428 protein-coding genes, 2 tRNA genes and 4 pseudogenes (1 of these 434 cut by a window edge) are annotated in these 452,601 nt (G+C 59.1%); 254 read left to right on the forward strand and 180 right to left on the reverse strand.

Annotated elements, in window-relative coordinates:
• From C2E19_RS07630 to C2E19_RS07670, 9 genes are all read right to left on the reverse strand, one after another.
• Window positions 1–409 carry the 5' portion of an ABC transporter ATP-binding protein gene (locus C2E19_RS07630; RefSeq protein WP_034154958.1) on the reverse strand. It extends 356 nt beyond the left edge of the window, so the window shows 409 of its 765 coding nt (coding positions 1–409); the start codon lies at window positions 407–409; its stop codon lies off the left edge, out of view.
• A 13-nt stretch (window positions 410–422) separates the two neighbouring features.
• Window positions 423–1,541, reverse strand: a complete 1,119-nt coding sequence (locus tag C2E19_RS07635) for a succinylglutamate desuccinylase/aspartoacylase family protein (protein WP_129390074.1) — start codon at window positions 1,539–1,541, stop codon at window positions 423–425.
• Window positions 1,542–1,554: 13 nt separating this feature from the next.
• Window positions 1,555–2,265 (reverse strand): ABC transporter permease, encoded by a 711-nt coding sequence (locus tag C2E19_RS07640; RefSeq protein ID WP_129390076.1) that lies wholly within the window; start codon window positions 2,263–2,265, stop codon window positions 1,555–1,557.
• Window positions 2,262–2,990 (reverse strand): ABC transporter permease, encoded by a 729-nt coding sequence (locus C2E19_RS07645; protein ID WP_129390079.1) that lies wholly within the window; start codon window positions 2,988–2,990, stop codon window positions 2,262–2,264. Before C2E19_RS07645 ends, C2E19_RS07640 begins: the two co-directional genes overlap by 4 nt.
• Before the next feature lie 56 nt (window positions 2,991–3,046).
• A complete protein-coding gene (locus C2E19_RS07650) occupies window positions 3,047–3,829 on the reverse strand; it encodes a transporter substrate-binding domain-containing protein (protein ID WP_129390082.1) in 783 nt (260 codons plus the stop codon).
• Between the two features lie 373 nt (window positions 3,830–4,202).
• Window positions 4,203–5,891, reverse strand: a complete 1,689-nt coding sequence (locus tag C2E19_RS07655; protein ID WP_129390085.1) for an ATP-dependent DNA ligase — start codon at window positions 5,889–5,891, stop codon at window positions 4,203–4,205.
• Complete coding sequence (locus C2E19_RS07660; RefSeq protein ID WP_129390089.1) at window positions 5,888–6,922, reverse strand: ligase-associated DNA damage response exonuclease; 1,035 nt, start codon at window positions 6,920–6,922, stop codon at window positions 5,888–5,890. The genes C2E19_RS07655 and C2E19_RS07660 overlap by 4 nt, the downstream gene beginning before the upstream one ends.
• 163 nt (window positions 6,923–7,085) lie before the next feature.
• Window positions 7,086–9,536 carry a penicillin acylase family protein gene (locus C2E19_RS07665; protein ID WP_129390092.1) on the reverse strand — a complete coding sequence of 817 codons (2,451 nt, stop codon included), beginning with the start codon at window positions 9,534–9,536 and terminating at the stop codon, window positions 7,086–7,088.
• 191 nt (window positions 9,537–9,727) lie between these two features.
• Entirely contained in the window at window positions 9,728–10,372 is a 645-nt protein-coding gene (locus tag C2E19_RS07670) for a glutathione binding-like protein (RefSeq protein WP_129390095.1), read from the reverse strand.
• A 146-nt stretch (window positions 10,373–10,518) separates the two neighbouring features.
• On the opposite strand from C2E19_RS07670, the gene C2E19_RS07675 reads away from it, so the two are divergent.
• The gene (locus C2E19_RS07675) at window positions 10,519–11,076 is read left to right on the forward strand and encodes a cysteine hydrolase family protein (protein ID WP_129390098.1); all 558 of its coding nucleotides are present in this window, start codon (window positions 10,519–10,521) and stop codon (window positions 11,074–11,076) included.
• A 408-nt stretch (window positions 11,077–11,484) separates the two neighbouring features.
• Here C2E19_RS07675 and C2E19_RS07685 read toward each other — a convergent pair whose 3' ends face one another.
• The 4 genes from C2E19_RS07685 to C2E19_RS07700 all read right to left on the reverse strand — a co-directional run bounded on the left by C2E19_RS07685 (window position 11,485) and on the right by C2E19_RS07700 (window position 13,280).
• On the reverse strand, window positions 11,485–11,694 hold the full coding sequence (locus C2E19_RS07685; RefSeq protein ID WP_008083915.1) for an SEC-C metal-binding domain-containing protein: 210 nt from the start codon (window positions 11,692–11,694) through the stop codon (window positions 11,485–11,487).
• Window positions 11,691–12,185: an LEA type 2 family protein gene (locus tag C2E19_RS07690; RefSeq protein ID WP_129390104.1), complete on the reverse strand. Its 495-nt coding sequence runs from the start codon at window positions 12,183–12,185 to the stop codon at window positions 11,691–11,693. The genes C2E19_RS07685 and C2E19_RS07690 overlap by 4 nt, the downstream gene beginning before the upstream one ends.
• Before the next feature lie 116 nt (window positions 12,186–12,301).
• Window positions 12,302–12,778: a YchJ family protein gene (locus C2E19_RS07695; protein ID WP_129390107.1), complete on the reverse strand. Its 477-nt coding sequence runs from the start codon at window positions 12,776–12,778 to the stop codon at window positions 12,302–12,304.
• Window positions 12,779–12,782: 4 nt separating this feature from the next.
• The gene (locus C2E19_RS07700; protein ID WP_129390110.1) at window positions 12,783–13,280 is read right to left on the reverse strand and encodes a DUF6231 family protein; all 498 of its coding nucleotides are present in this window, start codon (window positions 13,278–13,280) and stop codon (window positions 12,783–12,785) included.
• 199 nt (window positions 13,281–13,479) lie between these two features.
• Between C2E19_RS07700 and C2E19_RS07705 the strand changes: the two genes are divergently transcribed.
• The 4 genes from C2E19_RS07705 to C2E19_RS07720 all read left to right on the forward strand — a co-directional run bounded on the left by C2E19_RS07705 (window position 13,480) and on the right by C2E19_RS07720 (window position 16,182).
• Complete coding sequence (locus tag C2E19_RS07705; protein ID WP_064120833.1) at window positions 13,480–14,175, forward strand: OmpA family protein; 696 nt, start codon at window positions 13,480–13,482, stop codon at window positions 14,173–14,175.
• Window positions 14,176–14,264: 89 nt separating this feature from the next.
• The gene (locus tag C2E19_RS07710; RefSeq protein ID WP_129390113.1) at window positions 14,265–14,987 is read left to right on the forward strand and encodes an OmpA family protein; all 723 of its coding nucleotides are present in this window, start codon (window positions 14,265–14,267) and stop codon (window positions 14,985–14,987) included.
• Window positions 14,988–15,149: 162 nt separating this feature from the next.
• The gene (locus tag C2E19_RS07715) at window positions 15,150–15,431 is read left to right on the forward strand and encodes a DUF1145 domain-containing protein (RefSeq protein WP_129390116.1); all 282 of its coding nucleotides are present in this window, start codon (window positions 15,150–15,152) and stop codon (window positions 15,429–15,431) included.
• Window positions 15,424–16,182, forward strand: coding sequence for a collagen-like protein (locus C2E19_RS07720; protein WP_129390119.1), 759 nt, complete (start codon window positions 15,424–15,426; stop codon window positions 16,180–16,182). The genes C2E19_RS07715 and C2E19_RS07720 overlap by 8 nt, the downstream gene beginning before the upstream one ends.
• Before the next feature lie 220 nt (window positions 16,183–16,402).
• Here the strand turns inward: C2E19_RS07720 and C2E19_RS07725 are convergent, their stop codons facing one another.
• Window positions 16,403–16,867 (reverse strand): DUF2269 family protein, encoded by a 465-nt coding sequence (locus tag C2E19_RS07725; protein ID WP_129390122.1) that lies wholly within the window; start codon window positions 16,865–16,867, stop codon window positions 16,403–16,405.
• Between the two features lie 99 nt (window positions 16,868–16,966).
• Here C2E19_RS07725 and dinG point away from each other — a divergent pair, with 99 nt between their 5' ends.
• The 5 genes from dinG to pdxH all read left to right on the forward strand — a co-directional run bounded on the left by dinG (window position 16,967) and on the right by pdxH (window position 24,906).
• Complete coding sequence (dinG, locus tag C2E19_RS07730; protein WP_034154974.1) at window positions 16,967–19,111, forward strand: ATP-dependent DNA helicase DinG; 2,145 nt, start codon at window positions 16,967–16,969, stop codon at window positions 19,109–19,111.
• Window positions 19,112–19,206: 95 nt separating this feature from the next.
• Window positions 19,207–21,678, forward strand: coding sequence for a beta-galactosidase (locus C2E19_RS07735; RefSeq protein ID WP_129390125.1), 2,472 nt, complete (start codon window positions 19,207–19,209; stop codon window positions 21,676–21,678).
• Between the two features lie 190 nt (window positions 21,679–21,868).
• The gene (locus C2E19_RS07740) at window positions 21,869–23,014 is read left to right on the forward strand and encodes a serine hydrolase domain-containing protein (protein WP_129390128.1); all 1,146 of its coding nucleotides are present in this window, start codon (window positions 21,869–21,871) and stop codon (window positions 23,012–23,014) included.
• 113 nt (window positions 23,015–23,127) lie between these two features.
• Window positions 23,128–24,234, forward strand: a complete 1,107-nt coding sequence (locus tag C2E19_RS07745; RefSeq protein WP_129390131.1) for an OmpA family protein — start codon at window positions 23,128–23,130, stop codon at window positions 24,232–24,234.
• Between the two features lie 24 nt (window positions 24,235–24,258).
• Window positions 24,259–24,906, forward strand: a complete 648-nt coding sequence (gene pdxH / locus C2E19_RS07750) for a pyridoxamine 5'-phosphate oxidase (RefSeq protein ID WP_129390134.1) — start codon at window positions 24,259–24,261, stop codon at window positions 24,904–24,906.
• A gap of 5 nt (window positions 24,907–24,911) precedes the next feature.
• Here the strand turns inward: pdxH and C2E19_RS07755 are convergent, their stop codons facing one another.
• Window positions 24,912–25,148: a hypothetical protein gene (locus C2E19_RS07755; RefSeq protein ID WP_129390137.1), complete on the reverse strand. Its 237-nt coding sequence runs from the start codon at window positions 25,146–25,148 to the stop codon at window positions 24,912–24,914.
• 180 nt (window positions 25,149–25,328) lie between these two features.
• Between C2E19_RS07755 and C2E19_RS07760 the strand changes: the two genes are divergently transcribed.
• A complete protein-coding gene (locus tag C2E19_RS07760) occupies window positions 25,329–25,793 on the forward strand; it encodes a glycine zipper 2TM domain-containing protein (RefSeq protein ID WP_008086349.1) in 465 nt (154 codons plus the stop codon).
• Between the two features lie 62 nt (window positions 25,794–25,855).
• Here C2E19_RS07760 and C2E19_RS07765 read toward each other — a convergent pair whose 3' ends face one another.
• The 4 genes from C2E19_RS07765 to nhaA form a co-directional block, all read right to left on the reverse strand.
• On the reverse strand, window positions 25,856–26,113 hold the full coding sequence (locus C2E19_RS07765; protein WP_256661287.1) for a hypothetical protein: 258 nt from the start codon (window positions 26,111–26,113) through the stop codon (window positions 25,856–25,858).
• Entirely contained in the window at window positions 26,110–26,340 is a 231-nt protein-coding gene (locus tag C2E19_RS07770) for a hypothetical protein (protein ID WP_129390140.1), read from the reverse strand. Before C2E19_RS07770 ends, C2E19_RS07765 begins: the two co-directional genes overlap by 4 nt.
• Complete coding sequence (locus C2E19_RS07775) at window positions 26,337–27,524, reverse strand: colicin E3/pyocin S6 family cytotoxin (protein ID WP_129390144.1); 1,188 nt, start codon at window positions 27,522–27,524, stop codon at window positions 26,337–26,339. Before C2E19_RS07775 ends, C2E19_RS07770 begins: the two co-directional genes overlap by 4 nt.
• 248 nt (window positions 27,525–27,772) lie before the next feature.
• Window positions 27,773–28,963, reverse strand: coding sequence for a Na+/H+ antiporter NhaA (nhaA, locus tag C2E19_RS07780; RefSeq protein ID WP_129390147.1), 1,191 nt, complete (start codon window positions 28,961–28,963; stop codon window positions 27,773–27,775).
• Between the two features lie 250 nt (window positions 28,964–29,213).
• Here nhaA and C2E19_RS07785 point away from each other — a divergent pair, with 250 nt between their 5' ends.
• Window positions 29,214–30,308, forward strand: coding sequence for a PLP-dependent cysteine synthase family protein (locus C2E19_RS07785; RefSeq protein WP_129390150.1), 1,095 nt, complete (start codon window positions 29,214–29,216; stop codon window positions 30,306–30,308).
• Window positions 30,309–30,446: 138 nt separating this feature from the next.
• Here C2E19_RS07785 and C2E19_RS07790 read toward each other — a convergent pair whose 3' ends face one another.
• From C2E19_RS07790 to C2E19_RS07800, 3 genes are all read right to left on the reverse strand, one after another.
• Window positions 30,447–32,060, reverse strand: a complete 1,614-nt coding sequence (locus tag C2E19_RS07790; RefSeq protein ID WP_122591545.1) for an NAD(P)/FAD-dependent oxidoreductase — start codon at window positions 32,058–32,060, stop codon at window positions 30,447–30,449.
• Between the two features lie 97 nt (window positions 32,061–32,157).
• Window positions 32,158–32,811, reverse strand: a complete 654-nt coding sequence (locus C2E19_RS07795; RefSeq protein WP_129390153.1) for a COG3650 family protein — start codon at window positions 32,809–32,811, stop codon at window positions 32,158–32,160.
• 261 nt (window positions 32,812–33,072) lie between these two features.
• The gene (locus C2E19_RS07800) at window positions 33,073–33,672 is read right to left on the reverse strand and encodes a short chain dehydrogenase (protein WP_129390156.1); all 600 of its coding nucleotides are present in this window, start codon (window positions 33,670–33,672) and stop codon (window positions 33,073–33,075) included.
• Between the two features lie 104 nt (window positions 33,673–33,776).
• Between C2E19_RS07800 and C2E19_RS07805 the strand changes: the two genes are divergently transcribed.
• The gene (locus C2E19_RS07805; protein WP_129390159.1) at window positions 33,777–34,691 is read left to right on the forward strand and encodes a LysR family transcriptional regulator; all 915 of its coding nucleotides are present in this window, start codon (window positions 33,777–33,779) and stop codon (window positions 34,689–34,691) included.
• 160 nt (window positions 34,692–34,851) lie between these two features.
• On the opposite strand, the gene C2E19_RS07815 is transcribed toward C2E19_RS07805, so the two are convergent.
• From C2E19_RS07815 to C2E19_RS07830, 4 genes are read right to left on the reverse strand one after another with little or no spacing between them, the layout of a single operon-like run.
• A complete protein-coding gene (locus C2E19_RS07815; protein ID WP_129390162.1) occupies window positions 34,852–35,328 on the reverse strand; it encodes a DoxX family protein in 477 nt (158 codons plus the stop codon).
• Window positions 35,325–36,083, reverse strand: coding sequence for a DUF2063 domain-containing protein (locus tag C2E19_RS07820; protein ID WP_129390165.1), 759 nt, complete (start codon window positions 36,081–36,083; stop codon window positions 35,325–35,327). The genes C2E19_RS07815 and C2E19_RS07820 overlap by 4 nt, the downstream gene beginning before the upstream one ends.
• Window positions 36,080–36,967 carry a DUF692 domain-containing protein gene (locus C2E19_RS07825; RefSeq protein WP_129390168.1) on the reverse strand — a complete coding sequence of 296 codons (888 nt, stop codon included), beginning with the start codon at window positions 36,965–36,967 and terminating at the stop codon, window positions 36,080–36,082. The genes C2E19_RS07820 and C2E19_RS07825 overlap by 4 nt, the downstream gene beginning before the upstream one ends.
• Window positions 36,968–36,992: 25 nt before the next feature.
• Window positions 36,993–37,295, reverse strand: coding sequence for a DUF2282 domain-containing protein (locus tag C2E19_RS07830; RefSeq protein WP_008086321.1), 303 nt, complete (start codon window positions 37,293–37,295; stop codon window positions 36,993–36,995).
• 407 nt (window positions 37,296–37,702) lie between these two features.
• On the opposite strand from C2E19_RS07830, the gene acpP reads away from it, so the two are divergent.
• The 3 genes from acpP to C2E19_RS07850 all read left to right on the forward strand — a co-directional run bounded on the left by acpP (window position 37,703) and on the right by C2E19_RS07850 (window position 41,240).
• On the forward strand, window positions 37,703–37,936 hold the full coding sequence (acpP, locus tag C2E19_RS07840; protein ID WP_129390171.1) for an acyl carrier protein: 234 nt from the start codon (window positions 37,703–37,705) through the stop codon (window positions 37,934–37,936).
• Between the two features lie 313 nt (window positions 37,937–38,249).
• A complete protein-coding gene (locus C2E19_RS07845; RefSeq protein WP_129390174.1) occupies window positions 38,250–39,971 on the forward strand; it encodes a DUF2599 domain-containing protein in 1,722 nt (573 codons plus the stop codon).
• A 30-nt stretch (window positions 39,972–40,001) separates the two neighbouring features.
• Complete coding sequence (locus C2E19_RS07850) at window positions 40,002–41,240, forward strand: DUF2599 domain-containing protein (RefSeq protein ID WP_129390177.1); 1,239 nt, start codon at window positions 40,002–40,004, stop codon at window positions 41,238–41,240.
• Between the two features lie 159 nt (window positions 41,241–41,399).
• Here C2E19_RS07850 and C2E19_RS07860 read toward each other — a convergent pair whose 3' ends face one another.
• The 5 genes from C2E19_RS07860 to C2E19_RS07880 all read right to left on the reverse strand — a co-directional run bounded on the left by C2E19_RS07860 (window position 41,400) and on the right by C2E19_RS07880 (window position 46,400).
• On the reverse strand, window positions 41,400–42,101 hold the full coding sequence (locus tag C2E19_RS07860; RefSeq protein ID WP_129390180.1) for an ABC transporter ATP-binding protein: 702 nt from the start codon (window positions 42,099–42,101) through the stop codon (window positions 41,400–41,402).
• Window positions 42,102–42,869: a high-affinity branched-chain amino acid ABC transporter ATP-binding protein LivG gene (gene livG / locus C2E19_RS07865; RefSeq protein ID WP_129390183.1), complete on the reverse strand. Its 768-nt coding sequence runs from the start codon at window positions 42,867–42,869 to the stop codon at window positions 42,102–42,104. It abuts the gene before it with no gap.
• Window positions 42,866–44,122, reverse strand: coding sequence for a high-affinity branched-chain amino acid ABC transporter permease LivM (locus C2E19_RS07870; RefSeq protein WP_129390186.1), 1,257 nt, complete (start codon window positions 44,120–44,122; stop codon window positions 42,866–42,868). The genes livG and C2E19_RS07870 overlap by 4 nt, the downstream gene beginning before the upstream one ends.
• Window positions 44,119–45,042, reverse strand: a complete 924-nt coding sequence (livH, locus tag C2E19_RS07875; RefSeq protein ID WP_034154997.1) for a high-affinity branched-chain amino acid ABC transporter permease LivH — start codon at window positions 45,040–45,042, stop codon at window positions 44,119–44,121. The genes C2E19_RS07870 and livH overlap by 4 nt, the downstream gene beginning before the upstream one ends.
• A 230-nt stretch (window positions 45,043–45,272) precedes the next feature.
• A complete protein-coding gene (locus C2E19_RS07880) occupies window positions 45,273–46,400 on the reverse strand; it encodes a branched-chain amino acid ABC transporter substrate-binding protein (RefSeq protein ID WP_129390189.1) in 1,128 nt (375 codons plus the stop codon).
• Between the two features lie 354 nt (window positions 46,401–46,754).
• Here C2E19_RS07880 and C2E19_RS07885 point away from each other — a divergent pair, with 354 nt between their 5' ends.
• Entirely contained in the window at window positions 46,755–47,075 is a 321-nt protein-coding gene (locus C2E19_RS07885) for a DUF2288 domain-containing protein (protein ID WP_129390192.1), read from the forward strand.
• A 232-nt stretch (window positions 47,076–47,307) separates the two neighbouring features.
• Here C2E19_RS07885 and C2E19_RS07890 read toward each other — a convergent pair whose 3' ends face one another.
• The gene (locus C2E19_RS07890) at window positions 47,308–49,509 is read right to left on the reverse strand and encodes a hypothetical protein (protein WP_129390194.1); all 2,202 of its coding nucleotides are present in this window, start codon (window positions 49,507–49,509) and stop codon (window positions 47,308–47,310) included.
• A 196-nt stretch (window positions 49,510–49,705) separates the two neighbouring features.
• On the opposite strand from C2E19_RS07890, the gene C2E19_RS07895 reads away from it, so the two are divergent.
• Complete coding sequence (locus C2E19_RS07895; RefSeq protein WP_164979411.1) at window positions 49,706–50,602, forward strand: NAD(P)-dependent oxidoreductase; 897 nt, start codon at window positions 49,706–49,708, stop codon at window positions 50,600–50,602.
• On the opposite strand, the gene C2E19_RS07900 is transcribed toward C2E19_RS07895, so the two are convergent.
• Entirely contained in the window at window positions 50,493–52,775 is a 2,283-nt protein-coding gene (locus tag C2E19_RS07900) for a bifunctional diguanylate cyclase/phosphodiesterase (RefSeq protein WP_129390205.1), read from the reverse strand. The genes C2E19_RS07895 and C2E19_RS07900 overlap by 110 nt on opposite strands.
• A gap of 149 nt (window positions 52,776–52,924) precedes the next feature.
• Window positions 52,925–53,293, reverse strand: a complete 369-nt coding sequence (locus tag C2E19_RS07905) for a YkgJ family cysteine cluster protein (protein WP_034155003.1) — start codon at window positions 53,291–53,293, stop codon at window positions 52,925–52,927.
• Window positions 53,294–53,593: 300 nt separating this feature from the next.
• Between C2E19_RS07905 and C2E19_RS07910 the strand changes: the two genes are divergently transcribed.
• Window positions 53,594–54,943, forward strand: a complete 1,350-nt coding sequence (locus C2E19_RS07910) for an MFS transporter (RefSeq protein WP_129390207.1) — start codon at window positions 53,594–53,596, stop codon at window positions 54,941–54,943.
• Between the two features lie 246 nt (window positions 54,944–55,189).
• Here C2E19_RS07910 and rapA read toward each other — a convergent pair whose 3' ends face one another.
• Window positions 55,190–58,036, reverse strand: coding sequence for an RNA polymerase-associated protein RapA (gene rapA / locus C2E19_RS07915; RefSeq protein ID WP_129390209.1), 2,847 nt, complete (start codon window positions 58,034–58,036; stop codon window positions 55,190–55,192).
• A gap of 253 nt (window positions 58,037–58,289) precedes the next feature.
• On the opposite strand from rapA, the gene C2E19_RS07920 reads away from it, so the two are divergent.
• From C2E19_RS07920 to ccoM, 3 genes are all read left to right on the forward strand, one after another.
• On the forward strand, window positions 58,290–58,631 hold the full coding sequence (locus C2E19_RS07920; protein ID WP_003222394.1) for a hypothetical protein: 342 nt from the start codon (window positions 58,290–58,292) through the stop codon (window positions 58,629–58,631).
• Window positions 58,632–58,646: 15 nt separating this feature from the next.
• Window positions 58,647–58,910 carry a hypothetical protein gene (locus C2E19_RS07925; protein ID WP_129390212.1) on the forward strand — a complete coding sequence of 88 codons (264 nt, stop codon included), beginning with the start codon at window positions 58,647–58,649 and terminating at the stop codon, window positions 58,908–58,910.
• 145 nt (window positions 58,911–59,055) lie between these two features.
• The gene (gene ccoM, locus C2E19_RS29285) at window positions 59,056–59,169 is read left to right on the forward strand and encodes a cytochrome c oxidase subunit CcoM (protein WP_003222396.1); all 114 of its coding nucleotides are present in this window, start codon (window positions 59,056–59,058) and stop codon (window positions 59,167–59,169) included.
• A gap of 1,036 nt (window positions 59,170–60,205) precedes the next feature.
• Here the strand turns inward: ccoM and C2E19_RS07930 are convergent.
• Both C2E19_RS07930 and C2E19_RS07935 read right to left on the reverse strand, forming a co-directional pair.
• Window positions 60,206–61,681, reverse strand: coding sequence for an inorganic phosphate transporter (locus C2E19_RS07930; protein ID WP_129390214.1), 1,476 nt, complete (start codon window positions 61,679–61,681; stop codon window positions 60,206–60,208).
• Between the two features lie 374 nt (window positions 61,682–62,055).
• Window positions 62,056–62,256 (reverse strand): hypothetical protein, encoded by a 201-nt coding sequence (locus tag C2E19_RS07935; RefSeq protein ID WP_008080067.1) that lies wholly within the window; start codon window positions 62,254–62,256, stop codon window positions 62,056–62,058.
• A gap of 654 nt (window positions 62,257–62,910) precedes the next feature.
• Between C2E19_RS07935 and pcaR the strand changes: the two genes are divergently transcribed.
• The 11 genes from pcaR to pcaC all read left to right on the forward strand — a co-directional run bounded on the left by pcaR (window position 62,911) and on the right by pcaC (window position 73,912).
• On the forward strand, window positions 62,911–63,753 hold the full coding sequence (pcaR, locus tag C2E19_RS07940) for a pca regulon transcriptional regulator PcaR (protein WP_007917109.1): 843 nt from the start codon (window positions 62,911–62,913) through the stop codon (window positions 63,751–63,753).
• A 293-nt stretch (window positions 63,754–64,046) separates the two neighbouring features.
• Window positions 64,047–65,393 (forward strand): MFS transporter, encoded by a 1,347-nt coding sequence (locus C2E19_RS07945; protein ID WP_129390217.1) that lies wholly within the window; start codon window positions 64,047–64,049, stop codon window positions 65,391–65,393.
• 262 nt (window positions 65,394–65,655) lie between these two features.
• Entirely contained in the window at window positions 65,656–66,513 is an 858-nt protein-coding gene (locus tag C2E19_RS07950) for a CoA transferase subunit A (RefSeq protein WP_129390220.1), read from the forward strand.
• Window positions 66,513–67,292, forward strand: a complete 780-nt coding sequence (locus C2E19_RS07955) for a CoA-transferase subunit beta (RefSeq protein ID WP_129390223.1) — start codon at window positions 66,513–66,515, stop codon at window positions 67,290–67,292. Before C2E19_RS07950 ends, C2E19_RS07955 begins: the two co-directional genes overlap by 1 nt.
• Complete coding sequence (gene pcaF, locus C2E19_RS07960) at window positions 67,289–68,494, forward strand: 3-oxoadipyl-CoA thiolase (RefSeq protein WP_174823930.1); 1,206 nt, start codon at window positions 67,289–67,291, stop codon at window positions 68,492–68,494. The genes C2E19_RS07955 and pcaF overlap by 4 nt, the downstream gene beginning before the upstream one ends.
• A gap of 36 nt (window positions 68,495–68,530) precedes the next feature.
• Window positions 68,531–69,235, forward strand: coding sequence for a protocatechuate 3,4-dioxygenase subunit beta (gene pcaH / locus C2E19_RS07965; RefSeq protein ID WP_129390229.1), 705 nt, complete (start codon window positions 68,531–68,533; stop codon window positions 69,233–69,235).
• A 1-nt stretch (window position 69,236) separates the two neighbouring features.
• Window positions 69,237–69,803 carry a protocatechuate 3,4-dioxygenase subunit alpha gene (pcaG, locus tag C2E19_RS07970; RefSeq protein ID WP_129390232.1) on the forward strand — a complete coding sequence of 189 codons (567 nt, stop codon included), beginning with the start codon at window positions 69,237–69,239 and terminating at the stop codon, window positions 69,801–69,803.
• A gap of 196 nt (window positions 69,804–69,999) precedes the next feature.
• Window positions 70,000–71,295: an MFS family transporter gene (locus tag C2E19_RS07980; protein WP_129390235.1), complete on the forward strand. Its 1,296-nt coding sequence runs from the start codon at window positions 70,000–70,002 to the stop codon at window positions 71,293–71,295.
• A gap of 45 nt (window positions 71,296–71,340) precedes the next feature.
• On the forward strand, window positions 71,341–72,705 hold the full coding sequence (locus tag C2E19_RS07985; RefSeq protein ID WP_129390238.1) for a 3-carboxy-cis,cis-muconate cycloisomerase: 1,365 nt from the start codon (window positions 71,341–71,343) through the stop codon (window positions 72,703–72,705).
• 12 nt (window positions 72,706–72,717) lie between these two features.
• Window positions 72,718–73,506 carry a 3-oxoadipate enol-lactonase gene (pcaD, locus tag C2E19_RS07990; RefSeq protein ID WP_129390240.1) on the forward strand — a complete coding sequence of 263 codons (789 nt, stop codon included), beginning with the start codon at window positions 72,718–72,720 and terminating at the stop codon, window positions 73,504–73,506.
• A gap of 13 nt (window positions 73,507–73,519) precedes the next feature.
• Window positions 73,520–73,912, forward strand: coding sequence for a 4-carboxymuconolactone decarboxylase (gene pcaC / locus C2E19_RS07995; protein WP_025110738.1), 393 nt, complete (start codon window positions 73,520–73,522; stop codon window positions 73,910–73,912).
• A gap of 95 nt (window positions 73,913–74,007) precedes the next feature.
• On the opposite strand, the gene C2E19_RS08000 is transcribed toward pcaC, so the two are convergent.
• From C2E19_RS08000 to C2E19_RS08020, 5 genes are all read right to left on the reverse strand, one after another.
• Window positions 74,008–74,817: a methyltransferase domain-containing protein gene (locus C2E19_RS08000; RefSeq protein ID WP_129390243.1), complete on the reverse strand. Its 810-nt coding sequence runs from the start codon at window positions 74,815–74,817 to the stop codon at window positions 74,008–74,010.
• A gap of 277 nt (window positions 74,818–75,094) precedes the next feature.
• On the reverse strand, window positions 75,095–76,354 hold the full coding sequence (locus C2E19_RS08005; RefSeq protein WP_129390246.1) for an OprD family porin: 1,260 nt from the start codon (window positions 76,352–76,354) through the stop codon (window positions 75,095–75,097).
• Window positions 76,355–76,770: 416 nt separating this feature from the next.
• Window positions 76,771–78,231, reverse strand: coding sequence for an efflux RND transporter outer membrane subunit EmhC (gene emhC / locus C2E19_RS08010; protein WP_129390249.1), 1,461 nt, complete (start codon window positions 78,229–78,231; stop codon window positions 76,771–76,773).
• Window positions 78,228–81,377 (reverse strand): efflux RND transporter permease subunit EmhB, encoded by a 3,150-nt coding sequence (emhB, locus tag C2E19_RS08015; RefSeq protein ID WP_129390252.1) that lies wholly within the window; start codon window positions 81,375–81,377, stop codon window positions 78,228–78,230. The genes emhC and emhB overlap by 4 nt, the downstream gene beginning before the upstream one ends.
• Window positions 81,378–81,380: 3 nt before the next feature.
• Window positions 81,381–82,538 (reverse strand): efflux RND transporter periplasmic adaptor subunit, encoded by a 1,158-nt coding sequence (locus C2E19_RS08020; RefSeq protein WP_129390255.1) that lies wholly within the window; start codon window positions 82,536–82,538, stop codon window positions 81,381–81,383.
• A 266-nt stretch (window positions 82,539–82,804) separates the two neighbouring features.
• On the opposite strand from C2E19_RS08020, the gene emhR reads away from it, so the two are divergent.
• A complete protein-coding gene (gene emhR / locus C2E19_RS08025; protein ID WP_129390258.1) occupies window positions 82,805–83,437 on the forward strand; it encodes an efflux system transcriptional repressor EmhR in 633 nt (210 codons plus the stop codon).
• A gap of 399 nt (window positions 83,438–83,836) precedes the next feature.
• Here the strand turns inward: emhR and C2E19_RS08030 are convergent, their stop codons facing one another.
• The 3 genes from C2E19_RS08030 to C2E19_RS08040 are packed head-to-tail and all read right to left on the reverse strand — an operon-like array spanning window position 83,837 to window position 86,418.
• The gene (locus C2E19_RS08030; RefSeq protein ID WP_129390261.1) at window positions 83,837–84,886 is read right to left on the reverse strand and encodes an alkene reductase; all 1,050 of its coding nucleotides are present in this window, start codon (window positions 84,884–84,886) and stop codon (window positions 83,837–83,839) included.
• Between the two features lie 28 nt (window positions 84,887–84,914).
• The gene (locus tag C2E19_RS08035) at window positions 84,915–86,081 is read right to left on the reverse strand and encodes an MFS transporter (RefSeq protein WP_129390264.1); all 1,167 of its coding nucleotides are present in this window, start codon (window positions 86,079–86,081) and stop codon (window positions 84,915–84,917) included.
• Window positions 86,082–86,115: 34 nt separating this feature from the next.
• On the reverse strand, window positions 86,116–86,418 hold the full coding sequence (locus C2E19_RS08040; RefSeq protein WP_008080109.1) for a helix-turn-helix transcriptional regulator: 303 nt from the start codon (window positions 86,416–86,418) through the stop codon (window positions 86,116–86,118).
• A 169-nt stretch (window positions 86,419–86,587) separates the two neighbouring features.
• Between C2E19_RS08040 and C2E19_RS08045 the strand changes: the two genes are divergently transcribed.
• Window positions 86,588–87,160 (forward strand): ACP phosphodiesterase, encoded by a 573-nt coding sequence (locus tag C2E19_RS08045; protein ID WP_129390267.1) that lies wholly within the window; start codon window positions 86,588–86,590, stop codon window positions 87,158–87,160.
• Window positions 87,161–87,241: 81 nt separating this feature from the next.
• Here the strand turns inward: C2E19_RS08045 and C2E19_RS08050 are convergent, their stop codons facing one another.
• Together C2E19_RS08050 and olsB are read right to left on the reverse strand one after the other, a co-directional pair.
• Window positions 87,242–88,033 (reverse strand): 1-acyl-sn-glycerol-3-phosphate acyltransferase, encoded by a 792-nt coding sequence (locus tag C2E19_RS08050; RefSeq protein WP_129390270.1) that lies wholly within the window; start codon window positions 88,031–88,033, stop codon window positions 87,242–87,244.
• A complete protein-coding gene (gene olsB / locus C2E19_RS08055) occupies window positions 88,033–88,788 on the reverse strand; it encodes an L-ornithine N(alpha)-acyltransferase (RefSeq protein WP_007916280.1) in 756 nt (251 codons plus the stop codon). Before olsB ends, C2E19_RS08050 begins: the two co-directional genes overlap by 1 nt.
• 153 nt (window positions 88,789–88,941) lie before the next feature.
• On the opposite strand from olsB, the gene C2E19_RS08060 reads away from it, so the two are divergent.
• From C2E19_RS08060 to C2E19_RS08085, 5 genes are all read left to right on the forward strand, one after another.
• The gene (locus C2E19_RS08060; RefSeq protein ID WP_129390273.1) at window positions 88,942–89,823 is read left to right on the forward strand and encodes an acyl-CoA dehydrogenase; all 882 of its coding nucleotides are present in this window, start codon (window positions 88,942–88,944) and stop codon (window positions 89,821–89,823) included.
• Between the two features lie 138 nt (window positions 89,824–89,961).
• Window positions 89,962–91,035: a serine hydrolase gene (locus tag C2E19_RS08070; protein WP_129390276.1), complete on the forward strand. Its 1,074-nt coding sequence runs from the start codon at window positions 89,962–89,964 to the stop codon at window positions 91,033–91,035.
• Window positions 91,032–91,328: an amidase gene (locus C2E19_RS08075; protein ID WP_129390279.1), complete on the forward strand. Its 297-nt coding sequence runs from the start codon at window positions 91,032–91,034 to the stop codon at window positions 91,326–91,328. The genes C2E19_RS08070 and C2E19_RS08075 overlap by 4 nt, the downstream gene beginning before the upstream one ends.
• Window positions 91,329–91,512: 184 nt before the next feature.
• Window positions 91,513–92,103, forward strand: coding sequence for a YceI family protein (locus C2E19_RS08080; RefSeq protein WP_129390282.1), 591 nt, complete (start codon window positions 91,513–91,515; stop codon window positions 92,101–92,103).
• 1 nt (window position 92,104) lies between these two features.
• Entirely contained in the window at window positions 92,105–93,262 is a 1,158-nt protein-coding gene (locus C2E19_RS08085) for a phosphatidylserine/phosphatidylglycerophosphate/cardiolipin synthase family protein (protein ID WP_129390285.1), read from the forward strand.
• Window positions 93,263–93,403: 141 nt separating this feature from the next.
• Here the strand turns inward: C2E19_RS08085 and bglX are convergent, their stop codons facing one another.
• Window positions 93,404–95,695, reverse strand: coding sequence for a beta-glucosidase BglX (bglX, locus tag C2E19_RS08090; RefSeq protein ID WP_129390288.1), 2,292 nt, complete (start codon window positions 95,693–95,695; stop codon window positions 93,404–93,406).
• Window positions 95,696–95,955: 260 nt separating this feature from the next.
• On the opposite strand from bglX, the gene C2E19_RS08095 reads away from it, so the two are divergent.
• The 4 genes from C2E19_RS08095 to C2E19_RS08110 all read left to right on the forward strand — a co-directional run bounded on the left by C2E19_RS08095 (window position 95,956) and on the right by C2E19_RS08110 (window position 99,467).
• Window positions 95,956–96,564 (forward strand): LemA family protein, encoded by a 609-nt coding sequence (locus C2E19_RS08095; protein WP_122591621.1) that lies wholly within the window; start codon window positions 95,956–95,958, stop codon window positions 96,562–96,564.
• A gap of 116 nt (window positions 96,565–96,680) precedes the next feature.
• A complete protein-coding gene (locus C2E19_RS08100) occupies window positions 96,681–97,433 on the forward strand; it encodes a YgcG family protein (RefSeq protein WP_129390291.1) in 753 nt (250 codons plus the stop codon).
• 33 nt (window positions 97,434–97,466) lie between these two features.
• Window positions 97,467–98,084 (forward strand): TPM domain-containing protein, encoded by a 618-nt coding sequence (locus C2E19_RS08105; protein WP_129390294.1) that lies wholly within the window; start codon window positions 97,467–97,469, stop codon window positions 98,082–98,084.
• Between the two features lie 168 nt (window positions 98,085–98,252).
• Window positions 98,253–99,467 (forward strand): SAM-dependent methyltransferase, encoded by a 1,215-nt coding sequence (locus C2E19_RS08110; RefSeq protein WP_129390298.1) that lies wholly within the window; start codon window positions 98,253–98,255, stop codon window positions 99,465–99,467.
• Here C2E19_RS08110 and C2E19_RS08115 read toward each other — a convergent pair.
• The gene (locus C2E19_RS08115) at window positions 99,458–100,432 is read right to left on the reverse strand and encodes a DMT family transporter (protein WP_129390301.1); all 975 of its coding nucleotides are present in this window, start codon (window positions 100,430–100,432) and stop codon (window positions 99,458–99,460) included. The genes C2E19_RS08110 and C2E19_RS08115 overlap by 10 nt on opposite strands.
• Before the next feature lie 294 nt (window positions 100,433–100,726).
• On the opposite strand from C2E19_RS08115, the gene C2E19_RS08120 reads away from it, so the two are divergent.
• From C2E19_RS08120 to C2E19_RS08130, 3 genes are all read left to right on the forward strand, one after another.
• Window positions 100,727–101,308 carry a DJ-1/PfpI family protein gene (locus tag C2E19_RS08120; protein ID WP_129390304.1) on the forward strand — a complete coding sequence of 194 codons (582 nt, stop codon included), beginning with the start codon at window positions 100,727–100,729 and terminating at the stop codon, window positions 101,306–101,308.
• Between the two features lie 13 nt (window positions 101,309–101,321).
• The gene (locus C2E19_RS08125) at window positions 101,322–101,627 is read left to right on the forward strand and encodes a ribbon-helix-helix domain-containing protein (protein ID WP_016982789.1); all 306 of its coding nucleotides are present in this window, start codon (window positions 101,322–101,324) and stop codon (window positions 101,625–101,627) included.
• Window positions 101,628–101,819: 192 nt separating this feature from the next.
• A complete protein-coding gene (locus C2E19_RS08130; RefSeq protein ID WP_025110712.1) occupies window positions 101,820–102,164 on the forward strand; it encodes a YegP family protein in 345 nt (114 codons plus the stop codon).
• A 132-nt stretch (window positions 102,165–102,296) separates the two neighbouring features.
• Here the strand turns inward: C2E19_RS08130 and C2E19_RS08135 are convergent, their stop codons facing one another.
• A complete protein-coding gene (locus C2E19_RS08135; RefSeq protein WP_129390307.1) occupies window positions 102,297–103,178 on the reverse strand; it encodes a dihydrodipicolinate synthase family protein in 882 nt (293 codons plus the stop codon).
• A gap of 23 nt (window positions 103,179–103,201) precedes the next feature.
• Window positions 103,202–103,984: an aldolase gene (locus tag C2E19_RS08140; protein WP_129390310.1), complete on the reverse strand. Its 783-nt coding sequence runs from the start codon at window positions 103,982–103,984 to the stop codon at window positions 103,202–103,204.
• Between the two features lie 106 nt (window positions 103,985–104,090).
• Here C2E19_RS08140 and C2E19_RS08145 point away from each other — a divergent pair, with 106 nt between their 5' ends.
• Window positions 104,091–104,633, forward strand: coding sequence for a helix-turn-helix domain-containing protein (locus C2E19_RS08145; protein ID WP_129390313.1), 543 nt, complete (start codon window positions 104,091–104,093; stop codon window positions 104,631–104,633).
• An 88-nt stretch (window positions 104,634–104,721) separates the two neighbouring features.
• Here the strand turns inward: C2E19_RS08145 and C2E19_RS08150 are convergent, their stop codons facing one another.
• A complete protein-coding gene (locus tag C2E19_RS08150) occupies window positions 104,722–105,741 on the reverse strand; it encodes a DUF4917 family protein (protein WP_129390316.1) in 1,020 nt (339 codons plus the stop codon).
• 154 nt (window positions 105,742–105,895) lie between these two features.
• Between C2E19_RS08150 and yiaY the strand changes: the two genes are divergently transcribed.
• Window positions 105,896–107,044 carry an L-threonine dehydrogenase gene (yiaY, locus tag C2E19_RS08155; protein WP_129390318.1) on the forward strand — a complete coding sequence of 383 codons (1,149 nt, stop codon included), beginning with the start codon at window positions 105,896–105,898 and terminating at the stop codon, window positions 107,042–107,044.
• On the opposite strand, the gene C2E19_RS08160 is transcribed toward yiaY, so the two are convergent.
• From C2E19_RS08160 to C2E19_RS08170, 3 genes are all read right to left on the reverse strand, one after another.
• Window positions 107,041–108,207 carry an MFS transporter gene (locus tag C2E19_RS08160; protein WP_129390321.1) on the reverse strand — a complete coding sequence of 389 codons (1,167 nt, stop codon included), beginning with the start codon at window positions 108,205–108,207 and terminating at the stop codon, window positions 107,041–107,043. The two genes, yiaY and C2E19_RS08160, sit on opposite strands and share 4 nt — an antisense overlap.
• Before the next feature lie 15 nt (window positions 108,208–108,222).
• Window positions 108,223–109,458: an aminotransferase class I/II-fold pyridoxal phosphate-dependent enzyme gene (locus tag C2E19_RS08165; protein WP_129390324.1), complete on the reverse strand. Its 1,236-nt coding sequence runs from the start codon at window positions 109,456–109,458 to the stop codon at window positions 108,223–108,225.
• A 272-nt stretch (window positions 109,459–109,730) separates the two neighbouring features.
• Window positions 109,731–110,216, reverse strand: coding sequence for a DMT family transporter (locus tag C2E19_RS08170; RefSeq protein ID WP_129390327.1), 486 nt, complete (start codon window positions 110,214–110,216; stop codon window positions 109,731–109,733).
• A 77-nt stretch (window positions 110,217–110,293) separates the two neighbouring features.
• On the opposite strand from C2E19_RS08170, the gene C2E19_RS08175 reads away from it, so the two are divergent.
• On the forward strand, window positions 110,294–111,208 hold the full coding sequence (locus C2E19_RS08175) for a LysR substrate-binding domain-containing protein (protein ID WP_174823931.1): 915 nt from the start codon (window positions 110,294–110,296) through the stop codon (window positions 111,206–111,208).
• A 112-nt stretch (window positions 111,209–111,320) separates the two neighbouring features.
• On the opposite strand, the gene C2E19_RS08180 is transcribed toward C2E19_RS08175, so the two are convergent.
• Complete coding sequence (locus tag C2E19_RS08180) at window positions 111,321–111,560, reverse strand: CopG family ribbon-helix-helix protein (protein ID WP_129390333.1); 240 nt, start codon at window positions 111,558–111,560, stop codon at window positions 111,321–111,323.
• 177 nt (window positions 111,561–111,737) lie between these two features.
• Between C2E19_RS08180 and C2E19_RS08185 the strand changes: the two genes are divergently transcribed.
• From C2E19_RS08185 to C2E19_RS08215, 7 genes are all read left to right on the forward strand, one after another.
• On the forward strand, window positions 111,738–112,472 hold the full coding sequence (locus C2E19_RS08185; protein WP_129390336.1) for a hypothetical protein: 735 nt from the start codon (window positions 111,738–111,740) through the stop codon (window positions 112,470–112,472).
• 29 nt (window positions 112,473–112,501) lie between these two features.
• Window positions 112,502–113,266: a hypothetical protein gene (locus C2E19_RS08190; RefSeq protein WP_372238465.1), complete on the forward strand. Its 765-nt coding sequence runs from the start codon at window positions 112,502–112,504 to the stop codon at window positions 113,264–113,266.
• A gap of 4 nt (window positions 113,267–113,270) precedes the next feature.
• The gene (gene fos, locus C2E19_RS08195; RefSeq protein WP_129390340.1) at window positions 113,271–113,687 is read left to right on the forward strand and encodes a fosfomycin resistance glutathione transferase; all 417 of its coding nucleotides are present in this window, start codon (window positions 113,271–113,273) and stop codon (window positions 113,685–113,687) included.
• Between the two features lie 60 nt (window positions 113,688–113,747).
• The gene (locus C2E19_RS08200; RefSeq protein WP_129390343.1) at window positions 113,748–114,386 is read left to right on the forward strand and encodes a LysE family translocator; all 639 of its coding nucleotides are present in this window, start codon (window positions 113,748–113,750) and stop codon (window positions 114,384–114,386) included.
• A gap of 79 nt (window positions 114,387–114,465) precedes the next feature.
• Window positions 114,466–115,815 carry a bifunctional diguanylate cyclase/phosphodiesterase gene (locus tag C2E19_RS08205; RefSeq protein WP_129390346.1) on the forward strand — a complete coding sequence of 450 codons (1,350 nt, stop codon included), beginning with the start codon at window positions 114,466–114,468 and terminating at the stop codon, window positions 115,813–115,815.
• A 115-nt stretch (window positions 115,816–115,930) separates the two neighbouring features.
• Complete coding sequence (locus C2E19_RS08210; RefSeq protein WP_007911485.1) at window positions 115,931–116,086, forward strand: KGG domain-containing protein; 156 nt, start codon at window positions 115,931–115,933, stop codon at window positions 116,084–116,086.
• 75 nt (window positions 116,087–116,161) lie between these two features.
• The gene (locus tag C2E19_RS08215; RefSeq protein WP_129390349.1) at window positions 116,162–116,665 is read left to right on the forward strand and encodes a DUF4142 domain-containing protein; all 504 of its coding nucleotides are present in this window, start codon (window positions 116,162–116,164) and stop codon (window positions 116,663–116,665) included.
• 81 nt (window positions 116,666–116,746) lie between these two features.
• Here C2E19_RS08215 and C2E19_RS08220 read toward each other — a convergent pair whose 3' ends face one another.
• The gene (locus C2E19_RS08220) at window positions 116,747–117,157 is read right to left on the reverse strand and encodes a low affinity iron permease family protein (RefSeq protein WP_129390352.1); all 411 of its coding nucleotides are present in this window, start codon (window positions 117,155–117,157) and stop codon (window positions 116,747–116,749) included.
• Window positions 117,158–117,369: 212 nt separating this feature from the next.
• Between C2E19_RS08220 and C2E19_RS08225 the strand changes: the two genes are divergently transcribed.
• Window positions 117,370–118,455 (forward strand): type I restriction endonuclease, encoded by a 1,086-nt coding sequence (locus C2E19_RS08225; RefSeq protein WP_129390357.1) that lies wholly within the window; start codon window positions 117,370–117,372, stop codon window positions 118,453–118,455.
• Window positions 118,456–118,700: 245 nt separating this feature from the next.
• Window positions 118,701–119,471: a trans-aconitate 2-methyltransferase gene (gene tam / locus C2E19_RS08230; protein ID WP_129390360.1), complete on the forward strand. Its 771-nt coding sequence runs from the start codon at window positions 118,701–118,703 to the stop codon at window positions 119,469–119,471.
• Window positions 119,472–119,706: 235 nt separating this feature from the next.
• On the opposite strand, the gene C2E19_RS08235 is transcribed toward tam, so the two are convergent.
• The 7 genes from C2E19_RS08235 to C2E19_RS08265 all read right to left on the reverse strand — a co-directional run bounded on the left by C2E19_RS08235 (window position 119,707) and on the right by C2E19_RS08265 (window position 125,018).
• A complete protein-coding gene (locus C2E19_RS08235) occupies window positions 119,707–120,435 on the reverse strand; it encodes a bifunctional 2-polyprenyl-6-hydroxyphenol methylase/3-demethylubiquinol 3-O-methyltransferase UbiG (protein ID WP_129390363.1) in 729 nt (242 codons plus the stop codon).
• 33 nt (window positions 120,436–120,468) lie between these two features.
• Window positions 120,469–120,876, reverse strand: a complete 408-nt coding sequence (locus tag C2E19_RS08240; RefSeq protein WP_129390366.1) for a type II toxin-antitoxin system HicB family antitoxin — start codon at window positions 120,874–120,876, stop codon at window positions 120,469–120,471.
• Between the two features lie 271 nt (window positions 120,877–121,147).
• Window positions 121,148–121,221, reverse strand: a tRNA-Gly gene (locus tag C2E19_RS08245).
• Between the two features lie 159 nt (window positions 121,222–121,380).
• On the reverse strand, window positions 121,381–122,265 hold the full coding sequence (locus C2E19_RS08250; protein ID WP_064119706.1) for an alpha/beta fold hydrolase: 885 nt from the start codon (window positions 122,263–122,265) through the stop codon (window positions 121,381–121,383).
• A 316-nt stretch (window positions 122,266–122,581) separates the two neighbouring features.
• Window positions 122,582–123,274 (reverse strand): pseudouridine synthase, encoded by a 693-nt coding sequence (locus C2E19_RS08255; RefSeq protein ID WP_129390369.1) that lies wholly within the window; start codon window positions 123,272–123,274, stop codon window positions 122,582–122,584.
• A 33-nt stretch (window positions 123,275–123,307) separates the two neighbouring features.
• Entirely contained in the window at window positions 123,308–123,538 is a 231-nt protein-coding gene (locus C2E19_RS08260; RefSeq protein WP_129390372.1) for a cysteine-rich CWC family protein, read from the reverse strand.
• Complete coding sequence (locus C2E19_RS08265; RefSeq protein WP_129390375.1) at window positions 123,531–125,018, reverse strand: sensor domain-containing diguanylate cyclase; 1,488 nt, start codon at window positions 125,016–125,018, stop codon at window positions 123,531–123,533. The genes C2E19_RS08260 and C2E19_RS08265 overlap by 8 nt, the downstream gene beginning before the upstream one ends.
• 336 nt (window positions 125,019–125,354) lie before the next feature.
• Between C2E19_RS08265 and C2E19_RS08270 the strand changes: the two genes are divergently transcribed.
• Complete coding sequence (locus C2E19_RS08270) at window positions 125,355–125,606, forward strand: hypothetical protein (RefSeq protein WP_129390378.1); 252 nt, start codon at window positions 125,355–125,357, stop codon at window positions 125,604–125,606.
• A 180-nt stretch (window positions 125,607–125,786) separates the two neighbouring features.
• Window positions 125,787–126,194, forward strand: coding sequence for a hypothetical protein (locus C2E19_RS08275; protein WP_129390381.1), 408 nt, complete (start codon window positions 125,787–125,789; stop codon window positions 126,192–126,194).
• Window positions 126,195–126,247: 53 nt separating this feature from the next.
• Here C2E19_RS08275 and C2E19_RS08280 read toward each other — a convergent pair whose 3' ends face one another.
• The gene (locus C2E19_RS08280; RefSeq protein WP_129390384.1) at window positions 126,248–127,360 is read right to left on the reverse strand and encodes an enoyl-CoA hydratase/isomerase family protein; all 1,113 of its coding nucleotides are present in this window, start codon (window positions 127,358–127,360) and stop codon (window positions 126,248–126,250) included.
• A gap of 132 nt (window positions 127,361–127,492) precedes the next feature.
• Between C2E19_RS08280 and ung the strand changes: the two genes are divergently transcribed.
• Entirely contained in the window at window positions 127,493–128,185 is a 693-nt protein-coding gene (ung, locus tag C2E19_RS08285; protein ID WP_064119805.1) for a uracil-DNA glycosylase, read from the forward strand.
• 266 nt (window positions 128,186–128,451) lie between these two features.
• Here ung and C2E19_RS08295 read toward each other — a convergent pair whose 3' ends face one another.
• The 5 genes from C2E19_RS08295 to C2E19_RS08315 form a co-directional block, all read right to left on the reverse strand.
• A complete protein-coding gene (locus C2E19_RS08295; RefSeq protein ID WP_129390387.1) occupies window positions 128,452–129,486 on the reverse strand; it encodes an AbrB family transcriptional regulator in 1,035 nt (344 codons plus the stop codon).
• Window positions 129,479–130,993: a tripartite tricarboxylate transporter permease gene (locus C2E19_RS08300; protein ID WP_129390390.1), complete on the reverse strand. Its 1,515-nt coding sequence runs from the start codon at window positions 130,991–130,993 to the stop codon at window positions 129,479–129,481. The genes C2E19_RS08295 and C2E19_RS08300 overlap by 8 nt, the downstream gene beginning before the upstream one ends.
• A gap of 1 nt (window position 130,994) precedes the next feature.
• The gene (locus C2E19_RS08305) at window positions 130,995–131,459 is read right to left on the reverse strand and encodes a tripartite tricarboxylate transporter TctB family protein (protein ID WP_129390393.1); all 465 of its coding nucleotides are present in this window, start codon (window positions 131,457–131,459) and stop codon (window positions 130,995–130,997) included.
• Between the two features lie 57 nt (window positions 131,460–131,516).
• Window positions 131,517–132,494, reverse strand: coding sequence for a tripartite tricarboxylate transporter substrate binding protein (locus C2E19_RS08310; RefSeq protein ID WP_129390396.1), 978 nt, complete (start codon window positions 132,492–132,494; stop codon window positions 131,517–131,519).
• 127 nt (window positions 132,495–132,621) lie between these two features.
• Complete coding sequence (locus tag C2E19_RS08315) at window positions 132,622–133,914, reverse strand: OprD family porin (protein ID WP_129390400.1); 1,293 nt, start codon at window positions 133,912–133,914, stop codon at window positions 132,622–132,624.
• 236 nt (window positions 133,915–134,150) lie between these two features.
• On the opposite strand from C2E19_RS08315, the gene C2E19_RS08320 reads away from it, so the two are divergent.
• Both C2E19_RS08320 and C2E19_RS08325 read left to right on the forward strand, forming a co-directional pair.
• Window positions 134,151–134,822 (forward strand): response regulator, encoded by a 672-nt coding sequence (locus C2E19_RS08320; RefSeq protein ID WP_038358340.1) that lies wholly within the window; start codon window positions 134,151–134,153, stop codon window positions 134,820–134,822.
• Window positions 134,815–136,200, forward strand: a complete 1,386-nt coding sequence (locus C2E19_RS08325; RefSeq protein ID WP_129390403.1) for a sensor histidine kinase — start codon at window positions 134,815–134,817, stop codon at window positions 136,198–136,200. Before C2E19_RS08320 ends, C2E19_RS08325 begins: the two co-directional genes overlap by 8 nt.
• A 153-nt stretch (window positions 136,201–136,353) precedes the next feature.
• Here the strand turns inward: C2E19_RS08325 and C2E19_RS08330 are convergent, their stop codons facing one another.
• Complete coding sequence (locus tag C2E19_RS08330; RefSeq protein ID WP_129390406.1) at window positions 136,354–137,175, reverse strand: HDOD domain-containing protein; 822 nt, start codon at window positions 137,173–137,175, stop codon at window positions 136,354–136,356.
• A gap of 35 nt (window positions 137,176–137,210) precedes the next feature.
• On the reverse strand, window positions 137,211–138,152 hold the full coding sequence (locus C2E19_RS08335; RefSeq protein ID WP_129390409.1) for a folate-binding protein YgfZ: 942 nt from the start codon (window positions 138,150–138,152) through the stop codon (window positions 137,211–137,213).
• Between the two features lie 150 nt (window positions 138,153–138,302).
• On the opposite strand from C2E19_RS08335, the gene C2E19_RS08340 reads away from it, so the two are divergent.
• Window positions 138,303–138,557, forward strand: a complete 255-nt coding sequence (locus C2E19_RS08340; RefSeq protein WP_129390412.1) for a succinate dehydrogenase assembly factor 2 — start codon at window positions 138,303–138,305, stop codon at window positions 138,555–138,557.
• Entirely contained in the window at window positions 138,541–138,993 is a 453-nt protein-coding gene (locus C2E19_RS08345) for a protein YgfX (protein WP_129390415.1), read from the forward strand. Before C2E19_RS08340 ends, C2E19_RS08345 begins: the two co-directional genes overlap by 17 nt.
• Here the strand turns inward: C2E19_RS08345 and nadB are convergent.
• Complete coding sequence (gene nadB / locus C2E19_RS08350) at window positions 138,962–140,578, reverse strand: L-aspartate oxidase (protein ID WP_129390418.1); 1,617 nt, start codon at window positions 140,576–140,578, stop codon at window positions 138,962–138,964. The two genes, C2E19_RS08345 and nadB, sit on opposite strands and share 32 nt — an antisense overlap.
• 557 nt (window positions 140,579–141,135) lie before the next feature.
• Here nadB and rpoE point away from each other — a divergent pair.
• The 4 genes from rpoE to C2E19_RS08370 all read left to right on the forward strand — a co-directional run bounded on the left by rpoE (window position 141,136) and on the right by C2E19_RS08370 (window position 144,947).
• Complete coding sequence (gene rpoE, locus C2E19_RS08355; protein ID WP_003172477.1) at window positions 141,136–141,717, forward strand: RNA polymerase sigma factor RpoE; 582 nt, start codon at window positions 141,136–141,138, stop codon at window positions 141,715–141,717.
• Between the two features lie 30 nt (window positions 141,718–141,747).
• Window positions 141,748–142,335 (forward strand): sigma-E factor negative regulatory protein, encoded by a 588-nt coding sequence (locus C2E19_RS08360; protein ID WP_129390421.1) that lies wholly within the window; start codon window positions 141,748–141,750, stop codon window positions 142,333–142,335.
• An 8-nt stretch (window positions 142,336–142,343) separates the two neighbouring features.
• On the forward strand, window positions 142,344–143,309 hold the full coding sequence (locus C2E19_RS08365) for a MucB/RseB C-terminal domain-containing protein (RefSeq protein ID WP_129390424.1): 966 nt from the start codon (window positions 142,344–142,346) through the stop codon (window positions 143,307–143,309).
• 210 nt (window positions 143,310–143,519) lie between these two features.
• Window positions 143,520–144,947 carry a DegQ family serine endoprotease gene (locus C2E19_RS08370; RefSeq protein WP_129390427.1) on the forward strand — a complete coding sequence of 476 codons (1,428 nt, stop codon included), beginning with the start codon at window positions 143,520–143,522 and terminating at the stop codon, window positions 144,945–144,947.
• A gap of 81 nt (window positions 144,948–145,028) precedes the next feature.
• Here C2E19_RS08370 and C2E19_RS08375 read toward each other — a convergent pair whose 3' ends face one another.
• A complete protein-coding gene (locus C2E19_RS08375; protein WP_129390430.1) occupies window positions 145,029–146,462 on the reverse strand; it encodes a M48 family metalloprotease in 1,434 nt (477 codons plus the stop codon).
• A gap of 98 nt (window positions 146,463–146,560) precedes the next feature.
• Between C2E19_RS08375 and C2E19_RS08380 the strand changes: the two genes are divergently transcribed.
• Both C2E19_RS08380 and C2E19_RS08385 read left to right on the forward strand, forming a co-directional pair.
• Window positions 146,561–146,800 carry a sulfurtransferase TusA family protein gene (locus C2E19_RS08380; protein ID WP_129390433.1) on the forward strand — a complete coding sequence of 80 codons (240 nt, stop codon included), beginning with the start codon at window positions 146,561–146,563 and terminating at the stop codon, window positions 146,798–146,800.
• A 32-nt stretch (window positions 146,801–146,832) separates the two neighbouring features.
• Window positions 146,833–147,903: an AI-2E family transporter gene (locus tag C2E19_RS08385; protein WP_129390436.1), complete on the forward strand. Its 1,071-nt coding sequence runs from the start codon at window positions 146,833–146,835 to the stop codon at window positions 147,901–147,903.
• Between the two features lie 109 nt (window positions 147,904–148,012).
• On the opposite strand, the gene C2E19_RS08390 is transcribed toward C2E19_RS08385, so the two are convergent.
• Together C2E19_RS08390 and C2E19_RS08395 are read right to left on the reverse strand one after the other, a co-directional pair.
• Window positions 148,013–148,486 (reverse strand): peroxiredoxin, encoded by a 474-nt coding sequence (locus C2E19_RS08390; protein WP_129390439.1) that lies wholly within the window; start codon window positions 148,484–148,486, stop codon window positions 148,013–148,015.
• 10 nt (window positions 148,487–148,496) lie between these two features.
• The gene (locus C2E19_RS08395; protein WP_129390441.1) at window positions 148,497–149,057 is read right to left on the reverse strand and encodes a glycine cleavage system protein R; all 561 of its coding nucleotides are present in this window, start codon (window positions 149,055–149,057) and stop codon (window positions 148,497–148,499) included.
• A 337-nt stretch (window positions 149,058–149,394) separates the two neighbouring features.
• Here C2E19_RS08395 and dapA point away from each other — a divergent pair, with 337 nt between their 5' ends.
• From dapA to C2E19_RS08435, 7 genes are all read left to right on the forward strand, one after another.
• Window positions 149,395–150,273, forward strand: coding sequence for a 4-hydroxy-tetrahydrodipicolinate synthase (gene dapA / locus C2E19_RS08405; protein ID WP_129390447.1), 879 nt, complete (start codon window positions 149,395–149,397; stop codon window positions 150,271–150,273).
• A gap of 17 nt (window positions 150,274–150,290) precedes the next feature.
• On the forward strand, window positions 150,291–151,406 hold the full coding sequence (bamC, locus tag C2E19_RS08410; RefSeq protein WP_129390451.1) for an outer membrane protein assembly factor BamC: 1,116 nt from the start codon (window positions 150,291–150,293) through the stop codon (window positions 151,404–151,406).
• Between the two features lie 6 nt (window positions 151,407–151,412).
• A complete protein-coding gene (locus C2E19_RS08415; protein WP_129390454.1) occupies window positions 151,413–152,174 on the forward strand; it encodes an MBL fold metallo-hydrolase in 762 nt (253 codons plus the stop codon).
• 28 nt (window positions 152,175–152,202) lie between these two features.
• Complete coding sequence (purC, locus tag C2E19_RS08420; protein ID WP_008077821.1) at window positions 152,203–152,916, forward strand: phosphoribosylaminoimidazolesuccinocarboxamide synthase; 714 nt, start codon at window positions 152,203–152,205, stop codon at window positions 152,914–152,916.
• A gap of 83 nt (window positions 152,917–152,999) precedes the next feature.
• A tRNA-Ser gene (locus C2E19_RS08425) sits at window positions 153,000–153,089 on the forward strand.
• 202 nt (window positions 153,090–153,291) lie between these two features.
• Window positions 153,292–154,020, forward strand: coding sequence for a zeta toxin family protein (locus C2E19_RS08430; RefSeq protein ID WP_129390457.1), 729 nt, complete (start codon window positions 153,292–153,294; stop codon window positions 154,018–154,020).
• Window positions 154,020–154,202 carry a hypothetical protein gene (locus C2E19_RS08435; protein WP_129390460.1) on the forward strand — a complete coding sequence of 61 codons (183 nt, stop codon included), beginning with the start codon at window positions 154,020–154,022 and terminating at the stop codon, window positions 154,200–154,202. The genes C2E19_RS08430 and C2E19_RS08435 overlap by 1 nt, the downstream gene beginning before the upstream one ends.
• Window positions 154,203–154,382: 180 nt before the next feature.
• Here the strand turns inward: C2E19_RS08435 and C2E19_RS08440 are convergent, their stop codons facing one another.
• Window positions 154,383–154,589: a hypothetical protein gene (locus tag C2E19_RS08440; RefSeq protein WP_129390463.1), complete on the reverse strand. Its 207-nt coding sequence runs from the start codon at window positions 154,587–154,589 to the stop codon at window positions 154,383–154,385.
• A 152-nt stretch (window positions 154,590–154,741) separates the two neighbouring features.
• On the reverse strand, window positions 154,742–154,933 hold the full coding sequence (locus tag C2E19_RS08445; protein ID WP_129390466.1) for a DUF1508 domain-containing protein: 192 nt from the start codon (window positions 154,931–154,933) through the stop codon (window positions 154,742–154,744).
• Between the two features lie 277 nt (window positions 154,934–155,210).
• Between C2E19_RS08445 and C2E19_RS08450 the strand changes: the two genes are divergently transcribed.
• The 6 genes from C2E19_RS08450 to C2E19_RS08475 all read left to right on the forward strand — a co-directional run bounded on the left by C2E19_RS08450 (window position 155,211) and on the right by C2E19_RS08475 (window position 160,914).
• Window positions 155,211–156,176: a glycosyltransferase family 2 protein gene (locus C2E19_RS08450; protein ID WP_129390469.1), complete on the forward strand. Its 966-nt coding sequence runs from the start codon at window positions 155,211–155,213 to the stop codon at window positions 156,174–156,176.
• A 3-nt stretch (window positions 156,177–156,179) separates the two neighbouring features.
• Window positions 156,180–156,890, forward strand: coding sequence for a bifunctional 2-polyprenyl-6-hydroxyphenol methylase/3-demethylubiquinol 3-O-methyltransferase UbiG (locus C2E19_RS08455; protein ID WP_129390472.1), 711 nt, complete (start codon window positions 156,180–156,182; stop codon window positions 156,888–156,890).
• On the forward strand, window positions 156,887–157,273 hold the full coding sequence (locus C2E19_RS08460; protein ID WP_129390476.1) for a GtrA family protein: 387 nt from the start codon (window positions 156,887–156,889) through the stop codon (window positions 157,271–157,273). The genes C2E19_RS08455 and C2E19_RS08460 overlap by 4 nt, the downstream gene beginning before the upstream one ends.
• Window positions 157,270–159,378 (forward strand): DUF6311 domain-containing protein, encoded by a 2,109-nt coding sequence (locus tag C2E19_RS08465; RefSeq protein WP_129390479.1) that lies wholly within the window; start codon window positions 157,270–157,272, stop codon window positions 159,376–159,378. The genes C2E19_RS08460 and C2E19_RS08465 overlap by 4 nt, the downstream gene beginning before the upstream one ends.
• A gap of 72 nt (window positions 159,379–159,450) precedes the next feature.
• Window positions 159,451–160,371, forward strand: coding sequence for a LysR substrate-binding domain-containing protein (locus C2E19_RS08470; RefSeq protein WP_129390482.1), 921 nt, complete (start codon window positions 159,451–159,453; stop codon window positions 160,369–160,371).
• Window positions 160,372–160,548: 177 nt separating this feature from the next.
• Window positions 160,549–160,914, forward strand: a complete 366-nt coding sequence (locus C2E19_RS08475; RefSeq protein ID WP_129390485.1) for a 5-carboxymethyl-2-hydroxymuconate Delta-isomerase — start codon at window positions 160,549–160,551, stop codon at window positions 160,912–160,914.
• A gap of 3 nt (window positions 160,915–160,917) precedes the next feature.
• On the opposite strand, the gene C2E19_RS08480 is transcribed toward C2E19_RS08475, so the two are convergent.
• Both C2E19_RS08480 and C2E19_RS08485 read right to left on the reverse strand, forming a co-directional pair.
• Complete coding sequence (locus C2E19_RS08480) at window positions 160,918–161,853, reverse strand: LysR family transcriptional regulator (RefSeq protein WP_129390488.1); 936 nt, start codon at window positions 161,851–161,853, stop codon at window positions 160,918–160,920.
• A 185-nt stretch (window positions 161,854–162,038) separates the two neighbouring features.
• A complete protein-coding gene (locus C2E19_RS08485; protein WP_129390490.1) occupies window positions 162,039–163,223 on the reverse strand; it encodes a cyanate transporter in 1,185 nt (394 codons plus the stop codon).
• A gap of 294 nt (window positions 163,224–163,517) precedes the next feature.
• On the opposite strand from C2E19_RS08485, the gene C2E19_RS08490 reads away from it, so the two are divergent.
• From C2E19_RS08490 to C2E19_RS08505, 4 genes are all read left to right on the forward strand, one after another.
• Window positions 163,518–165,167 (forward strand): phosphoethanolamine transferase, encoded by a 1,650-nt coding sequence (locus tag C2E19_RS08490; RefSeq protein WP_129390492.1) that lies wholly within the window; start codon window positions 163,518–163,520, stop codon window positions 165,165–165,167.
• Between the two features lie 243 nt (window positions 165,168–165,410).
• Window positions 165,411–166,544 carry a ribonuclease D gene (gene rnd, locus C2E19_RS08495; protein WP_129390495.1) on the forward strand — a complete coding sequence of 378 codons (1,134 nt, stop codon included), beginning with the start codon at window positions 165,411–165,413 and terminating at the stop codon, window positions 166,542–166,544.
• The gene (locus C2E19_RS08500; RefSeq protein ID WP_129390498.1) at window positions 166,541–166,834 is read left to right on the forward strand and encodes a YcgL domain-containing protein; all 294 of its coding nucleotides are present in this window, start codon (window positions 166,541–166,543) and stop codon (window positions 166,832–166,834) included. Before rnd ends, C2E19_RS08500 begins: the two co-directional genes overlap by 4 nt.
• 105 nt (window positions 166,835–166,939) lie before the next feature.
• A complete protein-coding gene (locus C2E19_RS08505) occupies window positions 166,940–167,872 on the forward strand; it encodes a D-2-hydroxyacid dehydrogenase (protein ID WP_129390502.1) in 933 nt (310 codons plus the stop codon).
• Between the two features lie 90 nt (window positions 167,873–167,962).
• On the opposite strand, the gene C2E19_RS08510 is transcribed toward C2E19_RS08505, so the two are convergent.
• A complete protein-coding gene (locus C2E19_RS08510; RefSeq protein WP_129390506.1) occupies window positions 167,963–168,556 on the reverse strand; it encodes a nitroreductase family protein in 594 nt (197 codons plus the stop codon).
• Window positions 168,557–168,836: 280 nt separating this feature from the next.
• On the opposite strand from C2E19_RS08510, the gene C2E19_RS08515 reads away from it, so the two are divergent.
• Together C2E19_RS08515 and C2E19_RS08520 are read left to right on the forward strand one after the other, a co-directional pair.
• Window positions 168,837–169,286, forward strand: a complete 450-nt coding sequence (locus C2E19_RS08515; RefSeq protein WP_129390508.1) for a YcgN family cysteine cluster protein — start codon at window positions 168,837–168,839, stop codon at window positions 169,284–169,286.
• Between the two features lie 78 nt (window positions 169,287–169,364).
• On the forward strand, window positions 169,365–170,594 hold the full coding sequence (locus C2E19_RS08520; RefSeq protein WP_129390511.1) for a hypothetical protein: 1,230 nt from the start codon (window positions 169,365–169,367) through the stop codon (window positions 170,592–170,594).
• 104 nt (window positions 170,595–170,698) lie between these two features.
• Here C2E19_RS08520 and C2E19_RS08525 read toward each other — a convergent pair whose 3' ends face one another.
• The 4 genes from C2E19_RS08525 to C2E19_RS08540 all read right to left on the reverse strand — a co-directional run bounded on the left by C2E19_RS08525 (window position 170,699) and on the right by C2E19_RS08540 (window position 172,927).
• Window positions 170,699–171,076, reverse strand: a complete 378-nt coding sequence (locus tag C2E19_RS08525) for a DUF2892 domain-containing protein (protein ID WP_129390514.1) — start codon at window positions 171,074–171,076, stop codon at window positions 170,699–170,701.
• Window positions 171,077–171,157: 81 nt separating this feature from the next.
• Window positions 171,158–171,628, reverse strand: coding sequence for an RNA methyltransferase (locus C2E19_RS08530; RefSeq protein ID WP_007911337.1), 471 nt, complete (start codon window positions 171,626–171,628; stop codon window positions 171,158–171,160).
• 192 nt (window positions 171,629–171,820) lie between these two features.
• On the reverse strand, window positions 171,821–172,192 hold the full coding sequence (locus tag C2E19_RS08535) for a YajD family HNH nuclease (protein ID WP_007911336.1): 372 nt from the start codon (window positions 172,190–172,192) through the stop codon (window positions 171,821–171,823).
• A 48-nt stretch (window positions 172,193–172,240) separates the two neighbouring features.
• Window positions 172,241–172,927, reverse strand: coding sequence for a spermidine synthase (locus C2E19_RS08540; protein ID WP_129390517.1), 687 nt, complete (start codon window positions 172,925–172,927; stop codon window positions 172,241–172,243).
• Between the two features lie 80 nt (window positions 172,928–173,007).
• Here C2E19_RS08540 and C2E19_RS08545 point away from each other — a divergent pair, with 80 nt between their 5' ends.
• Entirely contained in the window at window positions 173,008–173,292 is a 285-nt protein-coding gene (locus C2E19_RS08545) for a hypothetical protein (protein WP_129390520.1), read from the forward strand.
• Here the strand turns inward: C2E19_RS08545 and C2E19_RS08550 are convergent.
• Window positions 173,289–173,762 (reverse strand): cyclic nucleotide-binding domain-containing protein, encoded by a 474-nt coding sequence (locus C2E19_RS08550; RefSeq protein WP_129390523.1) that lies wholly within the window; start codon window positions 173,760–173,762, stop codon window positions 173,289–173,291. The two genes, C2E19_RS08545 and C2E19_RS08550, sit on opposite strands and share 4 nt — an antisense overlap.
• 195 nt (window positions 173,763–173,957) lie before the next feature.
• Window positions 173,958–176,012, reverse strand: coding sequence for a S9 family peptidase (locus tag C2E19_RS08555; protein ID WP_129390525.1), 2,055 nt, complete (start codon window positions 176,010–176,012; stop codon window positions 173,958–173,960).
• Window positions 176,013–176,237: 225 nt separating this feature from the next.
• Between C2E19_RS08555 and C2E19_RS08560 the strand changes: the two genes are divergently transcribed.
• The 3 genes from C2E19_RS08560 to C2E19_RS08570 are packed head-to-tail and all read left to right on the forward strand — an operon-like array spanning window position 176,238 to window position 178,082.
• A complete protein-coding gene (locus C2E19_RS08560) occupies window positions 176,238–176,735 on the forward strand; it encodes an MFS transporter (protein WP_129390528.1) in 498 nt (165 codons plus the stop codon).
• Window positions 176,736–176,750: 15 nt separating this feature from the next.
• Complete coding sequence (locus tag C2E19_RS08565; protein WP_053118116.1) at window positions 176,751–177,527, forward strand: class II glutamine amidotransferase; 777 nt, start codon at window positions 176,751–176,753, stop codon at window positions 177,525–177,527.
• Between the two features lie 12 nt (window positions 177,528–177,539).
• Window positions 177,540–178,082 (forward strand): DUF2937 family protein, encoded by a 543-nt coding sequence (locus tag C2E19_RS08570; protein ID WP_129390531.1) that lies wholly within the window; start codon window positions 177,540–177,542, stop codon window positions 178,080–178,082.
• A gap of 85 nt (window positions 178,083–178,167) precedes the next feature.
• Here C2E19_RS08570 and C2E19_RS08575 read toward each other — a convergent pair whose 3' ends face one another.
• Complete coding sequence (locus tag C2E19_RS08575) at window positions 178,168–179,082, reverse strand: LysR family transcriptional regulator (protein WP_129390534.1); 915 nt, start codon at window positions 179,080–179,082, stop codon at window positions 178,168–178,170.
• Window positions 179,083–179,241: 159 nt separating this feature from the next.
• Between C2E19_RS08575 and C2E19_RS08580 the strand changes: the two genes are divergently transcribed.
• From C2E19_RS08580 to C2E19_RS08595, 4 genes are all read left to right on the forward strand, one after another.
• Window positions 179,242–180,528 carry an MFS transporter gene (locus C2E19_RS08580; RefSeq protein WP_129390537.1) on the forward strand — a complete coding sequence of 429 codons (1,287 nt, stop codon included), beginning with the start codon at window positions 179,242–179,244 and terminating at the stop codon, window positions 180,526–180,528.
• Window positions 180,529–180,589: 61 nt separating this feature from the next.
• On the forward strand, window positions 180,590–181,342 hold the full coding sequence (locus C2E19_RS08585) for a 5-oxoprolinase subunit PxpA (RefSeq protein WP_129390540.1): 753 nt from the start codon (window positions 180,590–180,592) through the stop codon (window positions 181,340–181,342).
• Window positions 181,339–182,043 (forward strand): 5-oxoprolinase subunit PxpB, encoded by a 705-nt coding sequence (pxpB, locus tag C2E19_RS08590; protein WP_129390543.1) that lies wholly within the window; start codon window positions 181,339–181,341, stop codon window positions 182,041–182,043. The genes C2E19_RS08585 and pxpB overlap by 4 nt, the downstream gene beginning before the upstream one ends.
• Window positions 182,040–182,963: a biotin-dependent carboxyltransferase family protein gene (locus C2E19_RS08595; RefSeq protein ID WP_129390546.1), complete on the forward strand. Its 924-nt coding sequence runs from the start codon at window positions 182,040–182,042 to the stop codon at window positions 182,961–182,963. Before pxpB ends, C2E19_RS08595 begins: the two co-directional genes overlap by 4 nt.
• 91 nt (window positions 182,964–183,054) lie before the next feature.
• On the opposite strand, the gene C2E19_RS08600 is transcribed toward C2E19_RS08595, so the two are convergent.
• Both C2E19_RS08600 and C2E19_RS08605 read right to left on the reverse strand, forming a co-directional pair.
• Window positions 183,055–184,233, reverse strand: coding sequence for a VWA domain-containing protein (locus C2E19_RS08600; protein WP_008085921.1), 1,179 nt, complete (start codon window positions 184,231–184,233; stop codon window positions 183,055–183,057).
• Between the two features lie 12 nt (window positions 184,234–184,245).
• Window positions 184,246–185,091 carry a MoxR family ATPase gene (locus tag C2E19_RS08605; RefSeq protein ID WP_038358424.1) on the reverse strand — a complete coding sequence of 282 codons (846 nt, stop codon included), beginning with the start codon at window positions 185,089–185,091 and terminating at the stop codon, window positions 184,246–184,248.
• 279 nt (window positions 185,092–185,370) lie between these two features.
• On the opposite strand from C2E19_RS08605, the pseudogene C2E19_RS08610 reads away from it, so the two are divergent.
• Window positions 185,371–185,628 (forward strand): annotated as a pseudogene (locus C2E19_RS08610) (DUF2442 domain-containing protein); the annotation flags it as partial.
• Window positions 185,629–185,635: 7 nt separating this feature from the next.
• On the opposite strand, the gene C2E19_RS08615 reads toward C2E19_RS08610, so the two are convergent.
• Window positions 185,636–186,712, reverse strand: a complete 1,077-nt coding sequence (locus tag C2E19_RS08615) for a DUF748 domain-containing protein (RefSeq protein ID WP_129390552.1) — start codon at window positions 186,710–186,712, stop codon at window positions 185,636–185,638.
• 128 nt (window positions 186,713–186,840) lie between these two features.
• Between C2E19_RS08615 and cysK the strand changes: the two genes are divergently transcribed.
• Together cysK and C2E19_RS08625 are read left to right on the forward strand one after the other, a co-directional pair.
• Window positions 186,841–187,815, forward strand: coding sequence for a cysteine synthase A (gene cysK, locus C2E19_RS08620; RefSeq protein WP_129390555.1), 975 nt, complete (start codon window positions 186,841–186,843; stop codon window positions 187,813–187,815).
• A 256-nt stretch (window positions 187,816–188,071) separates the two neighbouring features.
• Window positions 188,072–189,010, forward strand: a complete 939-nt coding sequence (locus C2E19_RS08625) for an aspartyl/asparaginyl beta-hydroxylase domain-containing protein (protein WP_129390558.1) — start codon at window positions 188,072–188,074, stop codon at window positions 189,008–189,010.
• Between the two features lie 44 nt (window positions 189,011–189,054).
• Here the strand turns inward: C2E19_RS08625 and C2E19_RS08630 are convergent, their stop codons facing one another.
• Complete coding sequence (locus C2E19_RS08630; RefSeq protein ID WP_129390561.1) at window positions 189,055–189,234, reverse strand: hypothetical protein; 180 nt, start codon at window positions 189,232–189,234, stop codon at window positions 189,055–189,057.
• Between the two features lie 48 nt (window positions 189,235–189,282).
• The gene (locus C2E19_RS08635) at window positions 189,283–189,816 is read right to left on the reverse strand and encodes a hypothetical protein (RefSeq protein WP_129390564.1); all 534 of its coding nucleotides are present in this window, start codon (window positions 189,814–189,816) and stop codon (window positions 189,283–189,285) included.
• 449 nt (window positions 189,817–190,265) lie between these two features.
• On the opposite strand from C2E19_RS08635, the gene C2E19_RS08640 reads away from it, so the two are divergent.
• Window positions 190,266–191,129 (forward strand): DMT family transporter, encoded by an 864-nt coding sequence (locus C2E19_RS08640; protein ID WP_129390567.1) that lies wholly within the window; start codon window positions 190,266–190,268, stop codon window positions 191,127–191,129.
• Between the two features lie 75 nt (window positions 191,130–191,204).
• On the opposite strand, the gene C2E19_RS08645 is transcribed toward C2E19_RS08640, so the two are convergent.
• Entirely contained in the window at window positions 191,205–192,113 is a 909-nt protein-coding gene (locus C2E19_RS08645) for a DMT family transporter (protein WP_129390570.1), read from the reverse strand.
• Between the two features lie 398 nt (window positions 192,114–192,511).
• Between C2E19_RS08645 and aceK the strand changes: the two genes are divergently transcribed.
• The 5 genes from aceK to C2E19_RS08670 all read left to right on the forward strand — a co-directional run bounded on the left by aceK (window position 192,512) and on the right by C2E19_RS08670 (window position 200,892).
• Complete coding sequence (gene aceK, locus C2E19_RS08650; RefSeq protein WP_129390573.1) at window positions 192,512–194,233, forward strand: bifunctional isocitrate dehydrogenase kinase/phosphatase; 1,722 nt, start codon at window positions 192,512–192,514, stop codon at window positions 194,231–194,233.
• Window positions 194,234–194,509: 276 nt separating this feature from the next.
• Complete coding sequence (hrpA, locus tag C2E19_RS08655; RefSeq protein WP_129390576.1) at window positions 194,510–198,421, forward strand: ATP-dependent RNA helicase HrpA; 3,912 nt, start codon at window positions 194,510–194,512, stop codon at window positions 198,419–198,421.
• Window positions 198,422–198,827: 406 nt separating this feature from the next.
• Window positions 198,828–199,949, forward strand: a complete 1,122-nt coding sequence (locus tag C2E19_RS08660) for a beta-ketoacyl-ACP synthase III (RefSeq protein ID WP_129390580.1) — start codon at window positions 198,828–198,830, stop codon at window positions 199,947–199,949.
• A gap of 95 nt (window positions 199,950–200,044) precedes the next feature.
• Window positions 200,045–200,659 carry an RNA polymerase sigma factor gene (locus tag C2E19_RS08665; protein WP_129390583.1) on the forward strand — a complete coding sequence of 205 codons (615 nt, stop codon included), beginning with the start codon at window positions 200,045–200,047 and terminating at the stop codon, window positions 200,657–200,659.
• Window positions 200,653–200,892 carry an anti-sigma factor gene (locus tag C2E19_RS08670; RefSeq protein ID WP_129390586.1) on the forward strand — a complete coding sequence of 80 codons (240 nt, stop codon included), beginning with the start codon at window positions 200,653–200,655 and terminating at the stop codon, window positions 200,890–200,892. Before C2E19_RS08665 ends, C2E19_RS08670 begins: the two co-directional genes overlap by 7 nt.
• Before the next feature lie 214 nt (window positions 200,893–201,106).
• Here C2E19_RS08670 and C2E19_RS08675 read toward each other — a convergent pair whose 3' ends face one another.
• Window positions 201,107–202,438, reverse strand: coding sequence for a putative porin (locus tag C2E19_RS08675; protein ID WP_129390589.1), 1,332 nt, complete (start codon window positions 202,436–202,438; stop codon window positions 201,107–201,109).
• Between the two features lie 282 nt (window positions 202,439–202,720).
• On the opposite strand from C2E19_RS08675, the gene C2E19_RS08680 reads away from it, so the two are divergent.
• Entirely contained in the window at window positions 202,721–203,845 is a 1,125-nt protein-coding gene (locus tag C2E19_RS08680; RefSeq protein WP_129390592.1) for a GNAT family N-acetyltransferase, read from the forward strand.
• 95 nt (window positions 203,846–203,940) lie between these two features.
• Here the strand turns inward: C2E19_RS08680 and C2E19_RS08685 are convergent, their stop codons facing one another.
• From C2E19_RS08685 to C2E19_RS08715, 7 genes are all read right to left on the reverse strand, one after another.
• Window positions 203,941–204,279, reverse strand: a complete 339-nt coding sequence (locus C2E19_RS08685; RefSeq protein ID WP_129390595.1) for a hypothetical protein — start codon at window positions 204,277–204,279, stop codon at window positions 203,941–203,943.
• Between the two features lie 5 nt (window positions 204,280–204,284).
• Window positions 204,285–204,554 carry a hypothetical protein gene (locus tag C2E19_RS08690; RefSeq protein WP_129390598.1) on the reverse strand — a complete coding sequence of 90 codons (270 nt, stop codon included), beginning with the start codon at window positions 204,552–204,554 and terminating at the stop codon, window positions 204,285–204,287.
• Between the two features lie 191 nt (window positions 204,555–204,745).
• Window positions 204,746–205,441, reverse strand: coding sequence for an aquaporin Z (gene aqpZ / locus C2E19_RS08695; protein WP_129390601.1), 696 nt, complete (start codon window positions 205,439–205,441; stop codon window positions 204,746–204,748).
• A 303-nt stretch (window positions 205,442–205,744) separates the two neighbouring features.
• Window positions 205,745–207,577, reverse strand: coding sequence for an ABC transporter ATP-binding protein (locus C2E19_RS08700; protein ID WP_129390603.1), 1,833 nt, complete (start codon window positions 207,575–207,577; stop codon window positions 205,745–205,747).
• Window positions 207,578–207,665: 88 nt separating this feature from the next.
• A complete protein-coding gene (locus C2E19_RS08705; protein WP_129390606.1) occupies window positions 207,666–208,223 on the reverse strand; it encodes a peptidylprolyl isomerase in 558 nt (185 codons plus the stop codon).
• Window positions 208,224–208,226: 3 nt separating this feature from the next.
• A complete protein-coding gene (locus C2E19_RS08710; protein ID WP_129390609.1) occupies window positions 208,227–209,030 on the reverse strand; it encodes an alpha/beta fold hydrolase in 804 nt (267 codons plus the stop codon).
• 14 nt (window positions 209,031–209,044) lie between these two features.
• A complete protein-coding gene (locus tag C2E19_RS08715) occupies window positions 209,045–209,968 on the reverse strand; it encodes a LysR family transcriptional regulator (RefSeq protein ID WP_129390612.1) in 924 nt (307 codons plus the stop codon).
• Between the two features lie 49 nt (window positions 209,969–210,017).
• Here C2E19_RS08715 and C2E19_RS08720 point away from each other — a divergent pair, with 49 nt between their 5' ends.
• The 3 genes from C2E19_RS08720 (at window position 210,018) to C2E19_RS08730 (ending at window position 212,351) form a co-directional block, all read left to right on the forward strand.
• Window positions 210,018–210,332 (forward strand): 3-phosphoglycerate kinase, encoded by a 315-nt coding sequence (locus C2E19_RS08720; RefSeq protein WP_129390615.1) that lies wholly within the window; start codon window positions 210,018–210,020, stop codon window positions 210,330–210,332.
• 231 nt (window positions 210,333–210,563) lie between these two features.
• Window positions 210,564–211,163: an FMN-dependent NADH-azoreductase gene (locus C2E19_RS08725; protein WP_129390618.1), complete on the forward strand. Its 600-nt coding sequence runs from the start codon at window positions 210,564–210,566 to the stop codon at window positions 211,161–211,163.
• 321 nt (window positions 211,164–211,484) lie between these two features.
• Entirely contained in the window at window positions 211,485–212,351 is an 867-nt protein-coding gene (locus C2E19_RS08730; protein WP_129390621.1) for a carboxylate/amino acid/amine transporter, read from the forward strand.
• A 126-nt stretch (window positions 212,352–212,477) separates the two neighbouring features.
• Here the strand turns inward: C2E19_RS08730 and C2E19_RS08735 are convergent.
• A pseudogene (locus C2E19_RS08735) lies at window positions 212,478–213,086 on the reverse strand (mechanosensitive ion channel family protein); the annotation flags it as partial.
• A 661-nt stretch (window positions 213,087–213,747) separates the two neighbouring features.
• Between C2E19_RS08735 and C2E19_RS08740 the strand changes: the two are divergent.
• Both C2E19_RS08740 and C2E19_RS08745 read left to right on the forward strand, forming a co-directional pair.
• Window positions 213,748–215,445 carry a VPA1262 family N-terminal domain-containing protein gene (locus C2E19_RS08740; RefSeq protein WP_129390625.1) on the forward strand — a complete coding sequence of 566 codons (1,698 nt, stop codon included), beginning with the start codon at window positions 213,748–213,750 and terminating at the stop codon, window positions 215,443–215,445.
• Entirely contained in the window at window positions 215,442–216,869 is a 1,428-nt protein-coding gene (locus C2E19_RS08745; RefSeq protein WP_129390628.1) for a hypothetical protein, read from the forward strand. Before C2E19_RS08740 ends, C2E19_RS08745 begins: the two co-directional genes overlap by 4 nt.
• Window positions 216,870–216,994: 125 nt before the next feature.
• Here the strand turns inward: C2E19_RS08745 and C2E19_RS29065 are convergent, their stop codons facing one another.
• Window positions 216,995–217,138, reverse strand: coding sequence for a hypothetical protein (locus C2E19_RS29065; protein ID WP_174823932.1), 144 nt, complete (start codon window positions 217,136–217,138; stop codon window positions 216,995–216,997).
• 638 nt (window positions 217,139–217,776) lie between these two features.
• Here C2E19_RS29065 and C2E19_RS08755 point away from each other — a divergent pair.
• Genes C2E19_RS08755 through C2E19_RS08770 form a run of 4 tightly spaced genes read left to right on the forward strand, consistent with a single transcriptional unit; the run spans window position 217,777 to window position 221,468 of the window.
• Entirely contained in the window at window positions 217,777–218,091 is a 315-nt protein-coding gene (locus C2E19_RS08755) for a hypothetical protein (RefSeq protein ID WP_129390631.1), read from the forward strand.
• A gap of 52 nt (window positions 218,092–218,143) precedes the next feature.
• Window positions 218,144–219,223 (forward strand): ABC-three component system protein, encoded by a 1,080-nt coding sequence (locus tag C2E19_RS08760; RefSeq protein WP_103498716.1) that lies wholly within the window; start codon window positions 218,144–218,146, stop codon window positions 219,221–219,223.
• Complete coding sequence (locus tag C2E19_RS08765) at window positions 219,199–219,651, forward strand: ABC-three component system middle component 2 (protein WP_247263333.1); 453 nt, start codon at window positions 219,199–219,201, stop codon at window positions 219,649–219,651. The genes C2E19_RS08760 and C2E19_RS08765 overlap by 25 nt, the downstream gene beginning before the upstream one ends.
• Window positions 219,651–221,468, forward strand: a complete 1,818-nt coding sequence (locus C2E19_RS08770) for a hypothetical protein (protein WP_129390634.1) — start codon at window positions 219,651–219,653, stop codon at window positions 221,466–221,468. The genes C2E19_RS08765 and C2E19_RS08770 overlap by 1 nt, the downstream gene beginning before the upstream one ends.
• A 345-nt stretch (window positions 221,469–221,813) precedes the next feature.
• Here C2E19_RS08770 and C2E19_RS08775 read toward each other — a convergent pair whose 3' ends face one another.
• On the reverse strand, window positions 221,814–223,190 hold the full coding sequence (locus tag C2E19_RS08775; protein ID WP_103498713.1) for a hypothetical protein: 1,377 nt from the start codon (window positions 223,188–223,190) through the stop codon (window positions 221,814–221,816).
• 140 nt (window positions 223,191–223,330) lie between these two features.
• A complete protein-coding gene (locus tag C2E19_RS08780; protein WP_256661289.1) occupies window positions 223,331–224,938 on the reverse strand; it encodes a hypothetical protein in 1,608 nt (535 codons plus the stop codon).
• Between the two features lie 480 nt (window positions 224,939–225,418).
• Between C2E19_RS08780 and C2E19_RS08785 the strand changes: the two genes are divergently transcribed.
• On the forward strand, window positions 225,419–226,528 hold the full coding sequence (locus tag C2E19_RS08785) for a hypothetical protein (RefSeq protein WP_218569999.1): 1,110 nt from the start codon (window positions 225,419–225,421) through the stop codon (window positions 226,526–226,528).
• A gap of 366 nt (window positions 226,529–226,894) precedes the next feature.
• On the opposite strand, the gene C2E19_RS08790 is transcribed toward C2E19_RS08785, so the two are convergent.
• Window positions 226,895–228,037, reverse strand: coding sequence for an HNH endonuclease signature motif containing protein (locus C2E19_RS08790; protein WP_129390644.1), 1,143 nt, complete (start codon window positions 228,035–228,037; stop codon window positions 226,895–226,897).
• A 253-nt stretch (window positions 228,038–228,290) separates the two neighbouring features.
• On the opposite strand from C2E19_RS08790, the gene C2E19_RS08795 reads away from it, so the two are divergent.
• On the forward strand, window positions 228,291–229,259 hold the full coding sequence (locus C2E19_RS08795) for a hypothetical protein (protein WP_027911651.1): 969 nt from the start codon (window positions 228,291–228,293) through the stop codon (window positions 229,257–229,259).
• Between the two features lie 313 nt (window positions 229,260–229,572).
• On the opposite strand, the gene C2E19_RS08800 is transcribed toward C2E19_RS08795, so the two are convergent.
• From C2E19_RS08800 to C2E19_RS08810, 3 genes and pseudogenes are all read right to left on the reverse strand, one after another.
• Window positions 229,573–230,352: a hypothetical protein gene (locus tag C2E19_RS08800; RefSeq protein ID WP_129390647.1), complete on the reverse strand. Its 780-nt coding sequence runs from the start codon at window positions 230,350–230,352 to the stop codon at window positions 229,573–229,575.
• Window positions 230,324–231,454: a site-specific integrase gene (locus C2E19_RS08805; protein ID WP_256661290.1), complete on the reverse strand. Its 1,131-nt coding sequence runs from the start codon at window positions 231,452–231,454 to the stop codon at window positions 230,324–230,326. Before C2E19_RS08805 ends, C2E19_RS08800 begins: the two co-directional genes overlap by 29 nt.
• A gap of 399 nt (window positions 231,455–231,853) precedes the next feature.
• Window positions 231,854–232,555, reverse strand: a pseudogene (locus C2E19_RS08810) (mechanosensitive ion channel domain-containing protein); the annotation flags it as partial.
• Window positions 232,556–232,746: 191 nt separating this feature from the next.
• Here C2E19_RS08810 and C2E19_RS08815 point away from each other — a divergent pair.
• Window positions 232,747–234,087 carry a DEAD/DEAH box helicase gene (locus C2E19_RS08815; RefSeq protein ID WP_129390653.1) on the forward strand — a complete coding sequence of 447 codons (1,341 nt, stop codon included), beginning with the start codon at window positions 232,747–232,749 and terminating at the stop codon, window positions 234,085–234,087.
• A 57-nt stretch (window positions 234,088–234,144) separates the two neighbouring features.
• Here the strand turns inward: C2E19_RS08815 and C2E19_RS08820 are convergent, their stop codons facing one another.
• The 5 genes from C2E19_RS08820 to C2E19_RS08840 all read right to left on the reverse strand — a co-directional run bounded on the left by C2E19_RS08820 (window position 234,145) and on the right by C2E19_RS08840 (window position 237,872).
• Window positions 234,145–234,744, reverse strand: coding sequence for a hypothetical protein (locus tag C2E19_RS08820; protein WP_129390657.1), 600 nt, complete (start codon window positions 234,742–234,744; stop codon window positions 234,145–234,147).
• A gap of 12 nt (window positions 234,745–234,756) precedes the next feature.
• Window positions 234,757–235,341 carry a papain-like cysteine protease family protein gene (locus C2E19_RS08825; protein ID WP_129390660.1) on the reverse strand — a complete coding sequence of 195 codons (585 nt, stop codon included), beginning with the start codon at window positions 235,339–235,341 and terminating at the stop codon, window positions 234,757–234,759.
• A 261-nt stretch (window positions 235,342–235,602) separates the two neighbouring features.
• The gene (locus C2E19_RS08830) at window positions 235,603–235,878 is read right to left on the reverse strand and encodes a hypothetical protein (RefSeq protein ID WP_129390663.1); all 276 of its coding nucleotides are present in this window, start codon (window positions 235,876–235,878) and stop codon (window positions 235,603–235,605) included.
• An 80-nt stretch (window positions 235,879–235,958) separates the two neighbouring features.
• Window positions 235,959–237,056 carry a tetratricopeptide repeat protein gene (locus C2E19_RS08835; RefSeq protein ID WP_129390666.1) on the reverse strand — a complete coding sequence of 366 codons (1,098 nt, stop codon included), beginning with the start codon at window positions 237,054–237,056 and terminating at the stop codon, window positions 235,959–235,961.
• A gap of 81 nt (window positions 237,057–237,137) precedes the next feature.
• A complete protein-coding gene (locus C2E19_RS08840) occupies window positions 237,138–237,872 on the reverse strand; it encodes a thioredoxin family protein (RefSeq protein ID WP_129390668.1) in 735 nt (244 codons plus the stop codon).
• A 175-nt stretch (window positions 237,873–238,047) separates the two neighbouring features.
• Between C2E19_RS08840 and C2E19_RS08845 the strand changes: the two genes are divergently transcribed.
• Window positions 238,048–238,440 carry a transcriptional regulator gene (locus C2E19_RS08845; RefSeq protein ID WP_129390671.1) on the forward strand — a complete coding sequence of 131 codons (393 nt, stop codon included), beginning with the start codon at window positions 238,048–238,050 and terminating at the stop codon, window positions 238,438–238,440.
• 77 nt (window positions 238,441–238,517) lie between these two features.
• Here the strand turns inward: C2E19_RS08845 and C2E19_RS08850 are convergent, their stop codons facing one another.
• The 3 genes from C2E19_RS08850 to C2E19_RS08860 all read right to left on the reverse strand — a co-directional run bounded on the left by C2E19_RS08850 (window position 238,518) and on the right by C2E19_RS08860 (window position 240,588).
• The gene (locus C2E19_RS08850; protein ID WP_129390674.1) at window positions 238,518–239,387 is read right to left on the reverse strand and encodes a DUF6279 family lipoprotein; all 870 of its coding nucleotides are present in this window, start codon (window positions 239,385–239,387) and stop codon (window positions 238,518–238,520) included.
• 77 nt (window positions 239,388–239,464) lie between these two features.
• On the reverse strand, window positions 239,465–240,181 hold the full coding sequence (locus C2E19_RS08855; protein ID WP_129390677.1) for a TorF family putative porin: 717 nt from the start codon (window positions 240,179–240,181) through the stop codon (window positions 239,465–239,467).
• A gap of 218 nt (window positions 240,182–240,399) precedes the next feature.
• A complete protein-coding gene (locus C2E19_RS08860; protein ID WP_016985943.1) occupies window positions 240,400–240,588 on the reverse strand; it encodes a hypothetical protein in 189 nt (62 codons plus the stop codon).
• Between the two features lie 340 nt (window positions 240,589–240,928).
• On the opposite strand from C2E19_RS08860, the gene C2E19_RS08865 reads away from it, so the two are divergent.
• The 3 genes from C2E19_RS08865 to C2E19_RS08880 all read left to right on the forward strand — a co-directional run bounded on the left by C2E19_RS08865 (window position 240,929) and on the right by C2E19_RS08880 (window position 243,456).
• Window positions 240,929–241,765 carry a S1 RNA-binding domain-containing protein gene (locus C2E19_RS08865; protein ID WP_129390679.1) on the forward strand — a complete coding sequence of 279 codons (837 nt, stop codon included), beginning with the start codon at window positions 240,929–240,931 and terminating at the stop codon, window positions 241,763–241,765.
• A 114-nt stretch (window positions 241,766–241,879) separates the two neighbouring features.
• Complete coding sequence (locus C2E19_RS08875; protein WP_129390682.1) at window positions 241,880–242,284, forward strand: DUF2177 family protein; 405 nt, start codon at window positions 241,880–241,882, stop codon at window positions 242,282–242,284.
• Window positions 242,285–242,523: 239 nt separating this feature from the next.
• Window positions 242,524–243,456, forward strand: a complete 933-nt coding sequence (locus tag C2E19_RS08880; protein ID WP_129390685.1) for a DMT family transporter — start codon at window positions 242,524–242,526, stop codon at window positions 243,454–243,456.
• Here C2E19_RS08880 and C2E19_RS08885 read toward each other — a convergent pair.
• Entirely contained in the window at window positions 243,401–244,582 is a 1,182-nt protein-coding gene (locus tag C2E19_RS08885; RefSeq protein WP_129390688.1) for an MFS transporter, read from the reverse strand. The genes C2E19_RS08880 and C2E19_RS08885 overlap by 56 nt on opposite strands.
• A gap of 105 nt (window positions 244,583–244,687) precedes the next feature.
• On the opposite strand from C2E19_RS08885, the gene C2E19_RS08890 reads away from it, so the two are divergent.
• Window positions 244,688–245,581, forward strand: a complete 894-nt coding sequence (locus C2E19_RS08890) for a LysR family transcriptional regulator (RefSeq protein ID WP_129390691.1) — start codon at window positions 244,688–244,690, stop codon at window positions 245,579–245,581.
• A gap of 142 nt (window positions 245,582–245,723) precedes the next feature.
• Window positions 245,724–245,852, forward strand: a complete 129-nt coding sequence (locus C2E19_RS29290; protein WP_003184145.1) for a PA1414 family protein — start codon at window positions 245,724–245,726, stop codon at window positions 245,850–245,852.
• An 89-nt stretch (window positions 245,853–245,941) separates the two neighbouring features.
• Here C2E19_RS29290 and C2E19_RS08895 read toward each other — a convergent pair whose 3' ends face one another.
• From C2E19_RS08895 to speB, 6 genes are all read right to left on the reverse strand, one after another.
• On the reverse strand, window positions 245,942–246,190 hold the full coding sequence (locus C2E19_RS08895; protein WP_129390694.1) for an acyl carrier protein: 249 nt from the start codon (window positions 246,188–246,190) through the stop codon (window positions 245,942–245,944).
• Window positions 246,191–246,233: 43 nt separating this feature from the next.
• On the reverse strand, window positions 246,234–246,959 hold the full coding sequence (locus tag C2E19_RS08900) for an MBL fold metallo-hydrolase (RefSeq protein WP_129390697.1): 726 nt from the start codon (window positions 246,957–246,959) through the stop codon (window positions 246,234–246,236).
• An 85-nt stretch (window positions 246,960–247,044) separates the two neighbouring features.
• Window positions 247,045–248,424: a sodium:solute symporter gene (locus C2E19_RS08905; RefSeq protein WP_129390700.1), complete on the reverse strand. Its 1,380-nt coding sequence runs from the start codon at window positions 248,422–248,424 to the stop codon at window positions 247,045–247,047.
• Between the two features lie 155 nt (window positions 248,425–248,579).
• Window positions 248,580–250,082, reverse strand: coding sequence for a cytosine permease (locus tag C2E19_RS08910; protein ID WP_129390704.1), 1,503 nt, complete (start codon window positions 250,080–250,082; stop codon window positions 248,580–248,582).
• A 55-nt stretch (window positions 250,083–250,137) separates the two neighbouring features.
• A complete protein-coding gene (locus C2E19_RS08915) occupies window positions 250,138–250,560 on the reverse strand; it encodes a nuclear transport factor 2 family protein (protein ID WP_129390707.1) in 423 nt (140 codons plus the stop codon).
• An 11-nt stretch (window positions 250,561–250,571) separates the two neighbouring features.
• Window positions 250,572–251,522, reverse strand: a complete 951-nt coding sequence (speB, locus tag C2E19_RS08920; RefSeq protein ID WP_129390710.1) for an agmatinase — start codon at window positions 251,520–251,522, stop codon at window positions 250,572–250,574.
• Between the two features lie 395 nt (window positions 251,523–251,917).
• Here speB and C2E19_RS08925 point away from each other — a divergent pair, with 395 nt between their 5' ends.
• Window positions 251,918–252,811, forward strand: a complete 894-nt coding sequence (locus C2E19_RS08925; protein ID WP_053118206.1) for a LysR family transcriptional regulator — start codon at window positions 251,918–251,920, stop codon at window positions 252,809–252,811.
• An 18-nt stretch (window positions 252,812–252,829) separates the two neighbouring features.
• A complete protein-coding gene (locus C2E19_RS08930) occupies window positions 252,830–253,426 on the forward strand; it encodes a tRNA-uridine aminocarboxypropyltransferase (RefSeq protein WP_129390713.1) in 597 nt (198 codons plus the stop codon).
• Between the two features lie 149 nt (window positions 253,427–253,575).
• On the opposite strand, the gene C2E19_RS08935 is transcribed toward C2E19_RS08930, so the two are convergent.
• The 3 genes from C2E19_RS08935 to C2E19_RS08945 all read right to left on the reverse strand — a co-directional run bounded on the left by C2E19_RS08935 (window position 253,576) and on the right by C2E19_RS08945 (window position 258,634).
• Entirely contained in the window at window positions 253,576–254,937 is a 1,362-nt protein-coding gene (locus C2E19_RS08935; protein WP_129390716.1) for an HlyD family type I secretion periplasmic adaptor subunit, read from the reverse strand.
• A gap of 10 nt (window positions 254,938–254,947) precedes the next feature.
• Window positions 254,948–257,107: a type I secretion system permease/ATPase gene (locus tag C2E19_RS08940; RefSeq protein ID WP_129390719.1), complete on the reverse strand. Its 2,160-nt coding sequence runs from the start codon at window positions 257,105–257,107 to the stop codon at window positions 254,948–254,950.
• Between the two features lie 168 nt (window positions 257,108–257,275).
• The gene (locus C2E19_RS08945; protein WP_129390723.1) at window positions 257,276–258,634 is read right to left on the reverse strand and encodes a TolC family outer membrane protein; all 1,359 of its coding nucleotides are present in this window, start codon (window positions 258,632–258,634) and stop codon (window positions 257,276–257,278) included.
• Between the two features lie 534 nt (window positions 258,635–259,168).
• Between C2E19_RS08945 and C2E19_RS08950 the strand changes: the two genes are divergently transcribed.
• The gene (locus C2E19_RS08950) at window positions 259,169–267,070 is read left to right on the forward strand and encodes a retention module-containing protein (protein WP_129390726.1); all 7,902 of its coding nucleotides are present in this window, start codon (window positions 259,169–259,171) and stop codon (window positions 267,068–267,070) included.
• 202 nt (window positions 267,071–267,272) lie between these two features.
• Here C2E19_RS08950 and C2E19_RS08955 read toward each other — a convergent pair.
• The 5 genes and pseudogenes from C2E19_RS08955 to C2E19_RS08970 all read right to left on the reverse strand — a co-directional run bounded on the left by C2E19_RS08955 (window position 267,273) and on the right by C2E19_RS08970 (window position 271,487).
• A pseudogene (locus C2E19_RS08955) lies at window positions 267,273–267,594 on the reverse strand (DUF6124 family protein).
• A 394-nt stretch (window positions 267,595–267,988) separates the two neighbouring features.
• Window positions 267,989–268,114, reverse strand: a complete 126-nt coding sequence (locus C2E19_RS29140) for a hypothetical protein (RefSeq protein ID WP_256661291.1) — start codon at window positions 268,112–268,114, stop codon at window positions 267,989–267,991.
• A 138-nt stretch (window positions 268,115–268,252) separates the two neighbouring features.
• A complete protein-coding gene (locus C2E19_RS08960) occupies window positions 268,253–270,247 on the reverse strand; it encodes a hypothetical protein (RefSeq protein ID WP_129390730.1) in 1,995 nt (664 codons plus the stop codon).
• A gap of 246 nt (window positions 270,248–270,493) precedes the next feature.
• On the reverse strand, window positions 270,494–270,889 hold the full coding sequence (locus tag C2E19_RS08965) for a YbaN family protein (RefSeq protein WP_129390733.1): 396 nt from the start codon (window positions 270,887–270,889) through the stop codon (window positions 270,494–270,496).
• A gap of 10 nt (window positions 270,890–270,899) precedes the next feature.
• Complete coding sequence (locus C2E19_RS08970) at window positions 270,900–271,487, reverse strand: YecA family protein (protein WP_129390736.1); 588 nt, start codon at window positions 271,485–271,487, stop codon at window positions 270,900–270,902.
• A 359-nt stretch (window positions 271,488–271,846) separates the two neighbouring features.
• On the opposite strand from C2E19_RS08970, the gene recQ reads away from it, so the two are divergent.
• From recQ to C2E19_RS08985, 3 genes are all read left to right on the forward strand, one after another.
• Window positions 271,847–273,976 carry a DNA helicase RecQ gene (gene recQ, locus C2E19_RS08975; RefSeq protein ID WP_129390739.1) on the forward strand — a complete coding sequence of 710 codons (2,130 nt, stop codon included), beginning with the start codon at window positions 271,847–271,849 and terminating at the stop codon, window positions 273,974–273,976.
• 1,088 nt (window positions 273,977–275,064) lie between these two features.
• Window positions 275,065–275,499, forward strand: coding sequence for a MarR family transcriptional regulator (locus tag C2E19_RS08980; protein ID WP_027613988.1), 435 nt, complete (start codon window positions 275,065–275,067; stop codon window positions 275,497–275,499).
• Window positions 275,500–275,626: 127 nt separating this feature from the next.
• The gene (locus tag C2E19_RS08985) at window positions 275,627–277,408 is read left to right on the forward strand and encodes a FimV/HubP family polar landmark protein (RefSeq protein ID WP_129390742.1); all 1,782 of its coding nucleotides are present in this window, start codon (window positions 275,627–275,629) and stop codon (window positions 277,406–277,408) included.
• An 85-nt stretch (window positions 277,409–277,493) separates the two neighbouring features.
• On the opposite strand, the gene C2E19_RS08990 is transcribed toward C2E19_RS08985, so the two are convergent.
• Window positions 277,494–279,695 (reverse strand): patatin-like phospholipase family protein, encoded by a 2,202-nt coding sequence (locus C2E19_RS08990; protein ID WP_129390745.1) that lies wholly within the window; start codon window positions 279,693–279,695, stop codon window positions 277,494–277,496.
• A gap of 71 nt (window positions 279,696–279,766) precedes the next feature.
• Here C2E19_RS08990 and C2E19_RS08995 point away from each other — a divergent pair, with 71 nt between their 5' ends.
• Window positions 279,767–280,054 carry a SelT/SelW/SelH family protein gene (locus tag C2E19_RS08995; protein WP_016771139.1) on the forward strand — a complete coding sequence of 96 codons (288 nt, stop codon included), beginning with the start codon at window positions 279,767–279,769 and terminating at the stop codon, window positions 280,052–280,054.
• On the opposite strand, the gene C2E19_RS09000 is transcribed toward C2E19_RS08995, so the two are convergent.
• A complete protein-coding gene (locus C2E19_RS09000) occupies window positions 280,048–280,941 on the reverse strand; it encodes a DMT family transporter (protein ID WP_129390748.1) in 894 nt (297 codons plus the stop codon). The genes C2E19_RS08995 and C2E19_RS09000 overlap by 7 nt on opposite strands.
• A 205-nt stretch (window positions 280,942–281,146) precedes the next feature.
• Window positions 281,147–281,911 (reverse strand): AraC family transcriptional regulator, encoded by a 765-nt coding sequence (locus tag C2E19_RS09010; RefSeq protein ID WP_129390751.1) that lies wholly within the window; start codon window positions 281,909–281,911, stop codon window positions 281,147–281,149.
• Window positions 281,912–282,044: 133 nt separating this feature from the next.
• Here C2E19_RS09010 and C2E19_RS09015 point away from each other — a divergent pair, with 133 nt between their 5' ends.
• Window positions 282,045–282,860 (forward strand): UDP-2,3-diacylglucosamine diphosphatase, encoded by an 816-nt coding sequence (locus tag C2E19_RS09015; protein WP_129390753.1) that lies wholly within the window; start codon window positions 282,045–282,047, stop codon window positions 282,858–282,860.
• A 77-nt stretch (window positions 282,861–282,937) separates the two neighbouring features.
• Here C2E19_RS09015 and C2E19_RS09020 read toward each other — a convergent pair whose 3' ends face one another.
• Window positions 282,938–283,528, reverse strand: a complete 591-nt coding sequence (locus tag C2E19_RS09020) for an HD domain-containing protein (RefSeq protein ID WP_129390757.1) — start codon at window positions 283,526–283,528, stop codon at window positions 282,938–282,940.
• Window positions 283,529–283,554: 26 nt separating this feature from the next.
• Window positions 283,555–283,866, reverse strand: a complete 312-nt coding sequence (locus C2E19_RS09025; protein WP_129390760.1) for a DUF962 domain-containing protein — start codon at window positions 283,864–283,866, stop codon at window positions 283,555–283,557.
• A gap of 164 nt (window positions 283,867–284,030) precedes the next feature.
• On the opposite strand from C2E19_RS09025, the gene C2E19_RS09030 reads away from it, so the two are divergent.
• A complete protein-coding gene (locus C2E19_RS09030) occupies window positions 284,031–285,092 on the forward strand; it encodes an AraC family transcriptional regulator (RefSeq protein ID WP_218570000.1) in 1,062 nt (353 codons plus the stop codon).
• On the opposite strand, the gene C2E19_RS09035 is transcribed toward C2E19_RS09030, so the two are convergent.
• Window positions 285,049–286,503, reverse strand: coding sequence for a TrkH family potassium uptake protein (locus C2E19_RS09035; RefSeq protein ID WP_129390763.1), 1,455 nt, complete (start codon window positions 286,501–286,503; stop codon window positions 285,049–285,051). The two genes, C2E19_RS09030 and C2E19_RS09035, sit on opposite strands and share 44 nt — an antisense overlap.
• A gap of 121 nt (window positions 286,504–286,624) precedes the next feature.
• Between C2E19_RS09035 and C2E19_RS09040 the strand changes: the two genes are divergently transcribed.
• Window positions 286,625–287,191 (forward strand): nitroreductase family protein, encoded by a 567-nt coding sequence (locus tag C2E19_RS09040; protein WP_129390766.1) that lies wholly within the window; start codon window positions 286,625–286,627, stop codon window positions 287,189–287,191.
• Window positions 287,192–287,451: 260 nt separating this feature from the next.
• Here C2E19_RS09040 and C2E19_RS09045 read toward each other — a convergent pair whose 3' ends face one another.
• The 6 genes from C2E19_RS09045 to C2E19_RS09075 form a co-directional block, all read right to left on the reverse strand.
• Window positions 287,452–288,792, reverse strand: a complete 1,341-nt coding sequence (locus C2E19_RS09045; protein ID WP_129390769.1) for a cell wall metabolism sensor histidine kinase WalK — start codon at window positions 288,790–288,792, stop codon at window positions 287,452–287,454.
• Window positions 288,793–288,989: 197 nt separating this feature from the next.
• On the reverse strand, window positions 288,990–289,439 hold the full coding sequence (locus C2E19_RS09050; protein ID WP_129390772.1) for a Spy/CpxP family protein refolding chaperone: 450 nt from the start codon (window positions 289,437–289,439) through the stop codon (window positions 288,990–288,992).
• Between the two features lie 286 nt (window positions 289,440–289,725).
• Complete coding sequence (locus tag C2E19_RS09060; protein ID WP_129390778.1) at window positions 289,726–290,403, reverse strand: response regulator transcription factor; 678 nt, start codon at window positions 290,401–290,403, stop codon at window positions 289,726–289,728.
• 7 nt (window positions 290,404–290,410) lie between these two features.
• A complete protein-coding gene (locus tag C2E19_RS09065; RefSeq protein ID WP_129390781.1) occupies window positions 290,411–290,821 on the reverse strand; it encodes a translation initiation factor 2 in 411 nt (136 codons plus the stop codon).
• A 359-nt stretch (window positions 290,822–291,180) separates the two neighbouring features.
• Window positions 291,181–291,480, reverse strand: a complete 300-nt coding sequence (locus C2E19_RS09070; protein WP_129390784.1) for a YciI family protein — start codon at window positions 291,478–291,480, stop codon at window positions 291,181–291,183.
• A 1-nt stretch (window position 291,481) separates the two neighbouring features.
• Complete coding sequence (locus C2E19_RS09075; protein ID WP_129390787.1) at window positions 291,482–292,078, reverse strand: septation protein A; 597 nt, start codon at window positions 292,076–292,078, stop codon at window positions 291,482–291,484.
• A gap of 87 nt (window positions 292,079–292,165) precedes the next feature.
• On the opposite strand from C2E19_RS09075, the gene C2E19_RS09080 reads away from it, so the two are divergent.
• The 6 genes from C2E19_RS09080 to rluB all read left to right on the forward strand — a co-directional run bounded on the left by C2E19_RS09080 (window position 292,166) and on the right by rluB (window position 297,166).
• Window positions 292,166–293,029, forward strand: a complete 864-nt coding sequence (locus C2E19_RS09080; protein ID WP_129390790.1) for a PHP domain-containing protein — start codon at window positions 292,166–292,168, stop codon at window positions 293,027–293,029.
• Window positions 293,030–293,042: 13 nt separating this feature from the next.
• Window positions 293,043–293,672, forward strand: coding sequence for an L-threonylcarbamoyladenylate synthase (locus C2E19_RS09085; RefSeq protein ID WP_129390793.1), 630 nt, complete (start codon window positions 293,043–293,045; stop codon window positions 293,670–293,672).
• A gap of 123 nt (window positions 293,673–293,795) precedes the next feature.
• On the forward strand, window positions 293,796–294,494 hold the full coding sequence (locus C2E19_RS09090; protein WP_174823967.1) for a ScpA family protein: 699 nt from the start codon (window positions 293,796–293,798) through the stop codon (window positions 294,492–294,494).
• An 11-nt stretch (window positions 294,495–294,505) separates the two neighbouring features.
• Window positions 294,506–295,495, forward strand: coding sequence for an SMC-Scp complex subunit ScpB (gene scpB / locus C2E19_RS09095; protein WP_129390799.1), 990 nt, complete (start codon window positions 294,506–294,508; stop codon window positions 295,493–295,495).
• Between the two features lie 104 nt (window positions 295,496–295,599).
• A complete protein-coding gene (locus tag C2E19_RS09100) occupies window positions 295,600–295,791 on the forward strand; it encodes a DUF1289 domain-containing protein (protein WP_129390802.1) in 192 nt (63 codons plus the stop codon).
• A gap of 154 nt (window positions 295,792–295,945) precedes the next feature.
• Window positions 295,946–297,166 carry a 23S rRNA pseudouridine(2605) synthase RluB gene (gene rluB, locus C2E19_RS09105; RefSeq protein ID WP_129390805.1) on the forward strand — a complete coding sequence of 407 codons (1,221 nt, stop codon included), beginning with the start codon at window positions 295,946–295,948 and terminating at the stop codon, window positions 297,164–297,166.
• 208 nt (window positions 297,167–297,374) lie between these two features.
• Here rluB and C2E19_RS09110 read toward each other — a convergent pair whose 3' ends face one another.
• Window positions 297,375–298,340 carry a leucyl aminopeptidase gene (locus C2E19_RS09110; protein WP_129390808.1) on the reverse strand — a complete coding sequence of 322 codons (966 nt, stop codon included), beginning with the start codon at window positions 298,338–298,340 and terminating at the stop codon, window positions 297,375–297,377.
• A gap of 70 nt (window positions 298,341–298,410) precedes the next feature.
• On the reverse strand, window positions 298,411–298,548 hold the full coding sequence (locus C2E19_RS28945) for a hypothetical protein (protein ID WP_003222780.1): 138 nt from the start codon (window positions 298,546–298,548) through the stop codon (window positions 298,411–298,413).
• Between the two features lie 893 nt (window positions 298,549–299,441).
• Here C2E19_RS28945 and C2E19_RS09115 point away from each other — a divergent pair.
• Both C2E19_RS09115 and arfB read left to right on the forward strand, forming a co-directional pair.
• The gene (locus tag C2E19_RS09115; RefSeq protein WP_129390811.1) at window positions 299,442–300,854 is read left to right on the forward strand and encodes an amino acid permease; all 1,413 of its coding nucleotides are present in this window, start codon (window positions 299,442–299,444) and stop codon (window positions 300,852–300,854) included.
• A 188-nt stretch (window positions 300,855–301,042) separates the two neighbouring features.
• The gene (gene arfB / locus C2E19_RS09120) at window positions 301,043–301,456 is read left to right on the forward strand and encodes an alternative ribosome rescue aminoacyl-tRNA hydrolase ArfB (protein ID WP_007920134.1); all 414 of its coding nucleotides are present in this window, start codon (window positions 301,043–301,045) and stop codon (window positions 301,454–301,456) included.
• On the opposite strand, the gene C2E19_RS09125 is transcribed toward arfB, so the two are convergent.
• The 6 genes from C2E19_RS09125 to phhA form a co-directional block, all read right to left on the reverse strand.
• Window positions 301,453–302,652, reverse strand: a complete 1,200-nt coding sequence (locus C2E19_RS09125) for an MFS transporter (RefSeq protein ID WP_129390814.1) — start codon at window positions 302,650–302,652, stop codon at window positions 301,453–301,455. The genes arfB and C2E19_RS09125 overlap by 4 nt on opposite strands.
• A gap of 102 nt (window positions 302,653–302,754) precedes the next feature.
• Window positions 302,755–302,937, reverse strand: a complete 183-nt coding sequence (locus C2E19_RS09130; protein WP_129390817.1) for a hypothetical protein — start codon at window positions 302,935–302,937, stop codon at window positions 302,755–302,757.
• A 71-nt stretch (window positions 302,938–303,008) separates the two neighbouring features.
• Window positions 303,009–303,140: a hypothetical protein gene (locus C2E19_RS29145; RefSeq protein ID WP_256661294.1), complete on the reverse strand. Its 132-nt coding sequence runs from the start codon at window positions 303,138–303,140 to the stop codon at window positions 303,009–303,011.
• A gap of 272 nt (window positions 303,141–303,412) precedes the next feature.
• Window positions 303,413–304,606 carry an amino acid aminotransferase gene (locus C2E19_RS09140; protein ID WP_129390820.1) on the reverse strand — a complete coding sequence of 398 codons (1,194 nt, stop codon included), beginning with the start codon at window positions 304,604–304,606 and terminating at the stop codon, window positions 303,413–303,415.
• Window positions 304,606–304,962 (reverse strand): 4a-hydroxytetrahydrobiopterin dehydratase, encoded by a 357-nt coding sequence (locus C2E19_RS09145; RefSeq protein WP_003222798.1) that lies wholly within the window; start codon window positions 304,960–304,962, stop codon window positions 304,606–304,608. The genes C2E19_RS09140 and C2E19_RS09145 overlap by 1 nt, the downstream gene beginning before the upstream one ends.
• Window positions 304,963–305,031: 69 nt before the next feature.
• Complete coding sequence (phhA, locus tag C2E19_RS09150) at window positions 305,032–305,823, reverse strand: phenylalanine 4-monooxygenase (protein ID WP_129390823.1); 792 nt, start codon at window positions 305,821–305,823, stop codon at window positions 305,032–305,034.
• A 408-nt stretch (window positions 305,824–306,231) separates the two neighbouring features.
• Between phhA and C2E19_RS09155 the strand changes: the two genes are divergently transcribed.
• The 40 genes from C2E19_RS09155 (at window position 306,232) to fliJ (ending at window position 357,121) form a co-directional block, all read left to right on the forward strand.
• Entirely contained in the window at window positions 306,232–307,794 is a 1,563-nt protein-coding gene (locus tag C2E19_RS09155) for a sigma-54-dependent transcriptional regulator (RefSeq protein WP_129390825.1), read from the forward strand.
• Window positions 307,795–308,167: 373 nt separating this feature from the next.
• Window positions 308,168–308,908, forward strand: a complete 741-nt coding sequence (locus C2E19_RS09160) for a flagellar basal body rod protein FlgF (RefSeq protein ID WP_064390829.1) — start codon at window positions 308,168–308,170, stop codon at window positions 308,906–308,908.
• A gap of 45 nt (window positions 308,909–308,953) precedes the next feature.
• Window positions 308,954–309,739: a flagellar basal-body rod protein FlgG gene (flgG, locus tag C2E19_RS09165; protein WP_129390828.1), complete on the forward strand. Its 786-nt coding sequence runs from the start codon at window positions 308,954–308,956 to the stop codon at window positions 309,737–309,739.
• A gap of 53 nt (window positions 309,740–309,792) precedes the next feature.
• Window positions 309,793–310,488 (forward strand): flagellar basal body L-ring protein FlgH, encoded by a 696-nt coding sequence (flgH, locus tag C2E19_RS09170; RefSeq protein ID WP_129390831.1) that lies wholly within the window; start codon window positions 309,793–309,795, stop codon window positions 310,486–310,488.
• A 27-nt stretch (window positions 310,489–310,515) separates the two neighbouring features.
• Window positions 310,516–311,604, forward strand: coding sequence for a flagellar basal body P-ring protein FlgI (locus tag C2E19_RS09175; RefSeq protein WP_164747921.1), 1,089 nt, complete (start codon window positions 310,516–310,518; stop codon window positions 311,602–311,604).
• Window positions 311,605–311,615: 11 nt separating this feature from the next.
• Window positions 311,616–312,920 carry a flagellar assembly peptidoglycan hydrolase FlgJ gene (gene flgJ, locus C2E19_RS09180; protein WP_129390835.1) on the forward strand — a complete coding sequence of 435 codons (1,305 nt, stop codon included), beginning with the start codon at window positions 311,616–311,618 and terminating at the stop codon, window positions 312,918–312,920.
• 24 nt (window positions 312,921–312,944) lie between these two features.
• A complete protein-coding gene (gene flgK / locus C2E19_RS09185; protein WP_129390838.1) occupies window positions 312,945–314,990 on the forward strand; it encodes a flagellar hook-associated protein FlgK in 2,046 nt (681 codons plus the stop codon).
• Between the two features lie 13 nt (window positions 314,991–315,003).
• The gene (locus tag C2E19_RS09190; protein ID WP_129390841.1) at window positions 315,004–316,572 is read left to right on the forward strand and encodes a flagellar hook-associated protein 3; all 1,569 of its coding nucleotides are present in this window, start codon (window positions 315,004–315,006) and stop codon (window positions 316,570–316,572) included.
• Between the two features lie 114 nt (window positions 316,573–316,686).
• Window positions 316,687–320,289 carry a glycosyltransferase gene (locus tag C2E19_RS09195; protein ID WP_129390844.1) on the forward strand — a complete coding sequence of 1,201 codons (3,603 nt, stop codon included), beginning with the start codon at window positions 316,687–316,689 and terminating at the stop codon, window positions 320,287–320,289.
• Between the two features lie 229 nt (window positions 320,290–320,518).
• A complete protein-coding gene (locus C2E19_RS28950) occupies window positions 320,519–325,441 on the forward strand; it encodes a calcium-binding protein (protein WP_164979412.1) in 4,923 nt (1,640 codons plus the stop codon).
• A gap of 282 nt (window positions 325,442–325,723) precedes the next feature.
• The gene (rfbF, locus tag C2E19_RS09205; protein ID WP_034153269.1) at window positions 325,724–326,497 is read left to right on the forward strand and encodes a glucose-1-phosphate cytidylyltransferase; all 774 of its coding nucleotides are present in this window, start codon (window positions 325,724–325,726) and stop codon (window positions 326,495–326,497) included.
• The gene (rfbG, locus tag C2E19_RS09210) at window positions 326,479–327,561 is read left to right on the forward strand and encodes a CDP-glucose 4,6-dehydratase (protein WP_129390847.1); all 1,083 of its coding nucleotides are present in this window, start codon (window positions 326,479–326,481) and stop codon (window positions 327,559–327,561) included. Before rfbF ends, rfbG begins: the two co-directional genes overlap by 19 nt.
• A complete protein-coding gene (gene rfbC / locus C2E19_RS09215; RefSeq protein WP_129390850.1) occupies window positions 327,558–328,118 on the forward strand; it encodes a dTDP-4-dehydrorhamnose 3,5-epimerase in 561 nt (186 codons plus the stop codon). The genes rfbG and rfbC overlap by 4 nt, the downstream gene beginning before the upstream one ends.
• Window positions 328,115–329,341 carry a class I SAM-dependent methyltransferase gene (locus C2E19_RS09220; protein ID WP_129390853.1) on the forward strand — a complete coding sequence of 409 codons (1,227 nt, stop codon included), beginning with the start codon at window positions 328,115–328,117 and terminating at the stop codon, window positions 329,339–329,341. Before rfbC ends, C2E19_RS09220 begins: the two co-directional genes overlap by 4 nt.
• On the forward strand, window positions 329,338–330,195 hold the full coding sequence (locus C2E19_RS09225) for an NAD(P)-dependent oxidoreductase (protein WP_129390856.1): 858 nt from the start codon (window positions 329,338–329,340) through the stop codon (window positions 330,193–330,195). Before C2E19_RS09220 ends, C2E19_RS09225 begins: the two co-directional genes overlap by 4 nt.
• A gap of 65 nt (window positions 330,196–330,260) precedes the next feature.
• Window positions 330,261–330,995: a cephalosporin hydroxylase family protein gene (locus C2E19_RS09230; protein WP_129390859.1), complete on the forward strand. Its 735-nt coding sequence runs from the start codon at window positions 330,261–330,263 to the stop codon at window positions 330,993–330,995.
• A gap of 60 nt (window positions 330,996–331,055) precedes the next feature.
• Window positions 331,056–333,971 carry a TIGR00180 family glycosyltransferase gene (locus C2E19_RS09235; protein ID WP_129390861.1) on the forward strand — a complete coding sequence of 972 codons (2,916 nt, stop codon included), beginning with the start codon at window positions 331,056–331,058 and terminating at the stop codon, window positions 333,969–333,971.
• A gap of 23 nt (window positions 333,972–333,994) precedes the next feature.
• On the forward strand, window positions 333,995–334,996 hold the full coding sequence (gene pseB, locus C2E19_RS09240; protein ID WP_129390864.1) for a UDP-N-acetylglucosamine 4,6-dehydratase (inverting): 1,002 nt from the start codon (window positions 333,995–333,997) through the stop codon (window positions 334,994–334,996).
• Window positions 334,993–336,150, forward strand: a complete 1,158-nt coding sequence (gene pseC, locus C2E19_RS09245) for a UDP-4-amino-4,6-dideoxy-N-acetyl-beta-L-altrosamine transaminase (RefSeq protein ID WP_129390867.1) — start codon at window positions 334,993–334,995, stop codon at window positions 336,148–336,150. The genes pseB and pseC overlap by 4 nt, the downstream gene beginning before the upstream one ends.
• A gap of 31 nt (window positions 336,151–336,181) precedes the next feature.
• Entirely contained in the window at window positions 336,182–336,802 is a 621-nt protein-coding gene (locus C2E19_RS09250) for a pseudaminic acid biosynthesis-associated methylase (protein WP_129390870.1), read from the forward strand.
• Window positions 336,799–337,494 carry a pseudaminic acid cytidylyltransferase gene (pseF, locus tag C2E19_RS09255; RefSeq protein WP_129390873.1) on the forward strand — a complete coding sequence of 232 codons (696 nt, stop codon included), beginning with the start codon at window positions 336,799–336,801 and terminating at the stop codon, window positions 337,492–337,494. The genes C2E19_RS09250 and pseF overlap by 4 nt, the downstream gene beginning before the upstream one ends.
• Window positions 337,491–338,996, forward strand: a complete 1,506-nt coding sequence (pseG, locus tag C2E19_RS09260) for a UDP-2,4-diacetamido-2,4,6-trideoxy-beta-L-altropyranose hydrolase (RefSeq protein WP_129390876.1) — start codon at window positions 337,491–337,493, stop codon at window positions 338,994–338,996. Before pseF ends, pseG begins: the two co-directional genes overlap by 4 nt.
• Window positions 338,989–340,041 carry a pseudaminic acid synthase gene (gene pseI, locus C2E19_RS09265; protein WP_129390879.1) on the forward strand — a complete coding sequence of 351 codons (1,053 nt, stop codon included), beginning with the start codon at window positions 338,989–338,991 and terminating at the stop codon, window positions 340,039–340,041. The genes pseG and pseI overlap by 8 nt, the downstream gene beginning before the upstream one ends.
• A 227-nt stretch (window positions 340,042–340,268) precedes the next feature.
• Window positions 340,269–341,195: a ketoacyl-ACP synthase III gene (locus C2E19_RS09270; RefSeq protein WP_129390882.1), complete on the forward strand. Its 927-nt coding sequence runs from the start codon at window positions 340,269–340,271 to the stop codon at window positions 341,193–341,195.
• Window positions 341,196–341,283: 88 nt separating this feature from the next.
• Window positions 341,284–342,573 carry a motility associated factor glycosyltransferase family protein gene (locus C2E19_RS09275; RefSeq protein ID WP_129390885.1) on the forward strand — a complete coding sequence of 430 codons (1,290 nt, stop codon included), beginning with the start codon at window positions 341,284–341,286 and terminating at the stop codon, window positions 342,571–342,573.
• A complete protein-coding gene (locus tag C2E19_RS09280; protein WP_129390888.1) occupies window positions 342,570–342,836 on the forward strand; it encodes a hypothetical protein in 267 nt (88 codons plus the stop codon). The genes C2E19_RS09275 and C2E19_RS09280 overlap by 4 nt, the downstream gene beginning before the upstream one ends.
• Before the next feature lie 242 nt (window positions 342,837–343,078).
• Window positions 343,079–343,930 (forward strand): flagellin domain-containing protein, encoded by an 852-nt coding sequence (locus C2E19_RS09285; RefSeq protein WP_129390891.1) that lies wholly within the window; start codon window positions 343,079–343,081, stop codon window positions 343,928–343,930.
• A gap of 73 nt (window positions 343,931–344,003) precedes the next feature.
• Entirely contained in the window at window positions 344,004–344,360 is a 357-nt protein-coding gene (locus C2E19_RS09290; protein WP_064390852.1) for a flagellar protein FlaG, read from the forward strand.
• Window positions 344,361–344,442: 82 nt separating this feature from the next.
• Complete coding sequence (gene fliD / locus C2E19_RS09295; RefSeq protein WP_034153286.1) at window positions 344,443–345,903, forward strand: flagellar filament capping protein FliD; 1,461 nt, start codon at window positions 344,443–344,445, stop codon at window positions 345,901–345,903.
• Between the two features lie 129 nt (window positions 345,904–346,032).
• Window positions 346,033–346,428 carry a flagellar export chaperone FliS gene (gene fliS, locus C2E19_RS09300; protein ID WP_129390894.1) on the forward strand — a complete coding sequence of 132 codons (396 nt, stop codon included), beginning with the start codon at window positions 346,033–346,035 and terminating at the stop codon, window positions 346,426–346,428.
• Window positions 346,429–346,438: 10 nt separating this feature from the next.
• Window positions 346,439–346,735, forward strand: coding sequence for a hypothetical protein (locus tag C2E19_RS09305; protein WP_007920054.1), 297 nt, complete (start codon window positions 346,439–346,441; stop codon window positions 346,733–346,735).
• A gap of 172 nt (window positions 346,736–346,907) precedes the next feature.
• Window positions 346,908–348,383 (forward strand): sigma-54 dependent transcriptional regulator, encoded by a 1,476-nt coding sequence (locus tag C2E19_RS09310; protein ID WP_064390855.1) that lies wholly within the window; start codon window positions 346,908–346,910, stop codon window positions 348,381–348,383.
• 128 nt (window positions 348,384–348,511) lie between these two features.
• Window positions 348,512–349,705, forward strand: a complete 1,194-nt coding sequence (locus C2E19_RS09315) for a PAS domain-containing sensor histidine kinase (RefSeq protein ID WP_164979465.1) — start codon at window positions 348,512–348,514, stop codon at window positions 349,703–349,705.
• 5 nt (window positions 349,706–349,710) lie between these two features.
• Window positions 349,711–351,102 (forward strand): sigma-54 dependent transcriptional regulator, encoded by a 1,392-nt coding sequence (locus tag C2E19_RS09320; protein WP_129390900.1) that lies wholly within the window; start codon window positions 349,711–349,713, stop codon window positions 351,100–351,102.
• Window positions 351,103–351,355: 253 nt separating this feature from the next.
• On the forward strand, window positions 351,356–351,685 hold the full coding sequence (gene fliE, locus C2E19_RS09325) for a flagellar hook-basal body complex protein FliE (protein ID WP_064119537.1): 330 nt from the start codon (window positions 351,356–351,358) through the stop codon (window positions 351,683–351,685).
• A gap of 15 nt (window positions 351,686–351,700) precedes the next feature.
• A complete protein-coding gene (gene fliF, locus C2E19_RS09330; RefSeq protein WP_129390903.1) occupies window positions 351,701–353,491 on the forward strand; it encodes a flagellar basal-body MS-ring/collar protein FliF in 1,791 nt (596 codons plus the stop codon).
• Window positions 353,484–354,503, forward strand: coding sequence for a flagellar motor switch protein FliG (gene fliG, locus C2E19_RS09335; RefSeq protein WP_007920042.1), 1,020 nt, complete (start codon window positions 353,484–353,486; stop codon window positions 354,501–354,503). Before fliF ends, fliG begins: the two co-directional genes overlap by 8 nt.
• 4 nt (window positions 354,504–354,507) lie before the next feature.
• A complete protein-coding gene (gene fliH / locus C2E19_RS09340; protein ID WP_129390906.1) occupies window positions 354,508–355,314 on the forward strand; it encodes a flagellar assembly protein FliH in 807 nt (268 codons plus the stop codon).
• Window positions 355,304–356,662, forward strand: coding sequence for a flagellar protein export ATPase FliI (gene fliI / locus C2E19_RS09345; protein ID WP_129390909.1), 1,359 nt, complete (start codon window positions 355,304–355,306; stop codon window positions 356,660–356,662). Before fliH ends, fliI begins: the two co-directional genes overlap by 11 nt.
• 6 nt (window positions 356,663–356,668) lie before the next feature.
• Entirely contained in the window at window positions 356,669–357,121 is a 453-nt protein-coding gene (gene fliJ / locus C2E19_RS09350) for a flagellar export protein FliJ (protein WP_129390913.1), read from the forward strand.
• Window positions 357,122–357,158: 37 nt separating this feature from the next.
• Here fliJ and C2E19_RS09355 read toward each other — a convergent pair whose 3' ends face one another.
• Window positions 357,159–357,512 carry a hypothetical protein gene (locus C2E19_RS09355; protein WP_129390916.1) on the reverse strand — a complete coding sequence of 118 codons (354 nt, stop codon included), beginning with the start codon at window positions 357,510–357,512 and terminating at the stop codon, window positions 357,159–357,161.
• A 209-nt stretch (window positions 357,513–357,721) separates the two neighbouring features.
• Between C2E19_RS09355 and C2E19_RS09360 the strand changes: the two genes are divergently transcribed.
• The 12 genes from C2E19_RS09360 to flhB all read left to right on the forward strand — a co-directional run bounded on the left by C2E19_RS09360 (window position 357,722) and on the right by flhB (window position 367,322).
• On the forward strand, window positions 357,722–358,027 hold the full coding sequence (locus tag C2E19_RS09360) for an STAS domain-containing protein (RefSeq protein ID WP_129390919.1): 306 nt from the start codon (window positions 357,722–357,724) through the stop codon (window positions 358,025–358,027).
• Window positions 358,028–358,032: 5 nt separating this feature from the next.
• Entirely contained in the window at window positions 358,033–359,736 is a 1,704-nt protein-coding gene (locus C2E19_RS09365; RefSeq protein ID WP_129390922.1) for a fused response regulator/phosphatase, read from the forward strand.
• Window positions 359,737–359,767: 31 nt separating this feature from the next.
• Window positions 359,768–360,115 (forward strand): Hpt domain-containing protein, encoded by a 348-nt coding sequence (locus tag C2E19_RS09370; protein ID WP_129390925.1) that lies wholly within the window; start codon window positions 359,768–359,770, stop codon window positions 360,113–360,115.
• Between the two features lie 105 nt (window positions 360,116–360,220).
• Window positions 360,221–361,591 carry a flagellar hook-length control protein FliK gene (locus C2E19_RS09375; RefSeq protein WP_129390928.1) on the forward strand — a complete coding sequence of 457 codons (1,371 nt, stop codon included), beginning with the start codon at window positions 360,221–360,223 and terminating at the stop codon, window positions 361,589–361,591.
• A 328-nt stretch (window positions 361,592–361,919) separates the two neighbouring features.
• Complete coding sequence (gene fliL / locus C2E19_RS09380; RefSeq protein WP_129390931.1) at window positions 361,920–362,423, forward strand: flagellar basal body-associated protein FliL; 504 nt, start codon at window positions 361,920–361,922, stop codon at window positions 362,421–362,423.
• Between the two features lie 9 nt (window positions 362,424–362,432).
• A complete protein-coding gene (gene fliM / locus C2E19_RS09385) occupies window positions 362,433–363,401 on the forward strand; it encodes a flagellar motor switch protein FliM (RefSeq protein ID WP_038363850.1) in 969 nt (322 codons plus the stop codon).
• Between the two features lie 56 nt (window positions 363,402–363,457).
• Entirely contained in the window at window positions 363,458–363,907 is a 450-nt protein-coding gene (gene fliN, locus C2E19_RS09390) for a flagellar motor switch protein FliN (protein ID WP_008077656.1), read from the forward strand.
• A complete protein-coding gene (gene fliO, locus C2E19_RS09395; protein ID WP_129390934.1) occupies window positions 363,908–364,366 on the forward strand; it encodes a flagellar biosynthetic protein FliO in 459 nt (152 codons plus the stop codon).
• On the forward strand, window positions 364,366–365,124 hold the full coding sequence (fliP, locus tag C2E19_RS09400; protein WP_129390937.1) for a flagellar type III secretion system pore protein FliP: 759 nt from the start codon (window positions 364,366–364,368) through the stop codon (window positions 365,122–365,124). The genes fliO and fliP overlap by 1 nt, the downstream gene beginning before the upstream one ends.
• Window positions 365,121–365,390 carry a flagellar biosynthesis protein FliQ gene (gene fliQ / locus C2E19_RS09405; RefSeq protein ID WP_007920026.1) on the forward strand — a complete coding sequence of 90 codons (270 nt, stop codon included), beginning with the start codon at window positions 365,121–365,123 and terminating at the stop codon, window positions 365,388–365,390. Before fliP ends, fliQ begins: the two co-directional genes overlap by 4 nt.
• 3 nt (window positions 365,391–365,393) lie before the next feature.
• Window positions 365,394–366,179, forward strand: coding sequence for a flagellar biosynthetic protein FliR (fliR, locus tag C2E19_RS09410; RefSeq protein WP_129390940.1), 786 nt, complete (start codon window positions 365,394–365,396; stop codon window positions 366,177–366,179).
• Between the two features lie 3 nt (window positions 366,180–366,182).
• A complete protein-coding gene (flhB, locus tag C2E19_RS09415; RefSeq protein ID WP_129390943.1) occupies window positions 366,183–367,322 on the forward strand; it encodes a flagellar biosynthesis protein FlhB in 1,140 nt (379 codons plus the stop codon).
• A gap of 161 nt (window positions 367,323–367,483) precedes the next feature.
• Here flhB and C2E19_RS09420 read toward each other — a convergent pair whose 3' ends face one another.
• Entirely contained in the window at window positions 367,484–367,843 is a 360-nt protein-coding gene (locus C2E19_RS09420) for a DUF6124 family protein (RefSeq protein ID WP_129390946.1), read from the reverse strand.
• A gap of 613 nt (window positions 367,844–368,456) precedes the next feature.
• On the opposite strand from C2E19_RS09420, the gene flhA reads away from it, so the two are divergent.
• The 14 genes from flhA (at window position 368,457) to C2E19_RS09490 (ending at window position 383,003) form a co-directional block, all read left to right on the forward strand.
• The gene (gene flhA, locus C2E19_RS09425; protein WP_129390949.1) at window positions 368,457–370,586 is read left to right on the forward strand and encodes a flagellar biosynthesis protein FlhA; all 2,130 of its coding nucleotides are present in this window, start codon (window positions 368,457–368,459) and stop codon (window positions 370,584–370,586) included.
• An 11-nt stretch (window positions 370,587–370,597) separates the two neighbouring features.
• Window positions 370,598–371,938 (forward strand): flagellar biosynthesis protein FlhF, encoded by a 1,341-nt coding sequence (flhF, locus tag C2E19_RS09430; protein WP_129390952.1) that lies wholly within the window; start codon window positions 370,598–370,600, stop codon window positions 371,936–371,938.
• 116 nt (window positions 371,939–372,054) lie between these two features.
• Complete coding sequence (gene fleN / locus C2E19_RS09435; RefSeq protein ID WP_003222917.1) at window positions 372,055–372,885, forward strand: flagellar synthesis regulator FleN; 831 nt, start codon at window positions 372,055–372,057, stop codon at window positions 372,883–372,885.
• The gene (gene fliA, locus C2E19_RS09440; protein WP_007920004.1) at window positions 372,882–373,622 is read left to right on the forward strand and encodes an RNA polymerase sigma factor FliA; all 741 of its coding nucleotides are present in this window, start codon (window positions 372,882–372,884) and stop codon (window positions 373,620–373,622) included. Before fleN ends, fliA begins: the two co-directional genes overlap by 4 nt.
• A 166-nt stretch (window positions 373,623–373,788) precedes the next feature.
• The gene (locus tag C2E19_RS09445) at window positions 373,789–374,160 is read left to right on the forward strand and encodes a chemotaxis response regulator CheY (RefSeq protein WP_161986607.1); all 372 of its coding nucleotides are present in this window, start codon (window positions 373,789–373,791) and stop codon (window positions 374,158–374,160) included.
• 18 nt (window positions 374,161–374,178) lie between these two features.
• On the forward strand, window positions 374,179–374,967 hold the full coding sequence (locus C2E19_RS09450) for a protein phosphatase CheZ (protein WP_129390955.1): 789 nt from the start codon (window positions 374,179–374,181) through the stop codon (window positions 374,965–374,967).
• 54 nt (window positions 374,968–375,021) lie between these two features.
• Window positions 375,022–377,283: a chemotaxis protein CheA gene (locus C2E19_RS09455; protein WP_129390958.1), complete on the forward strand. Its 2,262-nt coding sequence runs from the start codon at window positions 375,022–375,024 to the stop codon at window positions 377,281–377,283.
• Window positions 377,284–377,332: 49 nt separating this feature from the next.
• Window positions 377,333–378,475, forward strand: coding sequence for a chemotaxis response regulator protein-glutamate methylesterase (locus C2E19_RS09460; RefSeq protein WP_129390961.1), 1,143 nt, complete (start codon window positions 377,333–377,335; stop codon window positions 378,473–378,475).
• Complete coding sequence (locus C2E19_RS09465; RefSeq protein WP_003222929.1) at window positions 378,475–379,215, forward strand: flagellar motor protein; 741 nt, start codon at window positions 378,475–378,477, stop codon at window positions 379,213–379,215. The genes C2E19_RS09460 and C2E19_RS09465 overlap by 1 nt, the downstream gene beginning before the upstream one ends.
• A gap of 12 nt (window positions 379,216–379,227) precedes the next feature.
• The gene (gene motD / locus C2E19_RS09470) at window positions 379,228–380,118 is read left to right on the forward strand and encodes a flagellar motor protein MotD (protein WP_129390964.1); all 891 of its coding nucleotides are present in this window, start codon (window positions 379,228–379,230) and stop codon (window positions 380,116–380,118) included.
• Between the two features lie 43 nt (window positions 380,119–380,161).
• The gene (locus C2E19_RS09475; protein ID WP_007919990.1) at window positions 380,162–380,950 is read left to right on the forward strand and encodes a ParA family protein; all 789 of its coding nucleotides are present in this window, start codon (window positions 380,162–380,164) and stop codon (window positions 380,948–380,950) included.
• A gap of 116 nt (window positions 380,951–381,066) precedes the next feature.
• Window positions 381,067–382,035 carry a CheW domain-containing protein gene (locus tag C2E19_RS09480; protein ID WP_129390967.1) on the forward strand — a complete coding sequence of 323 codons (969 nt, stop codon included), beginning with the start codon at window positions 381,067–381,069 and terminating at the stop codon, window positions 382,033–382,035.
• An 89-nt stretch (window positions 382,036–382,124) separates the two neighbouring features.
• Window positions 382,125–382,610 (forward strand): chemotaxis protein CheW, encoded by a 486-nt coding sequence (locus C2E19_RS09485; protein ID WP_008083417.1) that lies wholly within the window; start codon window positions 382,125–382,127, stop codon window positions 382,608–382,610.
• On the forward strand, window positions 382,611–383,003 hold the full coding sequence (locus tag C2E19_RS09490; RefSeq protein WP_008083419.1) for a DUF2802 domain-containing protein: 393 nt from the start codon (window positions 382,611–382,613) through the stop codon (window positions 383,001–383,003).
• 97 nt (window positions 383,004–383,100) lie between these two features.
• Here C2E19_RS09490 and C2E19_RS09495 read toward each other — a convergent pair whose 3' ends face one another.
• Together C2E19_RS09495 and C2E19_RS09500 are read right to left on the reverse strand one after the other, a co-directional pair.
• On the reverse strand, window positions 383,101–383,430 hold the full coding sequence (locus C2E19_RS09495) for an EscU/YscU/HrcU family type III secretion system export apparatus switch protein (RefSeq protein WP_129390969.1): 330 nt from the start codon (window positions 383,428–383,430) through the stop codon (window positions 383,101–383,103).
• The gene (locus C2E19_RS09500; protein WP_129390972.1) at window positions 383,427–385,001 is read right to left on the reverse strand and encodes a flagellar hook-length control protein FliK; all 1,575 of its coding nucleotides are present in this window, start codon (window positions 384,999–385,001) and stop codon (window positions 383,427–383,429) included. Before C2E19_RS09500 ends, C2E19_RS09495 begins: the two co-directional genes overlap by 4 nt.
• A gap of 197 nt (window positions 385,002–385,198) precedes the next feature.
• On the opposite strand from C2E19_RS09500, the gene ccmA reads away from it, so the two are divergent.
• From ccmA to C2E19_RS09550, 10 genes are all read left to right on the forward strand, one after another.
• Entirely contained in the window at window positions 385,199–385,834 is a 636-nt protein-coding gene (gene ccmA, locus C2E19_RS09505; RefSeq protein ID WP_129390975.1) for a cytochrome c biogenesis heme-transporting ATPase CcmA, read from the forward strand.
• Window positions 385,831–386,499, forward strand: coding sequence for a heme exporter protein CcmB (gene ccmB / locus C2E19_RS09510; RefSeq protein WP_007919970.1), 669 nt, complete (start codon window positions 385,831–385,833; stop codon window positions 386,497–386,499). Before ccmA ends, ccmB begins: the two co-directional genes overlap by 4 nt.
• A gap of 78 nt (window positions 386,500–386,577) precedes the next feature.
• A complete protein-coding gene (locus C2E19_RS09515; RefSeq protein ID WP_129390978.1) occupies window positions 386,578–387,333 on the forward strand; it encodes a heme ABC transporter permease in 756 nt (251 codons plus the stop codon).
• Window positions 387,330–387,506, forward strand: coding sequence for a heme exporter protein CcmD (ccmD, locus tag C2E19_RS09520; protein ID WP_008083431.1), 177 nt, complete (start codon window positions 387,330–387,332; stop codon window positions 387,504–387,506). The genes C2E19_RS09515 and ccmD overlap by 4 nt, the downstream gene beginning before the upstream one ends.
• The gene (gene ccmE, locus C2E19_RS09525) at window positions 387,503–387,958 is read left to right on the forward strand and encodes a cytochrome c maturation protein CcmE (RefSeq protein WP_053118425.1); all 456 of its coding nucleotides are present in this window, start codon (window positions 387,503–387,505) and stop codon (window positions 387,956–387,958) included. Before ccmD ends, ccmE begins: the two co-directional genes overlap by 4 nt.
• 3 nt (window positions 387,959–387,961) lie before the next feature.
• The gene (locus C2E19_RS09530; RefSeq protein WP_129390981.1) at window positions 387,962–389,950 is read left to right on the forward strand and encodes a heme lyase CcmF/NrfE family subunit; all 1,989 of its coding nucleotides are present in this window, start codon (window positions 387,962–387,964) and stop codon (window positions 389,948–389,950) included.
• Complete coding sequence (locus C2E19_RS09535; protein WP_016987490.1) at window positions 389,947–390,483, forward strand: DsbE family thiol:disulfide interchange protein; 537 nt, start codon at window positions 389,947–389,949, stop codon at window positions 390,481–390,483. Before C2E19_RS09530 ends, C2E19_RS09535 begins: the two co-directional genes overlap by 4 nt.
• Window positions 390,480–390,950 (forward strand): cytochrome c-type biogenesis protein, encoded by a 471-nt coding sequence (locus C2E19_RS09540; protein ID WP_129390984.1) that lies wholly within the window; start codon window positions 390,480–390,482, stop codon window positions 390,948–390,950. The genes C2E19_RS09535 and C2E19_RS09540 overlap by 4 nt, the downstream gene beginning before the upstream one ends.
• Entirely contained in the window at window positions 390,947–392,149 is a 1,203-nt protein-coding gene (ccmI, locus tag C2E19_RS09545) for a c-type cytochrome biogenesis protein CcmI (protein WP_129390987.1), read from the forward strand. Before C2E19_RS09540 ends, ccmI begins: the two co-directional genes overlap by 4 nt.
• A 25-nt stretch (window positions 392,150–392,174) precedes the next feature.
• Window positions 392,175–392,579, forward strand: coding sequence for a hypothetical protein (locus C2E19_RS09550; RefSeq protein WP_129390991.1), 405 nt, complete (start codon window positions 392,175–392,177; stop codon window positions 392,577–392,579).
• A 98-nt stretch (window positions 392,580–392,677) separates the two neighbouring features.
• On the opposite strand, the gene C2E19_RS09555 is transcribed toward C2E19_RS09550, so the two are convergent.
• The 3 genes from C2E19_RS09555 to C2E19_RS09565 all read right to left on the reverse strand — a co-directional run bounded on the left by C2E19_RS09555 (window position 392,678) and on the right by C2E19_RS09565 (window position 395,090).
• Entirely contained in the window at window positions 392,678–393,559 is an 882-nt protein-coding gene (locus tag C2E19_RS09555; RefSeq protein WP_129390994.1) for a LysR family transcriptional regulator, read from the reverse strand.
• 129 nt (window positions 393,560–393,688) lie between these two features.
• Window positions 393,689–394,408, reverse strand: coding sequence for an SDR family oxidoreductase (locus C2E19_RS09560; RefSeq protein WP_129390997.1), 720 nt, complete (start codon window positions 394,406–394,408; stop codon window positions 393,689–393,691).
• A gap of 25 nt (window positions 394,409–394,433) precedes the next feature.
• Entirely contained in the window at window positions 394,434–395,090 is a 657-nt protein-coding gene (locus C2E19_RS09565; RefSeq protein WP_129390999.1) for a peroxiredoxin-like family protein, read from the reverse strand.
• Window positions 395,091–395,310: 220 nt separating this feature from the next.
• On the opposite strand from C2E19_RS09565, the gene C2E19_RS09570 reads away from it, so the two are divergent.
• Together C2E19_RS09570 and C2E19_RS09575 are read left to right on the forward strand one after the other, a co-directional pair.
• A complete protein-coding gene (locus tag C2E19_RS09570; protein WP_108226823.1) occupies window positions 395,311–395,523 on the forward strand; it encodes a type II toxin-antitoxin system HicA family toxin in 213 nt (70 codons plus the stop codon).
• Window positions 395,523–395,927 (forward strand): type II toxin-antitoxin system HicB family antitoxin, encoded by a 405-nt coding sequence (locus C2E19_RS09575; RefSeq protein WP_129391002.1) that lies wholly within the window; start codon window positions 395,523–395,525, stop codon window positions 395,925–395,927. Before C2E19_RS09570 ends, C2E19_RS09575 begins: the two co-directional genes overlap by 1 nt.
• A gap of 175 nt (window positions 395,928–396,102) precedes the next feature.
• Here C2E19_RS09575 and C2E19_RS09580 read toward each other — a convergent pair whose 3' ends face one another.
• Window positions 396,103–397,290 carry an MFS transporter gene (locus tag C2E19_RS09580; RefSeq protein ID WP_129391005.1) on the reverse strand — a complete coding sequence of 396 codons (1,188 nt, stop codon included), beginning with the start codon at window positions 397,288–397,290 and terminating at the stop codon, window positions 396,103–396,105.
• Window positions 397,291–397,533: 243 nt separating this feature from the next.
• On the opposite strand from C2E19_RS09580, the gene C2E19_RS09585 reads away from it, so the two are divergent.
• Window positions 397,534–398,154, forward strand: coding sequence for a DUF5666 domain-containing protein (locus C2E19_RS09585; RefSeq protein WP_129391008.1), 621 nt, complete (start codon window positions 397,534–397,536; stop codon window positions 398,152–398,154).
• Between the two features lie 116 nt (window positions 398,155–398,270).
• Here C2E19_RS09585 and C2E19_RS09590 read toward each other — a convergent pair whose 3' ends face one another.
• From C2E19_RS09590 to gcl, 8 genes are all read right to left on the reverse strand, one after another.
• Window positions 398,271–399,269, reverse strand: coding sequence for a sulfate ABC transporter substrate-binding protein (locus C2E19_RS09590; RefSeq protein ID WP_129391012.1), 999 nt, complete (start codon window positions 399,267–399,269; stop codon window positions 398,271–398,273).
• A 181-nt stretch (window positions 399,270–399,450) separates the two neighbouring features.
• On the reverse strand, window positions 399,451–400,275 hold the full coding sequence (locus C2E19_RS09600; protein ID WP_129391015.1) for an ion transporter: 825 nt from the start codon (window positions 400,273–400,275) through the stop codon (window positions 399,451–399,453).
• 21 nt (window positions 400,276–400,296) lie between these two features.
• The gene (locus C2E19_RS09605) at window positions 400,297–401,211 is read right to left on the reverse strand and encodes an urea transporter (RefSeq protein WP_129391018.1); all 915 of its coding nucleotides are present in this window, start codon (window positions 401,209–401,211) and stop codon (window positions 400,297–400,299) included.
• Window positions 401,212–401,425: 214 nt separating this feature from the next.
• On the reverse strand, window positions 401,426–402,841 hold the full coding sequence (gene pyk / locus C2E19_RS09610) for a pyruvate kinase (RefSeq protein ID WP_116032412.1): 1,416 nt from the start codon (window positions 402,839–402,841) through the stop codon (window positions 401,426–401,428).
• Window positions 402,838–404,112, reverse strand: a complete 1,275-nt coding sequence (locus C2E19_RS09615; RefSeq protein ID WP_129391021.1) for a glycerate kinase — start codon at window positions 404,110–404,112, stop codon at window positions 402,838–402,840. The genes pyk and C2E19_RS09615 overlap by 4 nt, the downstream gene beginning before the upstream one ends.
• Window positions 404,113–404,265: 153 nt before the next feature.
• Window positions 404,266–405,159 (reverse strand): 2-hydroxy-3-oxopropionate reductase, encoded by an 894-nt coding sequence (locus C2E19_RS09625; protein ID WP_129391024.1) that lies wholly within the window; start codon window positions 405,157–405,159, stop codon window positions 404,266–404,268.
• Between the two features lie 160 nt (window positions 405,160–405,319).
• A complete protein-coding gene (gene hyi / locus C2E19_RS09630) occupies window positions 405,320–406,102 on the reverse strand; it encodes a hydroxypyruvate isomerase (protein WP_025111893.1) in 783 nt (260 codons plus the stop codon).
• A gap of 145 nt (window positions 406,103–406,247) precedes the next feature.
• Window positions 406,248–408,023 (reverse strand): glyoxylate carboligase, encoded by a 1,776-nt coding sequence (gene gcl / locus C2E19_RS09635; RefSeq protein WP_129391027.1) that lies wholly within the window; start codon window positions 408,021–408,023, stop codon window positions 406,248–406,250.
• 268 nt (window positions 408,024–408,291) lie between these two features.
• Here gcl and C2E19_RS09640 point away from each other — a divergent pair, with 268 nt between their 5' ends.
• On the forward strand, window positions 408,292–408,732 hold the full coding sequence (locus C2E19_RS09640) for a heme-binding protein (protein WP_129391030.1): 441 nt from the start codon (window positions 408,292–408,294) through the stop codon (window positions 408,730–408,732).
• A gap of 213 nt (window positions 408,733–408,945) precedes the next feature.
• The gene (locus C2E19_RS09645) at window positions 408,946–409,404 is read left to right on the forward strand and encodes a transposase (RefSeq protein ID WP_129391033.1); all 459 of its coding nucleotides are present in this window, start codon (window positions 408,946–408,948) and stop codon (window positions 409,402–409,404) included.
• A 113-nt stretch (window positions 409,405–409,517) separates the two neighbouring features.
• On the opposite strand, the gene C2E19_RS09655 is transcribed toward C2E19_RS09645, so the two are convergent.
• Entirely contained in the window at window positions 409,518–410,126 is a 609-nt protein-coding gene (locus C2E19_RS09655) for a TetR/AcrR family transcriptional regulator (RefSeq protein WP_129391039.1), read from the reverse strand.
• A 135-nt stretch (window positions 410,127–410,261) separates the two neighbouring features.
• Between C2E19_RS09655 and C2E19_RS09660 the strand changes: the two genes are divergently transcribed.
• On the forward strand, window positions 410,262–411,176 hold the full coding sequence (locus C2E19_RS09660) for a DUF808 domain-containing protein (RefSeq protein WP_129391042.1): 915 nt from the start codon (window positions 410,262–410,264) through the stop codon (window positions 411,174–411,176).
• 138 nt (window positions 411,177–411,314) lie between these two features.
• Here C2E19_RS09660 and C2E19_RS09665 read toward each other — a convergent pair whose 3' ends face one another.
• Together C2E19_RS09665 and C2E19_RS09670 are read right to left on the reverse strand one after the other, a co-directional pair.
• Complete coding sequence (locus C2E19_RS09665) at window positions 411,315–412,103, reverse strand: VacJ family lipoprotein (protein WP_129391045.1); 789 nt, start codon at window positions 412,101–412,103, stop codon at window positions 411,315–411,317.
• Window positions 412,096–413,394: a serine/threonine protein kinase gene (locus C2E19_RS09670; RefSeq protein WP_129391047.1), complete on the reverse strand. Its 1,299-nt coding sequence runs from the start codon at window positions 413,392–413,394 to the stop codon at window positions 412,096–412,098. Before C2E19_RS09670 ends, C2E19_RS09665 begins: the two co-directional genes overlap by 8 nt.
• A gap of 224 nt (window positions 413,395–413,618) precedes the next feature.
• Between C2E19_RS09670 and C2E19_RS09675 the strand changes: the two genes are divergently transcribed.
• The gene (locus tag C2E19_RS09675; RefSeq protein WP_129391049.1) at window positions 413,619–413,987 is read left to right on the forward strand and encodes a hypothetical protein; all 369 of its coding nucleotides are present in this window, start codon (window positions 413,619–413,621) and stop codon (window positions 413,985–413,987) included.
• A gap of 95 nt (window positions 413,988–414,082) precedes the next feature.
• On the opposite strand, the gene C2E19_RS09680 is transcribed toward C2E19_RS09675, so the two are convergent.
• Window positions 414,083–415,678: a beta (1-6) glucans synthase gene (locus tag C2E19_RS09680; protein ID WP_129391051.1), complete on the reverse strand. Its 1,596-nt coding sequence runs from the start codon at window positions 415,676–415,678 to the stop codon at window positions 414,083–414,085.
• A gap of 286 nt (window positions 415,679–415,964) precedes the next feature.
• Between C2E19_RS09680 and C2E19_RS09690 the strand changes: the two genes are divergently transcribed.
• From C2E19_RS09690 to C2E19_RS09700, 3 genes are all read left to right on the forward strand, one after another.
• Window positions 415,965–416,816: a glycine betaine ABC transporter substrate-binding protein gene (locus tag C2E19_RS09690; RefSeq protein WP_129391056.1), complete on the forward strand. Its 852-nt coding sequence runs from the start codon at window positions 415,965–415,967 to the stop codon at window positions 416,814–416,816.
• A gap of 240 nt (window positions 416,817–417,056) precedes the next feature.
• The gene (locus C2E19_RS09695; RefSeq protein ID WP_129391059.1) at window positions 417,057–417,368 is read left to right on the forward strand and encodes a DUF485 domain-containing protein; all 312 of its coding nucleotides are present in this window, start codon (window positions 417,057–417,059) and stop codon (window positions 417,366–417,368) included.
• The gene (locus C2E19_RS09700; protein ID WP_129391062.1) at window positions 417,365–419,023 is read left to right on the forward strand and encodes a cation acetate symporter; all 1,659 of its coding nucleotides are present in this window, start codon (window positions 417,365–417,367) and stop codon (window positions 419,021–419,023) included. The genes C2E19_RS09695 and C2E19_RS09700 overlap by 4 nt, the downstream gene beginning before the upstream one ends.
• Window positions 419,024–420,077: 1,054 nt before the next feature.
• On the opposite strand, the gene gltA is transcribed toward C2E19_RS09700, so the two are convergent.
• On the reverse strand, window positions 420,078–421,367 hold the full coding sequence (gene gltA / locus C2E19_RS09705; protein WP_007919904.1) for a citrate synthase: 1,290 nt from the start codon (window positions 421,365–421,367) through the stop codon (window positions 420,078–420,080).
• Between the two features lie 363 nt (window positions 421,368–421,730).
• Between gltA and sdhC the strand changes: the two genes are divergently transcribed.
• From sdhC to C2E19_RS09765, 12 genes are all read left to right on the forward strand, one after another.
• Window positions 421,731–422,105 carry a succinate dehydrogenase, cytochrome b556 subunit gene (sdhC, locus tag C2E19_RS09710; protein WP_017127965.1) on the forward strand — a complete coding sequence of 125 codons (375 nt, stop codon included), beginning with the start codon at window positions 421,731–421,733 and terminating at the stop codon, window positions 422,103–422,105.
• Window positions 422,099–422,467: a succinate dehydrogenase, hydrophobic membrane anchor protein gene (gene sdhD, locus C2E19_RS09715; RefSeq protein ID WP_003222999.1), complete on the forward strand. Its 369-nt coding sequence runs from the start codon at window positions 422,099–422,101 to the stop codon at window positions 422,465–422,467. Before sdhC ends, sdhD begins: the two co-directional genes overlap by 7 nt.
• 3 nt (window positions 422,468–422,470) lie before the next feature.
• Window positions 422,471–424,243 (forward strand): succinate dehydrogenase flavoprotein subunit, encoded by a 1,773-nt coding sequence (gene sdhA / locus C2E19_RS09720; protein ID WP_129391065.1) that lies wholly within the window; start codon window positions 422,471–422,473, stop codon window positions 424,241–424,243.
• 11 nt (window positions 424,244–424,254) lie between these two features.
• Window positions 424,255–424,959, forward strand: coding sequence for a succinate dehydrogenase iron-sulfur subunit (locus C2E19_RS09725; protein ID WP_129391067.1), 705 nt, complete (start codon window positions 424,255–424,257; stop codon window positions 424,957–424,959).
• A 251-nt stretch (window positions 424,960–425,210) separates the two neighbouring features.
• Entirely contained in the window at window positions 425,211–428,042 is a 2,832-nt protein-coding gene (locus tag C2E19_RS09730; RefSeq protein WP_129391069.1) for a 2-oxoglutarate dehydrogenase E1 component, read from the forward strand.
• Window positions 428,043–428,084: 42 nt separating this feature from the next.
• Window positions 428,085–429,305 carry a 2-oxoglutarate dehydrogenase complex dihydrolipoyllysine-residue succinyltransferase gene (gene odhB / locus C2E19_RS09735; protein ID WP_129391071.1) on the forward strand — a complete coding sequence of 407 codons (1,221 nt, stop codon included), beginning with the start codon at window positions 428,085–428,087 and terminating at the stop codon, window positions 429,303–429,305.
• A gap of 108 nt (window positions 429,306–429,413) precedes the next feature.
• Complete coding sequence (gene lpdA / locus C2E19_RS09740) at window positions 429,414–430,850, forward strand: dihydrolipoyl dehydrogenase (RefSeq protein ID WP_129391073.1); 1,437 nt, start codon at window positions 429,414–429,416, stop codon at window positions 430,848–430,850.
• Between the two features lie 182 nt (window positions 430,851–431,032).
• Window positions 431,033–432,199 (forward strand): ADP-forming succinate--CoA ligase subunit beta, encoded by a 1,167-nt coding sequence (sucC, locus tag C2E19_RS09745; protein WP_007919879.1) that lies wholly within the window; start codon window positions 431,033–431,035, stop codon window positions 432,197–432,199.
• Window positions 432,199–433,080 (forward strand): succinate--CoA ligase subunit alpha, encoded by an 882-nt coding sequence (gene sucD, locus C2E19_RS09750; protein WP_129391075.1) that lies wholly within the window; start codon window positions 432,199–432,201, stop codon window positions 433,078–433,080. The genes sucC and sucD overlap by 1 nt, the downstream gene beginning before the upstream one ends.
• Before the next feature lie 462 nt (window positions 433,081–433,542).
• Window positions 433,543–434,856, forward strand: coding sequence for a branched-chain amino acid transport system II carrier protein (gene brnQ / locus C2E19_RS09755; RefSeq protein ID WP_129391077.1), 1,314 nt, complete (start codon window positions 433,543–433,545; stop codon window positions 434,854–434,856).
• A 262-nt stretch (window positions 434,857–435,118) separates the two neighbouring features.
• Complete coding sequence (locus C2E19_RS09760; RefSeq protein ID WP_129391079.1) at window positions 435,119–435,856, forward strand: DUF599 domain-containing protein; 738 nt, start codon at window positions 435,119–435,121, stop codon at window positions 435,854–435,856.
• On the forward strand, window positions 435,856–436,257 hold the full coding sequence (locus C2E19_RS09765) for an MAPEG family protein (RefSeq protein ID WP_129391081.1): 402 nt from the start codon (window positions 435,856–435,858) through the stop codon (window positions 436,255–436,257). Before C2E19_RS09760 ends, C2E19_RS09765 begins: the two co-directional genes overlap by 1 nt.
• Window positions 436,258–436,335: 78 nt before the next feature.
• Here the strand turns inward: C2E19_RS09765 and C2E19_RS09770 are convergent, their stop codons facing one another.
• Window positions 436,336–436,572, reverse strand: a complete 237-nt coding sequence (locus C2E19_RS09770) for a hypothetical protein (RefSeq protein ID WP_008082962.1) — start codon at window positions 436,570–436,572, stop codon at window positions 436,336–436,338.
• 158 nt (window positions 436,573–436,730) lie between these two features.
• On the opposite strand from C2E19_RS09770, the gene C2E19_RS09775 reads away from it, so the two are divergent.
• The 4 genes from C2E19_RS09775 to C2E19_RS09790 all read left to right on the forward strand — a co-directional run bounded on the left by C2E19_RS09775 (window position 436,731) and on the right by C2E19_RS09790 (window position 440,439).
• Entirely contained in the window at window positions 436,731–437,207 is a 477-nt protein-coding gene (locus tag C2E19_RS09775; RefSeq protein ID WP_129391083.1) for a PaaI family thioesterase, read from the forward strand.
• Window positions 437,204–437,656: a PaaI family thioesterase gene (locus tag C2E19_RS09780; protein WP_129391086.1), complete on the forward strand. Its 453-nt coding sequence runs from the start codon at window positions 437,204–437,206 to the stop codon at window positions 437,654–437,656. The genes C2E19_RS09775 and C2E19_RS09780 overlap by 4 nt, the downstream gene beginning before the upstream one ends.
• Window positions 437,657–437,737: 81 nt before the next feature.
• On the forward strand, window positions 437,738–439,642 hold the full coding sequence (gene htpG, locus C2E19_RS09785) for a molecular chaperone HtpG (RefSeq protein WP_129391089.1): 1,905 nt from the start codon (window positions 437,738–437,740) through the stop codon (window positions 439,640–439,642).
• Window positions 439,643–439,710: 68 nt separating this feature from the next.
• A complete protein-coding gene (locus tag C2E19_RS09790) occupies window positions 439,711–440,439 on the forward strand; it encodes a dienelactone hydrolase family protein (protein WP_129391092.1) in 729 nt (242 codons plus the stop codon).
• 194 nt (window positions 440,440–440,633) lie between these two features.
• On the opposite strand, the gene C2E19_RS09795 is transcribed toward C2E19_RS09790, so the two are convergent.
• The gene (locus C2E19_RS09795; RefSeq protein ID WP_129391094.1) at window positions 440,634–441,500 is read right to left on the reverse strand and encodes a pirin family protein; all 867 of its coding nucleotides are present in this window, start codon (window positions 441,498–441,500) and stop codon (window positions 440,634–440,636) included.
• Window positions 441,501–441,561: 61 nt separating this feature from the next.
• On the reverse strand, window positions 441,562–441,978 hold the full coding sequence (locus tag C2E19_RS09800; RefSeq protein WP_008082948.1) for an OsmC family protein: 417 nt from the start codon (window positions 441,976–441,978) through the stop codon (window positions 441,562–441,564).
• Window positions 441,979–442,130: 152 nt separating this feature from the next.
• Between C2E19_RS09800 and C2E19_RS09805 the strand changes: the two genes are divergently transcribed.
• Both C2E19_RS09805 and C2E19_RS09810 read left to right on the forward strand, forming a co-directional pair.
• Window positions 442,131–443,162, forward strand: a complete 1,032-nt coding sequence (locus C2E19_RS09805) for an amidohydrolase family protein (protein WP_129391098.1) — start codon at window positions 442,131–442,133, stop codon at window positions 443,160–443,162.
• A 130-nt stretch (window positions 443,163–443,292) separates the two neighbouring features.
• Window positions 443,293–444,918: a methyl-accepting chemotaxis protein gene (locus C2E19_RS09810; RefSeq protein ID WP_129391101.1), complete on the forward strand. Its 1,626-nt coding sequence runs from the start codon at window positions 443,293–443,295 to the stop codon at window positions 444,916–444,918.
• Window positions 444,919–445,068: 150 nt separating this feature from the next.
• Here the strand turns inward: C2E19_RS09810 and C2E19_RS09815 are convergent, their stop codons facing one another.
• Genes C2E19_RS09815 through purM form a run of 3 tightly spaced genes read right to left on the reverse strand, consistent with a single transcriptional unit; the run spans window position 445,069 to window position 447,499 of the window.
• Window positions 445,069–445,782, reverse strand: a complete 714-nt coding sequence (locus C2E19_RS09815; protein ID WP_129391104.1) for a DUF3108 domain-containing protein — start codon at window positions 445,780–445,782, stop codon at window positions 445,069–445,071.
• 8 nt (window positions 445,783–445,790) lie between these two features.
• Entirely contained in the window at window positions 445,791–446,441 is a 651-nt protein-coding gene (gene purN, locus C2E19_RS09820) for a phosphoribosylglycinamide formyltransferase (protein WP_129391107.1), read from the reverse strand.
• Window positions 446,441–447,499, reverse strand: coding sequence for a phosphoribosylformylglycinamidine cyclo-ligase (gene purM, locus C2E19_RS09825; RefSeq protein ID WP_008082936.1), 1,059 nt, complete (start codon window positions 447,497–447,499; stop codon window positions 446,441–446,443). The genes purN and purM overlap by 1 nt, the downstream gene beginning before the upstream one ends.
• Window positions 447,500–447,872: 373 nt before the next feature.
• Here purM and C2E19_RS09835 point away from each other — a divergent pair, with 373 nt between their 5' ends.
• From C2E19_RS09835 to C2E19_RS09855, 5 genes are all read left to right on the forward strand, one after another.
• Window positions 447,873–448,931, forward strand: a complete 1,059-nt coding sequence (locus C2E19_RS09835; RefSeq protein WP_129391113.1) for a DUF2066 domain-containing protein — start codon at window positions 447,873–447,875, stop codon at window positions 448,929–448,931.
• Between the two features lie 34 nt (window positions 448,932–448,965).
• Window positions 448,966–450,039 (forward strand): AI-2E family transporter, encoded by a 1,074-nt coding sequence (locus C2E19_RS09840; RefSeq protein WP_129391116.1) that lies wholly within the window; start codon window positions 448,966–448,968, stop codon window positions 450,037–450,039.
• A 216-nt stretch (window positions 450,040–450,255) separates the two neighbouring features.
• Complete coding sequence (gene hda / locus C2E19_RS09845; RefSeq protein ID WP_008082931.1) at window positions 450,256–450,960, forward strand: DnaA regulatory inactivator Hda; 705 nt, start codon at window positions 450,256–450,258, stop codon at window positions 450,958–450,960.
• A gap of 226 nt (window positions 450,961–451,186) precedes the next feature.
• Entirely contained in the window at window positions 451,187–451,804 is a 618-nt protein-coding gene (locus C2E19_RS09850) for a C40 family peptidase (protein ID WP_129391119.1), read from the forward strand.
• 221 nt (window positions 451,805–452,025) lie between these two features.
• Window positions 452,026–452,562, forward strand: coding sequence for a C40 family peptidase (locus C2E19_RS09855; protein WP_129391122.1), 537 nt, complete (start codon window positions 452,026–452,028; stop codon window positions 452,560–452,562).
• Window positions 452,563–452,601: the final 39 nt, after the last annotated feature.

Raw genomic sequence — 452,601 nt, forward strand, 5'->3', positions numbered from 1 at the left:
CGACCTTGTCCAGATAACGTCGGGCGCGGTCGTCGGCTTCCTGTTTGCTGCAACCCAGCACCCGGCGCGGGGCCATGGTGATGTTTTCCAGCACGGTCATGTGGCTCCACAGGTTGAAGTGCTGGAAAACCATCGCCAACCGGGTGCGCAGGCGTTGCAGTTCATCGGCGTCGGCGACGTGCATGCCGTGGCGGTCGGTGACCATGCGGATCGCCTGGCCGTCGAGGCTCATCGCCCCGTCGTTGGGTTGTTCGAGAAAGTTGATGCAGCGCAAAAAGGTACTTTTGCCCGAGCCACTGGCGCCGATCAGACTGATCACGTCGCCGGTCTTGGCCTTGAGCGAAACGCCTTTGAGCACCTGATGGTCGCCATAGCTTTTGTGCAGGCCTTCAACGGTCAGTTTGTACATGGGGCGAACATCCTCAAGGCGAAAGTAGGTAGCCGCTGCGATAGGCTTCGGCGCCCGCCACGTGGGCGATGACCATGCCGGCAGTGGCCATGCGCCGCAGCGAGCGGGCATAGAGCAGGCCGGCGGCGGTGCAATGAATGGGGGTGACCTTGTCGTTGATCGGGTCAATGATTTCGGCGATTTGCTGGCCGGCTTCCAGGTATTGCCCTGCGGTGACGCAGTACACCAGCAAGCCGCCAACTGGCGTGGTCACCGGTTCGACGCCGGCCAGCGGGGTGGCCGGATACGGCAATGGCGGCTGCGGTTTGGTCTCGCCGACGATCGCATCGAACTGGATCAGGTAGTCGATCAGCGCCTGGCAGTCGCGGCTGGCCATTGGGTGATTGACGTCACCTTGGCCGCGCAACTCGACGGTCACCGAGAAGCTGCCGAGCGGAATCTCGAAGTGTTCGCCGAAGCGTTCTTTCAATTGCCACCACAGCAGCGTGAAGCATTCGTCGAACGACTGGCCGCCGGAATCGGTGGCCAAAAGGCTGGCCTGCGACTCGATATAACGCGCCAATGGCTCGACCTGCGGCCAGGCTTCGGGCGTGGTGTAGAGGTGCACCACCGATTCGAAATCGCAGTGCAAGTCCAGCACCATGTCGGCATCGCAGGCCAGGCGTTGCAGGGTCAGGCGCTGCGATTGCAGTTGGGTGCTGGCGGTCTGGCGGGCGAGGGCGTCGCGCAGATGGCTGCGGATCAGTTCGAGGTTGTGCTGCGGATCATCGTTCAGCTTGCCTTCGATGGCATTACCGATTTCCTCGCTGAGGTCGACGAACCAGCGGTTGAAGTTCTGCCCGCTCTCCAGCTCGTAGCGTCCCAGTGGCACGTCCATCAGCACCTGTTCGAGGCCGACCGGGTTGGCCACTGGCACCAGCACGATTTCGCTGCGCAGGCGCCCGGCGGCTTCCAGCTCTGTCAGACGCTGCTTGAGGTGCCAGGCGACGAGCATGCCCGGCAGTTCATCGGCATGCAGCGAAGACTGAATGTAAACCTTGCCCTTGGCCTGTTCCGGGCCGAAGTGGAAGCTGTGGATCTGTCGTGCGGTCCCCGGCAGCGGGGCCAGCAAGTCATGGATCAGGTGGCGCATTTGCAGTGTTGTCCTAGTGAGTCGGCCCGAGGAAGGCCAGCCATCGGCGTTCGGCAAGGCGGAACAGGCCGACCAGCGCAAAGGTAATGGTCAGGTAGATCAGCGCGGCGATGCCGAACGACTGAAAGGTCAGGAAGGTCGCCGAGTTGGCGTCCCGCGCGACTTTCAGGATATCGGGGATGGTCGCGGTAAAAGCCACGGTGGTCGAGTGCAGCATCAGGATCACTTCGTTGCTGTAATACGGCAACGAACGGCGCAGCGCCGAGGGCATGATCACGTAGGCATACAGTTTCCAGCCGGTCAGGCCGTAAGCCTTGGCCGCTTCGACTTCGCCGTGGTTCATGCTGCGGATCGCCCCGGCAAAAATCTCCGTGGTGTAAGCGCAGGTGTTGAGGGCGAAGGCGAGGATCGTGCAGTTCATCGCGTCGCGAAAGAAACTGTCGAGAATCGGCTGCGCGCGCACGGCGGCGAGGCTGTAGATCCCGGTGTAGCAGATCAGCAACTGGATATACAGCGGCGTGCCCCGGAACAGGTAGGTGTAGAACTGCACCGGCCAGCGAATGTAGAAGTGCGGCGAAACGCGGGCAATCGACAGCGGAATCGACACCAGGAAACCGATGAAGATCGAAGCGCTGAGCAGCCACATCGTCATCGCCAGCCCGGTGATGTTCTGGCCATCGGTATAAAGGAAGGCGCGCCAGTATTCCTGCAAGAGTTCGATCATCGTACGGCCTCCCGGGAACCGGCGGCATAACGGCGTTCGAGCCAACGCAGAATGAAGTTTGAAGCACTGGTGATCAGCAGGTAGATCAAGGCGGCGAGGACCAGGAAGTAGAACAGTTGATAAGTGCTTTTACCGGCGTCCTGCGCGGCTTTGACCAGATCGGCGAGGCCAATGATCGACACCAGCGCGGTGGCCTTGAGCATCACCATCCAGTTGTTACCGATACCTGGCAGGGCAAAGCGCATCATTTGCGGAAACACCACGAAGCGAAAGCGCTGGCCGCGTTTGAGGCCGTACGCCGTGGCGGCTTCGACCTGACCGCGCGGCACCGCGAGAATCGCGCCGCGGAAGGTTTCGGTGAAATACGCGCCATAGATGAAGCCCAGGGTCAGCACCCCGGCGCTGAACGGGTCGATCTCGATGTATTCCCATTCCATGTAGTCGGTCAGCGTCGTCAGCCAGGTTTGCAGGCTGTAGAAGATCAACAGCATCAGCACCAGGTCCGGCACCCCGCGAATCAGCGTGGTGTAGAGCTGGGCGGGCAAGCGCACCAATTTGATTTTTGACAGTTTGGCACTGGCGCCGATCAGGCCGAGCAACACGGCCACCAGCAGCGACAACGCCGATAATTTGATGGTCATCCAGGTGCCTTCCAGCAGCAACGGACCGAAGCCTTTGAGGCTGAAGGCGGAGAGCCCCAGATTTTGCAGGAGGGTTTCGAACATAAATCAGCAACCTGAGCGGATGGAAAAGGCGCCCATCGAAGATGGGCGCCGAGGCATTATTTGCCGCTGTACAGAATCAGATCGCCAAAGTGTTTCTTTTGAATCTCGGCGTATTTGCCGTCGTCGTGTAACGCTTTGATACCTTTATCTAAAAGCGCCTTCAGCTCAGTGTTACCTTTCTTAATACCGACAGCGGTTTTGGCTGGCAGCAATTCGTTGTCGACTGGCTTGCTGACGTCATAGTCGGCGCCCTGTGGCGACTTCAAAAAGCCCAGTTCGGCTTGCAACATGTCCTGGATACCAGCGTCGAGACGGCCGGAGGTCAGGTCGGAGTACACCTGATCCTGGTTCTGATAGGCCTGGGTTTTCACGCCGGCCTTGTCCAGCACGGCTTTGGCATAGGCTTCTTGAATGGTGCCTTGCTCGTAGCCGACGGTTTTACCCTTCAGCGAAGCGACGTCGGCGGTGATACCGGAACCTTTTTTCGACACGTAGGCAGTCGGGCCGGAGAACAGCTCGCTGGAGAAGTCGATGACTTTTTCGCGGGCCGGGGTCACGGTCATCGACGAGATCACACCGTCGAATTTATTGGCTTTGAGGCCCGGAATCATGCCGTCGAAGTCACTTTCGACCCACTTGCACTTGACCTTCAGTTCGGCGCAGATCGCGTTGCCCAGGTCGATGTCGAAGCCCACTAGGCTGCCGTCGGCCGCTTTCGACTCGAACGGTGCGTACGAAGGGTCAACGCCAAAGCGCAGCTCTTTGTATTCCTTGGCCAGCGCGGAGCCAGCGGCCATGCACAACGCCAGTGCAGAAAGGGTCAGCAATGCTTTTTTCATTATTCAATCCCTAAGAACCAATATGAGCGCTTGTGGCGCAGAATTATTGTTACTGGAACGCGTACGACCTATAGAAAGTAGCAATTTCCGAACCAGAGTCCCGAACAAGTGTTTTAAAAGGTTGGGCGGGGGGCGGCGAGGGGGATGGAATGCCCGGAAATGGGCATTGCGATTTCGTTGCACCCTTTCGGATCAAACCCCAGGTTTGCGGAATATGATTTCCCTGTGGCGAGGGGATTTATCCCCGTTCGGCTGCGAAGCAGTCGCAAAACCTGAGTATGCGGTTTTCCAGTGAAATTGCAGGGGGCCGCTTCGCAGCCCAACGGGGATAAATCCCCTCGCCACAGGGGTTTATTTATCGCCTGAGAAGGGGTCAGGCCAGCAGGTCTTGCAGGGTGGCGAGGCTGTCCGCTTCATCGACGGTCTTATCCTGCCGCCAGCGCAGCATTCTCGGGAAGCGCACGGCGATTCCGCTCTTATGCCGCCGCGACAGGGCGATGCCTTCAAACCCCAACTCAAATACCAGGCTCGGTTTCACGCTACTGACGGGGCCGAATTTCTCCACCGTGGTCTTGCGCACAATGCTGTCGACCTGACGCATCTCCGCATCCGTCAGCCCGGAATAAGCCTTGGCGAATGGCACCAGCGCCCGTTGGCTCGACTCCGGCGGACCATCCCACACCGCAAAGGTGTAGTCGCTGTACAAACTGGCGCGGCGCCCATGGCCGCGTTGCGCATAAATCAGCACGGCATCGACGCTGAACGGATCAACTTTCCACTTCCACCACACGCCCATGTCTTTGGTACGGCCAACACCGTATAGCGAGTCACGCGCCTTTAACATCATGCCTTCCACACCCAAGCGCCGAGAGGCCTCGCGCTGGCGGGCAAGGTCGAACCAGTCGCTGCCGGTCAGCACCGGCGAGGGCAGCAGCACCGGGCTGTTACAGCGAGCGATGACCTCTTCCAGTTGCGCGCGGCGTTTGGCCTGCGGTTGATTGCGCCAGTCTTCGCCTTGCCATTCCAGCAAGTCGTAGGCGAGCACCACCACCGGCACTTCTTCGAGAATTTTTTTGTCGAGGGTTTTGCGGCCAATGCGCTGCTGCAACAGGGCGAACGGCTGTACCGCTGGCGGTTCGTTGGATTGCGGATCGAAGGCATCTTCGGTGCTGGGATGAGTGCTTTTCCACACGACGATTTCGCCGTCGATCACCGTGCCATCGGGCAGCCCGTGAACCAGCACATCCAGTTCGGGAAAGCGCTCGGTGACCAGTTCTTCTCCGCGCGACCAAACCCACAACTTGCCGTCGCGCTTGACCACTTGTGCGCGGATGCCATCCCACTTCCATTCGATCTGCCAATCGCTGGCCGGCCCGATCAACGCTTCGAATTCTTCAACCGGTTGCGACAACGCGTGGGCGAGGAAAAACGGGTAAGGCTGGCCTCCTCGCTGGGCATGCTCGTCGGCGGATTCAGGGGCAATCAGTTTCAGATAACTGGCAGCGTTCGGGCGATTGGACAGGTCGGTGTAGCCGACCAGCCGCTGCGCCACGCGTTTGCTGTCCAGACCGGCCATCGACGCCAGCGCACGGGTGACGAGCAATTTCGACACGCCGACGCGGAAGCTGCCGGTGATCAGTTTGATGCACAGCATCAGGCTTGAACGATCCAGTTGCGCCCACAGCGCCGGGAGTTGCCTGCTCAAAAATTCTGGCGTTTCACCGCGCAACGGCAGCAGTTTGTCTTCGATCCATTGCGCAAGGCCGGCTTCAGAACTGTGCAGATTTTCCGGGAGTACCAACGAAATGGTCTCCGCCAGATCGCCGACAGCCTGATAACTCTCCTCGAACAGCCAGGGTTCGAGGCCGGACATGTTCACGGCAATCTCGCGCAGGATGCGCACCGGCACCAGTTGCCGAGGCCGGCCGCCCGACAGGAAATACACTGCCCACGCCGCATCTTGCGGTGCCGCCTGGGCGAAATAAGCCTGCATCGCCGCCAGTTTGGCGTTGCTCGACGTGGTCGCGTCGAGTTCGGCGTACAACTCGGCGAAGGCCTTCATGCGGGCATCTCGGCGATGGTTGGCTGGGCGGCGATGTTGTCTTCTTCGTCATCGCCGTATTCGGTGTTGAAGCCTTGCGCATCCAGACCCTGCTCGCGCAGATGACGCACCAGCACGCCGATCGAACCGTGGGTGACCATCACCCGTTCGGCGCCGGTTTGTTCGATCGCCCAGAGCAACCCGGGCCAGTCGGCGTGATCGGAAAGCACGAAGCCACGGTCGACGCCGCGCCGCCGTCGCGTGCCGCGCAAGCGCATCCAGCCACTGGCGAACGCATCGCTGAAATCGCCGAAACGCCGCATCCAGCTGCTGCCTCCCGCCGAGGGCGGGGCAATGACCAGCGCCTCACGCATGCGCGGATCGTTTTTGGCGACGTCACCGGCATAGATCGTCGCTGGCAAATACACCCCGGCCTCGCGGTAGACCCGGTTCAGCGGCTCGACCGCGCCATGGCTGAGGATCGGGCCGAGGCTTTCATCGATGCCATGCAGAATCCGCTGGGCCTTGCCGAATGAATAGCAGAACAGCACGCTGGCCTTGCCGGCAGCGATGTTCGCCGCCCACCACTGATTGATCTCGGCGAAGGTCTGCGCCTGCGGCTGCCATCGATAGATCGGCAGGCCGAAGGTCGATTCGGTGATGAAGGTGTGGCAGCGCACCGGTTCGAACGGCGCGCAGGTGCCGTCCGGCTCGACTTTGTAATCGCCGGACGCAACCCAGACTTCACCGCCGTATTCAAGACGCACTTGTGCCGAACCGAGGACGTGACCCGCCGGGTGAAAACTCAGGGTGACGCCGTGATGGCTCAGGCGCTGACCGTAGGCGAGGGTTTGCAGGTTGATGTCTTGACCGAGTCGCGCGCGCAGAATCCCTTCGCTGGCGCTGCTGGCCAGGTAATGCTGGTTCCCGGTACGCGCGTGATCGCCGTGGGCATGGGTAATCACCGAACGCTCGACGGGGCGCCACGGGTCAATGTAGAAATCCCCGGCGGGGCAGTACAAACCTTCCGGGCGCGCGATAACAAGGTCCATGTCGTTACCAGAATGGGGGGCTTGTTAGCTATGAGGCTGGCGCTGGGGCGGAAGTTCTATCGGCTTTTTCGCGGGGTTAAAAAGCAAAAGATCGCAGCCTGCGGCAGCTCCTACATTGATCTGTGTAGGAGCTGCCGCAGGCTGCGATCTTTTGATCTTGCCGTTACTTGCCGGGAGTAAGGGTCAAACGCGCTTTGCCGTATACCCGGTCAAAATTCTGCGGCTGCATCGGCAGGCCGACGTACTGCCCCTTCAGCCACGCATCGATGCCATTGAGATAATTCGGGCTCACCGGATTCCCCGATTGCCCTGTACCGTTCTGGCCCATCAGCGGCTCGGCCTGGCCGAAGTCGACGATGAAGCGCATCGACGGTGCACGGGTGGTGGTGAAGTCCTGACCCCAGGCAAACGCCGCGGTGTTCAGCGTGGTGTGATCGCCACCTGCCGCCAGCGGCCCGCGCACGTTCTGGCCATTGGCATTGGTCCATTGGTAGGTGTGCAGCTTGCCCCATTGCCAGGCACGGTGATCGCCACCCAACTGGCTGTCGCCGGCGGTGATTGCGGCGGCAAGACTGCGCGCGAGGATGGTCGGTTTGTCTTCTTTGTTCGGCGTACGAATGTCGTCCCAGAACGGACTGTCTTCGCGACCGAGCAGATGATCGGCCTGCGCCGCGTAGGACAAGTCGCCATTGGCGACAAACGCCTTCCACGCCGGGCTGGATTGCGGGCCGAGTTCGTCGAGGAAAATCTGTTTCATGCTTTCCTGCAGGAACAGCTCGTAGATCGCCGCATCGGCCGACGTCGCGCTGAGCTTGCCGTCAAACGCCATCAAGCGGGTGAACGCTTCACGCGCCTTGCTGCGATCGGCTTCCGGTAAAGCATCGATCGCTTGTTTCAGCGATTGCTTCATCCCCGGTGCTTCGAACATCTTCTTCAGCTTGGCGGCGAAAGTGCTGGTCTGGTCGTACTGCATGGCGATCACGCTGCGGCTGTCGTGCTTGCCGCTGCCGGCCAGTTCCGCCAGGCGTTCACCACGTTCCGGCGCAGCCCAGGAGTTCGACAACTGCATGCCGTAGCCATGCGGGATGACCCGCTGGTTGGCGGTGCCGAGCCAGCCCTGTGCCGGATCCTGATCGTACGGGTGTAGCATCGGATCGGCGTAACCGTCCCAGTCATAGCGACCTTCCCAACCCGGCGATGGCAGCAGGCCTTCGCCTTCACGGCGATTGGGGAAACGTCCGGTGACTTGCCAGCCGATATTGCTCGCGTCTGCGAACACCAGATTCAGCGCGATGGCGCGGATCTCGCGGCTGGCATCCGAAGCACGTTCCACGGTTTGCGCGCGGGTCAGGTCAAAAAACGCGTCCAGCGACTTGTCGTCGGTGAAGCTTGGCGTCTGCAAGGCCAGGCCGAAGCCATTGCCCTGCGCCGCTGCTTGCGCACTATTGAGCAGCGCGCCATGGCGGGTTTCGTACACCGCTTCGCGAATCGGTCGTTGGCCTTTGACGAAATAGGTTTCGTTGCGCACGGTCAGTGGCTGCCATTTGCCATTGACCTCGTAGGTCAGGCTGTTGCCCTGGCGGCGGATTTTTTCCAGGAACAGGTCCTGGTTGTCGCCGAGCACGCTGGTCATGCTCCACGCCACTTTGCCGTTGAAGCCACCCAGCACCATCGGCAAACCGGCGACGGTGACGCCCGCTGCCTGATATTTCGGCGCGCGAATCTGCACGAAGCTCCACAGCGACGGTGCGGCCAGCGGGCCATGGGCGTCGCTGGCGAGAATGCTTTTGCTGCTACGGCTGCGTTGCGGGGCGATTGCCCAGTTATTTGCCGACGGCGTGCCCAGCAGGTTCAGCGCTGCCAGTTGCTGGCTGGCGTTGCTTAGTTCGGTCAGCCCCGGGATCTGCCCGTTGAGCTTGATGCCTTGCAGCTTGTCGGCCTCGGCCAGAGGCAGGTTTTCGTCAGGCGCGGACGGGGTCAGCCAGGCGAGCTTGTCGGTGGTCACGGTTTGCGCGAGCACCAGCGAGGAAATTTCTTCCGGCAGGTTGGCCGACTGGCTGAAGTTCAGCAAAGCGAAAATCAGCGCCGAGTCTTCTGGTTTCCAGTATTCCGGCTTGTAGCCACTGGAGGCGAGGTCGCCCGGCAGCTTGTCGGCGTAGCGGAACAGGTAGGCGTTGACGCCGCGCGCATAGACTTCGAAGAAACGCTTGAGGCGTGGCGACGACGCTTTATAGAGCTCGCCGGCGCTTTTTTTCAGGTTGACCGCGCGCATGTAGCGGTCGGCGTCGAGCATGGAGGCGCCGGACATTTCCGCCAGACGGCCCTGAGCCAACAGGCGCAGGGTGACCATCTGGTTGATGCGGTCGCTGGCGTGCACATAACCGAGGCTGAACAGCGCGTCGTGGAAGGTATTGCTTTCGATCAACGGCATGCCCATGGCATTGCGTCGCACCGAAACGTTCTGCGCCAGCCCCTTGAGCGGTTGCACGCCGGAGGTGGGCGGGAGGGTGTCCTGAGTGTTCCAGGTCTGGCAACCGGACAGGCTCAAAACACCGGCCACTGCTGCGGCAACGCCGAACCGGGGAAGAAAATGTGTGAGGGCTGGCGAGGCCATGGCAAAGCTCCTGCGGGGGGTAGCGTCAGTAAAGGCGCTACGTTAGTGAGCAGGAGGATGCCGCGCAAGCGGGGGCAGGGGTTATTTGTGTATTTCTGTCGAATGGAAAAGATCGCAGCCTGCGGCAGCTCCTACAGGGATACGCATTCCAATGTAGGAGCTGCCGCAGGCTGCGATCTTTTACCCTTCAATCAAGCCTTCGGCGGATTGACCTTCTGCACCAGCGCATACGCCTTCACTGTCGCCGGGCGATCCTTGATGTGATTGAACCAGCGCTGCACATGCGGGAAGTCCTCAAGGTTCTGGCTCTGCCACTTGTGCGAGACGATCCACGGATAAATCGCCATGTCGGCGATGCTGTATTCGCTGCCGGCAACGAATTCGTTATCGGCCAATTGCTTGTTCAACACACCATACAGACGCGCCGTCTCATCGATGTAGCGCTTGATCGCGTAAGGAATTTTCTCCGGCGCGAACTGGCTGAAGTGATGATTCTGCCCGGCCATCGGCCCCAAACCACCCATTTGCCAGAACAGCCATTGCAGCGCTGTTTGCCGGCCACGCAGATCCTTGGGCAGGAACTGGCCGGTTTTCTCCGCCAGATACAACAGAATCGCCCCGGATTCGAACAGCGACAACGGCTCGCCGCCATCGGCAGGCTGATGATCGACGATGGCCGGGATGCGGTTGTTCGGGGCGATTTTCAGAAAGTGCGGCTGGAACTGCTCGCCCTGACTGATGTTGATCGGGTGGAGGTTGAACGGCAGGCCGGCTTCTTCGAGGAACAGGGAGATCTTGTGGCCGTTGGGGGTGGTCCAGTAATACAGGTCGATCATGGAAAACTCCAAAACTGAAAGGGACGTGCGTGCGGACAGCAAACGCCGGCGTCAGGTCATCCTGTGTGCGTTGGATAGCTTGCTTAGTGAGAAGAGGTGATGCTGAACTGCGCAGAATTCAATGACCCCGCGTGAGAAAAATTGCCATGGAGCTTCAGGCCACCGCTGCACTGATCATCATCGACCAGCAAAAAGGCATCCTGCAGCCGCGTCTCGGGCGGCGCAATAACCCCCAGGCGGAAGCGCGAATCCTCGATCTGCTGAGGCTTTGGCGGCGTAGCGGACGGCCGGTGATTCATGTTCAGCATTTGTCCCGCGAGCCGGATTCGGTGTTTTGGCCTGAGCAGGAAGGCGTGGAGTTTCAGCAGCGGTTTTTGCCGCAGGACGGGGAGTGGCTGATTCAGAAGCAGGTGCCGGATGCGTTTTGTGCCACGGGGTTAGAGGCCCGGTTGCGCGAGGCAGGCATCTCGCAATTGATCATCGTCGGTGTGGCGACGAACAACTCAGTGGAGTCAACGGCGCGTACGGCGGGCAATCTGGGGTTCGATGCGTGGGTGGTGGAGGACGCGTGCTTTACCTTCGACAAGGCCGATTATTTTGGTACGTTGCGCACGGCTGAGGAGGTGCACGGGATGTCGCTGGGGAATTTGCACGGGGAGTATGCGACGGTGGTCAGTGCTGCGCAGATTCTGGTGGCTGGCTGAAAACCCTTCGTTGAATATGCCGCCGCCATCGCGAGCAGGCTCGCTCCCACAAGGGATTGCATTGCAACTGAAGAAACCCGCTCACCTGCAGGAGGGAGCCTGCTCGCGATAGCGGTCTGTCAGACGCCAACGATGTTGAATGTGCCGGCCCCTTCGCGAGCAGGCTCGCTCCCACAGGGGGATTGCATTCCAACTGACGAAACCCGCTCAACTGTGGGAGCTGGCTTGCCAGCGATAGCGCAGTGTCAGCCGACATCAATGTTGGAGATGCCGGCCCCATCGCTGGCAAGCCAGCTCCCACGGGGGCTGCGGATGTTCACAAAAAATGTGTTCGGTGCAGATCAATTGTGGGAGCGAGCCTGCTCGCGAAGGCGGCAGGTCAGGCGAAGAAGGTCTTCGCCCGGAGCATCAAGCGCCGTGGCACTTCTTGAATTTCTTGCCGTTGCCGCATGGGCAAGGATCGTTGCGGCCGACGTCTTTCAGGGCGTTGCGCACCGGTTCCTGGTGGGCGTGGCCGCAGTTCGGGCCGTGAACATGGCCGTGGTCGTGATCGTGATGATGGTCATGATCATGATCGTGGTTGCAGTCAGGGCCATGGACATGAGGTTGCTGGGTCATCGGTGTTGCTCCGGAATTAAATCGGCGGGGATTATCACGCCATTGCGCTCAAGGTGCACGTAGTGCGCGATGAATAAACCGGTTTCCATTTCCCCTTGCAGGCGATAGGGGATCTGCTGGTGTGGATTTTTCAGCATTTTCACCACTTCCTTGACCTGCGGCCACAGGTTGGTGCGGATCGGCACTTTGTAGAACGAACTGCTTTTCGGCGCGACGGTAATCCAGTGTTCGTGCTCGCCGTCGGCCAGCAGCATGTCGGCCAGATGAATGCGGTATTCGAGGCCGCGCACGGTCAGGTCACTGTCGTTGGGGTTGTCGATGCGAAAGTGCAGGATGAATTTCTGTTCGAGCAATTTCGCCCGCACCACCTCGACTTTCACCAGGTGCACGGCGGGGTCGACGCTGTCGTCGCTGAACCATGAGGCGCAACCGCCGAGGTTCAGGATCAGCATCATAATGAAGCATTGGCAGGTGCGCCGACGACCGAGCATGGTTTAACTCCCTTTGGTGCCAGTCTAGACGCTAAAAGATCGCAGCCTGCGGCAGCTCCTACAGGGTACGCATCATGTAGGAGCTGCCGCAGGCTGCGATCTTTTGATCTTGATCCTCAAGCACCAAAATACCCCGCACAGCACTTCTTGAACTTCTGCCCACTGGCACACGGGCAGCTGTCATTGCGCCCCAGCTTCAATTGCACCGTCGGATCGATGAAATACCAGCGCCCGGCGTTCTGCACAAACGATGAGCGCTCGCGGTGACTGTGTTCGCCCTGGCTGTCGTGCCAGCGTGCAGTGAAGGTGACGAAGGCATGTTCCGGCTGACCGCCGAACACTTCCGAACTCTCGACCTCCAGACCAAGCCAGGTGCTCTGCGCGCTCCAGTTGCTGATCGACTGCCGATCCAGCCCCGCGTGCTGAGCGGGCAGGGTGGTCGCCACCAGATAGTCGATCAGGCCCAATACATACGCGCTGTAGCGCGAACGCATCAAGGCTTCGGCGCACGGGGCCGGATGGCCTTCGTGATAATGGCCGCAGCAGGCATCCAGCAGATTGCCGCTGCCGCAGGGGCAAATGGCTGTACTCATCGCATTACCACCAGTATTTCCCGAAATTTTCCGGATTGGCCCAGAACCGTGAGTTGAGCCAGTCGGGGACTTGTTTGTAGTCAAGCAGATCGTAGGTGAACAGGGTCAACACTTGATCGTCGCGTTGAAAACGTTCGCTGGCTTGCAGGGCCAGCGAATAGAAATCGGTTTCCTGCCAGCCGCAAGCCGACAGATCTGCCAGCACCGCGATGCGGCTGGCGTTCAGATTGCGAATCCCACCCAACAGATTCAGGCCATCGCGCTTGGGCAAATGTTCCAGGCAATCGACCACCAGCGCCAGATCGAAACGCTGCGCCGCCAGTTCGGCAGGCAAGGCGCCGGGCGCGGCGTGAGCGACGACGGTATCCGGGTGCGCCGCTTTAAAGGCACTCAACGCCGGAAACTCACTGGCGCCGATCAGCAGCAGACGCGCCGGGGCGTAGCGATCCAGCAAAGCGGCCAACGCCTGTTGCGGCGTGCGGGAAGAAATGGCGACGTTCATCGAAGCTCCTCAATCAGACCGCCAAGACTAGCCTGCCTGAATGTCCCGGCAAAGAGCCCTGTGACGCCGGTTTCCGGCAAAAGCGCCAAAGTCCTGTGAACACGGTCGCAAACGGCAGTGGCCTATTGCTGGCGGAGATTAAAACTCCGGTCTTTACTCCCTGAATCGGTTCTAAGCCGATCCCTCAGGAGAAAACCAGATGAGCATAGTTCGGACAGCATTACCTTTGATTCTGCTAACCAGTGTGTTGACTGGTTGCGCAGGTTTGCAAAAAACCGACTGGCCGACCTGTGCGGCGGTCGGTGGCGTGGTCGGCGCTGGTCTCGGCGCCACCGAAAGTTCGGCATGGGCCGGCTACGGCGCGTTGCTGGTCGGTGGTACGGCAGCGGCTTATTGCTGGGTGCACGGTGATGGCGACGAAGACGGCGACGGTGTGCCGGATAGCCGCGACAAGTGCCCGCACACGCCTAAAGGCGTGCAAGTCGACGCTGACGGTTGCCCTCCACCAGCGCCTGCACCCGTGGTCGAAGAAGCTGTAGTGGTCAAGGAAGAAACCATTGTCATCCGTGATGTTCACTTCCAGTTCGACAAAGCCACGTTGACCGGCCCTGACAAACAGGTGCTCGACAAAGTCGCCACTCGCCTGAAACAGGAATCCTCGACTGCACAACTGACCGTGACCGGTCACACCGACAGCGTCGGCAGCGATGCCTACAACAAGAAACTGTCGGATCGTCGTGCGCACTCGGTGGTGGAATACCTGATCCAGCAGGGTGTGCCGCGCGCCAGCTTCGTTTCGGTGTCCGGTCTGGGTGAAAGCCAGCCTGTTGCCGACAACAAAACCGCTGACGGTCGTGCGCAAAACCGTCGTACCGAAATCAAAATCGTCCGCTAGACCTCTCGCATCCGCGGCTTGTGCAGTCGCGGATGCGGGTCTTTACTCCTGTGTAACCGGTATGGGCCGGTGACACAGGAGCTTTTACAATGACTGTATTCTCAAGGTCCGTCTTGCCGGTGCTGCTGCTAGGCAGCTTGCTCACCGGTTGCGCCACCCACAGCGATGGCACGGCACCCCTCAATCAACGTACGTGGCCGATCTGCAGCCTTATCGGCGGGCTGGTCGGTGGCGGTCTCGGCGCCATTGAAAGTGGCGGTTGGGCCGGTGGCGGCGCAGCGCTGGGGATTCTTACCGGCGGACTGATCTGTTATGCCCAGGACGGCGATGAAGACGGCGACGGCGTATTCGATCGCCGCGACCGTTGCCCGGATACCCCGGCCAATACTCCGGTTGATCACCGTGGTTGCCCATTGCCGCAATATCCAGTCACGGAAAAAGTACCGGAGCCAGCGCCGCAGACGGAAGTCATCACCTTGAGCGATGCCGGCAACGTGCTGTTCGATTTCGACAAGTCCGACCTGACCCCGTCGGCGAAAGCCCAGCTCGATACGTTGATGGACAAACTGCGTAACGCCGATGTGGTGAGCATCAAGGTTGTCGGCCATACCGACAGCAAGGGCTCGGATGCCTATAACCAGGCACTGTCGGAACGCCGTGCGAGCAGTGTCGCCGCGTACTTGCTGAGCCAGGGCCTGGCACCGAACAAACTCACCAGCGAGGGTCGTGGCGAGAGTGAACCGGTGGCGGATAACGCAACCGATGAGGGCCGCGCGAAAAACCGTCGCGTCGAGTTGCACATCAATCGTTAGGACGCGTCTGTAGTCCGCGGGCTAGAGCTGCCGGGCGACGACCCTCGTCGTTTGGCAGCCATTTGGCGGGCCACCGAAGTTTTTTCATTTACCCCTCTGGCTTATCCCCCGCAGAAGCCGTTACTGTGCGCCCAAAGAATAATTCGCAACACGGGGGAGCGTATGAAAGTGTTCTGGGGGCTGGGGCGTTTATTGACCCTGCTGTTCTGCTGCGTGGTGCTGGCCAATCAACTGGTGCCGTTCGTTCATCCGCTGCATCTGCTGGTCAATCTGGCCGGCGCTCTGCTGTTGCTGATCCACATAATCGAAGTGCTGCTGTGCAACCGCAGCCTCAAAGGCCGGCCGCACCCTTGGCGTGACCGTGGCCGCATCCTGCTGTTCGGCGTATTCCACCTGCAAACCATCCCGGCCCCGGCCGCTCCGGAGGCTTCTTCCCATGCGTAAACTTTGCCTGCTCGCTGCATTCATCAGCCCTTTGGCCTGTGCCCAGGTGGTCAGTGTCGAAACCAATTCGTTGATGCGCTTGCCCAACACTGCCAGCACCTTGCAATTGGAGAAGCTTGAAGTCGCCGATTACGGCACGCTGCTGATCCCGGCCAACGTGACGGAGCTGAGCGTCGGTGAATTGCGCCTCGGCCATGAAGCACGTATTGCGATTGTCCCGGGTGAACAGGCTCTGGACCTGAAAGTCATTCGCGCCGAGTTGAGCGATGGCAGCCAGATCACCGCGCGTGGCGCGCCGGGTACTTATGAAAAAGCCGCGCGTGCCGGGCGCAATCTGAATCTGCAATTCAAGGCGTTGAATGCGCCGCAACTGTTGGTCGATGCCCGTGGCGGCACTGGCGCACCGGGTTTTGTCGGGCTGGATGGCGGCAACGGTGAAGATCCGGGCTGCACTTATGGCTCGGCCGGACATGGTTTTGATGGCAGCAATGGCAGTGACGGTCAGCCGGGTGCACCGGGTGCGCTGGTGCGACTTGAGGTGCCACGCGAGTTTCCGGCTGAGCTGATCAAGGTTAACGTCACCGGCGGTGCCGGTGGCCCGGCGGGTGTTGGCGGTAAAGCAGGGAAGGGCGGCAAGTCCAAGGGCTGCCTGGTGTATCGCGCTGATGGCGGCAAAAATGGCAAGGCCGGGACGGATGGCCAGCCTGGGCCGGTGGGCGCGGCGGGTGCCGTGACCGTGCAGCGCCTGTAAAAGCAGACCCTCATCGGAACGCCGCCCGCCCAGCCCTCTCCCGGAGGGAGAGGGGGCCGACCGAGGTGACTCACGCTCTCCATCGACCTGAAAAACCGAGTCGATTATGGATTCGGCAGAGAATTTTCAAGTCGGCGTATCTCTTCAATATCCCCCATTCAGTCCCCTCTCCCCCCGGGAGAGGGCTAGGGTGAGGGGCTTTTGATCTAATCCCCGATCTTCAAATCATCGGCCGAGCCGCCGCAATTGCCACCAGCACCAACCCCACAATCAAGTTAAGCCCCACCACCCGGCGAATCCGCCCCAGCACCGCCGCGCCTGTCGGCCAGTCCTTCGCTTCCACCGCCGTGCGCAATTCCGGCAGCATCAAGCCTTGAATCCGGATAAACAGCGCCGTCATCACCACGTACAACCCGATCATCACTTGCACATATTTCGGCGCGGTCTCAAACCCGACCTGCTGCAGATGCAACATGCCCACACCGCTGATCGGCAACAAGATCACCGCGACCCAGACCCAGCGGAAAAAACCTTGAAACACTTCCACCCACAGGGTCAGTCGGGCAGGGCCGTCGAGGGCCTTCACAGCCGCCGGGCGCAGGACCATCCAGGCGAAAAACATGCCACCGACCCAGACCAGGGCGGACAGGACATGCAGGGGATAAACAAGGCTAAAAAGTGTCATTGGGTTACTCCGTTCTGCGCAGGATCGATTCGCGGGGTATGATAGCCGCCGATCCAAACCACTGAAAATTTATCCAGCGTTTTTTGCGCCCGACACTCAATGATCAGCACTGAACTCAAAACCACGATCCAGGGCGCCTACTCGCGTTTTCTTGAAGCCAAGAGCCTCAAGCCGCGTTACGGCCAGCGCCTGATGATCGCTGAAATCGCCAAAGTCCTCGGGGATATCGACACCGACGACGAAGGCCGGCGCAGTGGCGACCCCGCAATTGTTGCGGTGGAAGCCGGCACCGGTACCGGCAAGACCGTGGCCTACAGCATGGCGGCGATCCCGACCGCGAAAGCCGCCGGCAAGCGTCTGGTCATCGCCACCGCGACCGTCGCGCTGCAAGAGCAGATCGTCTACAAGGATTTGCCCGACCTGATGCGCAACAGCGGGCTGAATTTCACCTTCGCCCTGGCCAAGGGCCGTGGCCGCTACATGTGCCTGTCCAAACTCGACATGCTCTTGCAGGAAGGCCACGCGCAAACCGCCACTGCCCAGCTGTTCGAAGAAGAAGGCTTCAAGATCGAGGTCGATGAGGCCAGTCAGAAGCTGTTCACCAGCATGATCGAGAAGCTTGCCGGGAATAAATGGGACGGTGACCGCGACAGCTGGCCCAACGCGCTGGAAGACGCCGACTGGGCGCGTCTGACCACCGATCACAGCCAGTGCACCAACCGGCATTGCCCGAACTTCGGCCAGTGCGCCTTCTACAAGGCCCGCGAAGGTATGGGCAAGGTCGACGTGATTGTCACCAACCACGACATGGTCCTCGCTGACCTGGCCTTGGGCGGCGGTGCGGTACTGCCGGACCCGCGCGACACCATTTACGTGTTCGACGAAGGCCACCACCTGCCGGACAAGGCGATCGGCCACTTCGCCCACTACACGCGCCTGCGCTCCACCGCCGACTGGCTGGAAACCACCGCGAAGAACCTCACCAAATTGCTTGCCCAGCACCCGCTGCCGGGCGATCTCGGCAAGTTGATCGAGCAGGTGCCGGAGTTGGCGCGCGAGATCAAGGCCCAGCAACAGTTCATGTTCAGCGCTTGCGAGCAGGTTGCCGATTTCAAGCCCGGCGAAGACGTCGAAGGCCGTGAGCGCCCGCGTCATCGTTTCGTCGCCGGGGTGATTCCTGAACACATGCGCGAAATGGGCATCGAGCTGAAGAAAGGTTTCTCGCGCTTGAACGATCTGTTCACGCGTCTGACCGACCTGCTCAAGGAAGGCATGGACGGCGAGGTCAACATCGGCATCGCCAGCAATCAGGCCGAAGAGTGGTATCCGCTGTTCGGCAGCCTGTTGTCCCGAGCGTCGGGCAACTGGGAGCTGTGGACCGCGTTTACCGCCGAGGACCCGGAAGACAGCCCGCCGATGGCGCGTTGGCTGACCCTCGCCGAAAGCGGTTCGTTGTTCGACATAGAGGTCAACGCCAGCCCGATCCTCGCCGCCGAAACCTTGCGTCGCAGCCTGTGGAACGTGGCGTACGGCTGTCTGGTGACCTCGGCAACGCTGACCGCGCTGGGCACTTTCGACCGCTTCCGCATGCGCGCCGGCCTGCCGAAAAAAGCCGTCACCGCCGTGGTGCCGAGCCCGTTCCATCACGCCGATGCCGGTGTGTTACGGGTGCCGGACCTGAAAGCCGACCCACGCGATGCCGCTGCGCATACGGCAGCGATCATTCGTGAGTTGCCCGATCTGGTCGAAGGCTCACGTGGCACGCTGGTGTTGTTTTCTTCGCGTAAACAGATGCAGGACGTGTTCGACGGCCTCGACCGCGACTGGCGCAAGCAAGTGTTCATTCAAGGCAACCTGTCGAAGCAGGAAACCCTGAACAAGCACAAGGCGCGGGTTGATGGCGGTGACTCCAGCGTACTGTTCGGCCTCGCCAGTTTTGCCGAAGGCGTCGACTTGCCGGGCGCGTATTGCGAACACGTAGTGATCGCCAAGATCCCGTTTTCGGTGCCGGATGATCCGGTCGAAGCGGCGCTGTCGGAATGGATCGAGGCCCGTGGCGGTAATCCGTTCATGGAAATCTCCGTGCCCGACGCCTCGCTGAAACTGGTGCAGGCCTGCGGGCGACTGCTGCGTACCGAAGAAGACCGCGGCACCATCACTTTGCTGGATCGGCGGCTGGTCACCCAGCGCTATGGCAAAGCGATCCTCAATGCGTTGCCTCCCTTCCGTCGTGAAATATCCTGAGACATCGGTGGGCAGTTTTGCCCGCCGTGCTGTCTATCTCTCTGCCATCGCTTTTCCATTGGCCAATGTTGGTCGCTAGGGAGAACTCCGTTCTTATGATTCGCCGTTCGTTGCCTGCCGTTTTCGCCTTGATCTTCGCTGCGCCATTGTTCGCGGCACCCGCCGGTCAGCAGACCCTGTTCAACTTTGTCCGCCCTGCCGACGTGGTGAAAATTGCCACCGAAAACGCTGATCTGCCGCAAGCCAACGCCGAGCAAACGGCAGAAGGCGAAGTGCTGCGCCGGGTAACCTTCAACCCGGTGGCCCGCCCGACCCTGCGCCTGACCCCGCAGACCGGTGCCTGGGACTGGTCGCAATCCGCGATGATGACCCTGCGTTTGCAGAGCGCGATGAACTGGGCCGTCACCGTTTACGTGCACATTCAGAGCAATGACGGCCGCACGCTGGTCAGTCGCGTCGATCTGCCGGCCGGTCCTGCGCAGACGTTGCTGGTGCCGCTGGTCGCCTCGACACCGTTGAGCCAGGGCATGAAGGCCGGGCCGCCGATGCCGATGACCGTCGATGGCCAGCGTATTTTACTCGCCAGCAGCAGCGGTGAGATTGATCGCAGCCAGGTGGTCTCGGTGAGCTTGTCGATGGATCAGCCGAAAGTCGCGCAGAGCTTGCTGCTCGAGCGTTTCGGTGTTCAGGACGGCGACTCGGTAACCCAGGCTGTTTACGGCAATCTGGTCGACGCTTACGGGCAATCGACCCGCAGCAAATGGCCGGAAAAAGTCGCCAATGACGAACAGCTGAAATCCGCCGCCGCCAAGGAACAGCAACAGCTGAAAACCTGGCTGGCCGAGCGCGAGAAGTCCTCGCTGGACAAGTTCGGTGGCTGGAACAAAGGCCCGGCGTTCAAGGCCAGCGGCTTCTTCCGTACGGAAAAACGTGATGGCCGCTGGTATCTGGTGACGCCTGAAGGGCACCCGTTCTACTCCCTTGGCGTCAACACCGTCAGCCCGGACGTCAACCAGACCTACGTGGCCGGTCGCGAGTACATGTTTGAATCGCTGCCAAAAGCTGACGAGCCACTGGCCAGGCATTTTGGCGAAGGCGATAACCGTGGCGGCAACGGCGCCGATCAGGGCCGTGGCTACGGTAATGGGCGTTGGTATGACTTCTACGGCGCCAACTTGCAGCGTGTGTACGGCGAACCGTGCAAAGCGGACAGCGAAAGCAAATCCGGCGTCGCTGAAGCGGCGAAAGCTGAAGCGGCTGAAACCGCTGCCGCCAAGGCATCAGAACCTGCCGCTGTACCGGCTGAGCCGAAGTCTGGCGTCGCCGAAGCCGCCAAGACTGAAACCGTGCAAGTGGCCAGCGAAAAGACTTCCGCGCCGTGTAAAGCAACAATTGATGAGTCGCAGTGGGCCAACCACACGCTTGATCGCCTGCAAGCCTGGGGCTTCAACACGGTCGGCAACTGGAGCGCGCCTGAGCTGGGCGATGCCGAGCGGGTGCCGTACACCTTGCCGCTGTCGATCGTTGGTGACTACACCAGCATCAGCACCGGCAGCGACTGGTGGGGCGGCATGCCCGATCCGTTCGACCCGCGTTTCGCCATGGCCACCGAGCGCGCCGTGGCCATTGCTGCCCGCGATCACCGCGACGATCCGTGGCTGATCGGCTATTACGCCGACAACGAATTGGCCTGGGCCGGTCCCGGCGCTGACCCGAAATCGCGTTACGCGCTGGCCTACGGCACGCTGAAAATGACCACCGACGTGCCGGCCAAGCGTGCGTTTCTCAAGCAACTGCGCGACAAGTACCGCAATCAGGCCGGGTTGTCGAAGGCATGGGGTATTGATCTGCCGGCGTGGGAATTGATGGAAGACCCAGGCTTCGAACCACCATTGCCGAACCCGGAACACCCGGAAATCGAAGCCGACTTCAAATATTTCCAGAAGGTCTTCGCTGACACGTACTTCAAGACCATTTCCGACTCGCTGAAATGGCACGCACCCAACCAGATGCTGCTCGGTGGCCGCTTCGCCATCAGCACTCCGGAAGCCGTGGCGTCCTGCGCGCAGTACTGCGATGTGCTGAGTTTCAACATGTACACGCTTAAACCGCAGGATGGTTATGACTTTGCCGCGCTGGGTGCCTTGGACAAACCGGTGTTGATTACCGAGTTCAACTTCGGCTCCGCTGATCGCGGCCCGTTCTGGGGCGGCGTGACGCAACTGAGCAAAGAAGAAGATCGTGGCCCGGCCTACGCCAATTTCCTCAAGCAGGCCTTGAGCGAGCCTTCGATTGTCGGCGTGCACTGGTTCCAGTATCTGGATCAACCGGTGACCGGGCGTCTGCTCGATGGCGAGAATGGTCATTTCGGCTTGGTCGGGGTGACGGATCTGCCGTATCAAGGCTTTGTCGAGACCGTGCGCAAAAGCAATTTGCAGGCGGTTGATCAGTTAGCTCAGCAAGCGCAGAAAGCCCCTGTGCACGAAGCCGAAGGCGGCCGCAAAGGTGAGGCCGGCAAAGGCGCGGGGGCAGGGTATGCGGGTGGGCATTCGGGGAATGGTCATTAAGGTTTGAAACGCTAAAAGATCGCAGCCTTCGGCAGCTCCTACAAAGGAACGCAATCCCATGTAGGAGCTGCCGCAGGCTGCGATCTTTTGATTTTGCTTTTAACCGTCTGGCCCGCAGCTGTTCCAAAATCCCTCAAGGGCTGGAACAATGCGGGCCACTTTGTAGAGCGTTGTCGCGGGGGAGTTGCGGGTGCAGATTCAGGGACATTACGAGCTTCAATTCGAAGCAGTGCGCGAGGCTTTCGCCGCACTGTTCGACGATCCCCAGGAACGCGGCGCAGCCCTGTGCATCAAGGTCGGCGCAGAGACCGTCGTCGACCTCTGGTCCGGTACCGCCGACAAGGATGGCGCCGAGGCTTGGCACAGCGACACCATCGCCAACCTGTTCTCCTGCACCAAGACGTTCACCGCTGTCACTGCGTTGCAACTGGTCGCTGAAGGCAAGTTGCAACTCGATGTTCCGGTCGCGCGCTACTGGCCGGAATTCGCCGCTGCCGGCAAAGAAGCCGTCACCCTGCGCCAATTGCTCTGCCACCAGGCCGGTTTGCCGGCCCTGCGCGAACTGCTGGCGCCAGAAGCCCTCTACGACTGGCAAACCATGGTCGACGCGCTCGCCGCCGAAGCACCGTGGTGGACGCCGGGCACGGGTCACGGTTACGCCGCGATCACTTACGGCTGGCTGGTCGGCGAATTGCTCCGACGCGCCGACGGTCGTGGCCCGGGCGAATCGATTGTCGCCCGCGTGGCCAAGCCATTGGGCCTGGATTTCCATGTCGGTCTGGCTGACGAAGAATTTCACCGTGTCGCGCATATTGCTCGTGGCAAAGGCAATGCCGGCGACGCCGCCGCGCAACGCCTGCTGCAAGTGACCATGCGCGAACCGACCGCCATGACCACCCGCGCTTTTACCAATCCGCCGTCGGTGCTGACCAGCACCAACAAACCGGAATGGCGACGCATGCAGCAACCGGCGGCCAACGGCCACGGTAATGCGCGCAGTCTCGCCGGGTTCTACGCCGGTCTCCTCGACGGCAGCCTGCTCGAAAGCGACATGCTCGAAGAGCTGACCCGCGAACACAGCCTCGGCGAAGACAAGACGTTGCTGACCCACACCCGCTTTGGCCTCGGCTGCATGCTCGATCAACCGGACGTGCCGAATGCCACGTACGGCCTCGGCCCGCGTGCATTCGGTCATCCCGGGGCGGGCGGTTCCATCGGTTTTGCTGACCCTGAGCATGATGTCGCGTTTGGTTTTGTGACAAATACCCTTGGGCCTTACGTTTTGATGGATCCGCGCGCGCAAAAACTCGCGCGGGTACTTGCCACTTGTCTGTAAAGCGTCATTAGAAGTTCCAGGGTCGGAACCTCGGCGTGATTTTCGATTCAAAACGGCTGTTTATCCGGGCGAAAGTGCTCTGATTTTTCATTACTTCATTTTGTGGATTTTCAATGTCATCTAAAAAGACCCTCGCCCTGGCCCTGTGTGTAGCGATCACCGGTTGTGCACAGACCCCGAAAAACGATGCGGACGGCGGCAGTTGGTGGCCGTTCGGTTCTTCCGACAAAGTGGCGGCCAAAGAGCCGGCACCGGTTCCAGCTCCACTGAAACCTGCCGCCACTGCTCCGGTGGCGAAAACCGAAAGCAGCAATCCTTGGTACTGGCCTTTCGGTTCCGATGATGCAGCGGCCAAGGCTGACATGAAGGCTGAAGTCGCACCGGAAGCCAAGAAGCCGGTCGCCGTGGCCAAGGCTGACGCCGACACCGGCAGCAAATGGTGGTGGCCGTTCGGCGGCAAGGATCAAGCAACCGCCCAAGCCGTGCCGATGCCAGATCCAAAAGTCACCCAGGCTTGGCTCGACGACTACGAGCCGCGCCTGCGTGAAGCGGTCAAGGACAGCAATCTGCAACTTGAACGCCGTGAAAACGTGCTGGTGGTCACCGCGCCGGTCGAAGGCTCGTTCAACCCGGATCGTCCAGCCATGCTGCTGCCGGTGACACTCGGCCCGTTCACCCGTGTAGCGAAAATCCTCGAAGCCGACCCGAAAACCGCCGTTCTGGTGCTCGGTCACAGCGACTCGAGTGGCGCCGCACCGGCCAACATCAAACTGAGCCAGGAACGTGCCCAGGCCATTGCGGCGATCTTCCGCCTCAGCGGTTTGCAGCGTGATCGCCTGATGCTGCGCGGCATGGGTTCCGAAGCCCCGCGCGCAGCCAACGACAGCGTAGAAGGCCGCGCCCTGAACCGTCGCGTCGAACTGCTGGTGACCCCGCAAAACACCATGGTGGCGTTGCTGAGCAAGTACAACATGCCAGCGCCGAAACCAGTGACCATGGTCGCCGCGCAAGACGTCAAGCCAGTCGCCAAACCGGTCACCCCGGCTCCAGCAGCGAAAAAAGCGGCGGTGCCGGCCACCAAAAAAGCTCCGGCCAAGAAAGCCGCAGCCAAGGCTCCGGCGAAAAAAGCTCCAGCCAAGGCTCCAGCGAAGAAAACCACGCCAGCCAAAGCGGCCGCGACCGACAAGAAAGTCGCCGCGACCGATACCACCAAAAAGTGATCCGCTAACGAAAAGGAATGCGCCATGACCCAGGCTCTGGCAGATATGCGTCGTGATTACACCCGCGATGGCCTGACCGAGGCGCAAGCCCCGGCCGAGCCGTTTGCGCTGTTTCACCAGTGGTTTGCCGACGCGGTGAAAACCGAACAGGCGCCGGTTGAAGCCAACGCCATGACCCTGGCCACGGTCGATGCCGACGGGCGTCCGCATTGCCGCATTCTGCTGCTCAAGGGCCTGGACGAGCAGGGCTTCACGTTCTTCACCAACTATGACAGCGCCAAGGGCCAGCAACTGGCGGCCAATCCGTTTGCCGCCATGACCTTTTTCTGGCCAACCCTGGAGCGCCAGGTGCGCATCGAAGGGCGCGTGGTGAAGGTCACGCCGCAAGAGTCCGATGCGTATTATCAGGTGCGGCCGCTGGGCAGCCGTCTCGGTGCCTGGGCATCGCCGCAGAGTCGGGTGATCGACGGGCGCGGTGAACTGGAAGATCTGCTCAAGGCAACCGAGCGGCGCTTTTCCGACACCCAGCCCGACTGCCCGGAACACTGGGGCGGTTACCGCTTGCTGCCGGAGCGCATCGAGTTCTGGCAGGGCCGTCCAAGCCGTCTGCACGATCGCCTCAACTACCGTGTGCAGGGCGCTGACTGGATTCTTGAACGTCTGGCACCCTGAACAGTCTACCGAGCGGGATAGCCTGCTGACGCGGCCTCAAGCCACTTCGGCAGATCCCGGCGCTTGATCTTCTGCGCCTGAGCGTGCGCCAACTGGTCAAGCATGAAGGCACGTTTGCCCTCATCCTTGCCGGCCAGTGACAGCGCCAGGTCGCGATCCATCCAGCGTTTGATCCGTCTGTACAACCACCAATGGAAGTACAAACCGGCGGCAGTGGTGACGACGATGATGAAGTAATCCATGAAAATCCTTGGCCTCGGTGGCGCAGGTTTGCCAATTTGGCGCTACTGTAGGGGCTATGTGAGCGAAAGCGTGCAGGCGTCTGTACCGTGCCTGAATGAAAGCGAATTTGTCCGGGCTGCGTCGTGACAGGCGTCAAGCCACGGAGTTTAATGAATATATGTTCTTTTGGAGTTGATGCTATGCGTAAGTCTGTTCTGCTGGTTGCTTCCTTTTCCACGATGGCGATGTTGCTTACCGGCTGCCAATCGAGCCTGACCGGTGACTCCTACTCCCGTGACGAAGCACGTCGCGTGCAGACGATTCGCATGGGCACCATCGAATCGCTGCGCCCGGTCAAAATCGAAGGCACCAAGACCCCGATCGGCGGCATCGCCGGTGCGGCAGTTGGCGGCGTCGGCGGCAGCGCGATCGGCGGTGGCAAGGGCAGCATCGTTGCTGCGGTCATCGGTGCGGTGGCGGGTGGCTTGATTGGTTCGGCGACTGAAGAAGGCTTGACCCGTACGCAAGGTGTGGAAATCACCGTACGTGAAGACGACGGCAGCATGCGCGCCTATGTGCAGCAGGTTCAGGAGAATGAAGTGTTCCGCGTTGGCGAGCGCGTGCGCATCTCCACCGTTGGCGGGACCAGCCGCGTTTCGCACTAAGCGAGATGTAGGGTAAAGAAAAACCCCGATCAGGTGACTGGTCGGGTTTTTTTTTAGGATATTTACTCGCTTCCATAACAACCCATTTGAAAATTGTATTTAGAGTCGTAGAAAGATCGACCGATTAAAGCTTCCAATTGCTTTATCTGCTCTTGGTCGAGGTCATAGCCAAAGATTTCGTCTTCGGGATTGACCCAATGCATGATTACTCTGAGCCGCTCAATGTTTCCATCTGGAACGGGGATCTCGAAAACTAACCGAGCTGTGCGTTTATTAAATGCCTCGACGGTGTGATTCAGCTTGAAGTTGCCATAAGTCATTCGATGCATACCAACTGAACTATATGAGTTGCGTCCAAGAGCTTTTCTCCAGTCCAGTCCTCCAAAATTTTGATCTGCTCTTCGTCTAAATCAGAGCCATCGAACTCATCTTCAGGTTGTTGCCAATTCATCAGCGCCTTCAATGCTTCCTCGTGATGCGCCGCGATCTCTACGGTCAGGAGCAAATTCTCAGTCTTTCGATCGAATACCTCTATTACATGCTTCATTTTTCTACTCTCCTTGTGGAATCGGCAGGCTTTGTTTGTTTCCCTGTTTTCGGGTCGTATTCTCCAAGATGTTTTCCTTGCTTGGTGTACATCTCAACCTTGCCATGCTGAGAGTCCCATTCGTAAATTTTCCCCGATGCATCTTTCCAACGTCTTCGCTTTTTTCCTCCACCGCGAACGGAGGTTTTCAGTGGTGCAGGTTTCACGTCTGGAAAGGCCGGCAGCGAAATAGGGGCGGGGTGGTATTTGAAATCTTTAGGAACGTTTAAGACTATATATACCGGCTGAACCAACGAGCCAGGTGGAAACACCAAAATGAAATCCCGGTACTCCGGCGGATAAACCGGGTTGACCAGAATCCCGTCCGCCGCTTTCGTCGGTGGATACACCCAGATATGCGGCGCTTGCGGTGCAACCTCCAGCGCGGGGATGCCGAGGATGTCTGAGCCATCCACAGCAGGCGTCCAGATCAGTTCGACGCCTTCGCCCAAGTCAGCAATGAATTGACTGCCGCGCTCGCTGAATTGCACGACCTCAACCATTTCCCAGTCGCGATTCTTGCCGGTGTAAAAGCCGTAGCCCCTCAGACTGCCGTCGGCCTGCTGTTCGACCCTCAACCGAACACGCGTTCGCGCCTGTTCAAGTCCACGCAGTTGATCGTCGGTATAGAGCGCGCTGTCACCAAGACTCGAGGGCATGAACAGCGCAACCAAACCAACCAAAGGTGCAACAGCCGCGCTTGATACAGCAGCGGGCAGTGCTTCAAACATCGACCCCGCCAGAGCCAGACTGCCAAATCCAGCCGGAATAGCGGTTGCACCGATTTTCTTGAGAGGAACTGCGCCGGTTTCATCGGCCTCACGAGCGCCCAGCAAAATCAGCTCGCCGTAATCCTTCAGGCTGTCAGTCGGCACCATCCCCGAAGGACTGGAGTAATCGATAATCGCATCCGGCAATTTGCAGGACTTGGCGAATACGCAGCCAGCGCGAACGGGATCGGTTTTTTTGACCGCCACCTCACGGCTGCGCTCGAAAGCATCCTGTCGGGCCAGCATGGCGTCGTAAGCATTTTGTCTGGCGTCGCGCTCGGCCAGTTCAGTGGCCGTCATGTAGCGGTAAGTGACGTGATGCCCGTCGCCTTGCGGTGGGTTGGGAACCCGGGGAATGTCCTTGTTGCCAGCCACTGATCGTCCTTTCGTTCATCCATCGACAGCCCTTCGCAAAGGGCTGCGCAACGTTAACGAAGCAGGAAAATGGTGGCTGTAGGACGCGTCTCTAAAGACGTGGGGATTAGTCGCTGTGTATCAGTATGGCGGCACTTGTGGCGAGGGGATTTATCCCCGTTGGACTGCGCAGCAGTCCCCAGTTCTTAATTTAAAAGCGGGGGCCGCTTCGCAGCCCAACGGGGATAAATCCCCTCGCCACAGGTGTTCTACGCAGGATTCAGTACTGTGTTTCGGCGACTCGCCGCCGCCGTCACCGCATAACCAATCAGCGCCGCCAGAATCGACCCGGTCAAAATCCCCATCCGGTCCATCCCGGCGTAATCGCTCACACCCGGTTCAAACGCCAACGAGCCGACGAACAGGCTCATGGTGAAGCCGATGCCGCACAGGATCGCCACGCCCAGCACTTGGCCCCAGTTGGCGCCTTGGGGCAGGGTGGCGATGCCGATCTTCACGGCCAGCCAGGTCAGGCCGAACACGCCGACGGTCTTGCCCAGCAGCAGCCCAACCGCAATGCCCATTGGCACGTGGTGAGTGAAGCTTTCGACGGTGACGCCGCTCAGCGACAGGCCGGCGTTGGCGAAGGCGAACAGCGGCAGAATGCCGTAAGCCACCCACGGGTGCAGCGCATGTTCGAGGGTCAGCAGTGGCGACGGCTCGGCGTTTTTCGTGCGCAGCGGGATGCAGAAGGCCAACGTGACACCCGCCAGCGTTGCATGGACACCGCTCTTGAGTACACAAACCCAAAGGATCAGGCCGATGATCATGTACGGCCCGAGTTTGACCACCCCGAGCCGGTTCATCGCCACCAGCGCCGCGATACATGCTGCCGCCAGACCCAGCGACAAGGTCGAGAGTTCGCCGGAGTAGAAGATCGCGATGATCACGATGGCGCCGAGGTCATCGATGATCGCCAGGGTCATCAGGAACAGTTTCAGCGATACCGGAACGCGCTTGCCGAGCAAGGCCAGCACGCCGAGGGCGAAGGCGATGTCGGTGGCGGTCGGGATCGCCCAGCCGCCCAATGCCGCCGGGTTGTCACGGTTGAGAAACCAGTAGATCAGCGCCGGCACCAGCATGCCGCCAATCGCTGCGGCACCGGGCAGGACGATTTGCGAGGGTTTGGACAACTGACCATCAAGGACTTCGCGCTTCACTTCCAGGCCGATGAGGAGGAAGAACATCGCCATCAGGCCGTCGTTGATCCACAGCAGCAAGGGTTTACCGATTTTCAACGCACCGATCTGCGCCACCACGGGGGTGTCGAGCAGGCCGGTGTACAGCCACGACAGTGGCGAGTTGTTGATAATCAGAGCCAGGATGGCCGCGGCGATCAATAACAGACCGCTGGCAGCTTCCAACTGAAAGAAACGCGTGAAAGTGCTACGCAGAGGCAAGGTCGCTCTCCATCGAATCGTCAAAAAGGTGGGACACCCTAACCCGTACTGTTAGTTGTTAAAACAAAAGTTATATTCTTTTTTGTTATATGTCGTTACAAGGTGTCTGGCCCAAGCCACGGTGAGCCTAGCAGTTGCCTGACATATTGAGACTCAGCTGTACCTGTGCGCGATGTAGGTTTTTTCCTAAGCTGATGAATGAGCCTTCATAGAGGCCGATCTCCTGCCCGATTCAACGAGAACCATCACCATGAGCGACAACCGACAGTGGGCCCGCGAAGCCATCCGCATTATCGAGGCGGACTTCCAGCGCAGCGCCGACACCCACTTGATTCCTTTGCCGCTGCCGGGTTTTGCAGGCGTCGAGTTGTATTTCAAGGATGAGTCGAGCCACCCGACCGGCAGCCTCAAGCACCGGCTGGCGCGCTCGCTGTTTCTCTATGCATTGTGTAACGGCTGGTTGAAACCGGGTGCGCCGGTGATCGAGGCGTCCAGCGGTTCGACGGCGATTTCCGAAGCGTATTTCGCGCGGATGCTCGGCCTGCCGTTCATTGCGGTGATGCCGGCAACCACTTCCAAAGAGAAGATCGCGCAGATTGCCTTCTATGGCGGCCAGAGTCATCTGGTGAACGATCCGACGCAGATCTACGCCGAATCCGAGCGTCTGGCCCGCGAACATGGCGGCCATTTCATCGACCAGTTTACTTACGCCGAACGAGCCACCGACTGGCGCGCGAACAACAACATCGCCGAGTCGATCTTCCAGCAGATGCGTTACGAAAAGCATCCCGAGCCAAGCTGGCTGATTTCCAGCCCCGGCACCGGTGGCACCACCGCGACCCTCGGCCGTTACGTGCGCTATCGCCAGCATTGCACCCGCGTGTTGTGCGCCGATGCCGAGCGTTCGGTGTTTTTCGACTACTACCAGACTGGCGACGCCAGTCTGCGCCTGGATTGCGGTTCGCGCATTGAAGGCATTGGCCGGCCGCGCGTCGAAGCGTCGTTCCTGCCCAAAGTGATCGATGCGATGGTCAAAGTGCCGGATGCCTTGTCGCTGGCGGCCATGCATTATCTGGCGCAGCGCCTGGGTCGGCATGTTGGCGGGTCGAGCGGGACCAATCTGATTGGTGCACTGATGGCGGCGCAGCAGATGAAAGCGGCGGGGGAGTCGGGGTCGATCGTGGCGATTCTGTGCGATGGCGGCGAACGCTATGCCGACACCTATTACGATCAGGCTTGGCTGAAGGCTCAGGGGTACGAGTTGGCTGGGTTGATCGAGGCAGTGGCGGCGAGTGCCGAGCGTGGTGAAGCGCTGCCGACTTCAGTGCTACGCGCCAATATCTGAAGCTGAATACAAAAACCAATGTGGGAGCGAGCCTGCTCGCGAAGGGGGCATCTCATTCAACATCAATGTTGTCTGAAATACCGCTTTCGCGAGCAGGCTCGCTCCCACAGGGTTTTGTATTGGGTCAGCTAATGCTGATCAGTCAGTCAGGCCGAGGATGTCGCGCGCCACGGCTTCTGCGATGCGAATCCCGTCCACACCCGCCGACAGAATCCCGCCCGCGTAACCCGCGCCTTCACCGGCCGGGAACAAGCCTTTCACGTTCATGCTCTGCAGCGTCTCGTTCCGCGTAATGCGCAGCGGCGACGAAGTGCGCGTCTCAATCCCGGTCAACACCGCATCGTGCAGCGAGTAACCGCGAATCTGCTTCTCGAACGCCGGCAGCGCTTCACGAATCGCTTCAATCGCAAAGTCCGGTAGCGCCAGGGCCAGATCGCCCAGCGCAACCCCCGGTTTGTACGAAGGCTCGACTTCGCCCAGTTCGGTCGAAGGAATGTCGTTGATGAAGTCGCCAACCAGTTGCGCCGGCGCCTTGTAATCGCTGCCGCCAAGGATGAACGCATGGGATTCCAGACGTTCCTGCAATTCGATCCCCGCCAGCGGGCCGCCCGGATAATCGACTTCCGGGGTGATGCCGACGACGATGCCGGAGTTGGCGTTGCGCTCGTTACGCGAGTACTGGCTCATGCCGTTGGTGACCACGCGGTTCGGCTCGGAAGTCGCCGCGACCACGGTGCCGCCCGGGCACATGCAGAAGCTGTAGACCGAACGACCGTTCTTGGCGTGGTGCACCAGTTTGTAGTCGGCGGCACCCAGTTTCGGGTGTCCTGCGTATTTGCCCAAGCGCGCGCGGTCGATCAGCGATTGCGGGTGTTCGATACGGAAACCCACTGAAAACGGCTTGGCTTCCATGAATACGCCACGGCTGTGAAGCATGCGGAAAGTGTCACGGGCACTGTGGCCGAGGGCCAGAACCACGTGTTTCGAATGCAGGGTTTCACCGCTGGCCAGTTCGACGCCAACCAGCTGGCCGTCTTCGATCAGCACGTCGGTGACGCGTTCCTGGAAGCGCACTTCGCCGCCCAGTTCGCGGATCTGCTCGCGCATGTTTTCAACCATGCCGGTCAGACGGAACGTACCGATGTGCGGCTTGCTGACGTAGAGGATTTCTTCCGGCGCGCCGGCCTTGACGAACTCGTGCAGGACTTTGCGGCCAAGGAATTTCGGGTCCTTGATCTGGCTGTACAGCTTGCCGTCGGAGAACGTGCCCGCGCCGCCTTCGCCGAACTGCACGTTGGACTCGGGGTTGAGCACGCTTTTACGCCACAGGCCCCAAGTGTCCTTGGTGCGCTGACGGACTTCGGTGCCGCGTTCGAGGACGATCGGCTTGAAGCCCATTTGCGCCAGCAACAGGCCGGCGAAGATCCCGCACGGGCCGAAACCGACGACGATCGGGCGCTGGCTCAGATCGCTTGGTGCTTCACCGACGAATTTGTAGCTGACATCCGGCGCCACGTTGACGTTACGGTCGTCGGCGAACTTGCCCAACACCTTGGCCTCGTCGCGCACTTCGAGGTCGATGGTGTAGATGAAGCACAGTTCGGAGGACTTTTTGCGCGCGTCATAGCTGCGCTTGAACAAGGTGAAATCGAGCAGATCATCGCTGGCGATGCCCAGGCGCTGCACGATGGCAGGGCGCAGGTCTTCTTCGGGATGGTCGATTGGCAGCTTGAGTTCAGTGATTCGTAACATGGCGAGGATCCGGGTTCGCGGGGCGCACAACTGCGCCAGGGCGTTTGAAGGCCGCGATTATAAGCCGCAAAGGCCGGATCCGGTGAGGCTAAAACGCTCAGTCGTTGCGCGATCCGCCGAAATACCCGCAACCGCGCTGCACCTGGCCGTCGATACGCAGTTCGGCGCTCATGTGCTGCACGCTGCCGGTGCTGTTGTCGACGCAGCGCTGCGGCGCGACCCACAATTCGATGCGCTGGTTGTTGGCTTCGCTGCTGAGGTTGAAGCGTCCATCACCCAGTTGTTCTTCAACATAAGGTACGGCGAGTGGCGGCTGGCCTTCACGGTCGATGACCATGCCTTTGCCGCTGACTTTTACGTTCCACTCAGGACCGTGGCCGCTGGCGCGCAGAATCAGCAGTTTGAAATTCGGATCATCGCAGGCGGTGCCGGAGCGTTCGACACGATACAGCTGAGTCAGGTCGAGTCGATCGCCGGCAACTTTGCCGCGAACATCGGCGAACAATTTGCCTTGCTCGTCGGCCAAGGTAGCAGCTTCCTGCAGAATGCTGGTGCCACCGATGTCATTGACGACGAGTTGGCGCTGATCCTGACACGGCTGGAACACCAGTTTGCCGTCAGCGGCGGTCAGCTGCCCCTGCATCCGCGTCTGCCCGACGTGCGAAGCACTTTCTCGCTGGCCATCGAACAACTGGCAGGCGGCAAACAACGGCAGCAGGGCAACAAGGACTAACGAACGGGCAACACGCATCTTCGGCTCTCCAGACAAGTGCCGCCACGTTACGCAGCCTGCCGGTCAAATGCAAAAGATCGCAGCCTGCGGCAGCTCCTACATGGAAACGCGTACACCGGGTTACGCAGCCCGCCGGGTCAAATGCAAAAGATCGCAGCCTGCGGCAGCTCCTACATGGAAACGCGTACACCGGGTTATGAAGACCGTCGGCAAAATGCCAAAGATCGCAACCCCCGACATGCCCCTGTAGGAGCTGCCGCAGGCTGCGATCCTTTGATCTTAACCAACGTGAAACGTCTGACCCGTCTGCAAGCCTTCAACACTCTTCGCATAAGCCAGGGCCACATCCGCCGCCGGAACCGGCCTATACCCACGGAAGTACGGCGCATATTTACCCATAGCCTCCAGCAACACGGTCGGGCTGATCGAGTTCACCCGCAGACCGCGCGGCAATTCAATGGCTGCCGCACGAACAAAACTGTCGATTGCGCCGTTGACCAGCGCCGCCGATGCGCCACTGCGAATCGGATCATGGCTGAGCACGCCGGTGGTAAAGGTGAACGAAGCACCGTCATTGGCGAATTCCCGGCCGATCAGCAGCAGGTTGACCTGGCCCATCAGCTTGTCCTTCAGGCCGAGGGCGAAGCTGTCTCCAGTCATCTCATCCAGCGGCGCGAAGGTCACGTTGCCGGCGGCGCAGATCAGCGCATCGAACTTGCCGGTTTTCTCGAAGAGCTTGCGGATTGACGCGCTGTCGCTGATATCGACATTCAGATCACCGCTGTTACGACCGATGCGGATGATTTCGTGACGTTGCGACAATTCTTTGTCCACGGCCGAACCGATGGTGCCGCCAGCGCCTATCAACAGAATTTTCATCGAGCTGTACCTCAAGTGATTGAACGAGGTTTCAGTCTAGAGTGGTTTTTTCTGCGGATAAGCGCACTAATAGGCAACCTTTGGTTTTCAAATGGAAACAATCCGTGAGCGAAATGGATGATCTGGCGGCGTTCGCTGTGTTGATCGAGGCTGGCAGTTTCACCCTGGCTGCGCAGCAATTGGGCTGTAGCAAGGGCCAGTTGTCCAAGCGCATCAGCCAGCTCGAAGCGCAGTTTTCCGTGGTGTTGCTGCAGCGCACCACGCGCCGCTTGAGCCTGACGGCGGCAGGCGCGGCGCTTCTGCCGCAGGCGCAAGCGTTGGTGGTTCAGGTGGAAAAGGCCCGTCAGGCATTGGCGCGCCTGAAGGACGACATGGCCGGACCGGTGCGCATGACGGTGCCGGTGTCGCTGGGGGAAACCTTCTTCGATGGCTTGCTGCTGGAGTTCTCGCAGAAATACCCGGAGGTACAGATCGAGCTGGAGCTGAATAACAGCTATCGCGATCTGTCGCGGGACGGGTTTGATCTGGCGATTCGTTCCGAGGTCGCCAACGATCAGCGGCTGGTGGCCAAACCGCTGCTGGCCTGGCAGGAAATGACCTGCGCGAGCCCGGCGTATCTTGAGCGTTTCGGTGAACCGATCATGCCGCAGGCGCTGGCCGAGCATCGCTGCTTGCTGAACAGTCACTACAGTGGTCGCGAAGAATGGCTGTATCACCAGCAGCACGAATTGTTGCGGGTACGCGTGTCCGGGCCGTTCGCCAGCAACCATTACAGCCTGCTCAAGAAAGCAGCACTGTCCGGCGCCGGCATCGCCCGATTGCCGTCGTACCTGCTGCAAGCGGAATTGGCTGACGGCCGATTGAAATGGCTGCTGCGCGACTTTCAGACCCGGCGCATGCCGATGTACCTGGTGCATCCGTATCAGGGCGGATTGCCGAAACGTACGCAGGTACTGGCAGACTATCTGATCGGCTGGTTCAAGCGCAGCGGCGAGGCCCTGGATCGCCTCCAGCGCTGAACATCCCTTCCCCCTCTAACCCATTCCCTGTAAACCATGCCCTGTAGGAGCTGCCGAAGGCTGCGATCTTTTGATCTGGCTTGTAAAAAACCAGATCAAAAGATCGCAGCCTTCGGCAGCTCCTACAGGGATATCAGGGATATCACGGATATCACGGATATCAGCGGTTGTAGTGTCTGGCGATCAGATGATCGATCGACAATTTGCCCGGCCCAGTCGCCATCAAATACAGTAAAACCGCCGCCCAGGTGCCGTGAGTCGGATAGGCATCCGGATACACGAACAGCTGAATCGTCAGGGTCATACCCAGCAATGCCAACGCCGAAAATCGCGTGGCAAAACCGATCAGGATCAATACTGGAAAGAAGTGTTCGGCGAACGCGGCCATATGCGCGGCGATTTCCGGCGACAGCAGTGGCACATGGTATTCGCTCTTGAACAGCGGAATCGTCGAGTCCGCCAGTCGTGGCCAACCCAGTTGAAAGGTGCCGTCGATCAGGTCGATGGCCAATCCTTCGACCTTGGTCTGCCCAGACTTCCAGAACACCGCAGCAATCGAAAACCGTGCGATGAAGGCGATCAGGCTGTGGGGGATTTTTTCCAGCAGCGCGATGGCGCGGACGATGAGGTTGTTCATGGCGATTCCTTGTTGCTCAAGTGGGTGATGGCGTTGTGCGCGATCAGCAAGCCGAGGGTTTGTGCGAGATCGAAGGGTGGGCTGTGTCCAGCTGCCGCCAGTAATGGCAGGCCATCGATGAGATGGCGGATAAACGTGCTGGCGCCGGGCTCGATGACAAACACTTCAACGACGAGATGGTTGCGCAGCACCAGCGCGTGCTGTGCTTGCTGCAAGTCGATGCCCGCGAGCGTTGCTTGCCGTTGATGCGCTGCCCAGATCGCGACCGTCGGCCAGGGTGAGTCGAACAGATGCAACGACGGATGCAACTCGACACTCAGGGCGCTCAGGGAATGCGGATCGGTAAGTGCGGCAGTGATTTCTTCCGCCCGCACCGGTAACGCATCGGCCGCGTGATAAGCACAGGTGCGCAAACGCTCAAGGCGCGCGACATCGGCCAGATAGGGCACGCTGGACGCCGGCTCGAACGCGGCAACGAAGTCAGCGAAATCTTCGCCGTAACGACTCATCAGCGGACTTTGCGGCGGCTGGACCTGTAAGAAAACGGCCGCCATCGCCCGAAAGAATTCCTCGCCGACCAATTGCCTGATCACCGGATAACTGTCGGCCAACGCGTTGATCAGCGAGCTTTGCACGTTGTTGCGATACACCGCGAAGCGCCTGGCCGGATCGGCGCCGCTGGCACTGCACAAGCCGTCGGGGCAGGGAAGCCGCGTGTCAATGAGCGCGGCAGCGAAAGCGCTGTGCGTACTCATGCGCGCCCCCTGGCTTGCAGCAATAAGTGATCGGCTTGCTGCGCTTCGGCCAGCAGCACATCGAACGCCGGCACTTGATTGTCACGTTCGATCAGCGTGGCCACCGGGCCAATGCGTTTCAGCACTTGCCGGTATAAATCCCACACCGCTTGATCGATCGGTGCACCGTGATCGTCAATCAGCAGGCGTTCACCGGGGCTGTCGGAATCTTCGGCAAATCCGGCCAGATGAATCTCGCCGACGCGATGCAGCGGCAGTGCGTCGAGGTAAGCCAGCGGATCGCGCTGATGATTGATGCACGACACGTAGACATTGTTCACGTCGAGTAACAGGCCGCAGCCAGTTCGGCGGATGACCTCGGCGATGAACTCCGGCTCATCGATGGTCGAGCGCTGAAACGCCAGATAAGTCGCCGGATTCTCCAACAGCATGGGACGTTTGAGGCTGTCCTGCAGCTGATCGATATGCGCGCAGACACGGTTCAGCGTCGGCGCGTCGTAGGCCAATGGCAGCAGATCATTGAGAAACACCGGGCCATGGCTCGACCAGGCCAGGTGTTCGGAAAAAGACTGTGGTTGATAGCGCCGAATCAGCTCGGCAAGACGCTTGAGATGGTCTTTATCCAGCGGCCCTTCAGCACCGATGGACAACCCGACGCCGTGCAGCGACAGCGGATACTGCTGACGAATCAAACCCAGAAAATGATGAAACGGGCCGCCGTCGACCATGTAGTTTTCGGCGTGGACCTCGAAGAAACCGAGGTCCGGTGGCGAACCGAGCACTTGCGCAAAGTGCTCGCTCTTGAGCCCCAGCCCCGCACGCGGCGGGAGCTCGGCGCGGGCTGCCTGAGTGCGGGGGAGGGCAGATTGATGGGCGTTGGACATGATCGTCACCCAGGCAGACCGGGGATCAGGATTTGGCTTTGAAGGCTTCCATCTGGCCGAAACCGGTCGGCGAGGTCTTGCTTTCGGTGGTGGCGCAGGTGCCTTTCGGCACGAGTTTCCAGGCGTTGGCCTGGTAATCCATTTTCGCCGTGCCGGCACAGGTGGTGCCTGCACCTGCGGCGCAGTCGTTATGACCTTTCATGGCCACGCCGAAGCATTTTTCCATGTCGTCGGCGGCGTGGGCGGTGGAGACAGCGGCCATGCTCAGGGCAGAACCGAGGGCCAGAACCAGGGCGGTGGCGGACAGGGTGCGGGTGGTAGCAGTCATGATGTTTCTCCAGTCTTGTCAGGGTTTGTACAAGCGATTTGCGCTTGCTTACCCCTCTAGAGAACCCAGTCGACGATGCGTTACAGCCCACCGCAAATTTCCCCCAAATAATCCAAAACCCCCTGTAGGAGCTGCCGCAGGCTGCGATCTTTTGATCTGGCTTTTTACCCACGCAATCAAGATCAAAAGATCGCAGCCTGCGGCAGCTCCTACAGAGACTGTTTTTTATCATTGATTTCAGGTGGTTTCAGATCTGCGACGTCTGTCTTATGTTCTCGTCGGAATAAATAACTGTGGGTAATCGCGAATGGTCATAAAGGACTGTTATTTCTGACAGTTGGATGTTTTTAGTTTGCTGGATATATTCAAAACCGAGCGTTTCAGATAATTAATAAGCGAGGTTTGATATGGGTGATTTTGAGTCGCGACTGACGAGTGTTATTGCTGTTCGCTTGGATAAAGATGAAGCAAAAGTTGTGCTGTCTTCCCGTTTTATTGAAGACCTGAACGTGGATTCGGTCGATGCCGTTGAACTGATTCTAGATTTGGAAGAGGAGTTCGGAATTGAAATTCCAGATCAGGACGCAGAGAAAGTCAAGACCGTGAAGGATGTACTCGATTTTTTGCGCGCACATGCATGAGCCTGAGATCAGATATTGAAAGACACAAAAAATGGCCAGAACGCCGTTTTTTGTTCCACCTGACGCCTCAGTCTCAACTGAGCGCAAAATTTTTCCAAATAATACAAACCCCTGTAGGAGCTGCCGCAGGCTCGGGCCGCGATTGGACGATCTTTTGATCTGGCTTTTTACCCACGCAATCAATATCAAAAGATCGTCCGATCGCGGCCCGAGCCTGCGGCAGCTCCTACAGTGATTTATCCGAGTTGCCGGCAGTGTTCTATAGTCACTTCAACGGCCACTCCGACAGGCCGATTTACCAGGACGGTATCTCATGACGAAGGATCGCTCAGTCTGCGCTGTGCTGTCGCGCAAGACTTCATCGTTTGCTCTGGCCTGCACGCTGCCTTTGCTGTTCTCCCCGGTTTACGCCCAGCCGCAAGCCGATCCGCAGGACACGCTCAAACGCATCAACCACAACTACAACACCCTAAAGGACGCGTGCCAGGAACCCGATACCGGTGCGGCGCGTGGTCTCTACTATTGCAGCGGCGTGACGCTGCGCATGGTCAATGACGGGCCTTTCAATCCTTGGGATTACAGTCCTTACGCGATCAAGATTGGCGCGACGTCCTACTCATGGATTCGTAAGGATCTGAGTACGCGAATCCTTATCCATCCGGCCGGTTTCATCCTGCGCACGCCCTCGGATGCGGCGGCTTTGAATCTGCCGGTCAAAGAGCAGGGCTTTACCTGCATCTACGCCTTCGATGGCGGTACCGGGCCGGAGCGCAAGTGGTATGGCTGCGGCTTCTTCGACAGCCGTGAACCGCCGCGTGCCGCACAGGCGGCGATGAACAATCGCAATGCGGCACTGGCCTACGGTACCTGTGCCGAGGCCGGGGTCAGCACTGCCGAGCAGTGGACGCAGAAATACACCGGCTTGATGAAGGGGCCGATTCAATACGGCCAATGCTCGTGGAACGCGGAAAAACCCAGTGACTGGAACGCGATGATCCGGGTACACGAGTCGCGGCCAAGCACCACCAACAAGGACCCCTTTGCCTTCAGTGCCCAGGTCAACGAGTTCATGTTGAAAAACGCCACTGCGACCAACGATGGCAGCGAAAACATGAAGTACATCGATGCCTTCATCTACAACGTCAACAGCACGCAGAATTTCGCCACCCGCGGTGATCAGGCGCCACCCAAACCCGAGAACGGTTTGAACAGCGCGCGCAATTTCCAGAAGAAACTTCAGGCGCAAGGCTACAGCGTGCCGATCCTGCGACTGGATTTCACCAAGCCCGCCGAACAGCGTTTCAGCTTCGTCGCTGCCGATCAGGCGATCGATCTGACGGTGGCGGGCGATTCCCAGCCGCCGGTGGTTGCGCCAACCTCGAAATACATCGCCAGCGCCACCTGGATCGAGCGCTACGACCCCGGCAGCAAGAAAAACGAATGGTCGCTCAGCGTCACGCCGACCGCCCAGGGCAAGGCGAACCAGGCCAGCAATCAGGAGGCGGTGTATCAGGAACTGCTCGCGCTGCGGGGGGCTGATAGCCAGTGGCGCGACAACGAGAAGTCGGCGGGCAGCATGCGCCAGCAACTAACCTGTCTGGTGCAAAACTATCCGGCCAAAACCGAATGGAATCTGGAACCCTTCCGTCCCGCTGTCAGCCCGCAGGAAACAGCGAAGGCCGGTTGCAATCCCGCGGCTGCCGCGTCACCGCAATACATCGCCTCCGCTGACTGGGTCAAACGTTACGACCCCGGCACCCGCAAGGATGAATGGAGCCTGAGCATCGTGCCCACGGCGGCGGGGCGTGCCTTGCCCAACGAGCAACTCGGCGCGATCTACGCGCAACTGTTCGCACTCAAGGGCGCAGACAGCAACTGGCGCGACAACGAAACGTCGGCCGGCAGCATGCGCCAGCAATTGGGTTGCGTCCTGGCCAACTATCGCAACAAGACGCCGTGGAATCTTGAGCCGTTCCGGCCGGCGTTGTCGGACGCCGACACCCGGGCCGCCGGTTGCAACCCTGTTCCTCGCTGAGTGTGTTGGCTAATCAAGGAGATGCAAGCCATGAAAAAACGTCTGATCAGGACTGCTCCATTGCTGATGTTGCCGCTGCTGTTGCACGCGACATGGGCCAGTGCCGAATCTTGCGAAGAGACGCTGAAAAAGGTCGAAAGTCTGTACAACAAAACCGTCGACAGTTGCGGGCAGGACCCCGCTTCGGACTGCTCGGGACTACTGGTGCGTGGCACCCACCGCGCCGATCCGGCCAAGGGGCAGAAATGGGATGTGTGGAATCCCAGCCCGAAAGCCGTGGAACTGGGAACATTCGCCGCTTCGTATATGCGCGCTGACGGCATCAGCTATGAAGACCCGGGCATGAGTACGCAAAACGGCTACTTGATTACGCCGAGAGATCTGATCCGCGACCCCGAGACGCCGGTGCATGTTTACTGCGCGTTTCCCAACGATGCCTGGACTGATTTTCGCAATGACCGTGGCTGTGGCGACAACAAGAACACCGCGCCGACGGAAGCGGTCTGCCAGGCAATGAAACCACCGATCAGCAGCCCGAACGGCTGGGTCGCCCACTTCACCCAGTACAACAACAACCGGCAACAGGATCAGTTGCAGTGCGGTTTCAACATGCGCAATCCGATGAGTAGCAAGGAGCGTGTCGATGCCTTCCGCAATTTCATGGGCGCGCGCAAAGTCATCAACAGTCGCGAGTTTCAAACCCAGACCGAGCTGCGCCTGGGCAATCCGAAAACCGACGAGCTGCCGATTCTGGCGTTCTTCTACAGTGACCAACGCGGCTTGAACGATGCCATGGCCAATCAGCGCGATTACAAGGCCAAAACCGGCAAGGACCGCAACATCATCAAGATCAATTTCCCGCAAACCCCGGTCGCCAAGGCCTCGTTCTCGTGCATCCAGACCTCGACGCCAGCGGCGCCACAGTTCTGTGAGAAGTACATCGAATCGAGCACTTGGGTACAACGTCCCGATCCGAAACTGGGGCCGAACACCTGGTCGCTCTCGGTGGTGCCGACCGCTTGCGGCCGCGCGATCAAGGATGACCAGACTGACCGGATGTTTGCCGAGTTGTACAACAAGCACAAAGACGATTCGCAATGGCGCCAGTACAGCGTCAACGGTGGTTCGTTGCGTCGGCAGATGGTCTGCCATCTGGCGGCAACCTACGACGGCAAGCCGGTGCGCAATAAACTGGAGTGGAACCTTGAACCGGCGCGTCCGTATGTCGATCAGGCCACCGCTGTAGCGCAACACTGCAACCCGTACTGACAATACACCCCGTGTAGGAGCTGCCGCAGGCTGCGATCTTTTGATCTTGATCTTAAAAACAAAGATCAAAAGATCGCAGCCTGCGGCAGCTCCTACAGGGGGATTTCGCAGGCACAAAAAAAACGGCCCGAGGGCCGTTTTTTTTGTTGGGTGCATGCATCAGCCGCCGAGGTACGCCTCGCGTACTTTCGGGTCGGTCAGCAGTGCTTCACCGGTACCTTGCATGACGACGCGGCCGTTCTCCAGAACGTACGCCCGGTCAGCGATTTTCAGCGCCTGGTTGGCGTTCTGCTCGACCAGGAACACCGTCACACCGTCCTTGCGCAGCATTTCGATGATGTCGAAAATCTGCTGGATGATGATCGGTGCCAGGCCCAGCGACGGCTCGTCGAGCAGCAGCAGTTTCGGCTTGCTCATCAGCGCGCGGCCGATGGCGAGCATTTGCTGTTCGCCGCCGGACATGGTGCCGCCGCGCTGGTTGAAGCGTTCTTTCAGGCGCGGGAACAGACCGAGGACCTTGTCCATTTGCTCCTGATAGTCGCCCTTGTCGGTGAAGAAGCCGCCCATGGACAGGTTTTCTTCAACGGTCAGACGGGCAAACACCCGACGACCTTCCGGCACCACCGCGATGCTCTTGCGCATGATCTGCGACGAGTCCTGGCCGATCAGTTCCTCACCCATGTAGCGGATGCTGCCGCTGTGCGCTTGCGGCGAACCGCAGAGCGTCATCAGCAGCGTGGATTTGCCGGCACCGTTGGCGCCGATCAGGGTGACGATCTCGCCCTGACGGACTTCGACGTTGACGCTGTGCAGGGCCTGGATCTTGCCGTAGAAGGTGGAAACGTTTTCGAACTGCAGCATTTACGCTTCCCCCAGGTAGGCTTTGATCACTTCAGGATTGTCGCGGATCTGTTCCGGCGTGCCGTCAGCCAGAGGCGTGCCCTGGTTGATCACGACGATGTGGTCGGAAATGCTCATGACCAGTTTCATGTCGTGTTCGATCAGCAGCACCGTCACATTGTGCTCTTCACGGAGCATGCCGATCAGCGCCTTGAGGTCTTCGGTTTCCTTCGGGTTCAGGCCGGCGGCCGGTTCGTCGAGCATGAGGATCCGCGGACGGGTCATCATGCAGCGAGCGATTTCCAGACGCCGTTGCTGACCGTAGGCCAGGGTGCCGGCGGTACGGTTGGCGAACTCCTTGAGGTTGACCTTTTCCAGCCAGTACTCGGCAAACTCCATGGCCTCGCGCTCGCTTTTGCGGAACGACGGCGTCTTGAACAGGCCAGCCAGGAAGTTGGTGTTCAAGTGACGGTGCTGGGCGATCAACAGGTTCTCGACCGCCGTCATGTCCTTGAACAGGCGCACGTTCTGGAAGGTGCGCACCACGCCTTTAAGGGCGATCTTGTGGCCCGGCAGGCCTTGAATCGGCTCGCCGTCGAGCAGAATGCTGCCGCCCGTTGGCTGGTAGAAACCGGTCAGGCAGTTGAATACGGTGGTCTTGCCCGCGCCGTTCGGCCCGATCAGCGCAACCACTTGTTTCTCTTTGACGGTCAGGGCCACGCCGTTGACCGCGAGCAAACCGCCGAAGCGCATGCTCAGGTTTTCGACCTTAAGAATCTCGCGGCTCATTTTCGCAACTCCATGTGTGGGCGTTGCATCGGCAGCAGACCTTGTGGACGCCAGATCATCATCAACACCATCAGCGCACCGAACATCAACATCCGGTACTCGCTGAACTCACGCATCATTTCCGGCAACAGGATCATCACCACAGCGGCGAGGATCACACCCAACTGCGAGCCCATGCCACCCAGCACGACGATGGCGAGGATGATCGCCGACTCGATGAAGGTGAACGATTCCGGGGTCACCAGGCCCTGACGGGCAGCGAAGAAGCTACCGGCGAAACCGGCGAAGCTCGCGCCGAGGGTGAACGCCGACAGTTTGATGATCGTCGGATTCAGACCCAGTGCCCGGCAGGCGATTTCATCTTCACGCAGCGCTTCCCACGCACGGCCGATCGGCATGCGCAGCAGACGGTTGATGATGAACAGCGCCGCCAGTGCCAGCAACAAGGCCACCAGGTAGAGGAAAATCACCTTGTTGATCGAGTTGTATTGCAGGCCGAAATACTCGTGGAAGGTCTGCATGCCTTCCGCGGCTTTACGCTCGAAGGTCAGGCCGAAGAACGTCGGTTTCTCGATGTTGCTGATGCCGTTCGGACCGCCAGTGATGTCGGTCAGGTTACGCAGGAACAGACGGATGATCTCGCCGAAGCCGAGGGTCACGATCGCCAGATAGTCACCGCGCAAGCGCAACACCGGGAAGCCCAGCAGGAAGCCGAACGTCGCCGCCATCAGGCCGGCAATCGGCAGACAGATCCAGAAGCTCAAACCGTAGTAGTGCGACAGCAGCGCGTAGCTGTAGGCGCCAACGGCGTAGAAGCCGACGTAACCGAGGTCAAGCAGACCGGCCAGACCGACGACGATGTTCAGGCCGAGGCCGAGCATCACGTAGATCAGGATCAGCGTCGCGATGTCCACCGCGCCACGCGAGCCGAAGAACGGCCACACCAGCGCACCGATGATCAGCGCAATGATGAAGTAGCGTTGCGTGGTCGGCAGGGTCAGGAAGTTACTGGCCTTGGCCGGGATCAGCGGCAGGCCCGGCGAGGAATTCCACGCCTTGCTGATCTGCTGGTTGAACAGCACCCGCAGGAACATCAGCACCGAGCAGATGGCGATGGTCGCCAGAATCATCGGGCTGGTGTTGTGCACTTCGAGGTTGATGCCGACGATGGTCAGTTTCAGACCGAGTACCGGGTAGGCCACGGCCCACACCAGCAAAGCGCTGAACAGCGCCTGTTTAAGATTCCTAGTCATACTTTCTCAACCTCCGGACGGCCCAGAATGCCGGTCGGACGGAACAACAGCACCAGAACCAACAAGCCGAAAGCCACGACGTCCTTGTATTGGTCGCCGAAGATATCGGCACCAAACGCTTCCGCCACCCCCAGCACCAGCCCGCCGAGCATGGCGCCGGGGATGCTGCCGATACCGCCGAGTACCGCTGCGGTGAAGGCTTTGAGGCCGACGAGGAAACCGGCGTTCGGGTTGATCACGCCGTATTGCATGCTCAGCAGCACGGCCGCGATGGCCGCCAGCGCAGCACCAATGACGAAGGTCAGGGCGATGATGTTGTTGGTGTTGATGCCGAGCAGGTTGGCCATCTTGATGTCTTCGGCACAGGCGCGGCAGGCGCGGCCCAGGCGAGAACGGGAGATGAACAGCGTCAGGCCGAGCATGGCGACCAGGGTCACCACGAACACCACGATTTGCATGTAGGAAATCAGCACTTCATGTGCGCCACCTGGCCCGAAGGAAATGTTCCCGGGGATCAGGTTGGGGATGGATTTGTCCTTGGAGTCTTGCGCCAGCAGAACCGTGTTCTGCAGGAAGATCGACATACCGATGGCGGAGATCAGCGGGATCAGACGGTTGCTGCCGCGCAGGGGGCGGTAGGCGATCCGTTCGATGCTGTAACCATATGAACTGGTGACAACGATGCTCGCGATGAAGGCGGCGGTCATCAACAGCGGGACGTTGTCGATTCCCATCATGGCCAGCCCGGCGATGGCGATGAACGCCACGTAGGAACCGATCATGTACACCTCGCCGTGGGCGAAGTTGATCATTCCAATGATGCCGTAAACCATCGTATAGCCGATGGCGATCAGGGCATACGTGCTGCCAATGGTCAGGCCATTAACCAGCTGCTGGAAGAAGTGATAGAGGTCAGGCATTACAACGCTCCTAAAAACCTGATACGCATTTCACTGGTGGAGTCATTTTCCCGCCCGGCCCCGTGGATCTATATCCACTTCGAATCCGGGTTTTGCCAGCGAACCGCTGATGACGGTTTTGAGATTTTCAGGTGGGGAGACTGGCGGATCACGCCAGCGCGGCCCATACATTCGTAAAACAAAGCCCACGGCACGCCGTGGGCTTTATTGGCAGTCAGTCAGGGCGCGCCTTACTGAGGCGAAACTTCAGTTTTTGGTTTGCCGAAGTGCCACTCGTAAACCACAAATTTGAAGTCCTTCAGGTCACCCTTGGCGTCGAAGCTCAGATCGCCAGTCGGGGTTTTGAAGGTGCCGGCGTGAATGGCTTCAGCCACTTTGGCCGGGTCTTCGCTCTTGGCAGCGGCGATACCGCCGGCAATCACTTCAACCGCCGAGTAGGAAGGGAACACGAACGGGCCGCTCGGGTCTTCTTTCTTCGCCTTGAATGCATCCGCCAGGGCAATGTTGGCCGGATCCTGGTCGAAGGATTTCGGCAGGGTTACCAGCAGACCTTCGGAAGCGTCTTTGGCGATCTGCGAAATGGAGTCGTTACCCACGCCTTCCGGACCCATGAACTTGGCTTTCAGGCCTTTTTCAGCCGATTGACGCAGGATCAGGCCCAGCTCCGGGTGGTAGCCGCCGTAGTAAACGAAGTCGACGTTGGCTTGCTTGAGTTTGGCGATGATCGAGGAGAAGTCCTTGTCGCCGGCGTTGACGCCTTCGAACACGGCAACTTTCACGCCTTTCTTCTCAAGGGTCGATTTGACGGCGGTGGCGATGCCTTCACCGTATTGCTGTTTGTCGTGCAGCACAGCAACGATTTTCGGTTTTACGTGATCGGCAATGTAGTTACCGGCGGCAGGGCCTTGGGCGCTGTCCAGACCGATGGTGCGGAAGACCATTTTGTAACCACGGGCGGTGATGTCCGGGCTGGTGGCAGCCGGGGTGATCATGATCACGCCTTCGTCTTCGTAGATGTCCGAAGCCGGTTGAGTGGAGCTGGAGCACAGGTGACCGACGACGAACTTGACGCCGTCGTTGACGACCTTGTTCGCTACCGCTACCGCTTGTTTCGGATCGCAGGCATCGTCGTATTCAACGGCTTCGAGTTTCTTGCCGTCGACGCCGCCCTTGGCGTTGATCTGTTCGATGGCCATGCGGGCGCCACTGAACTGCATGTCGCCGTACTGGGCTACTGGACCGGTTTTAGGGCCGGCGATACCGATTTTGATGGTGTCAGCTGCGAACGAATGGCTGGCAACCCCGGCCAGAACCATAGCGGCAAACAGTTTGGAAATCTGCTTAGTAGCCTTAGTCATAGTGCTCCACTCTTACTGTTGTAATTTTTTTTGAGTTCTGGCGCCGTAGCAGCAGAACCGGGTCAGATATCTTTGCGATACCCTCCGGAAATGCCCCCGGCAACTGTACCGGTACAGTGTAGAGCGCCGGTTGTCAGCCTGGGAAGCGGGCGCCGAGGGGCAAAACTTGGGGGTGTCGCATTTTTGAATGAAAAAGACAGAATTGCGGCGGGGCGTTCGTGGGCATATATCCCAATCAACAGCATTCCTTGGCGTTCCTGCTCTTTTCGTTCGGTGCAGCCATTTGCAACCGGGTTTTGCTGACGGACCACCGACGTTATCATTTGCGTCGATTTCTTTTCCGGAACAGCGCCCATGAATCAAGAACCTAGCACCCTCTATGCCAAGCTGCTTGGTGAAACCGCATCTATTACCTGGAAGGAGTTGGAGCCGTTCTTCGCCAAGGGTGCCCTATTGTGGGTCGACCCTACGCTGGATCTGATCGCCGCGGCTGAGGCCGTGGCCTCGGACGAAGGCGAGAAAGTGGCTGCCTGGCTGGCCGAAGACAAGGTCGCCAAGCTGTCTGAAACGCGGGCGCTGGATCTTTTCGAACGTGATCCGCCGTTGTGGGCGGTGGTGGTTTCGCCGTGGATTCTGATCCAGGAAAGGGCAGTCGCCGCAGACCCTGCACCTTGATGGTGCGACCGGTCGTCAGCGAAAAGTGTGTAGCCGAGTAGCGTGATGGCACCTTGCCGTAGAGAAACACCACAAGCGAGGGTGGCATCACGGTGACGTAAACGTAACGGGAACAGTTTAGTAAGCAGCCTAACGGCTGCTTAATTGTTTCTGGATATGATCGTTCCCACGCAGAGCGTGGGAACGATAGTGGGAGCGAGCCTGCTCGCGAAGGCGGCGACTCGGTTCCGGATCAGACCGTAAACGACTTCCCGGTATGGTTATTCAGCGAAATAACCTTGGTCTTGCCAATCCGGTGACGATAAATCTCGCGCAGGTACTTGATCGACTTCTTCACACAATCGCGCGACAGGCGAATGTCATTGATCGAGACAAACTTCTCTTTGTCGTTGATCAGCTCGCGGTACTTCTTCTCGTACATCGGCTTGATCGCGTACCAGTTGGTATCAAGGATCTTCGCCGGGTTTTCGAATTCGTTGAGCAGCTCATCGATACGGTCTTCGTCGAATTCTTCGTTGATGATGAAGTCGAGAATCGAGTTGTCCAAGGTCTCGTCGAAACGGTACGGGTTCTTCGCAAAACAACGCTTGATGAACGCCACGATCAGCGTCAGGAAGTCGTCCGACAGGCACGGGCTCTTCGCGATCAAAGTGGTCAGCGAGAGGTTGGCCGAGGCGCCGATCACCAGTGCGTAACGCTTGAGCGTGGTGTTGGGGAACAGGCTGTTGAGGTGGGTCTTCAACCGGTTCAAATCCATGTACGACAGCTTGTAGTCTTTCGGCAGCGAGACGATCGAAACCACCGACGAGCAGTTCTTGAAGAAGTGCAGGTCGTGCAAAGCGGCGGCGTCGTAGCCGGAATTCTTGTACTGCTCAAGCGAGGCGCGATAGCGCTTGGACTCAATCGGCAGCAGGCTGATGCCTTCGATCGCCTGGGTGACCTTGTTGAAGTGCGGCAGGTCGATCGAGCGGAAGAACAGGTCATCGATGTTCAGGCGCTGCGGCTCTTTGTCGAACACCTTGAATTTGTCGCTGCTCGGCGGCGGGGTTTCCGGTACCACCGATTCGGCGTAGGCAATCGCCACCGGGCCGGCCAGACTCATGAACAGGTCGTTGGCGTCGAGGCGAATGGTTTCGCCGATGTCGATGCCGGCGCGACGGAAGTAGTTCTGGTCGTAGTCAGTCGTAACTGCCTGCGCCGTCAGAATGTTGAAGATCTGCTGCGAGATGTACTGGTTGGCGTGCTTTTCCATCGCATTGACATCAATGTTCTGGATGTTGCCGTCATCGCTCTCTTCGGCGTAACGCATGATGTCGTTGGAGATCAGCATCATCGCGTTCCATGGGCGGATACGCCCCATGACGCTGGCTTCGCTGCTGTCTTCGTTGGCGAAGTTGTAGGAGAAATCCCATTCTTCCGAGAGGTATTTACACAGCAGGCGACCGGCGTTGATGTGCAGCGCCTCGGACATTTCGCTGCGATGATCGGAAATGTTCGGCAGCACGCAAATGCCGCTGGTGAAGATCGGCTCGAACACGAACGAATGACCACTCTTGCCGTCGTGCTCGTCCATCGGCTTGGTGTCGAACGTCTTGTTCATGTACGAGTGCTGCTGGGCCAGGCCGAATTCCGAGGCCATGCCGGATCCGGTACCGCCGCCGGCACTGAAGATCGAGAAGTAAAGGCGCGATTGGTTGGCCTTGATGCCGCAGCTGTCGATCAGGTACGAGTGGATCATTTTCCAGTCTGGGCTGGAGAAGCGCTGGGTGTCCTTGTTGAGGATGATCTTCGCCAGGTACTGGCCGAGGATTGGCGCGTTACCGGCGCCACCGGCGTGGACTTCGGACAAGTCCATGATCTTCATTTTGCTGTAGTCGCGCAGGAAGCCGCTTTTCTCGCCCTTGCGCGAAAAACGGATGCGCCCGGCAATGTCCTTGTCGAGGTCGCCAAGCATCACCAGCGGTTCGACCAGGAACACCGGTTTGCTCGCCTTGCTGTTGCCGATGCGCAGGTTGTTCTTGATCCACTGCGCCGGGCTGTAGCCCTTGTCGGCGGAGCGCCGGTCACTGGCCGGGCGATCTTCGTTGTTGAATTCGTTGAGGTAGAACTTGCGCGCGTTGTACACCAGCTCAGCGACGTCGAGGGCGATGTTGGAGCCGCAGCGACCGAGGCCGATCAGGCACACCGAAGGGAATTCCTGATCGTTGTGCTGTTCGTTGTCGCCTTCCAGGTGCGGCGGGCGCGGGAACACCAGATCACGCAGGCCATCGAGATTGTCGAGGATGCGGTCGGTATTGGTTTCGGTGAAGTACAGGTATTGCTGGGTCGACAGCGGGCGCGACGGGACCAATGGCTTCGACGCAGAAGGGCTGTTGGCGGCAGGGCTCAACGTCAGATCGGATACCGCAGTGGCGGGATTGTTTTTAGAAGTCATTGTGCGCCATATACCTGGACTGGGTTGGCTCGCAGGCCAAGTGCCTGCGAACCTCACGGAATAAGATCTCGCGTCTTTTTTGCGCGTATTTGGCCCGAGCGTCAGGGACTTGGCCTGATTGTCGCTGGGGGGAATCCTTTCCTGATCGTTGTTGAATCGGCCATTATTCGGCGATCTTTAATCGAAAAGAGGCAAAATGATGTCAACGCTACCTTCGTTGGGGTTCGCCGGAATCGGTCTGATGGGGCTGCCCATGTGCCGGCGTCTGTTGGCGGCGGGTTATCCGCTGACCGTGTGGAATCGCAACCCGGCCAAGTGCGCGCCGCTGGTCGAGGCCGGTGCCCGGCAGGTGGCGAACCCCGCCGACTTGTGCGAACACGCGGACATCGTGATGTTGTGCCTGGCCGATACGGCGGTGGTGCGTGAGGTGGTGTTTGGCGCCGGCGGTATCGCCGAAGGTGCGAAAAGCGCCCAGTTGCTGGTGGACTTTTCCAGCCTCGAACCGACCGCCACGCGCGAGATGGCGGCGGAGCTGGCCGAGAAAAGCGGCATGGCCTGGCTGGACTCACCCGTGTCCGGCGGGGTGGTTGGCGCCGAGGCGGGCAGTCTGGCAATCATGGTCGGCGGCGCGGCGGCGGACCTTGAGCGCGTGCGCCCGGTGCTGCTCAATCTTGGTCAGCGCGTCACGCACATGGGCGGCATCGGCGCCGGGCAGGTGACCAAGGCCTGCAATCAGATGATCGTCGCCTGCAATGCGTTGGTGATCGCTGAAGTGGTCGCGCTGGCCGAACAGGCCGGGGTCGATGCAAGCCTGATCGCCGAAGCGCTGGCCGGTGGTTTTGCCGATTCGAAACCGTTGCAGATTCTCGCCCCGCAAATGGCCGAAAGCCGTTTCGAACCGATCAAATGGCACGTGCGCACGCTGCTCAAGGATCTCGACACGGCGGTGAAATTCTCCCGTGAACAAGGCTCGGCAACGCCGATCAGCGGATTGGCCGCACAACTGATGCGCCTGCATGGGGCGCAGGGCTTTTTGGCAAAGGATCCAGCGACACTGGTGCAAATGTACCGCGCGCCAGACTCAACGGATTGACCGCATGGGAGTGCTTGCGCTGATTGATTTCCTCCAGCACCGGGCGCAGCTCGTCCAGCGGCACCGGGCGGCTGAGCAGGTAGCCTTGAATGAAATCGCAACCCGAGCGCTCGAGAAACTCGTATTGCTCCAGGCTTTCCACGCCTTCGGTAACCACCTGCAGATGCAGGGTGTGCGCCATGACGATGATTGCCTGGACGATCTCCATGTCCGCCGTGGCATTGGGAATGTCGATGATGAACGAACGGTCGATTTTCAGCGTGTTGAGCGGCAGACGCTTGAGGTACGCCAGCGACGAATAACCGGTGCCAAAGTCGTCGATTGACAGTGATACACCGAGGGCGCGGATCTGCCGCAACAGCACTAGCGTGTTGGCAATATTGCCCATCAAGGCATTTTCGGTGACTTCCAGTTCCAGCCGCTCCGGTGCCACGCCGGCAGTGCGCAGCGCGCTTTCGATCTCGATGGCCAGCTCTTCGCGGGCGAGATTGAGGGGCGAGCAGTTCCAGGCGATTTTCAATTCATCGCAGCCATGGCGCGACAGTTCGCCGAGGTCCTTGCAGGCGCGGCGCAGCACCCAATTGTCCAGTTCGGCGATCAGACCGTTGTTTTCGGCGATGCTGATAAAGCGGTCCGGCGTCAGCAAACCATGCAACGGATGCTGCCAGCGAATCAGCGCTTCGAGCTTGGTCACCCGGCCGGTTTTCAGTTCGAAGATCGGCTGGTAGTAGAGCATCAGGCCGTTTTCTTCGCGCAGGGCATGACGCAGTTCCTCCTCGAGTTGCAGTTCCAGGGTGGCGCGGTTTTTCAGGTTGCAATTGAAAAAGTGCAGGCCGTTGCGCCCGGCACCTTTTGATTGATACAGCGCCAGGTCGGCGTGCTTGAGCAGTTCTTCGCAGGTGGTGCCGTCTTCGGGAAACAGGCTGATGCCGATACTGGTGGTCATGACCATGCGCCGTCCGGCCAACTCGATCGGTTCTTTCATCTTCAGCATGATGCGCTGCGCCATGTTGCGGGCTTCTTCGCGGTCATGCAGGCCGATCAGAATGCAGAACTCGTCACCGCCAAAACGCGCGACCACGTCCTCATGGCTGCGCACCGAACCTTTGATGTGGTTGGCGATGACTTTCAGCAACTCGTCACCGGCGTCATGGCCCAAGCTGTCATTGATCCGTTTGAAGTGGTCGATGTCGAGGAACATCACCGCGAGCATGCCGCCTTCACTGGCTTTCTGGCTGAGTTTTTCGGCGAAAATCTGATTGAAGCCGCGACGGTTGATCAGGTTGGTCAGGGCGTCGTAATTGGCCACTTGCTGTAACGACATGCGCGCCTGATCGAGCTGGCTGAGCAGGGCGTTGACCCGGCGCAGGTCGTGCTCCTTGTTTTGCAGTTTCTTGTCGGCCAGGGCGGCGCTGATCGCACTGCCAAGGATCAACAGCGTGATCAGCGCCACCGTCAGGCCGAGTTGCAAATGACTGCTCTCTACCGCCAGGACCGGCACGCTGCCCTCGGGCAACACCAGGCGCAACGCGGCCATGCCGGTGAAATGCATGCTGATGATGCCGGCACCGAGAATCAGCGCGGCGCTGTACTTGAGCATCTGATGGCCGAGGCCGCTGCCTTCACGCAAGTAACCGGCCACCCACAACGCGGCGAAACTGGCGCCGATGGCAATCACCACCGACAGGCAGAACAGCAGCGGTTGGTAATAGGCGGTAGCGGCCGATTGCATCGCTGCCATGCCGACATAATGCATGCCGGCAATGCCGAGGCCGATGACGATCGCGGTTTTCAGGTACTGGATCAGACTCGGCTGCGGCTCGCTCAACGTGTGCATCGCCAGCCAGGAGGCGAGCAGGGCGATCAGCAGGGAGAACAGGGTAATGGCGAGGTCGTACTGGATTTCGATTGGCGCCTGGAAGGCCAGCATGCCGATGAAATGCATGGCCCAGATGCCACCGGCCAGGCAGGTTGCACCGATCCAGCGCCACAATCGTTGCGAGCGGGGATCTTCGGCATGGCCCACCCTCTCCGCCATGTCGAGGGTGGCAAAACTCGCCGCGCAGGCGACCAGATAAGCCACCAGCACCAGCAAGGGATTATGGGTGCAATCGAGAATGACCTGCCCGCTCTCCGGCAGCTCGGTAACAAACTGCAAACCAAGCCACTCCATAGCATGCCCCGTCTCTGAAGTCGTCCTGACTGCGTGGTGAACGCAGGCGAATGACTGGAGTATAGAGGCGGTTTTCAGGGAGCAAGCGGTAGTGGCACATTGGCGCTAATGATTTCGTCATTAGCGTCATAGCGATTGGCGCTAAAGGCTTAAGCGATCTGTTCGAATGGGATTTGCGCCCAGTCCGGTTGCAGCGGCGGCAAGCCGAAGCGTGCACGGGCCTTGTCGCAATCGACATTCTGTTCGCCGTTTTCCCAAGACGATTCGAACTCGCGGCAAGGGCTGGAACGCAGTTCATAAATCGAGCACTTCACCTCGCTGCCGACTTCTCCGACCAATGCCGTACAGCGTGGCGATTTGCAGTCGGTACCGTTCATCGCCACCCGGCTCGGGCTGATCTGGGTGACCAGTTCATCGGGCACCGTGCCGCCGGAGGACGCGCATTCACCCCAGAAAAAAGACACACGAAAATGGGAACAACAGGCACCGCAATTCAGACACGGACTGACTTCGGACATTGGGAGGGCATCAAAGGGATTGATCGGCGAATCCGGACGGATCCGGCGGCTATTCTAGGCTTCGCCACGGACTTGGGAAGGGGGGCGCGAAACTATTTTTTTGTGCCAGGATTTTGCTGCAAAAGCCCCGGTTTTCGGGGGATTGCAGACTTATCAAGGGCTTACGTTTCGTTACAGTGGCATGGCCCGATATCAGGCAGACGAATGATCACAGACAGCTTCCGACGGGCTGACTAGATTGCAGGTTCCGGGCTCGGATGCGTTGGCAGTGAAGCCCTATAACAATAAAGAGACGGACCCATGCAGAACTCGACCCAAGCGGCGAATGCCTGGCGCATTCTGTTCCTGCTGTTCCTCGCCAACCTGTTCAACTTCTTCGACCGCACCATCCCGGCCATCATCATCGAACCGATCCGCATGGAGTGGCACCTCAGCGATTTTCAACTGGGGATTGTCGGTACGGCATTCACCATTGTCTACGCGATCGCCGGCCTGCCTTTGGGGCGCATGGCCGACACCGGCTCGCGGCGCAAACTGATGGGCTGGGGCCTGGCGACGTGGAGTGCGCTGACGGCGGTCAACGGGCTGGTCGGCAGTTTCTGGAGCTTCTTGATCGTGCGCATGGGCATCGGCATCGGTGAAGCCAGTTACGCGCCGGCGGCCAACTCGCTGATCGGCGATTTGTTCCCGGCGCACCGTCGGGCGCGGGCGATGGGCATTTTCATGCTCGGTCTGCCGCTGGGTCTGTTGCTGGCGTTCTTTACCATCGGTGCGATGGTCAAGGCGTTCGACAGCTGGCGCGCGCCGTTCTTTATTGCGGCGGTGCCGGGGCTGATCCTCGCGATCTTCATGTTCTTCATTAAAGAGCCGAAGCGCGGCGCGGCGGAATCCGTGCAGGTTTCGCAAGAAAGAGTCGACAAGCCAATCCGGCGGATTCTCGCGGTACCGACCTTTCTCTGGCTGGTGCTGGCCGGGTTGTGCTTCAACTTCGCGACTTATGCCTGCAACTCATTTCTGGTGCCGATGCTGCAGCGCTATTTCCTCATGCCATTGCAGGAAGCGGCGGTGGCCACCGGGATGATCGTCGGCGTCACCGGGTTGGTCGGTTTGACGCTGGGCGGCTGGATTGCCGACAAGATTCACCAGCGCGTGGCCAACGGGCGACTGCTGTTCGCGGCGTTCAGCCTGATCATCTCGACGCTGTGCACGGCGTGGGCGCTGCATGCCGGGCGTATCGAGATTGGTGTGTTTGTCGCGGTGTTCAGTGTCGGTTGGCTGTTTGCCTACAACTTCTACACCTGTGTTTACACGGCGATTCAGGACGTGGTCGAACCGCGTTTGCGGGCGACGGCGATGGCGCTGTTCTTTGCCGGGTTGTATTTGCTCGGTGGTGGTTTGGGGCCGGTGGTGGTCGGTGGTTTGTCCGATCACTTCGCGCATACGGCGATGCTCTCGGCGGGCGCAGAGCAGATGACCGAAGCGTTCAAGGCGGTCGGGCTGCATGATGCGATGTACCTGATTCCGGTGGCGCTGTTTTTGACCATGGTTTTTCTGTTTATGGCAGCGCGGTGTTTTGTGCGCGATGCGCAGCGGATGAAGGAGGGGCTGGTGGCGGTGGTTGAGCCAGAGGTTGTGGCGGCGACTGCTTAAGATCAAAAGATCGCAGCCTTCGGCAGCTCCTACATGGGAATGCGGTTTCCTGTAGGAGCTGCCGAAGGCTGCGATCTTTGCTTGATCGTTCCCACGCTCTGCGTGGGAATGCAGCCCGGTACGCTCTGCGTCCCTTTCCAGAGCTGGAACGCGGAGCGTCCCTTGAGGCATTCCCACGCGGAGCGTGGGAATGATCGGCCCGCATCGCTGCGGGCCTTGTTGTTTTTGGCGGTGGAGCGGGGCGGTTTAACCCGCCACCAACACCCGAATCGCTTCCAGACGCAACGCCGCTTTATCCAGCATCGCCAGACCCTGCTCACGCTGCTCACGCAACGCCACCAGTTCGCTGTCACGTACGGTCGGGTTGACCGCTTGCAACGCGGTCAGGCGCGCCAGTTCTTCGTCGGTGTCCGCCGCCAGACGGCGACGGGCCTCGGTCACGCGCTCGGCGTGACGCGGGGCGATCTTGTCTTCCCCGGCGTTGATCCGTGGCGTCAGCTGATCGCGCTGGGCCTGGATGAACTTGTTGGCGCTGGCACGCGGCACGCTTTCCAGCTGATCGTTCAGCGTTTCAAACGAGACGCGAGCCGACAGGTCGTTGCCGTTGGCATCAAGCAGGCAGCGCAGGGCGGCCGGCGGCAGGTAACGGCCCAATTGCAGCGAGCGCGGCGCCACCACTTCGCTGACATACAGCAGTTCCAGCAGCACGGTGCCCGGCTTCAACGCCTTGTTCTTGATCAGCGCGACGGCGGTGTTGCCCATCGAGCCGGACAGCACCAGGTCCATGCCGCCCTGCACCATCGGGTGTTCCCAGGTGATGAACTGCATGTCTTCGCGCGACAGCGCCTGGTTGCGGTCGTAGGTGATGGTCACGCCTTCGTCGTCGCCCAGCGGGAAACTGGCGTCGAGCATCTTCTCGCTCGGCTTGAGGATCAGCGCGTTTTCCGAATGGTCTTCGCTGTCGATGCCGAACGCGTCGAACAGGGTTTCCATGTAGATCGGCAGGGCGAACTGATCGTCTTGCTCAAGGATGTCTTCGACCAGCGCTTCACCTTCGCCAGCGCCGCCGGAATTGAGTTCCAGCAGACGGTCGCGACCGGTGTGCAGCTCGGCTTCGAGACGCTCGCGCTCGGTGCGCGCTTCGTCGATCAGCGCTTGCCACTCGCTATCATCAGCTTCTTCGAGCAGCGGCAGCAGGCGCGGGCCGAACTGGTGTTGCAAGGCGTTGCCGGTCGGGCAGGTGTTGAGGAACGCGTTCAGCGCTTCGTGATACCACTGGAACAGGCGCTCTTGCGGGCTGGTTTCCAGGTACGGCACGTGCAGTTCGATGATGTGTTTCTGGCCGATCCGGTCGAGACGACCGATACGCTGCTCGAGCAGGTCCGGGTGCGACGGCAGATCGAACAGCACCAAGTGGTGAGCGAACTGGAAGTTGCGACCCTCACTGCCGATTTCCGAGCAGATCAGCACTTGCGCGCCGAACTCTTCATCGGCGAAGTAAGCGGCAGCGCGATCACGCTCAAGGATGTTCATGCCTTCATGGAACACCGTGGCCGGGATGCCGGAACGCACGCGCAGGGCGTCTTCCAGGTCCATCGCGGTTTCGGCGTGGGCGCAGATCACCAGCACTTTGGTGCGCTTGAGCATTTTCAGCTGATCGATCAGCCACTCGACGCGCGGGTCGAATTTCCACCAGCGTTCTTCTTCGCTGGCGTCCGGCTGCGACTGGAAGCTGACTTCCGGATACAGCTCGGCGTGATCGCCCAGCGGCAGTTCGAGGTATTCGTCCGGGCACGGCAGCGGGTACGGGTGCAGTTTGCGCTCCGGGAAACCCTGCACGGCCGCGCGGGTGTTACGGAACAGCACGCGGCCGGTGCCGTGACGGTCAAGCAGTTCGCGGACGAGGCGGGCGCTGGCTTCAGTGTCGCCGTCGTTGACCGCGGTCAGCAGTGCTTCGCCTTCGTTGCCGAGGAAACCCTGAATGGTTTTGTGCGCTTTGGCCGAGAGACGGCCCTTGTCGAGCAGTTCCTGAACGGCTTCGGCCACCGGGCGATAGTTGTCGCTCTCGGCGCGGAAGGCGGCCAGGTCATGGAAACGGTTCGGGTCGAGCAGGCGCAGACGGGCGAAGTGGCTGTCCTGGCCGAGTTGTTCCGGGGTGGCGGTGAGCAGCAGCACGCCCGGGATGACTTCGGCCAGTTGCTCGACCAGCGAGTATTCGGCGCTGGCTTTTTCTTCGTGCCAGACCAAGTGGTGGGCTTCGTCGACCACCAGCAGATCCCAACCGGCGGCGAACAGAGCGTCCTGCGCTTTCTCGTCATCGACCAGCCATTCCAGCGCGACCAGCGCCAGTTGGGTGTCTTCGAACGGGTTGGCGGCATCGCTTTCGATGAAGCGTTCTTCGTCGAACAGCGCGACTTGCAGGTTGAAGCGGCGGCGCATCTCGACCAGCCACTGGTGCTGGAGGTTTTCCGGAACGAGGATCAGCACGCGGTTGGCGCGGCCCGAGAGCAGTTGGCGATGGATCACCAGACCGGCTTCGATGGTTTTACCCAGACCCACTTCATCCGCCAGCAGAACGCGCGGCGCAATACGGTCAGCGACTTCACGGGCGATGTGCAATTGGTGCGCGATCGGTTGCGCACGCACGCCTCCCAGGCCCCAGAGCGAAGATTGCAGCTGGCGGCTGGTGTGTTCGAGAGTGTTGTAACGCAGCGAGAACCACGCCAGCGGGTCGATCTGCCCGGCGAACAGACGGTCGCTGGCCAGACGGAACTGGATGAAGTTCGACAGTTGGGTTTCCGGCAGGGTGACGGCTTCGTTCTGCCCGTTGAGACCGTGATAGACCATCAGGCCGTCGACGTCGTCGACTTGCTGCACGGTCATCTTCCAGCCTTCGAAGTGGGTGATGCTGTCACCCGGCGAGAACCGCACGCGGGTCAGGGGCGCATTCCGTAGCGCGTACTGGCGGGTTTCGCCAGTGGCCGGGTAAAGCACGGTCAACAAGCGGCCGTCCTGTGCCAGAACGGTGCCTAAACCAAGCTCTGCTTCGCTGTCACTGATCCAGCGTTGCCCCGGTTGATACTGCTGCGCCATGCTGCCTGACTCCCACCTTGAAAAAGCGGGCTATCTTAACGGAATGCGACCCTGAGGCCAAAGGAATACTGGGGTAGGAGCTGCCGAAGGCTGCGATCTTCTGATCTTGGTGAACACTGGGAATCCGTGTTGTCCCATTAAAAGATCGCAGCCTTCGGCAGCTCCTACAGTGCCAACACGGTCACAAGTTTGCGACCGACGGCTCAAGCCATCATTGCCCAAGCCGATAGCCTGCAGACAGGAGACCCTTTATATGTTGCCACCGATGCTCCCCCTGAGCGCTGTGCCGATCACTTCGCAGCAGGATCCGATCCGCCAGCGGCCGGACATTCCTCCGGTGGTGCCGGTGCAGGAAAGCTCCAACGAAAGTACGATCGATCTGCAAAAGCGCGATCCGGAAGAGGATCGCCTGCTGGCGCGCGAAGAACAGCGCCGCCAGCAGGAACGTGATCGCCGTCGGCGCGAAGCCGATGAAGATCCCGAAGAGCATCTGGCCGTGCCTGGCACCGAGCTGAATGCCGACAACACCGTGCCAGTGGTGCCGCTGATGGAAGATCAGCCGCGTCAGGGGTTGTGGGTCGATATCGAGATCTGAGGCGTTTTACCGCGTGTGGCTAGCCGGCTGGTCAGCGCCAGCCTGAAGCTGCATTATTGGCGCAGTCCTGCCGGTGATGTGGCAGTTGTGATCCTTTCCAGCGATGTACCGAATGCCATGAGCCAAGACGACAAACTGATCGACCTCAGCACCGAGCGCGCCAAGCGTGTGCATGACATTAAAGAGAAACGCCTGAACGAAGTGCGCCAGGCTTTCGAACAGGCCATGCCGTTGGGCAAAGCCAAGAAAAAGTCGAAGAACAAGCCGAAAAAGCGTTGATCTCCCCCTGCATCCGTTGATGCAGGTCAGTTATTTTTCCGCATTTATCTCCCTTCGTTGCTGGCATTGATCCCGGTCAATTTGTGCGCCTGTGTGTTTGGTAACTTAGTCCCATCGCAGCAGAGCAGGGGCCAGGAGGCCAGTCATGTTTTTCGATAACGTGGTGTTTGCCGGGGTCCTGACTGTAGGGCTGATGGTTCTGTTTTTTGCAGGGTTTGGATTTTTTATCTGGAAGGACGCGAATAAGCGCAAGAAGTGATTCTTCTGGAGTGATGAGCACGCAAGGCATTTTGGGGCGACTTCGGTTGCCCCTTTTTTTTATGTCTTGGCGGCCTGTGGGCCGACCATGTTGTGGGTGTTTGGTGTGTATATCCGTTTTTTCGGTAACGGCGGCTTAGGGTTTCGCCCTGACGGCGACTCACTTTTTTGACAAACGCCTCAAAAAAGTAAGCAAAAAAACGCTTGCTCCTACGTGCGGCCCGCTCGCTGGGGCTCGGGGTTCCTTCGCTCCGGGATTGATCCGGGCGCAGCGTCTCCGATTTGCTTCGCTGCACCTACTCCCGCTGTGTTTGGCTGCGCCAAACGGTCGCTGCGCTCCCACGCCCGGATCAATCCCTCCACTCAGCCTTCCGACGTCGCTCGTGGATCAAGATCAAGAGCAGGCGAGCTGACACTCGGCCTATTGAGTGGTGAAGAGCGGGGCGCGTTCGGCTTTTGATTTGCGTTGTTGCTGCCCCTCACCCCAGCCTTCTCCCCGAGGAGAGGGAGCCGATTTTTGGGCTTTTCAAAATCTGAGTTCGACTCGGTATCCCAAGTCGGCGTATCTCTTCCAGTCCACGCGGTCAGTCCCCTCTCCCCCCGGGAGAGGGCTAGGGTGAGGGGCTCTTGATCTTGATCTTGATCTTGATCTTGATCTTGATTTTGCTTTGGCTTTGGCTTTTGATCTTTTGCCCCATCGGCAGGCCGAGCGAAGGTGTTCATCCGGGGGTAGGCGCGCAGCGCCGTGCGGCGCAGCCGCATACATCGAGAGGAGGTGCAGCGAAGCAAACCGTAGGCGATGCCCCCGGATGGACACCGTAGCGAGGGAACACTGAGCCTCAGCGAAGTGCCGTACGCCGGGGCAAAGCCTTTTGGGTTACCTTTTCGGCGTTTGGAAAAGGTAACTCGCTGTAAGAGCGAAACCGCCAGCAGCCATCACCGCAGCAACGGATATGCCCCCAATCCCAACCCCAACCCCCGAACCAAAAAAAAGGCGCGATCCCAAAGAATCGCGCCTTTCTCATTTCAGCTATCTATCAACTACCTAAAGCCTTCGACGCCAGCCAGAACAACCCGGCCGACAGCGCCACCGTCGCCGGCAGGGTCAACACCCACGCCAGCAGAATGGTGCGAACAGTCCCACCCTGCAGACCGCTCTTGTTCGCGACCATGGTCCCCGCCACGCCCGAAGACAGAACGTGAGTGGTCGACACCGGCAGGCTGAAGATGTTGGCCAGACCAATCAAACTGGCCGTAGTGATCTGCGCCGACATGCCCTGAGAATAGGTCATGCCCTGCTTGCCGATCTTCTCGCCAATGGTCAGTACCACACGTTTCCAGCCCACCATGGTGCCCAGGCCCAAGGCCAGTGCAACCGCCAGAATCACCCAGAACGGCGCGTATTCAGTGGTGGTGGTCAGATCCTTGCGCAACTTGTCGAGGTCAGCCTTTTCACGGGCATCCAGAACCGGCAACTTGCTGACTTTCTTCGCGGTATCGTCCAGGCACAGCAGGTAGCGACGAACTTCGACACGGCTGTCCGACGACAGCGAATGGTAGTCGGCTACACCTTTAAGCGTATGCAGCAGGGCGCTGATGGTCGGTTCGGTCTGCTGCGGGTTGCAGCGGAATTTCTCCGGCAGGTCGCCTTCCACGCTTTTGCCCAGGGCCAGGAATTCACCCAGCGAATCGGCATTGCGCTGGTAGAACTGGCTCAGGTGCAGGGTCGCATCGCGGGTGCGTTCGATCTGGTACGTGGTGCTGTTCAGGTCGAGGACGAACTGTGCAGGAACGATACCGATCAGCACCAGCATGATCAGGCCGATGCCTTTCTGGCCATCGTTGGAGCCGTGCACGAAGCTCACGGCCATGGCCGAGATCACCAGGACCAGGCGGTTCCAGAACGGTGGGTGCTTCTTGTCGTCGAGTTTGCGGCGTTGTTCCGGTGTCTTGTGCATCTTCGACAGCGGGCGCCACCACTTCAGACCGATCAGGATCAGCGCGGCAATCAGGAAGCCGGCCATCGGCGAGAACACCAGCGAGGCGCCGATGTCGATCGCTTTCTGCCAGTTCACGCCGTCGGCCAACGGAATGTCGTTGATCAGGGCGTTGGCCAGGCCGACACCGAGGATCGAACCGATCAGCGTGTGCGAGCTGGACGCCGGGATACCGAAGTACCAGGTGCCAAGGTTCCAGGCGATTGCCGCGGCGAGCAACGAGAACACCATCGCCAGGCCATGGCCGGTGTTCACATTGATCAGCAGCTCAACCGGCAGCAAGTGGACGATGGCATACGCCACGCCAACGCCGCCCAGCAGCACGCCGAGGAAATTGAACACACCGGAGAAGAACACCGCCAGATGAGGCGGCATGGCTTTGGTGTAGATAACAGTGGCTACCGCGTTAGCGGTGTCATGAAATCCATTGATGAACTCGAAGGCGAGGACAAATGTCAGGGCGAGCAAGAGGCTCACAAGCACCCAAGCATCCAGTCCGCTGAATAAATCGATCATGAAGGTTTTCTGACCCGGTCGTAAGGGGGCGCGATTATGCCAGAAAAGACTGGAAATCGATGCCCTACCTGCTCGTTGGTAACAATCTTCTTCGATTTAATTTGTTGCAGCGCATTAAAACCAAGCGCCATACAGGGTTTTTCAAGCCATTGATTTTATTGGGAAAGTACATTTTTTACAGGCGATTTTGCTGGCGCGGCGAAGGCTCAAACGCTTGTCTGAAATATCTATGAAACCTGTAGGAAGCTCCCCTTTACCCTGTAGGACGGGGAGATAGCCGCTGCCCGCGGGTAGCGGGCGCGCAAGGCAAGGTCCATGCACCGCGCTTGTAACCGGTGCGCACGCTTACCCTCGAAAGATTCAAACACCGGGGCTCATGGCTCTTCGGCTTTGAGTTCCTTTTCGATCTTTTCGATTTCCTGCTTGAAGACCTGATCCTGAACGGTTGGGCGTTTACGCCATGCTTTGCGTTCCGGTTCGGGCTGGGCGGCGTAGGTGGTGACTTCCCCGCCGTAAACTTCCTTGTAACGTTGTTCCTGGCGCTCAAGTTCCGCGCGCAGTTCGTCTTTCGTCACAGTGCTACCTGTTTGAGTTGAGTTGAATGTCTGGTGAACGCGCTGCAACAAATCGATTGAACGGACCCGTCGAATGCGCAACGCCTGTGCAGGCATTGGTGTCATCGACAGGGCGATCAAGACTTCCGTGTTACAGGCGGCTACGGCACCAGATTAAAACTGACGCAGCATCAGTTTCCTGTTTCAGCGAGCGTTGGCGTTGCATGAGTAATGAGCGTCAGGCGCTGGCCGGGTCCGACAGCGATGGCATCGCGTCAGCGGTGACAACCTCGGTGATTAAAAACAGGCTGCCACTGAACGCATTATAGCGGTCGATTCGGGAATGACTATCTTTGCCAAGTTAAAAACGGTTCTGGATGTGTGATCGTTTTGTTACTCGCAACTTTTCTCACTAGTTGCAGTGCAGGCCTGGCGTTATTTACCGTGCGATGTGTTTTTGGCGCCATTTAGTCGATCAACTAAAAGACGGGTGCAGTTTACCGCTGAAGTTGCACGAGCGTCTCAACCGCACAGATCGGCAATTCCCGCTGCATTGCGATTATCGGTCGGCGGTTCGATAATCGCCCAATGTTGGCGTCTCAGCCCTTGTGCATCTGTCGGCTAGCCGCTTGTATAGCGATTGATCCGTGCGGTATCCGCAAAAAAGGACAGGAAATGAACGATCAAATGCGCAACTCCTTCACCTCAGTGGCGCCGCCGATAGTCGCCTCGCCAGCCAAGCGGATTCAGGCGCTGACCGGTGATCCGGACTTCATGACCTCGCTGGCCCGTGGCCTGGCGGTGGTGCAGGCGTTTCAGGAGCGCAAGCGGCATCTGACCATCGCGCAGATCAGTCACCGCACGGAAATCCCCCGCGCTGCGGTGCGCCGTTGCCTACACACGTTGATCAAGCTCGGCTACGCCACCACCGACGGACGCACCTATTCGCTGCTGCCGAAAGTGCTGACCCTCGGTCATGCTTATCTATCCTCGACACCGTTGGCGGTGTCTGCGCAGCCTTATCTCGATCGCATGAGCGAGCAATTGCATGAAGCCTGCAACATGGCCACGCTGGAAGGCGATGACATCCTCTACATCGCGCGCTCGGCGACCACCCAGCGGCTGATATCGGTGGATCTGTCGGTGGGCGGACGTCTGCCGGCGTATTGCACCTCGATGGGACGAATTCTGCTGGCGGCGCTCGATGATACGTCGCTGCGCGAATACCTCGACCACGCCGAACTCGTTGCCAAAACCAGCCGTACGATCCACACCCCCGACGCTTTGCTCGAATGTTTGCAGGAAGTCCGGCAGCAGGGCTGGTGCATCGTCGATCAGGAACTGGAACAAGGTCTGCGCTCGATCGCCGTGCCGGTTTATGACGCCTCGGGCCAAGTGGTGGCGGCGCTCAACGTCAGCACCCATGCCGGTCGTGTCAGCCGTACCGAGCTGGAGCAGCGCTTTCTGCCAGGGCTGTTGAGTGCCAGTCGCGACCTCAGTGCACAATTGTTTGCCTGATGAAGCTGTTCGATAAACGCACAGTGTTGCGTTTATCGAATTGACGCTAAAACCCCCGGATCATTAATGTCGCGGCAGCGTCATCCGGCACTGATGTGAATGAGCCGCCGGACTGTCGACTCCGATAATAATGACAAGAGGCAACTCCCCATGCGCATGTTCCCCGACTGTCTCAGCCCCATTCGCTGTTGCCGGGTTCACCGCAACGCCTGATCCAGACCTTCTATTCTTGTGCCCGTGCCGCTCGTTGGCCGGCCGTCGTTCGACTGCGTTTTTTGCGTGGAATAAAAATAATGAACCAGCCTCAGTCCGCTGTAGGTCAATGCCTCGATGTGCAGACCTTCATCAATGCCCAACCGATCTCGCGCTATCAATGGCGGGTGGTGATCCTGTGTTTCCTGATTGTCTTCCTTGATGGCCTCGACACTGCGGCGATGGGCTTCATCGCCCCGGCGCTGTCGCAGGACTGGGGTATCGACCGTGCCAGCCTCGGCCCGGTGATGAGCGCCGCGCTGATCGGCATGGTTTTCGGCGCATTGGGCTCCGGCCCTTTGGCTGACCGCTTCGGGCGAAAAGTCGTACTCGTTGGCGCGGTGCTGCTATTCGGTGCTTTCAGTCTCGCGTCGGCTTACAGCAATAACGTCGAACAATTGCTGGTGCTGCGCTTCCTCACTGGCCTCGGTCTGGGTGCGGGGATGCCCAATGCCACCACGTTGCTCTCGGAATACACCCCGGAGCGCAAGAAATCCCTGCTGGTGACCAGCATGTTCTGCGGTTTCAACCTAGGCATGGCTGGCGGTGGGTTCATTTCCGCCAAGCTGATCCCGGCGTTCGGCTGGCACAGCCTGCTGCTGATCGGAGGGATTCTGCCGCTGATTCTCGCTGTGGTGCTGCTGTTCTGGCTGCCGGAATCGGCGCGCTACCTAGTAGTCCGTAACCGTGGCACCGACAAGATCCGCAAGACCCTGGCGCCGATTGACCCGGTTACCGTCGCCCAAGCCTCCAGTTTCAGCGTGCCGGAACAGAAAACCGTCAAGGCGCGCAACGTTTTCGCCGTGATCTTCTCCGGCACCTACAGCACCGGCACCTTGCTGTTGTGGCTGACCTATTTCATGGGCCTGGTGATTGTTTATCTGCTGACCAGCTGGCTGCCGACGTTGATGCGTGACAGCGGCGCGAGCATGGAGCAAGCGGCGTTCATCGGTGCGTTGTTCCAGTTTGGTGGCGTGTTGAGTGCGGTTGTTGTGGGATGGGCGATGGATCGCTTCAATCCGCACAAGGTCATCGGCACTTTCTACCTGCTTGCCGGGGTGTTTGCCTACGCGGTGGGGCAAAGCCTGGGGAATATCACCTTGCTGGCGACGCTGGTGCTGGTGGCGGGGATGTGCGTGAACGGTGCGCAATCGGCGATGCCGTCACTGGCGGCGCGGTTCTACCCGACCCAAGGGCGTGCAACCGGGGTCTCGTGGATGTTGGGGATTGGCCGCTTTGGCGCGATTCTCGGGGCGTGGATGGGCGCGACGTTGTTGGGCCTGGGCTGGAATTTCGAGCAGGTGTTGACGGCGTTGGTGATTCCGGCGGCGTTGGCGACGACGGCGGTGGTGATCAAGGGCATGGTCAGCCATGCGGATGCGACCTGATATCGCGGTGTGAAGCGAAAAGATCGCAGCCTGCGGCAGCTCCCACATTGGAATGCGTAACCCTGTAGGAGCTGCCGCAGGCTGCGATCTTTTGCCGGCAACACGAACCGATAGGCTGATAACAATCTGTTCGATAAACGAACACTCAGTCGATTATCGGATTGTTTGGCACTTTTCCCAGGCTTAATCTTCAGTGACTCCGGCGCTGAACCTCGCGCCTTTTTATCACTGGCGATTCAATACAAAAACGGGAGCCCGCTCCATGGCTGAGATCCTTTCGCTGCACGACGCGGTGAAGCTATTCGTCAACGACGGCGACACCGTCGCACTCGAAGGCTTCACTCACTTGATCCCTACGGCCGCGGGTCATGAAATCATTCGTCAGGGCAAGAAAGATCTGACGCTGGTGCGGATGACGCCCGACCTGATCTACGACCAACTGATCGGTGCCGGCTGCGCACGCAAACTGATCTTCTCCTGGGGCGGCAACCCGGGCGTGGGTTCGCTGCACCGTCTGCGCGACGCGGTCGAGAAGCAATGGCCGCAGCCGCTGGAGATCGAAGAACACAGCCACGCCGACCTGGCCAATGCCTACGTCGCCGGCGCTTCTGGCCTACCGTTCGCGGTGCTGCGCGCCTACGCCGGTTCCGACCTGCCGAAGGTCAACCCGTTGATCAAAACCGTGACCTGCCCGTTCACCGGTGAAGTGCTGGCGGCGGTGCCGTCGGTACGGCCGGACGTCACCGTAATCCACGCACAGAAAGCCGACCGCCAGGGCAACGTGCTGCTGTGGGGCATTCTCGGTGTACAGAAAGAGGCCGCACTGGCCGCCAAGCGTTGCATCGTTACCGTCGAAGAAATCGTCGACAACCTCAACGCACCGATGAACTCTTGCGTATTGCCGACCTGGGCCTTGAGCGCGGTCTGCCATGTGCCCGGCGGCGCACATCCGTCCTACGCCCACGGTTACAACGAGCGCGACAATCGTTTCTATCAAGCGTGGGATCCGATCGCCCGCGACCGTGAGACGTTTACCGCGTGGATCAACGAATACATCCATGGCTGCGCTGACTTCAGCGAGTTCCAGGCCAAGTTGGCCGCTGCTTCGGAGGCCAAGTAATGACTTACACCACCAATGAAATGATGACCGTCGCCGCAGCCCGTCGCCTGAAGAACGGCTCGGTGTGCTTCGTCGGTATCGGCCTGCCGTCGAAAGCCGCCAACCTCGCGCGGCTGACCTCGTCGCCGGACGTGGTGCTGATCTACGAATCGGGCCCGATTGGCGCCAAGCCGAGCGTGCTGCCGCTGTCCATCGGTGACGGTGAACTGGCGGAGACCGCTGACACTGTCGTACCGACCGGTGAGATTTTTCGCTATTGGCTGCAGGGCGGGCGCATCGACGTCGGTTTTCTTGGCGCCGCGCAGGTCGACCGTTTCGGCAACATCAACACCACCGTGGTCGGCGATTACTTCTCGCCGAAAGTGCGCCTGCCGGGTGCCGGTGGCGCGCCGGAAATTGCCGGCTCGGCGAAAAGCGTATTGATCATCCTTAAACAGTCGGCGCGTTCGTTTGTCGACAAGCTCGATTTCATCACCTCGGTCGGTCACGGCGAGGGCGGCGATTCGCGCAAACGTCTGGGCCTGCCGGGCGCCGGTCCGGTGGGGATCATCACCGACCTGTGCATCATGGAGCCGGAAGAGGGCACCCACGAGTTCGTGGTCACCGCACTGCATCCGGGCGTAACCCGCGAGCAAGTGGTTGCGGCCACCGGTTGGGCGATTCGTTTTGCTGACAACGTCGAAACCACCGCAGAACCGACCGACGTCGAACTGACCGCACTGCGCGATCTCGAAGCGCGCACCGCCGCAGCCCACGGCCAGACACCGGGAGAAGCATGATGCGTGACGTTTATATCTGCGACGCGATTCGCACGCCCATTGGCCGTTTTGGTGGCGGACTGTCCGCGATTCGCGCTGATGACCTGGCCGCCGTGCCGATCAAGGCCCTGATGGAGCGCAATCCCTCGGTGGACTGGAGCGCCATCGACGAAGTGTTCCTTGGCTGCGCCAACCAGGCCGGCGAAGACAACCGCAATGTGGCACGCATGGCGCTGCTGCTGGCGGGCCTGCCGGAAACCGTGCCGGGCGTGACCCTCAATCGCCTTTGCGCTTCGGGCATGGACGCGATTGGCACGGCATTCCGCGCCATCGCCAGTGGCGAGATGGAGCTGGCGATTGCTGGCGGCGTCGAGTCGATGTCGCGCGCGCCGTTCGTGATGGGCAAGGCTGACGCGGCGTTCTCGCGCAACATGAAACTCGAAGACACCACCATCGGCTGGCGTTTCATCAATCCGTTGATGAAGGCGCAATACGGCGTCGACGCGATGCCGCAGACCGCTGACAACGTCGCCGACGACTATAAAGTGTCGCGCGCCGATCAAGACGCGTTCGCCCTGCGCAGTCAGCAACGCACAGCCGCCGCGCAGGCTGCCGGTTACTTCGCCGAAGAAATCGTCGAAGTGCGGATCGCCCACAAGAAGGGCGAAACCGTGGTCAGCCAGGATGAACATCCGCGCGCCGATACCACGATTGAAGCGCTGACAAAATTGAAGCCGGTCAACGGCCCGGACAAAACCGTCACCGCCGGCAATGCCTCCGGCGTCAACGACGGTGCCGCCGCACTGATTCTCGCGTCCGCCGAAGCGCTGAAAAAACATGGCCTGACCGCCCGCGCCAAAGTGCTCGGCATGGCCAGCGCCGGTGTCGCGCCGCGCGTGATGGGCATCGGCCCGGTACCGGCGGTGCGCAAGTTGATCGAACGCCTCGGCGTAGCGGTCAGCGATTTCGATGTGATCGAACTCAACGAAGCATTCGCCAGCCAAGGTTTGGCGGTGCTGCGTGAGTTGGGGCTGGCGGATGACGCCGCGCAGGTCAACCCGAACGGCGGGGCGATTGCCCTTGGTCACCCGTTGGGCATGAGCGGTGCGCGGCTGGTGCTGACCGCGCTGCATCAGTTGGAAAAGACCGGTGGCAAGAAGGGTCTGGCGACCATGTGCGTCGGTGTCGGCCAAGGTCTGGCCCTGGCCATCGAACGCGTCTGACGCAAGCCGTGACGAATAAGAACAGAGGAAAGCGACATGTCTGACAAGCCTGGTTACCGTCGTCCGCAGGAAGGCACTCAGCCTGAGTACCTGCACCCGACGTATCAATCCACCAACCTGCGCTCGCCGTCGAAGCCGTTGGTGTTTCTGCCGCATTCGCTGTCGGAAATCACCGGCCCGACCATCGGCGCCGAGCGTGTCGGCGATACCGATAACGACCTGACCGCCCAGCATCAAGGCGAGCCACAGGGCGAGCGCATCATCATTCACGGCCGCGTGCTCGACGAAAACGGCCTACCGGTGCCGGGGATTCTCGTGGAGATCTGGCAGGCCAACGCCGCCGGCCGCTACAACCACCAGCGCGACCTGCACGACGCGCCGCTGGACCCGAATTTCACCGGCACCGGCCGCACCGTCACCGACGCCGATGGCTGGTACCAGTTTCAGACCATCAAGCCCGGCGCCTATCCGTGGGGCAACCACCACAACGCGTGGCGCCCGGCGCATATCCACTTTTCGCTGTTCGGGCCGAGCATCCTCACCCGACTGGTCACGCAGATGTACTTTCCGGGCGACCCGCTGCTGGCGTACGACCCGATCTACAACTGCGTGCCGAACACTTCGGCCAAGGAACGCCTGATCGCCAGTTTCGATCTGGAAAAAACCATTCCGTCCTACGCCCTCGGTTATCGCTGGGACATCGTGCTGCGCGGGCGTGAAGCCACGCCGATGGAGAAATAAGATGACGCTGACTGCGACCACGTCCCACACCGTCGGGCCGTATTACCACATCGGCCTGACTTGGCTGAACCGCGAAAACCTCGCCAATGAGCAAACCCTCGGCGAGCGCGTGGCGATCACCGGGCAAGTGGTGGATGGCAATGGCGATGTCGTCAACGATGCCATGCTTGAAGTCTGGCAGGCCAACGCTGCCGGCAAATACGACCACCCGGAAGATGAGCAGGACAAACCGCTGGATCCGCACTTCGAAGGCTTTGGCCGTGTGCCGGTGGATACTGAAGGGCGCTTTCGGTTTACCACGATCAAGCCGGGTACGGTTGAGGGGCTGAAGGGCTCGACCCAGGCGCCGCATCTGGTGGTGTTGGTGTTTGCCCGTGGCTTGGTGAAGCACTTGCTGACGCGGATTTATTTTGATGGCGAGCCGGCTAACGTCAACGATCCACTGCTCGAATGTGTCCCGGCTGAACGTCGCACGACCTTGCTGGCGAAGGAGGATGCCTCGGGGGTTTACCAGTGGAATGTGATCCTGCAGGGCACCGACGCCGAGACGGTGTTCTTCGATTATTAATAGATCACCACCATCCCCTGTGGGAGCGGGCTTGCTCGCGAAGGTGGAGTGTCAGTCGACAGATGTATCACCTGACACACCGCTTTCGCGAGCAAGCCCGCTCCCACAGGTGAGAACTGTGTTGCAGATGGATCTGTGGAACGGGACTGTTGCAAAGTATGTCTAGACTCTCACTGTCCCTATCGAGTGAAAAACAATGACAACCACCACCTCTCATTACACGGGTGAAGAGCGCAGCAAGCGCATCTTTGCCATTGTCGGCGCCTCGTCCGGCAACCTCGTCGAATGGTTCGACTTCTATGTCTACGCCTTTTGCGCGATCTACTTCGCCCCGGCGTTTTTCCCCTCGGACAACCCGACGGTGCAACTGGTGAACACCGCTGGCGTGTTCGCCGCCGGCTTCCTCATGCGCCCGATTGGCGGCTGGATTTTCGGTCGTGTCGCCGACAAGCACGGCCGCAAGAACTCGATGCTCATCTCGATTCTGATGATGTGCTTCGGGTCCTTGCTGATCGCCTGTCTGCCGACTTACAAGGACATCGGCGTCTGGGCGCCGGTCTTGCTGTTGTTCGCCCGTCTGTTGCAAGGCCTGTCGGTCGGCGGTGAGTACGGCACCACCGCGACCTACATGAGCGAAATCGCTCTCAAGGGCCAGCGCGGATTTTTCGCCTCGTTCCAATACGTGACGCTGATCGGTGGGCAACTGTTGGCGGTGTCGCTGGTCGTGGTTCTTCAGCAATTCCTCACCGAAGATGACCTGCGCGCCTACGGCTGGCGGATTCCATTTGTGGTCGGTGCGGTGGCCGCGTTGATTTCGCTGTTCCTGCGTCGCTCGCTGAAAGAAACCACCAACAAGGAAACCCGCGCACACAAGGACGCCGGCAGCATCGGTGCGCTGTTCCGCGATCACAAAGCCGCGTTCATCACCGTGCTCGGTTACACCGCCGGCGGTTCGTTGATTTTCTACACCTTCACCACCTACATGCAGAAGTACCTGGTGAACACCGCCGGCATGCACGCCAAGACCGCCAGCTACATCATGACCGGTGCGCTGTTCCTGTATATGTGCATGCAGCCACTGTTCGGCATGCTCGCCGACAAGATCGGCCGACGTAACTCGATGCTCTGGTTCGGCGCGCTCGGCACGCTGTTTACCGTGCCAATCCTGTTGAGCCTGAAAAGCGTCAGCAGCCCGTTTCTTGCGTTTGTGTTGATCACGGTGGCGCTGGCAATCGTCAGTTTCTACACCTCGATCAGCGGCCTGGTGAAAGCCGAAATGTTCCCGCCGGAAGTTCGCGCCCTCGGTGTCGGCCTGGCTTATGCGGTGGCGAATGCGATCTTCGGTGGCTCGGCGGAATTCGTTGCCCTGAGTCTGAAGAACATCGGCATGGAAAACTCCTTCTACTGGTACGTGACGGCGATGATGGCGATCGCGTTCCTGTTCAGTCTGCGCTTGCCAAAACAGGCGGCGTACTTGCACCACGATCTCTAACCCGATGCGCGCGGGCCGTGATGGCCCGCGCCGGCAAGGACTTTTATGACTCAGCGACCGGGCAATCAATTGTTCGATGCCTACTTTACTGCCCGCGATATGCGTGAGGTGTTCTGCGATCAGGGCCGTGTGCAGGCGATGCTTGATTTCGAAGCGGCGCTGGCGCGGGCGGAGGCGCGGGTCGAGTTGATTCCTGCCTCTGCCGTTGCACCGATTGCCGCGGCCTGCAACGCAGGTTTGTACGACTTCGCGGCGCTGGGCGAGGCGATTGCCACGGCGGGCAATTCGGCGATTCCGCTGGTCAAGGCGCTGGGCAAGCAGATCGCCGCCAGCGATGCCGAGGCCGAGCGTTATGTGCATTTGGGCGCGACCAGTCAGGACGTGATGGATTCCGGATTGGTCCTGCAATTGCGTCAAGCGCTGGAGTTGATTGAAGGCGATCTGGCGCAATTGGCCGAGTCTCTCGCCACCCAGGCACAACGTCACGCCGCCACGCCGCTGGCCGGACGCACCTGGCTGCAACACGCGACGCCGGTAACCCTTGGCATGAAAATCAGCGGATGGCTGGGCGCGATCACTCGCAGCCGTCAACGTTTGCGTGAACTTAAACCGCGTCTGCTGGTGCTGCAATTTGGTGGCGCCTCCGGGACGCTCGCAGCCTTGGGCGAACAGGCGTTACCGATTGCCGAAGCGCTGGCCGAAGAACTGCAACTGACCTTGCCCGAACAACCGTGGCACACCCAACGTGATCGCGTGGTCGAGTTCGGCGCGGTGCTCGGTTTGATCGCCGGCAGCCTCGGCAAATTCGGCCGCGACATCAGCCTGTTGATGCAGACCGAAGCGGCCGAGGTTTTCGAGCCATCGGCACCGGGCAAGGGCGGCTCGTCGACCATGCCGCACAAACGCAATCCGGTCGGTGCTGCGGTGTTGATCGGCGCGGCGACGCGGGTGCCGGGACTGGTCTCGACGCTGTTCAGCGCGATGCCGCAGGAACATGAACGCAGCCTTGGCTTGTGGCATGCCGAATGGGAAACCTTGCCGGAGATTTGCTGCCTGGTGTCGGGTTCGCTGCAACAGGCGCGCTTGCTCGCCGAAGGGCTGGAAGTCGACGCCGCGCGTATGTCGCGCAACCTCGAATTGACCCAGGGACTGGTGCTGGCCGAAGCGGTGAGCATTGTTCTCGCACAGCGTGTCGGTCGCGACACCGCGCATCACCTGCTTGAGCAATGCTGCAAACGCGCGGTGGCCGAACAGCGCCATTTGCGCGCCGTACTCGGTGACGAACCGCAAGTCACCGCCGAGTTGAGTAGCGCTGAACTCGATCATCTTTTGAACCCCGCCCATTACCTTGGCCAGGCGCAAACCTGGGTCGAGCGCGCGGTGGCCGAACACAACGCATTGTCTGTCTGAAAGGAGAGGGCTGTGTCTTTCGTTCAACTCGCCGATGGCGAACTGCACTATCAAATAGAAGGTCCGGTCGATGCACCGGTGCTGGTGCTGTCCAACTCGTTGGGCACTGATCTGCACATGTGGGACGCGCAGATGCCGGCGTTCACCGAGCACTTTCGTGTGCTTCGTTTCGACACCCGTGGTCACGGCAAATCGCTGGTGACGCCGGGGCCGTACAGCATCGAGCAACTGGGGCACGACGTACTCGGTTTGCTGGATGCGTTGCACATCGAACGCGCGCATTTCTGCGGGCTGTCGATGGGCGGGTTGATTGGGCAGTGGTTGGGGATCAATGCCGGTCATCGTTTGAACAAGCTGATTGTCTGCAACACGGCGGCAAAAATCGGCGATCCGTCGGTGTGGAATCCACGCATCGAAACCGTGCTGCGTGACGGCGCGGCAGCGATGGTTGCCCTGCGTGATGCGTCGATTGCCCGTTGGTTTACTCCGGACTTTTCCGCTGCACATCCGGCGGCAGCCAAGCAGATTACCGACATGCTCGCCGCCACTTCACCTGAGGGTTACGCGGCCAATTGCGCGGCGGTGCGTGATGCCGATTTTCGCGAGCAGCTCGCCTCGATCAACGGGCCGTTGCTGGTGATTGCCGGCACTGAAGATGCGGTGACGCCGCCGTCCGGTGGGCATTTCATCCAAGAGCACGTGCGCGGTGCCGAGTACGCCGAGTTCTATGCGGCGCATCTGTCGAATGTGCAGGCCGGTGCCGATTTCAGTGATCGTGTGTTGGCGTTTTTAAACGTCTGACAAGGGGATTTTCGTGGACGAGAAACAACGTTATGACGACGGCATGCAAGTGCGCCGCGCGGTACTCGGTGATGCGCATGTCGATCGCAGCCTGACCACGCTGACCGAGTTCAACTCGGAGTTTCAGGAGATGATCACCCGGCATGCCTGGGGCGATATCTGGACACGTCCAGGGTTGCCTCGGCATACGCGTAGTTTGATCACCATCGCCATGCTGATCGGCATGAACCGCGAAGGCGAGCTGAAGCTGCATTTGCGCGCTGCGGCCAATAACGGTGTGAGCCGTGGCGAGATCAAGGAAGTGATCATGCAGAGTGCGATTTACTGCGGGATTCCGGCGGCGAATGCGACGTTTCATCTGGCCGAGTCGGTGTGGGATGAGCTGGGTGTCGAATCCCGGGAGTGAGTGGTGCAAACCGAAAAGATCGCAGCCTTCGGCAGCTCCTACATTGGGAATGCGTTCCCCTGTAGGAGCTGCCGAAGGCTGCGATCTTTTGTTCTTCAAACCGTGGCCACAATAAATATCCGCTTGAACGCAAACAACGTATGCCCGTCGCACTCCTGCGGATAATGCTTATGCACCCGCATCAGGTAGTGATAAATAAACCGCGCCTGTTCCTCTGAACTCAGCGCTTGCATCACCGGCCGCAGCGCCGAAACTTTCACCCAGTCATACACCGGCGACTTGCCGTCGACCACCTGCAATTGCTCGGTCTCCCAGATATCCAGCGAAGTGGTCAATGGTGCGAGCAGACGGTAGTAATCCTCCAGCCCCAACAACGGCCGCGCCGCCATGCGCTGGCGCAGTTCAGCTGTGCCCAATGGCTTGCCGCCGACACCACCGTCGTCGAGGGTTTCGAGCATCAGCCGATACCACAACGCATCACGCCAGTCAGGCATGTGCGCGGCCAGACAGCCGCCCGGGTTGAGCTGGCCGAGCAGGCGCGGCAGCAGCGTTTCATGGCCATCGATAAAGTGCAGCACGGCGGCGGCGAACAGCAGGTCTGCCGGTTGTTCGGGCTGCCAGTCGAGCAGATCGCATTGCTGCCATGCGGCGTTGATCGGCAGGCGACGCGCTTCTTCGAGCATTTGCGCTGAACTGTCGATACCGAGTAACTGCGCTCGCGGCCAGCGCTTGGCCAGCACTTGCGTGGCAATGCCTGTGCCGCAACCGAGGTCATAAATACGTTGAGGGTTTCGCAGCTCGACACGATCAAGCAGTTCGTTGACCGGGCGTTGCCTGAGGCGAGAAAACTGCTGGTACGCTTTGGCGTCCCAGTCGGGGGCTGCTGATTTGAGTCGGGTGATCATGAGGTCATCCTCTGGTGATCAAAGGTGTCTTCCGATGACAACCTGGCTCAAGTCTTTAGGGGACCAACATCAACAGATAACGGAAGCGGAAAGGGTATACACCTGAGTCCTTCAGGTTTTTTTACTCTACTCGACGCCCAGCAAAGCGCCATTAATCCAGACCAATGGCACAAATCTCCTGTAGGAGCTGCCGCAGGCTGCGATCTTTTGATTTTGATCTTAAAAACAAGATCAAAAGATCGCAGCCTGCGGCAGCTCCTACAGGGTGGATTTGTGTTTACAGGAGGCTGATCGGGTAGCTGACGATGAGGCGGTTTTCATCGAATTCGTTGTTGCTGAAGTCGCGGCGCATGGTCGAGTTGCGCCATCTGACGTTGAGATCCTTCAGCGCGCCGCTCTGCACGGTGTAGCCCAATTCCGATTCGCGGCCCCACTCCTTGCCGTCGGTGGTCGTCGCGGTGTGCACGTTGTCGCCGCTGATGTAGCGGTTCATCAAGGTCAGGCCGGGCACGCCCAGGGCAGCGAAGTTGTAGTCGTGGCGCAATTGCCACGAGCGTTCCTGCGCGTTGTCGTAACTGGCGTTGTAGCTGTCGTTGGCGAGGGTGCCGCCGCTGGTGCCATTGACGCGCATCCACGCGCTGTCGCCGGTGAGTTTCTGCAGGCCGACGTAGAAGGTGTTGCCGCCATATTTGGCCGAGAACATCCCGGACCAGGTCTTGTTGTCGAGATCGCCGGCGCGGGCGCTGCCGTCGTCCTTGCCGTAGAAAAAGCCGAGGTTGGCGCCCAGTGTCCAGTTGCCCAGTGGTTGGCTGTGGATCAGATTGACGTATTGCTGGCTGTAGATGTCCTTGAGTTCAGCGTTCCACAGGCCGATCTGTGTGCGCTTTTCATTGAATACGTATTCGCCGCCCTGAAAGTTGAAGCGATCAGAGGTGAACGCTGCTTTGCCGGTCATCGACATGTCAGTCATGCTGCTGTCGTCGCGCGGGCTGTTCGCACGGAACTGGCCGCCGTAGAGGGTCAGGCCGTCGATTTCCTTCGAGGTGATCTGGCCGCCGCGAAAGGTTTGCGGCAGCGAGCGACCGTCGTCCGAACGGAGGATCGGCAGCACCGGCATCCATTCGCCGACCTTCACTTCGGTCTGCGACAACTTCGCCTTGAAGGCGACGTTGGTGCGCCCGAAGTTGTCTGCCGGGCGTCCGTCGTGATCCAGCGGCAACAGCTGCGTACCGCCAGTGCCCTTGCCGCCATCGAGCTTCACCGAATACAGGCCGAGCACGTCCATGCCAAAACCGACGGTGCCTTGGGTGAAGCCGGATTTGGCATCAAGGATGAAGTTCTGCGTCCACTCTTCAGCCTTGCCCTGAGCCTTGGTCGGGTTGGTGAAGTTGCGGTTGATGTAGAAGTTGCGCAGGTTGAGGTTGACCTTGGCGCCATCGACGAAACCGGCTTCTTCAGCCACAGCGGGCAGGGCTGCGCCGGCCAGGGCCAGGGCGATCAGGCCGGGGAATGCGTAGGGCGCAGGGGAGGTGGTCATAGGTGGGGTCTCTCTTGTTTTTTTTAGGCAAACGGGGGCGCTGCCGCTGTTTTCGGGGCGCAGACATGAAAAATGTTCAGGGGTGAAACGACGGCAATCAGCCGGATGGGGCGGCGCGCTTGAGCATGGTGACGAACCTGTTGTTATTGGTTTTGTGGATCGAATGGTGCGGGGGGCGGATGTTTTGATTCAATTGGTAAAAGCGGGTTTTGGGCGATTATCGAACGCAAGATTGGGCCGGTTTTTTTGGGTGAATGTGAGGGCCTCTTCGCGAGCAAGCCCGCTCCCACATTTGGAATGCATTCCCCTGTGGGAGCGAGCCTGCTCGCGAAGGGGCCAGCCCAGACAACACAACTTTCAGACAGGCAACAAAAAGCCCACCAATCGGTGGGCTTCTTGTGTTCAGCCGATGATGATCAGAACAACTTCATCTTCGGTGCTTCTTCTTTCAGCGGTTCGTTCTGCGCGGTTTGCGCATTCCAGCCACCGCCCAAGGCCTTGTACAGGTTGACCGCACTGGTCAGCTGCGCGAGGCGGTCGGTGATCAGCGCCTGTTGCGCGCTGAACAGCTGACGCTGGGCATCGAGGAAGGTCAGGTTGCTGTCGACACCGATGCGGTAGCGACGCTCGGCCAGACGGTAGTAATCCTGGTTGGCCTGAACGAAGTCACGCTGCGCCTGCAGCTGGTCGGTGTAGGTCTGGCGGGCGGCCAGACCGTCGGCGACTTCCTGGAAGGCCGTTTGAATGGACTTCTCGTAGTTCGCCACGCCAATGTCCTTCTGGATCTTGGCGGCGTCGAGACTGGCGCGCAGGCTGCCGGCGTTGAAGATTGGCAGGTTGATCTGCGGCTGGAACAGCCACGTCCCCGAACCACCCTTGAACAGGCCGGACAGGTCCGGGCTCAGGCTGCCCGCGTTGGCGGTCAGGCTGATGCTCGGGAAGAACGCTGCACGCGCCGCGCCGATGTTGGCGTTGGCTGCCTTCAGGTTGTACTCGGCCTGGAGGATGTCCGGACGACGTTGCAGCAGATCCGAAGGCAGACCGGCCGGTACGTCGCTGAGCAGGTCATCCGACAGCGGTTTGGCCGCTTGCAGATTGGCCGGTATACCGGTGCCGAGCAGCAGGGTCAGGCTGTTTTCGTCCTGCGCCACTTGGCGGGTATAACGCGCCAGTTGTGCACGGGCGTTTTCCACCGACGTGCGCGACTGCGCCAGATCCAGCGCCGACGCGACACCGACTTCGTTGCTGCGGCTGGTCAGCTTGTAGCTTTCTTCGAAGGCACCGAGGGTGTCTTGGGTAAGCTTGAGCAGTTCCTTGTCCGCTTGCCAGGTCAGGTAAGCGTTGGCGACGCTGGCAACCAGACTGATCTGGGTGCTGCGACGCGCTTCTTCAGTAGCGAAGTATTGTTGCAACGCTTGCTCGCTCAGGCTGCGAACGCGACCGAACAGGTCGAGTTCGTAGGCGCTGATGCCGACGGTGGCGGAGTAGGAGCTGGTGATGCCCGCTTCACCGGTCTGCGAGGCACGGGCCGGAACCCGCTGACGGCTGCCACTGGCATTGGCCGAAACTGCCGGGAACAGGTCGGCACGCTGGATACGGTACTGCGCTGCATAGGCGTCGATGTTCAGCGCCGCGACACGCAGGTCGCGGTTGTTTTCCAGGGATACCTGGATCAGCTGTTGCAGCGCCGGGTCATGGAAAAACTGCTTCCAGCCCTGCTCGGCAGCGGCCTGCGCCGGTGCCTGGGCCGGCGAGTACGCCGGCCCCTGTGGGTATTGGCCTGCGACCGGAGCCTCAGGCTGCTGATAATCAGGTATCAGCGAGCAACCGCTCAGCACGAAGGCGGCGACTGCGATGGAGAGTAGCGACTTGCTCATTGGCCAGCCTCTTTAGGAGTTTCAGTCGCTTCATCCTCGTCAGCGATTTTACGCTGGCCGATGGACGAAACCGTAACGAAGAACAGTGGAACCCAGAAGACCGCCAGGATCGTGGCTGTGAGCATACCGCCAATTACGCCGGTACCGATCGCGTGTTGGCTGCCCGAACCGGCACCGGTGGAGATCGCCAACGGTACAACACCGAGGACGAAGGCCAGCGACGTCATGATGATCGGTCGCAGACGCATGCGGCACGCTTCGATCGCCGCATCCCGCAGGCTACGCCCTTGCTCATGCAGTTCCTTGGCGAACTCGACGATCAGAATGGCGTTTTTAGCCGCCAGACCGATGGTCGTCAACAGGCCCACCTGGAAGTACACGTCGTTGGACAGACCGCGCAGGCTGGTGGCCAGCAGTGCACCGATGATCCCCAACGGCACCACGAGCATAACGGCGATCGGAATCGACCAGCTCTCGTACAGCGCGGCCAGACACAGGAACACCATCAGCAGCGACAGGGCGTACAGCGCCGGTGCTTGCGAACCGGACAGACGCTCTTCATACGACAGACCGGTCCAGGAGATACCGACACCCGCCGGCAGCTTCTTGGCGATCGCTTCGACTTCGGCCATCGCATCACCGGTTGAGTAACCCGGCGCCGGAGAACCGAGGATCTCCATCGCTTCTACACCGTTGTAACGCGCCAGTTTCGGCGAACCGTAGATCCACTCGCCCTTGGCGAACGCGGAGAACGGCACCATGGTCCCGGCGCTGTTGCGCACGTACCATTTCTTCATGTCTTCAGGGCTCATGCGAGCGCCGGCCTGACCTTGCACGTATACCTTCTTCACCCGACCACGGTCGATGAAGTCGTTGACGTAGCTACTACCGAAGGAAATCGACAGGGTGCTGTTGATGTCGGAAATGCTCACACCCAGGGCGCGGGCTTTCTCGTCATCAATTTCCAGGTGGTATTGCGGCTCATCGTTCAGGCCGTTCGGACGTACCTGGTAGAGCACCTTGCTCTGCGCGGCCATGCCGAGGAACTGGTTACGCGCTTCCATCAACTTGTCGTGACCGATACCGGCGCGGTCTTGCAGGAACACGTCGAAACCGGTGGCGTTACCCAACTCCAATACCGCTGGCGGGGCAAAGGCAAACACCATCGCATCGCGGAAGGTGAAGAAGTGCTGTTGCGCACGCTGGGCGAGGGCAAACACGCTGTTACTCGCGTCACGCTGGTCCCACGGTTTGAGCATGATGAACGCCAGACCCGAGCTCTGCCCACGACCGGCGAAGTTGAAGCCGTTCACGGTGAACACCGAGGCCACCGCGCCGGACTCTTTCTCCAGCAGGTAGGAACGCATTTCGTCGATCACGACTTGGGTACGTTCAGCACTGGAACCGGCCGGGGTTTGCACCTGAGCGAACAGTACGCCCTGGTCTTCTTCCGGCAGGAACGCGGTCGGAATGCGGGTGAACAGCCAGATCATGCCAACCACGATCAGCAGGTACGCCAGCAGGTACGGGGCTTTGCGCGACAGCATGTTGCCAACGCCGCGCTCGTAGCTGCGAACGCCACGGTCGAAGTTGCGGTTGAACCAGCCGAAGAAACCTTTTTTCGGCGTGCCGTGCTCACCTTTCGGAATCGCCTTGAGCATGGTCGCGCAGAGCGCCGGGGTGAAGATCAGCGCAACCAATACCGACAGGGCCATGGCCGAGACGATGGTGATCGAGAACTGCTTGTAGATCACACCGGTGGAACCGCTGAAGAACGCCATCGGCAGCAATACCGCCGACAGAACCAGCGCAATACCGACCAGTGCGCCCTGGATCTGGCCCATGGACTTCTTGGTCGCTTCCTTCGGTGACAAGCCTTCTTCGCTCATCACCCGCTCGACGTTTTCCACCACAACGATGGCATCGTCCACCAGCAAGCCGATGGCCAGCACCATACCGAACATGGTCAGGGTGTTGATGCTGAAACCGAACGCCGCGAGGATGCCGAATGTACCGAGCAATACCACCGGCACGGTCATCGTAGTGATGACGGTGGCGCGGAAGTTTTGCAGGAAAAGGAACATCACCAGGAACACCAGCACGATCGCTTCGACCAGGGTTTCAACCACTCCCTTGATCGACTCGGTCACCACCGGGGTGGTGTCGTACGGGAACACCACTTCCATGCCTTCCGGGAAGAACGGCTTGAGCTCGTCAATCGTCTTGCGCAGGGCTTTGGCGGTGTCGAGGGCGTTGGCGCCGTTGGCCAGTTTCACTGCAAGACCGGACGACGGCTTGCCGTTGAACTGGGCCGAAATGGTCGAGTTTTCGCCACCCAGGCCGACATCGGCAACGTCACCGACGCGCACTTGCGAACCGTCCTGATTGACCTTCAGCAGAATCGCCTTGAACTGCTCGGCAGTCTGCAGACGGGTCTTGCCGATGATCGTGGCGTTCAGTTGCTGGCCTGGCAGCGCCGGCAAACCGCCGAGCTGACCGGAGGAGACCTGGACGTTCTGTGCCGAGATGGCGGAGCTGACGTCAGCCGGGGTCAGGTTGAATTTGTTCAACTTGGCCGGGTCGAGCCAGATGCGCATCGCGTACTGGGCACCGAAGACCTGGAAGTCACCGACACCGGCGGTGCGCGAGATCGGGTCCTGCATGTTCGACACGATGTAGTTGGACAAGTCGTCCTTGGTCATGCTGCCGTCACGCGATACCACGCCGATCACCAGCAGGAAGTTTTTCACTGCCTTGGTCACACGGATACCTTGTTGCTGCACTTCTTGCGGCAACAGCGGGGTGGCGAGGTTCAGCTTGTTCTGAACCTGAACCTGCGCGGTGTCGGAGTTGGTGCCTTGCTCGAAGGTCGCGGTGATGGTCATGCTGCCGTCGGAGTTACTTTCCGAGGACACATAACGCAGGTTGTCGATACCGTTGAGCTGCTGCTCGATCACCTGAACCACGGTGTCCTGCACGGTTTGCGCCGAAGCGCCCGGGTAGGTCACGGAGATCGCAATGGCCGGTGGCGCAATGCTCGGGTACTGGTTGATCGGCAATTTCAGGATCGAAAGTGCCCCGACCAGCATGATCACCAGGGCAATTACCCAGGCGAAAATCGGACGGTCGATGAAGAATTTTGACATGAGTTACTCCCCTTTGCCGCCAGCGGCTTTGTCAGCAGGCTGAGCGGGGGCCGGGTTCTTTTTCGCTACGTTGGTGGCTTCGGTCGGGTTGACTTGCACGCCCGGACGCACGTATTGCAGGCCTTCGGTGATCAGACGATCGCCGGCTTTCAGGCCGTCTTCGATCAGCCACTGGCTGCCGACGGTGCGGCTGGCCTTGAGCTGACGCAGCTCGACCTTGTTGTCGGTGCCGACGACCAGTGCGGTCGGGGTGCCTTTGAGGTCGCGAGTCACGCCTTGTTGCGGCGCCAGAATCGCTGCAGCGTTGACGCCAGCCTGCAACTGGGCGCGGACGAACATGCCTGGCAGCAGGGTGTGATCCGGGTTCGGGAACACCGCACGCAGGGTCACGGAACCGGTAGTCGGATCGACCGTGACTTCGGAGAATTCCAGCTTACCGTCGAGCTTGTACTGGCTGCCGTCTTCCAGGGTCAGTTTGACCGCTGCCGAGTTCTCGCCGGATTTTTGCAGGCGACCGCTTTCCAGCTCGCGGCGCAGTTCCAGCAATTCAACCGAGGACTGGGTCACGTCGACGTAGATCGGGTCGAGTTGCTGGATCGTTGCCATGGCGTCGGTCTGGCCATTGTTGACCAGTGCACCTTCGGTGACCGAAGAACGACCGATGCGCCCGGAGATCGGCGCGTAAACCTTGGTGTAACGCACGTTGATCTGCGCGCTCTGCAACGACGCTTCCGATTCCATGCGGTTGGACACGGCGGTGTCGTATTCCTGACGGCTTACGGCTTGTTCATCGACCAGTTGCTTGTAGCGATCGGAGATCGACTTGGTCGAACGCAGGTTGGCTTCGGCGCTTTTCAGGGTCGCTTCATACACGGCTGGATCGATCTGATAAAGCTGCTGGCCGGCTTTGACGTCGCCGCCTTCCTTGAACAAACGCTTGAGAATGATGCCGTTGACCTGTGGTCGAACTTCCGCAATGCGGAACGCACTGGTGCGGCCCGGCAGTTCCGAGGTGAGGGTAAAGGCTTGTGGTTGCAGGGTAACGACGCCGACCTGAGGGGGCGGAGCGGCCGGTGCCGCTTCTTCCTTTTTGCATCCGCTGAGCAGCGATGCCAGGGCGACGGCAGTGACCAGAGCGGTAACAACTGGCTTGAATTGCATGTAGATCCTCGGGTCAGGCGCGCAAAAAGCGCACAAGAAGTGTGAAAGGGTAAAAAAAGGGTACTGGGTGGATAAGTAGCTTGCTAAGGAATATACTTACGTTCATGGTTGTTTGTAAACACCTTGGCGTCGTACCCACCCTGTTACAAAACTCGTCGCAAGGTTTGAAATTGTAGGCCGGGGAGTCGATTCGCGAGAGATCGCCCCCTCTTTATTCAGCGGATGTTCAGCCATCCCTGAAACATCCCGTTTGAGGTTTTACTGCCATGGTCCGTCGTACCAAAGAGGAAGCTCAAGAAACCCGCAGCCAGATTCTGGAAGCGGCGGAGAAAGCCTTTTATGAAAGGGGCGTCGCGCGTACGACCCTGGCAGATATCGCGACGATGGCCGGCGTGACGCGCGGTGCCATCTACTGGCATTTCAGCAACAAGGCCGATCTGCTCCAGGCCATGCTCGATACGCTGCATGAGCCGCTGGATGAGCTGGCCAAGGCCAGTGAGAGCGAGGACGAAATCGATCCGCTGGGCTGCATGCGCAAACTGCTGATTCATTTGTTTCATCAAGTTTCGCTGGATCCGAAGACCCGCCGCATCAACGAAATTCTGTTTCATAAGTGCGAGTTCACCGATGAAATGTGCGATTTGCGCCAGCAGCGCCGGGTGGCCAGTCTCGAATGCAATGAGCGCATCGGGCTGACCCTGCGTAATGCGGTAAATCGTGGGCAGTTGCCGGAAGATCTCGACACTGCTCGCGCGGCCATCAGCATTCATGCCTATATCGATGGCCTTCTGTATGGCTGGCTGCTGGCGCCGGACAGCTTTGAACTGCATGCCGAGGCCGAGCGTTGGGTCGATACAGGGTTGGACATGCTGCGCCTGAGCCCTAGCCTGCGCAAATGAAACAAAATGCGTAATTGGCACAGCTTATGTCAATTGGCCTGCTTTTATATACATTTGCCGGGGCGCAGTTTATACGGTGCGAACTGTGCATTTTGTAGGGAATTTGTTTCTTCTGTGTGAAACGGGGTGGCCGCTTGCCCTCACCCTAACCCTCTCCCAGAGGTAGAGGGGACTGACCGGGGATTTCTTTCGAGATACGCCGACGTGAAATATTCCGTCGAACTCAGGTTTTGAACATCCCCCGATCGGCTCCCTCTCCCTCGGGAGAGGGCCGGGCGGGCGGCGTTCCGATGAGGGGCTACATAATCAGCCGCGCAATCGCGTTCCAAGTGAACACAAAAAAAGCCCCCGACTCTCACAAGTCGGGGGCTTTTGTGTTTCTGCGTTCCTACGTGCGGCTTACAGCGTCGGGTAGTCGATATAACCGACCGGGCCTTTACCGTAGAACAACTCAGGACGTGCATCATTCAACGGCGCATCAGCCTGCAAACGCGCTGGCAGATCCGGGTTGGCAATAAACGGTACGCCAAACGCCACGGCGTCAGCCTTGCCGTTGGCCAGCCACTCGTTGGCGCTGTCCTTGGTGAAACGCTCGTTGGCGATGTACGGGCCGCCGAAAGCTTCTTTCAATTGCGGGCCGAGGCTGTCGGCGCCTTCTTTCTCACGGGAGCAGATAAACGCGATGCCGCGTTTGCCCAGTTCACGTGCGACGTAGGTGAAGGTTTCCGCCAGGTTGTCGTCGCCCATGTCGTGGGAGTCGGCGCGCGGTGCCAGGTGCACACCGACACGGCCAGCGCCCCAGACTTCGATCGCTGCGTCAGTGACTTCCAGCAGCAGGCGAGCACGGTTTTCCAGCGAGCCACCGTAGTTGTCGGTGCGCTGGTTGGTGCTGCTTTGCAGGAACTGGTCGAGCAGGTAACCGTTGGCACCGTGGATTTCCACACCGTCGAAACCGGCGGCTTTGGCGTTTTCGGCGCCGGTGCGGTAGGCGTCGACGATGTCGGCGATTTCAGCGGTTTCCAGGGCGCGCGGGGTTGGGTAGTCGGCCAATGGGCGAACCAGGCTGACGTGGCCTTTGGGCTGGATCGCGCTTGGTGCCACCGGCGCTTCACCGTTGAGGTACGACGGGTGCGAGACGCGGCCGACGTGCCACAGTTGCAGGAAGATCTTGCCGCCAGCGCCGTGAATGGCTTTGGTGACGTTAGCCCAGCCGCGCACTTGATCGTTGGACCAGATGCCCGGGGTGTCCGGGTAGCCGACGCCCATCGGCGTTACCGAGGTGGCTTCGCTGAGGATCAGGCCGGCGGAGGCGCGTTGTACATAATATTCAGCCATCAACGCGTTCGGCACGCGACCTTCGTCGGCACGGCAGCGGGTCAGCGGGGCCATGATGATGCGGTTGGCCAGCTCGACGTCGCCGAGTTTGATCGGATCAAAAATAGTTGCCATGTCTACAACCCTCGTAGGTGAAAGTTAATCAGTGAGTAGCGGGGGCCAGATCGGCATTGCCGCTCTGACGGAAAGTAATCAGGGTCACCAGCAGGGCGAGCACCGCCAGCGCGGCGGCTGCGAGCGGTACGCTGGTCAGGCCGTAGCCGTGGGCGATGACGCTGCCGCCGACCCAGGCGCCAAGGGCGTTGCCGACGTTGAACGCGCCGATGTTCAGGGTCGACACCAGGTTCGGTGCGGCCTTGCCGAAGGTCACTACGTTGACTTGCAGCGCCGGTACGGCGGCGAAACACGCGGTGGCCCAGAGGAACAGAGTGATTTCAGTCGGGATCAGCGCGACGCTGGTCCAGGTCAGCACGGTGGAGATCACGGCCATGGCGATGAACACACCGATCAGCGTCGCGGCCATACCTTTGTCGGCGAGTTTGCCGCCGATGATGTTGCCGACGGTGAGGCCCAGGCCGATCAGCATCAGCGTCCAGGTCACGCCACGTGGCGACACACCGGTGACTTCACCGAGCAACGGCGCGACGTAGGTGAACAAGGTGAACACGGACGCTGCGAACAGCGCGGTCATGCTCAGCGATAGCCAGATCCCGGCACCTTTGAGGGCGGCGAGTTCGGCACGCATGTCGAGTTTCTCTTCGTCACGCTTGGCCGGCAGGAAGCGGATCAGACCGATCAAAGCGATCACCCCAATCACGGTCACCGCCCAAAAGGTCGAGCGCCAGCCGTATTGCTGACCCAGTGCGGTGCCCAGCGGCACGCCGAGGACGTTGGCCAACGTCAGACCGGTGAACATCAAAGCCACCGCCGAAGCACGTTTGTTGGCCGGTACCAGATTGGCTGCCACCACCGAACCGATGCCGAAGAACGCACCGTGACACAGCGCGGTGATCACCCGGGCAAACATCAGCACGTTGTAATCACTGGCAATCGCGCAGAGCAGGTTGCCGACAATAAAGATGCCCATCAACGCGACCAGTGCAGCTTTACGCGGCAGTTTGGCGGTGGCCATTGCCATGAACGGCGCACCGATGGCGACGCCCAAGGCATAACCGGTCACCAGCCAGCCGGCGCCGGGGATCGACACACCGAGGTCGGCCGCGACATCGGGCAACAGACCCATGATGACGAATTCGGTGGTGCCGATGGCGAAGGCGCTCAAGGCGAGGATGAGTAGCGAGAGGGGCATGCGGGTTTCCTTGTCGGCTGGCTGACGTTAAGGGTCAGAGCTCTTTACTGAGGGTGCTGAGGAACGCCTGGATCACGTCCTCGTTGCGTTTGAAAAAGTGCCATTGCCCGGCCTTCTGGCTGCTGATCAGACCGGCGCGTTGCAACGTCGCGAGATGTGCAGAAACGGTCGACTGCGACAAGCCGCAGCGCTGATCGATCTGCCCGGCGCAGATGCCGTACTCGTGGTTGTGCAGTTGTTCCGGAAATTCTGCTTTCGGGTCTTTCAGCCAGTTGAGGATGTCTCGCCGTACTGGGTGCGCCAGGGCTTTTATTATTTCGTCGAGGTCAAGGTTCATGGCAGGGTGCTCGGTTGAGTACAACGCTATATCGCGATGAGGCGAACTTTAAATCGTTAGATCGCGATATACCAATATGATTTTGATCTGTGATCAGCATAAATCGGTATATCGGGTTATAACGATATGGTGAGGTGTCGATTGCAGGGCGCGGTGCTAAGCTGCGCCCATGAACTATCTCGCACATTTGCACCTCGGTGGCCAGCGCCCCGGTCAGTTACTCGGCAGTCTGTACGGCGACTTCGTCAAAGGCCGGCTGCAAGGGCAGTTCGCGCCGGAGGTAGAAGCGGCGATTCAACTGCATCGACGGATTGATGTGTTCACCGATCGCCATCCGCTGGTAGACATCGCGCTGGGGCGGTTTACCGAGACGCGGCGGCGTTATGCCGGGATCGTCCTCGATGTGTTTTTCGATCACTGTCTGGCGCGGGACTGGCGGTTGTATGCCGATCAGCCGTTGGAGGTGTTTACCGCTGATGTGTATCGAGTGCTGACCCATGAACAGCAGTTGCCCGAACGACTGGCGAAGATTGCGCCGCACATGGTTGCCAATGACTGGTTGGGTTCGTATCAGGAATTTGAAGTGCTGGAGCAGGTGCTGCGCGGGATCTCGCGGCGGTTGAGCCGGCCGGAGGAACTGGCGGGGGCGATGCAGGAGTTGCGGCGGTTGTATGAGCCGTTGAGTGAGGATTTCGCTTTGTTCTACCCACAACTCCAGGATTTCGCGGCGTTGCAGGGATAAGCAAGATCAAAAGATCGCAGCCTTCGGCAGCTCCTACAGGGATCAATGCAGGAGCTGCCGAAGGCTGCGATCTTTTGCTTTTCAAGCGGCGATGGCCGGGCGCATTGGGGATTTTTGGATTTCCGGAATCGCACCAAACAACGCCTTCTGCACCGCCTGCTGTGCCTCGAACGCCAGTGCCGCACGCTCGCGCCCCTGACAGGCAATCGGCTTGAGCAGGTGCACTTCGACATCGCCGCAATCATTACTGAACAGACGCATCAGGTGCGACAGCAGATCATCGTCACCAATGAACGGCGCCAGCGCATCAATCTCGCCATCGCGCAGATATCGGATCGCCACCGGTTGCAGCATCACCTCGGAATCAATCGCCGCCGACAGCAAGCGACCATGAAAGGTGCGCAGCGAGCGGCCATCGGTAGTCGTGCCTTCGGGAAACATCAGTAATGCGTGATCGCTTTGCAAGTGACGGGTCATCTGCTTGCGGATCAACTGACTGTCGCCCGACCCGCGACGAATGAACAGGCTGCCAGCCTTGGCCGCAAGCCAACCGGCGACCGGCCAGGTGCGCACTTCGGCTTTGGACAAAAACGACAACGGCGTGAGCATGCCGAGCAATGGAATGTCGGTCCATGACACGTGATTGCTGACCCACAGCATCGGCTGCTGCGGCAGCTCGCCGTGCACCGTCATGCGAAAGGGCAGGGCGTTGCTCAAGCGCGCCATGAAGAAGCGCGACCAGCGCTGACGCCGCTCCATCGAATGCGCCAGGCCAATCCGTTCAAACATGCCGAAGACGCTGGCCATGGTCAATCCGAGCGAGACCACCAACAGCACCCGCGCGATCCGCGCGTACACCCGCAGCCGGCTCATCACACGGCCGCCTTGAAGTGTTTGGCGTAGCGCGGGCAGAGTTCGTCGCGCTTGAGCAGGATGAACACGTCGGCGACCTGGAAGTCTTCGTCCCAGCACGGCTCGCCACAGATCTTCGCGCCCAGACGCATATAAGCCTTGAGCAGCGGCGGCATTTCGGCGATCACGTTGGATGGAATATCCAGCGTCGGCAGCGGATTTTTCGGCTCGGCGCGCAGGTGCTCGGTGCACAGATAACGCTCGCGCAGACGCTGCATGATCGCGTGCGCCTGAATGCCGCCGTCCTGCATCGGGATGCTCGCGCAACCCATCAGATAGCTGTAGCCACCCTGATTCAATACTTCGGCCAACTCGCCCCACAACACCGCGATGGTGCCGCCGTTGCGATACGCCGGGTCGACGCAGGTACGGCCAATTTCGAGGATCGGACCTTGCAGATGCGCCAGACCGTGCAGGCTGAATTCTTCTTCGCTGTAGAACTTGCCGAGGCTGCTGGCGGCGGTGTGATCGAGCAAACGGGTGGTCGCCACCAAGCGGCCGGTATTCAGATCACGTACACCGATGTGGCTGCAGTGAACATCATAATCATCCATGTCCAGACCCAGTTCCGCGCCTTTCAGCTTGGCGTTGAACTCGCCGCTGAAGACGTTGAAGCGCAAGGCCTGGGCTTGCTGCAGAGCCTCGGCGCCGATCAGGCGTTCGGCTTGCAGGCGGCGTTCATTGCCGGTGTCGCTGATGCGGGCGATCTGAGTCATGTGAATCTCCGTACGGGCCTTGAACCCGTCGTGGGTTGCAGCCGATCGACTTTCTTTATGCAGCCGTGTTGTGCAAAGTCAGGCTATGTAGCCCCGGTGTCATCGCCATGAACGTTCGGTGATGCTTATATGACAGCCCACAAGGAGCCTCTTATGCCCTGGCCAGATCTGCTGCAAAGCCGTGAACGATTGCCCGCCGTTGCTGACCTTGCCGAGGGTTTTGCGATGTTGTTGCAGCAGTTGGGCAACGTCACACCGTTCGAATTGGCGGTCGCGGGCGGGCGGCGGATGGCGACGCCGGGGCTGGCGTTTCTGGTCGGTTATCAGGCGGCATTGCGCATGTTGTGGCCGAGTGCACCGCTCAGCCTTGGCGCTTTGTGTGCGACCGAACAGCGCAGCTTGCGTCCGGCGGACATGCAGACGCGGCTCACCGATTTACGCCTGAGCGGGCGCAAGGATTTCGTCACGGCCGGTGATGCGGCGGATTGGCTATTGATTGCTGCGCGCAGTGAGGAAGCCGGCGAAAATCCGCGCCTGAGTCTGGCGGTGGTGTACCCCGGTGAGCCCGGTGTGAGCGTGGAGAAATTGCCGGTGCTGCCGTTGATGCCGGACATCAGTCATGGCCGCTTGCTGCTGGATGGCGCCCTGTGCGAGTTGCTTGCTGGCGATGGTTGGGACGCTTATGTGAAGCCGTTTCGCACCCTCGAAGATGTCTATGTGCTGAGCGCGATGACCGCGTGGCTGTATGGCGTCGGGCAGGACAGTGACTGGCCGCAGGCGCTGCAACTTCGATTGCTGGCGTTGTTGGCCGGGTGCGCGGAGGCGAGCCGGCAGCCGCCGAATAATCCGGCCGGGCATGTGCTGTTGGCTGGGTTGTTTGCGCAGTTTGATGCTTTGGAAGGCGAGGTGAGTCAGGCCTTGCGCGACGGTAATCCGGAGTGGGCGATGATGTGGCAGCGCGATCAAGGAGTGATGCGGTTGGCCTCCGCCGCCCGAGCCAAACGTCTGGCCAAAGCCTTGCAACATCCCCTGTAGGAGCTGCCGCAGACTGCGATCTTTTGATCTTGCTTTTAAACGACAAGATCAAAAGATCGCAGTCTGCGGCAGCTCCTACAGGGCAGATTGTCATTTTTCTGGGCTAGGCTCAGCAGACCTGTCTGCCGAGCCCTCACCATGTTCAAAGGCCTCATCCTGTTTCTGCTGTTGATCACCTTCACCGTTCACGCCGAACAATGGCCCGGCGAACAGTGGCCAATCGGCGCGACCATCACCGATACAGGGGCGCTGGAGAGATACGCCTTCCCAGCTCGCGACGACACCACCCGCAAAGGCATCCGCACCGACGCGTTGCTGATCATCCGCGACGGCGAAATCATTTACGAACGCTACGCCGGCCCGACCACCGAACACACCCCGCACCTGACCTGGTCAATCAGCAAAAGCCTGATGGCCACGGTCCTCGGTGTGGCGTACGGCGAAGGGCTGTTCAAACTCGGAGACCCAGCCGCAAAGTTCTCCCCGCCATTGGCTAAACACCCGGATATAAAACTCGCCGATCTCCTGCACTGGGCTTCAGGCATCGACTGGCAGGAAGACTACGAATACGCGCCGCTGAAATCCTCGGTGGTGGCGATGCTCTACACCCGTGGTCACCGCGACATGGCCGCGTTCACGGCTGATCACGATAGCTATGCCGCACCGGGGCAGGCTTTTCGCTACTCCAGCGGCGACAGCAATCTGCTCGCGGCAGCGTTGAAAAATATTGTTGGCCCAAAGCGTTATCCCGACTATCCGTGGACGGCATTGTTCGAGCCTTTGGGCATCCACCACGCCGTGTGGGAAACCGATGCGACGGGCACTTTTGTCGCCTCGTCTTACGCTTATCTCACCGCCCGCGATCTGGCACGGGTCGGGTTGTTGATGTCTCGCGACGGGCGCTGGAATGACCAGCAACTGCTGCCCAAGGACTGGGTGGCGTTCAACCTGAAACCCTTCGCCGGTTACAAGGCTCATCAGGATGAAGCCGTGCCCGGTGGTCAGTGGTGGCTCAATCGGCCGGCGGATGGCGCAACCTCTCCGTGGCCCGATGCACCACCGGATACCTTCGCCGCCCTCGGGCATTGGGGCCAGGCGATGTATGTGATTCCCAGCGAAAAACTGCTGATCGTGCGCTATGGCGATGATCGCGACGGCAGTTATCGGCACAACGAGCTGCTCAAACGCGTGCTGAAGGCGGTGCGGCCATGAAGCATTTTTTGTTGTTGCTGCTAGTCCTTCTGGTCGGCTGGAGCGTTTACGAACGCGAGAATCTGTGGGCCTTCCCCGACATCATCAGCGCCTACACCGCCAAGGAATATTGCTCGTGCCGTTATGTGATGAACAACGATGCCGAGTATTGCCGTGGCTACGTAAAACAGTGGCTGCCGACCAGCGCATTCACCGATGACAGCGCCAACAAAACCATCACGGTCAGCGGCGTGGGCCGCAGCAACAGCGCGCAGTGGCAAAATGAACGCTTGGGCTGCCGCCTCAATCCCTGAAAACACCCGATTGTTTTTTGTGGGAGCGAGCCTGCTCGCGAATGCAACAGTAGTTGCACCTTCTCTGTTGCGGCAGATGACGTCTTCGCGAGCAGGCTCGCTCCCACCGGGCGTGATCTTCAGTTTGCAATAACTGTGTGGGCGGTTAAGGTTCGTGCAGGTTTATCGGCCCCACGAGTCCTCAATGTTCAACCGCTCCCTCATTGCATCCCTGTCCAGCCTGCTGCTGGCCGCTGTCGCGTTGCCGGCGCAGGCCAATTGGTATCTGGACGGCGAGTCGTCGCGGCTGTCGTTCGTCAGCACAAAAAACGCCAACATTTCCGAGGTGCAGCGCTTTCTGGTGCTGCACGGCAAGGTCGACCCCAACGGTCGCGCCGAAGTCGAAGTCGAGCTGGATTCGGTCAACAGCGGTATCCCGCTGCGCGACGAGCGCATGCGCAAGGAGCTGTTCCAGATCGAGCAATTTCCCGAAGCGACCATCACCACCCAGATCGATCTGCGTCCGATCAACGATCTGGCCCCCGGCGCGCAACTGGAATTGCGCCTGCCGCTGACCGTCAACCTGCACGGCAAGCAACATGAATATCCAGCCGAGCTGCTGGCGACGCGTCTCGATGATCGACGCTTTCAAGTGGTCACCCTTGAGCCGCTGGTGATCAACGCCGAGGATTTTGATCTGGTGCCGGGCCTGGAAAGCCTGCGCAAACTCGCCGACCTGTCGGCCATCAGTCTGTCGGTGCCGGTGGGTGCGGTGCTGATCTTCACGGCGCGCTGACATGCGCGGCGCGGTGTTCCCATGGCGTGACGGCAACCGGTTCGAGTTGTTGATCGACGGCCCGCAGTTCTTTCCGCGCATGCTTGAGCAGATCGCTGGCGCGCAGGAACAGATCGAACTTGAGCTGTATCTGGTCGAGGCCGGCGCTTGTGCCGAAACCATCGTGCAAGCACTGGTGCTGGCGGCCGAACGTGGCGTGCGCGTGCGTTGCCTGTTCGATGATTACGGCAGCCTCGCCTTCACCTTCAATCTGCGTCAGCGCCTGACCCATGCCGGGGTCGAACTGCGTTTCTACAATCGGCTGAACTGGCGGCGTTGGGTCGGTAATTTCTATCGCGATCACCGTAAATTGCTGCTGGTCGATCAGCGTCTGGCGGTGGTCGGCGGCACTGGCGTCACCGACGAGTTCTGGACGCCGGGGCATGACACCAGCGAGTGGCATGAAGTGATGGTCGAGATCAGCGGCCCGTTGGTGATCGACTGGCAATTACTGTTTGATCGCCAGTGGATCGCCAACCGCTATCGCCGCGCCTGGCGCCCGGCCGCGCATTTCGGTCTGCCGCGATTGCCGCGCGTGCCGGATAAGGGCGAGGGCATGGGCCGCGTGGCTTATGCCGACGCGCGCCAGCATCGTGACATTCTGCAGTCGCTGTTCCGCGCCTTGAACAGCGGGCAAAAACGCATCTGGATGGCCACGCCGTATTTCCTGCCAACCTGGAAAATCCGCCGCTCACTGCGCAAGGCTGCCGCGCGCGGTGTTGACGTGCGTTTGCTGTTGACCGGGCCGCGCACCGATCACCCGTCAGTGCGCTACGCCGGGCATCGCTACTATCCGCGACTGCTCAAGGCCGGGGTGCAGATCTTCGAATATCAGCCGTGTTTCCTGCACCTGAAAATGGTCCTGGTGGACGATTGGGTGAGCATCGGCTCGTGCAATTTCGATCACTGGAATCTGCGCTTCAATCTGGAGGCGAATCTGGAAGCGCTGGATGCGTCGTTGACGGCCGCGGTCGAGGCGAGTTTTGTGAAGGACTTCGGGCTGAGTCAGTTGGTGAGTCTGGAGGAATGGCAGCGCCGGCCGTTGTGGCGGCGGGTCAAACAGCGGATTTGGGGCTGGGTGGATCGGGTGGTGGTCAACATCCTCGATCGCCGCGGATAAAACCGATTTTGAATACACCCTAAATCCAATGTGGGAGGGGGCTTGCTCCCGAAAGCGGTGTGTCAGGCAATAATAGGCTGAATGACACTCCGTCTTCGGGAGCAAGCCCCCCTCCCACAGGGTTTTGCAGTGTTGCTGCTGTTACAGCAACTCGAAGCTCTGCTGCGTCACGTCCTGCGAGTCCAGGCCGATCTGCACGTTGAACTTGCCAGGCTCGGCTGCGTACTTGAGCTGGGCGTTGTAGAACTTCAGGTCATCCTCGGTGATGGTGAAGTGCACGACTTTCTGTTCGCCGGCCTTGAGCATGATTTTCTGGAAGTTCTTCAGCTCTTTCACCGGACGGATCATCGAGCCGGTGACGTCCTGAATGTACAACTGCACCACGGTTTCGCCGTCACGCTTGCCGGTGTTTTTCACCATGACGCTGGCGTCGAGCTTGCCGGTGGCGTTCAGGGTGGTCGACGACAGCGCCATGTCGCTCAGGGCGAAGTTGGTGTAGCTCAAGCCAAAACCGAACGGGAACAGCGGCCCGGTGGTGTCATCGAAATACTGCGAGGTGTAGTTGCCCGGTTTGCCCGGCGTGAACGGCCGGCCAATGCTCAGGTGGTTGTAGTAAGTCGGGATCTGGCCCACGGAGCGCGGGAAGGTCACCGGCAGTTTGCCCGATGGATTGTAGTCGCCGAACAGCACGTCGGCGATGGCGTTGCCGCCCTCGGTGCCGCTGAACCAGGTTTCCAGAATCGCGTCAGCCGACTGGTTCTCTTCGAGAATGGTCAGCGGACGGCCGTTCATCAACACCAGCACCAATGGTTTGCCGGTGGCTTTCAGAGCACGGATCAGCTCGCGCTGGTTTTCCGGGATGTTCAGGTCGGTACGGCTGGAAGATTCGTGGGACATGCCACGGGATTCGCCGACGGCGGCAACGATCACGTCAGCGTCCTTGGCCGCTTTTACTGCTTCGTCGATCAGCACGCTGGCCGGACGCGGGTCGTCGACCACTTCCGGGGCATCGAAGTTGAGGAAGTTCAGGTAATCCAGAACCTTCTTGTCGCTGGTGATGTTGGCGCCACGGGCGTAGATCAGGTTCGACTTGTTGCCGATCACCGAGCTCATGCCGTCGAACAGGGTCACTGATTGCGCCGGTTTACCCGCCGCCGCCCAGCTACCCATCATGTCGATTGGCGCTTTGGCCAACGGGCCGACCAGCGCGACTTTTGCGTCCTTCTTCAAAGGCAGGGTTTCGTTCTGGTTTTTCAGCAGCACCAGGCTGCGACGCGCGACTTCGCGGGCCTCGGCGCGGTGCAGACGGCTGTCGGCGTAGGTGTCGACAGGATCATCTTCTGCCTTGCCGATGCGCAGGTACGGATCCTTGAACAGACCCATGTCGTACTTGGCGGCGAGGACTTCACGCACGGCGTTGTCGATGTCTTTCTGTTCGATCTCGCCGGACTTGAGCAGCCCCGGCAGCTCTTTGCCGTAGAGGGTGTCGTTCATGCTCATGTCGATGCCGGCCTTGATCGCCAGCTTCGCCGCTTCACGACCGTCGCGGGCGACGCCGTGCTTGATCAGTTCGAAGATCGCGCCGTGGTCGCTGACCGCCAGGCCTTTGAAGCCCCAGTCGCGACGCAGCAGGTCGTTCATCAGCCAGGTATTGGCGGTGGCCGGAATACCGTTGATCGAGTTCAACGCGACCATCACACCACCAGCGCCGGCATCGATCGCGGCGCGGTACGGTGGCAGGTAATCCTGGTACATCTTCACCGGGCTCATGTCGACGGTGTTGTAGTCGCGACCACCTTCAACCGCGCCATAGAGGGCGAAGTGCTTGACGCTGGCCATGATGCTGTCGGCCGCGCTCGGGGTGGCGCCCTGATAGGCGCGAACCATGACGCCGGCTATGCGCGAAGTCAGGTAGGTGTCTTCACCGAAACCTTCGGAGCTGCGGCCCCAGCGCGGGTCGCGGGAGATGTCGACCATCGGCGCAAAAGTGATGTCGAGGCTGTCGGCGGCGGCTTCTTTGGCGGCGACGCGGCCGGATTGGCCGATGGCATCCATGTCCCAGCTCGACGCCAGCGCCAACGGGATCGGGAAAATCGTACGGTGACCGTGGATCACGTCGTACGCGAAAAACATCGGAATCTTCAGACGGCTGCGCATGGCCGCGTCCTGCATCGGACGGTTTTCCGGGCGGGTGATCGAGTTGAACGTGCCGCCGATGTTGCCGGCGGCGATCTCTTTGCGGATCAGCTCGCGGGGCATTTCCGGGCCGATGCTGATCAGGCGCAATTGCCCGATCTTTTCATCGAGGGTCATTTGGTTCATCAGATTGGTGATGAACGCGTCCTTGTTTTCCAGGGGTACCGGGGTCGTGGCGGCCAATACTTGATGACTGGCCAGGCTGACGAACAGACCCAGCAAACACAGCTTCTTCATGAATATTTTTCTCAAGGGCACAAACGGCAATGCAATGCCGGCCAGCCAAAATTTAGGGAGCGACTATTGTTGTTCGGGTGCAGGCTCAAAAAGATCGAACCAAACACGACCGCCGAGCATCGACAGCGTGATCGCGCAGGGCACTTTTTAGCCCATTAGCCCGCAGCAATCCAGTGGCGCGGCCGATTATGCCCCAAGTGCCAGCCCCGAGTGTTTCACCGCCGGTTTTTTAATCAAATGTGCCAGGGAGCATCACTCCGATGAATGTCAGTCCAACCTACCGCTCGCGTTTGCAGGTCGCCACATTGTTGGTGTTCGCCACCTTGCTGACCGCGTGCGGCATCAACAACATCCCGACCCTCGACGAGCAGGCCAAAGCGGCGTGGGGCCAGGTGCAGAACCAGTACCAGCGCCGCGCCGACCTGATTCCCAATCTGGTGGAAACGGTGAAGGGCTATGCCAAGCATGAGGAAGAGACCCTGACTGCAGTGATCGAAGCTCGGGCGAAAGCGACTTCGATCCAGGTCGACGCCAGCACCCTCGACAATCCCGAGAAGCTCAAACAGTTCCAGCAGGCGCAGGATCAACTGACCGGCGCGTTGAGCCGTTTGATGGTGGTTTCCGAGCGTTATCCGGATCTGAAGGCCAACCAGAACTTCCTCGCCCTGCAATCGCAGCTTGAGGGCACGGAAAACCGTATTGCCGTGGCGCGCCGCGATTTCATTCTGGCGGTGCAGAAATACAACACCGAGATCCGTACCTTCCCCGGTCGCCTTTGGCACAGCGTGATGTACAGCGACCTGCCGATCCGCGAAACCTTCGAAGCCACCACTCCCGGCGCAGAAAAAGCCCCGGAAGTGAAATTCTGAGAAAGCCTGCGTAAGAGCTGCCGCAGGCTGCGATCTTTTGACGTTGGTTTGTAAAAAACAAGATCAAAAGATCGCAGCCTGCGGCAGCTCCTACAGGGGATTGGTGGGGGTAATAGATGCGTGCGTTGAAGATGGGGCTGGTGTTGGTGCTGTGGTTGTTCGCCCTCAGCGCTCGGGCCGAGTTGACGTTTCCGGCGCTGAGCGGGCGGGTGGTGGACGCCGCGCAGATGATCGAGCCGGCGGTGCGCGTGCAACTGGAGCAGCAGTTGCAGGCCCACGAGCAGGCGACCGGCGAGCAATTGGTCGTCGTCACCGTGCCGGATCTGCAGGGCACCACCATCGAGGATTTCGGCGTTCAGCTCGGTCGCCACTGGGCCATCGGCCAGAAAGACAAGAACAACGGCGCGCTGCTGATCGTCGCGCGCGATGAGCGCAAACTGCGCATTGAAGTCGGTTATGGCCTTGAAGACCGGCTGACCGATGCGCAGACGTCGGTGATCATCCATCAAGTCATCACGCCGGCATTCAAGACCGGCAATTTTAGCAAAGGCATCAGCGATGGCGTCGCGGCAATGCTGGTGGTGCTGGGCGGTAATCCACTGGACGAGCCGTCGACAGTGTATGAATCCAGCGGCGACCCTTCCGACGATTTCATTTCGCGGCACCCGGCGTTGTTCGTTTTTCTGGTGATGTTGTTCATCCTGACGGTGTTTGTCTGCCAGATGCTCGGTATCCTTCCCGCCGGCCGTGGCGGCTCCGGGGGCGGTGGAGGTTTCGGCGGAGGCGGTTTTGGCGGCGGCGGTGGAGGTGGCGGCTTCAGCGGTGGCGGGGGCAGCTTCGGCGGCGGCGGTTCATCCGGCGGCTGGTGACATTAAAAGAATAATGAGCAGGCACTTTTCGACATGGCATTACTGACTGAACACGAACAACGCAAAGTCGCCGAGGCAATTGCCCGGGTCGAGCGCGACACCGATGCCGAACTGGTGACAGTGCTGGCAGCCCGCGCCGACGACTACGCTTACATCCCGCTGCTGTGGGCGAGTTTGCTGGCGCTGGTGGTGCCCGGCGTCGTGCATTACCTGACCGGCTGGCTGACCATGCACAGTCTGCTGCTGGTGCAGTGGGGCGCGTTTATCGTGTTGTGCCTGCTGTTTCGTTTGCCGAAAATCACCACGCATTTGATCCCGCGTCGCGTGCGCCATTGGCGGGCGTCGAACCTGGCGCGGCGACAGTTTCTCGAGCAGAACCTGCATCACACGGTGGGCAGCACCGGCATGCTGATTTTTGTCTGCGAGGCGGAGCGGTATGTGGAGATTCTGGTGGATGAGGGGATTTCCAGTCGGCTGGACAACAAGAGTTGGGATTCGATCGTGGCGGCGTTTACCGAGCAGGTGCGGCAGGGGCGTACGCTTGAGGGGTTTGTGACGTGTATCGAGGCCTGTGGTGAATTGCTCAAAGTGCATGTGCCGGTGACGCAAGTGCGCAACGAATTGCCCAATCGGTTGGTGGTGTTGGCCTAGATCAAAAGATCGCAGCCTTCGGCAGCTCCTACATTGGCCTGTGTAGGAGCTGCCGAAGGCTGCGATCTTTTGATTTGTGCCGTTGGGTAAATAAGAGCGTGTCCCCGACCGACATCCCCCCTAAAATACCCGCCATTCCCGATTTCGCCCGTCCGAGGCCGCTTTTCCATGTCCGTTACCGCGCCGTCCACCAAGCCTGCACCCGATCACCACGCCCAGTTCATCGAGCTGCTGCAGACCAGCCTCGAGCAGAACGGCTTCATCAAACTGGTGCTGGCCAAATACGTCGGTGAAGAAGCGGATCTGCAACGGATCATCATCAAAGCGGTGACGGTCAAGGCGCAGCCAAACCTGTCCTTCGTCTATCGCTACAAGACCCGTGACATCACCAAGAACCTGCCGCTGAGCGAAGGTGTGGCGACGATTGCCGCGCTGTTGCCAGCTTCGTTCAAAAATGCGCATTTGCTCGCCGTGACCGATGAAGCTCAGCTCGAATACAGCAAAAAGGGCAAGAGTTCGCTGTTCAAGAGCAAACCCCAGCAATTGCGTGAAGCGCCTTCCGCCGAGCACAACCGCGAGAAAAACCGCTTTCTGGAGTTGAGCCGCCCGTTCCTCAAGGATCTCGGCGTGACCAACGCGCAGCTTGAGCTGATCCCGGCGATGTCGCGCAAGTGGAAGCAGATCAACAAATTCATCGAAGTCTTCAGCCATGCCCTGACCTCGTCGCCGCTGGCGCTGGACAAACCGGTGCGGGTCGCCGATTTCGGTTCGGGCAAGGGTTACCTGACCTTTGCGATTCACGATTACCTGCGCAACACCTTGAAGGCCGAGGGCGAAGTCACCGGCGTCGAGCTGCGCGAAGAGATGGTCAACCTGTGCAACGCGGCGGCGGCGAAGCTCGATCATCCGGGCCTGGTGTTCAAGTGCGGTGATGTGCGCAGCGTGGCGCCGAGCGAGCTGGACGTGATGATTGCCCTGCATGCCTGCGACATCGCTACCGACTACGCGATCCACACCGGCATTCGTTCGGGCGCCTCGATCATCATGTGCTCGCCGTGCTGCCATAAACAGATCCGCCTGCAAATCCAGAGCCCGGCGCTGCTCAAACCGATGCTGCAATACGGTCTGCACCTCGGTCAGCAGGCGGAAATGGTCACTGACAGTTTGCGTGCGTTGTTCCTTGAGGCCTGCGGCTACGAGACCAAAGTGTTCGAGTTCATCTCGCTCGATCACACCAACAAGAACAAGATGATCCTCGCGGTAAAACGCGCCGAGCCGGTCGACCCGGCGCAACTGCTGCTGAAGATTGCCGAGTTGAAAGCCTTCTACCAGATCAGCGAACACTGCCTGGAAACCCTGCTGCGCGCCGACGGTTACCTTTGATCGTGTGGGAGCGGGCTTGCTCGCGAAGGCGTCGGATCAGTCACCATGTGTGGTGAATGTTGAACCGCATTCGCGCGCAAGCCCGCTCCCACATTTGGTTTGATGGTGGTTTTGCGACCGAGCATGACCGTCGCAATCACCCCGCAGGCAAACACCCAGGTGATCGGCTCGACATGTTCACCAAAGAACAGCGCCGAAAACGCGATGGTGAAGAGAATCTGCAACAACTGGATCTGACTGACCCGGGCAATGCCGCCCATGGCCAACCCGGCGTACCAGGCAAAAAAACCGAGAAACTGCGAAAACAACGCCACATAGCCAAACGCCCACCAGGTTTTTGCCGATACCGCGCCCTGATGTTGCAGCGCCAGATACAACACCGGGCCGATCAGTAGCGGCGTCGACAGCACCAGCGCCCAGCAGATCACCTGCCAACCGCCCATCTCCTTGGCCAACCGGCCGCCCTCGGCATAGCCCAGACCGCCCACGGCAATCGCGCCGAGCATCAGCAGATCACCGGCCTGAATGCTGCCGGCCCCGGTGTACAGCGCATAGCCGAGCACCAGCGCGCTACCCAGCGCCGCGCAGGCCCAGAAGGCTTTCGACGGCCGCTCATGAGACAGCCACGCCGCATACAGCGCCACGCACAAAGGCTGCAAGCCATTGACCAGCGCACCGTGAGACGCCGGCAACGTTTGCATGGCCCACGCCGACAACACCGGGAAACCCAGAATCACCCCGACGATCACCAGGCTCAAGCCTTTGACTTGCTGCCATGTCGGCCATTTTTCGCGACGCCACAACAACAACAGCGCCGCCGGAATCGCCGCGAACAACGCGCGACCGAGACCGTTGAGCAGCGGATGCAGTTCCTGCACGACGATGCGGGTGAAGGGCAGAGTGAGGCTGAAAATCACCACGCCAAGCAGGCCGAGGGCCATGCCGGTGTTTTCGCGAGAGGACATGATGGGGGACCGGAATCGAAGGAGTTTGGGAATGACCTTCATAAAGCCATAAACCGGGCTCTAGCGGCTGTTACAGCTAGGCACAGACTTATCCGTACAGTTGCGGGTAATCCCCGCAACGCAGGAGCTGCCGCAGGCTGCGATCTTTTGATGTTGTTTTCAAGGGCAAAGTCAAAAGATCGCAGCCTGCGGCAGCTCCTACAGGTGATGAGTGTAGTAGTCAGTTATTACCTGGCCCGCTGGATTAGGTCTACCTTGAATACTCCCAAGCATTTCCCAGAGGAGTCCTCCCCCATGGCCGCGAAAAAAATCCTGATGCTGGTCGGCGATTACGTCGAAGACTACGAAGTGATGGTGCCGTTCCAGGCCCTGCAAATGGTCGGTCACAGCGTCCACGCCGTGTGCCCGGACAAGGCCGCCGGGCAGACCGTGCGCACCGCGATCCATGACTTCGAAGGCGACCAGACCTACAGCGAGAAACCCGGTCACCTGTTCGCGCTCAATTTCGACTTCGCCAAGGCCCGCGAAGCCGACTACGACGCGCTGCTGATCCCCGGCGGACGTGCGCCGGAATATCTGCGCCTCAACGAAAAAGTCCTCGATCTGGTACGCGCTTTCGACAAGGCCGGCAAACCCATCGCGGCGGTCTGCCACGGTGCGCAACTGCTGGCAGCGGCGGGCGTGCTCGAAGGTCGCGAATGCAGCGCCTATCCGGCCTGTGCTCCGGAAGTGCGACTGGCGGGCGGTACGTACATCGATATCGCGGTGACGGAAGGCCACGTTCAAGGCAATCTGGCCACTGCTCCGGCATGGCCGGCGCATCCGAACTGGCTGGCCGGTTTCCTTGGCCTGCTTGGCACCAAAATTACTTTGTAACGAGGATTCGCCAATGTGCGAGCTCTACGTCAAGGCCGATCCGATTCTCTACGAATCGCGCTCCCGTTCGCTGCGTATCTGCGGAGTGGTGACGACGCTGCGCCTGGAAAATCAGTTCTGGGACATCCTCAGCGAAATCGCCGAAGTCGATGGCATGACCACCAATCAATTGATCGCCAAGCTGTATGAAGAGGTGATGGATTATCGTGGCGAGGTGGTGAATTTTGCCTCGTTTTTGCGGGTGAGTTGTACGCGGTATCTGTCGCAGCGACGGGTGAGTGCGCCGGAGTTGTCGGTGGTGCGGGCGGTGGTGAAATAGCCGATTGCGGGTTGAACCCTTCGCGAGCAAGCCCGCTCCCACATTGGGTACTGAGTGTTCACCAAGGTTGTGTTCACTGGAGATCCAATGTGGGAGTCCCTGCTGGCGAAGGGGCCGGTACAGGCGACAGATGTTCTGGACTGGTCTTTACTCTGAAGCGCGAAATCTCTTAATCGCCCAGGAGAAACGAGCATGTCCGGATGGTACGAAGTGAGTAAAAGCAGCAACGGTCAGTTCAGGTTTGTGCTGAAGGCCGCCAACGCCGAAACCATTCTCACCAGCGAGCTCTACACCACCCGCGCGGCAGCCGACAACGGCATTGCCTCGGTGCAGACCAACAGCCCGCTGGATGAACGCTACGAGAAAAAGACCACCAAGGATGGCCATCCGTACTTCAACCTCAAGGCCGCCAACCACCAGATCATCGGCAGCAGCGAGTCGTATTCCACGGACGCCGCGTGTGCCAAAGGCATCGCCAGCGTCAAAGCCAACGGGCCGAGCAAAGTGATCAAGGACAAAACGTTGCCAGTCCTCTGAAATCGCCACATCCCCCTGTAGGAGCTGCGGCACGCTGCGATCTTTTGATCTGGGTTGTACAGATCAGGATCAAAAGATCGCAGCCTCGTTGCACTCGACAGCTCCTACAGGGTTTTGTGTGTTGCCTGTGGATTAGCTCAGGGTTTTCAGGATTGTCTGGAGTTGACCCCGACCGGCTTCACTGAGCGGGAACACCGGCAAGCGTGGATCGCCCACCTCCAGCCCGGTATCGCGCAACCCGGCCTTGATCGTCGCCGGCAATCCTCCCTTGAGGATGAAGTCCAGCAGCGGCAATTGGCGATAGAACAAATCCCGCGCCCGGTCGAGATCGCCCGCCATGGCCGCTTCGTACAGATCCAGATTCAACCGCGGGATAAGGTTCGGCGCTGCGGTGCACCAGCCTTTCGCCCCGGCCGCGAACGCTTCCAGCGCCAGCGGGTTGCAGCCGTTGTAGAACGGCACCAGACCGTCGCCGAGCAGTTGCAGCTTGTGCATGCGCTGGATGTCGCCGGTGCTCTCCTTGACCATGGTCACATTTTCCACGCCATTGACGATGCGCAGAATCAACTCGACCGACATGTCGGTGCCGCTGGTGGCCGGGTTGTTGTAGAGCATGATCGGCACGCCGATGCTGTCGCCGATGGCGCGATAGTGGGCGAGGATTTCCGCTTCGGTCAGTTTCCAGTAAGACGCTGGCAGTACCATCACCACATCGGCGCCGTGGGCTTCGGCGAAACGTGCTCGGCGCACGGCTTTAGCGGTGGTCAGGTCGGACACGCTGACGATGGTCGGTACGCGTCTGGCCACGTGCTTGATGCTGAATTCGGCAACCTGATCCCACTCCGCATCGCTCAGATAAGCGCCTTCGCCGGTGCTGCCCAGTGGCGCGATGGCGTGGACGCCGCTGGCGATCAGGCGGTCGATCGATTGGCCGAGTGCCGGCAGATCCAGCCCTTCGCCATTGGCGGTGAACGGGGTGATGGTGTAGCCGATGATGCCGTGAATATTGGACATGGGAATGTCTCCGTAATGGGTTTTCAGTTCAGGCAATCGGCGTGTTGGCGCAGGTTCTGCCGAGCGTAATAGTTGAAGGCGGCAGCGTGGCGTTTAGGCTTCGACACCCAGTCATGGGCTTCGCGGCCCAGCGCCGGAATGATCGGCTTGATCGTGCCGGCCGCCATCGCCAGCAGTTGCAGTTTCGCCGCACGTTCGATCAATTGGGCGATGACGCAGGCCTCCTCGATCGTCGTGCCGGTCGACAACTGGCCGTGGTGCGAGAGCAGGATCGCGCGTTTGTCGCCCAGCGCACCGGCAATCAGTTCGCCTTCCTCGTTACCCACCGGCACCCCCGGCCAGCCTTCGAGAAACGCGCAGTCGTCATACAGCGGGCACAAGTCCATGTGCGAAATTTGCAGCGGCACTTCCAGCATCGACAGCGCGGCAATGTGCGTCGGATGCGTGTGGATGATGCAGTTCACGTCCGGGCGAGCGCGGTACACCCAACTGTGGAAACGGTTGGCCGGGTTGGCCATGCCGTGACCTTCGAGGACTTCCAGGTCTTCGTTGACCAGCAGCAGATTGCTAGCGGTTATTTCGTCGAAACCCAGGCCCAGTTGCTGAGTGTAATAGGTGCCCGGTTGCGGGCCGCGAGCAGTGATTTGTCCGGCCAGACCTAAGTCATGACCGCTCTCGAAAAGAATCCGGCAGGTCAGGGCCAGCTTTTGCCGGTCCGTCCACGTATTATCCGCCAGAGTATTTTGCATCTGGGTCAGCGCTTGCTTGACCAGTTGTTCTTTGGGTAGTGCTAATGTCTTGGCCATGTCTGTGTCCTTTGGGTGATTGCAAATGACACTAAAGAGGCTATATGACACAAAGTGTCATTGGCAAGCACGAATCGTCGCTTCCTTGCTGGAATAACTGCTGCGCATGTCTATCCGTTTGAAATTATTGAGAAAAAAACTTGGCGTTACCCTTGAGGCATTGGCCGAAAAATCCGGCATGACCAAGAGTTATCTGTCGAAAGTCGAGCGCGGGCTGAACACACCGTCGATTGCCGCTGCGTTGAAACTGGCAAAGGCGCTGAACGTGAAGGTCGAGGAATTGTTCTCCGAAGACAACGTCAGCCTCGACAGCTACAGCCTTGTGCGCAGCCACGAGCGTCAGTCACTGGCAGCCAATGACCAGAGCCCGGGTTATGCCGTGCTGGCGCATCAGGTCAGCGAGCGCAACCTGCTGCCATTCATCATCTACCCGCCTGGCGAGTTCACCGACAAGACCTTCAAGGAGCATTTGGGCGAAGAGTTTCTGTTCGTCCACGAAGGGCAGGTGGAAGTGGATTTCATGAGCGAGAAGGTGCTGCTGGAACGCGGCGATGCGCTGCACTTCAATGCCCAGAAGCCGCACCGGATCAGATCGGTGGGGGATGTGCAGGCGCAGTTGCTGGTGGTGGTGCACAGCAGCGAGGAATGAACCTTGAAGTCAAAAGATCGCAGCCTGCGGCAGCTCCTACCTTGACCTCTGTAAGAGCTGCCGCAGGCTGCGATCTTTTGATCTTGCTTCAAACCTCGACCGGCACCGACAGCTTCGTACTGCCCAACGCATGGGTTTTCGCATCAAAAAATCGCAACTCAGCCCCGGTCCCTTCAAACACCTGCGCGTAATGGCGCTTCTGATGCTGAACAAACGCCGCACTGCGCGGATAAATCGAGATCGCCACCGTCGCCGGTTTCGCCAATCGCAGTGCGCGGACAATGTGTGCGTCCTGCTCACCCAGCGCATGGCCGAAGATGCACAGGCTGCCGCCATGCCCCAGCAATTGTTCATAGCAGAACGACAGATAATCGGAGCTGCGAATGCTCTTGAGCTTGTCCGCACTCGGTCCTTCGGTGACGAACAACGGCACGTCATCCAGCGTCTTGAGGGTGTTGTTGATTGCAAAACTGCCGAGCAGCGTGCCCTCGGTCGAGGTCAGTTTGCGTGCGGTACCGTCCTGATTGCGCACCAGGTGCAGACCGCCGTGCAGGTAGAGTAAACGCGGTTTGTCGGTCGCACTTTCGGCCAGATCGAAGCTGGCATTCGGGCCGTTGAACAGATCGTCGATGGCCTCGCTTCGGTGCTGTAGAGCCCAATAGTTGAGCAAGTCGTAATTGGTCGTAAACACTGTGCGATAGCGCGCCAGTTCTTCATTCAGCGCCGCCAGCGTTGCAGGCTTAACCAGCCGCCATGGAATGTGGACGGCGTGCACGGTATTGATCAGCGCTTCCTTGATCGCGTAATAGCGGTTGCGCGGCGCCGCCGAACTGACGGCCAGGGCCTTGTTGACCCGGCTGGTGGTTTTCAGCGCGCCGAGCACCTGCTCGAAGCTGCGCGTTTGCATTGCGTCGAACACCGCCAGTTCGGAGGCACTGAGCGGTTTCTCTTCCACGGTACGGGCATTTTCGAACAGCGAATCGTAGCCGAAGTCGTCCCACACGGCGCGGCTGGCGCCATTGCCCACCAGCAAACCCTCGAAGTCGGTCGCGGTGCGCAGGGCGCTCCAGTCTTCGAGGGTGGCGTCGACATCCAGAAAATCGGTCATTGCGCAGGTGTCTCAAAACAAAGGGGCTGATGGGCGGCGACTTTATCACGAGCGGGCATTGAGCCAGATCAACATCGTCCCTGACCGATCGGTCGATCCTGTGTGCATCCGTCGGATCGGAGCAGTCGATTCGGCCCCAGTCAGGAGACGCACGATGAGCAGCACCTTTTTCATTCCGGCGGTCAACATCATGGGCAATGGTTGCCTCGACGAAGCCATGGTCGCGATCCGCAACTACGGTTTTCGCAAGGCGCTGATCGTCACCGACAGCGGCCTGGCCAAGGCTGGTGTCGCCAGCATGCTGGCCGAGAAATTGGCGATGCAGGACATCGATTCGGTGATCTTCGATGGCGCCAAACCGAACCCGAGCATCGCCAACGTCGAATCCGGTCTGGGCTTGCTCAAGGAAAGCCGCTGCGATTTCGTCGTGTCCCTCGGCGGCGGCTCGCCCCATGACTGCGCCAAGGGCATTGCCCTGTGTGCGACCAACGGTGGGCAGATCGGCGATTACGAAGGTGTCGATCAATCGAGCAAGCCACAACTGCCGCTGATCGCCATCAACACCACCGCCGGCACCGCCAGCGAGATGACCCGGTTCTGCATCATCACCGACGAATCGCGGCATGTGAAAATGGCCATTGTCGACCGGAACGTCACGCCACTGCTGTCGGTCAACGACCCGGAGCTGATGGTCGCCATGCCAAAAAGCCTGACCGCCGCCACGGGCATGGACGCGCTGACCCATGCCATCGAAGCCTACGTCTCGACTGCCGCCAACCCGATCACCGACGCCTGTGCGCTGAAGGCAATCACCTTGATCAGCAACAACCTGCGCCTGGCGGTGCGCGACGGCAGTGACCTCGCGGCGCGGGAGAACATGGCCTACGCGCAGTTCCTCGCCGGCATGGCGTTCAACAACGCATCACTCGGTTACGTGCACGCGATGGCGCATCAACTGGGCGGTTATTACGACTTGCCCCATGGTGTGTGCAACGCCGTGCTGCTCCCGCATGTGCAGACCTTCAATGCACTGGTGTGCGCCGATCGCCTGACCGATGTCGCTCACGCGATGGGCGCGGACATTCGCGGCTTCAGCCCGGAAGAGGGCGCACAAGCCGCGATCAGCGCCATTCGCTGTCTGGCCAAGGACATCGAGATCCCCGGCGGTCTGCGCGAACTCGGCGCCAGACTCACCGACATCCCGATTCTCGCTACCAATGCCCTGAAAGACGCTTGCGGGCTGACCAATCCTCGCGCGGCGGATCAACGTCAGATCGAGGAAATTTTCCGTAACGCGTTTTAAGTGGCTCCCCGCGTCGGTGCGCATCTCGTGCAAAGCATCGCACCGAGCGCCAGCAGCAGGCACAACAGCGACAATGGCCACGCTTGCGGACTGGCGATCAGGCTGGCAATGGCGGCGATGATCGCCGCCATCAGTTGGTGAATGAAACCGCTCAACGCCATCGCATAGGCTCCCGCAATCGGTGCGCCATCGTTGGCCAGCGACAGGCTGATCGGGTAGTTCAGTGACTGCCCGAAAACCGCCACGCAGTATGGCAACCAGAACAGCAGCGCCAGCGAACTTGCCGTCAGGCTGCCCAGCAGCATCACCGTACAACCAGCCGTCACCAGGCCCACGCCCAGCGTCATCAACCAGCGCTGACCGGTACGCAAAACCAAGCGATTGACTGCCAGTGCGCCGAGAAAATACGCCAGGCTGATCGGCCAGCCCAACAGGCCATATTCCACCGTCGACCACCCGAACGGCCCTTGCAGAATCAGCGGCGCGGCGGTGTTGAAAGCGATGATCACGCCGTAGCCCAAACCCCCGGCGAGTGCCGGCAGCAGAAAGGCCGGATGGCGCAGAATCTGCCGGTAAACCGCCCAGGATGAGCTAGTGACCGGTCCGTCGAGCAGGGGCGGAAACTCGATCCGCGACACCACCGCAGCCATCAACAGAGAGGATGCTCCGAGAAGATAGAAGATCGCCTGCCATCCCAGAATCAGCTGAATGACCGACCCCAGATACTGTCCGATACCCAGCGCTACGACGAACGAAATCGAAATCCACGACAGTGCCTTGGCCAGTTGCTCGCCGCGAAAACTGTCGCGGATCAACACTCGCGCCATCACCGAAATCCCACTGGCACCGACACCCTGCAGCAGTCGCAGCGCGAGAAACGATTCCAGCGTCGAACCCGCTGGTAACGCGAGGTTTGCCAGGCCGTAAATACCCAGCGCTGCCAGCAACACCGGTTTGCGTCCAATGCGTTGCGCCAGGCTGCCCCAGAACAACATGGGCAAGGCCATGCCGATCAGGTACAGCGACAGCCCCCAGGCTACTTGCGCAGGTTGCGCCTGCAGATCGCGGGCAATTTCCGGCAGCGCCGGTAAATAAATGCTCATGCCCAACTGCGCGAGGAAAACCGTGCAGCAAGTGATGAGGAGCGTGACGCTGGCGTTCATGGGGCGTCCCTGGTTTTATTTGTCGAGGTCGCAGCGGTGCGTGCGCAACAGTTCGCTGACCGCTGTGCAGAAACTGCGGATCAGCGGTGCCGGCATGTCGGCGCGCAAGGTGATTCTGATCGCCGCTTGGCCTTGCGCCACGACCGGGAAAAACACCGCGCTGGTGAAGTAGCCCAGTTCGGCCAGCTCAATGGCGATTTTGTTGGCGATGGCGGCTTCACCGCAATGGATCAGGCGGATGGCCATGTTGCTGCCGTACTGGTGCGTGCGGATCAGGCTGTCGAACAGCTGGATGTTAGCCTGAAGCTGTTTCTGCAAGGTGCTGAAAGCCTCGGTGCGATGTAAGCCGATGGCCGCTCGGCCGGCGCCGATGGCCGCGCAGTTAAGGCTTTGCGACCAGTTGCTCGGGCCACCGTAACGCTGCACAAGAGTCTTCTGTCGCGAGTTGCCAAACATCACCAGGCCACCGCTGGCGCCAAAGGATTTCGCCAGTGAAGCGACGATCAGACAGTCGTCCTCCAGCGCCTGAAGCGTGGGGCGCACCAGCCCGGCACCGTTCTCACCGACAGCGGACAATGCGTGCGAATCATCCAGGTAGAGAAACAAACCGTAGCGATCCTTGAGGTACAGCAGGGCGTCCATGTTTGTCACCCCACCCATGCTGTAGGCGCCGTCGGCAATGTAGGCGACGGTGGCATGCCGCTGACAGATCGACTCGAGAAAATCCATGTCGTTGTGCGGGCAGGTCAGCACTTTGGTTTCATCGGCGCAACTGGCCTTCAGATGATGCATCGAGTAATGCGCCAGGCGATCAAAGACCATCACCGGTGGACGATTTTGCGTGAACACGCCACTGGCCAGCAACGGCAGCACCCCGGCACTCGCAGCGCTGCACGACAGGCTGCTCAGGCACACCGCGCCGAACAACTGCGACAGCTCGCTTTCGTACTGCTCCAGAATCGCCAGTTTGCAGCGGTTACGCGAGTTGGCAACACGCAGTGAACCGGTTTCGCGCAAGGCTGCCATCGCTCCTTCGAGCAAGGCCGGATGATGATCCAGGCCCAGATAGGAAGTGGTGCAGAAGTGATGAAAGCTGCGCCCGTGTTGATCGAGCAGCAGGTTGGGGCTGTCGACTGCGACATTCAGCCCGGCGATCTTTCCGGCCTCGGCAATTTCCCAATCGTGATCGGCCAATGCGATGACCTTGCGGTAATTGGAAAAGGTGTGGGTGGTGAAGGACGTGTGATTCATCGATGACATTCCTTGAGTGTTGCGATCCATGGGGCGTTGCAAGCTGCGTGTGTTGCCAGACTTTACCGAGACTTGTGTCAGGCAAGAATCGGGCGTTTCCGCTATTGCTGAGGGCTGGCGGAGTTTTGTTTGTAGGGCGAAACCCTGAAAGTCCGACTAGCAATCCCCCGTCTGACTTGGGCGAAAATCGGACAATCTCTAAGTGGCTAAAAAGATCGCCGCCTTCCCACCGATTAATGTAGGAGCTGCCGAAGGCTGCGATCTTTTGATCTTCACTGTGGCACCAAAACCCTGCCAGCCGATTGGCCAAACTGAATCAACACCACCCCCGCAATCAACAAAAGCGCGCCCGACACTCGCGACACCGTTAGCTGTTTCTCCACCGGCCCAAACAAGCCAAAGTGATCCAGCACCATCGAGGCAATCACCTGCCCGGCCAACGCCAGCGCCACAAACCCCGATGCTCCAAGCTTCGGCAGCAGCACCACCGCCAACGCCACAAAACACACGCCAAATGCGCCGCCCGCCCACATCCACAAGGGCGCTTTGCTGATAAACGCCATAGACGGCAACGGCAAACGCAACGCCAGGATCACCGGCAACAACACCAAAACGCTCACCAGCAACGACGCCAACGTCGCCCACAACGGATGCCCCAACCCTCGCGCCAGATTGCTGTTGATCGCGCTCTGAAACGGCACCACCGCGCCGGCAAACGCGGCCAGCGCCAACAAACCGGCCCACTGCAACGTACTCATGGTCAAACTCCAACAGGTTTTGCTGGACTCTAGAGTATTCGTCGCGCAGATTTAAATTCCGTTTCTTCATCCAGAACATGCATCAGATGAATGATCTGCGCCGTATCGATCTCAACTTGCTGGTGATCCTCGACGCCCTGCTCAATGAGCAACACGTCACCCGCGCCGCCGAACGCCTGCACCTGAGCCAGCCGGCGGTCAGTCATGCGCTGGCACGCTTGCGCGATCTGCTCGGTGATCCGCTGTTGGTGCGGGCTGGCGCATCTCTGGTGCCGACCGCGCGCGCACTGGAACTGGTCGCGCCGCTGGCAGAAGCACTGGCCCAAGTGCAATCGCTGCTGGCGCCAAATGCCTTCGATCCGGCCAGCGCACGTCGGACGTTTCGCGTGGCGATGTCGGATTACGGCGCGGCAATTATTCTGCCTACGCTGATTCGCACCTTGCGTCGTGAGGCGCCCGGCATCGATTTGCAAGTCAGCCACGCCAGCCGCGAAGGCATGCTTGAAGGCGTGCTCAACGGCGATATCGACGTCGCTGCCGGGGTCTTTCCGGAAATGCCCAACGAACTTCGCAATTCGGTGCTGTTTGAAGAACGCTACGTCTGCCTGCTGGATCGCCAGACGCTGCCGGCCAACGGTGTGCTGGATTTGCCGAGCTACCTGTCGCGGCCGCACGTATTGCTGGAAATGCGCGGCAGCGGCACACCGGAAATCGAGCGCGCCTTGACGTCTCTGCGTGAGCGCCGCCGCGTCGCGATCAGCCTGCCGCACTGGAACGTCGCGCCGCAGTTCATCAGTGGCACGGATCTGATTTTGACGGTGTCGTCGAGAAGTGTGCGGGAAATTGAACAGGGGGAATTGATCGTGGTGCCGCCACCGTTCGAGATTGCGCCGTTCACGTTTGTTCTGGCGTGGCACAAGCGGCGGGGTGGGGATCAGGCGTTGAACTGGTTGAATCGCAGGATTGAGGAGGGGATGGTGGCAGCGAACTGAGCGTTTTTTCCACGTTTTGGCGGAAGTCGCCGGGTCTGAAAAATGCGCAAAACACGCTGCCTGCCTTGGCGAACTTGGTACGGAATCAGATGGGATGATCTGGAAAAGCCACTCAACGCGAATTGGCATTCCATTTATCAGCGATGGCCTGGACTTCATCAGTAGAAGTGAAATCCCCAGCATCGGCCTCCTTCAGTGCTTGCTGGATATCTTCGACTCGCCAAGCTTCCCGCGCCAGGTATTCACGCAGTGCATCCACAGCCAAGCAAGACTGGCTGCGCCCCGTTGCTTTGGCGAGGTTGGCGAGCGTGTCAGCGATCTCATCTGGGATACGCAGCGACATGAAGGACATGTAGGGCTCGGTGTAATGGTGTGTGATACATGACACTACAGCGTGTTATGAGGAGAGGGCAGCCCCGTTTGTCTTTCGGGTAAGACGAAATGCGTTTTGCGTTGCTGATGATTTGGTTGAAAGGGTCGATACAGCAGGGGATAGTGCGCGGCTGAAAAAGTTTCCAAGGAGCAGCAAATGGCAGTGAAGTCTCGCTGGATCGGTTGTGCGGCACTGTGCGGGTGGTTGCTGGCGGGGCAGGCATTTGCCGAATGCACACCGGCGCCCACGGCGCATGAGATGGATTTCTCCCTCTGCAAGGACTGGCCGGCGCTCCCCGGATTGACGCTAACTGCCGCCGCTCATTTCTCTCCCGATCCGGAGTATGGCGCATCAGGGACTGTGGGTCACTACGACCTGCGTTTGGCCTTGGTGGCGAGTGCAGACTCCAAGCCGTTAGCGAGTTTCCATCAGCCCTCGGCATTCTCTGTGGATGCCATCGCGCTCGATGAACTGAAATTCGATACTGCCCGCTATAAGCTCGCGCCTGAATTACAGGCCTTTGGTGTTCGAGTGCGGTTCAAAGGCTCTTCCCGTGTGAATCCTCTGGATGAAACCTGGTTGTCGCTGTATGTGAAAGACGGCAACGCGTTGCGTCCGGTAATGGATCGGCTGGTGGTTTATGAATACGGTGGGGAGTGGGATGGCAATTGTGCGGGAGAACGTTACGAGACTTCGCGAACCGTGGCTTTGGCCAGGACCAGCACCCATGGCTATGCCGACCTTATTATCAAAACGACCAGCAGCTCGACCGTTGGCAAGGGTGAGGGTGAGGCGTGCGTATCCAATTCCGTTACGCAAAAACCTGTCTTGACGACACTTCGCTATGACGGCAAAAGCTACGTAATGCCTGAAGATTTCAAAGGCCAGTAAGACAGATACCTTTTATTCAAGGAAGACTGATGATCCCAACAACAGTGATCTTAAAAACAGCGAACTCGCGTAATACATTGCTTGGCACTTTCATCGCAATTGGCCTTTTGACGATGACTGCTCAGGCTCAAGCTCAAGCCGCCTGCGAAGTGAAGAAGTTCGACGGCCACTCCCTCTCGCGCTGCAAGCCGTGGCCAGCGTTCAACGATCAGTCGATCGCGGCGAAATCTTCTTTTCTGTCGGATTCGGGTGACGATGAGATGGGCGTGTTCGATCTGGAACTGGCGCTCGTCAGTTCGACAAGCGGCAAGAGTCTCGCCACCTACGCCAAGCCGGGTGCCTACAATTCCGACGCCATCAGCTTCGACGACCTGACAATCGATACGGCCCGTTATCGCTTGGCTGCTGATGTCCGTGCATTCGGCTTGCGTTCAAAGTTTGCCAGCCACGGCTCTAGAGCCAATCCTTACGCGAAAACCGATCTCGCGTTGTATGTGCGCGAAGGCAACAAGCTGCGTCCGGTACTGGAAGGCTTGGTGATTCGCAAAGAGTTCGGCGAAGGCACGGATGAGTGTGGTACCGAGGACACGCAAATCCGCCGGACTGTCGATATCGGCCCGGTCAGTCATCATGGTTTTGCCGATCTGATCGTCAGCTCGAGTGGCTCGGTATACAAATCTTCCCTGGCGGGCAAAGAGTGCATCTCGAAAACCATCGAGATGAAGAAAACCCGCGTCACCCTGACTTACGATGGTCAGCAATACATCGTCCCCGAAGACCTCAGAGGTTATTGATCCAATGCTCGGCGGCCTCAACCATTTGACCCTTGCAGTCAGCGACCTGGATCGCAGCCTGAGGTTTTATCGCGAGATGCTGCAGTTGCGCGTTGAGGCGACGTGGGACGCCGGCGCCTATTTGTCGTTGCCGGGGCTGTGGTTGTGTCTATCGCTGGATCCGCACCGCAATATTGCGCACAGCGCCGATTACACCCATTACGCCTTCAGCCTGGGTTCAGCGGACTTTGCGGTCTTCGTTCAATCGCTAAAAGCCGCCAACGTCAAAGAATGGCGGGACAACCGCAGCGAAGGTGCGTCGTTCTACTTTCTCGATCCCGATGGCCACAAGCTTGAGGTCCACGTCGGCGATCTCGCTTCGCGGCTGGCAGCGTGTCGGCAAAAACCGTACGCCGGCATGCGTTTTTACGACGAGCAGTGATCAGCCGCAATCGGCTGATATAGACTGACGGCCACGTGTTCTGGCGCTTGCAGGGTTTCCATGACTCCATCGTTATTAATGGCCGTGCTGGCCTCGGGTTTCATTTACGGCATTACGCCGGGGCCGGGTGTGCTGGCCGTATTTGGCATTGGCGCGGCGCATGGGCGGCGGGCGGGGGCGGGGTTTCTTTGCGGGCATCTGCTGGGCGATGTGGTCTGGTGCAGTACCGCGTTGATCGCGATTGTCGGCGCGCGGGAAATCGGCAGCACTGCGTTCGACGTGCTTGGCGTCCTCAGCGGTCTGTACCTGTTCTGGCTCGGCTGGCGTGCAGTGCGTGCCCAGCCTCGCAGCGGTGACGAACCGCAAGGAGCGGCGCGTAAACCTTTCTGGCACGGCATTCTGTTCGGATTGACCAATCCCAAGGCTTATCCGGTGGCAGTTGCAACGTTTACCGCGCTGCTGTCGAGCCGCGCGGAGCTGCTCAATTGGTCGATGCTGCCAGCGCTGATCGCCCTGAGTTTCCTCGGCGGATTGCTTGCCTACGCTATTCTGATTGGCGTGGTCGGCGCGCAACGCGTGCGCACGCTGTATCAGCGTCATGAACTGTTGATCACGCGTTTGTGTGGTGTGATGTTCATCGGTTTTGCCATCAATGCGCTGATGCATGCGCTGCCGGGGCTGATGCCGAACAAGGCTTGATGTTGTTTGCAGGGACGCGCGAACCCAAGGTCAGGGATGGTTGATGAGTGCTGTATTGCCCGGACACCCACGCTGAACCATGGAAAGCCGAAACTCCGCGCCGTTGGCGAGTTACATCGACCTGTTGCTGGACGCCGTTTGCGCGGTCGACAAGCAGGGCCGGTTCGTTTTTGTCAGTGCTGCCTGCGAGCGGGTTTTCGGCTACACGCCTGAAGAGCTGATCGGCCGGCCAATGATCGAATTGGTGCACCCGGCTGATCGCCAGCGCACCCTCTCGGCCGCCAGCGAAATCATGGGCGGCGAGCCGAAACATAATTTCGAGAACCGCTATGTGCGCAAGGACGGCAGCGTCGCGCATATCCTGTGGTCGGCGCGCTGGTCGGAAGTTGATCAACTGCGCATCGCTGTCGCCCGCGATATCACCGAGCGCAAACAGGCTGAGTCGCGGCAAGCAGCGTTGTATGCAATCTCTGAGGCCGCCCATGTCGCCGAGGATTTGCTGGCGCTGTTCAAGCGTATCCATCTGATCATTGGTGAATGGTTGCCGGCGCTGAATTTCTCCGTGGCGCTGTATGACGAACATTGCGCGCAACTGAATTTTCCCTATCACGTTGACGATCACGAATTGCAGCCCGAGCAGCCCGGAACCGTCACCGGGCGCTTGTGTGCGGAAGTTATCCGTAGCGGTCAGCCGATTCTTCTGACGCCGGACAGTGCGGATTCCCCAGCTGATTTTGCCGAGTTGGTCGCCGGGCAGGATTCACCCTGCTGGCTGGGCGTCCCGTTGAATTCGAAGAACGGCACCATCGGCGCACTGATCGTCAAAAGCCTGCCCGGCGGCGAACGCTACACCGAGCAGGACAAAGAACTGCTGCAATACGTCTGCGCCCAGGTCGCCACCGCCATCGAACGGCAACAACTGCATGCGCGGCTGCGGCGGATGGCGCAGTACGACCAACTGACGCAATTGCCCAATCGCGAGTTGCTGCGCGACCGATTGAAAGCCGCGCTGGCCTGCGCGCACGAGCAGTCGGGACACATGGCATTGCTGTATGTCGACCTTGATCGCTTCAAGCAGGTCAACGACACCTTCGGTCACGCAGTGGGCGATATGTTGCTGCAAACCGTGGCCAACCGCCTCAAGGGCTGCGTGCGCGAGACCGACACGGTCGCGCGGATCGGTGGTGATGAATTCGTGGTGCTGCTGCACAGCGTGCACGCTGCGGAAGATGCCGACAGCGTTGCGGAAAAAATCCGACAGGTGCTGGTGCAGCCCATGCGTCTGGATGGCCATAACCTGCATATCGAACCGAGCATCGGTGTCGCTCGTTTTCCAGAGCATGGCAGCGAGGAAGAGCAACTGTTCCGTCATGCCGATCAGGCGATGTACGCCGCCAAACGGCTGAACCATCACGCGCTCAACAGTTGATCGGGTTCACCGTTCGTCGCAGCGCCGGCAACTTTTCTAAACCTTTGCCCGTCAGAAAATTCCTAATCTAGGCGGGCACCTGCTCGCCACGATCATTACCAAGAGGTAGAGAATCATGCCTAATTCAAGAAACTCGAACTCGGGAAACTTCGCCAACGATCGAACGAAGGCTTCTGAAGCCGGTCGCAAAGGTGGCAAAACCACCACCACGACGGTCGATAAAGAGCCAAAACCAGACATGGGCCGCAAGCCCGCGCAGAAATCGAAGTAGTCGGTGAAGGTTGTTTTGATTGAGAGGCGGGGGCGTAAGCTCCCGCTTGAATTTCGCAAGAAGGAGGGCGCGACCATGAACCTGATGGCCACCCGTATACGCAATGCCAGTATCGCAACCTTGCTGGGCCTGTGCGCCACCAGTGTGTTTGCCCAGTCGCCCGCCGAATTCATCAACGATGCGTCCGCCAAAGGCATGGCCGACATTGAAGCCAGCCGTCTGGCGCATCAGAAGTCCGAGTCCAAAGAGGTCAAGGACTACACCATCGTCGTGATCAACGACCGCACCACGGCCAATCAGCACTTGGCGAAGATCGCCAAGAAGCTCGACCTGCCTGTCGCGCCGCGTGAAGAAATCGCCGACAAGGCCAAAGAATTGATGCCGCAAGTGACCGATGGAGCCACCTTCGACCAGGCCTACGCCGCCAGTCAGGTGAAGGCCACTGAAGAGGCCATAGAGCAGATTCAGCAGGAAGCGCAGAGCACCGACGTGCCGGAGATCAAGGCCTTCGCCGACGAGACGTTGCCGAAGTTGCAAAACCATCTGCAAATGGCTCGTGCTTTACAGGCTAGCCGCTAAGCAAGATCAAAAGATCGCAGCCTTCGGCAGCTCCTACATTCATCCGTGTAGGAGTTGCCGCAGGCTGCGATCTTTTGCTTTTCAGCATTCATTCAAATCCTGCTTCGGCTTACTTTTCTCACCCAGCCCCTCCAGATTGAACACTTCCCCTTCGCCCAACGCGCGGTAATGCTTGCGCAGCGCCTCCAACTGCTTCAAATCCAGCGCCTCCAGCCCAAGCATCGCGTTCTGCGCTTCTTTCGTCACGAACAGCAACTCATCGATTTTCAAATGCAGAATGTCGGTATCGCGGTTCTGTGTGTTTTGAATCAGGAAAACCATCAGGAACGTGATGATCGTCGTCGAGGTATTGATGATCAGTTGCCAGGTATCGTTGTAATGAAAAATCGGCCCACTCAATCCCCAGAGTCCGATCAGGACCAACGCGCCCATGAAGGTCTTGGGGCTACCGGCCCACAGAGCGAGCTTTTGGGAAATTTTTGCGAATTTCATAGCCGTGTTCCTTATTGGGGGAGTGCCTGAGATTGAGACACTGACGGCTTTGAGAAAATTCTACCGGCATCTCCTGCCTTTCGATAAAAGCCAAGAGGCATTGCAGCAACTTGAGGGCGAAACTTTCATTGTGCGGGTTTGTGGCTAGTATCAAGTGGCAATCAAATTGCCAGTAGCTTTAACACGGATAGAAATCAAGCCAGAGGCCCCTCATGGAATTCTTCGAAAAGTTAGCCAGCCTAGCCGCCAAAGTTCGGCTGCAGAGCGCTGCAATCCAGACGGAAGAAGCAACGAAAAATGCGTTCGTCATGCCATTCATCAGCACGGTTCTGGGCTACGACGTTTTTGACCCCACCGAGGTGACGCCCGAATTTGTCTGCGATATAGGTACGAAGAAAGGCGAGAAAATTGATTACGCCATCATGAAGGATGGTGAAGTGCAGATTTTGATTGAGTGTAAAAAGATCGGTGAGCCGCTACACATCAATCATGCTTCGCAGCTGTTTCGGTACTTTCATGTGACCAGCGCGCGTATCTCGATTCTTACCAACGGTCAGGTCTACAAGTTTTTCACTGATCTGGACGCGCCGAACAAGATGGATGAAAAACCATTTCTGGAGCTGGACCTTTTAGACATTGATGAATATTCGGTTCCTGAGCTGATCAAGCTGACCAAGTCGGCTTTTGATGTTGACTCGATCATCAGCGCCGCGGGCGAATTGAAATATGTCAGCCAAATCAAAAAGGTTATCGCGGCGCAGGTCAGCAAGCCGGATGATGACTTTGTGAAGGTTTTTGCGTCTCGTGTTTACGACGGCGTGATCACCCAAAAAGTACGTGAGCAGTTTCACGAGTTGACACGTAAAGCGGTCGTGCAATTTCTGAATGACCAGATCAATGACCGACTTAAATCTGCGATGAGTGGTGCGATCCAGCCAGCATTGGCTTCGCTGCCGTCCGCCACTGCGGGTACTGATCCAGTAGATCCGCGAGACGAATCAGATGACAAGGTGCTGACAACCCTGGAAGAGCTTGAGGGATATCACATCGTTCGTGCGCTCGTTCGCTCGGTGGTCGATGCGAAGCGAATCGTTCAGCGTGATACGCAGAGTTACTTTGGCATTCTGCTGGATGACAACAATCGCAAACCGATCTGCCGGTTACATTTCAATCGATCCCAGAAGTACATCGGCATCTTCGATGAGGAAAAAAACGAAACCCGTCATCCAATCAGTTCAATTGACGACATTTATGAGTATTCGGACCATTTGAAGAAAACGGTCGGGTATTACGATTGATAGAAAAACCGGCCATCAGGCCGGTTTTTTTGGGGTCGATTATTCTGTGATCTTCAAGTCTGCGACCCAGTGGAAATATCCCATTGCCTCACACTCGACGGAGGTCGCCCGAATCATGAGATCCAAACTGTTGGCGATGGGCCGTCGAGCGGTCTGACACCCTTTGCAATTCAGTCGCTCTGGAACTGCTCGCTGCGCTACCTGTATCGTGACGAACCGCTGGAATGTCCCGACAGGAGAACGCAATGAGTTGGTCCGCCAAACAATACGTCGCTTTCGAAGATGAGCGCACCCGTCCGGCCCGCGATCTGCTGGCAGCGATCCCCACGGCAGATGCGCGATCGGTGGTCGATATCGGTTGTGGTCCCGGTAATTCGACGGAGTTGCTGGTGCAGCGTTTTTTAGAAGCCACGGTCAGCGGTCTGGACAGTTCGCCCGACATGATTACTGCGGCGCGCAAGCGCTTGCCGCAGTTGCAGTTCGATGTCGCCGAGATAGATATGTGGGCCGATGCCGGGCCGTTTGATGTGATCTTCGCCAATGCCGTGCTGCAATGGGTGCCGGATCACGCGGCGTTGCTACCGACGCTGGCGAGCAAGCTTTCGGCGGGTGGCAGTCTGGCGATCCAGATGCCCGATAATCTCAACGAGTCATCCCACCGTCTGATGCGTGAAGTGGCCGCGAATGGCCTGTGGGCGAGCAAGCTTGCCGGCGCTGCGGGACAGCGTACCGACATGGCGAGTGCCAGCGATTATTTCTCGATGCTGCGGCCACACTGTTCGCGGGTCGATGTGTGGCGCACCACCTATTATCACCCGTTGGCCGGTGGGGCGGCAGGGGTGGTGGAGTGGTTCAAGGGCAGTGGCTTGATTCCGTTTTTGAGTCCGCTCGACGAAACGGAAAAGGCGCAGTATCTGGCGCAGTACCAGGCGGAAGTCGCGAAGGCTTATCCCGCATTGACGGATGGTTCGGTGCTATTGCCGTTCCCACGATTGTTCATCGTCGCGACTCGCTGAAATAAATTGGACCATTGTTCGGCTTGAGATTTTGGGTGCGGTGCGGACTCCCCCTCACCCCAGCCCTCTCCCGAGGGAGAGGGAGCCGATGCGTGTCGCTTCCAAAACCTGAGTTCGCCTCGATTTCGCACGTCGGCGTAGATCGTACTGGCACTGCGGTCAGTCCCCTCTCCCTTTGGGCGGTCCGACGTTTCGGGAGGGTTAGGGTGAGGGGCTTCTCAAGGTGCAAACCCGCTCAGCGTTGCACTGCCACCAGCAGCATCATCGGCCGCTCGCGCTCTTCCGCCAATGCCGGTTGTGCCGCGACTTCGGTATCGTTCGGTCCCCATTCGTTGACGTGGCGAATGGCGAACCCGGCAGCAATCAGCGAATTAAGCAGCGTCCCCATCGTACGATGCTGCTTGATCACACCTTCGGCCAGCCAGTTGGTCACCCGTTCACCTTCCATCTGGTAGCTGTCCAGCGGCCAGCGCTTGTTGCCTGCGCTATCAATCAACCAACCCGGGTTACGCGGTGCCATGAAGATCGGATGCTCGATGGAAAAGACAAAGTGCGAACCCGGTTTCAGCGCCGTATAGAGGTGAGCAAACAGCCCCGGCAAATCCTTGATGTAATGCAGCGCCAGTGAGCTGTAAGCCAGATCAAAACTGCAGGCTGGCAGATCGAGCTGTTCCAGATCGCCGCGCTCATAACGAATGTTCGCCGCCGTCGTAGATGCCCGCGCCCGCTCCAGCATCTTCTCCGAGACATCCAGCCCCAGCACGCTGTCCGCACCATTCTCTATGGCCCAACGGCTGAACCAGCCATAACCGCAACCCAGATCCACCACGTTCAAACCGTGCATGGACGGCAACAACGCTTTGAGCGCCGGCCACTCCGGCGCCGCGTCGAGGCCGCCGATCGAGCGGTTCATCTGGCTATAGCCCTGGAAAAATTCGGGATCGTCATAAATGTTTTGCGTCATGGTGAAGGCTCTTCGATAAACAGCAGGTTTGTTTCAGCCTTGCTGCAAAACCTTCAAGGCTGCTGAGGCAAGAAACCCGGAACGGCTTTTCTCTTCAGGGTGATGCAACACATATTCATCAATACGATTGAGCAAGTGCCCTGGCAATGTGATATTGAGTTTTTGGGCTTTGCCCAAATATTTGATCACATCTATATCCACCACGGCCCACGCACAACCCGCGTACTTCGGATTGACTACATGCAGGCTCAGTTTGCTCGCGGGTGGGATCGGTGTGCCGTCCTCGGCGAGAATTTCGAAATGACCCTCAATGGCCTCACGAGCCATGGCGACGGCATCGTCCAGATCTTCTCCTGCGGAAAAACAACCTGGGATGTCCGGCACCTCGACGCCCCAAGCATGTTTGTCATCACCCATTGAAATCGCGATCGGGTAGAGCATATTTACTGTCCTCCATGGTGCAACGAACTGAGTGATTCACAACAATGCCTGCTGCAAAATGCTGATGGCCGTTTTCTTCAGCAAATCCTTTTTCGGATCTTGCACGGTAATCAGTCCAGGTAGGCTTAAGGCGATCGAAATATTGTTGTGTTTCGGGGCTTTGCGCGCACGTCTCGCTCAAATCCCAGACACAAAAAAACCGGCCCTGTAGGCCGGTTTTTTCTGTTCCTGCATCCCCCGTCAAAAAACACAACGTGAGACAAAATCTGAGTGGAGCGGGTAGAGGGAATCGAACCCTCGTCGGAAGCTTGGGAAGCTACTGTTCTACCATTAAACTATACCCGCTCAGAGCGGCTGACTTTGTACCAGACTCGGCCACGGATTTGAAGTTTTTCTTTTACTCATGAAGGCTTTAAATCACTGAAACCGGTCAATCGCGGGCGAGCCCTGCGGGTCGGTAAACCAAATTCCCTACCTTGCAGCCTCGCTCGCGACGACACTTTTTCAAATGGCCAATGCATGTTGATCCTGAACAAACGAGTAACGCGTTCGGCTGGTCTGCTGTGCCGGTTTGAGGAATCCGAGCAAGGCATTCTGGCTATCGCGGCATGCGGCCTTGTGCTCCATGTCGAGAAAGTGCCCGGTGGCTTGCAGCGTGGTAAACGTGCTTTGCGCCACATGGTTGCCGAACAGGCGTGCATCTTCGGCCGCGGTGTATTCGTCCCATTCGCCGTTTAAAAACAGCACCGGTACGTTGATCTTTTTCGCCGCATTCAAGTAGCACTGGCGATCGCTGTGCAGCACATCGCTGATGTGGAAATGCATCTGCCCGTATTCGTGCTCGGCCAGGCTGCTGACGTGGCGATAATTGAAGCGTTTGAACAGTGACGGCAAGTGTTTGCCGATGGTGTTGTTGACCAGATGGCCGACCCGGTCGCCGTCGCGCTGACCGAGGTAATCGACGCCGCGTTCGAGGTAATCGAGCATGTGCGCGTTGATCACCGGCGAGAACGAACTGATCACGGCCCGTTCAATCCGCCGTGGCTGATGGGCGAGGGCGACCAGGGTCGCGGCGCCGCCCCAGGAAAACGACAACACGTGTTCGGCGGCGAAGTGGTCGATCAGCTCCAGCAGAATCTGCCCTTCGACGTCCTTGGTCAGGTGCTTCTCGTGGCGATTGTGCGCTTTCGACCGGCCCGCGTAGGGCTGGTCGTAGCAAACCACGTTGAATTGCGGGTGCAGGTTTTTCACAGTCTGTGCAAACGACGCAGTCGTGGCCATCGAGCCGTTGACCAGAATGATGGTCTTTTCTGCGGCGTCTGCGCGATAGAACTCCGTGTAAACCCGATACTGACCCTGTATATCCAGCACAGCGATTTCTGGCCTCATGTCATAAGACTCCTGGCAAGCAAGCGGGTATGCGCGCAAATAGAGATTGCACGAGCTTTGTGACAGGTAGGCATACGCCTGGAGTTTTGAAGCCCATGTCGATCCGGAACGGCAGGTCGACGGGTGTTGTTATTGGCGGGCAGTCTGCCGGGGGAGGTGGAGTCTGGTGGCTCTCCGACCGGCAAAAAGTTTCTTAGAAGTATGTTGTGACTTGTCGGTCACAATTTGGCCGACGTCCTGATTCAAGCAGGGGAGGCAGGATCGCGCAAGTGCCGTTGGTAAATTGTTCGACAACTTCTGCTGAGCGGTCGCGGGCTTAGAACAAATGAATCTCTTCGGTGCGCAAAGCGCGGTACTCGCCCGGTTTTAGCGCGCTGTCGAGCAATAGCGGGCCTATCGATTCGCGGTGCAGACGCACGACTTTGTTGTTGAAGTGGCCGAACATGCGCTTCACCTGATGGTAGCGACCTTCGACGATACTCAACCGCGCCGAGCACGGGCCGAGCAGCTCCAGCTGCGCCGGTTGCGTGGTCAGGTCCTCAAACGCAAAGTAGATCCCCTCGGCGAAGGTGATCGCATATTCCGCGCCAATCTCCTGCTCGGTCTCGACGTAGTAGACCTTCGGCAATTTGGTCTGCGGCTGGGTCAGGCGCCGCGACCAACTTCCGTCGTTGGTGATCAGCATCAAACCGGTGGTGTTGAAGTCCAGGCGTCCGGCGATGTGCAGGTCGTCCTTGTCCGGTTCATCAATCAGGTCGAGCACGGTCGGGTGTTGCGGATCGCGAGTGGCGCTGACGCAGCCTGGCGGTTTGTGCAGCATGAAATAGCGCGCCGGCTTACCGCTTTGCAGGACTTCGTCATCGACTTCGACGCGGCTGAATTCCAGCACTTCGCTGTGCGGATCGCTGACGACTTTTCCGTCAATCCGCACGCGCTTTTCCACCAGCAACAGGCGAACCTGCTGACGGTTGTAGCGGGGCAGGTTGCTGAGGAAACGATCGACGCGCATGTTCAGAGTTCAGTGAAAGAAGGGCCGCGCATCTTACGGGATCGAGCGCTTGGCCGCTTGCAACTGCGCCTCGACCTGCGCGCAACGCGGGCACAGGCAGGATTGGTTGCGCAGCTCTGGCGGCAACGCTTCGAGCACGGACGGATTGATAGTCACGCCGTAGCACCAGCATTCGCGATCAGCGGTGCGCGGGTCGGCCAGGCTGCAGTCGTTGCGGGCGCCGCAGGCTGGGCAATGGTCGGGTTTAACGTCGGATTCAGGCATAAGTCGAGTGAGGCATTTCCACGCAGGTGCGGTTGCGGCCGGATTGTTTGGCCCGATACATCGCATGATCGGCCCGCGACAGCAGGCTGTGCAAGGTGTCATCGCGTTGCAGGGTAGTGACGCCGATGCTCACCGTCAGACTAAGTGCGTGGCCGTTGTAGGTATATTCCTGGCGTTCGACGTGTTCGCGGATTTTTTCGGCAATGTTCTGGCCGGTGTCACCGTCGGTGTCCTTCAGTAAAACGATAAATTCCTCACCGCCCCAGCGACAGACGATATCGGCGTGGCGCAGGCAGCTTTGCAGATCGAGGGCAAAACCGATCAGCACTTGATCGCCGGCCATGTGCCCGTAGGAATCGTTCAACACCTTGAAGTGATCGAGGTCGAGCAGCAACGCCGTCAGCGGTTTGGTTTCGCGTTGTGCTTCGTGCAAGGCCTGCGCGGCGAGAATGTCGAAACCGCGGCGGTTGGGCAGTTCGGTGAGGCTATCGAGGGTTGCTTGAGCCTGGATTTTGGTTTGATAGCGCTTGATCACGCGGTTGAGTAGCGCCAGAACACTGAGCGTCACCAACAGGCAGATCAGCAGGTTGAGGTAGAGCGACTGACGGATTTCGCTCAAGGCGCCGTCTTCGCGTTTATCCACGAACAGGTACCAGTTCAACTCCGGAATAAACCGCACGTTGAGAAAATGCCCCTGACCGTGAACGGAATATTCGTAGCTGCCGGTATGCGGTTTGGGCAACTGGCTGACCAGGCTTTTCATGCTTTCGAGTTCGCCGAGGCTCTGGCCGATGTGCGCACCTTGCGGGCCACCTTCTGCACCGGTCAGCACCAGCCGGCCAAAGGTGTCGACGAAATACACGCTGCGTTGATAGCGCTGTTGATACTTGTCGATCAATTTGATCACCGCATCCACGGTCAGACCGACACCGGCCGCGCCGATAAAACGGTCGTGGTAGTCGTAAACTTTGTAGTTGATGAAGAAGGTCAGGTTGTCCTTGTTGGCCAGATCCGGGTCGACGTTGATCTCGTAGGGGTCTTTCATGTCGCGGACGCGGAAATACCAGGCGTCGCGCGGTTCTTCCACTTTGATCTGCTTGAGCACGCCTTTGGCGTGGTAGTAGGTGAGGGTGCTGTTGGAGACGAAGAACGCGGTGTAAGCGCCGTAATGGGTCATGACCTCGTTGAGGTAGCGGGTCATCTGTTCGGGGTTTTGCTCCCCGTTTACCACCCAGTCGCGCATGAAGGTGTCGCGGGACATCATCGAGGAAATCAGGATCGGCCGGACCAGGTCTTTCTGGATTTCCGAGTACACCGTGTCGGAGGTCAGCGGCAGTTCAGTGTTGACGATGTTGTCGCGGATCGATGCGCGGGAGGCGTAGTAACTCAGCAGGGATGTGGCGAGGAAACCGGCGCCGAGCAGGGCGATCAACGTCAATACCAGCGAACGTTGGGAGTACAGCGCAGATCGATGCGGCATGGCAGTTCCGTTGGCAGTGGCCCGATGGCATGCATTCTAGTGGCACGGCGCGCAAATAACTGCTCCATGTGCGGCGCGAATGGATGCTCCTGTATTCGGGGGTATTGCATCAGAACCTGTGGGAGCGAGCCTGCTCGCGAATGCGGTATGTCATTCAACAATGATTTGGCTGATTCACCGCCTTCGCGAGCAGGCTCGCTCCCACTGGGTTTTGCGAGGGGGCGGACACCGCTGATCTGAAGCCGAGCGGCACTGGGCACTTGATTGCTCCGCACCAGTCAAACGTGTGTCGGCTGCTCTGTTCCGTTGCGGCCGTGGGTCTTTCAGGAGGCCGCCATGCGTATCCAGAAAATCTTGCTCGGTGCCGTTCTCGTTTTTGGTTTGTCCGGTTGTTACTACTACGCCGGCCCTTACGACGCTTACCCCGCCACCTACTACTCTCCCGGCTATTACTCGCCTTATTACTACGGCGGTTATTACGGTCCGCGTTACTACGGCGGCGGCCGCTATTACTACGGTGGCTACGGCTACCGAGGCGGCTACGGACGGGGTTATCACGGCGGCGGATATCACGGTGGTCACCACTAATCAGCAGCTGAATGACGGCGTTTTACCGATGAACAAGGTTTCATCAATCACTTGTTTCAACTTGTTGCAGGAACGCACCAGATTCGGAAAACGCTGTCAGATATTTCGTCAGCCACCGATTAAATGGCTGTCGCCTACCAGCGTCGCTGGTGTGGCCAACCCGCGGTCCAGGAGGCCGCCATGTATAGACGAATTCTTCTGCTTGCTGCGTTGATGTTTTCCGTTGCCGGTTGCGTCCCATACTCGTATGCGGACTCGTATTACAGCTCCGAGGTCTACACATCCCCCGCACCGGCTTACTACAACACAGGTGGCACCTATTACAGCGGAGGCAGCACGTATTACGCGCAACCCCGCTACTACCAGCCAGCACCGCGGTACTACCAGCAACCGCGTTATTACCAACCGGCACCGCGCTACTATCAGCCGGCACCGCGTTATTACGAAAGCCGTCGCTGGCACGGCAATGACCGCGGCAACTGGGACGGCCATCGTCGCGGCGGTTGGGACAACGACCACCGTGGACGCGGCAACTATGACCGACACAGCGGACGTGGCGACCACAACGGACGTGGCAACCGCTGGTAATCACCCACAAACGAAAAGCGGCGCATTGAGCGCCGCTTTTTTGTGCCCGGATTTTAATACTGCGTCAAATCCGCCAACGGATGCCGCCCCTCCCAGACTTTGTGAAAGTGCGCCTCAACCACCGCATCCGGCACATGGTTGATGTCCGGCCAATGCCAGTGCGGTTTCTGATCCTTGTCGATCAGCCGCGCACGAACCCCTTCGCTGAATTCCGGGTGCCGACAGCAGTTGAGGCTCAGGGTGTATTCCATCTGAAAGACTTCGGCCAGCGACATGTGCCGCGCCCGGATAATCTGCTCCCAGACCAGATGCGCCGTCAGTGGTGAGCCTTCGCTCATGGTTTTCGCCGCCCGTGCGATCAATGGATCGCTGCTGTCGCGTTGCAGGCTGATGGCTTTCCAGGCGCAGGCAACGTCGCTGACATCAAGCAGTTCGTCGATCTGCTGACGGCGCGGCAGCCACTGCGCTTCGGGCATCTGCGCGACGGCTTCCTGTTGCAGGGCCTTGAGCAGACTGTTGAGTTGCATGTCGGTCTGTTCCTGCCAGTTCAATTGCAGCAAGCCTTCGATCAGTTGCGGTTGCTGTTCATCCAGCAGAAAACGATCGGCCAGATCGAGATCGATCGCATCGCGCGCGTTCATGTGCGCGCCGGTCAGGCCCAGAAACAAGCCGAGCTTGCCCGGCAGACGTGCGAGAAACCAACTGGCGCCTACGTCCGGATACAGACCAATGGTGATTTCCGGCATCGCCAAGCGGCTGCTCGGCGTGACGATCCGCGTGCTCGCGCCTTGCAGCAAGCCCATACCGCCACCGAGCACGTAACCATGGCCCCAGCAGATCAACGGTTTCGGATAGGTGTGCAGGCTGTAATCGAGGCGATATTCCGCGCTGAAAAACTGTGCGGCCAGCGGCGGCACTTCGCCGGGGTGGGCACGGCAGGCTTCGACCAGGCTGCGCACTTCGCCGCCGGCGCAAAAGGCTTTGGCGCCATTGCCGCGCAGTAACACGCAGACGATTTGTGGATCCTTGGCCCAGGCGTTCAGTTTGTCGCTGAGGGCGTTGATCATCGGCAGGGACAGCGCATTCAGCGATTTTTCAGCATCCAGGCTGGCGATACCGATGCGGGCGCCGTCGGTGCCGGTGAGTTCTTCGAAGTGCAGATTCATCGTGACCTCGATCGGGAATTTGAACGATCAGTATGATCGTTGTGGGGGAAAGTGCCGGATCTGTGTCAGAGCAATTGACAAGCGTGGTCGGCTTTCCTAGGGTTCGCCCCATTGTTTTTGCCGGGTATGACCATGACTGCTGACGACCGTATCAAACTCGAACCGAGCTGGAAGGAGGCACTGCGTGCTGAGTTCGACCAGCCTTACATGGCAGAGTTGCGCCAGTTTCTGCAGCAGGAGCGGGCGGCCGGCAAGGAAATCTATCCGCCGGGGCCGATGATTTTTAATGCCTTGAACTCGACGCCACTGGATAAAGTGAAGGTGGTGATCCTCGGCCAGGACCCGTATCACGGCCCGGGCCAGGCGCATGGTTTGTGCTTCTCGGTGCAACCGGGCGTGCCGGCGCCGCCATCGCTGGTCAACATCTATAAAGAATTGAAGCGCGACCTGAACATCGATATCCCCAATCACGGCTACCTGCAGAGTTGGGCCGATCAGGGCGTGTTGATGATCAACACCACCATGACCGTCGAGCGCGCCAACGCCAATGCGCATAAGGACAAAGGCTGGCAGTTTTTCACTGATCGGATCATTGAATTGGTCAGCGAACGCCAGCCGCATCTGGTGTTCATGCTCTGGGGCGCGCATGCGCAGAGCAAGCAGAAACTGATCGACGCGACCAAGCATCTGGTGCTGACATCGGTGCATCCGTCGCCGTTGTCGGCTTATCGCGGGTTTTTGGGTTGCGGGCACTTTGGCCGCACCAACAAGTTTCTTGAGCAGAATGGCGAGACGCCGATCGAGTGGCGTTTGCCGCCGATTTGATCGTTTGACCAAGCTGAACCCTTCGCGAGCAAGCCCGCTCCCACATTGGTTTTGCGGCGTGCACATAACCAATGTGGGAGCAGCACCAACAAGTTTCTTGAGCAGAATGGCGAGACGCCGATCGAGTGGCGTTTGCCGCCGATTTGATCGTTTGACCAAGCTGGCCCCTTCGCGAGCAAGCCCGCTCCCACATTGGTTTTGCGGCGTTCACAAATCCAATGTGGGAGCGGGCTTGCTCGCGAAGAAGACAACTCGGTCTTGCAGACTTACTCGGGATTACGATTCCAGTACTTGAACAACGGCTCCGCCAGAAACAGCACAAACAGCAACCGCATCACCTGCATCGCCGTCACCAGCGGCACCGACAGTTGCAGCGTCTCCGCCGTCAGGCTCATCTCGGCAATCCCGCCGGGCATCATGCCCAGCGTCAGCGAACGCAGATCCAGATGCGTCAGCGCACTCAACCCCAACGCCGCCAGTGTCGCGATCAACATGGTCAACGCCGTGCCGATCAACGTGCGCCCCATGAATGAAGGCGCACGCCGGAAAAATTGCCGGTTGAAGTGACAGCCCAAACCGCTGCCAATCAACCACTGGCCAATCTGACTGCCGCCATCCGGCAAACCGATGTGCAGATCCCAGGCGATACTCACCGTGGCACTCACCAGCAGAGGCCCGAACAGCCAAGGATTGGGCTGACGCAAACGCTGCCAAAGCCACGCGAGCAAACCACCCGCCGGAAACAGAATCGCCAGCCAACGCCAATCGACGCTGCCAGCGTGGGCAATCGGGCTGCCGTCGCCAAGCAAATACTTGAACGCCGCCGGCACACACAACACCACCACCAACACCCGCAGACTCTGTCCCGCCGCGACGTGGCTGAGCATCGCGCCGTTGCGTGCGCCGAGGTTGACCATCTCTCCGGATCCACCGGGCATGCTCGAAAAAAACGCCGTGGCGCGATCTTCACCGGTGCGCCGCATCAGCCACACGCCGACTACCGCCGACAGGCTGGTGACCAGCGCACCGAAGAAGATCAAACCGAAGTGGCTGAGCACCTGCTCCATCACCACCGGAGTGAAGTGCAGGCCGATGCCGATGCCGACAATCCACTGGCCGCACTTGCGGCCGCCAGGGATTTCCGTGAGTTGCCAGGGGGTCAGGCAGCGTACGAGGATGATCGCCAGCAGCGAGCCGACCATCCACGGCAGTGGCCAGCCGATCTGGCTGGCGAGGTAACCGCCGAGCAGACCGACCAGCGGGGTTCCCCACCAGGACTTGAGGGAAGACCGATCAAACATCGGCGATGGCGCGTTGCGCGGCCGAACGTTTACGCCAGATGCGGATGATCGGCATCAGCAGCATGATCGCCGTGAGTACCCAGCAACCGAAGGTGATCGGACTCGACCAGAGAATCTCCAATGCACCGTTGGAGATCGACAGGGCACGACGCAGGTTCTGCTCCATCAGACCGCCGAGGATGAAGCCCAGCAGCAGCGGCGACAACGGGAAATCCAGCTTGCGCAGGATGTAACCGAAGATGCCGATGCCGATCATCAGGAACAGGTCGAACGTGGTGGCATGCACCGCGTAAACGCCGATCCCGGTAATGATCGCGATGACCGGCACCAGCGCCCAGTTCGGCACGGCGAGAATGCGGGTGAATACGCGGATCATCGGGATGTTGAGGATCACCAGCATGACGTTGGCGATGAACAACGACGCGATCAGGCCCCAGACGATGTCTGGTTGTTGCTGGAACAGCAGTGGGCCGGGAGTAATGTTGTACAGCGACAGCGCGCCAATCATCACCGCCGTGGTGCCCGAACCGGGTACACCGAGGGTCAGCATCGGCACCAATGCGCCGCACGCTGCGCCGCCGATGGCGGTTTCCGGGGCGGCGAGGCCACGGGCATCACCTTCACCGAACTTGCCGGTGGTACCGGCAATGCGCTTCTCGGTCATGTAGGCCACGGCGCTGGCAAGGGTTGCGCCGGCACCCGGCAATACGCCCATGATGAAACCGAGGACGCCGCAACGCAGGTTCACGGTGAATACCGATGCCGCTTCCTTGAAGTTGAACATCATGCGACCGGTAGCTTTCACCGCTTCCTGGCCGTGGTGGGTTTTTTCCAGCAGCAGAAGAATTTCGCTGATGGAGAACAGGCCCAGCACCAATACGACGAACTGAATGCCGTCGGTCAGGTGAATGTTGTCGCCGGTGAAGCGATAAACGCCGCTGTTGGCGTCGATGCCGACGGTCGAGAGGAACAGGCCGATCAACGCCGCAATAAAGGTTTTCAACGGCCGATCACCGGCCATGCCGCCGAGACAGACAATCGCAAACACCATCAACACGAAGTATTCCGCCGGGCCGAAGGCAATCGCCCACTTCGCCAGCAGCGGGGCGAACAGCACCATGCCGCAAGTGGCGATAAACGCACCGATGAACGAGCTCCACGCCGACAGCGACAGCGCCACACCGGCCAGGCCTTTGCGGGCCATCGGGTAGCCGTCGAGGGTGGTCATCACGGTGGAGGCTTCGCCCGGAATGTTCAGCAGGATCGAGCTGATCCGGCCACCGTATTCGCAGCCCAGATACACCGCTGCCAGCAGAATCAATGCCGACTCCGGTGGCAAGCCGAGTGCAAATGCGATCGGGATCAGCAACGCCACGCCGTTGATCGGACCCAGGCCCGGCAGCAGGCCGACCACGGTGCCGATCAGCGTGCCGCACAGCGCGGTCACCAGGTTGTACGGGCTCAGCGCGACGCCGAAACCCTGACCCAAATAGCCAAGAGTATCCATATCAGTTCTCCAGAACGCTGAGCAGGCCGAGAGGCAGCGGAACGTCCATCACACGGTCGAACAGCAGGTAAAGACCGATGGCCATCAGGCTGATGATCACCACGCTCGGCAACCAGCGGCCACCGTAGAGGCGAGCCATCGGTACGCCGGTGAGGATGCTGGCGACGATGAAACCGAGGGGTTCGAAGGTGCCGGCGAACACCAGCAACAGCACCACGCAGATGCCGATCTTGGTCAGGGTTTCGCGATCCAGCGGCGGCTCGTCATCACTGTGTTTGATCGCTGCCGGACGGAACACCATGTACAGCAGCGCCGCGCCCATCAGCGCAAGCATCAATAGAGGGAAGGCGCGCGGGCCGACGGGTTCGTAGGAAAAAGCCGCTTGGTACGGCCACGCCATCAGTGCCAGGCCGACGCAGACCAGCAACAGCATCGAGGCGAAAATGCGTTGTAAAAGTGTGGACATGACAAACTCCTGGGCCGTGCCCCCGTCAAGGGACATGGCCGTGGGATGCAGGGACGGTTACTGGATCAGGCCGAACTCTTTGGCCAGCACTTTGTAGTCCGCGACCTGCTTCTTCACGTAGGTGTCGAGTTCCGGGCCGGTCATGGCGAACGGGAACAGTTCACGCTGATCGCGCAGCTTGGCGAACTCGTCGGAGGCCAGCAGTTTGTCAAACGCGTCTTTCCACCAGGCGTAATCTTCATCACTGACTTTTGGCCCCAGGTAGAAACCGCGCACCACTGGCCAGACGATGTCGTAGCCCTGCTCGCGAGCGGTGGGGATGTCTTTCATTTCCGGCTCGTCGAGACGCTTGTCGGCGAACACCGCGAGCAGGCGCATGTCGCCGCTCTGGATGTGCGGCATGGAGTCGGAGATGTCGGTGCTGCCGACCTGGATGTGGCCGCCGAGCAGGGCGGTGGCGATCTCGCCGCCACCTTCGAGCGCCACATAGCGCAGGTCACGCGGGTTGATCCCGGCGGCCTTGGCGATCAGTGCGGTTTGCATCCAGTCCTGGCTGCCGACGGTGCCACCGGAACCGATGACCACCGAGCCTGGATCTTTCTTCAACGCCTGAACGAGATCGTCGAGGGTCTTGTAGGGCGAATCGCTTTTCACCGCGATGGCGCCGTAGCTGGTGCCAACCGCTGCCAGCCAGCGCACGTTGGTTTCATCGAAACGACCGAACTTGCCTTGCGCCAGGTTCAGCAGCGAACCGCTCGACCACGCGACCAGCGTGCCGGCATCGGCAGGACGTTGCGCGACTACTGCGTTGTAAGCCACCGCGCCGACACCGCCGGGCATGTAGGTGACGCGCATCGGTTTGCTCAGCAGTTTCTGATTGACCAGTGCGCTCTGCACCAGTTTGCAGGTCAGGTCAAAACCACCGCCCGGCGATGCCGGCGCAATGCATTCCGGACGTTTTGGTTCAGCCAGCAACTGGCCAGCAACCAGCATCATGCCGGCAGCCAAAGCAACTTTACGCAGTGAAAAATTCATTGGTCTCTCCACAGTTTTTTTGTTGTAAGGGCTTTTATGTAGGAGCTGCCGAAGGCTGCGATCTTTTGATCTTTTGATCTTTTGATCTTTTGATCTCCCGACCACAACACCAAGGCATTTCAATCAATTACCAAAGGGCAACGCTATAGCTCACCAGCAAACGCACTTCATCCGCATCGCGAGCCGAGTAATTGGAACGGTAAGTAGCATTCCTCAAACGCACCGCGACATCCTTCAAGGCGCCGCTTTGTACTACATATTTGATCTCGGTGTTGCGCTCCCACTCTTTGCCTTCTTCACCGTTCTTGAGCTTGATGTTGTCACCGCTCAAGTAGCGGCTCATGAAGCTCAGGCCGGGGATGCCAAACCTGGCGAAGTCAAAGTCGTAGCGAGCCTGCCATGAGCGTTCTTCAGCGCCGCCGAAGTCGTTGATCTGCACGAAGTTGACCAGGTACGGGTCGCTGCCATCGACGTAGGGGAAGGCGCTGTCGCCGGACATGTGCTGATAACCGGCGCTGAACTTGTGGCCGCTGAGTGCGTAGCTGACCAGACCGTTGAGCGAGCGGTTGTCGATCTCGCCGCCACGGGCCGCGCCTTGGTCATCACTGACGGCGAAACGCAGGTCGGTGGCAAACGTGCCCGGCCCCATCGGCCGCGAGGCAACGAGGCCAAAGAAGTGCTGGTTGTAGACTTCGTCGAGTTGCGCGAAGTGATAACTGCCGGTGATCCTGTCGGTGAACTTGTAGTCGACGCCGCCAAAATCGAAGTGTTTGCCGGCAGCGGTACCGGCGAAACGGCTGTTCTTGTTGTTGAGGGCGATGTCTTCGAAGTCGGTGCTGTCGCGATCCTTGGCTTTCTCCAGGCGTCCACCGGTGAACGTCAGGTTCTTGATCTCTTTGGAGGTCAGCAAACCGCCTTCAAAAGTCTGCGGCAGGATGCGTCCGTCGTTGGGTTTGAGGATCGGCAGTTCGGGAATCAGGCTGCCGATTTTCAGTTCCGTGGCGGAGATTTTCACTTTGCCGGTCAGACCCAGCTTGGAGTATTCGTCTGCTGCACGCCCGTCGTCATGGGTCGGCAACAGACCGGTGCCGGTGCGGTCCGGGCTTGAATCGAGTTTCACCCCCAGCATGCCCAGCGCATCGACACCGAACCCCACGGTGCCGTCGGTGTAACCCGATTGCAGATTGAGCATGAAGCCTTGCGCCCATTCGTCACGCTTGGACTGTTGAGCGCTGGTGCCATCGCGGAAGTCGCGGTTGAAATACATGTTGCGGGTTTCGAAAGTGGCGCTGCTGTCTTCGATGAAGTCGGCAAAACTCAACGGCGAAAAACCGGCAAGGGCGGCGGCGCTGGCGAGGGCGGTGTGGCTGAGACGGGAAGGGCGAACAGGCGTGGACGCCTGCGGCTGCATGGACGGCATGCGGGTGTACTCCGTTTATTGTTCTTATTGGTCGAAAACGCTTCGTGGCGTTTTTCGTAGCGCTGTGTGGCAGCAGCGACGGCAGCCGGGACTGTCCGTGGGCCGACTCTAACCGGCTAACCTTTCGCTAACCTTTCAGCTGACTTTCAGCGTTTTCGGGCTTCACAGCGCCAGTTGCGGCTGTAAACTCCGCGGCAAAGAGTGGCGTCGGCCATCCCTGAACGAGGTAAAAATCCATGCGTGTTCTGCTCGTCGAAGACCATCTGCAACTGGCCGAAAGTGTCGCGCAGGCGCTCAAGAGCACCGGTCTGACTGTGGATGTGCTGCACGATGGCGTCGCCGCCGATCTGGCCTTGAGCAGCGAGGAGTACGCGGTGGCGATCCTCGATGTCGGCCTGCCGCGCATGGACGGTTTCGAAGTACTCGCGCGTTTGCGCGCACGCGGAAAAAATCTGCCGGTGCTGATGCTGACCGCGCGCAGTGATGTGAAGGACCGCGTGCATGGCCTCAATCTGGGCGCTGACGATTACCTCGCCAAACCGTTCGAACTGACTGAGTTGGAGGCGCGGGTCAAAGCCTTGCTGCGGCGCAGTGTGCTCGGCGGTGAACGGCAACAGCGTTGCGGCGTGCTGGCGTATGACCTCGACACCCGGCGTTTCACCCTAGGCGAAGAGTTGCTGACCCTGACCTCCCGCGAGCAAGCCGTACTGGAAGCGTTGATCGCCCGACCGGGCAGGGTGATGAGCAAGGAGCAATTGGCTTCGCAAGTGTTCGGCCTCGACGAGGAAGCCAGCCCCGATGCCATCGAAATCTACGTGCATCGCCTGCGCAAGAAACTCGACGGCCAACCGGTGGCAATCGTGACTTTCCGTGGTCTCGGTTATCTGCTGGAAAGCCGCGATGCATAAGCCCAGCAGCCTGCGTTGGCGGTTGCTGTGGAACCTCGCGTTATTGCTGGTGGTGTTGATGCTCGCCAGTGGTTTGAGCGCCTATTGGAATGGACGTGAAGCGGCCGATACCGCGTATGACCGCACCCTGCTGGCCTCGGCGCGAACTATCGCAGCCGGGCTGTCGCAGCGTGACGGCAGCCTCAGCGCCGACGTGCCTTACGTGGCGCTCGATACCTTCGCCTACGACAGCGCCGGGCGGATTTATTATCAGGTCAACGATATTCATCAGAAGCTGATTTCCGGCTACGAAAACCTCCCCGGACCGCCGCCCGGCACCAAGCGCACCGACAGCTATCCAGCGCTTGCGCGGTTCTACAACGCGTCCTACAACGGCCAGAACGTGCGCGTGGTCAGTCTGTTGAAAGCGGTCACCGAACCGAACATGAACGGCATGGCGGAAATTCGCGTCGCCGAAACCGACGAAGCGCGAGTGAGCATGGCGCGCAGTCTGGCGGCCGATACGTTGCTGCGTCTGGGCATGCTGGCAATCGGCGCGTTGCTGTTGGTGTGGTTCGCAGTCAGCGCTGCGTTGCGCCCGTTGGAGCGTTTGCGCACGGCGGTTGAAGAGCGTCAGCCCGACGATTTGCGTCCGCTGCCGTTGGTCGAGGTGCAGCATGAGCTATGGCCACTGGTGCGTGCGCTCAATCATTTCACCGAGCGTCTGCGCGGGCAGTTTGAACGGCAGGCGCAGTTCATTGCCGATGCGGCGCATGAGTTACGTACACCATTGGCGGCGTTGAAGGCGCGGCTTGAGTTGGGTCTGCGCTCAACGGAGCCTGAGACCTGGCGCAGTACTTTGGAGTCGTCTGCGCAAAGCACTGATCGCCTGACTCATCTGGCCAATCAGTTGCTGTCGCTGGCACGCGTCGAAAACGGTGCGCGGGCGATTGCCGAGGGCGGGGCGCAGTTGCTCGATCTGAGCCAGTTGGCGCGCGAACTGGGCATGGCCATGGCGCCGCTGGCGCACAAGCGCGGGGTAGCGCTGGCGCTGGAGGCGGACGAACCTGTCTGGTTACGCGGTGAGCCGACGTTACTGAATGAGTTGCTGAGTAATCTTGTGGACAACGCATTGGCGCACACGCCACCGGGCGGCAACGTGATTTTGCGGGTGACTGCGCCGGCGGTGCTTGAGGTGGAAGACGATGGGCCGGGGATTCCGTTGGAGGAGCGTGATCGGGTGTTTGAGCGGTTCTACCGGCGTAATCAGCAGGTGGCGGGTTCGGGGCTGGGGCTGGCGATTGTCGGTGAGATCTGTCGAGCACATCTGGCCCAGATCAGTTTGCATGACGGTAAGCAGGCGGGGTTGAAGGTGCGGGTCAGTTTTATCGCCGGATGATGGGCAAATTGGCTTTTGTGGCGAGGGGATTTATCCCCGATCGGCTGCGCAGCAGTCGCAATTCCTCAATTTACGGTGTGTCAGGTAAACCGAGTCGACTCATTTCAGGGTCCCTTCGCAACCCATCGGGGATAAATCCCCTCGCCACAAATTTTAGTAAAACATCGACCGCGATTCTTCCAGATCCACGCACAGCGCTCTGTTCTCCGGATCAATCCCCAACTTCCTGAACGCCGGCACGCTCAACGGATCAATCCGCGCAAATGGATGGTCGGTGCCCTTGTGGCAATACAGGCTCGCCACTTGCACCAGATCGACGTAATCGATCTGCAGCGAATCGCGTTTGAAGTCCTGATACAACCCCGGCAATTCCACCAGACGCTCCGGAAATTCCCAGACCCGCAGCAGCTTGTCGCCCAGCAACGGATGAATGTGGTCGATCACATGGTTGAGACTGACCGGGTCGGAAAGCAATTCGTAGTGATCTTCGGCGTAGGTCAGGATCGGCAGTACGCCGATCTGGTGCACCAGCCCACCGAGCGCTGCCTGATCCGGTTTGAGTTGGGTGTAGCGGCGGCACAGGGCATAACTGACCCCGGCGATTTCCAGGCTCATGCGCCAGACTTCGCGCATCTTCTGTTCGACTACTTCGGAGCTGGCGTGGAAAATCTGCTCCATCACCAGGCCAATCGCCAGGTTGCTGCTGTAGTTGATCCCCAGTCGCGTGATGGCAGTGTGCAGGTCGGTGACTTCCTGTGCGGCGCGCAGCAACGGGCTGTTGACCACTTTGATCAGGCGCGCCGATAACGCCGTGTCCCGGCCGATGACTTTGCTCAGGTCGCTGACGCTGATTTCCGGATCTTCGGCGGCCTTGCGTATTTGCAGGGCCACTTCCGGCAACGTTGGCAGAACCAGGTCATCGTTATCGATGGCCTCAACCAAATCCTGTTGGACCTTTTCCGCCAGTTCGCTCATTTAAACTCTCTAGGGTGTTGCGACAAATGCTGCGATCAGCGCTGGATTTCGCGGTCGCGATCCAGTTCGTACGGCAGGTCGAGCAGGTGCAGCGCCGGGCCTTCGAGGGTGCCCAGGTGTAAATCACCGGCTTCGGCAGCTTCGGCTTGCAGCACCGCCAGGAGTTCAATGTTTTGTCCGGCCTTGGCGGCCAGCACCACTTCGCCGATCGAACTGTTGTGGCTTGGCGCGAACAACTGTGTGCCAGGCTCCGGCAAGTCGGCAGCGTCCAGGCTGAGGCGATACAGGCGGCGCTTGAGTTTGCCGAGGTATTGCATGCGCGCGACGATTTCCTGGCCGGTGTAGCAGCCTTTCTTGAAACTCACGCCGCCCACGGCTTGCAGGTTGAGCATCTGCGGGATGAACAGCTCGCGAGTGCTCGGCATGACCTGACCGATACCGGCGCGAATCTGGCCCAGCAGCCATTGGTTCAGCTCGCCTTCCGGCAATGTTGCCGCCAGTTTGGCTTTGATCGCCTGAGCCTGATCGGCAGGCACCCAGAGTTCGGCGCGGTCTGGCGAAACACGAATGGCGATCAGATTGTCGTTACGCACGACACCATCGGTTTCTGCCGGCAGCTCGAGACCCAGGCCGGTCAGAGCGTTATCGCCATGTGCCAAGCCAAAGCGCACCCAGGCGGCGCTTTCATCGGTGAGTTTCGATTTGGAGAACACTGCGTACTTTTTCAGATCCGTCAGTTGCGGCTCGAGCAACTCGCTGGCCATCGCCAGGACCACGCCGTCACCTTCCAGCAGAATGCGGAAACTCGACTGCATCCGGCCTTTCTGCGTGCAACGGGCACCAAGGCTGGCGCGAGTGTCGCTCAGGTAATTGAGGTTGCAGGTCAACTGGCCTTGCAGGAATTTTCCGGCATCCGCGCCGCGAACCGCGAGAACGCCTTCATGAGACAGGGTGCAGAAAAAAGCAGAATCGGCCATGGGTCATCGCAGGGTAAATAGACTGGGGCACATCATAAGGGCGCGTTGTTGAAATGGGTAGTTGATAAAGGATCGATGGTGCCCGACCAAAGCCGACTGTGCGACCCGTCTCGGGGCTGTATACTTGCCGGCAAATTTGAGGAGGGCCCCATGGTCGAACAAGTTGAACTGAACCGCCTGTTTTGGCACAGCCGTCGCGGCATGCTTGAGCTTGACGTGTTGCTGGTGCCATTCGTGAAGGAGGTTTACGCGACTCTGAACCAGGTGGATCGCGATCTGTATGTCCGTTTGCTGACATGCGAGGATCAGGACATGTTCGGTTGGTTCATGGAGCGCAACGAGTCAGAAGACCCGGAACTGCAGCGCATGGTCCGGATGATCCTGGATCGTGTCCAGCCCAAGTAATTCGTTCGAATGCCGCTGGCATGCCTCTCGGCAGTTGCTGGCGGCGTATCTGTTGGCCCAGGCGTTCGCTCTGGGTGTGGTGTTTCTCCTGTCGATTCCACTCTGGGCCAGTCTGCTCGCGGCGTTCGGCTGTGTGCTGCATGGCTTTTGGGTGTTGCCACGGCAGATTCTGCTGACGCATCCGCATGCATTTTGTGGATTGCGTCGGGATGCCGATGGCTGGCAATTGTGGAATCAGGCGAAGGGCTGGCAAGCGGTGCAACTGCGCCCGGACAGCCTGGCGCTGCCGCTGATTGTGGTGCTGCGCTTTCGTTTGCGCGGGGAATGGCGGGTCAGATCGATCTGCGTGCCGCGAGACTCGCAGGTCGCCGATGTGCATCGACGCCTGCGAGTACGGCTCAAGTTCAGCCGGCGTAGGTGGGCGGCACCAGAATAGTGTCGAGCGCTTCGGGCAGCATGTCCGGATAGTCGAGGGTGTAATGCAGGCCGCGACTTTCCTTGCGTTCCATGGCTGAGCTGATCATCAGTTCGGCGACCTGGGCGAGGTTGCGCAGCTCGATCAGGTCACGGCTGACTTTATAGTTGCTGTAGAACTCATCGATCTCATCGAGTAGCAGGCGCACGCGGTGCTGCGCCCGTTGCAGACGTTTGTTGGTGCGCACGATGCCGACGTAGTCCCACATGAACCGGCGCAGCTCATCCCAGTTGTGCGCGATGATCACGTCTTCATCGGAGTCGGTGACCTGGCTGGCGTCCCATACGGGCAGGGCGCTTGGCGCATCGACATCGCCCAACTGCGCGAGAATGTCCGCCGCCGCCGAACGGGCGTAAACGAAGCACTCCAGCAGCGAGTTGCTGGCCATGCGGTTGGCGCCATGCAGACCGGTGAAGCTGGTCTCGCCGATTGCATACAGTCCAGGCACGTCGGTGCGGCCGTTTTGGTCGACCATCACACCGCCACAGGTGTAATGCGCGGCGGGGACGACCGGGATCGGCTGTTTGGTGATGTCGATGCCGAAACCGAGGCAGCGCTCATAAACAGTAGGGAAGTGCGTCTTGATGAAATCTTCGGGTTTGTGGCTGATGTCGAGATAGACGCAGTCGACACCCAGGCGCTTCATTTCATGGTCGATGGCCCGGGCAACGATATCGCGCGGCGCCAGTTCGGCGCGTTTGTCGAAGCGATACATGAAGCGTTCACCGTTTGGTAGCTTCAAGTGTGCGCCTTCGCCGCGCAGCGCTTCAGTGATAAGGAAGCTTTTGGCCTGCGGGTGATACAGGCAGGTCGGGTGGAACTGGTTGAATTCCAGGTTCGCTACCCGGCAGCCCGAGCGCCAGGCCATGGCAATGCCATCACCGCAGGCGCCATCGGGGTTGCTGGTATAGAGGTAGACCTTGGCGGCGCCACCCGACGCCAGAATCACGAAGCGCGCGCCGTAGGTGTCGACTTCGCCGGTCTTGCGGTTCAGCACGTAGGCGCCGAGACAGCGGTCGCCTTCCATGCCCAAGCGGCGTTCGGTAATCAGATCGACGGCGACGCGCTGCTCAAGCAACTCGATGTTCGAGCGTTCTTTGGCTTGGGCCAGCAAGGTTTTGAAGATCGCCGCCCCAGTGGCATCGGCCGCGTGGATGATGCGTCGATGGCTGTGACCGCCTTCTCGGGTCAGGTGAAACTCGAATCCGCCGTCTTCGGTGCCGGATTGTTCGTCGCGGGTGAACGGTACGCCTTGATCGATCAGCCACTGAATGGCTTCGCGGCTGTGCTCGACGGTGAAGCGCACGGCGTCTTCATGGCACAGTCCGCCGCCGGCATTGAGGGTGTCATCGACGTGGGATTCGACAGTATCGGTGTCGTCGAGAACGGCAGCGACGCCACCCTGGGCCCAGAAAGTGGAACCGTTGGCGAGATCGCCTTTGCTCAATACGGCAATGCGCAAATAACCCGGCAGGGTCAGCGCGAGACTTAAACCGGCAGCACCGCTGCCAATGACCAGAACATCATGTTGGAATTGTTGGCTCATTACAGGATTCCGCTCAAAGCGACCCGGGTCGGGGGTGGCGCAATTCGCCTGGATCGGCGAGTCAAGTCAGCCACACAGCCCACTAGTATATAGAGGGGTGGGGCGGCACAATAGCCGGCCACATATGGCATTGTGAAACTACTGTGACGGAAAAAACCGTGTGCTTCGTCGGATGTTTTTTTCGCCTGTTTCGGGAAAAGACCACTGTATCGCCGCTGAAACACCGTTTTTCTGCACAGGGTCGCCCAATGTCGGTGGGGTGCGGCTATAAATATTTGGAACTTTTGCCAAAGGCCCAAGATCAATAGTCGGTGCCAGAAATAAGGGACGTGTCGGCTTCAGTGCGGAATCTGCGATTGGATTCCTGCCGGCGAAACCGATGACAAGATTATTCGCGCAGCCGGTTTATCCCGTGCTGCGTTTTTCGTGCGTGCCAAATCAGAGCGCGCAGGAAACTTGCCTGGAGGGGGAGAACTTTTGCGAAAAGCCCGAGTCTATGTTTGCAAGTCTGGTCGTTTAGTTATGCAAGTCTCCTTCGGGCTTATCGAGGAGTGTTCATGCTAACCCAGGAAGAGGATCAGCAGCTGGTCGAACGCGTTCAGCGTGGCGACAAGCGAGCGTTCGATCTGCTGGTGCTGAAATATCAGCACAAAATTCTCGGGTTGATCGTGCGTTTTGTGCACGACACCCATGAAGCCCAGGACGTGGCTCAGGAAGCCTTTATCAAGGCGTATCGAGCACTTGGAAACTTTCGCGGCGACAGTGCGTTTTATACGTGGCTGTACCGTATTGCCATTAACACGGCAAAGAATTACCTGGTTTCACGCGGCCGTCGGCCGCCGGATAGCGATGTAAGTTCCGAAGATGCAGAGTTCTACGACGGCGATCACGGCCTCAAGGATCTCGAATCACCAGAACGTGCACTGCTGCGGGATGAGATCGAAGGCACCGTCCATCGAACCATTCAGCAACTGCCAGAGGATTTGCGTACGGCGTTAACTTTACGTGAATTCGATGGTCTGAGTTACGAGGACATTGCGAGCGTCATGCAGTGTCCGGTGGGTACCGTGCGCTCCCGGATTTTCCGCGCCCGGGAGGCCATCGATAAAGCCCTGCAGCCGTTGTTGCAGGAAAACTGAGACAGCGGCGACAGCCAAGAGAGGAACGCCATGAGTCGTGAAGCCCTGCAGGAATCGCTGTCCGCAGTGATGGATAACGAAGCGGACGAACTGGAATTGCGTCGAGTGATCAATGCACTTGATGACGTAGAAACCCGTGAGACCTGGGCTCGTTACCAGATCGCTCGGGCAGCCATGCACAAGGATTTGCTGCTGCCACGTCTGGATATCGCTGCGGCAGTGTCTGCTGCGCTGGAAGACGAAATAGCACCGGCGAAAGTATCGCGCAGCCCATGGCGTAGCCTCGGCCGCCTGGCTGTTGCAGCCTCGGTGACTGTTGCCGTTCTGGCCGGTGTTCGCCTGTACAACCAGGACGAAATCGCTGGTGTCGAACTGGCACAGCAATCCAATCAGCCAACCCTGGCCACTCCACAGGTCAAAGGTCCGGCTGTTCTGGCAGGCTATAGTGAGAGTTCGGAAGCTACTGGCCCTATGGCCAACGGCGTGCTGCAAGGTCAACCAGGCTGGCACGATCAGCGTCTGCCAGGCTACTTGCGTCAGCACGCTCAACAGGCTGCACTGAAAGGTACTGAAAGCGCGCTGCCTTACGCACGTGCTGCAAGCCTGGAAAACCGTTAAGGAGGATCATGCGCGCCATACCTCTACTTTCGCTTCTGCTGAGTGGCTGGTTCATTGTTCCAGCCCACGCCGATGAGGCTCAGGACTGGTTGACCCGCCTGGGCCAGGCCGAGCAGCAGCAAAGCTTTCACGGCACTTTCGTTTACGAGCGTAACGGTAGTTTTTCTACCCACAACATCTGGCACCGCGTCCAGAATGGCCAGGTCCGCGAGCGTTTACTCCAGCTCGACGGTTCGGCACAGGAAGTCGTGCGCATTGATGGGCATACTCAATGCGTCAGCGGCACCCTGATAGCCGGGCTGGGGGATTCTCCCAACTCTGCCGCTCGTCCTCTCGATCCGCTAAAGCTGAAAAATTGGTATGACCTTGCCGTCATTGGCAAGTCGCGCGTGGCCGGACGCGATGCGGTGATCGTATCGCTGACCCCTCGTGACCAGCATCGATACGGTTTCGAACTGCATCTGGACAAACAGACCGGCCTGCCCCTGAAGTCATTGCTGTTGAATGACAAAGGGCAGTTGCTTGAACGTTTCCAGTTCACCAGTCTGGACACCGATGACGTCCCGTCGGACAAGGATCTTCTGGCTGACACCGACTGCAAGCCCGTTACGCTCGATAGCGACAAGGCTTCAGCCGTGAAGACTGCGCAGGTCTGGCATTCGGACTGGCTGCCGCCGGGTTTCGAATTGACCAGCAGCACCTCGCACAAAGATCCGGAAACCAAGACGCAGGTCAACAGCCTGATGTACGACGATGGTTTGGCGCGTTTCTCGGTCTTCCTTGAGCCGTTGAACGGTGCAACTGTTACCGATACGCGCACTCAACTGGGTCCGACGGTTGCCGTTTCGCGTCGCTTGACCACGCCGCAAGGTGAAATGATGGTTACGGTGGTGGGTGAGATTCCGATCGGCACCGCCGAAAGAATTGCCTTGTCCATGCGTAACAATGACGGCACTGCAACCAGCAAGCAGTGAGCTGATTTCAGTCATTTCCACCTCTTATACGAGACGTAGATGAAATGTTTGCTGAGCATTTTCATTTGCAAATACCCCGAAAATTTTTTATAGGTCAGAGCTTCACGGCTCTGGCCTTGTTTGTTGTTGCCGGAACAAAAATGCCGGTCGGTGGTTTCCGGTGTTCCTTGCTCCATATCGCTTAACCCTGCTCGTCGTAACGGGAGCTGTATGTCGATACCTAGCTTGAAGTCTTATCTCTCCATTTTCGCCACCGTGCTGGTGCTGGGCCAGGCAGTCCCTGCTGCGCAAGCAGCCGATCTGCCTGATTTCACCCAACTGGTCGAACAAGCCTCGCCTGCGGTAGTGAACATCAGTACCACGCAGAAGCTGCCGGATCGCAAGGTGAACCAGCAGATGCCTGATCTGGAAGGCTTGCCGCCCATGCTGCGCGAGTTCTTCGAGCGCGGCATGCCTCAGCAGCGTTCGCCGCGCGGTGATCGTCAGCGTGAAGCACAGTCGCTGGGTTCTGGCTTCATCATTTCCCCGGACGGTTACATCCTCACCAACAACCATGTGATTGCCGATGCTGACGAAATCCTCGTTCGCCTCGCTGATCGCAGTGAAATGAAAGCCAAGCTGGTCGGCACCGATCCACGTTCCGACGTGGCCTTGCTGAAAATCGAAGGCAAGGATCTGCCGGTGCTCAAGCTCGGCAAATCCCAGGATCTGAAAGCCGGCCAGTGGGTCGTCGCGATCGGTTCGCCATTCGGCTTTGACCACACGGTGACACAAGGTATCGTCAGCGCCGTCGGTCGCAGCCTGCCGAACGAAAACTATGTGCCGTTCATCCAGACCGACGTGCCGATCAACCCGGGTAACTCCGGTGGCCCGCTGTTCAACCTGAACGGTGAAGTAGTCGGCATCAACTCGCAGATTTACACCCGCTCCGGTGGCTTCATGGGCGTGTCGTTCGCCATTCCGATCGACGTGGCGATGGATGTTTCCAATCAACTGAAGAGCGGTGGCAAAGTCAGCCGTGGCTGGTTGGGCGTCGTCATCCAGGAAGTGAACAAGGATCTCGCCGAGTCGTTTGGTCTGGATAAACCGGCCGGTGCACTGGTTGCGCAGATTCAGGATGACGGCCCGGCTGCAAAGGGTGGGCTGCAAGTCGGCGACGTGATTCTCAGCATGAACGGTCAGCCGATCGTCATGTCTGCCGACCTGCCACATCTGGTCGGTGCATTGAAGGCTGGCGCCAAAGCCAATCTGGAAGTGATTCGTGAAGGTAAGCGCAAAAACGTCGAACTGACGGTTGGCGCCATCCCGGATGAAGACAAGGAGCTGGATGCCCTGCCGAAGACCGGCGCTGAAAGCACCAGCAATCGCCTCGGTGTTTCGGTTGGCGAACTGACCGCCGAGCAGAAGAAAACCTACGACCTCAAAGGTGGTGTGGTGATCAAGGAAGTGCAGGATGGCCCTGCCGCCCTGATCGGCCTGCAGCCAGGTGATGTGATCACGCACCTGAACAACCAGGCCATCGGCTCTACCAAAGAGTTCGGTGAAATCGCCAAGGCGCTGCCGAAGAACCGTTCGGTGTCGATGCGGGTTCTGCGTCAAGGTCGCGCCAGCTTCATTACCTTCAAACTGGCTGAGTAATCCAGCGGTAAGTTAAAAAAGAAACCGCCTCGAAAGAGGCGGTTTTTTTGTGCCTGAAGCTTTTGTCTTGCGCTGATGGACTCAGCCCATCATGTCCTTGATCATGCGCTCCTGTTCCATCAGCTCACGTTGACGGGCATCGATCCGCGAGGACAGCGGGAAGTTGTTGCCGGCCTTGCGCTTGGCGAAGTCCAGTTGCTGGATCGCCTGACGATAATCACCTACCAGCGCAAAGTATTCGGCGCGGGCCTGATGCAGACCGATGATATTGCCCGACAGGCCGCGAGTCTCGGCCACCTGATACCAGACGTCCGGATCATCCGGGCGCGACTTGAGCAGGCCTTCCAGCGCCTTCTCGGCATCCGCCGCACGATTCTCTTTCAGCAGCAGATCGACACGAACCTGATTCAGCGGGTAGTTGCCCGGATATTGCGTGAGCATCCGGTCAACCCGCGACTGTGCGTCGGGCAAGCGATTGTTGGTGATGTCCAGATCGACTTGCGCGAGGTTGTAGATGATCTCGTTCGGCGACTTCGCCAGCAGTTGTTTCAAGTTTTCGCGCGCTTCATTCAATTGGCCGCCCTTGATTTGCGCGATGGCCAGGCCATAACGCGCAACATCGCTTTGCGGGTTCTCATCCAGCTGCGCGCGGAAGCGTTTGGCGCCCAGGCCCGGAGTTTCTTCGTAGATCAACTGCACGCGCGCGCGAATCAACTGATAGCGCATGGTGTCTTCGATGCCGCCCGGTTTGGCCTGTTCGGCGCGGTTACGGGTGTCGGCGATACGCGACTCGGTTACCGGGTGAGTCAGCAGGAATTCCGGCGGTTTGGCGTCGAAGCGATATTGGCGCATCAGACGCTCGAACATGGTCGGCATCGAGCGCGGATCGTATCCGGCCTTTTCCAGATTGAGGATGCCGATGCGATCGGCTTCCTGTTCGTTCTGCCGGGAGAAAGTCCGTTGCGACTGAATCGCCGCCGCTTGCGTACCGGCAATGGTCGCGATCCCGGCTTCACCGCCGCCGGCCGCCGCAATGACGATGCCGGCCAGCAGTGCGGCCATCATCGGCACCTGCATGCGCTGCGAGGCTTCGACGCCACGGGCGAAGTGGCGTTGCGACAAGTGAGCCAATTCGTGCGCCAGTACCGACGCGTACTCGCCTTCGGTCTGCGCATTGAGGAACAGGCCGCCGTTGACCCCGACAACGCCACCAGGCGCTGCGAAAGCGTTGAGCTGCGGACTGTTGATCAGAATGAATTCGAGGCGGCGGTCGGTGACCTGGCTGGTCTCCACCAGCTTGTAAACGCTGGACTCGACGTAGTCCTTGAGCTGCGGATCGTTGAGCTGTGAAACCTGACTGCGCAGCATGGCCAGCCAGGCGCGACCGAGCTGATATTCCTGTTGCGGCGAGACGATGGCAGAACTGGCGTCGCCAAGTGACGGCAGATCGTCGGCAAAGCCCGGTGAGGCGAGCAGGCAAGCGAGCGTCAGCAGGGTAGGGCGCAGAAAAGTCATGCACAAAGCCTTAGAAGACAAAGACCTTACTGTAGCCGGACACCGGGCCTGCGACCAGATATTCTAGGCAGCTCGACGACCACAACCGGAGTGACGCAATGACTGACGCTGTAGCCCATGATGTTGAACTGGACGCCAGTGGCCTCAATTGCCCGTTGCCGTTGCTCAAGGCAAAAATGGAACTGAACAAGTTGGCCAGTGGTGCGGTGCTCAAGGTGATCGCCACCGATGCCGGTTCGCAGCGCGACTTCCGCACCTTTGCCAAATTGGCCGGTCATACGCTGCTGCGCGAAGAAGACGAAGCAGGCATTTACCGCTATTGGTTGAAAAAAGCCTGATACCGCCAGCGTAAAAGACCTAAGGAATATTGATGTTCAAAGTGTTACGCGACTGGATTCAGCGCTACTTCTCCGATGAAGAAGCCGTGGTGCTGGCGGTGCTGTTGTTTCTCGCTTTTACCGCCGTGCTCACCCTCGGTGGCATGCTCGCGCCAGTGTTGGCGGGAATGGTGCTGGCGTATCTGATGCAAGGGCTGGTCGTCACCCTCGAACGCCTGCGCGTCCCCGGCGCCGCCGCAGTGGGACTGGTATTTGCGTTGTTCATGGGCGTGCTGATGGTATTCATTGTCGTGGTCGTGCCGTTGCTCTGGCACCAGTTGATCACGCTGTTCAACGAACTGCCGGGCATGCTCGCCAAGTGGCAATCGCTGCTGCTGTTGCTGCCGGAGCGCTATCCGCATCTGGTCTCCGACGAGCAGGTGCTGCAAGCCATCGAAGTGGCGCGCGGCGAGATCGGCAAGTTCGGCCAGTGGGCGCTGACGTTTTCGCTGTCGAGTCTGCCGCTGCTGGTGAACATCATGATCTATCTGGTGCTGGTGCCGATCCTGGTGTTTTTCTTCCTCAAGGATCGCGCCATGATCGGCGAGTGGGTGCGTGGTTATCTGCCGCGTGAGCGGGCACTGATCACCCGGGTCGCGCAGGAAATGAACCGGCAGATCGCCAACTACATTCGCGGCAAGGTTATCGAGATCGTGATTTGTGGCGGTGTGACCTACATCGCTTTCGTTGCGCTCGGACTCAACTACGCGGCGCTGCTGGCGTTGTTGGTCGGCGTGTCGGTGGTGGTGCCGTACGTTGGCGCCGTGGTGGTGACCGTGCCGGTGTTGCTGATTGCGCTGTTCCAGTGGGGCTGGAGCGATCAGTTCATTTATCTGATGGCGGTCTACGGGATCATTCAGACACTGGATGGCAACGTGCTGGTGCCATTGCTGTTCTCGGAGGCGGTCAACCTGCACCCGGTGGCAATCATCTGTGCGGTGCTGTTGTTTGGCGGCTTGTGGGGATTCTGGGGAGTGTTCTTTGCGATCCCGCTGGCGACGCTGTTCAAGGCAGTATTGGATGCTTGGCCGCGTAAGGAACCGGAAGTGGCGCCGCTACTTTGAAAGCAAAGATCGCAGCCTTCGGCAGCTCCTACAAGGGTCGTGTTACCGCGAAATATGCGATCGGACATCGAATCTTGTAGGAGCTGCCGCAGGCTGCGATCTTTTGATCTCAGGCCTTGTTCAAATCCTGAGCAGCAGCCAAAACCGCATCAACATGCCCAGGCACCTTCACGCCACGCCATTCCTGGCGTAGCACACCGTCTTTATCGATCAGGAAAGTGCTGCGATCAACGCCCAGGTATTCCTTGCCGTAAAGTTTCTTAAGCTTGATCACGTCGAACAGCTGGCAGACAGCCTCGTCCTTGTCGCTGATCAGCTCGAACGGAAATGCCTGCTTGCCCTTGAAGTTCTCGTGGGACTTCACGCTGTCGCGCGAAATGCCGAAAATTTCCGTGTTGGCAGCCTGAAATGCTGCGTATTGATCACGAAAGCCCTGGCCTTCTGTGGTGCAGCCCGGGGTGCTGTCCTTCGGATAGAAGTAAATCACCACTTGCTTGCCTTTCAGGGCAGACAGGCTGACGGTCTGCCCGCTGGTGGCAGGTGCTTCGAAATCCGCAACCGGTTGGTCGATGACGACGGCCATGAAAGCTTCCTTACATTGGGTTTTGTGGGCGCCAAGGCTCGATCAGTGCGTCCAGGTTCATCGCATCGGCGAAGTCGAGGAACTGATCGCGCAGCCAGCTGATCTGGGTGCCGGCCGGCAGGGTCACGGTGAACGTGGCGTTGAGCATGGTGCCGCCGGTCTGTGGCGCCTGATACGTGTCGCACGTCAGGTTTTCCAGTTCGACATTGTGATCCATGAAGAACTGGCACAGCTCATTGATGATGTCCGGGCGATACGCGGAACTGACGTAAGCCACGTACGGCAGGGCCTGTGGACGATTTTCCAGCGCGGCGCTGCGCACCACGTTAACGGTGAACGCGTGCTTTTTGGCGAGCCCCGACAGGCTGCCTTCCAGGCGGGCGAGGGCGTCCCAGCTGCCGGTGATCTCAAGGATCAGCGCGCTGCACTCGCCGTGGCGGGTCAGGCGTGACGTGACTACGGCGCAGCGATTTTCATGGCTGGCGCGGCACAGGACGTTGGTCAGCTCCATGGGGTTGGCGCCGAGGGCACTGATGACAAGGAATTGTTCGCGGACTGTGGGGGTGGACATGCAGCATTCCTAAAGCGATGAGCGGTCGGTAGGTTAACGGGCGTTGGTCGCCGGGAGTGCCTGTGATGACCCGATCTGGCTGTCCTTTCAGAAAACTCCGGCAAGCTCGCGGCTCGCTCCACTATAGCGGGAGCGCGTCGATGCGACGCAGGAACGGGGTCTGGGAGGCCGTAAAGGGAGGCTGGAACCCGGCGTACAAGCTGATCAATACCGATCAAAGTCTGAAGGGTAGCGAAAAGCGGCGCCAAGGGGAATGGCGGCAGCGCAGTACTTCGCTTGTGCAAGCATCTTGGCGCCAGTACCATTACCGCTCTCTTTTTCCGGCAGGAGCGGTTTCATGATTGCGGGCAGTATGGTGGCACTGGTCACTCCCATGGATGCACAAGGGCGTCTTGACTGGGACAGCCTCAGCAAACTCGTGGACTTCCATCTCAAGAACGGCACCCATGCCATTGTCGCGGTCGGTACTACCGGCGAGTCGGCAACCCTTGATGTTGAAGAACACATCGCCGTCATCAAAGCCGTGGTCAAACAGGTTGCCGGGCGTATTCCGGTCATCGCCGGCACTGGCGCCAACTCGACCCGCGAAGCCGTCGAGCTGACCCGCAACGCCAAGGAAGCCGGTGCCGATGCCTGCCTGCTGGTCGTTCCGTACTACAACAAGCCGACCCAGGAAGGCTTGTACCAGCACTTCAAGTTCATCGCTGAAGCGGTCGACATTCCACAGATTCTCTACAACGTTCCTGGCCGCACGTCTTGCGACATGCAGGCCGAGACCGTGATTCGCCTGTCCACCGTGCCGAACATCATCGGTATCAAGGAAGCCACTGGCGACCTGAAGCGCGCCAAGGCGATCATTGATGGTGTGAGCAAGGACTTCATCGTGCTGTCCGGCGATGATCCGACCGCCGTCGAGCTCATCCTGCTGGGTGGCAAAGGCAATATCTCTGTTACCGCCAACGTCGCTCCGCGCGAAATGGCCGACCTGTGCGAGGCCGCGCTCAAGGGCGACGCCGACACCGCACGGGCAATCAACGAAAAACTGATGCCGCTGCACAAAGACCTGTTCATCGAAGCCAATCCGATTCCGGTGAAATGGGCTTTGGTTGAAATGGGCCTGATGCACGAAGGCATCCGCCTGCCGCTGACCTGGCTGAGCACACCTTGTCATGAAACGTTGCGCTCGGCCCTGCGCCAGTGCAGCGTCCTGGTTTAATTGAGGAAGTACAACGCATGAAGCGAATGGCCGGACTTTCCGCACTTGCCTTGATTATCTCCAGCACCAGTGGCTGCGGATGGGTCTGGGGCCCGGAAGGTTATTTCCGTGACCGTGGTAGCGATTACCTGGAAGCGCAACAGACTGCACCGATGCAACTGCCACCGGATGTCAGCACTTCCAAGCGTCTGGATCCGCTGCTGCCGATCCCGCGCAACGTTGCTGATGACACCGCCAAGGGCGAGTACGTGGTTCCACGTCCTCAGCCGTTGGCGGCGATCGCCGATGCCACCGACTACTCGCTGCAGAAGAGCGGCGATTCGCGTTGGGTCATGGCCCAGCATCCACCGGCCGAAGTCTGGCCAGTGGCGGTGCAGTTCTTCCAGGACAACGGTTTCCGTCTGGATGAACAGCGTCCGCAAACCGGCGAATTCACTACCACCTGGCAGCATTCCGATGAGTTGTCCGCGTCGATGGCCAAGCGCCTGAGCGCGGCCGGCATCGCCAGCGACAGCGAAACCCGCGTCCGTGTCCGCATCGAGCCAGGCGTGCAGCGCAACACCAGTGAAATCTACGTGGTCAGCGCCGAGCGTCCTGCCGGCAGCACTGCCGATGTCGATTTCACCAACCGTTCGGTAAACACTGGCCTGGACGCAGCCCTGGTCGACGACATGCTCGCGAGCATGAGCCGGATCTCCGAGAAGGGCGGTTCGGTGTCGATGCTGGCCTCGCGTGATTTCGATACGCCGAGCCGTGTCAGCCTCAGCGAAGACGGCAGCGGCAACCCGGTGTTGAACGTCGGTACCGATCTGGACCGTGCCTGGTCGAGTGTTGGCCGTGCGCTGGAGCAAGGCGAATGGCGCGTTGAAGACATCAACCGCAGCCTCGGCCTGTACTACATCAACCTGGCCGAAAAAGCCGAGAAGAAAGACGACAAGCCTGGTTTCTTCAGCAGCCTGTTCGGCAGCGCGCCGACCAAGGAAGAAGTTGAGTCCCGTGCCGAGCGTTATCAGGTTCGCCTGAGCAAGGTTGGCGAGAATATTCAGGTGACCGTCGAGAAAAACATCAACACCGTTGCGCCGGCTGAAGTGGCGCGCAAAGTGCTGAGCGTGATTCAGGACAACCTGGGCTGATCAACCATGCGTTTTGCCGTTCTCGGCAGCGGTAGCCAAGGGAACGGCACGCTGATCGCCAGTGCTGATACGTATGTGCTGGTGGATTGTGGTTTTTCCCTGCGGGAAACCGAAAAACGCCTGTTGCGCCTGGGTGTGAACCCGGCGCAACTGAGCGCGATACTCGTAACCCACGAACATGCCGACCACGTGCATGGCGTGGGTTTGCTGTCTCGGCGCTACAATCTACCGGTCTACCTCAGTCGCGGCACACTGCGCGGGATGCGCAAACCGATTGAACCCGCAGGCTTTCTGGCCGGCGGCGAGCAACTGCAGATCGGTGCACTGAACATCGGGGTCATTGCCGTGGCCCATGATGCACAGGAACCGACCCAATATGTTTTCAGTGATCACGAGCAGCGGCGCTTCGGCCTGCTGACCGACCTGGGTTCCTATTGCGAGCGGGTGCTGGACGGTTATCGGGATCTCGATGCATTGATGATCGAGTCCAACCATTGTCGCGACATGCTGGCCCGTGGTCATTACCCGTACTTTCTCAAGCAGCGGGTGGGCGGCGAGCTGGGACATTTGAACAACCATCAGGCGGCATTCCTGGTGTCCGAGTTGGGTTGGCAGGGTTTGCAACACCTGGTCCTGGCCCATCTGAGCAGCAAGAACAACATGCCGCAGCTGGCCCGGCAATGTTTCGTCGACACCCTCGGGTGCGACCCGGACTGGCTGCAACTGGCCGATCAAGATTCAGGGCTCGACTGGCGCCACATCGCCTAGCCCACCTACTTAGCAAGCGGAGCCCATCATGGAAAAACGTGAAGAACTCTACCGCGGCAAAGCCAAATCGGTTTACAAGACCGACGACGCTGACCGCTTGATCCTGCTGTTTCGCAACGACACTTCGGCGTTCGACGGCAAGCGCATCGAGCAGCTCGACCGCAAAGGCATGGTCAACAACAAGTTCAACGCCTTCATCATGCAGAAACTCGAAGCGGCCGGCATTCCGACCCAATTCGACAAACTGCTGGCCGACAACGAAGTTCTGGTGAAGAAGCTCGACATGATCCCGGTCGAGTGCGTTGTGCGTAACTACGCTGCCGGTAGCCTGGTCAAGCGTCTGGGCGTCGAAGAAGGCCTGAAGCTCAACCCTTACACCTTCGAACTGTTCCTCAAGGACGACGCCAAGGGCGACCCGTTCATCAACGAATCCCACGTCGTGGCATTCGGTTGGGGCACCGCCGAGCAACTGGTTCGCATGAAAGAACTGTCGCTCAAGGTCAACGAAGTCCTGACCAAGCTGTTCGACGACGCCGGCCTGCTGCTGGTCGACTTCAAGCTTGAGTTCGGCGTGTTCAGCGACGGCTCCATCGTCCTCGGTGACGAGTTCAGCCCGGACGGCTGCCGTCTGTGGGACAAGGACACCAAGAAGAAAATGGACAAGGACCGCTTCCGCCAGGGCCTCGGTGACGTCATCGAAGCCTACGAAGAAGTCGCCAATCGCCTGGGCGTACCGCTTTAATCGACGCAAGCATCTGATAGCACGAAGAAATTTTCGAAAGAGGGTTTGCTTTCGGTAAAAGTGTTGTTATGATGCGCGCCGTTGGAGAGATGCCAGAGTGGCCGAATGGGACGGATTCGAAATCCGTTGTACCTTCACCGGTACCTAGGGTTCGAATCCCTATCTCTCCGCCATTACATAGAAAAAGCCCCGTAGCTGAGAAGCTACGGGGCTTTTTCGTTTGCGTTGAAATAAAAGGTCGAAGAGGCAGCTTTCTTGCGCTCGATCCAGGGGCAGAATTATTCGGTTTCACAGATTGAAACCATTTGGTTCGGCGTTCGCTGGGTGGGGGTTCTACATGGGTGTTAGATTCTTCGCTGTGGAGAGGAGAGTTTAATGACACCGCAGGAGCACGAAATATCTGAACGGGCATTAGCATTTGCAAAGGTAAATCGAACGCGCATTGCCCGTGATTTGGCTTGTTTAAACAGATATCCCCGCGACGAGGATCCTGTTTCAGTATTTATGGCTGGCTCTCCTGGTGCTGGAAAAACCGAAGTTTCCAAGTCCTTTATCAAATTGATGGAGGCTCAAGGCACGAGTGCGTTGCGTATCGATCCAGACGACTTCAGGGATTTTTTTCCCGAGTATAGCGGGAGCAATTCAAGTCTTTTTCAAAGATCCGTGACGACAATTGTTGAACGCACCATTGATCTGGTTCATCAGCAAAGACAGTCGTTTTTGCTGGATGGAACACTGGCAAATTTCAATGTTGCGCGCAGAAATATTCAGCGCTCTTTAAATAAAAAAAACAGATCAGCGCAGATTATTTATGTGTACCAGAGGCCTGAGCTGGCTTGGGAGTTTGTTCTCGCACGAGAAGAGACCGAAGGACGGAACATTCCTTGTCACGAGTTCGTGCGTCAGTTCTACGCGTCGAAGGCTTCGGTGTGTGAGTTGAAGCGGGAGTGGGGGCAAGCGCTACAAGTGGACGTCATTATCAAAGATACGGATGGAGGGGACGCAGATTTTGGTATCGACCTTTCAGCCGAGGAAATTGACCGCATGGTTACCCAACCCTATGATCAAAGCGAGCTCGAGCGTATTTTGAACGGAGTAGCCTAATGAAAGGCAATAGTGACGCAGCCAAAGAAACGGCTAAATCTACCCCGATGTCGGATTTTTTCCGAAATGCGTCGGTTGAGGAAAAACGAGAGGCTTACCGGATTGTGGCAAACGAAGCCATTGAAATGCAGAAGGCGGTGATTGAGTCTGCGAAGAAGCTTCGGTCAGAGTCCTGTAAGTGAATTCTCGATATTTTTCCGCTTAAAAACCCAACGTTGTTGCTGGGTTCGGTTACAGAAATCTAAATGCATGTGCCATGCCTGAAATCTCGATCCTGACTGGTACAAGCCAAAGCCCCACAGGCCTGAACCCGTGGGGCTTTTTCATTTGCGCAAGGCTACATCACCCCGCGCCCCAGCCATTCACGGCTGCGAGTGGCCCAACTTGCGTTTGATCAATTCATACACATCCTTATGCGTCGAGTTATGCAGCGACTTGTCCATGCACGCGGTTGTCAGGAAGGTTTTCACTTCGTCCTTGGCATGCGGGTAGAGGCCGGCGACATAGTCAGCTTCGTGTTCTTGCGTGCAGTTGAAGTGTTTGTCGTCTTTCGCTTTGTCTCTAGCCATTTCTGCGGCTCCTTTTGAGTTCGAGTGATGTGGCGAAACAGGGCTGAATCGCCCCATACGTCGATGAGCGTAGGAGCGCAGAGATGGCTCGCCAGTCGTTCGGGCAAAAAAGGAAGTGGCTGTAGGACGCAGCCCTGCATTGGCTCGTGCGATTAAATTTCCCTCACCGGGGTGTCGCCCTGCACGGCTTTGATCAGCTCGATCACATGAATGCAGTCGGCCTTGTTCACGTATGACTCGCCACTGGCGATGGTCTCGTGATTGCCCGCGCGCAGCCTCCAGCGCCATTGCCCTTTGCCAGTGCTCGGGATGCCTCTGGATTGCCTGTAAATCTCGAAATACATTCAGTTCGCTCCATGCGATTTATGTGTGCGACATCCTGTGTGACGCATCGACGCAAGCCTAGCGCAGGCGGGTATTTTGGCTATCGGACATTTGTTTCCAATCGTTGGTGAATGTTTCTGGAGGCCACGGGCTAGAGCGCAGCAATCGGCCTCTGGATTGGCCAATATGACGCCGCCTGACCCTTGCAACGCCGACGACGCTACTGCTTAATACGGGACGGCTCATGGCATCGAAAATCGTTCGATGACCGACTAACACTATAAAAAGAGCACTCCCTTGACCGAGCACGGAACGCAACAGGTTGCGCGGGTAACGTTATCGCTGGTGATCCCTGTTTTTAACGAAGAGGACAGCCTCGACACGTTTCTGCTGCGCATCGGCGAAGTCTTTCAGCCACAAGCGTTGATCGACCTTGAGCTGGTATTCGTCAACGACGGCAGCACTGATGCCACGCTTGAACGCCTGCTCGAGCGTCAACAGCAAGACTCGCGTGTGCGGATCGTCGACCTGAGCCGTAATTTCGGTAAGGAAGCGGCGTTGTCTGCAGGCTTGCAGATTGCCACCGGGCAGATCGTCGTACCGATCGATGCTGATTTGCAGGATCCGCCCGAAGTCATCCTGCAAATGATCGAGCGCTGGCGAGAAGGCTTTGAAGTGGTGCTCGGCCACCGCATCAGCCGGCGCAGCGATACCTGGGCCAAACAAACATCGGCCCACTGGTTCTATCGCCTGCACAACAAGATCGCAGAACAGCCATTGCCCGAAAACGTCGGCGATTTCCGCCTGATGGATCGCTGCGTGGTCGATGCCTTGCTGACCTTGCCCGAATCCCGCCGATTCATGAAAGGCCTGTTTGCCTGGGTCGGCTTTCGTACCACTCACGTCGATTACGAGCGCCCCGAGCGCGCGGCCGGGCAGAGTAAATTCAACGGCTGGCGGCTGTGGAACTTCGCCCTCGAAGGCATTACCAGCTTCAGCACCGAACCGTTGCGAGTCTGGACGTACGTCGGCGCGCTGGTGTCGCTGGTGTCTTTTGCCTTCGCGATTTTCATTGTCGTGCGCACGTTGGTCTCGGGCATCGATTTGCCCGGTTATGCCTCTTTGATGGTTGCCGTGACGTTTCTCGGAGGTTTGCAATTGATCGGCATTGGCGTGCTCGGTGAATACCTCGGCCGTACCTACATTGAGGCGAAGCGCCGACCGGTTTTTCTGGTGCGCCGTGTCTACGACTCGAAGGACTGAAACATGGATCTCAAGGAAACCGACATCCTCGGCGACAGCATCAACGAGCATTGGTATTACTGCTCCAAAGCGGCGGCAACCACGCGTTTGCTGGGTGATGCGCCGATCAGACGAATCCTCGACGTGGGCGCCGGTTCCGGATTTTTCTCGCATCATCTGCTGACGCATACCGCCGCGCAGGAGGCATGGTGCGTCGACATCAGCTATCCCGCCGACTCGAGCGCGACGACTGCCGGCAAACCGGTGCACTACCGCCGCGGGATTGAAAACCTCGACGCCGACCTGGTGTTGCTGATGGACGTGCTGGAGCACGTTGACGATGACCTCGGCCTGCTCAGGATGTACGTCGATAAAGTGCCTTCCGGCAGCCGTTTTCTGATGACGGTGCCGGCGTTCCAGTTCCTCTGGAGCGGCCATGACGATTTCCTTGAACACAAGCGTCGCTACACCCTGGCGCAGTTCGAAACGCTGGCGCGCGATGCCGGCCTGACCGTGCAGCGCGGTGCCTATTATTTCGGCGCGGTGTTCCCGATTGCGGCGGCATTACGGTTGTTGCCGCAAGGCCCGCAGGCCTCAGCGCCGCGCTCGCAGCTCAAGCGTCATCACCCGCTGGTAAACGGCGTACTGAAAACCCTGTGCAGCCTTGAACTGCCGCTGATGGGCATGAATCGTCTGGCCGGTTTGAGCGTTTTCGTGTTGGCGCAAAAACCGTGACCTCAGGCGAAAAATCAGCGCTGATCCAGCGCGGTTTACGCTTTGCCGTGACCGGTGTGTTTGTCACGGCTCTGCATGCGCTGGTCGCGGTGTTGTTCATCAACTTCATCAGCCCGCAGCCGCCCTTGGCCAACGGTGTTGCGTTTGCCGTGGCGACGGTTGTTTCCTACGTGATCAATACCACCTGGAGTTTTTCCGCCCGACTGCGTGGCAGAACGTTGCTGCGCTTTCTGCTGGTCTCGGTGGGCGGATTCCTGTTGGCGATGTTCGTTGCCTGGGCTGCGCAGATGGCCGGGTTGCATTATTTGTCGGGAATCGTCGCGGTGGCGCTGACCATTCCGGCATTCACTTTTGTACTGCACAACTTCTGGACGTATCGATGAAGGATTCCACAAAACGCCTGGCTGTCACTCTGTTGCCGTTGATGATCGGCGTATTGGCTTTCTTTATTGTCGTCGGCCCTCGGGCGCTTGATCCGCAGAACATTGTCTGGCTGGGGCAGGGCGATCCGGCAACACACTATCTGGGATGGGCATTTTTCCGTCAGGCGCCGTGGACGTTTCCGCTCGGCCTGAACCCGACGTACGGACTCGAGTTGAGCAACGGCCTGATCTTTTCCGACTCCAATCCGCTGCTGGCATTGTTGTTCAAGCCATTTGCTGCATGGCTTCCGCAGACATTTCAGTATTTCGGAATCTGGTTTCTCGCCTGTTTTGTCCTGCAAGCATGGTTCGCCTGGAAACTGGTCGGGCTGGTCACCTCCTGTGTCACTTTGCGGGCATTGGGTTGTGCACTTTTTCTGTTTGCTCCGCCGATGATCATCCGCATGCCGACCCATTTGTCGCTGGCCGGACACTTTCTGATTCTGGCCGCCTTGTACCTGGCCTTGCGCCCGGTGGACCCGCGGCGACGTCTGGCCTGGGGGATTTTGCTGGCGTGCACCGCGCTGATTCATGCGTATTTTCTGGCCATGGTCGCGCTGCTCTGGCTGGCCGATCTGCTCGCGCGGTATTTCAAAGCGCGGCTGACCTTGCGTGATGTCGCAATCGAACTGGTTCTGCTGTTTGCCTTGGTGAGTTTTTGCTGCTGGCAGGCGGGGTATTTTTCCGTCAACGGCTCCGATGCGGTTTCCGACGGATTTGGCTTGTACCGAGCCAATGTGCTGACACTGTTCAGTCCCAATCACTGGTCATACCTTCTCAAGGATCTGCCTGGTGGTCTGGGTGATACGGAAGGTTTCAGTTATCTCGGACTGGGCCTGTTATTGCTGGCCGTCTGTGGGCTGGTCGGGTGGCTGCAAGGGCAGACCGGGTTGGCGCAGTCGCTGCGTCGGCACTGGCTTGTGCTGATCGCGCTGGCCGGGCTGACGGTGTTTGCGGTGTCCAACAACATTGCCGTTGCAGGGGCGAATTTCACCTATCCGTTACCGGACAGGATAATCGCCATCGCCAATATTTTCCGGGCCTCGGGACGCATGTTCTGGCCGGTGTATTACGCGTTCATTCTGTTGATCATTTACCTGGTTGTTCGCGCCAATAAACCGCGTGTGGCAACCGTGCTGATGGCGCTGGCGCTGGCCGTTCAAGTTGCGGATACGCACAGCGGCTGGTCGTTGGTGCGCAAGCAGTTGATGGTCGCGCCAAGCACGCAATGGAAGACGCCCTTTGTCGACCCGTTCTGGAAAAATGCCGCCGAGCATTATCAGAAAGTCCGCTGGATCCTTCCGCAGAACCTGTCGCCGGAGTGGATGAATGTCGCCGCATTCGCCGCAACGCATGGGCTGCCGACCGACGCTGTCTATCTGGGACGGATGGGCAAGGACCAGTGGGAGGTGGCTGATCAGCACAGCCGCACGATGTTGGCTTCGGGTCAATATGACGCGGATTCGTTGTACCTGCTCAGTGATCGGGCACTGCTGCAGGCAGTTTCGACCGTCAATACCGAAACGGATCTGTTCACCCGTATCGATGGATTCCGGGTGCTGGCGCCGGGCTGGAAAAAGTGTCGTGAATGCGTGCAGGTGCCCGTCGATCAGACGCCACAACAGCTGGTGCCTGAGTTCGTCTCCGGAGCAAAAGCGCAGTTCAGCTATGGTGCTGCTGGTAAGGACTATCTCGCGCGCGGCTGGTCGGATGCCGAAACCTGGGGCGTCTGGTCCAGCGGTGCCGAAGCGGAAATGGTCATGCGAGTGAACGATTCGGCCCGCACCCTGCATCTTCAGGCCACTGCGTTCCTTGCCCCGGGGCATATGCGCCAACGCGTGGTGATCAAACTCAATGGCATCGAAGCACTGGCGACCACGCTGGACCAGCCGGAAGGCAACAGTCTCCAATTGCAGCTCACTCCGGCTATCCGCCAACGCATCACGCAAGAGGGTTTGCTGCGGGTGCAACTGCAGTTCGCCGATGCGATCAGTCCTGAGCAGTTGGGCGTCGGCCAGGATCGCCGACAACTCGCCATAGGCCTGAAGGCAATGTCGATCAACTGAGCCGCGTCCGCATAGACGTTGTCGGCGGACCTTTCTACACTGCCCTTCAGACTGGGGATCGGGGGGCAATGGATGAACCGCAATGAACTACGCAAGGCCGACATCAACCTGATGGTGGTGTTCGAGACATTGATGCTCGAGCGCAACGTGACCCGGGCGGCGGAGAAACTGTTCCTCGGCCAGCCGACCATCAGCTCGGCGCTCAATCGCCTGCGCACGATGCTCAACGATCCGCTGTTCATCCGCGTCGGCCATCGCATGGAGCCGACGGCCCGCGCCGAGGATATCTTTCGCCATCTCAAGCCTGCGCTCGACTCACTGTCGGTGGCACTGAGCCTGACCCGCGATTTCGATCCGGCGGTCAGCACCATGACCTTTCGTATCGGCCTGTCCGACGACGTCGAGTTCGGCTTGTTGCCGCCGCTGTTGCGCGCCTTGCGTCAGGAAGCGCCGAACGTGGTGTTTGTCGTGCAGCATGTCGATTACTGGCGGATTCCCGATCTGCTCGCCGCCGGCGACATCACCGTCGGCATCAGCCAGACCCGTGGCCTGCCGGCCAATGCCAAGCGCAAACTGCTGCGGCATATTCAGCCGAGCATCCTGCGTGCCGATGCCTCGGCTACTCCGCTGACTCTCGACGAATATTGCGCACGGCCGCACGTACTGGTTTCGCACACGGCGAATGTCAGTGGTTTCGCTGATGAATGGCTGGCGGAACTCGGGCGCACTCGCCAGGTGGTGCTGTCGGTGCCGCAATACAGCGCCTTGCCGGCGTTGCTGGCTGGTACCGATCTGATCGCCAGCCTGCCGGATTACACCGCCGCCGCGATGGCCACCTCGGGATTGCTGTTCAAGGAACCGTTTCCGTTCAAGACGCCGACACTGGACCTGTCGATGGTCTGGCTCAGCCATGTCGACAGCGATCCGGCGGAACGCTGGTTGCGCTCAAGGCTGGAAGCCTTCATGAGCGAACGGCCGATCACCCCGCCCTGACCATCACCGCACCCCTGTAGGAGTGAGCCTGCTCGCGATAGCGGTTGCCCAGTGACGTTTTCGGTAACTGACACTCCGCTATCACGAGCAGGCTCACTCCTACAGAGATAGTGTCTGGCGTGCGGGCAGTGCTGTGTTATATGTACGATCTTTGCGCCGACTGACTGGAGCCTCCCGATGCCACACCTGCACTTGGAATACACCGCCAACCTGCCGCAGTTGAACGCCGACGTCGCGTTGATCCGGCTCAACAATACGTTGGTGGGGTCCGGTCAGTTCGCGGCGGAGTTCGATATCAAGAGCCGCGCGATCAAGGTCGAGACGTTCAAGGTCGGCACGGCCATGGCCGAGCGCGCCTTTGTCTACGTGAAACTGGCGCTGCTCAGCGGTCGTTCGGCGGAGATCAAAAAACAGCTGTCGCAGAGTTTGCTGGCGGTGTTGCAGGATCTCTGCGAATGGCCGGCCGGGCTCGAAGTGCAGTTGTGTGTCGAGTTGGTCGACATCGAACGCGAGTCCTACAGCAAAACCGCCATCGGCGTTTAAGCCTCAGGCCGCTTCCAGCTCACTGCACACCTTGATCACTTGTTCGCGCAGCCAGACATTGGCGCTGTCCTGATCGACCGTCTGGCTCCACTGCATGTCGAGGGTGAACCCCGGCAGGCCGTTCGGCGCCTCGCAGTGATTGAACACCGCTTCGTTGGTGAGCAGACGCTGAATGCGCCGGGGCAGGGTAAGGATGAAATCGGTGCCGGTGATCATCTTCAACGCGGCGCTATAGCTGTTCGAGCGCGCGACAATCTGGCGTTTCTGCGCTTGCCGTGCCAGCCAGCCGTCGACCATGTTGGTGGTCGAGGTCCACGGTGTCGGGAACACGTGCCGCCGCTCGGTGAAGGCCTGCAGACTCAGGCGCGGTTCCAGCGGCGTGGCACGTTTGTCGAAGACGCAGACCAGATCGTCTTCGAGCAACATCCGTGACTTGAGGTCGGTGTGATGGCGGTGGAAGTTTGGGCCGAAACTGATCACCAGGTCGAGGCTGCCATCGCGCAACTCATCGGCCGGCACGTCGGTTTCAAACTTGTGCATGTTGACCATCACTGGCAAGTCATCGAAATCGAAGCGCTTTAACAGCCGTGGCAGGATCAGTTGCTCGAAGTATTCAGGGGCACAGATATTGAACGTGACGGCCTGCTGGCTCGGGTCGAACGCCGGGGCACCGGCATGACACAGGTTGATGCTTTCGAGGATCTTCTGCACATGGCCGTACATGCTGCTGGCCTTGTAGGTCGGCCGCATGCCGGTGCGCGTATTGATGAACAACTCGTCTTCAAAACTGGTGCGCAGTTTCTTCAGGCAGTAACTGACGGTGGACTGGCTGACAAACAGCGTTTCCGAGACATCGGTGACACTGCTTTGCTCATACACGGCGATAAACACCATGAGATCCTGCATGTCGAGCTTTCGAAGCAAGTTACTGTTCAGCATCCGTTCCGTCCCGCTGTGCTCCTTGCGCTGAATCCGCGCAAACGTGTGCGAACGATCCTAACGGAACGATGGTGCCAGGACAAAGCCTTGTAGGACATTTCACGGACAGTTGTGGGACAGAAACTTTTAGCAACACGACGTCGTCCGACAAAGGGCTAAAACATGGCCAGAGGCCTCTAGTCGGTTCAGTCAAAGTGCCGCGCGTAATGCCGGGGATCGAAGCGCCACACCATCAACAGCATGATCACCATCACCGCCGTCAGCGACCACCAGGCCCATTCGAAACTGCCCAGTTGATCGCGGACAATCCCGGCCATCAACGGCGAGAGCCCGGCAATCAGGTAACCGATGCCTTGCACGAAAGCCGTCAGGCCCCCGGCGCGTTGCGGGTTATCGAGATGATCCAGCGAGACGATCAGACTCATCGGAAACAGCCCGCCAATGCCCAGCCCCAACAAACAGGGCCAGAGCAGGCTGAGATGTTGCGGACTGAGGATCAAACCGCAGAAACCGGCGATGATCAGCCCGAGCAAGGTCATCAGCACGCTCCGTCGGTCACGGCTGCGATTGGCGATGGCAGGCACTACCAGGCCGGAAATCACCTCCATCGCCGTCAGAAAACCTAATAGCAGCCCTGCATTTTGTTCACTCCAGCCCTTTTCCACATAGTACGGCGCCAGCCAGGCGAGCACGCAGGTGTAGGACGCCGTGCCCAGGCCAAAGAAGATTGCGAGTAGCCAAGCGCGGGAATTGTTGAAGAACGACTCTTTCTGTGTCGCCACGGCAGCCGAAGATGACAAATATTTACGCTGCGTCCAGCCAGACACAAAGGCCAGCAATGCCAACGCAGCCCACACAGCCAGTGCGATCCGCCAACTGCCGGTGTGCGCCAGCATCTGTGGCGCGAACGACGCCGCGATGGCCGCACCGCCCATGATCGAAGTGACGTACAAGCCCATGCATAGCGCCACGTTGTCGGGGAAGCGCGATTTGATCAGCGTCGGCATCAATGCCTGAATCAGCGCAATGCCAATGCCCGCCAGCACGGCACTGGCAATCAATTCGGCAGCAGAGTCGATCATCAGCCGCGACAGCGTTGCCAATCCGATGATCAGTAACGACAGCAGTACGGTGCGCAGTTCGCCGAGACGCTGACTGATGCGAATGCCGAAAAACATCGCCAGCCCCATCGCCATCACCGGCAGCATGGTCAACAGCGAGGCGAGGCTGAAACTCAACGCAATGTCACCACGAATCGCCGAGAGCAACGGCCCGACCGCCGCCATGGAAGGACGCAGGTTGAGCGCGACGAGAATGATCGCGAACATCAGCCAGACTGCTGGGCGGGTGGTGGTGCGGACGTTTTCCATCATCGGACCTTTGAGCGGAGCTGACGATTTAGCGCAGCACCGTCCCCGCCGCGCAAACCAGAAAACCCGCGTTCCCACCTAAAAATCAAATACCCCCTACAGGGGCATTTTCTGAATCGGGGCTGAATCATTCTCAAATACTTCACAGGTTTCAGAGTATTCCGACAAGCCAACTAATCGTTGGCGTCTTTTTCACAAAAAATTGATGGTTGCCTGCTTAAAGTTTGTCACGCCTTGGTTAATGAAATTTTCACAAATAACCGAGGCGCGTCCTTTCGGGAAGTAATTACCTTTATGTTGAAGTTAAAAGCCGTGCGCCCGGAATGGGTGACGTTGATTGCCAGCGCCTTTCTTTTGATCGGTTTCAATTTCGTGCTCTGGCAGCATCTGTTCGACATCACTGCCGCAGACGGCAAAGGCATTGCCATGCGCGTGGCTTTCGCGGTGATGATCTTTGCGGCGTTCAACATTGTGCTGACGTTCCTGGCCTTTCGGCCACTGCTTAAACCGGTTCTGACGTTGATGTTTTTGCTCAGCGCCGGCGTGGCTTATTTCATGAGCCAGTATGGCGTGATGATTGATGCGGGGATGTTTAGAAATTTCGCCGAAACCAATATCACCGAAGTTCGTGATCTGCTGTCGTTGAAGTTGTTGGCTTATATAGTATTGCTCGGTGTCTTGCCGTCATGGTTGTTGTGGAAAGTCCCGGTAAACTATCGTCGCTGGCACCGCGAGTTGTTCAGTAAAGTTATTGTCAGTGTGGTGTCGACAGCAGTCATCGGTGGTGTTGCACTGGCCAACTACCAAGGGTTGTCGTCGCTGTTTCGCAATCACCATGAAATTCGTTTGATGCTGGTGCCGAGCAACTACATTGGCGCATCGGCCGGCTATCTTCGCGAGCTGGTAGCTTCGGCAGAGCAACCGTTTATCAAGATTGGTGAAGACGCTCAGCGTAATCCCGATGTGAAGCTGCAGCCGCGTAAATCGCTGACGGTACTGGTGGTGGGTGAAAGTGCGCGTGCCGAGAACTTTGGCATTCTCGGCTACAACCGGGACACCACGCCGCAACTCGACAAGGAATCCGGGCTGATTGCCTTCACCGACGTGCATTCCTGTGGCACGGAAACCGCTGTCTCGGTGCCGTGCATGTTCTCCAACATGGGGCGCAAGGATTACGACGCGAGCAAGGCGAAGAACGAAGAAGGCCTGCTCGACGTGCTCAAGCGTGCTGGTATCGATGTGATCTGGCGCGATAACCAGTCAGGCTGCAAAGGTACCTGTGATCGCGTGACGGTGCAGGATGTCAGTAACTTGAAAGACCCGACCCTGTGCGCCAACAGCGAATGCCGCGACGAAATTCTTCTGCAAGGCCTGCAAAGCTTTATTGATCATCTGGACAAAGACACCGTGCTGGTTCTGCACCAGATGGGCAGCCACGGCCCGGAATACTTCAAGCGTTATCCAAAAGAGTACGAGCACTTCACCCCGGTCTGTGAAAGTAACGCGCTGAACAATTGCAGCCGCGAAAGTATCGTCAACGGCTACGACAACACGCTGGTGTACACCGATCATGTGCTGTCGAGCCTGATCGACGTGTTGCGCAACAATCAGGACAAAGTCGATACCGCCATGTTGTATCTGTCCGATCACGGCGAATCGCTGGGCGAGTACAACCTGTTCCTGCACGGCACGCCTTACATGCTGGCGCCGGAGCAACAGAAGCACGTAGCGATGCTGGCGTGGTTCTCCGATAGTTATCAGAAGGCCTATTCGGTCGACACTCATTGCCTGCAAATGAGCCGCGACAAACCGCTGAGCCAGGACAACCTGTTCCACTCGATGCTCGGCCTGCTGGAAGTGAAGAGCTCGGTATATCAGCCGGGTCTGGACATGTTCGCCGGCTGCCGTGGCGCCGTGATCGACGGCGTCCTGGCCAAGGACTGAAGCATTCCCCCCGTAGGAGCTGCCGAAGGTTCGGGCCGCGTTAGGACGATCTTTTGATGTTGTTTTTGAAAATCAAAAGATCGCAGCCTTCGGCAGCTCCTACAGGTAATGGCCCCGTTTGATCCTTCTGTCAGACTATTCTTACCAATTGGCAGGACATTTCGTTACAGCTCTTGCCCTTCGCAGGCGCGTAAATCGCCAGTGGCGATATATACTGCGCGCCATTCTTCAAGGGAGAGCCGTGTGGCCATCGATATTCACTGGATTCGCGACAACGATAGCCTCGCGCAGTTTTGCGCCGAGTGGCAGCAACTGCCTTTCGTTGCCCTCGACACCGAATTCATGCGGGTCGACACCTTCTACCCGATTGCCGGCCTGTTGCAGGTCGGCGACGGCAAACGCGCCTACCTGATTGATCCGCTGACCATCAATGCCTGGCAACCGCTGGCTGCATTGCTGGAAAACCCGGCCGTACTCAAAGTCCTGCACGCCTGCAGCGAAGACCTCGAAGTGCTGTTGCGCCTGACCGGCAGCCTGCCGGCGCCGATGTTCGACACACAATTGGCTGCCGCTTACCTGAACCTCGGTTTCTCCATGGGCTATTCGCGCCTGGTGCAAGCGGTGCTCGGCATCGAACTGCCGAAGGGCGAGACGCGCTCCGACTGGTTGCAGCGACCACTGTCCGAAACCCAGATCAGCTACGCCGCCGAAGACGCCGTGCACCTGGCGGAAGTTTTCGTACAACTGCGGCCGAAACTGTCTGACGACAAGTTCGCCTGGGTGCTGGAGGACGGCGCCGAACTGGTCGCCAACCTGCGCCGCGAAACCGATCCGTACGAGGTTTACCGCGAGGCCAAACTGGCGTGGAAACTCTCGCGCGCGCAATTGGCGGTTCTGCGTGAACTGTGCGCCTGGCGTGAAACCGAAGCCCGTGCCCGGGATCTGCCGCGCAACCGAATTGTTCGTGAGCATTCGTTGTGGCCGCTGGCCCGCACGCAACCGGACAACCTCGCCGCGTTGGGCAAGATCGAAGACATGCACCCGCGTACCGTGCGTCAGGACGGCCAATTTCTGCTTGATCTGATCAAGCGCTCTGGCAGTGTGGGGCCTGATCAATGGCCACCTGCCGTGGCGGAACCGTTGCCGATCGAAGCCGCCGCGTTGATCAAACAACTGCGCGCACTGGGTCAGGCCGAAGCTGAACGCCTCGATATCGCCCCGGAATTGATGCTGCGCAAGAAAACCCTCGAAGCCCTGGTCAAAAGCGGCTACCCCGAGGGTCCTTACCAATTGCCTGAGTCGTTGCGTGGCTGGCGCCGCGAACTCATGGGCCAGAAGCTGCTCGACAGCCTGGCCACCGCCGGAGAACAGCCTTGAAACGTATTTGCTCTATTTACCAAAGCTCGAAGCGCAAGGGCATGTATCTCTATGTGCTCAAGAGCGATGAGCTGGAACGCGTGCCCGAGGCCCTGATGGCGGCCTTCGGCAAAGCCATATTTACCTTCAGTCTGGTGTTGACGCCCGAGCGTAAACTGGCCAGCGAAGACATCGTCCTGGTTCTGGAAAACCTCGACAAGCAGGGCTATCACCTGCAAATGCCGCCGGCCGAGGACGAGTACATCGAGCACTTGCCCGAAGAGTTGCTGCGACGCAACGATCCGGTCTGATCTGCAAGGCCCTGTCCTGGGCCTTGGTTAACCCTGGAACTGTTTTTACCGCGATGGCCGCCCTGAATCCGGTGGCCATCTGCACGGTTTGCGAAAGGTTTGAAGATGCGCGTTCTGATTGCTGAACACGACCACGCGATATACGCCCGGCTGCTGCGTCAGGCAGTGCCGGAACTCGAAGTGCTGACCAGTGGCGACTCTGCCGAACTGGCTCGTCAGGCTGCCGATTGCCCGGTGTGGCTGGGGCAGCCGGATCTGTTGGCGACGCTGTTGCGTCAAGGGCATCAGCCACAATGGCTGCAATCGACCTGGGCCGGTATCACGCCGCTGCTCGCCGACGGCTTGCGTCGCGATTACCGCCTGACCCGGGCGGTGGGGATTTTTGGTCAGGTCATGGCTGAATATGTCCTCACCTACATGCTCGGTCATGAGCGCGAAGTGCTGGCGCGTCTGGTCAGCCAGGTCGAGCGCAAGTGGGACAATCGCACCGGCCAGAGTCTGGTCGGACGCAAGGTGCTGATCGTTGGCACCGGTGACATCGGCCAGAGTGTCGCGCAGTTTCTGCGGCCGTTCGGCGTCGAGTTGTATGGCATCGCCAGCAGCGCCCGCGAGCAGGCGCCGTTTGTCGAAGTCGGCTCGATGGCCGATCTGCCACGGCTGGTCGGCGAGGTCGATTACGTGGTCAATCTGCTGCCCAACACCGAACACACCCACGATATCTACGATGCGACGCTGTTCAGGCAATTCAAGCCGACCGGGTTGTTCATCAATGCCGGACGCGGTGTCGCGGTGGTCGATGCGGATCTGGTGGAAGCGCTGAAGGAAGGGCATCTGGCGGGCGCGGTGATCGATGTCTGCCGTCAGGAACCGTTGCCGCAACGTCATCCGTTCTGGACCGCGTGGGGCTTGCTGCTGACCGGGCACAGCTCGGCGCCGACGTCACCGGCGTTGATGGTGCAGCTGTTTGTCGAGAACCTGAAGGCGTATCAGGCGAGTGAGGCGTTGCGCGGCGAAGTGGATTTCAACCGCGGGTATTGAGTTGACATCAAAAGATCGCAGCCTGCGGCAGCTCCTACAGGGAAATGTGAACTTCTGTAGGAGCTGCCGCAGGCTGCGATCTTTGGCTTCTTAGAGGGTAAAGTCGCCTTCAGCCGCCAGTTCGTTCAGCGGACGACGCGGGCTTGGCTCTTCGCGCGCTTGCAGGTAATCCGCCAGGGTTGCCTTGTCACCCAGCTTGCCAACGGCCACAGCCGCGTGCAGCGCATAACCCTCGGGAATGTTCAGCTCCTTGCGTGTCAGCTCCTGATCGAAACCGGCCATGCCGTGGGTGTGCCAGCCGCTGATGCTCGCTTGCAGCGCCAGATGGCCCCACGCCGAACCCGTGTCAAACGTGTGCCACAGCGCCGGCGTTTCTTCAGTGGCGCCCGGTGCCGTGAACGTGGTTTTCGAAATCACGATCACCAGCGCCGACGCATGCTGCGCCCAGCTACGGTTGAACTCATTGAGCAGGCCCAGATAACGCTGCCAGTTCGGCGTATCGCGACGCGCGTAGAGGAAACGCCATGGCTGCGAGTTGTACGCCGAGGGCGCCCAGCGCGCGGCTTCGAAGAAACTCAGCAGGGTTTCTTCCGGGATCGCTTCGCCGGTGAAGGCGCGCGGCGACCAGCGATCGGTGAATTGCGGGTGAATGGCGTAATCGGCAACGCGAGGGTTGGCACTCATCAAGAGATTCCTTGCTACGTTTGAGTAAAAGATTCGAACGAAAACCCGGCGGGATCAGTTGCGCTGAACAATGGGAGTTTTCCGAGCCTGACAGTTCACCGCAATGCAACGCGGTCGGGCGTTAATGGCTTGCGGGCAAGGCTCCTTGCGACTGGCAAAGCTACGCGCCGCCACAAAAACTGACAAGTCCTGCACAACCGGCAGTCGCCAGCGCTTGGCCCGCAAGGCCTTGGGCACTAGACTGGCGGCCTTTTCACCACCTGATGTTGATGCTTGAGCCATGGTCGCCAAAGTCGAACCGTTCTGGAAACGCAAAACCCTCGATCAACTCGATCTGGAGGAATGGGAATCGCTGTGCGACGGTTGTGGACTGTGCTGCCTGCAAAAACTCGAGGATGAAGAAGACAACAGCGTCTATTACACGCGCATCGCCTGCAAACTGCTGGATCTGAAAACCTGTCAGTGCAGCGATTACCCGAATCGCATCAAGTTTGTCCCGGACTGCATTCAGCTCACCCCGGGCCAGGCTGAAGAATTCAAATGGCTGCCGCCGACCTGCGGGTATCGACTGGTCAGCGAAGGCAAGGATTTGCCGTCGTGGCACCATCTGGTCAGCGGTGATCGCGATGCGGTGCATCACCAGCGGATTTCGCAATCCGGGCGCATGCTCGCCGAGGGCAGCGTGCCGGAGGATGACTGGGAAGATCACCTGATTTTCCGCGCGGGTTAACTGAACAATCTGTAGCGAGGGAGCTTGCTCTCGATCATTCGGATCTGCGAGCAGGCTCGCTAGCCACAAGGAGTGTGTATGGCTGTGGGATTGCCTCAGGCGCTGCTCGTCGTACTTCTGGCGCTGAGCGCGCCCGTGTGGGCGGCGAAGAAAGTCGATCTGGATTATCACGTGCGCCTGTTGCCACAGAGCGATCAGGCCGAAGTGCGCCTGACCCTCGCCAAGGGCGAAGCGGTGCGCAGCCTCGACTTTGACCTGGGCGATGGCAGCCATTACAGCGACTTCAAGGCTGACGGCCAGTGGCTGCTCAACCCGGGCAAGCAAACTCGCGGTGTCTGGCGCCCGTCCAGTGACAAGGCCAGCCTGACCTACCGCGTGCGTATCAGTCACGGCCGCAAGAATGGCAGCTTCGACACGCGCATGACGCCGACTTGGGCGTTGATGCGCGGCGATGAATTGGTGCCGCAGGCCAAGCTCGATCAGCAGGATGGCGTTGAGCTGGTCTCGCGTCTGCAATTCGAATTGCCCGACGGCTGGAAAAGCGTCGAAACCGCGTGGCCACGCATCGGCAAGAACAAATTCCGCATCGACAATCCCGCACGCCTGTTCGACCGCCCGACCGGCTGGATGCTTGCCGGCCACCTCGGTACGCGGCGCACCCGTCTGGGCGAAACCGAGGTCACTGTGGCCTCGCCGCAAGGGCAGGGCATGCGGCGCATGGATGTGCTGACGTTGCTGACGTTCGTCTGGCCGCAGGTGCAAGCCGTCTATCCACGCCATCCGAGCAAACTGTTGCTCGTCGGCGCCAATGATCCGATGTGGCGCGGCAGTCTGGGCGCGCATGAATCGATTTACCTGAATACGCGCTTGCCGCTGGTCAGCGAAAGCGGCAGCAGTGCGCTGATGCGCGAGTTGGCGCAGGTCTTCGGGAGGATCAACGACGAGCAACGCAGCGACTGGATCAGCGAAGGCTTTGCCGAGTATTACGCGATCGAACTGGTGCGCCGCGCGGGTGGCATGAGTGATGAGCGCTATCAGGGCTTGCAGGCGAAATTGCTCAGGGACAGCCAGAAGGTCACAACCTTGCGCGGCCAACAGATCAGCCCGGCTCAGTTGGCAAAAGCAGTGGTGTTGTTGCAGGAACTGGATCGCGAGATTCGTTTGAAAACGCGTAACAAGCGTTCGCTGGATGATGTGTTGCGTGGGGCGATGCATCTTGGGACGGTGAGCACCAAGGCGTTTGTGCAACTGGCCGAGAGCGTGCTTGGCGAATCCTCCAAGGTCCTTGATACCGCGTTACTTCAGTAATACCGCCATCGCGAGCAGGCTCACTCCCACAGGGGGAATGCATTTCAAACTGTGGGAGCGAGCCTGCTCGCGAAGGGGCCTGTCGACTCAGCGAAGATGCCGGATCAAACCCCGGTTTTTGGTGATTTCACCGAATCATTGCCGGTCACCGTCGCGGTTTTGGTCGCCGCCTCGGCATTCGCCTTCAGCTTGCTCAACTCTTCCCCGGCCCGCTCGATCTTCGCCCGCACGTTGTTCATGTCCTGACGACTTTTCTCAAACAGGCTCTTCACCGAACTGTGCCCGGTAATCCCGCGTGCCATGGCCACGCCGCCAATCGCCACCTGAATCAAACCGAACACACCGCCACGGCGCAGGCCCTTGCCGACCATGATCACGCCACCGGCCAGAGAGCCGATGCGCTCCCAGCCCTCGACGTTCTGCTCGGAATGGCTCTGGAACGGGGTGGATTCGATACGCTCGACGCGTTTGAGCTCGGTCATGATCTTTCTCCAGGCAATGAGTAATGGATAAACAAGCTGACTGCGCGGGCGGTCAGCTTGTTCCATCGGATGTGCGACGCTTCAGCGGAATTTTGGCCCGGAGCGGGTGTTCAGGCCCTTGGCCATGCGGTCGTAGAGCACGACGTTGACCGTGGCAGCGAGGTTCATGCAGCCGGTGGTCGGGATGTACACGACGTCTTCGCACCAGTCGCGGATCTCTTTATCCAGCGAGCCGTCTTCCGGACCGAAAATGTACAGGGCGCGATCCGGGTGGGTGTATTCCGGCAGCGGGCGGGCGCCCTCGACCAGTTCCACGGCGACCGGTACGCAGTTGAGCGGGAGGATCTTTTTCAGATCGTCGATGCCGATCAGCGGAATGTCGTAGTGCACGCGCTTGGTGTCGGTGACGAAGTCGGCGGCGCGTTCATAACGCTTGCCGGTGTAGAACACCGATGCCACGCCGTAGCAGCCTGCGGCGCGCATCACCGAACCGACGTTCTCCGGTGATTTGGGGTTATACAAACCAATGCAGCTGTACCGTTTGTCTGCCACGAGCGGGGTGCCTTCGGGAAAAAGAGCGCGATTATACGGGGATTGGGGGAGGGCGGGCAGATTCGAGATCTGCGGTGTCTCACCGGCCGCCTTCGCGAGCAAGCCCGCTCCCACATTGGTTTTGTGTACGCCACAGATCCAATGTGGGAGCGAGCCTGCTCGCGAAGGGGCCAGTTCAGGCACTGAAGATCATCAGTCTTCTTTCTTCATCAGCCCGGCGAGGGCGGCAAACGGGTTATGCGTTGCCTTGGCAATCTTCGGCGTGCTCAGCGAGCCCTCGCTGAAGTACTGCTGATCGGTATAGCGCGAGTGCTCGTTGTCGTGGCAATACAGGCACAACAATTCCCAGTTCGAGCCGTCCTGCGGGTTGTTGTCGTGATTGTGGTCGCGGTGGTGCACGGTCAGTTCGCTCAGGCGCTTGCCGGAAAACTCGCGGGTGCAGCGGCCACAGACATGCGGGTACATCTTCAGGGCTTTGTCGCGGTAGCCCATTTCCTTGTCACGCTGGTTGTCGGCGAGGATGCGATCCAACTTCGACGTATTGGTTGGGGTGGACGAACTCATGGGTTCACCTTTGTAAAAGACTAATGACGGTTATGTGCAGAGTTTAGCTCAGCCCTTGAGCTTCTCGGCAATCCAGATCGTGTGGCGCGTGCCCTTGTTGCCGTGGGCGAAGACCTGGACTTCTTCGGCCTTGAAACCGGCCTTCTTCAATTTGTCGGAAAACAGCCGATCGGCGCTGGCCGACCACACGGCGAGCACGCCTTTCGGGCGCAAAGCCTTGGCGCAAGCATTCAGGCCGGCGGCGGAATACAGCCAGCTGTTCGCCTTCTGGGTCAGGCCTTCGGGGCCGTTGTCGACGTCGAGCATGATTGCATCGAAGCCATTCGGCTCGCTTTGCAGCACCTTGGCGACGTCTTCCTGACGAATCACCGTACGTGGATCGAGCAGCGGCCGGCCGGACTTTTCGCCGAGTGGGCCACGGTTCCACTCGACTACACCGGGCACCAGTTCGGCGACCACCACTTCAGCGGTCTTGCCCAGATGCTTGAGCGCCGAAGCGAGGGTGAAACCCATGCCCAGACCGCCGATCAAGACCCGCGAAGCCGGCCGACCGGCGACCTTGCGGCATGGAATCTCGGCCAGCGCATCTTCGGAACCGTGCATGCGCGTGTTCATCAATTGCCCGCCGTCGCCGCCCTGGATCTTGATGACAAAATCCTCGCCATATTCGAACAGGCACAGGGCACCGCCGCTTTCAGGGATCGGGGTGGTGTCGAGCAGAACGAAACGTTTCATGGAAATCTCTACAAGGGGGAAGGCAAGCAGGCCCGTTGGGAGTAGCCTGAGCGCAGACTAGAGGCCAAACGGAGCCCTTGATGAAGCGCACCATTCTAACGGTCATTGCCCTGGCCGTGCTCTCGATTACTGCAGTGCAGGCGCAGCAGACGATTCCGCTCAGCCCGGCGCCGCAACCCGGCTCGCCCGGTACCGCGACACCGACGCCGTATCCGCAGATCACGCCGATCAATATTCCCAAGTCCGGCGCGGGCAGCGGCAGCCCGCCATTGGTGCCGATCGAAATGCCCAGCCCGCCGAGCAAGGATCAACCGGTGCCGGGCATTGAACCCAACGGCACCAAGACGAAATCCCCCGGCGGTTAAACCTGTTGCGCCGCCAGTTGGCCGTCGGCCATGCGCAGGCGTTTCGACAGCGAGACGGCGAGGGCGCGGATGATTTTCGCGGCGATTTTCGGTGCGTCGTTGAGCATTTTTTCCAACGAGTCCTTGCCCAGATTCAATAGCTGGCAGTTCGTCGCTGCGACGCAAGTGGCCGATCGACGTTCACCGTCGAGCACGGCCATTTCGCCGAACGCCCGGCCACTGCGCAACGTGGCCATGGTGATGACCTGGCCATCGGCACCGGTTTTCTGCACGGCGACCTGGCCGGTGTGGAGGATGCACATGAAACTGCCGGCATCGCCCTCACGGAAAATCGCTTCGCCTTCAGCCACGGTGCTGATGCTGAAGTAGCCGGAAGCGGCCGCAAAGTCGGCCAGTTGCAATTGATCGAACAGGCCGCAGTCCATCAGCCAGTCGCGGATTTCGTTGTTCAGGAAGGTCGGTTCTGACATGTCGTCACGGTCTTTTTCTGTTGTATCAGGCTCTACACCGTCCCCTGTAGGAGCTGCCGAAGGCTGCGATCTTTTGATCTGGCCTTGCAAAAAATCAAGATCAAAAGATCGCAGCCTTCGGCAGCTCCTACATGGGATCTGTGGGTATCGGACTCTTGGGTCTGCAATTAAGACCCAAGTGACCGACGGAGTTCCTCAAGCCAGGCCCAAAACCTTGAAAACAAATGCGTATTCGAGCGCTACGTCACGTAATCCCTGATAACGCCCGCTCATCCCGCCATGCCCGGCGCCCAGTTCAGTCTTGAGCAGCAGCACGTTGTCATCAGTCTTGGTCGCGCGCAATTTCGCCACCCACTTCGCCGCTTCCCAATACTGCACGCGGCTGTCGTTGTAGCCGGCAATCACCAGCGTCGCCGGATAATGCTGCGCACTGACGTTTTCGTACGGCGCGTAAGCCTTGATCCGCTCGTAGACGTCCGGCTCCTCGGGATTGCCCCACTCGTCATATTCGGTGACGGTCAGTGGCAGATCTGGGTCGAGCATGGTGTTGAGCACATCGACAAACGGCACTTCGGCGATCGCCACGCCGAACAGGTCCGGGCGCTGGTTAAGCACTGCACCGATCAGCAAACCGCCGGCGCTGCCACCGCTGATCGCCAGTTTCTCGGCGGTGGTAATGCCGTTGAGGATCAGAAACTCGGCACAGGCAATGAAGTCGCTGAAGGTGTTGTGCTTGTGTTCCTGTTTGCCGGCGCGATACCAGGCTTCACCCAGTTCTCCGCCGCCGCGCACATGGGCGATGGCGAAGGCCATGCCGCGATCCAAAAGGCTCAGGCGGGCGTGGGAGAACCACGGATCGAGACTCGAGCCGTAAGCGCCGTAACCGTACAGATACAGCGGCACTGCTTTGCCGAGCATTTCGCGCTTCATCACCAGACTGATCGGCACTTGTGTGCCGTCCGGCGCCGTCGCCCACAGTCGCTGGCTGACGTAAGCGTCGGCGTCGAACGGGCCGAGCACCGGAGTTTCTTTCAAAACAGTTTGTTCGCCGCTCGCCAAGATCAACTGGCGCACTTGCGCCGGACGATTCAACGCCTCGTAGCGCAGACGAATGCGGTCGCTCTCGAACTCCAGGCTGTTTTGCACATACAGGCTGTAGGCCGCATCCGGCAGTTGCACGCGATACGGCGCCAGACCCTGCGGGTGAACCTCGATGATCGGCAGACCACCTTCGCGCAGGCTCAGGGTCATGGCTTCGGTGTTGAGACTGACGCCGTCGAGCATCACCGTGTCGCTGTGCGCGATCAGGTTCTGCCAGTCGGCTTCAGTCGGCGCCGTGCCGGTGTCCGGGGCCTGATACAGGGCGTAGTTGATGCCGTCACGGTTGGTGCGGATAAACCACGTCCAGACGCCATCGAGCAGACCGTGATCGACATCGTATTCATGATCTTCGACCCGTGGCGCCAGGCAAGTGAACGGCAGGTGCGGCTGATTGGCATCGAGCACCCAGACTTCACTGGTGGTCTTGCTGCCCAGCGACAGCAGCAGTTGCTGTTCGGAGCTGGAACGGTAGCAATGCAGGAAGAAACGCCCGTCCGCCTCGTGGAACACCTCTTCGGCAGCCGTGCCATCGAGGCGATAGCGGAACAGTTTGTGCGGGCGATGGGTATCGTCGAGTACGCCGAAAAACAGCGTCAGGCTGTCGTTGGCCCAGGTCATGCTGCCGTCGCAGTCTTCGAATTCCAGTTCACTGACCTTGTCGTTGGCCAGTTCCTTGACGAACAGCGTGTAGATCTCATCGCCCGAGGCGTCGACGCTGTAGGCCAGGCGCTGGTGGTCGGGGCTGATGCTGAACGCGCCCAGTGAGAAGAATCCGCCGTTGGCCAGTTCATTTGGATCGAGCAGCAATTGTTCGCGGCTTTCGTCGAGGCTCAGGCTGTCGTCCGCCGGACGCGGGCAGCGATAGTGCCGAGCGTATTCGTCGCCCGCCGTGGTGCGCGTGTAATACAGGTACGGGCCCCACGGCGAAGGCAGCGACAGGTCGGTCTCCAGAATCCGCCCCTTGATCTCTTCGAACAGGGTTTCGCGCAACTCGGCCTGATCGGCGGTTTGCGCTTCCTGGTAGGCGTTTTCGGCCTTGAGGTAATCGAGCACCGCGTCGGTGTCGCGTTCCTGCAGCCAGGCATATGGGTCGGCACCGGCAGCCTTGTGGGCAATCGGGGCACTGATGACGTTGGCGGATTCAGGCATGAATGGCTCTCGGACAAATTACGGAATAGGGTTTTCGCAGCTTTTGAAACCGTCGCAGACCCCTGTGGGAGCGAGCCTGCTCGCGAAAGCGGTGGGTCAGACAATAATGTTTTAACCGACAGTCCGTATTCGCGAGCAAGCCCGCTCCCACAGGTCGTGTGTCTATTGGGACAAGCCTGGCGGGCGAAAAGTCGTTACTATAAGCGCCTCTTTGCCTGCCTTGCCATGGACACCATGACCGAGAACGACTATCTGATCGCCTGGGGCCTCTACGCCTTTGCCGCTGTGGGCTGCCTGTTGGTATGGATGCGCCTGACTACCTGGATGTGGCGCTGGCTGCGCGAACCGTTGCGCGTGCTGATGGCGGTGTTGCTGTTCAGCCCGACCATCATTGACCCGGTGAAAGCCAAGGTTGCACCGTCCATCGCCATCACCGCGCTGGATCTGGCCTTCAAGGTCGGCAACAACGCCTGGCGGGCGATTTCCGATCTGTTCATGTACAGCATGATCGCTTTCGGTCTTTACCTGATCTTCGTGCTGATCCGTTTCCCGATCGAACGGGCCTCCAAAGCGCGCCGCGAACAGGCTGAAGCCGCCAAGGCTGCGGCCCGCGCCGATGACCGCGACGACGATCAACCGTTCGGCGGTGCCGGGGATGACCGTTACGGCCGCCCACCTTTGCCGAATAACCCGCAGCGCATGCGGGTCGAGCCGCGCCTGTAAGCCGAGAGTCCGCACATGTGTGAATTACTGGGCATGAGTGCCAACGTGCCGACCGATATCGTGTTCAGCTTCACCGGCCTGATGCAGCGCGGCGGCCGCACCGGCCCGCACCGTGACGGCTGGGGCATCGCCTTCTATGAAGGCCGTGGCTTGCGTCTGTTTCAGGACCCGGCGGCGAGCAGCGAGTCGGAAGTGGCCAACCTGGTGCAGCGTTATCCGATCAAGAGCGAAGTGGTCATCGGCCACATCCGCCAAGCCAACGTCGGCAAGGTCTGCCTGTCCAATACCCACCCGTTCGTCCGCGAACTGTGGGGGCGCAACTGGTGTTTTGCGCACAACGGCCAGCTCGCCGATTTCACCCCGATCAAGAGTTTCTACCGCCCGGTCGGCGATACCGACAGTGAAGCGGCGTTCTGCGATTTGCTTAACCGCGTGCGTGCAGCTTTTCCGGAGCCGGTCGATATAGAAGAGCTGCTGCCGGATCTGGTGGCCGCGTGCGCCGAATACCGCAGCAAAGGCGTGTTCAACTGCCTGCTCAGCGACGGCGACTGGCTGTTCTGCTATTGCTCGACCAAACTCGCACAGATCACCCGGCGCGCACCGTTCGGCCCGGCGCGCCTGAAGGATGTCGACGTGATTGTCGATTTTCAGGCCGAAACCACGCCCAACGACGTGGTGACGGTGATCGCCACCGAGCCTTTGACCGAAAACGAAACCTGGACCCGCTACGAACCGGGCCAATGGAGCCTGTGGCGACGCGGCGAATGCGTAAGCCAAGGCAAGACCGAATAAGGATTGCACCCCATGTTGCTCAGTTACCTACGGCTGGTGTTGTTTGCGGCGGGCCTGTTGATCGGTGTCCAGGTGCCGGGGTTCATCAACGATTACGCGAAACGCGTCGAGGCGCACCTGATCGAAGCGCAAACCGGCCTGCGCGGCTTCCAGGGCACTGCCGAGCAGTTTTTCAAGGGCGATATCCAGGCGCTGGTCGCGCATTACCGCGCCAGCGAAGACCCGGTGTTTCGCAGCGATGCCGACAGCCTGAGCACATTGCTCAATCGGCAAACTGCGCTGGATAAACAGTTCCAGGCGATGCAAGGGCCGTGGTACATCCGCTTCTTGCAAGTGGTGCTGGCGGCGGATCCGGATATTCGCAAGGAAACCTGGAACGGTTACAGCTATCAGATTCTGCTGACCCCGGAAGCGATGATCTGGGGCATGAGCGGCGCTTTGCTGCTGTCGTTCGGGATTGAATGCCTGTTCCGCCTGATCGACTGGGTGGTGCTCGGTGGCCGCCGCTTGCGCCAGAGCCGCCCGATCGAAGACCGCGACGTGCGTGGGTTGTAACAGCTCAAGATCAAAAGATCGCAGCCTGCGGCAGCTCCTACAGAGATCAATGTAGGAGCTGCCGCAGGCTGCGATCTTTTGCTATTCAGGGGTTCAAAACCACATACCCATCACCGACCTTCTGCGCATACCCCGCCAGCACCTGCTGACACAACGTCACAATCTCCTCGACCCACTCAACCCCCACCCGCCACGACACCACCACCTGCAAGTCCGGCGGCCGCTGATCAATGGCCAGTAAGGTCAGTTCCCCCCGCGCCAATTCCTCCGCTACCAGCACCGGCGGCAGCACGCCAATGCCAAAACCATCGCGTAACAACCGAGTGATCGCCGACACTGAATTCACGCAATTCAAGCGCGGTGCCAGCACGCCGTTCGCCTGCATCAACGCCAGAAGATCCTGATGCGGCCGGGAGTTTTTCGAGTAAGTGATGATCCGCTCCTGCGCCAGCTCAGCGAGGTCGGCGTAGTCGCGGTTGTAGATCGAATTGCTGGCGACAATCCAGCCCAGCGGATGGCTGGCCAGCTCCAGGCTGCGCACACTTTCATGACGCACCAGATCGGTTTGCAGGATCAGGTCGAGAAACCCTTTTTGCAGCTGATCGCAGAGATTCAGAGAGGTATCCGCCACCAGCTCGATTTCCACCCGTGGATACAGATCGGTCATCTGCGCCACCAGCGGGCTCAGCCAGGTGTGGATCACTGTGTCCATTACACCGATGCGCACCCGGCCGACCTTGCTTGAGCGGGTTTCGATCGACTGCCTCAGCGCCGACATGGTGTCGAGCATCTGCTCGGCATATTCCAGCACCTTCAAACCTTCCGGCGTCAGGCTGACACCGCGTGAATCGCGCAGAAACAGCTTCACCCCCAGTTCGCCTTCCAGCACCGCAATGCGGCTGGAAATCGACGCCTGGGTAGTGAACAGCTTGTCGGCGGTGAGGCGAAAACTCTTCAGGCGGGCGACCCAGACAAAGGTCTCGAGAAACTTCAGGTTCATGGGCAAGGCTCGGCTGACAAATTTTTCTTATGCCTAAGGCGGGTTTTTATTCGTTGGACGCGAGAGGGTGCTGCGACGAAAAATCGGCGCATGCGGTTCCCACGATAGGCGTCGTCGGGGCTACGAACAAGACCAATAAAAAACCTGCGGAGATAAGCCATGAGTGCTCCCGACACCCTAAAAGCATCCACGGCAACGGCGCGTCCCGGGCTGTTCGACTGGTATCGCAACATCAACCAGCAGGAGCGCCGCACGTTCTGGAGCTGCAAGATCGGCTACGGGCTGGATGGCATGGATACGCAGATGCTCAGCTTCGTCGTGCCGACGCTGATTGCGATGTGGGGCATCACCACCGGCGAAGCCGGGTTGATTCACACCAGCACCTTGATTGCTTCGGCGATTGGCGGTTGGGTCGCCGGGATTCTTTCCGATCGCATCGGCCGCGTGCGCACCCTGCAACTGACCGTGCTGTGGTTCGCCTTCTTCACCTTCCTCTGTGGCTTCGCGCAGAACTACGAACAATTACTGATCGCCCGCACCTTGATGGGCTTCGGTTTCGGCGGCGAATGGACGGCCGGCGCGGTGCTGATCGGCGAGGTGATCCGCGCCCAGGATCGCGGCAAAGCGGTGGGCATGGTGCAATCCGGTTGGGCGCTGGGCTGGGGGCTGACGGCGATTCTGTACGCGCTGCTGTTCTCGGTGTTGCCACCGGAAGACGCCTGGCGCGCGCTGTTCATTCTCGGCATCGTGCCGGCAATTTTCGTGATTTTCGTGCGTCGACTGGTCAAGGACCCGGAGATCTATCGCGAGGCCAAAGCCCGGCAAACGCCAGAGACTCAGTCGAAGTTCTACGAGATCTTTGCGCCGGGCATGCTCTTCACCACGTTCCGCGCTTCGCTGCTGACCACCGGCGCGCTGGGCGGCTATTACGCCATCACTTCGTGGCTGCCGACCTTCCTGAAGAATGAGCGCGGCTTGAGCGTACTCGGCACCGGCGGGTATCTGGCGATGGTGATCGTCGGTTCTTACGTCGGCTATGTGATCAGCGCCTATCTGACCGATCTGCTCGGCCGGAAAAAGAACTTCATCCTGTTCGCGGTCGGCTCGTTCACCATCGTTCTGCTCTACACGCAATTGCCGGTCAGCAACGGCGTGATGCTCTGGCTGGGCTTCCCGCTGGGCTTCTTTGCTTCGGGGATTTTCAGCGGCATGGGCGCCTTTCTGACGGAACTGTTCCCCACGCGCATTCGCGGTTCGGGGCAGGGCTTTTGCTACAACATCGGTCGGGCGCTGGCGGCATTGTTTCCGCTGCTGATCGGCCTGCTCAGCCAGAAAGTGCCGTTGAGCGTCGGCATTGGTGCCTTCGCGGCGGTGTCTTACGGCGTGGTGATTATCGCGGCCTTGAGTCTGCCGGAAACCCGTGGCAAGCAACTCGATGCGCAGTAACTGATAACCTGCGAAACGAATTCCTACAGATAAAAAGACAAGCCCTACAGGAGTGTTCACCGTGAGCCGCCTGCTATTGAATTGCGACATTGGCGAGAGTTTCGGCAGCTGGACCATGGGTCTGGATGCCGAGGTCATGCCCTTCATCGATTGCGCCAACGTCGCCTGCGGCTTCCATGCCGGCGATCCGAGCATCATGCGCAAGACCGTCAGCCTGGCGCTGAGCCACGGCGTGCAGATCGGCGCGCACCCGGCCTATCAGGATCTGGTTGGCTTCGGCCGCCGCTCCATGACGTATTCGGCGCAAGAGCTGCAAGACATCCTGCATTATCAGATCGGCGCCCTCGACGGTATTTGCAAGGCGCAGGGCGGTCGAGTCAGTTACGTCAAACCCCACGGCGCGATGTACAACGACATGATGGCCAACCTGGCGCAACTGCGTGCGGTGATTCAGGCCGTAGCGGCTTACGATCGAAGTCTGCCGCTGATGTTGATGGCCACTCGCGACAATTCTGCCGCGCAACAAATCGGCGATGAGTACGGCGTAACGCTGTGGTTCGAAGCCTTCGCTGACCGCGCGTACGACAGCGCTGGCAAACTGGTTTCGCGGCAACTGCCCGGCGCGGTGCATCACGAGCCGGAAAAAATCATCGAACAAGCGCTGACCATCGCCCGTGGCGACAATCTCACCGCCAACGACGGCAGCGTCTTGCGCCTGCACGCCAACACTCTCTGCGTGCACGGCGACAACGCCAGTTCGGTGGTCGCCGTGCAGCGTATTCGCGAGGCCTTGAATCAGCAGGATGCGCAATGAACCCAAGGATTGAAGTGGTGGCACTGGATTGCCTGATGCTGCGCCTGTTCGACGAAATCGCTGAGGCCAACATGCCGTGGATGCTCGCCGCCAGTGAGCGTTTGCGTGCGGTATTCGGCGAGCAATTGATCGATCTGGTGCCGTCGTATACGACGCTGATGGTGCATTACGATCTGAGGGTTTTAAGCCCGAACCAGGCGCGTGAATTGATCGCTGAGGCGCTGATCGATCTGTCGCCGAATGCGCGCAACGCTGGGCAATGCCACGTGCTGCCGGTCTGGTATGACTTGAGCGTCGGGCCGGAGCTGAGCTTGCTTGCCGAGCGCAGCGGGCTGGCGGTGGAGGAGGTGATTCGGCGCCACAGTGGCCGCGAATATCAGGTATTCGCCCTCGGTTTTGCGCCGGGTTTTGCCTTTATGGGGTTGGTCGAAGAAATTCTCGCCGCGCCACGTTTGAACACGCCGCGCAAGAAAGTCGCCGCCGGCAGCGTCGGAATTGCTGAGCGGCAAACGGCTGCCTATCCCGTGGTCTCGCCCGGTGGCTGGAACCTGATCGGTCGCACGCCGGCGAAGCTGTTCGACCGCCATCGTGACGGCTACAGCCTGATGCAACCCGGTGACACCGTGCGTTTCGAAGCGGTGAGCCACGCCGAATTCATCCGACTGGGCGGCGACGACACGCCATTGGAGGCGCAGGCATGACCCGACTGACGATTGAGGCGAGTACGCCGCTGTGCCTGTTGCAGGACGCCGGGCGATTTGGCGTGCGGCATCTGGGCGTGACCCAGGGCGGTGCGGCGGATTGGTGCTCGATGAGCTGGGCCAACTGGCTGCTGGGCAATGGACTGGATGTGGCAGTGATCGAAATCACCCTCGGCGGTTTTACCGTGCTGGCTGAAGAGGATTGTTTGCTGGCGCTGGCCGGTGCTGATCTGGGCGCACAGATTGATGGTCAGCCGCTGGCGCCGTGGCGCAGTTTCAAGTTGAGCAAAGGGCAGACGTTGCGATTTACCCAGCCGCTGCTCGGCGCTCGGGCGTATCTGGCGGCGCCCGGTGGTTTTGCGGCGCCGAAGGTATTGGGCAGCAGTGCCACGGTGGTGCGCGAAGAGCTCGGTGGGCTTGATGGCATGGGCTTGTCGTTGGCCAAGGGATCGGCGTTGAGTTATCACGGGGAATCGCTGTGGGTTCGCGAAGTGCCGCTGGCGCTACGGCCGGACTTGCAATCGACTGCACCGCTGGATCTGGTGCTCGGCGCACAGATCGGTCAGTTCAGCGGGCAGAGTCTGTTCGATGCATTCAACAGCGCCTGGACCCTGGACAGTCGCGCAGATCGCATGGGCATTCGTTTGCTCGGCAAGGCGTTGGAGTATCAGGGCCAGTCGATGATTTCCGAGGGGATTCCATTGGGCGCGGTGCAAGTGCCGCCGGACGGCCAGCCGATTGTGTTACTCAATGACCGGCAGACAATTGGTGGTTATCCGCGATTGGGCGCGTTAACGCCGTTGGCGTTGGCGCGGTTGGCACAGTGTCTGCCGGGGGCGCAGGTGCGATTGCGGCCGGTGGTGCAGGACGTCGCGCACCGTGAGCATGTCGAGTATCTGCTGCGCTTCAAAAATTGCTAAAAGCTTCGCGAGCAGGCTCGCTCCCACAGGGGAACGCATTCCAATGTGGGAGCGAGCCTGCTCGCGAAGGGGCCATCACTGGCAACACAGATTATTTGGACAAAAACCGCATCCCTTCCTCAAGCCCACGCAACGTCAATGGATACATCTGATCCTCGATCAAGTCCCGCACGATATTGGTCGACGAGGTATACCCCCAGGTATCTTTCGGATACGGGTTGATCCAGATGAGTTTCTTGTACTTCTCCATAAACCGCTGCATCCACACATAACCCGGTTCTTCGTTCCAGTGCTCGACGCTGCCGCCGGCCTGGGTGATTTCATAAGGCGCCATGGCGGCATCACCGATGAAGATCACCTTATAGTCAGCACCGTACTTGTGCAGCAGATCCTGGGTCGAAGTGCGCTCGGAGGTGCGGCGCATGTTGTTCTTCCACACCGATTCGTAAACGAAGTTGTGGAAGTAGAAGTACTCCAGATGCTTGAACTCGGTCTTGCAAGCCGAGAACAGCTCCTCGCAGATCTTCACGTGCGCGTCCATCGAACCGCCGATGTCGAACAGCAACAACAGCTTCACCGTATTGCGCCGCTCCGGGCGCATCTGGATATTCAGCAAGCCAGCGTCGCGCGCGGTGTGGTCGATGGTGCCGTCGATGTCGAGTTCTTCCGCCGCGCCCTGGCGAGCGAATTTGCGCAAGCGGCGCAGGGCTACCTTGATGTTGCGCGTGCCCAGTTCCACCGAATCGTCGAGGTTCTTGTACTCGCGCTGATCCCAGACTTTCACCGCTTTGCCCTGACGTTTTCCGGCATCGCCAACCCGAATGCCTTCCGGGTTGAAACCACCAGAACCGAACGGGCTGGTGCCGCCAGTACCTATCCACTTGTTGCCGCCGGCGTGACGTTCCTTCTGTTCTTCCAGACGCTTCTTGAACTCTTCGATCAGTTTGTCGAGACCGCCGAGGGACTGGATCTGCGCGCGTTCCTCGTCGCTCAGCGAGCGCTCGAATTCCTTGCGCAACCAGTCTTCGGGAATCAGTGCCTGCAAGTGATCGTCGAGCTTTTCGAGGCCATTGAAGTAGGCGCCGAACGCGCGGTCGAACTTGTCGAAATGGCGTTCGTCCTTCACCAGAATCGCCCGCGACAAGTAGTAGAACTCGTCCATGTCGGCGAAGGTTACGCGCTGTTTCAGCGCGTTGATCAGGTCGAGCAGCTCGCGCACCGACACCGGCACCTTGGCTGCACGCATTTCATTGAACAGGTTGAGCAGCATGGCATCAGCCTCTTAGCGGGTGCCGCGACGGCTCATGAACGCCAGGCGCTCAAGCAATTGCACGTCCTGTTCGTTCTTCACCAGAGCACCGGCCAGTGGCGGAATAGCCTTGGTCGGATCGCGTTCGCGCAGCACCGCTTCGCCGATATTGTCGGCCATCAGCAGCTTCAGCCAGTCGACCAGTTCCGAGGTCGACGGCTTCTTCTTCAGGCCCGGCACCTTGCGCACATCGAAGAACACGTCCAGCGCTTCGCTGACCAGATCCTTCTTGATGTCCGGGTAGTGCACGTCGACGATTTTCTGCAGGGTCGGGCGATCCGGGAAGGCGATGTAGTGGAAGAAGCAGCGGCGCAGGAAAGCGTCCGGCAGCTCTTTCTCGTTGTTGGAGGTAATGATGATGATCGGGCGTTTCTTGGCCTTGATGGTCTCGTCGATCTCGTAAACGTAGAACTCCATCTTGTCGAGTTCTTGCAGCAAGTCGTTGGGAAACTCGATGTCGGCCTTGTCGATCTCGTCGATCAGCAGAATGACCCGCTCCTCGGACTCGAAAGCCTCCCAGAGCTTGCCTTTCTTCAGGTAGTTACGCACGTCGTGGACTTTTTCAGTGCCCAGCTGCGAGTCGCGCAGACGGCTGACCGCATCGTACTCGTAGAGGCCCTGATGCGCCTTGGTGGTGGACTTGATGTGCCAGGTGATCAGTTTGGCATTGAACGATTCGGCCAGTTGCTCGGCGAGCATGGTCTTGCCGGTGCCCGGTTCGCCCTTGACCAGCAGCGGCCGCTCCAGGGTGATGGCGGCGTTGACCGCCAGCTTCAGGTCATCGGTGGCGACGTAGGCCTGGGTGCCTTCGAACTTCATCTGCTAATCCTCGAACGGTAACGCCGACCTGAACGGGCAGGGCGGGGGCGAAATAATCGGATGCCCGACTATAACGCGCAGGCCGGTCGACTGTGAACGCAGACGGCTTATTCAGTCTCTGAATGGGGCGTCACATGTTGACTCAGTCTCGGCGCTTGGCCAGTATTCAGGCCTCGTTGATTTGGCGATAACCTTTAGGATGTCCACTGAATTTGTGACGAGGAGCTTGCTCCCGCTGGGCTGCGAAGCAGTCCCCATGTGCCCGGAGGTGCTGAATTGATGCTATCCATGAAGCGACCACGCTTGGCGGCAGTTACTGCACTCTCTGCTAGCCGGCTTGCACTCTACTTTGTTGATGGTCGAGCGCTGACACTTGATTTGAGTCGAGATATTCAAACGGGTAAGCAGTTGCAGCCATTGCTTGATCCCCAAGTCTTTGCGACTGCCATCTTGGGCGATAAAGGTTGGACCGTTGAATGGCCGGCCCCGGATATTCAGATTGGCGCCGATACTCTATATCTGGATGCTTTTCCAGAAATGAACCCTAACCCGCATCCGGCTTCGGCCGTTCATACCGCGCATTGAATGCCTGAACAAAGCCATTACGCAATATCTGCAAAAACGCTTCGAACGCGCTGATATTTTGCTGATGGACGTTGCCGCTGAGTTCGACCTTGGTGGCGAACTGGTTTTTTGCCTGGTTCTTCAGCACGGTTTCGGTGCCGCCCACCAGCGCCTCCCAGACCGAGCGGAAAATGCTCTTGTTCTTGTTTTCCACGTCTTGCTGCCAGTTGAACACCTCAACGTCGCGCAGTAGCGGCTTGATGTAACCGCTGACTTGCGCTTTTTTGGCTTGGGCTTCGATCACCACATCACCGTGGCCGGCGTTGAAGTCGAACTTGCCATAGGCTGAAGCGAAGTCGTTCATGCTTTTGAGTTCGATGTCTTTGGCGCGCAGGCGGAACTCGAAGTCTTCGAAATTGCTCAGCGGGTCAAACGTGGCGGTGGTTTCCAGCGGTGCGTGGCCGAGCAGCAGAGCTTTACCCTCGAAACGGGCATCGCGTTTGCCCTGTTTATCGACGACGTTAGTCAGGTTGTAGATGCTGGCCTCGACGTTCGTGGCGTTCATGTTGACCGGCGGTTTCGAGTTGAAATTACGGAAGCTGATCTTGCCCTCATGAATCTGCACTTCGTCGAGGGTGATCGGCAGTAACTTGCCCAGTTGCGCGCGCCAGTCGGTGCCTTTACCGGTCTGGGAGTTTTGCTTGTTGGCGCCGCCATCGACGAAATTCACCTCAGGATTGAAGAATTTCACCTGTGCCACCACCGCATGGTCGTACCACAGCGAATGCCAGCTCACCGCCAGATCGATCAGCGGTGCATTGACGAACGGTACCGGCACCTTGCCGTCGACTTTGACGATCTTCAGCCCGTTGATCTTGTAAGCCCCGCGCCATAAAGCCAGATCCACATCGGTGATCTGCCCACGGTAGTCGCCCATGTTGGCCAGTTTGTCGTTGAGGTAATCGCGCACCACGTAGGGCAGGGCGATGTGCAGCGCGATCAGTAGCACGACGATTCCTGCGAGAGCCCACAACGGCCAACTGTAGCGACGCTTCATGGCGGTAATTCCCGAACGATGTAAAGCGATTGACTGTCGGCGATCACAGACGTTCGACCCGACTGGACTGCGCTGGGCAACAGGCTTACCTTGGAAGGCTGAATTCAACGCTGCATAAGGACCCAGCCATGAGCCGCATTTTCGCTGACAACGCCCATTCCATCGGCAATACGCCGTTGGTGCAGATCAACCGCATTGCGCCGCGTGGCGTGACCATCCTCGCCAAGATCGAAGGGCGCAACCCCGGTTATTCGGTCAAGTGCCGGATTGGCGCGAACATGATCTGGGACGCCGAAAGCAGCGGCAAGCTCAAGCCGGGCATGACCATCGTTGAGCCAACCTCGGGCAACACCGGTATCGGTCTGGCCTTCGTCGCGGCCGCCCGTGGTTACAAACTGATGCTGACGATGCCGGCTTCGATGAGTATCGAGCGGCGTAAGGTGTTGAAAGCGTTGGGCGCCGAACTGGTGCTGACCGAACCGGCCAAAGGCATGAAAGGTGCGATCGAGAAGGCTGCCGAGATTGTCGCGAGCGACAGCGCCAAATACTTCATGCCCGCGCAGTTCGATAACCCGGCCAACCCGGCGATTCATGAAAAAACCACCGGCCCGGAAATCTGGAACGACACCGACGGCGCCGTTGATGTGCTGGTGGCCGGCGTTGGAACAGGCGGAACCATCACCGGTGTTTCGCGGTATATCAAGAATACCCAAGGCAAACCGATTCTTTCCGTGGCCGTGGAGCCGGTGTCCTCTCCGGTGATCACCCAGGCGCTGGCCGGTGAAGAGATCAAGCCCAGCCCGCATAAGATTCAGGGCATTGGTGCCGGTTTTGTGCCGAAAAACCTCGATTTGTCGATGGTGGATCGGGTTGAGTTAGTGACTGACGAAGAGTCCAAAGCCATGGCCCTGCGCCTGATGCAGGAAGAAGGCATTCTGTGCGGGATTTCCTGTGGCGCAGCGATGGCCGTGGCCGTGCGTCTGGCAGAAACCCCGGAAATGCAGGGCAAGACCATCGTCGTGATTCTGCCGGACTCAGGCGAACGCTATCTGTCGAGCATGCTGTTCAGCGATCTATTCACCGAGCAGGAGACCCAGCAATAAGTCGCAGCCTGCAGCAGTTCCTGGATATTCAATCCGTCCCTGTAGGAGCTGCCGCAGGCTGCGATCTTTTGATCTTCATGATTCAGGTCAGCCAAGGTTCAGGATCGTTATGTTAATAAGCGCTTTGTTGCGCAATCCTTAACACTGAATCTTGGCGCAAGCGGGTTTTTCCCGAGGCCGGTAGTGTTTATCATGGCCGGCTGCCATGCCGGGTAAAGGGCTTTGCGCAGCGTTGTCTTTATTCAAGGAGTTGTTGATGACCTTTTCGTTTGCCGCCAAGGCGTTTGTGCTGTTGCTGTTTCTGGGCAGCACGCTCTATGTGCATTTGCGCGGCAAGGCGCGTTTGCCGGTCCTGCGTCAGTTCGTCAACCACTCGGCGCTGTTCGCGCCGTACAACGCCTTGATGTACATGTTCTCCGGCGTGCCGTCGAAACCGTATCTGGATCGCAGCAAGTTCCCGGAACTGGATGTCCTGCGCGATAACTGGGAAACCATTCGCGACGAAGCCATGCACCTCTTCGACGAGGGCTACATTCGCGCCGCCGAAAAGAACAACGACGCCGGTTTTGGCTCGTTCTTCAAGAAGGGCTGGAAGCGTTTCTACCTCAAGTGGTACGACAAACCGCTGCCCTCGGCGCAAACCCTGTGCCCGAAAACCGTGGCACTGGTCAGTGCGATTCCCAATGTAAAAGGCGCGATGTTCGCGCTGCTGCCGGGCGGCAGCCATCTCAACCCGCACCGCGACCCGTTTGCCGGCTCGCTGCGTTATCACCTGGGTTTGTCGACACCGAACTCCGACGACTGCCGGATTTTCGTCGACGGCCAGGTCTACGCCTGGCGTGACGGCGAAGACGTGATGTTCGACGAGACTTACGTGCACTGGGTCAAAAACGAAACCGAAAAGACCCGCGTCATTCTGTTCTGTGACGTCGAGCGTCCGTTGAGCAACCGCTTCATGACCCGCATCAACCGCTCGATCAGCGCTTGGCTCGGCCGCGCAACTGCGCCGCAGAACCTCGATGATGAGCGTGTTGGCGGGATCAATCAGGCTTACGCCTGGAGCAAGAATTTCAGCGACAAGTTCAGTGGCGTGGTCAAACAGTGGAAACGCCGCCATCCCAAGGCCTACCGCGTGATGCGTCCGGTGCTGGCGGTGCTGGTGTTGACGTTGTTGGGCTATTGGCTGTTTGGCTGAGGCTGGAACAGGCAATAAAAAACCGCTCCTTGTGAGCGGTTTTTTTACAAAGGAAAGGTGAAAGATGCGCCAGCGAGAACACCTCCTGGCTCCTCAGCGGCTGGATTTGCCAGTGCTTCCCTTATTCGGTGCAATTCATGTTCAGGCAACTCTCCAGAAAGGCGCGCCCTATCGGCTTTCATGGGGCTGGAATCTGATGCCTTCTTTTCAACGACAGCTTTCATGATGTCTCCGGCGTTGATCATTAAGTGAGCAGTTGCTCGATACTAGTCTTAGTCAATTGGCTTCACAAGCCTACCCTCTGCGTCGAACTCAAAACCCAGCTGACGGTAAAGCGCAATGACGCCTTCGAGAGGTTCCTGAATTTCAATTTGCGTGCTGCCGATGATTCGCGCGAAGTGGGTCACCGCTGTCAAAGCAAACGTTGCTACACGGCTTTTAAGAGGGTGATCGTTACCTGGTTTGCCCTCCAGACGCACAATTTTCACCCGCAACCGGCTCTGATTCGGATTGGCAAAGCAAAGCCCGCACAACTCCTGATCGAACCAGATCGCCAAATCGAAACCAAGCGGTTCCTTGGCCTTCCACCTGACAACGTCTAGCCAGGAAAAATGGGGATCGAGCCATTCTTCATAGGCATCCAGCGCCTGAGCATCGATTGCTTCGAAGCGAACTTTGGAGTGGTCGACATCCACTATTCCTTGAAGCTGTAAGTCTTCATGCAGTTTTGCGAAGGTAATCCCGGCCTGTTTCCTGGCTTGCGACCTGTACACCTGATACCGCAGATATGTCCGTTCCCTTGGCATGTGATTTCGTACATTCCTTGTACTCCGTGGCTGGATGCTGCTATTGCAATTCAGCCTATTGATCCCCCTCCCAATTGTCGCTACCGGCCCTTTGCCCAAATCATTGCAATCCATGTCCCACGCTGGTTATAGTCGGCGCTCGTGAGTCGCACGGCTCATATTCCAATCCTTCAAAAAAGATCTGCCCCAATGCCTGCATCCCTCATCAACGCGGTAGTCGATTCAGCGGTCAACGCTGGCGTCGTGCCGTGCGGGAATCAGCAGCCCAAGCAGATCAGTCATTACCCTCCACCTGTCAGTAGTCCGCCGGTGTGCGCAGTCGTATCACCGCCGGGCGTTGGCGTTTCGGGCTGATCGGCATTTTTTGCTGAGTCCTGCGCCCGCCAGAAACCCCTACTGAATTTCAGCTTCGGCTGAGTTGGCTATTTGCCTGACTACAGGTGGTATTCATGTTTGTCCTTTCGAAAAAAACCGCGCTCGCGGCGACGTCCACGAGCCTGTTCGTTCTGCTGTGGAGCAGTGGCGCGATCTTCTCCAAATGGGGCCTGGCCCACGCTTCACCGTTTGCCTTTCTGCTGATTCGCTTCGCGATTGCCTTGTGCGGGCTGGCGCTGTTGGCGCCGTTGCTCAAGCTGAAGTTGCCCAAGGGCGGCAAGCCGATGCTCTACGCGATTGCCACGGGCGTGGTGTTGCTGGGGGCCTATCAGATTTTTTATCTGCTGGCCCTGAACAGCAAAGTCACGCCGGGGGTGATGGCAACCATCATGGGCGTGCAGCCAATCCTGACCGTGGTGTTGATGGAGCGGCAGCGTTCGGCGAGCCGGATGTTCGGTCTGGCGTTGGGGCTGGCCGGGCTGATCATGGTGGTTTACCAGGGCATCGGTCTGGCCGGGATGTCGTGGGCGGGGATGCTCTTCGGTTTACTGGCGCTGGCGAGCATGACGCTGGGTTCGATCATGCAGAAACGCATCACCGACAATCCGCTCGGTACGCTGCCGGTGCAGTACCTGGCGGGACTGTTGTTGTGCGCGATCTTCGTGCCGTTCCAGCCATTCCACTTTGAACACAGCGCGGGTTTCATCGTGCCGGTGTTGTGGATGGGACTGGTGGTCTCGGTGCTGGCGACCCTGTTGCTGTATCGGCTGATCGCGCGGGGCAATCTGGTGAATGTCACCAGTCTGTTCTATCTGGTGCCGGCGGTGACGGCGGTGATGGATTACCTGATTTTCGGCAATCGCCTGGCGGCGTTAAGCGTGCTGGGCATGCTGTTGATCATCATCGGCCTGGCATTCGTATTCCGTAAACCCCTGTAGGAGCTGCCGCAGGCTGCGATTTTTTGATCTTGCTTTCAAAAAATCGAAATCAAAAGATCGAGCCTGCGGCATCGCCTACCGGGTGTTCACTTCAACAGGTTTTACCGCAGCAGGTTTCACCACCAGCCACAACGCCAGCGCAATCAACACCCCGCCATACACATGCGCCATCGATAACGGCTCATCCAGCAGCAACGCCCCCCACAGCACGCCGAACGGCGGGATCATGAAGGTCACGGTCATCGACTTGACCGGGCCGATCGAGCTGAGCAGGCGGAAATAAATGATGTAGGCAAACGCCGTACACCCCAGGCCCAGACCGAGCAGCGACAGCCAGACATTCCAGCCGCCCCAACTGGCTGGTGGCGCGGTGATGACGCTGTAGCCGAACAGCGGCAACAGAAACAACGTCGCCCCGAGCATGCTGCCCAGTGCCGACAGTCGCGGATCGAGTCCGCCGGCCTGATCCAGCCAGCGCCGCGCCAAAAACCCGGCAAAACCGTAGCAGGTGGTCGCCAGCAGGCAGGCGAGGGCGCCCATCAGCAGTTGCAGATCGAACGCAACGGGACCGGCACGGGTCAGCACGCCGACGCCGAACAGACCGAGAAAGACGCCGCTGAACTTGGCGATGGTGAGTTTCTCACTGAAAAACAACGCGCCGATCAGCACACCCATCAACGGCGTGGTGGCGTTGAAAATCGCCGAATAGCCGGCGGGCAACACTTGCGCGGCGACTGAATAGAGCGTTGCCGGCAGCCCGGAATTGATAACGCCGAGCAGCATCACGGTCTTCAGTTTGCCTTTGAAATCCCAGCTGATGCGCATCAGGCCAAGAATCACCAGCAGCCCGGCGGCGGCGATCGACACGCGAAAGAACGCCGTCGGGATCGAGCCGATCACCGGCGCAATCACACGCATGAACAGAAAACTCGCGCCCCAGATGGCTGCCAGCGACAACATACGGAACATATCGACAGGGCTCACGGCGGGGCTCCTTCCTTGATCGGGACGAGAGTGTTGCCGAGCGCCCTGATGAAGGCAACCGCTATTCGGGCGTTTAACTTTTTTACCTGGAGCACAAATCGCCTGACCAGCCGGTTGAGGTCAACCGCCTGGCGCGACAATTGCTGGCTGGTCGCTGAGGTCACCGCCGGCAATGCGCCGCGCCAGGCCAGGCGCCTGATTGATCGGCATGGTAATGCTGCGGGTCAGTTGCAAAAAACTGTGTCGAACTCAAGGGCTCCGTCGCGAGCAAGTCCGGCTACTACCGGGATCGCTGTACGAACTTGCCGCGCTTTTGGCAGAAATTGCACTTCACCTGCGCACGCTTACGTGGCTAAGCTCAGGCATGGATTTCCAAACGCACGCCGAGGGTCTCTTCTATGCCGCAGCAATGGCCAGCCACCGACATCGCCCGCATGATCCTCGATGGCTTTGACGATTACCGCGAGCATTTCCGCCGGATCACCGACGGCGCCCGCGAGCGCTTCGAGCAGGCGCGCTGGCAGGAGACGCAAACCGCGTCGGCGGCGCGGATCAATCTCTATGAAGAGAAGGTCGGCGAAACCATCGCCCGCCTGCGCGAATATTTCGACGACGAAGCGCTGATGAACGTCAATTGCTGGCCGCTGGTGAAAAGTGCCTACATCAGCGTCATCGACCTGCGTTTCGACGATGAGTTGTCCGAGACCTGGTACAACTCGATTTTCTGCGGACTGTTCAGCCACGACCTGATCAGCGATGGCTGCATGTTCATCCACACCACGCGCCCGAGCCTGCGCCGTGCCCGCGCCGCGCAAACCCGCACCTACAAGCCACAAGGCCAGTTGTCGGGGATGCTCGCCAGCATCTTCGCCGACTACCGTTTCAGCGAGGATTACGCCGATTTGTCGGGCGACCTGCAGCGCCTCGAAGCGCAACTGCGCGAAAACCTGCCGGACTGGGTGTGCAAAGACCCGGAACTGGCCGTCGAGCTGTTTTCTTCAGTGTTGTACCGCAACAAGGGCGCGTACCTGGTCGGACGCATCTACACCCGCGACGAACAATGGCCGCTGGTGATTCCGTTGCTGCACCGCGAAGGGCGCGGGATTCAGATCGATGCGTTGATCACTGACGAAGCCGATGTGTCGATCATCTTCTCGTTCACCCGTTCGTATTTCATGGTCGATGTCCCGGTGCCGGCGGAGTTCATCGGCTTCCTGCGGCGCATCCTGCCGGGCAAGCACATCGCCGAGCTGTACACCTCGATCGGTTTCTACAAGCACGGCAAATCCGAGTTCTATCGTGCACTGATCAATCACCTGGCCAACACCGACGATCAGTTCATCATGGCCCCGGGCGTGCGCGGCATGGTCATGAGCGTGTTCACCCTGCCGGGCTTCAACACCGTGTTCAAGATCATCAAGGATCGTTTCTCGCCGTCGAAAAACGTCGACCGGGCGACGGTGATCGAGAAATACCGACTGGTGAAAAGCGTCGACCGGGTAGGGCGCATGGCCGATACCCAGGAGTTCGCCGATTTCCGCTTTCCGCTGACCAAGTTTGATCCGGCGTGCCTTGAGGAGTTACTGGAAGTGGCCGCGTCGACGGTATCGGTCGAAGGCGACACGGTGCTGATTCGTCACTGCTGGACCGAGCGGCGAATGACCCCGCTCAACCTCTATCTGGAAAACGCCAACGACGCGCAGGTGCGCGAGGCGCTGGAGGATTACGGGCTGGCGATCAAACAACTGGCGGCGGCGAATATCTTTCCCGGTGACATGCTGCTGAAGAACTTTGGCGTTACTCGTCACGGTCGGGTGGTGTTTTATGACTACGACGAGATCTGCTTCCTCACCGAAGCCAACTTCCGCCACATTCCTGCGCCGCGCACTCCTGAAGACGAAATGGCCTCCGAACCCTGGTACTCGATCGGACCGCTGGACGTGTTCCCCGAGGAATTTCCACCGTTCCTGTTCGCCGATTCCGGACAGCGCAAGTTGTTCGATCAACTGCATGGCGAGCTGTACAACGCCGATTACTGGAAGAGCCTGCAAGAGGCAATTCGCGCCGGCAAAGTCATCGACGTCTTCCCGTACCGCCGCAAAGGCCTCGATAACGAATAGCCCTTTTAAAAAACACCCTCACCCCAGCCCTCTTCCGGAGGGAGAGGGGGCCGACCGAGGTGTCTTGCGTCAGGCACCGACCTGAAAGGGCTTGGCGATTATGGATTCGGTGATGCGCGTTCAGGTCGGTGAAGCTGGCAAAGTTGACTCGGTCGGTCCCCTCTCCCTCCGGGAGAGGGCTAGGGTGAGGGTTGCAATCCCCCTGACACGCCACAAATTCCCCAAATCTGCGACAATCGGCCCCCTGCATAAACAGACGACCGAATTGCGTACCCGATGACCGACGAATCGCCCTCCATCGACAAACTGCTGAAAAACCTCGACCACGCCATGCTTGCCGACCGCCACCGGCTGCGCCGGCAGTTGCTTGAGCTGCGCAAGAAACCCGATGAGGCCAAACTGGCCCAGTGGGTCGTGCGCATGCAGGCGTCCTGTGATCAGGTGCTGGCCCGCCGCGCCAGTCTGCCGGTGATTCGCTACGACGACAGTTTGCCGATTGCGGCCAAGCGCGACGAAATCAAAAAGGCGCTGGAAAAGCATCAGGTGCTGATCATCGCCGGCGAAACCGGCTCGGGTAAAACCACCCAGTTGCCGAAAATCTGTCTGGAGATCGGTCGCGGCCAGCACGGTTTGATCGGTCACACCCAGCCGCGTCGAATTGCTGCGCGCAGCGTCGCCAGCCGGGTTGCCGAAGAACTCGGCACACCGCTCGGGTCGCTGGTCGGTTATCAGGTACGTTTTGAAGATCAAAGCGATTCCAATACGCTGATCAAACTGATGACCGACGGCATTCTGCTCGCGGAAACCCAGAATGACCGCCACCTCGAACGCTACGACACGATCATCGTCGACGAGGCGCACGAGCGCAGCCTCAACATCGATTTCCTGCTCGGTTACCTGAAAACCCTGCTGCCGCGTCGCCCGGATCTGAAAGTCATCATCACCTCGGCGACCATCGATCTGGAGCGCTTCTCCAAGCACTTCGACGATGCACCGATTGTCGAGGTGTCGGGTCGCACGTTCCCGGTCGATACCTGGTATCGCCCGCTGACCCTTGAGCAGGACGAAGAGGGCAACCGCGTTGAGGATGACCTGACGGTGGATCAGGCGATTCTCGCCACCCTCGATGAAATCGCCGCTTACGAGCGCAGCGAACGCCGCAGTCCCGGCGACGTGCTGGTGTTCCTGCCGGGCGAGCGCGAGATTCGCGACGCCGCCGACATGTTGCGCAAGGCTCAGCTCAAACACACTGAAATCCTGCCGCTGTATGCGCGCCTTTCCCCGGCCGAGCAACAACGGATTTTCCAGTCGCATCCGGGCCGTCGTGTGGTGCTGGCAACCAACGTCGCCGAGACTTCGCTGACCGTGCCGGGCATCCGTTACGTGATCGACAGCGGCACCGCGCGCATCAGCCGCTACAGCTATCGCGCCAAGGTTCAGCGCTTGCCGATCGAGGCGATTTCCCAGGCCAGCGCCAACCAGCGTAAAGGTCGCTGCGGCCGGGTCGAGCCGGGTATCTGCATTCGGTTGTACAGCGAAGAAGATTTCCTCGGTCGTCCGGAATTTACCGATCCGGAGATTCTGCGTACCAACCTTGCCGCCGTTATTTTGCAGATGCTGCATCTGCGCCTTGGCGAAATCACCGCGTTCCCGTTCATCGAGCCGCCGGACGGCAAGGCCATCAGCGACGGTTTCAACCTCCTGCAAGAACTTTCGGCGGTGGATCGCAACAGTCAGCTGACGCCGCTCGGTCGCCAATTGGCGCGCCTGCCGGTCGACCCGCGCATGGGCCGCATGCTGCTTGAAGCGGCCAAGCTCGGCAGCCTGCAGGAAGTGCTGATCGTCGCCAGTGCGATGTCGATTCAGGATCCGCGCGAGCGCCCACCGGAGCGTCAGCAAGCCGCCGATCAAGCCCACGCGCAATGGAAAGACATCGACTCCGACTTCGCCGGATTGGTGAATTTATGGCGTGGTTTTGAAGAACAGCGCCAGGCATTGACCGCGAGCCCGCTGCGCAACTGGTGCCGGAAGAACTTCCTCAACTATCTGCGTCTACGCGAATGGCGCGATTCCCATCGCCAGTTGAGCCTGATCTGCCGCGACATGCAGCTCAGCCTGAACAAAGAGCCGGCGGATTACCCGAAACTGCACAAAGCGGTGCTGGTCGGTCTGCTCAGCCAGATCGGCCAGAAAACCGAGGACGGTGATTATCTCGGCGCGCGTCAGCGACGTTTCTGGATTCATCCGTCGTCGGGCATCGGCAAGAAGCGCCCGCAATGGCTGATGACTGCCGAACTGGTGGAAACCACCAAGCTCTACGCGCGCATGGTCGCCAAGATCGACGCTGACTGGATCGAACCGCTGGCCGGGCACCTGATCAAGAAAAACCATTTCGAACCGCACTGGGAGAAGAAGCGCGGCCAGGTCGTGGCGTTTGAACAGATCACCCTGTTCGGCCTGATCGTGGTCGGTCGCCGCCCGGTGCATTACGGCCCGGTTGATCCGGTGGTTTCGCGTGAGCTGTTCATCCGCGAAGGTCTGGTGCGCGGCGAGATTCAATCCCGAGCCAAGTGCCTCACCGCCAATAAACAACTGCTGGAACAGCTCGACGAACTCGAAGCGAAGGCCCGTCGCCGCGACATTCTTGCCGACGAAGAAACCCTGTACGCGTTCTACGACGCGCGCTTGCCGGCGGAGATTCACCAGACCGCGACCTTCGACAGCTGGTATCGGGTCAACAGTCAGAAAGACCCACAGCTGTTGATCATGCGCGAAGAAGACGTGCTCGCCCGTGAGGCCAGTGAGGTCACCGCGCTGCATTATCCGGACACGCTGCACATCGGCGATCTGGAGTTGGCGCTGACCTATCACTTCGAACCCAATCACCCGCGCGACGGCGTGACCCTGCGCGTGCCGGCGCCGCTGCTGCCGATGCTGCCGCCGGAACGTCTGGAATGGTTGGTGCCGGGGTTGATCGAAGCCAAGTGCATCGCCCTCGTGCGTAACTTGCCAAAAGCCTTGCGCAAGAATTTCGTGCCGGTGCCGGACTTCATCAAGGCTGCCTTGCAACGCATGACCTTTGCCGAAGGTTCGTTGCCGCAAGCACTGGGCCGTGAATTGCTGCGCATGACCGGCGCGCGGGTCAACGATGAGGCGTGGGCGGAAGCTGAGCAAGGGGTCGAAGGGCATCTGCGGATGAACCTGGAAATCGTCGATGGCCAAGGCAAGTTCCTTGGTGAAGGACGCGATCTGGCCGAGCTGACCGCGCGGTTTGCCGAAGCCAGTCAGGCCGCGTTGGCCGTGCCGCAAAGTGCGAAAAGCCAGCAGCCGGTCGAGGCGAAAGTCTTCGCGCCGGTCGCGGAAAAGACTCAGCAGAAGATCGCCGGGCTGTCGATGACGGTGTATCCGGCACTGGTCGAAGAGGGCGGTACGGTCAAGGAAGGGCGCTTCTCAACGCCGGCCGAAGCCGAGTTTCAACACCGTCGCGCGTTGCAGCGGTTGTTGATGCAGCAACTCGCCGAGCCGGCCAAGTTCCTCCGTGGCAAGTTACCGGGGCAGACCGAACTGGGCCTGCTCTATCGCGAGTTGGGTCGGGTCGATGCGCTGGTCGAAGACATTCTGCTGGCCAGCCTCGACAGCTGCATTCTCGAAGGCGAAGACCCATTGCCGCGTGATGGTGCCGGGTTGGCGGCATTGGCCGAGCGCAAACGCGGGGGCTGGACTGAACATGCCGAACGCGTGGCGCGGTTGACGCTGGATATCCTGAAAATCTGGCACGGGCTGCAAAAGCGCTTCAAGGGCAAGATCGATCTGGCCCAGGCTGTGGCACTGAACGACATCAAGCAGCAGATCAACAATCTGGTGTATCCGGGGTTTGTCCGCGAGACGCCGATGCAGTGGCTCAAGGAACTGCCGCGTTACCTGAAGGCGGTCGAGCAGCGTTTCGAAAAACTGGGTGCGCAGGTGCAGAAAGATCGCGTCTGGAGCGGCGAACTCGCTGGCCTCTGGGCGCAATACCAGGCCCGCGCCGCCAAGCACGCGCAGGAAGGCAAGCGCGATCCGCAGCTCGAGTTGTACCGCTGGTGGCTGGAGGAATACCGGGTTTCGCTGTTCGCCCAGCAGTTGGGCACCAAAGCGCCGATCTCCGACAAACGCCTGAACAAACAGTGGAGCCAGGTAGAACCCTGAGCCTGCAGCCATACACAAAGTCCCCTGTGGGAGCGGGCTTATGTGGCGAGGGGATTTATCCCCGTTGGGTGGCGAAGCCGCCCCAAAACCTACAACCTCGGTTCATCAGTCATACCGAGCGTGGTGGGTTGGCGACTGCTTCGCAGTCGAACGGGGATAAATCCCCTCGCCACAGAGTTGAGTTCATATAGTGAATGGCGGTTGTGCTTGAGAAAGGGGCCAAAAGCCTGCGTTTATGGCAAACTTCGCGACCATAAACGCCGGTTTCGCGACTCAGAGCCTTCGGCCCTGTCGCGCAGCGGAATAAAGCGATGCCAGGTTTGCATCCCCCGGATGGGAATAGACCCTTTGTGTGTTGGTACGACGGTTCCAGCACTTTCTGCCTGAACAGATTAGAGAAACGACCATGCATAACGTCGTCATCAGCGGCACCGGCCTGTATACCCCGGCCAACAGCATCTCCAACGAAGAGCTGGTGCAGTCTTTCAATACCTATGTCGCCCAGTTCAACGCCGACAACGCCGAGGCCATCGCCAGCGGCGAAGTCCAGGCCCTGACCGAATCCAGCGCCGCGTTCATCGAAAAAGCCTCGGGCATCAAGAGCCGTTTTGTCATGGACAAGGACGGTATCCTCGATCCGCAACGCATGGCCCCGCGCCTGCCGGAGCGTTCCAACGACGAATGGTCGGTACTCTGCCAGATGGCCATCGGCGCTGCCGAACAGGCCCTGCAACGTGCCGGCAAAACTGCCGCTGACATCGACGGCGTGATCGTTGCCTGCTCCAACCTGCAACGCGCTTATCCGGCCATCGCCATCGAAGTCCAGGAAGCGCTGGGCATTCAAGGCTTCGGTTTCGACATGAACGTGGCCTGCTCTTCGGCCACCTTCGGCATTCAGACCGCCGCCAATAGCGTGCAACTGGGTCAGGCCCGGGCGATCCTGATGGTCAACCCGGAAGTCTGCACCGGTCACCTGAACTTCCGTGACCGCGACAGCCACTTCATCTTCGGCGACGCCGCGACTGCGGTGATCATCGAGCGTGCTGACACCGCCACCTCCGAGCATCAGTTCGATGTGGTCAGCACCAAACTGCTGACCAAGTTCTCCAACAACATTCGCAACAACTTCGGTTTCCTCAACCGTGCGGCGGAAGAGGGCGTCGGTGCCCGCGACAAGCTGTTCGTGCAGGAAGGCCGCAAGGTGTTCAAGGATGTCTGCCCGATGGTCGCCGAGTTGATCAGCGCGCACCTTGAGGAGAACAAGCTCAACGTTGGCGACGTCAAACGCTTCTGGCTGCACCAGGCCAACCTGAGCATGAACCACCTGATCGTGCGTAAATTGCTCGGTCGTGAAGCCACCGAAGAAGAAGCACCGGTGATTCTCGATACCTACGCCAACACCAGCTCCGCCGGTTCGGTGATTGCGTTCCACAAATATCAGGATGACCTGGCCGCCGGTTCGCTGGCCGTGCTGAGTTCGTTCGGTGCTGGCTACTCGATCGGCAGCGTGATTCTGCGCAAACGTTGATTGCGCCTTAAAGATCGCAACCTTCGGCAGCTCCTACACTGATCTTTGTAGGAGCTGCCGCAGGCTGCGATCTTTTGCTTTTAGAGAGGTAATGCATGGCCGCAACGGACGACACTCAACTGCTCGAACGCCTGCTGGCCGGAGAGCAAAAAGCTTTCAAGGAACTGGTCAGCACCTACCAGAGCGCCATGCGCGCTGTCGCGTATGCCATCGTCGGGCAACGTCACGTCGAAGAAGTGGTGCAGGACGCCTGGCTGTCCGTGGTGCGCCATATTGGCAGCTTCGAAGGCCGCTCCAGTCTCAAGACCTGGCTGCTGACCATTACCGCCAACGCCGCCAAAGGCCGTTACAAGCAAAATCGCCGTGAAGTCTTGATGGACGATCTGCCGTCACCTCATGGCGGCATTGACGACGACCGCTTTTCCCCTGGCGATGGGCATTGGCTGATCGCCCCGTTCGCCTGGCATCAGGACACCCCCGAAGCGCTGCTCACCGAAAGCGAATTGCGTGAGTGTCTGGAGCACACGCTGCTCAGTCTGTCGGAACTGCAAAGCAGTGTTTTGCTGCTGCGTGAACGTCAGGGGCTGGAGCTGGAAGAGATCTGTAATCTTCTGGAGATCTCGCTCTCCAATGTCCGTGTGCTGCTGCATCGTGCGCGGCTGAAAGTCTTCGCCACGGTGGAGCATTTTGAGGAGACCGGCGAATGCTGACGTGTAAAGAACAAGTGGCGCGTTCCAGCGACTATCTCGATGGCCAGTTGAGCTTTCGGGAAAAACTGATGGTGCGTCATCACCTGATGTTCTGCCCCAATTGCCGACGTTTCATTCGTCAGATGAAATTGATGCAGGCCACGCTGAAGGCCATGCCGGAGAAACCGCAAGAGGGCGTCGACGCCCTGGCTGAACGCCTGGCCGAACAGCGCCGCAAAGACAACTCCCTGTAGGCGCTGCCGAAAACTGCAATCTGCGAAAACCAGATCAAAACACCATCTCCCGGTAGGAGCTGCCGAAGGCTGCGATCTTTTGATCTTGCTTTTAAAAAGACAGATCAAAAGATCGCAGCCTTCGGCAGCTCCTACAGGGGGGATAGTGTGGCGCGGGGGGAACGAACGGATGATGGGGATCGTTCCGCCCACGCCTGGCTATGAGGTAAAACGCTTAGAACTTGGCTTCCGCGTCCAGTTGCAGAGTGTTGATGTCCGAATCGGTCTTCTTCAGGCTGGCGTTGGTGTAGTCGGAGTTCGCCATGAAGTACGTCGCGCCGAGCGTGAAGTTCTTGTCCAGCTCGTAGCTGACTTTCAACTTGCTGCCGCGCGAACCGGTGTAGCCGTTGGCGAAGTCGGAGTCGGTGAAGGCACCGACCACGGCGTTGCGCTGCACATCGCGGTAGTTGTAGTCGACGTTGAAGCCGTACAGTTTCGATTTCACACCGGCCAGCCAGCCAGTGTCCTGATCGGTGCTGGCGTCGCTGTTATTCACGTACTGACCGTAGATCGCCAAAGGTACCGGCAGGTTGGCGAAGTCGATCTGACCGAAACCTTCATACAGCTTGAAGGTTTCGTTCGGGCTGTTGCCGTTGACGGCCAGCGCGCAAGGTGCGGTGACGGTGCCCGAAGTCGGGCAGGCGCTGTCCTTGTCGTTGTCGTAGGAATAAATACTGCCGCCCAGGGTCATTTTCACGCTGTCGGTGATAGCGAAACGCGCACCCAATTGGCCAGTGTAGAGACGCAAGTCGTGTTTGAACTGCACGCCTTCGCCGTCAACGTTGTCTTTGAGGGTGTAGTGACCGGCGCTACCGAACAGTTCGGTGCTGCCGCTCAGCGGATACTTGTAAGTGACCGCCAGACCTTCCGGGTTGATATCGCTGTCCCAGATGATGTCGCCCATGCTGACCCACGGCTGGGCCATTTTACCGGCGATCAGGTGCAAGTTCTTGACCGCGTCAGGGTGATAGTCGACGTAACCGAGGTCGAGCCAGATCTGCTTTTTGTCGAAGTAGTTGTTGAGATCCTGGTTGGTCGAACGGGCGTCGTCGCTGCTGCCGGTGGCGACACGAATGCCGGTGTCCACTTGCGGATTGATTTCGCTGTAGGCGCCCAGACGTGCGCGGATGCGCTGACGGTCCTGGTCTTTGCTGTTGGGCACGCCATCGTTGTGCACGGTTTCTTCACGAAAGCGCACATCACCCTTGAACTGGGTCTTGGCAGCCCACGCCAGTTTCTGATCGAAAAGGCTTTGTTCGTCGTTCTTCTTCGCGACGGCCGCGACTTGTTGATTGGTCTCTTGCTGCGCCTGCTGCGCGATTTGCTGCTCCTTCTGATCCTTCGCCAGCTCGGTTTGCAGTTCTACGTACTGCGCCTGGGAAATGGAACCGTTAGCCTTGAGCATGTCGAGCAGTTTGGCGTCGACTGCGGCACTGGCCGGAACACTCATGGCCAGCAACAGGCCACCGCACAGGGCCGCCGCAGTTTTCGTGGAAGCAAGACGCATAGCAATCTCCGAAGATGAGAGGGGATGGCTGAACCATCCTGGGCACAACCGACGGTTTAACGTCGGAAAACAGTGTCCGGGTAGAACCCGGCGCTCTAAAAACAGGCGCCAGTATCGCGATGGTTTATGACAGCGCAGTGGCACAGTGATGGCAGGATGATGACGATACAAAATGGCCGTGAACTATTGATCTAGAGCGCTGTCGCCCGAATGCGGGTGTGCAATGCAGCGCAATCGGCGATACTCGCCGAGCGCTGAAGTCCTGTTGTGGAGAGCCCGTCGATGCCGTTGCAACGCCTGCAAAATCTGTCAGAAATCGCCCCGGCCAGCTGGGATGCACTGGTGCCGGAGAACCAGCCGTTCCTGCGTCATGCGTTTCTCAGCGCGCTGGAGGACAGCGCAAGTGTTGGCCCCCACACCGGTTGGCAAGCGGAACATTTGCTGCACGTCGAAGGCGATCGGCTGATTGCCGCGTTACCCAGCTATCGCAAGTGGCATTCCTACGGCGAGTACGTGTTCGATCATGGCTGGGCCGATGCCTGCGCCCGCGCCGGCATCGATTACTACCCCAAACTATTGACTGCCGTGCCCTTCAGCCCGGTCAGCGGTCCACGGCTGTTGGCGGCCAGCGTCGAGGATGGTTTCGAACTGCTCAAGAGCCTGCCGGGGTATCTGGAAATCGAAGGGCTTTCCAGCGCGCACATCAACTTCACCGACCCGTTCACCGATGCTGCGATGGCCGAGCAACCGGGCTGGCTGCAACGCATCGGCTGTCAGTACCACTGGCAGAATCGTGGTTATCGCGACTTTCAGGATTTTCTCGATGTGCTCAGTTCGCGCAAGCGCAAACAGATGCGCAAGGAACGCGAGCAGGTGGCAGGGCAGGGTTTCGAGTTTGAATGGCTGGAGGGGCGCGAACTGGACGAGGCGCAGTGGGATTTTGTCTACGCCTGCTACGCCAACACCTATGCAGTGCGCCGGCAAACGCCTTATCTGACGCGGGAGTTTTTCAGTTTGCTCGCAGAACGTATGCCGGAATCGATCCGGGTGGTGCTGGCCAGGCACGGCTCACGGCCGGTGGCGATGGCGTTCAGTCTGGTCGGTGGTGACAGTTTCTACGGGCGTTATTGGGGCTGTCTGGCCGAGTTCGACCGGCTGCACTTTGAAACCTGTTTCTATCAGGGCATGGACTATGCGATTGCCCACGGCTTTCAGCGTTTCGACGCGGGTGCTCAGGGTGAGCACAAACTGATTCGCGGGTTTGAACCGGTGATCACGCATTCCTGGCACTACCTGCGTCATCCGGGATTGAAAGCTGCGGTCAAAGACTTCCTGCACCAGGAGCGTGCGGGTGTACTAGCGTATGCGCAGGAGGCCGTTGCGGCACTTCCTTACAAACAGGGTTAAGCACTGACGTCGCGCGCTACACCGCAAAATAGCTGCTGACAGCAAGGCCCGACGATTTGCTCGGGCCTTGCGTGTTCAACTATTAATACACTCGATTACCAGCTTGCACCCGCTACGCAATTGGCTAACCCTTTCTGTGAGGATACCTTGTTGAAATCCCCAAGAGTGGCGATCGAAGAATAATAATAAATCATCAGATTTGGTTTTTTTGCGACCTGACAGGTATATATGAACTCTGGGCGGTCACATTGGATTTTCCCCGTGTTAGCGTTGGCAGAACAATTTAGTTCGGGGCGAACTTCAGATAGTGCTTCGCCCATGTTGAACTGTATCGGCGAATCACTATTAACGGTTGGTGCGAGCATGGCCGAAGCAAAGCCCGAATAAGTTGCAATGATCAGTGCCGCGGTGATGAAACTTTTGGAATACTTCATTTTACTTACCACTCCCAGTGGGTGCCGTTATCTTCATATACCCAGACCTTGCATTTCCTCAAGTCCAGTGCCTTGGCGGACTCGGTCTCCATGAACGCTTCGGCGGTAGGGGCGTTACTTTGGAAAGCCTTAAGTTTCCAGATGTGCATTTTAAAGTCTTCGCTGTATTGCATGCAGCGGTAAACATTAGTGCTGTTATCACCGGCAACAGCGTGGCTTTGCATCAGACCGGTAGTCAGTGCGATAGCAATAATACTGTTGATTAAAATGTTCATTTCTCAATCCTTGAGAGAGTCGAGTTTTAGGGGTTGAGTAAGTTGCTTCGGTTTGCGCGATTAAAGGTAATACGTCTAGCGCTTTCTGTCAGCGTTTTCGCTGTTTCAGGATATTTTGTTTTGCGCTATGGGTAATATTGTAAGGCCGCATTGTTAGTTGCACTAATGCGGCCTCTTTAGTTGCGCGATGATCAGTTTTTTTCCTCACCCAGCCATCGATAAATTCCGCCGCCGACGACTGCACCCAGCAATGGTGCGACCCAGAACATCCACAGTTGCGCAAGCGCCCAACCGCCAACCATCAGCGCCGGTCCGGTGCTGCGCGCCGGGTTGACCGAGGTATTGGTGACGGGAATCGAGATCAGGTGAATCAGCGTCAATCCCAGCCCGATGGCGATAGGTGCCAGCCCCGGCGGTGCGCGTTTGTCGGTGGCACCGAGGATGATGATCACGAACATGGCGGTCATCACCAATTCGGTGACGAACCCCGCCGCCATCGAATATTTGCCTGGTGAGTGCTCGCCATAACCGTTGGAGGCGAGGCCGGCAGCGATATCGAAACCTTCCTTGCCGCTGGCGATGTGCGCGATCAGCGCTGCCGCGAGAATCGCACCGAGAACTTGGGCAATGATGTAGGCAGGCAACTCCTTGGCCGGAAAGCGACCACCGACGAACAGACCGACCGAGACGGCCGGGTTGAGGTGACAGCCGCTGATGTGGCCGATGGCGAATGCCATGGTCAGCACCGTCAGGCCAAACGCCAGGGCGACCCCCAGCACCCCGATTCCCAATGGCGAAGACGCGGCGATAACCGCACTGCCACAGCCACCCAAAACCAGCCAGAACGTACCCAACAACTCAGTAACTGAACGTTTGAACAGAGACATGAGAGAGTCCTTGATAGACGTGCTATCGAGACTGCATCGAGTTGTGCGTCCTTGCAGACTTACGACAGGCTCCATTCCGGAACCTTGGCTGAGTACAGCAGGGTTTTTACGGATTTCCAGCGGCCACAAAAAAACCGCCAGCGCCCGTGGTTGGCGGGCTGTGGCGGTTTTCAGTGTTGTCGCATGAGTAAAGTGGGAGGGGGCTTGCTCCCGAAGGCAGTGTGTCAGGCAAATGTTCGGTACTGACACACCGCATTCGGGAGCAAGCCCCCTCCCACTGGCGGAGCTCTGTAGGTCCGATGATCAATCGATCCCGACGAACCCGCCGGTCTGGTGCGCCCACAGTCGCGAATACAGACCACCATGGGCGAGCAGTTCGGCGTGGCTGCCGCTCTCGGCGATCTTGCCGTTTTCCAGCACAACCAGCCGATCCATGCGCGCAATGGTCGAGAGCCGGTGCGCAATCGCGATCACGGTTTTGCCTTGCATCAGGGTTTCCAGGCTTTCCTGAATGGCCGCTTCGACCTCCGAGTCCAGCGCCGAGGTTGCTTCGTCCATGATCAGGATTGGCGCGTCCTTGAGCAGTACCCGCGCAATCGCTATGCGCTGGCGCTGGCCGCCCGACAGCTTCACGCCGCGCTCGCCGACATGCGCGTCGAACCCGGTGCGTCCTTCGGCATCCGACAGGAGCGCAATGAACTCATCGGCGCGAGCCTTGTGTACAGCGTCCCACAGCTGCGCATCAGTCGCATCCGGTTTGCCATACAACAAGTTGTCGCGGATCGAACGGTGCAGCAACGAAGTGTCCTGGGTGATCATGCCGATCCGCGCGCGCAGGCTCTCCTGACCGACTTCGGCAATGTTCTGCCCATCGATCAGGATGCGTCCGCCCTCGACGTCGTACAGGCGCAGCAGCAGGTTGACCAAGGTCGACTTACCGGCGCCGGACGGCCCGATCAAACCGATCTTTTCCCCCGGTTTGATGTTCAGGTTGAGGTCGCCGATGATCCCGCGCTTCTTGCCGTAGTGAAAATCCACGTGCTCGAAACGCACTTCGCCACGGGCCACTTCCAGCGGTTTGGCGCCTTCACGATCGGTGACGCTGACCGGTTGCGCGATGGTCTGCAAACCGTCCTGCACCATGCCGATGTTTTCGAAGATGCCGGTGACCACCCACATGATCCAGCCGGACATGTTGACGATGCGAATCACCAGGCCGGTGGCCAAGGCAATCGCGCCGACGGTGATCAGCGACTGCGTCCACAACCATAGCGCCAGCGCCGTGGTGCCGACGATCAGCAAACCGTTCATGGTGGTAATTGCCACGTCCATGCTGGTGACGACGCGGCCGGCCATCTGCGCTTTGACCGTCTGTTCCTCGATGGCTTCCTTGGCGTAGTGCTGTTCGAAATTGGTGTGGGCGAACAGTTTCAGCGTGGCGATGTTGGTGTAGCCGTCGACGATGCGGCCCATCAGTTTCGAGCGCGCGTCGGAGGCTTCCACCGAGCGATCCTTGACCCGTGGCACGAAGTAGTAAAGCGCGCCGATGTAGGCGGCGATCCACGTCAGCAGCGGGATCATCAGGCGCCAGTCGGCTTCGGCGAACAACACCAGCGAGCTGATGGCATAGATCACCACGTGCCACAGCGCATCCACCGCTTGCACCGCCGAGTCACGCAACGAGTTGCCGGTCTGCATGATGCGTTGGGCGATACGCCCGGCGAAGTCGTTCTGGAAGAAATTCAGACTCTGCTTGAGCACGTAGCTGTGGTTCTGCCAGCGAATCATGCTGGTCATGCCCGGGCTCAGCGTCTGATGCACCAGCAGGTCGTGCAGGCCGAAGAAGATCGGCCGCAGCACCAGCGCAACCACCACCATCCACGTCAATTCGAGGGCGTGGTCGCTGAAGAAATTCGGGTTGGGTGTGCCCTGGGCCAGGTCGATGATGCGGCTCAGGTAGCTGAACAGCGCCACTTCGATCAGCGCGGCGAACAGGCCTACGACGAGCAGGGCGGCGAAACTTGGCCAGACTTGCTTGAGGTAATAAACATAGAAAGGCCAGACCCGGTCTGGAGGGGACGCCGTCGGAGCGTCGCGGAATATGTCGATCAGTTGTTCGAAACGGCGATAGAGCATCAGATAACCACCCGGAGTACGGGCTCTCCTTTTATCAGTGTGAGCGGCGCGGGATCAGGCCGGCGCCGCTCGATACGCCCTGTACAGCTTAGTCGATGACTTTGGCCGACTTGATGAACACAGGGTCGGAAGGCACGTTTTGCATGCCTTGTTTGGTGGTGGTTGGCGAGTTGACGATGATGTCGACGACGTCCATACCTTTGATCACTTTGCCGAACACGGCATAGCCATCGCCCTGGTCGAGGAAGTCGTTGTCCTTGACGTTGATGAAGAACTGGCTGGTCGCCGAATCAGGTACGGAAGTGCGAGCCATGGACAAGGTGCCACGAACGTTAGCCAGACCGTTTTTGTGTTCGTTCTTGATTGGAGCCTTGGTTTCTTTTTGCTGCATCTGTTGAGTGAAACCGCCGCCCTGGACCATAAAGCCCGGGATCACACGGTGGAAAATCGTGTTGTTGTAAAAGCCGCTGTTCACGTAATCCAGAAAGTTCTTGGTACTGATCGGTGCCTTGACCGGGTCCAGTTCGATTTCGATCTGGCCGTTGGTGGTGTCCAGCAGCACGTGCGGTGCTTTGGCTGGCGTGGCAGCCATCAGGTTGGCGGCAAACAGCACGGTACCAGCGGCGAGGGCGAGTTTTTTCAGCATGGGTCAGTGATCCTGAGATTGATTTTCGGCTGTGGCGAGAAACTCCAGCAGCGTTTGATTGAAGCGTTCGGGTTGGTCGAGCGGGGTGGCGTGGCGCGAGTCGGCGATCACCACCAGCCGCGCATCGGGCAGCAGTTTTACATAGGTTTCTTTCAGTGCGACGGGGGTGTAGTCACGGTCGGCACTGACGATGAGGGTTGGACAGGTCACTCGGGAAAGTCGTTCCTGAACCCCCCAGCCAACAATCGCATCGAAGCTGGCGAGATAAGCACGTTTGTCGTTTCTTGCCCAGCGTTCGGACATTTTCTGCCGCAAATCGGCCTGTTCCGGTTTCGGAAAAAGTTTGCCGCCGAGGGCTTTGCCGATGGTCGCGAGGCTGAGCACGCGCATCAGGCTCCAGCGCTTGAACCATTGCCAATAATCGTCGCGGCTGCGGATTTTGACTTCAGGCGCACTGTTGACGATGGTCAGACTCTTGAGCCATTGCGGTTGATCGACTGCGAACTGGAAGCCGATCATGCCGCCCATCGACAGCCCGACGTAATGCACCGGGCCAAGCTTGAGGTGTTCGATCAGCGCGAGCAAATCCGCGCTGAATCCGGCGATGCTGTAGCGCTCGCGGGGTTTGTCCGAGCGCCCGTGGCCACGCACATCCGGGACGATCACCCGGTAATGCGCGGCCAGTGCCGGGATCTGCATTTCCCAGTCCAGTGTGCTCGAGCCGAGCCCGTGCACCAGCAGCAACGGCGTGCCGTGGCCATATTCCTCGTAGTGCAGGTTGCAACCTTCGTGCTCGAAATAGGCCATCGGTGAACTCCGTGTCAGGCTTGTTCAGGGGCGGCGTACGGCGCATCCAGCGGCAGGGTATCGAAGGTGCGCAGCAGTTCGATGAGGATTTGCGTGGCCGGGCCCAAGGGTTTGTCCTTGTTCGAATACAGATAGAAACTCGGGTTGCGGCTGCCGCCCTGATCCAACGGTAGCAGCTTGAGCGAACCTTCCTTCAATTCGCGTTCGATCATGTGCCGTGGCAGCCAGGCAAAACCCAGGCCGCTGCTGACAAATGTGGCGGCGGTGGCGAGGCTGCCTACGGTCCAGCGCTGTTCGGCGCCGAGCCAGCCGACGTCTCGTGGCTGTTGGCGGCCGGAGTCACGGATCACCACCTGCATCTGGGTTTCCAGATCCTGAAAACTCAGCTCACGGTTGAGCCGGTGCAACGGGTGATCGGGATGCGCCACGGCGACAAACTCGACGTCGCTCAATTCCGCCCCGAGGTAACCGGGAATGCTCAGGCCGGTGATCGCCAGATCGGCCACGCCCTCAAGCAGCACTTCTTCCACACCCGACAACACTTCCTCACGCAGACGCACGCGGCAACCACGACTCTGCGGCATGAACGCGGTCAGTGCGCGCACGATCCGCGCGCTTGGATACGCAGCATCGACCACCAGACGCACCTCGGCTTCCCAGCCTTGTTCCATATGGTGGGCGAGGTCTTCCAGTTGGCTGGCCTGTTTCACCAGTTGCCGCGAGCGGCGCAGCAACACGCCGCCCGCTTCAGTGAGCACCGCTTTGCGCCCGTCGATGCGCAGCAACGGCACGCCGAGCTGGTCCTGCATGCGGGCGACGGTGTAGCTCACCGACGATTGCGAACGGTGCAGGGCCTCGGCGGCCTGGGCAAAACCACCATGGTCGACCACGGCCTGCAATGTTCGCCATTGATCAAGGGTCACGCGGGGCGCTTTCATCAATAGCTCCTCTTGTCCTAAGCTGGCCGTCCCTCATGGAGACTGCCGAATGAAAAAATTCTGTTGTGTGGTGCTGGCGCTGCTTCCGCTGACTGCTTTTGCGTACCCGATCGATGTGCAGAAAAATCTCAACGGCATGAAAATCGACTACGAAACCTACGACACGGATAACGACATCGGCTCGATCCGGGTGGCCAACTACGGTGATGTCGATGCGACGTGCAAAGCGAAATTCAGCAATGGCCCGGAAGCACCGCGTACACGCAACATCGATGTACCGGCGGGCAAACACAAGAACGCCACGGCCAAGTTCACCCGCACCATCATCAAGCTGCGCATCGAACTGACCTGCACCCCGAAATAACAGTCGACCCCCTGTAGGAGTGAGCCTGCTCGCGATAGCGGTCTATCAGATGAATTAATGTTGGCTGACACGCCGCTATCGCGAGCAGGCTCACTCCTACAAGGGTATGTGTCAGCTTATAAACGAATTTATCGATGTGTTATAGCAATTATTTGCGCTTTTTCATCGATTCGGCTCTGTTTAACCTTCACTCCATCGACCTACAACATTCTCGGATGGAGGCTACACAACATGTCCCGCGTTCTGATCATCGAAAGCAGCGCCCGCCAGCAAGACTCGGTATCCCGTCAACTGACCCAGACCTTCATCCGTCAGTGGAAAGCCGCGCACCCGGCCGATCAGATCACTGTGCGTGACCTCGCCGTCAATCCGGTGCCACACCTGGACAGCAACCTGTTGGGCGGCTGGATGAAAGCTGCCGAGCAACGCAACGCCAGCGAACAAGCGTCGCTGGATCGCTCCAACGAACTGACCGATGAGCTGGTGGCTGCCGACGTGCTGGTGATGGCCGCGCCGATGTACAACTTCGCCATCCCGAGCACCCTCAAAGCCTGGCTCGACCACGTGCTGCGTGCCGGCGTGACCTTCAAGTACACCGAAACCGGCCCGCAAGGCCTGCTCAGCGGCAAGCGTGCCTACGTGTTGACGGCTCGCGGCGGCATCTACGCCGGCGGCCCGGCGGATCATCAGGAACCGTACCTGCGTCAGGTAATGGGCTTCATCGGCATCCACGACGTAACGTTCATCCACGCCGAAGGCATGAACCTCGGCGGTGATTTCCAGGAGAAAGGCCTCAACCAGGCCAACGCCAAGCTGTCCCAGGTCGCTTGATATGTTAATCGCCAGATAATCGCCGATTGTTTAAGTGACCTGGCGCAACCCCTTCAAGGCTCTACGCGCATCGAACCTCCCTTTGCACTTTTTGCTCCTGAGTGCTGTAGCCCGATTGAACGCATTAGCGAGATCGGGCTTTTTTTTGCCCGGGATTCACCGATCCCCTGTAGGAGCTGCCGCAGGCTGCGATCTTTTGATCTTGGTTTTTAAAATCGACATCAAAAGATCGCAGCCTGCGGCAGCTCCTACACGGGGATTTGTGTTGGTTGCGGCAGGCAAAACCCGCTATCGTCGCCGCCATTCGAATTAGGGGCGAGCATGGGCTATCTACTTTTTGTCACGCTGATCCAGGCGTTTTCCTTCAGCCTGATCGGCGAATACCTCGCCGGTCATGTCGACAGTTACTTCGCGGTGCTGGTACGTGTCGTGCTGGCCGGGCTGGTGTTCATTCCGCTGACGCGCTGGCGCTCGGTCGAACCGTCGTTCATGCGCGGCATGCTGATGATCGGCGCCTTGCAGTTCGGCGTGACCTACGTCTGCCTGTACCTGAGCTTCCGCGTGCTGACGGTGCCTGAGGTGTTGCTGTTCACCATCCTCACGCCGCTGCACGTGACGTTGATCGAAGATGCCTTGAACCGCCGCTTCAACCCGTGGGCGCTGGTTGCCGCACTGGTGGCGGTGGGTGGTGCGGCGGTGATTCGCTTTGACAGCATCAACCCGGACTTCTTCATGGGTTTCCTGCTGCTGCAACTGGCCAACTTCACTTACGCCGCCGGGCAGGTGATGTACAAGCATCTGGTGGCGAAACACCCGAGCGATCTGCCGCATTACCGGCGTTTCGGCTTCTTCTACCTCGGCGCGTTGGCGGTGGTGTTGCCTGCATTCCTGATGTTCGGCAAAGCCAACTTCCTGCCGGAAGCTCCGCTGCAGTGGGGCGTGCTGCTGTTTCTCGGCCTGGTCTCGACCGCGCTGGGCATGTACTGGTGGAACAAGGGTGCGTGCATGGTCAACGGCGGTACGCTGGCGGTGATGAACAATTTGCATGTGCCGGTGGGTTTGCTGCTGAATTTGCTGATCTGGAATCAGCATGAGGAATTGGGACGGTTGTTCCTCGGCGGTAGCGTCATCCTCGCCGCCGTGTGGATCAGCCGCCTCGGCATCCGCAAATCACCCACCACCGCATAACCCCTGACTGAAAAATATCCCTGTGGGAGCGGGCTTGCTCGCGAAAGCGGTGTGTCATTCAACGATTATGTTGACTGACCTGACGCCTTCGCGAGCAAGCCCGCTCCCACAGTTTTGATCTGTGGGTTACATAAGGTGTTTTTGCGGCTCGGGGATGCTTGCCGCGCCGAGCACCGCCGGCAGCAGGCCAGAGCGCAAATCCCCACCACTCGGCTGCTGATACAGGCTCAAGCCAAACTCCGGCAGCACCGCCAGCAGATAATCAAAAATATCCCCCTGAATCCGCTCGTAATCGGCCCACGCCGTGGTACGGGTGAAACAGTAGATTTCCAGCGGAATGCCCTGCGCCGTGGTCTGCATCTGGCGGACCATGCAGGTCATGTTCGGCTGAATCTCCGGGTGACTCTTCAGATACGCCAACGCGTAAGCCCGGAAGGTGCCGATGTTGGTCATCCGGCGACGGTTCGCCGACATCGCCGCGACATTGCCCTGCGCCTCGTTCCAAGCCTTGAGCTCGGCTTTCTTGCGGCTCATGTAGTCGGTCAGCAGGTGCACCTGCGAGAGTTTCTCCTCCTCATCGTCGCGGATGAACCGTACACCGCTGGCGTCGATGAACAGGCTGCGTTTGACTCGACGTCCACCGGATTGCTGCATGCCGCGCCAGTTCTTGAACGACTCGGACATCAAGCGCCAGGTCGGAATCGAAACGATGGTCTTGTCGAAGTCGAGTACGCGTGAGCTCTTCCCCTAAATGGACATGGAGAAGTGATATAGATCAACAGGTTAAGATTTTTTGTCCATTGTCCATTTTTCCTCAAATCCATGGACACCCTTCCTCCCTGCAATCCATAAGCCCCCCGCACGCCCTCTCGGTAGCCGCAGTGGCATGCCATCTGGTTTCCGAGAGACGCGCAATGACGATAGTATTGTGCCATTGCGTATGGACACCCGGATGCCCAGTAACCCTCGCCTGAAAGGTGAGGAGGGCGGTAGGAGCATGACATGGATCAGCTGCGCCACCGAACACACCGACAATATCTCGAAGCATCAATCCGGGAGGCTTCGTCGAGTCTGAGATTTGACGAGTCGCGCTGCCGAACAAGATTTCAATAGCTAAGGTACCCATGCATGAGTGAGCGGGATCAGAAGCAGGGACGTAATCGGGAATACGCTTTTCATCCCGTTGACCTCGAATGTGGTTTCTTTCCAGTAAGAGGTTAATTCGACACTGCCAGGATTTCGGCCACCTGTCACATGACACGGTGATCGGCTAAATCAGATCTTGAGTGCCGGTCATAACGGCCTATGTTAGTTCGAGTTACGGTATTGATCGACCAAGTCGAGCTGGGGCAGGGGTGCGGTAATCGCGAGCAAGGCAAAATATTTTGGGGGGATAATGGCTCAGGCTAGGCTAAAGAATATTAAAGAAGCAGTTGGTGCATTAAACGATTTAATTGCTCCGGGTATATTGGGGCAGTTTACATGGTTTGAAGCAGTTGAAGTCATCGCTTTTGGTACCGATTCGGATGGTAAGAAAGTTGTACGAAATATCTTCTCCATTTATGTGGCGGAACAGGGTGAAAAGCCAATCTCACCGAAGTCGCCTTTTCTAGATGCAAAATCAAAAAAGCTAAAGGGCTTTGATGGGTGGAGTTTTAGAGTTTCAAAGCGTCCCGTGGATATCAGTGAGCTTATGGCAAGTCTCCGCTCTTATGGTCGTAGTGGGGCTTGGGCGCCACCAGGGCAGCCTGCTCTGGAGGTTGGAAGTTTAGTAGCTGCTCCACCAGTGTTTTGCCCTCCGGACTCGCGGATTGAGGTGCCACTTAACGCCGTTTTAAAGAATAACTATTGGTCTGGGTCATACCTTGTTGAACTCAAGGATGAGGGTAAGTCGAGATTGGTGGATTTAGTTCGTAAAGAGGCTCTTTTCGAAGAGCTGTCTGAGTGGCTCGTGACGATGCTTCCGCTGAACCTTGCAAGTGTCCCTGATCGCATAGGCGATGTGCTGTTCCAAATTCCTGCCAATGCATTGCTTGCCGAGTTTCGTCGGCGCCCTAACAAGCCGCTTGAGATATGCTTGGCTTGGAGTCCTGTCGTTTCCCCACGAGCTATAGTTGGGGAGTATCGTATTGAGCATGACGGTATAATTTCTTGCCTTACTCGCTTTGAATTGAGCGAGGGTGTAAAGGTGATAGATATACCGCAAGCGTCCGGGGATTTGCAGTTTTCGGTCTGGGATGTGGAAAACAGCCTCCTCCTTGCTGCGTCAACTACGTTTGCACAAGGAGGGAAGTGGCGTTTTTATTCACAAACTAGTAGTGGAATGGAGGCGCCAAGGCGATTCAGAGTAACTGGCCCTAGCGGAGACGTCGAAACACACGAAATCGCGCTGATGGAACCCTCAGGGGGATGGCGAAATCATCGGCAACCACGACACCCTGAGGAAGTTGATTGGAAAGCAATAAGGCAGCTGAAAGCAAAGATGAAGCAGTTGGTGGCATCTCGTAAATTCTTGCAATATGGACTTGAAGGAAGTAATAGGCAAGATGAGAGGCTTCGAGCGTTGGATGACTTGCGCGTACTGATCCGCTCAGTCAGCCAAGGGGCAGTCTACCTATGGGATCCATACTTGTCGGCAAACGACATTCTCAACACTCTTGCTTTTTGTACTGACGCGGGGACTCAGCTCTGGGGGTTAACGTCTGCTAAACCATCAAAGATGCGTCCGGACTGCTCAGATGATGCGGACGACGAGTTAACTGAGGCCGACCCAGCTGACGCGACAGATCGCGTGAAATGGATAACTGCTCAGCAAGAATTACTGAATCAGGCTTTTACGGGCTCGCCATGTATGAAGCTTGAATTTCGCATGAGCTGGGGTATTCAGAAAAGCTTTCATGATAGGTTTCTAATCTTCCCAGGTCTAGGCCGAGGCCGCACACGAGTATGGTCTCTTGGTGCATCGATAAATCACATTGGTGCGCAGCATTGTATTGTTCAAGAGGTAACCTATCCTGAACCCGTACTGCAGGCTTTCCAGAGTTTTTGGAATCAAAGTGCTAAACCTGAACACCTGATATGGAAATACTCATGAAGCAGCAAGAGGCTTTAGTTGGCATCGCGGATAGAATTACTGGTACTGAACCTCTGCAACCTGAAACGCTTGGTTTCTCACTTCTTGAATATGGCGAGGCTGCATTTGAATTGGTGCTTGATAACCTAGTTGGTGAGTTCCCTTTTCTGTGGAATGGCAGAGAGTACTTCGAGGGGGGGGAGTCTGAACAGTTTGATCGGTTATTTTGCTGGCTTGTGCGAGAGATTTTCGATTGCCCCTGTGGTTTGATAAGGCCTGAGGCAGATCTAGCAAAATTACTAGCAGTTGCGGCGGCTCTTGATTGCGATGATCAACTATGGGGCGAGATTTACAGGATAAACCCCGTTCTTCCTGAGCAGGTTATTGCTGCTCTTGCCAGCTTGATCAAGGAAAGTCATGTCGATAGCGAGCAAGTTATTAATAGGCATTATTGTAGTGATAGCCATGTCCGTGAAATTAAGGAGGACATTGCCAATAAGGATTGGAGGTCGGTAGAGTGGATAGTCGACCAGTTTTGGATGGACTATCGTTCACCAATAAAGCTTCAGGCAGCAGCTGCACTGCACCGGTATAATGTACCCCTCCTGCAGAGCCTCATCGAAGGTGAAAAAGATTTTTTTGAAGTGGCGTCCTACACGCATCACGCCCCTATTGAAAAAATCATGCCGTTGGCAGTAGCGAGCCAGAACTGGACATTCAAATTTTGGGCTTTTCATCGTTCTGTTACTCATGCTAGTCGAAATATACCGTCCTCCCCTAACGAATGGGAATTGTTGTTGCGGGAAGCTTCCAAAAGTCCTACAGAGTGGTCACGGTGGTTATCGGTTATAAATGAGTATCCGTCTCGCTACCCTCAAATTCAAGAGGCATTAGGAAGTGCGCTAGCGCATGCTGAGGGCTGGGCGCTCGATATATATGTTAGCTCGATGTCTATGATTACGCCTGATATGATTAGGAAGCCGGTAGCATCGGCGCTATCAGTCTTTCGACAGAGGGCGGCCCTAAAGGAGCGAAAGCGGCTATGGCAGGCATCTTTCAATAAGTGGAAAGATTGGGATTTCGATGCTAAAGATAAGTCTAAACATCTGTTTTCGATTTCATCAAGCTGTCTTGATTACGCAGTAATAGGTTACTTTGTAGAGTGTCTTGATGCGAGGCAGCGTCACGAACTAATTGAACAGCTAAGAAGTCGAGCTGTCTTGCTTGACCAGTCCTGGCATCCAAGTACTAGCTCAGCGATGACTGAACGATTCAAGCTGGCCTCTACCTATCAGCCTCTCGCACAAGCCGAATTAGCATGTGCTAGTCAAATTGACTGGCACATAGGAGACTCGTTTTCCACTCCACCATGGGAGGATGGTTCACTCTACCGGAGTCTGCGGTACGACACAGACTTTGATAAGCCTACGTTTCTGACCATTTAATGCACTTTTCATTGGCCTGAATATTTTTGAACCCTCATAGGGTTTTGCTTGACGCAGGCCAATGGCGCCAAAATCGAAAAGGGGAAGGCTAGCCTTCCCCTGAGTACACCCGTCCGCAGGCTCGATTAGACCACCTGCATGCACTCCACAACAGGCTTGGCCATCAAGCGCTTGCAGATGGAGGCAAAATCCAAGCCTTGCTGTTTCAGTTGCTCGGCGGCTTCAGCCTGCCAGACCAGGTCACCCTGTTCGAAGGAGGTTGTCCGCAAGTGCCTGATCACCTGTAATGCATGCGCGGCGAAGGCCCTGAAGTCTTCGAGCCCCCAGTAGAGCAGCCCGGCAGCGTGGACTGTCGCGGCGCCGCTGATCTTCGTTGCCTGCGTAACGGGTACCGTTTGGAATTCTCACTCTGCGGACTCGGCAACGTTTGCTCGCATCCACTCTGTACGCGTGAGCTACAACTCCAAATGGACATCCCAAGTCTATTCAAATCAGTAGCTTAAAATTTTCTGTCCATTGTTCATTTTTTCCTAGATCGATGGACAGCCCGCCACCCCACAATGCCCGCAGCCCCATGAGCCTTCCTCCTGTGAGAGCCTCACACGACCCTCCCACGCAGCTACAACTTGTCTATCGGGTTCCCCATCACGGCGCATTAACGATAGTATTGTGCCATTGCACAAGGACACTCGGACGCCCAGCCACCTTGGCCGAGGGAGGAGGGCGGTAGGAGCTCGGCATGGATCAGCCACGCCACAGGAACGCAGACAGAAACCACCCCATCCCGAGGCTACTACTTGGGAGTATTCGTCGTGCCTGCGATTTGTCGAGCGTCTGCATAAATCCCCGAAAGCCCAACAACGAAGAATCCATACGAACAACATTTCAACAACCAAGGTACTCATGCATGAGTGAGCAGGAACAGGAAACAGGACAGGAAAACGGACAGGAACAGCAGGAGTACGTTTTTCATCCCGCTGATCTGGTCGAATATGCGATGGACAAGCCCATTGGCGCAGCTCGCGCGGCGCTGGTAATTGGGCTGGAAGGCGCTGATGTTTACCCTGATATCATCATTGATGAATTAGCGGGAAACATGGAATTGAATCAGCGTTTCCTGAAGAAACTTACGAGTGCTTTGCGGAAGGATCCGAGCAAAATTATTGCTGATATGCCATATCGTATCCGGGGGCGTCAGCTGGAACGCGATATCAACTTATGATCTTTTCATATCGTAGCTCCGCAAGCTCGGCACTCTTTCGGAGGTGTAGCTGATGTCAATTGGCGAGAAACCCATCAATATTCCGCCTGCCCCTGCGTTCGAGCTCACAGCGTTGGATGTGGAGAAGGGGGCACCCGTTCAGCCACTAGAGCGTCTGCAGATTATGTCGGCGTCTGAATGGGAGGTTTTTACCTCCGAATTCGTATCTTATCTAGATAAGGATTACGACTCGGTAACGCTGTGTGGCGGCGGGGGTGACATGGGGCGTGATGTCATCTCCAAGTTCGCAACAGGGTGGGACAATTTTCAATGTAAGCACTACAAAGAGAAGCTGAGCATTGCCGACGTCGCAGCCGAACTGGGAAAGCTCGTTTACTACACCTGGAAAAAAGAGTACACCCTGCCACGCAAGTATCGCTTTGTAACACCGAAAGGGTGCAGCGCGCCTTGCATGGGTATATTCACCAAAAAGTCCAGGATTCAGGGTGAGCTAATCAAGCGCTGGGACAAAGTGTGCAAGAATAAAATCACCAGCAAAGAATCAATACCTCTAGAGGGGGATTTGCTAGATTATCTAAAGAGCATCGACTTTTCGTTTGTTGATGAGATGTCTTCGCTGGAGTTGATAAAGATGCATGCGCGGACGCCATACCACACGTCCCGATTCGGTAGTTATCACCTAAAGCGTCCGGTAGTCCCAGAGGTTGCTCCAGCGATCGTCGCTGATAACGAGAAAGTTTATATCGAGGCTCTCTTGGACGCATTTTCAGAAGCGGATGGGGCTGAGTATACATTTAAAAGCGTTATGGAGGGTGAGTATGAACGCCTTATGGATCGGGCTAGGATACACTTCTTCAGTGCAGAATACTTGGAGGCATTTTCCCGCGATGGGTTTCCTGCTGGCTGCTACGACAAACTCAAAGCAGAATGCCATGATGGCATAGACACTGTTTTTTACCAGAAACACGATGATGGATTGCAGCGGTTTCTCAAAGTGACCGAGCACTCCACGAAGGTACAATACGATTCTCATCCGCTGCGTCATTTCCTGCAAGTCGCCGACCGCAAGGGGTTATGTCATCAGTTAGTGAACGATCGTAAATTCACATGGGTGAAGAAGAAAAAGCCATGAAGCCGAAAGATTTATATAACAGCCCTGTTGAAATTGGTGCGCGTATTGTTCTGCTGCTTGCTGGCCTCACCAGGGCGCTTGATCTGGATGAGCTGATCTTCTTTGACTACGCATCGATTTATAGTGGTGACTTTCAAGGAGAACCGAGTCTGCATCCAATGATGATTAATCGTCTAGCTGAATTGGTTCGACGACGGGAGATCTTCCCTGGCGCGATCAAACTTTTTACCGCGAAAGGGTTGATGACTTCCCAGGTTGATGAACATGGCGTTCGATATTCCATCACCACGGCAGGCAGTGAATTTGCCGCCAACTTAACTACTGAGTATCACTCAGGTTTCAGGCGGCATGTGTCATGGGTTGAAGAGAATATTGATTATCTCACGATTCAACGTCGCACCATTTATAAAGTTGAAAGGGCGATCTGATGTTTATTGAAAGTATTATTGTGAGTGGCCCTGACCTGAGAGATGCTGCTGTTTTTTTTGAAAAGGGCGCGAACGTTGTTCAGGGTGGCTCCAATACCGGTAAGTCATACATTGTACAGTGCTTGAAATTCGCCCTTGGTTCAAATACACCACCGAAGTCCATCAAGGAGTCGCAGGGCTACACCACGCTCAAGGTGAAGTTTGTGCATGATGATGGGCGCTCCTTTACCATCGAGAGGCACCTTTCAGAAAGCTCCAAACCTACACTTTATGATGAAGATGGGAAGGTTTTGATCTTAGGGGTTAAGCACAACCCTAAGAAAATGAACTCGATTTCCAACCAGTTTTTGCACAGGTTGGGGTTGAATGGGAAACTTTTGTTGAAAGGGACAGAATCGCTAAATAATGCTTCATTCTCTCTTCGTTATTTTGAGAATGTCTTGTTGATGGATGAGACGCGAATCGTGGCTGAGTACTCTCCTTTAGGTACGGGCCAGAAGGATGAGCGGTTTATGGAAAAATCCATCCTGAAGCTACTGTTAACGGGTAAAGACGATACCGGGGTTAAACAGGCTAAAAAGGAGTTGGAATCAAAGGGGGCATTGAGACATAAGGCTACTGCTGTAGAAGGAATTATCAAGCAGTTTTATCCAGGAAATGATGCCGCTGAAAGCTTTGAACTTCAGAAGCTCAGCTCGTTTGTCGACCAGGTCGCGCTTCGGCTGAAGCTGGCTGAGCAGGAGTTGGAAGGCGCGTTCCATTCGAGTGAAGACCTGTTCACCCAGAAGACTAACCATATCACCGCACTGGAGCTGGTCGAAGGCAAAATTGCTGAAGACAAGGCTCTGCTTAGCCGATTTGACATGCTTGGCCAGAAGTACGAATCAGATCGCCAGCGCCTTCAGGGCATTGAGCAGGCGGCAGTTCTGCTTGATGGTGCGGACGCGGTGCTTTGTCCAACCTGTGGGAATCATTTCGACTCCGAGTCATGTACGACGGACGTAGATGACGTCAAGAAAGGTGTCTCCTTCGAGTTGGATCGAATTTCGAAGAATATCCACGAGCTCGCGGAAGCCCAGGGATCTCTGACGGCAGCGATTGAGCGGAACACCTCAAGCGCTGAGAGCACCAAGACGTCCATCGCGGCAGTTGAGAAGGTTATCACCTCGGAGCTCCAGGGATTGGTTCAGGCAGTGAGTGACCTGAAGGAGCTCGCTGCGTGCCTTAAGCACGATCACTCGGTGCTGGATAGACTCGTGAAGGATAAGGCCAAGCTGAGGGAGGAGTTAAACCGACTGGGTGTTCTCCTGCTTGAGGAGCAAAACACTTATACCCCTGAAAGCTTTGAGGACTCTGCCAAGCCTCTGGTGAAAGAGATTCAGGATATCTTGCAGCGCTGGAGTTTCCCGAATCACTCCCCAGTGGAATTCGATTTCGGTGCGCGTGACATCACCATTGGTGGAAGTAAGAGAGGCAATTTCGGCAAAGGGTATCGGGCGATTGCTTCCTCTGCATTTGCTCTGGGGCTGATGAATCTGCTGAAGCTTTCTGGGCGCCACCCTGGGTTTGTAGTGCTGGATTCGCCGCTGACCACATACAAGGAAGGGGATCCGGAGCCTGAGGAAGATGATGAGGAAGTAGCAGCGGATGTGATTTATGCGTTCTATCAGGATATCGCTGATAACTTCAAAGATTCTCAAGTCATTATATTTGAGAACAAGGAGCCTGATATGGCGCTCATCCCTCATATGAATTATCAGCATTTCACGAAAAGCAAAAAAATAGGGAGATATGGTTTCTTCCCACTAAGAGGCTGATTCGATCGTGTGAGTTGTCGGTCACACGCCCATGGCGTGGTGATCGGCTTTCTCATCCTTTGGCCTGCAGCAGCGTAGTCTCAGGTCGGTTCGAACGGTATCGGTTGATGCCCATGTGCGCCAGGTTGCACGTCATGGCTTTACGTCATTCATAACCATCAAACAGGACCCCCATCGGGCCCAGTAAGATCAAGCTGTAAACTCAAAAAATGCACTGTAAACCTCCATGCTTTACAGGTCATTTTTTTGGTTTACACCCCTCCCATCATGACTTGTGCCTGTGCCTGACTAGCAGTCCAAACAAGCGTCTGATCGCGCCCGCGCTAGTGTGTGGTAAGCCCTGAGTCATGGGGCCGTGTACAACGAATACCGCTCAAACAGCGAGCGATAGAACCCAATCAGCACCTCCTCGGCATTGGGCTCCAGGAGCTCGGAAGCCCCAAACCGGTAAACCTCATATCCCACCAGCCTCAGAGCCCTGTCAGCGGCCATCATCTCGGCGTAGAGGCGGGGGCTGGAGCGTCCGTCAGGGGCGGAATAATGGTGTTTGCCATCAACCTCTATGACAACGCGCACACCGCCCGGAAGCAACAGAAGGAAGTCCATGCGCGACCTCAGCAAGGCCTCCTTGCCGCGTCGTGAGACCGTCAGGGGATCCCAATGAAACCAGACCTCAGGCAGCAAGACCGGAAGCTCCGGAACCGCTGTCGTAAAGGCTTTGAAGAAGCTGGTGAAGGCGAGCGTTTGAGGGGGCGATGATTGTGGCAGGCAGGCTTTCAGGCGTTGATACAGGCGATTCTTGGCCTGGCCTTCATCGACGCTATAGGTCTGGGCATACCAAGCCTGGAGTTCGCGCCATAGGAGCCCGGAACTCCCGATAGGGCGGTCATAAATCAGGACGTCCTCGATGCCGGTGACGACTTCGATATCATTGTCCAGCGCATTGCCAAGGCGCAGGTCGGGCTTCGTCGTGGAAGCGAAGATGAGGTTCTTGGGGGATGACTGCTTTCCCGATCCCACGTAGGCCAAGCAGGCGGTCAGGAACGCATCCTCTCCCATTCCTACGACAATGTGGACTCCACATGCTTTGAGGATATCGTTGACGATTCCGATAAATTTTCTCTGAGCGGGTTCGTTGGGCAACACCCGCGACGAAGCCAGGGCTTCGACGAATCGGCCAAACCGGGCGTGCGATGATTGAAATGCACCGAGCTTGTCGAAGAGCGTCACCGCATCCCAGTCGGGATTCTCGATGTAGTGACGGACAATCTCCTGGCGGAGTGTTGGGGTTGGTCGGAGCAAGTCCACGAACGAGATTGTGTCGATTCGCCAGAACTCGCTGAGCACCTGTTCGAACGCAGCCCTGTCCAAATACAGGTCGAGAGTGTTGAGCTTTTCTGCCAGCTCTCGACGGTAGCGACCAGGGATCACAGGTGCTGTGCCATCATCCCACACAAGCTCTTGAAGCTGGTCTCGCTCATGAACGTCGAAGCCCAGTAGCTCTAGAGCGCTTTGGGCGGCGGCCACCATTTGAGTATCACCAGCAGCTTCTACTGATTTCTCAAGGTGCCGCCTCTTGGAGTTGTACTCCGTGCAATCATCCAGACCCAGCCTGAAGAGCAATTCAGGGATTCGTGTATCCGTGTAGTGGTCTTTCTGATTGCCTAGGATCTGGCTGAAGGCGTCTCTAAGGCTGGTAAGGTTTTGCTGGGTTCGAGGCATGCGCAGGAGACGCTCCGATATCGTTGAGCGGATCCTACCACCGCCAACCGGGCATTTAGCACGCCACCATCATGGCACTGGTAGCGTTTTCCTATCCCCAGCCCTCCCGGGATAGCTGGGTGCCTGGCAGCTCACCTAGGTCAACCAAGTTCGATATTCGGCCCAAACGTCAGGATATCCACCAGGCGAAGCGCTTTCCGCGCATCCGTTTTTAGGTTGGCGAACTCCGGTTCTCGCAGGGCTGTGATGAGCATTGAGCGATCACCGGCATCCGTTGCTGCTATGAGCAGCTGGCGAGTCCAGTACTTCTTTGAGGCTGGGTTATCAGATGCATACACCGCAGGAAAAGCTTGGCCTGCAGTGAATTCACCAGCGTAGAAAGCCGCTAGTGGCGGTATTGTCTCCAATGAGGCTTCACGAACAGTGCCATCGTTGCGATCCATTAAGTCGGGTATGTTATCCCGTGCAGCTTCAGCTGCAGCAGTTTGTGCGACCGTGAAGGTTGCAATCTCAGTAGCGGGTGCAAGTGTGCGCTCCTGTCGTTTGGCATCAAGGGCCCTGATAGCTGCGTTACAGCGCTCCTTGAACTGATCCTGACGCGACACAGCCACCGCTCTGCGGAGCTGGCCTATTAGCTGGCCGATGTCGTCGACCATCGATACAAGGAACCAGTAGGGTCGCTCTGTGCCCTGTTGGCTTAACGCGGTGGCAACGAATGGCCAGACCTCCTGTCCTGTGAGTGTTTGCCTCTGTAGGGTCTCGCGGAGCTGTTCAGGGCCCTGAAGGCATAAGTCGAGAAGGAACGATTCTGGGGGCAGATCCAGGTTTCCCTGATCAAGTCGGCCATTTGCATTGCCCACATCTGCTCCAAATTGCTCACGTGCATGTCCGAAGGCCTGTCGCATATCCTGCAAGGCAATAGGCAGTGCGTTTGGGTCGTTTGGTCGGACAACTACCGGCAGTGCTTGGCCGTCTGCATTGATACGGCGGAATCTCATGGGGGCCGCGTGCTGAAGAGTTTCTAATAGCAAGGTGATGTCTGCAGGGCGGGGCGAGACCACGGAGCGATCAAATGCTTCAAGCCACTCCGGTGCTTCCTGAGGTACCTCAGGTAGGATTAGAAACAAAGACCGCAAGGCATTGACCCGCTCGGTCATGGCATCGTTGCTCTGGAATTTCTGTATGAGGTCATCTATCAGCACATTCTGATCAATGATTTCATCCGGCGGTATGGGCAGTCGATCCATGTAAGGTCGGATGCGCGTTGACTTGGTTAGCAGCTCAAGGAAGTCGTAAACCTTGAATGCTTGTTTCAGTGTTACTGTCCGAGAAACACCAAGGCCAGCATGAAGCCCTGTTGCCCTGTAGGTGAATAGTACCGAGAACCCTTCTGACGCCTGAAGAATCGTCTCGCGATGCTGAGCAGGGTTGTCCACACCTGCGGTCAAAAATGAGCTGGCTGGGATTGGTGCGCGGAGTAGATCCCTCATATCAGACAAGATCTGTCGAGCACTTTTGTACTGCGTTGGAGATGTGGCCAGCGCTTCATCGCCCCGAACCTGCACAATGATGGCAGCCAACGCCTGTTCAGCAGCGGCTCCGATCAGTCCAATTGCAGGTGAGTATCGAGCTACCTCTACTCTCAGGTTTCCCCGGTTTGGTGTGCCGAGGCAATGCAGCGCCAAGGCCAAAGATTCTTGGCTGGCTTCCAGGAGGCGTATTGCGCTGTTGCTGAGGAATCTGGGCATCGCGAATCCTTGCATGCTGTTGGCAGTAGGCAGACGCTGGATGGTTCCAGCAGGCTTGCTACCTCCCGGCTATGGTGTCGGACAGCCATGCGGTGAGAGCAGTAGTCGGTGCTCATGCCAAAATTTTTCGAAGCTAGCAGTCTACTGGCGAGTAGCGCTGTTGCAACCGGGGACGAGAGAACTCCCGTCAGTAGATGTCGCCTGAGTTGGGGTCAGGCTTGAACCTGACCAAGGTCTGATTGAGCAAAAGCGGAGGTTGGCCAAGAGGGAAGGGGGCATTGCTTTCGCGTGGCACTACGATTAAGAGCCTTGGCACGGGCATTGTCGAAAATAAATTACTCCTCGGGGGAAATAATTCTTAAAATCCGCGATTGAGATTTTCCCGAACCCTCCCCGTTGAAATATTTAGTTCAGTAGGCATTTGAGATGGATCTTTTCAAAACAAAGCTGCCCCCAAATAGGCTCCATGAGTCTTTCAAAATGATCGCCGGTGATCCTACTTACGCGCCAGTGAGGGATGTGATCCAGTCATGGGGTCAAGGGTTGTTGGATAGAGCTGGGGAGCAAGCGAAATTTATCAATGAGTTTCAAACTACCTTTAACTCCGCGTTTTGGGAGTTGTATCTAAATAAGATGATCATTGATCTTGGCTTTTCCGTAGACTATTCGAAAGGAAGCCCAGATTTTTGCGTTAGTACGCCAAGCGGTACTCAGTTCAGTATTGAGGCAGTCATATCCGATCGCCCGGGCGCTGCTGCCCCCAAAGAAAATTACCTTAAGGAGAAAAAGTTTAGAGATCACTGTACCATTAAACTTATGGGGAAGCTAAAAGATAAAAAAGATCTCTTCACTGGCGTCAGTGGGAAGAAGTTTCCTTATTCGTCCCTCGATCACGTGCAGCACAGGCCGTTTGTAGTTGCCATCGCTCCATTCGATAGTGATTTGTCGCTCACGCAAAATAACGAAGTAATCAATCGTGTGCTTTTCGGCATAGAGCCTCCTGATGCGCATGCTTTCCAAACAGGAAGGCAGCGAAAGATTTCACGCATTAAGAAACCATCGGGTGCGCCAATTGAGCTGGGTATATTTACAAATGACTCTTACAAGGAGATTAGTGCGGTAATTTTTTCTACTACTGGTACTTTTGGCAAGGCGGTAGTGGAGAGCGGTGTTGAAAGGATTGTTAGGACTACAAGGTATAGGCAGTTCAGTAAGAGTGAGTTTCTCGCTCTTGAAGGGTTGAGGGGTATGGGGGTGAAGGGTTATAAGTTGGGTTCGTCGAATTATCTGATCTCTACTCGAATTGATTTTGGTGATACTGTGGCTGGTTCTGATGTGCATATCTATAATTCGTCCTATCATCGGGAGACCCATCTTGATGGACTTCAAGTGTATTATAATCCTTATGCCGCCATCCCTCTCAAGGGTAATGTTATAAATGCTAAGGGGGTTGCTCATAACTATTACGATGTAGAGTCTGATAGTCCTATTCAGCATCACCCTGATGGTGCGATGGTATCAAGGCAGGTATACGAACCAACAGTTAGTAATTTTAAGTTTCTTTTGGATGCATATTCAATAAAATGCTAATTTTTTAGGATTTAGGAAGGGTTTCTCTCTGGGGCGGTAATCGAGAACCAGATTGTTAATCCTAAATTGGGATGGCTTCCTGCGGAACGCTGGAAATGAGCGGCCAGGGGGCACGATTGGCGAAGCGTACAAAATATTCATCGAAGAAGGCGGCGATGAATATGTTGGAGCTATGTGCTGGGTTATCGTTTATCAGGCTACACGTCAGCGTTGATGAGCATCGAGTACGCCTGGCGTTTACCGCTCGCTTATTGTCGATCCCGTCTACCTAAACCGCCACCGTTCTTGCCGGAGCTTGGGTAGGAAGCGGTTTCTCGAAAGCTGGCCTGAGATAGTTAGAAACGGTAGGCGAATCATTTCACAGGCTTAAATTAAGTCGTCCTCATTGTCTTCATCGTCTTCACTGCAAACTATACCCGCGAGACCAGATTTATACAGGTTTATATCGTAATCTCTAGTTTTGAGGTCAGGGTGAGCATTCCTTATGGCCAAGACAGTGCCGGTGATTACCATTTTCTGCATGACCCGCTCACGACGGTTGACCTTAATCAGGCAGGCGACCTCTATTGATCCTTTCAGCCATAGTGAGCGTGCTGATACGGAAGTTCCTTCGTTCCGGTCAAGGACAAATTGAATCTCAACACTATTTACACAGCGCTTTCCTATTACTGGGTCACTGTTGACTGTTGCAGGGCCACACTCACCAAAACTATAACGGCCCTGCACGAGGATTAGATCACCCTCGACTATCCAGGCCGACAGTTTTCCCCGGTCTAGCTCGTCTGAAATGTTTCTTACGACGCTACCCCTCAGCACCGCTGTGAGCATATGGGTCATGTAGAGATAGAGGTGGCGAGCGCCGGCACCACTGTGTAGGTATCTTTCTGATGTGTTTTTGACGGCCATACCTTGCTTGGTAATGGAATCCGCTTCCAAGGTTTCCGTGTAGCCCGGAAGGCTAGAAAAAGCGACGCCGCCTTCTTCAGCCATCTCGAATAACCTCAGGTGATTGAAATACCACCAGTGGCATCCCTGACTTTGAGTTGCCTTGTGCAAGTCGAGACGATCCAGTCGCTGAACATCCGCTTCCCATCTGGCCTTCAACCCAGTGAGGCGTTCATCTGAAAGGCTCACATTGAGGGCGCGCATGGTGTGTGCCTCACTGTGGTGAGGGCTACAGAGAACCGCCAGGTTGGTTGGCGAGTGGTCGCGACTCTCGGCCCAGGGATGAATGTGATGAACGACGATCGGCTGGCTAGAATCTCGGCATACACAACACAACCAACGATTGGCGAACAGCACTTTGATAAGATCGGCTAAGGGGATGGGGGGTCTTGCACCCTTTTGCACGGAGGCGATGTCCTCGACGCTGAGCCCTATACGCTCCAGTTCAGGAAGGGGCATCAGTTGAAGCTTTTTCAGGTGCAGGCCCTGAAGGCGTAGCTGTCTTGCCAGATCGCTGTTGATACCGCGTGCAATCAACGCAAGCTCAGTTCGATTCGATTTCATCGGTGTTACCTCACGCACGACCCGTCTGCAGCTTCGCTTTCCCAGATCCAGGAAGTCAATGGATCTGAACAGTTTTCCTCATGATGCATGCTGGTCTAGGCAAAAAAACCTTGCCCCCGGCCTACCGCTCAGCTAATGGTTGTTATCCGTAGGGAATCTGCTCAGTAAAACTCCAGAGAGGTGCCAGATGTTGCGTGGGCACTATTCAGGTGTAAGCTGATCGCAAAGCACACAAACATTTGATTAGGATTCTATGAGTCGTCATCTCGATACTATTCCTGAGCCATGGTCTGTCGACGATATCCGTTCTGCGATCATGCATAAGTTTACGGATGCTCGGATTTCGATCGAGGAGACCGAGGGGGGACAGCTCTGGCAGGCAATTAAAGAACTAGATGATACTGTCTGGATATTTAAAAGTAGTGCGGAGGACTTGTTTCAGATAATTAATTTGTTTGCGCAAAAAACACAAGATCCTGGCTTTTGGGAACCGACCAATAGGACGAATGCCGAGCATTTCACCAGGGAGGTAAAGAGAAAGCTATTTTATTCCACGACATCCGTGATGGCGTTGGTTGAGGTTTCAAGGGTGTTTCACAAGAAACATCCTGTGGCGGGATTTACTGAAAAATTGGGGGCGTGCTTTTCCACTCCCGGGCTGCATAAGTTTCTTCAAGATCTTCGGAACTATAATTCTCATTGGCGAATTGCTGAGGCTAACTGGAGGATTGACTACGATTTTGAGAAAGGAAGTCGCATCGCACGATTCGTCGTGACCCGTGAGGATCTACTGGCTTGGGGCCGGTGGACGTCTGACGCTAAAGCATTCATCGAAAGTTCTGAGAAATTTATTGATGTTGGCGCCACATTGGCTGAGTACGCCAAGCAGGTGAAGGCTTTCTATGAATGGCATAAGGGCGTGGTGCTAGTAAGTTATGCTGAGATCCTGAAGCGGTATTTTGAATACAAGCGAATTCATGACGGTCTAAATCGAAGGATGAGCTGGAATATGATATTGGGCCACTTGCCCCTGGGTCTTAACCCATTCCAGTACTTAGCGCGTTATTTGACGCCAGAGCAGATTGAAAAAATCATGTCATTTGAGCTCGGAAGCGAAGCCCAGATTCAAGCCCTGATTTCCACTTTGGACATGGAAAGGTTTTGCGATGCCCAACTGATGGATAAGGTGAGGAAATTATTCCAGCCACCTTTAGTGCAATAGAGGGTTCGTTTGGCTGCCGGTTATCGTCAGCCGTTTGCTCGCGAGCCATGCATGGAGGATGACTGGGAGTGGGCCGATGCTTAGGCGATATGTACGGTGACCTGTTGGAAGTTCTCAAGGAAGACGGTGCTAGCCATTCGAAATAATGACTGAGGGCATGGTCAGGGCTTTGAGGTGAAGACCGTAGAGCCTCACATCGTGCACTACACGCTTCACATGGCCGCCTCGACAATCCTGCTTCTTGTCAACTCCGCCAACAGCATGCACAAGCGGTAAGCATCGAAATTGGCCCTCGCTTTTGAGGGCCATAACCCTACTTCAAATTGCACAAGCTCTGTCTGTCTTGTGTTGCCATGTTTGGGGTGATGATAGGAAATTCTACCGGCGAAATGAGTGCGTAAGTGTCATTGTATGGGACGCGGTGTGGGAATGGCCGTGCTTCTACCAAGAAATCCGTTAAGCCATCGAATATGTATTGGCAGGAAGTCAAATGCGCTGCCATTTCCTCCTTCGATGGCGTTCGAGTGCTATTTTTTTCGCCACGAGGACTGGAGATTATTAGTAGATCTGCACGGAAGTTTAAAGGTGCGCCAGGGAAGAAGATGTTCCCACACATGATTGCTTGTGCTTGCAGCCTATTTGCAGTGTACACGCCAATGGAATTAGATCTTCGGCTGTTCTCCAGATAGGCAGTAAAGCTATCCAGGGCTGACTTGTAAGCCACGGGATCGACTAAAAAATTCTCGTGACCATTCTCGTCGCACCAAACACACAGGCGCGCAAGTTCGCTCCCTGATTGATAGAGACTATATCCGGAACCTTCTTCATGAAAGGTTGCACCGTTCTGGGAGCACCAGGCGCGCAGTGGCTCGATGCGCTCATTACGCAGAGTACTGAGATCTACCGGCTTGGGCGAAAACCGACTCTGGTAGTTTTTCTTTTCGTAGCACAACGCCCCGATATCAAGCTTGCGATCAGACTCGCAGTGAAGCATGAGATTTTGGATAGGGGCACTATCAATTTGGTTTTGAAACTCGTCCTGAGAGATTTCATGGGCGAAAATTTCATGGCAGATCCGGCCTGAGTTTTTCATGGCTTCGCATTTCCGTTCGAACCAGACTTTCGAGATGTACTTCGAAGTCTGACTGAGCTTGTTGGAGTTCAGGGTTCTCGTCATAGAACCGTAAATAATTCATGGTCACGTTAATGTCCTCGTGATTTAATCTATTTTTTAGATGGTCTAGGATTTCAAGTTGGTTCATTTTGCCTTCGTCCCTTTTTTTCATATCGTCGTTAAGTAGGTTCATGCCAAATGTTGCTCTCAGGTCATGCAGGTGATATGTGAAGTCCTTGTCCTTCATCTGCACATGAGCTATCACTTTTTTGCAAAACTGTCGTAGAGCAGAACCTTTTTCATTGCTGAAGTTGAAAAGCTTTTGGTCGGCTTCTGCCACATAGTATGGCTTACCTGTCCGAGTCAGGAACACATATTGGTCGTCCGGGTTCTGGATGGGTGAAAGCTTGGCTCTTGTCTGGTGGCGTGGAGAGTTAATGTATATTTCCAGAAGGTTGTGCATCCATGCAGGAAGTAACACTGTTTGCTCTTTGCCATTCTTCGCTTCAACGGGATGCCCCCTACCCATCTCTATTCCGTAGAGCGCGAATTTGTGCTTGTCACCTGGTTGTCCTACCCCTCTTTTCACGGAGCTGTGTCTAAGCGTCAAGACCGACTGAACCCTCATTCCCGAAGTGAGGGCCACGAGGTGGGCTAAAAGCATTTCAGGATTTTGAAGAGCTATCAACGCATCCAGCAAATGCTGTTGGTTGTCCCTGGAGATCGGCTTCAACTTCGCGCCGTCTTGGATGAAACGACCGGTCGCTACGCTTTTCGTGTTCCTGAAGAGGAGGTCGGTGCTGATCACTTCTTTCGTTTGAAGGACTCCGTGCCTGTCAACGTAATTGACGAAGCGTGACTTGCTCTCCCACATATCTTGCTTAGGCTTGAATCCGCGCGTGTTAACAAGCCAGCGATACATGCCTTGAACTGCACCTAGTTCCCGATTGCAATAGCTTCTACTGCGTTCGCCGGAGCTGATATGCTTTTTTAACTCAGACTTGTAAAAGTATGTGGGTCGCTTGAATTTAGCGCCATCAAAGTCAAGAAAGTCTCTTCCATGGACAAGAAGCTTGTTCATGAAGTCGCAAAGATCGGTCGCTGCACTGGAGACGGTGGCTTCCTTGTCTCCCCTCTCGGTGATTCTCTCAAATAGGTAGAGACTGCCCTCTCGCCATAGCGCGCCGTCGGGTTGAAGGATTACATGGAGATGGGGACAGTTAGCTTCCGTCAGGTGAATGGGGCGTACGGGGTATGGTTCATCCGGGGCGGCGGCAACAGTATGGGTATCTGGGCATATCCACTCAGTGGCGTCAGCGTGGGCACACGGCTCCCAGAGCGGCACATTTTTCAACGTGATTTTAGGTAGTGACCTTGTTGGTTGGCATCTTGCGTTTGCATGGCTGCGACCAGAATGGAGGGTACGTGTCCATTCAAGTTCAGCTCACAGGTTCTGTCAAACGAGCGGAGCTCACGGGTGGTTCTGCACCTTGACTGTGTGCAGGGTGATGTCGACCACGTCGCCATCGGCGCCGACTTGCGGCATTTCGATCCAGTCGCCAACCCGCAGCATGTCGTTGCTGGTCAACTGCACACTGGCGACGAACGACAACAAAGTGTCCTTGTAGACCAACAGAATCACCGCCGACATCGCGCCCAGACCCGAAAGCAACAACAGCGGCGAGCGGTCGATCAATGTCGCGACGATGATGATCGCGCCGAACACGTACAAAACCATTTTCGCCAGTTGCACATAGCCTTTGATCGAGCGTGTGCGCGCATGCTCAGTGCGTGCATAGATGTCGAGCAGTGCATTGAGCAGGGCGCTGACCGACAGCAGCAGAAACAGAATGGTGAACGACAACGCCACGTTGCCGAGGAAGGTCATGGCGGTCTTGCTCAGTTCCGGCACCAGATGCAGGCCGAACTGGATCACCAGCGACGGAGTCATCTGCGCCAGGCGCTGAAACACCTTGTTGTGGCGAAAATCATTGATCCAGTGCAGCGCCGGCTGGCGACCGAGCATGCGACTGGCGTGCAGGATCAGATAGCGCGCCACTCGTCCGAGCAGTAACGCGATGACCAGCAACACCGTCAGAGCCAGACCGGCCTGCAAGAGCGGATGCTGTTCGAGAGTGCCCCAGAGGTCCTGGGCGTTGAGCCAGAGCTGTTTGAAATCCATATGAGCAACGATTCTTCTGTAAGACGCGATGGGCGATTAGAGCATTTAAGACGCGGTGTATTACCGTTGGAGACAAATCGAGCAACAAAAAAGCCACTGATTGCGTCCGTTTGCATAAAGAAACTCGGCCTGAGCGCTCGAAACCGGTAACCTATGCAGCTGTTTTTTTGCATATCTTCGAGGTAGCACCCGTGTTTTCCCAATTCGCCCTGCACGAACGCCTGCTTAAAGCTGTGGCCGAGCTGAAATTTGTCGAGCCAACGCCTGTGCAAGCCGCGGCCATTCCGCTGGCGCTCCAAGGGCGTGATTTGCGGGTGACTGCGCAAACCGGTAGCGGCAAGACCGCCGCTTTCGTTCTGCCGATCCTCAATCGCCTGATCGGCCCGGCCAAGGTCCGCGTCAGCATCAAGACGCTGATCCTGCTGCCGACCCGCGAGCTGGCCCAGCAGACTTTGAAGGAAGTTGAACGCTTCGCACAGTTCACCTTCATCAAGTCCGGCCTGATCACCGGCGGTGAAGACTTCAAGGTTCAGGCCGCGATGCTGCGCAAAGTGCCGGACATCCTCATCGGCACCCCGGGCCGCATGATCGAGCAACTCAACGCCGGCAACCTCGACCTGAAAGAAGTCGAAGTACTGGTGCTCGACGAAGCCGACCGCATGCTCGACATGGGCTTCTCTGAAGACGTCCAGCGTCTGGTCGACGAATGCCCGAACCGTCAGCAGACCATGCTGTTCTCGGCCACCACCGGTGGTTCCGGCCTGCGCGAGATGATCGCCAAGGTGCTGAACAACCCTGAGCACTTGCAGCTCAACGCGGTCAGCCAGCTGAACTCGACCACCCGTCAGCAAATCATCACCGCCGACCACAATCAGCACAAAGAGCAGATCGTGAACTGGCTGCTGGCCAACGAGACGTATCAGAAGGCGATCATCTTCACCAACACCCGCGCCATGGCCGACCGCATCTACGGCCGCCTGGTGGCTCAGGAATACAAAGCGTTCGTGCTGCACGGCGAGAAAGACCAGAAGGATCGCAAACTGGCGATCGACCGTCTGAAGCAAGGCGGCGTGAAGATTCTCGTGGCCACTGACGTTGCCGCCCGTGGTCTGGACGTTGATGGTCTGGACATGGTGATCAACTTCGACATGCCACGCAGCGGCGACGAGTACGTGCACCGCATCGGTCGTACCGGTCGTGCCGGCAACGACGGCCTGGCGATCTCGCTGATCTGCCACGGTGACTGGAACCTGATGTCGAGCATCGAGCGCTACCTGAAGCAGAGCTTCGAGCGCCGCACCATCAAGGAAGTCAAAGGCGTCTACGGCGGGCCGAAGAAGGTCAAGGCCTCGGGCAAAGCCGTTGGCGTGAAGAAGAAAAAGACCGACGCCAAGGGCGACAAGAAGAAAACTGCCGCCAAGACGCCGACCAAGCGCAAGAGCGCCAACCGTCCGAAGCCGGACTCGTTGGTCAGCAGCGACGGCATGGCACCGCTCAAGCGCCGCAAGCCAGCAGAGCCTGCGGCTGAGTAAGGCGTTTCAAGCGTGCATAAAAAAACCCGGACAATGTCCGGGTTTTTTTTTCCTCCATCAATTGCCGAGTTGACCGCTGGTGTCCGCGTCGAAGCGTCGCTTGGCTTGATCAGCTGCCGGTTTCAAGGCAGCGAGCAATGCCGCTTCGCCGTGCAGCTGCATGACCCCGAATGCTTTCGGCGTCGGTTCGATCGGGATCAGCACATCCTCACCGTCGCCATGCAGCCAGATCGCGACAACGTGCAGCGCCGAAACGAACAGCACGCGCAGTTCGACGGTTTTGCCCTGGAGCTGCGGTGCTTGTTCCGCCAGTTTCAGCGCACCTACCGCAGCGGCGGCGTGATCGCCATGGTTCAACGAGGCGAACTCGACATGCCCGCGAACCTCGGCCAGTTGCGCATCGGCAATCGTTACGCCATCGGCAAACACCAAATAATGCCAGTCGCCGATTCGTGCGTCTTTCAGCCCTTTGCCGTTGCTCAGGTCATCCAGACTGAGCGAATAGCCTCGATAGGCCTCGCTGAGACTGATCTTCGCCGGCGCCGCATTGGCGAACTGCCGATTGGCACCAAAACCCTGGGTTTGCAGCGCGGCTTGCAGCGCCGGGCGCAAAGTCTGTACGCCGTTGGAAGGCGCCTTTGGATAAGTCAGTTGCATGATGTCGCCCTCCTAGTTTTTCACGGTGAAGTAGGTATGAGTCCAGTTGCCGCCGCCGTTGTAAGCACGGGGAAAGGCATTCAGCGCACGCGTCGAATAGCCGTAGATCGAGTCGGCGACCAAAACGTAATCGCCGTTGGTGCCGTAGATCGTCAGGAAATGCGCGCCGCCGCCGTACCAGGCGCAGCGCAGACCGACCGGGCGGCCCATGCTGATCTGGTTCTGGATGGCCGACATCTGCAGCGAACCCTGATTCATGCCGTTGTAGCTGCGGGTGGTTTGCAGAGCGGAATCCAGGTAGCCGTAGACGTTGCACGGCCCCGGCTGATTGCAGCAGTTACGGTCCAGCTGGGTGCTGGCGACACCGCACTGAGTCCAGTTGCCGGTGCCGTAATAGTTGCCGACCGAGGCGGAAACGGCGGCCCAGCACCAGTTGGTCTGAGTCTGTTGCTGCATGTTGAAGTTGAGACTGCCAGCGGCGAGGGCGCTGATTTTTTCAGCCGCTTCGACCTCGACCAGTTGCGGGTCGAGCAATCGGCCAAGCAGACATCCTGGCAGTGTCTCGGCGGTAAAGTGTGTTGCTTCAGTGGTTAGCATTTTTCAATCCTCCATGAATGAAAACAAGCGTCCAGCTTGTGTGGGTGTTGCGGTATTACAGAGCGATCGGCGTTAAAGGGTTGCCATCTCCGATAGCGGGTGCCGATCTCCTTGCTCGATGTAACCCTAGCCATGAATATGCGTTTGTGCAAATAAATAAATGCATTTATGCATTTTCAAAGTCAAAAGATCGCAGCCTGCGGCAGCTCCTCCGTGGTTTGTGTAGGAGCTGCCGCAGGCTGCGATCTTTTGATTTTGCTATTAGCCCTCGGTTTTTTTCTCGGCCGAATCCAGCTCTTTCAACCGCTGATCAATCAATTGGCACTTGTCCGGCAAATCCGCACTGGCCGTGCCCAGATCCATCTTCTGCAACTCGGCATTGATCTCCTTGGCCTTGGCCGGATTCTGTTCGGTGAGCTTGGCAACTTCCTTGGCCAGTTGTTCGCGTTTGGCGGTGGCCTCTTCCGGCGTACAGGCCCAGACGGGCAGGGCACAGGCAAGAGTGGCGGCGAGAGTGAGCTTGATCAGGGTTTTCATGGGGAGGGCCTCAGTTCCGGTTAAGGCGGGTTAACCGGTTGAGGCTGCAATGAGCAAAAAAGTTCACTGGGATAGACGGCTCAGCCTTGTTTCACCAACTCGCCTTCAAGTTGCTTCATGCCTTCCGGGGTCGAATAAAGTACTTCCAGCGACGCCACCTCATCAAGTTGCTGCGAACTCAAAACCCCTTCTTCGGTTTTCAGTTGCTGCTGCATGGGCTGACGAATATTGTCGGGCAGGTCTTGTTTGAGCGCTACTCGCAACATGGCGCATGCCTTGGTTTTGCTTTTGCTGAAACCCAAACCATTGTCGAGACGGGCAGCCAGTGTGACTTGAGAAACGGCATGTCCCTGAAGGGCCGCCTGGAGATACCAATGGCTGGACAACCGATTGGGGCCGCCGTCCTGCCCCGAATAGAGCAGGCCCAACACAAACTGCGCGGTCTTGCGGCCATGCTCCGCCGCTTTGGTATACCACTGCAGCGCGGTCGCGGTGTTTTTTGGCGAGCCGATCCCGTTCAGCGCAGCACCACCGAGCATTTCCTCGGCTTGATCTTCGCCGAGTGCCGCCGCCTGCTGCAGCAGTTCGATGGCTTTTTTCTGATCCTGGGGAATGCCTTCACCAAAGAGATAGATCGTTGCCAACAACGTGATCCCGCGGTCATTTCCCTGGGCCGCGGCTTTTTCAGCCAGTTCGAATGCTCGGGCAGGGTCCTGTTTTACCCCAGTTCCTGATCGATACAGGTAGCCCAGTTCGACTCGCGAGTTCGCATAACCTTGTGCTGCTGCCAACGATAAAAGGTGGGCCGCTTTGACAAAGTCCTGTGGCTCATCAATCCCGGCGAGCGCCAACAGCGCCATGAAGTGCTGAGCCGGTGCATAACCCTGGTCGGCTGAGTGAGTGAACAGTTTACGCGCGGCCACGGTGTCGATTTCGACGCCTTGCCCGTACTGAAGCCGTCTTGCCAACTGGTATTCGCTAATGGGATCGCCCTTGTTGGCCGCGTAGCGGAACCATTCAGTGGCTTTCGCCGGATCAGGTTTGCCAAAAATGCCTTCCTGATACGCCGACGCAATCAGCGTCGCCGGGCTGTAAGACGTCTTGACGAAAAATACTGGAATGCTGATGAGTACGAGAGCGAAACAGGCGAACAGAATCAGAGCGAGACGACGATACATGGCAGCCGTTCATGTTTGGGAGGAGCGCGGATTATAGCGGCGCTGATCGTGCTTGCGACCAGCACCATACGCACAATCAGGCTATTTGCTATGACAGCAACCGGAGGGGGGCTGCGTCTCGTATCGATCATGATGCCGAACCCACTCCATGATCTCGTCTTCATTCCTGCCCTTGGGCGTGAGGTCGAGGTAGTTGTAGGCGCCGACCAGCATGTCGAGACCACGGGCATAGGTTGAATAGGTATGGAAGATGTCGCCATTTGCGTCGCGATAGAACACGCTCAGCCCGGGCATTTCTTCCTCGGCACTGTCAGTTTTTTCGTAGTTGTAGGTAGCCGTTCCCGCCGCGACATCGTCGGCACGGGCGCACACGCCGAAGTCATAGTTGAAGTCGCAGCCTTCTGACGACACCCAGTCGAATTTCCAGCCCATCCGTTGTTTGAACGCCTGAAACTCGTTGAATGGCGCATGGGACACAGCCACCAGTGCAATGTCGTGATGCGCCAGATGCTGGTTGGCGCCATCGATATGGTCACTGAGGAAAGAGCAGCCCTGACAACCCTCCTGCCAATCCTTGGCAAACATGAAGTGGTAAACGATCAACTGGCTGTGTTTGCCGAACAGATCGGCCAGTTTCAATTCGCCGCTCGGGCCTTGAAAATGGTAATCCTTGTCGACTTTCAGCCATGGCAACGCGCGACGTTGGGCGCTGAGGCGGTCGCGTTGTTGGGTGAAGGCTTTTTCGTCGGCGAGATGTTGTTTGCGGGCGGCGAGCCATTCTTCGCGCGATACCACCGGATGATTCTCAACGTTCATGATGATTTCTCCTGCGGGGTTGAAACCGTCTGTTTCAGACTAGTCGTTTAACCCTCCGGCAAATCGACAGACCGCCGGTCGGTCGTCGCGCAACATGCGGCTGAACGGCTGCGAGCGGCTCCGGTCACAACCTATGAACGCGCCATAAATCACGCGCACCGGAGGTTGAATCAGGATGACGACTTATAACTGGGATTTGATTGAGCGCTTGCTGCATGAAGTGCAAAACAGCGCCGGCCATAGTTTTGCCCCTCGTGCCTACGCCGAAGACTATGCCGCAGCGAAAGCCAGCGCCGGCGAGCCGATCGACAACCTTGACCATCTGAAAACGCTGGCCTGCGACTATGAACGCTTGCTGTTGTTGCGTGGCTACATCGCGCCGCGTCCGGATGAAGAGGGCAGCACCGGCAACAATTTTGTCCTGACGCAACGCGGTTCGAGCCTGCTGAGCCTGATCGACAGCAGCATTCCCGGCAATGACCATCCGCGTCAGGTGCTGGATGAGCAGGAAGATGCGCTGGCCGAGGCGACATTTGACCAAGTGGCCTCAAAAGCCCAGATCGCCTGAATCAAAAGATCGCAGCCTGCGGCAGCTCCTACACGGATCTCTGTAGGAGCTGCCGAAGGCTGCGATCTTTTGATCTTCTAATTCTGCTTCACGGCCTTGAGGCATTTCAGGTCATTGAAGTCCTTACGCACCCCCTCGATCTTCTTCAACAACCGCTGCCGCTGTTGCGGCGTACTCTCGGCCATTAAATCCACCGCCAGCGCGCGCGCCTGCGCTTCAGTATCGGCGTAGGCCTTGCGGTAATCGGCTGTCCACAAGCTTTCGCGATTGACCAGCAGCGTCTCGATTCTCTTTGGAAATTCGGGACTTTTGCGCTGCGCCACGGCGGCGCTGAATTGCTTCTGCCAATGCTCACGGTTGGCGATCCATTGCGTATTCTGATCACCCAAAGCGGTCGACCAGGCCATCACTCGTTGTTCCTGAGTTGCGCTCAATGGTCCGAGCCAGTCGTTCAAGCGCTTGTCCATGCGTGCGCCGCGCTCGGCGATTTGTTGATTCAGCGGGGGCTTGAGGTATTCCTGCTGGCGTTTGCGCAAATCCTTGGCAAACGCATCATTCATTTCGGCCACCTGCTTGTCGTCCAGGCCTTGCAGCAATTGGATGGCCGACGGGGTGATTTCCTTCGCGGTTTCGGCGATGGCTTGTTTGGCCTCCGCCGTCCGCGCCTGCAGTGCGGCGTCGGTGACCTGATTGCTCTCGACCATCGTTTGCAGGCGATCGAGCCAATCGAGATAGCCCGGCAGTTGCGTGGTGCAATGCCAAGTGAGGTGTTCCTTGAGACGCTCGTTGAACCAGTCTTTCTGCTCGCCGTTCATGTCCACGTAGTCGCTGAGCGTCCAGGGAATGATCACGTCGAGGTTGCGATAGGCGAGGCCGACACGGCTGCAGGCGCCGAGGGCGAGGGTAAACGTCAGCAGAACGGCAATGTGTTTGAACCAGCGAGACATGGGCGAATCCTTGCGTTGGCCTGGCTTCGAAAGTCTGATTCTTATGTGATGCAGGATGCGCGCGGCAGTTCAGCCGATCAATAGAACGCGCGTTCGGCCTTGAGGGTGACGAGGCCGTCGCATTGGCTGTTGTGCCCGGAATAGGCCGAGCAATCGCTGCCGCTGAGGCTGGAGTTGCTGTAGATCAGGTCAAGGTCGACGCCCATGAACGGCCGCGACAGTTGTACTGACCAATCGGTGAAACTGCTGACATAACCACCGTCCACGGCGACTGGCGTGTTCAATTGGTGGGTGGTGTATTTCATGCTGACGCCAATGCCGAACGGCTGATTGCCGCCAAGGTCGGCAAACAGGGTGTTGTTCTGTTTATCCGGGTCGTTGCTCAAAGCCACGCCGAAACGGCTGCCGAGCAGAGTCAGGCCACCGAACAGCTCCTGGCTGTCGAGGGTTTCCACGCTGGGATAGCTGTAGTGGATCATGCCGACTTCGTAGCCGAGGGTTTGATCGAAGGGTTGTTTAAAACCGACGTAGGAATCGATTTCGAGATTCTTGCCCGGCGTGATGCCCATGCTCGGTGCGTATTGGCCGACATAGAGGCCGCTGTCGTGGCTCAGATCGAGGCCGCCATGAAACGAACCGGCCGCCGAGGGTTTGACTAGGCCCTGGGCCATGCTGCGCGTTGGCGTGGTGCCGAGCTTGAGGTCGAAGTCACCCATTTCACGCTGGAAAACCTGCGCGTGTGCGGTCGGGCCGGCCAACAGGCCAACGAGAAATAAACAGGATGTTTTACGCATGCGTCACTCCATGAACAGCGAGCGCAGGACGGCGGGCCTGCTGAAACGCTTGATCCAGACGCGTGCAAGGATACCGGCGAATGTTCGGCATTGATGGCCGTTCGTCGATTTTCAGAATTTTCGGTATTTGATTTGTTTAAAGCGGGGAGGGTGTTTCGCGGTGCCAGTCCAGGCGCTTCGAAGCTCAAAGCGCCTCTGGACGGGTGTAAAACCGGGTGTTACTTCTTGCCCAGGCTGATCTGCTTGGACGGGCCGAACGTCTGGCCACTGACGCCTTTGGCAATTTGCTGGATCTCGCCGCCGGACTTGAGGAACGCTGCGATCTGATCGTTGATCGATTCGCTGGTTTCAACGGCTGGAGCTGGCTTTGCTTTGCTGGTGGATGCTTTTACACGCATGGCGGCCATTAACCTGTAGAAAAGTAACTCGGCCAGGCATCGTACAGGAATAACTTGACAATTGCTTGGTAAATATCCCCCGGAATAACCAAGCGGCGTGCTGCATTATTCTCGATTCAATATTCGAAATAACCCGCTAACCTGCTGTTTTAAATAAGAACACTAATGAATCCTGGCGGTGTGGCAATCTGCCGCGAGGGCGCATAACCGACTGACGGGCGGCAGCGCGTGTGATAGTGATCAAGAAAATTCAAGGCTTTGCGCGGATTTCCCGCAAAGCGCCGATCAGCCGGCGAACCTTGCAGGCAAAACCGGGTAGAATGCCGCCCACGCAATGAGGGTTCTGGAAATGGCTTTAGTCGGGCGTTACAACAGTTTGCAAGTGGTTAAACACACTAACTTCGGTTTATATCTGGACGGCGGTGCCGACGGCGAAATTCTTTTGCCCAACCGTTATATCCCTAAAGATATTCCCAGCGAAGATGAAGACTGGCTCAACGTATTTGTTTATCTGGACAGCGAAGACAAACTTCTCGCTACCACTGAAAAACCAAAAGTTCAGGTCGGTGAATTTGCCAGCCTGAAAGTTGTTGAAGTCAACAGCATCGGCGTGTTCCTCGATTGGGGGTTGCCGAAGGATCTGTTGCTGCCGTATTCCGAAGAGAAACGGCAAATGACCGCCGGCGAATACTGCGTGGTGCACGTCTATCTCGACAAGCACACCCGCCGCATTACCGCCACCGCGCGGCTGGATCGCTACCTCGACAAGACCCCGGCCAACTACAGCCAGGGCCAGGAAGTTGACCTGCTGGTTGCCGAAGCCACCGAGATGGGCTTCAAGGCGATCATCAACAACAAGCATTGGGGTTTGATTCACAAGAACGAAATCTTCAAGTTCATGCGTGCCGGCATGAGCGAGAAGGGCTACATCAAGGAAGTGCGTGCCGACGGCAAGATTGCCCTGAGCCTGCAACCGGTTGGCCAGGAAGCGGCCAGCAGCCTGAACTCGAAGATCCTCGCCAAGTTGCGTGACAACAGCGGCACCCTGCCGGTCAGCGACAAGAGCGATCCGGCGCTGATCAGCAGCCTGTTCGGTGTCAGCAAAGGCAACTTCAAGAAGGCCATCGGTGCGCTGTACAAGGAAGGCAAGATCGTCATCCACGCCGATCGCATTGAACTAACCTGAGCCACCGCTGGCCCGATGTAGGAGCTGCCGCAGGCTGCGATCTGTTGATCTTGTCTTTTAAAAGCAACATCAAAAGATCGCAGCCTGCGGCAGCTCCTACATGAGGAAGTTGCTATGAAGAAGGCACTGATTGCCTATGTTGCAACGCTGCTGACGTTTCTGCTGCTCGACGGCATCTGGCTCGGCCTGTTGATGGCGCCGACCTATCGCGAGCTGCTCGGTTCGCTGATGCTGGAAAAACCGCTGCTGGTGCCCGCAGCGGTTTTTTATTGCCTGTATGTTTTTGGTTGCGTGGTGTTTGTGGTGCTGCCGGCGCTGAGTTGGCAGCGGGCGGCGAAGATGGGCGCGTTGCTGGGGCTGGTGGCGTATGGCACGTACGACCTGACCAATTGGGCGACGCTGCGCGGCTGGTCAGTTCAGGTGACGTTGATGGATTGGGGTTGGGGGACGTTTGCCACTGCTGTGGCTTGTACCATCGGGTTTTTGTTGTCGAGGCGGTTTGGAAAGTCTGCTCGGTAATATGTGTTGGCAGTGCCGGCCTCTTCGCGAGCAGGCTCGCTCCCACAAGGGAATGCGTTCAACTGTGGGAGCTGGCTTGCCAGCGAATGGCGGCGCAGCCGACAGCCATTCACCGCTGACGCCACTGAAGAACTGAATGTCTTTTCCAGACGGCTTTTTCCGTCTGACTGATTGATAATCCCCGCACTGTTATTGACCATTGGATGGCCTGCCATGTTGTGTGTGTTCGAGGTGTTGCGGTGAGTGTCGATCGGCGTAACGCCGACCGTTTTGCCTTGCAGGTGATGATCGGCCTGTGCCTGATCTGGGGCGTGCAGCAAGTGATGATCAAGTGGGCCGCGCCGGACATTGCACCCGTGATGCAGGCTGCCGCGCGTTCGGGGATTTCCGCGTTGCTGGTCGGGCTGCTGATCTGCTGGAAGGGCGGCTGGGATCAAGTCGGCAACACTTGGCGCGGTGGTTTGCTCGCCGGTGCGCTGTTCGGTCTGGAGTTCTTCTTCATTGCCGAAGGCCTGCAACTGACCACTGCCGCGCATATGTCGGTGTTCCTCTACACCGCACCGATTTTTACCGCGTTGGGGGTGCACTTTCTGTTGGCCAGCGAGCGCCTGCGGCCGGTGCAATGGCTGGGCATTCTGCTGGCGTTCATCGGTATCGCGATTGCTTTCGCCGGCGGCGTGTCGTGGGACAACCTCGACCGGCGCATGCTGCTGGGCGACGCCTTCGGTGTATTGGCCGGTGCCTGTTGGGGCGCGACCACCGTGGTGGTGCGTGCCTCGCGGCTGTCGGAAGCGCCGGTGACATTGACCCTGTTCTATCAGTTGATCGTCGGCTTCGTCGGTCTGCTGTTGATCGCACTGTTCAGCGGTCAGATTACCCACGTCAGTCTGACGCCCGTGGCCGTGGCCAGTGTGCTGTTCCAGGGGCTGGTCGTATCGTTCTTCAGTTATCTGGTCTGGTTCTGGCTACTGCGGCGTTATCTGGCGGCCAACCTGGCGGTGTTTTCCTTCATGACGCCGTTGTTCGGCGTCACTTTCGGCGTGTTGCTGCTCGGCGAACAACTGACCCTGAACTTCGTCGTTGGCGCAGTGCTGGTGCTGCTCGGCATCACCTTTGTCAGCGCCGAGCAGTGGGTACGTCGGCGTTTGCGCAAAGCGCTCGGCCAGCACTGACCGATTGCATCGCCAGGCCGCCGGCAATCAGCAAACCGCTGCCGGCGATCACCAACGCCGGATGCAAACTGCCGCTGTAATGACTGCTCAGTGCCGCCAGTAAGGGGCCGCTGAGTTGACCGACGGCGAAGCAGGCGGTGAGCATGCCGGCATTGCGCTGGGTGGCGTGCGGCGCCAGCTCTCGCGAGCGCTGCATCACCAGTTGCATGCACGCAAGGAACGGCGTGCCGCAAAGAATTACGCCCAGTGCCAGACCGAGGCCACTGCCCAGCAGACAGGCAAACACCCCGGCGGCTTGTAGCCATAGTGTCGCCGTCAGCCAGTGCCGGGTGGTCTCAGGGTCATGTTGGCGCAAGCTCACCAGCAACACACCGATTGCTGCACCCAAACCAAAGCACGGCCAGAACAAATCGGCCTGCCATTGCCCGTGAAACTGCGCATTGGCCATTTGCGAAAGAAACGTCGCCGGGATGATGTAACCCACGCCATACAGCGCATAGATCAGTGCCAGACGGCCGATACCGCGATGCGACGGACTGACGTGAGCCGCGACGGTTGATGCAGCGGCGACCGGTTGCGGCAGAATCCGCCACACCCCGAGCAGCATCAGCAACGCGGCCACGGCATAAATCAGCCACAACGTCGCCGAGGTCTGCTGCAGCAGGTGTGAGACCAGCGCCAGCAAGCCTGTGAGAAAAATCCCCAGACCCGGTCCGGCAAATACCAGCGCACCCAGCCTCGGACGACCGGCTGCCGCCGCCAGCGGCTGACTCAACGATGTGATCATCACCAACACCCAGGCACTCGCCACCCCGGTGCCGAAGCGCAGCACCAGGTGCGACCAGAACCCGTCAGCCCAGAACGATGCCAGCGTCAGCAGCACGCACAACCACAGCCCACCGTGCAGCCGACGCTGCACTTGCTGCGGGCGATGCGCGAACATTGCATCCACCGCGCCCAACAGGTAACCAAGGTAGTTGGCCGCGGCAATCAGACCGGCGGCAGTCAGGTCGAACTGGCCTTCGCTGAGCAGGTGCGGCATTTGCGGGGTGAGGGCGAAACGCCCGATGCCCATGGCCATCATCAGGGCGACGAAGCAGGCGCACAGGCGCGTCAGTGGTGACATGGTCGGATTTCCGTTGAAAGCTGTAATGACCGTCAGGCTAGGACTGATTGACTTTCTTTAAAATTGAATAATAGTGAGTAACTTGTTCTGTTCTGGAGAAAGGTTGTGGAGTTCAGCCAACTGCGGATTTTTCAGGCCGTGGCCGAGGAGGGTTCGATTACCCGTGCCGCCGAACGCCTGCACCGGGTGCCGTCGAATCTGTCGACTCGGCTCAAACAGCTCGAAGAGCAACTCGGCGTCGAACTGTTCCTGCGCGAGCGTCAGCGCTTGCAGCTATCGCCAGCGGGCAAAGTCCTGCTCGACTACACCGGCAAACTGTTTGCATTGCGCGATCAGGCCAGTGCGGCAGTGATGGGTGGACAGCCGGCGGGGGATTTTATCCTTGGCACCATGTACAGCACGGCGGCGATTCATTTGCCGGCGTTGCTGGCGCGCTATCACAAGGCGTATCCGGCGGTGAATCTGCAAGTGCAGTCGGCGCCGAGCGGTGAGTTGCTCGAAGGTCTGCTCACCGGGCGGCTGGATGCGGCGCTGGTGGATGGCCCGCTGGAATTGGCCGGCCTTGATGGCGTGCCGTTGTGCGAGGAGCGGCTGGTGCTGATCACTGAAATCGATCATCCGCCAGTCACGAGTGCCCGGGATGTGGAGGGGCGTTCGGTGTTCACCTTTCGTCGCGGCTGCTCCTACCGCATGCGCCTGGAAGCGTGGTTTGCGCATTACCACGCATCGATGGGCCGGGCGATGGAGATCGAGTCGTATCAGGGCATGCTCGCCTGCGTGATTGCCGGCAGTGGCGTGGCGCTGATGTCGGAGTCCATGCTCGCCAGTCTGCCGGGGCGCGATAGCGTCGCGGTGCATCCGTTGGCCGAGCCATTCGTGGGTGCGACAACATGGCTCATGTGGCGCAAGGGCATGGTCGGCGCCAACCTGAACGCCTGGGTTGAGGTGCAGCAAGCGGTCTATCCTGCGGCTCAGATCGAAACCCGCGAAACAGCGTGAACCAATGTCGGCAGACTCTGTTCAATTCAGTAACAGATCATTGCGGATTTGGCCGAGCATTGCGTAGGACTTCGGACTATTATCAGTGCGAAGCGGCCTCAGAATTCCGGCCGCTCAGCACCACCCTGAAGGGGGCATGACGATGAAAGAGAAAATTCAAAACTGGCTGCATGATTTGGGTGTTGCCCTCGGCTTGATCGAACCGCCTCTGCAACCTGTACCGATCCGCACGGACGACGAACAGCGTCGGCGCCAGCCTCGTCGGCGGTAGTGCATTAATAAAAGATCAAAAGATCGCAGCCTGCGGCAGCTCCTACACGGATCAATGTAGGAGCTGCCGCAGGCAGCGATCTTTTGCTTTCAATGCCGGCCAATTTCAAGCAAGAACCGGCTCAAGTCATTCACGGTCCTCGCGGTCTTGAGCATGCGGTCTTCCTCGGCGGTGAACGCCGTCAGTCCGAATTCATCTTCCAGATGAAAGATCAGATCCTCGATATCGGCTTTCTCCAGACCCAATTGCACCAGGCTGGTGTGGTCATTGAATTCGCGGTTTTCCAGCAAGCGGCGGATGAACCGGTGCACCGCGGCACGCACGGCAGCTCTTCTCATGGCAGATAGTTCTGATAGTTGTTCTGCTTGAGTGAAGCAGGCCTCAGGCGTGCCCGCGCAACCATTCGTCAATCATCGAGCGCAAACGCTCTCCGGCAAAACTGCCGAAATGCCCGCCATGCACGGTGCGGATCGGCAACGCCTGCAAACGTCGCAGACTGGTGGCGTAATCCTGCAGATTGGAATGGTAGGCGTCTTCGATCAGCGGCCCGTCGTAGATGATGTCGCCGCTGAACAGGGTTGCAGTCGCCGCCTCGTACAGGCTGATTCCGCCCGGCGAGTGCCCCGGCGTGTGCAGCACTTGCAGCGTGCGATTGCCCAGATCGAGCACATCGCCGTCCTCGACAAACCCGGTCGCGGGCGCGGCTCTGACCCGGTATTCGGCGTAGCACAACGGGCAATCCGGATGCGCCTCGAACATGTCGTCACCGACGAAGGCGCGGCTCAGATCATTCTCGCCATCCGGTGCCGCAAGGATGTCCGCTTCGGCGCGATGCACCAGCCGCTCGTCAAACTCATGATGCTCGGCGATGTGGTCGAAGTGGCAATGACTGGCGACTGCCACCAATGGCCGTTCGGTAATCCACGGCAACTGCTCGCGCAGGCTGACCAGCCCTGAGCCGCTATCCAGCAAAAGGTCTTTGTCGCGGCCTTGAATGTGCCAGAGGTTGCAACGGTAGAACGGGCGGATATACGGCTCGTGAATCAGCCGAATGCCATCGCCCAAACTCTGCACTTCAAACCACTGATCGCGCGAAACGATCTTCATATTCACTTTTCTCCAGACAAAAAAAACGGGTGTGGCAACCGACGCCACACCCGTCGAAGAAAGCATCAAGTCGTTACATCAAAGCTTAGATCGCACTCGCCACTGTCGCCGGGCGCGGGGAGATCAGGCTGACCACCACGAAACTCACCAGACCCACAGCCAGGCTGTAGTAGATCGGCGTGTTCGCATCCAGACCGTCCTTGAACATGAACAGCAACGCCGTGGCAAAGCCCAGACCCATGCTGGCGATGGCGCCGGCCGTGGTCGCGCGTTTCCAGAAGATCGCCCCCATCAGCGGGATCAGCATGCCGCCCACCAACAGGTTGTAGGCGAGGGTCAGGGCGCTGATCACATCGTTCACCACCAGCGCGATACCCAGCACGACCACACCGGTGAGCAGGGTGAACAGGCGGTTGATGCGCAGGCTCGACGGTTTGCCGCCACGCAGTTTCGGCAGCAGGTCTTCAGTCAGGGTGGTGGCCGCAGCGAGCAGGCCGGCGCTGGCGGTGGACATCATCGCAGCGAGTGCCGCAGCGATCACCAGACCACGGATGCCGTCCGGCAGCGACAGTTTGACGATGGCGGCGAAGGCGTTGTTGACGTTGTCCAGATCCGGGATCAGCACGTGAGCGGCCATGCCGATCAGCGCGCAGGCGAGACCGTAGACGATGCAGTAGACGCCCGCGATGCTGCCAGCGTACTGCGCGATTTTGGCGGTTTTGACGGTGAACACCCGTTGCCAGATGTCCTGACCGATCAGGATGCCGAAGAAGTAGATCATGAAGTAGGTGATGATCGTGTCCCAGCCGATGGTGGTGAAGCTGAAGGCAGTCGCCGGCAGTTTCAGCACCAGTTCGTCCCAACCGCCAACGCGGTACAGGCAGATCGGCAACAGGATGAACATCAGGCCCACGGTCTTGATGATGAACTGGACGATGTCGGTCAGGGTCAGCGACCACATGCCGCCGATTGCCGAGTACACCACCACCACGCCACCGCCGAGCAATACCGAGATCCAGAACGGCAGGCCGAACAGCACTTGCAGCACGGTGCCGATGGCCAGAATCGAGGTCACGCCGATCATCAGCGCGTAGGCCAGCATGATTGCCGCGCTCGCCGAGCGGGCCATCGGGTTGTAGCGTTTTTCGAGGACCTGGGTAACGGTGTAGATCTTCAGTTTCAGCAGCGGTTTGGCGAGGAACAGGTTCAGCGCGACGATGCCGCAACCGAGTGCCGCGCACAGCCAGAAACCGGAAATGCCATGCACGTAACCCAGACGCACGGTGCCGACGGTGGACGCGCCACCGAGTACGGTCGCGGCCATGGTGCCCATGTACAGGCTTGGGCCAAGGTTACGACCGGCAACGAGAAAGTCCTCGTTGGTCTTGGCCTTGCGCATGCCGAAATAGCCGAGCAAAAGCATGCCGGCGGCGTAGATGAGGACGACGAATAAATCCAAAGCCATGATGGCGTGTCTCCGATTGTCTTTTTTATGGTGAGGCCAAAATCATTTCCCTTGTAGGCCTTCGCCTGCTCGCGATAGCGGTCTTTCAGTCACATCGATGTTGGATGTGCTGCAGTCATCGCGAGCAGGCTCACTCCTACAGGGTTTGTGTTTAATCAGGCGGCTTGGCGCAGTTCAGGTTTCTCTATGACTTGGCTGCGCACATCCTTCGGGCCGAACACTTCCCGGGGTTCCGGGAACAGGCTCAGCAGCGTCAGGTACACCACCGAAGCCAGGCCCAGGGTCACCGGCAAGCTGATGTCGATGCCGCCGGCCATTTCACCCAACGGGCCAACGAACTGCCCCGGCAAGTTGACGAAGCACAAGCCAACCGCCGCGCTCGGGATCCACGCACCCAGACCGCGCCAGTTCCAGCCGTGGCTGAACCAGTAGCGTCCGCCCTGTTCGCCGCGCGTGAACACTTGCAGGTCATCCGGGCAATAGAAGCCGCGACGCACCAGCAGACCGATGATCATGATCACCATCCATGGCGTGGTGCAGGTGATGATCAGCACGGCGAAGGTCGACACGCTCTGCACCAGGTTCGCGGCAAATCGGCCGATGAAGATGAAGGCAATCGACAGCACGCCGATCAGCAACGTCGCTTTCACTCGCGAGAGAACACGCGGGAACACGCTGGACATGTCCAGCCCGGTGCCATACAGCGACGTGGTGCCGGTGGACATGCCGCCGATCACCGCAATCAGGCACACCGGCAGGAAGAACCAGCTCGGCGACACCGCCAGCAAACCGCCGACATAGTTGTTCGCCGCGATGTAGTCCGGCGCCTTGATCGCGACGATGGTCGCGGTGGTCAGGCCGAACAGGAACGGGATGAACGTGGCGATCTGCGACAGCACCACCGCTGCCATGATCCGCTGCTTGGAGGTGTCACGCGGGATGTAGCGTGACCAGTCACCGAGGAACGCACCGAAGGAAATCGGGTTGCTCATCGCCACCAGCGCAGCGCCGATGAACGCGGCCCAGAAGCCCGGCTGACCGAGGTTCACCGTACCGGCGTAGTTCACATCGAAAGGACCGGCGAAGGCGAAGATGCCCAGCAGGAATAACAGGCTGGCGCTCCACACCGCGATCTTGTTCACCCACAGCAAAAAGCGGAAGCCGTAGATGCACACGGTCAGCACCAGGATCGCGAACAGACCGTAGGCCAGGCCCAGGGTCAGGTCGGTTTCCGGCAGACCGATCAGGCGTTTTGCACCACCGATCAGCGCATCCCCCGAACTCCACACCGAGAGCGAGAAAAACGCGATAGCGGTCAACAGCGACAGGAACGAACCGACGATTCGCCCGTGCACGCCGAAGTGCGCACCCGACGACACGGCATTGTTGGTGCCATTGAGCGGGCCGAACAGGCCCATCGGTGCGAGGATCAGCGAGCCGAGCAGCACGCCCGACACAATCGCCCAGACGCCGGCCTGAAAAGACAGACCGAACAGCACCGGGAAACTGCCGAGCACGGCGGTGGCAAAGGTATTCGAACCGCCGAAGATCATCCGGAACAAGTCCGTCGGGCCTGCGCTGCGTTCGTGGTCCGGGATCTGTTCGACCCCGTGAGTTTCAATTTGCGTAAGGCTTTGGTCGTTGTTGTTGTTATTCATGATCTGCTCCGATCATAAAGGCGCGCTCATCGTGCGTGAGCGTCACCTGTCTTGGCTAAGGGGATGGCAGCCCTTCCGGCATTGCGGACAAATGTTCGTGGCAGGCCAGCCAATGGCCTTGTTGTTCTAGGCTCGACGCGTGTTTCTTGAAAACAATCGTCTCGCGCTCCTGGCTGAAGTGTTGCTCCCCTTGCATGCGCAGCTCGGTGGCCACGTCATGGATGAAAATCGCCACGTCACCTTGCAGGCTGACGAAGGCGTTGCTCGAGGTGCACGCAAGCACCTCGAAGCCATCCTCGGTGCGCCAGCTGTCCCACAAGGCCTGATAGGCATCGCGCGACAGCAACGGCTGTTCGAGGGTGTAGAAGACGAAACTTGCATCGGCGCTGAACGCGCCGAAATAAGCTTCGCGATCGTTACGGGCAAACGCGGACACCAGTTCGGCGGCCGCTTGCAAAACCTGATCACGTTCGTTCATGACCCGAACCCTCAGCGATGGACCACGCCAGGCAGTACGCAGAGCATTTCGTACAGCAGGTTGGCGGCCAGCAGCGAGGTGTTGCCGGAGGTGTCGTAAGCGGGCGAGACTTCTACCAGATCGCAACCGATCAGGTCGAGGCCTTGGCAGCCACGAACGATTTCAATTGCCTGAATGGTCGTCAGACCACCGATTTCCGGGGTGCCGGTGCCCGGTGCCCAAGCCGGATCGATGCCGTCGATGTCGAAGCTCAGATACACCGGACCGCCGCCGACTTTCTCGCGAACTTCAGCCATCAGCGGCGCCAGCGACTTGTGCCAGCACTCTTCGGCTTGTACGACGCGGAAGCCCTGATCGCGGCTCCAGTTGAAGTCATCAGCGGTGTAACCCTGGGCGCGCAGACCGATCTGCACGACGCGGTCGCAATCGAGCAGACCTTCTTCGACGGCGCGACGGAAGGTCGTACCGTGGGCGATTTTCTCGCCGAACATGTGATCGTTGACGTCAGCGTGGGCATCGATGTGCACCAGACCGACCTTGCCGTGTTTCTTGTGAATCGCCCGCAGGATCGGCAGGGTGATGGTGTGGTCGCCACCCAGGGTCATCGGGATCACGTTGTGCTCGAGGATGTTGTCGTAGGCTTCTTCGATGATGCGCACGGCGTCGAGCAGGTTGAAGGTGTTGATCGCCACGTCACCGATGTCGGCCACGGCCAGCGAGTCGAACGGCGCAGCGCCGGTCGCCATGTTGTACGGGCGGATCATCACCGATTCGGCGCGGATGTCGCGTGGCCCGAAGCGGGTGCCGGGGCGCAGCGAAGTCCCGATGTCCAGTGGCACGCCTACGAAGGCAGCGTCCAGGCCGGCAGCGGTCGGTACATGGGGGAGTCGGAGCATGGTGGCGATGCCGCCGAAGCGCGGCATTTCGTTGCCGCCCAGTGGTTGGTGAAGAATCTTGTCCACGGGTAAGGCCTCATCGTCTTTGTTTTATTTATGTCGGCGCGCCGTACAGCACAGGTCCGGGCGCCGCTGTGGGGCCGATGATGCGAAATGTAGTGCGGGGAAAGAATCGCTACGGGCAAAAACTTAGTTCAGATTTTTCTAAACTAATGGCGACGCCGGGATTAGACTTTGGCGGATTCGAATGGTGTGTCCGGCTGGGGATTGTTGCCCTCACCCCAGCCCTCTCCCCCAGGAGAGGGAGCTGATCTCCATTGCTTTCAAATCCTGAGTTCGACTCGATATCGCAGGTCGGCGTAAATCCTCATAACAGCTCGGTAGGCTCCCTCTCCCTCCGGGAGAGGGCTGGGGTGAGGGGCTTTTCCCACAGACACACAGTTGCAAAGCCCGGAGTAGACATGGCCAACGCTTTACCCGACCTCAAACTGTTGCGCATCTTCGTCAGCGTCGTGCGTCATCAGGGTTTCGCCAACGCGCAACAGGAACTCAACCTGTCGACCTCGGCGATCAGCACCTACATGAGCCAGCTCGAAGCCGCGCTCGGCCTGGTGCTGTGTCATCGCGGGCGCGGCGGGTTCAGCCTGACCAGCAAGGGTGAGCTGTTCCATCAGGAAACCCTGCGCCTGCTCGCTGAACTCGAAGGTTTCGAGCAATACGCCGCCGCGCTCAAGGGCGAACTGCGCGGCACGCTCAACCTCGGGGTGATCGACTCCACGGTCAGCGACAAGGCTCTGCCGTTCGCCGAAGCCATCGGCGGTTACAGCCAGGAACACCCGGCGGTGCATTTGCATTTGTCGGTGATGAGCCCGTACGAACTGCAACTTGGCGTGCAGGACAACCGCCTCGATCTGGCCATTGGTGCGTTTTCCACGCGCATGAGCGGTCTGGTCTATATGCCGCTGTACCGCGAGCAGCACTGGTTGTATTGCAGCAGCCGGCATCCGTTGTTCAACGAGCGACGTATTCCCGAGCAGGTCATCACCCAGCAACGCATGGTCGGGCGCGGTTACTGGAGTCAGGCGGAACTGGCCCGGCACGGCTTCAAACACAGCGCCGCGACGGTGGAGAGTATGGAGGCGCAGCTGATTCTGGTGCTGTCCGGCGCCTACATCGGTTACTTGCCGGAGCATTACGCTCAGGCGTGGGCCGACAAGGGCGACTTGCGTGTGTTGCTGCCGGCGACCTTCGGTTATCAGGCGCCGTTCTCGATGATCATGCGCCGGGGCCGCAGCCGCGAGCCGCTGATCCAGACGTTCCGTGATTTGCTCAAAGCTCAGCTCAATCAGGCTTAGCGTGTAGGAAAAAGAAGTATGTCCAGACTGCAATGCCCGCGCTGCCTGCGCCCCCAAACCCATTGCCTGTGCCCGCTGATCCCGCGCCTCGACAGCCGCACGCGGGTGTTGCTGTTGCAGCACCCGAGCGAGGTCAATCATGCGCTGAATACCGCGCGGTTGGCGGCGCTCGGGTTGAGCAATGCCGAGCTGATCGTTGGCGAAGTGTTCGAGGATTTGCCGACGCTGCTCAATCAGCCAGGGTATCGGGCGCGGTTGTTGTTTCCCGCCGATGATGCGCAGCCGATGCAGACTTATGGCGAATCAGATGAGCCGCTGTTGCTGGTGGTGCCGGACGGCACGTGGCGCAAGGCGCGCAAGATGCTCCACCTCAATCCGCTGCTGGCGGGGTTGCCACGGGTGACGCTGGCCGAGGGCGGCGTGTCGCGCTATCGCTTGCGCAAGGCACCGGGGCCGGGGGCGTTGTCGACGATTGAGGCGATTGTGCAGGCGTTGCACACGCTGGAAGCGCCGGCGTCATTCGAGCCGTTGCTCAAGCCGTTCGAGGCGTTGATCGAGGGGCAGATTGCGGCGATGGGGGAGGAGACCTTCCAGCGTAATCATGGCGATAGATAAGTGCTGAGGCGGCTGGCCTCTTCGCGAGCAGGCTCGCTCCCACATTTGATCGCAGGTGCACACAAACTCTGTGTTCACCACAAATCCCCTTGTGGGAGCGAGCCTGCTCGCGAAGGCGCCGGGTCAATCACAGCAGTGCTTTGCAAAGGCTAGCGTTCGCGCATCGCCTCGGTTCTGGCCTTGAGCACGGGTTTGAGCAGGTAATCGAGGACGCTTTTTTCCCCGGTAATAATGTCCACCGTCGCCACCATCCCTGGAATGATCAGCAGCGGTTTCACATCCCCGCCCAAATGGTTTTTATCAGTGCGCACCTGAATCAGATAAAAACTGTTGCCCTTGTCATCGGTGATCGTGTCGGCCCCGATCAGCTCAAGCTTGGCGCTCAGCCCACCGTAAATCGTGTAGTCATAAGCGCTGAACTTGACCATGGCTTTCTGGCCCGGATGCAGGAACGCGACGTCCTGCGGACGCACCTTGGCCTCAATCAACAGGTTGTCTTCCAGCGGCACGATTTCAACCATATCGCTGCCCGGCTGCACCACACCACCGATGGTGTTGACCTTCAATTGCTTGATCACGCCATGCACCGGTGAGGTCACGGTGGTGCGGCTGACACGGTCGTCGATGGCGATGCTGGAGGCGGTGATTTTCGACAGGTCGGTGCGTTTCTGATTGAGGTCCTTGGCCGCGTCGGAGCGGAAGGTCTGTTCCGATTCGTCGATCTTGCTCTTGATTTCGTTGATCGCCGATTCCGCCCGGGGGATCGCCAGCGTCGTCGCGTTGAGCGAGCCACGAATCTCCACCGCGCTGCGCTTGAGCCGCAGGATTTCCACTGGCGATACCGCGCCGGTGCCGACCAGCGGCGCCGACATGTTCATCTCTTGTTGCAGCAACGCGAGGCTGGAGCTGAACTGGCCTTGCTTGGAGCGAAATTCGGCCAGCTCCTGAGTTTTCTGGCGCAGCTGTTCGGTGAGGGTGCGTTGCTCACTGGCCAGTCGGCGCTGGCGCTGGTCGTACAGCGAACGCTCGTCCTCGGCGACTTGCGGGGCCTTGGCGATTACCTCGTCGGAGAGCTTGAATGGCCGGCCTTCGGCCTCTGCCGAAAGCCGTTCAACCTGCGCGGTCAGCGCATAGCGATCGGCCTCGCTTTCACCCTTGTTCGACAGAAAACGCGTGTCATCCAGACGCAACAGCTTGTCGCCCTTGTTCACCATTTGCCCTTCACGCACGAAGATTTCGGTAACGATGCCGCCCTCAAGGTTCTGGATCACCTGAACCTTGCTCGACGGAATCGCCTTGCCTTCGCCCATGGTCACTTCTTCGAGCACGGCGAACTTGGCCCAGACCAACGCGCTGATCAACAGCGCCGCCGCCAGCCACACGGTAATCCGCGACCAGCGCGGCGAGTCCTGCAACGAGGCGCCGGCGGTTTCCGGCATGAATTCGGCTTCGGCGCTTTTGCCGAAACTGTCGAAGTAGCCGCGTGATTTGCTATCGGAGGAAGCAGACATGGGGCAACTCCTAGACCGCCGCCGAGCCGACGCGGCCCTTGCGCAGTGCATCGATGACCGCTTCCTTCGGACCGTCGGCGACGACCCGGCCGTTGTCCAGCACCAGCAAACGATCCACCAGGCTCAGCATCGACGTGCGGTGGGTGACCAGCAGCAGCGTCTTGCCTTGCACCCAGCCATGCAGCTTCTGCCGCAGTTGGTCTTCGCTGCTGTTGTCCATGGCGCTGGTGGGTTCGTCGAGCAGCATGATCGGCGGATCGAGCAACAAGGATCGTGCGAGCAACACCGCCTGACGCTGGCCACCGGAGAGCAATTGCCCGCGCTCGCCAACCGGCCGGTCGAAGCCTTGTGGATGCTGGCGGGCGAGTTCGGTGACGCCGGTCAGCTCAGCCACTTCTAGCATCCGCGAATCGCTGATGTAGCGAGCACCGAGCGTGAGGTTGTCGCGCAGGCTGCCGGCCAGCAGCGGCAGATCGTGGGCGACGTAACCGATCTGTTGGCGCAGGTCGGCGACATCCAGTTGCCGCAAGTCGAGGCCGTCAAGCAGCAACTGGCCTTCTTCCGGTTCGTAAAAACCCATGACCAGGCGCGCCAGGGTGCTTTTGCCGGAACCGCTGCGGCCAATGATGCCGACCCGTTCGCCGGCTTTCAGGCTGAACGTGACATTGCTCAGGGCCGGCGCATTCTGGCCGTTGTAATGGAAGGTCACGCCGTTGACGTCCAGCGCCCCCTGCAACTGCGTGCGCTCCAATGGCCGTTGTTTGCCGTCACGCTCCTGCGGCAGGGACATCAGCGCATCGGTACTTTTCATGGTCAGTTGCGCTTGCTGATAACGAGTGATCAGCCCGGCGATCTGCCCGAGTGGCGCGAGCACGCGGCTGCCGAGCATGTAACTGGCGACCAGCGCGCCGACGCTGAGGTTGCCGGCGATGATGCTGTAGACCCCGGCAACGATCGTCGCCATCCCCGAAAACTGCTGGATGAACAGCGTGCCGTTGGTGGCCAGCGCCGAGAGGTTGCGCGCATGGCTGTCGAGACGGGTGAGGGCGCCGTGGGTGCTTTCCCATTTGTGCTGGCGCTCGCTCTCTGCACTGCAGGCCTTGAGGGTTTCCAGGCCGCCGAGGGTTTCGATCAGCACGGCCTGGCGTTCGGCACCGAGGCTCAGGCTTTTCTGCACGGTATCGCGCAGGCGCACCTGAATCACCAGGGCGAAGATGATCGTCAGCGGAAACGCCAGCAGCGGAATCACCACCAGCCAGCCACCGAGCAGGCCGATCACCACCAGCATCAACACCACGAAAGGCAGGTCAATCAGGCTGGTCAGGGTCACTGCGGTGAGAAACTCGCGCAGGCCCTGGAAATCATGAATGCTCTGGGCGAATCCGCCGATGGTCGCCGGCCGCGCCTTCATCGACATGCCGGTGATGCGCTCGAACAAAGTCGCGGAAAGGATCACATCGGTTTTCTTGCCGGCGGTGTCCAGCAGGTGCGCGCGCACCACTCGCAGTACCAGTTCGAAACCAGTGCCGATCAGCAGCCCGATCGACAGCACCCACAAGGTCGACGTGGCCTGATTCGGAACCACGCGGTCGTAGGTCTGCATGACGAACAGCGGCACCATCAGCCCCAAAAGGTTGATCAGGAAACTGGCGAGGATGGCATCGCTGTAGAGCCATTTCGACAGCTTCAGGGTGTCGCGAAACCACGCATGCACACGCGGCACCAGTGGCGAGCGCAGGTCTTCGAGTTCATGGCGCGGACGGGCAAACAAGGCCTGGCCGCTGTAGTGCTCAGTGAGTTCTTCGCGGCTGACCCATTGCTCGCCGCCATCGGCTTCGCTGGGCAGGATCAGTGCTTTGCCGTCGTCGCCGAAACGCCGCAACACCGCAGTGCGACCGTCGTTGAGCAGCAACAGGATTGGCAGATTAAGCGGCGAAATATCTTTCAGATCACGGCGCAAAATGCGCGCCTGCAACCCGGCCCGGGCGGCTGCGCGGGGCAGCAGATCCAGGCTCAGGCGTTGCTTGTTCAGGGGCAGCCCGGCACTCAGGCTGGCGCGACTGACGATCGCGCCATGCAGTTTGCAGAGGATCAACAGACCGTCAAGTAACGGATCATCGAAGCTCAGCCGCGGATCGATCCCGGTGTTACCGGGTTCCAAACTGGTCATATTGATCGCCTGTGGCGAGGGAGCTTGCTCCCGCTTGAGTGCGCAGCACTCACACTGTTGATCGTTCCCACGCTCTGCGTGGGAATGCCTCTAGGGACGCTCTGCGTCCAGTGACGCGGAGCGCCATGGGCTGCGTTCCCACGCAGAGCGTGGGAACGATCAAGATCGCTACTTCAGCTCGGGCAGGCGGGCTTCGTTTTTGACTTCGCTCGCGGCGATGGCATCGGCCGGCAGCACCACCCGTTGTTTGCTCAGCAACTGGCCCATGTTCGCCAGCACGCGGTACATCGAATATTCCTCGGTGTAGCGGATTTCGGTGTAGCGACGGTTGGCGTTGTAGAGCTCGTTTTCACTGTCGAGCAAGTCGAGCAGGGTGCGTTGGCCGAGGCCGAACTGATCCTGATACGCGGCGCGTACCCGCTTGGTGGTTTCAGCGTATTCGCGGGCGGTCGGGGTCTGCTTCTTCGCGTTGACCATGGCGTTCCACGCCAGGTGAATGTTCTCGTTGAGCTGGCGCAGGGCGTTGTTGCGGATGTCCATGGCCTGGTTGATCTGGTGCGCATCGGAGGCCAGTCGCGCCTTGTCGCTGCCGCCGCGGAACAGGTTGTAGTTCATGATTACGCCGACACGCCATTCGTTGTCGTGGCCTTCATCGCCTTGCACGTTGTTGTTCGCACCGACGGCCGCTTCGGCATCGAAACGTGGATAGAACGGCGACTTGGCCACTTCGTACTGGCTCTCGGCCGACTGCACGTCAGCCTGCGCGGATTTCAGATATGGGTTGTTCTCGACCATGCTCTGCTGTGCTTCCGGCAGGCTGGTCGGCAGTTCGCCACGGGTCGAAGCCGGCGCTTCCAGCTCGTCGGGCAGACGTCCGACCACGCTGTAGAAGTTCGACTCGGCGTCGGCCAGATCGACTTCGGCGGTGTCGAGGTTGTTCTGTGCCAGCGCTTTACGGGCGACCGATTGATCGGAGTCTGCGGTGCTGCCGATGCCGCGTTCGGTACGCAGACCGATCTGATCGTTGACGCGCAAATGCGCCTGCAGGTTGTTCTTCGCCAGAGTCACCAGTTCACGGCGCTTGAGCACTTCGAGATAGACCTCGATGGTGCGCAGGGCCAGATCCTGGGCGGTGCCTTGCGCATAATAGGCGCGCGAATTGGACACGCCTTTGGTGCGCTCGACCTCGTTGGCGGTGTTGAAACCGTCGAACAGCATTTGCCGCAGCCGCAGCTCGGACTGGGTGTAGTTGAGAATTCGGGTGTCGTGGTTACCGAAGGCCCGGGTGTTGGTGTTATCGCTGTAGCCACGGCCATAAGCAGCGTTCAAATCGACGGACGGATAGAAGCCGCCCTTGGCGACTTTCACTTGTTCATCAGCCGACAGGCGGGCGTCCACGCGCGAAGCAAGTTCCGGGTGGGTGGCAATGGTGCTCTGGATGGCTTCGGTGAGGTTCATGGCCTGGGCTTGAGAAGTGCAAGCCATGGCCAGCAAAACCGCGCTGCAGAGGGGGGTTAGAACGCGCATGGGTGCATCTCCCTGAGTCCTGATGGTGCGTTACTGTCGCCAAATATTTGACGGAATTTTTAGGTGTAGGCGTTTCACTCTTGTAACAACAGAGCTAAGAACATCCTAGAGCGTAGCTAAGAAAAATTTTTCATAAGGCTTATGCCGAAAAAAACTTATGCGCTTTGTAAAATCCGGCACATTGTTCAGCACGAAAGCCTTTGTTTCATGCGCTTTAGGGAGCTCAAAAAGGCTTGAGGAAAGTTCCACTCACTTTGCGACATACGGCGAAGTACTGCTGAAGGGGAGGGACGCGTAGCGGTCGATGAGCGACAGATTTTTGTCACTCGGGTGATTCACCACCGTTACGTAGCGCTAGCAGGCGGGTTGTCTTGATCAGGGTTCACAAGTGCTTGATCGCACTTGAGTTTCCTTATCGGACGGACACTGCGAAACGAACTGTCGAGGGTGCGAGCGTCACCTCCGGCAACCCGATTGAGCCATGGGCTGCTTCGCTTACCAGTGCCGACGGTGGTCGGCAGCGGAGGATTTCACATGGCAACGCTCATCGGCACCGTCACTAAAGTCATTGGTCAGGTTTTCGCGCAGGCAGCTGACGGTACTCGTCGCGCTCTGGTTGAGGGGGATCGCCTGTTCGCCGGCGATCAACTGATCACCGGGGCCGAAGGCGCCGTCGCCGTCCATCTGCAAAACGGCCAGGAGCTTACCCTCGGTCGCGACAGCAGCCTGACCATGACCGGCCAGTTGCTCGCCGATCAGGCGGGCCACGTGAATGCGCCAGAGGTGGTGACGCCGAGCGAAGCGCAGATGACCGACGTCGAGCAGATCCAGAAAGCCATCGCCGCCGGTGACGACCCGACCAAAACCGCTGAAGCCACTGCCGCCGGTCCCAACGCGCCGGGCGGCGTGCCAGGTGAGGCCGGCGGCGGACACAGTTTCGTGCTGCTGACGGAAGTCGGCGGACGCGTCGATCCGCGTATCGGCTTCCCCACTGCCGGGTTTGGCGGTATTCCCGAGTTTCCTGAAGAACGCCACAACGTGGTCATCGACAACGGCGATAACACGCCGGCGCCGGTGATTCCGCCGCCGGTCAACAACATCGTCACCCTCAGCGGCCTCGCCGTGCCCGGGGGCGAACTGACCCTCAACGAAGCCAATCTGCCTACCGGTTCGGCAGCCAATCCTGGCGCGCTGACCCAGAGCGGCAGCTTTACCGTGACGGCACCGGATGGTCTGAACAGCCTCAACATCGGCGGCATCAACGTGATCAGCGGCGGCGTGACCGAAGGCTTTCCGCAGTCGGTGACCACGCAATTGGGCAACACCCTGACCATCACCGGTTACAACCCGAGCACTGGCGTGGTCAGCTACAGCTACACGCTCAACGGCAACGACGCGCATCCGGCCGGTGACGGCAGCAACAGCCTCAGCGAACATTTCACCGTGACGGCCGGCGACAGCAATGGCGACAGCGCCACCGGTTCGCTGGACGTCAACATCATCGACGACGTGCCCAGAGCGGTGAACGACAGCAACAGCGCAACGGCGTCGGAGACCTTGCTGACCTTGACCGGCAATGTTCTCAGCAATGACGTGCAGGGTGCTGACCGCGTGCCGAGCGGGCCAGTTACCGCCGGTACTTTCACCGGGACTTACGGCACGTTGGTGCTCAATGCCAACGGCACATACACCTACACCCTGAACACCAGTGATGCAGATTTCAAAGCCCTGCACGGTGGCGGCAATGGAACTGAAACCTTCAGCTACACACTCACCGATTCCGATGGCGATAAAAGCACGGCGAACCTGGTTCTGCAGATCCACAACAACGACGATCCGGTGATCATCAACGGCTTGAACGTCGAGGGTGGTGAACTCACGGTTTTCGAGAAAAACCTGGCACTGGGCAGCTCTCCTGATTCGGCGGCGCTGACGCAAAACGGTACGTTCACCATCACCGCGCTGGACGGCGTCACCACGCTGACTATCGGTGGCATTGCCGTAGTCACCAATGGTGTGGCCGCAGGTTTCCCGCAATCGGTGACGACACCGTTGGGCAGCACGCTCACAATCACCGGATTCAACGCCACCACGGGCGTCGTCAGCTACAGCTACACCCTCGATCACAACGACGCGCATCCGACCGCCAACGGCGCGAACAATCTGCCTGAGCAGTTCGCCGTCACGGTGGTCGATGACAACGGCACCACTGCCAATGCAACCCTCGATGTCAACATCATCGACGACCTGCCAAAAGGCGTGAACGACAGCAACACCGGCACCGCATCGGAAACGCAACTCACGCTAGTCGGCAACGTCCTCGACAACGATGTGCAAGGTGCTGACCGCGTACCGACCGGCCCGAATGCCGGGCCGATCACCGCCGGTACTTTTACCGGCACTTACGGCACGCTGGTGCTCAACGCCAACGGCACTTACACCTACACCGTGAACCCGAACGATGCCGACTTCAAAGGTTTGCATGGCGGTGGTAACGGCACAGAAAATTTCACCTACACCATCACCGATTCCGATGGCGACACCAGCACCGCCAATCTTGTTTTGCAGATCCACAACAACGACGATCCGGTGGTCATCAGCGGCCTCGATGTGAATGGCGGCGAACTCACTGTCTACGAGAAAAATCTCAGCACCGGCAGCGCTCCTGATTCGGCGGCGCTGACGCAAAACGGTACGTTCACCATCACCGCGCTGGACGGCGTGACCACGCTGACTATCGGTGGCATTGCCGTGGTCACCAATGGCGTGGCGGCTGGTTTTCCGCAATCGGTGACGACACCGCTGGGCAGCACGCTGACCATCACCGGCTTCAACGCCACCACTGGCGTCGTCAGCTACAGCTACACCCTCGATCACAACGACGCGCATCCGACCGCCAACGGCGCGAACAATCTGCCTGAGCAGTTCGCCGTCACGGTGGTCGATGACAACGGCACCACTGCCAATGCAACCCTCGATGTCAACATCATCGACGACCTGCCAAAAGGCGTGAATGACAGCAACACCGGCACCGCATCGGAAACGCAACTCACGCTAGTCGGCAACGTCCTCGACAACGATGTGCAAGGCGCTGACCGCGTACCGACCGGCCCGAATGCCGGGCCGATCACCGCCGGTACTTTTACCGGTACTTACGGCACGCTGGTGCTGAACGCCAACGGCACTTACACCTACACCGTGAACCCGAACGATGCCGACTTCAAAGGTCTGCACGGTGGCGGCAACGGCACAGAAAATTTCACCTACACCATCACCGATTCCGATGGCGACACCAGCACCGCCAATCTTGTTCTGCAGATCCACAACAACGACGATCCGGTGACTCTCAACGGCCTCGATGTGAATGGCGGCGAACTCACCGTCTACGAGAAAAACCTCAGCGACGGCACCAGCCCCGACGCTCCGGCGCTGACCCAGAGCGGCACCTTCACCGTCACCGCGCTCGACGGCCTGCAAACCCTGACCGTGGGCGGCATCAACGTGGTCACCGGTGGCGTGGCCGCAGGCTTCCCGCAGTCGATTGTCACGCCACTCGGCAGCACGTTGACCATCACCGGCTACGACCCCACCACCGGGGTCGTCAGCTACAGCTACACCCTTGACCATAACGATGCGCACCCAACCGGCAACGGCGCCAACAGCATCACCGAGAACTTCAACGTCGTCGCCACCGACACCGATGGCAGCGCCGCCAGCGGGCAGATCAACGTCAACATCGTCGATGACTTGCCGAGCGCCCATGCCGACGCGGCGTCGGTGGTGGAGGGCGGCACCGTCAGCGGCAATGTGCTGGATAACGACATCGGCGGCGCTGACGGGCCGGCCGTCACCGGCGCGGTGGTCGGCGTGCGCGCAGGTGCCGACACCTCGACATCGGCCATCGGTGGCCTCAACAGCAACATCAACGGCACCTACGGCTACCTGACGCTGGACGCCAACGGCAACGCCGTCTACCACAGCAATCCCAATGCGGTGAGCGGCCCGGGCGCGGTGGATGTGTTCACCTACACCGTGCGCGATTCCGATGGTGACGAAAGCACTACCACCATCACCATCGATGTCTCCAACAGCAAGCTGAGTGCGACCAGCGACACCGATGTCACGGTGTATGAGAAAGCCCTCGACCTGACCAAGGACGGCGCCGATCTGGCGCCGGGTACGGTCATCGGCAGCGATCCGACCAGCACCGGCGAAACTGCGTCCGGCACGCTGGTCGGTTCGGTCACTGGTGCGGTCGGTGCGATCAGCTATGCGCTGGTCGGCAGTGCCACCGGCAACTACGGGCAGATCGTCCTCAATCCCAACGGCACTTACACCTACACGTTGACGTCGCCAGCGACCACCACGCCGCACGCCGACGACGGTGCCAACACGCTGACTGAAACGTTCACCTATCAGGCCACCGATTCGCTGGGCAACGTCGTCACCAGCAGCATCGTCGTCAGCATCGTCGATGACGTGCCCAAAGCTGTGAACGACAGCAACGCCAACAGCGCCTCGGAAAGCCAGTTGACCCTGACCGGCAACGTGCTGACCAACGACGTGCAAGGCGCGGATGTGGTGGCGACCGGGCCGAATGCCGGGCCGATCACCGCCGGTACGTTCACCGGGACCTACGGCACGCTGGTGCTCAACGCCAACGGGACTTACACCTACACGCTGAATCCCAACGATGCCGACTTCAAGAACCTGCACGGCGGCGGCAACGGCACCGAGACGTTCACCTACACCCTGACCGATGCCGATGGCGACACCAGCACCGCCAACCTGGTGCTGAACATCCACAACAACGACGATCCGGTGGTGCTCAACGGCCTCGACGTCAACGGCGGCGAACTCACCGTCTACGAGAAAAACCTCAGCGACGGCACCAGCCCCGATACGCCGGCGCTGACCCAGAGCGGCACCTTTACCGTCACCGCACTCGATGGTCTGCAAAGTCTTACCGTCGGCGGTATCGCCGTGGTCACCAACGGTGTCGCGGCAGGGTTCCCGCAATCCGTTACCTCGCCGCTGGGCAGCACGTTCACCGTCACCGGCTACAACGCGACGACCGGCGTGGTGAGCTACAGCTACACCTTGGTCGATAACGAAGCGCATCCGACCGGCAACGGCGCGAATAGCCTCACCGAGAACTTCAACGTGGTGGCGACAGACACCGATGGCAGCACTGCCAGCGGCCAGATCAACGTCAACATCATCGATGACTTGCCGACGGCCAAAGCGGATACCGGGTCGGTGGCTGAAGGCGGTACGGTCAACATCAGCGTGCTGGGCAACGACGTTACCGGCGCGGATGGCGCGGCGGCGGGCGGAGCGGTGGTGGGCGTGCGCGCCGGCAGCAACACCGGCACCTCGGCCATCGGCGGCCTCAACAGCAACATCAACGGTAACTTCGGCTACCTGACCCTTGATGCCTTGGGCAACGCTGTCTATCACAGCAACCCGAACTCGGTGAGCCCACCGGGCGCCACCGATACCTTCACCTATACCATCCGCGACAGCGACGGCGATGAAAGCACCACGACCATCACCATCAACGTCGCTGACAGCAAACTGGTGGCCTCGGTCGATCAGGACGTGACGGTTTACGAGAAAGCCCTCGACCTGACCAAGGACGGCCAGGATCTGGCCCCCGGTACGGTCACCGGCAGCGATCCGACCAATACCGGTGAAACCGCGACCGGCACGCTGGTCGGCGCCGTCACCGGCGGCAGTGGGGCGATCACCTACACTCTGGTCGGCAGCGCCACCGGCACCTATGGGCAGATCCAGCTCAACGCCGACGGCACCTACACCTACACGCTGACTTCGGCGCCGAAAACCACGCCGAACGCCAACGACGGGGCGAACACCCTGAGTGAAAGTTTCACCTACAAAGCCACCGATGCACTGGGCAACAGCACCACCAGCACCCTTGTCGTCAACATCGTCGACGATGTGCCAAAAGCGGTGGCGTCGGATCGTTCGGTGGCGGCGGTGGAGATCGACTCCAACATCCTCATCGTTCTCGACATCTCCGGCAGTATGGCCGACGCCTCGGGTGTGCCGGGCCTGTCTCGGCTGGATCTGGCCAAGCAGGCGATCAGCGCCTTGCTCGACAAGTACGATGATCTGGGCGATGTCAAAGTGCAGTTGGTCACCTTCAGCAGCAACGCCACCGACCGCACTTCGGTGTGGGTCGATGTCGCCACTGCCAAGACGCTGCTCGCCGGCCTGAATGCCGGTGGCGGCACCAACTACGACGCCGCCGTGGCCGCGCTGCAAACCGCGTTCAATACCTCGGGCAAACTCACCGGGGCGCAGAACGTCGGCTACTTCTTCTCCGATGGCAAACCCACCACCGGTCAAGACATCGGCACCAGCGATGAAGCCGCGCTGAAAAACTTCCTCGATGCCAACAACATCAAGAACTACGCGATCGGCCTCGGCAGCGGCGTCAGCAACGCCAACCTCGACCCGCTGGCCTATGACGGCATCAGCCACACCAACACCAATGCGGTGGTGGTCACCGACCTCAATCAGCTCAACTCGGTGCTCTCGGGCACCGTGCAGGGCGCGCCGGTCACCGGCTCGTTGCTGGGCGAAGGCGGTACGTTCGGCGCCGATGGCGGTTTCATCAAATCCATCGTCGTCGACGGCACCACCTACACCTACGATCCGAAAGCCCTGAGCGGCCAAGGCTCGCTGACCGCAACCGGTGGCACCAACCACGGCACTTTCAACACCGTGAACAACACGGTGAGCATTGCCACCAACAACAGCGGCACCCTGGTGATCAACCTCGACACCGGCGACTACACCTACACCTCGCAGAAAACCACCGCCGTGGTCATCACCGAGAACATCGGCTTCACCGTCAGCGACAACGACGGCGACCTCGCCAGTTCGACGCTGACCGTGAAAGTGATCCCCAATGCGCCGCCAGTGGCAGTCGACGATCACGTCATCACCAACGTGCTGTCGAGCAACGTCGTGGTGCCGGGCGAGTTGCTGCTGGCCAACGACACCGACCCCAATGGCGATACGCTCAACGCCTCACCGACCACGTTCAACACCGGTTGGGCGGCGAAGGGCGCGGACTTCACCGGCACCGGTGCGATCAGCTTCGCCGGCACCGGCAATACCGCTGCCAATCAGAGCCTGGCAGACGTGCGCAGTTCGTTTGCGGCCAATACGGCGGCATTGACTGCCATGCTGGTGGTCAGCGGCTACCTCGGCGCGGTGACCACCGCCAATGCCAACGATGAAGACCTGATCACCGTCAAACTGAAACAGGGCGAGACCCTCAACCTCGACCACAACCTGGCGGCCGGGCACATCACCATGGAGTATTCGCTCAACGGTGGTGCGTTCGTGACGATTGCCGACGGCGGCACTATCACGGCCAGCGCCGATGGCACCTACCAGATCCACATCACCAACATCACCAATACCAGTGGCAGCAACACCGGCGCGGCGGAAAATTATCAACTGACCATGACGGTCAACTACGCCGGAGCGCACGATGTCACGCCGGATTACCACGGCACCTACACCGCCAACGACAACCACGGTGGCAGCGACACCGCCAACGTGACCATCACGTATCAGGACGGCCATACCCTCACCGGTACCTCCGGCGATGACGTTCTGGTGGCGGGGACGGGGGATAACATCCTCAATGGTGGCGACGGCAACGATGTGCTCACCGCAGGCTCAGGCAACAACGAACTGCATGGCGGCGCCGGCAATGACTTGCTCTACAGCGGCCCGGGCAATGACCTGCTCGACGGCGGCACCGGCATCGACACCGCGAGCTACGCCCACGCCACGGCCGGGGTCACGGTCAACCTCGGTCTGCTCGGTGCGCAAAACACCCTTGGCGCTGGCACCGATACCCTCACCGGTATCGAAAACCTTGTCGGCTCCAACTTCAACGACACGTTGACCGGCGACAACAATAACAACGTGATCAACGGCGGCCTCGGCAACGACATCCTCAACGGTGGCGGCGGCGACGACCTGCTGATCGGCGGCATGGGCAACAACACCCTGACCGGCGGGCCAGGTGCCGATACCTTCCAGTACCTGAAGGGCAACAGTGGCCACGACACCATCACCGACTTCACCCCCGGCACCGACAAGCTCGACCTGTCACAACTGCTGCAAGGTGAAAACGGCACCACCGCGTCGCTCGACGACTACCTGCACTTCACCGTTAGCGGCAGCGGCGCCTCGGTGATGACCAGCATCGACGTCAGCGCCATGGCCGGCGCCACGCCGAACCAGACCATCGACCTCGCCGGCGTCAACCTCGCCAGCCACTACGGTGTGACTCCGGGGGCGGGCGGGATGATCGCCAGCGGGCACGACACGGCGACGATCATCAGCGGGATGCTGAATGATCATTCGTTGAAAGTGGATACGGTGTAAGCGACGCCTGAAACGACAAAACCCGCCGTCCCGGTTGATGGGGCGGCGGGTTTTTTCTGTCTGATGGTAGGGCGTTGCTCATTCTGGCCCCTTCGCGAGCAGGCTCGCTCCCACACTGGAGTGCGGTTAACTGTGGGAGCGAGCCTGCTCGCGAAAGCGCCAGATCTGACGCCGAATAACTCAGCGGTTGATCACGCCTGCATCAACCCGGCAACTCCAGATTATCCAGCACCCGATTCACCGCCAGTTCCCCGAGCATGATCAACTGCGCAAGCCCCAACAGCGTCCGGCGCTGTGACGCCGGCAACAGGGCGGCGGCGTCATGGGCGATGGTCTTCGCCGAAGCCAGCGTTTCACAGGCATTGGCCAGCAGTTCCTCGTTTTTGGTGTCGGCGGTTACACCCGGGCGGGCGGAGATAGTGATCGAGCGCGCGGTCGGCGGCTTCGTGGAGTTTTTTTGAGTTGAGGGATTCGTACGGGGAGGTCGGGTCGGTTTCGGGCGGGTTTGGCGTTGGTTTTATCATCGGTGAAGCCTCTAGAGTAATGAAGCAGCCACCGTTCGCTGCTAACGAGGGAGGTGGCGGCTGTACGCGGGTTAGCAGACCAGGACTCTAGAACCCGGCGCACCGAAGTGCCCCACGCAAAGCCGCCATAACGGCAACGGACCTTGTGCGTCTAGAGTAAATCCAGGCTGCTAAACCCGATCGCCGAACAATCAGCGACCGACCCACAATAGAACCCGCCCTCAAGGCGCACAAGCCGGCGGATTCTGGCGTAGCTGTAGGCAAAGGCGCAAGGATGTGTAGCTTGCGAGGCGTGTCTGGAGGTGTTTTTTAAACGCCTTGTTTTGAAAGGATCCTACCTTTCTGCAGCTCCACCCATTCAGTCAGGAACTGTTGAAAGGAGTTGATCTAATGATCATTCGTAGAAGGTGGATACGGTTTGATCGAGGGCAACGACAAAACCCGCCGAACCGAATGATCGGGTGGGCGGGATTTTCATATCAACCGGTGCCCCCGATTGCTCTGGATAACGGATTTTCATGCCGACCGCCGATCCATGTAGGAGCTGCCGCAGGCTGCGATCTTTTGATGTTGCTTTTAAAAGACAAGATCACGGGATCGCCGCCTGCGGCAGCTCCTGCAGGAGCGTGCTGTTTTGCTGTGGCATGCTCTTCAGGCGCTAGACATCGAGTAACTGCAATGCCAGATTGTCCACCTGATAATCGTTGCCGACCCCCGAATCGACATGACTGACAATGGCCAGAGTCATCTCGCTGGCGCTGGCGACGAAGTTGCCTGACAAGGTTGTCCAGGCCAGGTCATTGAGGGTCACCGGCCCGGCAATGGCAACGCCCCCGGCACTCAGCGACAGCGACGGTGCAGCATATTCACCGCGAAAACGGATGCAGTTGATCGTCAACGAATACCGGCTACCGGGCTTCAGATTGGCGAATTGTTTCTGCAGCACAACGCCCGCCGAGTTGTTGCTGTAGGTGTAGTTTTGCGCCCTGTAGTTGCCTTGTTCGAACACGATGGTCCAGTCATTCGGCAGTGTTGCCGGACCCCGACGCCAGCCATTCCAGCCGTATTGGTCAAAATTCGTCAGGTCGTGTTCCAGCGGCGGCTCGCTGGCCTTGCCGATCCGCAGTTCCAGCAGCGGTGATTGCACCGGCGCGCGCCCAGGGTTGGTCACCTTGTAGTGCACCGTCAGAGGACTGCCGGCGAAAGGTGCGATGTAACGGCTGCCTGCATCAAAGCTCAGCGGCAGGTCGAGGTCAGTAATGGTGCGCCCGAAAATATAGCGAAGCGTGACCCCGAGTGGATCGGTGACCTGCCAATACAGCTGCACCGACGCACCGATTTTCAAGGCCCAGTAATCGGGAATGAACACCTTCGCCATGCTGATGTTGGCAGGCAGTTCGTCTTCCACAACCTGTTCGATCATCGGTGGACGTAGCGTAAAGGCGCCGCCCTGGATGGTGATATTGGTCGGTTTGGACAGTTGCGGTGCGCCAGTGCCTCCTGCGCTGAGGGTGTAAGTCAGTCGCAGGGAACCCCGGATGAGCGCCAGCACGCGCTCATTCTCGATTTCAAAATAAATCACGCTGCTCATCCCGTCCAGGGACCGGGTGTACGTGAACGTGACCGCTTCGCCCGTTTCCGTGAGGCCCTGCAGAGTCAGTTGCAACTGGTCATTCTTTGCATAATTGCTGAGGAAAATCACGACCCGCGCCGGTCCACCAAATAGCAGGTCATGATTGAGTATGTTGCCCGGTGTCCTTTCGACTGCCGGAGCTGGCAGCAATGTGATTCCCGGTTTGCTTTGCAGGATTAGTGCGTCCGACCAGCCGCTCTGATTGTGCACTTTGTCGGTCAACTGATAGCGCACCACCAGCGAATCGCTTGGCGGCAATTTGGCGAGTTGTTCCGGTGTCAGTTGAAAAACGATATCTGCCGTCGCATTGGTGACTTTGAACACCATCGTCAATGTCCCGAAGGCGAGGCTCACCAGATCCTCCAGTGCTTGATGCTGGTAGCTTTTGATCGTCACGGTCATGCCGGTATCGATCACGCTCTGGTCAATGATCGTTTCCGAAACGATGGGCAGCGGCAACCCCTGGTTGAATGGCTTGCCACCATCGGTGTCCGGGTTGCCCGGCGGAAAACTTTTGTAGTACAGCTGATAGGGCGTTGAGCTTTCGGTGTTATCGCTGATGCGCTTCACAGTGAAAAAGAACGGTTGATTTCCCGGCTGCGAATACTTGGACAACATGACACTGGCCGGGATGTAGAAAGGCACATCTCGGGCCACAACACCGTCGGCATCGAAATGTTCGGCGGTTATAAAAAACGAGGCCACGGGGATTAACTTATCGCCGAGAAAAACATCGATATGGTCACCGACAGTCATCTGCAAATAGCTGAGGATGTACACCAGCAAGCCCTGAACATCGCTGTGTACCATGCTGTAGTTGACCCCCTGCGCACCATCGCTCAGCGGCTTGTAACCGATGACATACGGCGGTGGTACCGCTAGCACGCCGACGTCGCCCGACGGTGGTGGAAAGATGACGACCTGTTCTTCTGAAGCATTGGCGCTGCTGGTTGTCTGGCTCATGAGCAATAACCCATCGTCGGGGAGGCGGATGCCCTGGGGGGGCGCACTGATCTCCATCGATTAGAACCGCACTGACCGGCACCGCCTACTGTCAGATCTGACAGGTAAGCAAACGTTTAAGACGAATGGTCAAGCGGGTGGGAGCGGTTATGGATTTCCCAAACTTGAAACCGCCCCCTGTAGGAGCTGCCGCAGGCTGCGATCTGTTGATCTTGTTTTGAAGAGCAACATCAAAAGATCGCAGCCTGCGGCAGCTTCTGCAGGGTGTCTTTTAAAACAGTTCTGTTTGAAGACAAGGAGGAATCAGGATTTGCGCAAAGTCTTCTGCCGAAGGATATAGATCGTCACCAACACCGCACTCGTCAACATGAACCCCCGTGCCCACGGCAGCGGCACCAGGTAACACGAGAACAGAATGCTCGCCCACATCAGCCCGATCGCGTAGACCTTGCCCTTGAGCGGAATGCCGTTGCCATCGAGGTAATCGCGGATCCATGGCCCCAGTCGTGGATGTTCGACCAGCCATTGATAGAAACGCGGAGAGCTGCGCGCGAAGCAGGCCGCGGCGAGCAGAAGGAAAGGGGTGGTGGGCAGGACAGGCAGGAAGATCCCGATCACCCCCAATGCCACGCTGAGCCAGCCGATGGCCAGCAGCAAGTAGCGCAACATCAGAGAGCGGTTGCCTATGGGGTTGTCCATAGGCCGGATCTTAGTGGTGACGTGGCTTGAGGATCGCCGGTTTTTCGTCGGGTGCCTGGCACAGCAGGTACAGCGCGGTCAGGGCTTCCGGGATCTGCACGATCATGTCGTCCATCAGGTTGGCGTCCTTGGCGATGTCTTCGAACTCTGGCTGTTCGTCGAACAGGCCCGAACCGACCATGATCGGCAGGAGCATTTCGCTGACTTCTTCTTCAGCGGTTTCGAACCAGGCTGCTTCGCGCAGGAACACGCCCTCCATGAAACCGATGCACCAGCCGCGCAGTTCGGAGTCGTCCGGCTCTTCACCAAGATCGAGGTCACATGGCAGCTCGAATTCTTCATCCGAGGCCAGTTGACGGGCGATGTGCGCCTTGAGGCCGATCAGCGTGGCTTCGATTTCTGCGCGCTGGGCGTCGCTGCTGTAATGCGGCTCTTCAGAGAACAGGGCGTCGATCCACTCACGCTCCGGTACGTCTTCGGCGCAGATCGACAGCGCGGTCAGATAACCGTGCGCGGCCACGTAATCCAGCGCCTCGTCGTGCAGCTCGTCGGCATCGAGGAAGACTTGCAGGCGGGTCAGTTGCTCAGCGAAGGACATTACGGGGCTACCTTGGGGGAATAAACAATGCGGGAATTCTAGGCCTTCTTGAGCGCTCAAGCCAGCCGCACGGCAGATTCACCCTACATCTTTGTAGGAGCTGCCGCAGGCTGCGATTTTTTGATGTTGTTTTTTAAAGATCAAAAGATCGCAGCCTGCGGCAGCTCCTACAGGGGCGCATCTTAGATTGTATCGACGGGTGTCGCCCTGTGCAGGGGAGGCCTCGGGTATACTGCCGCGTTTTGCGCTCCCTGCCTGTATTGCGGCTGTCATGCAATGCGTTCTTACGATTCTGCGGTGCAGCCTTGCCCGTCATGAACCAGCCTTGCAGGGATGTTTTTGTGATTTTTGGAGTTTTTATGCTCGAACAGGCTCAACGCGTCCTCAAGGACATCTTCGGCTACGACAGTTTCCGTGGCCGTCAGGGTGCAATCATTGAGCGCGTGGCCAGCGGCGGGGATGCGCTGGTCTTGATGCCTACCGGTGGCGGCAAGTCGCTGTGCTTCCAGGTCCCGGCGCTGTTGCGCGAAGGCCTGGCGGTGGTGGTGTCGCCGTTGATCGCCTTGATGGACGATCAGGTCGCCACCCTCGAAGAGCTGGGTGTGGCGGCAGCGGCGTTGAACTCCACACTGAGTGCCGAGCAGCAGCGCGATCTCGCCACGCGGATCAAACGCGGTGAAGTGAAGATGTTGTATCTGGCGCCCGAGCGTCTGGTGCAACCGCGCATGCTGTCGTTCCTGCAAGGGCTGAATATCGCCTTGTTCGCCATCGACGAAGCGCACTGCGTATCGCAATGGGGCCACGACTTCCGTCCGGAATACCTGCAACTGGGCCAGTTGGCGGAGCTGTTTCCCGACGTACCGCGCATCGCCCTGACCGCTACCGCCGACAAGCGCACCCGCGAAGAAATCGTCACCCGCCTGCATCTGCAGAACGCCGAGCGCTTTCTGTCGAGCTTCGACCGCCCGAACATCTTTTACCGCATCGTTCCTAAAGAGCAGCCACGCAAGCAGTTGCTGGCGTTCCTCGCCGAGCGGCGCAGTGATGCCGGCATCGTCTATTGCCTGTCGCGCAAAAAAGTCGAAGAAGTGGCGACGTTCCTCAGCGAACAGGGTTTTCCGGCGTTGCCGTATCACGCAGGTCTGCCCAACGATCTGCGGGCCTTCAACCAAAAGCGCTTCCTCAATGAGGAAGGCCTGATCATGGTCGCCACCGTGGCGTTCGGCATGGGCATCGACAAGCCCAACGTACGTTTTGTCGCCCACCTTGATCTGCCGAAGTCGCTTGAAGCGTATTACCAGGAAACCGGTCGTGGTGGCCGCGATGGCTTGCCGGCGGATGCGTGGATGGCTTACGGTCTGCAAGACGTGGTGATGCTCAAGCAGATGCTGCAGAACTCTGAAGGCGACGAGCGGCACAAGCGTCTAGAGCAGCACAAGCTCGACGCGATGCTCTCGCTCTGCGAAGAAACCCGCTGCCGTCGTCAGACCCTGCTGGCGTATTTCGATGAAGACATGCCCGAGCCGTGCGGCCATTGCGACAACTGTGTCGATGGCGTGCAGACCTGGGATGCCACCGAGCCTGCACGTCAGGCGTTGTCAGCGATTTTCCGTACTGGCCAGCGTTATGGCGTCGGCCATCTGGTTGATGTGCTGCTGGGCAAGGACAACGAAAAAATTCGCAGTTTCGGTCATCAGCACCTGTCGGTGTGGGGCGTCGGCAAAGCGCTGAGCGAGAGCGAATGGCGCTCGCTGTTCCGCCAGTTGGTGGCGCGTGGTCTGGCCGATGTCGATCACGAAGGGTACGGCGGTCTGCGTCTCAACGACAGTTGCCGGCCATTGCTCAAGGGCGAAGTGAGCCTGGAGCTGCGCCGCGATCTGAAGCCGCAAGTCGCCGCCAAGAGCAACAGCAAGAGTCCGGCCAGCCAACTGGTGCGCGGCGAAGAGCGCGAACAGTGGGAAGCGCTGCGTGCGTTGCGGCGCAAACTCGCCGAAGAACACGGCGTACCACCGTACGTCATCTTCCCCGACTCGACGCTGCTGGAAATGCTCCGCAGTCAGCCGACTTCGCTGGCGGAAATGGCCACGGTCAGCGGCGTCGGTGCACGTAAGCTGGAGCGCTATGGCGAGGCCTTCCTCGAAGTGCTTGGCGGCGCAGTCGAGGCGCCGAAAGCGGTGGCCGACGTGCGCCACGAACTGATCACGCTGGCCCGCGCCGGCATGACGCCGCTGCAAATCGCGGGGCAGTTGCAGTGCTCGGAAAAGAACGTCTACACCATGCTCGCCGAAGCCATTGGCAAGCAGCAGTTGTCGCTGGAACAGGCGCTGGACTTGCCTGAAGAACTGATGGGCGAAGTGCAGGACGCGTTCCTCGATGGCGAAGGCGAGTTGCCGTCGGTCGCCGAAATTGCCGAGTTGTTCGCCGGCCGGGTTCCAGAGGGCGTGCTTTACTGCGTGCGGGCTGCGCTGCAATCGGAATTCGAAATGTAAGTTGGCCGCCAGCCCTCACCCCAGCCCTCTCCCCGAGGGAGAGGGGGCCGACCGAGGTGTCTGGGGTTTGACATCGACCTGAAAGAACCAGTCGATTATGGCTTCGGTAAAGCAGGATCAGATCGGCGTAACCCTGAAGCATCCCCCATTCAGTCCCCTCTCCTTTTGGGAGAGGGGACCGACCGAGGTGTCTGGGGTTTGACATCGACCTGAAAGAACCAGTCGATTATGGCTTCGGTAAAGCAGGATCAGGTCGGCGTAACCCTGAAGCATCCCCCATTCAGTCCCCTCTCCTTTTGGGAGAGGGGACCGACCGAGGTGTCTGGGGTTTGACATCGACCTGAAAGAACCAGTCGATTATGGATTCGGTAAAGCAGGATCAGGTCGGCGTAACCCTGAAGCATCCCCCATTCAGTCCCCTCTCCTTTTGGGAGAGGGGGCCGACCGAGGTGTCTGGGGTTTGACATCGACCTGAAAGAACCAGTCGATTATGGATTCGGTAAAGCAGGATCAGGTCGGCGTAACCCTGAAGCATCCCCCATTCAGTCCCCTCTCCTTTTGGGAGAGGGGACCGACCGAGGTGTCTGGGGTTTGACATCGACCTGAAAGAACCAGTCGATTATGGCTTCGGTAAAGCAGGATCAGGTCGGCGTAACCCTGAAGCATCCCCCATTCAGTCCCCTCTCCTTTTGGGAGAGGGGACCGACCGAGGTGTCTGGGGTTTGACATCGACCTGAAAGAACCAGTCGATTATGGATTCGGTAAAGCAGGATCAGGTCGGCGTAACCCTGAAGCATCCCCCATTCAGTCCCCTCTCCTTTTGGGAGAGGGGGCCGACCGAGGTGTCTGGGGTTTGACATCGACCTGAAAGAACCAGTCGATTATGGCTTCGGTAAAGCAGGATCAGATCGGCGTAACCCTGAAGCATCCCCCATTCAGTCCCCTCTCCTTTTGGGAGAGGGCTAGGGTGAGGGGCTTTCAAGATGTAACGATTCAGTACAGACCGCTACTTGCCTATAACTGCAGCTCATGCTTAGCTGGCTAATAATTAGAAATTCTTTATTTTTCAGTCTAACCGTGAGTGTTTTATGCCGTTAACCGATCAACACCGCTTTGGCATGCAACTGGCCCAGATGTCCCGTGGCTGGCGTGCCGAACTGGACCGCCGGCTGGCCGGCCTGGGGCTGTCCCAGGCGCGCTGGCTGGTGCTGCTGCATCTGGCGCGTTTCGAAGACGCGCCGACCCAACGGGAGCTGGCGCAGAGCGTCGGTGTCGAAGGTCCGACCCTTGCACGCTTGCTTGATAGTCTGGAAAGCCAGGGCCTAGTGCAACGCCAGTCCGTGATGGAAGACCGTCGGGCGAAAAAAATCGTTCTCTGTGCGCCGGCCCTGCCGCTGATCGAACAAATCGAAACGATTGCCACGCAGCTGCGTCACGAATTGTTCGAAGGCGTCGACGAGGCGGATTTAAAGGTCTGCATGCGGGTTCACGGGCACATTCTGGGTAATCTGGAAAAATCTTGAGGCACAACCCGCTGCCGTTTTTTTGAGAGATCGCGCTGAGCAGACTATAAGAACTACTGGGCAATATCGTGTTCGTACCGGATGTGCGAACGCATAGAAGTCGGTTTTGCTTATTTAAGGGATGCTCATGCTCGCAAGTCGGCACGTGGTACTGCGCGGTGGCGCCAAATGGCTGCTGATCGCTGGCGTATTCAGCTATTCGACCTGGTCGATGGCGTTGGGGCTGGGTGACATCACTGTTCATTCCGCCCTCAATCAGCCGCTCAAGGCCGACATCGCGTTGGTCGATGTTGGTGGGCTGACACAAAACGATCTCTCCGTGAGCCTGGCCACGGCCGACGAATTCGGCCAGGCCGGGGTTGAGCGAGTGTTCTTCCTCAATGACCTCAAGTTCACGCCGATCCTGCACGGTAATCGGCAGATGATCCGGGTGACCTCGAGTAAACCGGTCAATGAACCCTATCTGAATTTCCTTGTGCAGCTCAGTCAGCCCAACGGCCGCTTGCTGCGCGAATACACCGTGCTGATCGACCCACCGGGCTCGCCGGGTATCGTGCCGGCCACCGATGAGCCGGATCCGCGCCCGCAGTCTTCCGGCTTTCCCACGGTCGAACCGGCTGCACCCGCGCAAGCCGCGCAAGGCAAGCGTGACACCGCGCCTGTTGCGCCGGTGCCAGCGCCGGCACCCGCCAACGATGCACTGGCCGAGCAGTTGGCCGCGAGCGTGTTGCAGAACCAGCAGCTGCAAAAAATCCTCGACGAGCAGAATCTGAAAATCCAGGCGCAGGACGTGCTGATTGCCGATGGCAAGAAGCAGATCAGCGATCTGCAAACCCGCTTGGTCGAACTGCAAAAGGCGCCGCCAGCGCCTGTCATAACGCCAATCCCGGCACCGGTCGCCGCACCGGTCGAACCCGCCGATGACGGCTTTAACTGGCCGTTGCTCGGCGGTTTGTTGCTGCTGCTCGGGGCGTTGGCCGCACTGTTTATTCACCGTCGACGGCAACAACAGGCGTCCAGCGCCGAACCGCTGCCATTCGCGCCGCTGCCTGGCGAACCTGACGTTGGTGCGAGCGCAAGCGCGGAGCCGGTCAGGACGCACGCCTCAGCCGATCATCGAGAAGAGCCAGCGGCGGGCGATGTGCTGGAAGCGGTGGGAATCTATCTGGCTTATGGCCGGCTCGGCGAAGCGACCGGGCTGTTACGCGATGCCTTGCAAAAGGAACCGGAGCGGGTTGATCTTGGCCTGCAATTGCTCGAAGTGCTGGGGCGCCAGGGCGATAGCACAGCCTTTGAATTGCAGGAAAACCATTTGCGCCAGCTCGGGGTTGATGAGCAGCGGTTACAGGATATTCGCCAGCGTCATCCAAAATTAACCAGTGCGGTATCGTTGGCGCCGATCGTACCGGCGGTCGCCAGCGCAGCGCCTGTCGTTGTCGCCGCGCCCGAACCTGCACCAGCGGAAGATGACTTCGAACTGAACCTCGACGCCTTGTCGATGGATTCCACCTGGGATCTGGAAGAAAGCCGTCCGGCCACCGCGCCAGCGCCGGCAGACGCGTCCGCCTTCGGTGCCAGCCTGCAAGTGCTGCCGCAGGATTTTGCCCTGCCGGAAACAGCGGACAGTGAGGACGCTGAGCTTGAGTGGATCGCCGAGGCGGACGCCCAACCGCTCGACGATAATTTCCTCAATGAATTTGCTGATTCGCCGCCACTGGCACTGGAACCGCTGGATTTGCAAACGCCGGAGGAGCTGCACAGCGGCGGATCCGTAAAGCTCGAACAGGCGCAAACCTGCATTGATGACGGCGACCTCGACAGCGCGATTGCACTGCTCAACGAGCTGCTCAAGGAAGGCGATGAGCCGCTGAAACAAACGGCACGCACTTTATTGGCGGGGATTCGTTGAGTCGTGTGCCTGTCGTTGATGGGACGAACCATTCGCGAGCAGGCTCGCTCCCACATTGGCACTGTGGCTACAGCTCCTACACGGGTCAGAAGGTTTGGCCGAGGTTCAGGTACACCGCCTGCTCATTTGCATCATTCAAACCATAACTGAAATTCAACGGCCCCAACGGCGTATCGAAGCCAATAAACACGCTCGCCGCATTGATGTAGCCGCTGTCGAACTCATTGTCATTGTTCCACGCCCGCCCGCGTTCCAGCGAAGCACCGGCGTACAGCGGGAAATCCAGTGGCAGGTACGAGCGCGGCGTCAGCCTGCGGTAATACACCGCGCGCATCAGGCTGACATTCTGCCCCGACACCGAATCCTCGCGGAAACCCGACAACTGCCGTGCGCCGCCTAGCAGGAAGCTCGACGTCACCACGTTGGCATTGTCCAGCGTGCGCCCATAACGACCGCCGAGAATCAGCGTGTCCGGCCCACGACTCATGGCTTTGTCGAGTTTGAACTCCCACTGCCGATAGCGCGTGTCCGAGCCCAGGCTCGGTTCGAATTGCATCAGCGTCAGGCTGATGTCCTTGCCTTCGTGAGGGTAGTAAACGTTGTCCAGCGAATCGTAGGAGTACTTTAGCGAGTAGAAGCCTTCGGTGAAGCTTTCGCTTGGCAGATCCTGATCGCCAATGCGCACGTCAGCCTTGCCCCAGGCTTCACCGACACCGAAACGTATTTCACCGTTGTTGCCGATCTGTCGACCGAGGTTGAGGCCGAACCCGTAGCGCTCGACGCGGTATTGCGCGACCGGATCGTTATCGAGCACCGAATCGACGTTCTGTGCCTCGAACGACGCATACGGCGCAACGAAATAACGCGAACCGACGTCCAGCGGCTGATAGAACTCGCTGTACAACTCTTGTTTGTCGCCGATCTGCGCGCGGGTCAGCCATTCTGCGCCGAGGCGGTTGATGCCGTTGATACGGTAACTGGCGCCGAGGTTGAAGGCGCTGTCGCCGCGCATGTCGTCCGACAGGTTAAGGCCCACGCGCAGATAATCGGTGCCGCTGCGCTTGCCGCGGGCGCTGATCACAAGGGTGTGATCTTGCCCCTTGTGCACCACGCGGTACTGCACTTGCTCGAAATAGTCGAGGCCGTACAGGGTGCCCATGTCCGAATGCAGGCGACCCAGATCCAACGGCTCGCCGATGTGCTGGCGGATGTAATAGCGGATCACATCGTCATCGACTTTCGAGTCGTTCTCGACCTTGATCGCGGTGATGATCGGTGTGCGCTGACCCGGCGAGCGTGCGGCGTTGAGTTCGGCATCCTGGGACTCGGCAGGTTTCAGTCGGGCGAGGCGTGCATCGAGGATTTTCGTCGCGCGGTAACCGGCGTCGATCATTTCCTGGGCTTTGCCGAAATCGGTGACGCCGAACGCCGCCAGCGCCGGTTGAATCAACACGTCCGAAGGTTTCAGCGCGGCCAGTTGTTCTTCCGAGTTACTGCGGGTCATAAGGGTGATCGACTGATTCAACACGTCGACCACCGTGGTCAGTTGTTTGCGGTTGCGCAGCGGCGTGCCGATATCGACCACGATGGCGACGTCGACGCCCATCGCCCGCACGACATCGAGAGGGATGTTGTCGGTCATGCCGCCGTCCACCAGCAGCCGGCCATCAAGTTCGACCGGGGCGAACACCGCCGGGATCGACATGCTGGCGCGGATCACCTGAGGCAAGTGACCTTTGCGGAACACCACTTTTTCACCGTTGGCGATGTCGGTGGCGACGGCGCGGAAGGGGATCGGCAGTTTGTCGAAGTCGCGGGTGTCACTGGTGTGGGCCAGCAGGCTTTCCAGCAGCAACGCGAGGTTCTGGCCCTGAATCACCCCCAGCGGCAGGCCGAGACTGCCATCGTCACGGAAGCTGAGTTTTTGCTTCACCAGAAAGTCGCGGTCGTCCTGTTTGCGCCGGAACGGTACGTCCTCACGCGGCGGGGCGTCGGACAGCGCGGCTTGCCAGTCGATGTTCAGCGCGAGTTTTTCCAGCTCATCGATCTTGTAGCCTGACGCATACAGGCCACCGACCACGGCGCCCATGCTGGTTCCGGCAATCGCATCGATCTTGATGCCTTGCTCTTCCAGGGCCTTGAGCACGCCGATATGCGCCAACCCGCGCGCGGCGCCGCCGGACAGCACCAGGCCGACTTTCGGGCGCGTCGCGTCACTGGCATCGACGCCGGCATGAGCGAACAAAGGGAGGAATCCAAGCAGCAGGCAGAACAGCAGACGGCGCATTGTGAGTCTCGGGGCAAGCGATAAAGCCGGCTATTATAGCGGCGCCCTCTGTCTCAGGAGTTTCAGCGAACATGACTGTCGCCAAAGCCGAAGTTGTCATCACTTATTGCACCCAATGCCAGTGGCTGCTGCGCGCCGCGTGGCTGGCGCAGGAACTGCTCAGCACGTTTGCCGACGATCTCGGCAAAGTCTCACTGGTGCCGGGCACCGGCGGGGTGTTTCACATTACCTGCGCGGGCGTGCAGATCTGGGAGCGCAAGGCCGATGGCGGGTTTCCGGAGGCCAAGGTGCTGAAACAGCGGGTGCGCGATCAGATCGATCCTGACCGCGACCTCGGCCACAACGACCGCACTCAATGAGACGCAGCCTCGGCGGCGACGGTTTTTCTGTCGGCATGGCCTGACATCCGCGCCGACACGACGATGGCGACGATGATCAGCGCGCCGCCGATCAACATCTTCGGCGTCGGGTTTTCATTGAACAGCAGCCAGGCGACGGTGATGCCGTAAACCGGCTCCATCGCAAACACCACCGCCGCCGTGCGCGCCTTGATCACCGCCAGGCTGGCGACGAACAGGCTGTGGGCGACACCGGTGCAGAACACCCCGAGCAGGGCGATCCACAACCAGTCCAGCGCGCGCACTGCGCTCAGTTGCGGTGCCGCGACCGGCAGCAAACACAGGGCCACCACCACGTTTTGGCACAGCGCCGCCTGCACGGCCGGGATGCGTCCGGAGCTGGCGCGGTTGGTCAGCGACAGCAGGGAAAACAGCAATCCCGACAGCACCGACCAGAGCAAACCGACGGTGGCACCGCTGCCCAGATCGAAGGCCGGGGTCACCAGAATCAGGCCGATGCTGACCAGTACCACCAGCAGAATTTCATTGGCGCGAATGCGTTCGCGGAAGATCAGCCCTTCGAGAATCACCGTGAAGGCCGGAAAACTGGCAAAGCCCAAGGTGGCGATAGCGACGCCGGCGACTTTCACCGAAATGAAGAAACTCACCCAGTGCCCGGCCAGCAACACTCCGCTGAGGGCGAGGCGTCGATAGTCCAGCGCCTGCAGTTTCTGCCAGCCGTTCTGGCTGGCAAAACGCACGAAAAACGCCAGGACCAGCACCGCAAAAGCCGCGCGGCCGAAAACAATCACGGCAGGCGAGGCGGCAGCGAGTTTGCCGAACACACCGGTCAGGCCAAACATCAAAGCACCAATGTGCAAAGCGCCGAGGGCGGTACGCGGAGTCATTGCAATCCTTCTATCTCAAACACAATCTCAACTGTTGATCGTTCCCACGCAGGAGCGTGGGAACGATCATTGAAACAATCTCACTGTAGGAGCTGCCGCAGGCTGCGATCTTTTGATCTTGCTTTTAAAAAACAACATCAAAAGATCGCAGCCTGCGGCAGCTCCTACATTGAAGCGCGTCGCGGCGAATAAGTCTGTCGGCAGGCTATTGTCTTTTGTCGCGAGAATCGCGCCGAAGCTGGCCGGGTGAGGCGCCGAACTCGCGCAGGACGGCGGCCGAGAACGCACTCTGCGAGTTGTAACCGACGCGGCTGGCAATTTCGCCCATGGGCAAAACCGTATCGCGCAGCAGTTGCACCGCCAGATGCAAGCGCCGACTGCGCATGTAATCCATCGGCGTCTGCCCGCATTCCGCCATGAACCGTGCATGCAGACGCGCGCTGGATAACCCGGCAACGCGCGCCAGATCGGCGACTTGCAGTGGATACCCGGCGTTTTGCTCGATGTACGCATCCAGTGCCGCGTAGGGCAGACGGCGGGCGGCGAGTTCGGCAGGTTGCGCATGATTGAGGCTGGCCAGCAGCAACACCGCGCCTTGCTGCGCGATCAACGGATCGCTGACCGGGCTGTTCGCCAGCCAGTTGACCAACTGGCTCTGCCCCGAATCCAGCGACAAACGCGCCGGTTGTTCGAGCAAGCGGCGACTGGCATCGGCATGTTCGCCCAGCGAATCGACCAGCCATTGGCCGTCAGGGATGTCCATCACCAGGCAACGACTGCCGTCGGGACTGCCGCAGGCGTGATGGGCGCCGGACGGGATGACCACGAAACTTTGCTGGCGCACCTGGCTGCCACAACCCTCGACTTCGAAATCCAGCGCGCCGGACAACCCGAACACCAATTGGGCGTGCTCGTGGCTGTGCACGATCAGATCGTGGGTGTACTGACGCAGGGTGAGAATCGGGCGCATGAACAGGTCTCCGGGCAGGCCAGCAGTCTACACCGAGCGGCACGGGCTGCGCTGTCACAGGACTGACTCGCGCCTGTCATGGACGATTAACCGGACGGGCGCACTCTGGCGAAAACATCGCAGAGGGTTGCCCATGACCAGCGCCGAGCTCGCCAAACCCAGCCGCAAACAACGGGTGCGAACCCTGTGGATCTCCGACGTGCACCTGGGCACGCGCGATTGCCAGGCGGAACACTTGTCGCAGTTTCTCAAGGGCTACCACGCCGACAAGATCTACCTGGTGGGCGACATCATCGATGGCTGGAAACTGCGCGGCGGCATGTACTGGCCGCAGGCGCACACCAATGTGATTCGCCGCTGGCTGACCATGAGCAAACGCGGCACCGAGGTGATTTACGTCACCGGCAATCACGATGAATTCCTGCGCCGTTACTCAAAGCTGATCCTCGGCAACATTCAATTGGTCGACGAAGCGGTGCACGTCACCGCAGACGGCCGGCATCTGCTGGTGATTCACGGCGATCAGTTTGATGTGATCACCCGTTATCACCGCTGGCTGGCGTTTCTCGGCGATTCGGCCTACGAATTTACCCTGACCCTGAATCGCTGGCTCAACCACTGGCGCGCCCGGTATGGCTACGGTTACTGGTCGCTGTCGGCGTACCTCAAACACAAGGTGAAAACCGCGGTGAGTTTCATCAGCGATTTTGAAGAAGCCATCGCCCATGAGTGCGTGAAGCGCGGGTTGCATGGCGTGGTCTGCGGGCACATTCACCATGCCGAGATCCGCAAGGTCGGCGAGGTCGATTACCTCAATTGCGGCGATTGGGTGGAGTCGTGTACGGCGTTGATCGAGCACTGGGATGGCTCGATCGAGTTGTATCGGTTAGCGGATGCGCAGGCGCGGGAGGCGGAGCTCAAGGCCGCCAAAGTCGCCGAACTCGCTTAGAAACAAAAGATCGCAGCCTTCGGCAGCTCCTACATGGAACCTGTGTAGGAGCTGCCGAAGGCTGCGATCTGTTGATCTTAGGCCGTGGTGTGTTCTTCCATCGCCGCCTTGTAAATCGAGTTCTTAGGCTGCGCAAACAAGCGCTCCATCATCGGCTCAAAGAAGCTCAACGGCAGCGTGTCATAGCCCGGATCAAACGCCGCCGCATCATATTTGGCACAAAACTCGGCGGTCGCCTGAAACTGTGGATGCTCCTTGAATTGCTCGCGCAGGTGCCGATCCATGCCCAGGTGATGAAAGAAGTAATAGCCCTGAAACACCCCGTGCTTCTCGACCATCCACAGATTCTCGGCACTGACGAACGGCTTGAGAATCGCCGCAGCAATGTCCGGATGGTTATACGAGCCCAAGGTGTCGCCAATGTCATGCAGCAACGCGCAAACCACGTATTCCTCATCGCGCCCGTCACGAAAGGCGCGGGTCGCGGTTTGCAGTGAGTGGGTCAGGCGGTCCACCGGGAAACCGCCGAAGTCACCTTCGAGCAGTTTCAGGTGCGTCACAATTCGCGACGACAGCTGTTTGGCGTAGGCACTGAAGTCGGCGGCGATGATCGCCCAGTCCTCTTGTGTGCCGTCCTGCATGTGGGTGAAGCGGGCATTGGCGTTCATCGACCATCCTCGTTGTTTCTTGTTATTCAGAACGCTACGCGACCGAGGATCATGTCGCGATACATGACAAAGTCACCGAGCAGGCTGTACAGCGGATGCTGGAAAGTCGCCGGTCGGTTCTTTTCAAAGAAGAAGTGGCCGACCCAGGCAAAGCTGTAACCGGCCAGCGGCACCGCCAATAACAACAGCCAGGCGCCTTTGGCGAGGGTCATCGCCAGAATGAAAATCACCAGGGTCGTGCCGATGAAGTGCAGGCGACGGCAGGTGCTGTTGTTGTGTTCGCTGAGGTAATACGGGTAGAACTCAGCGAAACTGTTGAAATGCTTGATGTTTTCCACGACCGCGTTCTCTGTGGTTATTGTTCTGGCGACGAGTTGTTCTGCGGGTAGCTTATTTGAGTCTAGAGTGATCATTGGCGTGGGCCAGTGACAATCGGCGCCACTTTAGTATCCTTCGCAAATCAGGCCGTAATATGCGGCCCCTCATGTAAAAGAAAAACGCCATGAGCGAACGAACGACTTCTGCAAGCTGGGCGATGGGGATTGTCAAAGCATTGGAGATGGACGGCCTGGATTGCCGGGTTCTGTTCAAACAGCTGGGGCTCGATTACACGGCTCTGGATGATCCGGATGCGCGCTTCCCGCAGGACTCCATGACCCGACTGTGGCAACGGGCGGTCGAGCTGTCCGGCAATCCGGCGATCGGCCTGAACATGGGCAAAGTGGTGCGCCCGGCGTCGTTTCATGTCGCCGGCTATGCGTTGATGTCGAGTAATACTCTGGCCGAAGGCTTTCAACGGCTGGTGCGTTATCAGCGCATCATCGCCGAAAGTGCCGATCTGAGTTTTCGTCTGCTCGAAGAAGGCTATGCGTTGATCCTGACTGTGCATGGCGATCACCTGCCGCCGACCCGGCAAAGTGCCGAAGCCTCGCTGGCTTGCGCATTGGGCTTATGCGGCTGGCTGAGCGGGCGTACGTTGCATCCGGTCAAAGTGCTGGTGCAGGGCGCGGAACCGGAAGATCTGGAACCCTATAAACAAGCCTTCCACGCACCGCTGATGTTCAACGCGCCGTACGATGCGTTGATCTTTGAACGGGCTGACATGGAAGCGCCACTGCCCACCGCCAACGAGGCGATGGCGCTGCTGCACGATCGGTTTGCCGGGGAGTATCTGGCGCGGTTTTCCGAAAGTCGCGTGACGCACAAGGCGCGACAGGTGTTGTGCCGGTTGCTGCCGCAAGGCGAACCGAAGCGCGATACCGTGGCGCAGACCCTGCATTTGTCGCAACGCACCTTGCAGCGCCGCTTGCAGGAGGAGGGCACGAGTTTTCAGCAACTGCTCGATGACACCCGTCGCGAACTGGCCGAACAGTATCTGGCGCAGCCGAGCATGACCTTGCTGGAGATCGCTTACCTGTTGGGTTTTGCCGATCCGAGCAACTTCTTTCGTGCGTTCCGCCGCTGGTTCGACACCACGCCCGGCGATTACCGGACGCGGTTGTTGCAGGCGCCCAACGCGATCAGTGACGCCAGAATGCCGGAATACACAGCACAAACACCGTAATGATCTCCAGTCGACCGAGCAGCATGCCGAACGACAGAATCCACTTGGCGGCATCCGGCAGGGTGGCGAAGTTGCCCGCCGGGCCGATGGTTTCGCCCAGCCCCGGGCCGACGCCGGAGACGGTGCTGGCGGCGCCGGTCAGCGCAGTCATCCAGTCGACGCCGAGCAGCGACAGCAGCAGCGCGATCACGCAGATGGTGATGGCGAAGAAGAACGAAAAAGTCAGGATCGAACGGACGATTTCTTCGTCAAGGCGGTGACCGTTGTACTTCTGCTTGATCACTGCACGTGGGTGAATCAGCTGATTAAGGTTGGCCTTGAGCAGGATGTAGGCGACCTGGAAACGAAAAATCTTGATCCCGCCCGCTGTCGACCCGGAACAGCCGCCGACAAAGCCCAGATAGAAAAACAGCATCAGCGAGAAGTTGCCCCACAGGCTGTAGTCGCCGAGGGCAAAACCGGTGGTAGTAACCACCGATGTCACGTTCAACGCGACGTGGCGCAAGGCGTCCAGCCAGTGCAGATTGGTTGTCCACCAGTACCAGGTGCCGAGCACCAGCCAGGTCACCAGCAGCATGCCGAGCAAACCCTGCACTTGCTGATCCTTGATCAACGCTTTGCGGTTGCCGCGCAACGTCGCCACGTACAGGGTGAACGGCAGGCTGCCGAGAATCATGATCACCACCGCAACCCAGTGCACCGCCGGTTGTGTCCACTTGGCCAGTGACTGGTCGGACGTCGAGAACCCGCCGGTGGAGATCGCTGACATCGCGTGGTTGATCGCATCGAACGGGCTCATCCCGGCCCACCAGAACGCCAGGCTGCCGAGAATGGTGATGCCGACGTAGGCCGCCACGATCAGCCGCGCCACCATGTGCGAGCGCGGCATGACCTTTTCCGAACGATCCGAGGATTCCGTCTGGAACAGGCGCATGCCACCGATGCGCAATAGCGGCAGAATCGCCACCGCCATGCCGATAAAGCCGATACCACCGAGCCAGTGCAGCAGCGAACGCCACATCAGAATACCGGGGGACATGTTGTCGAGACCGCTGAGCACGGTCGAACCGGTCGCGGTGATGCCCGACATGCTTTCGAAGAACGAGTCGGTGTAACTGATGTGCTGGGTCAGCAGAAACGGCAGCGCGGCGAAGATGCACACCACCAGCCAACTGCTGACGGTCAGCAGATACATGTCGCGCGGGCGCAGGTGAATGTGTTCCGGGCGGCCGGGAATCACCAGGGCGAGGCCGGCGACGAAGGTGATCATGCTCGCCCAGAGGAACGACGGCAGATCGCTGGTGCGCTCGAAAATCACCAGGGTGGCCATTGGCACGACCATGGCGACAGCCAGGGTGATCAGGAAGATGCCGATGATGAAACCAATGATCCGTAAGGTCGGCAACGCCATGAAGTCCGCTCGGGCTGATGTGGGAAGGGCGCCATTCTACCCGTGGGGCAGGGCATGTAAACCGGCATCCGGTTGGCAGTTAAAGCTAGAATAGCCGCACATATTTTTCAGGAGGTGGCCGATGCAGGCTCTCGACGCTTTGCTCAACCGTGTTTCCGTTCCACGACTGGTCGAACCGGCCCCCACTGCCGAGCAGCGCGAAGCCCTGTTTGGCGCTGCCTTGCGCGCGCCGGATCACGGGCACTTGCAGCCATATCGCTTTCTGACCGTCGAAGGCGCCGCGCGCGAGCAGATGGGTGAGTTGCTGGCTGAAGCTGCACAACAGCAGGACGGCGAAGTCACCGAGGCGATGATCGACAAGGCGCGCAACGGTCCACTGCGCGCGCCGCTGGTGGTTGTGGTCATCGCCAAATTGCAGGATCACCTCAAGTACCCGAAGGCCGAGCAGTTGCTCGCGGCCGGGTGTGCGGCGCACGGGATTTTGCTGGCGGCGTATGCGCAGGGGATTGGTGCGGTGTGGCGCACGGGTGATCTGGCGTATTCCAGTCACGTGGCCAAAGGTTTGGGGCTGGCTGAGGGGGAGGAGGTGATTGCGTTCCTGTACCTCGGCACTCCGCAGAAAGAACCTCGCGTAGCTGAAAAGGTCGACCTGACCGAGTTCGTCAGCGCCTGGCCCGGTAAGGCGTAAAGCGAAGAGTCCCTCACCCTAGCCCTCTCCCAAAGGGAGAGGGGACTGATTGGGGGATGCTGTAGAGATACGCCGACCTGAAAGTGCTCGGCTGAATCCAGAATCGATAACGGTTCCGATGCATTTCGAGCCCAGAGTCGGCGACGATTCACGTGCCTTCCGAACCCATAATCAACTCGGTGTTTCAGGTCGATGTCTGACGCCAGACACCTCGGTCGGCTCCCTCTCCCTTTGGGAGAGGGCTGGGGTGAGGGCGGCTTTCAGGGTTGCACCACCGCACCCGGCACCAGCGGCAATTCCAGACTGGCAATAAAGCCACCCTGCGGATGATTGGCCAAGGTCAAACTCCCACCATGCCGCTCCGCCGCCCGGCGTGCAATTGCCAGGCCCAGACCATGCCCCGCCGCCGTCTGCCCCGGCGCCCGGTAAAACGGCTCACCCAACTGACTCAAATGCTCGGCCTGCACGCCTGGCCCATGGTCGCGCACGCTGACGATAATTTTTTCGCCCAGACGCGAAGCCTGCATTTCAATGGCCTGACCTTCGGGATTGAAACGCTGGGCATTGCGCAGCAGGTTATCGACGGCGCGTTCGATCATCGTCGGCCAGCCTTTGAGGTTCAGCTGCGGTTCGGCATCGAGACGCACCAACTGCTCGGGTGAGGCAAGCTTCGCGTCTTTCTGCAGCGTGCCGAGCAGCGCGTTCAGATCCACCTCTTCGGCACTGGCATTGTCGGCATCGACCCGCGCCAGTACCAGAATCTCACTGATCAACGCTTCCAGCCGATCGCACTCGCGGGTCAACCGTGGCCAGAGTTTCTCGCGTTCTTCAGGGTTGGCCCGTTCGGCCAGCGCCAAAGCAATGCGCAGGCGTGCCAGCGGTGAACGCAGTTCGTGAGACACATCGCGCAGCAACTGCCGCTGACTGCCAATCAGACTTTGCAGGCGCGCACCCATGCGGTTGAAATCGGTGGCGAGTACGCCGAATTCATCGCGGCGGTTGGCCAGTTTCGCCAGGCTGTTTTGCTGATAAGTCGTCTGCCCCAGATCATGCACCGCGCCGCGCAAACGGCTGAGCGGTCGAGTGATGGAGAAGGTCACGAGCAGGCTGAACAGGGTCAGCACCACCAGCGCGATACCCAGCGCACTCAGTGGCCAGAGCAGGCTTTCGCGGTGCCAGGCGTCGAGTTCCGGGTGCGGGATGCGGTAAATGAACAGGTAAGTGTCACCGGTTTTGTCACTGGTGAATTCGTCGGTCAGGCGCCGCCATGGCAGGCGCCGGTCGTCGTTGTTCTGCCGCGCTTCGAAGGCGGCGGCGCGGCGCGGAAAGGTGCCGCGGACCACCGGGTCGCCGGATTCGTTAAGTACTTGGACGTCGATGTGATACTGGCGTTTGCGCTGTTCGAGGATGTCCTGGGCGGCATCTTCGCCCTGGGCTTCGTAGCTTTGCGTCCATTCGCCGGCCAGGGTGTTGAGGCCCGGATGGCGGCTGAGGATCCATGCGTCCTGATTGAGCATGTGCCCGAGCAGAATCGACAGGCCAGCCACCAGAGCGATGGCCAGCCAGAAGCTCGCGAGAATACGCCAGAACAATGAACGCACAGAAAATCCTCAGAACACACAAAGCCCCTGTAGGAGCTGCCGCAGGCTGCGATCTGATCGTTCCCACGCTCTGCGTGGGAATGCAGCCGGGGACGCTCTGCGTCCCACAGTCAAAAGATCGCAGCCTGTGGCAGCTCCTACAGGGGGCAGATAAAAGTGGGCCCGACGGGGTTGGCCGTCGGGCCCGGGTCAGTACATTATTGCGCTTTTTGCGGCTGTTGCGCTTTCCACGCCTTGAACTCAGCCCATTCGGCGCGACGCTCGGCCTGTTTCTTCTGGATCTCGTCGAATTTCTTCTGTTGATCCGGTTTCAGCACGGCGCGGACATCGGACTCGGCTTTCTTGTGGTTGGCTGCCATCTCGTCCTTCAGGGCTTTCTGGTCAGCCGGCGAGAGCTTTTCCAAGTACTTGTCGACCACTTGCTTACGCTCGTGCATCTGCTCGCCCATGATCTTGCGGATCTGCTCGCGCTGTTCGCGGGACAGGTCGAGTTGGCTGTACGGGCCTTTACCGTGCATGCCGTGCATCTGACCGCCGTGGCGAGCGCCATCCATCGGGCCACCCATCGGGCCGCCATCTTGCGGCATGGCCATGGCGACGGTTGGCAGAGCGGCAGCGAACATCAGAGCGATAAGAGTCTTGCGCATGGTGTATCTCCTTGTCTCGTTCCCGGTACGTTCCGGATGAGTTCAGATTACGGAGATCAAAGTCAGCGGCGGTCAGCGCTCGGTAAAGCTTCGGTAAAGACGCTTCGTCATCAGCTTTACACATATCCCTGTAGGAGCTGCGGCACGCTGCGATCTATTGACTGTGGGACGCAGAGCGTCCCCGGCTGCATTCCCACGCAGAGCGTGGGAACGATCAGATCGCAGCCTGCGGCAGCTCCTACAGGAGGAGGTGTCGGTCACCGTTGGCCGGGGGGATGCGTGTAATTCAGAGGCTGTAGTAGTAACCACGGCTGCGCAGGGCAACGATGCGCGGGCGGCCGTCGGGGTGCGGGCCGATCTTTTTGCGCAGGTTGCTGACGTGCATGTCGAGACTGCGGTCATACAAGGTCAGCTTGCGGCCGAGGGCGATCTGCGCGAGTTCCTGCTTGTCCAGCGGCTCGCCGGGCTGTTTGAGCAGCGCTTCGAGCAAGCGGCTTTCGGAAACGGTGAGGGTCAGTTCTTTCTCGTCGATGCTGACCACGCCACGCACCGGGCTGAAACTCAGGTCGCCCAGCTCCAGTTGCGTCGACACGGCGGCCGGATGACTGCGGCGCAACACGGCGCGCAGGCGTGCAGTCAGTTCGCGGGGGTCGCAAGGCTTGGCCAGATAATCGTCGGCGCCGAGTTCCAGGCCGAGGATACGATCCAGTGGCTCACCCCGGGCCGACAGCATCAGCACCGGCAGATCAGCGTGATCGTTGCGCAGTTGCTTGAGCAGTTCCAGACCGCTGCCGTCGGGCAGCATCACGTCCAGCACCACCGCCGCAGGAGCGGATTCGGCCAGCGCCTTGCGGGCACTCTGGCCATCGTGGCAGGCACGCACCTGAAAGCCTTCCTGGCTCAGCCAGCTACTCAGGAGTTCGCACAACTCCTGGTCATCATCAATCAATAACAGCTCGCTCATGACTCACTCAATTTAGCCATTGCCGACGTTTTCGGCTTGCTCCACTGGCAAAGATACCGCAGAGCAGCGCCAATAGCGCTACTCCGGCTCCCGTGACGAACCACTGTTGCTGGTCGGTCAACAGGCGCGGCTGCGGGCTGGCCTGGGCTTCCTTGAGTTGCAGCTTGAGGCGCTGGTTCTCTTGGCGCAACCGGGCGAGCTGGGCGCTTTCGCGTTGGTTGTCGGCATTCTGCAGTTGTTTGTTCAGTTCTTCCCGCTGCTGCTCGCTGGCCTTGAGGCGCTGTTGCAACTCGGTGATCTGGCTGCCGGCACTCAACGACAATGGCGTGGAAGTGCCGCCTTCGGTGGTTTCCTCACCATGGGCGGGCGCCATGATCGACAACGTGACCAACATCAGACACAACGGACCCTTGCGCATCGCGATACCTGCTTCCAAATGGATATTGGGCAGGTTGTCGGCAGGCAAACGAGAATAATGAGCGATTGAGATGGGTGAGAAGCGAGAAGGTTCAGTGCGCGGGAAGGGATGTTGGTGGCTGATGGGATTTTTGTGGCAGAGGAGGGTTTTGTGGCAGAGCAGGGTTTTGAGCCAGATGAGTATTTGTGGCGAGGGGATTTAGCGAAACGTCGCACCGCCCCGTTCGGCTGCGCAGCAGTCGTGAATCATTGAATGCGGTGTGTCAGGCACACCGCATTGGATGGCTTTGGGGCGGCTTCGCCACCCAGCGGGGATAAATCCCCTCGCCACATAAACCCCTCGTCACTCTGCAAATCTGTTTAAGGGAGGACTTGTTTGAACGGCTTGACGACCACGTTGGCATACACGCCAGCGGCAATGTACGGATCAGCGTCAGCCCATGCCTGCGCGGCGCTCAGGGAGTCGAATTCGGCGACGATCAGGCTGCCGGTGAAACCCGCTGCGCCCGGATCATTGCTGTCGACGGCCGGGTGCGGGCCGGCCAATACGATGCGGCCTTCGCCCTTGAGCGCTTGCAGGCGATCCAGATGCGCCGGGCGCGCGGCCAGGCGTGCTTCCAGTGAGTTGGCGACGTCGGTGGCAATGATTGCGTAGAGCATGTCAGTCCTCGGTTTTTGGTGTTGTGGTATCGGCGTCATGCAGGTGACGCGACAGGTAAATGCCCTGTGCGACCAGGAACAATACGGTCATGCCCAGGCTGCCGAACACCTTGAAGTCCACCCAGTAGCTCTGGAAGGTGAAGGCGACGAACAGGTTGGCGGCTCCGCAAAACAGGAAAAAGCCGATCCAGGCAACGTTCAGGCGAGTCCAGACCGGATCCGGCAGGGTCAGCGCATGCCCCATGATGCGTTTGATCAGCAGGCGGTCACCGATGAAGTGGCTGCCGATGAACGCGACGGCGAACAGCCAGTTGACCACCGGGGCTTTCCATTTCAGGAAGGTTTCGCTGTGGAACGCCAGCGTCAGGCTACCGAAGACGAGGCAGGCGATCAGGGTCAGCCATTGGCTCTTTTCCAGCTTGCGCTGCTTGATGAACAACGCGCCGTACACCACCAGCGAACTGATGATCAACATCGCGGTGGCGCTGTAAATACCGCCTACAGTCACTTCATGGCCAGCGATGTCGACGACCCGTGGATCAAGTTTGTAAACGATGAAGAACAGCAGAAGCGGGATGAAATCGATGAATTGTTTCACAGTGAGAGCCAGAAGCTGGATGTGGCGGCATAATAACAAACATATGGGCGCGCGATAGCGCCAGCTGATTTGAGGTTACAACTCTCCGTGAATGTAGATTTGCACTGCCATAGCACGGCCTCCGATGGCGCCCTGGCGCCTGCGGTTCTGGTTGCGCGTGCGTTCGAGAACGGCGTGCGAGTCCTGTCGTTGACCGACCACGACACCCTCGAAGGCCTCGCCGAAGCGCGCACGGCCGCCACCGAATTGGGTATGCAACTGGTCAACGGCGTCGAATTGTCCTGCACCTGGGGCGGCGCGACCATTCATGTGCTGGGCTACGGTTTCGACGTCAATGCCGCACCGTTGGTCGAAGCCATCGCCAAATTGCACGATGGCCGCTGGCTGCGGTCGGAAGAAATAAGCCGCAAGCTCGCGCTCAAAGGCATGCCCGGCGCCCTTGAAGGCGCGCGCAAAGTCCAGCAGGAGTTGGGCGACAGCGGCAACGCGCCGGCCCGTCCGCATTTCGCTGACTGGATGGTTCGTGAGAGTTATGTCAAGGATCGCGCCGAAGCCTTCCGCAAATGGCTCGGCGCCGGCAAGCTCGGTGACGTCAAATTGCACTGGCCGACGCTCGAAGACACCGTCGGCACGCTGCGCGCCGCCAATGCCTGGGTCAGCCTGGCGCATCCGTGGCATTACGATTTCACCCGCAGCAAGCGCCGAAAGCTGATTGCCGACTATATTCAAGCGGGCGGGCACGCGATTGAAGTGGTCAATGGTCATCAGCCTGCGGAACAGGTCGGCAGCCTGGCAATCCTTGCCCGTGAGTTCGGTCTGCTGGTCAGCGCCGGCAGTGACTTCCATGGCCCTGGCGGCTGGTCCGAGATCGGCCAGTACCGGCCGGTTCCCGAGGACCTTCCACCCCTGTGGTGTCGGTTCAAACATGACACAGTTATTGCCGCCGTCTGAACAGGTAGAAAATGTGAGTCAATTTTTCCAGATACATCCGGAAAACCCACAAGCGCGCCTGATAAAACAGGCGGTCGAGATCATCCGCAAGGGCGGAGTGGTGGTTTATCCCACGGACTCTTCCTACGCGATCGGTTGCCAGATCGGCGACAAGAACGCCATCGAGCGCGTGCGGCGTCTGCGTCAGCTCGATGACAAGCACAACTTCGCGCTGATCTGCAGTGACCTGTCGCAACTGGGCAACTACGCCAAGATCGACACCGGCACCTTTCGTATCCTCAAAGCGCATCTGCCCGGGCCGTACACCTTTATTCTTAATGCCACCCGCGAAGTGCCACGGCTGTTGCTGCATCCGAAGAAACGCACCATCGGCCTGCGCGTGCCAAGCCAGCCGATCGCCCTGGCGCTGCTGGCCGAGCTTGGCGAGCCGTTGATGAGCGTGACCCTGATCATGCCCGGCGAAGAAGACCCGCTGAGCGATCCGCACGAAATGCGCCAATTGCTTGAACACCAGGTGGACCTGATCATCGATGGCGGCTTCGGCGGTATCAAGGCGTCCACCGTGATCGACCTGACCGGCGATGATCCGGAAGTCGTTCGCGTCGGTTGCGGCGATCCGACGCCGTTCATGGTCGAGGCCTGAATGTCCGCAGTGGAAACCGTTGTCGATCCCCAGGCCGGCGCTCAGCAGGAACTGCCGTTTGCCATGGTCTATGGCCAGGCGGTCATGGAAATGCCGCTCGACCTGTACATCCCGCCGGATGCGCTGGAAGTCTTTCTTGACGCCTTCGAAGGCCCGCTCGACCTGCTGCTGTACCTGATCCGCAAACAGAACATCAACATCCTCGACATCCCGGTGGCGGAAATCACCCGCCAATACATGGGCTATGTCGAGTTGATGCAGTCGGTGCGCCTGGAACTCGCTGCTGAGTATCTGGTGATGGCCGCGATGCTCGCCGAGATCAAATCGCGCATGCTCCTGCCGCGCGCCGAAACCATCGAAGACGAAGAAGCTGACCCACGCGCTGAACTGATCCGCCGCTTGCAGGAATACGAGCGTTTCAAGGCTGCCGCCGAAGGCATTGATGGCCTGAGCCGGGTCGGTCGCGATGTCATCGTGCCCAAGCTCGACGCCCCGGAAGCAAGGGCGCGCAAGCTGTTGCCGGATGTCGCGCTGGAAGAGATTTTGATGTGCATGGCCGAAGTATTGCGCCGTGGCGACATGTTTGAAAGCCACCAGGTCAGCCGCGAGGCACTGTCCACTCGCGAGCGCATGAGCGATGTGCTGGAACGGCTCAAGGGCGGCGGTTTTGTGCCGTTCGTCGAGCTGTTTACTGCCGAAGAGGGCAGGCTGGGTGTGGTGGTGACCTTTATGGCGATCCTTGAACTGGTCAAGGAATCCTTGGTCGAGCTGGTGCAGAATGAGCCGTTCGCCGCGATCCACGTGCGAGCCCGAGCCGAATAACGAGTCGAAACATGAACCTGACTGAACCCCGCGAGCTGGCGCCCCTGCTTGAAGCCTTTCTGTTGGCCTCGGGAAAGCCGCAATCCCTTGAGCGCCTGTTTGAGTTATTCGAAGAGGGTGAACGCCCCGAGCCTGCGGTCTTCAAGAAAGCCCTGACCTTGTTGGGCAAGTCCTGCGAGGGCCGCGCGTTCGAGCTGAAGGAAGTCTCCTCTGGCTATCGTTTGCAGATCCGCGAGAAGTTTTCGCCGTGGGTCGGCCGTTTGTGGGAAGAGCGCCCGCAGCGCTATTCCCGCGCCTTGCTGGAGACCATTGCGCTGATCGCCTATCGCCAGCCGATCACCCGTGGCGAGATCGAAGACGTGCGCGGTGTGGCGGTGAACAGCAACATTGTCAAAACCTTGCTGGAACGTGAGTGGATTCGTGTCGTCGGTTACCGCGATGTACCGGGCAAACCGGCGATGTTTGCCACCACCAAGATGTTTCTCGATCACTTCAACCTGAAGAACCTCGAAGACCTGCCGCCGCTGGCCGAACTACGCGAGATGGAAACCGACCCAGTGCTCGATTTCGACGACGCGCCGGTGCCACAGAGTTTGCAGGAGCTGGCCGACGCCAGCGCCGAGCCGGAGGAGGAGAAAGAGGAAACCAGTTTCCACACCTTGCTGTTGGAGCTGGACAGCATGGAGGAGGGGATCAAGACCGACTTCGACGATTTGCTGCGGGATGCGGCTGATGGTGAGGCGCCGACGGTTGAAGCAGAAGTTGAGTCTGAGCCCGAGCCAAAGATCGCCGAGCCAACCATCGAAGTTGAACTCGAAGCTGTGCCCGAAGCCGAACCGGAAGAGGACATTCTTGGCGTCGCTGAGGCCCGCGAGAAATTGTTGGCCGCCGTCGCTGCCCTCGAACAACCCACGCCCGAACCCGAGCTGAGCGAAGAAGAAGCCGAAGCGCGCGCCCTGGCCGAAGCCATCGAAGCCGAACGCCGCGAATTCGAAGACTGAGTGACGCCGAAAAGATCGCAGCCTTCGGCAGCTCCTACAGGGGCCGCATTCCAATGTAGGAGCTGCCGAAGGCTGCGATCTTTTGATCTCTCAAAGGTATCCAAATGAGTTCGACAAAAGACCCGTGCATCAGCCTCTGCAAGTTCAGCGACGACATCTGCCTCGGCTGCGGCCGCAGCAGGCGCGAGATCAAGGCCTGGAAGAAACTCGACAAGGACGACAAGCGCACGGTACTCGCTGAAGCTGCACTGCGCCTGATCAAGCTCGGCGCCGCCGGTCGGCGGAAAAAGAAATAACCTTGGCCTGATCGACTAGTCTCTGATGCGCGACGGCCGACATCCGCGTATGATTCGCGACCCTTCGCCGATCCCTTCGGCCAAGAACCCAGATTTCAATGCTTCATGCGCTCAATTCAGAGTGCCTGAACAGACCACACCGGGAGGTGCCCAGATGAGTGACATCAATCAGAAAGACGACCAGGAAATCGGCCCAGCAGGCGAAAAACTGCAGAAAGTCCTCGCCCGTATCGGCGTCGGCTCGCGCCGTGACGTGGAATCCTGGATCAGCCAGGGCCGGATCAAGGTCAATGGCAAAGACGCCACCCTCGGTCTGCGCGTCGACATGCACGACGCCATCACCATTGATGGCAAGGTGATCAAGCGCGAAGAGGCGGCCGAATCGGTACGCCGCGTGATCATGTACAACAAACCCGATGGCGAGATCTGCACCCGTGACGACCCAGAAGGCCGTCCGACCGTGTTCGACAAGCTGCCGCGTCCGAAAGAAGGTCGCTGGATCAACATCGGTCGTCTCGACATCAACACCACCGGTCTGCTGATGTTCACCACCGACGGTGAACTGGCCAACCGCCTGATGCACCCGTCCTACGAGATGGACCGTGAGTACGCCGTGCGTGTACGCGGTGAAGTCGACGACGAAATGATCGAGCGCCTGAAGGCCGGCGTTGTGCTGGAAGACGGCCCGGCGAAGTTCACCGACATCAAGCAGGCCCCAGGTGGCGAAGGCTTCAACCACTGGTATCACTGCGTGGTGATGGAAGGCCGTAACCGTGAGGTTCGTCGTCTGTGGGAATCGCAAGGTCTGGTGGTGAGCCGTCTGAAGCGCGTGCGTTTCGGTCCGGTGTTCCTCAACTCCGACCTGCCGATGGGCCGCTGGCGCGAAATGAGCCAGTACGAAGTCGACATTCTCAGTGCTGAAGTCGGCCTGACCCCAGTGGCGATGCCGCAACTGAACGCCAAGAGCAAAGACAAGCTTGAGCGTATGCAGCGCAAATCGTCGCGCCCGATGGGCAAGACCGAGCGCGTGCGCACGCTGCGTCCAGCCGCTGGCGCGCCGACCGGCCCACGTCCAAGCCGCGAGCCGCAGATCGAAGGCGAGCGTCCAGGTCGCAAGCCAGTCGCCCGTGACGGCGAGCGCGCTCCGCGTCCGGCCAACGGTCGCACTGAACGTGGCGAGCGTGGTGCGCCTGCCGGTCGTGGTACGCCAGTGGCGGATCGTCCAGCGGACACCACCAACAAGCGTCCGGCCAAGCCTGCGCCGAAGCGTCCGGGAATCAAGCTGGTCGATGGCGATAAGCCGTCGGGCAAGCGTCGTGGTGCACCGGCGGGTTCCGGTCAGCGCCCGGGTTTCGGGCGTCGCAAGCCGGAATAAGGCTGCTGTGAGCTTCTAGCGGCAAGCTTCAGGCTCAAGCAAAAACGCCAACCTCAGGGTTGGCGTTTTTTTTTGTCTGATGAAAGTTATGTGGCGCCGGACAGGGCCTCTTCGCGAGCAAGCCCGCTCCCACAGTTGGAACGCGATCCCCTGTGGGAGCGGGCTTGCTCGCGAAAAGGCCAGTAGCCTCAATAAAGAAAATCCCAGGCTAAAACACAAAGCGTCCATCAAACACCGGCTTGTCATCCAGCGCCAAAACCCCGCCAGAAAAAATCAGATCCAGGTGATGGCTGCCTTTAGCGCCGCCACCCAATCCAAGATGCAACCCGCAATGGCGCTCCTCAAACCCGGCATTGCGCGCATACAAATCCTTCACGCCTTCATTGGTACCGATCCCCAATTCCTCGATCCGCCGGTTCGACGGATTGGCGTCCAGGTATTTGTTGAAATCATGCTCCAGCCCCGGCACCTCGGTGGCGATGCGGCTGATGGTCGAGTTCTCGATCCACAGCTCCAGCGGTGACTCCAGCACGCCATATTTGCGCGCAAACGGAATGGTGCTGAGGAACGTGCCCTTGAACTTGACGTGACCGTTGATGGCTTCGCTGTGCGTGGCGATTTCACCGGGCGCGAGGTCGAAATTGCCGATGCCGTTGATGTCGGTCCATTTCTTGATGCTGCTCAGCGGCGTTTCAAACCATGAGCCTTCATCGTCCTTGAAACTCAGCGTCGTCGCCCGGGACATGCGCTGGATCAAATGGCTGTTCAAGCCGGCAATGCGCTGCGGGGTAACGCTGAAGGTGTCGTAGAAATAGTCGCCGTAATCCTTGAACAGCAGCGATTTCTTCCAGTTTTCCGCCATCACGCCTTGCAGGGCGCGGACGAACTCCGGGCCGTCGGGGCGCGGGTTGGGCAGGGTGGAAGAGTCGTAGAAGAAAATGTACAGATCGCTGTCGGTAATCGCCGAGGTCAGCGCTGCAGTGCTTTCCAGATCCAGGCGTCGAGTGCTGAATTTGAAGCGAGGATGATCGCCAGCCTGTTCGGCGATGGCGCCGGTCAGCGCTTCGTAGTCAGCCGTGTGGCCGAGCAATACCTTCGCCGAGTCGAGGCCGGCAAGGGCAGGGTGATGTTCGAGGTAGTAAAGGAAATGCGAGATCGCGCGGGGCTTATCCATGAGTCCTCCCTGACTGACCGTGAAAAAAACGGCAGGCACGACCGGCCGGATCGTGCCTGCCCGGGATGTCTTACAGAGGCCACATCGCCGTGCCGAACGGCACGACCGCATCGGCTTGCATCATTTCCACAGCGGCTTCATGGGTCGGCGCTTCAAACCATTCGTCCAGCTGCAGTTCGGTATCCAAGTCTTTTTCCAGTGCTTGCATGGTCGATCTCCTAGATGACTTTCACGGTTGTGACTGGCCGGTCGAGGTGTCCGGCGAGACGTGAAGAACCTAGTTCAGAGATTTTTGTAATGCAAAAAATTATTTATTTAATTTTTAAATAAACTTTTTATTCTGTTTTGCAGATTGAAATTTCTCGTTTTAAAACAAAAAACTAAACGGGACTTTTAGTTAGTGAGCTAGCTACCGTCAATTTGCAGACGTCCTACAGACATTTCTAGATTGGCAAGTTTGCGTTACACGTTGTAAGGAAATATTTACGAAAACCGCGCTAAAACGCCATGGATTGATCGGCTCTCGGATGCTGTAAGGAAAAGCTGCCGCAAGCCGTGGGGACGGGGGAGATGCAAGGCTCTGGCGCGCTTGTTTCGAGGGCGTTTGCAGGGTGAGATGCGCCCCATGCCTGTCGTGCAGGTGCATAACAAGAAGGAGGCGCAATGAACGCCGTGACTGATCTCCACCTCTCTCCGTGGGACGGTTTTTTCCTCGTCCACGTCGATGGCCTGCAAAGGCCTGACTCAATTTTTGCAGCCGCCCGGTCCTCTCGTGGCGGACACTCGCAATCCCGGCTACCGCCACGCTGATCCAGCGGGGTCTGGCAGCAGGGGGTTAGCGGTGTACAATGCGCCGCGTTTTAACTGTGACCCTCTGCGTAATCGCGCAAATCTCAAGGCTACCCGCCTTGTTCACTCCGCCGCGTCACAAGCGTGTCGGGTTCGATTTCGTCACAGATAAAAACAAACAGGTGACGCATGACCGTTGTAAATAAGCTGAACTCCTGGTGCCTGCGCTGGGGTTTGATCGGGGCTGCCTGAAATCGCAACCTTGCAGCAACGTCTACTGAACATCATCAAACCTTGCGTGAGACCTTTTTCATGAGTGGACAACCCTCGCAATCAGGCGAGCTGAAACGCGGCCTGAAAAATCGCCACATTCAACTGATCGCCCTCGGTGGCGCGATCGGTACCGGATTGTTCCTCGGCTCGGCCGGGGTGCTGAAATCCGCTGGCCCGTCGATGATCCTCGGCTATGCCATCTGCGGCTTCATCGCCTTCATGATCATGCGCCAGTTGGGTGAAATGATCGTCGAAGAGCCGGTGGCCGGTTCCTTCAGCCATTTCGCGCACAAGTACTGGGGCGGCTTTGCCGGCTTCCTGTCGGGCTGGAACTGCTGGATCCTGTACATTCTGGTGGGCATGTCAGAGCTGACCGCGGTTGGCAAGTACATCCACTACTGGGCGCCGGACATTCCGACCTGGGTCTCGGCTGCCGCCTTCTTCGTGCTGATCAACGCAATCAACCTGGCCAACGTCAAAGTCTTCGGTGAAGCCGAATTCTGGTTCGCGATCATCAAGGTCGTGGCGATTGTCGGCATGATCGCGCTCGGCAGTTATCTGCTGGTCAGCGGCAACGGCGGCCCGCAGGCCTCGGTCAGCAACCTTTGGGCACACGGTGGGTTCTTCCCCAATGGCGTCAGCGGTCTGGTGATGGCCATGGCGATCATCATGTTCTCCTTCGGCGGTCTGGAGATGCTCGGTTTCACCGCTGCTGAGGCCGACAAGCCGAAAACCGTGATCCCGAAAGCGATCAATCAGGTGATCTACCGGATCCTGATTTTCTACATCGGTGCGCTGGTGATCCTGCTGTCGCTGACCCCATGGGACAGCTTGCTGGAAACCCTGAATGCCTCCGGCGATTCGTACAGCGGTAGCCCGTTCGTGCAAGTGTTCTCGATGCTCGGCAGCAACACCGCTGCGCACATTCTGAACTTCGTGGTCCTGACCGCGGCACTGTCGGTGTACAACAGCGGCACCTACTGCAACAGCCGTATGCTGCTGGGTATGGCCGAGCAGGGCGATGCGCCGAAAGGTCTGGCGAAGATCGACAAGCGCGGTGTGCCGGTGCGTTCGATCCTGGCCTCGGCAGCGGTGACGCTGATTGCCGTGCTGCTGAACTACCTGATCCCGCACAGCGCGCTGGAACTGTTGATGTCGCTGGTGGTTGCCACGCTGGTGATCAACTGGGCGATGATCAGCTTCTCGCACTTCAAGTTCCGCCAGCACATGAACAAGACCAAGCAGACGCCGCTGTTCAAGGCGCTGTGGTACCCGTACGGCAACTACATCTGCCTGGCGTTCGTCGCGTTCATTCTCGGCGTGATGCTGCTGATCCCGGGTATCAAGATTTCCGTTTACGCGATTCCGGTGTGGGTCGTGTTCATGTGGGTCTGTTACGTGATCAAGAACAAGCGCAGTGCCCAGACTGCGGTGCCTGCTACCGCGAAGTAACCGCGCGAGCAGAAACGACAAACCCGGCCGAGTGCCGGGTTTGTCATTTCTGCACATTCCCCTGTAGGAGCTGCCGCAGGCTGCGATCTTTTGATCTTTTAACCAGCAAGATCAAAAGATCGCAGCCTGCGGCAGCTCCTACAGGGTTCATGGCGTATCCTGCACGCTCTGAATACGGACGCTTTTCCATGCTGGTGATTTCCAACAACGTGCATCTGCCGGATGCCGAGATCGAATTGACGGCCATCCGCGCCCAGGGCGCCGGTGGGCAGAACGTCAACAAGGTCTCCAGTGCCATGCACCTGCGCTTCGACATTCCGGCCTCGTCCTTGCCCGAGTTCTACAAGGAGCGGCTGCTGGCGCTGCGCGACAGTCGCATCACCAGCGATGGCGTGTTGATCATCAAAGCCCAGCAATATCGCACGCAGGAAGCCAACCGTGCCGATGCGCTGGAGCGTCTGGTCGAGCTGATCCTTAGCGCCACCAAAGTCGAAAAGAAGCGTCGCCCGACCAAACCGACCCTCGGCTCAAAGAAGCGCCGGCTCGAATCGAAGACCAAGCGCGGCAGCATCAAGGCCGGGCGTGGCAAGGTGGATTTCTAGTCTTCCCGGTATTTCGCGCTGTGCTTATACAGATAGACGCTCAACGCCAATCCGCTCAGCGCGGCGATGGCGGCGAAGAGGAAGATCGAGGCAAAACCGAAGCCTGCCGCAATCGCCCCGGCCAATGGCCCGGTGATCCCCAGCGACAAATCGATGAACAGCGAATAGGCGCCGACCGCCGCGCCACGGCTGGAGGCCGGCACCAGGTTCACCGCTTCCACGCCCAGCGCCGGGAACACCAACGAGAAACCGAAACCGCTCAATGCCGCGCCAGCCAAGGCCCAATGCGCGTCCGGTGCCAGCCATAAAAGCAGCAAGCCCAGCGTCTCCACCGACAGACAGACAATCGCCACACGGAAGCCGCCGAGACGGTTGATCAGGTTGCCGAACAGCAGTCGCGCGCCGATGAAGCTGGCGCCGAACAGGCTCAGGCACAGCACCGCGTTGTCCCAATGCTGGGTCGCGTAATACAGGGTGATGAAGGTGGCGATGGTGCCGAAACCGATCGAGCCCAACGCCAGACCGCAGCCGTGCGGGAACACGCGCCCGAGTACGTGCATGAACGGCAGGCGTTCGCCGACGACGATTGGCGCGGCGGTTTTCGGCCAGGCCAGCAGCAAGCCGATAATGGCCAGCAGGATGATGCTGACGCCCATGCTCCACAAACCCAACTGACCGACCAGCCACACGCCAAACGGTGCGCCGATCGCCAGCGCGCCATAGCTGGCAATGCCGTTCCAGGAAATTACCTTGGCGGTGTTTGCCGCGCCGACGCGACCGATGCCCCAGCCAATCGAACCAGAACCGACAAGGCTTTCGGCGCTGCCCAGCACCAGTCGACCGATCAGCAAACTGATCAGACTGAGCATCGGCATGTGCGGTGTCCACGCTGAAATCAACATGAACACGCCACTCAAACCGCAACCGGCGAGGCCGTACATCACTGCCAGTTTGCTGCCCTTGTTATCAATGATCTTGCCGGCGTACGGGCGGCTGAGCAGGGTGGCGAGGTATTGCACGCTGATCACCAGCCCGGCGATGACGGCGCCAAACCCCAGATCGCTGTGGACATAACCCGGCAGCACCGCGAGCGGAATGCCGATGTTCAGGTAACCGATAAAGGTGAAGAGGACGATGGAAACGACTTGCAGCGTGACCGCCAGGGGGCGCTGGGGCTCTGACTTGGAGAACGACATGGGTAACGATCCACGGGAGCGGCAGATTAGATAGGCTGCTCATGATACCGGCGTGGAAGCGTCTGCGGCGGGAAAAGTAAAACTATTTGCCCGCTGACGGCATCAGGTCTTGGTCGGGGCAACCAGCTGTGTGGTGACCAGGGCAGCAAGGGCATTTTCTTCGCTGCCGAAGCGAGCGAGCAGGGCGGCTTGTTTCTCGGGGGAGAGGCGGTTCCAGATCTCGATCATTTTCTCGGTGGCGCCGATCAGTACGGCAGCTTGGTTTTCAGAGAATTCGTCGGTCATGGCGGGGCTCGGGGTCAGGCGGTGTGGAAAGCGCATGTTAGCGCTTTCCACACGGTCTGTACGACGGGGTCTTACTCTTCGTTGTCGGCCGGACGGCTCTCAACGGCTTCTTTCGGTTCGGGCTGCCCCGCACCGGCTTGTTGCGTGGTCGTCTGCTCAGGTTCGTGCAGGCTTGGGAAGGGGAGATTAGGAATCTCGTGCATGGTTGCGCTCCTCGCTAAGTCTGTTGATAGATCTGGTAGATCCGCGCTTTTGGAAAGCCTGCGCAGGATACAGCAGGAAAAATGACAATCAGACTTTTAATTCAAATTAATGCGACAGATGGCCGCAGGGGGCGCAAAAACCTGAGGTGACCACAAAACAAATGTGGGAGCGGGCTTGCTCGCGAATGCGGTGTGTCAGGCAACTTATCTGTCGACTGATACTCCGCTTTCGCGAGCAAGCCCGCTCCCACAGGGGTGTTGCGGTGTTTGAGCTATTTGCTGACGTCAGCGATAGCCTGAGCCAGCAGCGCGAGGCGGGTGGCGTCGATGCCGGCGACGTTCGCCCGGCCCGAGCTGACCATGTACACGCTGTGCTGCTCGCGCAGTTGTTTCACCTGCTCCGGCGACAGCCCGGTATAGGAGAACATCCCGCGCTGCACGCCGATGTGTGCAAAGCGCTCGCGTAAACCATGCGGTTCCAGCGCTTCGACCAAGCCGCTGCGCAATTGCGCAATGCGCAGGCGCATGGCTTCCACTTCATCGGCCCAGCGCGCTTTCAGCTCTGGGTCGGCGAGGATCGTTGCGACCACTGCCGCGCCGTGATCCGGCGGTGTCGACCACAAATTGCGGGCGATGTTGGCCAGTTGGCTGCGGATGTCGATGAGCTTGTCGGCGCTTTTTGCGCAGACGATCAGCGCACCGGTGCGGTCGCGATACAGGCCGAAGTTCTTCGAGCAGGAACTGGTGATCAGCAGCTCAGGCACCTCGGCCGCGAACAAGCGGGTCGACCATGCATCCTGTTCCAGACCATCACCAAAACCCTGATAGGCGAAGTCGATCAGCGGCAGCAGTTTGCGGCTGCGCACCACATCAAGCACGCGCTGCCAGTCGTCATGGTTCAAGTCAAAACCGGTCGGGTTGTGGCAGCACGCGTGCAGCAGCACCACATCGCCTTTCGGCACGTCGTTGAGCACGGCGAGCATGGCTTCGACGTCGAGGCGGTTGTCACTGCCCACGTACGGGTAGTGACTGACCTTGACGCCGGCTGCGGCGAAAATGGTTTCGTGAATCGGCCAGGTCGGGTTGCTCAGCCATACGCCTTTGCCCGGCAGGCACTGGGCGATGAAGTCGGCCGCCAGACGCAGCGCACCGGTACCGCCCGGGGTCTGGGTGGCGCCGGCACGTTGTTCGGCGATCAGTTTCGAGTCGGCGCCAAGCACCAACTCGTTGATGACTTTGCCGAACAGTGGATTACCGTGGCCACCGATGTAGGTCTTGGTGTCCTGACTTTCGACCAGTCGCGCCTCGGCGATTTTCACCGCCTCCGGGATTGGCGTCAGGCCCTGGGCATCCTTGTAGACGCCAACGCCCAAGTCGAATTTGCGCGGGTTGGCGTCCTGCGCATACGCCTCCATCAAACCGAGGATCGGGTCGCCGGGGACCCGGCCGATGGCGTCGAAGTGCATTACTTGCGTCCTTCTGCGGTCTTGGCCACTTCGTCAGTGCGCGCGGCCATGATGAAGTCGTTGCGGTGCAGGCCTTTGATCGAGTGGCTCCACCAGGTCACGGTGACTTTGCCCCACTCGGTCAGCAGGCCCGGGTGATGACCTTCGGCCTCGGAGATTTCGCCGACAGCGTTGGTGAAAGCCAGCGCGTGCTTGAAGTTCTTGAACAGGAAAACTTTCTCCAGCTGCATGATGCTGTCGCGAACTTCGATGTTCCAGTCAGGGATCTGCTTGATCAGGATCGGCAGTTCTTCGTCGCTGACTTGTGGCGCATCGGCGCGGCAGGCTTCGCAGTGGGCTTGGTTCAATGTCGACATGGTCTGTTCCTGAATTCGATTCTTGTTGGAAATTACTATCTTTGCACGCAAGTCGCGAGCGGGTTCTGCTCAGGCCGCTTTCGGCTTGGGCGGAAATTTTGGCGCGTGCAGACCCAGCTGCATGCCTTGTTTGACCATGGCCATGATGTCTTCATGAGCGACGTCGAACAGGCGCTTGAGGTTCGGCAGGACAAAGTACAGCGGTTGCAGGATGTCGATGCGGTACGGCGTGCGCATCGCTTCGAGCGGGTCGAAGGCTTGATGCTCAGGCTCGTCCGACAGCGAATAAACGGTTTCTTTTGGCGAAGACAGAATGCCGCCGCCGTAGATACGTTTGCCTTGCGGGGTGTCGACCAGGCCGAACTCGATGGTCATCCAGTACAGCCGCGCCAGGTACACGCGTTCTTCCTTGGTCGCCTGCAGGCCGAGCTTGCCGTAGGTGTGGGTGAACTCGGCGAACCACGGATTGGTCAGCAGCGGGCAGTGGCCAAAGATCTCGTGGAAAATGTCCGGCTCTTGCAGATAGTCGAGCTCTTCGCGGGAACGAATGAACGTCGCCACCGGGAATTGCTTGCTGGCGAGCAGTTCGAAAAAAGTCTGGAAAGGAATCAGCGCTGGTACACGGGCGACCTGCCAACCGGTGGTCTCGCCGAGCACCTTGTTGATCTCGCCGAGTTGCGGAATGCGGTCGTGGGGCAGACCGAGTTTTTCGATACCGTCCAGGTACTCCTGGCACGCACGCCCTTCGATCACTTTCAACTGGCGAGTGATCAGCGTGTTCCACACCGCGTGTTCTTCGGCGGGGTAGTCGATAAAACCTTGCGCATCGGGCTCGCGGGCCACGTATTGCGTCTGCTTCATACTGCTCTCCTGCTAGGGGAATTCGTTCTTGTTATGTCCAGCGATGGGGTCAGAATTACCTGAGAGTGGGGTGGTGTGCAGTAGCTGGCGACGCGTTCGCGTAGGAAAAATCGGTGGATTTCGTAAACTATTCGTTACGCTTTGACCGGTATCTCGCATTTACGGTGACTGGCAGGTTTGAAAAGCGCTGCGACTGTCACATAATCTTGACAACTATCTGCGCGCCTCGACAGAAACATCTGAACGTGCGCAGCAATTTGGCCCGGCACTTTCCATTGTGGGAGCGGGCTTGCTCGCGAACAGGCCCTGTCAGCCACCTCATAAGTAGCTGCCCTACCGCTTTCGCGAGCAAGCCCGCTCCCACAGGTATGTGCTCGGCACTTACTTTCCTATCGTCGGGGCGTTCCTATGCGCATCAAAGTCCACTGCCAGAACCGCATCGGCATCCTGCGCGACATCCTCAACCTGCTCGTCGAATACGGGATCAACGTCGCCCGTGGCGAGGTTGGTGGTGAGCACGGCAATGCGATCTATCTGCACTGTCCGAACCTGATCAACATCCAGTTCCAGGCGTTGCGGCCGAAGTTCGAGGCGATTGCCGGGGTGTTCGGCGTCAAGCGGGTAGGGCTGATGCCGAGCGAGCGCCGGCACATGGAGTTGAACGCCTTGCTCGGTGCGCTGGAGTTTCCGGTGCTGTCGATCGACATGGGCGGTTCGATCGTCGCGGCCAACCGCGCGGCGGCGCAGTTGCTCGGCGTGCGCGTGGATGAGGTGCCGGGTATTCCGCTGTCGCGTTACGCCGAAGACTTTGATTTGCCGGAGCTGGTGCGCGCCAATAAATCGCGCATCAACGGCATGCGCGTGAAGGTCAAGGGCGACGTGTTTCTCGCCGACATCGCGCCGCTGCAATCCGAACACGATGACAGCGAGGCCATGGCCGGTGCGGTGTTGACCTTGCACCGCGCAGATCGCGTCGGCGAACGTATCTACAACGTGCGCAAGCAAGAGTTGCGTGGCTTCGACAGCATCTTCCAGAGTTCGAAAGTCATGGCCGCTGTCGTGCGCGAAGCAAGGCGCATGGCACCGCTCGATGCGCCGTTATTGATAGAAGGCGAAACCGGTACCGGCAAGGAATTGCTCGCGCGCGCCTGCCACCTCGCCAGCCCGCGTGGGCAGTCGCCGTTGATGGCGCTGAACTGCGCCGGTCTGCCGGAATCGATGGCTGAAACCGAGCTGTTCGGCTACGGCCCGGGCGCCTTTGAAGGCGCGCGTGCGGAAGGCAAACTCGGGCTGCTTGAGTTGACTGCCGGCGGCACGCTGTTCCTCGATGGCGTCGGTGAAATGAGCCCGCGCTTGCAAGTGAAACTGCTGCGCTTTCTCCAGGACGGCTGCTTCCGTCGCGTTGGCAGCGATGAAGAGGTTTACCTCGACGTGCGGGTGATCTGCGCCACCCAGGTCGACTTGTCCGAGCTGTGCGCACGCGGCGAGTTTCGTCAGGATTTGTATCACCGCTTGAACGTGCTTTCGCTGCACATTCCGCCCCTGCGCGAATGCCTCGACGGTTTGACGCCACTGGTTGAGCACTTTCTTGATCAGGCCAGTCGGCAGATCGGTTGCGCATTGCCAAAACTGGCACCGGCAGCGATGGACCGGCTCAGTCATTACCACTGGCCGGGCAATGTGCGGCAGTTGGAGAACGTGCTGTTCCAGGCGGTTTCGCTGTGCGATGGCGGCACGGTCAAGGCCGAGCACATTCGGCTGCCGGATTATGGCGTGCGTCAGCCGCTTGGCGATTTTTCGCTGGAGGGCGGGCTGGACGAGATTGTCGGGCGCTTCGAGAAAGCCGTGCTGGAGCGGTTGTATTCCGAACACCCGAGCAGCCGGCAACTGGGTAAGCGACTGGGGGTTTCGCACACCACAATTGCCAACAAGCTGCGTGAATATGAAGTGGGCAAAGACCCCGAGAGCTAAGTAGAGCTTTTGTTGTGAGCGGGCTGTTGTGGCGAGGGGATTTATCCCCGTTCGGCTGCGCAGCAGTCGCCAAGCCTTTGAATGCGGTCAAGCAGATACACCACATTGAATGGATTTGGGGCGGCTTCGCCACCCAACGGGGATAAATCCCCTCGCCACAGATCATTGTTGGTCGTGATGGCCGGCACTTGCCACTTACCGGCATAACACCGCCGGTTTTTCGACTTCGATACATTTCTCCAATCCTCGCAATCTCCCCCAAGTCCTTTGTTTACCGGGCTTCGCGCCGCCAGAAAAAAGTTGGTCTGCAAATTGCTTATGGCTCAGCAGTACAGCGGTGGGCGGCAAACGTCCGGCATGCAGAGGAAAGAGTGTGGACAAGTACCTTTATGTGGCAATGACCGGTGCCAGCCAGAATGCGCTGGCGCAAAAGGCGCATGCCAACAACCTGGCGAACATCTCCACCAACGGTTTTCAGAAGGACCTGGAACAGGCCCGTTCGATGCCGGTGTTTGGTGACAGCTTTCCGGCGCGTGCGTTTGCCATGAGCGAACGGCCTGCCACTGATTTCTCGCCGGGCTCTCTGGTCGAGACCGGGCGTGACCTCGACGTCGCCGTGACCGGCAACGGTTTCATTGCCGTGCAGAACCCGAACGGTGGCGAAAGCTACGTGCGCACCGGCAGCCTGAATATCGATGCCCTCGGCGTATTGCGCGCCGGCAACGGCATGGCCGTGATGGGCAATGGCGGGCCGATTGCCGTGCCGCCAGAGCAGCAAGTCGAAGTCGGTGAAGACGGCACCATCAGTATTCGGGCGATGGGCGAAGGCCCGCGCGTCATGGCGGAAGTCGACCGGATCAAACTGGTCAATCCGGACATCAAGAACATGAACAAGGGCCTCGACGGCTCGATCTACACCAAGGATGGCCAGCCTGCGCCGGCCGATGCCAACGTCAAACTGGTGTCGGGCTTCCTTGAGTCGAGCAACGTCAACGCCGTCGAAGAGATGACCTCGGTGCTGGCTTTGGCCAAGCAGTTCGAGTTGCACATCAAAATGATGAACACCGCCAAAGACGACGACCAGGCCATGGCTCGGGTCTTGCAGATCAGCTAATTATCAGAACGTCGCGCCGTAAAACAGGCGCACGAGGAGAATTGAATGCTTCCGGCTCTATGGGTTGCCAAAACCGGTCTGTCCGCCCAGGACACCAACCTGACCACCATTTCCAACAACCTGGCAAACGTCTCGACCACGGGTTTCAAACGTGACCGCGCCGAGTTCCAGGACCTGCTGTATCAGATCAAGCGTCAGCCAGGTGCTCAGTCGACCCAGGACAGCGAATTGCCGTCGGGTCTGCAACTGGGTACCGGTGTGCGCATTGTCGGCACGCAGAAAAACTTCACCGCCGGCAGCCTGCAAACCACCGAGCAGCCGCTGGACCTGGCCGTCGATGGTCGCGGTTTCTTCCAGATCCTGCAGCCGGACGGCACCACGTCCTACACCCGTGACGGTACTTTCCACCTCGACTCCAATGGCCAGATCGTCAACGCCAGCGGTTTCGCCCTGGAGCCTGCGATCGTCATTCCGAACAACGCCCAAAGCTTCACCGTCGGTACCGACGGCACAGTGTCCATCACTGTTCCAGGTAACCCGGCCGCGCAAGTGATCGGCAATCTGCAAACCGCCGACTTCATCAACCCGGCCGGTCTGCAAGCGGTAGGCAACAACCTGTTCCTGGAAACCGCTGCTTCCGGCGCACCGCAAATCGGTACTCCGGGCCTGAACGGTTTTGGTACCACGCTGCAGAACACCCTGGAAGGTTCCAACGTCAGCACCGTTGAAGAGATGGTCAACATGATCACCACTCAGCGCGCTTACGAGATGAACTCCAAGGTGATCTCCACCGCCGACCAGATGCTCTCGTTCGTAACGCAGAATCTGTAATCAAGTCTATGAGGCGACCATGAGGTCGCCTGCAACACCGTGAGGTAAGGGTCATGAAACGCTTCGTATCTGTTCTGGCATTGGGTGGGGTCGTCTCGCTCGCGGGCTGCGTCGCACCGACGCCCAAGCCCAATGACCCTTACTACGCTCCGGTGTTGCCGCGCACGCCGTTGCCGGCGGCGGCCAACAACGGCTCGATCTATCAGGCCGGGTTCGAGCAGAACCTGTACAGCGACCGCAAGGCATTCCGGATCGGTGACATCATCACCATCACCCTGAACGAGAAGACTCAGGCGAGCAAGAACGCCAACTCGCAAGTGGCCAAGAACAGCAAGACCGGCATCGGTCTGACCTCGCTGTTCGGCGGTAGCGGCGTCACCAACAATCCGTTGGGTGGCAACGATCTGAGCCTGGACGTCGGTTACAGCGGCGACCGCGCGACCAAAGGCGACAGCAAGGCTGCGCAGGGCAACACCCTGACCGGTTCGGTCACAGTAACCGTTGCCGATGTGCTGCCCAACGGCATCATCGCCGTGCGCGGCGAGAAGTGGATGACCCTCAACACCGGTGATGAACTGGTGCGCATTGCCGGTCTGGTCCGCGCCGATGACATCGCCACCGACAACACCGTGTCGTCGACCCGCGTCGCCGATGCACGCATCACCTACTCGGGCACCGGCTCGTTCGCCGATGCGAGTCAGCCAGGCTGGTTCGACCGTTTCTTCCTCAGCCCGCTGTTCCCTTTCTAGGTGGCTACGTTGAATCTGAAAAGCTTCATGCTGGCGGCGGCCATGATGTCCGCAGCCTTTGGTGCCCACGCCGAGCGGCTGAAAGATATCGCCAGCATTTCCGGCGTGCGCTCCAACCAGTTGATCGGTTACGGCCTGGTCGTCGGGCTTAACGGCACCGGTGACCAGACCACGCAGACCCCGTTCACCCTGCAGACCTTCAACAACATGCTCTCGCAGTTCGGCATCAAAGTGCCGCCGGGTTCGGGCAACGTGCAGTTGAAGAACGTCGCGGCGGTATCGGTGAGTGCCGATCTGCCAGCGTTCGCCAAGCCGGGTCAGCAGGTCGACATTACTGTGTCTTCGATCGGTAACTCCAAGAGCCTGCGCGGCGGCACCTTGTTGCTGACCCCGCTCAAAGGTATCGACGGCAACGTCTACGCCATCGCTCAGGGCAACCTGGTAGTCGGTGGTTTCGATGCCGAAGGTCGCGACGGTTCGAAGATCACCGTCAACGTTCCGTCGGCCGGTCGCATCCCGGGTGGTGCGTCGGTGGAGCGTTCGGTGCCGAGTGGTTTCAACCAGGGCAACAGCCTGACGCTGAACCTCAACCGCTCCGACTTCACCACCGCCAAGCGCATCGTCGACAAGATCAACGACATGCTCGGCCCTGGCGTCGCGCAAGCCATCGACGGCGGCTCGATCCGTGTCACTGCGCCGCTCGATCCGAGCCAGCGCGTCGACTACTTGTCGATCCTCGAAAACCTCGAAGTCGACCCGGGTCAGGCGGTGGCGAAAGTCATCATCAACTCGCGTACCGGTACCATCGTCATCGGCCAGAACGTCAAGGTTTCGCCGGCCGCCGTGACCCACGGCAGCCTGACCGTGACCATCACCGAAGACCCGATTGTCAGCCAGCCTGGCCCATTGTCCAACGGCCAGACTGCGGTGGTGCCACGTTCGCGCGTCAACGCCGAGCAAGAAGCCAAACCGATGTTCAAGTTCGGCCCGGGCACCACCCTCGACGAGATCGTCCGTGCGGTGAACCAGGTCGGCGCGGCGCCGGGTGACTTGATGGCGATCCTCGAAGCACTGAAACAGGCCGGCGCGTTGCAAGCCGACCTGATCGTGATCTGAGGACGGCCATCATGGATATGCGCAAAGGCAGTCTGGTCAGCAACGCCGATTCGGGTTCGTACTCCGACCTCAATCGCCTGAATCAGCTGAAAGTCGGCGACAAGAACAGCGACGGCAACATGCGCAAGGTGGCGCAGGAATTCGAGTCGCTGTTCATTGGTGAAATGCTCAAATCGATGCGTTCGGCCACCGAAACGCTGGGTCAGGACAATCCGCTCAACACCCCGGCGGCCAAGCAATATCAGGAAATGTCCGATCAGCAACTGGCCGTTTCCATGTCCCGCGAGGGCGGTGGTATCGGCCTGGCTGACGTGCTGTTGCGCCAGATGCAGAAGAACAAACCGATGGCGCCGGGTGAGGCTGCCGCCGCGTCCGCTGCCAAGCAGGAAGAAGCCCGGGCCAAAGTCGCTGCCGTGGCCACGCCGGTTGCTGCTGGCACCACCGCCACCAACGGTCCGTTGTCGCGGGTCAATGGCGAGCGTCCGTTGTGGGCTTCGCGTTCCGGGCGTGTGTCGAACACCGCCGGCATTTCGCACAGCAATGACATGGCGATGATCAACAAGCGTCGTCTGGCCTTGCCGCCGAAACTGGCTGATCGTCTGCTCGCAGGTCTGGTGCCGTCGGCCACGACGAATGCCACGCCGGCGTCGAATACCGTGCTGCCACGCGCCACCACCGCCGTCACTACTGGCGCAGGCCCGTTGTACAACGGCGACTGGCTGGCCCGTGCCGAAAGCGATAAAGCCACCGGCGGGCAGATGCAGATTTACGGCCGTGCGATGGCGCAGATCCCGTTGGCGCCGGCGAAAAAAGCCTTCAGTTCCGCCGACGAGTTCGTCAACACCATGTTGCCGATGGCCAAGGAAGCCGCCGACCGTATCGGCGTCGATCCGCGCTATCTGGTCGCACAGGCGGCACTCGAAACCGGTTGGGGCAAATCGGTCATGCGCGCCCAGGATGGCAGCAGCAGCCACAACCTGTTTGGCATCAAGGCGAGCGCCAACTGGCAGGGCGATTCGGCCCGGGCGATCACCAGCGAGTTCCGCGACGGGCAGATGGTCAAGGAGACAGCGGAGTTCCGTTCCTATGCTTCCTACAAGGACAGCTTCCACGATCTGGTGACTTTGCTGCAGACCAATAATCGCTATCAAGATGTCGTGAAGTCTGCCGATAACCCAGAACAGTTTGTACGCGAGTTGCAGAAGGCCGGTTACGCCACCGACCCGAACTACGCGACAAAGATTTCGCAGATAGCCAAGCAGATGAACAGTTTCCAAAACTACGCTGCGGCGGGTGTATCCACCACGCCTTTATAAGGCACAAGGTATAAGGTCTGAACCATGAGTTTGCTCAATATCGGGATGTCGGGACTGTCGGCCAGCCAGTCCTCTTTGGCTACGACAGGCAACAACATTGCCAACGTCGACACCGCCGGTTATTCGCGTCAGCAAACCGTGCAGGGGACCAAATCCTCGCAGCAGTTCGGTAACGTCTTCATCGGCACGGGCACGACCCTGGCCGACGTGCGCCGGGTCTACAACTCGTATCTGGAAAGCCAGTTGCACACCGCGACCTCGCTCGACAGCGAGTCGGCTGCCTATCTGGCCCAGGCCACGCCGCTGGACTCGATGCTGTCCGATACCAATACCGGTCTGACCGGCGTGCTGCAAAAATTCTTCACCTCGATGCAGGGTGTATCGACCTCGGCCACCGATGACACGTCGCGTCAATCGGTACTGACCGGCGCGCAGGCTCTGACCAATCGCTTCAACACCCTCGCCAAGCAGCTCACCGATCAGAACACCAGCATCAACGGCAGCCTCGGCGACATGGCGGCTCAGGTCAACAAGCTGGCCAGCTCGATTGCCACTCTGAACCAGAAGATCGGCGAGATTTCCACCAGTGGCGGCGCGCCGAACGATCTGCTCGACAGCCGTAACGAAGCCGTGCGCCAACTGTCCGAGCTGACCGGTGCGCAGGTCGTCGAGCGCGGCACCAGCTTCGACATCTACGTCGGCAGCGGTCAGCCGCTGGTGATCGGCAACACCACCAACACCCTGAGCACCGTGCCGCTCAAAGACGATCCGTCGCGCATGGGCATTCAGATGGATCGCGGTTCGAGCACCCTCGACATCACTTCGGTGATGAACGGTGGCGAAATGGGCGGTCTGCTGACCTATCGTAAGGAAGTCCTCGATCCTTCGCTCAACGAGCTGGGTCGTGTTGCCCTGGTGGTGGCTGATCAGATCAACAGCCAGCAAGCGCAAGGCATCGACAAGAACGGTGACTTCGGCGCGGCGCTGTTCAACAACATCAACAGTGCTGCACTGGTCAGCCAGCGCAGCATCGCGGCGTCGGGCAACAGCACCGGTTCGGGCAACCTTGACGTCACTATCAAGGACACCGGCAAGCTGACCACCAGTGATTATCAAGTCACATTCACCAGCGCCACCGACTACACCGTCAAGCGTTCCGACGGCACCGACCTGGGCGCGTTCAGCACCACGACTACGCCACCTCCAGTGATCGACGGCTTCACCCTGGCGCTCAATGGCGGCGGGTTGAGTGCCGGTGACAGCTTCAAGGTGACGCCGACCCGCAACGCGGCGGCGAGCATCCAGACCGTTCTCAGCGACCCGAAGAAAATCGCTGCGGCCGGTCCATTGACCGGTGTGGCCAGCGCAGCCGGCCTGGGGACTTACACGCAGCCGACACTCAGCGACAGCATCAATATCTACAACCCGACCGCCCAGGCAGACATGCAGGCGGCGCTGAAGAATTCGACGCCAGTCAAACTGGTGTTCGGTGCGGCCAGTGGCGGTAGCCAGTCTTACAACCTGGTGGATGCCAAGGGCGCAACCATCGGCAGCGGCACCATCGTTCCTGGTCAGGCGAACACGCTGAACCTCAAAGTCGGCATCGTCGATGCCAGCGGCAACCCGGTGATGGACACGACCGTCACGCCGAACGTGCAGAAGACCTTCACCGTGCAGACCACGGTCGGCGGCACGCCGAAGTCCGGCGAAACCTTCACCATGAACCTCACCGGTGCGGCGTCTTCGGACAACCGCAACGCGCAGGCGCTGGTCGGCCTGCAAACCAAGCAGACCGTCGACACCGGTTCGGCGAGCAAGGGTATCAGCCTGACTGACGCCTATAACAAGCTGGTCACCAACGTCGGCACCAAGACCGCCCAAGGCAAGTCCGACAGCGCTGCGACCTCGGCGATTCTCGATAACGCCAAAGGTGCCCGCGATTCGTTGTCCGGGGTCAACCTGGATGAAGAGACCGGCAACCTGGTCAAATACCAACAGTATTACACAGCGTCTTCGCAGATCATCAAAGCTGCGCAGGAAACTTTCGCCACGCTGATCAACAGCCTTTAAGGAGTCGTAATTCATGCGCATTTCCACCGCCCAGTATTACGGAACGCAAGCTTCGGACTATCAGCGTAACTTCAACAAGGCCGTTGCCACCGCCAGTGAGGCGAGCAGCCTGACGCGCATCAACACCGCTTCCGACGATCCGGTCGGCGCCGGCCGTTTGCTGCAACTGGGTCAGCAGGCCGCGATGCTGGATCAGTACACCACCAACATCAACTCGACCAAGAGCGCGCTGACCGTGCAGGAATCCACCCTGGATTCCATCACCACGGCGTTGTCGCGAGCCAAGGAACTGTCCCTGGCTGCCAACAACGGCACGATCACCGATAAGGACCGCCAGGCGTTCGCCTCTGAATTGGGCCAGATCCAGCAGCAAGTGCTGGGCCTGATGAACTCCAAGGATGCCGACGGCAACTACCTGTTCTCCGGTTCGAAAACCAACACCGCCCCGTATTCGCAAAACACCGACGGCACCTACACCTACAACGGTGACCAGACCACTATCAACCTGGGTATCGGCGATGGCCTGTCGGTCGGCACCAACACCACGGGTTGGGATGCTTTCCAGCAGACCATCAACACTGCCCGCACCAACGTCACTCGCACCGCTCCGGCGGTGGATGACGGTCGTGTCGTGCTGTCCAACGGTACGATCGGCACCGAAGCCACCTACAACGCCAAGTTCACCGGTGGCCAGCCGTATACCGTCAGTTTCGTCAGCAGCACGCAGATGAAAATCACTGACGCACTGGGTAACGACGTGACCGCTGAAGCCAGCAAGAACGGCGTGATCAGCAACACCAGTGGCGCCAACCAGAGCTTCAGCTTCCGTGGCGTCGACATGCAGTTGAACCTCAACCTGAAGGCCGGTGACACCAACCCGGACGCAGTCATTGCCGGACACAGCTTCCAGCTGGCGGTGACCCCGGACACGTTCACCACTTCGCGTAGCCCGGGCAACACTTCAACAGCGGTGATCACCGGTTCCAGCATCACCGACCAGGCAGCCTATACCGCGGCATTCCCGCAGGGTGGCGCGGTCCTCAAATTCACCAGTGCCACGGCGTTCGACCTGTACGCGGCACCGGTAACGGCGGACAGCAAGCCGGTGTCTTCGGGCACTGTAGCGGGTGGCAACGCGACGGCAGCCGGTGTGACGTTCGCCTTGGGTAACACCCCGGCAACCGGCGATCAGTTTTCGATCCAGCCGAACAACCATCAGACCCAGAACGTGCTCGACACCCTCGGCCAGATGATTACCGCGCTGAACACGCCGATCGATGGCGATCCGGTCGCCAAGCAAAAACTGCAGGGCGCCATGGAGGCCGGTATCGGCAACATCGATGCCGCGACCAATCAGATTGGCACGGCGGTCACTTCGATCGGTGCCCGTGGTCAGTCGCTGGATATGCAATCTGTCACCAACGACAGCCTGAGCACCGCCAACACCACCACCCAAGGCTCGATCCGCGATTCCGATCCGGCCGAAGTCATGACCCGCCTGACCTTGCAGCAGACCATGTTGCAGGCAGCGCAGTTGGCGTTCAGCAAGATCAGTCAGCTGGGTCTGTTCAACAAGATCTGACGGTAACGGGCGCGCACGCGCCCGGCACTTCGGTTCTTGAGTTTCCAATGTCTTTTTTCGCGGTATCAGAGGGCTCGCAATTCCGGGCGGGTTCCCGCCGCTTGCGAGTCCGCCGTGAATTCACTTCCCCTTGTCAGCCTTGTCATTCCTGCCTTCAATCCGCGCTTCTTCGAGCGGGCATTGCGCAGCGCCGTCAGTCAGGGTTACGGCAATCTTGAAATCATTGTGTGCGACGACAGTCGTGGCGATGAAATCAAAGCCATAGTCACGACGTTGATCGAGCAGAGCGGGGTCGCGGTGCGTTACGTGCGCAATCCGCAGACTTTGGGACTGGTCGGCAATCTGCAGGCCTGCCTGGATCAGGCTCAGGGCGAATTCATCAAGTTTTTGTGCGACGACGATCAGCTGTTCACCAGCTGCATCGAACGTCAGGCCAGCGTGCTCGCCGAGCGCGACGAGGTCAATCTGGTGCTGGCCCAGCGTCTGTTCTGGGACGCCGACGATATGGTGTTGCCTTCGCGGCTGGAAAACACGCCACTGTCCCCGATCAGTGGCTTGTTCAAAGGTGAGGACCTGCTGGCGCTCTTCGAGACGTTCCCGTCGAACCTCCTCGGTGGTTTCAGTAATGCCCTGTTTCGTCGCGCCGACGTTGTCGAATTACTGCCGGCGCTGACCCAACCTGAACACTGTTTTGTCGCGAGCCTCGATTTCGCGTTGTTCGTGTGTTTGCTGCGACGCGGCAACGCGGTGATCTCCAATCACGTCTTGAGTATCGAACGCCTTTATCCGGATCGCTTGAGTGGCCAGCAAGTCATGAAGGATGCTTTGGCCGTTGAGCAGCAATGGTTGCTGCAAATGCTCAAGGCGCGCAGCGGAGAGTCAGCGCCTGCGAAAGGGTGGGCGCGTTATGTGCCATTGCCCAAAGCGGATGAGTCGCCCCGGGTCTGGATTGAGCTGCCGTTGAGCCGCTCGCTCGGTACCAAGCAGAGCGCCCAGATCTGGCAGGTTGGCGCTGACAGCCAGAGTTTTTCCGAACTCTATGCGCAATGGCTGGAGTGCCGCAGGCTCAGTGACGTCCAGAGCAGATTGCTGCCGGACACCCTGGCGGGCTGGCCATCCACACCGCGCATCGTGCCCATCGTGGTGGATGAGCAGGGCAGTCCTGCGGCGCTGGAGCGCACGCTGGCAAGTCTCGCCGCGCAGGTCTATCCACCCGAATTGACGCTGGTGCTGTCCACCGATTGCACTGAGCCGGTACTGGATGGGCGGGTGTTCCATTTGCCGTTACAGGACGACCAACTGCAACAGATCAATCAACTGCTGCCGCAACTGGAAGGCGCAGACTGGTTTTATCTGCTGCGCGCCGGTGATCGTCTGGTGCCGCCAGCCTTGCTGATGATGGCCGAGCGCATCGCCTTCAACAGCGCTTTGCACTGCCTGTACAGCGATGAAGGCAGCTTGCGTGCGGGTGAGTCGGCGGAGCCGGCATTCAAGCCCGACTTCAACCTGGATCTGATGCGCGCCTACCCGTATGTCGGCCGCGCGCTGGCGTTCCGGCGCGAGACCTTTCTGGCACTCGGCGGCTTCGATTCGACCTTCACTGAACTCGCGCCGCACGACGTGCTCTGGCGGATGGTTGAAGATCAGGGCACTCAGGTGGTGGGGCATCTGGCCGAGATTGCCATCGAGTCGTCCTTCGATCTGGCCCAGTGGTTGTCGCTGCCAGCCGTGACGGAAAACAACGCGCGCTTGCTCTCGGCCCATCTGGATCGCCTGGGGATCGCCCACGATCTGCGTCGCGGCAGCGTCGAGTTGCTCAATCGGGTCCATTACCGGCATGCGCAGCGGCCGTTGGTCTCGATCGTCATTTCGACTCGCGACCAGATTGCGGCCTTGCAGCGTTGTGTCGAGAGCCTGCTGGAAAAAACCGCGTACAGCGAGTACGAACTGTTGCTGGTCGACAACGGCAGCGAAACTGCCGAGGCGCGTGCCTGGCTTGACGGCATGGCGCAACTGGGCAGTGAGCGCGTTCGCGTGCTGAACTATCCGCAGCAGGGTAACGTTGCCGCGTTGCGCAACTTTGCCGTGGCTCAGGCGAGGGGCGAATACGTCCTGCTGCTCAACCCTTACACCGTGATCACTCAGGCTGACTGGCTCGACGAGTTGCTCAATCACGCCCAGCGCCCGGAAGTGGGCATCGTCGGTGCCAAGATCTTCAACCCCGATGGCTATGTCTTGCATGCAGGTCTGGTGCTGGGGATGCAGGGACCGGCCGGCCTGCCGTTTTATGGTCAGGCGATGCAATCATCCGGCTACATGTTCCGCTTGCAGGTGGTTCAGGATCTGAGCGCCGTCGGCGCCGATTGCCTGATGGTGCGCAAGTCAGTGTTCGATGCGGTTGGCGGTCTGGATGAACAGAGTATGCCGCGCATGCTGCATGAAGTGGACCTGGCACTGCGCGTGGCCCAGGAGGGTTATCTCGTGGTGTGGACGCCTTATGCGGCGCTGGCGCTGGGTGCGCAGCCAGTCGATGCGGTCCTCAATGAAGAAGGGGTCTCGCACAATCAGCAGGAAGAAACGTTCTTCAAACGCTGGCTGCCGGTCATTGCCCGCGACCCTGCCTACAATCCCAATCTGTCGCTGCACAAGCACACGGGTTCGAGCTTTACGCTCGAGCCGGGCCTGCGCACCGGCTGGAGTCCTTTCAGCAACAGCACCATGCCGAAGATTCTCGGCTTACCGCTCAATGCCTCCGCGATCGGTCACTATCGTGTCACGCAACCGCTGATCGAACTCGAAGCGGCCGGGCGGGTACAGGGGCAGATTCGCTATAGCGTGAACCTGCCGCCGATAGTTGAAATCGAACGTATGTCGCCTGATGTCATCGTTCTGCAAGGGCGTTACACAGCGTCGTCGGTCAATGAAATGCCGGTGCTGCGCAACTACTTCAATGCCCGCAGCATCTATGAGCTGGACGACTACGTCATCGATGTTCCGCATCGCAATGCGCATATCCGCAACATGCCGGACAAGCATGAAATGGAGCGTATTGTCCGGCGCGCAATCGGCATGTGCGACCGCGTCGTGGTCTCGACTCTGCCTTTGGCCAACGCCTTGTCGGACATGCATCAAGACATCCGCGTCGTGCCGAACATGTTGGCGAAGGAATTCTGGAGCAACCTGCGCGGCCAGCGCCGGACCTCGAAAAAACCGCGCGTCGGCTGGGGCGGCGGCACCAGCCACCATGGTGACCTCGCGGTGATCGCCGATGTCGTGCGCGAACTGGCGGATGAAGTCGACTGGGTATTTTTCGGCATGTGCCCGGACGACCTGCGCCCGTACATGCATGAGTTCCACGGCGTCATCGCCCTCGACGCCTATCCGGCGAAACTGGCCAGCCTCAATCTTGATCTGGCTCTGGCGCCGCTGGAGTTCCACATATTCAACGACTGCAAAAGCAACCTGCGTCTGCTGGAGTACGGCGCTTGCGGCTACCCGGTAATCTGCACCGACACCGAGGCCTACCGCGGCTACCTGCCGTGTACGCGGGTCAAGACCAACACCACGGATGAATGGCTGCAAGCGATTCGCATGCACCTGGCCGATCCGGACGCCAGCTATCGCATGGGCGACGAGTTGCGTGAGGTCGTGCTGCGCGACTACGTGTTGCGTGGCGATAACCTGCGTTACTGGGAGCATGGCTGGCTGGCGGATTGATCGATCAGCTCCGGCGACCTAAAAAACAGGCGACTTTTGCAGTCGCCTGTTTTTTTTTTGCGTCGTGTATTCGTCTTTGTATCAACCCCAATACATTTTTTTGCAGCGGCTCAAGTTGCGATCCATTCCTGTCGATATCAACACATTCATAGTTCTATATCGTTCGCCGCGATGACGTTTGATCGCCACGCGAACCGGTACCGGTTCACAACAAGGCAAGGAAGAAACAATGGCTGTTATTAACGGGACAAACGGCGCGGATACGCTGATCGGTACCAGTGGTGATGATGAGATCAATGGTCTCGGCGGCAACGACCTGATTCTGGGTGGTGCCGGTGCGGACAAGATCGACGGTGGTGCAGGTACCGACACGGTGGATTACTCGGCGTCTGCCGCAGGCATCAACGTCGATATTCGCTACACCACCCCAGGGCGTGCGGGCATCGGTGGCGACTCCGAAGGCGATACTCTGTTCAACGTCGAGAAGGTCATTGGTACGGCCTTCAACGATACTTTCAGCATCGATTCCATCTCGGCGACCTTCGAAGGTGGTGCGGGCGATGATGTCTACATCCTCAACAGTGGCAACTCGACGGTCATCGAACAGGTGGGCGGCGGCAATGACGAAGTGCGTACCAACTACGGCGTAATAGGCCTGAACGCCAACGTTGAGCGTCTGACCTATACCGGTACCGGCGCGTTCACCGGTTACGGCAACGCCGGCGACAACATCATTACTGGCGGCATCGGCAACGACACCCTGTTCGGTGGTGACGGCGCTGACCAGTTTATCGGCGGTGCCGGTTTCGACATCGCGGGTTATACCGACAGCACCGTCGGCGTGACCGTCAACCTGAAGACTGGGGTCAACTCGGGGATTGCCAAGGGTGACACTTTCGTCGATATCGAAAGCATCCGAGGTTCGAACTACAACGACACCTTCGTCGCCGATAGCCGGGCCATTGCCTTCGATGGCGGCACAGGCATCGACACGGTGGATTACTCGACGTCGGCTGCCGCGATCAACGTCGACATCCGCTACACCATGCCAGGCCGTGCCGGCATCGGTGGCGACTCCGAAGGCGATACCCTGTTCAACATCGAGAAGGTCATCGGTTCGGCGTTCAACGATACTTTCAGCATCGATTCCATCTCGGCGACCTTCGAAGGTGGTGCGGGCGATGACGTGTACATCCTCAACACTGGCAATGCGACGGTCATCGAGCAGGTAGGCGGCGGCAATGACGAAGTGCGCACCAACTATGGCGTGATAGGCCTGAACGCCAACGTTGAGCGTCTGACCTATACCGGTACCGGCGCGTTCACCGGTTACGGCAACGCCGGTGACAACATCATTACTGGCGGCATCGGCAACGACACCCTGTTCGGTGGTGACGGCGCTGACCAGTTTATCGGCGGTGCCGGTTTCGACATCGCGGGTTATACCGACAGCACCGTCGGCGTGACCGTCAACCTGAAGACTGGGGTCAACTCGGGGATTGCCAAGGGTGACACTTTCGTCGATATCGAAAGCATCCGAGGTTCGAACTACAACGACACCTTCGTCGCCGATAGCCGGGCCATTGCCTTCGATGGCGGCACAGGCATCGACACGGTGGATTACTCGACGTCGGCTGCCGCGATCAACGTCGACATCCGCTACACCATGCCAGGCCGTGCCGGCATCGGTGGCGACTCCGAAGGCGATACCCTGTTCAACATCGAGAAGGTCATCGGTTCGGCGTTCAACGATACTTTCAGCATCGATTCCATCTCGGCGACCTTCGAAGGTGGTGCGGGCGATGACGTGTACATCCTCAACACTGGCAATGCGACGGTCATCGAGCAGGTAGGCGGCGGCAATGACGAAGTGCGCACCAACTATGGCGTGATAGGCCTGAACGCCAACGTTGAGCGTCTGACCTATACCGGTACCGGCGCGTTCACCGGTTACGGCAACGCCGGTGACAACATCATTACTGGCGGCATCGGCAACGACACCCTGTTCGGTGGTGACGGCGCTGACCAGTTTATCGGCGGTGCCGGTTTCGACATCGCGGGTTATACCGACAGCACCGTCGGCGTGACCGTCAACCTGAAGACTGGGGTCAACTCGGGGATTGCCAAGGGTGACACTTTCGTCGATATCGAAAGCATCCGAGGTTCGAACTACAACGACACCTTCGTCGCCGATAGCCGGGCCATTGCCTTCGATGGCAGCCTGGGCAACATGGACACGGTCGACTATTCGACTTCGGCTGTCGGCATCAATGTCGACATCCGTTACAACACACCTGGTCGCGCGGGCATCGGTGGCGACGCTGAAGGCGATACCTTGATTAACATCGAGAAAGTCATCGGTACTGCGTTCAACGACACCTTCAGCATTGACCTGCTCACGGCGACCTTTGAGGGCGGCGCGGGTGATGATGTTTACATCATCAACGGTGCTGGCGGCACGGTCATCGAACAAGTGGGCGGTGGCAATGATGAAGTGCGCACCAACTATGGTGTGCAAGGCCTTAACGCCAACGTTGAGCGTCTGACCTACATCGGCACGGGCGCATTCACGGGTTACGGCAACGCCAGCGATAACATCATCACTGGCGGTAACGGCAACGACATCCTGTTTGGTGGCGACGGTGCCGACCAGTTTATCGGCGGTGCCGGTTTCGACGTTGCGGGCTACACCGACAGCACCGTCGGCGTGACCGTCAACCTGAAGACCGGCGTGCACAGCGGTATTGCCACCGGTGATACCTTCGTCGACATCGAAAGCCTGCGTGGTTCGAACTTCAACGACACCTTCGTCGCCGATGGCCGGGCCATCGCCTTCGATGGCAGCCTGGGCAACATGGACACGGTCGACTATTCGACCTCGGCTGCCGGGATCAACGTCGAAATTCGCTACAACACGCCGGGGCGTGCCGGTGTCGGTGGTGACTCGGAAGGCGATACCCTGATCAATATCGAAAAAGTCATCGGTACCGCCTACAACGACACCTTCACCCTCGACACCCTCACGGCGACCTTCGAGGGCGGTGCGGGCGATGACGTGTACTTCATCAACGGTGCTGGCGGTACGGTCATCGAGCAGGTCGGCGGCGGCAACGACGAAGTGCGCACGACCTTCGGCCAAATCGGCCTGCACGCCAACGTCGAGCGCCTGACCTACATCGGCACGGGCGCATTCGTCGGGTATGGCAACGCCAGCGACAACGTCATCACTGGCGGTAACGGCAACGACATCCTGTTTGGTGGCGACGGTGCCGACCAGTTTATCGGCGGCGCCGGTTTCGACATCGCCGGTTATACCGACAGCACTGTTGGCGTCACCGTCAACCTGAAGACCGGTGTGCACAGCGGTATCGCTACCGGCGATACCTTCGTCGGTATCGAAAGCTTGCGTGGTTCGAACTTCAACGACACCTTCGTCGCCGATGGCCGGGCCATCGCCTTCGATGGCAGCCTGGGCAACATGGACACGGTCGACTATTCGACCTCGGCTGCCGGGATCAACGTCGAAATTCGCTACAACACGCCGGGGCGTGCCGGTGTCGGTGGTGACTCGGAAGGCGATACCCTGATCAATATCGAAAAAGTCATCGGTACCGCCTACAACGACACCTTCACCCTCGACACCCTCACGGCGACCTTCGAGGGCGGTGCGGGCGATGACGTGTACTTCATCAACGGTGCTGGCGGTACGGTCATCGAGCAGGTCGGCGGCGGCAACGACGAAGTGCGCACGACCTTCGGCCAAATCGGCCTGCACGCCAACGTCGAGCGCCTGACCTACATCGGCACGGGCGCATTCGTCGGGTATGGCAACGCCAGCGACAACATCATCACTGGCGGTAACGGCAACGACATCCTGTTTGGTGGCGACGGTGCCGACCAGTTTATCGGCGGCGCCGGTTTCGACATCGCCGGTTATACCGACAGTACCGTGGCGGTCAACATCAACCTGAAAACCGGCGTCTATTCGGGCATCGCCGCAGGCGATACCTACGTCGGCATCGAAGGCCTGCGCGGTAGCGGGTTCAACGACACCTTCATTGGTGCAGGTACGGCCATGGCGATCGACGGCGCGCTCGGCCAGGACATGGTCAGCTACGAACAATCGGACAGCGCCGTGACCATCGACCTGAAAACCAACGCCAACAGCGGCGACGCTGCGGGCGATACCTTCAGCGGTATCGAGATCTATCAGGGCAGCAGTTTTGACGACACGCTGTCCGGCTCGGCCAACACCGACATCTTCATCGGTGGCAGTGGTGCCGACCGGATCGACGGGCGCGAAGGGTTTGACAGTGCGTGGTACATCACCAGTGCGTCAGGCGTGAACATCAACCTGGTAACCAACGTCAATCAGGGCGGCGACGCTCAAGGCGATATCCTGCTCAACATCGAGCGCGTGGTGGGCAGTCACTTCGACGACACGATCACCGCCAGCGCCTCCGGCAGTCTGCTCGAAGGTGGGTTGGGCAATGATGTGCTGTATGGCGGTAACGGCAGTGACACCCTGTATGGCGGACTGGTTTCCCCGGTCGCACCGTTCAGCCTGGCGGGTATTTCCAGCGGGCCGCAGGCGGACTTGCTGTATGGCGGCAATGGCGACGACTACATCTACAGCGCAGCCGACGACGTTGGCACCGTTGCCTATGGTGAGGCTGGCAGAGACACGATTACGGTTGCTCGTGGCAAGGCCGACGGTGGTGACGGTAACGACACCCTGACCGGCACGGGCGACAACTTCGTGTTGCTTGGCGGCGCGGGCAATGACTTGCTGAACATTGGCGTCAAGGACTTGTACCCTTGGAAAGCGCCTGCTGACGGCTTTGCCAACGGCGGCGAGGGGGATGATACCTATATCGTCAACACCGGCCTGCTGGTGACTATCCGGGACGATGGGCAAAGCCTCAATGACACGCTGATCCTGAATAACGTTCAGTCAGCCGTGTCGTTGCAACTGGCGCGAGTCGGGAATGACCTCTACCTCAACGATGGCTATTTCCCGGTATCCGACCCAACCAAGCAAGGTGTCAAATTGCAAGACTGGTTCGTGGGTGGCAACACTATCGAACACTTCAAGGCAGCCAACGGTGATGTTCTGCCTATCAATGGCGATGGGTTTGCCATGTTTGGTTGATCGCTGAATCGAACACTGTCGATCCTGCAACGGGATTGAAGGTGTAGGCATGGAGGGCGAACCTGATAATTATCATCCGGTTTGCCCTTTTTTTTACCTTGCAGCCCGGTCTTCACGGGACTCATCGAGCTGGCGCGTTTCCTGCAAGTCCCCGGTAAATCGCCATAAAACGAGCGCTCGCGGTCATCCCACCGGCGCCCGGAGCGGTAAAAGGTTGAGCCAGATGGCCCGCACAGCTCAAGAAAGCTCTGCGCAGCCCGGTGACGAACAAGAGGGGAGACGATGAAGGCAGTAATTTTGGCGGGTGGCCTCGGCACGCGCATCAGTGAAGAGTCGCACCTCAAGCCCAAGCCGATGATCGAGATCGGCGGCAAGCCAATTCTCTGGCACATCATGAAGCAGTATTCCGCCCACGGAATCCACGACTTCGTGATCTGCCTGGGCTACAAGGGCTACGCGATCAAGGACTTCTTCGCCAACTACTTCCTGCACACCTCCGACGTCACTTTCAACATGCGCGAAAACCGCATGGATGTGCATCAGAATTACAGCGAGCCGTGGAGCGTCACGCTCATCGACACCGGCGAGGAAACCATGACCGGTGGCCGCCTGCTGCGTGCCGGCCGTTACCTCAAGGATGAAGAAGCGTTTTGCTTCACCTACGGCGACGGCGTGTCCGATCTGAACATTCGTCAGTTGGTCGATTACCACAAGGCGCACGGCCGTCTCGCGACCGTGACGGCCGTGCAACCGCCGGGACGCTACGGTGCCCTTGAGCGCCAGGGCGATCAGGTCCTCGGTTTCACCGAAAAACCCCGTGGTGATGGTGGCTGGATCAATGGCGGCTTCTTCGTGCTGTCGCCGAAAGTGCTGCCGTACATTGCTGGCGATGAAACCACGTGGGAAGCCGAGCCATTGGCGCGTCTGGCCCAGGATGAGCAGCTCAAGGCTTTCGAACACGACGGTTTCTGGCAGCCCATGGACACCCTGCGTGACAAAAACCATCTCGAAGCGCTGTGGCAGAGCGGGGAGGCCCCATGGAAGCAATGGGCTTGAGTGCGGATTTCTGGCGCGGTAAGCGCGTTCTCATCACCGGTCACACCGGCTTCAAAGGCAGTTGGCTGACCCTGTGGCTGCAAAGCCTCGGCGCGCAAGTCAGCGGCTTTTCCCTCGATCCGTCGACCGAGCCGAGCCTGTTCGAACTGGCGCGGGTGCACGAAGGCATCAACGATCGGCGCGGTGATCTGCGTGATCTCGGCGCGCTGCTGGAAATCATCGCCGACACCGAGCCGGAAATCGTTCTGCACCTGGCCGCGCAGCCGTTGGTGCGCGAAGGCTATCGCGATCCGCTGGGCACTTACTCCAGCAACGTCATGGGCACGCTGAACCTGCTCGAAGCGATTCGTCAGGTCGGTTGCGTGCGTGCCTGCGTGCTGGTCACCACCGACAAGGTCTACGCCAACAAGGAATGGCTGTGGCCGTACCGCGAAGACGAAGCCCTCGGTGGCCACGATCCTTACAGCAGCAGCAAGGCCTGCTGTGAACTGCTTGCACAATCTTATGCGGCGTCATTCTTCCCGGCCGACAAGTACGCCGAGCACGGTCTGGCGCTGGCCACCGCGCGCGCGGGCAACGTCTTGGGCGGCGGCGATTTCGCCCCTGAACGTCTGATCCCCGATGTGCTGAAAGCCTGGACCGCAGACGAGCCGGTGACCCTGCGTTACCCGCAAGCCGTGCGCCCGTGGCAGCACGCGCTGGAGCCGCTGGCCGGTTACCTGCAACTCGCCGCCGGTCTCTACGAAGAGGGCCCGGAGTACGCCGGTGCGTGGAACTTCGGCCCGGGCGAGACGGACATGTGCAGCGTCGGCGAAGTGGTCGAATTGCTCGCCAGCCGCTGGCCGCAAGCGCGCGGCTTACGCATCGAAAAAAGCGAACTGCACGAGGCCGGTCTGTTGCGCCTGGACAGCAGCCGCGCGCGTCAGGTCCTTGGCTGGCAACCGCGCTGGACCTTGCAGCAATGCCTGGCGCAGACCCTCGACTGGCACCTGGCGTGGCAGAACGGCGATGACATGCGCAACGTCACCCTCGGTCAACTGAACCTGTACCGAGGCGCGCTGTGAGCGAATTTTCCCTGAAAGCGTTGCCGCTGGCCGGGCTGTTCAGCGTCCAGCACAAGCGCTTCGAAGATCAGCGCGGGCACTTCGCCCGGCTGTTCTGCGAGGGCAGCCTGAGTGCGTTCGGCAGCGAATTTCATATCCGTCAGATCAACCATTCCTGCACTCGCGAGAAGGGCAGTGTGCGTGGTTTGCATTATCAGAATGGCAATGCGCCGGAAGCCAAACTGATCACCTGCCTGCGCGGTGAAGTGTGGGATGTCGCGGTGGATCTGCGCCCCGATTCCGCGACCTTTCTGCACTGGCACGCCGAGCACCTCAAGGCCGGCGACGGTCGCAGCCTGTTGATTCCGGCCGGGTTCGCCCACGGTTTCCAGACCCTCAGCGAAGACGCCGAATTGCTCTACCTGCACAGCGCCGATTACGCGCCGGAGCATGAGGGCGGTCTGTCGGTGAACGATCCACGGCTGGCGATTGCCTGGCCGTTGCCTGTCAATAATTTGTCAGCGCGTGATTCCAGCCATCCCGCGCTCGATCAACACTTTGCTGGAGTGCGTCTATGAACTGCCGTGGGTGCGCCGCACCGCTGAGTCTGCCGCTGATCGACCTCGGCACCTCGCCACCGTCCAACGCCTACGTGCACGCCGATCGCCTGGAACAGGCCGAGCAATGGGTGCCATTGAAGGTCGCCGTGTGCCAGCAATGCTGGCTGGTGCAGACCGAGGATTACACCCGCGCCGACAGCCTGTTCGATGCCGAGTACGCCTACTTCAGTTCGTTCTCCAGCACCTGGCTGGCCCATGCCGAGCGCTATGTCGCCGAGATGGTCGAGCGCTTTGGCCTGACTGCCGACAGTCGCGTGGTCGAGATCGCCGCCAACGACGGTTATCTGCTGCAATACGTCGCCGCTCGTGGCATCTCGTGCCTCGGTGTCGAACCGACGCGCAGCACCGCGCAAGCCGCGCGCGAAAAAGGCCTGGAAATTCGTGAACTGTTCTTCGGTCGCGAGACTGCCGCGCAGTTGCAAAGCGAAGGCTGGGGCGCTGATCTGATGGCGGCCAACAACGTGCTCGCGCATGTGCCGGACATCAACGATTTTCTCGGTGGCTTTGCCACTTTGCTCAAGCCGAGCGGCGTCGCCACGTTTGAATTCCCGCAACTGCTGACGCTGATGGCGGGCGCGCAGTTCGACACGCTGTATCACGAGCACTATTCCTATCTGTCGCTGACCGCCGTGCAAGCACTGTGCGAGCGCAATGGCCTGGAAGTCTTCGACGTCAGCCAACTGCCGACGCACGGCGGCTCGTTGCGCGTGTTCGTCCAGCGCAAGGACGGCCAGCGCCGTGCCGTGCAGCCAGCGGTGCAGCAACAGTTGCAGGCCGAACTGGCTGCCGGGGTGAAAACCGTCGAGTACTACGCGACCCTCGCGCCGGCTGCTGAACGCATCAAACATGAGCTGCTGCGCTTCCTGTTGCAGGCCAAGGCTGACGGCAAACGTGTGGTCGGTTATGGCGCGGCAGCCAAGGGCAACACCTTGCTCAACTACGCCGGGGTCAAGCCTGACTTGCTCGCCTGGGTGGCCGACGCCAATCCGCACAAGCAAGGCAAGTTTTTGCCGGGCAGTCGCATTCCGATTGTCGCGCCGGCGCAGATCGATATCGAGCAACCGGACTATGTGCTGGTGCTGCCGTGGAATCTGCTGCACGAAGTCAGTCAGCAACTGGCGCAGGTGCGTCAGTGGGACGGGCGCTTCGTGATCGCCGTGCCTGAGTTGAAAGTGCTGTGAAGGTTCTGGTCACGGGCGCCACAGGCTTCGTCGGTCGACATCTGGTCGCGGCGTTGCTGGCGCGTGGCTGCACGGTTCGTGCGGTAGCGCGTAACGCACAGACTGCGCAGGGCATGCCGTGGATCAATGATGTCGAGTTCGTCAGCGCGGATATTCACGCCGCCGATCTCGATATCGGCGCATTGGTCGAAGGCGTCGATGCGCTGGCGCATCTGGCCTGGCCGGGTTTGCCGAACTATCGGGCGCTGTTCCATTTCGAACACAACCTGATGGCCGATTACCGCTTTATCAAAAGCGCGGTCGAGGCGGGCGTGAAGCAGGTTCTGGTCACCGGCACCTGTTTCGAATACGGCATGCAAAGTGGCCCGCTCAGTGAAAACAGCGAGCCGCAGCCGAGCAATCCTTATGGTCTGGCCAAGCACACGTTGCACCTGTTCCTGCAAAACCTGCAGCAACAACAGCCGTTCACTTTGCAGTGGGCGCGTTTGTTCTATCTGCATGGCGAAGGGCAGAACCCCAACAGTCTGTTGGCCGCACTGGACCGGGCGATCGACGCCGGTGAAGCGTCGTTCAACATGTCCGCCGGTGAGCAACTGCGTGATTTTCTGCCGATTGACAGCGCGGCCGGTTATCTCGCCGCGATTGTGCAAACACGCGACTTTGACGGCGTGATCAATTGCGCCAGCGGCCAACCGGTTGCGGTGCGGACACTGGTCGAACAACGTCTGCAAGAGCGGGGCGCATCGATCGATTTGAATCTGGGGCACTACCCCTACCCGACACACGAACCCCTGGCGTTCTGGGCCGTGGTCGACCGATTACAACAGTTACTCGAGGCGCAACGCATCAATTGATGCGCCTCCAGGCGACTGCCTTTTGGCAGCGCGACTATCAAATGACTTTTCAGTGAGACCGGACAATGAGCGATAACGTAATCAAAGCCTTCGAGGCGGAGTGCCAGGCCGAAGTGACTGCCCAGGGCCAGGACAAAGACCTGAAGGCGCTGGCCCAAGAGTTCTACAATCAGTCGGCCAAGCACAAGTACACCTATCACTTCTCGTGGATGGGTCGTCCGATCATCCAGCTGCCGCAAGACATGATGGCGATGCAGGAATTGATCTGGCGGATCAAGCCGGACCTGGTGATCGAGTGCGGCATCGCCCACGGCGGTTCGATCATTTACTACGCCTCGCTGCTGGAGTTGCAGGGCCACGGCGAAGTGCTGGGCATTGATCGCGATATTCGTGCGCACAACCGCGAAGCCATCGAAAGCCATCCGATGATCAAGCGCATCAGCATGATCGAAGGCTCGAGCCTCGATCCGGCGGTGGTCGAGCAGGTGCGTCAGGCGGCGGCCGGCAAGAAAGTCATCGTCGTACTCGATTCCAACCACACCCACGAGCATGTGCTCGAAGAGCTGCGTTTCTACGCACCGCTGGTGTCCGTCGACAGCTATTGCGTGGTCATGGACACCGTGGTCGAAGACATGCCGGCCGATGCTTTCCCGGATCGTCCATGGGGTCCGGGTGACAACCCGAAAACCGCCGTCTGGGCTTACTTGAAAGAGAACGCTGATTTCGAGATCGATCAGGCAATGCAAGACAAACTGCTGATCACCGTCGCGTCGGATGGCTATCTGCGCCGCACTCGTTAAGTCAGTCGACACCATCATCAAAGTATCTATCGGGCGGTTTCGCCGGTTGTGGGAGAAGTTATGCAAGGCAATTACGGTTCTGAACACGCGCTGCCCCTGAGCGAGTTGTTGACGGTGGTGTTGATTACCCACAACCGTCCGGCTTTTTTGCGCCGGGCGCTGAAGTACTACAGCACCCTGCCTTGCAAAGTCCTGGTACTGGACTCTTCTCCCGAGCGCCCGCAAGGTGATTTTTCTGCGGTCGATTATCAGCACTTGCCGCAATTCGCCTACTGGGGCATGCAGGCCAAACTGACCTACGGCGTTGCGCAACTGACCACGCCGTATATGGTCTTCGCCGCCGACGACGACTTCATCCTGCACGAGTCGCTGGCCGAGTCGGTGAACTTCCTGCAAGCCAACCGCGACTATGGTTTGTGCCACGGTTACTGCCTGATGTACCTGGCGTTGGCGGGTAGCGTCACCTACTACCGTCGCGACAAGAAAATCTGCGAAGACTACGCGTCGGAGCGTGCCGAGGATCGTGTCCTCGACTTCATGCATCAGTACGTACCGCCGTTCTACGGCGTGTGCCGTACCTCGATCATCCAGGACTGGTACGCGGCATTGCCGGCGGGCACCAGTTTCGAATGGCAGGAGATCGGCCACAGCTATTTCCTGCTGGCGAACGCCAAGGCGCGCATCCTGCCGATCCCTTATGTCGTGCGCGAGATCAACGTCGGTTTCTCCGATCACAACACCGAGGTGTTTCACGCACTGTCGTATGCCGATGCCAAGTCGGTGGCCGAGCGCGAAGCCTTCGCCGAATTCCTCGCGTCGCTGCCGACGGCTATCAAGGATCTCGATCAGGCGCAGCGCAAGGCGTTTGCTCTGGAAAGCTTCGCGGCCATGACCGACAGCCTGATCACCGGGCGGGCGTTGACGGCCGAGGTGATTTTCGAATCGACCTGGAACCACCTGACCAAGGCGCCGGACCGCAAGTTCGGACCGCGGCAATACGTGGAAATGCCGTTCTACAACCAGCGCTTTTTTGACTTGTTGACCCAGTTCGAGTTTCTGCTTCACGCGATGCCGGCCGGTCGCATTCAACTGGAAAAGCTCGAAGGCGTATGGACCCGGCAGGAGTATCTGCTGCAGTCACGCAATAACGATACGGTGGAAAGTGTCGTTGATCGCTTGTGGCAGGCGCATGACAGCAACGTGTTCAACCGTCGTGTGGTCGCGCGTCTGGCCGAGCAACTGCAAGTCATCGGCGAGGATGAGCAAGCGCAGGAAATAGCCGAGTGGGTGACGCGTCTTGAAGCCGTGTCGAGCGTCGATCACTACCCGACCTTCAACAAGATGCGCTCAGGCCGTTTGCTCAACTGGCTGGCGGACCGCAAGCCGGACGCCGACCAGGCTGGCTTGATTGCCGCGCATCTGGCAGCGAACAATGGCGGACCACAATTCGGCATTTTCCTGCTGGACCTGGACAACAACGTCGACAAGCTGCAAGTAACCCTCGACAGCCTTGTCGAAGGCCATAGCAAAGCCTTCAAGATCGTGGTCTTCACCACGGGTGAGCCGCAATCCGCGACCACTGCGCAGAACATCCTGCACTTCGTCCGGGTCACGCCGGGCAACCTCGTCGACAAGCTCAACCAGAGCGCCGCACAGTCTCCCTGCGACTGGTTGCTGCTGGCCCACGCGGGCGATGAATTCACCCCCCAAGGCCTGGCACGCGCGGGCCTCGAGTTGATGTCGGCGACGGGTATTCGCGCGGTGGCCACCGATGAAATCCAGCGCACTGAAGAGGGCGCTCTGGTGGACGTGTTCCGTCCGGCCTTCAACCTTGATCTGTTGCAAAGCGTTCCATCGCAGATGGCGCGCCATTGGCTGATCCGTCGTGACGTATTCCTTGCGGCCGGTGGTTATCAGGCTGACTTCAGCAAGGCACTGGAATTCGACCTGTTATTGCGCCTGATTGAACAGGCTGGTTTCGACGGGCTGGCACACCTCGATGAGCCGCTGCTGATCACTCAGGCTGCGGCACTGGAAGAAAACACTCACGAGCGTCTGGCGTTGCTGCGCCATTTGGGTAACCGCGGCTACAAGGCCAAGGTCACCTCGTCGCTGCCGGGCACCTGGCAGGTCGACTATCGCCACACCGAACAGCCGGTGGTGTCGATCATCGTACCGGCCGGCGATGATTTGCCGGCGCTGCGCCGTTGCGTGGAAGGTGTCCTGCTCAGAACCCGTTACGGCCGTTATGAAGTACTGGTGGCGGCAAACCCGAATCAGTCGGCGGCGGTCAACGACTGGCTGGGCCAGTTGCGCAATCCTCGAGTGAATGTCTTGCGTGCCGGGCAAACGCTCGGTGAAGTGGCGTTGTACAACGCCGCCAGCGAGCAGGCGAAGGGTGAGTATCTGGTGCTGCTGGCCACTGACAGCGAAGTGGTCAACCCGAACTGGATCGACTCGCTGCTCAACCATGCCCAGCGCCCGGAAGTCGGTATCGTCGGTGCCAAACTGGTCGACCGCGACGGCAAGATCTCCCAGGCCGGGCTGGTGCTCGGTTTGAATGGCGGCGTCGGTTCCGCCTTCATTGGCGAGAAACACAATGCCGAGGGTTACATGCAGCGCCTGGCGGTCGAGCAGAATTATTCGGCCGTGTCGAAAGTCTGCCTGATGGTACGCAAAGAACTGTTCAACGGTCTGGGTGGGCTGGATGAAGTGAACTTCACCGAAGGTTATGCCGATGTCGATCTGTGCCTCAAGGCGGGTCAGGCCGGTTACCTCACCGTGTGGACGCCGTCGGTGCAGGTGCTGCATACCGGCGCGTTGCCAGAGGCCCCCGAGGCACTGGCGACACTGCGCGAGAAATGGAGCGCAGTCTTCGCTCAGGATCCGGCTTACAACGCCAACCTGGCGCTGACCGGCAAAGGTTTTACCTTGGGCGAAAATGCCTCGATCAACTGGGCACAGTTGCTCGCTTAAGCGTGCCGGACAGGAATCAGCATATGTTCAACGGTAAATCAATCTTCATCTCCGGCGGCACTGGTTCGTTCGGGCGCAAATTCATCGCCCGTCTGCTCGAGCAATACCAGCCCAAGCGCGTGGTGGTGTTCTCCCGCGATGAGCTGAAACAGTACGAAATGCAGCAGACGTTCAACGCGCCGTGCATGCGCTACTTCATCGGTGACGTGCGTGACGCTGACCGTCTGCGTCAGGCCATGCGCGGCATCGACTACGTGGTGCATGCCGCTGCGCTGAAGCAAGTGCCGGCGGCGGAATACAACCCGACCGAATGCATCCGCACCAACGTCAATGGCGCGGAGAACATCATCGCTGCCGCCATCGACAATGGCGTGAAGAAGGTTGTGGCGCTGTCCACCGACAAGGCAGCCAGCCCGATCAACCTGTACGGCGCGACCAAGTTGCTTTCAGACAAGTTGTTCGTCGCCGCCAACAACATTGCCGGCGAGCAGGAAACCCGCTTTGCCGTGGTGCGCTACGGCAATGTCGCCGGCTCGCGTGGCTCGGTGGTGCCGTTCTTCAGCAAGCTGATCGCTGACGGTGCGCAGGAGTTGCCAATCACTGACGAACGCATGACGCGGTTCTGGATCACCCTCGACCACGGTGTGCAGTTCGTCCTCGACAGCTTCGCGCGGATGCACGGCGGCGAAGTGTTCGTGCCGAAGATTCCGTCGATCCGCATCGTCGATCTGGCGCGTGGCATGGCGGAGCATCTGCCGCACAAGAATGTCGGTATTCGTCCAGGTGAAAAACTCCATGAGTTGATGGTGCCGCTGGATGATGCGCGGATGACCCTTGAGTTCGAGGATCACTACACCATTCAGCCGTCGATCCGCTTTACCAGCGTCGATGTCGATTTTGCCGTCGACAAGCTCGGCGAGCGTGGTTGGGCGGTCGGTGAGGATTTCGAGTATCGCTCCGACACCAATCCGCACTTCCTCTCGATCGGGCAGATCGCCGATCTGCACGCGAAGCTTTCGGCATGATTCCCTACGGTCGGCAAAGCCTCGATCAGGCGGACATCGACGCCGTGGTCGAGGTGCTGCAATCGGACTGGCTGACCCAGGGGCCGACCATCGAGCGCTTCGAACAAACGATGGCCGAGCGTTGCCAAGCCGATTTCGCCGTCGCGGTGTGCAACGCCACGGCGGCGCTGCACATTGCCTGCCTGGCCGCAGGGCTGGGGCCGGGCGATCGTTTGTGGACCACGCCGAACACCTTTCTCGCGTCAGCCAATTGCGGACGCTACTGCGGTGCCGAGGTTGATTTCGTCGACATCGACGCGCTGACCTGGAATCTCGATGCGTTCGCCCTCGAAGCGAAACTCGATCAGGCCGAGCGTGACGGCACGTTGCCGAAAGTCCTGGTGGCAGTGGCGTTCTCCGGGCAGAGCTGCGACATGCGCAAGATTGCCGCGCTGGCCGAGCGCTACAACTTCACCGTGATCGAGGACGCCTCGCACGCGGTGGGCGCAAGTTATGCCGGGCGCCCGGTCGGCTGCGGTGAGTTCGCGGCGATGACCGTGTTCAGTTTTCATCCGGTGAAGATCATCACCAGCGCCGAGGGCGGCATGGTGTTGACCAACCGCCCGGAGCTGGCCGAGCGTCTGCAACGTCTGCGCAGCCACGGCATGACCCGTGATCCGCAGCAGATGAGCGAACCCAGCCACGGCCCTTGGTACTACCAGCAGATCGAGCTGGGTTTCAATTACCGCATCACCGATCTGCAAGCTGCGCTGGGTTTGTCGCAGTTGAGCAAACTGGACGAATTCATCGCCCGCCGTCGCGAGCTGGCGGCGCGTTACGATCGTTTGTTGGCGTATCTGCCGGTGACGCTGCCGAGCCCTCAGCCAGACGCGGATTCTGCCTGGCATCTGTATGTGATTCGCTTGCAGACCGAGCGCGTCAACCGCAGTCATCGCCAGGTGTTCGAAGGCCTGCGTGCGGCCGGGATCGGGGTGAATCTGCACTATATTCCCGTGCACTTGCAGCCCTACTATCAAGCCTTGGGTTTTGCCGAGGGTGATTTCCCCGAGGCCGAACGTTACTACGCCGAAGCGATCAGCCTGCCGCTGTTCCCGCTATTGAGCGATGAACAACAGGATTACGTGGTCGAGCAATTGCGTCGGCTGACCGAATAATTGCCACGATGGCAATGGATGAGTATTTGCAATGCGTGATTTGAGCGAGCAGGAGAAGTTCTGGCAGGGCGACTTCGGTAATCAGTACGTCGAGCGCAATGTCGGTCAGCCGCTGGTGGCGGCGAATCTGGCCTTGTTTGCCAAGGCGCTGAGCCGCGCCGGCCGCATCGAGAGTCTGGTCGAGCTGGGCACCAACGCCGGCAACAATTTGCAGGCGCTGCATCAACTGCTGCCGCGCTGCGAACTGTTCGGTGTCGAGATCAATGACAGCGCCTGCGCGCAAGCACGCGCGCTGGACATTGCACAGATCTGGCATGGTTCGCTGTTCGACTTCCCCCGCGAGCGCCAGTACGACCTGACGTTAAGCAAAGGCGTGCTGATCCACTTGGCGCCGGAACTGCTGCCGACGGCGTATGCGCAGTTGTATGAGTTGAGTCAGCGCTACATTCTCATCGCCGAGTATTACAATCCGGCGCCGGTGGAAGTGTCCTATCGCGGCAACAGCGGCAAACTGTTCAAGCGCGACTTTGCCGGAGAAATGCTTGATCGCTATGCCGATCTGCAGTTGCTCGATTACGGCTTCGTGTATCACCGCGACCGGCAATTCCCGGCAGATGACGTCACTTGGTTCCTGTTGGAAAAACGCCCTTGAGCAACGTCGCAATCATCCCGGCCCGTGGTGGCAGCAAACGCATACCGCGCAAGAATCTTGCGCTGTTCGCCGGCGTGCCGATGATTGTTCGTTCGATCCGCACTGCGCTGGAATCGGGCTTGTTCGATCAGGTCGTGGTCAGCACTGACGATGCCGAGATTGCCGACGTCGCACGGGCGCACGGTGCACAAGTGCCGTTCCTGCGTCCGGCCGATCTGGCCGATGATTTCACCGGCACTGCGGCGGTGATCGTGCATGCCTTGCAGCAATTGCCGGCGTTCGATTACGCCTGCTGTGTCTACGCCACGGCGCCGTTGCTGCAGGCGCGGTTTCTGCGTCAGGGATGGGAAATGCTTGAGCAGCATCCCGACAAGTCGTTCGCGTTTTCCGTGTGCAGTTTTGGCTTTCCTGTGCAGCGCGCTCTGACGCTGGACGGGCAGGGCGCGCTGACCGCTTTGTATCCCGAATTTCGCAACACTCGTTCGCAGGATCTGCCCGAAGCCTTTCAGGATGCCGGCCAGTTTTACTGGGGCCGCAGTGAGGCGTGGCTGCGCGGTGAAGTGGTGTATTCGCCGGCCAGTCTGCCGGTGATTCTGCCCCGGCACCTGGTGCAGGACATCGACACTGCCGAAGACTGGAAACGCGCCGAATACCTCTACGCCGCGCTCAAGGCTGGCGGAGAGCTGCAATGAGAGTGCTGATTCGCGCTGACGCCTCACCGACCATCGGCAGCGGCCACATTGCGCGTTGCCTGACCTTGGCGCGGGTGTTGCGCAAGCAGGGTAGCCATGTCGCATTTGCCTGCCGGCAATTGCCGGGGCATCGTCTCGAGGCCTTGCGCGCCGAGGGTTTTGAAACCTTCGCGCTGCCTGATCGCTACCCCGATGAAGATCCACAGCAAGCCATCGAGTCGATGCTGCCGTGGCAGGCTGACATCGACGCACTGGTTCTGCTGTTGGCCGGCCATGCTGCATTCGACTGGGTCATCGTCGATCACTACGGCCTCGATCACCATTGGCAGACCGCCGCTCGGCAATGGGCGCCACGCATCGCAGCCGTGGATGACCTCGCCACGCGGCGCTACAGCGTCGATCTGCTGCTCAATCAAAACCTCTCGGGCCTGCACGAAAATTATCAGCCGCTGCTGCCTGAAAATTGCCGCACATTGCTCGGCCCGCGCTACGCCATGTTGCGCGAAGAATTCCGTTGCCCGGCCATCGAGATCAACGCCAGGGCGCGCCGGGTACTGGTCAACTTCGGCGGTTTCGATGCGGCCAGGCAAACCCATCACGCGATGCTCGCACTGGCGGATTTTACCGAGCTGCAAGTGGACTTCGTCGCCGGCGCCGACAACCCGGCATGGACACAGATGCAGGCATTGGCCGCAACACGGCCGAACTGGAGTCTGCACAGCTTTGTCAGCGATTTTTATCAGCGCATGAGCGCAGCCGATCTGTTTATCGGTGCCGGCGGCGGTACCAGTTGGGAGCGCGCGGCGATGGGCCTGCCGACCCTGTGCATTGCGGTATCGAACAACCAGCAGAACAACGGTGAAGTCATGGCGGCAGCGGGGGCGCATGTGTTCATGGGCGCCCGTGAGCAGGTCAGTGTCGAGCAGTTGCGCGACGCTATCGGCTTTGTCGTTGGCAATCATTATCTGCGCCAGAGTTTGGCCGAGCGTTCGCGGCAACTGGTCGACGGCCGTGGCGCCGAACGTGTCGCGGCGGCGCTGGCCGGTGCCGTACTCAAGGTGCGCAGGGCGACGCTGGACGATGCGCAATTGCTCTTTGATGGGCGCAATACCGAAGCGGTGCGCCGTTGGTCGACGGATACCGGCACGATCGAATGGTCGCAGCACCTGAACTGGCTGACGACGAGCCTGCGCAACCCGCAGCGCCTGTTGCTGATCGCCGAGGCCGACGATGGCGCAGTCGGCGTCATGCGCTACGACTTGCGCGGCTTCGAGGCTGAAGTGTCGATCTATCTGCTCGAAGGGCGTGTTGGCCTCGGTTGGGGCAGGGCGCTGCTGGCGCGGGGCGAGGCGTTTGTCGTCAAACAGTGGCCGCAACTCACCGCGATCAGCGCGCAAGTGTCGCCGGCCAATCAACCCTCATTGAATGTGTTTCGTGACGCCGGGTTCAGCCAAGCGGCCTGCGCGTTCACCCGTGTTTTGAAGGATCACCCGCATGACTAGTTTCAAGATCGGCAATCGCTCGATCGGCGCCGACGCGCCGCCCTTCATCATCGCCGAGATGAGCGGCAACCATAACCAGTCGCTGGACGTCGCCCTGCAAATTGTCGAGGCGGCGGCCAAGGCCGGGGCGCATGCCTTGAAGTTGCAAACCTACACAGCCGAGACGATGACCCTGGATCTGGCTGAGGGTGAGTTCTTCATCAAGGATCCGGGCAGTCTGTGGGCGGGCACTTCCTTGTATGCCCTGTACGAAAAGGCCCATACGCCGTGGGAATGGCACGCGCCGATTTTTGCCCGTGCAAAAGAATTGGGCATGCTCGCATTCTCGACGCCGTTCGATGACACGGCGGTGGACTTTCTCGAAAGCCTCGACGTGCCGGCCTACAAGATCGCCAGTTTCGAAAACACCGATCTGCCGTTGATTCGTCGTGTTGCCGCCACCGGCAAACCGCTGATCATTTCCACCGGCATGGCCAGCATCGCCGAACTCGACGAAACCGTGCGCGCTGCCCGCGAGGCGGGTTGCAAGGACCTGGTGCTGCTCAAATGCACCAGCACCTACCCGGCAACTCCGCTCAACAGCAATGTGCGCACGATTCCCCATCTGCGTGAGTTGTTCGGTTGTGAGGTGGGGCTTTCCGATCATTCGATGGGCGTTGGCGTGTCGGTCGCGGCCGTGGCGTTGGGCGCGACGGTGGTGGAAAAACACTTCACCCTCGACCGTTCGGCGGGTGGCGTCGATGCGAGTTTCTCGCTGGAACCGGCAGAAATGGCCAGTCTGGTGGTGGAAACCGAACGTGCCTGGCAGGCGTTGGGTCAGGTGCGTTATGGCGCCACCGACGCCGAACTGAAATCGGTGGTCTATCGCCGTTCGCTGTACGTCACCGCTGACATGGCCGCTGGTGACCCCTTTACCGGGGACAATCTGCGCGCCATCCGTCCGGGTCTCGGTCTGCCGCCCAAGCACACCGATGCCATCCTCGGTCGTCGCGCTCGTGCACCGATCAAGCGCGGCACGCCGCTGGACTGGTCGCTGGTCGAATAAGCCGATCTGCAACCGATTCGGCAAAATAGCGTGACCTGTGAGTCATAACGCGCATCTTCACTGTATTGTATTGATCGGGGAGATGGCGCCTGGCTCGTTTTCGATTCCAGTGATAGCCCTTTGCGCTTCCCGTGGCTGCCCTTCGTGGCGGCCGTTTTCTGTTTGTCGGCGCCCCTCGAAATCCTTGCGAGCGGTGGTCTTGGGCTGTTTTTTTTTGGGAAGCCGTAATGATTGGCATAAAAAGCATTGCGAGCTACGTTCCTGTAGCCGGCGTGGACAATTACGCACAAGGTGCAAAATTCGAGAAGGATGAAGAGTTCATCCTTGGCAAGATCGGCTCGGCGTTCCTGCCGCGCAAAGACGCTGAGCAAGAAACTTCCGATCTGTGCGTGGAAGCAGCCAACGCGCTGTTTGCCAACAATCCTCAACTGAAACGTGAATCGATCGACGCGCTGATCGTTGTCACCCAGAACGGTGACGAAGAAGGCCTGCCGCATACGGCTGCCATCGTCCAGGACAAACTCGGCTTGCCGACCAATGTCGCCGCGTTCGACATTTCCCTGGGCTGCTCTGGTTATGTCTACGGCATTTATGCGATCAAGGGCTTCATGGAAGCCGCCGGCCTGAAGAACGGCCTGCTGATCACCGCTGACCCGTATTCGAAAATCGTCGACCCGGAAGACCGCAACACCACCATGCTGTTTGGCGATGCCGCCACCGCCACGTGGATGGGCGAAGATCCGAGCTGGGCGCTGGGCAAGGCCAAGTTCGGCACTGACGGTTCCGGCGCACCGCACTTGAAAGTCACTGATGGCGTGTTCTTCATGAACGGCCGCCAGGTTTTCAACTTTGCACTGCTGAAGGTGCCGGCACACCTGCATGAACTGCTGGATGATTCCGGTCTGAAGGCAGATGACATCGATGCATTCTGCATTCACCAGGGCAGCGCGGCGATTGTCGATGCGGTGGCGCGGCGTTTCGAAGGTGAACCGGAGAAGTTCATCAAGGATATGGTCGAGACCGGCAACACCGTATCGTCGAGCATTCCGTTGCTGCTGGAAAAACACGTCATCGACTCCGCTTGGCAGCGTATTGCGCTGAGCGGGTTTGGCGTTGGTCTGTCGTGGGGTTCGGCGATCATCTATCGTCCTTGAACCGAAGCAAAAACGGCTGATACAAAAATAGCGTTCAAGGTTAACCTTGAACGCTATTTTTTTGCCTGAACGGGGAGCGCGAGGCGCCATGAGCGGGTTTTTCCAAGCCAATGCCGAAGTGTTGCAGCGGCGCTGGCCGGCGCTGTTCGAGCGGCTGCTGGCAGAAGACAGCGCGGCCGTTGCGGCGCAACTGGTTGAAGGGCTTGGCTCGACGCTGAGCATCAACGGCATTCAGCTCACCAGCCGTCACGATCGCCTCCATGAAGCGCGGATTCAGGCGGCCAGTCTGCCCGATAACGCGCAATTGCACGTCTATGGCACCGGTCTCGGTGATTTGCCCGGTGTGTTGCTTGAGCGCGCGGGGCTGCAACGGTTGTACGTGCATATCCTCAACGGCGCGTTGTTTGCGCTGGTGCTGCAACTGCTCGATCAGCGCCAGTGGCTGAATGATCCGCGCATAGAGTTGTTCTACGCCGGCGATCTGTCGGACATTTGTTCGCCGTTTTTTGCGCTGCCTGCCGAGATGCTGCTGGCCGACGACTTCAACGCGAAGATCCGCGATCGGCTGGTCAATGAAGTCCATCTGAGTTTCAACAATCGCGAATTCGATGCGCAGTCTCCGTTCATCAAGCAGCGCTTGCAGGATTGCCTGCCGGTGCTGCTTGGCGATGACGATGTCGCGCAATTGTTTGGCACCTGCACCGAGCGCGAGATCTATGTGATCGGCACCGGCCCGACGCTTGAAGGGCATTTCCAGCAACTGGCGAATATCCAGGCTCAGGCGCAGCGCCCGCTGTTCATCTGTGTCGACACCGCTTATCGGCCATTGCGTGAGCACGGCATCGTGCCGGATCTGGTGGTGACCATTGATCAGCGCATCAGCTTTCGGCACCTGCCTTTCGATGCGTCCGACGATATCTCGCTGGTGTATTTGCCAATGAGCGATCCCGAGGTGTTGCGCGCCTGGAAGGGCAAACGCTACGGCGGCTATTCGGCCAGCCCGGTGTATGCGCAATTGCGTGAACAGCACCCGCGCGGGCAACTGCATGTGGGCGGCAGCGTGATTCATCCGGCGGTGGATCTGGCGGTGAAACTGGGCGGCACTCGCATCACCTTGTTCGGTGCGGACTTCGCATTCCCGATGAACAAGACCCACGCCGGCTGGAGTGATGGCGAGCTGGGGCCGGGTGTGAGCCAGGCGCGGCATTGGGTACGCGACGGTCATGGCCAGCGCGTCAGTACCCAACTCAATTTTCGCGGGTATCTGTGCGTGCTGGAGCGCTATATCGCGGCGCATCCGCACGTGCAGTTTTTCAATAGCAGCAGGGCGGGCGCGCTGATCGCCGGGACGCAGTTCAATCGGGAGTTCGTGCAATGACGGTGATGGAAACGTGCATCGGTGAATGCCGTCAGTGTGCAGGGCTGTTTCGACTGGGGCGTGATGTCGAGGCCGCGTTGCTCATGGTCGATGTCTTCGAGGGCGCGCAGCAGTTACTGCTGTCCGCACCCACGGATATCCAGCAAATGTGGGCACAACTGCTCCTGCAAATGCTTGATTGCCAAGAGCGTCAGGACTGGTTGGGCATGGCCGACTATATGGAGTATGAGCTGCTCGACTTGCTGGAAAGTATCCCGGCCTGAGCGGGCCGACAGCACTGGCCCGCAGGTTTGCGCTGCAGTCGGTTTTATGACGTCATTTTTTCGAAGTGGGTGTGCGGCTAAGTCTTTGTTTTCGCGGGGGTGGCAGGGTGATGGCAAATTTTTTTCAAAAAGCCCTCAAGCAACCTGCAAACCCGACGATAACTATTACGAAGGTTCTCTAGGCCATACCCGGCGGTTGCCAGGGCCGGAAGCCGCAGTACCCAACCAACGAGGAATTCGTCATGGCTTTAACAGTAAACACCAACACCACGTCGTTGAACGTTCAGAAAAACCTGAACAAAGCTTCCGACGCTCTGTCGACTTCGATGCAGCGCCTGTCTTCCGGCCTGAAAATCAACAGCGCTAAAGACGACGCCGCTGGCCTGCAGATCTCCACCCGTATGCAATCGCAAATCCGCGGTGGCAACCAGGCTATCCAGAACGCCAACGACGGTATCTCCGTTGCTCAGACCGCTGAAGGCGCTCTGCAAGCTACTACCGACATCCTGCAGCGTATGCGTGAACTGGCTGTTAAAGCACGTACCGGCACCAACGGCACTGCTGACCAGAAAGCTACCAACCTTGAATTCGCCGACATGTCCGACGAAATCAGCCGTATCGCAGCTTCCACCAACCTGAACGGCAAAAACCTGCTGGACGGTTCGGCTGGTACTGTGACTCTGCAAGTTGGTGCAAACACCGGTACTGCTAACCACATCGACCTGGTACTGAGCTCCAAGTTCGACGCCGTCAGCCTGTCCGTAGACAAAGCTACTCTGGCTCTGACCGGTACTGACGCTGCAACCGCTGGTAGCAACATCGACGCCGCTATCACTGCAATCGACGCTGCTATCGCTGCAATCGGTGATACCCGTGCCAGCCTGGGTGCTTCGCAAAACCGTCTGACCAGCACCATCTCCAACCTGCAAAACATCGTTGAGAACACCACCGCTGCACAGGGTCGTGTACAAGACACCGACTTCGCCGCAGAAACTGCTAACCTGACCAAGCAGCAAACTCTGCAGCAGGCTTCGACCTCCGTTCTGGCTCAAGCCAACCAACTGCCTTCCGCTGTACTGAAGCTGCTTCAGTAATTTCGGAACAAGTTTGGGCGGGAGGGTGCGCTGGTCGCGCTCTCTCGCCTTTTTACGTTAGGAGGTGATGAGCATGGACATGAGCGTCAAGCTTAACCAGTCTTATCCGGCTCCCAAGCCAGTCACGCCGGTTGCTGACAAACCGTCAGAAACGCCGAAAGTTGCCAAGACTGAAGCGCCGGTCGCTGCCAAGAGTCAGGTTACGGACGATGCCAAGTTGAAACTGGCGGTGCAGGAGATCGAAAAGTTTGTCCAATCGATCAAGCGCAATCTGGAGTTCTCGATCGACGAGCATTCCGGGAAGGTCATCGTCAAGGTGATCGCAAGCGAGACGGGTGAAGTCGTTCGACAGATTCCCTCCGCCGAAGCCCTCAAGCTGGCAGACAGCCTCGCCAATGCAAGCCACGTGTTGTTCGACGCCAAAGTCTGATAGCTGGCATGAATAATGTTTGTCCGTTCTCAGGACGCGTGTAACGGTCAAAAGAATGGCAACAATCTGAAGGGAGATGCACATGGCAAGTCCAATTCTACCGGGTTCCGGACTGGGTTCCGGCCTGGACATCGGTGCGATCGTCACTGCGCTGGTCAACGCCGACAAGGCGCCGAAGCAGACGCAGATCGATACCGCGACCAAAGCCAACACACTGAAGATTTCCGGCATTGGTTCGCTGAAGAGCGCATTGACCGCGTTCCAGACGGCGATGACCAATCTGGGCAGCAAGACCAATCCTGCATTTGCCGGCTTCAACGCGACGTCGAGCAATACCAACCTGAGCGCTACTTCCGACAGCACTGCGGTTGCGGGTAATTACAACGTTGTTGTAAGTCAGCTGGCCACGGGCTCGAAAATCGCCAGCGCCTCTTTTGCCGGCGGCGCCGCCAGTGCCATTCCGAGTGGTACCCTGAAAATCAGTCAGAATGGCACTGATTACAATGTCGACATTCCGGCCGATGCCACGTTGCAGACCACCCGCGACGCCATCAACAAGGCTCAGGGCGCCAACGGCATCTCCGCTAACATTGTGACCGACAGCACCGGTGCTTCGCGCCTGGTGATCAGTTCGAGCAAGACCGGCGAAGGTTCCGACCTCTCCGTCAGCGGTATTGCCGGTCTGGAAATCGATGGTACCCAGGCGATGGGCGCTAGCCCGGCTGCAGGCGCTTCAGGCGCCGTCAACGGTATTGCGAAAAACGCCAAGCTGACCATCGATGGTCTGGAAGTCACCAGCAAAAGCAACACGGTGAGCGGCGCAATCAGTGGCTTGACCCTGAATCTGACGACAGTCAGTCCTGTCTCCGGTGGCGTTGCGACGCCTACTGTTGTCAGCGTGGACGCCAACACCAAAGGTTTGCAGACATCGATTCAGTCGTTTGTCGACGCTTACAACACCTTGAAGACCACCATCGATACGCTGTCCAAGGCGACGCCGGATGCCGATGGCAAGCTGACCGTGCAGGCGGCGTTCACTGGTGATGCGATTCCGCGTTCGCTGATTGCCGATATTCGTGGTCAGTTGACGGCGACAGGCGCAGGCGGTCCGTTGGCCGTGCTGTCGCAGTTGGGTGTGATGACCGACCGCAACACCGGTAACCTGACGTTCGATACCAACGCTTTCGGCAAGACCATGGCGCAGCCAGGCATGACTGGCCAGGTTCAGCAGTTGTTCACCGGTACCGACGACACCAATGGTCTGTTGGCGCGCATGAGCAAGGCGGTAGACCCGTACCTCAAGCCAGCGGCGGGTAATATTACCGGTACCGGTCTGCTTGATCAGCGTATGGCGATTCTCACCAAGAACACCAAAAGCCTGACCGACCAGCAACTGGCGCTGGACTTGCGTGTGGCCAACCTGACCAAGACGCTGACCGCAAAGTACAATGCGATGGACTTGCTGGTAGGGCAGATGAAGGCGACGGCAAGCAACATCACGTCGTTCTTCAGCTCGCTGAACGCTCAGCAGTCCGCGAAGTAACAGACCGGCACGACAAAAACCCGGCTACGCTTTATCGGCGTGCGCCGGGTTTTTGTCTTTTGATCTAAAGTTCTCTGATTCGTTGGCGATACACTGGATATACGAGTCATTGTGGCAATGAGGTAGAACATGAACCCAATGTTAGCCCTTCGGCAATATCAGAAAGTCGGCGCACACGCCCAGACGTCCGAAGCGAGCCCGCACCGTCTGGTGCAAATGTTGATGGAAGGCGGCCTGGAGCGTATCGCTCAGGCCAAAGGCGCCATCGAGCGCAAGGATATTCCCGGCAAAGGGACGGCGATCAACAAGGCCGTTGGCATTATCGGTGGCTTGTGTGAAGGCCTCGATCTGGAGAACAGCGCCGAGTCGGTGGCTGATCTCAACCAGCTCTACATCTACATGATGAAGCGCCTGGCGCAGGCCAACATCGACAGTGATCCGAAGATTCTCGATGAGGTCGCCGGGCTGCTGCGCACCGTGAAGGAAGGCTGGGACGGTATTGCTCCGCCAGGCCCCCAGTTTTAAGGAGAGCACCATGAGTCTTGTATTGCAGCGAATTGCCGATACCCGCGAAGCCTTGGTCACTGCCCTGGCCGAGCGCAATTGGGAAGCCATTGGCGAGCTGGATCTGGCTTGCCGTTCCTGCATGGAAGACGTCATGGCTGAAGCTGCGCTGGATGAGGACGCGTTGCGCAACAATCTTGAGGAGTTGCTCCATGTCTACAAGGAGCTTCTTGAGGTGGCCATGGGTGAGCGGCAGGCGATAGCCAACGAGATGTCGCAGATCACCCAAGCGCAAAAGGCGGCAAAGGTTTACCATCTGTTTGGTTAATTAACCCCCAGTTAATCCAGACATGTGCGCCATAAATTTGACTGTGCACGGTTTTTTGACTTAACTAGTGGCTGTTTTCAGATTTCAGGCGTCTACAGGCACATGGTGTCCTGCAAGCGTCTCGCTTGCCCCATTTTTCGGGCATTGAGTTGACTAGGGAAGTTGCTATTGCATGTGGCGTGAAACCAAAATTCTGCTGATCGATGACGATAGCGTCCGCCGCCGCGACCTGGCGGTGATTCTAAATTTTCTTGGCGAAGAAAATTTACCCTGCGGCAGCCATGACTGGCAGCAGGCCGTCGGCTCTTTGTCGTCTAGTCGTGAAGTCATTTGCGTACTGATCGGGACCGTTAATGCTCCTGGCGCGCTTTTGGGCTTGTTAAAGACACTCTCAACCTGGGATGAGTTCCTTCCGGTTTTGCTGATGGGCGATAATTCTTCCGTCGATCTGCCTGATGACCAGCGCCGCCGGGTGCTTTCGACCCTCGAAATGCCGCCCAGCTACAGCAAATTGCTCGACTCCCTGCACCGTGCCCAGGTCTATCGCGAGATGTATGACCAGGCCCGTGAGCGTGGCCGTCATCGCGAACCCAATCTGTTCCGCAGTCTCGTCGGCACCAGCCGGGCGATCCAGCACGTGCGCCAGATGATGCAGCAAGTCGCCGACACCGATGCCAGCGTGCTGATCCTCGGCGAGTCAGGCACTGGCAAGGAAGTGGTTGCACGTAACCTGCATTACCATTCCAAGCGCCGCGACGCGCCGTTCGTGCCAGTCAACTGCGGGGCGATCCCGGCAGAGCTGCTCGAAAGCGAATTGTTCGGCCACGAGAAGGGCGCTTTCACCGGCGCGATCACCAGCCGTGCCGGGCGATTCGAATTGGCCAACGGCGGCACGCTGTTCCTCGACGAAATCGGCGACATGCCGCTGCCGATGCAGGTCAAGCTGCTGCGCGTCCTGCAGGAGCGCACCTTCGAGCGCGTAGGCAGCAACAAGACCCAGAGCGTCGACGTGCGCATCATCGCCGCGACCCACAAGAATCTCGAAAGCATGATCGAGATCGGCACCTTCCGCGAAGACCTCTACTATCGCCTGAACGTGTTCCCGATCGAGATGGCGCCGCTGCGTGAGCGCGTCGAAGATATTCCGTTGCTGATGAACGAGCTGATCTCGCGCATGGAGCACGAGAAGCGTGGTTCGATCCGTTTCAACTCGGCGGCGATCATGTCGCTGTGCCGTCACGGCTGGCCGGGCAACGTCCGCGAGCTGGCCAACCTGGTCGAGCGCATGGCGATCATGCATCCGTACGGCGTGATCGGCGTGGTCGAGTTGCCGAAGAAATTCCGCTACGTCGACGACGAAGACGAGCAAATGGTCGACAGCCTGCGCAGCGATCTGGAAGAGCGTGTGGCCATCAACGGCCATACGCCGGACTTCACCGCCAATGCCATGCTGCCGCCGGAAGGCCTCGACCTTAAAGATTACCTCGGTGGTCTGGAGCAGGGCCTGATTCAACAGGCACTGGACGACGCCAATGGCATCGTGGCACGTGCCGCCGAGCGCTTGCGTATTCGTCGAACCACCCTGGTTGAGAAGATGCGCAAATACGGCATGAGCCGACGTGATGGTGATGAACAGGCGGATGATTGACGCCTGTTTTTCAACCTCTTCATTTATAAGCGGTTTTTTTTAGGCACGGGTATTGCTACAGCCCTCGCAACGTTCCGTTTCACTGACGGTCAGCCAAGCGAGAAAGCACAATGCCCCAAGCCGCCCAGATGTCTACTGCCTCCAGTCCCGAAGGGCAGCCGTCCTCCGTAGAACAGGCAAGCCGACAGGGTCTTGAGCAGGCTTTCGAGCTGTTCAATCAAATGTCCAGCCAGTTGACTGATTCCTACAGCATGCTTGAAGCGCGGGTGACCGAACTCAAAGGCGAGTTGGCGGTGGTCAGCGCCCAACGCATGCAGGAGCTGGCGGAAAAAGAGCGCCTGGCCAACCGTCTGCAAAACCTCCTCGATCTGTTGCCCGGTGGCGTCATCGTCATCGACGGTCATGGCATGGTGCGCGAAGCCAATCCGGCCGCCATCGAGCTGCTCGGCTTACCGCTCGAAGGCCAGTTGTGGCGTCAGGTGATTGCGCGCTGCTTTGCCCCGCGCGAAGACGACGGTCACGAAATTTCTCTGAAAAACGGTCGACGCCTGTCGATTGCCACGCGTTCGCTGGATGCCGAGCCGGGGCAGTTGGTGCTGCTCAACGACCTGACAGAAACCCGTCATCTGCAAGATCAACTGGCGCGCCATGAGCGTCTGTCGTCATTGGGGCGGATGGTCGCCTCGCTGGCTCATCAGATCCGCACGCCGCTGTCCGCCGCGCTGTTGTATGCCAGTCATTTGACTGAGCAGGAGCTGCCGGTCGCCACCCAGCAGCGTTTCGCCGGGCGCCTGAAAGAGCGTCTGCACGAGCTGGAGCATCAGGTGCGCGACATGCTGGTGTTCGCTCGCGGAGAATTGCCGCTGACCGATCGCTTGACGCCGAATGCGCTGATGCAGGCGCTGCAAGCCGCCGCGCTGACCCATGTGCAGGATCTGCCAATCCGCTGGCAGTGCGACAGTCATGCCGGCGAGCTGCTGTGCAACCGCGACACCTTGGTCGGGGCGTTGTTGAATCTGCTCGAAAACGCGATTCAGGCCAGCGCCGCTGATGTGCGCCTGAAAGTGCATTGCTACACCCGCGACAACACCTTGCGTATCAGTGTCAGTGACAACGGCAGCGGGATCGAGCCGACTGTGCTGGCGCGTCTCGGCGAGCCATTTTTTTCCACCAAAGTCACCGGCACTGGCCTCGGCCTGACCGTGGTCAAGGCTGTGGCCCGGGCACATCAGGGAGAATTGCAGCTGCGTTCGCGGGTCGGGCGCGGCACGTGCGCGCAGGTCAGCCTGCCGCTGTTTTCCGTTGTACAGGGAGCTGAGTGAACGCCATGGGCATCAAGGTTTTGCTGGTCGAGGATGACCGTTCGTTGCGTGAGGCGCTGGCCGATACGCTGTTGCTGGCCGGCCATGATTATCAGGCGGTTGGCAGCGCAGAAGAAGCGTTGACGGCGGTCGCGGGCGAAGCGTTCAGCCTGGTGGTCAGTGACGTCAACATGCCCGGCATGGATGGCCATCAATTGCTCGCCCTGCTGCGTGCCCGTCAGCCGCAGTTGCCGGTGTTGCTGATGACCGCTCACGGTGCCGTCGAGCGCGCGGTCGACGCGATGCGTCACGGCGCGGCGGATTACCTGGTGAAACCGTTCGAACCCAAGGCGCTGCTGGATCTGGTCGCGCGACATGCGCTGGGCAGCATCAGTGCCAGTGACGCCGAAGGGCCGATTGCGGTCGAGCCGGCCAGTGCGCAGCTGCTCGATCTCGCGGCACGCGTGGCGCGCAGCGATTCCACGGTATTGATCTCGGGTGAGTCCGGCACCGGCAAGGAAGTGCTGGCGCGCTACATCCATCAGCAATCCCATCGCGCCAATCAACCGTTCATCGCGATCAACTGCGCGGCGATTCCCGACAACATGCTCGAAGCGACGTTGTTTGGTCATGAGAAAGGTTCGTTCACCGGCGCCATCGCCGCCCAGGCCGGCAAGTTCGAACAGGCCGACGGTGGCACCATTCTGCTCGATGAAATTTCCGAAATGCCCCTTGGCCTGCAAGCCAAGCTGCTGCGCGTGTTGCAGGAGCGCGAAGTCGAGCGCGTCGGTGCGCGCAAGCCGATCACCCTCGACATCCGTGTGGTCGCCACTACCAACCGCGATTTGGCTGGCGAAGTGGCGGCCGGGCGCTTCCGTGAAGATCTTTTTTACCGTTTGTCGGTTTTCCCCTTGGCCTGGCGTCCACTTCGCGAGCGCACTGCCGATATCCTGCCGCTGGCCGAGCGGTTGCTGAACAAACACGTCAATAAAATGAAGCATGCGGCGGCGAAACTTTCGCCTCAAGCGCAGGCGTGTCTGATCGCCTACCCGTGGCCAGGCAATGTCCGTGAGTTGGATAACGCGATTCAGCGCGCGTTGATCCTGCAGCAGGGTGGACTGATCCAGCCGCAGGATTTCTGTCTGGCCGGTCCGGTGACGTTCGCTCCTTTACCGGTGGCGACAGCTGTACCGCCAGCGATCCGTGAAGTCGAAATTGACGCCGATTCTGCCGGTGCGCTGGGCGATGACCTGCGGCGCCGGGAGTTTCAGATGATCATCGACACCCTGCGCACCGAGCGCGGCCGCCGCAAAGAAGCGGCGGAAAAACTAGGCATCAGCCCACGCACCCTGCGCTACAAACTGGCGCAAATGCGCGATGCCGGGATGGATGTCGAAGGCTATCTGTTCGCCACTTGAACTCACGCAAAACCCATTGTGGGAGGGGGGCTTGCTCCCGAAGAGGGCGTGTCAGTCGATATTTATGCAGCTGACACGCCCTCTTCGGGAGCAAGCCGCCTCCCACAGTGATTTTGCGGTGGCTTCGCTGTTCGCGCGGTGCCCCGATTGGCTTTTGTGGAAAAAGTCCGCCGAGCTGGCACCCTTGTTGCTAACACCTGTGTACCCGCCGAGTGAGTGTCAAAAAATTGCGGGCCGCCCAAGAGAGTAGACCATGAGCCAAGGTATTGAATTTAATCGGTTGATGACAGACATGAAGGCCATGAAGCTGGATGCCATGTCTGCGCCGAAATCGACGACCGCTGTCCCTGAACTGGCGGGCAGCAGCTTTTCCGACATGCTCGGTCAGGCGATCAACAAAGTCAGCGATACCCAGACAGCGTCGACTCAATTGGCCAACGCCTTTGAAGTCGGCAAAAGCGGCGTCGATCTGACGGACGTGATGATCGCTTCGCAAAAAGCCAGCGTGTCGTTCCAGGCTCTGACCCAGGTGCGCAACAAACTGGTTCAGGCTTATCAAGACATCATGCAGATGCCGGTTTAAGGACGAGATTGAGTCATGGCAGAAGCAGTCGCCGATAACGTTCCGGCCAACGCCACCCCGATAGACGGCAAACCGCCGTTGTTCGGCCTGTCCTTCCTGGAAAACCTCTCCGAGATGACCGTGCTGCGTCAGGTGGGCCTGTTGGTCGGCCTGGCTGCGAGCGTGGCGATTGGCTTTGCCGTGGTGCTGTGGTCACAGCAGCCGGATTACCGTCCGTTGTACGGCAGCCTTGCCGGCATGGACGCCAAACAGGTCATGGACACCCTGGCCGCCGCCGACATCCCTTACACCGTTGAACCGAATTCCGGCGCCTTGCTGGTCAAAGCCGATGACCTGTCCCGTGCGCGGATGAAACTCGCTGCCGCTGGTGTCACTCCCAGCGACGGCAACATCGGTTTCGAAATCCTCGACAAGGACCAGGGCCTGGGCACCAGTCAGTTCATGGAAGCGACCCGCTATCGTCGCGGTCTCGAAGGTGAACTGGCGCGGACCATTTCCAGCCTGAACAACGTCAAGGGTGCGCGCGTGCACCTGGCCATTCCGAAGAGCTCGGTGTTCGTTCGTGATGAGCGCAAGCCAAGTGCGTCGGTGCTGGTCGAACTGTACAGCGGTCGTTCGCTGGAGCCGGGTCAGGTGATTGCGATCATCAATCTGGTGGCGACTTCCGTTCCCGAGCTGAGCAAATCGCAGATCACCGTCGTCGACCAGAAGGGCACCTTGCTCTCTGATCAGGCGGAAAACTCCGAAATGACCATGGCCGGCAAGCAGTTCGATTACAGCCGTCGCATGGAAAGCATGCTCACCCAGCGCGTACACAACATCCTGCAACCGGTATTGGGCAACGATCGCTACAAGGCTGAGGTCTCGGCCGATATCGATTTCAATGCCGTCGAATCGACTGCCGAGCAGTTCAACCCGGATCAACCGGCGTTGCGCAGCGAGCAGTCGGTCAACGAACAACGCACCGCCAGCAATGGCCCGCAAGGTGTGCCGGGTGCCCTGAGCAACCAGCCACCAGCGCCGGCCTCGGCGCCGCAAACCACCGGTGCCAACGCCGCAGCGCCGGCCGCCATGGTGCAGCCAGGCCAGCCATTGGTTGATGCCAACGGTCAGCAGATCATGGACCCGGCCACCGGCCAGCCAATGCTCGCGCCGTACCCGGCAGACAAGCGTCAGCAATCGACCAAGAACTTCGAGCTCGACCGTTCGATCAGCCACACCAAACAGCAGCAGGGTCGCCTGAATCGTCTGTCGGTGTCGGTGGTTGTCGACGATCAGGTCAAGGTCAACGCTGCCAACGGTGAAACCACCCGCGCGCCGTGGAGCGCCGACGAATTGGCGCGCTTCACCCGTCTGGTGCAGGACGCCGTCGGTTTCGACGCCAGCCGTGGCGACAGCGTCAGCGTGATCAACATGCCGTTCTCCGCCGAGCGCGGTGAAGTGATTGCCGATATTCCGTTCTACTCCCAGCCATGGTTCTGGGACATCGTCAAACAGGTGCTGGGTGTGTTGTTCATCCTGGTGCTGGTGTTTGGTGTGCTGCGCCCGGTGCTCAACAACATTACCGGTGGCGGCAAAGGCAAGGAGCTGGCCGGTCTTGGCAGCGACGTGGAACTCGGCGGGATGGGCGGCCTGGATGGCGAACTTTCCAACGACCGCGTGAGCCTCGGTGGTCCGCAGAGCATTCTGTTGCCAAGCCCAAGCGAGGGTTATGACGCGCAACTGAATGCAATCAAGAGTCTGGTGGCCGAGGATCCGGGTCGCGTGGCTCAGGTCGTGAAAGAGTGGATTAACGCAGATGAGTGATAACCGAGCCGCAACCGTCAAACTGAACAAGGTCGACAAAGCCGCGATTCTGCTGCTGTCCCTGGGTTCGACCGATGCCGCGCAAGTGCTGCGCCACATGGGCCCGAAAGAGGTTCAGCGCGTCGGCGTAGCCATGGCGCAGATGGGCAACGTCCATCGCGAACAGGTCGAGCAGGTCATGAGCGAGTTCGTCGACATCGTCGGCGACCAGACCAGCCTTGGCGTCGGTTCCGACGACTACGTGCGCAAAATGCTCACCCAGGCACTGGGTGAAGACAAGGCCAACGGCCTGATCGACCGCATCCTGCTCGGTGGCAACACCAGTGGCCTCGACAGCCTGAAATGGATGGAGCCGCGCGCGGTTGCCGACGTGATCCGCTACGAACACCCGCAGATCCAGGCGATCGTGGTCGCGTATCTCGATCCGGATCAGGCCGGTGAAGTGCTCGGCAACTTCGACCACAAGGTGCGTCTGGACATCATCCTGCGCGTCTCGTCGTTGAACACCGTGCAGCCTGCGGCACTGAAAGAGCTCAACCAGATTCTCGAGAAGCAGTTCTCCGGCAACTCGAACGCCTCGCGCACCACCCTGGGTGGCATCAAGCGTGCGGCAGACATCATGAACTTCCTCGACAGCTCGATCGAAGGCCAGCTCATGGACTCGATCCGCGAAGTCGACGAAGACCTGTCCGGTCAGATCGAAGACCTCATGTTCGTGTTCAACAACCTCGCCGATGTCGACGACCGTGGTATTCAGGCGTTGCTGCGCGAAGTCTCCTCCGACGTGCTGGTGCTGGCGCTCAAGGGTTCGGACGAAGGCGTCAAAGAGAAGATCTTCAAGAACATGTCCAAACGTGCGGCCGAACTGTTGCGCGACGACCTCGAGGCCAAAGGCCCGGTGCGCGTCAGCGACGTCGAAACCGCGCAGAAAGAAATCCTCACCATTGCCCGTCGTATGGCCGAAGCCGGCGAGATCGTACTCGGTGGCAAAGGTGGCGAGGAAATGATCTAAGCCCATGGACAAGCACGACGACGATGTGACGGATCTGATCCGTGCCCGCGATGTTCGCGGATTCGAATCCTGGGCCATGCCCAGCTTCGATCCGCCGAAGCCGGAACCCGAGCCTGAACCCGAGCCCGAACCGCCGGAAATGGAAGAAGTGCCGCTGGAAGAAGTCCAGCCACTGACCCTCGAAGAGCTCGAAAGCATCCGTCAGGAGGCTTACAACGAAGGCTTTGCTATTGGCGAAAAGGAAGGCTTCCACAGCGCCACGCTGAAAGTCCGGCAGGAAGCTGAAGTGGCGCTGGCGGCAAAAATTGCCAGCCTCGAGCAACTGATGTCGAACCTGTTCGAACCCATCGCCGAGCAAGACACGCAAATCGAAAAGTCGCTGGTCGACCTCGTGCAACACATCGCCAAACAGGTGATCAAGCGCGAACTGGCCATCGATTCGAGCCAGATCGAACACGTCATGCGCGACGCCCTCAAGCTGTTGCCGCTGGGCGTCGACAACGTGCGTCTGTACGTCAACCCGCAAGACTTCGAGCAAGCCAAGGCGCTGCGCGAACGTCATGAGGAAAGCTGGCGCATCGTCGAAGATGAATCGCTGCTGCCGGGTGGCTGCCGGGTTGAAACCGAGCACAGTCGCATCGACGCGAGCATTGAAACGCGCGTGGTTCAGGTCATGGCGAAGCTCTTCGATCAGTTGCACGAACAGGCCTTGCATCCGGCTGAAGCGGATCTGAGCCTGGACATTCCCGAAGACGTAAAACCGGCGGCCACGCCTGAAGAGCCGCTCGCGGACACTCCCGATGCGCCTTGAACGCACCAGTTTCGCCAAGCGCCTGAGCAGTTATGCCGAGGCCGTTGAAATTGCCGGCGCGCCGATTCTTGAAGGTCGCCTGCTGCGCATGGTCGGCCTCACCCTCGAAGCCGAAGGCCTGCGCGCCGCGATGGGCACGCGTTGCCTGGTGATCAATGACGACAGCTATCACCCGTCTCAGGTGGAAGCGGAAGTCATGGGTTTCTCTGGCAGCAAAGTCTTTCTGATGCCGGTCGGCAGCGTTGCCGGCATTGCCCCCGGTGCCCGTGTGGTGCCGCTTGCCGATACTGGTCGTTTGCCGATGGGCATGAGCATGCTCGGCCGTGTGCTCGACGGCGCCGGTCGTGCGCTGGACGGCAAGGGCGGCATGAAAGCCGAAGACTGGGTGCCGATGGACGGCCCGACAATCAACCCGCTCAACCGTGACCCGATCAGCGTGCCGCTGGACGTCGGCATCCGTTGCATCAACGGTTTGTTGACGGTTGGTCGCGGCCAGCGTCTCGGTCTGTTTGCCGGTACCGGTGTCGGTAAATCTGTGCTGTTGGGCATGATGACCCGCTTCACCGAGGCCGACATCATCGTCGTCGGCCTGATCGGTGAGCGCGGTCGGGAAGTTAAAGAGTTCATCGAGCACAGCCTCGGTGAAGAAGGTCTCAAGCGCTCCGTCGTGGTCGCTTCGCCGGCGGACGATGCGCCACTGATGCGTCTGCGCGCGGCGATGTATTGCACGCGCATTGCCGAGTATTTCCGCGACAAGGGCAAAAACGTCCTGTTGCTGATGGATTCGCTGACCCGTTTCGCCCAGGCCCAGCGGGAAATCGCCTTGGCCATTGGCGAGCCGCCGGCGACCAAGGGTTATCCGCCATCGGTGTTCGCCAAGTTGCCGAAACTGGTCGAGCGCGCCGGTAATGCGGAGAAGGGTGGTGGTTCGATCACCGCGTTCTACACCGTGCTGTCGGAAGGCGATGACCAGCAGGATCCGATTGCCGACTCGGCGCGGGGCGTACTCGATGGCCACATCGTGCTGTCGCGGCGTCTGGCCGAGGAAGGGCACTATCCGGCCATCGACATCGAAGCGTCGATCAGCCGGGTGATGCCTGCGGTGGTTTCGCCGGAACACATGCAGCGCGCGCAGTATTTCAAGCAGCTGTGGTCGCGCTACCAGCAGAGTCGTGATCTGATCAGCGTTGGCGCCTACGTGGCCGGCGGTGACCGTGAAACCGACATGGCGATTTCCCTGCAACCGCAGTTGGTCAGGTACCAGCGGCAGGGGCTGAACGACAAAATCAACATGGGCGAAAGCCAGGCTTATCTGGAAACCCTGTTCGCGCCTGCGGCGGGCGGCTAACCGCGCATGGCCGCCGTCAGTCGAGCCGCGCGTCTGGCGCCGGTGGTGGACATGGCTGAAAAAGCCGAGAAAACCGCCGTGCAACGCCTGGGTTACTTTCAAGGCCAGGTGAAGGTCGCTGAAAGCAAACTCGCCGACCTCAATGCCTTTCGTCTGGATTATTCCGAACAGTGGATCGTGCGCGGCGCCACTGGCGTGAGCGGGCAGTGGTTGCTGGGGTTTCAGGGCTTTCTGGCCCAGCTCGACACCGCTGTCGATCAGCAACGGCAGAGCCTGAACTGGCATCAGAAGAATCTGGATAACGCGCGTGAGGCCTGGCAACAGGCATTTGCCAAAGTCGAAGGCCTGCGCAAACTGGTGCAGCGCTACCGCGAAGAGGCGCAACGCCTCGAAGACAAGCGCGAGCAGAAGTTGCTGGACGAGTTGTCGCAGCGGTTGCCGCGGCAGGATCCGTACTGACCCGCCGCAGCAATACGGCTAGAAACGATGCCCTGAGTTAACTGGCTAACACTTTGAAGGTGAACGACCGGGATTCGCCCAAGGGGGCCGAGTTGCGGTGTACGACGAAGTACGCATTCACGGATTTGCCCACAAGTTCCCAATCTTGAGCAGTGTTGATATTCGTGCCGACTTCTCCCTTAGTCTCTCCGCCGGGAGCGACTGTGGAGACCTTTTCGTAACGCACCCCTCCATCGGCCTCCAAGAAGAAGGTGACTTTGTCCTGTTGCAATGCAGGATAGCGCGCCATTACGTGGGCTTTACCGCTTTCATATTCTGCGCAGCTGATGATGGTTGGCAGGTTCGTGTCTTTCAGGAAAGGTGCGTCGTATTCAGTTTTTAGCGAGTTCATGATTCAAGTCCTTTGAACAGGGAGCAGCGCCTTTGCTGCCGCTTGATTAGAGTTCGTAGGTGTCCGGCTGCGCGACTGTCAGATCTGACAGTCGCGACGAACGGTCTTACTTTGCCTCTTGGCCTTTTTGTTACAGCATTCGGGGTTGCTGGTCTCTCTACCAAGTGCTAAACCTTGTACACGTTCGTCAATGACAAGGAAGCCAGTCAATGTCAGTCGTTGCAGAAGTCTCCCCGGATGGAAAAAAGCTCAAGATCTCGGTCAAGGGTCGATTCGACTTCGGCAAGCATCAGGAATTTCGCAATTCCTATGAGCGAATCGAGCCGGAGCCCAATTCCTATGAGCTGGATCTGAAAGAGACCACTTATCTGGACAGCTCCGCCCTCGGGATGCTGTTGCTCTTGCGTGATCATGCCGGTGGCGACGATTCCGATATCCGTGTCGTGAACCCCAACTCCGACGTGCGCAAGATCCTCGCCATCTCCAACTTCGACAAGCTCTTCGACATCACTTGACGGCCATGCAGGCGCAAGAGCCGCTGACCATCCTGATCGCCGAAGACAGCGCCGCCGACCGTCTGCTGCTGTCGACCATCGTCCGTCGTCAGGGCCATGCAGTGCTGACGGCCGCCAACGGTGCCGAGGCGGTGGAGGTGTTTCGCCGTGAGCAACCGAATCTGGTGCTGATGGACGCGATGATGCCGGTGATGGATGGCTTCGAGGCGGCGCGGCAGATCAAGGCGTTGGCCGGGGAAACCCTGGTGCCGATCATCTTCCTGACCTCTCTGACCGAAAGCGAAGCGCTGGCGCGTTGCCTGGAAGCGGGCGGTGACGACTTTCTGGCGAAACCCTACAACCAAGTGATTCTCGCCGCCAAAATCAAGGCGATGGATCGCTTGCGCCGCTTGCAGGCCACAGTTTTGCAGCAGCGTGACCTGATCGCCCGGCATCACGATTATCTGCTCAACGAACAGCGCGTCGCCAAAGCGGTGTTCGACAAGGTCGCGCATTCCGGCTGCCTCAGCGCGCCGAACATTCGTTATCTGCAATCGCCCTATGCGCTGTTCAACGGTGATCTGTTGCTCGCGGCTTATACCCCGGCGGGTGACATGCATGTACTGCTCGGTGATTTCACCGGGCATGGCCTGCCGGCAGCGGTCGGGGCGATGCCGCTGGCCGAGGTGTTCTACGGCATGACCGCCAAAGGCTATGGCCTGGCGGAAACCCTGCGCGAGATGAATGCCAAACTCAAACGTATCCTGCCGGTCGACATGTTTTGCTGTGCGACGCTGCTGTGCCTGAGTTTTCAGCGACGTTCGGTCGAAGTGTGGAACGGCGGCATGCCCGATGGCTATCTGCATCGAATCGCCAGCGGCGAGCGTGTGCCATTGGCCGCCCGGCATCTGCCGTTGGGTGTGCTCAGTCCGCAAGCGTTCGACGATTGCACCGAGGTGCATCCGATGGCAGTCGGGGATCGGGTGTTCCTGTTGTCCGACGGGGTGATCGACACCAGTGATGCCAGCGAGCAGTTGTTCGGCGTCGAACGTTTGCAGCAGGTGTTTGCCGCCAATCGCCAGCCTGATCGCCTGTTCGAAGATATCGAACAGGCGCTGCGCGATTTTCGCGGTGAGGCGCGGGACGATGTCAGCATGGTCGAGGTCAGTCTGCTGGCGCCGGCGCAGGTGCATCCTTCGGCGCCGGTGTATTCCGACAGCGGCCAGTCGTGTCCGCTGGACTGGTCAGTAAGCTTCGAATTCCGGGGTGCCACGCTCAGGCGTTTCAATCCGATGCCTTATCTGCTGCAATTGTTGCAGGAAGTACATGGGTTGCGAGCGCAGAGTGGCGCCTTGTACAGCGTGCTTGCCGAGTTGTATTCGAATGCACTGGAACACGGCGTGCTCGGTCTGGATTCCAGTCTCAAGCGCGATGCCGCAGGGTTTGCTCGCTACTATGAGCAGCGCAATACGCGGCTGGAGGCTTTGCAGGACGGTTACGTGCGCGTGCATTTGCAGGTGCTGCCGAAAGGTGAGGGCGGTTGTCTGGTGGTCCGCGTCGAGGACAGCGGCAAGGGCTTCGATGTGGCGCGGGTGATGGAAAGGCCGCTGGAAGGTGTCCGTCTGTCGGGGCGCGGCGTCAGTCTGGTCCGGCAATTGGGGCGCAATGCCAGTTGGTCGGACGAAGGTCGTAGTGCTCGCGTGGAGTTTTTCTGGGAGGTTCAGGCATAATCTGCGCAATTCTTGATCAAGGAGTGAGCAAGTGACAGACAAACACGTAGATCGCGAAGTGCTCGATGCCTTGCGCGATGTGATGGAGGACAGCTATCCGGAATTGCTGGATACCTTCCTGACGGATTCTGAAGCGCGCTTGGGCGAACTGCAAAAAACACTCGATGCAAGCCTGTTGTCTGACGTTGCCCATAGTTTTAAAGGCAGCGCCAGTAACATGGGCGCAACTCGGCTGGCTGAGCTTTGTCATGAGCTGGAAGTCGAGTCCAAGGATAGAAGTCCGACGCAAATTGCCCAACTGGTCGCTGACATCAGTGGCGAGTTCGAGCATGTTCGTCCGGTTTACGAAAACGAAAAACGCCACGCGCACACGCACTGAATCCGGCCGTCCGGCGCTTTTCTCAAGCGTCGGACAAAACTGGCCCGGCACTTGCAGTTATCTCCGCAACTGTACCTACGATCCCAGTGCAGCGGAGACCGTTTCATGCCTGCGACCCCCAACATCCTTCTTCAGAACGCCGCCCAGGCCAAGGCTCAAGCCGCCTCTGCCAAAACGTCGGCAGTGGCCGCAGACGCCGGGGACAAGGCCTCAAGCTTCGCTCAGGTGTTTGCCGACCAAGGCCCGAAAAAGACTGCCGTCAGTGCTGACAGCCCGGTGAAATCACCGCGTGACAAGGTCGCCGATGACAGCGCCAGGAAGGATGTCGGCAAGGATCAGACTGCCGCCCCGGCGCCGGCCGTTGCCGATAGCGGCAATGCCTTGCCTGCCGACAAAACCAGCGCTGATGCTGACAAGAGCGCCAGCAGCGACGACAGTGCCGATACCGCGCAACCTCCGGTTGTCGATACCGCGCCGGTCGATCCGGCGCTGGATCCGGCGTTGATGCAGGTCGTGCAGCCACTGGTCACAGCGCCGGTGGTTGCCGCGCCAGTGGCCGAAGCAGCCACCCCGGCGAAAACCGAAACCCCGGCCGTGGCGGTATTGCCAGGCGTGGTCAAAGACCCGGCGGCCAACGCCGACAGCGAATTCGATCCTTCAACCGATCCGCTCGATGCACTGCCGGTGGTGCGACTGGCCATGGAGCAGGGCGGGCATATTTCCGCCGCCAGCCAGGCGCAGCCAAAAGCTTCGGCGGCACAGACTCAGGCCGACGGCGAGTTGACCTCGGCGCAGAACTTCGCCGCCGGCATGGCCAGCATGCTGGATGTGCAGGCCGACAAGGACAGCACCAGCCAGGGCGGTGACAAGGCGTTCAGTGGCCTGATCGATGACGGCCTCAAAGACCTCAAGACTGCCACCAGCGACACCCGCGTCGATGATTTCGCCAACCGTCTGGCGGCGCTGACTCAGGCGGCGACGCCGAAGACGGCCAACGCGGTGCCGGTGAATCAGCCAATCGCCATGCATCAGAGCGGCTGGACCGAAGAAGTGGTCAACCGCGTCATGTATCTGTCGAGCGCCAATCTGAAGGCGGCGGACATTCAATTGCAGCCGGCCGAACTCGGGCGTCTGGATATCCGCGTGAACATGGTTCCGGATCAGCAGACGCAGGTGACGTTCATGAGCGCGCACCCAAGTGTGCGTGAAGCCCTCGACGGCCAGATGCATCGCCTGCGCGATATGTTCAACCAGCAGGGCATGGGCCAGGTTGACGTCAATGTCTCCGACCAGAGCCGTGGCTGGCAGGGTCAGCAGGGTCAGGAACAGGCGCAGCAGGGTCAGGGCGGTCGCACCAGCGCTGCCGGTGGTCGCCTCGATTCGGCCGATGAAGAGTTGGCCCCTGCCGCCATTGCTGAAGCCGCTGCCCAGACTACCAGCGTGATCGGCACCAGCGCCGTCGACTACTACGCCTGATCAAAATCAAAAGCCCCTCACCCTAGCCCTCTCCCAGAGGGAGAGGGGACTGATTGGGGGATATTGGAGATTTACACCGACTTGAAATAGCGTCTGTGAATCCATGATCGTCAAGACTTGATGGATGAGTCCCTAATCGACCCGGTCTTTCAGGTCGGTGTTTGACGTCTGACACTTCGGTCGGCCCCCTCTCCCTCAGGGAGAGGGCTGGGGTGAGGGCAGCTTTTGACTTTAGCGTTGTCTCCACGACTACCGACACTTCTGGCATAACACTTGCTCTTGCCTTGCCGTGCGACTGTGAAAACCCGAATAGTGACGGATTATTGGCATGGCGAAGAGCGAAACAGCAGCAGTGAAAGACCCCGCAACCAAAGGCAAACTCAAGCTGATCATTGTGATCGTGCTGGCGTTGCTGCTGGCCATTGGCGCGTCCGTGGGGGCGACCTGGTTCTTCATGCACAGCGCCCAGAGCAAGCCTGCCGAGGCCGCCGAGGCTGCGCCGGCCGGCAAGCAACCGGCGATTTTCGAGCCGATGGCGCCGGCCTTTGTCGCCAACTACAACCAGAACGGCCGTCAGCGCTACATGCAGGTGAGCATCACCATGCTGGCGCGTAATCAGGCTGATCTCGAAGCGCTCAAAGTGCACATGCCGGTGATCCGCAACAACCTGGTAATGCTCTTCTCCGGTCAGGATTTCGCCACATTGGCGACGCCGGTCGGCCAGGAGATGTTGCGCCAGAAGGCTACAGCCAGCGTCCAGGAAGTGGCGCAGAAAGAGCTGGGCAAAGTGGTGATCGAACAGTTGCTTTTCACTAATTTCGTACTGCAGTAGGAACACGACATGGCCGTGCAGGATCTGCTGTCCCAGGATGAAATCGACGCGCTGTTGCATGGCGTCGACGATGGTCTGGTACAGACCGATAACGCTGCCGAACCCGGCAGTGTCAAAAGCTACGACCTGACCAGTCAGGATCGCATCGTCCGTGGACGCATGCCGACCCTGGAAATGATCAACGAGCGTTTTGCCCGCTACACCCGCATCAGCATGTTCAACATGCTGCGCCGCTCGGCGGACGTTGCCGTCGGTGGCGTGCAGGTGATGAAGTTCGGCGAATACGTGCACTCGCTGTACGTACCGACCAGCCTCAACCTGGTCAAGATCAAACCGTTGCGTGGCACTGCGCTGTTCATCCTTGACGCCAAACTGGTGTTCAAACTGGTGGACAACTTCTTCGGCGGCGACGGCCGTCACGCCAAGATCGAAGGGCGTGAATTCACCCCGACCGAACTGCGCGTGGTGCGCATGGTGCTGGAGCAGGCCTTCGTCGATTTGAAAGAAGCCTGGCAGGCGATCATGGAAGTCAATTTCGAGTACATCAACTCGGAAGTGAACCCGGCCATGGCCAACATCGTCGGCCCAAGCGAAGCGATCGTGGTCTCCACGTTCCACATCGAACTCGATGGCGGTGGCGGCGATCTGCACGTGACCATGCCGTACTCGATGATTGAGCCGGTGCGCGAAATGCTCGACGCCGGTTTCCAGTCCGACCTCGACGATCAGGACGAGCGCTGGGTCAACGCCTTGCGCCAGGATGTGCTCGATGTCGACGTACCGATCGGCGCCACCGTGGCTCGCCGCCAGTTGAAACTGCGCGACATCCTGCACATGCAGCCGGGCGATGTGATCCCGGTCGAGATGCCGGAAGAAATGATCATGCGCGCCAACGGCGTGCCGGCCTTCAAGGTCAAGATGGGCTCGCACAAAGGCAACCTCGCGTTGCAAGTAATCGAGCCGATCGAGCGCCGCTGAAGCGGCGCCACCCCCCCTTTTGCATTAACTGAATTGTTGCCCGCCGAGGACACATGATGAACGACGATATGAACGCCCAGGACGACCAGGCACTGGCCGATGAATGGGCTGCTGCCCTGGAAGAGACCGGTGATGGTCAAGCTGACATCGACGCATTGCTGGCGGCCGACGCCTCCAGCGGCTCGCGTCTGCCGATGGAAGAGTTCGGCAGCGTGCCGAAGAACAACGATCCGGTGACGCTGGACGGTCCGAACCTGGACGTGATCCTCGACATCCCGGTGTCGATCTCGATGGAAGTCGGCAGCACCGACATCAACATTCGCAACCTGCTGCAACTCAACCAGGGGTCGGTGATCGAGCTCGATCGTCTCGCTGGCGAGCCGCTCGACGTGCTGGTCAACGGCACACTGATTGCGCACGGTGAAGTGGTGGTGGTCAACGAGAAGTTCGGCATCCGCCTGACTGACGTGATCAGCCCAAGCGAACGCATCAAGAAGCTGCGCTGAGTGAAAAGGTTTCTCTGGGCGCTGCTAGCGCTGCCATTGACCGTGCTGGCTGCCGAGCCGGCGGCGACCATCGCTGCAAGCGTGCCTGCGGCCACCGCGCCGATGGTCAACAGCGGCGTGGCCGGTCAGCTGACGCAACTGGTGTTCGGTCTGCTGCTGGTGCTGGGCGTGATCTTCTTCCTCGCCTGGCTGTTGCGCCGCGTGCAGCAGGCAGGCCCGGCGGGCAAGGGCCAGGTGATCGAGTTGATCGGTTCGCGCGCGCTCGGCCCACGGGATCGCTTGATGCTGGTCCAGGTCGGCAACGAGCAGATTCTGCTCGGCTTGAGCCCCGGCACCATCACCGCGCTGCACGTGCTCAAAGAGCCGGTGCCAGTGCCGAGCACCAGCGAAAAAGCCACGCCGGATTTTGCCCAGCAGTTGCTGAAGATACTCGGCAAGGATCAGAAGGATACGAAGTAATGGGTGCGTTACGCATCGTCTTGACGCTGGCCTTGTTGCTGGCCGCGCCACTGGCGTTCGCCGCCGATCCGTTGTCGATCCCGGCGATCACACTGGGCACCAACGCCAATGGCGCGCAGGAGTATTCGGTCAGTCTGCAGATCCTGCTGATCATGACCGCGCTGAGCTTCATTCCGGCGGCCGTGATCCTGATGACCAGTTTCACCCGGATCATCATCGTCTTCTCGATCCTGCGTCAGGCCCTCGGCCTGCAACAGACGCCGTCGAACCAGATCCTCACCGGCATGGCGCTGTTCCTGACCATGTTTATCATGGCGCCGGTGTTTGACCGGGTGAACAACGATGCGCTGCAACCGTATCTGGCGGAAAAACTCACCGCTCAGCAAGCGGTGGAAAAGGCCCAGGTACCGATCAAGGACTTCATGCTCGCGCAGACCCGCACCAGCGATCTCGAGCTGTTCATGCGCCTGTCCAAGCGCACCGATATCGCCACCCCGGATCAGGCGCCGCTGACCATTCTGGTGCCGGCATTCGTCACCTCCGAGCTTAAAACCGCGTTCCAGATCGGCTTCATGATCTTCATTCCGTTCCTGATCATCGACCTCGTCGTGGCCAGTGTGCTGATGGCGATGGGTATGATGATGCTCTCGCCGCTGATCATTTCGCTGCCGTTCAAGATCATGCTGTTTGTGCTGGTGGATGGCTGGGCGCTGATCATCGGCACCCTCGCCAGCAGTTTCGGAGGTGTCTCGCCATGACGCCGGAAGTCGCGGTCGATATCTTTCGTGAAGCGCTGTGGCTGACCACGTTGATGGTCGCGATCCTGGTGGTGCCGAGCCTGTTGGTCGGCCTGCTGGTGGCGATGTTCCAGGCTGCCACGCAGATCAACGAGCAGACGTTGAGCTTCCTCCCGCGTCTGCTGGTGATGCTGGTGACCCTGATCGTCGCCGGTCCGTGGATCGTGCAGACCTTCATGGAATACATCATCCAGTTGTACAAAAACATCCCGATGGTCATCGGCTAAGCCATGCAATCGCTGCTTCAGCTGACCGACACCCAGATCAGTACCTGGGTGGCGTCATTCATGTTGCCGCTGTTTCGCGTCGCCTCGATGCTGATGGTCATGCCGGTGTTCGGCACCACGCTGGTGTCGCGCCGGGTGCGCCTGTATTTCGCCGTGGCAATCACCGTAGCGATTGCGCCGAGCCTGCCGCCGATGCCAGCGGTCAGCCCGCTCGATCTCAGTGGCTTGATGCTGATCGCCGAGCAGATTCTGGTGGGCGCCGTGCTGGGTTTTTCCCTGCAACTGTTTTTCCAGGCCTTTGCCGTGGCCGGGCAGATTGTCGCGATCCAGATGGGCATGGGTTTCGCCTCGATGGTCGACCCGGCCAACGGCGTCTCGGTGGCAGTGATCGGGCAGTTCTTCACCATGCTCGTGACCCTGTTATTTCTCTCGATGAATGGCCATCTGGTGGTCTTCGAAGTGCTCACCGAAAGCTTCACCACGCTGCCGGTGGGTGGCGGGCTGATGACGGCGCAGTACTGGGAGTTGGCCGGCAAGCTCGGTTGGGTCCTCGGGGCGGCGTTGCTGCTGGTATTGCCGGCGATCACGGCCTTGCTGGTGGTCAACATCGCGTTCGGCGTGATGACTCGCGCCGCGCCGCAACTGAACATTTTCTCCATCGGTTTCCCGCTGACCCTGGTGCTCGGGCTGTTCATCGTCTGGGTCGGTCTGGCCGATATTCTCAATCAGTATCAACCGCTGGCCACCGAGGCCTTGCAGTTGTTACGCGAACTGGCACGGGCGCGCTGAGTCATGGCTGAGAGCGAAAGCGGTCAGGACAAAACAGAAGACCCCACGGATAAACGCAAAAAGGACTCCCGTGAGAAGGGTGAGATCGCCCGTTCCAAAGAACTCAACACCCTCGCCGTGATGATGGCCGGGGCCGGCGCGCTGCTGGTGTTTGGCGGCATGCTGGCCGAAGACCTGATGGAGCTGATGCGCCTGAACTTCACGCTGTCGCGTGAGGTGATCATGGATCAGGGCGCGATGGGCGCGTTTCTGTTGAAGTCAGGCCAGATGGCGCTGGTGGCGATTCAGCCGATCATGATCACCCTGTTGCTGGCTGCGCTGATCGGGCCGATCTCCCTCGGGGGCTGGCTGTTCGCGGCCGGTTCCATGGCGCCCAAGTTCAGCCGGATGAACCCGGCGGCGGGCCTGAAGCGGATGTTTTCGTTCAAGGCTGTGATCGAGCTGCTCAAGGCACTGGCCAAGTTTCTGATCACTTTGGGTGTGGCGTTGGTGGTGTTGTTATCGGACGTCGACGACATAATGCGTATCGCCCACGAGCCGCTTGAGTCAGCGATCATTCACAGCATATTGCTGGTGGGCTGGAGTACGTTGTGGCTGGCCTGCGGCTTGATCATCATTGCCGCTGTCGACGTGCCGGTGCAGCTCTGGGAAGCCCACAAGAAACTGCTGATGACCAAGCAGGAAGTGCGCGACGAGCACAAGGATCAGGAGGGGCGCCCGGAGGTCAAACAGCGCATCCGCCAGACCCAACGCGAAATGTCCCAGCGGCGAATGATGGCGGCGATTCCCAGCGCCGACGTGGTCATCACCAACCCGACGCACTACGCCGTCGCGCTCAAGTACGACACCGAGAAGGGCGGCGCACCGGTATTGCTGGCCAAGGGCAGCGACTTCCTCGCGTTGAAAATCCGCGAAATCGCCGTGGCCAACAACGTCATGCTCCTTGAGTCGCCGGGGCTGGCGCGGTCGATCTACTACTCCACGGAATTGGATCAGGAAATTCCTGGCGGCCTGTATCTGGCGGTTGCCCAGGTACTGGCCTACGTCTACCAGATCCGCCAATACCGCGCGGGCAAGGGCAAACGCCCGGATCCGCTCAAGGACGATTTGCCGATCCCGCCGGATCTGCGCCGCGATTCCTGATTTAACGGTGATGAAACAAAAAAACCGTCGTCCCGACTCATTGGGACGACGGTTTTTTTGTGCCCTGTAGGAGCTGCCGAAGGCCGCGATCTTTTGCTTTTCAAAAGCAGGATCAAAAGATCGCAGCCTGCGGCAGCTCCTACAGAGGTTGTGCAGGCTTGTTATTGCGGCAACTGCAGATTATCCAGCGCCCGATTCACCGCCAACTCCCCGAGCATGATCAATTGCGCGATGCCCAGCAGCGTTCTGCGCTGTGATGCGGGTATGAGATTGGCGAAATCGTTGGCGATGGTTCTGGCGCAAGCGAGGGTTTCGCAGGCGTCGGCCAGCAGTTCTTCGTTTTTGAAGTCTGCGGTCACGGCGTACATCCGGCGGGTTTTGCGTGGCGGTGGCGTGGCGCCGGGTGGGCAGAGGTAGTGATCGAGGGCGCGGTCGGCGGCTTCGTGGAGCTTGTTCGAATCGAGGGATTCGTAGGGGGAAGTGGGGTCGGTTTCGGGCGGGTTGGGTGTTGGTTTGATCATGGTGAAGCTCCTAGAGTCATTGGAGCTGCCAGCGTTCGCTGCGAGACGAATGAGGGTGGCAGCTATACGCGGGTCGCAGACCGGGACTCTAGAACCGGCAGACCCGAAGGTCTCCCACGTACAACCGCCATAAGCAAAGCGGATGTTGTGCGTCCAGAGATCGACGGGCTGCGAGACCCGATCGCTGATGTGTCAGCGACCGGCCCACAATAGAACCCGACCCCAAAGCGCACAAGCCGGCGGATTCTGGCTTGGCTGTAGGCAAAGGCGCAAGGATTTGTAGCCTTGAGACCGTGTCTGCAAGTGTCTTTTAAACAGCTTCGTTTAAATCGAAAAATTTGTGCCGGACATGAGGGTCTCTTCGCGAGCAGGCTCGCTCCCACATTTGGATGCATTCCAATCCCACCTTTGGTTGCATTACATTCCCAATTTGGAATGCATTCCCCTGTGGGAGCGAGCCTGCTCGCGAAGGGGCCATCCCGGTCAGCAGAAAACTCACGGTCAAAACCCCGCTGTTTCAGTCATTGGCAAAAGTTGGAAGGCTTCTTGCAGTAGCTCGCCGTGAGCCCGCTCTGGGCGTCAAAAGTTTGCTTTAAAGGAACGGGGAAAACCGGTGGATCGCTCTCAGTTATTCAACACAGCACGCACAAACGTTGCCGATTTAAGTCGGGGCAATCTGGGCGTGCCGTTGCTGTTGCTGGTGATGCTGGCGATGATGATGTTGCCCGTGCCGCCGTTCCTGCTCGACGTGTTCTTCACCTTCAACATTGCCCTGTCGATCGTCGTGCTGCTGGTCTGCGTGTACGCGCTGCGGCCGCTGGATTTCGCCGTATTCCCGACGATCCTGCTGGTCGCGACCTTGCTGCGGCTGGCGTTGAACGTGGCCTCGACGCGGGTGGTGATGCTCCACGGTCAGGACGGCCACGCCGCTGCCGGTAAGGTGATTCAGGCCTTCGGTGAGGTGGTGATCGGCGGTAACTACGTGGTCGGTATCGTGGTGTTTGCGATCCTGATGATCATCAACTTCGTCGTGGTGACCAAGGGTGCCGGGCGGATTTCCGAGGTGAGCGCGCGCTTCACCCTCGATGCGATGCCCGGCAAACAAATGGCGATCGACGCCGACCTCAACGCCGGTCTGATCGACCAGAATCAAGCGAAGATGCGCCGTCAGGAAGTGGCCCAGGAGGCCGAGTTCTACGGTTCGATGGACGGTGCCAGCAAGTTCGTCCGTGGTGACGCCATCGCCGGCCTGCTGATTCTGTTCATCAACCTCATCGGCGGCATGGCCGTCGGTATCTTCCAGCACAACATGAGCTTCGGCGATGCCGGTCGGGTTTACGCCTTGCTGACCATCGGTGACGGTTTAGTGGCGCAATTGCCATCACTGTTGTTATCCACAGCTGCAGCGATCATGGTGACCCGCGCTTCCGGTTCGGAAGACATGGGCAAACAGATCAACCGCCAGATGTTCGCCTCGCCGAAAGCGCTGGCCGTGGCCGCTGGTTTGATGGCAGTGATGGGCCTGGTGCCGGGCATGCCGCACTTCTCGTTCCTGAGCATGGCCGCGCTGGCTGGTGGTGGCGCGTACCTGTTCTGGAAAAAGCAGAACGTGGCCAAGGTCGTGGCACTGGAAGAGGTCAAGCGCCAGCAAGAGCTGCTGCCGTCGCCGGCCCGCGCCATGGAAACCAAAGAGCTGGGCTGGGATGACGTGACGCCAATCGACATGATCGGGCTGGAAGTCGGTTATCGCCTGATTCCGCTGGTTGATCGCAACCAGGGCGGACAATTGCTGGCGCGGATCAAGGGCGTGCGCAAAAAGCTCTCGCAGGATCTGGGCTTCCTGATGCCGACCGTGCACATCCGCGACAACCTCGATCTGGCGCCGAGCGCCTATCGCCTGACGCTGATGGGCGTGATCCTTGCCGAAGCCGAGATCTACCCGGATCGCGAGCTGGCGATCAACCCGGGCCAGGTCTACGGCACGCTCAACGGGATCAACGCCAAAGATCCGGCTTTCGGCCTGGAGGCGGTGTGGATCGAAATCAGCCAGCGTGCGCAGGCACAATCGCTCGGTTACACCGTGGTTGACGCCAGCACCGTGGTCGCCACGCACTTGAACCAGATTCTGTACAAACACTCCAGTGAGCTGATCGGCCACGAGGAAGTGCAGCAACTCATGCAATTGCTGGCCAAAAGCTCGCCGAAACTGGCTGAAGAGCTGGTGCCGGGGGTGGTTTCGCTGTCGCAATTGCTCAAAGTGCTGCAAGCGCTGCTGGCCGAACATGTGCCGGTACGCGACATTCGCAGCATTGCTGAAGCAATCGCCAACAACGCCAGCAAGAGTCAAGATACCGCCGCGTTGGTGGCCGCTGTGCGCGTCGGCGTATCCCGCGCCATCGTCCAAAGCATTGTAGGCACTGAGTCCGAGCTGCCTGTGATCACCTTGGAACCAAGGTTGGAACAAATATTGCTCAATAGTCTGCAGAAGGCAGGACAAGGCTCGGAAGAGGGCGTTCTGCTGGAGCCAAGCATGGCCGAGAAGCTGCAGCGTTCGCTCATCGAAGCGGCGCAGCGTCAGGAAATGCAAGGTCAGCCGGTGATCCTGTTGGTAGCAGGCCCGGTGCGCGCGATGCTCTCGCGCTTTGGCCGCCTCGCAGTCCCTGGACTGCACGTGCTGGCCTACCAGGAAATACCGGACAACAAGCAAGTGACCATCGTTGCGACAGTAGGGCCCAACGGCTGAGGTAGTGGTATATGCAAGTTAAGCGTTTCTTTGCCGCCGATATGCGTCAGGCCATGAAGCTGGTTCGTGATGAGCTGGGCGCTGATGCCGCCATCATTGGCAATCGTCGCATTGCCGGCGGTGTCGAGTTGACGGCGGCACTGGATTACAAATTGTCGGCGCTGGCGCCACGGGTTCCGAACATGGAACTCGAAGACGAGCTGCGCAAGACCCAGTCGCGCATCGTCACCGCCCAGGCCGAATTGAGCATGCGTGGCGAAGCCGACGGCAACACCAATCGCCAGTTGTTCGCCGGGCTGCCATTGACGGCCGGTCTGCCGCTGACCGCTGCCGAACCGCTGACCGAGCCGACTTACGCCGCGCCGGCGCGTCCGGCCCCGGCACCTGCGCAGTCCTCCGGCGGCGTTGACCCGCGTGCACTGGATTCGATGCGTTTTGAATTGAACAGCCTGCGCGAGCTGATGGAAGTGCAGCTCGGTACTCTGGCCTGGAATCAGCTGCAAGGCAGCCGTCCGGCGCAAGCCAATCTGTATCGTCGTCTGCAACGCATCGGTTTGTCCGGTCCGTTGTCGCGCGACTTGCTGTCGATGATTACCGATATCGAAGAGCCGCGTCAGGCCTGGCGCATGTTGCTCGCGCATCTGGCGCGGATGATTGCCGTACCGGAAGTCGAGCCGCTGGAAGAGGGCGGTGTGATTGCCATGGTCGGCCCTGCCGGCATGGGCAAGACCACCACGCTGGCCAAGCTCGCTGCGCGTTACGTGCTCAAATACGGCGCGCAGAATGTCGCGCTGGTGAGCATGGACAGCTTCCGCATCGGTGCGCAGGAACAACTGAAGACGCTGGGCCGCATTCTCAACGTGCCGGTCACGCATGTCGATCCGGGCCAGTCGCTGGTTCAGGCACTGGATCCATTGCTGCGCAAACGCGTGGTGTTGATCGATACGGCGGGCCTGCAAGCCAGCGATCCGGCCTTGCGCATGCAGCTCGAAAGCCTCGCCGGTCGTGGCATTCGCTCAAAAAATTATCTGGTCTTGGCAACCACCAGCCAGAAACAGGTTCTAACCGCCGCTTATCACAGTTACAAGCGTTGCGGGCTAGCCGGGTGCATCCTGACTAAACTGGATGAAACGGCCAGCCTTGGCGAAGTGTTAAGCCTGGCGATCAGTCATGAATTGCCGGTCGCGTACCTGACCGATGGCCCACGGATTCCGGATGATCTGCATCTGCCGCGCCGTCATCAATTGGTCAGCCGCGCCGTCAGCGTGCAAATGCAGGAAGAACCCAGCGAAGAAGCCATGGCTGACATGTTCGCTGATATCTATCACAGCCCGACCAAGCAGGTAGGCTGAGGTATTCATGAATAATTTTTGTACCTACATCGATGGTCTGCCATGCATTGTTCCGGTTGTGAACGCGCAGCCAGTAATGTGGCCTCCGTCTATGCAAGACAAGGTAAAGAAATAACATGGGCAGCATGCATCCCGTACAGGTGATCGCGGTGACCGGCGGCAAAGGTGGCGTCGGGAAGACTAACGTGTCAGTGAACTTGTCCCTGGCGCTGGCAGAGCTTGGCCGTCGGGTCATGTTGCTGGACGCCGATCTGGGGCTGGCGAACGTCGACGTTCTGTTGGGGTTGACCCCCAAACGCACGCTGGCCGACGTCATCGAAGGCCGCTGCGAATTGCGCGACGTGCTGTTGCAAGGCCCGGGCGGGATCCGCATCGTGCCTGCCGCCTCCGGCACGCAGAGCATGGTGCACCTGAGCCCGGCGCAACACGCCGGCCTGATTCAGGCGTTCAGCGACATCGGCGACAATCTCGACGTACTGGTGATCGACACCGCTGCGGGTATTGGTGACTCGGTAGTCAGTTTTGTGCGCGCAGCGCAGGAAGTGTTGCTGGTGGTCTGCGATGAGCCGACTTCTATCACCGATGCCTACGCGCTGATCAAATTGCTCAACCGCGATTACGGCATGAACCGCTTCCGCGTGCTGGCCAACATGGCGCAGAGCCCTCAGGAAGGGCGCAACCTGTTCGCCAAGTTGACCAAGGTCACGGATCGCTTCCTTGACGTCGCTCTACAATACGTCGGCGCCGTGCCGTACGACGAAAGTGTGCGCAAGGCCGTGCAGAAGCAGCGCGCCGTCTATGAAGCCTTCCCGCGTTCCAAGTGCGCACTGGCGTTCAAGGCGATCGCGCAGAAAGTCGATACCTGGCCGTTGCCGGCCAACCCGCGTGGCCATCTTGAATTTTTCGTCGAGCGCCTCGTGCAGCAAACGGCAGGGCCCGTGTTATGACCGCTAGCGGTATGAACTACTACAAGAAGTCGGCACGCGACGCTCAGTACGAGCTGATCGAGCGTTACGCGCCGCTGGTCAAACGCATTGCTTACCACTTGCTGGCACGGTTGCCGGCGAGTGTGCAGGTCGAAGACCTGATTCAGGCCGGGATGATCGGCCTGCTCGAAGTCTCGACCAAATATGACGCCAGCAAAGGCGCCAGTTTCGAAACGTACGCGGGCATTCGAATCCGCGGCGCGATGCTCGACGAAGTGCGCAAAGGGGACTGGGCGCCACGCTCGGTTCACCGCAATACCCGTATGGTCAGTGACGCAATTCGCTCAATTGAAGCTAAAACCGGCCGTGACGCTAAAGATCACGAGGTTGCAGCCGAACTCCAATTGAGTCTCGACGATTACTACGGGATTTTGAATGACACCTTGGGCAGCCGCCTGTTCAGTTTCGACGACCTGTTGCAGGACGGCGAACACGAAGGGCTGCACGAGGATGGCGCGAGTGCTCATCTCGAGCCGTCGCGCGATCTGGAAGATGAACGCTTCCAGGCAGCGCTGGCGGACGCGATTGCCAATTTGCCGGAGCGTGAGCGACTGGTGTTGGCGCTGTACTACGACGAAGAGCTGAACCTCAAGGAAATCGGTGAAGTCCTTGGCGTCAGTGAATCGCGGGTCAGCCAGTTACACAGCCAGTGCGCGGCCCGTTTGCGGGGGCGTTTGGGGGAGTGGCGAGCGCGCTGAAGGCAGTGTGGGGACACTGCGAACGAGGCTGGTGCGGTGATGAACGGCACCGGTCTTGCTCTGTTGTGCTCCAGACAGTCTTCGAGTGCTGCGCCGATTGATTGAAGTGGCGCGTCCAGGTGCTGGGCGCGTTTAAGACTGCTTGGAGGTCGAATTGAACAAAGACATGAAAATCCTCATCGTTGATGACTTCTCAACGATGCGGCGGATCATCAAGAACCTGCTGCGTGATCTTGGGTTCACCAACACCGTCGAGGCTGACGATGGCGTGACTGCCATTCCAGTGCTCAACAGCGGAAGCATCGACTTTCTGGTAACAGACTGGAACATGCCGGGCATGACCGGTATCGACCTGCTGCGCCACGTGCGCGCCGATGAAAAACTCAAGCACCTGCCGGTATTGATGGTGACTGCCGAAGCCAAGCGCGAGCAGATCATCGAAGCCGCTCAGGCCGGTGTGAACGGCTACGTAGTCAAACCTTTCACGGCTCAGGCGTTGAAAGACAAAATCGAGAAGATTTTCGAACGCATCGGCTGATGAACGCGCGGGGGAGCTATGGAGCATAACGAATCTTCACAGGGCGATTTCGAGTCGACCCTGAAAAAACACGCGGTCGAACTGGTCGAGAGCCTTGAAAAAGGCAGGTTCGGCGACGCTGTGCAACTGATCCATGAGCTCAATCAGACCCGTGACCGTGGCCTGTATCAGGAAGTCGGCAAGCTCACACGTGAACTGCACAGTGCGATCGTCAACTTCCAGATCGACCCGAACATGCCGCAGGCCGAGGAAGTGTCGCAAATCACCGACGCCACCGAACGCCTGGGCTATGTGGTCAAGCTGACGGAAGCCGCGGCCAACCGCACCATGGATCTGGTGGAAAGCGCCACGCCGGTGGTCAATGGTCTGGCCGATGAAGCCCAGACCTTGAGTGCCGATTGGGGCCGCTTCATGCGTCGCGAGGTCGGGGCTGAAGAGTTCCGCGAACTGGCGCGCCGGGTCGACGGTTTTCTGTCACGCAGCTGCACGGACAACCGTGCGGTGTCGAGCAATCTCAACGACATCCTGCTGGCCCAGGATTACCAGGATCTGACCGGTCAGGTGATCAAGCGTGTGACCCAACTGGTCACCGAAGTCGAAAGCAATTTGCTCAAACTCGTGCTCATGGCCAGTCAGGTCGACCGCTTTGCGGGCATCGAACATGACCGCGCCGCGATGCTTGCAGAAAAAGATCCACAAAAACATCTCTCGCAGGGTGAAGGTCCGCAGATTCATGCCGATAAACGAGAAGACGTTGTGTCCGGTCAGGACGATGTGGACGATTTGTTATCCAGCCTTGGATTCTAGAGTTGTGGAATTTTAGGTTTTTTGGGTTTTTAGACCTGTAGGAGCACCCCATTAATGAGCTTCGGCGCCGATGAAGAGATCCTTCAGGATTTCCTGGTTGAGGCCGGCGAGATTCTTGAGCAACTGTCCGAACAACTGGTCGAGCTGGAAAGCCGCCCGGATGACGCAGATCTGCTCAACGCAATTTTTCGCGGTTTCCACACTGTAAAAGGGGGCGCCGGCTTCCTTCAGCTCAATGAGCTGGTGGAGTGCTGTCACATCGCCGAAAACGTGTTCGACATCCTGCGCAAGGGTGAACGTCGCGTTGATGCAGAACTGATGGACGTTGTCCTCGAAGCACTGGACGCGGTGAACAGCATGTTCACTGAGGTTCGTGAGCGTGCACCGATCACCGCTGCAACCCCGGAACTGCTGGCCGCCCTCGCGCGCCTGGCCGAACCGCAATCGGCGGACGCAGCCCCGGCATCGCCGGTGGCTGAAATGATCGAAGAACTGGTTGGCGAAGGCGATTCGGGCGATATCACCGATAACGAATTTGAACAGCTGCTGGATTCGCTGAACGCCGTCAAGGCCGAAGCCGAAGCCCCGGCCGCTGCTGCCCCTGCGCAAACTGCCAATGAAGCAGCCAGCGATGAAATCACCGATGCCGAGTTCGAGTCGTTGCTCGATCAACTGCACGGCAAAGGCCAGTTCGCGGTTGACGCCGTGGCTCCGGTGGCGGCAACGCCTGTGGCGCCGGCCAAGGGCGACAACTCCGACATCACTGACGACGAATTCGAAGCATTGCTCGACCAGTTGCACGGCAAAGGCAACTTCGCCGTCGATGCGCTGGAATCGGCCATTGCTTCGGCACCTGCGCCTGCTGCACCGGTGGCCGCGGCTGCCGGCAGCGATCTGATCAGCGATCACGAGTTCGAATCGCTGCTGGATGAATTGCACGGCAAAGGCAAGTTCAGCGAAGTCGGCGCCGCCTCTGCGGGCAGCGCCTCTACTGTCGCCACGCCTGCCGCCAAGGCACCGGCCGCTGCGCCGAAACCTGTGGCCAAGCCTGAGCCTAAAGCCGAAGCGCCGAAACCGGCCGCTGCTGCTGCACCGGCTCCGGCCCGCGCTCCGGCAACACCGCCACCGGAAAAACCGGCGAGCGAAGCCGAGACTACCGTGCGCGTCGACACCGCACGTCTCGACGAAATCATGAACATGGTCGGTGAGCTGGTGCTGGTGCGTAACCGTCTGGTGCGCCTGGGCCTGAACAGCGGCGATGAAGCCATGCAAAAGGCCGTGTCGAACCTCGACGTGGTCACGGCTGACTTGCAGACCGCGGTGATGAAGACGCGGATGCAGCCGATCAAGAAGGTCTTCGGGCGCTTCCCGCGTCTGGTTCGCGACTTGGCTCGTCAGCTCAAGAAAGAAATCAACCTGGAGCTGGTCGGTGAAGAAACCGACCTCGACAAAAACCTTGTCGAGGCCCTCGCCGATCCGCTGGTCCACTTGGTGCGCAACGCCGTCGACCACGGCATCGAGTCGCCGGAAGAACGCGAAGCATCGGGCAAGGCCCGTGGCGGTCGTGTCGTGTTGGCTGCCGAGCAAGAGGGCGACCACATCCTCTTGTCGATCTCCGATGACGGCAAAGGCATGGACCCGAACGTCCTGCGCGCCATCGCGGTAAAACGCGGGGTGATGGACAAGGACGCGGCCGATCGCCTGAGCGATACCGAGTGCTACAACTTGATTTTCGCACCGGGTTTCTCGACCAAGACCGAGATCTCCGACGTCTCCGGCCGCGGTGTCGGCATGGACGTGGTGAAGACCAAGATTTCCCAGCTCAACGGTTCGATCAACATCTACTCGACCAAGGGCCAAGGCTCGAAGATCGTCATCAAGGTGCCGCTGACGCTCGCGATCATGCCGACCCTGATGGTGATGCTCGGCAACCAGGCGTTTGCGTTCCCGTTGGTCAACGTCAACGAGATCTTCCACCTCGACCTGTCGACCACCAACGTCGTCGATGGTCAGGAAGTGGTGATCGTGCGGGACAAGGCGCTGCCATTGTTCTACCTCAAGCGCTGGCTGGTTCGTTCCGCCGCTCACGAAGAGCAGCGTGAAGGCCACGTGGTGATCCTTTCGGTGGGCACTCAGCGAATCGGCTTCGTCGTCGATCAACTGGTCGGCCAGGAAGAAGTGGTCATCAAGCCATTGGGCAAAATGCTCCAGGGAACTCCGGGCATGTCCGGCGCCACCATCACTGGTGACGGCCGCATTGCACTGATTCTCGATGTTCCAAGCATGCTCAAGCGTTACGCCGCACGGCGTATTTGAATCCGGGGCGGCGGGGCGATAACGTCCCGCTGCACCTAATGGAGTGTTTATGGCAGTCAAAGTCCTGGTGGTGGACGATTCGGGTTTTTTCCGCCGCCGCGTCTCGGAGATTCTTTCAGCGGATCCGAGCATCCAGGTGGTCGGTACGGCCACCAACGGTAAAGAGGCGATCGATCAGGCTCTGGCGCTCAAGCCAGACGTGATCACCATGGACTACGAGATGCCGATGATGGACGGCATCACGGCGGTGCGGCACATCATGCAGCGCTGCCCGACCCCGGTGTTGATGTTCTCCTCGCTGACCCACGAAGGCGCGCGGGTAACCCTCGATGCGCTGGACGCCGGCGCGGTGGATTTCCTGCCGAAGAATTTCGAAGACATCTCGCGTAACCCGGAGAAGGTCAAGCAACTGCTGTGCGAGAAGGTCCACAGCATCTCGCGCAGTAATCGTCGTTTCAGTGCTTACAGCGCCCCTGCGCCAGTGGCTGCACCTGCACCTGCGCCGACCCCGGCGGCATCAAGCTTCAGCAGCCACAGCACCAGCGCCCCGGCACGCCCGGCACCTGTGCATGCGCCTGTTGCAAGCCGCGCCTCGACTGCCGGCTCATCGTCGCCGGCACCGAAACGCAAAGCCTACAAACTGGTTGCCATTGGTACGTCGACCGGCGGCCCGGTTGCCCTGCAACGCGTGCTGACGCAATTGCCGGCGAACTTCCCGGCACCGATCGTGCTGATCCAGCACATGCCGGCGGCGTTCACCAAGGCTTTCGCCGAGCGTCTCGACAAGCTCTGCCGCATCAGCGTCAAGGAAGCCGAGGATGGCGACATCCTGCGTCCGGGCCTGGCGTTACTGGCGCCGGGTGGCAAGCAAATGATGATCGACGGCCGTGGCGCGGTGAAGATTCTGCCGGGTGACGAGCGTTTGAATTACAAGCCGTGCGTGGACATCACCTTCGGTTCCGCAGCCAAGTCCTACGGCGACAAAGTTCTGGCGGTGGTGTTGACCGGCATGGGCGCTGACGGCCGTGAAGGCGCTCGTTTGCTCAAGCAGGGCGGCAGCTCGATCTGGGCGCAGGATGAAGCCAGCTGCGTGATCTACGGCATGCCGATGGCCATCGTCAAAGCTGATCTCGCCGATGCGGTGTACAGCCTCGACGACATCGGCAAGCACATCGTCGAGGCGTGTATCTGATGGATGTTTTAAGCCTTATCGGGATCATCATGGCGTTCGTCGCCATCATCGGCGGTAACTACCTTGAAGGTGGTCACCTCGGTGCGCTGGCCAACGGCCCGGCGGCATTGATCGTACTGGGCGGCACCATCGGTGCCGCGCTGCTGCAATCGCCGATGAGCGCGTTCAAGCGCGCCATGCAGATCCTCGCCTGGATCCTGTTTCCGCCACGGGTCGATCTGGCCGGTGGCATCGACCGCGTCGTCAACTGGAGCCTCACCGCGCGTAAGGAAGGTTTGCTCGGTCTGGAAGGCGTGGCGGATGCCGAGCCTGACAATTACTCGCGCAAAGGCCTGCAATTGCTGGTCGATGGCGCCGAGCCGGAAGCGATTCGCAGCATCCTCGAAGTGGATTTCTACACGCAGGAAGCGCGCGACATCGAGGCGGCGAAAGTCTTCGAAAGCATGGGCGGCTACGCGCCGACCATCGGCATCATCGGTGCGGTAATGGGCCTGATCCATGTGATGGGCAACCTCGCCGATCCGACGCAGTTGGGCAGCGGCATCGCCGTGGCTTTCGTCGCGACCATTTACGGTGTGGCCAGTGCCAACCTGGTGTTGCTGCCGGTGGCCGCCAAGCTGAAGTCAATCGCGTTGCGACAGTCGCGTTATCGCGAAATGTTGTTGGAAGGGATCCTGTCGATCGCCGAAGGTGAAAACCCTCGCTCCATTGAGTTGAAGCTGCAAGGCTTCATGGATTAAGGGAATAACCTCATGGCTCGTCGTCGCCACCAGGAAGAGCATGTAAACCACGAACGCTGGCTGGTTTCCTACGCTGACTTCATCACGTTGCTGTTCGCGTTCTTCGTGGTCATGTACTCGATTTCGTCGATCAACGAAGGCAAGTACAAGGAAATTTCCGAAGCGCTGGTCGGCGTTTTCAAAGACTCCGACCGCGCGCTAAAACCGATCCCGATCGGCGACGAGCGACCGAAGACCGTGACCCCGGCCAAGCCGTTGGTCAAAGACGCCGAGCAGATCGACGCCGGTATCGCCGGCGCCAGCGATCCGCTGAAAAGCATCGCCGATGACATCAGCGCGGCGTTCGGCGACTTGATCAGCTCCAACCAGATGACCGTGCGCGGCAACGAGTTGTGGGTCGAGATCGAACTCAATTCCAGCCTGTTGTTCGGCAGCGGCGATGCCATGCCGAGTGACATTGCGTTCAACATCATCGACAAGGTTGCAGCGATCCTCAAGCCGTTCGACAACCCGATTCACGTCGAAGGTTTCACTGATGATCAGCCGATCCGCACCGCGCAGTACCCGACCAACTGGGAACTGTCCTCGGCACGTTCGGCGAGCATCGTGCGCATGCTGGCGATGCAGGGTGTAAACCCCGGTCGTCTGGCGTCGGTGGGTTACGGTGAGTTTCAGCCGGTGGCCAATAACGCTACATCCGAAGGCCGCGCGAAGAATCGTCGTGTGGTGCTGGTGGTGTCGCGCAATCTCGATGTGCGCCGCAGCCTCACGGGCACCGGGACCGCCAATGCGCAACCGGACGCCGCGTTGAAGCGTGCTGGCACACAAACTGCACCGACCCCGGTCAAGACGCCGGGACGCGAGAGTGCCGTCAATTCTCCGTCACCCGCATTAACACGCTGAGCTATGTCTCGGTCGAGCATATCGGCCGGGAGGAACGAACTGAATGAGAGTCTGGGCAGTCGCCAATCAAAAGGGTGGTGTCGGTAAAACCACATCTTCCATCGCTTTAGCCGGATTGCTGGCCGAGGCGGGCAAGCGCGTGGTTGTGGTCGATCTCGACCCGCACGGCTCGATGACCAGCTATTTCGGCTACGATCCCGACAGCCTGGAACACAGCAACTACGACCTGTTTCTGCACAAGGGCAGCGTGCCGCAAGGCCTGCCCGGGCAGTTGCTGTTGTCGACCAGTGACGAACGTATTTCGCTGTTGCCGTCGAGCACCGCACTGGCGACCCTTGAGCGGCAGTCGCCGGGGCAGAGTGGCCTCGGTCTGGTGATCGCCAAGAGTCTGGCGCAGTTGTGGCAGGACTTCGATTACGCGGTGATCGACAGCCCGCCGTTGCTCGGCGTGTTGATGGTCAATGCGCTTGCGGCGAGCCAGCAACTGGTGATCCCGGTGCAGACCGAGCACTTGGCCGTGAAAGGCCTCGAGCGCATGGTCAACACTCTGGCGATGATCAACCGTTCGCGCAAACAGGCGCTGCCGTTCAGCATTGTGCCGACCCTGTTCGATCGCCGTACGCAGGCATCGATGCACACTTTGCGCGTGCTGCGCGACAAATTCCCCGAGGAGATCTGGCAGGGTTACATCCCGGTCGATACTCGTCTGCGCGACGCCAGCCGGGCCGGTGTCACGCCTTCGCAATTCGACGGCAAGAGCCGTGGCGTGCTGGCGTATCGCGCGCTGCTCAAACACCTGTTGGCGCAACAACTTGTTCCGCAGGTGGCTTGAATGACGTTGACTTGTGTAGGAGCTGCCGCAGGCTGCGATCTTTTGATCCGGCTTTGTGGTGCTTCTGAAAAGATCAAAAGATCGCAGCCTGCGGCAGCTCCTACATGGGGTTGTGTATGAATCGGCCTTTGAAGTTGACGTCGAAACCGCAGTTGGCCTTGCAGTCGTATCTGGACAGTTTGCTGCAGGAAATTCCTGACGAGTTGCCGGCGCCAGTCGAGGTTGTCGAGGAAAGTGTCGAGGCCTTGGACGAGTTCCAGGCGGCGGTGCTGGAAGAGCAGGCACGTGACGCACAGAAAGCGGCCAGGCCGGCTGCGCCGGTTGTCGCGCCTGCCGTCGCAGCGGTTGCTAAAGCGCCGGTGGCATTGATCGAAGCAGACGAGCCGATGCGCGCATCGGTGTCGACGCTGGCGCCGCTGTTGCAAACCCAATTGTTGAAAACCGCGCCGGAACCGGCGGTGCTTGAACCGGAACCGGAACCGGAACCGGAACCGGCTCCGGTAGCACCCGCACCCGTCAAGCAGGCGCTGGTACCGCCGCTGGTCGAAGTGCATCTGCCGCCCAGCAATACGCCGCCACCGGTGGAAACCGATGGCCGTCCGGCCTGGGCGTCCGAAGCCTTCGAATGCCTGCTGTTCGACGTCGCCGGGTTGACCCTGGCGGTGCCGCTGGTGTGCCTTGGCTCGATCTATTCGCTGGCCGGTCATGAGCTGACGCCGCTGTTCGGTCAGCCGGAATGGTTCCTCGGGATCCTGCCGAGCCAGTCCGGCAACCTGAAAGTTTTGGACACCGCACGCTGGGTCATGCCGGATCGCTATCGCGATGACTTCCGTCAGGGCCTGCAGTACGTGATTTCGGTACAAGGTTACGAGTGGGGCCTGGCGGTGCATCAGGTCAGTCGCTCGTTGCGCCTGGACCCGAATGAAATCAAATGGAGAAGTCACCGGGGTCAGCGGCCATGGCTCGCCGGCACCGTGATTGAGCACATGTGTGCATTGCTTGACGTTTCCGCACTGGCCGAGTTGATCGACAGCGGTGGGGCAAAGCACTTGAGCGGCCACAAGCCGCTACATAAACCGACATAGCAGCCGACATAACAATCAGGCGACGGCATTGTTGAATGCCGCCACACAGAACACACACCGCCCAGAGCGGTTTTTTCGAGGGGTCAGGTATGAGTAATCAGGCGACGAATGCAAAAGGTTCTGAAGATCCGATCCTGCAATGGGTGACCTTCAAGCTGGACAACGAAACCTACGGCATCAACGTGATGCGCGTTCAGGAAGTCCTGCGCTACACCGAGATCGCTCCGGTGCCGGGCGCGCCAAGCTACGTGCTGGGCATCATCAACCTGCGCGGTAACGTGGTCACCGTGATCGACACCCGTCAGCGCTTCGGCCTGAACAGCGGCGAGATCAGCGACAACACCCGTATCGTCATCATCGAAGCCGACAAGCAAGTCGTCGGCATCATGGTCGACAGCGTGGCCGAAGTGGTTTACCTGCGTCAGTCGGAAATCGAAACGGCGCCGAACGTCGGTAACGAAGAGTCGGCGAAGTTCATCCAAGGCGTGTGCAACAAGAACAACGAGTTGCTGATCCTGGTCGAGCTGGACAAGATGATGAGCGAAGAAGAATGGTCGGACCTGGAGAATATCTGATTGATTCTCGAGGTCGCGGTCATTGTCCTGTTCCTTTTCTGGGCAGGCACGCTGGCAATGTTTGTGTCTTACATCAAGGCGCAAAAAGTCATTGCTGCGCAACAGGCTCAGGGCGATGCGCTGCGTGATCAGCGCATCAAAGACCTGGCCAAGCGCGTCGACGATTACCAGAACGGTAATGTGCGCATGGGCGAGGCGCTGCACGAGTTGCGTGCGGTAGTCAGCCCGTTGCCGGACAAGATCGTCCAGCTCGAACAGCGCGATCCATCCAGCCTGTCGTTCGCCCAGGCGGCGAAACTGGTGGGGATGGGTGCGAGCGTCGATGAGCTGACTCAGTCGTGCGGGTTGACCCAGGCTGAGGCGGAGTTGATGCGCAAGTTGCATAAGAACTAGAAGCAAGATTAAAAGATCGCAGCCTTCGGCAGCTCCTACATTGGAATGCGCTTTCCTGTAGGAGCTGCCGAAGGCTGCGATCTTTTGCTTTCAGGGCTTAATAATCATCGCCGCGCAGGGTCACATCCTTCTCTACCATCGGCGCATTCGGGTCGTGCCCTTCGGGGAATTTGCCTTTCAGATTCCATGCAAACGCGATGATCTCGGCGATCGTTCGGTACAGCTCTTCGGGAATGCTGTCACCCAATTCCATTCGCGCCAACAGGCGCACCAACTCGGCGTTCTCGTAGATCGGCACTTCGCAGTCGCGAGCAATGCGCAGGATTTCTTCGGCCAGTTCTTCATCACCCTTGGCGGTGAGTGTCGGCGCGTGGTTGCCGTCGTATTTGAGGGCGATGGCCTGGCGTGGGGCAGTGGAATTGTTCATGCGGTTTCGTCGACCCAGCGGTGTTCGAGACGGGTTTGGTTGCCTTGCGGCGGGGTGCCGAGATGGCAATCGATATCGCCGACGTTCAACCCGCGATCAAGCAGACGCTGGCGCAGGGCGAACAGATTGCTTTCAATCAGATCGGCGGTGTACGGCCGTTCGGCCCAGAGCTGGCTCGACAGGCTGCCGGCGATCAACTGCGCCTGAATCTGCATTGGCCCGAGCGGTTCCATGTCGAACGCCAGATCGACGCGCCACAGTTGTTGCCGGGGCTCGTGTTCCTCGCGGCGCTCGTTCGGTTGCGGTTCGCGTTCCGGGGTTTCTTCGCGCTGGAACTTGACCTGCAACGGCACGATGTCCTGCAGGTTGCGCATGGGGATTTCCAACTGCCAGGTGCTGAGCAAGCGGCCGTCGTCGGTGACGCCGGTCTGTTCCAGGCTCGACAGTTGATGGCTTTGCAGGCGCGAAACAGCGGCAGCGGCGAGGCGCAGCAACTGTTCCAGATCGCCTTCGCCTTCCAGATTTTGCAGCAAGCGGTCGGGCAGGGGGAAGCTGCTCGGCACTGGTTTTGCGCTGACCTGGCCGAGGGTGCCGAGGGCGTTACGGACGAAATTCGGTAGCGCCTGCGCCAGCGTATTGGCGGCGATGATCGCGTTGAAACTGGTGCTGCTAGGCAGGCCCGGCGTCAGTTGCGCGATCAGCTTGAGCAGATCGGCTTTCATGTCTGGCGCCAGTGTCGGGGTCTGCCCGGTCAGCAGTTTCGCTTCGAGAAACGCGCCGCTGTTGGCCAGGGCCAGGGCGACACCTTTGGCGGTGCTCAATTGCTGCACGTCGGGCAGGCTGGCCAGCAACTTGTCGACCATGGCGCGCAAGTCCTGCGAGGTCTGATCGGTGTCGGTCGGCAGGTTTTGCAGCGCGTTCAACACACCTGTCAGCGAAGCCTGACGGCTTTGCTGGCCAAGCAATTGCTGGCTGACGGCGAGCTGCTCCTGGCGGCTGCTCAAGGGCAGGAATTTCAGCGTTTGCGCATCTTCGACCAAGGCCGAGAGCAGGGTGCCGATGCGCAGCGGTTGCGGGCTGTCGAGGGTCAGCGTGCTGCCGCTCTGGGCGGTATTGAGCAACGTCACCAGCGAGCGGAACACCGTTGCTTGCCCCGGCGTCTGCGGCAGCACCTGCGAGGTCAGCACTTTGCCTTGCAGCAGGGTGCCGACCGGCAATTGTGCCGTGTCGATACGGGTGAGGGCGGCAACACTGCTGGCGATGGCTTGCTGCACGGTAATCGCCAGATTGCCCGCCGATGGCTGGGTGATCGCGAGGCTGGTGCCCTGGGGCAGCGGCAGATTGCTGGTCGCTTGCACTGTGGTTTGGCGACCGTTGTCGAGCGTCACCTTGAGCAACAGTTGAAAGGTCTGATCCGCCTGCTTGAGCGACAACACCTCGGCCTTGGCGCTTTGCCCCGCGTCGATCAAGCCTTCGACCGGGGTCAGCAACTTGAGCAACTCACCGACCTGCGGGCGAACGGTGGCCTGGGTGGCTGGCGGGAGCGGGAGGATGTTCATTTCGCCTGTCATACGCGGACACAACCTGAGGAAATTGCACTCTTGAGAGTAAGGCACGGCATGTATAATGCCGCCCGTCTTGCGCTTCGTTCAAAAAACATAGCAATTGTTTGACGTAGCTCTCTAGATCGAGCCGTCATTGCATTTATGCTGCATCTCTTTAACGGCCGCGCCAGAGCCGACTTGAACCGTATAAGGCCCGTGATCCCTTGACCAGTCCTGTCCTGCAAACCGTTGCCCTCGCGTGTGAACGTGATCTCAGGCTGCTCTTCGAAAATCTCGAATTGAGACTGGCCAGTGGCGATATGGTGCAGATCAGCGGTCCCAACGGCAGCGGTAAAACCAGTTTGTTGCGTTTGTTGGCCGGGCTGATGCAGCCGACCGACGGTCAAGTCCTGCTCAACGGTCTGCCGCTCGCCGAACAACGCAGCGAACTGGCGCGCAACCTGTTGTGGATCGGCCACGCAGCCGGGATCAAGGACCTGCTGACCCCGGAAGAGAACCTGTCGTGGCTCTGCGCCCTGCATCATCCCGCTGAACGCGAGGCCATCTGGCAAGCGCTGGCAGCAGTAGGATTGCGCGGCTTCGAAGATGTTCCCTGCCACAGCCTGTCCGCCGGTCAGCAACGACGCGTGGCGCTGGCGCGGTTATATCTCGACAGCCCTCCGCTGTGGATTCTCGACGAGCCGTTCACCGCGCTGGACAAACAGGGCGTGGCGCAACTCGAAGAGCACCTGGCGGCTCACTGCGAGCGCGGCGGCCTGGTCGTGCTGACCACGCACCACACGCTGAGCCGGATGCCGGCCGGTTATCGTGATATCGATCTGGGGAACTGGGCAGTATGAGTGTCTTCGGCCTGCTGGTTGCCCGTGAATCCCGACTGCTGTTTCGCCGCCCGGCGGAGCTGGCCAATCCGCTGATTTTCTTCGCCATCGTCATCGCTTTGTTCCCGCTGGCCGTCGGCCCGGAAACTCAAGTGTTGCAAAACCTGTCCCCGGGGTTAGTCTGGGTGGCGGCGCTTTTGTCGGTCCTGCTCTCGCTGGACGGGCTTTTCCGCAGTGATTTCGAAGACGGGTCCCTGGAACAGTGGGTCCTTTCGTCGCACCCGTTACCACTTCTGGTATTGGCCAAGGTACTGGCACACTGGCTTTTCTCCGGCCTGGCACTGGTTTTGCTCTCACCTCTGCTGGCGTTGATGCTCGGTTTGCCTGCCGCCTGCCTGCCGGTTTTGCTGCTTTCGTTGCTGCTGGGAACACCGGTGCTGAGCTTGCTCGGCGCGGTGGGCGCGGCGCTGACGGTCGGTTTGAAACGTGGCGGCCTGTTGCTGGCGCTGCTGATTCTGCCGTTGTACATCCCGGTGTTGATTCTTGGCAGTGGCGCCTTGCAGGCAGCCCTCCAAGGCATGCCGGCGACCGGGTATCTGCTGTGGCTTGGTAGCCTGACCGCCCTGGCGATCACCCTGACACCTTTTGCAATAGCTGCTGGCCTGAAGATCAGCGTCGGCGAATAATGAGGTCTGGTTAAAATTTAACCAGCAAAGACCCTGAGACTGCTCACACCGATGAGCGGCACCCGTGATGGAAACAGTATGAACTGGACCTGGTTTCACAAGCTCGGCTCGCCCAAGTGGTTCTACGGCATCAGCAGCAAGTTGCTGCCGTGGTTGAGCATCGCAGCGTTGCTGCTGATTGGTGTCGGCGTCGTCTGGGGCCTGGCCTTCGCGCCGCCGGATTATCAGCAAGGCAACAGCTTTCGCATCATCTACATCCACGTGCCTGCCGCGATGCTCGCTCAGTCGATCTACGTGATGCTGGCGGTGTGCGGTGTGGTCGGGCTGGTGTGGAAGATGAAACTGGCTGACGTCGCCCTGCAATGCGCCGCACCGATCGGGGCGTGGATGACCGCGGTGGCGCTGGTCACCGGGGCGATCTGGGGCAAACCGACCTGGGGTTCTTGGTGGGTCTGGGACGCACGCCTGACCTCGATGCTGATTCTGCTGTTCCTGTATTTCGGTGTGATCGCGCTGGGCAATGCCATCAGCAACCGCGACAGTGCCGCCAAGGCCTGCGCGGTGCTGGCTATCGTTGGTGTGATCAATATCCCGATCATCAAGTACTCGGTGGAGTGGTGGAACACCCTGCACCAGGGCGCGACCTTCACCCTCACCGAAAAACCGGCGATGCCGGCAGAAATGTGGCTGCCGCTGCTGCTGACGGTGCTGGGCTTCTACTGTTTCTTCGGCACTGTGCTGCTGTTGCGCATGCGTCTTGAAGTGCTCAAGCGCGAAGCCCGCGCCAGTTGGGTGAAAGCAGAAGTGCAGAACAGTCTGGAGGCCGCTCGATGAGTTTTGCTTCATTCGGCGACTTCCTCGCCATGGGCCATCATGGCCTGTATGTCTGGACGGCCTACGGCATCTGCCTGGCTGTACTGGCCTTCAACGTGGCGGCGCCGATCCTGGCCCGCAAGCGGTATCTGCAACAAGAGGCGCGACGTCTGCGCCGGGAGAACGGCAAGTGAATCCGCTGCGCAAGAAACGTCTGATCATCATTCTGGCCATTCTGGTCGGGGTCGGCGCTGCCGTCGGCCTGGCCCTCAGCGCCCTGCAGCAGAATATCAATCTGTTCTACACCCCGACCCAGATCGCTAACGGCGAAGCGCCGCAAGACACGCGCATCCGCGCCGGTGGCATGGTCGAGAAAGGCTCGCTGCAACGTTCGCCGGATTCGCTCGACGTCAAATTTGTCGTTACCGACTTCAACAAATCCGTGACCATCACCTATCGCGGCATCCTCCCGGACCTGTTCCGCGAAGGCCAAGGCATCGTCGCGTTGGGCAAGATCAACGCCGACGGCGTGGTGGTGGCCGATGAAGTGCTGGCCAAGCACGACGAGAAGTACATGCCGCCGGAAGTGACCAAAGCGCTGAAAGACAGTGGTCAATCCGCACCAACGCCCGCGAAGGAGGGTTGATCGATGACGTCGGCAATTTTTATTCCTGAGTTGGGTCATCTCGCGATGATTCTGGCGCTGTGTTTTGCCCTGGTGCAGGCCGTGGTGCCGTTGATTGGCGCCTGGCGCGGCGACCGTTTCTGGATGAGTCTGGCCCAGCCGGCCGCGTGGGGGCAGTTTGCATTTTTGCTGTTCGCCTTCGGCGCCTTGACCTACGCGTTCATGGTCGACGACTTCTCCGTCGCCTATGTGGCCAACAACTCGAATACCGCGTTGCCGTGGTATTACAAATTCAGCGCGGTATGGGGTGCCCATGAAGGTTCGTTACTGTTGTGGGCACTGATCCTCGGCGGCTGGACCTTTGCGGTGTCGGTATTTTCCCGGCAGTTGCCGCAAGTCATGCTCGCCAGGGTACTGGCGGTGATGGGCATGATCAGCACCGGTTTCCTGCTGTTCCTGATCCTCACGTCCAACCCGTTCAAACGCATCCTGCCGCAAATGCCCAGCAATGGCGCTGACCTTAATCCGCTACTGCAAGACATTGGCCTGATCGTTCACCCGCCGATGTTGTACATGGGCTACGTCGGCTTTTCGGTAGCATTCGCCTTCGCCATCGCCGCGTTGATGGGCGGTCGCCTCGATGCTGCGTGGGCACGCTGGTCGCGTCCTTGGACCATCGTCGCCTGGGCCTTCCTCGGTATCGGCATCACCCTCGGTTCATGGTGGGCGTACTACGAACTCGGCTGGGGCGGCTGGTGGTTCTGGGATCCGGTGGAAAACGCATCCTTCATGCCTTGGCTGGTCGGCACTGCGCTGATTCACTCGCTGGCGGTCACGGAAAAACGTGGCGTGTTCAAGAGCTGGACGGTGTTGCTGGCGATTGCCGCATTCTCGCTGAGCCTGCTCGGTACGTTCCTCGTACGTTCTGGCGTGCTGACCTCGGTGCACGCATTCGCCTCTGATCCTGAGCGCGGCGTGTTCATCCTGATCTTCCTGCTGTTCGTGGTCGGCGGCTCGCTGACGCTGTTCGCCCTGCGCGCGCCAGTGGTCAAGAGTCAGGTCGGTTTCAATCTTTGGTCGCGGGAAACCCTGCTGCTGGGCAACAACCTGGTGCTGGTGGTGGCCGCGTCGATGATCCTGCTCGGCACGCTGTACCCGCTGATTCTCGATGCGCTGAGCGGCGCGAAAATGTCGGTCGGCCCGCCGTACTTCAACGCGTTGTTCATTCCGTTGATGGCGCTGCTGATGATGGTCATGGCGGTCGGCGTTATCGTCCGTTGGAAAGACACGCCGGTGAAATGGCTGGGCAGCATGCTTACGCCAGTGCTGCTCGGCAGCGTCGCGCTAGCCGTGGTGGCCGGTGTCGCTTACGGCGATTTCAACTGGGCGGTGATCGCGACTTTCCTGCTCGCTGCGTGGGTACTGCTCGCCGGCGCCCGCGACATCGTCGACAAGACCCGCCACAAAGGCTTGATCAAAGGCCTGCCGACGCTGACCCGCAGCTACTGGGGCATGCAGATCGCCCACCTCGGCATCGCTGTTTGCGCGTTGGGCGTGGTGTTGTCGAGCCAGAACAGTGCCGAACGCGACTTGCGTCTGGCGCCGGGCGAGTCAATGGACCTGGCCGGTTATCACTTCATCTTCGAAGGCGCCAAACACTTCGAAGGGCCGAACTTTACGTCCGACAAAGGCACGATTCGCGTTATTCGTGACGGCAAGGAAGTCAGCGTGCTGCACCCGGAAAAACGTCTGTACACCGTGCAGAACTCGGTGATGACCGAAGCCGGGATCGACGCCGGTTTCACCCGCGACCTTTATGTCGCCCTCGGCGAACCGCTGGAAAACGGCGCCTGGGCCGTGCGCGTGCACGTCAAACCGTTCGTGCGCTGGATCTGGTTCGGCGGTCTGCTCACCGGGTTCGGTGGTTTGCTGGCGGCGCTGGATCGACGTTATCGGGTCAAGGTGAAAGCCAAGGTGCGTGAAGCCCTGGGCATGACGGGAGCGGCTGCATGAGACGTTGGTTGATGCTGGTGCCATTGGCGATTTTCCTGCTGGTGGCGGTATTTCTTTATCGCGGTCTGTACCTCGATCCGGCGGAGCTGCCGTCGGCGATGATCAACAAGCCGTTCCCGGAGTTTTCCCTGCCAAACGTGCAGGGCGACAAGAGCCTGACCAAGGCTGACATTCTCGGCAAACCGGCACTGGTCAACGTCTGGGGAACCTGGTGCATTTCCTGCCGGGTCGAGCATCCGGTGCTGAACAAACTCGCCGAGCGCGGCGTGGTGATCTACGGCATCAATTACAAGGACACCAACGCCGATGCCTTGAAGTGGCTGGCCGAATTCCACAATCCGTACGTGCTGGACATCCGTGATGACGAAGGCTCGCTGGGCTTGAATCTCGGTGTCTACGGTGCGCCGGAAACCTTCTTTATCGACGCCAAGGGCATCATTCGCGACAAGTACGTCGGGGTGATCGATGAACAAGTCTGGCGCGAAAAACTCGCGGCCAAGTATCAGGCGCTGGTCGATGAGGCCAAGCCATGAAGCGCTTTCTAGCTGCGCTGGTATTGGGCTTGAGTCTGGTCGGCGTGGCGCATGCCGCGATCGACACCTACGAGTTTGCCAAAGAAGGCGATCGCGAGCGTTTCCGCGAGCTGACCAAGGAACTGCGCTGCCCCAAATGCCAGAACCAGGACATCGCCGACTCCAACGCGCCGATTGCCGCTGACCTGCGCAAAGAGATTTTCCGCATGCTCGGCGAGGGCAAGGACAACCAGCAGATCATCGACTTCATGGTGGATCGCTACGGTGATTTCGTCCGCTACAAACCGGCGCTGAATGCCAAGACCGCGCTGCTGTGGTTTGGCCCGGCCGGTTTGTTGCTCGGTGGTTTGGTGGTAATCGCGGTGATCGTCCGCCGTCGTCGCGGCCAGCGCGCCGAGACCCCGCAAGCGCTGTCCATCGAAGAGCGTCAGCGCCTCGACCAACTGTTGGATAAAAACCAAGAATGATTGATTTCTGGCTTGCCGCAGGGCTGTTGCTTCTGGTCGCCCTGAGTTTTCTGCTGATCCCGGTTCTGCGTGAACGCCGCGCCCAGCGTGAAGAGGATCGTACTGCCCTGAACGTTGCGCTGTATCAGGAGCGTGTCGCCGAGTTGCAATCGCAACAGGCTGAAGGCGTGCTCGACGCTGCGCAAATGGACAGCGGTCGTGCCGAGGCTGCACGTGAGTTGCTGGCGGATACCGAAGGCGTTGCTGCGCCACGAGTGTCGAAGCTGGGTAAACCGTTGCCGTTGTTGGCCGCCGTATTGGTGCCAGTGCTGGGCTTGGGTCTCTATATGCATTTCGGCGCCGCCGACAAGGTCGAACTGACCCGCGAATTCGCCCAGGCGCCGCAGTCGATGGAAGAGATGACCCAGCGTCTGGAGCGTGCTGTCGCGGCGCAACCGGATTCCGCTGAAGGCCTGTACTTCCTCGGCCGTACCTACATGGCGCAAGAGCGTCCGGCGGATGCGGCGAAGATGTTCGAACGCGCCGCCAATCTGGCTGGTCGTCAGCCGGAACTGCTCGGGCAGTGGGCGCAGGCGCAGTATTTCGCCGACGGCAAGAAATGGTCGGCGAAGATCCAGACGCTGACCGACGAAGCGCTGAAGGCCGATCCGAAAGAAGTCACCAGCCTCGGTCTGCTCGGCATCGCCGCGTTCGAAGGCGAGCGTTATCAGCAAGCCATCGATTACTGGAACCGTCTGCTCGCGCAACTGCCACCGGACGACAAATCCCGTGACGCGCTGCAAGGCGGGATCAAGCGCGCCGCCGAACGTCTGGAAGCCAGCGGTGGCAAAGTCGCTGAGGCACCTGTAGCTGCGAAAGCCGCACTGTTGAGAGTCAGCGTCGATCTGGCCAGCGAGCTCAAAGGCAAAGTGCAACCGGGCGACAGCGTGTTCATCTTCGCTCGCGCGACGTCCGGCCCACCAGCGCCGCTGGCAGCCAAGCGCCTGACCGTGGCGGATCTGCCGGTGACCGTCGAACTGGGTGATGCCGACGCAATGATGCCGCAGTTGAAACTGTCGAACTTCCCTGAAGTCCAACTGGTTGCGCGCGTCTCACGGGCTGGTCAACCGACCGCCGGTGAGTGGGTGGGTCGCAGCGGCCCGCTGGCCAGCAGCACCACCGCGCCACAAAAACTGACCATCGACAGCCCGGACCAATAACCGGGCACAACAGGAAAGCACCGCCATGCACACCATCGCCCGAATCACAGTCCTCACACTGGCCCTGGGCTTGAGTGCATGTGCGGTGCAACGACCGGAACCGACCACCCACCTGCCGCCGATCCCGCCGTCGCAACCGAGCCCGACCCCGTCGACCTCGCCTGCGCCTGGCAAAAGCATTCCGGCGAAACCGGCCAAACCGGTCCAGCGCACCTCGGCCAGCTTCGCCCCACCACCGGGCGGCAACAGCCACTGGGACCAGAAACTCGGCGTCTACGTCCTCGACGACCAGACCAACACCTTCTACCGCCAGCGCACCTACTACCGCTGGAACAACGGCTGGAGCCGCTCGATCAGCCCTAACGGCCCGTGGGAAGACACCAACATCCACGGCGTGCCACCGGGGCTGGGCAAGCAGTTCGGGCAGTAAAACGAAAACGGCGATCTTCGGATCGCCGTTTTTTTAGAGGCTTTGCACTTGCCGTACTGTAAGAGCTGGCGAAGCCTGCGATATTTTGATCTTGCTGTTCAACTGGCCAACACCCCCTGCACATACTCAACAAACGCCCGCGCCTTGGCACTGGCCATTCTCCCCGTTGGAAACACTGCCCATAAATCCAGGTCGGGCAGGGTCCAGTCGTGCATAACTGTTTTCACCGCGCCGCTGGCCAGTTCCGGGGCGAACATCCATTCGGAGGCGAGGGTCAGGCCCTGATCGGCCAGTACGGCTTCGCGAACGCCCTCGGCCGCGCTGACGCGCAAACGTCCGCTGAGGATCACCGATTGTTTCTCAGAGCCTTTGGCAAACTCCCAGGTGGTGCCGCCGCCGAGGTTGTAGACGACCGCCTGATGTTTGCTCAATTCGGCGGGGCAGCTTGGCTCGCCGTGTCTGGCAAAGTAGGCCGGTGTGCCGAGGACCACACGGCGGCAATCGGCGATCTTGCGAGCGGTCAGGCCCGAATCGGTGAGTGCACCCATGCGCAGGGCCACGTCGATGCCTTCTTCGACCAGGTTGATGTTGCGGTCGTCGAGCATCAGGTCGATGTTCAGTTGTGGATGCTGATCGAGGAACGGCCCCAGTTGCGGCACGATGTGCAATCGGCCGAAAGTCACGGCGGCGCTGATGCGCAAGTTGCCGCTCAGGCCACTGGCGATGCCGCGGGCAGCGTTGTCAGCCTCGTCGGCTTCTTCGAGCGCACGTTTGGCCCGCTCGAAAAAAGCCAGCCCGGCTTCGGTCGGGGTCAGGCCGCGCGTCGAGCGCAGGAGCAGGCTGACGGCCAGACGTTTTTCCAGCGCGGCAATGGTCTTTGATACGGCGGGCTGACCGATGTTCAGGCGCCGGGCGGCGGCGGAAAACGAGCCGGTTTCCACGACACAGACGAAGGTTTCCATGGCGGCGAGGCGGTCCATCAATGCTCCTTATCGTGGATCCATGTGGGAGCGAGCCTGCTCGCGAAAGCGGTGTATCAGCAACATCAATGTGTCTGACATACCGTATTCGCGAGCAGGCTCGCTCCCACAGAGGATTTGGGGTGTTGATCAGAAGGCGGCTTTACCGACCGAGGCGCCGCCATCGACGAACAAGGTTTGCCCAGTGATGAAGCCGCTTTGCTCGGACAACAGAAACGCAATCGCCGAGGCAATCTCCTCCGGCTGCCCCAGGCGTCCCATCGGCACCCCGGCCAGATAGCGCGCCTCACCCTCGCTGCCCGGCGGATTGTTGGCGCGGAACAGTTCGGTTTCGGTCGGTCCCGGTGCCACTGCGTTCACGGTGATGCCGGTCTGCGCCAGCTCCAGCGCCCACGAGCGGGTGAAGCTGACCAGCGCCGCTTTCGCCGCTGCATACGCCGTGCGCTGGGTGATGCCCAGCACCGTCAGGCTGGAAATGTTTACCACCCGACCCCAACCGCGCGTGCGCATTCCCGGCAGCAGCGCCTGCGTCGCCTGCAACGCGGAATGCAGATTCAACCGCATCACGTCGTCGAAGGCGTCCAGATCGATATCGCCCAACGCCTGCGGGCGCACCAGTGCGACGTTGTTCACCAGCCCGTCGAACTCATACGTGCGCGCCAGTTCTGCGAGGACCTCACCGGTCAACTGGCGATCGCTCAGGTCCAGTGGAAACAGAATTCCCGGAAAGCTCAGATCCGGCTGGCGAGCGATCCCCACCACGCGATGCCCGGCGCGGTCGAGATGTTCGGCCAGCGCCCGGCCAATGCCTTTGCTGGCACCGGTGATGAGGAAAGTACGTCGGGTCATGGCAACTCCAGGGCAGGTCATCGATTCAGCCGCGCAATGCATCCAGCATCGCGTCAGGCTCGGGACGCTGAGTGTAATCCGGGTTGACCTCGGCGTAACGAATCACGCCGTCCTGACCGATCACATAGCGCGCCGGCATCGGCAAGGTCCAGGCCGGATCATCGTTGAAGGTCGGCAGGTCATTGCGCAGATTCTTGTACAGCTCGATCAGGTAGGGCGGCAATTCGAAGCGCAGGCCGAAGGCTGCGGCGACGTCATTGCGCGGATCGCTGAGGATCGGGAATTGCAGTTCGTTGATGCGTTGCGACTTGCGACTGTTGGCGGCGATCTGCGGCGAAATCGCCAGCAGGCTTGCCCCGGCGTCCTGAATTGCCGGCAGAAAAGCCTGCAATGCTTGCAGCTCCATGTTGCAGTACGGGCACCAGACACCCCGATAAAACGTCAGCACCAACGGCCCCTGCGCCAGCCGATCGGCGGACGAGACCGCGTTGCCCTCAGGGTCTTTGAGAGTGAACAGCGGTGCGATGTCACCGACTTTCAAGGCACGACTGGCGGCGCCGGAGGCGATCAATTCGGCGGTGGCGCGCTCCATCACCGGGTGGATGTCGGCAGGGGCGTTGTAAGGCGGTTTGCCGGCCTTGAAGTCAGCTTTGAAGGCATCGAGTTTTGCTTGCAGAGTCATGGTCGAAAGTCCTGAAGAAGCGCCGGTAGTGGCTGGGTTCAAGAGTGACCGTCAGGTGCGCGCAGTGGAACGCAGGTGCAAGGCATAGCATTCATGCTCAGGGGGAATGAATGAAAACTCACACTCTGCAAAACAACCGGACGTCGCTTTGCGGTTTTCTGTGCTTGAGTAAAGATAACTCTAGGGTTATTTTTAAAAGACCAGGCCAAGGAGGCGATTGGTGCAGAGCAGGCAATTGATCAAGGAGCTGGAGGAGGCTGGATGGGTGCTGGATCGGATCACTGGCAGTCATCACATCTTCACTCACCGATACAACCCGTACACGATTCCCGTCCCTCACCCGAAAAAGGATTTGCCACTGGGGACGGTCAAAAGCATCAGGAGGCGTGCCGGGCTGTACAACCCGCCAGCCAGTTACCAAGGAGATCCATAATGCAATATCCAATCTGCATTGAATGGGGCGACGAAAATACTGCCATCGGTATTCAGATCCCCGATATTCCCGGCGCCGTTACGGCAGGGGATAGCTTTGAAGATGCCTACAATGCGGCGGTTGAAATCGCCCACATCATGCTGCAAGAGATAGTGGCGAGCGCAGAGGCGATCCCGATGCCCACTTCTGCAGCGGCGCATCGCAACAACCCGGAATTTGCCGACATGGGCTGGGGCATGCTGGAGCTGGATATCTCGCCGTATCTCGGCAAGACCGAGAAGGTCAACGTGACACTCCCCGGTTACGTGATCCAGCGAATCGATCGTTATGTGCGCGAACACAACGTCAAAAGCCGCTCCTCCTTTCTGGCGGATGCGGCGATGGAGAAACTGGTTCGCTATTAAGCGTCATCGGTCCCCCAGGCTCAGTGAATAACCTGTGTAGGAGCTGCCGCAGGCTGCGATCTTTTTAAGGCAAGATCAAGAGATCGTCCGATCGCGGCCCGAGCCTTCGGCAGCTCCTGCATTTGACCTGTAGCCACAGTGCCAATGTGGGAGCTTGCTCGCGAAGCTTTTTGTTTCAGGCAGCAGCCAGAGAACGCCTTTCAGTCACACTCAAAAACCGCAACAACGCCAACAGCGGAAACACACTGCCGACGATCACGATCCACAACCAGCCGCCATGTTCATACACCGCACTGGCCACCGACGAGCCGAACGCGCCGCCGATAAAGATGCTGGTCATGTACAGCGCGTTGAGGCGACCACGGCTTTTCGCGTCCAGCGAATACACCGCGCGCTGGCCAAGCACCATGTTCATCTGCACGCAGAAGTCCAATACCACGCCGGTCACGGCCAGGCCGATGACGCTGTAGGCCGGATGGATGAAGGCGGGCAGGAAGCTCAGGCTGGCAAAGATCATGGCCAGCAACGAAGCGATGCGGGTGTGACCGGCATCCGCCAGGCGGCCGCTGATCGGCGCGGCGATGGCACCGATGGCGCCGACCAGGGCGAAGATCGCGATCTCGCTTTGCGACAGGCCATGGTTGCGCGCCAGTTCCAGCGGCACGGCGGTCCAGAACAGGCTGAACGTGGCGAACATGCAGCCTTGATAAAACGCGCGCTGGCGCAGTACTGGTTGCTGGCGCAGCAGCGTCCACAACGAGCCGAGCAGTTGGCCATACGTTGCGCTGTGATCCGGTTGACGCTTGGGCACGGTCAGCGCCAGGACCACGCTGATCGCCGCCATCAACGCGGCGGCAATCATGAACATCGCCCGCCAGCCGAAGTGGTCGGCAACCACACTCGACACTGGCCGAGCCAGCAGAATGCCCAGCAACAAGCCGCCCATGATCCCGCCGACCACACGGCCACGGGACTCTTCCGGCGCCAGATGCGCCGCCAGTGGAATCAGGATCTGCACCGACACCGAACTGAAACCCACCAGCAACGAGATCAGCAGGAACACATTCGGCTGATCGGTAAACGCCGCTGCCAGCAGGCTGGCAATCGCCACCACCGTGGTGATGATCATCAACCGGCGGTTCTCCAGCAGATCGCCCAGCGGCACCAGGAAGAACAGGCCCAGCGCATAACCGATCTGCGTCAGCGAGACGATGAAGCTGGCCATGGTGTCGGAGAGGCCGATGTCCGGCGCGATCAGGCCTATGATCGGCTGCGCGTAGTAGATGTTGGCGACGATGGCGCCGCAGCAGAAGGCGAACAGCAGCACCATGCCCCGGGTCATTGCGTGAGTTGTGGCGGTCATAAGGTTTCTCGATCCAGCGAAAGGGAATGCAGTGAGGCTAAGGGACAAACCGCGAGGGCAGAAGACGCCGTCGGTTGATATCAGTTATTCCATTGCGGAATTACAGGGAGCGCTCGGCATGTCATCCATCGGCGGACCTTGCGTCCGGCCGTTGAGGGTCGATGATACATTCACTTACATCTTCTTCGATAGCGTGCTTATGTTTGCATCGGCTTGTTCAACGTTCATCACCGGAGGATTGCAATGTTTCGTCAGAGGCTTCGCCACACCGCAACGATTGTCCTGATCAGCCTGCTGGGCGCGACGAGCGTGCAGGCTGCCGATGCCCCGGGCATGCGCCTCGGTGTGCGCGGCGAGATCACCGGGGTCAGCGCCGATACCTTGAAAGTCCACGTCAACAGCGGCGAGAACGTGGTGATCCAGTTGACCGGCGACACCAAAGTTCGCGGCGTCACCTTGGCCAATATCGAAGACATCAAACCCGGCAGCTACATCGGTTCGGCAGCGATGCCGCAGGAGGACGGCACGCTCAAGGCGCTGGAAGTGCATGTGTTTCCGCCGGAATTGGCTGGAAGTGGCGATGGTCATCGGCCGTTCGATCTGGCCAAGGGCAGCAGCATGACCAATGGCAGCGTCGGCGATCTGGTGGTGAGCAACGGGCGGGTGCTGACGGTGAACTACAAGGGCGGGCAACAGAAGATCCTGGTGCCGGAGGATGTGCCGATCGTCAATCTGACGCCGGGCGATAGAAGCTTGCTGAAGGTTGGAGTGAAGATCGTCACCTTCGTCACGCAAAGTGCGGACGGCACGCTGACAGCGCAATCGATCTCCGCCGGCAAGGACGGCGTCACCCCACCGATGTAATCGCCTAAACACAATCCCCCTGTAGGAGCTGCCGAAGGCTGCGATCTTTTGATCTTGTATTTAAGATCAAGATCAAAAGATCGCAGCCTTCGGCAGCTCCTACAGAGGATCAGGTGTTACTGGCCGGTATAGATCTGATCGAAAACACCGCCGTCATTGAAGTGCGTCTTCTGCACCGTACGCCAGTCACCAAAGGTCTTCTCAACCGAGAGGAAATCAACTTTCGGGAAACGATCGGTGTACTTCGCCAGCACCGCCGGATCACGCGGACGCAGGTAGTTCGCCGCAGCAATCTCCTGGCCTTCCGGCGACCACAGGTACTTCAGGTACTCATCAGCCGCTGCACGCGAACCTTTCTTGTCGACCACTTTGTCGACCACGGACACCGGTGGCTCAGTCTCAGCCGAAACGCTTGGGTAAATCACTTCAAACTGATCACGACCAAACTCGCGGGCAATCATTTCCGCTTCGTTTTCGAAGGTCACCAGCACGTCGCCGATCTGGTTGGTCATGAACGTGGTGGTCGCCGCACGGCCACCGGTGTCCAGTACCGGCGCTTGCTTGAACAGTTTGCCGACGAAATCCTTGGCCTTGTTCTCGTCACCACCGTTCTTCAGCACATAACCCCAAGCCGACAGGTAGGTGTAGCGGCCGTTACCCGAGGTTTTCGGGTTTGGCACGATCACTTGCACGCCGTCCTTGAGCAGATCCGGCCAGTCTTTCAGGGCTTTCGGGTTGCCTTTGCGCACGATGAACACGGTGGCGGAGGTGAATGGCGCGCTGTTGTTCGGCAGACGCGTGACCCAGTTTTCCGGAACCAGTTTGCCGTTGTCGGCGAGGGCGTTGATGTCGGTGGCCATGTTCATGGTGATGACGTCAGCCGGCAGGCCGTCGATCACCGAGCGCGCTTGCTTGCTCGAACCGCCGAAGGACATCTGCACGGTGATGTTTTCGTTGTGCTCGGCCTGCCAGTGTTTCTGGAACGCAGTGTTGTAGTCCTTGTAGAAATCGCGCATCACGTCGTAGGAAACGTTGAGCAGCGTCGGGGCTGCCTGAGCGATATTGGCCAAGGCCAGGCCAGCGGCGAGAAGTGAGGCGCCAAAGAGTTTTTTCACTGCGCATTCCTTGTTATCTGTTTATGTAGGAGCTGCCGCAGGCTGCGATCTTTTGATCTGGTTTTATGAGATCAAGATCAAAAGATCGCAGCCTGCGGCAGCTCCTACAGGGGGGTGATGTTTAATTGCCACGACTATAACGGGGTGTGCATAGTCGTTTAAAGATTAAAAAGCTCTTTGCTTATTCCAGTTTCTTGAACAGCGCATTACCGCATCGCGAGCAGAACGCCGCGCCGTGTTCGTGGCTATTTTTCTTGCACACCGGGCAGTCGTGTTGCAGCTGTTCGCCGCGCATGGCATTGGCCAGTTCGGCGGTGAAAATCCCCGTCGGCACGGCGATGATCGAGTAACCGGTGATCATCACCAGCGACGAAATCACCTGGCCCAGCGGGGTCTTCGGCACGATGTCGCCGAAGCCCACCGTGGTCAACGTGACGATCGCCCAATAGATGCCTTTGGGAATGCTGGTGAAGCCATGCTCCGGGCCTTCGATCACGTACATCAGCGTGCCGAACACCGTCACCAGCGTGCAGACGCTGACCAGAAACACGACGATCTTCTGCTTGCTGCCGCGCAGCGCCGACATCAAATAGTTGGCTTGTTTGAGGTACGGGCTGAGCTTGAGCACGCGGAAGATCCGCAGCATGCGGATGATCCGGATGATCAGCAGGTACTGCGCATCGCTGTAATACAGGGCGAGGATGCCGGGCACAATTGCCAGCAAATCCACCAGCCCGTAAAAGCTGAAGGCATAGCGTAGCGGCTTCGGTGAGCAGTACAGGCGCAGGATGTACTCGCCGAGGAAGATGATCGTGAAGCCCCACTCGATGTAGGCCAGCACGTCGGCGTAGTTGCGGTGAATGCTGTCGATGCTGTCGAGCATCACGATCACCAGACTGGCGAGGATGATCAACAGCAGGATGCCGTCGAAGCGACGCCCGGCGAGGGTGTCGCTCTGGAAAATCATGACGTAGAGCCGTTCACGCCAACTGTTGCTGCTGTCCATGGAAAACGCCTGAATCGAAGATCAGCGCAGCCTAGGTTGATTCTCCCCATGAGCGCAAGGCGCATGCTCGACCGGGGTTTTACCGAGCATCTGGATGCCGGCGCGGATCAGCCAGCCGGCGAGGATGAACGGCGCGGTCAAAGTGGCCAGGCCGATGGCGGCAAACAGCGGCGTCACCAGCAACGCGAGGACGATGCCGAGCAGCGGCAACCACGGTTGTTGACGTTGCGAAGAGAAGGCGAGGGCGGCCAGTACGGCGTTGTAGCTGCCCAGACCTAAAAGCGCAGCGCTGGTTTCGTGGTGCAGCAGACTGGAGCCGAGGCCGATCAGCGACGCCAGCAACGCCCAGCAAAAGGCCCGGCGATCAGCGATCAGCAAACCGATGGCGATCAGCGCGCCGGCCAGTGGGTGGCCGAGGAACATTACCTGGCCCAAGCCACGCAGTTCGGCGGCGAGCAGGTTCCACGTGTTCATCTCGATAGGCGCCATTGGCGTCGACGGCTCGGCGAACATCAGCAACACCCAACTCATGGCCACGAACGGCGAGGTGTAAGCCGGAATCGATCGGCTGCTGTACACATATTTGAGCCATTGCTGTGTGACCATCGCACTCAAACCGCCAGCGGCGAGAATCAGTGGTGGCAGCATTGGCGACCACGGGAAATACAGGCTCAGCAGCAGGCCGAGCAGCACGCCGTTGTAGCTGAACAACCCGGCCTGGCGATCAGCCTTGGCGTAATTGCGGCGTTGCGCGGTGAGCAAACCGGCGACGGCACCGAGCAGCGCACCGGCGAACAGCACCGGCGCGGTCAGCAGGATCGCCAACAGGCACAACAGGCCGCACAGCGGATGGCGCTGGAGGAATATTTGACTGAAACCGTTGAGCAAAGCCTCGGCCCAGTCGGGGCAGTGGGTGTTGAAATGATTGGCAGGCATGGCAGTTCTGAAAGTCAGTGAAACCGAGTTGCCTTCTTCGCGAGCAAGCCCGCTCCCACATTTAATCTTTGTTCAGTCATTGAGTTTGTGATGCACACAAATCAACTGTGGGAGCGGGCTTGCTCGCGAAGAGGCCAGTTGTGGCACTCAAGCATTTAATTGAAGGAATAACCTCTATTCCCACAGCTGCTTTTTGAGCATAAAAAGGTGTTGCTTAGATCAATGTTTCGATCCGCAGCGAGTTAGTCGACCCCGGCTGACCAAACGGCACACCGGCAGTGATCAGCAGCGTGTCGCCACGCTCGGCCATGCCTTGCGCCTGGGCGATTTCCAGCGCGGTCGAGCAGACTTCGTCGACCTGACGCAAGCGATCGTTGACCACCGAGTGAATCCCCCACGCCACGCTCAGACGCCGTGCCGTCTGCAGGTTCGGCGTCAGGTTGAGGATCGGCGCTTTTGGCCGTTCCCGCGCGGCACGCAAACTCGACGCGCCGGACTCGCTGTAGTTGACCAGCACCGCCACCGGCAGCACGTTGCTGATGCGACGGATCGCGCAGCTGATCGCATCGGAAACGGTCGCTTCAGCTTTCGGCCGACTGACGTCGAGCTGAGTCTGATAATCCGGGCCGTTCTCTACCTGGCGGATGATCTTGCTCATCATCTGCACGGCTTCCAGCGGGTATTCGCCGGACGCGGTTTCCGCCGACAGCATCACCGCATCGGCGCCTTCGGCCACGGCGTTGGCAACGTCTGTCACTTCGGCGCGGGTCGGGGCAGGGGAGAAGCGCATCGACTCGAGCATTTGCGTCGCCACCACCACCGGTTTGCCCAGTTCGCGGCAGGTGGTGATGATGTTTTTCTGAATCTGCGGCACGCTTTCGGCCGGCACTTCGACGCCGAGGTCGCCGCGAGCCACCATGATCGCGTCGCTCAATTCAGCGATTTCGCGCAGCTGTTCAACGGCGGAAGGCTTCTCGATTTTCGCCATCAGAAAGGCTTTGTCGCCGATCAATGCGCGGGCTTCGATGATGTCTTGCGGACGCTGCACAAACGACAGCGCGACCCAGTCCACACCCAGTTCCAGACCGAAGCTCAGGTCGCGGCGATCCTTGGCGGTCAGCGGGCTGAGGTCGAGTACCGCTTGCGGCACGTTGACGCCTTTGCGATCCGACAGTTCGCCGCCATTGAGCACGGTGGTATCGATCGCATCGTCGTACTTGGTGACTACGCGCAGACGCAATTTGCCGTCATCGAGCAGCAAATCCATGCCGGCTTCCAGCGCAGCAATGATCTCTGGGTGCGGCAGATTCACCCGGCGCTCATCGCCCGGTGTCGCGTCCAGATCCAGGCGAAATGCCTGACCGCGATGCAACTGCACCTTGCCGTCAGCGAACTTGCCGACGCGCAGTTTCGGCCCCTGCAAGTCCATCAGAATGCCCAGCGGATAGTTAAGCTGGCGCTCGACTTCGCGGATCCACTGATAGCGCTTGGCGTGGTCGGCGTGATCGCCGTGGCTGAAGTTCAGGCGGAAGATATTGACCCCGGCCTCGACCAGTTCACGGATGTCTTCGATGCCGTCGACGGCAGGCCCGAGGGTGGCGAGGATTTTGACCTTTTTATCAGGCGTCATGATTTGGAGCTCTCAAGGATCAGAATGGCGCGGAAGTCGTTGACGTTGGTGCGGGTCGGCTCGGTGACGATCAGCGCATCGAGCGCCGCGAAATAGCCGTAGCCGTTGTTGTTATCCAGCTCGTCGCTGGCGCTCAAACCGAGGGCGGCGGCGCGGGCGTAGCTGTCCGGGGTCATGATCGCGCCGGCGTTGTCTTCCGAGCCGTCGATGCCGTCGGTGTCACCGGCCAGGGCATAGACGCCGGGCTGGCCTTTGAGGTTTTCGGTCAGGCTCAGAAGGAACTCGGCGTTGCGTCCGCCACGGCCATTGCCGCGCACGGTCACGGTGGTTTCGCCGCCGGAGAGAATCACGCACGGCGCCGCCAGTGGCTGGCCGTGATTGATGATCTGGCGGGCGATGCCGGCGTGGACTTTCGCCACTTCGCGCGATTCACCTTCGAGGTCGCCGAGGATCAGCGTGCTGAACCCGGCCTGACGGCATTTCACCGCAGCGGCATCCAGCGATTGCTGCGGGCGGGCGATCAACTGGAAGTGGCTGCGGGCGAGGCTTGGATCGCCGGGTTTGACGGTTTCCGACTCAGGGCTTTGCAGCCAGGTGCGTACCGACGCCGGGATCTCGATGCCGTAGCGTTTGATGATCGCCAGCGCTTCAGCGGAGGTGCTTGGGTCGGCCACGGTCGGGCCGGAAGCGATGACCGTAGCGAGGTCGCCGGGTACATCGGAAATCGCGTAGGTGTAGACAGTGGCAGGCCAGCAGGCCTTACCCAAGCGGCCACCCTTGATCGCCGAGAGGTGCTTGCGCACGCAGTTCATCTCGCCGATGGTCGCGCCGGATTTGAGCAGGGCTTTGTTGATCGACTGCTTGTCGGCGAGGGTGATGCCGGCGGCCGGCAACGCCAGCAGGGCAGAGCCACCACCGGAGAGCAGGAAGATCACGCGGTCGTCTTCAGTCAGGTTGCTGACCAGCTCGAGTACGCGTTTGGCCACGGCCAGACCGGCAGCGTCCGGCACCGGGTGCGCGGCTTCGACCACTTCGATTGTTTCGCAGGGGGCGCCGTGACCGTAACGGGTCACCACGAGGCCGGAGACTTCACCTTGCCAGCTGCGCTCGACCACTTGCGCCATCGCGGCGGCGGCTTTACCGGCGCCGATGACGATCACCCGGCCGCTGCGATCAGCGGGCAGATGGGCTTCGAGAACCTGGTTCGGATGGGCCGCGTCGATGGCTGTGGCAAACAGCTCGCGCAGCAGTTGTTGCGGATCGACCGACATGGCGGGCTCCCGGAATTCTTGTTATTCGAAAGGGCAACTCGGAACCCTTGTGGGAGCGAGCCTGCTCGCGAAGGCGGTGTGTCAGCCAACATGGATGTTGAATGTGCAACCGCTTTCGCGAGCAGGCTCGCTCCCACAGGGTTTGCGCAGGCTTTATTTTTTGTCGCGGATCGAGAAGTTGGCCATGTGTTCCAGACCTTTGATCAGCGCCGAGTGGTCCCAGTTGCTGCCACCGATGGCTGCGCAGGTGCTGAACACTTGCTGGGCGTTGGCGGTGTTCGGCAGGTTGATGTTCAGCTCTTTGGCGCCTTGCAGGGCCAGGTTCAGGTCTTTCTGGTGCAGGCTGATGCGGAAGCCTGGATCGAATGTACCTTTGATCATGCGCTCGCCGTGCACTTCAAGAATCTTCGAGGAAGCGAAACCACCCATCAGTGCTTCACGCACCTTGGCCGGATCAGCACCGTTTTTCGAAGCGAACAGCAGGGCTTCAGCAACGGCCTGAATGTTCAACGCAACGATGATCTGGTTCGCGACCTTGGCGGTTTGACCGTCGCCATTGCCACCGACCAGAGTGATGTTCTTGCCCATGGCCTGGAACAGCGGCAGCGCGCGTTCGAAGGCATCGGCGTCGCCACCGATCATGATGCTCAGGGTCGCGGCCTTGGCGCCGACTTCACCGCCGGAAACCGGGGCGTCGAGGTATTGCGCGCCTTTCTCGTTGATCTTCGCGGCGAAGGCCTTGGTGGCGGTCGGCGAGATCGAGCTCATGTCGATGACGATTTTGCCTTTGCTCAGGCCGGCGGCAACGCCGTCAGCGCGGAACAGGACGTCGTCGACCTGTGGGGTATCCGGCACCATGACGATGATGAATTCAGCTTCCTGCGCCACTTCGCGCGGGTTGGCCAGGGCGACGGCGCCAGCGGCAACCAGGTCGGCCGGGGCGGCGTCGTGGTGCGCCGACAGGAACAGGCTGTGACCGGCTTTCTGCAGGTTCGAAGCCATTGGGTGGCCCATGATGCCGGTGCCGATAAATCCGATTTTAGCCATGAGAAAATCCTCTTGTTTTTATTGCTGCTTCAAGCAAAAAGGGAGCTGCTTTTATGTGGGAGCGAGCCTGCTCGCGAATGCGGTGGAACATTCAATATCCGTGTTGACTGAACCACCGCATTCGCGAGCAGGCTCGCTCCCACAGGGTTTTGCAGTGTTCTTAGATTGCGTTGTGGGTTTTCAGCCAGCCGAGGCCTGCTTCGGTGGTGGTCAGCGGCTTGTATTCGCAACCCACCCAACCCTGATAACCGATGCGGTCAAGGTGTTCGAACAGGAAGCGGTAGTTGATTTCACCGGTGCCTGGTTCGTTGCGTCCCGGGTTGTCCGCGAGCTGCACATGGTTGATCTCGCCCAAGTGCGATTGCAGGGTGCGGGCCAGATCGCCTTCCATGATTTGCATGTGATAGATGTCGTATTGCAGAAACAGGTTGGCGCTGCCGACCTGTTCGCGAATCGACAGGGCTTGCGCCGTGTTGTTCAGGTAGAAGCCCGGAATGTCACGGGTGTTGATCGCTTCCATCACCAGTTTGATGCCCGCAGCCTGCAGCTTGTCGGCGGCGTATTTCAGGTTGGCAACGAAGGTCTTTTCTACGGTTGCATCATCAACGCCTTGCGGACGAATACCGGCCAGGCAGTTGACCTGGGTGTTGCCCAGCACTTGTGCGTAAGCGATGGCCAGATCGACACCGGCGCGGAACTCTTCGACCCGATCCGGCAGACACGCGATACCGCGTTCGCCCTTGGCCCAGTCACCGGCGGGCAGGTTGAACAGCACTTGGGTCAGACCGTTGGCGTCGAGCTTGGCCTTGATTTCAGCGGAGCTGAAGTCGTACGGGAACAGGTACTCGACACCGCTGAAACCAGCCTTGGCGGCGGCGTCGAAACGGGCAAGGAAATCCTGTTCGGTGAACAGCATGGACAGGTTGGCTGCGAAACGCGGCATGGTGGTCTCCCGTTGCAAATTAATGATGATGACCCCGTGTAGGAGCTGCCGCAGGCTGCGATCTTTTGATCTTGATCTGTTAACAACAAAGATCAAAAGATCGCAGCCTGCGGCAGCTCCTACAGGAGCATCAGGCCATGGCGGATCAGTCGAGCAGCGAAATCGCCGTTGGCGCATCGTTGCCGACCAGCGCCAGGTCTTCGAACTCGTTGACGGCGTTGATCTCGGTACCCATGGAGATGTTGGTCACACGCTCCAGAATGATCTCGACGATCACCGGTACCTTGAACTCTTCGATCATCTGTTCGGCCTTGCGCAGGGCAGGGGCGATTTCCGATGGTTCGAACACACGCAGCGCTTTACAGCCGAGGCCTTCAGCCACTGCAACGTGGTCAACACCGTAACCGTTGAGTTCCGGCGCGTTGAGGTTATCGAAGGACAGCTGCACGCAGTAGTCCATTTCGAAGCCGCGCTGTGCCTGACGGATCAGACCCAGGTACGAGTTGTTCACCACGACGTGGATGTACGGCAGTTTGAACTGAGCGCCGACCGCCAGCTCTTCGATCATGAACTGGAAGTCATAGTCCCCCGACAGGGCCACGACTTTACGGCTCGGATCGGCCTTCACCACACCCAGCGCCGCCGGAATGGTCCAGCCCAACGGGCCTGCCTGGCCACAGTTGATCCAGTGACGCGGTTTGTAGACGTGCAGGAACTGCGCGCCGGCAATCTGCGACAGACCAATGGTGCTGACGTAGCAGGTGTCTTTGCCGAACACCTGGTTCATTTCTTCGTAAACGCGTTGCGGTTTTACCGGCACGTTGTCGAAGTGAGTCTTGCGGTGCAGGCTGGCTTTGCGCTGCTGGCAGTCTTGCAGCCAGGCACTGCGGTTTTTCAGCTTGCCAGCGGCTTGCCATTCACGGGCCACTTCGATGAACACGGTCAGTGCGGCAGCGGCGTCGGAAACGATGCCCAGATCCGGCGTGAACACACGACCGATCTGCGTGCCTTCGATGTCGACGTGAATGAACTTGCGGCCTTCGGTGTAAACGTCAACCGAACCGGTGTGACGGTTAGCCCAACGGTTACCGATCCCCAACACCACGTCGGATTTCAGCATCGTCGCGTTGCCGTAACGGTGCGAAGTTTGCAGACCGACCATGCCGACCATCAGCGGGTGATCGTCCGGGATCGTGCCCCAGCCCATCAGGGTCGGGATCACCGGGATGCCGGTCAGTTCAGCGAATTCAACCAGCAGATCGCTGGCGTCGGCGTTGATGATGCCGCCGCCGGCTACCAACAGTGGGCGCTCAGCTTGATCAAGCAGAGCCAAAGCCTTCTCGACCTGAATGCGGGTCGCGGTCGGTTTGGCCAATGGCAGCGGCTGGTAAGCGTCGATGTCGAATTCGATTTCGGCCATCTGCACGTCGAACGGCAGGTCGATCAGCACTGGGCCTGGACGGCCGGAACGCATCTCGAAGAACGCTTTCTGGAACGCGTAAGGCACTTGGCCCGGTTCCAGAACAGTGGTCGCCCACTTGGTGACTGGCTTGACGATGCTGGTGATGTCGACAGCCTGGAAGTCTTCCTTGTGCATACGGGCGCGGGGTGCCTGGCCGGTAATGCAGAGGATTGGAATCGAGTCGGCCGAGGCGCTGTAGAGCCCGGTGACCATGTCGGTACCGGCAGGGCCGGAAGTACCGATGCACACGCCGATGTTGCCGGCCTTGGTGCGGGTGTAGCCCTCGGCCATGTGCGAGGCGCCTTCAACGTGGCGAGCAAGGACGTGATCGATGCCACCGATTTTCTGCAAGGCGGAGTACAGCGGGTTGATGGCAGCGCCCGGGATGCCAAAAGCGGTATCAACCCCTTCACGGCGCATCACCAGAACGGCGGCTTCGATTGCTCTCATTTTGCTCATGGTTTTGTGCCTCTTTACGTTTTGTAATTGTATACAAGTGGCTTTGCGCAGAGTGTATTCACGGCGGACGGCGCAGGTCAATCCATTTTCTCAAGCGCCTGTTTCATTCGTCGGAAGCCGTTTCTGCTGTGGCTTTTCGTCGCATGTGGCGCTTTTCGAGAATTATTGTATACAAAAAAATAATTCATTGTGTTCTATTTGTTGCATCGGGCTGCGGCAGAAAACCGCAGCCCCCCGACTTTCCCTATAACAAAATGAGGACGGCACCATGAGCGCTTTAACCTTGAAAGTCGCAGTTAACCTGGTCAACGAAGCCATCACGGCCGGGCGAGGCATCAACGCCGCGCCGCTGACCATCGCGGTACTCGATACCGGCGGCCACCTGATCACCCTGCAACGCGAAGACGGCGCGAGCCTGTTGCGCCCGAACATCGCCATCGGCAAAGCCTGGGGCGCCATCGCTCTGGGCAAAGGCTCACGCCTGCTGGCGCTCGACGCGCAACAACGCCCGGCGTTTATTGCCGCGCTGAACAGCATGGGCCAGGGCAGCGTCGTGCCGGCACCGGGCGGTGTGTTGATTCGTGATCAGGCGGGGAACGTGCTGGGCGCGATCGGGATTAGCGGCGATCTGTCGGATATCGATGAGCAAGTGGCGATCAAAGCGGTGGAGGCGCTGGACCTGCGTGCGGATGCGGGGGTGGCTGCTTGATTTTGTAGCGTCTGAACTGAAGTCTTCGCGAGCAGGCTCGCTCCCACATTGGATTTGTGCTCGGACACAAAATGTCTGGATAGCCCGAATCCCTTGTGGGAGCGAGCCTGCTCGCGAATACGATCTCAAAAACACATCTTGCTAAAAACCTGACACCTGCTCCGACATTCACAGAACTAGCCTTTTCATAAACCAATATGAAAAGGCAAAGGAATGCTTGATCTATCTGCTTCACATCGCTTGCGCATCGGTCGCTACTCCGAACACAACCGCATCTACCTGCTGACTACCAATACGGCGGGGAGACAACCTGTTTTTAGCGACTTTGCACTGGGCCGATTGGTCGTTAGCCAATTTCGCGGTGCAGAGGAAAAGGGAGTTGCGAACACGCTGGCATGGGTTGTCATGCCAGATCATTTTCATTGGCTGATCGAATTGAAGAGCGGTTCGCTTGGCGAATTGATGCAGCGCACTAAATCCCTCAGTACCAAAGCCTTGAATCTCTCCACGGGTAGAGACACCAGTATTTGGCAATCAGGCTTTCATGACCGAGCACTGCGCAAAGAAGAAGACTTGGTAAAGCTGGCTCGATACGTCGTGGCCAACCCGTTGCGGGCAGGCTTGGTGGATAAGCTTGGCGACTATCCGCTGTGGGATGCGATTTGGGTTTGAGCTTATTTCCTGTGGCGCCGCCATTCGCGAGCAGGCTCGCTCCCACAGGGGATTTGTGAACGCCACAGATCCAGTGTGGGAGCGAGCCTGCTCGCGAAGCGGTGAACGCAGTCTTACTGATCCGGCTCACACCCTTTCAGTACCAGCCGGATAATTGTCTGCGCCGCTGCTTCATAATCCGCTTCGTCCAGCTTCTCCTTCCCCGTCACCGCAGAAATCTGCCAGTCGAAGTCGGCGTAGGTCTGGGTCGCGGCCCAGATGCTGAACATCAGGTGATTAGGGTCGATCGGGGCGATCTGGCCGCGGTCGATCCAGCTCTGGATGCAGTCGATGTTGTGCTTGGCCTGGCCGTTGAGCTGATCGACCAGGTCGGCGCTCAAATGCGGCGCGCCGTGCATGATTTCGCTGGCGAACACCTTGGAGGCGAATGGCAGGTCGCGGGAGATGCGGATCTTCGAGCGGATGTAGCCGCTCAGCACTTCACTCGGTACGCCGTCCGGATTGAACGGGGTCGAGGCCTGCAGGATCGGCACGATGATGCTTTCCAGAACCTCGCGATAGAGGTTTTCCTTGGACTTGAAGTAGTAGTAGACGTTGGGCTTGGGCAATCCCGCCTTGGCGGCGATGTCGCTGGTTTTGGTCGCAGCGAAGCCCTTGTCGGCAAACTCCTCACTGGCGGCACGCAGGATCAGTTCTTTGTTGCGCTCGCGGATTGTGCTCATAAACCCGGTGGTTCCTTGCCTGTTCTGGCGGTTGCGCATGGTAGCACCGGCCTCGCGCGGCGCTCAAGAATGCTCCGTGTGGTCTGTGGTCGCGTTATGCTTCGCAACATTCATACATAAAAGGAAACAGGATTCATGGCAGGAAGCAGTTTGCTGGTGCTGGTCGACGATATCGCCACCGTTCTGGATGACGTGGCGTTGATGAGCAAAATGGCCGCCAAGAAAACCGCCGGCGTGCTCGGCGACGACCTGGCGCTGAATGCCCAGCAAGTCTCCGGCGTGCGTGCCGAGCGGGAAATTCCGGTGGTTTGGGCGGTGGCCAAGGGCTCATTCGTCAACAAGCTGATCCTGGTGCCGTCGGCGCTGGCGATCAGTGCGTTCGTGCCGTGGCTGGTGACGCCGTTGTTGATGGTCGGTGGCGCGTATCTGTGTTTCGAAGGCTTCGAAAAACTCGCGCACAAATTTCTCCACAGCGAGGCTGAAGAGGAGGCCGGGCATGCGCAGTTGACAGAAGCCGTGGCGGATCCTGCAACCGATCTGGTGGCGTACGAAAAGGACAAGATCAAAGGCGCGATTCGCACTGACTTCATTCTGTCGGCAGAAATCATCGCCATCACGTTGGGTACCGTGGCGGATGCCTCGCTGACCCAGCAAGTGATCGTGATGTCGGGCATTGCCATCGTCATGACCGTGGGGGTTTACGGCCTGGTCGCGGGTATCGTCAAACTCGACGATCTCGGTTTGTGGCTGACCCAGAAGCCTGGGCAGATGGCGAAAAAAGTCGGCAGCGCCATCCTCAGCGCCGCGCCATACATGATGAAAACCCTGTCGGTGGTCGGCACGGCGGCGATGTTTCTCGTCGGTGGCGGCATTCTCACCCACGGCGTGCCGGTGATTCATCACTGGATTGAAGGCGTAGGTGCGGCGGCTGGCAGTGCCGGGTTTGCGGTGCCGATGTTGCTCAATGGCGTGGCGGGGATCATCGCGGGGGCGGTGGTGTTGGCGGTGGTTTCCATCGTCGGCAAAATCTGGAAATCTGTTAAGGGCTAAAAGATCGCAGCCTTCGGCAGCTCCTACATGGGCATCGCGCACACCCTGTAGGAGCTGCCGCAGGCTGCGATCCCTTGATCTTAAAAAAAGGGGCCATTCGACTCGCATCGAATGGCCCTTTTTTGTTTCTGCCGAAAACTATTCGGCGATCTGCAACTTACGCGCTTCGGTGTACACGTAACGGACTTTCTCGTACTCGAACGGCGAGTTCATCTGACCGTAACGGAAGCTGGTCTGGTAGCGCTTATCGACGGCGCGCAAGGCCCAGACTTCCGGGTGGTTGGAGCTGACTTCCGAAACATTGAGGAAGTTGATCGCCGACTCGGCAGTGAAATCCACGGCGAGGCCTGCGGTGTCACGAATGTTCGACGGGCCGAAGATCGGCAGTACGAAGTAGGCGCCACCCGGTACACCGTAGAAACCCAGGGTCTGCCCGAAGTCTTCGCTCTGGCGTGGCAGGCCCATGGCGGTCGCCGGGTCCCACAGGCCGGCGATGCCGATGGTGGTGTTGAGCAACAGGCGCGCGGTGGTTTCCATCGAGCGCTGACCTTTGAACTGCAACAGGCTGTTCAACAGGTTCGGCACATCGCCGAGGTTGTTGAAGAAGTTGCTCACACCGGTTCGCACAAAACTCGGCGTGACGTAGCGATAGCCATCGACCACCGGCAGAAATACCCATTGGTCGAAGCGGTAGTTGAAGTGGTAAACCCGACGGTTCCACGATTCCAGCGGGTCGTAGACGTTCAGCGCGTTGAGCGTCGAACGCTCGAATTCGCGCTGGTCCAGTCCCGGGTTGAATTTCAGTTTGGACAGCGGCTCTTTGAAGCCGTCGCTGTCGACCACGACGGGTGCGTTGGCCTTACTGTTGTCGGCCTGGGCCACGCCTGCGCAGAGGAGCGCTGCAATCAGCAGGAGATATTTAGCCACGGAAGAACTCCAGCATGGCGTCGCTGTTGACGCGGTAGTTAATGTTGCCGCAATGGCCGCCCAGTGGGTAAACGGTCAGGCGATCACCGAAGGTCTTGCGCAGGAAACCGAGGTCGCCGGGGCCGAGAATCACGTCATCGGCGTTATGCATCACGGCGATTTTCGGGCTGTCATGCAGGTAATCCTTGAGCGCATACAGACTGACCTGATCGATCAGTTGCAGCAGGCTGCCGCCGTCGGTGCGTGCGCGCCACATCGGAATCACCTGATCGGTCAGGTAGCAGTCGAAGTCGCATTGCAGGGCACGCTTGAGGAACGGCGTGAGGCTGGTGCCTTCGGTGATCGGAAACTTCGGCGGGGTGATCAGGCCGCGACGGTTGATCAGGTCCGAGGTGAACGCGATGTCGGCTGCCGAGAAGCGGAACGAGGTGCCGATCAGCATCGCCATCTGTTCGTTGGTCAGGTGCTGTTTGGACTGCTGGAAGTCGTAGAGCAGCGCATCGTTGAGGTCGATGTAGCCTTTTTGCTGGAAGTAGCGGGTCAATTTGCTCAGTACCAGTTCATAGAACGTGGTGCTGTTATTGATGCCCTTGACCTCGGTCTGGACCAGCTTGTCGAGGTTGGTGATCGAGGTGTAGAGGTTCACCGGCGGATTGAGCAGCAGGACTTTCTTGAAGTTGAAGCTGCGACGCGTCTCGTCGAGGTGCGCCACGAATGCCGCATCGAGGGCGCCGAGGCTGTAGCCGGTCAGGTAGTACTCGGTGACCGGCACTTTCGGGTTTTGCGCGCGCACGGCCTGCATCACCCGGTACATGTCTTCGGCGTCTTCCTTGGTCACGCCCGGGGTGGCGAAGCGCGAGGCGGCGCTGATGAAGTCGAAGCTGGTCGGCGAGGACAACTGCACGACGTGGTAGCCGGCCTTGTAGTAGAGCTTTTTCAGGTATTCGTTGAGCGTGCTGTCATAGCGCGCGCCAGTGCCGGCGATCAGGAAGATCAGTGGCGCCGGCTTGTCCTGCGTGGCGATGCGGTAGGTGAGTTTTTTCACTGCCCAGAAATTGTCCGGCAGGATAAACGCACGCTCCGGGCGCAAAGTGACGCTGCGATCCGACTGATTGATGTCGTCGTCCAGCGGCAATTCCGGGCGCAAATCCGGCGGGGTCGTGGCGATGGTCGCCTCGAACGGATTGGTCAGGGGGTAGCCATAACTGGCGGCATCGATATCTACCGCCAGTGCGGACGCACTCAAAATAAGGCCGCTGAACAGCGCGGCGAAGCGCAAGGAACGGAGCATGACTAGATCCCTTAGAGGAAGGTGCCGAATGAAGTTCGCAGGCTATGACCACCGGGTTTGCGCCAAAGTGCCATGCATCGGCACCAAACAGGCAGAATTCGGAGTAATAGTAGCTGGACGATACACTTTGCACCGCTTCAATGAACAGTTAACTGTTGTTAGCGCTTGCACACGGCTGGCGGCAGATTAAGCTGGCCGCCGATTTCTCAAGATTGGAGTGCTTCATGTCCCGCCGCTTGCCCGTGATTTTGCTGCTCGTTCTGTTGCCGCTATGGCTGGCCGCCAGTTATGGCGCGCGTTATGGCTTTATGGAGGACGGCAAGTGGGTGGGCATCTGCGTGGATGAGGCCAGCCGTTGGGAATGCCAGCTGCGTTCCAACCTCGGGCTGATGATTCATTTCCAGGTGCTGGGCTGGGCGGCGCTGGGTGCGGCGCTGATCGCTTTCGTCTTGCCCGGGCGGGCAGGGTGGTGGCTGGCGGTGCTGGCGCTGGTGTTCGGGCTGCCGGCGCTGGCGTTGTACAACACCACTTTTGCGGTGTTTGCGCTGGTGATTGCCGGGTTGCGTCTGGTCCGCGAGTCCCGTAGCGCCTGATGGAAAAGATCGCAGCCTTCGGCAGCTCCTACATTGAGATGGCGTACACCTTGTAGGAGCTGCCGAAGGCTGCGATCTTTTGATCTTGCTTTTGATCAGTCCTTTCGAATGCGCAGGCAGCGCCACAACGCAGCCACCATCAATCCACTCACCAACGCCCAACCCCACGCCTGCTGATTCTGCAAACCTTCCTGATACAACTGCGGCGCAATCCCCGCACCGACAATAAACGTCAGCAAGGCAATCTCTCGACGCGGCACGCTCACCGGGCGGCACAGGTAAACCAGCGCTGGCAGCACAAACGCCATGCTGGCGAAGCTGCGATAACGCGGGTCAAAGACCATCTCGAGCATCATCACTGCCGCCGCAAACCCGGCCGCCGCGACCAGCCAGCCGGCGCGCCGCTCCAGCAGACTGAACGCCCGTTCACGCCAACCCGTACGCGCGCTGAGCGTCAGTGCAGCATGCGCCAACACCAGCAGATTCAACACCGTCAGCAAACCGACCCACAGCCATTCACCGGTAAAGCGTGTGGTCACGCGCGCCAGATCCCCCCACGCGCCCATCGAGCAAGCGGCGAGAGCGCCCAGCAGCGGCAACACCAGGGCTGCGCGGGTGGTACGCACGCGACCGCCCAGCAGCAAGGTTGCGAGGAAAATCAAACCACCGACCGCTAGCCATTCCTTCCAGTACGGCACATTGGTCACTGGCCCGGCGAGTACACCCTTGTCCTGACGATCCGCATCGAACAGTCCCCAGTAGCCACCGACCGCGCCTTCACTCGCCCGTTTCCAGGGCTGATCAAAGGCTTCGATCAGGTTGTAATGCCAGCCTTCCTTCTCGGCCATGGCGACAAAACCACGAATGAACTTGGCTTCGTTGACCCGGCTCGGCAGGGCGGTTTCACGCTGGCGGCCTTCGCTGGGCCAACCGGTTTCGCCAATCATCACGTCTTTCGGTGCGAATTTGTTGCCGAACACCTGACGCACCTCTGCCACGTGGTGCAGGGCGGCATCGATGTTGGAGGGATCATCTTCCCAGTACGGCAGCAAATGAATGGTCAGGAAATCCACTGCCGGCGCGACTTCCGGGTGCTTGAGCCAGAACTCCCAGACATCCGCGTAGGTCACCGGTTGCTTGATCTGGCTCTTGACCTTGTTGATCAGGCGAGCCAGTTGCGCGCCGGTGACTTCCTTGCGCAGCAGCGCTTCGTTGCCGACGATCACCGCGCTGACCACGTCCGGGTTGGCGTTGGCCGATTTGATCAGCAGCTCGACTTCTTTTTCGGTGTCCACCGGGTTGCTGTTGACCCAGGCGCCGATCATCAATTTCAGACCGTGCTTGCGCGCCAGATCGGGCAACGCTTCAAGGCCGGTCATTGAATAGGTGCGAATGCATTCAAAGCGTGTCGCCAGCAACGCGAGGTCGGCGTCCATGCGCTCCGGGCGCAGCTTGAACGGCACGTCGAACGGCGACTGGTCCTTGTCGAACGGCGTGTAGGAGGCGCATTGCAGTTTGTGCGTCGGCGTTGCGGCGTCCGGCAGGATCACCGGTTTGCCGAGGCCGTACCAAAAGCCGCCGAGGGCAAACAGGCCAAGCAGGCAGGCGAAGAGATAAGGCAGGAAAGGGAAGCGGGAAGTCGCGGACATGGTCAGGCCGAGTGGCTGCAAAGCGACGCATGTTACCTGCATTTATACAGGGGTTGGTGGCCCGCATGATTTTGACATGCAAAGTTCGGGCGGATTGTCTGGCGCCAATTATCCGGAGGCAGTTAATGGCCTTCTGATGTCGTTTCTCGTTGTCTTGAGGTCGCTGACAGAGCAGGTCGCGTGCGGCGTGAGGTTGATGATCAAAGCGTCAGCACTCCACTGATGTTCGTGCGAGTTTGCGGTCAGGCGTGATGGGGGCGCTGTGCACCATAACAATACGTTGATACCGCCCGTCATCCGTCGGGCGCAGCATTTCGGGGAAGTAACGATGAAGATGCGACGACTTTTAAGCGCAGGTGCCGCACTGGCGCTTGCGATGGGCGCAACACTGGCCAGCGCGGAAACCAAGACCCTGAACATCGGTTACGTTGACGGCTGGTCCGACAGCGTTGCGACCACGCACGTGGCAGCCGAGGTCATCAAGCAGAAACTCGGCTACGACGTGAAGCTGCAAGCCGTCGCCACCGGGATCATGTGGCAGGGCGTTGCCACCGGCAAACTCGACGCCATGCTTTCGGCCTGGTTGCCAGTCACCCATGGCGAGTACTGGGCGAAGAACAAGGATCTGGTCGTCGATTACGGCCCGAACTTCAAGGACGCAAAAATCGGCCTGATCGTGCCGGAGTACGTCAAAGCCAAGTCGATCGAAGACCTGAAAACCGATGACACCTTCAAAAATCGCATCGTCGGCATCGACGCCGGTTCAGGCGTGATGCTCAAAACCGATCAGGCGATCAAGGATTACGGCCTCGATAAATACAATCTCAAGGCCAGTTCCGGCGCCGGCATGATCGCCGAGCTGACCCGTGCCGAGAAGAAAAACGAATCCATTGCCGTCACCGGTTGGGTGCCGCACTGGATGTTCGCCAAGTGGAAACTGCGCTTCCTCGACGACCCGAAAGGCGTGTACGGCGCGGCTGAAACCGTGAACAGCATCGGCAGCAAAGAACTCGACACCAAGGCGCCGGAAGTGGCCAAGTTCCTGAAGAACTTCCAGTGGGCATCGAAAGACGAAATCGGCGAAGTCATGCTGGCGATTCAGGACGGTGCAAAACCTGAAGCCGCCGCCAAGGATTGGGTAGCCAAACACCCGGATCGCGTGGCTGACTGGACTAAATAACCGCTTCACCACCCAACCCTGTGGGAGCGGGCTTGCTCGCGAAAGCGGTCTGTCATTCGACTGATGTGTTGACTGATACGAGGCCTTCGCGAGCAAGCCCGCTCCCACAGTTGTTTTGTGTGTACCGGAAATTGGCAAAACTGTCATGGCGTTCTACTACTAAGGTCGTCTGTTACCGCGCTCGCAGCCGCATACATTAGCTATGTTCCAACAATAATCTGTGCTGCGAGGATAAAAACAATGAACGACAGCATTTACCTCTCGATTCAAAACAGCCCGCGCTTCAAGGAGCTGGTTCAGAAAAGGGAACGATTCGCCTGGATACTCTCGGCGATCATGCTAGGGCTTTACTCGGCATTCATCCTGCTGATCGCTTATGGGCCGCAAGTGCTCGGGGCGAAGATCAGTCCTGAGTCATCCATCACCTGGGGCATCCCGATCGGTGTCGGGCTGATTGTCTCGGCCTTCATCCTGACCGCCATCTATGTGCGCCGCGCCAATGGCGAGTTCGACGACCTGAACAATGCGATTCTCAAGGAGGCTCAGCAATGATCCGGCGTCTACTGGCTCTTCTGAGCATCTCGGCGTTCGCGCCAGCCGTCTGGGCCGCTGACGCCCTGACCGGCGAAGTCCACAAACAACCGCTCAACGTCGCCGCGATCGCCATGTTCGTAGTGTTCGTTGGCGCCACCCTGTGCATCACGTACTGGGCATCCAAACGTAACAAGTCGGCTGCCGACTACTATGCGGCGGGCGGCAAGATCACCGGTTTCCAGAACGGTCTGGCGATTGCCGGTGACTACATGTCGGCGGCGTCCTTCCTGGGGATTTCCGCGCTGGTGTTCACCTCCGGCTACGATGGCCTGATCTACTCGATCGGCTTCCTGGTGGGCTGGCCGATCATTCTGTTCCTGATCGCCGAGCGTCTGCGTAACCTGGGTAAGTACACTTTTGCCGACGTGGCGTCCTACCGCCTCGGGCAAACCCAGATCCGCACCCTGTCCGCCTGCGGCTCGCTGGTGGTGGTGGCGTTTTACCTGATCGCGCAAATGGTCGGTGCCGGCAAGCTGATCCAGCTGCTGTTCGGTCTCGACTACTACGTGGCGGTGATTCTGGTCGGTATCCTGATGTGCATGTACGTGCTGTTCGGCGGCATGCTCGCGACCACCTGGGTACAGATCATCAAAGCCGTGTTGTTGCTGTCCGGTGCCTCGTTCATGGCACTGATGGTGATGAAGCACGTCAACTTCGACTTCAACATGCTGTTCTCCGAGGCGATCAAGGTTCACCCGAAAGGTGAAGCGATCATGAGCCCGGGCGGTCTGGTGAAAGATCCGATTTCGGCGTTCTCGCTGGGCCTGGCACTGATGTTCGGTACCGCTGGCCTGCCACACATCCTGATGCGCTTCTTCACCGTGAGCGACGCAAAAGAAGCGCGTAAGAGCGTGCTGTACGCGACCGGCTTCATTGGTTACTTCTACATCTTGACCTTCATCATCGGCTTCGGCGCGATCTTGCTGGTCAGCACCAACCCGGCCTTCAAAGATGCAGCGGGCGCTCTGCTCGGCGGCAACAACATGGCGGCGGTGCACCTGGCTGACGCGGTGGGCGGCAGTATCTTCCTCGGTTTCATCTCGGCGGTAGCTTTTGCGACCATTCTGGCGGTAGTGGCAGGTTTGACCCTGGCCGGTGCTTCGGCGGTGTCTCACGACCTGTATGCCAGCGTGATCAAAAAGGGCAAGGCCAACGACAAGGATGAGATTCGCGTTTCGAAGATCACCACCATCGCACTGGGGATCCTGGCTATCGGCCTGGGTATCCTGTTCGAAAGCCAGAACATTGCGTTCATGGTGGGCCTGGCGTTCTCGATTGCGGCGAGCTGCAACTTCCCGGTGCTGTTGCTTTCGATGTACTGGAAGAAGCTGACCACGCGTGGCGCGATGATTGGCGGCTGGTTGGGGTTGATCAGTGCGGTGGGGCTGATGATTCTTGGGCCGACCATTTGGGTGCAGATTCTGCATCACGAGAAGGCGATCTTCCCTTACGAGTATCCGGCGCTGTTCTCGATGATCATTGCCTTTGTCGGGATCTGGTTCTTCTCGATTACTGATAAATCGGCGGCTGCGGACAAAGAACGGGCGCTATTCTTCCCGCAGTTTGTGCGTTCGCAGACTGGGTTGGGGGCGAGCGGGGCGGTTTCGCATTGATGGTTTGATGGTTTGGTAATGTTGTGCTGAATGCCCCGGTTGAGAGATCGGGGCATTTTTTGTGGGCGGTTATCGGACTGAGGTCTTTGTGGTTGGTGTTTATTGAGTACATATCCGTTGCTGCGGTAACGGCTGCTTAGGGTTTCGCCCTTACGGCGACTCACTTTTTTTACAAGCGCCAAAAAAAAGTAAGCAAAAAAACGCTTGCTCCTACGTACGGCCCGCTCGCTGGGGCTCGGGGTTCCTTCTCTCCGGGATCAATCCGGGCGCAGCGCCTACGGTTTGCTTCGCTGCACCTCCTCTCGCTGTGTTTGGCTGCGCCAAACGGTCGCTGCGCTCCCACTCCCGGATCAAACCCTCCGCTCAGCCTTCCGATGTCGCCGGTGGATCAAGATCAAGAGCAGGCGAGCTGACACTCGGCCTATTGAGTGGTGAAAAGCGTGTGTTCGGCTTTGGTTCGGTGTTGGATTCGCCCCTCACCCCAGCCCTCTCCCTAAGGAGAGGGAGCCGATTTGTGAGCCTTTCAGAACCTGAGTTCGACTCGGTGTTTCACGTCGGCGCACCTCCCCCAAACGCCGCGGTCAGTTCCCTCTCCCTACGGGCGGTCCGACGTTTCGGGAGGGCTAGGGTGAGGGGCTATTGATCTGGCTTTGGCTTTGGCTTTTGATCTTTTGCCCCATCGCCAGGCCGAGCGAAGGTGTTCATCAGGGGGTAGGCGCGCAGCGCCGTGCGGCGCAGCCGCATACATCGAGAGGAGGTGCAGCGAAGCAAACCGTAGGCGATGCCCCCGGATGGACGCCGTAGCGAGGGAACACTGAGCCTCAGCGAAGTGCCGTACGCCGGGGCCAAGCCTTTTGGGTTACCTTTTCGGCGTTTGGAAAAGGTGACTCGCTGTAAGAGCGAAACCGCCAGCAGCAGCTACTCAAAAACGGATATACACCCGATTCCAAAAAAACAGTCGGCCCAAAGGCCGCTGAGACCACAAACAAAAACGGCCCCTATATAAATAGAGGCCGTTCCCGATACAACTTAAGAACCTATCGCAAGACAGATCTTATTTGCGGTCTTCCAGCTTGGAAATATCACGCGACTCGTAGCCGGTGTACAGTTGGCGCGGACGGCCAATCTTGTACGGGCTGGAGAGCATCTCTTTCCAGTGCGAAATCCAGCCAACAGTACGTGCCAGCGCGAAAATCACGGTGAACATGCTGGTTGGAATGCCGATCGCCTTGAGGATGATCCCCGAGTAGAAGTCGACGTTCGGGTACAGCGAGCGCTCGATGAAGTACGGGTCGGTCAGCGCGATCTCTTCCAGGCGCATGGCCAGTTCGAGTTGCGGATCGTTGTTGATGCCCAGTTCCTTGAGTACTTCGTCGCAGGTCTGCTTCATTACAGTCGCGCGAGGATCGCGGTTCTTGTAAACGCGGTGACCGAAGCCCATCAGTTTGAACGGATCATTCTTGTCCTTGGCCTTGGCGATGAACTTGTCGATGTTCGACACATCGCCAATCTCGTCAAGCATGGTCAACACGGCTTCGTTCGCGCCGCCGTGGGCAGGGCCCCACAGTGCGGCGATACCGGCGGCGATACAGGCGAACGGGTTGGCACCCGAAGAGCCGGCCAGACGCACGGTGGAGGTCGAAGCGTTCTGCTCGTGGTCGGCGTGGAGGATGAAGATCCGGTCCATGGCCTTGGCGAGTACCGGGCTGATCGGTTTGATCTCGCACGGTGTGTTGAACATCATGTGCAGGAAGTTTTCCGCGTACGTCAGGTCGTTGCGCGGGTACATCATGGGTTGGCCCATGGAGTACTTGTAAACCATCGCTGCCAGGGTCGGCATCTTGGCAACCAGGCGGATCGCGGAGATTTCGCGATGCTGCGGGTTATTGATGTCGAGGGAGTCGTGGTAGAAGGCCGAGAGGGCGCCGACTACACCGCACATGACGGCCATTGGGTGGGCGTCGCGACGGAAGCCGTTGAAGAAGGTTTTCAGCTGCTCGTGAACCATGGTGTGGTTTTTCACGGTGCTGACGAACTGGGCCTTCTGTTCTGCGGTCGGCAGTTCGCCGTTGAGCAGCAGATAGCAGGTTTCCAGGTAGTCCGATTTTTCAGCCAGCTGTTCGATCGGGTAGCCGCGGTGCAACAGAATGCCGTTGTCGCCGTCGATATAGGTGATCTTCGACTCGCACGAGGCGGTCGACATGAAACCAGGGTCGAAAGTGAAGCGGCCCGTGGCCGTCAGGCCCCGAACATCGATTACATCGGGACCAACGGTGCCGGTTAAAATGGGCAGCTCGACGGGGGCTGCGCCCTCGATGATCAACTGCGCTTTTTTGTCAGCCATGTGGCCTCCTATTTATGCTTGAACCATCAGACAGACCCCCCACGCAGGGCCCGCACCACTATAGTGAGATAAATTCGAATGTCAATTTGCCTAAAGTCTTGCTCCAGAAGGCTTTAAGCGCACTTTTTCCTCGAAATTGACTGCCATTTACGCCTTTTATGCAACTTGTGCAATCAGCTATTGGGGGTAGGTGATTGCGTTGTCATTAGTAGCCTAACTGTCTATACTCGGCCACCGACCGCCAAGGGCTTTTGGGCTTGCTTTCATTGGGGGTCGCATCCCTGGGTGGTGGTTACCTGACCAGTGCACTCCCCAACAACTTTGCCCTGATTGTTAGGGGCTCTTCAGTGTGAAAAAAAAGCCGTGAAAAGCCAACGACCTGTAAACCTAGACCTAAGGACCATCAAACTCCCAGTCACTGCTTACACGTCCATTCTTCACCGTATCTCCGGTGTCATCCTCTTTGTCAGCCTGGCCATCATGCTTTACGCATTGGACAAGTCGCTGAGCTCCGAGGAAGGCTTCGGTCAGGTGAAAGCGTGTCTGACCAGTCCGCTAGCCAAGCTAGTGATTTGGGGCATCCTGTCCGCTCTGCTGTATCACCTGGTAGCCGGTGTGCGCCATTTGATCATGGACATGGGCATCGGTGAGACGCTGGAAGGCGGCAAGCTGGGCTCGAAAATCGTTATCGCCGTTTCCGTGGTGGTAATCGTTCTGGCAGGAGTTTGGATATGGTAACTAACGTCACGAACCTGTCGCGTTCGGGCCTCTATGACTGGATGGCGCAACGTGTGTCTGCGGTCGTTCTCGCGGCTTACTTCATCTTTCTGATCGGATACGTCGTGGCCCACCCTGGCCTCGAGTATGCCCAGTGGCATGAACTGTTCGCCCACAACGGGATGCGTATTTTCAGCCTCCTGGCCCTTGTTGCCCTCGGCGCTCACGCCTGGGTCGGCATGTGGACCATTGCGACCGACTACCTGACGCCAATGGCGTTCGGCAAGTCCGCAACGGCTATACGTTTCCTTTTCCAGGCAGTATGCGGCGTCGCGATGTTCGCTTACTTCGTCTGGGGTGTGCAGATTCTCTGGGGTATCTGAGTCATGGCTAACATTCCAACGATTTCTTTCGACGCCATCATTATTGGTGGTGGCGGTGCTGGCATGCGCGCTGCGCTGCAGCTGGCACAGGGCGGTCACAAGACTGCCGTGATTACCAAGGTTTTCCCGACCCGTTCGCACACCGTATCCGCTCAGGGCGGCATCACGTGCGCAATCGCGTCTGCAGACCCGAACGATGACTGGCGCTGGCACATGTACGATACCGTCAAGGGTTCCGACTACATCGGTGACCAGGACGCTATCGAATACATGTGTCAGGAAGGCCCGGCTGCTGTTTATGAGCTGGACCACATGGGCATGCCGTTCTCGCGTACCGAACAGGGCCGTATCTACCAGCGTCCGTTCGGTGGCCAGTCCAAGGATTACGGCAAAGGCGGGCAGGCTGCCCGTACGTGCGCCGCTTCCGACCGTACCGGTCACGCGCTGCTGCACACCCTTTATCAGGGCAACCTGAAAGCCGGTACCACGTTCCTGAACGAGTACTACGCTGTCGATCTGGTGAAAAACCAGGAAGGCGACTTCGTCGGTGTGATCGCGATCTGCATCGAAACCGGCGAAACCACCTACATCCGCGCTAAAGCCACCGTACTGGCTACCGGCGGTGCAGGTCGTATCTACGCATCCACCACCAACGCCCTGATCAACACCGGTGACGGCGTCGGCATGGCTCTGCGTGCTGGCGTGCCGGTACAAGACATCGAAATGTGGCAGTTCCACCCGACCGGCATCGCCGGCGCCGGTGTACTGGTTACCGAAGGTTGCCGTGGTGAAGGTGGTTACCTGATCAACAAGCACGGCGAGCGTTTCATGGAGCGTTATGCTCCGAACGCCAAAGACCTTGCCGGTCGTGACGTTGTTGCTCGCTCGATGGTTAAAGAAATCATCGCCGGCAACGGTTGCGGCCCGAATGGCGACCACGTACTGCTCAAGCTCGACCACCTGGGCGAGGAAGTACTGCACAGCCGTCTGCCAGGCATCTGCGAACTGTCGAAGACTTTCGCTCACGTTGACCCGGTTGTTGCGCCGGTTCCGGTTGTTCCGACTTGCCACTATATGATGGGCGGCGTTGCCACCAACATTCACGGCCAGGCGATCACCCAGAACGCTGAAGGCGTCGATCAGATCATTCCTGGTCTGTTCGCGGTAGGCGAAGTGGCTTGCGTATCGGTTCACGGTGCCAACCGTCTGGGCGGCAACTCGCTGCTCGACCTGGTGGTATTCGGCCGCGCTGCCGGCCTGCACCTGGAAAAAGCCCTGACCGACGGCATCGAGTACGACGACGCTACCGAAGCTGACATCGAAGCTGCCCTGTCGCGTCTGAACGCGCTGAACAGCCGTACTGATGGTGAAGACGTGGCAACCCTGCGTCGCGAGCTGCAGAACTGCATGCAGAACTACTTCGGTGTGTTCCGTACCGGCGAATACATGCAGAAAGGTATCGCTCAGCTTGCTGACCTGCGTACCCGCATCGCCAACGTGAAGATCAACGATAAGTCGCAAGCGTTCAACACTGCCCGTATCGAAGCGTTGGAACTGCAAAACCTGCTGGAAGTGGCTGAAGCTACCGCCATCGCCGCTGAAGTCCGCAAAGAGTCGCGCGGTGCTCACGCCCGTGAAGACTTCGAAGACCGTGACGACGAAAACTGGCTGTGCCACACCCTGTACTTCCCGGGTGACAAGCGCGTCACCAAGCGTGCCGTGAACTTCTCGCCGAAGACTGTTCCGACTTTTGAACCTAAGATTCGGACTTATTAAGGGTGGCCGCCATGTTGCAAGTCAGCGTTTATCGTTACAACCCTGATCAGGACGCCGCGCCGTTCATGCAGGAATTCCAGATCGATACCGGTGGTAAAGATCTGATGGTGCTGGACGTACTGGCCCTGATCAAAGAGCAGGACGAGGGTTTCTCCTATCGTCGCTCTTGCCGTGAAGGTGTTTGTGGTTCCGACGGCATGAACATCAACGGCAAGAACGGTCTGGCGTGCATCACGCCGCTGTCTGCGGTTGTAAAAGGTAACAAGTTGGTTGTTCGTCCACTGCCAGGTTTGCCGGTTATCCGTGACCTGGTCGTCGATATGAGCATCTTCTACAAGCAATACGAGAAGGTGAAGCCTTACCTGCAGAACGACACGCCGGCTCCGGCCATCGAGCGTCTGCAGTCGCCAGAAGAGCGTGAAAAGCTCGACGGTCTGTACGAGTGCATCCTGTGCGCTTGCTGCTCGACTTCGTGCCCGTCCTTCTGGTGGAACCCGGACAAGTTCCTGGGTCCAGCTGCACTGCTGCAAGCTTATCGCTTCCTGGCAGACAGTCGTGACACCAAGACTACCGAGCGTCTGGCTTCGCTCGATGACCCGTTCAGCGTATTCCGCTGCCGGGGCATCATGAACTGCGTCAACGTATGTCCGAAAGGCCTGAACCCGACTAAGGCCATCGGTCACATCCGTAACATGCTGCTTTCGAGCGGCGTGTGATTCAGCTGCTGTAACCGCTGTACCGTAGAGGCTGTGGCGCGGGCTTCAACCCGCGTCATGGCTATAACCAGAGCAGCAGCCACAAGCTGCCGCTCTTATTTTGAAGAAATGAGACAAGCAGGGGCATCCGGGCTGGTACCCGGACTATCAGTGTGATCCTAAGTGGCTTGTTTTAGTCGCTGCATTCGGACTTCTGCAAGTTTGCTCGGTGTCGACGCCGATGGTGTTCCCCTAACCGAGGGTGACCAAGCATGCAAGAAAGCGTGATGCAGCGCATGTGGAACAGCGCCTACCTTTCAGGTGGAAACGCTGCCTATGTGGAAGAGCTTTATGAGCTCTACCTGCACGACCCTAACGCTGTGCCAGAAGAGTGGCGCACCTACTTTCAGAAGTTGCCTGCCGACGGCAACTCTGCCACTGATGTTTCGCACTCCACAATTCGCGATCATTTCGTGCTGCTGGCAAAGAACCAGCGCCGCGCTCAACCGGTTTCCGCCGGGAGCGTGAGCAGTGAGCACGAGAAGAAGCAAGTTGAAGTGCTGCGATTGATCCAGGCCTACCGTATGCGTGGCCACCAGGCAGCCCAGCTTGACCCGCTGGGGCTGTGGCAGCGTCCTGCACCTGCAGACCTGTCGATCAATCATTACGGCTTGACCAATGCCGATCTTGATACGACCTTCCGTGCCGGCGACCTGTTCATCGGCAAAGAGGAAGCGAGCCTACGCGAAATTCACGAAGCGTTGCAGCAGACATATTGCCGCACCATCGGCGCTGAATTTACGCATATCACCGATTCCGAGCAGCGCCAGTGGTTCCAGCAGCGTCTGGAAAGCGTGCGTGGTCGTCCGACGTACTCCGCCGACATCAAGAGCCACCTGCTTGAGCGCGTGACTGCCGGTGAAGGCCTGGAAAAATACCTGGGCACCAAATACCCGGGCACCAAGCGTTTCGGTCTGGAAGGCGGCGAAAGCCTGATTCCGATGCTCGACGAACTGATCCAGCGTTCCGGTTCCTACGGCACCAAGGAAGTCGTCATCGGCATGGCCCACCGTGGCCGTCTGAACGTGCTGGTCAACACCTTCGGCAAGAACCCGCGCGAGCTGTTCGACGAGTTCGAAGGCAAGAAGAAGGTCGAGCTGGGTTCCGGTGACGTTAAATATCACCAGGGCTTCTCGTCCAACGTGATGACCGCCGGCGGTGAAGTTCACCTGGCCATGGCGTTCAACCCGTCCCACCTGGAAATCGTTTCCCCGGTGGTAGAAGGTTCGGTTCGCGCCCGTCAGGATCGTCGTAACGACCCGACCGGTGAGAAGGTTCTGCCGATCTCCATCCACGGCGACGCTGCTTTTGCAGGTCAGGGCGTGGTCATGGAAACCTTCCAGATGTCGCAGACCCGCGGTTTCAAGACCGGCGGTACCGTGCACATCGTGATCAACAACCAGGTTGGTTTCACCATCAGCAACCCGCTGGACTCGCGTTCCACCGAGTACGCCACCGACGTTGCGAAGATGATCCAGGCGCCGATCCTCCATGTGAATGGTGATGATCCGGAAGCTGTGTTGTTCGTCACCCAGATGGCCATCGACTACCGCATGCAGTTCAAGCGTGACGTGGTGATCGACCTGGTCTGCTACCGTCGTCGCGGCCACAACGAAGCTGACGAGCCAAGCGGCACCCAGCCTCTGATGTATCAGCAGATCACCAAGCAGCGCACCACCCGTGAGCTGTACGCTGATCGTCTGACTCAGTCCGGTGTACTGGACGTTGAACGTGTTCAGGCGAAAGTCGACGAATACCGCAACGCGCTGGACAACGGTCTGCACGTAGTGAAATCGCTGGTCAAAGAGCCGAACAAAGAGTTGTTCGTGGACTGGCGTCCGTATCTGGGCCACGCCTGGACTGCGCGTCACGACACGCGTTTCGATCTGAAGACCCTGCAAGAACTGTCCGCCAAGCTGCTGGAAATTCCGGACGGCTTCGTGGTTCAGCGTCAGGTTGCGAAGATCTACGAAGACCGTCAGAAAATGCAAGCCGGCGGCCTGCCGATCAACTGGGGTTACGCCGAAACCATGGCGTACGCGACCCTGGCGTTCGAAGGTCACCCGATTCGCATGACCGGTCAGGACATCGGCCGCGGTACGTTCTCGCACCGTCACGCTGTGCTGCACAACCAGAAAGACGCGGGCACTTACATTCCGCTGGCGCACCTGTACGACGGTCAGCCACGCTTTGACCTGTACGACTCGTTCCTGTCGGAAGAAGCGGTACTGGCTTTCGAATATGGTTACTCGACCACCACGCCAGAAGCGTTGGTGATCTGGGAAGCCCAGTTCGGCGACTTCGCCAACGGTGCACAGGTTGTTATCGACCAGTTCATCACCAGCGGCGAGCACAAGTGGGGCCGTCTGTGCGGTCTGACCATGTTGCTGCCACACGGTTACGAAGGTCAGGGCCCTGAGCACAGCTCGGCACGTCTTGAGCGTTACCTGCAACTGTGCGCCGAGCACAACATTCAGGTAGCTGTACCGACCACGCCAGCACAGATCTACCACTTGCTGCGTCGTCAGGTGATTCGTCCGCTGCGCAAGCCGTTGATCGTGCTGACTCCAAAGTCGCTGCTGCGCCACAAGCTGGCCATCTCGACCCTGGAAGATCTGGCCGAAGGTTCGTTCCAGACCGTTATCCCGGAAATCGATGCACTTGACCCGAAAAAGGTCGAGCGCGTTGTTCTGTGCAGCGGCAAGGTCTACTACGATCTGCTGGAAAAACGCCGTGCCGAAGGCCGTGAAGATATCGCCATCGTGCGTATCGAGCAGTTGTATCCATTCCCTGAGGACGACTTGAAAGAAGTCCTGGCTCCGTACACCAACGTCAAAAATGCCGTTTGGTGTCAGGAAGAGCCGATGAACCAGGGCGCCTGGTACTGCAGCCAGCATCACTTGCGCCGCAGCATCAGCAACCTCGACAAGTCTCTCGTACTTGAGTACGCGGGCCGTGAGGCTTCTGCTGCACCTGCTTGTGGTTACGCATCGATGCACGCCGAGCAGCAGGAAAAACTCCTGCAAGACGCGTTTACCATTTAACGCCTTCGCGCACCTGAAACCGAATTTAAGGAACTACAGATAATGGCTATCGAGATCAAAGCCCCCACTTTCCCGGAATCGGTTGCCGATGGCACCGTTGCCACCTGGCACAAAAAACCGGGCGACGCCGTCAAGCGTGACGACCTGATCGTCGACATCGAAACTGACAAAGTCGTATTGGAAGTTCTGGCTACCGCCGACGGCGTGCTGGGCGCAATCGTCAAGAACGAAGGCGACACCGTTCTGTCCGACGAAGTGCTGGGTTCCATCGAAGCGGGCGGCGCTGCTGCCGCTGCTCCAGCCGCCGCTGCTGCTCCGGCCGCTGCCGCTGCTCCAGCTGCTGGCGAAGGCGAAGACGATCCTGTTGCTGCTCCAGCCGCGCGCAAGCTGGCTGAAGAAAACGGCATCAACATCGCCTCCGTTGCCGGCACCGGCAAAGGCGGTCGTGTGACCAAGGAAGACGTGGTTGCGGCTGTTGCTGCCAAGAAAGCCGCTCCGGCTGCCGCGCCTGCCAAGGCTGCTGCTCCTTCGGCCGCCGCTCCTGTGTTCGCCGCTGGCGACCGCATCGAGAAGCGCGTACCGATGACCCGCGTGCGTGCCACCGTGGCCAAGCGTCTGGTTGAAGCACAGTCGAACATGGCGATGCTGACCACTTTCAACGAAGTCGACATGACTGAAGTCATGGCCCTGCGTTCGAAGTACAAGGACCTGTTCGAGAAGTCCCACAACGGCGTACGCCTGGGCTTCATGTCGTTCTTCGTGAAAGCCGCTACCGAAGCGCTGAAACGCTTCCCGGCTGTCAACGCATCGATCGACGGCGCTGACATCGTTTACCACGGCTACGCTGACATCGGCGTTGCCGTTTCCAGCGACCGTGGCCTGGTTGTTCCGGTTCTGCGTAACGCCGAACTGATGAGCCTGGCTGAAATCGAAGGCGGCATCGCAACATTCGGCAAAAAAGCCCGTGACGGCAAACTGTCGATGGACGAGATGACCGGTGGTACCTTCACCATCACCAACGGTGGTACCTTCGGTTCGATGATGTCGACCCCGATCGTCAACCCGCCGCAGGCAGCGATTCTGGGCATGCACAACATCATCCAGCGTCCTATGGCCATCAACGGTCAGGTCGTTATCCGTCCGATGATGTACCTGGCACTGTCCTACGATCACCGTCTGATCGATGGCAAAGAAGCTGTGACCTTCCTGGTGACCATCAAGAACCTGCTGGAAGATCCGGCGCGTCTGTTGCTGGATATCTAAAAAACAGCTGCAAGTTTCAAGTTTCAAGCCACAAGCTCAAAGCGAGCGGGGTGGCTGGGAGCTTGTAGCTTGCGGCTTGTAGCTTTATTGCTAAAGAGGATTTTTTGAATGTCGCAGAAATTTGACGTAGTAGTGATCGGTGCTGGCCCTGGTGGCTACGTGGCTGCCATCAAGGCCGCGCAGCTGGGTCTGACCACTGCCTGCATCGAGAAGTACACCGACGCAGAAGGCAAGCAAGCCCTGGGCGGCACCTGCCTGAACGTGGGCTGCATTCCTTCCAAGGCGCTGCTCGACAGCTCCTGGAAATACAAGGAAGCGAAAGAAAGCTTCAACGTTCACGGTATCTCGACCGGCGAAGTCAAAATGGACGTCGCTGCGATGGTTGGCCGCAAGGCTGGCATCGTCAAGAACCTGACCGGCGGCGTTGCCACCCTGTTCAAGGCCAACGGCGTTACTTCGATCCAGGGCCACGGCAAACTGCTGGCTGGCAAGAAAGTCGAAGTCACCAAGCCAGACGGCTCGGTTGAAATCATCGAAGCTGAAAATGTCATCCTGGCGCCAGGTTCGCGTCCGATCGACATTCCACCGGCTCCGGTTGATCAGAACGTCATCGTCGATTCGACTGGCGCTCTGGAATTCCAGACCGTACCTAAGCGTCTGGGCGTGATCGGCGCTGGCGTGATCGGTCTGGAACTGGGTTCGGTCTGGTCGCGTCTGGGTTCGGAAGTGGTTGTTCTGGAAGCGCTGGACACCTTCCTGATGGCAGCGGACACCGCTGTTTCCAAGGAAGCGCTGAAAACCCTGACCAAACAAGGTCTGGACATCAAACTGGGCGCTCGCGTGACCGGCTCGAAAGTGAACGGCGACGAAGTCGTTGTGAACTACACCGATGCCAACGGCGAACAGACCATCACTTTCGACAAGCTGATCGTAGCCGTTGGTCGCCGTCCAGTGACCACTGATCTGCTGGCTGCCGACAGCGGCGTGACCCTCGACGAGCGCGGTTTCGTGCACGTTGACGATCACTGCGCGACCACCGTACCGGGCGTTTTCGCCATCGGTGACGTGGTTCGCGGCATGATGCTGGCTCACAAAGCGTCGGAAGAAGGCATCATGGTTGTCGAGCGCATCAAGGGCCACAAAGCCCAGATGAACTATGACCTGATCCCTTCGGTTATTTATACTCACCCGGAAATCGCATGGGTTGGCAAAACCGAGCAGGCCTTGAAAGCTGAAGGCGTTGAAGTTAACGTCGGCACCTTCCCGTTCGCCGCTTCTGGCCGTGCCATGGCCGCCAACGATACCGGTGGTTTCGTCAAGGTCATCGCTGATGCCAAGACTGACCGCGTATTGGGCGTGCACGTCATTGGTCCGAGCGCTGCAGAACTGGTTCAGCAGGGCGCGATCGGTATGGAATTCGGCACCAGCGCTGAAGACCTGGGCATGATGGTTTTCTCCCATCCGACCCTGTCTGAAGCCTTGCACGAAGCTGCTCTGGCTGTGAATGGCGGCGCCATCCACATTGCCAACCGCAAAAAGCGTTAACAGACAATAAGAAACCACGGCGGTAACGGCCCGTCGTGAGCCTTGCGAGCAAGACTCACCGCGGAATGTCCGCTGGACGCAGCCTTGCGTAGCTCAGCTACGCAAGCAGCAGTCACAGGTGGCGCGGCACTCAAACGAGCGCAGCGCCGAATGCGCAGTACCTAACGAAGACGGTAAAAAGCATGAATCTTCACGAGTATCAGGGTAAGCAGCTGTTCGCTGAATACGGCCTGCCAGTTTCCACTGGTTACGCAGTAGACACCCCGGAAGCAGCAGCAGAAGCTTGCGACAAAATCGGCGGCAGTGAGTGGGTTGTCAAAGCCCAGGTCCACGCTGGTGGTCGCGGTAAAGCGGGCGGCGTCAAGCTGGTTCGCAGCAAAGAAGACGCCAAAGCCTTCGCACAGCAGTGGCTGGGCAAGCGTCTGGTGACTTACCAGACTGACGCCAATGGCCAGCCAGTCACCAAGATCCTGGTTGAATCGTGCACTGATATCGCTAAAGAGCTGTACCTGGGCGCTGTCGTTGACCGTTCGAGCCGTCGTATCGTGTTCATGGCTTCCACCGAAGGTGGCGTGGACATCGAGAAAATCGCTCACGACACTCCAGAAAAAATTCTGAAAGCCACTATCGATCCACTGGTTGGCGCTCAGCCATTCCAGGGTCGCGAGCTGGCATTCCAGCTGGGTCTGGAAGGCAAGCAGGTTGCTCAGTTCGCCAAGATCTTCGTAGGTCTGGCCAAGCTGTTCAAGGATCACGACCTGGCTCTGCTGGAAGTGAACCCGCTGGTGATCAAGGCTGACGGCGATCTGCACTGCCTGGACGCCAAGATCAACATCGACGCCAACGCAATGTACCGTCAGCCTAAGCTGAAGACTTTCCACGATCCGTCGCAAGACGATCCGCGCGAAGCGCACGCTGCCAAGTTCGAACTGAACTACGTGGCACTGGAAGGCAACATCGGCTGCATGGTCAACGGTGCTGGCCTGGCCATGGGTACCATGGACATCGTCAACCTGCATGGCGGCAAGCCAGCCAACTTCCTCGACGTAGGTGGTGGCGCTACCAAAGAACGCGTAACTGAAGCGTTCAAGATCATCCTGTCCGACACCAACGTCGCTGCAGTACTGGTCAACATCTTCGGCGGCATCGTTCGCTGCGACATGATTGCCGAAGGCATCATCGGCGCTGTGAAAGAAGTCGGCGTGAAAATCCCGGTTGTTGTTCGCCTTGAAGGCAACAACGCTGAGCTGGGCGCTAAAGTACTGGCAGAAAGCGGTTTGAACATCATCGCTGCTACCAGCCTGACCGACGCTGCTCAACAAGTTGTCAAAGCTGCGGAGGGCAAATAATGAGCGTCCTGATCAATAAAGACACCAAAGTTATCTGCCAGGGTATTACCGGTTCGCAAGGTAGTTTCCACACCCAGCAAGCCATCGAATACGGCACCAAGATGGTAGGTGGCGTTACTCCTGGCAAAGGCGGTACCGAACACCTGGGTCTGCCAGTGTTCAACACCGTTAAAGACGCAGTAGCGGCCACTGGCGCTACCGCCTCCGTTATCTACGTTCCGGCTCCTTTCTGCAAAGATTCGATCCTGGAAGCTGCTTTCGGCGGCATCAAGCTGATCGTCTGCATCACCGAAGGCATTCCTACCCTGGACATGCTGGATGCCAAAGTAGTTTGCGACGATCTGGGCATTGTCCTGATCGGCCCTAACTGCCCAGGCGTGATCACCCCAGGCGAATGCAAGATCGGCATCATGCCAGGTCACATTCACTTGCCAGGCAAGGTCGGTATCGTTTCGCGTTCCGGCACCCTGACCTACGAAGCTGTGAAGCAGACCACTGACGCCGGTTTCGGTCAGTCGACTTGCGTCGGCATCGGTGGTGACCCGATCCCTGGTTCGAACTTCATCGACATCCTGAAGCTGTTCCAGGAAGACCCGAAGACCGAAGCGATCGTAATGATCGGTGAGATCGGCGGTTCGGCTGAAGAAGAAGCGGCTGCCTACATCAAGGTACACGTGACCAAGCCGGTTGTTTCCTACATCGCTGGTGTGACTGCTCCTCCGGGCAAGCGCATGGGCCATGCTGGCGCAATCATCTCTGGCGGCAAAGGCACTGCAGACGAGAAATTCGCTGCTCTGCAAGACGCAGGCGTTAAAACCGTGCGTTCGCTGGCAGACATCGGCAAGGCCCTGGCCGAGCTGACCGGTTGGGCTGTCAAGTAAGCCTCGCGCTTAGCTGACGCTCCACCAAACAAAGGCCACCTTCGGGTGGCCTTTGTCGTTTCTGCAATTCAGAAGATCAAAAGATCGCAGCCTGCGGCAGCTCCTACATGGAAATGCGTTTTCATTGGGGGGCGATCGAAATGCCTTCATGGCCGGCAACCGTCATCCCCTGTAGGAGCTGCCGAAGGCTCGGGCCGCGATCGGACGATCTTTTGATCTTTGCCGTACCAACGAAAAATAGATACGTAAACGCGACACGGAAACGTCGCGTATCGGATAGTTCGCCCTCTAACAGTGCGTTTACACGCCAAATTCGTTAGGCTAGCAGCCATTTTTGCGTCTGCCGCCCACAAGGCATGCAACGCGCTTTAAGGGTCAGTCCCATACGGATCGACAGCATTTCCCTAATTACACAGGGCAATCCCCCTCTAAATTCCGATTCAGTAGTGTGGTATTACCTTAATGAAAGTTTTGAAAGGTCAGGACATCCTGGCACTTGGCTTTATGACATTTGCCCTGTTCGTTGGGGCTGGCAACATTATCTTCCCGCCTATCGTTGGCTTGCAGGCCGGACCTCACGTCTGGATGGCCGCGCTGGGCTTCCTGATCACCGCAGTGGGTCTGCCGGTGATCACCGTCGTTGCGCTGGCCAAGGTCGGTGGGGCGATGGACGCGCTGAGCAGCCCGATCGGCAAGGTTGCCGGCGGCATTCTGGCGGCTGCGTGCTACCTCGCGGTTGGCCCGTTGTTCGCCACCCCGCGTACCGCCACCGTTTCGTTTGAAGTGGGCCTGGCGCCGCTGACCGGTGAAAGCCCGCTGGCGCTGTTCCTCTACAGCTCGGTGTACTTCCTGCTGGTGTTCTTCATCTCGCTCTACCCTGGGCGTTTGCTGGACACCGTCGGCCGTTTCCTCGCGCCGCTGAAGATCATCGCGCTGGCAGTGCTGGGTATCGCTGCATTTGCCTTGCCGGCGGGTGACATCGGCCAAGGCACGCCGGAATACGTCGCGGCACCGTTCTCCCAAGGTTTCATCAATGGTTACCTGACCATGGATACTCTGGGCGCACTGGTGTTCGGCATCGTCATCGTCAACGCGATCCGTTCGCGTGGCGTCGAGTCGCCGAAGTTGATCACCCGTTACGCGATCATTGCGGGCCTGATTGCCGGCGTCGGTCTGGCGTTGGTGTATGTCAGCCTGTTCCGTCTCGGTTCCGGTAGCCACGAAGTGGCCGTTGGCGCTACCAATGGCGCGGCGGTACTGCACGCTTACGTACAGCACACCTTCGGTTCGCTGGGCAGCGGTTTCCTCGCGGTGCTGATCTCGCTGGCTTGCCTGGTGACGGCGGTCGGTCTGACCTGCGCGTGTGCCGAGTACTTCAGCCGTGTCCTGCCGCTGTCGTACAAGACCCTGGTGATCATCCTGGCGGCGTTCTCGCTGCTGGTGTCCAATCTGGGCCTGACCAAGCTGATCGCGTTCTCGATTCCAGTACTGACGGCGATTTACCCGCCATGCATCGTTCTGGTCGCGCTGAGCTTCTGCAAAGACTTCTGGCATGAACACGGGCGCATCCTCGGTCCGGTGATGCTGGTGTCGTTTGTGTTCGGCAGTATCGACGCGCTGAAAGGCGCTGGTCTGGCTGACTGGATGCCAGCGCAGTTGTCGCACCTGCCGCTGAGCGAGCAGGGCCTGGCGTGGCTGGTGCCATGCGTGATGACCCTGGTGGTCGCGGTCGTTTGCGATCGCCTGCTGGGCAAGCGCAGCGAAGCGGTTGCCTGACGTTGCCTGACCCGCCAAAAGCGGGTCTTCAACGCTTAAACAGAAATGCCCCGTATCAATCGATACGGGGCATTTTTTATGCGCGTCAGGCAGTGTCTTTTTCCCTGAACCAACGTCGAAGGGTTGCCGAAGTCTAATGTGGGAGCGAGCCTGCTCGCGAAAGCGGCGTATCGCGCAACATTGATGGCGGCTGACACACCGCTTTCGCGAGCAGGCTCGCTCCCACAAGTAATCAGTGTGTATACACCTCACAAGGAATTGCATGTCGTTCATCCAAGCCAACCTGATCCACCTGCTCGCCGCGTGCTGGTTTGTCATCTGCTGGGGCGGTTACACCCGTTATGCCTCGTGGAAGGGGCGTGATACCGCGTGCCTGGCCAGCGTGCTGCACCTGTACCGCGAAGACTGGATGCGCCGCATGCTGCTGCGCGACAACCGTATCGCCGACGCCAGCGTGATCGGCAATCTTGAGCGCAACGCCTCGTTTTTTGCCTCGAGCACGCTGATCATCCTCGCCGGTATTCTCACCGTGCTCGGTGCGTCGGAGCGCGCGGTGTCGTTGCTCGCGGACATCCCGATGGTGCAACAGGCCTCGCAAGGCATGTCGGAGATCAAGCTGTTGTGCCTGGCGATGGTGTTCGTCTACGCGTTCTTCACCTTCAGCTGGTGCATGCGCCAGTACAACTTCGCGGCGGTGCTGGTCGGCTCGGCGCCGATGATCGGTGAGCGCCATGTCTCCGAGCAGGAGCGCAAGGCGTTCGCGGCGCGGGCGGCGCGAGTGATTTCGATGGCGGCCAACCAGTTCAACTTCGGTCTGCGCTCCTACTACTTCGGCATGACCATGCTGGCGTGGTTCGTCAGCCCGTGGTTATTCATGTTAATGAGCGCCGGTGTGGTCTTGGTGTTGTACCGACGCGAGTTTCATTCTGACGTTCTCGATGTCATGGTCTATACCCCTACAGAGGCGCCCATTCCCGAGGCGAACAAAGAGGCTGTTTGATGAGTATTCCGTTCTGGTGTGTGTTTATTAGTGCCTTGCTGATCTACGTCGCGCGTATGCCCGTGGCCAAGGCAATGAAAGAGCAGGGCGGTTACAACAATCACTTGCCGCGCCAGCAACAGGCGCAACTGACCGGTTACGGCGCGCGAGCACTGGCGGCGCATCAGAACAGCATCGAGGCATTTATCTTGTTTGCGGTGGGTGTGCTGATGGCGCATACCACGCAAACGGCGGGCTGGTTGATCGATACATTGGCGATCATCTTTGTGATCGCACGGATTCTCTACTTGTGGCTTTACCTGGCGGATCAGCCGTCGTTGCGCAGCCTGGTCTGGTTCGTCGGCTTAGTGTGTTCGTTGTTGTTGATGATTAGTCCGACTTTTAGAACTGTGTTGCTCTAAGGCGACGCTGGCGTTAAATCCCAGACAAAAGAAAACCCGCACTTGGCGGGTTTTCTTTTTTCTGCAGCAAAAAGCGGATTATTGCTTCTTGGCAGCTTCGTCTTGCGCAGCAGCGTTCGATTCAGCCTGAGCTTTGGCAGCTTCGGCGTTTTCTTTCGCAGCGTCGTTCACTTTATCCTGAGCTTTGTTCATGTCTTGCTGAGCTTGTTCAGCATGTTGGTTGGCATCTTGAGCTTTGTCCTCGGATTTTTTATCGCAGGCAGCGAGACCGAGGGAAGCGGTCAACATCAAGGCAATAGCTAAAGTCTTACGCATGGGGTGTTTCTCCTTATGGAAAATAACTACTGGCCTTAAGAGCCTGGCGCTGAGGGTTAAGTTCCTCATTTCTTTCAGATATATAGTTTTGTTTGGTAGCGGAACTTTTGCGCTATTCCTTACTACTGGCAACAGGCTATAACGAGAGTAATTATCAAATGGCCGAAAACCCCGTTTTTGAGCGTGCGACGCGATTTCTGTCGGCGTTGCGCCACTGTCAGGTCCTCGGTTTGCAGGTGCATAGCGCCTCCACTGAGGGGCTGACGGTGATCTTGCCGTACAGCGCGAAAATCGTTGGCAACCCGCAGACGGGTGTCATCCATGGTGGGGCGATTACTTCACTGATGGACACTGCATGCGGGATGTCGACTCTGTGCGTGCTGCCGGAATTCGAAGTCTGTCCGACCCTCGATCTGCGCATCGACTACATGCACGCCGCCGAACCGAATAAGGACGTGTACGGCTTCGCTCAGTGCTATCGGGTGACTACTGACGTGATCTTCGCCCGTGGTTTTGCTTATCAGGACGATCCTGAGCAGCCGATCGCTCATGTTGTCGGTACGTTCATGCGCATGGGCAAAGGCCTTAAGGGCACCAAAGGTTTTGGCGGCGCAATCAAGGGAGAAGGCCAATGAGCGATGACCTGAAAGCGCAATTGCTCAAGGCTCACGCGCAGGGCGACTATGCGCCGCTGTTGCAGTTGATCCCTTATGCCGGGCTGATCGGCATCGAGTGTTCGCGCGTTGGCGATGAACTGCTGTTCAAGCTGCCAGCGAACAAGGACAACATTGGTAACCCTTTACTGCCGGCGATCCATGGCGGAGTGATTGCCGGGTTCATGGAGCTGGCAGCCGCGTTGCATCTGTTGATCTTCACCGGCGCACCCGGCGTGCCGAAGATTATCGACTTCTCCCTCGATTACCTGCGCGCCGGGCAGTTTCGCAACACCTGGGCCAAATGTCAGGTGTGTCGCCAGGGGCGGCGGGTGGCCAACGTCGCCGTCACGGCCTGGCAAAGTACCGAAAGCGAACCGATTGCCACCGCCCGAGCACACTTCAAAATCGATGAGCCCTTGAAATCCTGAACAGCGCCCCAAACTCACAAGACAACCCGCCGCCGACCATTTGGGTCGCGGCCACTGCCATCTGATTGGAGTTTGATGACCATGAGTGTGGAAACTCAAAAGGAAACCCTGGGCTTCCAGACCGAGGTAAAGCAGCTGCTGCACCTCATGATCCATTCGCTGTATTCCAACAAGGAAATCTTCCTTCGCGAATTGATCTCGAACGCCTCTGACGCTGTCGACAAGCTGCGCTTCGAAGCCCTGGCCAAGCCAGAGTTGCTGGAAGGTGGCGCTGATCTGAAAATCCGTGTGAGCTTCGACAAGGACGCCAAGACCGTCACCCTTGAAGACAACGGTATCGGCATGAACCGTGACGATGTGATCGCCCACCTGGGGACCATCGCCAAATCCGGCACCGCCGATTTCATGAAGAATCTCTCGGGCGATCAGAAGAAAGATTCGCACCTGATCGGCCAATTCGGTGTCGGCTTCTATTCGGCCTTCATCGTTGCCGACCAGGTTGACGTGTACTCCCGTCGCGCCGGCACTCCAGCCAGCGAGGGCGTGCACTGGTCGTCGAAAGGCGAGGGCGAGTTCGAAGTTGCGAACATCGACAAACCAGAACGCGGCACCCGCATCGTCCTGCACCTGAAAGCTGCGGAAGACGAGTTCGCTGATGGCTGGCGTCTGCGCAACATCATCAAGAAGTACTCCGACCACATCGCTTTGCCGATCGAGCTGCCGAAAGAAGCGGCTGCCGCTGAAGGCGAAGAGACTCCGGCCGTTGAATGGGAAACCGTCAACCGCGCCAGCGCCCTGTGGACTCGCCCTCGCACTGAAGTGAAGGACGAGGAATACCAAGAGTTCTACAAACACATCGCCCACGACTTTGAAAACCCGCTGGCCTGGAGCCACAACAAAGTCGAAGGCAAGCTTGAATACAGCTCGTTGCTCTACGTGCCGGCCCGTGCACCGTTCGACCTGTACCAGCGTGAAGCGCCGAAAGGCCTGAAGCTGTACGTGCAGCGCGTGTTCGTCATGGATCAGGCCGAGTCGTTCCTGCCGTTGTACCTGCGCTTCATCAAAGGCGTGGTCGACTCCAACGACCTGTCGCTGAACGTGTCGCGTGAAATTCTGCAGAAAGACCCGATCATCGATTCGATGAAAACCGCGCTGACCAAGCGCGTGCTCGACATGCTGGAAAAACTGGCGAAAAACGAGCCTGAGCAATACAAAGGTTTCTGGAAGAACTTCGGTCAGGTCATGAAAGAAGGCCCGGCAGAAGACTTCGCCAACAAAGAGAAAATTGCCGGTCTGCTGCGTTTTGCATCGACCAATGGCGACGACGGCGAGCAGATCGTCGGTCTGGCCGACTACCTGGCTCGCGCCAAGGAAGGTCAGGACAAGATCTACTACCTCACCGGCGAAACCTACGCGCAGGTCAAGAACAGCCCGCACCTGGAAGTCTTCCGCAAGAAAGGCATCGAAGTGCTGCTGCTGACCGATCGCATCGATGAGTGGCTGATGAGCTACCTCAGCGAGTTCGACGGCAAGAGCTTTGTCGACGTGGCACGCGGTGACCTCGATCTGGGCAACCTGGACTCGGAAGAGGACAAGAAAGCCGCAGAAGAAGTCGCCAAGTCCAAAGAAGGTCTGGTTGAGCGTCTGAAAGCCGCACTGGGCGACTCCGTGGCGGAAGTCCGGGTTTCCCATCGTCTGACCGACTCGCCGGCCATCCTGGCCATCGGCGAACAGGATCTGGGTCTGCAAATGCGTCAGATCCTCGAAGCCAGCGGTCAGAAGGTTCCGGACTCGAAGCCGATTTTCGAGTTCAACCCAAGCCACCCGTTGATCGAGAAACTCGATGGCGAGCAGAGCGAAGAGCGTTTTGGCGACTTGTCGCACATCCTCTTCGATCAGGCAGCCCTGGCTGCCGGCGACAGCTTGAAGGATCCGGCCGCTTATGTGCGCCGTCTGAACAAGCTGCTGGTTGAGCTGTCGGTTTAACCAAGTTGCAGAAAAACCCGCTTCGGCGGGTTTTTTCATTCTGGTGTTTAGCAAATCAGGAGTCAGAAATGAGCCAAGTCACTGTACGTTCCGTGGTCTATCAGATTGACGGCCAACCTTATGAAGGGCGTCTGGCGTTCGACGCCGAACACAAAGGCGCGCGTCCGGGTTTGTTGATGGCGCCGAACTGGATGGGCGTCAGCGCCGGTGCCGAAGAAATCGCCAAATCGGTGGCGGCCACGGGCTACGTGGTGTTGATCGCTGATGTCTACGGTCAGGCCGTGCGCCCGCAGAACGGTGATCAGGCCGGTGCGGCGATGATGCCGTTGAAGAACGACCGCACGCTGTTGCGCAAGCGTATGCAGGCGGCGTTCGAGCAATTGCAGGCTCAGGGCGAAGCGGCGGTCGATACTTCGAAACTGGCGGTGTTCGGTTTCTGCTTCGGCGGCTGCTGTGCACTGGATCTGGCGCGCACTGGCGCGGCGGTGAAGGCTGCGGTGTCGTTCCACGGTACGCTGGACTCGCCGAATCCGGCCGATGCGCAGAACATCAAGGGTTCGGTATTGGTCCTGCACGGTGCTTCCGACCCGTTGGTGCCGAAAGAGCATCTACCGGCGTTTGAAGACGAGATGAACGCGGCGAAGGTCGATTGGCAGTTACTGAGCTACGGCGGTGCAGTGCACTCGTTTACTGATCCGCATGCCAATGTGCCGGGCAAGATGATGTATGACGAGAAGACCGCCAAGCGCGCGTTCAAGTCGATGCATGATTTGCTGGATGAAGTGTTCAAGGGCTGAAAAGCGAAAAGCCCCTCACCCTAACCCTCTCCCGGAGGGAGAGGGGACTGATCGGGGGATGCTTGAGGGTTACGCCGACCTGAAAGGGCTGTGCTGAACCCATAATCGCCAAGATTTTTCAGGTCGATGTATTACCCCAGACACCTCGGTCGGCTCCCTCTCCCTCTGGGAGAGGGCTGGGGTGAGGGTGCTTTTCAGCGCGGTAACTCGATCCGCTCGACTTCCCCTGGCACCGTCGGCCAATCCCCGGCCGCCCATTTACGCCGCGCTTCATCGATCGCCGCCGGATCGCTCGCGACAAAATTCCAGTTGATCCGCCGTGGCCCGTCCAGCGCCGCGCCACCGAATACCACCGCGTGTACATCGCTCTCGGCAAACAGACTCATCTCTTCGCCGGCCGGCAACACTACGAGCGCATGTGGCTCAATTGCATCGCCGTTCAATTGCGCATCCCCACTCAGCACGTAAACCGCCCGCTCTTCATGCTCGGTCGGAATCAGCAGGGTGGTTGCCGTCTGCATCTGCACTTCGGCATACAACGTCGGCGAAAGCACCGGCACCGGCGACTCCAGGCAAAAGCCCGACCCCGCAATCATGCGGATCTGTACGCCAAGGTTATCGCTGACCGGCAACGTCGCAGCCGGGTGATGGCTGTAATGCCCAGGACCCTGTTCATGATCCTTGGGCGACGCCAGCCAGATCTGCAAACCGTGCATCGTGAAGCTCTGATCCCACAGCGGCTCAGGCGTGCGCTCGACATGAGCAATCGCGCTGCCGGCGGTCATCCAGCTGACATCGCCAGCGCTGACCACCTGATCGGAGCCGAGGCTGTCCTTGTGCAGGAGCTGCCCTTGAAACAGATAGGTGAGCGTCGACAGACCGATGTGCGGGTGCTGTCGGATGTTCATGCCTTTGCCCGTCGGATAAATCGTTTCTAGCATGTGATCAAAAAACACGAAAGGCCCGACGCTGCGGCATTTGGCTGACGGCAACGGGCGCAGAATCGGCTGGCCTTCGACGTCTTCGGCGCGCGGGCGGATGATCAGAGGTTGCGTGTCCATGGTGCATTCCAGGCTGAGCGGGCGATGCCAGAAGCATAACCCGCCGCTGGCATCAGGAGGGTTACTGGCTATCGAAACCCTGCGGGGCGTGGGTTTCGATGGTCACTTCACTGGTGGTCATCAGTTTGTGAATCGGGCAGCGGTCGGCGACTCGCAACAATTCCTCACGCTGGGCGTCAGTGAGTACGCCTTTGAGGGTGAGGGTGACGTGCAGGACGTATTTGCCTTTCTGCTCTTCGCTGTTGTCACGTTTGACGTCGACACCGACGCCGGTCAGCGGGATGTCTTTCTTCTTCGCGTACATCTTCAGGGTCAGCGCCTTGCAGGCACCGAGCGCCGCGTCGAAGTAGTCATGCGGCTCAGGGGCTGAGCCTTCGCCGCCGGCGGATTTCGGCACGTCGGCAAACAATTCGTGGTCATCAATCTGTACGGTGTGACGAAAACCTTCAGCGGAGACGGTATTGACGGTAACAGTCATGGGAACCTCACAGGCAGTAGGAAAAGTCGTTCGATCAACAAAGACCTTGCAGTTATAGAGCATTCCCACTGGTACGCGTTCCACTTTCCTGCGGGATGAACCCTTGTCGTCAGGGCGCGGTCTAGGCTATTCCTACTTGCCGGAGATTACTTGTGTCCCTGTATCGTTTGAGTCTCGCCTGCCTGCTGGTCTTTGCCGGCAACGCCACCGCCCGCGAATATAACTACAGCGATGCGCATCTGCATTATGTGGATTTTTTCCAGGAAACTGCCGGCATGGCGAAATTGCTTACAGCCATGCAGGAAAGCTCCGTCGAGCATGTGATGATTTCCGGTATTCCAGTGGCGAAGAAATGGCACGAAGACGAACCCAAGCGTCCGCGCTATTACGCCGGGGACGACGCCGATGCCTATTGGTACAGTGCAACCGATGTGATCGTCGCCGATGCGGTGCAAAAGTTGTCGCCCGAGCAGCGCCCGTACTTTCATCCCTTCCTGTCGGGCTTCAACCCCAACGACAAGAACTCCGCCGCGCACATCCAGCGCATGCTCGATCTGTATCCAGGGCTATGGCAGGGCATCGGCGAGGTGTTCACCCGGCATGACGACCTCACCGCGCTGACGTCCGGCGACACGCCGCGCGCCAATAACGAGGCAATGACCAAAATCTATCATTTGGCGGCGGAAAACGACCTGCCGGTGATGCTGCATTCCAACATCACTTCCAAGCGAGAGAAAAATCCGCTGTACCTGAAGGAAATCGAAGAGCCACTGCGTAATCACCCGCACACGCGCTTCATCTGGGCGCATGCCGGGACCAGCGCCGAAATTCATCGGCATCAGACCCAGCTGAAATTCTTGCTGCCAACGCTGACGCGCATGCTTGAGGCCTACCCGAATCTGTATGTTGATTTGTCGTGGAGCATGCTCACGCCATATTTGCTGGATGAGCAGGGCCAGCCACGCCCGGAATGGCTGGCGCTGGTCGAGAAATACCCGGAGCGCTTCATGCTTGGCTCGGACGTCGTAGGGCGTTTCAACAAACTCGGTCAGGAAATGCGCAGCTTCAAGCCGTTCCTTGATGCGTTGCCCGAGGACGTTGCGAAAAAGGTCGCGCGGGATAACTTCCTGGCGATCTTGCCGCGAACGGTGCTCAAGTCCGAGAAAACCACGCTGAATCGTTAATGCCAACGGTTCGAAGGATCAAGGCCTTTTGATATCGCCTTTTCGTCTTACGCATTTTTCCACCGGGCCGATACCTTCTAAAGCAACCAGCTGCAGGGTTGATGCAGCGCTTTTGGAAGGAACCAGAGCAATGAGTATTCGTAGTCTCAATATCGCCCCGCGCGCCGGCCTCGGTTTTGGCCTGTTGGCGCTGATGGTATTTGCCCTTGGGGCGTTCGCGTTACTGCAAATGTCGAACATGCGCGCGCAGTCTGACGAGGTTGATAACAACTGGCTGCCGAGCGTGATGGCGGTCGGTGAGATGAGTCAGGACATGCTGCGCCTGCGCGCGCTGACCATGCGTTTGTTGCTCAATCGCGATCCACAGGCGCTTGAACAGAACGTTGCCAAACTCAATGAATTACGCGGTGTGCTCAGTGAGGCCCAGCAGCGTTATGACGTGCTGATCGTACTGCCCGAGGAGCGCAAGCTGTTTGACCGCTTCAAGGTGGCCGAGCACCAGTACCTGGAGTTTCAGGCGCAGGTCATGCAGTTGTCCGCGCAGAATCGGGTGGAGGAGGCCGCGAGCGTCCTCAACGGTCAGATGAGTCCCTTGGCCGATGAAATCGCAGTGGTTTTGCGCGAACTGGTTGAGCTGAATAAACACAATGCCAATCTCGCCACCGAAGCAGCGCGGCTGGTGTTTACCAGTTCGCGGGTGTGGGTCGGCGTGATGATCGGTGTCACTGCGCTGATCACCATTGGCCTGGCGCTGTTGCTGACCCGCAGCATTGTGCTGCCGCTGGCGCAATCGTTGGGCGTGGCCGAGGTGGTGGCGGGTGGTGATCTGACTGGCGATATCAACATCAGCGGCAAGGACGAGCCGGCGCGACTGCTGCACGCGCTCAAGAGCATGCAACACAACCTGCGTGACACGATTCGGCAAATCTCCGAGTCCTCCAGCCAATTGGCCTCGGCGTCCGAGGAGCTCAGTTGCGTCACCGAAGACGCGACGCGCGGGTTGCATCAGCAGAGTCTGGAAATCGAGCAGGCGGCCACGGCGGTGAATCAGATGACCGCGGCGGTGGAAGAGGTGGCCAGTAATGCGGTGGCGACTTCGGAAGCTTCGCGTGAATCCGATCGCATCGCCCAGCGTGGTCGCGAACAGGTGCAGCAGACCGTTTCGTCGATCGAGTTTCTTGCCGAAGACGTAACCAATAATGCCTCGCAGGTAGAAGATCTGGCGCAGAAGGTTCACGGCATCAGCAAGGTACTGGATGTGATTCGCTCGATTGCCGAGCAGACCAATTTGCTGGCGCTGAATGCGGCGATTGAAGCGGCGCGGGCCGGTGATGCCGGGCGCGGGTTTGCGGTGGTGGCGGACGAGGTGCGCGCCCTGGCGCATCGCACGCAGCAGTCGACGCAGGAGATCGAGCAGATGATTGGCGGCATTCAGCAGGGCACCGATTCGGCAGTCAGTTCGATGCAGCAGAGCAATGTGCGCGCGCGTTCGACACTGGAGCTGGCAAAGGCCGCCGGTACGGCATTGGAGGAAATTGCCTCGGCGTTTACCTTGATCAACGAGCGCAATCTGGTCATCGCCAGTGCTTCGGAAGAGCAGGCAGCGGTGGCGCGCGAGGTGGATCGCAATCTGATGAATATTCGCGATCTGGCGATGCAGACTTCGGCGGGGGCCAATCAGACCAGCGCCGCGAGCCAGGAGTTGTCGCGCCTGGCGGTGGACCTGAACAACATGGTCGCCAAATTCTCGGTCTGAAATTATCCCTGTAGGAGCTGTCGAGTGAAACGAGGCTGCGATCTGTTGATGTTGATTTAAAGATCAGGATCAAAAGATCGCAGCGTGCCGCAGCTCCTACAGGGGTACAAAAAAGCCCCGCATTTGCGGGGCTCTTTGTTCTTGCGCGGATCAGCTGCCCTTAACGGTTTTGCCGTTGACCGTGCCGTCCTGGAGCATGATGTTGTACTCCTTGCCGTCGGTTTCAACCTGTTGCAGGCGAACCAGCAGGTAATCCCAATCCTTGGCGAACCAGAGGACGGTGATGCGCTTGCTTTGTGTCGGGTCGCGTACGCGCTCGACCTTGATTGCGTCGATCTTGCCAGCCTTGGTCTCGACTTTTTCCGAACCCAGCACGCGGAAGTCATAGGTATCGACTTCGCCGTCATCGACCACTTGATAGCTCATGGTCTTCTTGCCGGCAGCCACATCATGTTGCAGGGCCAACTGGTAAGTGGATTTGTCGACCATGCCACGGTTCAGCGGGATTTTTACCGCGTCGCCACGGTCGGTGCCGGTGACCATCTTGCTGTTCCAGTCGAAATCCAGATCAGCCTTCTTGGCTTTGCCCAGACCGCCACGTTCGAAGTGGTAGGACTGCGGCAGCAGGGTGTCCTTGTCCAGGGTCAGGGTGCTTTCTTCAGTCAGGCTGGCGATCATCATCGAGGCCTTGAAGCTGAGCTTCCAGACGCCGTTGGCTTCCTTGACCAGGCTGCGCTCGGCGGTGCCGCTCATGGGCAACTGCTTCCAGTCGGCGGTGTAGCTGGCGGAGAACGGTTGAAGGTCCGCTGCCTGCGCGAATGGCAGGGCGAGCAGAGCGCAAGCGAAGAGCAGGGCGCGACGCATAATATCTCCTAGTTTCGAATCAAGTGGCCGCTGGCCGCGAGTAACTGGCCATCCAGTAAAGCACCTTGCTCACCGAGTGCCAGTCTGCCTTCGGCGAACCAGCGTACTGCCATCGGATAGATCAGGTGTTCCTGAACGTGAACTCGCTGCGCGAGACTGTGCGGCGTGTCGTGCAACTCTACCGGTAATACTGCCTGTACGACCAGTGGTCCGCCATCGAGTTCCTCGGTGACGAAGTGCACGGAGCAGCCGTGCTCGGTGTCGCCGGCTTCCAGCGCGCGCTGATGAGTGTGTAACCCTTTGTATTTGGGCAGCAGCGACGGGTGGATATTGAGCAGGCGCCCTTGGTAGTGACGAACGAAATCAGCGCTGAGAATGCGCATGAAACCGGCCAGTACCACGAGTTTGGGTTGGAATTCGTCGATCAGTTTGATCAGTGCAGCATCGAAGGCCTCGCGACCTTCGAATGCCTTGTGATCCAGCGAGCGAGTAGCGATACCCGCATCACTGGCGCGTTGCAGGCCGTAGGCGTCGGCGCGGTTGGAAATCACCGCAGCGATGCGAACCGGGCTGTCGCCGGTCCGCGTGCTGTCGATCAAAGCCTGCAAGTTACTGCCGGTGCCGGACAACAGCACCACGACATCACAGGTTGCGGACATTAATGAGCCTTAAGGTTCTGCAGATCAACCTGAGCTGCACCTTCGGCGGCCGCAGCGATCTGGCCGATGACCCAAGGCTGTTCGCCTGCATCACGCAGAGTGTTCAGGGCCACTTCAACGTGCTCCTGAGCCACGCAGATAACCATGCCGACGCCGCAGTTCAGCACGCGGTGCATCTCGGTTTCGTCAACGTTGCCTTTCTCTTGCAGCCAATCGAATACAGCAGGGCGAGTCCAGCTAGCCACGTCAACCACGGCCTGAGCGCCTTTTGGCAGTACGCGCGGGATGTTGTCGAGCAGGCCACCACCGGTGATGTGGGCCATGGCTTTGACGGCGCCGGTGTCTTTGATCAGCTTGAGCAGCGGCTTCACGTAGATGCGGGTCGGGGCCATCAGCAGGTCGGTCAGCGGTTTGCCGTCGAGCTGGATGTTTTCGATGTCGGCGCCGGACACTTCGATGATCTTGCGGATCAGCGAGTAGCCGTTCGAATGCGGGCCGGACGATGGCAGCGCGATCAGCGCGTCACCGGTGGCGACTTTCGAGCCGTCGATGATTTCAGCTTTTTCCACGACGCCGACGCAGAAGCCGGCCAGGTCGTAGTCTTCGCCTTCGTACATGCCAGGCATTTCAGCGGTTTCGCCGCCCACCAGCGAACAACCCGACAGTTCGCAGCCAGCGCCGATGCCGGTGACCACTTGGGTCGCGGTCTCGACATTGAGTTTGCCGGTGGCGTAGTAGTCGAGGAAGAACAGTGGCTCGGCGCCGCACACCACGAGGTCGTTCACACACATCGCAACCAGGTCGATGCCGATGCTGTCGTGCTTGTTCAGGTTCAGCGCCAGACGCAGCTTGGTGCCGACGCCGTCGGTGCCGGAAACCAGCACAGGCTGCTTGTAGCCGGCCGGGATTTCGCAGAGGGCGCCGAAACCGCCCAGGCCGCCCATGACTTCCGGGCGCGCAGTGCGCTTGGCGACGCTCTTGATGCGTTCGACCAATGCTTCACCGGCGTCGATGTCTACACCGGCGTCCTTGTAGCTCAGGGAGGGTTGCTTGCTCATGATCCAGGCCTTTAGGGGAGGGGATTCAGGGGTAACGACCGAGTTCAGCGGGAACTTCGAAATCGAGAGGGCGATGGCCTCACGCGAGTTTCGGGGTGCCCGGCTGTTGCCGGTCTGCGAAGGCGCGCGATTTTATCAGGCTTGAGGGGCAGCGGCCATCCTCGCACCGACGGGCAGGGCCATATCAGCGGAAATTTTTTGCAATTGAGCGGCGTGGGTGCCTGTATAAGGTGTGGCAATTAACCGTCTATCGTTATCACTGTGCAAAAACTTACCGCTGCCGTGTGAATGTTTTGCAACGGCCGAGTGTCACAGCCTTGCTCAACCGGTTCACGCGGCCTGTTCCAGCCGCTCCTGTCGACGGGAATTTTCCATGCGTTTGTGTAAATTGTTGTTTGTGGGTTGTTTGTCTCTGGTCAGCCTGGCGAGTCACGCCGAAAACCTCAAAGGCCTTTATCAAGTACGCGAGCCGGTCAACGGTCAGGCGCCGGAAGAGCGCGATCGCGCCACTCAGGCTGCGCTGGACACGCTGATTCTGCGCCTGACCGGCGACCCGAAAGCCCCGCAGAACCCGGGGCTGGCGGCGATTCGCAAGGATCCGCAGCAAATCATCAGTCAATTCGGTTTCGATGCCGGGCCGCCGGAGGTGTTGAAGGTCGATTTCGATCCGTCGACCACCGAGCAGGCGTTGCGTCGTGCCGGGCTGTCGATGTGGGGCGCCAGTCGGCCGTCGATCCTCAGCTGGTGGCTGAATGACTCGACTGAAGGCTCAAGCCTGGTCGGCGATGGTCAGGCGGCTGCCGCTCCGTTACGTGCCGCTGCGCAACACCGAGGCTTGCCGTTGCGTTTGCCGTTGGCGGATTTGAGTGAACAACTGGTCGCCACCGCGCCGGCGCTGGAAGGCACTGATCCGGCACCCTTGCGCGGCGCGTCCGAGCGCTATAACGCCGATGCCTTGTTGGCGGTGCATGCGCGCGAAGAGGGCGGGCAATGGCAGGCCAAATGGCATTTGTGGCTTGGTGACCAAAAAGAAGCCGGCAGCGTGCAGGGCGCCGATCAGGCTGCTGTGGCGGATGCGGTGATGCTGGCAGTGGCTGAGCGCCTGGCGCCGCGTTTTGTCGCCAGGCCCGGTGCTACGGGGCAACAGACGCTGGAAGTGCAGGGCATGAATCTTGAGCATTACGCGACGCTGTTGCGGTTACTCGAACCGTTCGGCGTGCGTCTGCAAAGTGTCGATGGCGATCGCATCGTGTATCGGGTCAATGGCAGCGCCGATCAAATGCGCGCGCAGTTGTCGCTGGCGAAGTTGCAGGAGCTGCCGCCTGAGGCGCCAGCTCCGGTAGCAGCGCCACAGCCTGCGGTTGCAGGTGCGGCACCGGTCGCGGCTGCGGCCCCGACACCGGCGACACCGTCCTTGCGGTTTCGCTGGTAAGTCTTTCCTTATATAGAAGCAACAGGAGTGGTACATGGCCGATACGCGGCGTTGGTTCTGGCTCGGTGGGGTAATCCTGCTTTGCGCGTTTGTCTGGTTGCTGCACCCGATCCTCACGCCGTTCCTGGTGGCGTTGCTGCTGGCTTATCTGTTCGATCCGCTGGTGGATCGACTGGAAAGGCTCGGTCTGTCGCGCACCTGGGGCGTGATCGCGGTATTTGCCTTGTTCACCCTGATCGTTACGGCGCTGTTGCTGGTGCTGGTACCGATGCTTGCGAAGCAGTTGCTGCGTTTGTACGAACTGGCGCCGCAAATGCTCGACTGGCTGCAACACACGGCGCTGCCGTGGGCGCAGACGAAGCTGGGGCTGTCGGATGGCTTCTGGAAGTTCGACAAGGTCAAGGCGGCGATCAGCGAGCACATGGGCCAGACCACCGACATCGTCAGTCTGGTGCTGAGCCAGGCAACGGCGTCGAGCCTGGCGCTGATCGGCTGGTTGGCGAATCTGGTGTTGATCCCGGTAGTAAGTTTCTACTTGCTGCGCGATTGGGACGTGATGATGGCGAAGATCCGCAGCCTGCTGCCGCGTGATCGCGAAGAGCGCGTGGTCGCCCTGGCCGGTGAGTGTCATGAAGTGTTGGGGGCGTTCGTCCGCGGGCAGTTGCTGGTGATGCTGGCGTTGGGTGTGATTTATGCGGCCGGTCTGATGATCGTTGGTCTCGAGCTGGGTCTGTTGATCGGCTTGATCGCCGGTCTGGCGGCGATCGTGCCGTACATGGGGTTTGTGATCGGCATCGGCGCGGCACTGGTTGCCGGGCTATTTCAGTTCGGTGGCGATCTTTATCCAATGTTCGGCATCGTTGCGGTATTCATGGTCGGTCAGGCGCTGGAAGGTATGGTCCTGACGCCATTGCTGGTGGGCGACCGCATCGGTCTGCACCCGGTGGCGGTGATCTTCGCGATTCTGGCGGGCGGCGAGTTGTTCGGCTTCACCGGTGTCCTGCTGGCGCTGCCGGTGGCGGCGGTCATCATGGTGCTGGTGCGCCATGTGCACGACTTGTACAAGGACTCCGAGATTTATAGTGGCGTCGACGAACCGGAGTTGTAATGGCGAGGGCGACCCGGCGAATAGTCGGGTTGGCCCGGCTCATGCAGGCATTTGCTGCCCGGATGTGCCAAAGAATCTGTCATGAAACCAGTGTGTTAACGCAAACCTTTGATTTTGCTTGGACTCTGTCGCATTGTGCGCTCAGCTTCACGGGTATAAACTTCGCAAACTTTACACAGAGGCCACTAACGGTTCCTTGAGAACTGTTCAGTCAGCATGAAACCGATTCAGCTGCCCCTAGGTGTGCGTCTGCGTGACGACGCCACCTTCATCAACTACTACCCAGGCGCCAATGCCGCTGCACTCGGCTATGTCGAGCGCCTTTGCGAAGCCGACGCCGGCTGGACCGAAAGCCTGATCTATCTGTGGGGCAAACACGGCGTAGGGCGCACGCATCTGTTGCAGGCGGCTTGCTTGCGTTTCGAGCAGATGGGTGAGCCGGCGGTTTACCTGCCATTGGCCGAGTTGATGGATCGCGGCGTCGAAATCCTCGATAACCTTGAACAGTACGAACTGGTTTGCCTGGATGACTTGCAGGTGATTGCCGGCAAGGCTGACTGGGAAGAGGCGATGTTTCATCTGTTCAACCGCCTGCGTGACAGCGGTCGCCGCCTGCTGATCGCCGCCTCGACTTCGCCGCGTGAACTGCCGGTGAAACTGGCTGACTTGAAATCCCGCCTGACCATGGCGCTGATTTTCCAGATGCGCCCACTTTCCGATGAAGACAAATTGCGAGCCTTGCAATTGCGCGCATCACGTCGTGGTCTGCACCTGACCGATGAAGTCGGACATTTTATTTTGACTCGCGGCACTCGCAGCATGAGTGCGCTGTTCGATCTGCTTGAACAGCTCGATCAGGCCTCTTTACAGGCGCAACGCAAGCTGACAATTCCCTTCCTCAAAGAAACCCTCGGCTGGTAGTCATCCCTTTTATTTCGGGGCTTTCAGCGGGTTTCGGCATATTTCAGGCGCCAGAAAACCCGCTTTCCTGCACGCTGTGCAGGCCGCGTATCGACTCAAATGGGCTTAAGCGCTTAGATGTAAACGAGAAACCGAGAAGTCACAAAAAGATCGATTGAATTTGCAAATGAGGTCGATAGCGGGCATAGTCTCGGCTTCTTTACAACTATCAGCCACGGTCGTGCCCATGCTAAAGCGCTTCGCACCCCTCGTGCCTCTCGCACTCGTCACCCTGTTGTTTGGTTGCGCTGCTCATTCTCCAGTTCAAGAGCAGTCTCAACAGGTTAAAAATTCCGCCACGGCCCAGTCTTCCGTTATTTATCAGGAAGAGCTGGATACCGAAAAAGAACTCAACGAATTCAATGGCAGCAAGCCTTATCAGCTTCCTGTTCTGGCCGACAGCATCCTCGAACGCGGCATGTCCCTGATCGGTACCCGTTACCGTTTCGGCGGTACCTCCGAAGCCGGTTTCGATTGCAGTGGTTTCATCGGTTACCTGTTTCGCGAAGAAGCCGGCATGAACCTGCCACGCTCCACCCGCGAAATGATCAATGTGGATGCGCCGCTGGTTTCGCGCAGCAACCTTGAGCCGGGCGACCTGTTGTTCTTCGCCACCAATGGTCGTCGCGGTCGTGTCAGTCACGCCGGGATCTACCTGGGTGACAACCAGTTCATTCACTCCAGCAGTCGTCGCAGCGGCGGTGTTCGCATCGACAGCCTGGGTGACAGCTACTGGAGCAAGACTTTCATCGAAGCCAAGCGTGCACTCGCAAACGCTCCGACCGTAGTCACCGCTCGCAAGTAATTCCCCCTGTTGTCGCTGCGCTCGCGGCGACAATCAGGCTGTCGGCAACGGAGTAGACCTATACTTTACAAGGTGAAGTTAAAGTCTTACTTGAAGTTTGTCGTATAGCCGCTAGAATCCTGAATCTATATTGATGGCAAACCGCCTGCGTGCTCCGCAGGCGGTTTTGTTTTCTGTCCATCCGGCAGAGAAAGCCGCAGCCAGATCAGGATGTTCTGCTTATGACGATGTCGGCCCGCCTCACATTGATGCTCTGCGCTGCGCTGCTCAGCGCCTGCGCCAGTCGCACACCGCCGCCTGCGCCGGTTGCCCGCGCGCCTATGGTATTCGGCCCCTCACAATCCTTTTCACCCGCCGCTGAAGACGTACTGTTTCGCGCGCTGGGCCTGGTTGGCACGCCTTATCGTTGGGGCGGCAACACGCCGGATTCGGGTTTTGATTGCAGTGGCCTGATCGGTTTTGTCTACCGCGATGCGGCGGGCATCAACCTGCCGCGCTCGACGCGTGAGCTGATCGTCATGCAGGCACCGAATGTCGGCAAGGAAGGCTTGCAGACGGGCGATCTGATCTTCTTCGCCACCAATGGCGGCTCGCAGGTCAGTCATGCGGGGATTTATGTTGGCGAAGGGCGCTTTGTGCATGCGCCGGCGACGGGCGGCACGGTCAAGCTCGATAGCTTGTCGAAGGCGTATTGGCAGAAGGCTTATCTAAGTGCCAAGCGGGTGCTCCAGCCTGAGCATCTGGCGCATAACCCATAAACTAGCAACACAAAACCCAATGTGGGAGCGGGCTTGCTC

The sequence above is a fragment of the Pseudomonas sp. DTU12.3 genome (genome assembly GCF_004124275.1).
GTDB lineage: Bacteria > Pseudomonadota > Gammaproteobacteria > Pseudomonadales > Pseudomonadaceae > Aquipseudomonas > Aquipseudomonas helmanticensis.

Excerpts from the sequence above, each read along its gene's own strand:
- C2E19_RS07635 (WP_129390074.1), bottom strand. The coding sequence starts at position 1,541 with ATGCGCCACCTGATCCATGACTTGCTGGCCCCGCTGCCGGGGACCGCA.
- C2E19_RS07640 (WP_129390076.1), bottom strand. The coding sequence starts at position 2,265 with ATGATCGAACTCTTGCAGGAATACTGGCGCGCCTTCCTTTATACCGAT.
- C2E19_RS07645 (WP_129390079.1), bottom strand. The coding sequence starts at position 2,990 with ATGTTCGAAACCCTCCTGCAAAATCTGGGGCTCTCCGCCTTCAGCCTC.
- C2E19_RS07650 (WP_129390082.1), bottom strand. The coding sequence starts at position 3,829 with ATGAAAAAAGCATTGCTGACCCTTTCTGCACTGGCGTTGTGCATGGCC.
- C2E19_RS07655 (WP_129390085.1), bottom strand. The coding sequence starts at position 5,891 with ATGAAGGCCTTCGCCGAGTTGTACGCCGAACTCGACGCGACCACGTCG.
- C2E19_RS07660 (WP_129390089.1), bottom strand. The coding sequence starts at position 6,922 with ATGGACCTTGTTATCGCGCGCCCGGAAGGTTTGTACTGCCCCGCCGGG.
- C2E19_RS07665 (WP_129390092.1), bottom strand. The coding sequence starts at position 9,536 with ATGGCCTCGCCAGCCCTCACACATTTTCTTCCCCGGTTCGGCGTTGCC.
- C2E19_RS07670 (WP_129390095.1), bottom strand. The coding sequence starts at position 10,372 with ATGATCGACCTGTATTACTGGACCACCCCCAACGGCCACAAGATCTCC.
- C2E19_RS07675 (WP_129390098.1), top strand. The coding sequence starts at position 10,519 with ATGGAGCTTCAGGCCACCGCTGCACTGATCATCATCGACCAGCAAAAA.
- C2E19_RS07685 (WP_008083915.1), bottom strand. The coding sequence starts at position 11,694 with ATGACCCAGCAACCTCATGTCCATGGCCCTGACTGCAACCACGATCAT.
- C2E19_RS07690 (WP_129390104.1), bottom strand. The coding sequence starts at position 12,185 with ATGCTCGGTCGTCGGCGCACCTGCCAATGCTTCATTATGATGCTGATC.
- C2E19_RS07695 (WP_129390107.1), bottom strand. The coding sequence starts at position 12,778 with ATGAGTACAGCCATTTGCCCCTGCGGCAGCGGCAATCTGCTGGATGCC.
- C2E19_RS07700 (WP_129390110.1), bottom strand. The coding sequence starts at position 13,280 with ATGAACGTCGCCATTTCTTCCCGCACGCCGCAACAGGCGTTGGCCGCT.
- C2E19_RS07705 (WP_064120833.1), top strand. The coding sequence starts at position 13,480 with ATGAGCATAGTTCGGACAGCATTACCTTTGATTCTGCTAACCAGTGTG.
- C2E19_RS07710 (WP_129390113.1), top strand. The coding sequence starts at position 14,265 with ATGACTGTATTCTCAAGGTCCGTCTTGCCGGTGCTGCTGCTAGGCAGC.
- C2E19_RS07715 (WP_129390116.1), top strand. The coding sequence starts at position 15,150 with ATGAAAGTGTTCTGGGGGCTGGGGCGTTTATTGACCCTGCTGTTCTGC.
- C2E19_RS07720 (WP_129390119.1), top strand. The coding sequence starts at position 15,424 with ATGCGTAAACTTTGCCTGCTCGCTGCATTCATCAGCCCTTTGGCCTGT.
- C2E19_RS07725 (WP_129390122.1), bottom strand. The coding sequence starts at position 16,867 with ATGACACTTTTTAGCCTTGTTTATCCCCTGCATGTCCTGTCCGCCCTG.
- dinG (WP_034154974.1), top strand. The coding sequence starts at position 16,967 with ATGATCAGCACTGAACTCAAAACCACGATCCAGGGCGCCTACTCGCGT.
- C2E19_RS07735 (WP_129390125.1), top strand. The coding sequence starts at position 19,207 with ATGATTCGCCGTTCGTTGCCTGCCGTTTTCGCCTTGATCTTCGCTGCG.
- C2E19_RS07745 (WP_129390131.1), top strand. The coding sequence starts at position 23,128 with ATGTCATCTAAAAAGACCCTCGCCCTGGCCCTGTGTGTAGCGATCACC.
- pdxH (WP_129390134.1), top strand. The coding sequence starts at position 24,259 with ATGACCCAGGCTCTGGCAGATATGCGTCGTGATTACACCCGCGATGGC.
- C2E19_RS07755 (WP_129390137.1), bottom strand. The coding sequence starts at position 25,148 with ATGGATTACTTCATCATCGTCGTCACCACTGCCGCCGGTTTGTACTTC.
- C2E19_RS07760 (WP_008086349.1), top strand. The coding sequence starts at position 25,329 with ATGCGTAAGTCTGTTCTGCTGGTTGCTTCCTTTTCCACGATGGCGATG.
- C2E19_RS07765 (WP_256661287.1), bottom strand. The coding sequence starts at position 26,113 with ATGACTTATGGCAACTTCAAGCTGAATCACACCGTCGAGGCATTTAAT.
- C2E19_RS07770 (WP_129390140.1), bottom strand. The coding sequence starts at position 26,340 with ATGAAGCATGTAATAGAGGTATTCGATCGAAAGACTGAGAATTTGCTC.
- C2E19_RS07785 (WP_129390150.1), top strand. The coding sequence starts at position 29,214 with ATGAGCGACAACCGACAGTGGGCCCGCGAAGCCATCCGCATTATCGAG.
- C2E19_RS07790 (WP_122591545.1), bottom strand. The coding sequence starts at position 32,060 with ATGTTACGAATCACTGAACTCAAGCTGCCAATCGACCATCCCGAAGAA.
- C2E19_RS07795 (WP_129390153.1), bottom strand. The coding sequence starts at position 32,811 with ATGCGTGTTGCCCGTTCGTTAGTCCTTGTTGCCCTGCTGCCGTTGTTT.
- C2E19_RS07800 (WP_129390156.1), bottom strand. The coding sequence starts at position 33,672 with ATGAAAATTCTGTTGATAGGCGCTGGCGGCACCATCGGTTCGGCCGTG.
- C2E19_RS07815 (WP_129390162.1), bottom strand. The coding sequence starts at position 35,328 with ATGAACAACCTCATCGTCCGCGCCATCGCGCTGCTGGAAAAAATCCCC.
- C2E19_RS07820 (WP_129390165.1), bottom strand. The coding sequence starts at position 36,083 with ATGAGTACGCACAGCGCTTTCGCTGCCGCGCTCATTGACACGCGGCTT.
- C2E19_RS07825 (WP_129390168.1), bottom strand. The coding sequence starts at position 36,967 with ATGTCCAACGCCCATCAATCTGCCCTCCCCCGCACTCAGGCAGCCCGC.
- C2E19_RS07830 (WP_008086321.1), bottom strand. The coding sequence starts at position 37,295 with ATGACTGCTACCACCCGCACCCTGTCCGCCACCGCCCTGGTTCTGGCC.
- acpP (WP_129390171.1), top strand. The coding sequence starts at position 37,703 with ATGGGTGATTTTGAGTCGCGACTGACGAGTGTTATTGCTGTTCGCTTG.
- C2E19_RS07845 (WP_129390174.1), top strand. The coding sequence starts at position 38,250 with ATGACGAAGGATCGCTCAGTCTGCGCTGTGCTGTCGCGCAAGACTTCA.
- C2E19_RS07850 (WP_129390177.1), top strand. The coding sequence starts at position 40,002 with ATGAAAAAACGTCTGATCAGGACTGCTCCATTGCTGATGTTGCCGCTG.
- C2E19_RS07860 (WP_129390180.1), bottom strand. The coding sequence starts at position 42,101 with ATGCTGCAGTTCGAAAACGTTTCCACCTTCTACGGCAAGATCCAGGCC.
- livG (WP_129390183.1), bottom strand. The coding sequence starts at position 42,869 with ATGAGCCGCGAGATTCTTAAGGTCGAAAACCTGAGCATGCGCTTCGGC.
- C2E19_RS07870 (WP_129390186.1), bottom strand. The coding sequence starts at position 44,122 with ATGACTAGGAATCTTAAACAGGCGCTGTTCAGCGCTTTGCTGGTGTGG.
- livH (WP_034154997.1), bottom strand. The coding sequence starts at position 45,042 with ATGCCTGACCTCTATCACTTCTTCCAGCAGCTGGTTAATGGCCTGACC.
- C2E19_RS07880 (WP_129390189.1), bottom strand. The coding sequence starts at position 46,400 with ATGACTAAGGCTACTAAGCAGATTTCCAAACTGTTTGCCGCTATGGTT.
- C2E19_RS07885 (WP_129390192.1), top strand. The coding sequence starts at position 46,755 with ATGAATCAAGAACCTAGCACCCTCTATGCCAAGCTGCTTGGTGAAACC.
- C2E19_RS07890 (WP_129390194.1), bottom strand. The coding sequence starts at position 49,509 with ATGACTTCTAAAAACAATCCCGCCACTGCGGTATCCGATCTGACGTTG.
- C2E19_RS07895 (WP_164979411.1), top strand. The coding sequence starts at position 49,706 with ATGATGTCAACGCTACCTTCGTTGGGGTTCGCCGGAATCGGTCTGATG.
- C2E19_RS07900 (WP_129390205.1), bottom strand. The coding sequence starts at position 52,775 with ATGGAGTGGCTTGGTTTGCAGTTTGTTACCGAGCTGCCGGAGAGCGGG.
- C2E19_RS07905 (WP_034155003.1), bottom strand. The coding sequence starts at position 53,293 with ATGTCCGAAGTCAGTCCGTGTCTGAATTGCGGTGCCTGTTGTTCCCAT.
- C2E19_RS07910 (WP_129390207.1), top strand. The coding sequence starts at position 53,594 with ATGCAGAACTCGACCCAAGCGGCGAATGCCTGGCGCATTCTGTTCCTG.
- rapA (WP_129390209.1), bottom strand. The coding sequence starts at position 58,036 with ATGGCGCAGCAGTATCAACCGGGGCAACGCTGGATCAGTGACAGCGAA.
- C2E19_RS07920 (WP_003222394.1), top strand. The coding sequence starts at position 58,290 with ATGTTGCCACCGATGCTCCCCCTGAGCGCTGTGCCGATCACTTCGCAG.
- ccoM (WP_003222396.1), top strand. The coding sequence starts at position 59,056 with ATGTTTTTCGATAACGTGGTGTTTGCCGGGGTCCTGACTGTAGGGCTG.
- C2E19_RS07930 (WP_129390214.1), bottom strand. The coding sequence starts at position 61,681 with ATGATCGATTTATTCAGCGGACTGGATGCTTGGGTGCTTGTGAGCCTC.
- pcaR (WP_007917109.1), top strand. The coding sequence starts at position 62,911 with ATGAACGATCAAATGCGCAACTCCTTCACCTCAGTGGCGCCGCCGATA.
- C2E19_RS07945 (WP_129390217.1), top strand. The coding sequence starts at position 64,047 with ATGAACCAGCCTCAGTCCGCTGTAGGTCAATGCCTCGATGTGCAGACC.
- C2E19_RS07950 (WP_129390220.1), top strand. The coding sequence starts at position 65,656 with ATGGCTGAGATCCTTTCGCTGCACGACGCGGTGAAGCTATTCGTCAAC.
- C2E19_RS07955 (WP_129390223.1), top strand. The coding sequence starts at position 66,513 with ATGACTTACACCACCAATGAAATGATGACCGTCGCCGCAGCCCGTCGC.
- pcaF (WP_174823930.1), top strand. The coding sequence starts at position 67,289 with ATGATGCGTGACGTTTATATCTGCGACGCGATTCGCACGCCCATTGGC.
- pcaH (WP_129390229.1), top strand. The coding sequence starts at position 68,531 with ATGTCTGACAAGCCTGGTTACCGTCGTCCGCAGGAAGGCACTCAGCCT.
- pcaG (WP_129390232.1), top strand. The coding sequence starts at position 69,237 with ATGACGCTGACTGCGACCACGTCCCACACCGTCGGGCCGTATTACCAC.
- C2E19_RS07980 (WP_129390235.1), top strand. The coding sequence starts at position 70,000 with ATGACAACCACCACCTCTCATTACACGGGTGAAGAGCGCAGCAAGCGC.
- C2E19_RS07985 (WP_129390238.1), top strand. The coding sequence starts at position 71,341 with ATGACTCAGCGACCGGGCAATCAATTGTTCGATGCCTACTTTACTGCC.
- C2E19_RS08000 (WP_129390243.1), bottom strand. The coding sequence starts at position 74,817 with ATGATCACCCGACTCAAATCAGCAGCCCCCGACTGGGACGCCAAAGCG.
- C2E19_RS08005 (WP_129390246.1), bottom strand. The coding sequence starts at position 76,354 with ATGACCACCTCCCCTGCGCCCTACGCATTCCCCGGCCTGATCGCCCTG.
- emhC (WP_129390249.1), bottom strand. The coding sequence starts at position 78,231 with ATGAGCAAGTCGCTACTCTCCATCGCAGTCGCCGCCTTCGTGCTGAGC.
- emhB (WP_129390252.1), bottom strand. The coding sequence starts at position 81,377 with ATGTCAAAATTCTTCATCGACCGTCCGATTTTCGCCTGGGTAATTGCC.
- C2E19_RS08020 (WP_129390255.1), bottom strand. The coding sequence starts at position 82,538 with ATGCAATTCAAGCCAGTTGTTACCGCTCTGGTCACTGCCGTCGCCCTG.
- emhR (WP_129390258.1), top strand. The coding sequence starts at position 82,805 with ATGGTCCGTCGTACCAAAGAGGAAGCTCAAGAAACCCGCAGCCAGATT.
- C2E19_RS08030 (WP_129390261.1), bottom strand. The coding sequence starts at position 84,886 with ATGGCAACTATTTTTGATCCGATCAAACTCGGCGACGTCGAGCTGGCC.
- C2E19_RS08035 (WP_129390264.1), bottom strand. The coding sequence starts at position 86,081 with ATGCCCCTCTCGCTACTCATCCTCGCCTTGAGCGCCTTCGCCATCGGC.
- C2E19_RS08040 (WP_008080109.1), bottom strand. The coding sequence starts at position 86,418 with ATGAACCTTGACCTCGACGAAATAATAAAAGCCCTGGCGCACCCAGTA.
- C2E19_RS08045 (WP_129390267.1), top strand. The coding sequence starts at position 86,588 with ATGAACTATCTCGCACATTTGCACCTCGGTGGCCAGCGCCCCGGTCAG.
- C2E19_RS08050 (WP_129390270.1), bottom strand. The coding sequence starts at position 88,033 with ATGAGCCGGCTGCGGGTGTACGCGCGGATCGCGCGGGTGCTGTTGGTG.
- olsB (WP_007916280.1), bottom strand. The coding sequence starts at position 88,788 with ATGACTCAGATCGCCCGCATCAGCGACACCGGCAATGAACGCCGCCTG.
- C2E19_RS08060 (WP_129390273.1), top strand. The coding sequence starts at position 88,942 with ATGCCCTGGCCAGATCTGCTGCAAAGCCGTGAACGATTGCCCGCCGTT.
- C2E19_RS08070 (WP_129390276.1), top strand. The coding sequence starts at position 89,962 with ATGTTCAAAGGCCTCATCCTGTTTCTGCTGTTGATCACCTTCACCGTT.
- C2E19_RS08075 (WP_129390279.1), top strand. The coding sequence starts at position 91,032 with ATGAAGCATTTTTTGTTGTTGCTGCTAGTCCTTCTGGTCGGCTGGAGC.
- C2E19_RS08080 (WP_129390282.1), top strand. The coding sequence starts at position 91,513 with ATGTTCAACCGCTCCCTCATTGCATCCCTGTCCAGCCTGCTGCTGGCC.
- C2E19_RS08085 (WP_129390285.1), top strand. The coding sequence starts at position 92,105 with ATGCGCGGCGCGGTGTTCCCATGGCGTGACGGCAACCGGTTCGAGTTG.
- bglX (WP_129390288.1), bottom strand. The coding sequence starts at position 95,695 with ATGAAGAAGCTGTGTTTGCTGGGTCTGTTCGTCAGCCTGGCCAGTCAT.
- C2E19_RS08095 (WP_122591621.1), top strand. The coding sequence starts at position 95,956 with ATGAATGTCAGTCCAACCTACCGCTCGCGTTTGCAGGTCGCCACATTG.
- C2E19_RS08100 (WP_129390291.1), top strand. The coding sequence starts at position 96,681 with ATGCGTGCGTTGAAGATGGGGCTGGTGTTGGTGCTGTGGTTGTTCGCC.
- C2E19_RS08105 (WP_129390294.1), top strand. The coding sequence starts at position 97,467 with ATGGCATTACTGACTGAACACGAACAACGCAAAGTCGCCGAGGCAATT.
- C2E19_RS08110 (WP_129390298.1), top strand. The coding sequence starts at position 98,253 with ATGTCCGTTACCGCGCCGTCCACCAAGCCTGCACCCGATCACCACGCC.
- C2E19_RS08115 (WP_129390301.1), bottom strand. The coding sequence starts at position 100,432 with ATGTCCTCTCGCGAAAACACCGGCATGGCCCTCGGCCTGCTTGGCGTG.
- C2E19_RS08120 (WP_129390304.1), top strand. The coding sequence starts at position 100,727 with ATGGCCGCGAAAAAAATCCTGATGCTGGTCGGCGATTACGTCGAAGAC.
- C2E19_RS08125 (WP_016982789.1), top strand. The coding sequence starts at position 101,322 with ATGTGCGAGCTCTACGTCAAGGCCGATCCGATTCTCTACGAATCGCGC.
- C2E19_RS08130 (WP_025110712.1), top strand. The coding sequence starts at position 101,820 with ATGTCCGGATGGTACGAAGTGAGTAAAAGCAGCAACGGTCAGTTCAGG.
- C2E19_RS08135 (WP_129390307.1), bottom strand. The coding sequence starts at position 103,178 with ATGTCCAATATTCACGGCATCATCGGCTACACCATCACCCCGTTCACC.
- C2E19_RS08140 (WP_129390310.1), bottom strand. The coding sequence starts at position 103,984 with ATGGCCAAGACATTAGCACTACCCAAAGAACAACTGGTCAAGCAAGCG.
- C2E19_RS08145 (WP_129390313.1), top strand. The coding sequence starts at position 104,091 with ATGTCTATCCGTTTGAAATTATTGAGAAAAAAACTTGGCGTTACCCTT.
- C2E19_RS08150 (WP_129390316.1), bottom strand. The coding sequence starts at position 105,741 with ATGACCGATTTTCTGGATGTCGACGCCACCCTCGAAGACTGGAGCGCC.
- yiaY (WP_129390318.1), top strand. The coding sequence starts at position 105,896 with ATGAGCAGCACCTTTTTCATTCCGGCGGTCAACATCATGGGCAATGGT.
- C2E19_RS08160 (WP_129390321.1), bottom strand. The coding sequence starts at position 108,207 with ATGAACGCCAGCGTCACGCTCCTCATCACTTGCTGCACGGTTTTCCTC.
- C2E19_RS08165 (WP_129390324.1), bottom strand. The coding sequence starts at position 109,458 with ATGAATCACACGTCCTTCACCACCCACACCTTTTCCAATTACCGCAAG.
- C2E19_RS08170 (WP_129390327.1), bottom strand. The coding sequence starts at position 110,216 with ATGAGTACGTTGCAGTGGGCCGGTTTGTTGGCGCTGGCCGCGTTTGCC.
- C2E19_RS08175 (WP_174823931.1), top strand. The coding sequence starts at position 110,294 with ATGCATCAGATGAATGATCTGCGCCGTATCGATCTCAACTTGCTGGTG.
- C2E19_RS08180 (WP_129390333.1), bottom strand. The coding sequence starts at position 111,560 with ATGTCCTTCATGTCGCTGCGTATCCCAGATGAGATCGCTGACACGCTC.
- C2E19_RS08185 (WP_129390336.1), top strand. The coding sequence starts at position 111,738 with ATGGCAGTGAAGTCTCGCTGGATCGGTTGTGCGGCACTGTGCGGGTGG.
- C2E19_RS08190 (WP_372238465.1), top strand. The coding sequence starts at position 112,502 with ATGATCCCAACAACAGTGATCTTAAAAACAGCGAACTCGCGTAATACA.
- fos (WP_129390340.1), top strand. The coding sequence starts at position 113,271 with ATGCTCGGCGGCCTCAACCATTTGACCCTTGCAGTCAGCGACCTGGAT.
- C2E19_RS08200 (WP_129390343.1), top strand. The coding sequence starts at position 113,748 with ATGACTCCATCGTTATTAATGGCCGTGCTGGCCTCGGGTTTCATTTAC.
- C2E19_RS08205 (WP_129390346.1), top strand. The coding sequence starts at position 114,466 with ATGGAAAGCCGAAACTCCGCGCCGTTGGCGAGTTACATCGACCTGTTG.
- C2E19_RS08210 (WP_007911485.1), top strand. The coding sequence starts at position 115,931 with ATGCCTAATTCAAGAAACTCGAACTCGGGAAACTTCGCCAACGATCGA.
- C2E19_RS08215 (WP_129390349.1), top strand. The coding sequence starts at position 116,162 with ATGAACCTGATGGCCACCCGTATACGCAATGCCAGTATCGCAACCTTG.
- C2E19_RS08220 (WP_129390352.1), bottom strand. The coding sequence starts at position 117,157 with ATGAAATTCGCAAAAATTTCCCAAAAGCTCGCTCTGTGGGCCGGTAGC.
- C2E19_RS08225 (WP_129390357.1), top strand. The coding sequence starts at position 117,370 with ATGGAATTCTTCGAAAAGTTAGCCAGCCTAGCCGCCAAAGTTCGGCTG.
- tam (WP_129390360.1), top strand. The coding sequence starts at position 118,701 with ATGAGTTGGTCCGCCAAACAATACGTCGCTTTCGAAGATGAGCGCACC.
- C2E19_RS08235 (WP_129390363.1), bottom strand. The coding sequence starts at position 120,435 with ATGACGCAAAACATTTATGACGATCCCGAATTTTTCCAGGGCTATAGC.
- C2E19_RS08240 (WP_129390366.1), bottom strand. The coding sequence starts at position 120,876 with ATGCTCTACCCGATCGCGATTTCAATGGGTGATGACAAACATGCTTGG.
- C2E19_RS08250 (WP_064119706.1), bottom strand. The coding sequence starts at position 122,265 with ATGAGGCCAGAAATCGCTGTGCTGGATATACAGGGTCAGTATCGGGTT.
- C2E19_RS08255 (WP_129390369.1), bottom strand. The coding sequence starts at position 123,274 with ATGCGCGTCGATCGTTTCCTCAGCAACCTGCCCCGCTACAACCGTCAG.
- C2E19_RS08260 (WP_129390372.1), bottom strand. The coding sequence starts at position 123,538 with ATGCCTGAATCCGACGTTAAACCCGACCATTGCCCAGCCTGCGGCGCC.
- C2E19_RS08265 (WP_129390375.1), bottom strand. The coding sequence starts at position 125,018 with ATGCCGCATCGATCTGCGCTGTACTCCCAACGTTCGCTGGTATTGACG.
- C2E19_RS08270 (WP_129390378.1), top strand. The coding sequence starts at position 125,355 with ATGCGTATCCAGAAAATCTTGCTCGGTGCCGTTCTCGTTTTTGGTTTG.
- C2E19_RS08275 (WP_129390381.1), top strand. The coding sequence starts at position 125,787 with ATGTATAGACGAATTCTTCTGCTTGCTGCGTTGATGTTTTCCGTTGCC.
- C2E19_RS08280 (WP_129390384.1), bottom strand. The coding sequence starts at position 127,360 with ATGAATCTGCACTTCGAAGAACTCACCGGCACCGACGGCGCCCGCATC.
- ung (WP_064119805.1), top strand. The coding sequence starts at position 127,493 with ATGACTGCTGACGACCGTATCAAACTCGAACCGAGCTGGAAGGAGGCA.
- C2E19_RS08295 (WP_129390387.1), bottom strand. The coding sequence starts at position 129,486 with ATGTTTGATCGGTCTTCCCTCAAGTCCTGGTGGGGAACCCCGCTGGTC.
- C2E19_RS08300 (WP_129390390.1), bottom strand. The coding sequence starts at position 130,993 with ATGGATACTCTTGGCTATTTGGGTCAGGGTTTCGGCGTCGCGCTGAGC.
- C2E19_RS08305 (WP_129390393.1), bottom strand. The coding sequence starts at position 131,459 with ATGTCCACACTTTTACAACGCATTTTCGCCTCGATGCTGTTGCTGGTC.
- C2E19_RS08310 (WP_129390396.1), bottom strand. The coding sequence starts at position 132,494 with ATGAATTTTTCACTGCGTAAAGTTGCTTTGGCTGCCGGCATGATGCTG.
- C2E19_RS08315 (WP_129390400.1), bottom strand. The coding sequence starts at position 133,914 with ATGCCGTCCATGCAGCCGCAGGCGTCCACGCCTGTTCGCCCTTCCCGT.
- C2E19_RS08320 (WP_038358340.1), top strand. The coding sequence starts at position 134,151 with ATGCGTGTTCTGCTCGTCGAAGACCATCTGCAACTGGCCGAAAGTGTC.
- C2E19_RS08325 (WP_129390403.1), top strand. The coding sequence starts at position 134,815 with ATGCATAAGCCCAGCAGCCTGCGTTGGCGGTTGCTGTGGAACCTCGCG.
- C2E19_RS08330 (WP_129390406.1), bottom strand. The coding sequence starts at position 137,175 with ATGAGCGAACTGGCGGAAAAGGTCCAACAGGATTTGGTTGAGGCCATC.
- C2E19_RS08335 (WP_129390409.1), bottom strand. The coding sequence starts at position 138,152 with ATGGCCGATTCTGCTTTTTTCTGCACCCTGTCTCATGAAGGCGTTCTC.
- C2E19_RS08340 (WP_129390412.1), top strand. The coding sequence starts at position 138,303 with ATGGTCGAACAAGTTGAACTGAACCGCCTGTTTTGGCACAGCCGTCGC.
- nadB (WP_129390418.1), bottom strand. The coding sequence starts at position 140,578 with ATGAGCCAACAATTCCAACATGATGTTCTGGTCATTGGCAGCGGTGCT.
- rpoE (WP_003172477.1), top strand. The coding sequence starts at position 141,136 with ATGCTAACCCAGGAAGAGGATCAGCAGCTGGTCGAACGCGTTCAGCGT.
- C2E19_RS08360 (WP_129390421.1), top strand. The coding sequence starts at position 141,748 with ATGAGTCGTGAAGCCCTGCAGGAATCGCTGTCCGCAGTGATGGATAAC.
- C2E19_RS08365 (WP_129390424.1), top strand. The coding sequence starts at position 142,344 with ATGCGCGCCATACCTCTACTTTCGCTTCTGCTGAGTGGCTGGTTCATT.
- C2E19_RS08370 (WP_129390427.1), top strand. The coding sequence starts at position 143,520 with ATGTCGATACCTAGCTTGAAGTCTTATCTCTCCATTTTCGCCACCGTG.
- C2E19_RS08375 (WP_129390430.1), bottom strand. The coding sequence starts at position 146,462 with ATGACTTTTCTGCGCCCTACCCTGCTGACGCTCGCTTGCCTGCTCGCC.
- C2E19_RS08380 (WP_129390433.1), top strand. The coding sequence starts at position 146,561 with ATGACTGACGCTGTAGCCCATGATGTTGAACTGGACGCCAGTGGCCTC.
- C2E19_RS08385 (WP_129390436.1), top strand. The coding sequence starts at position 146,833 with ATGTTCAAAGTGTTACGCGACTGGATTCAGCGCTACTTCTCCGATGAA.
- C2E19_RS08390 (WP_129390439.1), bottom strand. The coding sequence starts at position 148,486 with ATGGCCGTCGTCATCGACCAACCGGTTGCGGATTTCGAAGCACCTGCC.
- C2E19_RS08395 (WP_129390441.1), bottom strand. The coding sequence starts at position 149,057 with ATGTCCACCCCCACAGTCCGCGAACAATTCCTTGTCATCAGTGCCCTC.
- dapA (WP_129390447.1), top strand. The coding sequence starts at position 149,395 with ATGATTGCGGGCAGTATGGTGGCACTGGTCACTCCCATGGATGCACAA.
- bamC (WP_129390451.1), top strand. The coding sequence starts at position 150,291 with ATGAAGCGAATGGCCGGACTTTCCGCACTTGCCTTGATTATCTCCAGC.
- C2E19_RS08415 (WP_129390454.1), top strand. The coding sequence starts at position 151,413 with ATGCGTTTTGCCGTTCTCGGCAGCGGTAGCCAAGGGAACGGCACGCTG.
- purC (WP_008077821.1), top strand. The coding sequence starts at position 152,203 with ATGGAAAAACGTGAAGAACTCTACCGCGGCAAAGCCAAATCGGTTTAC.
- C2E19_RS08430 (WP_129390457.1), top strand. The coding sequence starts at position 153,292 with ATGACACCGCAGGAGCACGAAATATCTGAACGGGCATTAGCATTTGCA.
- C2E19_RS08435 (WP_129390460.1), top strand. The coding sequence starts at position 154,020 with ATGAAAGGCAATAGTGACGCAGCCAAAGAAACGGCTAAATCTACCCCG.
- C2E19_RS08440 (WP_129390463.1), bottom strand. The coding sequence starts at position 154,589 with ATGGCTAGAGACAAAGCGAAAGACGACAAACACTTCAACTGCACGCAA.
- C2E19_RS08445 (WP_129390466.1), bottom strand. The coding sequence starts at position 154,933 with ATGTATTTCGAGATTTACAGGCAATCCAGAGGCATCCCGAGCACTGGC.
- C2E19_RS08455 (WP_129390472.1), top strand. The coding sequence starts at position 156,180 with ATGGATCTCAAGGAAACCGACATCCTCGGCGACAGCATCAACGAGCAT.
- C2E19_RS08465 (WP_129390479.1), top strand. The coding sequence starts at position 157,270 with ATGAAGGATTCCACAAAACGCCTGGCTGTCACTCTGTTGCCGTTGATG.
- C2E19_RS08470 (WP_129390482.1), top strand. The coding sequence starts at position 159,451 with ATGAACCGCAATGAACTACGCAAGGCCGACATCAACCTGATGGTGGTG.
- C2E19_RS08475 (WP_129390485.1), top strand. The coding sequence starts at position 160,549 with ATGCCACACCTGCACTTGGAATACACCGCCAACCTGCCGCAGTTGAAC.
- C2E19_RS08480 (WP_129390488.1), bottom strand. The coding sequence starts at position 161,853 with ATGCTGAACAGTAACTTGCTTCGAAAGCTCGACATGCAGGATCTCATG.
- C2E19_RS08485 (WP_129390490.1), bottom strand. The coding sequence starts at position 163,223 with ATGGAAAACGTCCGCACCACCACCCGCCCAGCAGTCTGGCTGATGTTC.
- C2E19_RS08490 (WP_129390492.1), top strand. The coding sequence starts at position 163,518 with ATGTTGAAGTTAAAAGCCGTGCGCCCGGAATGGGTGACGTTGATTGCC.
- C2E19_RS08505 (WP_129390502.1), top strand. The coding sequence starts at position 166,940 with ATGCGCGTTCTGATTGCTGAACACGACCACGCGATATACGCCCGGCTG.
- C2E19_RS08510 (WP_129390506.1), bottom strand. The coding sequence starts at position 168,556 with ATGAGTGCCAACCCTCGCGTTGCCGATTACGCCATTCACCCGCAATTC.
- C2E19_RS08515 (WP_129390508.1), top strand. The coding sequence starts at position 168,837 with ATGGTCGCCAAAGTCGAACCGTTCTGGAAACGCAAAACCCTCGATCAA.
- C2E19_RS08520 (WP_129390511.1), top strand. The coding sequence starts at position 169,365 with ATGGCTGTGGGATTGCCTCAGGCGCTGCTCGTCGTACTTCTGGCGCTG.
- C2E19_RS08525 (WP_129390514.1), bottom strand. The coding sequence starts at position 171,076 with ATGACCGAGCTCAAACGCGTCGAGCGTATCGAATCCACCCCGTTCCAG.
- C2E19_RS08535 (WP_007911336.1), bottom strand. The coding sequence starts at position 172,192 with ATGAGTTCGTCCACCCCAACCAATACGTCGAAGTTGGATCGCATCCTC.
- C2E19_RS08540 (WP_129390517.1), bottom strand. The coding sequence starts at position 172,927 with ATGAAACGTTTCGTTCTGCTCGACACCACCCCGATCCCTGAAAGCGGC.
- C2E19_RS08545 (WP_129390520.1), top strand. The coding sequence starts at position 173,008 with ATGAAGCGCACCATTCTAACGGTCATTGCCCTGGCCGTGCTCTCGATT.
- C2E19_RS08550 (WP_129390523.1), bottom strand. The coding sequence starts at position 173,762 with ATGTCAGAACCGACCTTCCTGAACAACGAAATCCGCGACTGGCTGATG.
- C2E19_RS08555 (WP_129390525.1), bottom strand. The coding sequence starts at position 176,012 with ATGCCTGAATCCGCCAACGTCATCAGTGCCCCGATTGCCCACAAGGCT.
- C2E19_RS08560 (WP_129390528.1), top strand. The coding sequence starts at position 176,238 with ATGGACACCATGACCGAGAACGACTATCTGATCGCCTGGGGCCTCTAC.
- C2E19_RS08565 (WP_053118116.1), top strand. The coding sequence starts at position 176,751 with ATGTGTGAATTACTGGGCATGAGTGCCAACGTGCCGACCGATATCGTG.
- C2E19_RS08570 (WP_129390531.1), top strand. The coding sequence starts at position 177,540 with ATGTTGCTCAGTTACCTACGGCTGGTGTTGTTTGCGGCGGGCCTGTTG.
- C2E19_RS08575 (WP_129390534.1), bottom strand. The coding sequence starts at position 179,082 with ATGAACCTGAAGTTTCTCGAGACCTTTGTCTGGGTCGCCCGCCTGAAG.
- C2E19_RS08580 (WP_129390537.1), top strand. The coding sequence starts at position 179,242 with ATGAGTGCTCCCGACACCCTAAAAGCATCCACGGCAACGGCGCGTCCC.
- pxpB (WP_129390543.1), top strand. The coding sequence starts at position 181,339 with ATGAACCCAAGGATTGAAGTGGTGGCACTGGATTGCCTGATGCTGCGC.
- C2E19_RS08595 (WP_129390546.1), top strand. The coding sequence starts at position 182,040 with ATGACCCGACTGACGATTGAGGCGAGTACGCCGCTGTGCCTGTTGCAG.
- C2E19_RS08600 (WP_008085921.1), bottom strand. The coding sequence starts at position 184,233 with ATGCTGCTCAACCTGTTCAATGAAATGCGTGCAGCCAAGGTGCCGGTG.
- C2E19_RS08605 (WP_038358424.1), bottom strand. The coding sequence starts at position 185,091 with ATGAAGTTCGAAGGCACCCAGGCCTACGTCGCCACCGATGACCTGAAG.
- C2E19_RS08615 (WP_129390552.1), bottom strand. The coding sequence starts at position 186,712 with ATGAAGCGTCGCTACAGTTGGCCGTTGTGGGCTCTCGCAGGAATCGTC.
- cysK (WP_129390555.1), top strand. The coding sequence starts at position 186,841 with ATGAGCCGCATTTTCGCTGACAACGCCCATTCCATCGGCAATACGCCG.
- C2E19_RS08625 (WP_129390558.1), top strand. The coding sequence starts at position 188,072 with ATGACCTTTTCGTTTGCCGCCAAGGCGTTTGTGCTGTTGCTGTTTCTG.
- C2E19_RS08630 (WP_129390561.1), bottom strand. The coding sequence starts at position 189,234 with ATGAAAGCTGTCGTTGAAAAGAAGGCATCAGATTCCAGCCCCATGAAA.
- C2E19_RS08635 (WP_129390564.1), bottom strand. The coding sequence starts at position 189,816 with ATGCCAAGGGAACGGACATATCTGCGGTATCAGGTGTACAGGTCGCAA.
- C2E19_RS08640 (WP_129390567.1), top strand. The coding sequence starts at position 190,266 with ATGTTTGTCCTTTCGAAAAAAACCGCGCTCGCGGCGACGTCCACGAGC.
- aceK (WP_129390573.1), top strand. The coding sequence starts at position 192,512 with ATGCCGCAGCAATGGCCAGCCACCGACATCGCCCGCATGATCCTCGAT.
- hrpA (WP_129390576.1), top strand. The coding sequence starts at position 194,510 with ATGACCGACGAATCGCCCTCCATCGACAAACTGCTGAAAAACCTCGAC.
- C2E19_RS08660 (WP_129390580.1), top strand. The coding sequence starts at position 198,828 with ATGCATAACGTCGTCATCAGCGGCACCGGCCTGTATACCCCGGCCAAC.
- C2E19_RS08665 (WP_129390583.1), top strand. The coding sequence starts at position 200,045 with ATGGCCGCAACGGACGACACTCAACTGCTCGAACGCCTGCTGGCCGGA.
- C2E19_RS08670 (WP_129390586.1), top strand. The coding sequence starts at position 200,653 with ATGCTGACGTGTAAAGAACAAGTGGCGCGTTCCAGCGACTATCTCGAT.
- C2E19_RS08675 (WP_129390589.1), bottom strand. The coding sequence starts at position 202,438 with ATGCGTCTTGCTTCCACGAAAACTGCGGCGGCCCTGTGCGGTGGCCTG.
- C2E19_RS08680 (WP_129390592.1), top strand. The coding sequence starts at position 202,721 with ATGCCGTTGCAACGCCTGCAAAATCTGTCAGAAATCGCCCCGGCCAGC.
- C2E19_RS08685 (WP_129390595.1), bottom strand. The coding sequence starts at position 204,279 with ATGAAGTATTCCAAAAGTTTCATCACCGCGGCACTGATCATTGCAACT.
- C2E19_RS08690 (WP_129390598.1), bottom strand. The coding sequence starts at position 204,554 with ATGAACATTTTAATCAACAGTATTATTGCTATCGCACTGACTACCGGT.
- aqpZ (WP_129390601.1), bottom strand. The coding sequence starts at position 205,441 with ATGTCTCTGTTCAAACGTTCAGTTACTGAGTTGTTGGGTACGTTCTGG.
- C2E19_RS08700 (WP_129390603.1), bottom strand. The coding sequence starts at position 207,577 with ATGCTCTATCGCCGTTTCGAACAACTGATCGACATATTCCGCGACGCT.
- C2E19_RS08705 (WP_129390606.1), bottom strand. The coding sequence starts at position 208,223 with ATGCTGAAAAAACTCGCCCTCGCCGCTGGTACCGTGCTGTTTGCCGCC.
- C2E19_RS08710 (WP_129390609.1), bottom strand. The coding sequence starts at position 209,030 with ATGGCCTATTTCGAGCACGAAGGTTGCAACCTGCACTACGAGGAATAT.
- C2E19_RS08715 (WP_129390612.1), bottom strand. The coding sequence starts at position 209,968 with ATGAAAGCGCCCCGCGTGACCCTTGATCAATGGCGAACATTGCAGGCC.
- C2E19_RS08720 (WP_129390615.1), top strand. The coding sequence starts at position 210,018 with ATGAAAAAATTCTGTTGTGTGGTGCTGGCGCTGCTTCCGCTGACTGCT.
- C2E19_RS08725 (WP_129390618.1), top strand. The coding sequence starts at position 210,564 with ATGTCCCGCGTTCTGATCATCGAAAGCAGCGCCCGCCAGCAAGACTCG.
- C2E19_RS08730 (WP_129390621.1), top strand. The coding sequence starts at position 211,485 with ATGGGCTATCTACTTTTTGTCACGCTGATCCAGGCGTTTTCCTTCAGC.
- C2E19_RS08740 (WP_129390625.1), top strand. The coding sequence starts at position 213,748 with ATGGCTCAGGCTAGGCTAAAGAATATTAAAGAAGCAGTTGGTGCATTA.
- C2E19_RS08745 (WP_129390628.1), top strand. The coding sequence starts at position 215,442 with ATGAAGCAGCAAGAGGCTTTAGTTGGCATCGCGGATAGAATTACTGGT.
- C2E19_RS08755 (WP_129390631.1), top strand. The coding sequence starts at position 217,777 with ATGAGTGAGCAGGAACAGGAAACAGGACAGGAAAACGGACAGGAACAG.
- C2E19_RS08760 (WP_103498716.1), top strand. The coding sequence starts at position 218,144 with ATGTCAATTGGCGAGAAACCCATCAATATTCCGCCTGCCCCTGCGTTC.
- C2E19_RS08765 (WP_247263333.1), top strand. The coding sequence starts at position 219,199 with ATGGGTGAAGAAGAAAAAGCCATGAAGCCGAAAGATTTATATAACAGC.
- C2E19_RS08770 (WP_129390634.1), top strand. The coding sequence starts at position 219,651 with ATGTTTATTGAAAGTATTATTGTGAGTGGCCCTGACCTGAGAGATGCT.
- C2E19_RS08775 (WP_103498713.1), bottom strand. The coding sequence starts at position 223,190 with ATGCCTCGAACCCAGCAAAACCTTACCAGCCTTAGAGACGCCTTCAGC.
- C2E19_RS08780 (WP_256661289.1), bottom strand. The coding sequence starts at position 224,938 with ATGCCCAGATTCCTCAGCAACAGCGCAATACGCCTCCTGGAAGCCAGC.
- C2E19_RS08785 (WP_218569999.1), top strand. The coding sequence starts at position 225,419 with ATGATCGCCGGTGATCCTACTTACGCGCCAGTGAGGGATGTGATCCAG.
- C2E19_RS08790 (WP_129390644.1), bottom strand. The coding sequence starts at position 228,037 with ATGAAATCGAATCGAACTGAGCTTGCGTTGATTGCACGCGGTATCAAC.
- C2E19_RS08795 (WP_027911651.1), top strand. The coding sequence starts at position 228,291 with ATGAGTCGTCATCTCGATACTATTCCTGAGCCATGGTCTGTCGACGAT.
- C2E19_RS08800 (WP_129390647.1), bottom strand. The coding sequence starts at position 230,352 with ATGAAAAACTCAGGCCGGATCTGCCATGAAATTTTCGCCCATGAAATC.
- C2E19_RS08805 (WP_256661290.1), bottom strand. The coding sequence starts at position 231,454 with ATGAACAAGCTTCTTGTCCATGGAAGAGACTTTCTTGACTTTGATGGC.
- C2E19_RS08820 (WP_129390657.1), bottom strand. The coding sequence starts at position 234,744 with ATGCAACTGACTTATCCAAAGGCGCCTTCCAACGGCGTACAGACTTTG.
- C2E19_RS08825 (WP_129390660.1), bottom strand. The coding sequence starts at position 235,341 with ATGCTAACCACTGAAGCAACACACTTTACCGCCGAGACACTGCCAGGA.
- C2E19_RS08830 (WP_129390663.1), bottom strand. The coding sequence starts at position 235,878 with ATGAAAACCCTGATCAAGCTCACTCTCGCCGCCACTCTTGCCTGTGCC.
- C2E19_RS08835 (WP_129390666.1), bottom strand. The coding sequence starts at position 237,056 with ATGTATCGTCGTCTCGCTCTGATTCTGTTCGCCTGTTTCGCTCTCGTA.
- C2E19_RS08840 (WP_129390668.1), bottom strand. The coding sequence starts at position 237,872 with ATGAACGTTGAGAATCATCCGGTGGTATCGCGCGAAGAATGGCTCGCC.
- C2E19_RS08845 (WP_129390671.1), top strand. The coding sequence starts at position 238,048 with ATGACGACTTATAACTGGGATTTGATTGAGCGCTTGCTGCATGAAGTG.
- C2E19_RS08850 (WP_129390674.1), bottom strand. The coding sequence starts at position 239,387 with ATGTCTCGCTGGTTCAAACACATTGCCGTTCTGCTGACGTTTACCCTC.
- C2E19_RS08855 (WP_129390677.1), bottom strand. The coding sequence starts at position 240,181 with ATGCGTAAAACATCCTGTTTATTTCTCGTTGGCCTGTTGGCCGGCCCG.
- C2E19_RS08860 (WP_016985943.1), bottom strand. The coding sequence starts at position 240,588 with ATGGCCGCCATGCGTGTAAAAGCATCCACCAGCAAAGCAAAGCCAGCT.
- C2E19_RS08865 (WP_129390679.1), top strand. The coding sequence starts at position 240,929 with ATGGCTTTAGTCGGGCGTTACAACAGTTTGCAAGTGGTTAAACACACT.
- C2E19_RS08875 (WP_129390682.1), top strand. The coding sequence starts at position 241,880 with ATGAAGAAGGCACTGATTGCCTATGTTGCAACGCTGCTGACGTTTCTG.
- C2E19_RS08885 (WP_129390688.1), bottom strand. The coding sequence starts at position 244,582 with ATGTCACCACTGACGCGCCTGTGCGCCTGCTTCGTCGCCCTGATGATG.
- C2E19_RS29290 (WP_003184145.1), top strand. The coding sequence starts at position 245,724 with ATGAAAGAGAAAATTCAAAACTGGCTGCATGATTTGGGTGTTGCCCTC.
- C2E19_RS08895 (WP_129390694.1), bottom strand. The coding sequence starts at position 246,190 with ATGAGAAGAGCTGCCGTGCGTGCCGCGGTGCACCGGTTCATCCGCCGC.
- C2E19_RS08900 (WP_129390697.1), bottom strand. The coding sequence starts at position 246,959 with ATGAAGATCGTTTCGCGCGATCAGTGGTTTGAAGTGCAGAGTTTGGGC.
- C2E19_RS08905 (WP_129390700.1), bottom strand. The coding sequence starts at position 248,424 with ATGGCTTTGGATTTATTCGTCGTCCTCATCTACGCCGCCGGCATGCTT.
- C2E19_RS08910 (WP_129390704.1), bottom strand. The coding sequence starts at position 250,082 with ATGAATAACAACAACAACGACCAAAGCCTTACGCAAATTGAAACTCAC.
- C2E19_RS08915 (WP_129390707.1), bottom strand. The coding sequence starts at position 250,560 with ATGAACGAACGTGATCAGGTTTTGCAAGCGGCCGCCGAACTGGTGTCC.
- C2E19_RS08925 (WP_053118206.1), top strand. The coding sequence starts at position 251,918 with ATGGCCAACGCTTTACCCGACCTCAAACTGTTGCGCATCTTCGTCAGC.
- C2E19_RS08930 (WP_129390713.1), top strand. The coding sequence starts at position 252,830 with ATGTCCAGACTGCAATGCCCGCGCTGCCTGCGCCCCCAAACCCATTGC.
- C2E19_RS08935 (WP_129390716.1), bottom strand. The coding sequence starts at position 254,937 with ATGTCTGCTTCCTCCGATAGCAAATCACGCGGCTACTTCGACAGTTTC.
- C2E19_RS08940 (WP_129390719.1), bottom strand. The coding sequence starts at position 257,107 with ATGACCAGTTTGGAACCCGGTAACACCGGGATCGATCCGCGGCTGAGC.
- C2E19_RS08945 (WP_129390723.1), bottom strand. The coding sequence starts at position 258,634 with ATGCGCGTTCTAACCCCCCTCTGCAGCGCGGTTTTGCTGGCCATGGCT.
- C2E19_RS08950 (WP_129390726.1), top strand. The coding sequence starts at position 259,169 with ATGGCAACGCTCATCGGCACCGTCACTAAAGTCATTGGTCAGGTTTTC.
- C2E19_RS29140 (WP_256661291.1), bottom strand. The coding sequence starts at position 268,114 with ATGAAAATCCGTTATCCAGAGCAATCGGGGGCACCGGTTGATATGAAA.
- C2E19_RS08960 (WP_129390730.1), bottom strand. The coding sequence starts at position 270,247 with ATGGAGATCAGTGCGCCCCCCCAGGGCATCCGCCTCCCCGACGATGGG.
- C2E19_RS08965 (WP_129390733.1), bottom strand. The coding sequence starts at position 270,889 with ATGGACAACCCCATAGGCAACCGCTCTCTGATGTTGCGCTACTTGCTG.
- C2E19_RS08970 (WP_129390736.1), bottom strand. The coding sequence starts at position 271,487 with ATGTCCTTCGCTGAGCAACTGACCCGCCTGCAAGTCTTCCTCGATGCC.
- recQ (WP_129390739.1), top strand. The coding sequence starts at position 271,847 with ATGCTCGAACAGGCTCAACGCGTCCTCAAGGACATCTTCGGCTACGAC.
- C2E19_RS08980 (WP_027613988.1), top strand. The coding sequence starts at position 275,065 with ATGCCGTTAACCGATCAACACCGCTTTGGCATGCAACTGGCCCAGATG.
- C2E19_RS08985 (WP_129390742.1), top strand. The coding sequence starts at position 275,627 with ATGCTCGCAAGTCGGCACGTGGTACTGCGCGGTGGCGCCAAATGGCTG.
- C2E19_RS08990 (WP_129390745.1), bottom strand. The coding sequence starts at position 279,695 with ATGCGCCGTCTGCTGTTCTGCCTGCTGCTTGGATTCCTCCCTTTGTTC.
- C2E19_RS08995 (WP_016771139.1), top strand. The coding sequence starts at position 279,767 with ATGACTGTCGCCAAAGCCGAAGTTGTCATCACTTATTGCACCCAATGC.
- C2E19_RS09000 (WP_129390748.1), bottom strand. The coding sequence starts at position 280,941 with ATGACTCCGCGTACCGCCCTCGGCGCTTTGCACATTGGTGCTTTGATG.
- C2E19_RS09010 (WP_129390751.1), bottom strand. The coding sequence starts at position 281,911 with ATGCGCCCGATTCTCACCCTGCGTCAGTACACCCACGATCTGATCGTG.
- C2E19_RS09015 (WP_129390753.1), top strand. The coding sequence starts at position 282,045 with ATGACCAGCGCCGAGCTCGCCAAACCCAGCCGCAAACAACGGGTGCGA.
- C2E19_RS09020 (WP_129390757.1), bottom strand. The coding sequence starts at position 283,528 with ATGAACGCCAATGCCCGCTTCACCCACATGCAGGACGGCACACAAGAG.
- C2E19_RS09030 (WP_218570000.1), top strand. The coding sequence starts at position 284,031 with ATGAGCGAACGAACGACTTCTGCAAGCTGGGCGATGGGGATTGTCAAA.
- C2E19_RS09035 (WP_129390763.1), bottom strand. The coding sequence starts at position 286,503 with ATGGCGTTGCCGACCTTACGGATCATTGGTTTCATCATCGGCATCTTC.
- C2E19_RS09040 (WP_129390766.1), top strand. The coding sequence starts at position 286,625 with ATGCAGGCTCTCGACGCTTTGCTCAACCGTGTTTCCGTTCCACGACTG.
- C2E19_RS09050 (WP_129390772.1), bottom strand. The coding sequence starts at position 289,439 with ATGCGCAAGACTCTTATCGCTCTGATGTTCGCTGCCGCTCTGCCAACC.
- C2E19_RS09060 (WP_129390778.1), bottom strand. The coding sequence starts at position 290,403 with ATGAGCGAGCTGTTATTGATTGATGATGACCAGGAGTTGTGCGAACTC.
- C2E19_RS09065 (WP_129390781.1), bottom strand. The coding sequence starts at position 290,821 with ATGCGCAAGGGTCCGTTGTGTCTGATGTTGGTCACGTTGTCGATCATG.
- C2E19_RS09070 (WP_129390784.1), bottom strand. The coding sequence starts at position 291,480 with ATGCTCTACGCAATCATTGCCACCGACGTCGCCAACTCACTGGAAGCA.
- scpB (WP_129390799.1), top strand. The coding sequence starts at position 294,506 with ATGAACCTGACTGAACCCCGCGAGCTGGCGCCCCTGCTTGAAGCCTTT.
- C2E19_RS09100 (WP_129390802.1), top strand. The coding sequence starts at position 295,600 with ATGAGTTCGACAAAAGACCCGTGCATCAGCCTCTGCAAGTTCAGCGAC.
- rluB (WP_129390805.1), top strand. The coding sequence starts at position 295,946 with ATGAGTGACATCAATCAGAAAGACGACCAGGAAATCGGCCCAGCAGGC.
- C2E19_RS09110 (WP_129390808.1), bottom strand. The coding sequence starts at position 298,340 with ATGGATAAGCCCCGCGCGATCTCGCATTTCCTTTACTACCTCGAACAT.
- C2E19_RS28945 (WP_003222780.1), bottom strand. The coding sequence starts at position 298,548 with ATGCAAGCACTGGAAAAAGACTTGGATACCGAACTGCAGCTGGACGAA.
- C2E19_RS09115 (WP_129390811.1), top strand. The coding sequence starts at position 299,442 with ATGAGTGGACAACCCTCGCAATCAGGCGAGCTGAAACGCGGCCTGAAA.
- arfB (WP_007920134.1), top strand. The coding sequence starts at position 301,043 with ATGCTGGTGATTTCCAACAACGTGCATCTGCCGGATGCCGAGATCGAA.
- C2E19_RS09125 (WP_129390814.1), bottom strand. The coding sequence starts at position 302,652 with ATGTCGTTCTCCAAGTCAGAGCCCCAGCGCCCCCTGGCGGTCACGCTG.
- C2E19_RS09130 (WP_129390817.1), bottom strand. The coding sequence starts at position 302,937 with ATGACCGACGAATTCTCTGAAAACCAAGCTGCCGTACTGATCGGCGCC.
- C2E19_RS29145 (WP_256661294.1), bottom strand. The coding sequence starts at position 303,140 with ATGCACGAGATTCCTAATCTCCCCTTCCCAAGCCTGCACGAACCTGAG.
- C2E19_RS09140 (WP_129390820.1), bottom strand. The coding sequence starts at position 304,606 with ATGCACTTCGACGCCATCGGCCGGGTCCCCGGCGACCCGATCCTCGGT.
- C2E19_RS09145 (WP_003222798.1), bottom strand. The coding sequence starts at position 304,962 with ATGTCGACATTGAACCAAGCCCACTGCGAAGCCTGCCGCGCCGATGCG.
- phhA (WP_129390823.1), bottom strand. The coding sequence starts at position 305,823 with ATGAAGCAGACGCAATACGTGGCCCGCGAGCCCGATGCGCAAGGTTTT.
- C2E19_RS09155 (WP_129390825.1), top strand. The coding sequence starts at position 306,232 with ATGCGCATCAAAGTCCACTGCCAGAACCGCATCGGCATCCTGCGCGAC.
- flgG (WP_129390828.1), top strand. The coding sequence starts at position 308,954 with ATGCTTCCGGCTCTATGGGTTGCCAAAACCGGTCTGTCCGCCCAGGAC.
- flgH (WP_129390831.1), top strand. The coding sequence starts at position 309,793 with ATGAAACGCTTCGTATCTGTTCTGGCATTGGGTGGGGTCGTCTCGCTC.
- C2E19_RS09175 (WP_164747921.1), top strand. The coding sequence starts at position 310,516 with ATGCTGGCGGCGGCCATGATGTCCGCAGCCTTTGGTGCCCACGCCGAG.
- flgJ (WP_129390835.1), top strand. The coding sequence starts at position 311,616 with ATGGATATGCGCAAAGGCAGTCTGGTCAGCAACGCCGATTCGGGTTCG.
- flgK (WP_129390838.1), top strand. The coding sequence starts at position 312,945 with ATGAGTTTGCTCAATATCGGGATGTCGGGACTGTCGGCCAGCCAGTCC.
- C2E19_RS09190 (WP_129390841.1), top strand. The coding sequence starts at position 315,004 with ATGCGCATTTCCACCGCCCAGTATTACGGAACGCAAGCTTCGGACTAT.
- C2E19_RS28950 (WP_164979412.1), top strand. The coding sequence starts at position 320,519 with ATGGCTGTTATTAACGGGACAAACGGCGCGGATACGCTGATCGGTACC.
- rfbF (WP_034153269.1), top strand. The coding sequence starts at position 325,724 with ATGAAGGCAGTAATTTTGGCGGGTGGCCTCGGCACGCGCATCAGTGAA.
- rfbG (WP_129390847.1), top strand. The coding sequence starts at position 326,479 with ATGGAAGCAATGGGCTTGAGTGCGGATTTCTGGCGCGGTAAGCGCGTT.
- C2E19_RS09220 (WP_129390853.1), top strand. The coding sequence starts at position 328,115 with ATGAACTGCCGTGGGTGCGCCGCACCGCTGAGTCTGCCGCTGATCGAC.
- C2E19_RS09230 (WP_129390859.1), top strand. The coding sequence starts at position 330,261 with ATGAGCGATAACGTAATCAAAGCCTTCGAGGCGGAGTGCCAGGCCGAA.
- C2E19_RS09235 (WP_129390861.1), top strand. The coding sequence starts at position 331,056 with ATGCAAGGCAATTACGGTTCTGAACACGCGCTGCCCCTGAGCGAGTTG.
- pseB (WP_129390864.1), top strand. The coding sequence starts at position 333,995 with ATGTTCAACGGTAAATCAATCTTCATCTCCGGCGGCACTGGTTCGTTC.
- pseC (WP_129390867.1), top strand. The coding sequence starts at position 334,993 with ATGATTCCCTACGGTCGGCAAAGCCTCGATCAGGCGGACATCGACGCC.
- C2E19_RS09250 (WP_129390870.1), top strand. The coding sequence starts at position 336,182 with ATGCGTGATTTGAGCGAGCAGGAGAAGTTCTGGCAGGGCGACTTCGGT.
- pseG (WP_129390876.1), top strand. The coding sequence starts at position 337,491 with ATGAGAGTGCTGATTCGCGCTGACGCCTCACCGACCATCGGCAGCGGC.
- pseI (WP_129390879.1), top strand. The coding sequence starts at position 338,989 with ATGACTAGTTTCAAGATCGGCAATCGCTCGATCGGCGCCGACGCGCCG.
- C2E19_RS09270 (WP_129390882.1), top strand. The coding sequence starts at position 340,269 with ATGATTGGCATAAAAAGCATTGCGAGCTACGTTCCTGTAGCCGGCGTG.
- C2E19_RS09275 (WP_129390885.1), top strand. The coding sequence starts at position 341,284 with ATGAGCGGGTTTTTCCAAGCCAATGCCGAAGTGTTGCAGCGGCGCTGG.
- C2E19_RS09280 (WP_129390888.1), top strand. The coding sequence starts at position 342,570 with ATGACGGTGATGGAAACGTGCATCGGTGAATGCCGTCAGTGTGCAGGG.
- C2E19_RS09285 (WP_129390891.1), top strand. The coding sequence starts at position 343,079 with ATGGCTTTAACAGTAAACACCAACACCACGTCGTTGAACGTTCAGAAA.
- C2E19_RS09290 (WP_064390852.1), top strand. The coding sequence starts at position 344,004 with ATGGACATGAGCGTCAAGCTTAACCAGTCTTATCCGGCTCCCAAGCCA.
- fliD (WP_034153286.1), top strand. The coding sequence starts at position 344,443 with ATGGCAAGTCCAATTCTACCGGGTTCCGGACTGGGTTCCGGCCTGGAC.
- fliS (WP_129390894.1), top strand. The coding sequence starts at position 346,033 with ATGAACCCAATGTTAGCCCTTCGGCAATATCAGAAAGTCGGCGCACAC.
- C2E19_RS09305 (WP_007920054.1), top strand. The coding sequence starts at position 346,439 with ATGAGTCTTGTATTGCAGCGAATTGCCGATACCCGCGAAGCCTTGGTC.
- C2E19_RS09310 (WP_064390855.1), top strand. The coding sequence starts at position 346,908 with ATGTGGCGTGAAACCAAAATTCTGCTGATCGATGACGATAGCGTCCGC.
- C2E19_RS09315 (WP_164979465.1), top strand. The coding sequence starts at position 348,512 with ATGTCTACTGCCTCCAGTCCCGAAGGGCAGCCGTCCTCCGTAGAACAG.
- C2E19_RS09320 (WP_129390900.1), top strand. The coding sequence starts at position 349,711 with ATGGGCATCAAGGTTTTGCTGGTCGAGGATGACCGTTCGTTGCGTGAG.
- fliE (WP_064119537.1), top strand. The coding sequence starts at position 351,356 with ATGAGCCAAGGTATTGAATTTAATCGGTTGATGACAGACATGAAGGCC.
- fliF (WP_129390903.1), top strand. The coding sequence starts at position 351,701 with ATGGCAGAAGCAGTCGCCGATAACGTTCCGGCCAACGCCACCCCGATA.
- fliG (WP_007920042.1), top strand. The coding sequence starts at position 353,484 with ATGAGTGATAACCGAGCCGCAACCGTCAAACTGAACAAGGTCGACAAA.
- fliH (WP_129390906.1), top strand. The coding sequence starts at position 354,508 with ATGGACAAGCACGACGACGATGTGACGGATCTGATCCGTGCCCGCGAT.
- fliI (WP_129390909.1), top strand. The coding sequence starts at position 355,304 with ATGCGCCTTGAACGCACCAGTTTCGCCAAGCGCCTGAGCAGTTATGCC.
- fliJ (WP_129390913.1), top strand. The coding sequence starts at position 356,669 with ATGGCCGCCGTCAGTCGAGCCGCGCGTCTGGCGCCGGTGGTGGACATG.
- C2E19_RS09355 (WP_129390916.1), bottom strand. The coding sequence starts at position 357,512 with ATGAACTCGCTAAAAACTGAATACGACGCACCTTTCCTGAAAGACACG.
- C2E19_RS09360 (WP_129390919.1), top strand. The coding sequence starts at position 357,722 with ATGTCAGTCGTTGCAGAAGTCTCCCCGGATGGAAAAAAGCTCAAGATC.
- C2E19_RS09365 (WP_129390922.1), top strand. The coding sequence starts at position 358,033 with ATGCAGGCGCAAGAGCCGCTGACCATCCTGATCGCCGAAGACAGCGCC.
- C2E19_RS09375 (WP_129390928.1), top strand. The coding sequence starts at position 360,221 with ATGCCTGCGACCCCCAACATCCTTCTTCAGAACGCCGCCCAGGCCAAG.
- fliL (WP_129390931.1), top strand. The coding sequence starts at position 361,920 with ATGGCGAAGAGCGAAACAGCAGCAGTGAAAGACCCCGCAACCAAAGGC.
- fliM (WP_038363850.1), top strand. The coding sequence starts at position 362,433 with ATGGCCGTGCAGGATCTGCTGTCCCAGGATGAAATCGACGCGCTGTTG.
- fliN (WP_008077656.1), top strand. The coding sequence starts at position 363,458 with ATGAACGACGATATGAACGCCCAGGACGACCAGGCACTGGCCGATGAA.
- fliP (WP_129390937.1), top strand. The coding sequence starts at position 364,366 with ATGGGTGCGTTACGCATCGTCTTGACGCTGGCCTTGTTGCTGGCCGCG.
- fliQ (WP_007920026.1), top strand. The coding sequence starts at position 365,121 with ATGACGCCGGAAGTCGCGGTCGATATCTTTCGTGAAGCGCTGTGGCTG.
- fliR (WP_129390940.1), top strand. The coding sequence starts at position 365,394 with ATGCAATCGCTGCTTCAGCTGACCGACACCCAGATCAGTACCTGGGTG.
- flhB (WP_129390943.1), top strand. The coding sequence starts at position 366,183 with ATGGCTGAGAGCGAAAGCGGTCAGGACAAAACAGAAGACCCCACGGAT.
- C2E19_RS09420 (WP_129390946.1), bottom strand. The coding sequence starts at position 367,843 with ATGATCAAACCAACACCCAACCCGCCCGAAACCGACCCCACTTCCCCC.
- flhF (WP_129390952.1), top strand. The coding sequence starts at position 370,598 with ATGCAAGTTAAGCGTTTCTTTGCCGCCGATATGCGTCAGGCCATGAAG.
- fleN (WP_003222917.1), top strand. The coding sequence starts at position 372,055 with ATGGGCAGCATGCATCCCGTACAGGTGATCGCGGTGACCGGCGGCAAA.
- fliA (WP_007920004.1), top strand. The coding sequence starts at position 372,882 with ATGACCGCTAGCGGTATGAACTACTACAAGAAGTCGGCACGCGACGCT.
- C2E19_RS09445 (WP_161986607.1), top strand. The coding sequence starts at position 373,789 with ATGAAAATCCTCATCGTTGATGACTTCTCAACGATGCGGCGGATCATC.
- C2E19_RS09450 (WP_129390955.1), top strand. The coding sequence starts at position 374,179 with ATGGAGCATAACGAATCTTCACAGGGCGATTTCGAGTCGACCCTGAAA.
- C2E19_RS09455 (WP_129390958.1), top strand. The coding sequence starts at position 375,022 with ATGAGCTTCGGCGCCGATGAAGAGATCCTTCAGGATTTCCTGGTTGAG.
- C2E19_RS09460 (WP_129390961.1), top strand. The coding sequence starts at position 377,333 with ATGGCAGTCAAAGTCCTGGTGGTGGACGATTCGGGTTTTTTCCGCCGC.
- C2E19_RS09465 (WP_003222929.1), top strand. The coding sequence starts at position 378,475 with ATGGATGTTTTAAGCCTTATCGGGATCATCATGGCGTTCGTCGCCATC.
- motD (WP_129390964.1), top strand. The coding sequence starts at position 379,228 with ATGGCTCGTCGTCGCCACCAGGAAGAGCATGTAAACCACGAACGCTGG.
- C2E19_RS09475 (WP_007919990.1), top strand. The coding sequence starts at position 380,162 with ATGAGAGTCTGGGCAGTCGCCAATCAAAAGGGTGGTGTCGGTAAAACC.
- C2E19_RS09480 (WP_129390967.1), top strand. The coding sequence starts at position 381,067 with ATGAATCGGCCTTTGAAGTTGACGTCGAAACCGCAGTTGGCCTTGCAG.
- C2E19_RS09485 (WP_008083417.1), top strand. The coding sequence starts at position 382,125 with ATGAGTAATCAGGCGACGAATGCAAAAGGTTCTGAAGATCCGATCCTG.
- C2E19_RS09495 (WP_129390969.1), bottom strand. The coding sequence starts at position 383,430 with ATGAACAATTCCACTGCCCCACGCCAGGCCATCGCCCTCAAATACGAC.
- C2E19_RS09500 (WP_129390972.1), bottom strand. The coding sequence starts at position 385,001 with ATGACAGGCGAAATGAACATCCTCCCGCTCCCGCCAGCCACCCAGGCC.
- ccmB (WP_007919970.1), top strand. The coding sequence starts at position 385,831 with ATGAGTGTCTTCGGCCTGCTGGTTGCCCGTGAATCCCGACTGCTGTTT.
- C2E19_RS09515 (WP_129390978.1), top strand. The coding sequence starts at position 386,578 with ATGAACTGGACCTGGTTTCACAAGCTCGGCTCGCCCAAGTGGTTCTAC.
- ccmD (WP_008083431.1), top strand. The coding sequence starts at position 387,330 with ATGAGTTTTGCTTCATTCGGCGACTTCCTCGCCATGGGCCATCATGGC.
- C2E19_RS09530 (WP_129390981.1), top strand. The coding sequence starts at position 387,962 with ATGACGTCGGCAATTTTTATTCCTGAGTTGGGTCATCTCGCGATGATT.
- C2E19_RS09535 (WP_016987490.1), top strand. The coding sequence starts at position 389,947 with ATGAGACGTTGGTTGATGCTGGTGCCATTGGCGATTTTCCTGCTGGTG.
- C2E19_RS09540 (WP_129390984.1), top strand. The coding sequence starts at position 390,480 with ATGAAGCGCTTTCTAGCTGCGCTGGTATTGGGCTTGAGTCTGGTCGGC.
- ccmI (WP_129390987.1), top strand. The coding sequence starts at position 390,947 with ATGATTGATTTCTGGCTTGCCGCAGGGCTGTTGCTTCTGGTCGCCCTG.
- C2E19_RS09550 (WP_129390991.1), top strand. The coding sequence starts at position 392,175 with ATGCACACCATCGCCCGAATCACAGTCCTCACACTGGCCCTGGGCTTG.
- C2E19_RS09555 (WP_129390994.1), bottom strand. The coding sequence starts at position 393,559 with ATGGACCGCCTCGCCGCCATGGAAACCTTCGTCTGTGTCGTGGAAACC.
- C2E19_RS09560 (WP_129390997.1), bottom strand. The coding sequence starts at position 394,408 with ATGACCCGACGTACTTTCCTCATCACCGGTGCCAGCAAAGGCATTGGC.
- C2E19_RS09565 (WP_129390999.1), bottom strand. The coding sequence starts at position 395,090 with ATGACTCTGCAAGCAAAACTCGATGCCTTCAAAGCTGACTTCAAGGCC.
- C2E19_RS09575 (WP_129391002.1), top strand. The coding sequence starts at position 395,523 with ATGCAATATCCAATCTGCATTGAATGGGGCGACGAAAATACTGCCATC.
- C2E19_RS09580 (WP_129391005.1), bottom strand. The coding sequence starts at position 397,290 with ATGACCGCCACAACTCACGCAATGACCCGGGGCATGGTGCTGCTGTTC.
- C2E19_RS09585 (WP_129391008.1), top strand. The coding sequence starts at position 397,534 with ATGTTTCGTCAGAGGCTTCGCCACACCGCAACGATTGTCCTGATCAGC.
- C2E19_RS09600 (WP_129391015.1), bottom strand. The coding sequence starts at position 400,275 with ATGGACAGCAGCAACAGTTGGCGTGAACGGCTCTACGTCATGATTTTC.
- C2E19_RS09605 (WP_129391018.1), bottom strand. The coding sequence starts at position 401,211 with ATGCCTGCCAATCATTTCAACACCCACTGCCCCGACTGGGCCGAGGCT.
- pyk (WP_116032412.1), bottom strand. The coding sequence starts at position 402,841 with ATGACGCCTGATAAAAAGGTCAAAATCCTCGCCACCCTCGGGCCTGCC.
- C2E19_RS09615 (WP_129391021.1), bottom strand. The coding sequence starts at position 404,112 with ATGTCGGTCGATCCGCAACAACTGCTGCGCGAGCTGTTTGCCACAGCC.
- C2E19_RS09625 (WP_129391024.1), bottom strand. The coding sequence starts at position 405,159 with ATGGCTAAAATCGGATTTATCGGCACCGGCATCATGGGCCACCCAATG.
- hyi (WP_025111893.1), bottom strand. The coding sequence starts at position 406,102 with ATGCCGCGTTTCGCAGCCAACCTGTCCATGCTGTTCACCGAACAGGAT.
- gcl (WP_129391027.1), bottom strand. The coding sequence starts at position 408,023 with ATGAGCAAAATGAGAGCAATCGAAGCCGCCGTTCTGGTGATGCGCCGT.
- C2E19_RS09640 (WP_129391030.1), top strand. The coding sequence starts at position 408,292 with ATGAGCGCTTTAACCTTGAAAGTCGCAGTTAACCTGGTCAACGAAGCC.
- C2E19_RS09645 (WP_129391033.1), top strand. The coding sequence starts at position 408,946 with ATGCTTGATCTATCTGCTTCACATCGCTTGCGCATCGGTCGCTACTCC.
- C2E19_RS09655 (WP_129391039.1), bottom strand. The coding sequence starts at position 410,126 with ATGAGCACAATCCGCGAGCGCAACAAAGAACTGATCCTGCGTGCCGCC.
- C2E19_RS09660 (WP_129391042.1), top strand. The coding sequence starts at position 410,262 with ATGGCAGGAAGCAGTTTGCTGGTGCTGGTCGACGATATCGCCACCGTT.
- C2E19_RS09670 (WP_129391047.1), bottom strand. The coding sequence starts at position 413,394 with ATGCTCCGTTCCTTGCGCTTCGCCGCGCTGTTCAGCGGCCTTATTTTG.
- C2E19_RS09675 (WP_129391049.1), top strand. The coding sequence starts at position 413,619 with ATGTCCCGCCGCTTGCCCGTGATTTTGCTGCTCGTTCTGTTGCCGCTA.
- C2E19_RS09680 (WP_129391051.1), bottom strand. The coding sequence starts at position 415,678 with ATGCAGGTAACATGCGTCGCTTTGCAGCCACTCGGCCTGACCATGTCC.
- C2E19_RS09690 (WP_129391056.1), top strand. The coding sequence starts at position 415,965 with ATGAAGATGCGACGACTTTTAAGCGCAGGTGCCGCACTGGCGCTTGCG.
- C2E19_RS09695 (WP_129391059.1), top strand. The coding sequence starts at position 417,057 with ATGAACGACAGCATTTACCTCTCGATTCAAAACAGCCCGCGCTTCAAG.
- C2E19_RS09700 (WP_129391062.1), top strand. The coding sequence starts at position 417,365 with ATGATCCGGCGTCTACTGGCTCTTCTGAGCATCTCGGCGTTCGCGCCA.
- gltA (WP_007919904.1), bottom strand. The coding sequence starts at position 421,367 with ATGGCTGACAAAAAAGCGCAGTTGATCATCGAGGGCGCAGCCCCCGTC.
- sdhD (WP_003222999.1), top strand. The coding sequence starts at position 422,099 with ATGGTAACTAACGTCACGAACCTGTCGCGTTCGGGCCTCTATGACTGG.
- sdhA (WP_129391065.1), top strand. The coding sequence starts at position 422,471 with ATGGCTAACATTCCAACGATTTCTTTCGACGCCATCATTATTGGTGGT.
- C2E19_RS09725 (WP_129391067.1), top strand. The coding sequence starts at position 424,255 with ATGTTGCAAGTCAGCGTTTATCGTTACAACCCTGATCAGGACGCCGCG.
- C2E19_RS09730 (WP_129391069.1), top strand. The coding sequence starts at position 425,211 with ATGCAAGAAAGCGTGATGCAGCGCATGTGGAACAGCGCCTACCTTTCA.
- odhB (WP_129391071.1), top strand. The coding sequence starts at position 428,085 with ATGGCTATCGAGATCAAAGCCCCCACTTTCCCGGAATCGGTTGCCGAT.
- lpdA (WP_129391073.1), top strand. The coding sequence starts at position 429,414 with ATGTCGCAGAAATTTGACGTAGTAGTGATCGGTGCTGGCCCTGGTGGC.
- sucC (WP_007919879.1), top strand. The coding sequence starts at position 431,033 with ATGAATCTTCACGAGTATCAGGGTAAGCAGCTGTTCGCTGAATACGGC.
- sucD (WP_129391075.1), top strand. The coding sequence starts at position 432,199 with ATGAGCGTCCTGATCAATAAAGACACCAAAGTTATCTGCCAGGGTATT.
- brnQ (WP_129391077.1), top strand. The coding sequence starts at position 433,543 with ATGAAAGTTTTGAAAGGTCAGGACATCCTGGCACTTGGCTTTATGACA.
- C2E19_RS09760 (WP_129391079.1), top strand. The coding sequence starts at position 435,119 with ATGTCGTTCATCCAAGCCAACCTGATCCACCTGCTCGCCGCGTGCTGG.
- C2E19_RS09765 (WP_129391081.1), top strand. The coding sequence starts at position 435,856 with ATGAGTATTCCGTTCTGGTGTGTGTTTATTAGTGCCTTGCTGATCTAC.
- C2E19_RS09770 (WP_008082962.1), bottom strand. The coding sequence starts at position 436,572 with ATGCGTAAGACTTTAGCTATTGCCTTGATGTTGACCGCTTCCCTCGGT.
- C2E19_RS09775 (WP_129391083.1), top strand. The coding sequence starts at position 436,731 with ATGGCCGAAAACCCCGTTTTTGAGCGTGCGACGCGATTTCTGTCGGCG.
- C2E19_RS09780 (WP_129391086.1), top strand. The coding sequence starts at position 437,204 with ATGAGCGATGACCTGAAAGCGCAATTGCTCAAGGCTCACGCGCAGGGC.
- htpG (WP_129391089.1), top strand. The coding sequence starts at position 437,738 with ATGAGTGTGGAAACTCAAAAGGAAACCCTGGGCTTCCAGACCGAGGTA.
- C2E19_RS09790 (WP_129391092.1), top strand. The coding sequence starts at position 439,711 with ATGAGCCAAGTCACTGTACGTTCCGTGGTCTATCAGATTGACGGCCAA.
- C2E19_RS09795 (WP_129391094.1), bottom strand. The coding sequence starts at position 441,500 with ATGGACACGCAACCTCTGATCATCCGCCCGCGCGCCGAAGACGTCGAA.
- C2E19_RS09800 (WP_008082948.1), bottom strand. The coding sequence starts at position 441,978 with ATGACTGTTACCGTCAATACCGTCTCCGCTGAAGGTTTTCGTCACACC.
- C2E19_RS09810 (WP_129391101.1), top strand. The coding sequence starts at position 443,293 with ATGAGTATTCGTAGTCTCAATATCGCCCCGCGCGCCGGCCTCGGTTTT.
- C2E19_RS09815 (WP_129391104.1), bottom strand. The coding sequence starts at position 445,782 with ATGCGTCGCGCCCTGCTCTTCGCTTGCGCTCTGCTCGCCCTGCCATTC.
- purN (WP_129391107.1), bottom strand. The coding sequence starts at position 446,441 with ATGTCCGCAACCTGTGATGTCGTGGTGCTGTTGTCCGGCACCGGCAGT.
- purM (WP_008082936.1), bottom strand. The coding sequence starts at position 447,499 with ATGAGCAAGCAACCCTCCCTGAGCTACAAGGACGCCGGTGTAGACATC.
- C2E19_RS09835 (WP_129391113.1), top strand. The coding sequence starts at position 447,873 with ATGCGTTTGTGTAAATTGTTGTTTGTGGGTTGTTTGTCTCTGGTCAGC.
- C2E19_RS09840 (WP_129391116.1), top strand. The coding sequence starts at position 448,966 with ATGGCCGATACGCGGCGTTGGTTCTGGCTCGGTGGGGTAATCCTGCTT.
- hda (WP_008082931.1), top strand. The coding sequence starts at position 450,256 with ATGAAACCGATTCAGCTGCCCCTAGGTGTGCGTCTGCGTGACGACGCC.
- C2E19_RS09850 (WP_129391119.1), top strand. The coding sequence starts at position 451,187 with ATGCTAAAGCGCTTCGCACCCCTCGTGCCTCTCGCACTCGTCACCCTG.
- C2E19_RS09855 (WP_129391122.1), top strand. The coding sequence starts at position 452,026 with ATGACGATGTCGGCCCGCCTCACATTGATGCTCTGCGCTGCGCTGCTC.